The organism is Micromonospora sp. CNZ309 (assembly GCF_002846525.1).
The window spans coordinates 6,305,963-6,767,335 of the sequence record NZ_PJNG01000001.1 but is presented as its reverse complement, the minus strand read 5'-3'; the positions used below and the strand labels follow the sequence as shown (position 1 = coordinate 6,767,335).

The following is a 461,373-nucleotide window of genomic DNA, read 5'->3' as shown; positions in this document are numbered from 1 at the left end:
CTCCTGCACCTGGGTGTTCAGGGCGTTCATCGGCGGCCGCTCCAGCCGGATGGTGCCGATGCCGTCCCTGGTCTCCAACCGCACGAACTCGCCCACGCTGGCCCTCACTTCCTCGTCGAAGTCGCGTGCCAACCTTACGGGCCGGATCGTTGGGGTAAGTAGTGTGGTCTCAGGCCCGCCACCGGGAGTACCGCCATGATCACGTACTACGACGACAGATCCGTGCAGGTCACCTCGACCGCCGTCCGGGTGGACGGCCGGACCTTCCGGCTGGCCGAGATCAGCATGGTGTGGCACCGGCGTGGCAGCCGGTCCTGGCGGGTGCTCGCCGGGCGCGGCGCGATCGGCGCGGCGCTCGCCGGTCCCCTGGTCGCCGCCGCCCTCGGCATCGCCCTCGCGCTCTGGCTGGACCGCTCCCTCACCGTCACCATCGCCGTCGTCGGCGCCTCGGTGCTGATCGGGCTCGCGGTCGGCCCGGTCGCGGACTTCCTCTTCGAGCACCTCGACCGCTCCTACGCGCGGGGCAGCCGGCAGCTGGAGATCTGGGTCCGCTGGCGCGGCCAGCCGGTGCGGCTGCTGTGCACCCGCGACGCGCTGCGCTTCGGCCAGATCTACCGGGCGGTGCAGCGGGCGGTCGAGGCGGGGCAGCCGGTGTCGCCCCGCTGGTAGGTCTGCGCCAGCGACACCACGACGCGGTCGCCGGCGGCGCGTCCTCGTCGACCACCGCGCGCAACTCCGCCAGGTCCTTGGTGACGAAGGTCCGCAGGTGGCGGCGGACCACCTCGACGTTGCGCTCCTGCTCCGTCATGACGGTCACAGTGCCGCCTCGAACCGCCCCCGGACCGCCCGCGCGGGCCTTGGCCCCGTCGGGCGAGGTGGCCTGCCGCCCGCGCTGTCGAGCTGCCCCGTCCGACGGGGCAGACGCGCCGGTCGCCCCCGGCTCGCACGCCCCGAACGCGGTCCCATGGACGGGGCAGCTCGACAGCCCCCGGGGACGACTCCCGGGGGTCGCTTCGATGCCGCTGCTCCGACGCCGTTGCTGCGGCGCCCCAACGCGGCGATCCGCAGGCGATGCCACAAACGATTCAGCTCCAAGGGGCCAACGCGACACCACCTCCGCCCGGTGCCACCCCGCCCGGCGCGGGCGGCGCGACCCGCCCCGCAGCGGTTAGGCTTAGTGATGACCCTCTATTACCGGGACGACGCGGTGCAGGTGACGTCGGAGTCGATCCGGGCCGGCGGGCTCGCCGTGGCGATCGCCGACGTGACGTACGTCTGGCACGCGCAGGGGCCGAAGACGCTGGCGGTACGGGGGCGGGTGCTGGGCCGCGGCGTCCTGGTCCTGCTCCTCTCGCTGCCCCCGTTGGTCGCGGTGGTCTGCGTACTCTCGCTGGCCTGGTCGGCGCAGGACCGGGGCGAGTGGCAGCTGGCGCTGGTCATCCTCGCCGCGTGCGTGGTCGGCGCGCTGGCCCTGGCCCCCTTCCTGGAGATCCCGCTCGGCTGGCTCGACCGCTCATACGAGCGGGGCAGCAAGGTGCACGAGCTCTGGGTCCAGCACCACGGCCGGGAGATGCTGCTGCTGCGTACCCCCGACGCGCTGCGGTTCGGGCAGATCTACCGGGCGGTGCAGCGCGCGGTGGAGCAGCACACGGACTCCTGACCACGGGGCCCGCCGCCCTGTCCGGCGGTACGGGCGCGGACGACGCACACTTGGTGCCATGGTGATTCCCCTCCCCCGGCCCGGCGCGGTCGTCGGCCTGACCCGCTCCGCCCTCGACCAGGCCCTCGGCTCGGCCGCCTCGTTCGCCGCCGTGCCCGCCCGCGCGTTCGCCGTGCTGGACTCGGTGGAGGCCCTGCTGAAGCGGGTCGACGGCGTGGTGGACCGGATCGACGGCGTGGTGGACCGGATCGAGCAGACCCTCGACCGCACCGACCGGGTACTCACCGACGCCGAGGGGGCGGTGCGGGAGGTGGCCGTCATCAGCGCCGCCGCGACCACCGCGATCGACACGGCAACCGAGGTGGCCGCCGCGGCGGCCGTCGTGGTCCGCGAGGCGGAGAAGGTGTCCCGCGCTGCCGGCGCGGTGGTCGCCGAGGCCGACGCCGTGGCCGGCCGGGCCGCCGGCACCGTGGGCACCGCGGCCGAGGCGGCGGCCACCGCCGCCGAGCTGATGACGGCGTACGAGCCGGCGCTGCGCCGGGGCGCCCCGATGGCGAACCACTTCGTCGAGCAGCTCAGCCACGAGGAGGTGACCGCCGCGATCCGGCTCGTCGACGAGCTGCCGAAGCTCAAGCGGCACCTGACGGCGGACGTCCTACCGATCCTCGCCACCCTGGACCGGGTCGGTCCCGACCTGCACGACCTGCTCGACGTCACCCGCGACCTGAAGCTCGCCGTCGCCGGCATCCCCGGGCTCGGCATGCTCCGCCGCCGGGGCGAGAAGCTCACCGACGACGCCGAGGCCTGACCGGAGGGCGTACGGCCCGTGGCCGGGCGGCTCAGGCGGGGACGTACAGCTCGTCGATCTCCGCCCGGCTGGGCAGCGCCACGGAGGCGCCGAGCCGGCGGGCGCAGGCCGCCCCGGCCGCCGCCGCCCAGCGCACCGCGTCGACCACGTCCCGGCCCTCGCCCCAGGCCACCGCGAGGGCGGCGGTGAAGGCGTCCCCGGCGGCCGTGGAGTCCACCGTGTCGACCTTCACCGCCGGCACGTGCACGGCGGTGCCGTCCCGGTCGCCGTACCAGGCGCCCTGCGCGCCGAGGGTGAGCACCGCCCGGGGTGCCAGGTCGAGCAGGGCCGACGGCTCGTCCCGGCCGCGCCCGGTGAGCGCCTGGGCCTCGGTCTCGTTGACCACCAGCAGGTCGGTGGCCGCCAGCAGCTCCGGCGGCACCGGCACGGCCGGGGCGGCGTTGAGCACCACCCTGGCACCGGCCGCCCGGGCGGCAAGGGCCGCCCCGGTCACCGTCGCGACCGGGATCTCCAGCTGCGCGAGCAGCACGTCCGCCCCGCGTACGGCGGTCAACTCGGGCTCGGTCAGGCCGGTCATCGAGGCGTTGGCGCCCGGGCTGACCAGGATCGCGTTCTCGCCCTCGGCGTTGACCATCACCAGCGCCACCCCCGACGTGCCGTACGTCGTGCGGAGCTGCCCGGTGTCGACCCCGGCGGCGGTGATCCGCGCCCGCAGGGTGACGCCGAACGAGTCGGAGCCGATCGCCCCGAGGAAGACGCAGGAGGCGCCGGCCCGGGCCGCGGCGACGGCCTGGTTGGCGCCCTTGCCGCCGGGCACCATGACGAAGTCGGTGCCGAGCAGGGTCTCCCCCGGCCGGGGCAGGGCGGGGGCGGTGCCCACCAGGTCCATGTTGGCGCTGCCCACCACGACGACCCGGGTCTGCCGCATCGCCACCTCCCCGTCAGGCGGCGCGGGCGGTGAACCGGTCGCCGGAGCGCTGGACGACCAGCGGCAGCCCGAACGTCTTGGAGAGGTTGTCCCCGGTCAGCGTGTCGTCGAGGAGCCCCTGCGCCACCACCCCGCCCTCGCGCAGCAGCAGCGCGTGGGTGAAGCCGGGCGGGATCTCCTCCACGTGGTGGGTCACCAGCACCAGCGCCGGGGCGTCCGGGTCGTACGCCAGCTCGGCCAGCCGGGCGACCAGGTCCTCCCGCCCGCCCAGGTCGAGCCCGGCGGCGGGCTCGTCGAGCAGCAGCAGCTCCGGGTCCGTCATCAGCGCGCGGGCGATCTGCACCCGCTTGCGCTCGCCCTCGGAGAGGGTGCCGTAGGTGCGCTCGGCGAGGCCGCCGATGCCGAGCTGGCCCAGCAGGGCGCGGGCGCGGGCCTCGTCGCTGCTGTCGTAGCTCTCCCGCCAGCGCCCGAGCACCGACCAGGCGGCCGTGACGACGACGTCGCTGACCCGCTCGTCGGCAGGCACCCGCTCGGCGAGGGCGGCGGTGGAGAGCCCGATGCGGGTCCGCAGCTCGTTGACGTCGGTGCGGCCGATCCGCTCGCCGAGCACGTGGGCGGTGCCGGTGGTGGGGTGCAGCCGCCCGGCGGCGAGGTTGAGCAGGGTCGTCTTCCCGGCGCCGTTCGGCCCGAGCACCACCCAGCGCTCGTCCAACTCGACCCGCCAGTCGACGTCGTGCAGCAGTGCGGTGCCAGCCCGGCGTACGCCGACGCCGTCGAGGCTGACCACCAGATCCTCGTCCCCAGTCACCCGACCATCCAACCACGCACGGCCGGGGCTCCCCCCACGGGCGGCGCTCCGGCCATAGGGTGGGGCGCCGTGTCGTTGGTCACCACAACCGGAGGACGGTTCATGCCCGGTCGCAGCGGGGAGCCGCGCGGATGAGCGCGGTCATCGAGATCGAGGGTCTGCGCAAGACCTTCCACAGCGTGCGGCAGGGCCGCCGGGTGGCGGTCGACGGCTTCGACCTGGTGGTGGAGGCCGGGCAGATCCACGGTTTCCTCGGCCCCAACGGGTCGGGCAAGACCACCACGCTGCGCGCCCTGCTCGGGCTGGTACGCGCCGACGCGGGCCGGATGAGGGTGCTGGGCGTCCCCTCGCCGGGCGGGCTGCCCCTGGTGGCCGGGAGGGTCGGGGCCATCGTGGAGAGCCCGCAGTTCTTCGGCAACTTCACCGGCCACCGCACCCTGCGCCTGCTCGCCCGGGCCGGCGGCGTGCCGGTCGCCCGGGTCGACGAGGTGCTGGAGCGGGTGGGTCTGCGGGACCGGGGCGACGAGCGGGTGAAGGGCTACTCGCTGGGCATGAAGCAGCGGTTGGCGGTGGCGTCCGCCCTGCTCAAGGACCCGGAGCTGCTGATCCTCGACGAGCCGGCGAACGGGCTGGACCCCGCCGGCATCCGGGAGATGCGGGACCTGATGCGTTCGCTGGCGGAGGCCGGCGTGACCGTGCTGGTCTCCAGCCACATCCTCGCCGAGATCCAGTTGATCTGCGACCACGTGACGATCATCTCGCGGGGCCGGCGGGTGGCCGCCGGGCGCGTCGACGAGGTGCTGGCCAACTTCGACCGGCACGAGTTGCTGGTACGGGTGGCCGATCCGCAGCGGGCCGTGGAGCTGCTGACGGCGGCCGGGCTGGCGGCGACCGGGCACGACGACCACCTGGTGGTGGGCGACGTGGACGACGCCACCGAGGTCAGCCGCACCCTCGGCGAGGCGGGCCTCTGGGTACGCGAGCTGACGCCGCTGCGGCCCGACCTGGAGAGCGCCTTCCTCGAACTGACCGGCACGGCGACGCACCCGGCGCTGCCCCGGCAGGTGGACGACTCGGTGCTGCCCGACGGCGGGCCCTCCGAACCGGTGATCGACCTCGACGTGCGGGGAGTGGACGCGTGAACCTGGTCCGTGCCGAGCTGGAGCGTCTCGGCGCCCGGCGCTTCGTGCAGCTCATGCTCGTCCTGCTGGTGCTCGCGTTCGGCGTCACGGCGGCGACCACCCTGGCCAACTCCCACCGGCCCAGCACGCAGGAGCTCGCCGCCGCCGAGCGGCAGGCCACCATGGCGCGGATCGAGCTGGAGCACGCCTACCAGCGCTGCCTGGAGCAGCGTCGCGGGCTCGCGACCGCGGACGACATGGACGAGCAGGAGGAGCCGGAGTACTTCCCCGCCGACTGCAGCGAGGTCGACCCGGCCCTGTTGGAGCGGGCGCCCGTGGCGGCCGACTTCCTCACCGGGGTGTTCACCTTCGCCGAGGAGGCCGAGCCGCTGCTCTACTTCCTCATCGCCTTCCTCGCGCTCTTCGGCTTCCTGGTCGGCGCCTCCTACATCGGCGCCGACCTGAACTCCGGTGGCGTGGTCAATCTGCTGCTCTGGCGTCCCCGGCGGATGACCGTGCTCGGCACCAAGCTGGGCACGCTGCTCGGCGGGACGGCGCTGCTGTCGGTGCTGGCCTCGGCGGCGTACCTCGGGACGTTCTGGCTCATCGGTCGGTTCGCCGGGCGGCCGGGGCGGCTCGACGGGGAGTTCTGGGGCTCGTTGGGCGAGACCTGGGGGCGCGGCATGCTGCTGGTGCTGCTGCTCACCGTCATCGGGTTCGCCGTGGCGACCCTGGGGCGGCACACCTCGGCGGCGCTCGGCGTGATCGCCGGCTACGTGGTGGTGTGGGAGCTGGGCGCCCGGCTGGTGATGGAGATCCTGGACGTCGTCAAGGTGGACCGTTACATGCTCTCCAGCCACGCGGCCGCCCTGCTCAACGGCCGGATCGAGTTCTGGGACTACCGGGCGTGCGACAACGGGGTTTCCAATTCCTGCAACGGCCTCTACGTGATCACCTGGCAGTCGTCGCTGGTCCTGCTGCTCGGGCTGACCGCTGCCCTGACTGCCGCCGCCTTCGTGGCGTTCCGCCGCCGCGACCTGATGTGACGCCGGGCCGCCGGCGACGTCGCGGGGCGCGGGGCGCGGGGCGGGAACCGCACGGGCGCGGCAAGACCTTGCAGCATGCCCGCCCGCGATGAAATATTCCTTCACATGTCGCCCGCCCGCCGCCGCACCCGCCGAACCCGGTCGGCGGCCGGCGGCGCGCGGTCCGCGCCGGCGGGCGGCCGGGCCCGGTCAGCCGACGGTCGAGCCGAAGACCTCGTCGCGGACGGCGTCCAGGGCGGTACGCAGCGCACCCCGCAGGATCGGCTCCTCGGTCAGCCCGGTGGGCACCACCCGGGGGCGGACCAGCGTGATCGCCGCGACCTCGTGCTGCACCCGCTCGGCCAACGCCGCCCCGCCGGCCTGGCCGACCTCGCCGGCGAGCACCACCAGCGGCGGGTCCAGCACCACGCAGGTGCTCGCCACGCCCAGCGCCAGCCGGCGGGCCACCTCGTCGAGCATCGGACCGCCGGCCGTGCCGTCGGCCACCGCCGCCCGCACCGCGGCGGCGGCGCTGTCGTCCGGGTAGCCGTGGGCGCGGGCCAGCTCACGGACCGCGTCGCCGCCGATCAGCTGCTGGAACGCCGGCTTCGCCCGGCGGGAGACGTCACGCGGGATGGGCGCGCCGGGCACCGGCAGGTAGCCGATCTCGCCGGCCGCGCCGCTGCTGCCGTGGTGCAGCCGGTTGCCCAGCACGATCGCCAGGCCGACACCGGCGCCGACCCAGACCAGGACGAAGTCCGTCAGGCCCTGGGCCGCGCCCGACTGCGCCTCGGCGACGGCGGCCAGGTTCACGTCGTTCTCGAAGACCACCGGGGTGTGCAGGTCGTCCCGGAGCGCCGCGAGCAGACCGGTGTGCCAGCGGGGCAGGTTGAAGGCGAACGTGATGTCCCCGGTGCCGGGATCGACGAGGCCCGGGGTGCCCAGCACGATCCGCCGTACGCTCGACAGCTTCGCCCCGGCGCTGCTCGCGGCCTGGACCACCGCGTTGTGCACGACCCCCACGGGGTCGTCGGTGTCCTGGGTCGACTGCTCGACGCGGCCGATCACCGCCCCGGTGATGTCCGCGCAGGCCGCGACCACCCGGTCGGCGCCCACGTCCACCCCGACCACGTGCGCGCTGCCCGGCCGCACGGCGTAGAGCTGGGCGTTCGGCCCCCGCCCGCCGGCCTGCTCGCCGACGCGGGTGACGAGCCCCCGCTCCTCCAGCCGCTCGACGAGCTGCGAGGCGGTGACCTTGGACAACCCGGTCAGCTCGCCGAGGCGGGCCCGGGTCAGCGGCCCCCGCTCCAGCAGCAGCTCCAACGCCGCGCGGTCGTTGAGCGCCCGCAACAGGCGGGGGGTGCCGGGCAGCCGGGTCGCACTCATGCCACGTCCTCTAGTTTTGATAAACCTTGCTAACTGTAAACCGACCTGCGAGCGGGTAGCCGATAGCGTATCGGCCGCCCGGGAGCGGGGCGCTCGGCCGACCCGGTACGTCACCGACCCCCGCCGGTACGACCTCCGTACCGCCGGGGACGAAAGGGGAAGATCACGTGGGGCTGGATCCAGGACTGCGCCGGCTCGCGCTCGGCACGCTGCTCGCCGCGTACCCGGGGCCGGTTCCCCCGGGCTGGGCGGTCGACCTGGTCGCCGAGGGGCTCGCGGGGCACACCCTGTTCGGCACCAACGTCCACGACCCGGCGCAGGTGGCGGCGAGCACCGCCGCCCTGCGGGCCGGCCGCCCGGACGTGCTGATCGCGATCGACGAGGAGGGCGGCGACGTCACCCGGCTGGCGCACGCCACCGGCAGCCCGTACCCGGGCAACGCCGCGCTCGGCGCGATCGACGAGGTGGCGCTGACCCGCCGGGTCTACGAGGCCATCGGCGCGGAGCTGGCCGGCCTCGGCGTCACCGTCAACCTCGCGCCGACGGTGGACGTGAACACCGCCGACGAGAACCCGGTGATCGGCACCCGCTCGTTCGGCGCGGACCCGGCCCGGGTCGCCGCGCACTCCGCCGCCGCCGTGAGCGGGCTCCAGGCCGCCGGGGTCGCCGCCTGCGCCAAGCACTTCCCCGGGCACGGCGCGACGGTCGCCGACTCCCACCACGAGCTACCGACCGTGGACGTGCCGCTCGACGTGCTGCGCCGCCGCGACCTGCCGCCCTTCGCCGCGGTCGTCGCGGCCGGCGCGCGGGCCGTGATGACCGCGCACATCCGGGTGCCGGCGCTGACCGGCGACGGCCCCGCCACGTTCAGCCGGGCCGTCCTGGTCGACCTGCTGCGCGGCGAGTACGGCTTCACCGGCACGGTCATCACCGACGCCCTGGAGATGAAGGGCGCCGCGGTGGCCGCCGGCGGGGTGGGCCCGGCCGCCGTGCGGGCCCTCGCCGCCGGCGCCGACCTGCTGTGCATCGGTGCCCAGGTCGACGCCGAGCTGGTCGAGCGGGTGGTCGCGGAGATCGTCGGGGCGCTCGCCGACGGCCGCCTGGACCGGGCGCGGGTGGAGGAGGCGGCCGGCCGCGCCGCCGCGCTCGCCGCCTGGACCCGGGCCGCCGGCACGACGTCCGTCGCTCCCGACGGGCTCGGGTACGCGGCGGCGCGACGCGCCGTACGGGTGGAGGGGGAACTCGCCGGCCTGGACCGCCCGCTGGTCGTCCAGCTGCACGCCGCGTCGACGATCGCCGAGGGGCGGGTGCCGTGGGGCCTCGGCCCGCACCTGGATGGCGCGGAGGAGTTGCGGGTGGTCGCCACCGAGACCGGGCCGGCCGCCCTGCGCCAGCTCGCCGGGGACCGGCCGATCGTGCTGGTCGGCCGCCACCTGCACCGGCTGCCGGGCGGGGCGGAGCTGGTGACGGCGCTGGCCGCCGAGCACCCGGTGACCGTGGTCGAGATGGGCTGGCCGTCGCGGTGGCGTCCGGCGGGCGCGCGGGCGTTCGTGACCACGTACGGCGCGAGCCACGCCTGCGGCCGGGCGGCGGCCGAGGTGCTCGGCCTGGCCGGCTGACGCCGGCACCCGCCGTCGCACACCCCGACCTGGCCCGATCGGCTTCGACCGGGCCCGGCCGGGGTATGCGACGGCATGACCGCAACCGATCCCTGGCACCGGGCCCTGGCCGACCTCGTGTCCCGGTCCCACCGGTTGCCGCCGGACGAACTCGCGGCCACGGTCGCCGCCGCGCTCCGGCCGCTGGGCGCGGCGGCGACCGTCTACCTGGTCGACGCCGAGCAGCGCGACCTGCGCCCGCTGCCCGGTTCGCAGCGGCCGGGGCCGGCGGTGCTGCCGATCGACACGAGCCTCGCCGGCCGCGCCTTCACGCAGGTCGAGGTGCACGTGAGCACCGGGCCGCCGCCCCGGCTGTGGGTGCCGATCGTCAATGGCACCGACCGGCTGGGGCTGCTGGAGGTGTTCCCGCCGCCCGACGCCGACCTCGCCGACGAGGCGCTGCGCGACGGCTGCCGGCTCGTCTCCGGGCTGGTCGGTCACCTGGTCACCAGCAAGCGGGACTACGGCGACGCCCTGCACCGGGCGCGACGCAGCCGGCCGATGGCGGTCTCCGCCGAGCTGCTGTGGCACCTGCTCCCGCCGTTGACCTTCGCCACCGGGGAGGCGGTCGTCAGCGCCCTGCTCGAACCCTGCTACGAGGTCGGCGGAGACGCCTTCGACTACGCGGTGCACGGCGGGGTCCTGACCCTGGCGATCCTCGACGGCGTCGGGCACGGCCTGCCGGCGGTGCTGACCACCTCGGTGGCGCTGGCGGCGCTGCGGGCCGCCCGGCGCGCCGGCGCGGACCTGCCGGGTCTGGCGCGGGCGGTGGACGCCGCGATCCTCGCCGAGTGGCAGGACGCGCGGTTCGTCACCGCGGTGCTCGCCGAGTTCGACACCGGCAGCGGGCTGCTGCGCTACGTCAACGCGGGGCACCCGCCGCCGGTCCTGCTGCGCCGGGGCCGGGCCGTGCGGGAGCTGGCCGGGGGCCGTCGGCTGCCGCTGGGTCTGCCGGACGGCGACGTCGAGGCGGCCCGTACCCGGTTGGAGCCCGGTGACCGGCTGCTGCTGCACACCGACGGGGTGACCGAGGCGCGCGACCCGGCGGGCGAGATGTTCGGACTGCCCCGCCTGGCCGACCTCGCCGAACGGCACATCGGCTCCGGGCTGCCGGCCGCGGAGACGCTGCGCCGGCTCAGCCACGCGGTGACGGAGCACCAGGGCGGTACGCACCAGGACGACGCGACGCTGATGCTCGTCGAGTGGTCCGCAGCGGCGGCGGCGAACGCGGAGCCCTGAGCCCGGTCAGTCCAGCCCGCGCCACCCGCGCGCGACGGGCCGGCCCGCCTCCGCGTCGACGAACCCGAGCAGGGCGCCGACCCCGGTGATCCGCAGGACCCGCGCCACCCCCGGCTGCGGGGCGGTCACCCGCAGCGGCACGTCGCGCTCGCGACCCACGGCGGCGCCGTGCACCAGGACGCGTACGCCGCTGGAGTCCAGGAAACGCACGTCGGCGAGGTCGACGACGACCTCCCGGACGGCGGGCCGGCGCAGCGCCTCGGTGAGCGTCGCCTCGAACTCGGGGGCGTTGGCCATGTCGATCTCGCCGGCCGGGCGCAGGACGACCCGCCCCGGCTCCGTGTCCCGCGTGTCCCGGTCCATGGCCCCGCCTCACCGTCGAAGGACGCGCCGGCACCGGCGCGCCTCGACCATACCGACCCCGCCCGGCCGGGGCACTTCGCCGGCCCGGAGAGCCACTTGAACACGTTCAAGAAGTCGCCTACGCTCAGGCGGCAAGAGTTGAACACGTTCAAGAAGGGCGTCCGCGATGGACACGAAGGTCTGGATGTACCTGGTCTACCTGGCGATCAGCATCGGGTTGACCGTGTGGGTGGCCCGGGCGCTGTCGCGCAACGGGTTGGTCTTCCTGGAGGAGGTGTTCGCCGACGAGCGGCTGGCCAGGGCCGTGAACAGCCTGCTCGTCGTCGGCTTCTACCTGCTCAATCTCGGCTACGTCACGGTGGCCATGAAGCACCCCGACCCGGTCGGCTCGACCGCCCAGGCGATGGAGGAACTCTCCCTCAAGATCGGCCTCGTGCTGCTGGTGCTCGGGGCACTGCACTTCTTCAACGTCTTCGCGCTCGGCCGGTACCGCCGCGGCCGGCTCCGCCAGTACGCCACCCACCCGCCCGTCGCCCCGGTCGGCCGGCTGCCGATGCCACCCGCACCGCGCGACGCCCACCCCGCCGGGGCCCGACCCGTGGGGCCGTACCCCATGGGGGCCCAGCCCACCGCCGGGCCGCATCCCGCCGTGCCGCACCCCGCCGCGCCGCACCCCGCCGGGCCGGGGGCGGGGACCGGGCCGGCCGGCGGACCGCCGGCCCGATGAGCGCCCGACCCACGGGCCGGTCGGGCGGGCTCCCGGACGCCACCGCGCACGGGGGCGGTGGCGTCCGGGGGTTCACCGTCCTCTACGACGCACACTGCCCGCTCTGCCGCTCCGCGCGGCGCTGGCTGGCGTCCCGCGCCCAGCTCGTACCCCTGGAGTTCGTGCCGGCCGGCTCGGCCGAGGCCCGGCGGCGCTTCCCCGGCCTGGACCACGACGCCACGCTGCGGGATCTCACCGTGGTCGCGGACACCGGCGAGGTGTACGCGGGCGACGGCGCCTGGTTCGCCTGCCTCTGGTCGCTCGCCGACCACCGGGCGACGGCGGAGCGGCTGGCCCGCCCGCACCTGCTCCCGCTGGCCCGGCGGGTGGTCGCCGCCGCCTCCTCGGTCCGCCAACGGGTGCGCGACCCGTGGGCGGAGCCGGGCGACGACCCGGCGGGATACGGTGGCCCCGATGACCGAGCAGACTGCGCCGACGACCGCTGCGGGTGAGCCGGCGACCGCGCGCGGCGAGCAGACCCGGCAGCTCATCCTGGACACCGCCATGCGGCTGTTCCGCGAACGCGGTTACGCCCGGACCACCATGCGCGCCATCGCCCAGGAGGCCGGGGTGGCGGTGGGCAACGCCTACTACTACTTCGGCTCCAAGGAACACCTGATCCAGGAGTTCTACGCCCGCGCGCAGACGGAACACCGGGCGGCGGCCGGGCCGGTGCTCGCCCGCGAGAGCGACCTCGCCGCCCGGCTGGCCGGGGTGATGCACGCCGGGATCGACGTGCTCACCCCGTCGCACTCCTTCGCCGCCAGCTTCTTCAAGACGGCGGCGGAGCCGACCTCACCGCTGAGCCCCTTCTCGGCCGAGTCCTCCGGGCCGCGCGAGGCGGCGATCGGGCTCTTCGCCGAGGCGCTGGACGGCTCCACCGCCCGGGTCGACCCGGAGTTGCGCCCGCACCTGCCGGAGCTGCTCTGGCTGGCGTACATGGGGGTGGTGCTCTACTGGGTCTACGACCGCTCGCCCGGCCAGGCCCGCACCCGGCAGCTCATCGACGGCGCGGTGCCGCTGGTCGACCGACTGGTGGGGCTGTCGCGGTTGCGCGTGCTGCGCCCGGTGACCCGGCAGGTGCTCGACCTCATTCGTACGCTGCGTCACTGACCGCCGAACGCGGCCATCCTCCGAATAGCCGCAGGTCAGAGTCCGTTAGTCGACACCCGGATCGCACCTGTGGCACCTTGCCGACGCCCTCACCGATACGTAGCGTGATGGGTGCGCACACCACCCGCGGGCCCTGGGGGGAGACTGCGGACCGTGGATCCGGCCCGGGAACCACGGTCCGCGCCCCGCCCCAGGGCACGCTCAGGGCGGATAGACGCCGAACGACCGCCAGCCCCGGTCGGCGAAGCCGGCGGCGGTCGCCACCCGGGCGGAGGCGGTGTTCGCGGGGTCGTGCAGGTACGTGGGGACGGCCCCCTCGTCGAGCACCCGGCGCGCCGCCTGGGCGACCAACCGCCGGGCCAGTCCCCGCCCCCGGGCCGCCGGTACGGTGCCGACCGCCAGCTCGTGGCCGTACGCGTCGTGCCGCTTGATCCCGACCCCGGACAGGTAGCGGCCCTGGGCGTCGCGGGCCACCAGGACCGGCCGGTCGAACAGGCGCAGCCAGGACGGCAGCCCGGCGGCGGTCGGGGCCGTCCACTCCCCCGCGTCCGGCAGCGGGGTCGGCGCCACGCTCCACCGGAAGACGTCGTCGTGCACCGCCCAGCCGGGTCGGCCGACCGCGGCGGGCAACGCCGCGAGCGGCGGGCCGCACGGCCGCCGGGCCAGCTCGCGGACCGCCGCGACCCGGTCGGGGGCGACGGAGAGCACCGTGCTCGCGCCGGCGGCCACCGCGACGGCCGGCCGGAGCCGGCCGTCCCAGGCCGGTCGGGCCCGCCGGTGCGAGCCGACCACGTGCAGCCCGGGCCCGGCCGGCCACTGGCCGAGCCAGCTCGCCAGGTGCAGGTGCAGCCGCCGGTCGAGCATCGCCGGTCACCTCCCCACGGCCGTCGGTCGTCACCCCGGAGGCCGGGCCGCCGACGCCGCCCGCCTCGCCGACGATCACCGTACGCGGGCGCGGCGCAACGCGCGCGCGAACCCGTCGGGGGTGGACCGGCGCGGGTCCCCGTGACCCGACGGAACCCGCCCCGCGCAGCGGGGACGCGCGCGATGATTGGGTGGCGTGGCGGGCGGGTAGACGTATCGACACACCGATGACCGCCGATTCGTGGGACGAGGGTCGATCACGGGAACCAGACGCATCGATCGGCCGTCATATTCATTTTCATACATGGACAACTTTGTTTGGGACGGTATGGTCATGCCGAATCAGCCGAACGACCGGTACCACCAGGACCCGGAGCGACTCTGGCGATGCACCGAGGCCACCGGGTGGTTCCCGGCCCAGTCGGCGTACCGGGGCCACCGCGCCGGGCCCGAGGCGCTCCCGTGGAGCGAGGTCGACAAGCAGCCCGCGGGCGCCGCGTCGCGCGGCGGCCGGAACATCCACTGACCACCCCGTGCGCGGCCCGGTCGTCCCGCGACACACCCGGACGGTCCACCGGGGGCTTTCGCACACCTGTCGGGTAATTTCTTCTGGTCCGGCATCCCGGCCTACGACAGGAGAAGCTCCGCGCATGGGCAAGAAGACGATCCACGTCTCCGACTTCAGCGGCACGGTCATCCAGCCCGACGACGAGGTGGTCCGCGTCGTCGTCCTGGAACACCCGGACCTGGTCGCGGGGCCCGTGCGGCTGGACGCCACCCCGGCCGAGGTGGAGAGCATCGACGACGCCGCGCTGGACGTCGCGGTGGTCGAGATCCACGACCGGCACGGCGACGGCGAGCCGCGCCGGGTGGTGCTCACCGCGAGCGAGTTCGACGCGATGGCGACCGACGTGCCGATGGCGCAGCTGCTGAGGACCGCCGAGCGGGTCCGCCCGCCGAAGGCCCGCAAGGGCGCGGAGCGGGTCGACTACGGCACGATCGAGCACGCCGGCCGGCCGCACCGGGGCCGGGTCACCGAGGAGGAGGCCCGGCTGGTGCGCGAACGGCTCGACGAGGTCAACAAGCGGCTCGCCGACGCCGGGATCCGCCAGGTGGACCCGACGGACCCCGAGCACGCCGCCCGCTACGGTTTCCCCGCCGCGCCCTGAGGCGGGTCATTCGCGCATCTGGACGGCCCGCAGGGCCGCCGCCACCCACTCCTCGGTCGCGGCCTTGCTGACGCCGAGCCCGCTGAGGACCCCGGCGCCGTTCTCGTGCTCCAGCAGCGCGAGCAGGATGTGCTCGGTGCCGACGTAGTTGTGCCCGAGGCGCAGGGCCTCCCGGAAGGTCAGCTCCAGCGCCTTCTTGCCCTGGGCGTCGTACGGGATCAGGTCGGGCACCTCGGCGGTCGAGGGCGGCAGCGCCGCCGTCGCGGCCTCGCGTACGCGCTCCAGCGGCACCTGCTGGGCGACGATCGCCTTCGCGGCCAGGGCCTCCGGCTCGCTGAGCAGCCCCAGCACCAGGTGCTCGGGGCGGATCTCGGCGTGCCCGGTGGCCCTGGCCTCGTTCTGCGAGGCCATCACCACGTTGCGCGCGCGGGGGGTGAACCGGGAGAAGCCCTGCTGCGGGTCGGGCGGCGTCTCGTCGGCCTTCGGGACGAAGCGCTTCTGCGCCGCCTGCTTGCTGACGCCCATGCTGCGGCCGATCTCGGTCCAGGACGCGCCGGAGCGGCGTGCCTGGTCGACGAAGTGGCCGATCAGGTGGTCGGCGACCTCACCGAGGTGGTCGGCCGCGATGACCGCGTCGGTGAGCTGGTCGAGCGCGTCGGTGTGCGCCTTCTTGATCGCCCGGATCAGGTCGTCCAGGCGTACGGGGTTGGTCATCTGCACTGGCTCCGTCATGCGTCAACCATAGGTTGACGAGTCCGTGCCGTCAACCGGAAGTTGACGATCGGGGTCGACGACGCCCGCAGCCCCGTCGACCTCGGCGGATGACAGCCGGCGACCACTCGTAGGAAAGTTTCGCCATTGCCTCGCTCGATATAGAAGTTTTACGATTCGGCCTTCATCGTCCAACCCTCCCGCACGGTACGAACATCGGAGGCAACAATGTGTGACGCACCGGAGACAGGCCACCTGCTCCACGTACCGGCACGGCGCCGCGCCCTGTTCACGGCGCTGGGCGTCGGCGCCGGCATCGGGGTGCTCGGCCTGCCCAGCCCCGCGCTGGCCGCCGTCACCGGCTGGAGCAACCCGACCCGCGGCACGCTGACCTCCGGCTACAAGAGCCCCAGCCGGCCCGGTCACCTCGGCTGGGACGTGGCCAACAGCCAGGGCACCCCGATCTACGCCACCGCCGACGGAACCGTCCGGGACGTCAAGACCAACTCGTACCCGGGCGACACGACGAGCGGCCCACTGGCCGGCCGCACCGGCAACAGCGTCCACATCAACCACGCCGACAGCTACTTCTCCTACTACGGCCACCTGCACCGGGTGCTGGTCAGCGCCGGCCAGCGGGTCAGCTGCGGGCAACTGATCGGCCTGATGGGCAACACCGGCAACTCGACCGGCCCGCACCTGCACTTCGAGATCCACCGGCCCCGGCTGACCTCGCTGGACCCCCGGGTCTTCCTGGCCAACCGGGGCATCACCCTCGGCTCGACGGCCCCGGTGGGCAGCACCGGCTACCCGAGCGTCAGCCAGGGCGCCTCGGGCTGGGTGCCCCGGGTGATCCAGTACCTGGTGCGGGCCCGCGGCATCTCCGTCGTCGTGGACGGGATCTACGGGGCCGGCACCACCAGCGCGGTACGCAGCTTCCAGAGCAGCCGGGGCCTCTACGCCGACGGCATGGTCGGCCCGATCACCTGGACCGCGCTCGTCCTGCCCCTGCGCGAGGGCAACTCCGGCGACCTGGTGCGTGGCCTCCAGACCGCCCTCAACGCCCGCGGTGCCAGCCTCCTCGTCGACGGCGGCTTCGGCTCGGTCACCACCAGCGCGGTGCGCGCCTTCCAGAGCCGCAACGGCCTCGTCGCCGACGGCCTCGTCGGGCCGGTGACGTGGAGCGTGCTCATCTGAGCGGCACCGTCAGAGCCAGCCGTTGTCCCGGGCGGTGCGGAACGCCTCCGCGCGGTTGGCCACGCGGAGCTTGCTGACCGCGGCGGACAGGTGGTTGCGGACGGTGCCCGCCGACAGGTGGGTACGCCGCGCCACCTCCGCCACCGGCGTGTCGTACTCGGCCAGTCGCAGCACGTCCAGCTCGCGGGGCGTGAGCGGGCACTCCGGCGCGGTGAGGGCGTCCGCGGCCAGCGCCGGGTCGACGTACCGGCCCCCGGCGTGCACCCGGCGGATGACGTCGGCCAGCGTTCCGCCGGGAGCGCCCTTGGGCAGGAACCCCTTGGCTCCGGCGGCCAGCGCGCGTTGCAGGTGGGGCGGCCGGCCGTGCCCGGTCAGGATCACCACCTTGCAGGCGGGCAGGACGCGCGCCAGCTCCGCGGTCACCTCCAGCCCGTCCAGGGCCGGCATCTGGAGGTCCACCACGGCCACGTCCGGCCGGTGGGCGAGCGCGGCGGTCACCGCGGCCCGCCCGTCCGACGCCTCGGTCACGACCTCCAGGTCGGACTCCAGGCCGAGCAGGGCGGCCAGCGCCGCCCGGATCAGGTCCTCGTCGTCGGCCAGCAGCACCCTGATCACGGGCGGGTCCGTACCGTCACGTCGAGGCGGAACACCCCGTCGTCGGTCCGGTGCCGCAGCGAGCCCCGGGCCTCGGCCATCCGCTCGGCCAGCCCACGCAACCCGAAGCTGTGCCGGTCGGGCGACGCACCCTCGGCGCCGTCGTTCGTCATGGTCATCCGTACCTCGTCCTCGTCCTGGCTGATCTCGATGGTGCACCAGGTGGCCCGGCTGTGCCGCAGCACGTTGGTGCTGGCCTCCCGCAGCACCGCGACGAACTGCCGGGCGATCTCCGACGGTACGTCGTCCGGCGGCAGGGCGACCGCGCAGCGGATGCCGGAGGAACGCAGCACCTGCTCCACCGCGGCGATCTGGTCCCCGAGGTCCACCGCACGGTACCCGTGCACCACCTCGCGCAGCTCGACCAGCGCCGACGCGGCCAGTCGCTGCACCTCGGCCGCCTCCGAGCTGGCCCGCCCGGCGTCCGTCGCCGCCAGCCGGGACGCCAGCTCCGCCTTGAGCGCGATGACCGAGAGGCTGTGCCCGAGCAGGTCGTGCACGTCGCGCGCGAAGCGCAGCCGCTCCTCGGTCGCGGCGAGCCGCCCCTGGGCGGCCCGCCCCCGCTGCGCCTCGACGAGCAGCCCCCACAGCCAGAGCTGGAGGGCGTTCCACGCGGCCATGGAGACGCCGGCGACCAGCACGATGGTGACCTGGTCACGCACCGACGCGCCGTTGCGCAGCGCCACCCCGGCGGCCACCGCCACGGTCAGCAGCGCCGCCGGGCCGGCGGCCCACCAGCGCGACAGCATCGGTACCGAGCCGATCACCGACGCGCCGAGGAAGCCCCAGGTCGCCCACTCCGGCGCCCCCACCGGCCCCACCAGGGGTACGGAGACCACGGCGGCCACGACGAACGCGACGAGCAGGCGGCGCCGTACGGCCCCCGCCAGCCACGGGGTGATCGCACCGTAGAGCGCGCCGGCCTGCGCGACGACGAACAGGACGATGCCCACCGCCCCGGCAGCCGTCCACCCCGGATCGTCCTCCCGCGACAGCCCGGCGGCGGCCAGCAGCAGCGTCCCCAGGACGCCGCTGCCGACGGTGGTGAGGGTGACGACGCGGGCGCGGCGCAGGCCGAGATCCCGCTCGACCTGCGCCCGGTCCATGTTCACGTCCCCGTGGCCGGGTGACGCGATCGCTGCCCCGATCATCCGTGCCGGGGCTCCCACCGGAAGTACCGGCCCGCCATGAGCAGCGACACCACCAGCCAGACCAGCAGCACCCCGAAGGACGGCAGCGTCTCGATGAAGGTGCCGGCGAAGCTCAGGGTCTGGCCCTCGTCGGTGCGGCCGAGCCAGCCGACGCGCATGACCTCGGTGAACGGGCCGTTGGGCAGGAACCAGAGCACCCGCTCCAGCGACTCCGGCAACGCCCCGAGCGGCAGCAGCGCACCCGGCGTGGCCAGGAAGACCACCACGGTCGGCAGGGTGGTGAGCATGGCCGCCTCGGAGCTGCGGGTGATCGCGGACAGCGCGGCCGAGAACGCCGCCATGATCGAGGAGCCGAACAGCAGAGCCACGACCATGACCAGCGGATTCCTGGGCATCGGCAGGTCGAGCACCAGGACCGCGTAGACGGCCAGCGCGAGGAACTGCGCGAGGAAGATCGCCACGGTGCTGCTGGCCGTGCCGAACAGGATCGTGCGGTCCGAGGCGAGCCCGGCGCGCAGCCGCTTGAGCACCAGTTCCTGGCGGCGCGAGGCGTACACGGTGGTCAGGTGGTGGTGCACCAGGAAGACCATGATCAGAGTGGTGACGCTGACGACCCGGCGCACGCCCGGCACCGTCTGGCCGCGGTACTCGCTGACCAGCAGTAGGGCGATCATCAGCGGGGTCACCACGGACATCGCGGTGGACGTCCAGCTGCGGCGCAGCGCCAGCAGCTCCATCTTGAGCATCGCGGCCATCTGCCAGATGGGCCTGGTCGCGCGGTCGCCCGAGGTGGCGGCGGTGGTGGGGCTCGGCGTCGTCATCGTCCCGCTCATCGGGCAACCTCCGCTTCCGCGTGCTGGTCGGTCGGGTCGTGGTCGGCGGCGATGTCCAGGAAGACATCCTCCAGGGTGGCCGGTCGGGCCGACAGGGAGGCCAGCCGGATGTTGCCCGCGTTGGCCCACTCGAGCAGCCGGGTCAGGTCGGTCTGGAGCTGGCGGGACTCGTACGTGACCCGGTCGCCCTCGACCAGGCGGGCGGCGTGCGGCAGCTCGGGCAGCGACTCCGTGGCCGGCAGCCGGAAGCTGATCCGGGCGGGCAGGGTGCGTACGACGTCCTCCGGCGCCCCGGTGGCGACGATGCTCCCGCCCCGCATGATCGCCACCCGGTCGGCGAGGACCTCCGCCTCCTCCAGGTAGTGCGTGGTGAGCAGGACGGTGGTGCCGCCCTTCTGGAGCTCGCGGACGACGTCCCAGGTGCGGCGGCGCGACGCCGGGTCCATGCCGGTGGTGGGCTCGTCGAGGAAGAGCACCTCCGGGCGGCCGAGCACGGCCAGCGCCAGCTCCAGCCGCCGGCCCTCGCCGCCGGAGAGCTGCTCGACGGCAACGTTCATCCGGTCGCCGAGGTCGACCAGGTCCAGCACCTCCGCGGTGGTCTGCGGCCGGACGGTGAGCGACCGCCAGATCTCCACCGTCTCGCGGACGGTGAGCGCGCCCGTGAACCCGCCGTGCTGGAGCATCACCCCCGTCCGGGGGCGCACCGAGTTGCGGTCCCGGATCGGATCCAGCCCGAGCACCCGGACCCGGCCGGCGGTGGCCGGTTGCAGGCCCTCGAGGACCTCGATGGTGGTGGTCTTCCCGGCACCGTTGGTGCCCAGCAGCGCGAACAGCTCGCCCCGGCGGATCCGCAGCGAGATGCCGCGCACCGCCTCGAACTCCCCGTAGCTGCGACGCAGCCCGTCCACTTCGATCACGACGTCATCCATGCTCATCAGGCTGCCGTCGGTGGGCGACAGTTCCAACCCCCGTCGCGTCATGTTCCCACCGTGTCGTACGCATGCCCGACCCGTGTGTCCCCCACGTCCGGGGCAGGCGCGCCGCCCGGCGTCGACGGACGCGCGAACGCGGAAGCGACGCCGAGCGGTCGGTGGCCCGGTGCTCCCGGGGTGGGGCTCAACCGGCCGGGTGGGCGGCGAACGGCGCCACGTCCACCGGGAGTTCCGGCAGCACCCCGGCGAGCGCCTCGACCTTCGTCCACGTCATGGTCACCTGGTCGAGGTCCCCGTCCCCCAGCGGGACGCCCAGCTCGCCGAACGCCCGTGCCAGCCGCTCCCGCCGTACGGGGTCGACGCCGTCGGCCGGCGCCTCGGGCACGCAGACGGACGCGAGGTCCGTCACGACCTCCAGCTTCGGCTCCCGCTCGTGCCAGCCCGTACGCCGCTGGTAGACGTCGGCGACGGCGGCCAGCTCGAAGTCGCGGCCGGGCGCGGCGGCGAGTTGCAGCGACAGCGGCATCCCGTCGCCGTCGACGCCCATCGGCAGCGCCAGCGCGGGGAAGCCGACCGCGCTCCAGGCGCTGGGCAGGAAGGAGATCATCTGGAGGCTGGCCTGGTCGTCGTAGCGGGGGGCGCCGGACGGCCAGGCGGGCGTGGCGATGACGTCGACGTCGCGCAAGCGCGCCCGCAGGGCGCTGGCGCCCCACCCGCGCACCCGCTGGGCCCGCAGGTACGTCTCCGCCGGGAGCACACCGCCGAGCGCGACGTTCCACCGGAAGGGTCGCCCGTAGTCGCTCCAGCGCGCCCGCAGCTGCGCCCCGTGCACCTCGAACGCCTCCACCAGCATCGTCACCAGCTGCGCGGCGAAGAGCGGGAACGCCTCGTCGAACGGCACGTCGACGACCTGCGCCCCGGCGGCCCGCAGCTCGTCGAGCGCGGCGGCGAAGGCGGCGGCGGTGTCCTCGGTCAGCGCGGCGGCGTAGCGCACCAGGTCACCCGGGACGCCGACGCGTACGCCCGCGAGGTCGGCCAGCGGCGGCCGGGACAGCTCCGCGGGCCGGTCCGCCATCACGGCGAGCAGCCGCGCGCACTCCCGGGCCGTACGCGCCAGCGGGCCCGTGGTCTCGACCGAGCGCGCCAGCGGGCGGACGCCGGTCGCCGGCAGGAGGCCCTGCGTCGGCTTCAGCCCCGTCACGCCGCACAGCGCGGCCGGGATCCGGATGCTGCCGTTGCTGTCGGTGCCGACGCCCGCGTCGAAGAACCCGGCGGGGATACCGTTGGCGCTGCCGCAGCTCGACCCGCCGGTGAACCGGTGGGGGTCCCACGGGTTGCGGGGCACCGGGAAGGGCGCCTCCGGGTCCGGCCGGGACAGCGCGTGCTCGCCCATCGTGGTCTTGCCGACGATCAGCGCGCCCGCGGCACGCAGCCGCGCCACCACGGTCGCGTCGCGGTCGGCCCACCAGTCCGCGTCGTGCACGACGCTCTGGCAGGTGCTCGGCGCGCCGGCCACGGCGACGACGTCCTTGACGCCGATCAGCGTGCCGCGCAGCGGCCCGTCGGTGCCGGCGTCGACGGTCGGGAAGCGGTGCAGGAAGGTGCCGAGCATCGGCCCGAGCCGGTCGGCCCGCTCGGCTGCGGCGGCGACGTGGTCCATGTCAGCTCACCGCCGCGTGGCCCGGCCGGCCGGTCGGGACGCCCCGCGGCGGGGGCCGGTCGCCGGTCAATTCCGATTCCGCGCCCATTCGTGTGTGCCGGAAGAAGTCGCTGTGCGGAAAAACGAACGGCTCGGCCGTGACATCGTCATGGACCGAGACGTCCGTCTTCGCGTCACCGTTCGACGAATGACGGTCACCGTTCCGCTTCTGGCGTGCCACGAACACCTCCCCGAACGGGCCACAAAAAATGCGCGGCCCAGGACCACGACAACTCCGACGATGGCGGCGCGGCCGTCGCGGGGTAACCCCTACGGTCACCCCTCACCACCCCGGAATGAGGCGCCTCGGACGCCGATCCTCGCGACGACGGCCCCGGAGTTCCTGGCTCCCCGCTCCGCGGCGCTGATAAATACTATTCGCATACCCGCACCGATCTAAATGGGGAAATCAATGAGCAACGCAATCGCGAACCTCGTGGCGACACCCACGGCCGGTGCGGTGGAACCACAGGCGATCGACGTTTCGGGCGTGCACAAGAGATACGGCGACGTGCGGGCCGTCAACGGCATCGACCTGCGGATCGCGCCCGGCGAGGTGGTGGCGCTGCTCGGGCCCAACGGCGCGGGAAAGTCCACGCTCGTCGACATGGTCCTGGGGCTCACCCGCCCCGACCGCGGCGAGATCCGCGTCTTCGGGCACACCCCCCGGGAGGCCATCACCCGGGGCGTCATCGGGGCGACGCTCCAGGACGGCGCGCTGCTCGACGACGTGTCGATCCGCGAGCTGCTCACGATGGTGGCGTCGCTGCACGCCGCCCCGCTGCCGATCGCCGAGGTGCTGCGCCGCACCGACCTGACCGACATCGCCGACCGCCGCAGCCGGCTCTCCGGCGGTCAGCGCCAGCGGCTGCGGCTGGCGATGACCCTCGTGTCCGACCCGAAGCTGCTGGTGCTGGACGAGCCGACGGTGGCGATGGACGTCGAGTCGCGCCACGTGTTCTGGGCCGCCATGCGGGAGTTCACCGACTCCGGGCGCACCGTGGTGTTCGCCTCCCACTACCTGGAGGAGGCCGAGGAGTTCGCCGACCGGGTGGTGCTCGTGCAGGCCGGGACGGTCATCGCCGACGGCACGGTCGCCGAGATCCGTTCCGTGGTGGCGGGCCGGTCGCTGTCGGCCACCGTCCCGGACGCGACGGTGGAGCAGCTGCGCCTGCTGCCCGGCGTGCTCAGCGTCGAGGCCCGCGGCCAGCGCTTCGAACTCGTCTGCTCCGACTCCGACGCCGCCGCCCGGGAGCTGTTCGCACGCCATCCCCGGGCGTACGACGTCGAGATCGGCGCCCTCGGCCTGGAACAGGCGTTCCTGGCCCTCACCTCCACGAAGGGCGGGGCCGCCTGATGAGCACGGGCTTCCTCAAGATCGAAGTGAAGCGGGTGATCCGCGCCCGCAAGTTCTGGATCGTCGCGTTCCTGTTCCCGACGCTGCTCTACCTCATGCAGGCCAACCTGTTCCGCGGTGAGGTCGTCGAGCGCACCGGCATCAACTTCAGCGAGCACCTGCTGGGCGGGCTCGCCGCCTTCGGCGCGCTCTTCGTAGCGTTGAACGTCGGCACCCGGGTGGCGATCGAGCGGTCGACGGGGTGGCAGCGCCAGTTGCGCATCACCCCGCTGTCGCCGACGTCGTACCTGACCGCGAAGCTGGCCGCGGCGATGGTGGTGGCGCTGCCGGCGATCACGGCGGTGGCGCTCACCGGCGCGCTGTTGCAGGGCGTCCGGCTACCGCTGGGCGGCTGGCTCCAGCTGGTGCTCGGGGTCTGGCTCGGCACGCTGCCGTTCGCGCTGCTGGGCGTCTTCATCGGCCAGGTCGCCACGGCCGAGAGCGTGCAGGTCCTCACCTCCGTCTCGCACATGCTGCTCGGGGTGCTCGGCGGCGCGCTGTTCCCGTCGGTCGCGTTCCCCGAGTGGCTCCAGGCGGTGTCCGCCGTCATGCCGAGCCACTGGCTGGCCGAGGTCGGCCACAGCCCGTTCGAGGCCGACTCCCGCCTCGGGCTCGCGGCCCTGGTGCTCGCGGGCTGGACCATCGTGCTCGGCGCCGCCGTGACCCTGCGGTACGTGCGCGACAGCGCCCGCGTCTGAGCCGGGAGCCGACGGGCCTCCCACACCCCGCACGACGAACGTACGCACCGCTACGACGAGGGATTGCATCGTGAAGAAGAACTCCTGGCAGATACTGCGCAAGGGCGGGTCGGGCGGCCTCACGCTCACCGTCGACTTCACCAGCACCGGCCGCACCCAGGCGTGCTTCCGCGACCTGGTCCCCCTGCTGAGCGCGCCCGGCGAGATCTGGGAGACCGTGGCACCCGCCTCCGGCGCCGAGGACACCATGTCCGGCGCCGACTACGTCGAGCGGTGGGCGAAGGGCGTACGCCGGCGGGAACGCACCGTCGACACCGTGATCGGCTACTGCGTGGGCGCGGTCTTCGCCGCCCCCCTCGCGTCCCGGCTGGCCGAGACGCAGGACGAGGCGCCCAGGCTGATCCTGCTGGACCCGGAGTTGCCGAACATCGTCGGGCTCTACCGGGACTTCCACGCCGCCGCCGACGCGCTGCGCACCATCCTCTCCCCGGAGGAGATCGCCGCGTTCCACGCCGACGGCCAGGCGGTGCAGGAGAAGTACGGCCTCGAGGACCTCACCCTCATCGGTCCCGCGCTCGCCGGCATCTTCCGCGACGCGATCGACGTGGCGGGCCGCAGGCTCGGGCTCGACGACGACGTCCGGGGCGAGCTGGGCGGCAGCTTCGCCTCGTTCGTCGGGTACCTGCGGGCGGCGGCGGAGATCGACCCGACCCCGCAGTGGGCGACGGCGACGGCGATCACCTCCGCGCACTCGACCCAGGGCGGGCAGGGCTTCGGCCGTGCCGTCCCGCTCGACGTCGACCACGACCAGATGCTGCGCCACCCCGACGTCGCCGCGGCGGTCTCCGGCCTGATGACCGGCGCGGACGCCGGCCTGCGGATCGCGGGGTAGCGCGGTGGCACCGGGCCCGGCGGGCGGTGAGCCCGCGCTCTTCACCGACCTGTTCGCCGAACAGGTGCGGCGCACCCCGCACGCGACCGCCGTCGTGTGGGGCGAGCACCGCAGGACGTACGCGGAGCTGGACGCCGAGGCGAACCGGCTCGCGCACCGGCTGGTGTCGCTCGGCGCGGGCCCGGACCGGCTCGTCGCGATCGGGATCCGCTCCGCGCACCTGGTGGTCGCCGCGCTCGCCACCCTCAAGGCCGGGGCGGCCTACCTGCCGCTGGACCTGAGCTACCCGCCGCAGCGGCTGGAGCACATGCTCACCGACGCGCGGCCGATGCTGCTGCTGACCACCGGCGACGACCAGCACGCGGTGCCGGCGGCCGACCTGCCGCGGGTCCTGCTCGACGACCCGGACGCGTACGCCGGGCAGCCCGAAACCGACGTCACCGACGCCGACCGGCTCGCCCCGCTGCGGCCCGCCAACACCGCGTACGTCATCTACACCTCCGGCTCCACCGGCAGCCCCAAGGGTGTGGTCATCGAGCACCGCCAGCTCGGCACGTACCTGCGCCACGTGGTGCGGTCCTACCCGGGCGTACGCGGGCGGGCGCTGCTGCACTCCTCGTTCGCCTTCGACCTGACGGTCACCGCGTTCTACGCGCCGCTCATGACGGGCGGCTGCGTGCACGTCGGCGCCCTGGAGGAGATGGGCACGCCCGCCGCCGGGCCCTTCGGGCAGGAGCGGCCCACGTTCGTCAAGGTGACGCCCTCGCACATCCCGCTGCTCACCGCGCTGCCCGCCGAGGCGTCCCCCACCGGGGAGCTGATGGCCGGCGGCGAGCTGCTGCTCGGCGAGACCGTCGACGCCTGGCGTCGCCGGCACCCCGGCGCCCGGGTCGTCAACGAGTACGGCCCGACGGAGACGACCGTCGGGTGCAGCACGGTGGTCATCGAGCCCGACCAGCCGGTGCCGCCGGGGCCGCTGCCCATCGGCCAGCCCATGCCCGACGTGCGCTTCCACGTGCTGGACGACGAGCTGCGCCCGGTGCGGCCCGGCGAGATCGGCGAGCTGCACATCGCGGGCGCCCAGCTCGCCCGGGGCTACCTGGGCCGGCCGGGCCTGACCGCCGAGCGCTTCCTGCCGGACCCGTTCGGCCCGCCCGGCTCGCGCATGTACCGCTCCGGCGACCGGGTCCGGCCCACCGAGGACGGCGAGTACGAGTTCTGCGGGCGGGTCGACAACCAGGCGAAGATCCGCGGCTACCGCATCGAGCTGGGCGAGATCGAGGCGGCGCTGCTGCGCAGCCCGCAGGTGCGGCACGCGGCGGCGGTGATCCGCACGGACGCGCCGGAGGTCAAGCAGCTCGTCGCGTACGTCGTGGCCGAGGCGGACGCGACGCTCGACCCGCAGCAGCTGCGCAAGGACCTCGCCGAGACCCTGCCGGACTACATGGTGCCGAGCGCCGTGGTGAGCCTCGCGGCGCTGCCGCTGACCGTCAACCGCAAGCTCGACACGGCGGCCCTGCCGGCGCCGGAGGTCGCGGCGACGCCCGGCGGGCGGGCGCCGGCCGACGAGTTGCAGGCGCTGCTGTGCGAGCTCTTCGCCACCTACACGGCCGTCTCCTCGATCGGCGTCGACGACGACTTCTTCGTCCGGGGCGGCACCAGCCTCGGCGCCGCCCAACTGGTCAACGAGGCACGCCGACGCGGACTCACCCTGTCGCTGCGTGACGTGCTGGAAAACCGGACCGTGGCGCGGCTCGCCGAGGTCTGCGCCGACACCGACCGAGGGGACGAGTGAGCATGAGCATCGCGGCCAGCAGGAAGGAAGCAGCCATGTGGCTGCTCGAGCGGCTGGTGCCGGACACCGGGGTCAACAACGTGGCGGTCGCCTTCGAGGTGGCCGGCCGGATCGACCGCGAACTGTTCACCGCGGCGCTGCGGGCGGTCCTGGCCCGCCACGAGGTGCTGCGCACCGTGTTCCGCACCGACGACGCGACGCTGACCCGGGAGGTGCTCGCCGCCGACCGGCTCGACGTGCCGGTGGTGGCCGTCCCGGCCGGCGACGACGGGATGGACGCCGACCTGACCGCGTTCGCCGCCGAGCCCTTCGCGATCGACGGCCGCCCCCTGGTGCGGGCGGGCATCCGCGCGGGAGCCGACGGCGACGTGTGCTGCGTCGTCGTGCACCACCTGAACTTCGACGCCATGTCGACCACGATCCTGCTCCGCGAACTGCTCGTCGCGTACGAGACGGTGGCGGCGGGACGCCGGCCCGACGACACCCCGGTGGCCGCGCTCGCGGAGCGCGCGCCGAACGAGCGCAGCGTCGCGTACTGGCGGAAGAACCTCGACGGGCTGCGGGCCGCCGAGGCGGGGCTGTGGTGCGCCCGGCCGCCCGTCGGGGCGCCGTCCCTGCGCGCCGAGACCGTCCACCACGAGCTCTCCGCGCCGGCCCGCGCCGTGGTGCGCCGCTTCCAGCGCGAACTGCGCGCCTCCGAGGCGGTGGTGCTGCTCGCGGCGTACTCGGTGCTGCTCGCCCAGCACGGCGCGGGCTCCGACGTGGTGATCGGCACCCCGGTCAACGTCCGGGACCAGCGCAGCATGAACGCCATCGGCTACCACGCGAACCTGGTGCCGCTGCGGGTCCGGCTCGACCCGGACGCCGACTTCCGCGCCGTCGTGAAGCAGACGCGCGGCACCTTCCTGGAGGCGATCAGCCACGCCGACGTACCGCTGGAGCACGTGTCCCCCGCCGTGCTCGGCGACGCTCCGTCGTCGTGGCGCAGCTCATTCTTCCGGCACCTGTTCAACTACGTGCCCGGCACCGTCGACACCTCCGCCACGCTGACCGGGATGCCGGTGCGCCACGTCATGGTGGAGAACGGCTACAGCCGCTTCGACCTGGAGTTCTTCATCATGCCGGGCGAGGAGGCGACGACCGTCCGCGCGGCGTTCTGCGTCGACGCCTTCGAGGCGGCCGACGTCGTGCTGCTGCTGCAACGCTACGACGCGCTGCTCGTCCGGCTGGGTGAGGAGCTGGACCGCCCGGTGGCGCAGCTGTCCCGCCTGGGCGCGAGCGACCTCGCCCAGCCGGCGTCGCCGTCGGCGCCGGCCGCCACCGCGTCCGTGCTGGACGCGGTGCACGCGACGGTCGCCGCGAGCCCGGACCTCGTCGCGGTGCAGGACGGCGCCGACGCCGTGTCGTACGGCCGGCTGTGGTCCGCGGCGCTCGCCACCCGGGACCTGGTCGCGGCCTCGGGCGGCGGCACGGTCGCCGTGCTCGCGCCGCGCGGCGCGCTGCTGGCCGCCGCGTGGCTCGGCGTGTGGCTGGCGGGCGCGCGCTGCGTCCTGCTCGACCCGGCCCAGCCGATCCCCGACCTCGCCGCCCGGCTGGCCGACTCGGGTGCCGCCCCGGTGCTGGCGGCCGAGGGCCTCCCCGTGCCCGGCGCGGTGCCCATTCCCGCCGTTCCCGGCGCCACCGACGCGCTCCGCGCCGACGCGCCCACCGGCGCTGACCTCGACACGGTGGCCTACCTGGAGTACCACCTCGACACGCCCGCGCCGCTCGCGCTGACGGTCACCCACCGGGCCCTGGCCGGCGCGGTCGCGCGGCTCGTCGACCGGATCGGCGCCGGGCCGGCCGTGACCGCCTGGCTGAGCAGCGCCGCCACGGACGCGGCGCTGACGGAGCTGCTGGTCGCGCTGAGCACCGGCGGCCGGGTCGTCGTCGCGCCCGACGCGGCCCGGGCCGACGGCCACGCGCTCGGCGAGCTGGTGCGCGGGCACGCGGTGGACGTGGTGCAGGCGACGCCGGCGGTGTGGCGCCAGGTGGCCGAGCACGCGGGCGACCGGCTCGCGGGCCGCGTCGTCCTGGTGGCGCACGAACCACTCCCCCGTCCGCTGGCCGCGCAGCTACGCGCCACCGGCGGCACGCCGCACCACGGCTACACCACGCCCGGCGTCGCCGGGTACGCCGCGCTCGACGACGACCTGGACGAGCCGGGCGTCCACCCGGCGACCCGCGTGTTCGTCACCGAGCCCGGCACCGGGCACGAGCTGGGCATCGGCGTACGCGGTGAGCTGTGCGTCGCGGGCGACACGCTGGCCTCCGGCTACCACGGCCGGCCGGAGCTGACCGCCGCGCGCTTCGGCGAGCACCCGACGTACGGGCGGTTCCACCGCACCGCGGACCTCGCGCGCCTGCTGCCCGACGGCCGGGTGGACGTGGTCGGCCCGCTGTCGGCGCAGGTACGCGTCGGCGGCCAGCGGATCCACCTCTGCGACGTCGAGTCGGTCCTCGCCGCCCACCCGGACGTGGAGGCGGTCGCCGCCGTCGGGTCCGCCGGCGACGCGCAGGACGGCACGGTCGTCGCGTTCGTCGAGTCCCGCAAGCCCGACGTGACCGACAGGCTGCGCGAACACGCCCGTGCCGCCCTGCCGCTCACGCCCGAACTGGTCGTGCTCAACCAGCTGCCGGTCACCGTGGCCGGCACCGTGGACCGCGCGGCCCTCGTGGCGCTCGCCGCCGCGCGGGCGTCGGCCGACGCCGACCCGCCGGACGAGACGACCCTCGCCCTCGTCGGGATCTGGACCGAGATGCTCGACCGGCCGGGCCTGCACGCGGACTCGAACTTCTTCGCCAGCGGTGGCCACTCGCTGCTGGGCGCCCAGCTCGTGCAGCGGGTGCGGACCGACCTGTCGATGCCGGTCCAGCTCGCCGACCTGTTCGCCAACCCGACGCCCCGGCAGCTCGCGGAGCACCTGCAGGACGCGTTCTGGGACGACGACGAGGACGACGACTGACCGATCGCTCAACCCCCACACCGTCTCGAACCTCAGCAGAGGAGGCTCGGCGTGACCGTCGACGTCCAGCCCACCCGCGGTACCGACCGCATGATCACACTGACCAGAGAGGAGAACATCGAGGTCGACACGATCGCCCGCTACCTGGCGGGCCGGCCGCCGCGCATGGTCGACGCGACCGCCTGGCTCGCGTCGGCCCGCGAGCTGTCCAGCAACCTGCCCGTACGACTGCGCCAGATGGTGCGGCGCTTCGCCTGGGATCCCGGGCTCGAAGCCGTACTGCTCGTGCGGAACCTGCCCGTGGACGTCGACGAGTTGCCCGCGACGCCCACCGTGGCCGGCTCGGTGCAGCGGGAGTCCACGGTGCCCGCCGCCGCCCAGGTGCTGCTCGGGCTGCAACTCGGCGAACTCATCGCCTTCAAGGAGGAGAAGAGCGGCGCGCTCGTGCAGGACGTCGTGCCGGTGCCGGGCATGGAGAAGTTCCAGGGCAACGCGGGCTCGGTGCCGCTCTCCATGCACGTGGAGAACGCCTTCCACCAGCACCGCCCGGACTACGTCGGCCTGCACTGCCTGCGCAACGACCACGACAACGTGGCCGGATTGCAGGTGACGTCCGTGCGCAACGCGCTGCCCCTGCTGTCCGAGCAGGTCCGGCGGGTGCTGCACGAGCCCCGGTTCGTCACCGAGCCGCCGGCGTCGTTCGGCGACCTGCCCAGCGCGCCGGAGCCGCACGGCATCCTCGTCGGCAGCTTCGAGGACCCGGACGTACGGGTCGACTTCGAGAGCTCCTTCCCCCTCGACCCCGAGGCCACGCAGGCGCTGTCGATGCTGGGCGACGCGCTGCGCACCGTCCGCCGTACGTTCGTCCTGGAGCCCGGCGACCTCGCGTTCGTCGACAACCGGCTGGCCCTGCACGGCCGCACCGAGTTCACCCCGCGCTACGACGGTCGCGACCGCTGGCTGCAACGGATCTTCGTGCACCGCGACTTCCGCCGCTCCCGCGTGATGCGGCCCGCCGACGGGCACGTGCTCAGCAGCACCAACTGACAGACCGGCCCTGGGCGAGGGGCGGATCGCTGCGGGGCGCAAGACCGGTTGAACCCGAAGCCGCCAGCGATTCCCTTCCCACCGACCAGAGTGAGGCCGACATGGTGAGCAAGTGCCCCGTGCACGGGCTGGAGAAGCTGATGGACGTCGACTACTTCGCCAGCCCGTACGCGGCGAACGAGCGTTACGCGGTCATGCACGAGCGGGGCACCGTCCACCGGACGTGCCTCGACGACCACGGCCGGGTGTGGCTGGTCACCGGCCACGCGGAGGTCTACTCGGCGCTGCGCGACAAGCGCCTGGCGCGTCCCCGCGAGTACTCCAACGGCGACTTCACCAGCCAGCGCTTCCCGGAGGGCACCCCGACCGGCACCATCGTCACCCTCGACCCGCCGGACCACACGCGGCTCAAGAAAATGATCAACTTCACCTTCCTGCCCCGCAACCTGGAGACCTTCCGGCCGCGAATACAGGAGCTCGTCGCCGGGCGGCTGGACGCGCTCGAGGCGGCGGGCGGCGGAGACCTCGTCGGGGACTACGGGGCCATCCTGCCGATCACGATCGTCTGCGACGTGCTCGGCATCCCCGACGAATACCGCACGGACCTCAAGAGGATGGCGGATCTCGGCTTCGGCAGCGACGACGAGACCAACGCCCGGCTCCGCGCGGACATGTTGCAGATGCTCGACGAGATCAGGCGGCGCAAGACGGCGGAGCCCACCGAAGACCTCTTCTCGTACTGGATCCACACGAAGGACGCCGACGGCACCCCCGTGCTGAACGTCGAGCAGGTCCTGGTCCTGGCCGCGCTGACGATGCTGGGCGGCTACGACACCACCGCGGGCATGATCAGCCGGGGCGCCCTGGCCCTGCTGGACGACCCGGAGACGCTGGAGCGGCTACGACGGCAACCGGAGCTGTTCGACGCGGCCGTCGAGGAGATGCTGCGCAAGAACCCGTCGGTGCACCACGCCTTCCGCCGCTTCGCCACCGAGGACATGGAGATCGACGGCACCAGGATCGGCAAGGGCGACACGGTGCTCCTGCACGTCGCCGCCGCCGGCAACGACCCGAGGCGGTTCGCCGACCCGCAGGTGTTCGACATCGACCGCGCCGACAAGACGCACCTGGTCTTCGGCGGTGGCCCGCACTTCTGCGCGGGGGCCGAGCTGGCCCGGATGGAGGTGACCATCGCCCTCCGGGAGCTGTTCCTGCGCTTCCCCGACATCGCGCTGGCCGCGCCCCGGGAGTCGCTGAAGCTGCGCGCCTACCCGTTCATCCCCGCGCTCCTGTCGCTCCCCGTCACGGTCTGAGGCCTCCCACCCGCCCCGGCGAGGGGCGTGTCGCCGTCGGGGCGTGGATCCGGTCACCCGGGTCCGCGCCCCGGCGGCGTCGTGGCGTGCGGACCATCTAGAAAGCGGGATCCGACGGCGGCATTCGTCCGTCAATTGACCGCCGGTAGCGACGGCACGATTTCTCGGGGCGCCGTTCCCCGGTTGTTCGTGCGCGGGTCACCAGGTGAATGTGACGGCCTCATGCCCCACCGCCGGCCCACGACACCTGACCAGCACCAGCGCACTTCCACACCAATGACCACCACCAACCCCCACCACCTCCTGCGGGGTGCCCTAGGGGTGCCCCACCAATGACCACCAATGGGAAACTCCAAACCCACCAACACGCCGCCACCCACCCGGAGGAACCATGCAATTCTCCGTACTCGGCAGCACCGAAATCACCAACAACAACACCCCACTCGAACTCGGCGGAATCCGCCAACGCGCCATCCTCGCCTACCTCCTCCTCAACGCCAACAAAGTCGTCGCCACCAGCCAACTCCTCCACGCCATCTGGGACGGCAACCCACCCCCCACCGCCCGCAAAATGATCCAAAACGCCGTCTCCGCCATCCGCCGCACCCTCACCACCAACACCGACCCCACCACCACCGCCACCCTCCACACCCACCCACCCGGCTACCAACTCCGCCTCAACACCGAAACCATCGACCTCCACCGCTTCCGCCGACTCGTCCGCGAAGGACGCCACGCCACCACCACCAACAACCCCCACCACGCCGCCGACCTCCTCCACCAAGGACTCGCCCTCTGGCGCGGACGCGCCCTCGCCGACCTCGTCGAAACCGGCATCACCTGGTCAGAAATCACCGCCATCGAAGACGAACGACTCTCCGCCATCGAAGACCGACTCGAAGCCGAACTCGCCTGCGGCCGACACCGCGAAATCACCCCAGAACTCGAAATCCTCACCGCCACCGAACCACTACGCGAACGCCTCTGCCACCAATTCATGCTCGCCCTCTACCGCAGCGGCCGCCAAGTCGACGCCCTCCGCGTCTACCGCCGCACCCGCGAAGCACTCATCGACGGCCTCGGCCTCGAACCCGGCCGCAGCCTCCAAGAACTCCAACACCGCATCCTCGAACACGACACCAAAATCCAGATCCCCGTACTCGTGAGCTGAGGCGTCAACGCACCAACGGCCGTCGTCCCGACAGTTACCCGGGGGTGGACGGGCTGGGGGCACCATGGGCGCGCGGGCGGTCCCTCCCGTCCGGCGCACCGGATGCCGACAGCGATTCCTTCCCAGCGATCACAGCGAGGACGACATGGCGAACAAGTGCCCGGTGCACGGGCATCGGAAGCTGATGGACGACGACTACTTCGCGAACCCGTACGCGGCGTACGAGCGCTACGCGACACTGCACGAGCAGGGCACCGTCCACCGCACCTGCCTCGACGACCACGGTCAGGTGTGGCTGGTCACCGGCCACGCCGAGGTCTACTCGGCGCTGCGCGACAAGCGCCTGGCGCGTCCCCGCGAGTACTCCAACGGCGACTTCACCAGCCAGCGCTTCCCGGAGGGCTCGGCGACCGGCACCATCGTCACCCTCGACCCGCCGGAGCACACGCGGCTCAAGAAGATGATCAACTTCACCTTCCTGCCCCGCAACCTGGAGACCTTCCGCCCCCGCGTGCACGAGCTGGTCGCGGCCCGGCTGGACGCCATCGAGGCGGCGGGCGGGGGCGACCTGGTCGGCGACTACGCGGCCATCCTGCCGATCACGATCGTCTGCGACGTGCTCGGCATCCCCGACGAGTACCGCAAGAACCTCAAGGAGATGGCGGACCTCGCCTTCGGCAGCGACGACGAGACCAACGCCCAGGTCCGCTCGACGATGTCGAAGATCATGAACGAGATCCGGCAACAGAAGACGGCGGAGCCCGGCGACGACCTCTTCTCGTACTGGATCCACGCCAAGAACGCCGACGGGGAGCCGGAGCTCGACGCCTACCAGGTGATGGCCCTGGCCCTGCTGACGATGCTGGGCGGCTACGACACCACCTCGGGGATGATCAGCCGGGGCGCGCTGGCGCTGCTCGACGACCCGGACACGCTGGAGCGGCTGCGCAAGGACCCGGACCTGTTCGACGAGGCCGTCGAGGAGTTGCTGCGCCGCAACGGCTCCGTGCACCACGGCTTCCGCCGCTTCGCCACCGAGGACATGGAGATCGACGGTACGAAGATCGGCAAGGGCGACACGGTGCTGCTGCACCTGACCGCCGCCGGCAACGACCCGGAGCGGTTCCCCGATCCGCAGGTGCTCGACATCGACCGCGTCGACAAGGGGCACGTGGCGTTCGGCGGCGGCCCGCACTTCTGCTCCGGCTCCGAGCTGGCCCGGATGGAGGTCACCATCGCCCTGCGGGAGCTGTTCACCCGCTTTCCGAACATCAAGCTGGCCGTACCCCCGGAGACGCTGAGGGTGCGGCACTCGCCGCTGGTGCCCGCCCTGGTGTCCCTCCCGGTCACGGTCTGAGCGCATCCCCACCCCCGGTCCGCAACCCCACTGCTATCCGACAAGAGGTTGTTGAACGATGCCGCGTACCGATCTGCTCCGCCCCCTGCCCGAGTTGCTCCGGACCGCTGCCGCCAGGTCCGGCGACCGGATCGCGTACGCCGACTCACGGCGTGGCGTGACCCACGGGGAGTTGGCGGCGCGGACGGCGCGGCTCGCCGGACACCTCGCCGACCTCGGCGTGTGGCCGGCGGACCGGGTCGTCGTGCTGCTGGACGGCGTCGCGGCGGTGGAGGGCGTGCTCGCCGTCGTCCGCGCCGGCGGGATCGCCGTGCCGCTGGACCCGGCGCTCGACGACGCCGAGCTGGCCCGGCTGGTGGCCGACTCGGGCGCCGACACCGTGATCACCGACGCCGCGAACGCGGTCCGGGTGCGGGTGCGGGTGCCGAGCCTCGTCGTCGACGGCGGGTACGACGGCGAGGCGCACTCGTTCGAGGAACTGGCGACGACCGAGCCGTCGTCGCCGGCCCGCGACGACACCGGCCTCGACGACCTGGTGCTGCTCACCTACACGGCGGGGACGACCGGCCCCCGCAAGGGGGTGCTCGCCACCACCCGCAACGTGCTGTGGCCGGCTGCGGCGGCGCAGCTGGCCGGGCTCGGCTGCGCCGAGGACGACCGGGTGCTGTGGACGCTGCCCGTGCACGCCTGGCCCGGGCAGCTCGTCGCCGCCGCGGCGGCGGGGGCGACGGTACGGCTCGCCGGCGGCCTGTCCCCCGAGCAGACGCGTGCCGCGCTCGCCGCGCTGGGCGCCACCGTGCTGGTAGGCACCGGTGCGACGCACCGCGCCCTGGCGGACGGGCCGGTCCCGGACGCGGCGGCGGTGCGGCTCGGTCTGGCCGTCGGCCCCGTGGACCCGGCGCTGCGGCGGGAGTTCGAGGCCGCGTTCTCGGCGCCGCTGCTCGCCGGCTACGTGACCACCGAGACGTCCGGCCTGATCGCGGTGAGCTGGCCGGGCGGCGACGCGGAGCGGCGCTGCCTGCCCCTGCCGGGCCTGAGCGTCCGGGTGGTCGACCCCCGCTCGGGCGCCGATCTCAGCCCCGGTCAGGAGGGCGAGGTCTGGGTCAGCGGCCCGAACGTGATGGCCGGCGGCTACCACGAACTCGCCGCCCGGACGGCCGAGGCGATGAGCGGCGGCTGGTACCGCACGGGCGACCTGGCCCGCCGCGACGACTCCGGGCACCTCACGGTCACCGGCCGGCTGGCCGACGCGGTCGAGGTCGGCGGCGAGCGGGTGCGGCTGGACCGGATCGACGCGGTGCTGCGCGGCGTGGCCGGGGTATCCGACGCGGCGGCCGTCGCCGGGCCGGACGGTCCGGTCGCGTTCGTCGTCGGGTCCGACGTGGACGCCGCCGGCCTGCTGGCGGCCTGCCGCGCGGGGCTTCCCGCGGCGGCCGTGCCGGTCGAGACGTACCTGGTGCGGGAGATCCCGCGCACCGTCCTCGGCAGCCCCGTCCGCCACCGGCTCCCCGGGCTGCCCGCCCGCCTGACCGACGTGGCCGCGGCGCTGCCCGACCGGCTGCACGCGCTGGGCTGGGAGCCGGCACCGGAGCCCGGCACCGGGGCGGGCGAGGGTCGGCCCGCCTGGTCGGTCGTGGGCCCGCCCGAGCTGACCGCCGACCTCACCGACGACGACCTCACCGTCGACAGCTACCCCGACCACACCGCGCTGTCCGAGCTGCTGGCGCGGGTGCTCGACGAGGACCACCCGGCGGGCTCGCGCCTCGTCGTACTGACCCGGGGTGCCCTGCACGGCGACGACGCGGCGGCCCCCGGACAGGCCGCCGCCTGGGCGCTCGCCCGGGCCCACCAGCTCCGCCGTCCCGGCCGGCTCGTGCTCCTCGACGCCGACCGGGTCGGCGTCGCGGAGCTGCGCGCGGCCGTGGCCTGCGGCGAGGACGTGCTGGCCGTACGCGGGGGCGAACTGCTCGTGCCCCGGTACGCGGCCGTCCCCGCCCTGCCCGGCGGCGCACCGCAGCAGGGCACGGTGGTGCTCGTCGCCCGGTCGTACGACGCGGCGCTCGCCCGTCACCTTGTGGCGGCCCACGACGTACGCGAACTGGTCCTGGTGGGGCCGGACGACGTGCCGGCCGGCGCCCCGGCGGAGCTGGCGGCGTTCGGCGCCGAGGTCTGCGTGCACCCCGGCGTGCCGTTCGACCCGGAGACGCTGGCGGCCGTGCTCGGCGACCGGCCGGTCACCACCGTCGCGGCGGTGGACCTCACGGTCGAGGAGACGCTGGCGCTGCACACCGCGCCGCTCGGGAGCGCCCCGACCGGTCTCGTGCTGCTCACCGACGGCCGCGACGTCGCCGCCACCGTCGCCGCCGACGCGCTGGTGCGGCACCGGCACGCGCTCGGCCTGCCCGGCGTCTCCGTGGCGTGGAGCGCGCCGGGGTTCGCCCGGCCCCCCGCGGCACGGCGCAACGCCCTCCTCGACGCCGCGCTGGCCGCGGGCGAGCCCTGCGTGGTCGCCGCGCGCCCCGTGCTGGTCGCCGAGGGCGGCGCCGACGGCACCCGCAGCGCCCTGGTCGAACGGCTGCTGGCGACCCCGGCGGACGACCGGCTCGGCCTGCTGCGCGACGTCGTACGGGCCGCGACCGGCGAGGTCCTGCGGGAGCACGCGCCCGCGACGATCGAGGGCGAGACGCCGTTCCGCCAGCTCGGCTACGACTCGCTCACCGCCGTGCAGCTGCGCAACCGGCTCTGCGCGGAGACCGGCCTCACGCTGCCGGCGAGCCTGGTCTTCGACTACCCGACGCCGGACATCCTCGCCAGCCACCTGCTCGACGCCCTGGGGCTGGGCGCGGTCGCCGCCGCGCCGAGCGCCGTGGCAGCGTACGACGAGAGCGAGCCGATCGCGATCGTCGGCATGGCCTGCCGCTACCCGGGCGGCATCACCTCCCCGGACGACCTGTGGCGGGTGGTCGAGAGCGGCACGGACGTCGTCGGCGACTTCCCCACCAACCGAGGCTGGGACCTCGCCGCGCTGTTCGCCGGTGACGGGCCGGGCACGTGCAGCGCGACCGCCGGCGGCTTCCTGCACGACGCGGACGAGTTCGACGCGGAGTTCTTCGGCATCAGTCCCCGCGAGGCGCTGGCCATGGACCCGCAGCAGCGGGTGCTGATGGAGACCGCGTGGGAGGCGCTGGAGCACGCCGGCATCCCCCCGACCTCGCTGCGGGGCAGCGACACCGCCGTCTTCACGGGCCTGCACGTGCAGGACTACGGCCGGGCCGGGCACAGCGAGGACGACGGCGTCGACGGCTTCCTCATCACCGGCACCCACGGCAGCGTCGCGTCCGGCCGGATCGCGTACGCCCTGGGCCTGGAGGGCCAGGCGATGACCGTCGACACCGCCTGCTCGGCGTCACTGGTCGCCCTGCACCTGGCCGTACGCGCGCTGCGCGCCGGCGAGTGCGCGATGGCGCTGGCGGGCGGGGTGACCGTGATGTCCGGCACGGACACCTTCACCGAGTTCTCCCGGCAGAACGGCCTCTCCCCCGACGGGCGGTGCAAGGCGTTCTCCGACGACGCCGACGGCACCGGCTGGGGCGAGGGTGCCGGCGTACTGGTGGTGGAGCGGCTGTCCGACGCGCGGCGCAACGGCCACCCGGTGCTGGCGGTGGTCCGTGGGTCGGCCGTGAACCAGGACGGCGCCTCGAACGGCCTCACCGCCCCGAACGGGCCCTCGCAGCAGCGGGTCATCCGCGCCGCGCTCGCCAACGCGGGCCTGACGGCCGACCAGGTGGACGCCGTCGAGGCGCACGGCACCGGCACCGCCCTGGGCGACCCCATCGAGGCCCAGGCCGTCCTCGCCACCTACGGGCAGGACCGCGAACAGCCACTCCTGCTGGGCTCGCTCAAGTCCAACATCGGCCACACGCAGGCCGCCGCCGGCGTCGGCGGTGTGATCAAGATGGTCCTCGCCCTGCGCAACGGGCTGCTGCCGCGCACTCTGCACGTCTCGGCGCCGAGCAGCAAGGTGGACTGGTCGGCCGGGGCGGTGGCGCTGCTGACCGAGCCGGTCGCGTGGCCCGCCGGCGACCGTCCGCGCCGGGCCGCCGTCTCGTCGTTCGGGATGAGCGGGACGAACGCGCACGTGATCATCGAGGAGCCGCCCGCCGCCGACACCCCGGCCGCCGACACCCCGGCCGCGGCGCCGCCGGTGGTGCCGTGGCTGCTGTCGGCGCGCTCCGAGCAGGCGGTACGGGAGCAGGCCCGCCGGCTGCACGACCACCTCGCCGACCGGCCCGGGCTGTCGATGACCGACGTGGGTCGGTCCCTCCTCACCACCCGGGTGGCCTTCGGCCATCGGGCCGCGGTCACCGGCGCCACCCGGCAGGACCTCCTCGACTCCCTCGCCGCCCTCGCGGCCGGTCAGGGCACCGCCGACGTGTTCACCGGCACCGCCCGCCCCGGCGGGCTGGCGTTCCTGTTCACCGGGACGGGCGCCCAGTACCTCGGGATGGGCACCGAACTCGCCGCCGCGTACCCCGTCTTCGCCGCCGCCTTCGACGAGGCCTGCGCCGAGCTGGACCGGCACCTGGACCGGCCGGTACGCGAGATCATCCGCAGCGACGACCTGCACCGGTTCGCGTACACGCAGCCCGCCCTGTTCGCCTTCGAGGTCGCGTTGCACCGGCTCGTCGAGTCGTGGGGCATCCGTCCCGACTTCGTGGCGGGGCACTCCCTCGGCGAGCTCTCCGCCGCGTACGTCGCCGGAGTCTGGTCACTGGCCGACGCCGCGAAGCTCGTGGCCGCCCGCGCCACCCTGATGGCGGCCCTGCCGCTGGGCGGCGCGATGGTCGCCGTGCAGGCCACCGAGGAGCAGGTCACCCCGTACCTGAGCGACCAGGTCGGCATCGCCGCCATCAACACCCCCACCGACCTGGTCATCTCCGGCGACGAGGCCGCGACCCTCGCCGCCGCCGAGCAGCTCGCCGCGCAGGGCCACAAGACCAAGCGGCTGCCGATCCCGCTGGGCGCCCACTCGCACCTGATGGACCCGATGCTCGACGCCTACCGCGCCGTCGCCGCGTCCATCACCCACCACGAGCCCCGCATCGGGCTGATCTCCACGGTCGACGGGCAGCCGCTGCGCTCCACGCCCGAGCACTGGGTCACCCAGGTCCGCCGGGCCGTACGCTTCCACGACGCCGTCACCGCCCTCAGCACCACCGGCCGCGTCGAGACCTTCCTCGAGATCGGCCCCGACACCGTCCTCGCCACCACCACCGGCGACGCCACCGGCATCGCCACCATGCGCCGGGGACAGCCCGAGACGCACAGCCTCGCCCGGGCCGTCGGCCACCTCTTCACCGTCGGCACCGGCCTCGACGCCGACGCCTACTTCCCCGGCGCCCGCGAGGTGCCGCTGCCGACGTACCCGTTCCAGCGCAGGTCGTACTGGCTGCGGCCCACGGCCGGCAGCGACGTGGGCGCGGCCGGCCTCACCGCGGCGCGCCACCCGCTGCTCGGCGCGGTGCTGGGCGTCGTCGACACCGACCGGCTCGTGCTCACCGGGCGGCTCTCCCTGCGCGAGCAGCCCTGGCTGGTCGACCATGCCGTCCTCGACACGGTCCTGCTGCCCGGCACCGCGTTCCTCGAGCTGGCGGCGCACGCCGCCGAGCACACCGGCAGCACCACGATCGAGGAACTCACCCTCCAGGCCCCGCTGACGCTGACCGACGAGCAGCGGGTCAACATCCAGGTGTGGGTCGGCCGACCCGACGAGCAGGGCCGCCGCGAGTTCGGCGTGTACTCCCAGCCGGCCGGGAACACGCCGGGCGCGGAGTGGACGTGCCACGCCTCGGGCTCGCTGGCCGACGCACCCGCGCCGGCCCCGGTGGTCCACGAGTGGCCGCCACCCGGCGCGGAGCCCGTCGACGTCGGCGACTTCTACGGCTGGCTGCTGGCGCGCGGCTTCTGCTACGGCCCCGCCTTCCAGGGCGTCCAGGAGGTGTGGCGGCACGGCGACGAACTGTTCGCCCGGGCCACGCTGCGCGCCGAGGACGAGCCGGCCGCCGTGCGCTTCGGCGTACACCCGGCGCTGCTCGACGCCGCCATGCACCCGCTCGTGCTGCACGTCGACGGCGGCGGGGGCCCGGCGGGCCGGGCCTGGCTGCCCTTCTCCTGGCGCGGGGTGCGGGTGCACCGCCGGGGGGCCTCGACGCTGCGGGTCCGGCTGACCCCGGCCGGCGAGAACACCCTGCGGGTGAGCACCACCGACGACGAGGGCAACCCGGTGCTGAGCGCCGACGCGGTCGCGGTCCGGCCGGTCGCGACCGACGGCCTGGCCGGCGCGAGCGGCCCCACCGCCGCGCTGTACCGCACGGACTGGGTGCCCGTGGCCGCCCCGAGCGGCGCCGGTACGCCCGACCTCGAGGTGTTCCGGGTCGAGGCGGGCGACACCGCCGACGCCGTACGGCAGTCCCTGCACGACACACTGGCGACGCTTCAGCGGGCCGCGGCCGGCACCGGGCGACTGGCCGTGGTCACCCGCGACGGCGACCTCGCGGGCGCGGCGGCGTGGGGGCTGGTCCGCTCCGCCCAGACCGAGCACCCGGACCGGTTCGTCCTCGTCGAGACCGACGGCACCGACAAGTCGGAGCGTGCCCTCGCCGCCGCGATCGCCGCCGGGGAGCCGCAGCTCGCCGTCCGCGACGGGGCGCTGACCGTGCCGCGGCTCGCGCGGCACGCCTCCGCCGCCGCCGAGCGCCGGCTGTTCGACCCGGCCGGCACGGTCCTGATCACCGGTGGCACCGGTACGCTCGGCGCCGCGCTCGCCCGCCACCTGGTCACCCGGCACGGCGCGGCGCACCTGCTCCTCGCCTCCCGCCGGGGCCCGGACGCCCCGGGCGCCGCCGCGCTGGCCGAGGAGCTGGCCGCCCTGGGCGCCACCGCCGACGTCGTCGCCTGCGACACCGCCGACCGCGAGGCGCTGGCGGCGCTGCTCGCCGGGCTCTCCCGGCCGCTGGTGGGGGTGGTCCACACCGCGGGCGTACTCGACGACGGCATCCTGGAGTCGCTCACGCCCGAACGCCTGGACGCCGTCCTGCGGCCCAAGGTCGACGCCGCGCTCAACCTGCACGAGCTGGCGGGCGACGTGGAGCTGTTCGTGCTCTACTCCTCCGTCGCGAGCGTCATCGGCACCGCCGGGCAGGCCAACTACGCGGCGGCGAACGCGTTCCTCGACGCCCTGGCCGCCCACCGGCGCGCCGGGGGCCGGGCCGCCACCTCGCTGTCCTGGGGCCTGTGGGCCGAGGAGAGCGCGATGACCAGCCAGCTCGGCGAGACCGACCTGGCCCGCATCGCGCGCGGCGGTCTCCTGCCGCACAGCGTCGAGGAGGGGCTCGCGCTGTTCGACGCCGCGTGCCGCTCCGACGAGGCGCACCTGGTGCCCGTCACCATCGACGTCGCCGCGGTACGCGCCGCGCCGGACGCCGCGCCGCCGCTGCACGGCCTGGCCCGGGTGCCGCGCCGGCGGCAGGCCGCGACCCGACCGGGCGCCTCCGCGCTGGCCCGCGAGCTGGCCGGGCGCAGCGAACAGGAGCAGCGCGGGCTGCTGCTCGACATCGTGCGTACGCAGGTCGCGACCGTGCTCGCCCAGCCGGACGTGGACGCCGTCTCCGTGGCCGAACCGTTCCGCCAGCTCGGCTTCGACTCGTTGATGGCCGTCGAGTTGCGCAACCGGCTCAACACCGCGACGGGGCTGCGCCTGCCCGCGACGCTGACGTTCGACTACCCCACCCCGGAGACCCTCGTCGAGTACCTGCGGGGCGAACTGGGCGACCGGGAGCAGGAGCGGGCGCCCGTCGTGGCGGCGGTCGCCGCCCGGCCGAGCGACGAACCCATCGCGATCGTCGGCATGGCCTGCCGCTACCCCGGCGGCGTCGGCTCGCCGGACGAGCTGTGGCAGCTGCTCATCGACGGCGGGGAGGGCATCAGCGGCTTCCCGACCGACCGTGGCTGGCAGCTGGACACCCTGTTCGACCCCGACCCGGACACCCCCGGCACCAGCTACGTCGACCAGGGCGGATTCCTGCTCGACGCGGCCGGCTTCGACGCGGAGTTCTTCGGCATCAGCCCCCGCGAGGCGCTGGCCATGGACCCGCAGCAGCGGGTGTTCCTGGAGACCTGCTCGGCGGCGCTGGAGAACGCGGGCCTGCGCCCGGACGCGCTGCGCGGCTCACCCACCGGCGTGTTCACCGGCCTCATGACGCACGACTACGCCGCCGGAGCGAGCGCCGTGCCCGACGGTGTCGAAGGGTTCCTGGGCACCGGAACCGCGGGCAGTGTCGCCTCGGGCCGGGTGGCGTACACGTTCGGGCTGGAGGGACCGGCGGTCACCGTCGACACCGCCTGCTCGTCGTCGCTGGTCGCGCTGCACCTCGCCGTGCAGGCGCTGCGCTCCGGCGAGTGCTCCCTCGCGCTGACCGGCGGCGTGACCGTCATGTCCTCGCCCAGCCTGTACGTCGAGTTCTCCAAGCAGCGGGGCCTCGCCCGCGACGGCCGGTGCAAGTCGTTCGCCGCCGCCGCCGACGGCACCGGCTGGGCGGAGGGGGTCGGCGTACTGGTGGTCGAGCGGCTGTCCGACGCCCGCCGCAACGGCCACCGGGTCCTCGCCCTCGTCCGCGGCTCGGCCGTCAACCAGGACGGCGCCTCCAACGGCCTCACCGCCCCGAACGGGCCCTCGCAGCAGCGGGTCATCCGCTCGGCGCTGGCCAACGCCGGGCTGTCGGCGAACCAGGTGGACGCCATCGAGGCGCACGGCACCGGCACCGCCCTGGGCGACCCCATCGAGGCCCAGGCGATCCTCGCCACCTACGGCCAGGACCGCGAACAGCCGCTCCTGCTCGGCTCGCTCAAGTCCAACATCGGCCACGCCCAGGCCGCCGCCGGCGTCGGCGGGGTCATCAAGATGGTCCTCGCCCTGCGGCACGGGCTGCTGCCGCGCACCCTGCACGTCGACGAGCCGTCGCCGAAGGTGGACTGGTCGGCGGGCTCGGTCGCGCTGCTGACCGAGCCGGCCGAGTGGCAGCGCAACGGCCACCCGCGCCGCGCGGGGGTGTCCTCGTTCGGTGTCAGCGGCACGAACGCGCACGTGATCATCGAGGAGCCACCCGCCGAAGCCGAAGCGGCCGTCGCCGTCGCCGGCACGCCGCCGCCGGCCCTGCCGTGGCTGCTGTCCGCCCGCTCGGAGCAGGCCCTGCGGGAGCAGGCCCGCCGCCTGCACGACCACCTCGCGACCCGGCCCGAACTGCCGGACGCCGACGTCGCCCGTTCCCTGGCCGCCCGGGTCCGGTTCCCGCAGCGGGCCGCCGTCGTCGGGACCGACCGGCGGGAACTCCTCGACGGCCTCGCCGCGCTGGCCGCCGGCCGGGAGGCCGCCAACCTGGTCACCGGCACCCCCGGGGGCGGGAGGTTGGCGTTCCTGTTCACCGGGCAGGGCGCACAACGACTCGGCATGGGCACCGAACTCGCCGCCGCGTACCCCGTCTTCGCCACCGCCTTCGACGAGGTCTGCACCGCCCTCGACACCCACCTCGACCAACCACTACGCAAAATCATCGACACCGACGAACTACACCAGACCGGCTACACCCAACCCGCCCTGTTCGCCTTCGAAGTCGCCCTGCACCGACTCCTCGAATCCTGGGGCATCCACCCCCACGCCGTAGCCGGACACTCCATCGGCGAACTCACCGCCGCCCACATCGCCGGCATCCTCGACCTCACCGACGCCGCCACCCTCGTCACCACCCGCGCCCGCCTCATGCAAACCCTCCCCACCGGCGGCGCCATGATCGCCATCGAAGCCACCGAGGAACAGGTCACCCCCCACCTCACCGACACCGTCGGCATCGCCGCCATCAACACCGCCACCCACCTCGTCATCTCCGGCGACGAAACCGCCACCCTCACCGCCGCCGACGCACTCGCCGCCCAAGGCCACCGCACCAAACGCCTCACCGTCTCCCACGCCTTCCACTCCCACCTGATGGACCCCATCCTCGACGACTACCGCACCGTCGCCGAATCCATCACCCACCACGAACCCCACATCCCCCTCATCTCCACCACCGACGGCCAACCACTACGACCCACCCCCGACCACTGGGTCCACCAGGTCCGCCAGGCCGTCCGCTTCCACGACGCCATCACCACCCTCACCACCAACCACCACATCGACACCTACCTCGAAATCGGCCCCGACACCGTCCTCACCACCGCCGCCAACACCACCGCCACCAACGCCACCACCATCGCCACCACCCACCGCGACCAACCCGAAACCGCCACCCTCACCAGGGCCGTCGGGCGGCTCTTCACCGCCGGGACCGGCCCCGACGCCGGCGCGTACCGGGCGGGCGCCCGGGAGGTGGAGTTGCCGACGTACCCGTTCCAGCACCAGCGGTACTGGCTGGTCCCCGACGACTCCCCCGCCAACGCCGGCGGACTCGGGCTCGGGGCGGCGGACCACCCGCTGCTCGGCGCGGTGCTGGCCCTCGCCGACTCCCAGCGGAGCGTGCTCACCGGCCGGCTCTCCCTGCGCGAACAGCCCTGGCTCGCCGACCACGCCGTCCTGGGCACGGTCCTGCTGCCGGGTGCCGCCTTCGTCGAACTCGCGCGGCGGGCCGCCGAGCACGTCGACCTCGACCGCATCGAGGAGCTGACCCTGCACGCGCCGCTGGTGCTGCCACCGGACGGCGCGGTGCGGATACAGGTGGAGGTCGGGGAACCCGACGAGGCCGGGCGCCGGCCGCTGCGGGTGCACTCCCGGCGCGAGGACGCACCCGACGGCGAGCCGTGGACGCAGCACGCGAGCGGCCTGCTCGACGCCGCCGCGGAGCCCGACACCGACTGGGCCGGTGAGTGGCCGCCCGCCGATGCCGTCCCCGTCCCGGTCGAGGAGCTGTACGACCGCATCGCCGACCTCGGCGTCGACTACGGGCCCGCGTTCCGGGGACTGGTGGCGGCCTGGCGGCGCGGCGACGAACTGCTCGCGGAGGTCGCGCTCCCCGTCGACGCGCCCACGGCCCGCTTCGGACTGCACCCCGCGCTGCTGGACGCGGCCCTGCACCCGATCTCCCTGGCCACCGGGGCCGACGGTCCGCTGCGCCTGCCGTTCAGCTGGCACGGCGTGCGGGTGTCGACCGCCGGGGCGACGGCCCTGCGGGTGCGGATCACGCCCACCGCTCAGGACGCGTACGCCCTGGCGCTCGCCGACGCCACCGGGATGCCGGTGGCCACGGTCGAGTCGTTGGTCGCGCGCCCGGTGACGATCGAGCAGCTGCGCTCCACCGCCGGCCCGGACGGACTGCACCGGTTGGAGTGGCTGCCGGTCCCCACGCCCGTGGCCCCCGCCGGCGCCTTCGACGTGTTCCAGGTCGGGACCGGCACGGACGCCGAGGCGGTACGCGCCGCCGTGCACGACGCGCTCGCGGCGGTCCAGGAGTGGCTGCCCGGCGACCGCTCCCCGCTGGTGTTCGTGTCCCGGGGTGCGACCGACGGTACGAACCCGGCGGGGGCGGCGGTCTGGGGCCTGGTCCGCTCGGCGCAGACCGAGCACCCCGATCGTTTCGTCCTCGTCGACGCCGACGATCCGGCTCTCGTCGGCGCGGCCGTCGCGACCGGCGAGCCACAGGTCGCCGTCCGCGACGGGGTGCCGACCGTGCCGCGCCTCGCGGCCTTCGCGGCCGCGTCGGACCGCCCCCTGTTCGACCCGGCGGGCACGGTGCTCGTCACCGGCGGCACGGGAGCACTGGGCGCCGCGCTGGCCCGCCACCTGGTCACCGCGCACGGTGCGCGGCATCTCGTGCTGACCTCCCGCCGGGGGCCGGCGGCGCCGGGCGCCACGGAGCTGGCGGCCGGGTTGGAGTCGCTGGGCGCCAGGGTCACGGTGGCCGCCTGCGACGCCGCGGACCGGGCCGCGCTGTCGGCGCTCCTGACGTCCCTGCCCGACCTGGTCGGTGTCGTGCACGCGGCGGGCGTGCTGGACGACGGTACGGTCGAGTCGCTCACGCCGGAGCGGGTGGACACGGTGCTGCGGGCGAAGGTCGACGCCGCGCTGAACCTGCACGAGCTGGCCGGCGACGTCGAGATGTTCGTGCTGTTCTCCTCGGCGACCGGGGTGCTGGGCACGGCCGGCCAGGCCAACTACGCGGCGGCGAACGCCTTCCTGGACGCGCTCGCCGCGCGACGTCGGGCGTCCGGCCTCGCGGCCACGTCGCTGGCCTGGGGCCTGTGGCGCAGCGGTGGCGCGATGACCGGTGGGCTGACCGAGGCCGACCTCGCCCGTATCGGACGCAACGGTGTGCTGGCGCACACCGTGGAGGAGGGGCTCGCGCTGTTCGACGCCGCCTGCCGGACGGACGAGCCGTGTCTGGTCCCGATCAGGTTGGACGTGGCCGCCCTGCGGACGAACACGTCGGCACCGCCACCGCTGCGCTCCTTCACCCGGCCCCGGCGCGCCTCCTCGGCCGGCAGCGGGGTGTCGCTGTCCAGCCGGCTGGCCGGCCTCGCCGAGCCGGAACAGCGCGAGGTGCTGCTGACCCTGGTACGCACGAACGTCGCCTCGGTGCTGGCACACGGCTCGGTGGAGACCGTCCGGGCGGAGCAGGCGTTCAAGCAGATGGGCTTCGACTCGCTGACGGCGGTGGAGCTGCGCAACCGGCTCAACCAGGCCACCGGCCTGCGCCTGCCGGCGACGCTGACGTTCGACCACCCCACGCCCGCGGCGCTCGTGGAGCACCTGATCGGGGAGCTGGGCGGCAACCAGGCGCAGCTCAACCTGCGTGCCCTCGTCGACGGCATCGCCAAGGTGGAGGCGACGCTGGAGTTGGTGGACGCGGCGCAGACGGCGGAGACGGACATCGCCGCGGCCCTGCAACGGCTGCTGACCAGGTGGCGCGACAAGTCCAGCCCCGCCGAGGCCACGGACCTCGCCTCGGTCACGGCGGACGACCTGTTCGACATCCTGGACAGTGAGCTGGACAACGTCTGACACCGGGCGAGCCACGACCGGCCCCCCACCCCGACGCACGACCGGGGTGGGGGGCCGGTCCTTTCCGTCGTCGACACACCGGCCCCCAGCAGGTCGAGCCGCGGGCGCACGAGACGCCCACCGGGGCGCACGAGACGCCGGCCCGGGCCGGAGACGGCCCACCCGCCCACGGCCGAAACGGCGTACGCGGCCACCCGCGCGTCATCGCCGACCCTGTGCGGCATCCGGCGCAGCCCGGTCGCGCCCAGCACCCAGAGCCCGAAACGGCCCACCGGCCCCGGGCGTACCCGGGGCCGGTGGGCCGTTCGAGATGTCCTGCGATCAGCGGCGCCTCAGCCGGTCGTCCGCGCGTGCGGGATGTCGCCCGGGCCGGACCGGTGGCGTCGCCGAGTGGCCGGGCGCGGGGGCCCGGCCGCCGTCACCTCTTCGGGGCGATCTGTGCCCCCGTCCGCGCGTCGAATACCGAGATGGCCTCCACCGGGCAGAAGTCGGCGGCCTCCAGCACCGCGTCGCTCGGCGCCACCACGTCGGCCAGCGGCCGGGAGACCTGCTCCATCGTGAAGTGCTCCGGCGCGCTGCCGACACAGAAGCCCGAGCTGACGCATCGGGTGGAGTCCACCCTCAACCGCCAGCCGGCCTGGTCGTCCGCGTTCTCGCTCACCGTTGCCCCTCCCGTCCCGCGTCGGCGTCACCGGGCCGTCCGGCCTCCATCGGGCCGCCCACGTCAGCTCACCACCGAGTACTTCTGCCAACCGGTCGCGAGGACCTCCGGCGCGGAGAACGTGGCCGAGGGCTGCTCCGGGTCGAACTTGCCGTTGTGCAGGTGGACGACGAGCGTGCCGTCGGCGCGTACGGCCAGCAGGTCCGGCCGGCCGTCGAGGTCGATGTCGGTCACCGAGATGTGCGCGAACTCCTGCCAGCCCCGGCCGAGCGTGAACCACTGGCCCTCGCCCCGCCACCAGGGGCCCTCCCCGGAGGTGTTCTGCGCGAACTCGTACAGGTCGAGGTCGCCGTTGGCGCGGCGGACCAGCAGGTCGGGCCGGCCGGTGCCGGTGACGTCGGCCATCGCGAGCGGGAAGTCCTCGACGTCGACGGTCACCATGCGGTGCGCGGTGCGGTCGTACGTGTCGTTCTGCCTGACCTGCCGCTGGTTGAAGAACGCGTCGACGTGGCCCGCGTCCTGCTCCCGGCCGAACATGTCGTCGCAGCCGTCCAGATCCATGTCCGCGATGCCCAGCGTCTCCCACTTCTTGTCGTCGCGCGCGCCGGAGATGCGGATCGGTTCGCCGAGGGTGTCGAGGCCGTTCAGCCCGCCCTTGTTCGGGTAGAGGAAGATCCCGTGGGTCGGGTTCATGAAGCTCATGCTCACGCCGATGACGTCGGCGTAGCCGTTGCCGTTGACGTCGATGGGACGGACCAGTCCGTAGTTGCGCGTCGGATGGAAGTCGGTGCTGATCAGCACCGGCTCGCCGAAGGTCTCGCTACCCCGGAAGCTGCCGCTGTGCGGGAAGACGAACAGTTCACCGGTGACGTCGTCACGGGCCATGATGTCCATCCTCCCGTCCCCGTTGAACGAACGGCAGTGACCATTCCCGCTCATGCGTGCCACAAACTACCTCCACGTACGCCCCGAAATACGACAGTCCGATCATTACGAACAGGAGTTGGGGGAGGTAACCCCTACCCGCACCCCTCACCACCCGCAAAGAGGGCGACCGATAAGGAGAGATCGACAAACGACAAAGCCGAATCAGGCTTCGAACTCGGCCCGGAGTCAGCGGAATTTGACGTGGGAACGGTTCAGTTCGGCCACCGAGGAGACCCCGAGCAGCTTCATGGTGACCTCGATCTCGCGGCTCAGGATCTCCATGGCGCGTACGACGCCACGGCGGCCGCCGGCCATCAGCCCGTACTGGTAGGCCCGGCCGACCACGGCGGCGGTGGCGCCCAGGGCGAGCGCCGCCACGATGTCGGCGCCCGAGGTGATGCCGGTGTCGACGAGCACCTCGACCCGGTCGCCGACCTCGTCGACCACGTCCGGCAGCAGCTCCACGGGCACCGGCGCCCGGTCGAGCTTGCGCCCGCCGTGCGTGGAGAGCCACACCCCGTCGACCCCGACGGCCGCGACCCGCTTGGCGTCGGCGACGCTCTGCACGCCCTTGGCGACGAGCTTGCCCGACCAGGCGCCGCGCAGCCACTCGACGTCCTCGATGGACAGCCGCGGGTTGAACACCCGTTTGATCATGTCGGAGGCGGACCCGCCGGTGGCCTTGAGCACCTGCGGCGACGGGGTGCCCGCCCGCCACTGCCGGACCCACCAGCCCGGGTGCAGGAACGCCTCGGCGATGGTGCCGATGCTCATCGACGGCGGGATGGTCAGGCCGTTGCGGATGTCGCGGCGGCGCGGCACGGAGATCGGCGTGTCCAGCGTCAGCAGGATCGTGTCGAACCTCGCCTCCTCCGCGAGCGCGAGCAGCTCCTTGACCATCGCCCGGTCCTCGGCGAAGTACAGCTGGAACCAGTGCCGGCCCTCCGGCGCGGCGGCGGCGACGTCCGCCAGCGACGTGGTGGCGAGGGTGGAGACCGAGTACGGCACGCCGAACTGCTGCGCGACCGAGGCGACCGCCGGCTCACCCTCGGCGTGCATCACCCGGTTGAACCCGACGGGCGCCAGGGCGAACGGCAGTTTCTGCCGCTTGCCCAGCACCGTACGGCTGGTGTCCAGGTTGGACACGTCGCGCAGCACCGACGGCTGGAACTCGATGTTCGCGAACGTCTCCCGCGCGCGGGTGAGGCTGCGTTCGCTGTCCGCCGCCCCGTCGCAGTAGTCGAAGACCATCCGGGGCACGGCCCGGCGGGCGGTGGCGCGCAGGTCGGCGATGCCCGCCGCGCGCAGCAGCCGGCGTTCCGTCGGGTTCCACGCCACCTTGGGCGGCTTGATCAGGGTGCTCATCCGAGCGGACTTGCTCATGTGGGCTTCCTTCTGTGAGGGGGGTGAGGAAGGGGGCCGCTCCACGTCGTGGGGGGGTCGGCTACGCGACGAGGGCCCGCTGGGCGAGCAGTTCCTCGACCACCTCGGCGGGTGTCGGGTGGTCGTAGACGAGCGCGGCCGTCAGCTCCAGCCCGGTGAGGGCTTCGAGCCTGCGGCGCAGCTCCACGGCGGTGAGCGAGGAGAAGCCGATGTCGAGGAACTCCTGGTCCTCCTCGACGGTGGCCGCCGACGGCAGACCGAGCGTGTACGCGGTCTGGGCCCGCACCACGTGGGACAGCACCGTGCGGCTCTCGGCCTCGTCGGCGCCGTCGAGCAGCCGGCGCAACGCGTCCGGGTTGTCGACGTCGAGCGTGTCCTCGGCGGTCTCGGTGATGTGGCGCATCGCGTCCGGCAGGTCCCGCAGCAGCGGGCTCGGCCGGTACCGGGTGTAGTCGGGCACGAACGAGGCCCAGTCCACGTCGGCCGCGACCCGGCCGACGGCGCCCGCGCCCACCGCGGCGGCGAACCGCTCGACGGTGAGGTCCGGCCCGACCGCTACGCACACCGCCCCGTCGCGCCGCTGGGCGATCGCGTCGAACACGGCCGCCGTCTCGGCGGCGCCGGCGATCCCGAACAGCTCGTCGACCGTGTGCACGAGCACGAGCCGCTCCGCCTCGGCGGCGAGGGCGGTCGGGACCGCGTCGGCGGCGTCGCTGGTGACGACCACCGTGTCGGCGGCGCCCGGGGTGACCGTCGCGCCCGCCGCCTCCAGCAGGGCGGCGATCCGCTCCGCCAGCGGCCCGCCGTGCAGCGCGACCGTGCCGGCCGGCCGCCACGGGTCACCCGCGTGCGCGGGAGCCGCGACGAGCCGGCGGGCGAAGACGCCCGCCGGGCGCAGCGCCACCTGGTCCTCGCCCGCGCCCCGGGTGAGCACCCGGCACAGGGCGCTCAGGGTCCGCTCGTCGAGCGCCTCCGGCAGGTCGACGACCCCACCCCAGGCGCGGGGCGTGGTGACGGCGGCGGCCCGGCCGAAGCCCCACGCCGCGGCCCCGGTCGGGTCGGCGACGCGCTCACCGGGAGCGACCGCGACCGCCTGCCGGGTCAACGCCCACACCGGGGCGTCGATGCGGGCCTCGTCGAGGGCCCCGAGCAGCTCGGCGGGGGCGGGACCGGTGGGCGTCGTCAGCACCCCCGACACCACGTGGTCCGGCGCGAGGTCGAGCAGTTCGTCGGCCGTGCCGGCGCGGTACACGCGGACGTCGGCGCCGTGCCGGGCCATCGCCTCGGCGATCGGATCGACGCCCTCCGGCACCAGCCAGACACCCGGGAGCGCGGCGGCCGGCAGCGCGGTGACCGGGGACCACCGCAGCTGGTAGCCCGGCGCGGGCCCACGCCGCCACGTCGACAGGGCCACCGCCACGTCCTTGAGGGTCGCGGTGTCGTCCAGGCCCAGCAGCGCGCCCAGGTCGTCGCGGTCGACCGCGGCCCAGAAGTCGTCGCCGGGCGCGGCGACGGCGGGCGCGTCCGGCCACAGGCGGGTGCGCTGGAAGGCGTACGTGGGCAGCGCCACCGGGCGCGCGCCGGCGAAGAAGGCCGACCAGTCGACGGGTACGCCACGGTTGTGCAGGCGGGCGAGGGCCTCGGTCGCCACCAGCGCCGGGTCCCGGTCGGCGCGCTGCGCGGGAACGAACTCGCCGTCCGCCACGCACTCGCGGCCGAGCGCGGTGAGCACCGCGTCCGGGCCCAGTTCGAGGAAGGTGCGTACGCCGCGGGCCGCCAGCGCCTCGACCGCCGTGGCGAAGCGCACCGTGGCCCGCACCTGCTCCACCCAGTACCCGGGCGTCAGCTCGGCGACGTCGCCGGTGACCGTGGAGAGCACGGGGATCGTCGGCGGGTGGTGCGCGACGGACTCGGCCACCGCGCGGAACTCGTCGAGCATGGGCTCCATCAGCGGCGAGTGGAACGCGTGCGACACGGTGAGCCGCTTGGTCTTGCGGCCGGCGCGGGCCAGCTCTCCGGCGACCGCCAGGGTGGCGGCCTCCTCGCCGGAGAGCACCACCGACTCCGGGCCGTTGACGGCGGCGATCGCCACGTCGGCGGTGAGCAGCGGCGCGACCTCGTCCTGCGTGGCCCGTACGGCCACCATCGCGCCGCCGGTGGGCAGCGCCTGCATCAGCCGGCCACGGGCGGCCACCAGCCGGGCGGCGTCCGGCAGGGTGAGTACGCCCGCCACGTGCGCGGCGGCCAGCTCACCGATCGAGTGCCCCGCCACGAGGTCCGGCCGTACGCCCCACGACTCGTACAGCCGGAACAGGGCCACCTCGACCGCGAACAACGCCGGCTGGGCCCAGCCCGTCTGGTGCACCTCCTCGGTGTCCAGCACCTCCCGCAACGGCCGCTCCAGGTGCCGGTCGAGTTCCCCGCACACCTCGTCGAACGCCCGCGCGAACGCCGGGAAGCCCATCAGTTGCGTCGTCATGCCGATCCGCTGCGCCCCCTGGCCGGTGAACAGCACGGCCGTCGCGCCGGCGGTGTCGGCGATCCCGCCGACCGCACCGGAGGCGTTCTCGCCGCGGGCCAGCGCGGAGAGGCCTGCGCGCAGCTCGTCGAGGTCCCTGCCCAGCACGGCCGCCCGGTGCCGCAGCGCGGTACGGGTGGTGGCCAGCGAGAAGCCCACGTCGGCGGCGGACGCGTCGGCGGTGAGGCGCGCGGCGAGCCGGGCCGCCTGGTCGCGCAGCGCGGCCTGGTCGCGGCCGGACACCAGCAGGGGCACCACCGGCACCTCGGCCGTCGAGTCCACCACGACCGGCTCCGGCGCCTGCTCGATGATCGCGTGCGCGTTGGTGCCGGAGATGCCGAACGAGGAGACGCCGGCGCGGCGCGGGCGTCCCGTCTCCGGCCAGGGCACCGCCTCGGTCAGCAGCCGGACGGCCCCGTCGGCCCAGTCCACGTGCGGCGACGGCGCGTCGACGTGCAGCGTCCGCGGCAGCACGCCGTGCCGGATCGCCTCCACCATCTTGATCACGCCGGCGACACCGGCGGCGGCCTGCGTGTGCCCGATGTTGGACTTGATCGAGCCGACCCAGAGCGGCTGCTCGCCCCGGTCGCGGCCGTACGTCGCGATCAGCGAGCGGGCCTCGATCGGGTCGCCCAGCGTGGTGCCGGTGCCGTGCGCCTCGACGGCGTCCACGTCACCGGGGCGCAACCGCGCGTCGGCGAGCGCCTGGTTGACCAGGCGCTGCTGGGAGGGGCCGTTCGGCGCGGTCATGCCGTTGCTCGCGCCGTCCTGGTTCACGGCGGTGGCGCGCACGACGGCGAGCACCGGGTGGCCGTTGCGGCGCGCGTCGGAGAGCTTCTCGAGCACCAGTACGCCGACGCCCTCGCCCCAGCCGGTGCCGTCCGCGCCGGCGGCGAAGGACTTGCACCGGCCGTCCGGCGCGAGGGCCCGCTGGCGGCTGAAGTCGATGAACGCGTTGGGCGTCGCGAGCACGGTCACGCCGCCGGCGAGGGCCAGGGCGCACTCGCCCCGGCGCAGCGACTGGGCGGCCAGGTGCAGGGTGACCAGCGACGACGAGCACGCCGTGTCGACGGTGACGGCCGGCCCCTCCAGCCCCAGCGCGTACGACACCCGGCCGGAGACCACGCCGCCGGCGACGCCGGTGCCGATGAAGCCGTCCAGCTCGGCGGGCAGGTGTTGCAGGTGTGCGCTGTAGTCGTGGTACATCAGGCCGGCGAACACCCCGGTACGGCTGCCGCGCAGGGTGGTGGGATCGATGCCGGCGCGCTCGACGGCCTCCCACGAGGTCTCCAGGAACAGCCGCTGCTGCGGATCCATGGCCAGGGCCTCGCGTCGGGAGATGCCGAAGAACTCGGCGTCGAACCAGGCCGCGTCGTACAGGAACGCGCCCTCGCCGCAGTAGGTGCGGCCCGGCTTCTCCGGGTCCGGGTCCACGAGGTTGTCGATGTCCCAGCCCCGATCGGTCGGGAAGCCGGCCACCGCGTCGACGCCACCCGCGACCAGGTCCCACAGCTTCTCCGGGGAGGTGGCGCCGCCGGGGAAGCGGCAGCCCATGCCGACGATCGCGATCGGGTCGTCGCCGCCGTCGGAGGAGGCCACCACCACGGCGGCGGCCGGCCCGCCGTCGAAGAGCTCCGCGTCCAGGTGCTCGGCGAGCGCCGTCGGGTTGGGGTAGTCGAAGACCAGCGTGACGGGCAGCCGCAGGCCGACCACCGCGTTGAGCCGGTTGCGGAACTCGACCGCGGTGAGCGAGTCGAAGCCCAGCTCCTTGAAGGCCGTCGTGGCGCCGACCGCGTCGCCGCCGCCGTGCCCCAGCACGACCGCGACCTGCGCGCGGACGATGTCCACGAGTTCCTTGCGGCGCTCCGCCGGGCCCCGCCCGGCCAGGGTCGCGACCAGGTCGGAGGCCGCCGCGGCGTCGGCCGAGACCTGGCGTCGCGCCGGGGTGCGGACCAGGCCGCGCAGCACCGTGGGCAGCACCCCACCGGTCGCCTGCTCCCGCAGCGCGGCGAGGTCCAGGTGGATCGGCACGAGGGCGGCCTCCGGCGCGCCGAGCGCCTCGTCGAACAGCGCGAGTCCGTCCTCCGTGGACAGCGGCCGCACGCCGGAGCGCCGCATCCGGGCCAGGTCGGCGTCGTCGAGGGCGCCGGTGAGGCCGGTGCGCTGCGCCCACATGCCCCACGCCAGCGCGACGGCGGGCAGCCCCCGGGCACGCCGGTGGGCGGCGAACGCGTCGACGAAGGCGTTGGCCGCCGCGTAGTTGCCCTGCCCGGGGCCGCCGAGGACGCCCGCCGCCGAGGAGAACACGACGAAGGCGCTCAGGTCGCCCGCCAGCTCGTGCAGGTTGACCAGCGCGTCGACCTTGGGGCGCAGCGCGGTCGCGAGCCGCTCCGGCGTGAGCGACGCGATCATGCCGTCGTCGAGGACGCCGGCCGTGTGCACGACCGCCGTGGGCGGGTGCTCCGCGACGAGCGCGGCCAGCGCCTCGCGGTCGGCGGCGTCGCAGGCGGCCACCGTCACGTGGACGCCCTGGGCGGTCAGCTCGTCGTGCAGGACCGCCAGGTCCTCGGTCATGCCGCGGCGGCCGGCGAGCACGAGCCGGCGGACGCCGTGGCGCGCGACGAGGTGCCGGGCGACGAGGCGGCCGAGCGTGCCGGAGGCGCCCGTGACCAGGACGGTTCCGGTGATCTCCGGCGGCGTGCCCGGTTCGCCCGCCGCCTTGGCGAGGCGGGGCGCGAGCACCTCGGCGTCGCGCAGGGCGAGCTGCGGCTCACCCGTACGCAGCGCGGGCACCAGGTTCGCCTGCCACCGCTGACCGGCGACGTCGACCAGGACGAACCGGCCGGGGTTCTCGGACTGCGCCGAGCGCACGAGCCCCCACACGGCGGCGAGCGCCGGGTCGGTCCCGTCCGTGGCGCCCTCGGTGAGCAGGACCAGCCGGGCGTCGGCGAACCGGTCGTCGGCGAGCCACTCCTGGACGGCGGCGAGGGTGCGCTCCGCCACCCGGTAGGTGTCCCCCACGAGGTCGTCGCCGGCGCGGGTGACCGGGAGGACCACGTGGCCGGGAACCTCGGTGATCGCGGCGAGGCTGTCGTACGCGGTGGCGCCGGGCAGGTCGCCGCCGACGACCGCGACCGTGGCCGCGCCGTCGGCCACCGGGACCGGCACCCAGTCGAGCACGTGCATCGCCTGGTGGCGCGGGTTGGTCAGGGCGGCGAGCGCGCCGGCGGGCAGGCGGCGTACGGCCAGCGCCTCGATCGCGGCGACGGGCGCGCCCGCGTGGTCGGCGACGGCCACCGCGACGGCGTTGGGGCCCGCCGGCCGGATGGTGACCCGCAGCCGGGCGGCACCGGTGGCGTGCAGGCTCACCCCGTGCCAGGCGAACGGCAGCCACGGCCCGCCCGCGCCGTCGTCCGCGGTGAAGACGCCCAGGCCGAGCGGGTGCAGCCCCGCGTCGAGCAGGGCGGGATGCAGGCCGAAGCCGGCGACCTTCGCCGTCTCGGGCGCGGTGACCTCGGCGAACAGCTCGTCGCCCCGCCGCCACACCGAGCCCAGGCCGCCGAAGGCGGGGCCGTAGGTCACGTCGAGCGACGCGAACCGGTCGTACAGCTGCGCGGTGTCCACCGCCTCGGCGCCCTCGGGCGGCCAGACACCCGCCGGGGTCGCCGCACGGTCGTCGGCGCCCGCTGCGCCGGTGGCGAGGGTGCCGGTGGCGTGCCGGGTCCACTGGCCGTCCGCGTCGGGCCGCGAGTGGACCGTCAGCCGCCGGGCGCCGTCCGGGCCGGGCTCGCCGACACGGAGCTGGACCTGCACCGCGCCGCGCTCCGGCACCACGAGGGGCGCCTCGAGCGTCAGCTCCTCGATCCGGGTGGCGCCGACCTCGTCGCCCGCCCGGATCGCCAGCTCGACGAAGGCGGTGCCGGGCAGGAGGATCCGGCCCGCCACCCGGTGGTCGGCGAGCCAGGGGTGCGCCGAGGTCGACAGCCGGCCGGTGAGCAGCACCCCGTCCGCGCCGGCGAGCGACACGGTCGCGCCGAGCAGCGGGTGCCCGGTGGAGCCCAGGCCGAGGCCGGTGACGTCGATCGGGCCGCCTCCGCCACTGGGCCAGTAGGTGCGGCGCTGGAAGGCGTACGTCGGCAGGGCGACCGGCAGGGCGGGGGCGGTGACGAGCGTGGCCCAGTCGGGCCGTACGCCCCGGGTGTGCGCCTGCCCCAGCGACAGCAGGAACCGGCGCAGGCCGCCCTCGTCGCGGCGCAGCGTGCCGACGACGGAGCCGCCCTCGGCCTCGTCGAGCAGGTCCTGCACGGCTGGTACGAGCACGGGGTGCGAGCTGACCTCGATGAAGGAGTCGATGCCGTCGGCGACCAGGCCGCGTACGGTCTGCTCGAACTCGACGGTCTGCCGCAGGTTGCGGTACCAGTAGTCGGCGGTCAGCTGCGCGGTGTCGAGCAGCTCGCCCGTCACGGTCGAGTAGAGCGGGATGTCGCCGGTACGCGGGCGGACGGGGGCGAGGATCCGGAGCAGCTCGTCGCGCATCGACTCCACGTGCGCGGAGTGCGAGGCGTAGTCGACGTCGATCCGCCGGGCCCGGACCTCGTCGCGCTCGCACTCGGCCAGCAGCTCGTCGAGCGCCTCGGGCGACCCGGAGACCACCACGGTGGCGGGCCCGTTCACGGCGGCGACCGACAGGCCGGGCCGCAGCCGTCGGGCGACCTCCGCCACCGGCTGCGACACGGACACCATGCCGCCCCGGCCGGCGAGTTCCACGGCGATGAGCTGGCTGCGGCGGGTCACCACCAGGGCGGCGTCGTCGAGGGAGAGCGCGCCGGCCACGCAGGCGGCGGCGATCTCGCCCTGGGAGTGCCCGACGACGGCGGCGGGTTCGACCCCGTACGAGCGCCACAGCGCCGCCAGCGAGACCATCATGGCGAACAGCGCGGGCTGGACGACGTCGACCCGCTCCAGGGACGCCGCGCCCGGTACGCCGCGCAGCACGTCGAGCAGCGACCAGTCGGTGTGCCGGTCCACGGCGGTGGCGCACTGCGTCATCCGGTCGGCGAAGACGGGCGAGGTGTCGAGCAGTTCGGCGGCCATGCCCAGCCACTGCGAGCCCTGCCCGGGGAAGAGGAACGCGGTGCGGTCGCCGACGTCGGCGAGGCCGGTGACGAGGTTGCGGGCGGCGTCGCCGTCGGCGAGCGCGTCGAGCGCGGTGGACAGCTCCGCCCGGTCGCCGACGAGCACCGCGCGGTGCGGCAGGCGGGCCCGGGTGGTGGCGAGGGCGTGCGCGACGTCGTGCTCGGCGTGGTCGTCGGCCAGGTGTCGGCGCAGCCGGACCGCCTGCTCGCGCAACGCCGCCCCGGTGCGGGCCGACAGCACCCACAGGGTGGGGCCCTCGGCCGGCGCGGCGTCCCGCGGGGCCTCGACGGCCGGGGGCTCCTCGATCAGGACGTGGGCGTTGGTGCCCGAGATGCCGAACGACGAGACGCCAGCCCGGCGCGGGGTGTCGCCCCGCGGCCAGCCGACCGGCTCGCTCAGCAGCCGCACCGCGCCGTCGGTCCAGTCCACGTGGTGCGACGGCTTGTCCACGTGCAGCGTGCGGGGCAGTTCCTCGTGCCGCAGCGCCATGACCATCTTGATCACGCCCGCGACGCCGGCGGCGGCCTGGGTGTGCCCGAAGTTGGACTTCACCGAGCCCAGCCACAGCGGCCGGTCGCGCTGCTGACCGTAGGTGGCGATGAGCGACTGGGCCTCGATCGGGTCGCCCAGCGTGGTGCCGGTGCCGTGCGCCTCCACCGCGTCCACGTCGGCCGGGGTGAGCCCGGCGCTGTCCAGGGCCTGCCGGATGACCCGCTGCTGCGACGGCCCGTTGGGCGCGGTCAGGCCGTTCGACGCCCCGTCCTGGTTGACCGCCGAGCCCCGTATCACGGCCAGGATCTGGTGGCCGTTGCGGCGCGCGTCGGAGAGCTTCTCCAGCACGAGTACGCCGATGCCCTCGCCGAACGCGGTGCCGTCCGCGGCCGAGGCGAACGCCTTCACCCGCCCGTCCGGGGCGAGCCCCTTCTGGCTGGAGAACTCGATGAACGTGCCCGGCGTGCCGATGACGCAGCTGCCGCCGGCCAGCGCGAGGTCGCAGTCGCCGCTGCGCAGCGCGTGCGCGGCCACGTGCATCGCCACCAGCGACGACGAGCACGCCGTGTCGACGGTGACGGCCGGTCCCTCCAGCCCCAGCACGTACGACACCCGGCCGGACACCACACTGCCGGCGACCCCGGTCATCGTGTAGCCGATCAGCGAGTCGATGTCCTGCTGCATCGCCGACAGGTACTCGACGCTGTTGGCGCCGACGAACACGCCGGTCCGGCTGCCCCGCAGCGAGTGCGGGTCGATGCCGGCGTGCTCGAACGCCTCCCACGAGGTCTCCAGCATCAGCCGCTGCTGCGGGTCCATCGCGAGCGCCTCGCGGGGGCTGATCCCGAAGAAGCCCGCGTCGAAGTCGATGGCGTCGGAGATGAAACCGCCGCGCCGTACGTAGCTGGTGCCGGTGCCGCTGTCCGGGTCGAACAGGTCGTCCAGGTCCCAGCCCCGGTCGGTGGGGAAGTCGGTGATGCCCTCCCCGCCGGCCGACACCAGCTCCCACAGCTCGTCGGCGGAGCGTACGCCGCCCGGGAAGCGGCAGCCGATGCCGACGATGGCGATCGGCTCCCGCTCCGTCGCGGTCCGCAGCTTGCGCCGCGTCTCGTGCAGGTCGGCCGTCACGCGCCGGAGGTACTCGACAAGCTGTTCTTCGTTCGCCATCAGTAGCCCTCCTCAGCGCCTCCGGCTCAACCGGTGCCGAGTTCGTCGTCGATGAACCGCAACAGGTCGTCGGCCGATGCGGTCTTCAGCGCCAGGCCGACGTCCAGGCCGTCGGGTTCGGTGTCCACGTCGGACCTGCCACGCCAATTCGACATCACCGCGTGCAACCGATCGGTAATCCGTGCCTTGACCGCGTCCGCGATGCCTGCCGCGCCGGCCTGGGCGAACGACCGCTCCAGCCGGTCCAGCTCGGCCAGCAGCCCCGCCGCCGGGTCCACCTCGGCCGGGGCCAGCCCGGCCAGCAGGTGGTCGGTGAGCGCCCCGGCGGTGGGGTGGTCGAAGACCATCGTGGCGGAGAGCTTCAGGCCGGTGGCCGCCTTCAGCCGGTTGCGGAACTCGACCGCCGTCAGCGAGTCGAAGCCCAGTTCGGTGAACGGCCGGTCGGGGTCGACGGCGCTCGCGCTGGCGTGCCCGAGCACGGCGGCGGCCTGCGCCTTGACGAACTCCAGCGCGGTGTGCCGCCGCTGCGGGCCGCTCTGGCTCGCCAGGTGGTCCCGCAGGGCGCCGGGCGACTGCGCCGCCTGCTCCACCGCCCGCCGGGACGTGCCCCGCACCAGGCCGCGCAGCAGCGGGGGCAGCATGCCGACCCGGCCCAGCTCGCGCAGGGCCGCCGGGTCCACCGGCATCGGCACCAGCAGCGCCTCGTCGATCAGCTCCGCCGCGTCGTAGAGCGCCATGCCCTGCGCCACGGACAGTTCCAGCAGCCCGACGCGGGCCATCCGGGCCCGGTCGGTGGCGTCCAGGTGCGCGGTCATCCCGCTCGCCTCGCCCCACAGTCCCCAGGCGAGCGAGCGGGCGGGCAGCCCGGCCGCGCGCCGGTGGGCCACGAGCGCGTCGAGGAAGGTGTTCGCCGCCGCGTAGTTGCCCTGCCCGGGGCCGCCCATCGTGCCGGCCGCCGCGGAGAACACCACGAACTCGGCCAGCCCGGCGTCGAGCGTCAGCTCGTGCAGGTTGACCGCCGCGTCGACCTTCGGCCGCAGCACCGCGTCGACCTGCTCCGGGGTGAGCGCGGTGACCAGGCCGTCGTCGAGGACGCCCGCCGTGTGCACCACGGCGGTCAGCGGGTGCGCGGCGGGGACGCGGGCCAGGGTCTCGGCCAGCGCGTCGCGGTCTGCCGCGTCGCAGGCGGCGACCGTGACCTGCGCCCCGTACCCGGTCAGCTCGGCGACCAGGTCGGCGGCGCCGGCGGTGTCCGGGCCCCGACGGCTGGTGAGCAGGAGGTGCCGCACCCCGCGCCGGGTCACCAGGTGCCGCGCCAGCAGCCCGCCGAGGGTGCCGGTGCCGCCCGTGACGAGCACCGTGCCGTCGGGGTCGCGCCGGGGCGGCGTGGTGAGCACGAGCTTGCCGACGTGCCGCGCCTTGGACATGGTCCGGAACGCCTCCGGTGCGCGGCGCACGTCGTACGTGCGCACCGGCAGCGGGGTGAGGCGGTCCTCCGCGAAGAGCGCGAGCACGTCGCGCAGGATCGCGCCGACCCGCTCCGGGTCGATGGCGAGCAGGTCGAACGCCTGGTACTCGACCCCCGGGTGGTCCTCGGCGACCCGCCCCGGGTTACGGACGTCGGTCTTGCCCATCTCGATGAACCGGCCGCCGCGGCCCAGCAGCCGCAGCGAGGCGTCGACGAACTCCTTGGCCAGCGAGTCGATCACCACGTCGATGCCGGCCCCGCCGAACCGCTCCTCGAACTCCAGGGTGCGGGAGTTGCCGATGTGCGGGTCCGGCAGCCCCATCGCGCGCAGCGCGTCCCACTTGCCGGTGCTCGCCGTGCCGTACACCTCGGCGCCGAGGTGCCGGGCGAGGCGGACCGCGGCCATGCCGACGCCGCCGGACGCGGCGTGCACGAGGACCCGCTCCCCCGGCTTCACCTGGGCCAGGTCGACCAGCGCGTAGTAGGCGGTGCAGAAGGCGATCGGGGTCGACGCCGCCTGGGCGAACGACCACCCCGCCGGTACCGGCGCGACCATCCGCGCGTCGGTGACGACCTCGGTGCCGAAGGCGCCGTAGAACAGGCCCATGACGCGGTCGCCGACCGCGACGCCGCGCACGTCGGGTGCGGCCTCGACGACCACGCCCGCGCCCTCGCCACCCATCACCCCGCCGCCGGGGTACATGTCGAGGGCGATCAGCACGTCGCGGAAGTTCAGGCCGGCGGCCCGCATCGCGATGCGCACCTGGCCCGGCGCCAGGGCGGGGGCCTGTTCCGCCTCGGGCAGCAGGGCGAGGTTGTCCAGCGTGCCCCGCTCGGTGACGTCCAGCCGCCAGCGTTCGGCCGTGGGCGCCGTCAGCGCGGGGCTGCTGGCCGCCCGGGCGAGCCGCGGCGCCAGGGCGACGCCGTCGCGGATCGCGAGCTGCGGCTCGTCGGCCGCGAGCGCCGCCGCGAGCGCCCGGTGCGGTTCGCGGTCGTCGACGTCGAGCAGGACGAAGCGGTCCGGGTTCTCGCTCTGCGCCGAGCGGAGCAGACCCCACACCGGCGAGCCGGCCAGGTCCGCCGCCGCCTCGTGCACGCTCACCGCGCCCCGGGTGACGACGACCAGCCGGGCGTCGGCGAACCGCTCCTCCGCCAGCCACTCCCGTAGCACCGCGAGGGTGTCGTGCACGGCCCGGTGCGCCGCCCCGGCGAGGTCGTCGGCGGCGTCGGCCGCGCAGGCCAGCAGGACCAGTGCGGGCATCGGCGCGCCGTCGGCCACGCCGGCCCGCAGCGTCGCCAGATCCGGGTACGCGTCGGCGACGAGGCCGGCGTCCTGGGGCAGGGTGCAGCCGCCGAGAGCCGCCCAGCGGGCGTCCGGCGGGGTCGCCGGGGTGGCGGCCGGGGTCCACTCCAGGCGGAACAGGGCGTCGTGGTGCGTACTCGGCTGCGCGGGGGCGGTGGCCTCCCGCAGCACCAGCGACTCCACCTCGGCGACCACGGTGTTGGTCTGGTCGGCGACGGTCACCTCGACGGTGTTCCGGCCGCGCGGACGCAACCGGACGCGCAGCTCCGTCGCCCCGACGGCGTGTACGGACACACCGCTCCACTCGAACGGCAGCAACGCCTCGGTGCTCGAGGTGGCGAGCGCGATCGGGTGCAGCGCGGCGTCGAGCAGCGCCGGGTGCAGGCCGTAGCCGGCCGCCGCGCGGGCGGCCTGCGCCGGCAGGGCGACCTCGGCGAGGATCTCCTCGCCCCGGCGCCACACCCGGCGCACCCCCTGGAACGTCGGGCCGTACGCGAGGCCGGCCGAGGCCAGGGTGGCGTACAGCTCGTCGGCCTCGACGGGCTCGGCCTCCGGGGGCGGCCACGTGGCGTCGAAGTCGCCCGCCGGCCCACCGGGGGCGAGGAGGCCGACGCCGTGGCGCACCCACGGCGTCGCGTCGGTGGCGACCCCGTCCGGACGGGAGTGGATGGTGATCTGCCGCTGCCCGCTGTCGTCGGGCGCGTCGACGCGCATCTGCACCTGCACGCCGCCCCTGTCGGGCAGCACCAGGGGCGCGGTCAGCGTCAGCTCCTCGACGCGGGCGCAGTCCACCTCGTCGCCGGCCCGCACGGCGAGGTCCACGAACGCGGTCCCGGGCACGATCACCTGACCGCCCACCCGGTGGTCGGCCAGCCACGGGTGCGCGGCCACCGACAGCCGCCCGGTGAACAGCAGGCCGTCGGTGTCGGCCAGGGCCACCGCCGCGCCGAGCAGGGGGTGCTCGGTGGCGCCGAGTCCCAGCCCGGCCGCGTCGGCGGTGCCCGTCGCGGTGGCCGGCCAGAAGCGCTCGTGCTGGAACGGGTAGCCGGGCAGCCGGACCCGCCGCGCCCCCTCGTCGTCCCAGCGCACGCGTACGCCGTGCGCGTGCGCCTCGCCCAGGGAGAGCAGGAAGCGGGCCATGCCCCCCTCGTCGCGGCGCAGCGAGCCGACCACCGTGGCGGGGGCCTCCGCGTCGTCGACGACGTCCTGCACGCCGATGGTCAGCACCGGGTGCGGGCTGACCTCCACGATCGTGGTGACGCCCGCGTCGAGCAGGGCGCGGATGGCCGGCTCGAACCAGACCGTCTGGCGCAGGTTGCGGTACCAGTACTCGGCGTCCAGCGGCACGTCGTCGAGCCAGCGGTCGTCCACCGTCGAGTAGAGCGGCACCTCGGGCCGGCGGGGCGTCAACCCGGCCAGCACGTCGAGCAGCTCGTCGCGGATCTCCGCCACGTACGCCGAGTGCGACGCGTAGTCGACGTGGATGCGCTTGGCGCGCACGCCGTCGCGCTCGCACTCGGCCAGCAGCTCGTCGAGGCCGTCCAGCTCGCCGGCCACCACCGTGGTCCGGGGCCCGTTGACGGTCGCCACGGTCACCCGGCCGGCGAAGCGCTCCAGCCGGTCGCGCACCTCGGCCGCCGGCAGCGGCACGGACACCATGCCGCCCTTGCCGGACAGGCGCAGCAGGGCACGGCTGCGCAGGGCCACGACCCTGGCCGCGTCCGAAACCGAGAGGGCGCCCGCCACGCAGGCCGCGGCGATCTCCCCCTGCGAGTGCCCCACCACGGCGGCGGGCTCGACGCCGTGGTGACGCCACAGCTCGGCCAGCGACACCATCACGGCGAACAGGACGGGCTGCACGACGTCCACCCGGTCCAGGTCCCTGCCCTCGCGCAGGACGGCCTCCAGGGACCAGTCCACGTGCGGCGCCAGGGCGTCGGCGCACTCGGCCATCCGCGCGGCGAACACCGGCGAGGCGTCGAGCAGCTCCACGGCCATGCCGATCCACTGCGAGCCCTGCCCCGGGAAGGAGAAGGCCACCTTGCCCGGCGTGCCGGCGACCCCGGTGACGAGGTTGGGCGCGGGCTCCCCCGCCGCGAGCGCGGCGAGGCCGGCGCGCAGCTCGTCGGCCCCGCCGACCAGCACCGCGCGACGCGGGTGCGCGCTGCGCCGGGCCAGCGAGTACGCCAGGTCGCGCGGCGGCACGTCGGCCAGCAGCGGCGCGATCCCGGCGGCCTGCTCGCGCAGCGCGCCGTCCGAGCGGGCGGAGAGCACCAGCGCGACGGGCCCGTCGTCGGGCGTCCGTTCGGTCCCGGGCGCCTCCGGGGCCTCCTCCACGAGGACGTGGGCGTTGGTGCCGCTGAACCCGAAGGACGAGACGCCGGCGCGGCGCGGGTGCCCGTTGCGTCCCCACGGCTGCGCCTCGGCCAGCAGCCGGACGCCACCCGCCCAGTCGACGTGCGTCGTCGGCTCGGCCACGTGCAGGGTCCGGGGCAGTTCGCCGTGCCGCAGCGCGAGCACCATCTTGATCACTCCGGCGACGCCGGCGGCGGCCTGGGTGTGCCCGATGTTCGACTTCACCGAGCCGAGCCAGAGCGGCCGGTCGCCGGCACGGTCCCGGCCGTACGTGGCGAACAGCGCGTCGACCTCGATGGGATCGCCCAGCGTCGTGCCGGTGCCGTGCGCCTCGACCACGTCCACGTCGGCGGTGGAGAGACCGGCGTCGGCGAGCGCCTGCCGGATCACCCGCTGCTGCGACGGCCCGTTGGGGGCGGTCAGCCCGTTGGACGCGCCGTCCTGGTTGACCGCGCTCCCGCGCACCACGGCCAGCACCTCGTGGCCGGCGGCGAGCGCGTCGGAGAGCCGTTCGAGCACGAGCACACCGATGCCCTCGCCCCAGTTGGTGCCGTCCGCGCCGGCCGCGAACGCCTTGCAGCGCCCGTCCGGGGCGAGCCCCCGCATGCGGCTGAACTCCAGGAACGCGCCCGGCGTCGCCATGGCGGTCACGCCGCCCGCCACCGCCATCGCGCACTCGCCCGAGCGCAGCGCCTGCACCGCCAGGTGCATGGCGACCAGCGACGACGAGCATGCGGTGTCCACCGTCACGGCCGGGCCCTCCAGCCCCAGCACGTAGGAGAGCCGGCCGGAGAGGATGCTCGCGGCGTTGCCGGTGGCCATGAAGCCCTCGGCGCTCGTCCCCGCGCCGCCGGTGATCCGGGCGTAGTCGACGTTGTTGGCGCCGACGTACACCCCGGTGGAGCTGCCCCGCAGCGCGGTGGGATCGATGCCGGCGTCCTCGAAGGCCGCCCAGGACGCCTCCAGCACCAGCCGCTGCTGCGGGTCCATGGCCTCCGCCTCGCGGGGGCTGATGCCGAAGAACGCCGCGTCGAAGCCCGGCAGGTCGGCGAGGAAGCCGCCCTCCCGGACGTAGCTGGTCCCGGAGTGCTCCGGGTCGGGGTGGAACAGGCTGTCGAGGTCCCAGCCGCGGTCGGTGGGGAACGGGCCGATGCCGTCGCGGCCCTCGCGCAGCATCGCCCACAGCTCCTCGGGGGAGCCGACGCCGCCGGGGAACCGGCAGCTCATGCCGACGATGGCGATCGGCTCGTCGGCGGCGACGGTGCCGACGACCGCCTCGGTGCGGCCGGTCTCCAGCAGGTGCTCGGCCAGCGCGACCGGCGTCGGGTAGTCGAACGCGACGGCCGCGGAGAGCCGTACGCCGGTGGCCTCGACCATCCGGTTGCGGAACTCGACGGCGGTGACCGAGTCGAAGCCCAGTTCCTTGAACGCCGACGTCGGCTCGACCGCCTCCGGGCCCGCGTAGCCGAGCGTGAGCGCCACCTGCGTACGCACCAGCCCGACGGCGTGCTCCAGGCGCTCGGCCTCGGGCAGGGTGGCGAGCCGGCGGGCGAAGTCCGAGGAGGTGGCCGTCGCGGTCGGCGCCTCGTCGGCGACCGCCTCGGCGATGGCGTCGAACAGCCGGCTGGGTCGCATCGCGGTGAACGACGGCGCGAACGCCGCCCAGTCCACGTCGGCGAGCACGACGTCCGTGTCCCCGGCCCCCAGGGCGGTACGCATGGCCTCCACGGCGCGCTGCGGCGCCATCGGTGCCAGGCCCCGCTTGCGCAGCGAGGCCGAGATCTCGTCGTCCACCAGGGTGCTCCCGGCCCACGGGCCCCAGGCGAGGGCGGTGGCGGGCTGTCCCCGGCCGCGCCGCGCCTCGGCGAGGGCGCACAGGTGCGCGTTGCCGGCGGCGTAGGCGGCCTGGCCGCCGCTGCCCCAGACGCCGGCCACGGAGGAGAAGAGCACGAACTCGTCGAGGTCGCGATCCGCGAAGATCGCGTCGAGGTTGGTGGCGCCGGCGACCTTGGCGGAGACGACGTCGGCGTACTCGGCGTGGTCCATGTCCATGATGCCGGTCAGCTGCGCCAGCCCCGCCACGTGCACCACGGCGCGTACGTCGGGGTAGCCGTCGACGACCGCCGCCAGGGCGGCCCGGTCGGCCACGTCGCAGGCGACGACGTCGACCTGGGCCCCCGATCCGCGCAGTTCGTCGAGGACCTCGGCGGGGGCGGTGCCGCGCCGGCTCAGCAGCACGACCCGCTCGGCGCCGTGGCGCGCGTACAGCCGGGCGGCCTCGATGCCGAGGGTGCCGGTGCCGCCGGTGACCAGCACGGTGCCGGACGCGCCGCGCCAGCGCGGGGTGCCGGTCACCGGCGCGCGGTGCAGCCGGCGGACGAACACCCCGTCCGGGCGCACCGCGACCTGGTCCTCCCCGCCGCCGGCGAGCACGCCGGCCAGCGCGGCGGCGGTGCGCCCGTCCAGCGCGGCGGGCAGGTCGACCAGGCCGCCCCAGGTGTCGGGCAGCTCCAGCGCGGCGACCCGGCCGAGGCCCCACACCTGCGACTGCGCCACCCCGGTCACCGGGTCGGCCGGCGAGGTGGCGACGGCGCCACGGGTGACGCACCACAGCCGGACGCCCCGCCCGGCGAGGACGCGGATCAGGTCGAGGGTGGCGGCGGCGCCCGCCGGGACGCCGGGGCGGCCGGGCAGGAACGTCTCGTCGAGCGCCAGGAGGGAGACCACGCCGGCCGGCTCGCCGTCGAGGTGGCGAGGCAGGCCGTCGGGGTCGGTGGTGACGACCGTCGCGCCGTGCGCGGCGAGCGCGTCGGCGACGGCGGCGCCCGCGTCCCCGGTCACCGCCGGGTCGCCGGCCACCAGCAGCCAGGTTCCGCTCAGCGCCGCCGGGGCGCCGCCGGGGAGGCGCTCCCAGCGGGCCTGGTAGCGCCAGCCGTCCAGCGCGGAGCGCTCCTGCCGCCCCCGGCGCCACGCCGAGAGCGCGGGCAGCACCGACGCCAGGGGCGCCTGCGGGTCCACGTCGAGCGTGGTGACCACCGTGTCGAGGTCGCCGCTGTCCACGGCCGCCCACAGGCCGTCGTCGTCGCCGGCACCGTCGGCGGCGGCCGGTCCGACGCTGTCCTGCCAGAACCGCTCGTGCTGGAAGGGGTACGTCGGCAGGTCGACCAGGGACGGTCCGGACCGGTGGTAGAACGCCTCCGGGTCCACGGTGACGCCCCGGGTCTCCAGCCGGGCCAACGCCTCGACCAGGGCACGCGGCTCGTCGCGGTCGCGGCGCAGCACCGGCGTGGCCAGCACGTCGCCGTCGAGGCAGTCGGCCGCCATGGTGGCGAGCACCGAGTCCGGGCCCAGCTCCAGGAACGTGCTGGTGCCGGTCGCGGCGACGGCGCGTACCGCGTCGGCGAAGCGTACGGTCGCGCGGACCTGTCCGACCCAGTACTCCGGCGTCGCCAGATCGTCGCCCACGGGCGCGCCGGTGACCGTCGAGACCAGCGGGATGGTCGGCGGCGCGTACGACACCGTCTCGGCCACCGCCCGCAACTGCGCGAGCATCGGGTCCATCAGCGGCGAGTGGAAGGCGTGCGACACGGTCAACCGTCGGGTCCGGCGGTCGGTGAACCGGGCGGCCACCGCCGCCACGGCCTCCTCGGTGCCGGAGACGACCACCGAGTCCGGGCCGTTGACGGCGGCGAGGTCGACGTCGGGGCCGAGCAGCGGCGCGACCTCGGCCTCCGTGGCCTGGACGGCGAGCATCGCGCCGCCGGCCGGCAGCGCCTGCATCAGCCGGCCCCGGGCCGCGACCAGGCGGGCCGCGTCGGCGAGCGGGAACACGCCCGCGACGTACGCGGCGGCCAGCTCGCCGATCGAGTGCCCGGCCAGGACCGACGGGGTGACGCCCCAGGACCGGACGAGCCGGTACAGGGCCACCTCGACGGCGAACAGGGCGGGCTGGGTCCAGCCGGTCTCGTGCAGTTCCTCGGAGTCCAGGACCTCGCGCAGCGGCCGGTCCAGGTGCGGGTCCAGCGCCGCGCACACCTCGTCGAACGCCGCCGCGAACTCCGGGTACGTCGCGTACAGCCCGCGGCCCATGCCGAGGCGCTGCGCGCCCTGCCCGGAGAAGAGCATCGCTACCCGGCCGTCCGCCGCACGGCCGCGTAGCAGGTTGGCGGCCTGCTCGTCGCGGGCCAGGGCGGCCAGGCCGGCGGCCAGTTCCTCGGTGGAGGTGCCGAACACGGCGGCCCGGTGCGGGAAGCGGGACCGGGTGGTGGCCAGGGCGTAGCCCAGCTCGGCGGGCTCGACCCGCGACACCACGGCGGACAGTCGCCGCGCCTGGTCGCGCAGCCCGTCGGCGTCGCGGGCGGTGACCAGCAACGAGGTCACCGGCGCGGAGGCCGGAGCGGGCGCCTCGGCGTGCGGCGCCTGCTCCACGATCACGTGGGCGTTCGTGCCGCTGAACCCGAACGAGGAGACCGCCGCCCGGCGCGGCTGCCCCGTCTCGGGCCACGCGACGGCCGTGGTCAGCAGCCGCACGTTGCCGGCCGTCCAGTCCACCTGGTCCGACGGCTGGTCGGCGTGCAGCGTCGCGGGCAGGACGCCGCGCCGCATCGCCTCCACCATCTTGATGACCCCGGCCACCCCGGCGGCGGCCTGGGTGTGCCCGATGTTCGACTTCACCGAGCCGAGCCACAGCGGGTCCGCACGGTCCTGGCCGTACGTCGCCAGCAGCGCCTGCGCCTCGATCGGGTCGCCCAGGGTCGTGCCGGTGCCGTGGCCCTCGACCACGTCGACCTGGCGCGTCGACAGGCCCGCGTCGACCAGCGCCGCCTCGATGACGCGCTGCTGCGACGGCCCGTTGGGCGCGGTGAGCCCGTTCGACGCGCCGTCCTGGTTGACGGCGGAGCCCCGGACGACCGCCAGGACGCGGTGGCCGCGCTCGATCGCGTCCGACAGCCGCTCCACCAGCAGCACGCCGGCGCCCTCGGCGAAGCCGGTGCCGTCGGCGTCCGCCGAGTACGACCGGCACCGCCCGTCCGGCGACAGGCCGCGCTGGCGGGAGAACTCGACGAACGTCAGCGGCGTCGCCATCACCGAGACGCCGCCGACGAGCGCGAGCGTGCAGTCGCCCCGGCGCAGGGCCTGGATCGCCAGGTGCAGCGCCACCAGCGACGACGAGCAGGCGGTGTCGACGGTGACCGCCGGTCCCTCCAGCCCCAGCGTGTAGGCGACCCGACCGGAGACCACGCTGCCCGAGCTGTTGCTGCCCGCGTAGTCGTGGTACATCAGGCCGGTGAAGACGCCGGTGGGGCTGCCGGCGAGCGAGCCGGGTTCGATGCCGGCCCGCTCCAGCGTCTCCCACGCGACCTCCAGCAGCAGCCGCTGCTGCGGGTCCAGCCCGACCGCCTCGCGGGGGCTGATGCCGAAGAACGTCGGGTCGAAGTCCGCCGCGTCGTACAGGAAACCACCGCGCGAGGTGTAGGAGGTGCCCTCCCGGCGCGCCTGCGGGTCGTACAGGGACTCCAGGTCCCAGCCGCGGTCGGTCGGGAACGCGCCGGTGGCGTCGGTGCCCGACTCCACCAGCCGCCACAGGTCCTCGGGGCTGGTCACGCCGCCCGGGTAGCGGCAGGCCATGCCGACGATCGCGACCGGCTCGTGCGCGGACGCCTCCACCTCGTGCAGGCGCTGCCGGGTCTTCTGCAGGTCGACCGTTACCCGCTTGAGGTAGTCCCGGAGCTTGTCCTCGTTGGCCACTACAGTCGCCCTCCTCGCACTGTCATGAGATGCCGAGTTCGCTGTCGATGAGAGCGAAGACCTCGTCGTCGGTCGCGGAATCGATGTCGTTGCCGGTGGAGACGGGCTCGCCGCCCAGCTTCGAGAGCACGTCGCGCAGCCGCAGCGACAGCCGCGTACGGGACTGCTCGTCGACGTCCGACAGGACCGCCTCGAGGCGGTCGAGTTCGGCGAACGCGGCCAGCACCGCGTTGGTGTCGCCGGCCTCACCGGCGAGTTCGGCGCGCAGGTGCGCGGCGAGGGCGTTCGACGTCGGGTGGTCGAACACCAGCGTCGCGGACAGCCGCAGCCCGGTGGCGGCGTTGACCCGGTTGCGCAGCTCGACCGCGGTCAGCGAGTCGAAGCCGAGCTCGTTGAACGGCCGGTCGGCCGCGACGGCGCCCGGGTCGGGGTAGGCCAGCACGCCCGCCACGTGGGTACGCACCAGGTCGAGCAGGATGGCCTCGGCCTCCTCGGCGTCCCGGCCCGCCAGCCGCTGCCGCAGCGCGTCGACCGCGCCCGCGTCGGCGTCGGCCGCCCGTTTGGCGGGCACCCGGACCAGGCCGCGCAGCAGCGGCGGCACCATGCCCGCGACCGCGCGCTCGCGCAGGGCCCGGTGGTCGAGCCGGATGGGCGCCACCATGCCCCGGTGCGACAGCGCCGCGTCGAACAGGGCCAGCGCCTCCTCGGCGGAGAGCGCGCCGACGCCCGAGCGCGACATGCGCCGCAGGTCGGCCTCGGTGAGCTGCTCCGCCATGCCCGCCTGTGCCCAGCGGCCCCAGGCCAGCGACACGGCCGGCTGGCCGTTCGCCCGCCGGTGCTGGGCGAGCGCGTCCAGGTAGGCGTTGCCGGCCGCGTAGTTGCCCTGGCCCGGCCCGCCGAGCACCCCGGAGGCCGAGGAGAACAGGACGAACGCGGTCAGGTCCCCGGTCAGCTCGTGCAGGTTCGTGGCGGCGTCGACCTTGGGCCGCAGCACCCGGTCGACCCGCTCCGGGGTGAGCGAGGAGATGACGCCGTCGTCCACCACACCGGCCGTGTGCACCACCGCGCGTACCGGGTGTGCGGCGAGCAGCGCGGCGAGCGCTTCGGAGTCGGCGACGTCGCACGCGGCGAGGGTGACCTCCGCCCCGAGGGCGAGAAGTTCGTCGCGCAGCTCGCCCGCGCCCTCGGCGGCGGGGCCGCTGCGGCTGACCAGCACCAGCTCGCGTACGCCGTGGCGGTCGACCAGGTGCCGCGCGACGAGCCGGCCGAGCACGCCGGTGGCGCCCGTGACCAGGACGGGACCAGCCAACCCGGCGGCGGGGGCGTCGGCCGCGACGGCGGTCCGCGCGAGGCGGGGCACGAGGACGTCGGCGCCCCGGACGGCCAGTTGCGGCTCGTCGGAGCCGAGCGCGGCCGGCAGCCCCGGGCAGTCCTCGGCGTCGACGTCGACCAGCGCGAACCGGTCGGCGTGTTCGGACTGGGCGGAGCGGATCAGGCCCCAGGCCGCGGCCCCCGCGAGATCGGTGACGTCGGCGTCGGGGCGGGTGGCCACCGCGCCGCTGGTCAGGACGGCGAGGCGGGAGGTGGCGAAGCGCTCGTCGGCGAGCCACCGCTGTGCGAGGGCGAGGACCTCGTGGGTCGCCGTGTGCGCGCGTACGTCCTGCGCCGCGCCCCGGTCGGGGGCGCAGCGCGCCACCACCAGCTCGGGCACGGCGGCGCCGGCGTCGACGGCCCCGGCGAGGGCCGCCAGGTCCGGGTACGCGGTGGCGTCGAGGCCGCCGATGCCGGCGCCGAGCACCGCGACGGTACGCGGTCGGGGCGCGGCGGTCAGCGGCGTCCACTCCAGGTGCAGCAGCGACTCGTGGCGGTCGCGGCGCAGGGCGGAGAGCTGTTCCGGCGACACCGGGCGCACCGCCAGCGCCTCGACGGAGGCGACCGGGGCGCCGGCCGCGTCGGCCAGGGTGACCGTCGCGGTGCCGTCGCCCGACACGATCCGGGCCCGCAGGCGGGTGGCGCCCGTGGCGTGCAGGGTGACGCCGCGCCACGAGAACGGCAGCACGGGTTCGCCGTCGCCGGTCGACGCCGCCGCGTGCAGGGCGGCGTCCAGCAGCGCCGGGTGCAGGCCGAAGCGGGCGGCGTCGTCGTGCGCCTGCTCGGGCAGGGCGATCTCGGCGAACACCTCGTCCCCGCGCCGCCACGCCGCGGTCAGGCCCTGGAAGACCGGGCCGTAGCGCAGGCCGCGCGCGAACAGGTCGTCGTAGGTCGTGGAGACGTCGACCGGGTCGGCGTCCGGCGGCCAGGCCCGCAGGTCGGCGCCGAGGGCCCCGGCCGGGGTCAGCCGGCCCGCCGCGTGGGTCGTCCAGCCGTCCTCGTCCTCGACCCGCGAGTGGACGCTGACGTCCCGGCCGCCGTCGGACGCCGCCTCGCCCACCGTCACGCGCACCTGGACGCCGCCGGAGTCCGGCAGCACCAGCGGCGCCTCCAACGTCAGCTCCTCGACGCGCGGGCAGCCGACCTCGCGGCCGGCGTGCGCCGCCAGCTCCACCAGCGCCGCGCCGGGCAGCAGCACCAGGTCCGCGACCGCGTGGTCGGCCAGCCACGGGTGGGTGGCCAGCGCGAGCCGGCCGGTGAACACGGCCCCGCCGTCCGGCAGCTCGACGGTCGCGCCCAGCAGTGGGTGGTTCGTCCGCGTCTGGCCGAGCCCGCCCGCGTCGCCGGTGCCGACGCCCGGCCGGGGCCAGTACGGCTGGTGCCGGAACGCGGAGGTGGGCAGCTCCACGGTCCGCCCCGGCGCGACCGTGGGCCAGTCGACGGCCACGCCGCGCGCCGCGAGCCGGGCGAACGCGGTGGCCAGGGTCTCCGGCGCGGCGCGGCCCTTGCGGCACGCCGGGATCCACTCGCCCTCGGCCACGTTGCGCCCGAGCGTGGTGAGCACCGCGTCGGGGCCGAGTTCCAGGAAGGTGGTGGCCCCGGACGCGGCCAGCGTGGCGACCGCGTGGGCGTACCGGACGGGTTCGCGTACCTGCCGCACCCAGTAGTCGGCGTCGAGGGTGGTGACGTCGCCCGTCACCGTCGAGACCAGCTCGATGACGGGCTCGCGGCACTCCACCCGCGCCACGACGGCGCGGTACTCGTCGAGCATGGGGTCCATCAGCGGCGAGTGGAACGCGTGCGACACCGTGAGCCGCTGCGCCTTGCGGCCCCGCCCGGACAGCTGCCCGGCCACGGCGAGGGTGGCGGCCTCCTCACCGGAGAGCACCACCGACTCCGGGCCGTTGACGGCGGCGATGGCGACGCCGTCGGTGAGCAGCGGCGTGACATCGTCCTCCGTGGCCCGTACGGCCACCATCGCGCCGCCGCTGGGCAGCGCCTGCATCAGCCGGCCCCGCGCCGCGACCACCGTCGCGGCGTCGGCGAGCGACCAGACCCCGGCGACGTGCGCCGCCGCCAGCTCACCGATCGAGTGCCCGGCCACGAGGTCCGGCCGGACGCCCCACGACTCGAACAGCCGGAACAGGGCCACCTCGACCGCGAACAACGCCGGCTGGGTCCAGGCGGTCTGGTGCACCTCGTCGGTGTCCAGCACCTCCCGCAGGGGCCGCTCCAGGTGCCGGTCCAGCTCCGCGCACACCTCGTCGAAGGCCCGCGCGAACGCCGGGAAGCCCAGCAGCTCCGTCGTCATGCCGATCCGCTGCGCGCCCTGGCCGGTGAAGACCATCGCGAGCCTGCCGCCGTCGACCGTGCCGGTCACCACCTGGTCGCCGAGCAGCACCGCGCGGTGCGGGAACCCGGCCCGCCCGGTGGCGAGGGTGTACGCGACGTCGACCGGGCGTAGCGTCGGATCGGCGGCGACGTGGGCACGCAGCCGCGGGATCTGCTCGCGCAGCCCCTCCTCGGTCCGGGCGGAGAGCAGCCACGGCGTGAACGGGACGTCCGGCTCCTCGGCCGGTGCCGCCGGCTCGACCTGTTCCAGCACGACGTGGGCGTTGGTGCCGCTGATGCCGAAGGACGACACGGCGGCGCGCACGGGCCGGTCCGTGGCGGTGAGCGGCACGGGCGTCGCGGCGACGCGTACCGCGCCGGTGGTCCAGTCGACGTGCGGCGAGGGCTCGTCCACGTGCAGGGTCGGTGGCAGCAGGCCGTGCCGCAGCGCCAGCACCATCTTCATGATGCCGGCCACCCCGGCGGCGGCCTGGGTGTGGCCGAGGTTCGACTTGACCGAACCGAGCAGCACCGGTGCCGCGCGCTCCTGGCCGTACGTGGCGAGGACGGCCTGCGCCTCGATCGGGTCGCCCAGGGTCGTGCCCGTGCCGTGCGCCTCGACGACGTCGACCTCGGACGGGGACAGCCGGGCGTCCGCCAGGGCGGCCCGGATCACCCGCTGCTGGGCCGGCCCGTTCGGCGCGGTGAGCCCGTTGGAGGCGCCGTCGGAGTTCACCGCCGAGCCCCGCACCACGGCGAGCACCGGGTGCCCGTGGCGGCGGGCGTCGGAGAGCCGCTCCACCACCAGCACGCCGACGCCCTCCGCGAGCGAGGTGCCGTCGGCGGCGCCCGCGAACGACTTGCACCGCCCGTCGGGGGCGAGGTTGCGTTGCCGGGAGAACTCCAGGAACGTGCCGGGCGTCGACATCACCGACACGCCGCCGGCCAGCGCGAGGGAGCACTCCCCGTTGCGCAGCGCGGAGATGGCGAGGTGCAGGGCGACCAGCGACGACGAGCAGGCGGTGTCGACGGTCATCGTCGGGCCCTCCAGCCCGAGCGTGTACGAGATCCGGCCGGAGATCACCCCGCCGGAGTTACCGGTGGACAGGAACCCGTCGACCGACTCGGCGGAGCCGCTGAGCACGCTGCCGTAGTCGTTGTACATCACGCCCGCGTACACGCCGGTGCGGCTGCCGCGCAGCGTGGTCGGGTCGATGCCGGCCCGCTCCAGCGCCTCCCACGAGGTCTCCAGCAGCAGCCGCTGCTGCGGGTCCATCGCCAGCGCCTCGCGGGGGGAGATGCCGAAGAAGCCGGGGTCGAACTGGGCGGCGTCGTAGAGGAAACCGCCCTGGTCGACGTAGCTGGTGCCGGGGTGGTCCGGGTCGGGGTCGAACAGCGCGTCGAGGTGCCATCCCCGGTCGGTGGGGAACGGCCCGATCGCGTCCGCGCCGCCGGAGAGCAGCCGCCACAGGTCCTCCGGCGTACGCACGCCGCCCGGGAAGCGGCACGCCATCCCCACGATCACGACGGGCTCCTGGTCGTGCCGCGCCAGCGCGACGTCCGTCGTCGCGGTGCGCCCGCCGCCCAACTGCTCCACGAGGTGCCCGGCCAGCACCTCCGGCGTCGGGTAGTCGAACACCAGCGTCGCGGGCAGCCGCAGCCCGGTCGTCGCGTTGAGCTGGTTGCGCAGGTCGAGCGCGGTGAGCGAGTCGAAGCCGAGCTCCTTGAAGGCGCGCCCCGCCGGCAGCCGGTCCGCGCGGGCGTAGCCGAGGACGGAGGCGACCCGGGTGAGCACCACCTCCAGCACGACCTCGTGCCAGCGCTCGGCGGGCACCTCGGCCAGCCGCTGCGCAAGGGACGAGCCGCCCACCGCCCGGCGGGCCGGGGCGCGGACGAGGCCGCGCAGCAGCGCCGGCGGTTCGCGGTCGCCGCGGCCGAGCACGGCCAGGTCCATCGGCACCGGTGCCAGCAGCGCCTCGGTCGAGCGGACCGCGGCGTCGAAGAGCGCCAGACCGTCCTTGCTGGACAGCTCGGCCATGCCGCTGCGGGCCATCCGGCCGAGCTGCGCGCCGTCCACGTCGGCGGTCATCTCGCTGCGCTCGGCCCAGAGCCCCCAGGCGAGCGAGTGGGCGGGCTGTCCCGCCGCCCGCCGCCGCGCGGCGAGCGCGTCGAGCATCGCGTTCGCCGCCGCGTAGGCGCCCTGGCCGGGGCTGCCGAAGATGCCGGCGGCCGAGGAGAAGAGCACGAAGGCGGTCAGCTCACCGGCCAGCTCGTGCAGGTGCCAGGCCGCGTCGACCTTGGGGCGCAGCGCGGTGGCCAGCCGCTCGGGGGTGAGCGTGGGGATGGTGGCGTCGGCCATCACGCCCGCGGTGTGCACGACACCGGTGACGGGGTGCGCCGCGAGCAGCGCGGCGACCTGGTCCCGATCGGCCACGTCGCACGCCGCCACGGTCACGGTCGCGCCCAGCCCGGTGAGTTCGTCGCGCAGCTCGGCCGCGCCCTCGGCGGCCAGGCCGCGGCGACTGGTCAGCACGAGTTCGCGTACCCCGTGCTCGGTGACGAGGTGGCGGGCGACCAGCGCGCCGAGGGTGCCGGTGCCGCCGGTGACGAGCACCCTGCCGTCCGGGCCGAACACGGCGGGCCCGGCGACGTCGGAGTCGGGGACCCGGGCCAGGCGCGGCGCGCTCACCACGCCGTCGCGGATGACGAGCACCGGCTCGCCGGTCGCCAGCGCCGCCGCCACCAGGGCGTCGGCGGTGTCGTCGGCCTCCAGCAGGACGATCCGCTCGGGGTTCTCGGCCTGCGCGGAGCGGGCCAGCCCGTGCACCGCCGCGCCGGCCAGGTCGTCCGGGCGGGTCACCACGACGAGCCTGGTGTCGGCCAGGTCCGGTGCGGCGAGCCACTGCTGGATCGTGGTCAGCGCGTACGCCGTGAGGTCGGCGACCGCGGCGACGCCGGGCGCGTCGGCGAAGCACGGCAGGAACAGCGTGTCGGCGGACGCGTCGGCCAACGCCACCGGCGGCGCGTCGAAGACCGGCGCGGTGCCCAGCGTCTGCCAGGCACCCCGGTCGCCCCGGCCGACGGCCAGGGGCGCGTGCTCCAGCCGGAACAGCGACTCGACGAAGCCGCTGCGACCCCGCAGCGCCTGCGGGGCCACCGGGCGTACGGTGAGCGCCGCCACGGTGGCGACCGGGGCGCCCGCGTGGTCGGCGACGAGCAGGGCGGCGCTGTCCGCCCCCTTCCGGGTGAACCGGACGCGCAGGCTCGTCGCGCCCGCCCCGTGCAGCGTCACGCCGCCGAAGAGGAAGGGCAGCTGCGCCGTGCCGTCGGCGACGTCGCCGGCGAGGGCGTGCAGGGCCGCGTCGAACAGCGCGGGGTGCAGGCCGAACCCGTCCGCGTCGGTGCCCTGGGGCAGCGCCACCTCGGCGAACGTCTCGTCGCCCCGGCGCCACGCGGCCCGCAGGCCCTGGAACACCGGCCCGTAGCGCAGGCCGAGCCCGGCGAGCCGGTCGTACAGGTCGCCGAGGTCGACGGCCTGCGCGTCGGCGGGCGGCCACTCGGTGAGGCGCTCCCCCTGCGTCGTGGCGGGGGCGAGGACACCGGTGGCGTGCCGGGTCCACATGCCGACCGTCGCCTCGGCGTCGGTCTGGCCGTAGACGCCCAGCGCGCGGCGGCCGTGCTCGTCGGGTGCCTCGACGGTGAGCCGCAGGGCCACCCCGCCCTGGGGCGGGAGGACCAGCGGGGTGGTGAGGGTGAGTTCCTCGACGGCCGGGCAGTCGACCTCGTCACCGGCGCGCACGGCGAGTTCGACCAGCGCCGTGCCGGGCAGCAGGACGGTGTCCAGGACGGCGTGGTCGGCCAGCCAGGGGTGGGTCTCCAGGCTGATCCGGCCGGCGAGCACGACCAGGTCCCGCTCCGGGACGGTGAGCGCGGCGCCGAGCAGCGGGTGGCCGACGACGTCGATGCCGAGCCCGCGCGCGTCCACGGCGGACGCCGCCTCCAGCTGCCAGTACCGCTGGTGCTGGAACGGGTACGTCGGCAGCGGGGCCGGCACGCCGTTGGTGTGCCGGGACCAGTCGACGGCGACCCCGCGCACGTACGCCTCGGCGAGGGAGAGCAGGAACCGCGACAGGCCGCCCTCGTCGCGGCGCAGCGACGCGACGAGCGCGGCGGGGGCGTCGGCGCGGTCCAGGATCTCGCGCACCCCCATGCCCAGCACCGGGTGGGGGCTGATCTCGACGAGGACGTCGTGCCCGTCGGCGAGCAGGCGGTCGATCGCCTCCTCGAACCGGACCGTGCCGCGCAGGTTCGCGTACCAGTAGTCGGCGTCGAGGGTGGCGGTGTCGGCGACCGCGCCGGTGAGGGTGGAGTACAGCGGCACGTCGGCGCTTCGCGGCCGGACGTCGGCGAGGACGCTCAGCAACTCGTCCCGGATGGCCTCGACCTGGGCGGAGTGCGAGGCGTAGTCCACCGGGATCATCCGCATCCGCACGCCGTCGGCCTCGCACGCCGCCAGCAGTTCCCGCAGGGCGTCGGGCTCGCCGGAGACGACGGTGGCGGCGGGCCCGTTGACGGCGGCGACCGAGATCCGCTCGCCCCACCGGGCCAGGCGCGCCTCCACGTCCGCGCGGGGCGCCGCCACGGAGGCCATGCCGCCGCGTCCGGCCAGGCCGGCGGCGATCGCCCGGCTGCGCAACGCGACGACGCGGGCACCGTCGTCGAGGGTGAGCGCGCCGGCGACGACGGCGGCCGCGATCTCGCCCTGCGAGTGCCCCACCACGGCGGCGGGCTCGACGCCGTACGACCGCCACAGCGCCGCCAGCGACACCATCACGGCGAACAGCACGGGTTGCACCACGTCCACCCGGTCGAGCGAGGGCGCGCCGGGCACGCCGCGCACGACGTCGAGCAGCGACCAGTCGGTGAACCCGTCCACCGCCTTGGCGCACTCGTCCATCCGGGCGGCGAACACCTCGTGGGTGTCCATCAGCTCCACGGCCATGCCCGCCCACTGCGAGCCCTGGCCGGGGAACATGAAGGCGACCCGCGGCTCGGTCTTCAGGGCGGTGCCGGCGGCCACGGCGGGCGCGGGTTCGTCCGCCGCGACGGCCGCCAGGCCGGCCCGCAGCTCGGCGGGGTTCGCGCCGACCACGACCGCCCGGTGCTCGAAGCGGGTGCGGGCCGCCAGGGTGGCGGCGACGTCGGCCGGGGCGGCGGGGTGCCGGTCGAGGTGGGCCGCCAGCCGGGCCGCCTGGTCGCGTCGGGCGTCGGCGGTACGACCGGACAGCACCCAGGGCACCGGTCCGGTCGCCTCGGCGGCCGGCGCGGGCTCCTGCGCGGGCGGTTCCTCGAGGATCACGTGGGCGTTGGTTCCGCTCACCCCGAACGACGAGACGGCGGCGCGGGACGACTCGGCGCCGCGCGGCCAGGCGACGGCCTCGGTCAGCAGGGAGACCGCGCCCTCCGTCCAGTCGACCTGGTCGCTCGGTGCGTCGACGTGCAGCGTCTTCGGCAGCAGCCGGTGCCGCATGGCGAGCACCATCTTGATGATCCCGCCGACGCCGGCGGCGGCCTGGGTGTGACCGATGTTGGACTTGACGGAGCCCAGCCACAGCGGCCGTTCCCGGTCCTGGCCGTAGGTGGCGAGGATGGCCTGGGCCTCGATGGGGTCGCCCAGGGTGGTGCCGGTGCCGTGCGCCTCGACCACGTCGACCTGGTTGGCCGACAGCCGCGCGTTGGCCAGCGCCGACCGGATGACCCGCTGCTGCGCGGGCCCGCTCGGGGCGGTCAGGCCGTTGGAGGCGCCGTCCTGGTTGACCGCCGTGCCGCGCACGACGGCGAGCACCCGGTGCCCGTTGCGCCGGGCGTCGGACAGCCGCTCCACGACCAGCATGCCGGCGCCCTCGGCGAAGCCGGTGCCGTCGGCGGCGGCGGCGAAGGACTTGCACCGGCCGTCGGGCGCCAACCCGCGCTGCTTGGAGAACTCGACGTACGTCAGCGGGGTCGCCATGACGGTGACCCCGCCGGCCAGCGCCAGCGAGCACTCGCCGTTGCGCAGCGCCTGCACGGCCAGGTGCAGGGCGACCAGCGACGACGAGCACGCGGTGTCGACGGTGACGGCGGGCCCCTCCAGGCCGAAGGTGTACGCCACCCGGCCCGAGACGACCGCGCCGGCGGCCTTGTTGTCGGCGTAGTCGTGGTACATCATGCCGGCGAAGACCCCGGCGTCGCTGCCGCGCAGGCCGGCCGGGTCGATGCCGGCGTTCTCGAACGCCTCCCAGGAGACCTCCAGCAGCAGCCGCTGCTGCGGGTCCATCGCCAGCGCCTCGCGGGGGCTGATGCCGAAGAACTCCGGGTCGAACTGGCCCGCGTCGTGCAGGAAGCCCCCCTCGCGGGTGTACGAGCGACCCGGCGTACCGGGCGTGGGGTCGTACAGCTCGGCGACGTTCCAGCCACGGTCGGTGGGGAACCCGGTGATCCCGTCACCGCCGGCGGCCACCAGGTCCCACAGGTCGTCCGGGGTCCGGACCCCGCCGGGGTAGCGGCAGGCCATGCCCACGATGGCGATCGGTTCGCGCAGCACCGAGTCGAGCTTGCGGTTCTGCTCCCGCAGCCACTCGTTCTCCTTCAGCGAGGCCCGCAGCGCGGTGACGAGCTTCTCCTCCGAGTGCGCCATGTGGTCAGCTCCCCGCTTCCGTCGTCGCGTCACCGAGGTCGGCGAGCGCCATGCTGATCAGTGCGTCGGCGTCCATGTCGTCGATGGACCCGGTCGGTGCGGCGTCGGGCTCGCCGGTGGCGACCCGTACGCCGCCCAGTTCGAGCAGGCTGTCCATCAGGCCGGCGTCGCGCAGCCGGCTGATCGGGATGGCGAGCAGGATGCGGCGGACCTCGTCCTCCGGCAGCCCGCCGTCGGTGCCGGTGTCCGGCACGAGCCGCTCGTGCAGCAGGTCGGCGACCGCGCGGGTGTTCGGGCGGTCGAAGGTGAGCGTGGCGGGCAGCCGCAGGCCGGTGGCGGTGTTGAGCTGGTTGCGCAGTTCCAGCGCGGCGAGGGAGTCGAAGCCCAGTTCGGTGAAGGCGCGGGCGGGATCGACGGCGTCGGGGTCCCGGTGCCCGAGCACCCCCGCGACCTTCGTACGGACCAGGTCCAGCAGCAGGTCGGCGCGCTCCGGGGCGGGCAGGCCGAGCAGCCGGGTGGCGAGGCCGTTGCCGGCGGACGCCGCCCGCCGCGTCCTGGCCCGGACCAGGCCACGGTAGATGGGGCCGTCGACCACGCCGAGGTCGAGCCCGATGGGCACGAGCACCGGCGCGGCGCAGGTGCTCGCGGCGTCGAAGAGGCGCAGGCCCTCGTCCACCGACAGCGCCCGTACGCCCGCCTGGGCCAGCCGCTGCCGTTCCGCGGCGCCCAGTTCTCCCGCCATCCCCCCGTCCCACATGCCCCACGCCAACGACTGCCCGGGCAGGCCGGCCGCCCGGCGGCGCACCGCCAGCGCGTCCAGGAAGGCGTTGGCCGCGGAGTACGCCGACTGACCGGCGTTGCCGAACACGCCCGCCGCCGACGAGAACGTCACGAACGCCGACAGGCCCGCCGTGGCCGTCGCCTCGTGCAGGTGCCAGGCCGCGTCGACCTTCGGCGCGAGCACCCGGTCCAGCCGCTGGGCCGTCATCGACGTCAGCAGACCGTCGTCCACCACGCCGGCGACGTGCACCACCGCCGACAGGTCCCGGCCGGCGACCAGCGCCGTCACCGCGTCGCGGTCGGCCACGTCGCACGCCGCCCACCGCGCGGCGGCGCCCGACGCCGTCAGCTCCGCCGCCAGCTCCGCCGCGCCCGGCGCCGCCGCGCCCCGGCGCGACACCAGCAGCAGGTCGCGCACCCCGTGGGCCGCCACGAGGTGCCGGGCCAGGACCGCACCCAGCGCGCCGGACGCGCCCGACACCAGCACGGTGCCGGAGCCGAAGTCCGCCGGCACCGGGTCGGCGGTGGCCGCCCGGGCCAGTCGGGCGGCGTGCGCGACGCCGTCGCGGACCACGAGCTGCGGTTCGTCGTCGGCCAGTACGAGGTCGCCGTCGACGAGGACGACGCGGTCGGGGTGCTCGGCCTGGACCGAGCGGACGAAGCCCCACACGGCGGCGCCGACGAGGTCCGTGACGTCCTCGCCGGGCAGGGCGACCGCGCCCCGGGTACGCACGACGAGCCGGGAGCCGGCGGATCCGGCCAGGAACGACCTGATCTCGTCGAGTACGCGGTGCAGCGCGGTGCGCACGGCGGCCGGCGTGTCCGTCGCTGCGGGATCGGGCGGGAACGTGGTGGTGTCGAGCACCGTCACGTCCCCGGCCGGCCCGCCGGTGGCCGGCACCGGCACCCAGGTCAGCTCGTACAGCGAGTCGTGGTGGGCCGGCCGCACGTCGAGCCCGGCGACCGGCCGGGTCTCCAGCCTGCCCACGGACACCACGGGCGCGCCCGTGCCGTCGGTCGCGGTGAGCGCCCAGCCGGAGTCGACGGGGACGATCCGGACCCGCAGGGCGGTGGCGTTCGTGGCGTGCAGCACCACCTGCTGCCACGAGAACGGGAGCAGGGTGTCGCCGGTGCCGTCCGGGTCGGCCAGCAGCGGGGCGTGCAGCGCCGCGTCCAGCAGGGCGGGGTGCAGCGCGAACCGCTCCTCCGCCTCGGCGAGCGTGACCTCGGCGAACAGTTCGTCGCCGCGTCGCCACACGGCCGTGACGCCCCGGAACGCGCGCCCGTACCCGTAGCCCCGGTCCGCGAGCCGGTCGTAGGCGTCGGTCAGGTCGACGGGCCGGGCGTCGGCGGGGGGCCACTCGGCCACGGTGTCCGGCGTGGCGACCGGGTCGGCGGTGACGAGCCCGGTGGCGTGCGGCGTCCAGCTCTCGGTGTGCTCGCCGCGGGAGTGGATCTCGACCTTGCGGCGCCCCTCCTCGTCCGGCTCACCGACCCGCAGCCGCAGCTGCACCGCGCCGTCATCGGGCAGGACCAGCGGGGCGACCATGGTCAGCTCGTCCACCACCGGGCAGCCGACCGCGTCGGCGGCGTGTACGGCGAGTTCGACGAGCGCCGCGCCGGCAACGAGCACCCGGCCCGCGATGACGTGGTCCGCGAGCCACGGGTGCGTGCCGGTCGACAGCCGGCCGGTGTAGACGACGCCGTCGAAGTCGGGCAGCGCGACGGCCGCTCCGAGCAGGGGATGTTCGGTGTCGGCGAGGCCGAGCCGGCTGGCCGCCCCCGTCGCGGTCGCGTTCTCCGCCCAGTACCGCTGACGCTGGAAGGGGTAGGTGGGCAGGTCGGTGGCGCGGGCACCGGCGAACCAGGTGGGCCAGTCGACGGGGAAGCCGAGGTTGTGCAGGTCGGCGACGGCCCTGGTGAGGGTGGCGGTTTCGGGTTGGTCGCGGTGGGTGGTGGCGATGGTGGTGGCGTTGGTGGCGGTGGTGTTGGCGGCGGTGGTGAGGACGGTGTCGGGGCCGATTTCGAGGTAGGTGTCGATGTGGTGGTTGGTGGTGAGGGTGGTGATGGCGTCGTGGAAGCGGACGGCCTGGCGGACCTGGTGGACCCAGTGGTCGGGGGTGGGTCGTAGTGGTTGGCCGTCGGTGGTGGAGATGAGGGGGATGTGGGGTTCGTGGTGGGTGATGGATTCGGCGACGGTGCGGTAGTCGTCGAGGATGGGGTCCATCAGGTGGGAGTGGAAGGCGTGGGAGACGGTGAGGCGTTTGGTGCGGTGGCCTTGGGCGGCGAGTGCGTCGGCGGCGGTGAGGGTGGCGGTTTCGTCGCCGGAGATGACGAGGTGGGTGGCGGTGTTGATGGCGGCGATGCCGACGGTGTCGGTGAGGTGGGGGGTGACCTGTTCCTCGGTGGCTTCGATGGCGATCATGGCGCCGCCGGTGGGGAGGGTTTGCATGAGGCGGGCGCGGGTGGTGACGAGGGTGGCGGCGTCGGTGAGGTCGAGGATGCCGGCGATGTGGGCGGCGGTGAGTTCGCCGATGGAGTGTCCGGCTACGGCGTGGGGGTGGATGCCCCAGGATTCGAGGAGTCGGTGCAGGGCGACTTCGAAGGCGAACAGGGCGGGTTGGGTGTAGCCGGTCTGGTGTAGTTCGTCGGTGTCGATGATTTTGCGTAGTGGTTGGTCGAGGTGGGTGTCGAGGGCGGTGCAGACCTCGTCGAAGGCGGTGGCGAAGACGGGGTACGCGGCGGCGAGTTCGGTGCCCATGCCGAGTCGTTGTGCGCCCTGCCCGGTGAACAGGAACGCCAACCTGCCGGGGGCCGCCACGGTCGGCTGCACGCCCGCCCGCAGGGCGCGGACCAGCTCCTCGGTGTCGCGGCCCACCACGGCGGCCCGGTGCTCGAACGCGGTCCGCCCGACCGCGAGCGTGAAGCCGACGGCCAGCGTGAACCCGACGTCGTCGGGGTCCCGGCCGGCCACCGCGTCGGCCAGGCGCGCGGCCTGGGCCCGTACGGCCTCCGGCGTCCGTCCGGAGAGGACCCACGGGATCGCCGGCGGCCGGACGGCGTACGCCGGCTCGGGCGAGGCGTCCGCTTCGGGCTCCTCGATCACGACGTGCGCGTTGGTGCCGCTGACCCCGAACGACGACACGGCGGCCCGGCGCGGCCGGTCACCGGCGGGCCACGCCACCGGCTCGGTCAGCAGGGACACCGCCCCCGCCGACCAGTTCACCTGCGGCGACGGCTCGTCCACGTGCAGCGTGCGCGGCAGCAGCCCGTTGCGCAGCGCGCCCACCATCTTGATCACCCCCGCGACGCCGGCCGCGGCCTGGGTGTGGCCGATGTTCGACTTGACGGAGCCCAGCCACAACGGCCGCTCCCGGCCCTGCCCGTAGGTGGCCAGGACCGCCTGGGCCTCGATCGGGTCGCCCAGCTTCGTGCCCGTGCCGTGCGCCTCGACCACGTCGACCTGGCTCGCCGACAGCCGCGCGTTGGCCAGCGCGGCCCGGATCACCCGCTGCTGCGACGGCCCGTTCGGCGCGGTCAGCCCGTTCGACGCGCCGTCGGAGTTGACCGCCGTGCCCCGCACCACCGCCAGCACCCGGCGGCCGTTGCGCAGCGCGTCCGACAGCCGCTCCACCACCAGCATGCCGACGCCCTCGGACCAGCCGGTGCCGTCGGCGGCGGCGGCGAACGACTTGCACCGGCCGTCCGGCGACAGGCCCCGCTGGCGGGAGAACTCCACGAACGTCTCGGGGGTCGCCATGACCGTCACGCCGCCGGCCAGGGCCAGCGAGCACTCGCCGCCGCGCAGCGCCTGGGCGGCGAGGTGCAGGGCGACCAGCGACGACGAGCAGGCCGTGTCGAGCGTGACCGCCGGGCCCTCCAGGCCCAGGGCGTACGCGACCCGGCCCGAGGCGATCGAGCCGGTGGAGCTGTTGCCGGCGTAGTCGTGGTACATCATCCCGGCGAACACGCCGGTGTCGCTGCCGCGCAGGGACGCCGGATCGAGGCCGGTCCGTTCCAGCGCCTCCCACGACGTCTCCAGCAGCAGGCGCTGCTGCGGATCCATGGTCAGCGCCTCACGCGGGCTGATCTCGAAGAACTCCGCGTCGAACTCCGCCGCGTCGTACAGGAAGCCGCCCTCACGGGTGTACGACTTGCCCGGCACGCCCGGCGTCGGGTCGTACAGTTCCGCCACGTCCCAGCCCCGGTCGGTGGGGAAGCCGCCGACCCCGTCCCGTCCGGCGGCCACCAGGTCCCACAGCTCCTCGGGCGTACGCACGCCGCCGGGGAACCGGCACGCCATGCCGACGATCGCGATGGGCTCGTGCGCCGCCTCCTCCGCGTCGCGCAGCTTCCGCCGCGTCTCGCGCAGCTCCGCTGTCGTCCGCTTGAGGTAGTCGAGCAGCTTTTCCTCGTTGTCGGGCATCGACGTCACTCCAGGGGCGGACCGGTGGGGGGATCGGGGTGCTAGAGCGGGATGTTCCCGTGCGTGCCGCGCCGGCGGACGGGGCCGGCGGCGTCGGCGAAGACGGAGACCAGGCGGGCCCGGGTGTCCTCGGGGCGGACGACCTCGTCGACCACGCCGAGGTCCAGCGCGCGGCCGAGGCCGCCGGCGACCTGCCGGTGCTCCTCGACGAGTCGCGCGACGAGTTCGCCGCGCCCGGTCTCCCCGGCGGCGGCGATCGTCCTGCGGTGGATGATGCCGACGGCCGCCTCGGCGCCCATCACCGCGACCTCGGCGTCCGGCCAGGCCAGCACCGACGTCGCGCCCAGCGCGCGCGAGTTCATGGCGATGTAGGCGCCGCCGTACGACTTGCGGGTGATCAGCGTGACGCGCGGGACGGTGGCCTCGGCGAAGGCGTACAGCAGCTTGGCGCCGCGCCGCACCACCCCGCCCCATTCCTGGGCGACGCCGGGCAGGTAGCCGGGGACGTCGACCACGACGAGCAGTGGTACGCCGAACCCGTCGCACATGCGCACGAAGCGGGACGCCTTCTCGGCCGCGACCGAGTCGAGGCAGCCCCCCTTGCGCAGCGGGTTGTTCGCGACGACGCCGATCGTGCCGCCGCCCAGCCGGCCGAGGCCGACGACCATGTTCGGCGCCCACTTCGGTTGCAGCTCCAGCAGCTCGGCGTCGTCGAGGAGCGCGGTCAGCAGGGGGCGTACGGGGTAGGCGCGCACCGGGGAGTCCGGCAGCAGCGCGCGCAGGTCCCGGGAGGCGCCGGCCCGGGCAGGGTCGAACTCCCCCGGCCGGGCCAGCAGCGCCACGAGCCGCCGCGTCTGGTGGTAGGCGTCCTCCTCCGAGTCGGCGGGCACGTGCGTCACACCCGACCGGCGCACGTGCGCGTCCGGCCCGCCGAGCCCGGCCATGTCGATCTGTTCGCCGGTGACGCTGCGCACCACGTCCGGGCCGGTGATGAAGATCCGGCCGGCGGGCGCCTGGATGACGATGTCGGTGAGCGCCGGTCCGTACGCGGCGCCGCCGGCGGCCGGGCCCAGCACGACCGAGAGCTGCGGGATCCGCCCGGACGCCCGCACCATGGACGCGAAGATCGCGCCGATGCCGTGCATCGACTCGACGCCGCCCGCCAGCTTCGCGCCGCCGGAGTGCCACAGGCCGATCACCGGCACGCCCTCGGTCAGCGCCAGCTCGATGGCGTCCCGGATGCGCAGGCACTCCGGCAGCCCGAGCGCGCCGCCCTTGACCGTCGCGTCGGTGCAGAAGGCGACCACCTTCTCGCCGGCGACCCGGCCACGGGCCACCACGGCGGCGACGTCGTCCGGATCGTGCAGCAGGGTCAGGGAGTCGTCGTCCAGCAGCCGGGGCAGCCGGTGCAGCGGGTCGCGGGTGTCCCGCTCGCTGATCACCGCCGTCATCGCGATCAGCTCACCCTGCGCTCGTGACCCTGCCAGAACCGCTCCCGCAGCTCACGGCGCAGGATCTTCCCACTGGGGTTACGCGGCACCCGGTCGATGAACTCGTAGTGCAGCGGCTGCTTGAACCCAGCCAACTGCCCCCGCAGATGCAACGCCAGGTCACGCTCGCTGAGCTGCTGACCCTCCACCGGCACCACGAACGCGTACACCGCCTCACCCCAGCGCTCGTCGGGCACCCCCACCACCGCCGACTCGGCGACCAGCGGGTGCCGGCCGATCACGTTCTCGACCTCCGCCGGATAGACGTTCTCCCCCGCCACGATGATCATGTCCTTGATCCGGTCACGGATGAACAGATAGCCGTCCTCGTCCAGCACGCCCGCGTCCCCGGTCACGACCCACCCGTCGACCAGCGTCCTCGCCGTGGCCTCCGGCATGTTCCAGTACTCGACCATCGCCGCCGGCGTACGCAGCCAGACCTCGCCGACCTCACCGGCCGGCAGCGGGTTGCCCTTGTCGTCGGCGACCTTGACCTCGAAGCCCGGGTAGGGGCGCCCGGCCGCCTGCATCTTGCCGCTCTCCGACGTGTGGTCGGCCGGGGGCAGACAGATGGCCGTGTTGCCGGTCTCGGTCAGGCCGTAGATCTGGGCGAACTCGCAGCCGAAGCCCTCGATGCAGCGGGCCAGCAGCGCCGCCGAGATGGGCGCGCCGCCGTAGACGATCTTCCGCAGGGAGGCGAAGTCCGCCTTGGTGACGCCCGGTTCCGCGAGCAGCAGCCGCAGCATCGCGGGCACCAGGATGGCGGTGGTGACGCGCAGCGTCCTGATCAGCTCCACCGCGCCGGCGGTGGTGAACTCGCGCATCACCACGTTCGGCACGCCCGCGACGAAACCCTGCGTCGCCCACCACAGGCCGCCGATGTGGAACCCGGCCATCCCGACGAGGCTGACGTCGCCCGGGCCCCAGTCGAGCCAGTCAAGCTCGGCCGAGGCGAGCGCGTCGCGGACCGCGAAGAAGCTGCGGTGGGCGAGGACGACGCCCTTCGGCAGCCCCGTCGTTCCGCTGGTGTACATCTGCACCAGCGGCGTGTCGGGGGTGACCCTGGTCAGGACGTTCGCGTCCGGCTGGGCCGACACCCAGGCCGCGAAACCGGCCCGGGCCACACCGCCGGAGTCCAGCGCGACCACCTGCTTGAGCATCGGCAGCTCCGGCGCCAACTTCTCGGCCACCGCAGCCGAATCCGAGTCGACGAACAGCAGAGCGGCACCCGAGTCACGCAGGATGTGCTCGACCTCGCCGGCAGCCAACCGCCAGTTGATCGGCACCAGCACCACACCGGCCTTCGCAGCCCCGAACAGCAGGTCGTAGAAGTGCTCGGACTCCCTGCCCAACCAGGCGATCCGGTCACCAGGGCGCAACCCCGCCGCCTGCAGACCACGCGCCACCTGATTACTGACACGATGCAGCGTCGCGTAGTCGACGCGCCGGCCCTCGCAGATCATGGCGACGGCGTCCGGCTGCTGGGCGGCGTGCCTGCGCGCCACGTCGACGAGCGTGCGCAACTGAACAGTCACCGGGTCCTCCTCAGTGGGCGTACGGGTGGGGACGAATCACGCCGCGTCAGCCGCGAGACGCATGCCGGGCGGGTTGACCAGAGCCATCCGCACCTCGCCCTCGGCGATACCGCCGTTGTCGTCCCAGAAGCGCCAGGGCATGTCGATGATCTGGACCGGCTTGCTGCGGTTGCGCTCGCTGAACTCCGCGAAGACCACCTCGCCCCGGAACGACGACGAGTCGATCGGCCGCCGGAACTTGCTGGAGAAGTGCGTGATGAGCATGTCCGGGAGCTGCTTGGCCCAGTAGTCGTCCATCGTCCACGCCGACAGCGCGGGGACGGCCTGCTCCTGGACGCTCTTGGCGACCAGGTAGTAGTAGAGCTGGTTGAAGCAGATGTTCACCTCGACGGAGTTGAGGTGACCGGTGTCGTCGATGTAGCACGGGTAGGGGATGGCGAACTCGCCCTGCGCGCTCGCCAGCCCGTTGGCCGCGGTGAGAGTCGCGGACTTCAGGTACTGGGTCTTCGCACCGGCGTACGGACGCAGGACGTCCGCCAGCAGTACCGGGTCGTTGGCAAATGTCGCCCGCCCGATCGGCGCGCTGTTCTTGACCGGCGATGTTGTCATCGCTATTCCTCCTTTGCGCACGGATGCGAAATTGAACGTAATCGGCGCGTGTCCATCACCCGGTAACAGTGGAAGAACTGGCCGCGCGGGCCCGGGCGACCAATCGGTCCAGCAGCATGTCGGAGGTGAGCGACAGGTCGGTGAGCAGTGGTTCGGTCGACAGCAGCGCCAGGTGCATCGCCTGGATCCGCTCCGAGGGCTCGATGCCGAGTTCGCCCAGCATCCGCCGCCGGAACCGCCGGTAGACCTCCAACGCCGCCGGCGTACGGCCGGAGCGGTGCAGCGCGAGCATCAGCATCGCGTGCGCCGACTCGTGCAGCGGGTGCTCGACGACCAGCGACGCGAGCTCGGAGGTCGTCTCCCGGTGCCGGCCCAGGCACAGGTCGGCGTCGATCCTGGTCATGTACGCGTAGAACCGGCGCTCCTCCAGCCGCGCCGCCTGGGCGCGCAGCTGCGGGCCCCACTGGCCCTGGTGCACGACGTTGCCGCGCCACAGCGCCAGCGACCGGCGCAGGTGCGCTCCCGCCTGCTCGTAGTCTCCCGCGCGCATCGCCGCGGTGCCCGCCGTGACCAGGTCGTCGAACTCGAAGATGTCGAGCTGCTTCGGGTCCACCCGCAGCGTGTAGCCCCCGGAGCAGGTGAGCAGGACCTCCCGCGCGACATCCTCGACGGACCCGCCGAGCACCCCCCGGAAGAGCTTGCGCACCTTGAACATGTAGGTCTGGAGGGTGGCGTGCGCGGTGCGCGGCGCCCCCGAGCTCCACAGCTCCCGGACGAGCACCGACGCGCCGACCGGCTGGTTCGCGTTGAACAGCAACGCGGACAGGACCAGCCGCAGCTTCGGCGCGCTGGGCGCGATGTCCACCCCGTCGTACCGGATGACGAGTGGGCCGAGCAGCTCGAACCGCACGCCGGCGAGCGGGTTCTCCGTCGGCCGACGCGCGGGCGGTGCGGCCGGTGGCGGGTCGGGGCTGCGTCCGACGCCCGGCGCGGGGCCGGCCGCCGACTCCAGCAACGCGGCGAGGAGTGTCAGTTTCTCCTCGTGCGACATCGAGCCCAGTTCCGCAAACTTGGTAACCATTTCGCCGACCTCGCTATCAATCGGATCCACCGCACTTTCCACCGCCGACGAGTGGCGTCGGCGTACTGGATCCGCGACGGGAGCGACGATTCCGACCAGGGGGAGTCAGGACAGGCTTCCACGCTATTCCCAGCGAGGGTCGAGCCGATAGTGACCGCGTCATGGACCGACGTGACCAAACGAGGGGCCACCCTGTGACGGCGGCACTTGCCCGCAGCCCGCGCCGCCGGGAGGCTGACTGGAGGCACGCTGGAGCGCCGCTGGAGTGGTGCTGGTCGAGCAGGGGGCAGCCATGTCGGATGGGGACGCGCAGCTTCGGGTCGGGTTCGGACGACACCTGAGGACCCACGTCGTACGCGGGGACGCCGTCTACGTGCTCTCCGAGCGCGGTGCCACCTCGGTCAGCGGCGCACACGTGGAGGCCCTGGCGCCGCTGCTCGACGGCACCCGTGGTCTCGCCGAACTCGTCCGGGACAGTCCACCCGGGATCTCGTCGGCCGAGATCGGCACGGTCGTCCGACGGCTCGTCGACGCCGGCCTGGTCACGTTGCGGCCCGCGGCGGAGGCGGCCGCCGAGGAGCCCGCGCTCGCGTACTGGGAGGCGGCGGGCCTGGACGCCACCGCCGCCGTACGGGCCACGGCCGCCGCCCGGGTGGAGCTCGTCCACGTCGGCGGCGACCCGGTGGGCGCCGGGGCGGCAGAAACCGCGCTGCGGGCGGCAGGATTGACGGTGACCCAGGTTTCCGGGAACTATTCGGGCTCCCCCGCCGACTTATCGATTGTGCTCTGTGCGGACTATCTCGACGAGGGGCTGGCGGCCGTCGACGCCGCGCATCGCGCCGCGCGCCGGCCCTGGCTCCTCGCGAAGCCCGGCGGCGCACAGGTCTGGGTGGGGCCGGTGTTCGACCCCGCCGCCGCGACCGCGTGCTGGCACTGCCTGGCGCACCGGCTGCGCGGGCACCGTCAGGCCGAGACGCGCCTGCGCGCCGTCGCCGGGCCCGGCACGGAGGTCACCGCTCCCCCGGTGTCACTGCCCCCGCTCGGCGCCGCCGCCCTGCACCTGGTGGCGTTGGAGGCCACCAAGTGGACGGCCGGCCTCCGCCACGACGGGCAGCGCGCGGTGTGGACGCTGGACAGCCTCACGATGCACGGCACCCACCACCAGGTGCGCGCGCGGCCGCAGTGCCCGGAGTGCGGCGATCCCGGCATCGAGCGCGAGCGGGCCTTCCGCCCGGTGCCGCTGCGCAGCCGGCCGAAGGCGTCGCGCTCCGGCGGCAGCCACCGCGCCCTGCCCCCGGAGCGGGTGCTGCACGACTACGGGCACCTGGTGAGCCCGGTCAGCGGCGTGGTCAAGGAGATCAGCCGCGACGGGCGGGGCCCGGCCTTCCTCAACTCGTTCCGCTCCGGGCCGAACCTGGCGATGACGACGCGCAGGAACGCCGAGCAGATGCGCTTCGCGCTGCGTGCCGAGAACGGCGGCAAGGGCGTCACCCCCCTGCACGCCGAGGTGAGCGCGCTCTGCGAGGCCGTCGAGCGGCACAGCGCCTACTTCCACGGCGACGAGGCCCGCGTCACGGGCAGCTACGCCGAGCTGGCCGGCACCGCCATCCACCCCGACGAGTGCCTGCTGTTCGACGAGCGCCAGTACGCCGACCGGGCCCGCTGGAACGCCAACTGCTCGCCGTTCCAGTACGTCTGCGCGCCGTTCGACGAAGCCGCCGTGACGAGCTGGACGCCGGTGTGGTCGCTCACCGGGCAGCGGCACCGGCTGCTGCCCACCTCGATGCTCTACTTCAACGTGCCGGAGGAGCACGGCGGCGCGTCGCTGTGCGCGGACTCGAACGGCAACGCCGCCGGCAGCAGCCTGGAGGACGCCCTGCTCCAGGGCCTGCTGGAGCTCGTGGAACGCGACGCCGTGGCCCTGTGGTGGTACAACCGCACCCAGGCCCCCGCGGTCGACCTGGACAGCTTCGGCGACCGCTGGATCGACGAGCTGCGCGAGGTCTACGCGGGCCTGCACCGCGAGGTCTGGGTCCTCGACGTGTCGTCGGACGTGGGCGTACCCACCATGGCCGCGCTGTCCCGGCGCACCGACAAGCGGTGCGAGGACATCATGTTCGGTTTCGGGGCGCACCCGGATCCGCGTGCGGCGCTGGTCCGCGCGCTCACCGAGATGAACCAGTTGATGCCGACCGTGGCGGAGGTCGGCGGCGACGACGACGGCGGGTACGGCTGGTCCGATCCCGACGCCGTACGGTGGTGGCGCACCGCCACCTGGGCCGGGGACGCCTACCTGCGGCCCGATCCGGCGGTGCCGGCGCGCCGGCTCACCGACTACCGCCACGCCCCGACGGACGACCTGCTGTCGGACGTCCGCTCGGTGCAGCACAGGCTGGAGGCGCTGGGGCTCGACGTGCTCGTGCTCGACCAGACCCGTCCGGACGTCGGGCTCCCCGTGGTGAAGGCCATCGTGCCGGGGATGCGTGGCTTCTGGGCGAGGTTCGCGCCGGGCCGGCTCTTCGACGTCCCGGTGCAGCTCGGCAGGCTCGACCGTCCCACGGAGTACGAGAACCTCAACCCGATACCACTTTTCGTGTAGAGCGGGCGCACGTGGCGTCACCGCCACGCCCGTCGAGGAGCCAGGTTGCCATCCGACGCCGACACCTCCCGCCCCGGACCGAGCCTGTCGCTGTGGTCCTTCCGGGACGACGTGACCATCGAGACGGCTGAGGACGGCGGTCTGACGGTCCTCAGCCGCTGGGGCGACGTCCCGGTGGGCCGTCCCGCGCCCTCGGTCGAGGAGGTCCTGCACCGGATGACGTACGGGCCGGTCGCGCTCGGCAACGTCGCCGGGCTGGACGCGCGTGCCCTCAGGTCGGTCTTCGACCGGTTGCCGGGCCGGATAGTCCGCTCCCTCGGCTCGCGGGACTCGCCGGTGCCGCTGCTGTCCGTGCAGCCGGTGTCTCCGATGGGGGTGCTGGAGCTGCCGGAGGTGGCCGGCGACCGGCCGTTGCGGCTGTCCCGGTTCGCGTTCGCGCACCAGCGGGACGGCGAACTGGTGATCGAGTCCCCGCTGTCGCACCACCGGGTGGTGCTGCACCGGCCGCAGGCGGCGCTGGTGCTGGGCGCGCTTCCCCGCGCGACCACCACCGTCGAGGTCGCGCGGAGGGTCGACCTGGCGCTGCCGGTCGTGGCCGACGTCGTCGCCCACCTCGCCGGCGCGGGCATGGTCGTCCTCGGCGAGGACGGCACGTCGGTGTTCCGCGAGGACACCGATCCCACGCTGCTGCTCTGGTCGCCGTACGACCTGCTGTTCCACTCGCGCAGCAGGCTCGGCACCCACGACGAGCCCGCCGGCGCGACGTTCCGGCACGTCGCGACCCTGCCCCCGCCGGCCGCCGCGAAGCCGGCGCCCGACGGGCCGCGGATCCCGATGTACCGCCCGCCCGCGCCGGTCCCGCACGGCATGACCCTGACCGAGGCCATCGACGGCCGCCGCTCCGTGCGGACGTTCGCGGACGCGGCTCCGTCCACCCGGGAACTCGGGGAGCTGCTGTTCCACGCGGCGCGGGTCCGGATGCAGGCCACGGCCACCGCACCCGACAACGTGCGGTACACGGTGACGCGGCGTCCGTACCCCAGCGCGGGTTCGCTGTACGAGCTGGAGCTGTACCTGACGGTGGACCGCTCGCCGGACCTGCGGCGCGGCATCTACCACTACAGCGCGGCCGAGCACGCGCTGACGCTCGTCAACGCCACCCCGGCCGACGTCGACGAACTGCTCGACAACGCGCGCGTGTCGATCGGCGGCCGGCGGCCTCCACCGGTGCTGATCACGATGACGGCGCGCGTGGGACGACTCTCCTGGGTGTACGACAGCATCTCCTACGCCACCACCCTGAAGCACGTCGGCATGCTCCAGCAGACGCTCTGCCTCGTGGCGACGATGCTCGGCCTCGCCACGAGCGCCCTCACCATGGGCGACGCCAGGGTTTCCGCGTCGGCGTTCGGGCTCGACTGGCCGGCGGAGGTCGGGGTCGGCGAATTCGCCATCGGACTACCCGAAAACGACATTTCCTGTAACGAGGAGTACCTGGGCGTACACGGAATGTGAATGAGCCGATCGGCCTATGGTAAATGGCTTTGCGGCAGTTCACGCGAAGGCGCGGAAAAACAGCATTCATGATGCGTGCGGACGCGTGATAGAACGGGGTTAATTGCGTCGGCCCGACAGGGGATGCCAAGTTGATCAAGGTGTTGTTGGCCGAGGACATGCACATGGTCCGCGATGCGCTGGTGGCGTTGCTCAACCTCGAGCCGGACATCGAGGTCGTCGCCGCGGTCGCCTCGGGCACGGAGATCCTGCCCATGGCGCAGCGGTTCCGGCCCGACGTCGCGGTGATCGACATCGACCTGCCGGGCAAGGACGGGCTCTCCGCGATCGGCGACATCCAGGCCCACCTGCCGGAGATCCGCACCCTGGTCCTGACCGCGCTCGGCCGGCCCGGCACCCTGCGCCGGGCGTTGTCGGCCAAGGCGACCGGCTTCCTGCTGAAGGACGCCCCGACCGAGCAGTTGGTCGAGGCGATCCGCAGCGTCGCCGCCGGCCGCCGGGTCGTCGACAGTCAGCTCGCGATGTCGGCCTGGGACAGCGCCGAGTGCCCGCTCACGGCGCGCGAGACCGAGGTCCTGCGCCTCACCGCGGAGGGGCTCCAGGCCGTCGACATCGCGGCCCAGATGTTCCTGTCAGTCGGGACCGTCCGCAACTACCTCACGACGATCGTCAACAAGCTCGCCGCGCGCAACCGCGTCGATGCCATCCGCCTCGCCCGGGAGGCCGGCTGGCTGTGACCGGGACGGCTGGTGACGCTCCTGGCGCAGCGGCACCTCGGCGTGCAGCCGGAACCGGTCCGGCTGCTGCTCGACCGTCAGCGATCCGCCGATCTCCTGGGCGCGTACGGACAGGTTACGCAGGCCGTTGCGACCGCTGCCCGGATCCCGGGGTGGCCCGACGGCCAGGTCGTCGTTGACGATCTCGATCCAGGCGTCGTCCTGCGTCTGACGGATGGTGATGTCGCAGCGCCTGGCCTTGCTGTGCCGCAGGATGTTGGTGACCCCCTCCCGCAGCACCGTGGCGAGCACCGTGCTCACCTGGACCGGCAGGTCGAGGTGGTCGCTGTCCAGCCGCACCTGGATGTCCGCGGCGTTGAGCACCGACACGGCCGAGCGGCACTCCTCCTCCAGCGACAGTTCCCGGTAGCCGCTGGCGACGGTCCGCGCGTCGGAGAGGGCGACCCGCGAGATCTCCAGGATCTCCAGCAGGTGGTCGCTCGCCTCCTGCGGGGACTTCTCCATCAGCCGGTGCACCAGCTCGATCTTGAGTGAGATCGCGGAGAGGCTGTAGCCGAGCAGGTCGTGCAGGTCGCGGGCGAAGCGCAGCCGCTCACGCAGCACCGCCATGCGCGCGATCTCCGCGCGGCTCTCCTGCACCTCGACGACGAGCGCGGTCAGCCGGGACAGCCCGTACACCACGAGCCCCGTCGTGACGGTGGAGATCGCGGTGTAGAGCATGTCGATCGGCGCGCGGGTGAACAGCCACTGGGCGAGGGCCATCGACAGCACGATGAAGGTGAAGGCCGTCCAGGCCGGGATGGCCCGCAGCACGAGCAGCACGCTGCCGGCCAGGAAGCCCGGCATGCCGACCCACGCCTGGCCGAAGATCAGGATCGGCAGGTAGACCAGCACCGCCTGGGCGGCCAGGAGGCCGAAGCCCAACGGCGACCGGAGGCGCCCGTGGTCCCGGCCGTACCACAGCAACTGCATGGCCATCAGGGCGGCGATGCACGTGAACGACAGTGCGATGGCGACCGGGCCGACCGGCAGGAACATGACGTGGAGAAAGCCGATGAGACTGATGCTGGCGAAGACGGCGGTGACGACGCCCATCGCGAGACGCGGCGCCGGTAGCGGCGCGGCCCCTTGCGATGATGAGCGCCCTGATGTGACGGTGAGGTTCACGGCAGCAGCGCTCTCGTGTGCTCTAGCGCAGCCGGCGTACGTCCCGAGGCCAACTCGCCCCGCATCTCGTTCGGCCGGCCCCCCGCCGACCGCGATGCCCGCTGGCGGGCGTCGGTCCAACAAACACGGCACACTCTCCCCAGTGATCGACCCGACGGCGGGAATGGTCCTCGTCAGCCCGCGCGAGCCCGTGCGGGCGAGCGGACGCCCACCCGGCGCCCAAAGCCCACAGAGTTGTTACGCAACGCAAACGTTTTTGAACAGATTCCCGACCGCGAATTGCGATGTGCCCCTACGGACACCTTCCCCCTTGAGGTCGACCCTTCCATAAAAAAATGACGATCGTCAAGCACTCACCCCCGCCCACGGCAGCGCGAAAGGGTCCTAATCGATGCTAGGGAACATTTGCCGCCGTCACGTCATATCCTCTAGTCGGGACATTTGAGGCGGTGACCAGTGCGGGCCGCCGGGGCAACGCCGGACGCGGTCGCGGGGCCGGTGCCAGCACCGATGCGAGGTCGCGGCGGGCCCGCGCGACGCGGGAGCGGATCGTGCCCACGGGGCAGCCGCACAGCTCGGCCGCCTCCGCGTATCCGAGGCCGACCACCTGCGTCAGTACGAACGCGGCGCGGCGGGCCGCGGGCAGCGTACGCACCGCGAGGTTGAGCGCGACCGTGTCGTCCGGGCCCGGCAGGTGGTGGGCCCTCGACCGCTCCGCGCTGGCCTGCCAGTCCGGGACGGACACGGTCCGGGGCCGGCACGCGGCGGCGCGGAAGTGGTCGGCGGCCACGTGCCGCGCGATGGCCAGCAGCCAGGCCCGCGCGTGGTGGCGCCCGGTGAACTGGTGCGCGCTGCTCAGCGCGCGTACGAACGTCTCCTGCGTCAGGTCCTCGGCGTCGGCGTGCCCCACCAGGTAGACCAGGAAGCGCCAGATGTCACGCTGCGTGCTGCGGACGAGCGGGTCCCCTGCGGAACGGTCGCCCCGCCCGACGGCCAGGACCAGAGCCGTTACCGCGCTTTCTCCCAGTGACTCCGACATGTATTCACGTTATCGGTCCCGAATGCGGGGAAGAACGGCTTCCAGTGGTAGTCCAGCCGACCTCATCGCCGGGAACCAGAAAACGTTGGAACCGTCTGACCAGGGTGCTTCGCACAGCGGGGATCGCGCGGGCGGGACGGCTGCGCACGGGCGCGGGCAGATACGGCGACGGGGCCGCCGTCGGGCACACGCCCGACGACGGCCCCACCCGCGCCGCCGCACACCGCGGCGCGGACGCGTCCGCCGACCCCTCGACTCAGCCGGCCCGGGCCAGCGGCCGGGCACCGTACGTGACGCGGACGACCCCGTCGTCGTGACGTTCCGTCTCGGCGGTGACCCCGAAGACCCCGGAGAGCACCTGGGGTGTGAGCGCCTCCAGCACCGGCCCGGACGCGACCACCTGCCCGCGGTCCAGCACGACGAGGCGGTCGCAGCTGCGCACCGCGAGGTCCAGGTCGTGCAGCACCGCCAGCGTGGTGACCGCCAGCGTGTGCACCAGTTCCAACAGCTCGAAACGGGCCCGGATGTCCAGGTGGTTGGTCGGCTCGTCGAGCACCAGCAGCTGCGGCTGCTGGGCGAGCGCCCGGGCGAGCAGCACGCGCTGCCGCTCGCCGCCGGACAGCGAGCCGTAGATCCGGTCCGCGTGCCCCAGCATGCCGGTGCGCTCCAGCGCGTCGGCGACGATGTCGTGGTCGTCGGTCGTCTCGCGGGCGAACACCCCCTTGTGCGGCGTACGGCCCAGCGCGGCGACCTCCCGCACGGTCAGCCCCGGCGGGGTGGGGCTGTTCTGCAACACGGCGGCGGTGCGCCGCGCGGCCGCCCGGGCCGACAGCGACCAGACGTCCTCCTCGCCGAGCAGCACCTGCCCGCCGGCGGGCCGGACCGACCGGTAGATGGTCCGCAGGAGCGTGGACTTGCCGCTGCCGTTGGGACCGATCAGGCCGACGACCTCGCCGGGCGCGACCTCCATGCTGACGTCGCGGAGGATCGGCGTGGCGCCGATGGAGACACACACCTGCTGCACCTGAAGCTTCATGAGTGGGACAGGCTCCTATCCCGGCGCATCAGCCAGATGAAGAACGGTGCGCCGAAGAGGGCGGTCAGGATGTTGAGGGGCAGCTCGTTCGGCGGATCGACCGTCCGGCACAGCAGGTCGACGATCACGAGGTAGACCGCGCCGACGAGCGCGGCGAGGGGCAGGACCCGGCGGTGGTCAACGCCGAACGCGAGCCGCACCAGGTGCGGCACCATCAACCCGACGAAGCCGATGCCCCCGGCCACGGCGATGAGCACGCCCGCGAGCAGCGACGTCAGGACGATCGCCACGATCCGCAGCCGCTTGACGTCGATCCCCAGGGCGGTCGCCGACTCGTCGCCGGTGACGAGCGCGTTGAACTGCCGGGCGTACAGGGTCAGCAGCAGGGTCACCGCGAGGACGACCACGCCCGCGACCTGGAGTTGCTCCCAGCGGGCGCCCGCGACGCTGCCGAGCAGCCAGAACATGATCTGGCGCATGTTGTTGGGCGTCGTCTGCAACTGGAGCAGGCTCGTGATCGAGGTGAACACGTAGCTGATCGCGACCCCCGCGAGCACGAGCCGGACCGGGTTGAGCCGACCCTGCTGCTGTCCGAGGGTGAAGACCAGCGCCACCGCCAGCATCGCGCCGACGAACGCCGCGCCCGACACCCCGAGGCCGCCGGCCGCGCCCGCGCCGAGCGCCATCACGGTGACGGCACCGACCGAACCGCCCGCCGACACCCCGAGGATGAAGGGGTCGGCGAGCGGGTTGGCCACGAGGGCCTGCAACACGACGCCCGCCACCGCGAGCCCGGCGCCGCAGAGCGCCGCCAGCAGCACCCGGGGGATCCGGAAGGTCCAGACGATCTGGTCGTGGGCCGGGTCCACGTCGGCGGTCGAATTGGTCAGGTGCGCCCAGACGATCCGGCCGGTGTCACCGACGGAGACCTGCACCGACCCGACGGCCGCCGCGACGAGGACCAGCACGACGAGCAGTACGCCGAGCACGAGCAGACACAGCGGAAGGGGCGCGCCGTGCAGTGGGGCCGGGCGGGCGACGGTGCCTTTAGACGCGGCCGTCGCCCGGCCCTTCACGGAACGTGACATCGTGGTCATGGCGCTCAGAACGCCTCGGGGTGGGCGGCCTGGGCGATCTTCTCGACCGCGAGGTGGTTGCTCGGGCCGAGGAATACCGAGTCGGAGAGCACCACGTAGCGCTTGTTCTTCGCGGCGTCCCACTGCGGGAACTGGGCGAGCAGCTTCTGCGCGTCCGCGTCCGGGTCCTTGGACATGTAGTTGACCACGAGCAGGGTGTCCACGTCGGCCTTGGCGACCTGTTCGCGGGAGAGGTTGGCGAACGTCTGGTCCGTGGCGCCCTCGAAGGCGTTCACCGCACCGGCCTTGGCCATGACGTCGTTCCAGAGCCCGTTGCCCCCGACGGAGCTGAACTCGCCACCCATCGCCATGCCCGGGATGATCATCATGACGTTCTGCTTCGGCAGGTTCGCGGTCTTCGCCCCGACGGCCGCGATCCGCGCCTGGGAGTCGGCGATGACCTTCTCGGCGCGCTCCGACACCCCGAAGATCGCCCCGAGGTCGCGCAGCATCGCGTAGCTGTCCTCGATGGTCGGCTTGCCCGTGACCGTGCCGACCTCGCCGCACGAGCTCTTCGGGGCGTACGTGTTGGCCCCGACGGCCGCGAGGTCGTCGCGGGTGGCGAAGCCCGCCTCGGCGCGGAAGCCCCCGTCGTACGTGGAGATCACGAAGTCGGGCGTCAGCCCGATCATGGCCTCGCGCGGGATGTCCGACATGTCGTTGAGCTTGATGTTCCCCGACGGCAGTTGCTTGATCGCGTCGACCCGGCCGTCCACCTCGGAGGCGCCGTAGGACTGCGCGTTCGCCACGATCCGGTCGGCGACGCCGAGTTCCAGCAGCGCGGAGACCTCCGCCACCGACCCGCCGTTCATCACGACCACCCGGCTCGGCGCCTGCTTGTAGGTGTACGACTTGCCGCAGTTGGTGATCGTCACCGGGTAGCCCGCCTTCGGCGGCTCGTTCGACAGTTCGGCCTCGCTCCTGGCCGCCGTGCAGGCCGTCGAGAACAGCAGGGCGGCGACCGCCGCCGCGAGGGGGAATCGCTTGAGTTTCATCCGGTCCTCCGAGCAGTTGACGTGGCGACGGGCGTCGGCGCCGCCGCCCCTTCCGGTTCCGCTGCCGCGGCAGTGGGCTTGGGCAGGTGGTGCAGACGGACACTGACCAGGCCGGCGCAGGTCGCGGAGGCCGCGAGCAGGAGCGCGGTGGCCGCGAAGGCCGTCGCGTGGTCGGCGAAGGGCACGCCGGGGTCGCCGGGCGTCGCGCCGAGCACGGTGCGGTACCAGACGCCGGCGACCGCGACCCCGAGGGCGAGGCCGAACTGGGTCACGGTGGTCGCCATGCCGGATGCCGCGCCCGCCTCGGCGGGCCGGACCCGGCCGAGGATCCCGGCCACCAGCGGCGAGACGACGAGCCCCTGCCCGAAGCCGGCCAGCGTGATCACCGCGACGAGCATGGGTGCCTGCGCGGACTCGGGCGCCTGGACGACGGCCGCGCTGGCCAGCAGGACGGCGGCGAGCAGGCCGCAGCCCACGGCCGGGGTCGGCGCCGGGACCAGGCGTCCCACCCGGCGGCTCGCCGCGGAGCCCAGCGAGAAGCCGATCCCGAGCGGCACGAACATCAGCGCCGCCGTGAGCGGCGTGAACCGCAACCCGGTCTGGAGGTAGTAGGTGAACACGAGGAAGAGCCCCGAGTTCGTGGCGAACAGCGTCAGCACCGTCAGCAGGGACAGCCGCATCCCGGGGGCGGTGACGACCCGCGGCGGGAACAGCGGCTCGCCGCCCTCGCGGTGCAGGCGCCGCTGCTGGTTGACGAGCACGACGGCCACGACGAGCGCGATGGGCACCCCGAGCCAGAGCCACGCCGGGCCGCCCGGCCCGAAGACCAGGGGCACGAGCAGGGCGGGGGCCGCCACGATGGTGAGCGCCGCGCCCGCGAGGTCGAGGCGGTGCGGCGCCTTCGGCACGGTACGCGGCAGGATCCCGCCCAGCGCCAGGATCGCGATCCCGACGGGCACGTTGACCAGCAGCGCCGGCCGCCAGCCGAGGCCGAGGATGTCGGCCTCGACGATGAGCCCGCCGCCCGCGATGCCGCTGATCACGCCCAGGCCGATGACGACGCCGTAGACGCTGATGGCCCTCGCCAGCCGGTCCGGGTCCTGCATCGTGGCCCGGATGATCGCGAGCACCTGGGGTGCCATGAACGCCGCCGTGGCGCCCTGCAGGAAGCGGGCCACGATGAGCAGGTCGGCGTCCGGCGCGATCCCGCACAGCAGCGAGGTGACGGTGAAGCCGGCGACGCCCCAGAGGAACACGGTGCGGTGCCCCAGCCGGTCGCCGAGCCGCGCGCCGGTGACCATCAGGGCCCCGAACGCGATCACGTACGCCGCGCCGACGAACTGGATCTGGTCGAAGCCCGCGTCGAGGTCGCGCTGGATGGACGGGCTGGCCACGTTGACCACGAACCCGTCCACCTGGGTCATGAACGTCGCGGCGAGGACCGCGCCTAGTCCGAGCCACTCGCGTCGTTCGCTCATGCTGCCCTCCGAAGGTCGTCGACAGGTGGGATCACGGCGCCGACCCGCGCCAGGGGGCCGGCGGCGAGCATCCCGTCGTGGGTGCAGTCGAGCCGGTGCACGTCGATCCGCCCGTCGACGTGTGGCTCCCAGCTCGCCGGTCCGGGCCAGTCCGGTGTCTTGTCGTCGGTCGCCTCGACGACGAGCACGTCGCCGGTCAGGCGGCGGGGCGTCCAGTCGGCGATCAGCCGCGAATTGCGGGCGAAGGCGTCGTACGCGAGGCGACGCCCCGGCTCGTCGAGGCCGCCCAGCGCGGCCTGACCGAGCACGGCGGCGGCCGCGTCGTGCTCGCCGGGCGGCGGCAGCTCCCGCCAGGCGGCCGGCACCGGGTACGAGTCGAGCAACGCCAGCAGGGCCACCGACTCGCCCGACTCCGTGAGCTGCGTGGCCATCTCGTGGGCCACCAGCCCGCCGAACGACGCCCCGAGCAGGTGGTACGGCCCGTCGGGCTGGACCTCGCGGATGCGCCGTACATGGTCGGCGGCCAACTCGGCGACGCTCGCGCACCCACCGGCGGCGACCGACTGGAGCCCGTACACCGGGCGGTCGGGCAGGCTCGCCAGCAGCGCGGCGTACGACCACGCCAGCCCGGTGGCCGGCGCGACGCAGAACAGCGGCGGCCCGCTCCCCCGCGTACGCAACGGGAGCAGCACCTCCGTCGAGCCGTCGCCGGTGTCCGTCGCGAGCGCCGGCGCGAGCCTCGCGACGGTCGGCGCCTCGAACACCGTCCGGATGCTGATCTCCACGCCGAACTCCGCGCGCACCCGGCCCATGAGCCGTGCGACGAGCAGGGAGTGCCCGCCGAGCGAGAAGAAGTCGTCGTCGATGCCCACCTCCGGCAGGCCGAGCAGGTCGGCGAAGAGGCCGCACAGCACCGTCTCGCGGTGGTCGCGCGGCGCGCGGCCGCCGACCGTCGCGGTCAGGTCGGGCGCGGGCAGCGCCGCGCGGTCGAGCTTGCCGTTCGTGGTTCGGGGGATCGCCGCCAGCGCGACGAACGCGGGCGGCACCATGTAGTCGGGCAGCCGCTGCGCCACGAACTGCCGCAGCGCGGCCGGCTCCGGCGCGGCGTCGCCGACCGGCACGACGTAGCCGACGAGCCGCAGCTGGCCCGGCGCGTCCTCGCGGGGCACCACCGCCGCCTGGGCGACGTCGGGGTGGGCGAGCAGGACCGCCTCGATCTCCCCCGGCTCGATGCGGAAGCCCCGGATCTTGACCTGGTCGTCCGCGCGGCCGAGGAACTCCAGCGTGCCGTCGGGCCGCCAGCGGGCGAGGTCGCCGGTGCGGTACATGCGGCCACCCGGGACCCCGAACGGGTCCTCGACGAACCGCTGCGCGGTCTGCTCCGGACGCTCGTGGTAGCCACGGGCGACCGGCGCGCCGGCGAAGTACAACTCGCCGACCGTGCCGGGCGGCACCAGCCCGCGCGCCGGGTCCAGCACGTACGCCCTGGTGTTGGTGAGCGGCCTGCCCACGATCGGCTCGGCGCTCTCGGCGAGCCGGCACCAGAGGGTGTCGACCGTGCACTCGGTGGGGCCGTACAGGTTGTAGACGCTCATCCCGGCGTCGCGCAGCGCCGTCCAGAGCGCGGGACCGGTGGCCTCGCCGCCGAGCGCGAGCACGGCGGGCCGGCGCCGGCCGGCGTCGAGGAACCCGTTGGCCACCAGTTCCTCGGCGTACGTGGGGGTGATGTCCATGAAGTCGATCTCGTGCCGGTCGACGTAGTCGAGCATCGCGGCCGGGTCGCGGCGCCGGTCGTCGTCGACGAAGTGCAGCTCGTGGCCGTCGAGCAGCCACAGCAGCCCCTCCCACGAGGTGTCGAACGACAGCGACGCGGAGAGCGCGGCCCGCCGCACCCGGCCGGCGGACTCCGGGCGGATCATCGTGTCGCGGTGGTGGAGGAAGAGGTTGACCAGGCCGCCGTGCTCGACCACGACGCCCTTGGGCACGCCGGTGGAGCCGGACGTGTAGATGAGGCAGGCCGCGTGCCGCGGCGCGAGACCGGCGTCCGGGACGGGCCCGTCGGCCGTCCCGGCCAGCTCCACGGCGGTCGCGGGGGCGTCCAGCAGCAGGACCGGTACGTCGGTGTCGCGGTGCCCGGCCCAGAGCGCCCCGGTGCTGACCACCGCGACGGGCGCGCTGTCGGCGAGCATCGCCGCGACGCGCCGGGCGGGCAGGTCCGGATCGACGGGCACGTAGGCCGCGCCCGCCTTGAGCACGGCCAGCAGCGCCACGATCGACTCCGAGGTGCGCGGCAGCAGCAGCGCGACGTACCGGTCGGGGCCGGCCCCCCGGGCGACGAGCAGGGTGGCGAGGCGGTCGGCGCGGCGGTCCAGCTCGGCGAAGGTCAGCGTGGCGTCGCCGGCCACCAGCGCCGTCCGGTCCGGCGTCGCGGCCGCCTGCGCGGCGAACAGCGCGGGTACGGTGACCGCCGGCAGGGGCTTCGCCGTGTCGTTCCACTCCTCCAGCAGCAGCCGGCGCTCGCCGTCGAGGAGCAGTTCGACGTCCCCGACCGGCGTGTCGGGGGCGTGCGTGGCGCGGCGCAGGAAGGCCAGGAAGCGGTTGAGGTGGCCGGCGAGTTCGTCCTCGTCGTAGCAGTTGGGGTTGGCGTCGAGGACGATCCGCAGGCCGCTGCCGTCGGCGTGGTCGTAGACGTGCACGACGAGGTCCTCGACGAGCCCGGCGCTGACGTTGCGCACGAGCCCGCGGTGCCCGGCGAAGCGCAGGCCGTAGTCGAACGGCATGATGTTGACCGAGGGCCCGAAGAGCTTGCGCTCGCTGGCGACCAGCCGCAGATCGCGGCGCAGCTGCTCGTAGCGGTAGCGCAGGTGCGGGCGCGCCGACCGCACCTCGTCGCCGACCTGTGCGGCGAGGTCCGCCAGCGTGGCGGTGGGCTCGACCCGGACCCAGAGCGGCACGACGTTGGTCACCATGCACGGCACCCGCAGCGACACCGAGCCGAGGCGGGACATGACGGGCAGCGCGAGGGTGAGTTCGTCGGCGCCGGTCATCCGGTGCAGGTACGCCGCGAAGGCCGCGATGACCGTCTCGCTCCAGGTGGTCCCGGTGGCCTTCGCGACCGCCTTCAACGCGCCGATGCCGGCGGCGTCGAGGTCCTCGCCGACGCGGTGCACGCTGCGGGCCAGCTTGCCGGAGCGGCGGGCGAGGACGACCGGCGCCGGCCTGCCCTGGGCCCGGGACGTCCAGTGCCCACGCGCGGCGGCGTACGCGTCCGAGTCCGCGTAGGCCCGGTCCTCGTCGACGACGGCGGCCAGGGAACCGAACGTCCGGGGCGGCGGTTCGCGTCCCTCGACGAGCGCGGTGTAGCGCTGCGCCACCCTGCGGGCGACGAGGGACAGCCCGTACCCGTCCAGGGCGATGTGGTGGGCGCGCTGGTACCACAGCACGTGCTCGGGACCGAGCCGGAAGATCGCGTGACAGAACAGCAGGTCCTTGCGGAGGTCGACGGCGACCGCGAGGTCCGCGCGCATCCAGGCCAGCGCGGCGGCGAGCGGGTCGGCCTCGTCGCTGGTGTCGACCTGGTGCACCGGCCACGGCCCGTCGTTGCGGGGGCGTTGCCACGGGCGACCGTCGGCGTCCTCCTCGAACACCATGGTCAGCGCCTCGGCCTCGCCGACGGTCCCGCGCACCGCCTCCTCCAGCAGCCGCAGGTCGACCGGGCCACGGATCTCGACGTACTCGGCGGTGTTGTAGGCGGAGCTGTCCGGGTCGAACTGCTGGCCCGTCCAGATCCCTTCCTGCGCGGCGCCCAGCCGCAGCGCCCCGTCAGCCATCACGGCCCGCCACCAGCTTCACCCAATGCCCCAGCGTCGGCTGCTCGGCCAGCTCGACGAAGCTGACCTCGGCGCCGGCGTCGCGCCACCGCTCCATCAGCATCATCAGCCGCATCGAGTCGAGCCCGGAGTCGAACAGGTTCTCCTCGTCGGTGGTCTCGTCCGGGAGGCGGTAGAGCATCTCCGCGACGTCCGCCCTGATCGTCGTTGCCGTCAACTGATCTGCCACGTCATGCCTTCCCGTGTGTGTGAGGGTGGACACGGGTGGGATCCGGCGATCGACACCGCCGGATCCCACCCGGGAACGAACGTCCATGGAGGACTAGGCCGCCGCGTCGACGTCGTCGTAGACGGTGACCCGGTACGACACCGCCGGCTCCGGCGTCGCGGTGTGCAGCGCGCGGTGGACCAGGGTGCGGTTGTCCCAGAGGAGCATGTCGCCCTTCTCGAACGTCTGGAGGTGGATGTTCTCGTGCTCGTAGGTGCGGTCGAGCTGGCCCGTGGCGGTCAGCAGCTCCGTCAGCAGCTCCGGCTGCTCGTTGCCGTCCGCGTCCCGCACCGACGAGGTGAAGCCCTCGCTGATGTAGAGCACCGTCTCCCCGGTGTGCGGGTGGGTGAAGGTGGTCTGGCTCGTCACCGGCGGGGTCTTCGCGTTGACCTCCTCGATGAGCTCGGAGATCGGCCGGTAGACGTCGCTGGGCCGGATCTTGAAGTACCGCAGCACGCTGTGCGTCGCCGTGGTGTCCTTCACCGCCAGCTTCAGCTCCTCGGTCAGCTTCTCGTACGCCGTCGCGAGGTTGATGAAGTACGTGCCACGGTTCTTGGTCGGCACGACCTGCGGGTAGATCAGGGTGATGTCGAAGGGACGCTGCATGAACTGGTAGTCCGAGTGCCAGAACTTGCCGGTCTTCGGCACCCCGACCTGGCGGCCGTCCTCCTCCTTGACGTTGGAGGAGACGAACACCTCCTTGACCTCGGGGTGGTGGTAGACCGGCTCGTAGTACTCGGCGACCCGACCGAGCCGCTCACCGAGCGCCAGGAACTGTCGCGGCGACAGGTCCTGGTTCTTCAGCACCACGATCTTGTTGGTGTAGATGGCCTTCTTGAGTTCGACGATGTCCTGCGCCGGGGCGGTTTCCGCGTCGAAACCCTCCACGATGACGCCGAACTTCTTTCCAGCCTGCGGGGTGATTTTCATTCGCACTCCTCTGAGCGGTGGCGCCGCGAATCCGACACCTCAGTAGTCGCGTCCGATCGGACAACAGTTCCCGCCCCGACAGGTGCCCGGGGCCGAAATTCCAGGTCAATTACCAGGTCGTGGGTTCACATTTCCGCGGGCTCCTTCGCGAATGTCGGACTGCCGTTCCCACAGCTGGGCATGGCAGGCGTAGATGACGGCCGCCGCGCCTTCCGGGTCGTCGCGGACGACGAAGTGACCGCTGCCGGGAATGACGAAGTGCTGTGCCCTCGGCAGCATCTGCCGGGCCCGGACCGCGTCGCGCAGCGGCACGACGCGGTCCTGGTCGGCCCAGACGAGGTTCACCGGAGTCGTGTCGTCGACCTCGGCGCCCCGGAACGCGTAGCGGCCGGCGTACCGGCACAGCGTCGACACGTCGCTGGCGATCATCGACGTCACGTCGGCGGCGACCGCCTCCGCCCGCAGGGCGACGGGCCGGGCCGACACGTTGCCCATGACGAACCTGCGGACGCAGCTCCTGGCGAGCAGCCGCCCGCGCGTCCGGGGCCCCACCGCGGCGGTGATCCGGAGGATCGCGTGGGTCCGCACCACGCACACGCAGGCGTGGCAGGCCGCCCGGAACCCGATGCTGCACAGGGCGGTCACCGCCGCGACGGGCACCCGCCGCGCCAGTTCGAGCGCGATCACCCCGCCGAGCGAGTGCCCGACAACGTGCGGCCGGCGCAGTCCCAGCGCGGCGATGCGCTCCGCCACGTACTCGGCGAGGCGCGGCACGACGTCACGGCCCGACGCGAGCCCCGGCACGCCGCCGTGACCGGGCAGGTCGATCGCGAGGGTCCGGGCGAACCCCGGAATGCGTTCGACGACGGCGTCCCAACTCGCCCGGCCGAGACCGGCCGCGTGCAGCAGAAGGAGCTGCGGGTCCTCCGCGAGCCGGCTCGGCTCGGCCATGGTGCGGGCTCCGTTCTTTCCGTCCGGACGTGGCCGTCGCGGCACGTGGACGTGTCAGGAGGCGCTGACCATCGGCGCGCGCGACGCCTCGGTCGTGTCGGCCCGCTCCGGCAGTTCGGCGCCCGCGTGTGCCTTGAACCGCCGCAGGCGCAGGCTGTTCGTCACCACGAACACCGAACTGCCGGCCATGATCAGGCCCGCCAGCATCGGATTGAGCAGCCCGCTCGCCGCGAGCGGGATGGCCCCGACGTTGTAGGCGAAGGCCCAGAACAGATTGCCCTTGATCGTGCCGAGGGTGCGGCGCGACAGCCGGATGGCGTCCGCGACCACGCGCAGGTCACCGCGGACGACCGTCAGGTCGCCCGACTCGATCGCCACGTCGCTGCCGGTGCCCATCGCGATGCCCAGGTCGGCCTGCGCGAGAGCCGCGGCGTCGTTGACGCCGTCGCCGACCATCGCGACGACCTTGCCGTCGGCCTGGAGCCGCTTGACCAGGTCGACCTTGCCGGCGGGGAGGACGTCGGCGACGACGTCGTCGATCCCCACCTCCGCCGCGATCGCCGCCGCGACCGCGGCGTTGTCGCCGGTCAGCAGGATCGGGTGCAGCCCCAGTCGCTTGAACTGCGCCACCGCCGCCCTGCTGGTGGGCTTGACCCGGTCGGAGACGACGAGGATGCCGCGCACGGCGCCGTCCCAACCCACCATCACCGAGGTACGGCCCGCCGCGTCGGCCGTCGCCCTTGCGGCGGCGAGCTCCGGGGGCAGGTCGGCGGCCCACGAGCCGAGCAGCGAGGCCCGGCCGACGATCACCTCGTGCCCGTCCACCGTGCCGCGCACACCCACCCCGGTCTCGCTGGTGAAGTCCGCGACCGCGGGCAGTTCGCCGCAGCGTTCCCGCGCCCCCGCCACCACGGCGCGGGCAATGGGGTGCTCCGACGCGTTCTCCAACGCGCCCGCGAGCCGCAGCAGTTGGGCGTCGGCCACCCCGTCGACGGGCACGACCTCCACGACGGACATCTCGCCGGTGGTGACCGTGCCGGTCTTGTCGAGCACGACGGTGTCGACGGTCCTCGTCGACTCCAGCACCTGCGGGCCCTTGATGAGGATGCCGAGCTGCGCGCCCCGGCCGGTGCCGACCAGCAGCGCGGTCGGCGTCGCCAGCCCCAGCGCGCACGGGCAGGCGATGATCAGGACGGCCACCGCCGCGGTGAACGCGGCCGCCGCGGGTTGGCCGGAGCCGAGCCAGTAGCCCAGCGTGGCGAGCGACAGCGCGATCACCCCGGGTACGAACACCGCCGACACCTGGTCCGCGAGCCGCTGCACGTCGGCCTTGCCGGTCTGTGCTTCCTCGACTAGCCGGGCCATCTGCGCGAGCTGCGTCTCGCCGCCCACCTTCGTGGCGCGGACGACGAGCCGCCCGCCGGCGTTGACCGTGGCGCCGACGACCTCGTCGCCGGGCCCCACCTCGACGGGTACGGACTCGCCGGTGAGCATGCTCGCGTCGACCGCGGAGGAGCCCTCCTCCACGACTCCGTCGGTTGCCACCTTCTCCCCCGGCCGTACGAGGAACCGGTCGCCGACCGCGAGCGCCGAGATCGGCACCAGCACCTCGACGCCGTCGCGCAGCACCGTCACGTCCTTGGCGCCCAGCGACAGCAGCGCCCGCAGCGCGGCGCCGGAGCGGCGCTTCGCGCGTGCCTCGAAGTAGCGGCCGCACAGGATGAACAGCGTCACGCCCGCGGCGACCTCCAGGTACATGTTGCCCTCGCCGGGCATCCGTTCCAGGGTGATGCGGAACGGGTGACGCATGCCGGGCTCGCCGGCGGTGCCGAGGAACAGCGTGTACAGCGACCACACGAACGCGGCGATGGTGCCCACCGAGACCAGCGTGTCCATCGAGGCGGCGGCGTGCCGGAGGTTGGCGAAGGCGGCCCGGTGGAAGGGGAACGCCCCCCACACCACGACCGGCGCGGCCAGCGTCAGGCAGGCCCACTGCCAGTACTCGAACTGGAGCTGGGAGAACATCGACATCGCGATGACCGGCACGGCCAGCACGGCGACGACCCAGAGTCGGTGCCGGGCCGTGCGCAGCTCACGGTCGTGTTCGGCCGCCTCCGCGGCGGCCGGGTCCGGGGCGTCCGCCGCCGGGGCCGAGGGCGGCTGCACCGGCCGGGCCGTGAAGCCGATCTCCTCGACGGCGGCGATCACCCTCTCCTGCGTGATCTGGGGCGCGACGAGCACCTTCGCCTTCTCGGTGGCGTAGTTGACCGTCGCTTCCACGCCGTCGATCGCGTTGAGCTGCTTCTCGATGCGCGCCGCGCAGGCCGCGCACGTCATGCCGCCGATCAGCAGTTCCAGTTGGTTGTCGGTCCTGGCCGCGCGGGGTGTCACCAGCCGGGCCGTGAAGCCGATCTCCTCGACGGCGGCGATCACCGCGGCCTGCGAGACCTGCGGCGCGGCCAGGACCTTCGCCTTCTCGGTGGCGTAGTTGACCGTCGCCTCCACGCCGTCGATCGCGTTGAGGCGCTTCTCGATGCGCGCCGCGCAGGCCGCGCACGTCATGCCGCCGATCAGCAGTTCCAGTCGGTTCTCAGCCGTGGCCATGCGGGGTGCCTCCCTCCGTGGCGCCGCCGGACGTGTCGGCGGGGACAGCGGCTCCGCCGTTGCGCACGGCCTCCTCGTTGCGTGCCTTGGCTGCCGCGAAGGCCTCCTCGCTCAGGCCGTGCGGCGGCGGGTTGGGGCCGTTCACGCGCAGGGTGAACGCCGCCGTGCGTACGACGCCCTGGTGCTGGAAGTCCAGGAACAGCCGGTAGTCGCCGAAGCTGGGCGCGGTGGCGTGGAACAGGATGTCCGGGCCGGGGGCGGTCTGTCCGTCGCCCGGCGTGCCGTCCGGATGCACGTGCAGGTACGCCATGTCGCCGTCGCGGAGCGCGACCAGGTGGCCGAAGGCGCCGAGGTACGGCTCCAGGTCGGTGACCGGCTTGCCGCCCTTCGCGACGCTGAGGGTCAGCTTGCCGCTCTTGCCGGGCGTCAGCTCGCCGCCGAGCGTCACGGTGTAGCCGTCCACCGTCGCGGTGGTCGAGGGCGCGGGCAGCGCCTCCGGCCGGAAGTCGCCCGACACGGACACGTCCGCCCCGAGCGTCTCGCCGTGGATGCCCCACAGCGGCATGTAGTCGGCGAAGATCCGGTACTCGCCCGCCGCCGCGAAGGTCAGCGGCACCCGCCACACGCCGTCGGAGCCGAGGTTCGGGTGGACGTGCTGGAAGTTCGTCAGGTCGCGCCGCGCCACGATGAGGTGCATCAGCTTCTCGTGCTGCGGCTTGTACTTCATGAGCGGCGTACCGTCGTGTTGCAGGATCTGGAAGGCGAAGGTCTGCTTCGTGCCCGCCCGGACGTTGTCCGTGATCACCTTCAGGTTCATGCTCTCGTGGGTGATGGCCAGGCCGTACGAGGACTCCTCGGCAGCGGCGGCCGGCTTGGCGGCGGGTGCGGGCGCCGGTGCCGCCGTCGGCGGGGGCCCCACCGTACGGCCGACGATGTAGGCGCTGCCCAGCACCAGCACCAGGGCCAGTGCGAACGCACCGAGTTTCGTCACTATCTTCATGATCATCCGTCCTGAGTCGACGCGATTGGCGTGGAGGCCGCCCCGCTCCACCGCAGCAGGCAGGCCCCGAACGACATGCCGCCGCCGAACGCCAGCAGGAGGACGAGGTCGCCGTCGGAGAGCCGTCCGGCCCGGTTGGCGTGGTCGAGGGTGAGCGGCACCGAGGCGCTGCCGGTGTTCGCGTACTCCTCCACCGTGCGATGGGTCTGCGCGGCGGTCAGCCCGCACGCGCGTACCAGTTCGTCCAGCAGCATGCCGTTGGGCTGGTGGGGCACGACGTGCGCGATGTCGGCCGGGTCGACACCCGCCCTGGCCAGCAGCTTGTCCACGAACGGCGGGACCTCCTGCAGGACCAGTTCCGTGACTCCCCGACCCTGCATCCGGAAGAAGTGGCCGCCCTCGGCGAGCGTCGCCGCCGACGCCGGCAGCCTGCTGCCGCCCGCCGACACCCGGATCAGGTCACCGGCGTCGCCCCGACTGGCCATCTCGTACTCGATGACGCCGCGCCCCGCGGGCACCGCCCCCACGACTGCCGCGCCGGCGCCGTCGCCCAGCAGCACGGCCGTGCGCCGGTCCTCGAAGTCCAGGATGCGTGAGTAGACGTCGGCGCCGACCACCAGCGCGTGGGTGCCCGGCCGGTCGGCCACCAGCGACCGCGCCAGCACCAGGGCGTGCACGAATCCCGCGCACACGGCGTTGATGTCGAAGCAGGCGGCCCCGTACGCGCCGAGACGGTCCTGCACCAGGCAGGCCGTCGGCGGCTGGGGCTGGTCCGGGGTCGACGTGGACACGATGAGGTAGTCGACGCGGTCGACGCCGAGGCCCGCGTCCCGCAGCGCGCGGGTGGCGGCGTGCACGGCAAGGTCCGAGGTGGCCTCCTCCGCCGCCGCGAACCGACGCGAACGAATGGCGGTCTTACGCACGATCCATTCCGGGCTCGCGCCCGGTACGCGACGTGCGATTTCCTCGTTCGACAATGCTCGCGTGGGCACCCAGGATCCGGTGCCCAGAATTCCGACGGATGAGGACACAACAGCCTCCACAGAGAAAAGGCGTTCCTTGCCTGCAAATTAGCCGAGCAGAAGCATCGACCGCAATCACGAACGCCACGGCCCCACACCGGCCGTCGGGCAAATTACCGGACGATGGCGGAAACAATTTCGCGGCGATGGAACGTGCAATTTCCCGGCCCTTCGGCCACCCGCCGACACACGGTCCACCCGTGCAGTTCCTCCCGGGCCGGACATGACACCGCGCGGGTGGGACGTGCCGATGACCCCCGCCATGCTGGCGGGACGACCGATCGCGTGGCGGGGCCCCGCGGCCCGGCCGGTGCCCGCGCGGGCGGGCGGCCGACGTCGGCGCCATTCCTCGTCGGGCAGGAACACGACCGGACGGAGAGCATCCGATGACAGCGCACACCGCCGAAGTGAGCCGCCCCTCGGCCGGCTCCGGACAGGACCGCCGCCGGCCGACCGCGACGACGCTAGCGGATCAGCAGATGCCCCGACGCAACGTGACGGATACGATCCATTCCGTGTCGGGCGAGATTACGACGACCACGCCGGCCATGCCGCAGGCGGGCCCGGTGCGTCCGATCGTGGCGGGCGCGCCGGGGCGAGCCGCCCCGGGCCGCGTACGCCGGGAGTCCCTGCGTTGACGGTCACCGGGGAGCAGCCCGCCGAGCTGACACGGTGCGCCGCCCTGCCGGCGCACCCCCCGTCGACCCCGGGCATGCGTCAGGCGAGGCTGTGCACGCTGGTGAGCGCCGCGAGCGGGGTAGCCGCGTGCCTGGCGCTCACGGTCCTGCAACTGCTCCGCGGTCCCGACGGGCGGTGGCTCGCGCTCGGCGCCACCGGCTGCCTCCTCCTGGCCGTGGCACTGGCCGGCGCGCTGTACCGGACGGTCACCCCGGGAACCGCTCCGATGACCAACGGCTGGACGCTCGCCGCTCCCGCGCTGGCCGCGGCGCTGTCCGTGCCGCTCGTCGGGCCGGCGGGCGACACCCCGGGTCTGGCGTGGTCCTTCGTGGGCGCCGCGCTCGTCGGGGTCGCGCCGCTGGTGCTGCCGGCCCGGTACGCGGTCACCCCCATGGCCGCCACGGTCCTGGTGTCCGCGGTCACGGCCTGGTGGCTCGGCGGCCCCGTGCGCGACGCGGTGACCGTCACGGTGGTGCTCGGGCTGTCGGTGGCGGTGTGGAACGTGCTGCACCTGTGGTTCTGGACGTTCCTCGGGCAGGCCCGGGAGGGGCGCGACGCGCTGGCCCGCCTGGCCGCGACCGAGGAGCGGCTGCGGTTCGCCCGCGACGTCTACGACCTGCTCGGCAACCACCTGGCGGCGATCGCCTTCAAGGCCGAACTGGCGTCGCGGCTGGCCCCGGTCGACGGGGAGCGGACGAAGAAGGAGGTCGCCGAGATCCGGGCGCTCGCGGCGGCCGCCCTGGCCCGGATGCGGGAGGCCGTGCACGGCTACCGCGGTGTCGACCTGCGCGAGCAGGTGCTCGCGGTGGCCCGGGTGCTGCGGGCCGCCGACGTGCGGTGCACCGTGACCCAGCCGAGGAAGGACCTGCCACCCGCGCTCACCGGCCCGCTGATGTCCGTGCTGCGCGACGCGGGCGCCCACGTGCTGCGCGACGGCGAGGCACGGTGGTGCACGATCGAGGTGGCCCGCGAGGCGGACGGCGCACGGTTGACGGTCGTCAGCGACGGCGCCGGCACCGCCGACGACGACGCCGTGCTGCCGGGACTCGCCGACCGGCTGCGGGACGCGGGCGGCGCGCTGCGTACCTGGCGGGAGGACGGGACGTTCACCGTGGAGGCCACCGTCCGCACGAAGCGGTGACCGGACGGCGTACGCCGACGGCGGGTCGCCCACCCCGTCGGCGCATGGTCGCCGGACGCGACGCGGCACCGCGCCCACCCGTCGGTGGACGGGGTGCCGTGTGGTCAGCGGGCCGCCGGCAGGGGCCCACCGGGCAGGAGGCACTCGTCGGCCGTGGGCCAGCGCGTCGGATCCTCGCCCAACGTGACGAGCTCGGCGACCTGGAGGCGGCACCACGGCGACAGGGAGATGTCCCCCGTGTTCACCGCGTAGACGAAGTCCGCCCAGTCGGCCCACTCGAAGTCGGCGATGGCGGCCGGGTCCGGGGTGGGGCGCTCGTCGGTCACCACCCGGAACACCGGCGCGACGGCGTTCTCCGCCACCCCGTTGTCCATGACCGCGCGGTAGCGGAACGCGGGCAGCACCAGCTCGGGCACGGGCGCCGTCAGGCCGAGTTCGGCGCGGACGGTGCGCGTCACGGCCGCGGACACCGGTTCCCCGGGCGCGGGATGCCCGTAGCAGGAGTTCGTCCAGATCCCCGGCCAGGTCCGCGTCCGGTCGCCGCGCAGCGTCAGGAGCAGCTTCGCGTCGCTGGTGAAGACGTAACAGGAGAAGGCCAGGTGCAGGGGCGTACGCGAGTGGTGCACCGTCGCGCCCTCGGTGGCGCCCACGGGCTGCCCCTGTTCGTCGAGTAGCACGACCTGCGGCATGGTCATCGGGTCCCTTCCCGTACGGGATTCAGCTCGCCTGCGCGGAGGCGACCGCGATCACGGTTCCCCAGCCGGTTCCGCCGGCGCGACGTCACGCCGACGTCGCCTGCCGCGCGCACCCTTCGGTGGATCGATGTGCACCAACTCCGTACGCGTGCTGATCTTCAGCTTCCGGTAGGCCCGCGTCAGGTGCTGCTCGACCGTGCTGACGGTGATGAACAGCCTGTCGCCGATCTCCCGGTTGGTGTGCCCACGGGCGGCCAGGTTCACGACGCGGCGCTCGGCGTCGGTCAGGGTGGCGAGCCCCTCCCTGGCGCCGGCCACCGGAGGGTCGAGGGTGTCGTGGGCCGGCCTGAGCTTGCGCCGCAGCAGCTCGGCGTGACAGCCCTCGGCGAGTTGGAGGGCGTGGGCGCTCATCATCTTGGCGCGCCCGAACTCGCCGAGCGCGTGCCCGGTCTGGCTGAGGTCCGCGAAGACGTGCGCGAGCTCGTGCCGGTCCCCACTGGCGTGCAGCAGGTCCATCGCCTCGCGCAGCATCACCTGGCGTTGCTTCGGCGCGTACGCCGCCGCCAGTGCCCGCAGCCCCATGCCCTTGGCGCGCGGGGCGTCCCCACCCGGCAGCGCGAGGTGCTCGGTGACCAGCTTGCGGGCCCGGTCCGGCCGGCCCATCCGCACGTGCAGCCGGGCGAGGTCGACCCGCCACGGCAGCGCGCCGGGGTCGTCGACGCCCCAGGTCACGGCGAGCTGACCGGTGGTCTGGAAGTCCGCGAGCGCGGCGTGCCGCCGGTCCACGGCGTCGTAGTAGACGCCCCGGGCCCGCAGGTACTGCGGCCAGAACAGGCTCTGGCGCATCGCGGCCGGTGTCGACTCGCGCAAGGCCGTCTCCGCCAGCGGCAGTTGCCCGGTCATCGTGCGGGCGAGCACCAGGTGTGCGAGGGGCGAGCCGACGGCGACGCCCCAGGCCGCGGGCGGCATCGTGGCCAGCGCGTCGCGTGCGTGCCGCTCGGCGACGCCCAGGTCGCCCCGGCACAGGGCGATGGCGGCCCGCACGTCCGACAGGACGGCCCGCCAGCTCGTGATCTCGTACGCCTCGGCCTCCTCGGCCAGCTTCTCGCACCAGTCGGCGGCGCGGTCGAGGTGGTCGGCGTGGACCAGCACCCGCAGCGCGTCCCACACCGACACGAGGAGGGAGTCGCCCGCGCGGGCGCGTTGCAGCACCTCCTCGGCGCGGTCGACCGGGCTGCCCCGGTCGTCGCCGGGGGATCCAACGGGGTCGCCGCCGTGCGGACGGCAGTATCGCAGCCACCGCCGGGTGGCGAGGTAGTCGGCGCCGAGGTCCGGGTCCGGGTGCGCGGCGAGGTCGCCCAGGCCGCCGAGCGCCTCCTCGGCGTCGACGTGCCTGCCGTGCCAGGCGAGCGACCGGGCGAGCAGCAACGTGTCGGCCTCGTCGAGCAGGCCGGCGCGACCCGCCTCCAGCAGCGACGACAGGTGACGCGGGACCGCCTCGGGGTCGGCGCGCCAGTACGCCCGCACGAGGGCCGCCTCCGCGACGGCCCGCACCCGCCCGTCCCGGGTGGACCGCAGCGCCAGGTCCAGACAGTCCACCGCGTACCGCACGGCGCCGGCGGCGACGGCCTCCCCCGCGGCCGTGACCAGCACCGGTGCGGCCCATGCCTCGGCGGGCTCACCGATGCCCACCAGGTGCGCGGCCACCTCGGCGGCGGACGCGCCGTCCTCGTGCAGCAACCGCGCGGCGCGCGACCGCAGCGCCGACTGGGTCTGTTGCGGGCAGTCCTCCAGCACGGCGGCGCGCACCGCCGGATGCTGGTAGACGTGTCCCTGGGTGAGGCCCGCCTCGGCGAGCGCGCCGAGCACCTGCCGCACGGCTGCCGCGCTCAGGCCCACCAGCCCGGCGACGAGCCCGACGGACACGGACGGACCGACGATCGCGAGGACCCGGGCGACGTCGAGCAGCCGGGGGTCGCTGCGGTGCAGGCACGCGAGCGCGGCCTGCACGAACGACTCGCCGACCGTCGGCGCGGCGTCCACGACGCCCCCGGCGAGCGAGTCGTCGACCAGCGCGTGGACGAGCATCGGGTTGCCGCCGCTGATGAGGTGCGCGGACGCGGCGAGCTGCTTGGCGGCCTCCGGCCGGATCCGCTCGGCGAGCAGGCGTCCCACCCCGTCGCGCGACAGCGGCAGCAGTCGCAGGTGACGGCAGTGGGGTTGCCGCGTCAGCTCCGCCCGGAACGCGGCGGCCTCGGGCCGCGCGCCGACGCATCCGCTGACCACGAGCAGCATCCGCGCGAAGCGGATCCGCCGTTGCAGGTACAGCAGCGCCTGCAACGACAGGGGGTCCGCGAACTGCACGTCGTCGACGACGACCACCAGCGTCCGGTCGGCGGCGACATCCAGGAGGGCCTGACAGACGTCTTCGAGCAGTTGCGCCTCACCGTGGCGCAGGGCGGGGGTGCCCGACTCACCCGAGGGGGCGTCGTCGCGCCGGAGCAGCGGCAGGTGGTCGGCCGTGGCGGTCTGGGCCCGCAGGCTGTGGAACAGCTGCCCGACGACGCCGAGGCGGATGCCGCTCTCGGCGACCGAGCAGGCGGCCGTCAGCACGAGCGCGCCGTCGCCGGCGGCCACCTCGGCGGCGGCGTTCACCAGTCTGGTCTTCCCGCTGGCGACACCCCCGTCGACCAGGGCCACCCGGCCCTGGCCGGCGGCGGCCGTCGCGTACGTCTCCGCGAGGTCGGACAGCAGGTGTTCTCTCTCGATCAGTGCCATGTGGGACACCTCCGGACACTCCTGAGGCTCGGTCGGCCGGCGACTCACCCCGGTTGTACGGCGTGGGCGAAAGCGGCGCCGCCGGGCGGCGCCGGGTTGAGCGCCCGGGTGTGCGTCCGGATCCGGCGCAGCACGTCGGGCATCTTGTCGTTGAGGTAGAAGTGGCCGCCCGGATGCACGACCAGCTCGAACCCGCCGCCGGTGTGTTCCTCCCACGCCTGCGCCTCGTCTACCGTGACGCGGGGGTCGCAGTCGCCGATGAGGGCGACGATCGGGCAGTCCAGGCGTGGTCCGGGCCGGTACTCGTAGGTCTCGGCGGCCGTGTAGTCGGAGCGGATGGCGGGCAGCACCATCCGCACCACGTCCTCGTCGTCGAGCAGCGCGTCGTCGGTGCCCGCCAACGCGCGCACCTCGGCGATCAGGCCGGCGTCGTCGCGCAGGTGGACCCGCTCGACCTTGCGCCGGTGCGGTGCCCGCCGGCCGGAGGCGAACAGGGCGGTCGGAACGACGCCCCGCAGGCCCAGCCGCCGCGCGACCTCGAACCCGATCGTCGCGCCGAGGCTGTGGCCGAAGATGGTGACCGGCCGGTCGAGCAGGGGCGGCAGCGCCGCCGCCAGCTGGTCCGCGATCTCGTGGACCGAGGTGAGGCCCGGCTCCCGCCAGCGGTCCTGGCGGCCGGGGTACTGGACGGCGAGCACGTCGACCTCGGGCGCGAGGGCCTTGGCCGCCGCGAGGAAGTAGCTCGCCGAGCCGCCGGCGTGCGGCAGGCAGAGCAGCCTGGTCGCCGCCTCGTCGGCGGGGTGGAACCGTCGTATCCACAGCTCGGTGTCTGTCATCTCGTCCACCCCGCGAATCCGCTCGTGCTCGTCAGTGCCGGTTGCGCCGGGGCGGTCAGCGGACCGCGTCCACCCGCGCCTCGCTCCAGCTGATGGTGGTGGGCCGGACCGCCGCCAGGTCGCTGGTGGTCCAGCTGTCCACGACGTCGATCCGCACGTCGCCGTCCGCCGGAGCGTCGGCACCGTCGAAGAAGAAGGCGTTCAGAATCTCGACTGCATTGACCGACATGGAGGAGGTCCTCTCTCGCGCTGCAACGGCCTCGTTGGTGAGGAACGCCACTTAAACCTCCTCGATGGGTGCGTGTTTCAACAAGGTCTGCACTCACCGTCTCGATGCAGGTTCATCACAGCGCAATCGTGAAACGCTCATACCCACGCCGCACGGCAGGCTCGGCGAGCCTTGTCAATACTCCGAACTGCCAGAACAGCGTCACAGGTGTTTCGACGACGCGGTTTTCCCTGGCCGGACGGCCCCGGGAAACATCGGCCCGACACCGGGTGCTCCCGGCGGCACGTGGGGCGCGGCAGCCCGAATGAATCGCGCTCCCGCCCGGACCAGGAACAACGTCGGGGATTCGCAGGGCGCCGTTCCCCGCCCCGTGGTGCGCAGGTCACCTGGCCGGCATGACGGCCTCATGCCCCACCGCCGGCCCACGACACCTGACCAGCACCAGCGCACTTCCACACCAATGACCACCACCAACCCCCACCACCTCCTGCGGGGTGCCCTAGGGGTGCCCCACCAATGACCACCAATGGGAAACTCCAAACCCACCAACACGCCGCCACCCACCCGGAGGAACCATGCAATTCTCCGTACTCGGCAGCACCGAAATCACCAACAACAACACCCCACTCGAACTCGGCGGAATCCGCCAACGCGCCATCCTCGCCTACCTCCTCCTCAACGCCAACAAAGTCGTCGCCACCAGCCAACTCCTCCACGCCATCTGGGACGGCAACCCACCCCCCACCGCCCGCAAAATGATCCAAAACGCCGTCTCCGCCATCCGCCGCACCCTCACCACCAACACCGACCCCACCACCACCGCCACCCTCCACACCCACCCACCCGGCTACCAACTCCGCCTCAACACCGAAACCATCGACCTCCACCGCTTCCGCCGACTCGTCCGCGAAGGACGCCACGCCACCACCACCAACAACCCCCACCACGCCGCCGACCTCCTCCACCAAGGACTCGCCCTCTGGCGCGGACGCGCCCTCGCCGACCTCGTCGAAACCGGCATCACCTGGTCAGAAATCACCGCCATCGAAGACGAACGACTCTCCGCCATCGAAGACCGACTCGAAGCCGAACTCGCCTGCGGCCGACACCGCGAAATCACCCCAGAACTCGAAATCCTCACCGCCACCGAACCACTACGCGAACGCCTCTGCCACCAATTCATGCTCGCCCTCTACCGCAGCGGCCGCCAAGTCGACGCCCTCCGCGTCTACCGCCGCACCCGCGAAGCACTCATCGACGGCCTCGGCCTCGAACCCGGCCGCAGCCTCCAAGAACTCCAACACCGCATCCTCGAACACGACACCAAAATCCAGGTACCGGCGTTGGTGGGGTGAGCGACGCCCACGCGAGGGCCGTGGCCACCTCTGTCACGCGGAAGCGTCGACCCGGCCCTCTCCCCCGCGCCGCCGCGACGGCAGCCGGGCACGGTCAGGCGCGGCAGGCCCCGGCGGTCGGTCGACCGTCGCGTGCTGCCGCGCCTGACCGTGCCCACGCCACCGCCCCGGCCCGAGGCCGCGCTCACGCCACCGCCTCGGTCCCCGGGCTGAGGCCGGACTCACGCCACCGCCCCGACCCAGGTTCCCGGGCCGGGGCGGCGCGGTGGTCGCCTAACCGTGTCGCAGCAGCACCGGCAGCGACGCCACGTCGTTCGCCATGAACGAGCGCAGCGGCTCGATCTCGTCCGGCGGCACGGCCAGCGCGAGGTTCGGGAAGCGCGCGAACAGCGCCGGCACCGCGACGGCCGCCTCCAGTCGCGCGAGGCGGGCGCCGGGGCAGAAGTGCGGGCCCGCCCCGAACGCGAGGTGCTCCTTGTTCTCCCGGTCGATGTCGAACGCCCCCGGGTTCTCGTGGACGGCCGGGTCGCGCCCGTGCGCCAGGTAGCTGATGAGGATGGCGTCGCCCGCCCGGATGACGATCCCCTCGCCGAGGTCGATGTCCTCCTTCGCCCAGCGCATCGGCAGCGCCGCCACCGGGCAGTGCGCCCGCAGCGCCTCCTCGATAGCGTCCGGCCAGCGGACCGGGTCGGCCAGCAGGGTGGCCAGCTGGTCCGGGTGGGCGAGCAGCTCGCGGACCGTGTGGTCGATCAGCGTCACGGTCGTCTGGCTGCCGCCGCCGATGAGCAGCAGCAGCATGTCGACCAGCTCCTGCTCGCTGAGCGGCTCCTCGCCCTCCACCCGGGCCGCCATCAGGAAGCTCGTCAGGTCGTCGGAGGGCTCGCGGCGCTTCAGGTCGATCAGCGTACGCATGGCGACGTTCATGTCGACGTAGACGGCGGCCGACTCCTCCTCCGGCACGTTGTCGGTGTTCAGCACCACACGCAGGATGCGCAGCACCTCGGACCGCAGGTCGTCCGGCACCCCGAAGAGGTCGCAGATCACCCTTGTCGGCAACTGCTGCGAGTAGATGGTGTGCAGGTCGACGGGCTCGTCCGACGGGCGCGTGGCCAGGTCGTCGAGCAGCCGTTCGGCGACGAGCTCCACGTGCGGGCGCATCGCGTCGATCCGCTTCGGTGTCAACGCCGGCGCCACGAGCTGCCGCAGGCGCTGGTGCTCGCGACCCTCCGCCGTGGACATGGACTCGACGTCCACCCACGGCGACAGCCACTTGATCTCGCCGGGGGTGTAGCTGGGCACGTTCTTCGTGACGTTGCGGGAGACCCCGGGGTGGGTCAGCAGGCGCCGGACCACGTCGCCGCGGGTGATCGACCAGGCCAACATGCCTTCCGGCAACTCGACGGCCACCGCGGGGCCGGCGGCGCGAAACTCGTCGATCTGCGCGTACAGGCACTTGCCGCCGCGGCTGTCGATCTGGGTGGTGGGGGCAGCGCTGAAGTCGACCATAGTGCGCCTCCTAGCTGATGAGTTAACGCAAAAAAAGGTAACTGTCGATCAGGAACTGCCGGGTAACGACCCTCTCGCGCCCGCCACGAATTCGACTGGACAAAGGCGCAGATCATTGCGTACGGCCAGCGGACCAACCTATCGTCCTACCACGACACTTGTCTGGGAGCGGCGATCCCGCCCTACTCACCGAAATCCGCGGCAAACCATTTGTTAACGCGTGTGCGGAGGCAGAAACATGGACAGGATTCGCCGGATCGGCGTCGTCGGGTGCGGGGTCATGGGCGCCGGGATCGCCGAGACGTGCGCGAGGGCCGGGTTGGACGTGCTCGTCGCGGTGTCGCGACCGGCCTCCGTCGCGCCGGGTCGGGCGCGGCTGACCGCGTCGCTGGACCGCGCCGTGAGCCGGGGCAAGCTCAGCGAGGCGGACCGGGACGCGGCGCTGGCCCGGGTGGCCTTCACCGCCGACCTGACCGACTTCGCGGACCGCCAGTTGGTGATCGAGGCGGCGCCGGAACAGGAGTCGATCAAACTCGACGTGTTCGCCACCCTCGACAAGGTCGTCGAGGACGAGGAGGCGATCCTCGGCTCGTGCACGTCGTCCTTCCCGATCGTGCAGCTCGGTGGCGTCACCAGCAGGCCCGAGAAGGTGGTGGGCATCCACTTCTTCAATCCCGCGCCGGTGCTCGCGCTCGTGGAGGTCGTCGGCTCGGTGCGCACCGATCCGCGGACGGTCGACACGGTGGACGCCTTCGTCACCGACGTGCTCGGCAAGCAGGTCGTCCGCGCCCAGGACCGCGCGGGCTTCGTGGTGAACGCGCTGCTGATCCCGTACCTGATCGCCGCCGTCCGGATGGTGGAGTCCGGCATGGCGTCGGTCGCCGACATCGACAAGGCGATGACGCTCGGCTGCGCGCACCCGATGGGCCCGCTGCGCCTCGTCGACCTGATCGGGCTCGACATCGTGGCCGCGGCCGGCGAGTCGCTGTACAAGGAGTTCCGCGAGCCGCTCTACTCGCCGCCGCCGCTGCTCGCCCGCATGGTGGCCGGCGGTCTGCTCGGCAAGAAGTCCGGGCGGGGCTTCTACGAGTACGGGCGATGAACACCTACCAGCGGCTGACCGGTCTGCTGGAGTCGCACGACGCGCGGTTCCGGCTCATCCCGCACGAGCCGCAGGGCGTCACCTCGCCCGCCAGCCGGCTGCGCGGCCACCCGCTGTGCCAGGCGGCGAAGTGCATCGTCGCCCGGGTCAAGCTCGGCAAGAAGGTGAACCGCTTCGTGCTGGCCGTCGTCCCCGGTGACCGGCTGGTCGCGCTCGACGCCGTACGGCAGATGTGGGACGGCACGTACGTGTCGTTCGCGACCAGGGAGACGGCGGAGGAGCTGTCCGGCTGCGTCAGCGGCACGATCATCCCGTTCAGCTTCCGCGACGACCTGGAACTCGTGGTGGATCCCCGGCTGCTCGACGAGCCCGAGATCTACTTCAACGCCGCCCGGCTCGACATGTCGATCGCCCTGGACACGCGGGACTACGTCCGCCTGGCCGGGCCGAGGATCGCGTACATCGCCGGGACGTCCCTCGCGGAGGTGGGCTGAACCATGGACCTCGCCGATCGGCTGCACCGCGTCCTCACCGACGCGAAGTACCTGTCCCTGTCCACGATGTCCGCCGACCGCCGGCCGTGGACGTCCGTGCTCCAGTACGCCTGGCTGCCCGACCCGCTGCGCTTCCTGTTCGGCTCCGCGACGCGGTCTCGGCACAGCAGGCACGTGGCGGCCCGGCCGAGGGTGAGCGGGGCGCTCTTCGTCACCGGCACCGGGCTCACCGAGGTCGACGGCGCCCAGTTCACCGGCACCTGCCGGGAGCTGACCCCCGACGAGGTGCGCACCCACCACGCCACCTTCTACGACGCCCTGCTGCCCGACGAGGCGAGCAGGGCGGAGTACACGCTGCCGGTGTCGGCCCTGCTGCCGCCGGCCGAGCACCGCATCTACCAGGTCACGGTGGACCGCGTGTGGCTCGTCGACACCAGCACCTGGATCGAGGACCGGATCGACCGCCGGATCGAGGTGGACCTGCCCTGACTGCGGGTCCACCCCGGTCCCGGCCTCACCCGGTCATCGTCGCCCAGAACACCGCCTCGTAGGCGTGCACCATCCGTGCCACGCGCAGAGCCTCCACCGGGGCGTCCCCCGCCGCCAGGCCCGCCGACACCACCCCGGCCGCCTGCTCCAGCACCTCGGCCGGCGTCTCAGCGAAGTAGCGGAAGTGGGCGACCGCCGCGTCGGAGAACCCGTACCGCGCCTGGAGGGCGTCGGCCACCCGGGCGTAGAAGCCGCCCGACTCCTCGACGTTGACCAGCAGGGCCAGCGGGATCGCCGAGCGCGGCCCGAACACGGCGGTCCGGACGATGAAGGACGGGTACGCCTGGGCCAGCGGCTGCGGCTCGTACGCCCGCAGCTCCTTCTCCCCCACTCCCACGGCGGCGGCGAAGTCCGGCAGCAGCCCCAGCGCCTCCTCCTCCGCGCCGGCCATGGCCAGGAACAGCGGCTCGGGGAAGCGGGCCGCCAGGAACGCGAAACTGCTCCGGTCGCTGGACACCAGGTGGTGCAGCTCGCCGGCCAGGGCGGCCAACCGGTCCACCGGCACCTCGCCGCGTTCCAGCTGCTCCAGGAACCGGTTGGGCGCCATCTCCAGCGACCGTCGGCCCTGCGCCACCAGCTCTGCCACGTGTTCGTCCACGGGTCACCTCCGAATCGTGCGGTGCAGGTTCGGGCGGGTCGCCGGCCCCGGTGCGGGCTCGGCGATCCACGGCCCCTCGATGGACGCGTCGAGCACGCCCTCTTCCAGCCAGATGAAGTCCCCGCCCAGCACCCGCCGGGCGAGCGCGACGTCGTCGCCGTCGGTGTCGTCCCGCAGCCGCCGGCGAAGCTCCGCCACCCGCTGCCGGGACTGCCGACAGAACGCGTCGGCCAGCTCGGGTGCGCTGCCGCCGAGCGCCCTGGCGTACACGCAGGCGGCGGTCATCGCGTACAGCTCGGCGGCCACGTCCACGACGCGGCCGAGGAACAGCTGCCGCTCGGCCACCGCCTCGCCCCACCGCTGCCGGCCGTCGGCGAGGTGCCGGGCCAGCTCGGCGCCCGTCGCGGCGACGAACGACAGGTGCCCGGCCAGGTCGCCGAAGCCGGGCGGCGGCGTGGCCGGCGCGCTCCCCTCGGCGGGGGTCTCCTCCTCGTCGGCCAGCGCGTCGGTGGCGATGAACACCCGCAGCGCCTCGCTGGAGCCGTCGAAGATGCGGCCGACGCGCAGGTCCCGGAACAACTGCTCGACCGGGACGCCGCGCTCGCCGCGCGCGGCGGCGGACGCCGCGGTCTCGTACCCGCGGCCGCCCCGGATCTGCAGGAGCTCGTCGGCGACGCGCCACGCCTGCTCCGAGGCGAACAGCTTCGCCAGCTCGGCCTCCGTGTGCGTGTCCACCAGGCCGGCGTCGGCGTGCCGGCCGGACACCTCGACCATGGCCTCCAGGGCGAAGGCGGTCGCCGCGATGTACGCGATCTTGCCCGCCACCGCCTCGTGCTCGCCGATGGGCCGGTCCCACTGCACGCGTACGCCCGACCACTCGCGGGCGATCTTCAGGCTCCACTTGGCGGCGGCGGCGCACACGGCGGGCATCGACAGCCGGCCGGTGTCCTGCGCGGCGAGCGCCACCTGGAGCCCCTGCCCCTCCGGCCCGATCCGGCGGCTCTGCGGCACCCGGACCCCGTGCAGCCGGACGACGCCGTTCTCCAGGCCGCGCAGGCCCAGGAAGGAGCTGCGGTGCTCCACCGTGACCCCCGGCGCGTCGGCCTCGACCACGAACGCGGACATGCCTCCCGGGCCGCTGTCCGACGGCGGGACCAGTGCCATCACCACGATCAGGTGGGCGATGGTGCCGTTGGTCGTCCACAGCTTGACCCCGTCGAGGCGGTAGCCGCCGTCGTCCGTTCCGGTGGCGGTGGTTCGCATCCGGAAGGGGTCGTTGCCGATGTCGGGCTCGGTGAGGGCGAAGGCGGAGATCTCGCGTACGCACCTCGGCAGCAGCTCGCGCTTCTGCGCGTCGGTGCCGAACAGCCGCAGCGGCTGGACGAGGCCGATCGCCTGGTGCGCGCCGAGCAGCTCACCGAGCGAGGAGTGCGCGCTGCTGACGATCATCAGGGCGCGGTGGTAGCAGACTCCGGACAGGCCGAGCCCGCCGTACTCCCGGGGGAGCTTGATGGCGAACGCGCCGAGGTCGCGCAGGCCCTCGACCACCTCGTCGGGGATCCGGTCGTCGCGCTCGATGAGCCGGCCGTCCACCTTGTCCGCGCAGAACGCGCGCAGCCGCGCGAGGAACGCCTCGGCGTCGGCGTCGATCCCGGCGTCGGGCAGCGGGTCGAGCAGGTCGATCCGCAGCCTGCCGCGCAGCAGTTCGTTGCCGAAACTCGGTCTGGACATCGTTGCCTCCCCGTCGGCGGGTGCTCTGGTGCGGGACGCGCACGGGCCACGTCCGCCCGCCGGGGCGGTGCGGACGTGGTCCGTGGTCGACGCGTCAGCTGGCCGGCACGGCCTTGATCAGCGAGAGGGGGCCGGCGGCGCCGTGGCCGCACCACTCGACGGTGAAGCCGGTCTCGGCGAGCAGGGACCGGAACTCGCTCTCGGTCCGCTCCCGGCCGCCGGCGGTCACCAGCATGTTGATGTCCGTGTAGAACATCACCGGGTTGTCGGTGTTCGCGGTGTCCGGCAGCACGGATCCGACGATCAGCAGGGTCGCGCCGGCGGGCAGGTGCGCGCGCACCGTGGCCAGCAGCTTGCGGGCGTTCTCGTCGTCCCAGTCCTGGAAGACGCTCTTGATGATGTACAGGTCGCCGCCGCCCGGCACCGACGAGAAGAAGTCGCCCGCGACGATCTCGCAGCGCTCGGAGACCCCGGCGGCGGCGAGCACGCCGGCGGCCTCGGCCACGCCCGCGGCGCTGTCGAAGCACACCCCCCGCAGATGCGGGTGGGTGCCGAGGATCGCGGCGAGCAGCGTCCCGTCACCGCCGCCGACGTCCACCACGGTACGGACGCCGGAGAAGTCGTACCCGTCGGCGACGAGCTGGGCGGACGCCCTGGACTCCTGTCCCATCGCCACGTTGAACAGCGCGGACAGCTCGGGGTGCTCGGCGAGGTGCACGTAGGCGTTCTTGCCGTGCACATGGTCGAAGGCGCACTCGCCGGTCTCGATGGAGTGCCGCACCTGCTGCCAGGACGAGAACAGCGTCGGGTTGGTGAAGAACCGGGTGAACGCCCACAGCGAGTTCGGCGAGTCGGTGCGCAACTGCTCGCCCACCTCGGTCAACCGGAACTCCCCCGGCGTCGGCTCGGTCAGCACGCCGACGGCCACGAGGGTCCGCAGCAGCCGGTGCAGCGACGGCGCGTGGGTGCCCGTCGCCTCGGCGAGCTGCGCGCTCGTGACGCGGCCGTCGTGGATGTGGTCGGCGAGCTTCAGCTCGGCGGCGAGCGCGAGCGACTGCGAGGCCATGTACCCGCCGATGATCTCGATCAGCGCGGCACGGTTGCGGATCTTGGAGGCCAGGGTGGCCGGAACGGTGCTGGTCATCGGTCATGCCTTTCCGCGAGAGGGTGTCGAACCCACACGTTGGGCTCGATGTAGACGGCGTGGTCGTGCTCGACGTTCACCGCGACCGGGGTCAGGGCACCCGGCACGACGACCGGTCCGCTGGTGTCGAACGGCAGCCCCGTCCAGGCGCGCCACTGCGCGAGGCTGCCGGAGATCGTCATGGAGGCCGGGCAGACCTGGAGCACCCGCCCGCCCGCGCGGACGTGTACGCGCAGCCACGGGTCGACCGGCAGCCCGTCGTCGCGGGTCCGGGCGGCGTACCCCGTCATCGGCTCGTGCGGCTCGGCGTGCTTGCCGCTGGGCCGGACCGGGCCCACGACGTCGCGCAGGCCGTGCCGGCGGGCGTTGTCCTTGACCGCCGCCAGGACGCGTCCCGACATGTTCCGCGCCTGCATGCCCGGCACCACGGCGATCTCCAGCGCGCACAGCGCGGTGAGCTCGCGGCCGGCGGCGGTGTCGAGCATGCTCAACCCCAGCACCGCGTCCCAGCCGGTGTCGGGCAGGCTCGCCGGGTCGCCGTCCCAGGCGAACGGCACGGCGGCCGCGCGGGCGATCACCGTGTCGTCGTCGTCGAGCACGACGAGCTGGTGTTCCGGGTACCGGTCGAGGGCCCAGCCGACCACCATCGGCTCGGGCGGGATGTAGTCGGGCCAGGAGGCCTCCATGTGGAGCATCCCGTCCCGCAGGTCCGGTCGCTCGGCGAGCGTCAGCACGCGCATGCGGGTCACCTCCCGTCGGTCAGGCGGCCAGGCTGCGCGCGGGCAGCGGGTCCGCGGGCATGGCGCAGTTGTCGTCGGCGTGCTTGCGCAGCAGCGCCAGGTATTCGGTACGGGGCACCGCGACCGCGCCGATGAGCTTCGCGTGGTCGCCGTCGTGCTGGACGTCGACCGCCACGCCGCCGCTGTCCGCGACGCGCCGCACCAGGCACGCGACCGCGACCTTCGCGGCGCCGCTGCGCAGGGCGAACTGTGAGTCGGCGCTGAACAGGCCGCCGACGCGCACGCCGAAGGTGCCGCCGACCAGCTCGTCGCCCTCCCACACCTCGACGCTGTGGGCGTGCCCGGCCGCGTGCAGCTCGCGCAGCGTCGAGACGAGCCGGTCGGTGAGCCACCGGGGCTCGCGGCCGGCGCGGCAGTGCTGCACGACGCGGTCGAAGCAGGCGTCGAGCGTCGTCGTCCACTCGACCTTGTTGCGCAGCTGCCGCCGCAGGCTGCGCTGGATGCGGGCCTGGTCGACGTGGATGACCGGACGCGGGTCGGGCGAGCACCAGGCGACGGCGTACGGATCGGCGCTGCCGGCGAGGAGGGCGATCCGACCGGCGGCGACGTCCGCCTCGTAGGTGAACTCGCTGACGATCTTCCGCTCCTCGGTGTCCGCCGGGAACGGGAACAGCCCGTGCCGGTACGCCTCCAGCAGCGTCGTCGCGGACAGGTCGTCGCCGAACGCGACCGGCCCGTCGGTGGGGGCGTCGGTGAGGTCGAGCGTCTCCCAGCCCATCACGCGGCCCGCAGGAACTCGGTGCGGGTCAGGTAGCCGATGTAGCGGTCGAGCATCCCGGCGTCCACGGTCGGGATCTCGATGCCGCTGCCGTGCAGCGCCCGCTCCACGTTGGTACGCGAGAAGACCGGGAACGTCGTCTCCAGGTACATCTCCGCGACGCTCATCTGGCCGGTCGCGCAGCGGTCGATGAACAGCGGCGCGAAGGGGGTCATCGGGTGGTCGGGCTGCTCCACCGCGACCCGCACCATCTCGTCGAGCCACTCGGCCCACGGCACCTCGCGGATGTCGTGTCCGTGCGCCCGCAGGCGCTCGACCAGCACCGAGATGTTGACCTTTCCCGGGTTGGTGAGGTGGTAGACCTCGCCGGCGGGGCGGGCGGCCCGGGCGATGTGCGCGACCGCGGCGGCGAAGACGTCGACCGGCGTGTAGTCCAGCGGCAGCTCCGCGACCGGGGCGGTGCCCGTGTCCACCACGAACTTCTTCATGGCGCACATCTCGGTGGCGATGTTCCATGCGCCGTTGACCCGGTCGCCGGAGATGTCGGCGGCCCGGTAGATCGCCACCGGCAGCCCCTGCTCGGCCGCCCGGTGCAGCAGCGCCTCGGCCACCCACTTGCTCTCCACGTACCCGACGGAGAGGTGGTCGGCGTACGCCAGCGGGGTGTCCTCGTCGACGTGCCGGACGCCGCCGGTGCCGAAGCCCGCGACGACCGCCATGGTCGACGTGTAGTGGATCGGGACGTTGCGGTGCCGGGCGGCCATCCGGATGATCTCGCGGGTGCCGTCGACGTTCGCCGGCCGCATGTGCGAGTACGGGTAGATGAAGTTGACGGTCCCGCCGGGGTGGTGGATGACGTCGACCGTGCGCGCCAGCTCGTCGAAGGCCGCCTCGGACAGGCCGAGCCCGGGAGTCGCGAGGTCGCCGGGGACGGCGACGATCCGGCCCGCCGCCCGGTGACCGGCGAGGTCCTCGCCGAAGTAGTGCCGCGCGTTGGCCTGGATGCGGGCCAGGCCCTGTTCCGGGCCGTCGGCGCGGACGAGGCAGTGCACGACGGCGTCCGTGGTGTCCAGCAGTTCCCGCAGCAGGTAGATGCCCAGGAAGCCGGTGGCACCGGTGAGGAACACGTGGCGGGGGTCCTGCCAGCGCGGCTCGGCGGACACGTCGCGCCGGATCTCCACGTCCAGCTGCGTCTCGGCGGCGAAGTCGACCCGCTTGCGGGTGTCGTCGCCGGCGAGCGTGCCGGCCCGCGCCTCGCGTACCGCCCGGGCCAGGCCGCGCGGCGTCGCGTCCTCCAGCAGCAGCCGGATCAGCGGGCGCACCTGGGTGATGAGCACGCCGAACGAGCCGCGGATCTTCGCGAGCAGCTCGGCGGCGAGGATCGAGTTGCCGCCCTGGGCGAAGAAGTTGTCGTCCGGCAGCACCCGGGGCACGCCCAGCACCTGCCCCCACAGCCGGGCCACGCCGCGCTCGACCAGGTCGACGGGGGTGTCGTCCACGCCCTCCGCCGCGACCGCCGTGGCCTGCGGCGCGGGCAGCGCGGCCAGGTCGACCTTGCCGTTCGCCTTCAGCGGCAGCTCGTCGAGGGCGACGAACGCCGTCGGCACCATGTAGTCGGGCAGGTAGCGGCCGACGTACCCGCGCAGCTCCGCGACGTCCAGCGGCCGTGGGCCGGTGTGGTACGCGACCAGGCGCCGCTGGCCGTCGTGCTCGTACGTGGTGACCGCCACCGTGTCGACGCCGTCGTGCGCCGCCAGCGTCGCCTCGATCTCGCCGGGCTCCACCCGGAAGCCACGGATCTTGACCTGCCGGTCGATGCGCCCGACCACCTCGAGGTTGCCCTCGGCGGTCCAGGCGCCCAGGTCGCCGGTGCGGTACATCCGCGCGCCGGGTTCGGGGGCGAACGGGTCCGGCCGGAACCGGCCGGCGTCGTCCTCGGTCAGGTAGCCGCGCGCCACGCCACGGCCGCCGATGTGGATCTCGCCGCGCTCGCCGGGGGCGACCGGCCGGTCGTCGGCGTCGAGGACGTACACGGCGGTGCCGGGCAGCGGCCTGCCGACGGGGGCGGCGCCCCGGTCGGGCAGCACGTCGGCGGTCAGCTCCATCAGGCAGGAGGTGATGGTGGTCTCCGTCAGCCCGTAGGCGTTGACCAGCCGCACCCCGGGCATCAGCGCCAGCGCCGTCCGGCAGTCCTCCGCGTTGACCGCCTCGCCGCCCACGATGACCATGCGGACCGGCAGGTCGGCGGCTTCAGCGCCGGCCTCGGCGAGGAAACGGCGCCAGTACGCGGGGGTCAGGTCCATCACGGTGACGCCGTGGTGGCGCAGCCGCTCCGGCAACTCGCTGGGCGCCCAGCTCAGCTCCGGCAGCACGAGCGTCGCGCCGCCGAGCAGCGCGACCGTGATCTGCTCGATGGAGGTGTCGAACGAGAGCGCGCCGAACTGCAACACCCGGTCGTCGGGCGTGACGCCGTAGCGGCCGGCCAGCTCCCCGCACAGGTGGCTCAGCGAGTCGTGCTCGACCACGACGCCCTTCGGCGTACCCGTGGAGCCGGACGTGTAGATGACGTAGGCGGCGTCCCCGCCGCCCACCGCCACGGCCGGGGCCGTCGCGACGCCGGCCGCGACGGTCGCGGTCAGCGCCGTGACCGGCAGGTCCGCGAAGCGCGCCACGTCCCGCTCGTCGGTGATGACGATGGTGCAGTCGGTCTCCTTCACGAACGCCTCGACCCGGCTGTCCGGCAGCCCCGGATCCACCGGCAGATAGGCCGCGCCGGCCTTCCAGGTGGCGAGCAGGCCGACGACGGCGTCGATGGACCGTTCCAGGTGGACCATGACCACGGAGTCCGCGCCGGCGCCCCGGTCGACGAGGTGCCGGGCCAGGCCGTTCGCCCGGCGCTCCAGGTCCGCGTAGCTGATGCGCGCGTCGCCCTGCACGACCGCGATCCGGTCGGGCTGCGATGCCGCGCGGACGGCGATAAGTTCGTGGACACGCGGTTGCGTACGGATGTTCATGTTTTCCCTCGGGTGTGAGCACGGTCGTACCCGTGGATTTACCTGCCGCTGACCCAACGAATTTCGATACGGGCGACACTACTGCCTGACGGCGGTTCCCCCGACTACCAGAATGAGCACCCGACCGATTCGGCACTACTCATCAGGGTAGTCATTTCGGCACGGTCGAACCCACGTCGAATTCGGCTTGAACGGCGCCGGAAAACGCGATGTGGCGATGGCGCCCGGAGGGCCGGACCGCCGCCACGCGGCGGAGGAGAGGGGCTACGCGGCGGAGGAGAGCGGCACGTGCCGCACGAGTTCCGCCCGCGAGGAGATGCCCAGCCGGCGGAACAGGCCGCGCAGGTGGTAGTTGACGGTGTGCGGCGACAGCCGTACCCGGGTCGCGATCTGCCGGTTGGTCATGCCCTCGGCGACCAGCCGCGCGATGGCCCGCTCGACGCCGCTGAACGACTCCCACGCGCCGCCGGCGTCCGGGCGGCGCTCCCGGGCGGCGGACGCGGAGCGCAGCCCGATCCTGCGTCGCAGGTCGGCGGGGGCCACGGGCTCGGCCGACGGCTCGGCGACGCGGGGCGCACCGGCCACGGCCCGGCGCAGGCGCAGGCGTTCGCGGTCGGCGCGCAGCGCCTGCCGTACGGCGGGCGGCAGGGCGTCGAGCACCGCCCACCACACCAGCTCGTACCGGAAGGCGAGATCGTCGCCCGCCCAGTCGAGCAGGCCGGCGTCGAGCAGCGCGTCCAGGTCGGGCAGCATCTGGGCGGTGTTCCGTCCGGTCATCGCCGCCAGCTCCGCGAGCTGGCAGCGGCGGCCGAGCACGGCGGCCACCCGCAGCAGCTGCCAGGAGCCGGTGGGCGTGCCGCGCAGCATGGCCCGGACCACCTCCTGGACCCGTTTCGGCGTCCGCGCCCGCCCGGGCCCGTCGGTGACGCCCTCGGCGCGGATCCCTTCGAGCAGCGCCGTCAGCAGCAACCGGTTCCCCGCCGCGGCGGCGACGAGCGCGTCCACGGTCGGCTCCACCGCGGTCCCCGACGCGTCGGCGACGAGCCGACCCACGGCCGCCGCGGGCAGCGGGCGGCCCGCCTCGGCGAGCGTCCCGACCACCTGCGACACCTGCTCGTCCTCGTACGCCACCACGCAATCGTGCATGTGAATGTCTGTCGCTCTCAACATTGCCTTACCGCCAGGTGCGTCGAGCAATTACCCGCACATGGTGGAGGCGGGGTAGCGGCGAATTCCCGGCCGGTGACCGGGGATTGCTTCGATCAATGTATTGACGTCGCGAGAGAGGCGGGCAGCTGTGGAACCCGTTGTGGTCCAGGATTTCGTACCGGCGATCGACCTGTCGGGCCGCGCCACCGCTGAGGGGCGCGCCGCCATCGCGGCGGCCATCGGCAAGGCGTGCGAGAGTTCGGGGTTCTTCACCGTCGTGGGGCACGGCGTGCCCGACGACCTGGTGAACCGCATGTACACCACCACGAAGGGCTTCTTCACCCGCCCGGAGGAGGAGAAGGACCGGAGCGCGAACCGCGGCTCCGGGGTGTCGGGGCTGCGCCGCCCCGGTGGCCCGTACGAGGCGTTCGCCGCGCACGTGACGGGCGACCTGAGCGACGAGGAGCGCGCGGCCCTCGGCACGCACCCGGCCACCTGGAAGGCGGCGAACATCTGGCCGGACGACGACTTCAGGGCGGTCTGGCACGAGTACATCGCCGCCATGACCGAACTGTCGGCGGACATCATGCGGCTGTTCGCGCTGGCGCTCGGGCTGCCGGAGGACTTCTTCGACAGCAAGTTCGACGAGCACGTGTCGCTGATCATCGCCAACTACTACTACCCGGCACCCGACGACGGCGTGCTGCGGCGGGAGATGCACACCGACTGGGGCAGCCTGACGGTGCTCTACGTGGAGGACGAACTGGGCGGGCTCCAGGTGCGGCGGGACGACGACGACTGGCTGGACGTGCCCGCCATCCCCGGCAGCTTCGTGGTGAACATCGGCGACCTGATGGCGTTCTGGACCGGCGGCCGGTGGGCGTCGACCGTGCACCGGGTGGTCAACCCGGAGGGGACCGACGCGCCCTCGCGCGTCTCCATCCCCTTCTTCTACCTGCCCAACCACGACACCACCATCGAGCCGATGCGCCCGCTGGCGCAGGAGAGCGCCGAGGCCGGGCTCGACCGGGTGACCGTCGGCGAGTGGTTCTCGCACAAGATGCAGTCGACGTACCAGGCGTCCGCGTAGCCGCGTCCGCGTAGCCGTACCCGCCACCGGCCGGAGCGCCCCCGCCACGCTCCGGCCGGTGGCGGGCCGGGTCGCCGGCGGGCCCGGGCCGTCGCCGGCCCGCGCCACGCGGTCGGCACACCCGCCAGGCGTACGCCTGCGCGTCATCCGTCGACGCGGTAGGCGGCCAGGACCGTCTCGGAGATGAGGCGCGGGGCGTCCGCCCGGTCGACCTGCCCGCTGGCCACGTCGACGGCGGCGCCCTTCATGATGTGGTGCAGGACGCTGGTCAGCCAGCTGGCCGGGAGGTCGACCCGGAACACCCCCTCGTCCTGGCCCCGGCGGATCAGCTGGTCGACGCGCCGCGCCGGCTCGGCGTGCAGCTCGTGCACGCGTTCGGGCGGCAGGGACGCCTGCGCCGCCTCCAGGACGGCGCTCGACTGGGCGATCAGCAGCCAGCTCGACCGGATCAGGACGCGCAGCGCGTCCCGCGGGTCGCCGGTCAGGTCGAGGCCCGCCAGGAGCTCCTCCCCCTCGGCCAGCACCCGGGTCAGCGCGGCCTCGACCAGGGCGTCCCGCGACGGGAAGTGGCCGTAGAGGGTCACCCGACCCACCCGCGCCGCCTGCGCGATCTCGCTGACGCTGGCGTCGGGGTCACGGCTCAGGCAGCTCACCGCCGCCTCCAGGATCCTCTCGACGTTGTGTTGGGCGTCGGCCCGGCGGGTCGGCTTGGCGAGTGGGCGTGTCATGGAACTTCCCCTAAGTCGAACAGGCGTGCATGAGTTAACGTGTCTCCGTAACTTGAACACTACCGTTCAATTTGGCGGAGGAGCCTGGCAGCCATGGCGGAACCTGTGACCGCAACCGAAACAACCGCGCCCGCGAACCCACACCCGCAGCGCTGGCGGATCCTGGGTCTCGTCGGCATCGCCCAGCTGATGCTGATCCTGGACGTCACCGTCGTCGCGATCGCCCTGCCGCACATGGGGTCGGACCTGGGCATGGGGCGGGAAGCCCTCACCTGGGTGGTGAGTGGCTACACCCTGACCTTCGGCGGCCTGCTGCTGCTCGGTGGCCGCGCCGCCGATCTGTTCGGCGCCCGGCGCCTCGTCCTCGCAGGGCTCCTGCTGTTCAGCGCCGCGTCCCTGACGGCCGGGCTGGCCACCAGCGGCCCCATGCTGCTGGGCGGTCGCATCGGCCAGGGCCTCGCGGCGGCGATCCTCTCCCCCGCCGCCCTGTCCCTGGTCGTCACGATCTTCGACGGCGACGAGCGCAACAAGGCGCTGGGCATCTGGTCGGCACTCGGCGGCGGCGGCGCCGCCCTCGGCGTCCTCCTCGGCGGCCTGCTCACCGCCGGGCCGGGCTGGCCCTGGGTGTTCTTCATCAACGTGCCCGTCGGCATCATCCTGCTGCTGGCCCTACGGATGCAGCTTCCGCCCCAGGCGCCCACCGGCGCAGCGGCCCGGCTCGACGTGCCCGGCGCCCTGCTGGTGACGGCGGCCACCGGAGCGCTGATCTACGCGCTGATCCGGGCCGGCGACGTGGGCTGGGGCAGCCCGACGATCCTGCTGCTGCTGGTCGCCGCCGTGGTCCTCTACGCCGGGTTCTTCGTCCGCCAGCGCATGGCCGCGAGCCCGCTGATGGACGTACGCCTCCTGCTCCGCCGGCCGGTGGCGGTCGGAGCGCTGCTGATCCTCGTCGCGACCGCATTGATGATCACGGTCTTCTTCCTGGGCACGTTCTACCTGCAGAACTACCAGGGCTACGGCGCCCTGCGCACCGGGCTGCTCTTCCTGCCCGTGGCGATCACGACCATGCTCGGCGCGAACGCCGCCGGCCGCGCCATCGGCCGGACCGGGGCGCGCACCCTCGGCGTCCTGGGGCTGCTCGTCGCGGCGGCCGGCATGGCGGTTCCCGCCTTCGTCGACGGGACCCTGGCCCTCGTCGTCGGGGTGGCCGTCGCCGCCGCCGGCACGGGCGTCCTCTTCGTCGTGGCCTCCGCCGTCGCGCTCGGGCAGGTCGCGCCGCACGAGGCCGGTCTCGCATCCGGCATCGTCAGCACCTTCCACGAGTTCGGCGCCTCGCTGGGTGCCGCCGTGGTGTCGAGCATGGCCGCGGCCAGCATCGCCGGCACCAGCACCGCCGGCTTCTCCCGGGGCTTCACCACCGGAGCCGTCATCGCCGTCGTCGCCGCGGTCCTGACCTTCGTCCTCACCCCGCGACCGGCCCGCTGACCCCGGACCGGTGGTCGGCGGGGGCCCGCCCGCCGACCACCGGTCCGGACACCCCGCGCCGCGCTGTCGCCGTGGCACTGGTCGAGGTTGCCTGCCGCGCCGGGGGGATGCTCAGGCGGTCGGTTGCGACAGCGCCACGGCGATCGCCGGTCCGAACGCGACGCTGAGCAGGTAGGCGAGGTTGAACAGACCCAGGGCTTCGGCCCGCCGGGCGGCAGGCACGACGCCGGTCGCGTGCAGGGCGAGTGCGCCCTGGCCGGTCGCGGCGGCCAGGGAGGCGAGCGTCATCGCCACCAGCAGCAGCGGTACGGCGGTGGTCACCGCCGCCAGCAGCGGCGCGGCGGCGCCGGTGGCGAGCAGTGCAGCGGCCGCGACGCGGCGTGGCACCCGCGCGGACGCCGCGACCAGGAACCCGGAGCAGAAGCCGCCGATCAGGTACGGCGCCAGCAGCACCACCCCGCTCCGGGCGCCTGCCCAGCCCGCGTGCTCTCGCAGCAGGTCCGGCGCGGCGTAGAGCAGGGCGAAGTTCACCACTCCTAGCGCGAAGGCCAGCGCGCACGCCGCGAGGAACCGGCCGTTGCGCGCCACCGCGGCAGGCAGGAAACCGTCCGGACGGATCCTGGTCCAGGCCACCAGCAGGAGCAGCAACGCGACGGTGGCCGGGCCGGTCACCAGCGGCCGGTGCGGGACGAGCACGGCTGCGGTGACCAGCAGCGCCAGCAGCGCCATGCAGAGGGGATCGAACGACGTCGGCGCCGCGTCCGGCGGGGCGGTGCCGCGGCGGGCCGCAGGCACGGCGAGCACCGCCAGCAGCGGCAGCGCCAGCGCCGCCTGCCACGAGGAGATGTCGGCAACCAACGCGCCGGTCAGCGGACCGGTGGCCCCCACGACCGCCAGCGACGCGGCGACGACCCCCATCTGCCGGGCCGAGTCGGCCAGCTTCATCGCGGTCACGGTGAGGCCGGCGGAGCCCAGTGCCTGCACCGCCGCGCCGACGACCAGCGCGGGCACGGTCGGCACCAGCACGAGGACGAGCGTCCCCGCAGCCGCCAGCGCGGCCGCGGCGGTCAGGGCCGCCCGTACGCCGCGACGGGCCAGCAGCGCCGCCAGCAGCGGCGTACCCAACGCGATCCCCCAACCGAAGGCCGTCACGCCGGCCGCCGCGGCCTGTTCCCCGGTCCCGGTCGCGCGCGCCAGGTCGTCGAGGAGCAGGGCCGGTGCGGCGATCCCGTACGACAGCGGACCGGCCAGCAGGGCGAGCCAGGGTGTGGCCACCCGCCCCGGTGCGGGCTGCCCGTGGCCGTGAGCGGTTGCGCGCCGTTGTAGACGATGCATGTCATTCCTCCGGTGTCGGCTCGGTCGAGCCTGTCCGGGGCTCCTTACCGCCGGCTGATCGTCGGCTGACGGAGGCTTCGGTGACGCCGGCACCGAGCCCCGGTGGGCGGCCCGGCGGCCGACGGACGTTCGCGGAGCCGGGAGAGCTGGCTGGCTAGTGTGAGGCCGTGAGGTTCGGAGTGCTGGGCGAGATCGCGGTGTGGACGTCGGACGGCACACCCGTCCCCGTGCCCGGCCTGAAGGTCCGTGCCCTCCTGGCCGACCTGCTGGTCCACGAGGGACGGCCGGTGAGCGCCGACCGGCTGATCGAGGACCTCTGGGGTGACGCGGCACCGGGCAACGCGCTCGGGGCGCTCCAGACCAAGGTGTCGCAGTTGCGCCGGGCGCTGGAGGCGGGTGAGGCGGGTGGCCGGGCGCTGGTCGAGTCCGGCGACGCCGGCTACCGGCTGCGGACGTCGTCGGAATCGGTCGACGCCGGCCGCTTCGCCGCTCTGTTGACGCGTTCGGGCGCGCAGCGGGTACCGGTCGAACGCGCGGCGGCGCTGACGGAGGCCCTGTCGCTGTGGCGCGGTTCCCCGTACGCCGACTTCCGTGACGAGCGGTTCGTGCGCCAGGCGGCCGAGCGGCTCGAAGACCAGCGCCTGGCCGCGCTGGAGGAGCTGGCCGAGGCCCGGCTCGATCTCGGTGAGCACCACCTGCTCGCCGGGGAGCTGGCCGACCTGGTCGAGCGCCACCCCTGGCGGGAGCGGCTACGGGCCGCCCACCTGCGCGCCCTGTACGGCTCGGGACGTCAGCGGGAAGCCCTGTCCGCCTACGAGCGGTTCCGTCGGCAGCTGCGCGACGAACTCGGCATCGATCCCGGGCAGGAACTGGCCGAGCTGCATCGGGCGATCCTGCGCCAGGACCCCGCCCTGCACCCCTCGGCGTCGCCGAAGGCTCCGACCCGGACCAACCTGCCGGCCCCCCTGTCCCCTGGCCCGTACGGCGGACTGATCGGGCGCGAGACGGCCGTCGAGGCGGTACGGGAGCGGCTGACGAGCGGGCGGCTGGTGACGCTGACCGGCATGGGCGGGGTGGGCAAGAGCAGGCTGGCGCTCGAGGTCGCCCGCGTGCTCGCCGGCACCTTCCCCGCCGGAGTCTGGCTCGTCGAGCTGGCCGGCCAGCCGCGCTGCGGCGATCAGGCGACCTGCACCGACATCGTCGACACGGTGGCGGCGACCCTTGAGATCCGCGACGACGGCCCGCCCGGCCTGCCCGGTGACCGACCGCGTGAGCCGATGGACCGCCTTCTCGCCGCGCTGCGGGACCGGCGGATGCTGTTGCTGCTCGACAACTGCGAACACGTGGTGACGCCGGTCGCCCGGCTGGCCGAGAGACTTCTCGGCGCCGCGGCCGACCTGCGCGTCCTGGCGACGAGTCGCGAACCGCTCGGGATCCCCGGCGAGGTCGTCCTACCGGTGCCGCCGCTGGCCCTGCCGGAGCCCGGAGCTGACGCGGAACAGATCGCGGTGGCCCCGGCGGTCCGGCTCTTCGTGGCCCGCGCCCGCGCCACCGAGCCCGGGTTCACCATCGACCAGCGGAACACCGACACGATCGCCACCATCTGCCGGCGTCTCGACGGCGTACCGCTGGCGTTGGAACTGGCCGCGTCCCGGCTGCCCGTGCTCGACCCGGGCGAGCTGGCGGCGCGGCTCGACGACCGTTTCCGGCTGCTGTCCTCCGGCCGGCGCACCGCGCCCGCCCGCCAGCAGGGCCTCCGCGCCGTGCTCGACTGGAGCTGGGAGCTGCTGTCGCCCCCCGAACGCGCGGTGCTGCGCCGACTGGCGGTCTTCGCCGACGGCGCCACGCTGGCAGCCGCCGAGCAGGTGTGCGCGGGCGGGCAGGTGGCCCCGGACGAGGTCCTCGACGTGCTGGCACGGCTGATCGACCGGTCGCTGGTCATGGTGCGCCACGGCGAGAGTCCGCGACGCTACCGGCTGGCGGAGACGGTGACCGCCTACGGCCTCGAACAGCTCGACAGCGCCGGCGAACTGCCCGCGACCCGTCGCCGGCACGCCAGGTGTTTCGCGCGCCTCGCCGAGCAGGCCGCCGGGCGGCTACGTGGTCACGATCAGAGTCTCGCGCTGCGCGAACTCGACGCCGAGAACGCGAACCTGCGGGCGGCGCTCGACGTCGCCGCCACCGAGGGCCAGGCCGGCGTGGGCCTGACGCTCGCCACCTCGTTGGCCTGGTACCGGCTGCTGCGGGGCCGGTTCGGGGAGCTGAGCAGGTCGCTGCGTACGGCATTGGGCATCGTCGCCGGGAGCGGGGACGACGTCGCACCGGACGCCCTGCGCCGGCGTGCCGAGATGTGGCTCGCCGCTCTCGCCACCCGCGACGGGGACCCGACCGCTCCCCGGCAGCGGATCCTGGAGTCCTACCAGGACGCCGACGGACCGGAGAAGGCGTTCGCGCAGTGGTTGTTCGCGTCCATGATGCTCGGTTCCGGAGATCCGGACGAGGCCGGCGTCCTGGCCGACGCGGCGCTGGCCGCGTTCCGCGCCGACGGGGACCGGTGGGGCATCGCAGCCGCCTGCGCCACCCGGGCGGACCTCGCGCTCGTACTCCGCAGCGACCTGACCGCCGCGCAGCGCGACTGCGAGACCAGCCGGTCGCTGTTCGGGCAGCTGGGCGACCGGTGGGGCCAGGTGCATCCGACGAGCCTGTTGGGCACCCTGGCCGAGATCCACGGTGACTACGACGGCGCCGCCGCGCACTACCGCGAGGCGCTGCGCATCGCCGAGCACCTGCGGCTGTGGACGTCGGTGTCCCGGCAGCTTGCGTGCATCGGCCGGCTCGCCCTGTTGCGCGGCGACCTCGACGAGGCCGCCGCCAGCCACGACCGCGCGCTACAGGTCGCGCGGGAACAGTCGAGCCGCTCCGCCGCCGCCTTCGCCGGCACGGGCCTGGCGATGATCGAGCGACGGCGGGGAGACCTCGACGCCGCCGAGACCCGGCAGCGGGACCTGCTCGACTGGAACCGCCGCGCCGGCTACCTGCCGGGCTGCGCGCTCGCGCTGGCCGAGTTGGGGTTCATCGCGGAGCAGCGCGGTGACGCCGTCCTCGCCGAGCGCCGCCACCGGGAGTCGCTCGACGCGGCGCGCGCCACCGGAGACCACCGGGCGGTCGCCCTGGCCTTCGAAGGCCTGGCCGGGGCCACCAGCCTCGGCGGCGACCATCGTGCCGCCGCGCGGCTGCTCGGCGCGGCCCGGGCGCTGCGCGAGGCCGTCGGAGCGCCGCTGCCCTCCGGCGAGCAGCATGACGTCCAGCGCATCACCCGCCGCCTCCGGGAGGCGCTCGGCGGCGAGGACCTCGCCGCCGAGACGAGCCGCGGCGCACAGCTCGACCTCGACGATCAGGCCCTCGGCGACGGCGGTGAGGAGACGGTCAGCGGACGGTAAGCCTGCTCGGCACGGTTGACCGGGAAGCGAGCCGACCCCGGAGGAAACCATGCAGACCCGCGCCAGGATCGCCGTCATCTACTACTCCGCCACCGGCACCGTGCACCGCCTCGCACAGGCGTTCGTCGACGGAGCCGCCGACGCCGGCGCGGAGGTCCGCCTGCGCCGGGTGGCGGAGCTGGCACCGGAGCACGTCGTCGAAGCCAAGCCGCAGTGGCGGGCCCACCTCGACGCCACCGCCGACATCCCGCTCGCCACCCTGGACGACCTGCGGTGGGCCGACGGGTACGCCTTCGGCACGCCGACCCGTTTCGGCAACGTCTGCTCCCAGCTGCGCCAGTTCCTCGACACCACGACCGCCCCGTGGCAGGCGGAGGAGTTGGCCGACAAGCCGGCGACCGGCTTCACCGCCACCTACGAGGAACACGGCGGCCAGGAGGCGACCCTGCTCAGCCTCTACCAGACCTTCCACCACTGGGGAGCGTTCGTGCTACCCACGGGCTACCTGAACTACGACACGGCGCACGCCGCCGGCGGAAACCCGTACGGCGTCAGCCTCGTGGAGAGCCGCGCCGGCCGGGATCCCGAGTACGCCAAGGCCGTCCTGGAGACGGCACGCTTCCAGGGCGCACGCCTCACCCGCCTGGCAGCCGCCGTCGCCGCCGCCGCACGAGCGGACGGCCAGCCCGCTGCTACCTGATGGACCGTCGGACCGCTGGGATGGGTCGGGTGGACCCCGGTGAGTCGAACGGGCCGACGGCAGGGCCGCCGCTCCGGCACGACGGTTAGTCTGCCGTCATGCCGAGCGGGGAACTGGATGAGTTGATCGTCGCGGACGCCGAGGCGCTGCGTACGTGGTTGTCGGCCAACCACGCCACGTCGCCCGGCGTCTGGCTCGCCCTGACCAGGAAGGGCGGCACCGTCACGAGCCTGACGTGGCAGCAGGCGGTCGACGAGGCCCTGTGCTTCGGCTGGATCGACGGGCAGGCCCGCAAACGGGACGATGAGACCTCCTGGATCCGGTTCACCCCTCGCCGGCCCCGCAGCTCCTGGTCACAACGCAACGTCGCCCACGTGGCCCGGCTGGAAGCCCAGGGGCGGATGCTGCCAGCGGGCCGGGCCGCGGTGGAGGCCGCGAAGGCGGACGGACGGTGGGCAGCCGCCTACGCCCCACCGTCGGAGGCCGAGGTGCCGGCCGACCTCCTCGCCGCCATCGCTGCCGACCCCGCCGCCCAGGCCATGTTCGACGTCCTCACCAAGACCAACCGGTTCGCTCTCATCCACCGCCTCAACGCCGTCAAACGCGCAGAGACCCGCGAGCGGAAGATCGTCGAGTTCGTCGCCATGCTCGCCCGCCACGAGACGATCTATCCGCAGAAGGCCAGGCCTCCGCGCTCACCGTCATCGTGATCGGACCCGCTCGTTCGAGGCCTCGCGCAGGGGCAGGGCACTCTGCGTGGACACCAGGGCAACGGTAAGGTGCCGCGGTCGATGTGGAGCGGGCACTGGGACGGGGTTCACCGTTGAGAGAACAACGGCTTGCGCAGCTGCGAGACCGCGTGCAGCGGCACTTCACCACCCGCGCCCCGGAGCCGGTACTCGCGCCGGAGGGATCGGCGAGTTGGTCGACCTACTCTGCTCGGTGCCGGACAGAAACGTGGATACGGCCATATCAGACCGCCAATAGTTGATCTCTACGGTCGTGCCGACACGATGGTTACTTGAAGTAACAACGCCCGCGGCCTGTCCGGCCACAGCTCTGGTACCCGAGATTGCGGCGGGGCCGCTCCCGGAAGGAGCGGCCCCGGAGTTCGGCGTTCAACCCGTTCGATCAGTCCAGGCGGCATCGAGGATCACCTGGTACGCGCTGATCCGCACGGGCGACAGCGTCAGTCGCTCGTGGGCGAGCAGCTCACCCGTCTTCGGGTCGAAGATCAGGAGAGACTGCGCGTCGTGTTCGCGGTCGTCGAAGGTGACGGCGACCCCGTCCCGACCGGCGCGATCCGTCACCTGCCCCCGCCAGCGGAAGCCGGGCACGTCGGCGAGGACCCGCAGGATCTCCGCTCGGGCCGCACGTGGTATGACGAACCGCGCATAGAGAGTGCTGACTTCCTTGCTCGCCGCGCCCGGCCCGTACTCGACCTTGAGCAGTTCGCGCAGCCGCGACGGGTCGGCCGACGGTGGCGTGAGCTCCATGGGCGGCAGCGGGATCATGGCCGGAGCCGCCGTGGCGCCAACTGCGGGACGCGAGTCCAGGTTGCGTTGCCAGTAGTCGCGGGACTCCTGGTCGGGGTACTGCGGCTCCAACTGTCTGTCGATCTGGCTGCCGGTCCCGTCGGCGGCCTGCCAGACCTTGGTCTCGCTGGCGAAGGCGACCTGGTGACGGCCGTCGGCGGAGGTCACCACCGGATCGCCCCACACCTTCGTGTGGTGGTACATGTAGCGCCCGCCGAGGTGGTCGTACTCCGCGTCCTTGATCTTGCCCGCCAGCGCGCGCAGCTGCGGGCCAGCCTCCGGCGGGTCCGTGTCGAACTGGTACGAGACCGGCACGAGCACCGACCCCGCTGTGCTCCCGGGCCCGCCCGGAATGTCCGGTGAGGGCCTGTCGAACGGCTGGAGAACGGCCACGGCACCGACCGCGACCACCAGCGTCCCCGCCGTCAGAACCAGCCGGCGGGTCGGGCGTACGCGACGACGCCCGGCGACCGTCTCGGTGGTGCCGGCGCGGTCGATCAGCTCGTGTGCCGAGACCAGCGGCGGCGCGACGACGGCGGTCCGGGCCGGGTCGACCGGGCCGAGGAGGGTACGGGTGGGCTCTGCTCCGAACATCACAGTTCCTCTCGCGTGGTCGCCAACACGGGGCGGCGCCGGGCCTGAGCGGGCCGGTCCGACATCGCTTCGGCGAGGCGGCGGCGGGCGCGATGCAGGCGCACCGCCGCGGTCGCCCGAGTACAGCCCAGAACCTGGGCCGCCTCGGACACCGTCAACTCCTCCCAGCCGATCAGCCGGAGAATCTCCTGATCGAGTTCGCTGAGGATGGCCAATGCGGCCCGGACGTCGGCGACCCCGACGGTGGTGTCGGCACCCGACGAGCTGGCGACCCGTGCCAGGTCGGCACCAGCGATGGGCAGGACATCGGGGGCGCCGCGCCGCGACCGCCAGTGGTTCGCAAGCAGCCGCCGGGCCACCCCGTACAGCCAGGGCAGGCTGCGGTCCGGCACCTCGTTACGACGACGCCAGGCGACGACGAAGACCTCCTGGGCGAGCTCCGCCGAGGCGTCGGAGTCCGCGAGTCGGCGCAGGCCGTACCTCACCACGTTCGCGTACTCGGCGACGTAGAGGCCGGTGAACCAACCCTCGTCCCTCTTCTTCGGTGGACCCACCCGAACCCCCACTGCCTCGGCGACTCTCACCCTGGCTTGTGTCACGACAGGCCCAACGATTACCGGCGAGCTTCTCCCAGCCGTTACTGAGGAATCCCCGTAGGTCGGTCGCGTAGCCGAGACGCAGACCGAGCCTGAACCTCCTACATCGCCGACGTGACGCGGGTCGCGAGGTGTTGCCTCCTCGGTTGGCGCGGCTGGTCACCGCGGCGGTGACCGCGATCGGACGCGGCAGCGTCTACCTCGAGGACAAAGCCGCGGCCGCTCCCCATCCGGTAGACGGCCGGACGGGCCGTGAAGGGTGAATGCGACGATCTGGCCTTCGGTTGCTGTCCGAATCAGGGCGCAGCCGGTAGCGGCTTCAGCGGTGGTGGCCGCGTGCCGTATCGGCGCGGACGTCGATGCTCAGGGCGTCGACGGCCATCCGGGTCAGCTCGGGAAGCTGATCCTCGCTAAGGGCGACGCCCTGCACGTTGTTTAGTGGTGCCGCGAAGGCGTGCAGTCGACTGCCCCGCAGGTCGGCGCCGTCGAGACGGCAGGAGTCCAGTTCCAGATCGCTCAGGTCGCACGACCGCAGTGCGACACCGGAGAGCCGGCAGAATGACCAGGTGCCGTGGACGAAGGTGCAGTCGGTGAAGGCCACTGAACCGGCGGCGCTGACACGGTTCAGGGTGGCATAGTCGAACCGGCAGTTGTCGAACAGGACGTCCTTGAGGCGAACGTCGACGAGCCGGGTTCCGGTGAAGCGGGAGCCGATCACCGAGCACCGCTCGATGCTGGCGCCGGTGAGGGCCGCCCCAGACAGGTCCGTCCGAACGATCTCGCATCCGTCGACGTGTACGAGGAACCGCAGGCATCGCCCGTCCTCCAGCCAGATGCCGTAGCCGTCGGCGCGCAGGTGCGCCAAGTCGTGCTGGCGCAGCCATGCCGAGGTCTCCATGGTCGCCAGCCACTGGAACAGCTCGCACCGCCCCGGGTTGCGGCGCGACACCTCGACCAGTGGCAGGAACAACAAGGTGTCCGCCGCGCTCGGAGGCCGGCGACCGAGCTGAAGGGGCACCGGACGCCCCGAGGCCGCCAGGTCACGACGAAGCACTTCGGCCCCCTCGGCCGTGACCTCGTACCACCAGGTGTGGGTGCGGTCCTCCGCCGCGCAATCGCGACGCACCAACCCCAAACCGTGCAGCCAGGTCAGGTCCCGGTGGGCCGTCAGCCGCGACACGTCGCAGACCAGCGCCACATCCAGTGTCGACGCCGCACCGTGCTGCGCCAGGAACGACAGGATCCGCCACCGCCGCGGCGACAACCGCCGTACGGCCGCACGGTCACCCATGTCCTGATGATCCCGCCGAATATCAACCACTCATAGCCATTTCGATCGCTCATTACACAACGTGACGGGCAGTCCGTCGCCGCGAACGGCCACCAGGATCATCTGCACCGGCCTCGGATGCCGTCTGGACCGCCGGATGAAACGCCGGCGGACACCGCCGAGCGCCACGCCGACGTCGAAGCCGGTAGCCGCAAGGGCGCCGCCACCCGCCCGCCATCAGGTCAACACCGAGACATGCCGAACCCGCCCGCCGTCACTCTCCGTCACGCCTTGCGAGAATCGCCAACGGGGAGCACCGACTCGACGATGGTCGCGGTCCCGACCACCGGCACCTGTTCGTGCATTGTGATCACGTCGCCGGCCGCCAGACGCCGCCACCGTTGTGGGCTCAGCGGAGCCAGGCGGACCACCGCTCTCCCGCCAGGCTGAAGATCCGGCTGTTCCTCAACCCACAGCCGCGCGACGTACAGGTCCGGGTCGCCCGCCGCCGTCACATCGCCGATGTCCCACAGCGGACGGAGACGCCCATCGCCAGGAATCGGAGTCCGCCTGCCGCCAGCGACGTCCGGATCCACGAGCTGAAGGTCCGCGCGCACCACCCCGTGAACGACCTCAAAGCGGCGCCAGTGACACCACCGCTCGGTCCGGGACAGCCACATCATCCTGCCGCCTCCGCGAGCAGATCCCAGAACGCGGTCTCGCAGCGGTACGCGTCGCCCAGTTCCACGAGAATGCCCAACGCGACCTCCCACTCATCGTGGTCGAGGTACTCGTTGGCATCGGTCACCGTCGTGCCGGCCGCACCCGTCGCGACTGCGGGCACGTGACGGGCAGCCCGACGAAGAAGCTCGGGGACATCCACGGCGTGGATCCTCCCGCAGGATCCATTGGACGCCACGCCCCCGGAAGCGGCCAGAGCCAGCTATCGGCCATGGAAACCCCACGGACGGCCCACGTCTCGGCCGGCATCCCGGCTGCCGGCAGCGCGCACCGCCCCGCCGACTCAATAGCTTGTGTCCACGATCACGACACCGTGTCCATGGCTTACCGGAACCGTCCAACCGCTCCCGAGCACCCGGCGAGCACCCAGCCCATCGTCACGTACACGAAAAAGGCTCCGGCCAGGTGGAAACCACCAGGCCAGAGCCTTTATTGCTGGTGCGCCGCCAGGGACTCGAACCCCGAACCCGCGGATTAAGAGTCCGCTGCTCTGCCAGTTGAGCTAGCGGCGCTCGCTGGCAACGGGGAGAACATTAGCACGCCTCCCGAGCGGGGTTCCAATCCGATCCCCGGGTCCCCCCTTCGGCCGAGCTTAACGGGCATCCACGGACAAAACCTCCCGCCGGACGATGACAGGGGGCGGACAAGGGGCGAGCATGCGGCACGATGTGCGCCAGGTACGCGAGAACAGAGGTGGGGATGGGCATGTTCGCGCGGGCCGGGGCGATGGTGGGCGCCCTCGGCCTGGTGGCGTCGCTGGCTCTGACGGGCTGCGGCACGGAACAGAAGAAGAACGCGCAGTTCGTCGGCGGCACCGCGCCGACCACGTCCGCTGCGCCGGATGCGTCGGGCACGCCGGCGGAGCCCGGCACCCCGGCCGCGCCGAGCGGGCCGCCGCTGACGGTGAGCCCGGCCGACGGGGGGAAGAACAGGCCGGTCAGTTCCGAGATCAGCGCCGAGGTGCCCGGCGGCGGCAAGGTGTCCAGCGTCACGCTGACCGCCGCCAACGGCAGCCGGGTCGAGGGGCGCCTGCGCGCCGACGGCTCCTCCTGGGTGCCGTCGAAGCCGCTGAAGTTCGGCACCCGTTACACGGCCACGGTCACCGCGACCGGCTCCGACGGGGTGACCAGCCAGGGCACGAGCACCTTCACGACGATGGCGAAGCCCAGGTCGGTGATCAGCTCCGGCCTCTACCTCTTCGACGACAAGACCTACGGCGTGGCGATGCCGGTGGTCACCGAGTTCCACCCGGGGATCCCCAAGAAGGACCGGGCGGCGGTGCAGAGGCGCATGTTCGTGCAGACCGACCCGCCGCAGCCGGGCGCCTGGCACTGGGTGGAGAACGGCACCCAGGCCTACTACCGCGCCCCGGAGTACTGGAAGCCCGGGACGACGCTCACCGTCCGGATCGCGCTGGCCGGCATCCCGCTCAGCAACGGCCGCTACGGCAACGTCGACCGTACGGCGACCGCCAAGATCGGCCAGGCCTTCGAGATGAAGGTGGACAACGCCACCAAGAAGATGACCGTCTACGAGGACGGCCAGGTGGTGCGCACCCTGCCGGTGAGCCTGGGCAAGAAGAAGACTCCCTCCTCCAGCGGCACGATGGTCGTGATGGAGAAGAAGGAGTCCACGGTCTTCGACACCCGCGACGATCCGGACCCGGAGAACCGCTACGTCACCGAGATCGACTTCGCCCAGCGACTGACCTGGGGCGGCGAGTACATCCACGCCGCGCCCTGGTCGGAGCACGTGCAGGGCCGGCAGAATGTCTCGCACGGCTGCGTCAACGTCTCCATGGCGAACGCCCGCTGGCTGTTCGGCAAGACGAAGGTGGGCGATCCGATCACCATCAAGGGCACCGAGCGCACGCTGGCGCCGGGCAACGGCTGGACGGCGTGGAGCCTGACCTGGTCCGAGTTCGTCAAGGGCAGCGCCGTGCCGGTGCCCGAGGCCGGCGAGGGGTCGCCCTTCTGAGGCACGCCCCACCGACGATCCGGCGACCGGCCCGCGCCAGCGGGCCGGTCGCCGTCTTCGTGGGCCCGCTCCGGGTCGGCGGCGCCGAGCGAGCCGCGCGCGGGCGGGCCGCAGTGGGCGTACGCCGGAAGCGAGATCACCTCGGAAAGCCCCGGATCTTATCAACATCCGGACATCTCGTACGGCGTGTTTCGGTTCACCTTGCGGAACGGGTACCTGTCCCCGTGCGTCAGTGAGGGACGATGGGCAACCGGGGACCACAACTGTGAGGGAATCATGCGAGCTGTCCACAACCAGTTGATCCGGCGCGGCGACGACCGGCGGGACGGCCGACGTCGCGGGTTCGCGGCGGCGGTGCTCGCCGTGACGCTCGCGCTGGCCTCGGGCTGCACCGACGGTGGCGGGGGCAAGCCCGCGGGCTGGCAGAACGGCGCCGACCAGCCCGCCGCGCCGAAGGCGGCTGCCGCGATCGTCGAGCCCAAGGCCGATGCGAAGGACGTGCCCGCGTCGACCGGCATCACCTTCACCGCCACGGAGGCCGAGGAGACCAGCGTCGAGCTGAAGGACTCCGCCGGCGCGGCCGTCGAAGGCGAGCTGGCCGCCGACGGGAAGAGCTGGCTGCCCACCGCCGCCCTGAAGTACGGCGAGACGTACACCGCGACGGTGACCGCGACCGGCGACGACGGCAAGCCGGCCACGGCGACGAGCACCTTCACCACCATGGCGAAGCCCGGCAAGCAGGTGCGGATCAGCAGCTTCCTCGGCGACGACCAGGTCGTCGGCGTCGGCATGCCGCTGATCGTCAAGTTCAGCCGGGCCATCGCGGAGGACTACCGCGACGACGTGCAGAGCCGGATGACGGTCACCTCCTCGCCGGCGCAGGAGGGCATCTGGCACTGGGTCAGCCCGACCGAGATCCGCTACCGCCCGAAGGAGTTCTGGCGGGCCGACAGCGAGGTCACCTACCGGGTCCAGGCCGGCGGCCTGCCGCTGGGCGACGGCTGGTACGGCCGGGCGGACCTCAGCGTCGGCATCAAGATCGGCCCGGCGGTGGTCATGACGGTGGACAACAGGACCAAGCGGATGACGGTCACGAAGAACGGCGCCGTGATCAAGACCATCCCGGTCAGCCTCGGCAAGAAGAGCACCCCCTCCTCCAGCGGCACGATGGTCGTCATCGAGAAGCTGCGCAAGACGGTCTTCGACACCTTCGAGGAGCTGGGTCCCGAGGAGGGCTACCGCACCAAGATCGACTATGCCCAGCGACTGACCTGGGGTGGCGAGTTCATCCACGCCGCGCCGTGGTCCGAGGGGCAGCAGGGCCGGGTCAACGTCTCGCACGGCTGCGTCAACGTCTCGATGGCCAACGGCGCCTGGCTGTTCGCCAACACCCGTGTCGGCGACCCCATCACCGTCAAGGGCACCGAGCGCAGGCTCCAGAACGGCAACGGCTGGACCGACTGGAACATGAGCTGGGAGCAGTACGTCAAGGGCAGTGCCCTGCCGTACGAGCCGCAGAGCGACGCCGCCCCGGAGGCGAGCGGCGAGCCCACGGTCACCCCGACCAGCTGAGCCCGGAAACGCCGAAGGCCCCCTCCGCGAGGAGGGGGCCTTCGGTCACCGGGTGACTGATGGGAATTGAACCCACGACAACCGGGACCACAACCCGGTGCTCTGCCAACTGAGCTACAGCCACCATGCCGTTCACACCCGATGGATCCGCGCCCGGTCGATCGCCCCGGGCGGGGTGCGGACCAATAATAGCCCCACCCCCGCCCGCCGCGTCCAGCGGGTTCCGCCGGGCCGGCTCAGAGTCCGGCTGCTATTGCCTTGGCGGTCTCCACGTCCGGCCCGGGCAGCGGTACGAAGACGGTCCGCCGGTAGTACTCCAGCTCCCGGATGCTCTCCCGGATGTCGGCCAGGGCCCGGTGCGCGAGCCCCTTCTGCGGCTGGCCGAAGTACACCCGGGGGTACCAGCGGCGGCACAGCTCCTTGATCGACGAGACGTCGATCATCCGGTAGTGCAGGTGCGCGTCGAGGCGCGGCATGTCCCGGGTGATGAAGCCCCGGTCGGTGGCGATCGAGTTGCCGCAGAGCGGGGCGGTGCGCGGGTCCTTCACATGGCTGGCGACGTAGTCCAGGACCATGTCCTCGGCCTCGGCGAGGCTCACCGTCGAGCGCCGGACCTCCTCGGTCAGCCCCGACTTGGCGTGCATCGTCGCCACGATCTCCGGCATCGCCTCCAGCGCCGCCTCGTCGGCGTGGATCACCACGTCGACGCCGTCCCCGAGCACGTTGAGGTCGGGATCGGTGACGAGCGCGGCGACCTCGATCAGTTTGTCCCTGCCGAGGTCCAACCCGGTCATCTCACAGTCGATCCAGACGAGAAGATCAGCCACCGGGACAGCCTACGCGCAGCCCACCCGGCCGCGCGCCCGCGCACCAGGTCGCGCGGTGACCGCTAGGGTTTCCCCGTGCCAGCCGAACCCGCCGCACCGCCCGCCGTCACCGACGACGATCCCGGTGGCCGTACGGTCCGTCGGCTCGTCGCCGTCCTGGCGCTGGCCGCCGTGCTGCCGGCGCTCTACCTGCCCGGCCTGGTGCACGACTTCTTCGACCTGAAGATCTACATGCGGGCGATGGACTGGTGGTCGGCCGGGAACCCGCTCTACGACTACGCGCAGCCCGACCGGGTCCAGGGCGAGCTCTACTTCACCTATCCGCCGTTCAGCGCGCTGCTGCTGCGCCCGTTCGCGCTGCTGCCGCTGGGCGCCACCGTGGCGATCTTCACGGTCCTCACCGGGCTGGCGGTGGTGGTCACCACCCGGTGGCTGCTCGCGCCGGTGATCGCCCGGCACGGCCTGCCCCGTGTGTTCAGCCTCACCGTTGCGGTCCTGCTCGTGCTGGCCGTGGAGAGCACCCGCGAGACGATCACCTTCGGTCAGATCAACATGCTGCTGGTCGTGCTGATCCTGGCGGACCTGCTCTTCGCCGTACCCCGGGCGAGCCGGTGGGCCGGCGTGGGCGTCGGCCTCGCGACGGCGCTCAAGCTCTTCCCGGGCATCTTCATCGTCTACCTGCTGGTCACCCGCCGGTGGCGGGCGGCGCTGGTGGCGAGCGTGACGGCCGCCGCGGCGACCCTGCTCGCCGCGGCGGTCGCGCCGCGCGACTCGTGGCGGTTCTGGACGCACGAGTTGTGGGCGACCGACCGGGTCGGCCGCACGGACTACACCGGCAACCAGTCGCTGTTCGGCCTGCTCAGCCGCATCACCGCGCCCGAGAAGCCCAACCAGGTGATCTGGCTGCTGCTGGTCGCGGTCGTCGCCGCGTACGGGCTGTGGCGCGCCGCGCGGGCCGCCCGCGCGGGGGACGCGCTCACCGGCCTCGCCCTCACCGGGCTGGTCGGCGCGCTGGTCAGCCCCATCACCTGGACCCATCACATCTACTGGTTCATCCCGGCCGTCGTGGTGCTGGTGGACGCGGCGCTGAGCGCCGACCCCGCGACCGGCGAGGGCACCCGCCGGCGGCGTGGGATGGCCGCGCTCGCCGTCGGCACCTCCGCCCTCATCGTGTACGGGGTGGTGACCTTCCACGACTGGGGGGTCGCCCCGGTGCGTACTGACTCGCCGGGCGAGTTCCTGGTGCGCAACACGTACGTGCTGCTGAGCCTGCTGCTGCTGGTGGCCCTACCGGTGCGACGCGAGTGCGGCAAGTCACCTCATTTGGACAGTCTTCCCAAGTAGCACCCTTCCTCGCTAATCTGGTCGCAACTACCTCAGGCGTCTCTCGGGTAGCACCGATCCCCCGGTGAGGACGGCCCTCCGCGTCGGCAGCGCGGAGGGCCGTTCGCCGTCGTGGCTCAGCGCCCGCCTCGCCGTCGTCGCCCAGCGCCCGTCTCGTCGTCGTGGCCCAGCGCCCGTCTCGTCGTCTGGCTCAGCGCCCGTCGTCCGGCGGCTGCCGGTCGGCGTCAAGGGGGGCGGTGATGCCGGAGGCGGCAGGCGCGTCGGGGGTCTCGGGGAGGGCGGAGGCCACAGGGGCAGCGGAGGCGGCGGGAGTCTCGGAGGCGGCGGAGGCCTCGGGAGCGGCAGGGGGGTCGGGGACAGCGGGGCGGAGGCGGGCCTCCGCGGCGACGGGGTCGGCCGCCTGCCCGGGGGCGACGGGTGGCCAGGCCAGCGTGAGGTTCACCTCGGGCGGCCGGAGCGCCGGATCGTCCCCGACGAGGTCCGCGAGCGTCGCGGGCCGACGGGCGGGCACCGGCCCGATCGCCGGTCGGGCCCCCGGCGCGGCGGCGCCGACCGAGGCGAGCTGACGCCCGGCGAGGCGGGACCGGTCGCTGTCCCGGGTCGGCTGCGCGCCGAGGCCGCTGAGCGAGGTCACTCCGAGGCGGCCGGCGAGCACCGGCACCTGGTCGGGCTCGACCACGAAGACCACCTCGCGGGGGCGCACCGGGCGCAGCAGGAGCAGGGCCAGCACCACGGTCAGCACCCCGCCGGCCAACAGCCCGGCGGTCACCGGGGCGGTCCAGCCGGCCCGCAGCCCCGCGCGCAGTTCCAGGGTCAGGTCGGCGCGCCCGTCGGGGCGCATCACCACCAGGCTCAACCCCCGGTCGGCCAGCTCCGCCGGGGTCCACTCCAGCCCGCCGATCCCCTCGCGTACCCAGAAGGGCTGCCCGATCGGCGCGGGACCGGCCGACGGCGCGGGACCGGCCGACGGCGCGGGACCGGCCGACGGCGCGGGACCGGCCGACGGCGCGGGACCGGCCGACGGCGCGGGACCGGCGGGCTCCAGCCGCACCGGCAGCGGCCCCCGGGCCAGCGCCACCCGGCGCACCTCGGCGTGCGCGACGGGGTCGAGCCAGCGCCGCACCTCGTCGGTGGGGGCCAACCCGACGAAGGCTGGGCCGTCGGGCGTCCGGGCGTCCAGCCGGAGCCGGGCCTGCCCGGCGCGGGCGAACGGCGCCTCGGCCCGCAACAGCTCGTCGACGTCCCGGACGACCACCGCGTGGCCCGGGGTCTGCACGGTCTCGAACCGGGCGCTGAAGGCACCACCGGGGTCGGTCTGCCGGGCGAGCAGCGCGAGCGCCCCGCCGGTCAGCAGCCCCGTGATCCCGACCGTCAGCAGCAGCATGGCGGCGAGCACCCGCACGAACCGCATTCGCCTCGTCCCCCTCCGTAGCCGGATACCCGGCCGACCTTACCGACGAGGGGCGACTGATCAGCGGATATCCACGGCACGGGCCCGGAAAGCAGCCGGCCCGCCGGTGGTCCGACGGGCCGGGCAGCGGTGCGGGGTGGGTCACTCCCGCGACGTCGGCGCCCGCCGCGTACGCGAGAAGGCGAGCCCGCCGAGCAGCAGGCCGCCCACGCCGGCGACCAGGCCCGCGACCGCGAGCCCGGTGGCCAATCCGTCGCTCCCGGCGTCGTCATCGTCGTCGTCGGCCTGCGGCGCGGCGGCGCCGGTGGGGGCGGCCGACGGCGAGGCCGCCGTCAGGGTGAGCACGGGGGCGGGGGTCTCCGGCTCCTCACCGCCGGGGAGCGGCTCCTCGATCCACCGCTGCACGTTGCCGTCGGAGTAGGTCTGCAACGTCTTGAAGACCATCGTCTCGGCCTGCGGCAGCGGCCCCATCGAGACCGGGAACTCCTGGAACTGGCCGGGCTTGACCCCCGCGGCCCCGGCCGCCGTCCAGGTGATCTTGGAGACGACCTCGCTGAGCTGGCTGCCGTGCACCTCGACCGGCGGGTCCACCTTGCGCTTCTCGACCGCCACCGTCCAGCCGGGCACCGGCATGGTCGACACGGAGCCCACGGGCGCGTTCTCCGGCAGCACCACCTCCAGCTTCGTGGTGGAGGCCGTGTCACTCTCGTTCGGCACCCGGAAGGCGAACCGGCCGTAGCCGCCCTGCGTGGCCTCCTGCGGGTCGACCGTGACGTGGGCCGAGGCGGGCGCCGCGAAGCCGAGGACGGCGGTGGCGACGGCGCCGAGCGCCAGGGCGGCGGCGGCGCTTGCGGTACGCCGGAGACGGATCATGGTGCGAGCCTTCCTGTTACCTGATCGGCACGGTGGCGGTCACCGTGGCCTGGTCGATGTCCGACGTGCGGACGGTGATGCGCAGCTGCCACTCCCCCGCCGCCGGGAAGTTGATCTCGCCGGTGGCGTGGTTGTCGGTCAGTGGCAGCAGCGGGACCTGGATGGGCTCGATCCCCGCCGTCGGCAGGGCGGCCGTGGCCCGCCACTCCACCACCGGCTGGGGCCGGTTGTCCTTCGTGTACGCGTAGAAGTGCACGGTGTTGTTGCCCCGCTCGGCCGGGTCCAGCTCGACCTGGAGCGAGTAGTTCGGGCTGGACAACGTCGTGGAGAAGTAGCGGGGCGTCGAGCCGGCCACGTCGGCGCCGGCGGTGCGGGCGGGGGTGGTCTGCACCAGGACGGCGGACAGGCCGAGGACCACCGCCGTGATCGCCAGCTCCGCCCAGACCGCCCGCCGCATCGACGTCGGCCGGCCGGCCGCGGTGCGCCGGCGCACCAACTGCCGGGAGTACGCGGCCACCGCGATCACCAGCACGAAGAGCGCGATCTTGCCCAGCACCAGCCGCCCGTAGAAGGTGTCGACCAGCGCGCGGGGGGTGGCCACCTCGATCAGCGCCTGTACGGTGCCGGCGAGCAGCAGCGCCGAGACGGCCAGCGCCGCCCAGCGCGACCAGATCGGCAGGATCGCGCCCAGCTCCCGCTCGTCGGCCCGGGGCAGCAGGAAGACCGCGAGCAGCACGAGCCCGCCCAGCCAGACCGCCATGCCGCCCAGGTGGACGGCGTCGACGACCACGGAGACCGCCGGGGCGGGCGAGGCCGCCGGGTGCCCGGCCAGCGGCCAGGTCACCAGCGCCGCCGCACCGAGTACGCCCAGGATGACCAGGTCGCTGCGTTCGACCGGCCCCGCCATCAGGGGCCGGAGCAGGAACGCCGCCGCCGCCAACAGGCCCAGCCGGACCAGGTGCGCGGCGCCGAAGGCGCTGCCCAGCACGTCGCTCAGCCCCTGGCCGGTGACGTCGAGCACGCCGCCGCCGGCGGTGTACGGCACCTGGAGCAGGAGGTTCGCCACCGTGGAGACCGCCAGCAGGCCGAGCCCCGCCCAGGCCAGACGGGCCGGGCCCTGCCGGGGCAGCCGCCGGGGCCAGAGCGCGGCGAGCACCAGCGCCGAGCCGACGAGCAGCAGCAGGCCGACGTAGCCGGCGTACTTGGCGACCTTGACCGCGTTGCCGACGACCGGGTCGGCCCGGCTGTCGTCCCCGCTGTCGACCGGGGGCGTCGAGGGCGCGCCGACGGAGTAGGTGTACGCGCCCGAGACGGGATGGCTGTCGGCGGAGATCACCCGGTAGCTGACCAGGTAGGTGCCGCGCGCCCCGGCGGGGTCGACCGGCACGGTGACCACGGTGCCCTCGAAGGTCGGTTCGCCGCGGTCGGCGCGGGACCCGTCCGGTGCGATCACCCTGATCTTGCCGGGCACCTTGCGGACGGACTCGCTGAACGTGAGCACGACCTCCGCCGGCGCGTTCGACACCACGGCCGAGGCGATCGGGCTGCTGCTCACCAGCACCGCGTGGGCGCTGGCGGGGCCGGCGGGTGCGATCAGCAGGGCGACGACGGTGACCAGCAGCCCGGCGATGGCGAGCAGCCGGGCGATCGGGCGGCGGTTGGCGACGTTCATGCCGGCAATGCTCTCGAATCAGACCGGTCCGGCGCGACTCCAACCATGCCCGACGCCGCCGGCGCGACCGCGACCGACGATGCCGGTACCCGCCCGGCCGCGCCCACGTCCGGCGGACTCGCGCCCGGCCCGGTCGGCGCGGCGTCAGCCATGGCGGGCCAGGAGGGCGGCCGACGGCCGGCGGTCCGGCTCGTCGCTGACCCGGCCCAGCGCCCAGAGCAGCCCCGCCTGCACCACGGCGGCCAGGTGGCCGACCTCGTGCACCAGGGCCGTCGTCGAGTTCGCGATGTCCACCGCGCTGGTGCCGGCCAGGCAGACCGCCAGCACCAGCGCCACCGGCACGAACGCGCGGGCCCGCTCGGGCCGCCACGCGGCGAGCGCGAAGCCGACGGCCAGTGCCACGTCGAAGGAGGCCATCTCGCGGCTGGTGTGCGGATCGACGCTCACGCCCAGCCCGGCGAGCAGCACCGGCAGGGCGATCGACAGCTGGGCGACCGCGGCCACCGCGACCGCCACCCGCAGCACCTGTCGGCGGGCCGCCGTCGCCGCCACCCGGGCGCGTCCCGCCGCGACCGGGTCGGCGGCGACGGCCGCCAGCACCGACGCGGTGAGGTCCGGCACCGCCACCGCCTGCACCCGGACCAGCCGGGTCACCTGCTCGGCCCGGGCCAGCCAGGCCCGGCAGCCGGGGCAGCTCTCCGCGTGCGCGTCCAGCACCGCCGGCGCCGCCAGCGGGTCCTCGCCGTCCAGCCGCGCCGACAGCGCCGCGCGTACGTCGTCGCATGTCATGTGGTGGTAGTCGGACGACGCGGCGGAATAGTTCCCGAGGTGGCGCAGGCCATGGAAGGGCCGAAGGACCCTCCCGGCCCCCGCACCGCCGCGTAACCTGGATTGTCGTGATCCCCACCCCGCGCGAGACCCCCGCCGCCAGTCCGACCGGTGACGCGGGCGCCGCCGCGCGGGAGTCGGCGACCGAGTGGGCCCTGGCCGCCCGCGACGGGGACCCCGTCGCCCAGGCCGCGTTCGTCCGGCTGACCCAGGCCGAGGTGTGGCGCTTCACCGCCGCGCTGGTCGACCCGGACAGCGCCGACGACCTGACGCAGGAGACCTACCTTCGGGCGTTCCGGGCGCTGCCGGCGTTCGAGGGGCGCTCCAGCGCGCGCACCTGGCTGCTGGGCATCGCCCGCCGGGCCTGCGCCGACCACCTGCGCACGGTCGTCCGTCGCCGCCGGCTCGGCGAGCGGCTCGCCGCCAACGCGTGGACGGACCGGCCGCACCCGGACCCCGCCGGCCAGTTCGGCGCCGCCGACCTGGTGCGCCGGCTGCCCGCCGAACGGCGCGCGGCGTTCGTGCTCACCCAACTGCTCGGCCTGTCGTACGCCGAGGCCGCCGCCGTGGAGGGGGTGCCGGTGGGCACCATCCGCTCCCGGGTGGCCCGGGCCCGCAACGACCTCGTCGAGGCGGTCGGCGACGCCCTCGCCGGATGACCGGGAACTTCCACCGGGGACGGGACGACCAATGATCGTGACCGCACCGCACACCCGGGTCGCCCGCTGGCCCGCCGTCCGCCCCTGGATCGGGGTCGCCGTCCGGCTGGGTCTGGCCGCCGTGTGGCTGGTCGCCGGCGGCAGCAAGGTCGGTGACCTGGCCGCCTCCGGCCGCGCCGTCAACGCCTACCAGGTCATGCCGTACGACCTCGCCACGGTGATCGGCGCGGCGCTGCCCTTCGTCGAGCTGGCGCTGGGCCTGCTGCTGCTGATCGGGCTGGCCACGCGACTCTCCGCCGGGATCTCCGCGGCGCTGCTGGTGGTCTTCATCGTCGGCATCGTCTCGGCCTGGAGCCGGGGCCTCGCCATCGACTGCGGCTGCTTCGGCACCGGCGGGGAGCTCGCCGAGGGCCAGACCCCGAGCTACCTCCCGGAGATCCTCCGGGACCTGGGATTCCTGGCGCTGGCCGGGTTCCTGCTGATCTGGCCCCGCACCCCCGTCTCCGTGGACGGCTGGCTGGCGGGGGACGCATCCGTGGAGGACGAGGATGAGTAGTCGCAAGGGGCAGAAGGGCGCCGCCCGGGTGGTCCGCGAGCAACTGGCCCGGGAGCGGCGGCGCAAGCGCACGCTCTGGGTCTCCGTGGCCGCCGTGGCCCTCCTGGTCGTCGCCGGCCTCATCGGCTGGAGCGTCTACTCCAGCCAGCGCTCGGACGACTTCACCGCGCCCACCGGCTCGAACGAGGCCGGCACCGGGATCGTCGCCGGTTCGGGCCCGGTCACCGTGGACATCTACGAGGACTTCCTCTGCCCTGCCTGCAAGCAGTTCGAGCAGGCCAGCGGCCCGACGATCGACCAGCTCATCAGCGAGGGCAAGGTCCGGGTCGTCTACCACCCCGTGGCCTACCTGAACCGCTTCTCCACCACCCAGTACTCGACGCGCTCCTCGGCCGCCTCCGGCTGCGCGGCGGAGGGCGGCCGGTACCGCGAGTACGCCAAGGCGCTGTTCGACCGGCAGCCGCCGGAGGGCGGCGCGGGGCTCAGCGACGCGGAGCTGGTCGACATCGCGGCGGGGGTCGGCCTCGACCGGGACGGCTTCGCCTCCTGCCTGCGGGAGGGCACCTTCAAGCCGTGGACCGAGCACGTGACGGAGGAGGCCAGCAAGGCCAACATCACCGGCACCCCGACGATCCTGGTCGACGGCGAGGAGATCGCCGACCGCAGCCCGGAGGGGATCAAGGCGGCGGTGGAGGCGGCCGGCAAGTGATCCGCCACCTGGTGACGCGCGCCGGGCTGGTGCTCGCCGGCGCGCTGGCCGCGACGGTCGCGTTCGCCGGGCCGGCCGCCGCGCACGGCGCGGACGCCCCCGACGGCACCGACTACCGCGCCGAGGTGAGCGCCGTCACCCCGGCCCGCCCCGGCCTGACCGTACGGGTGATCGAGGCGGGCGCGCGGCTGGAGCTGACCAACACCGGCGACCGCGCCGTCGAGGTGCTCGGCTACTCAGGCGAGCCCTACCTGCGGGTCGGCCCCGACGGCGTGTACGAGAACGTCCGCTCCCCCGCGACCTACCTGAACCGGACCATCGCCGGGGACACCCGGCTGCCGGCCGACGCCGATCCCGCCGCCGCACCGGACTGGCGGCGGGTCGACGACTCGGCCACGGTGCGCTGGCACGACCAGCGGGCCCTCTGGCGGGAGTCGGCGCCGCCGCCGCAGGTGCGTGCCGCCCCCGACCGGGAGCACCGGGTGCGGGACTGGACGGTGCCGCTGCGCGCCGGCACCGAGGCGGGGGAGATCCGCGGCACCCTCGACTGGGTGCCGCCGCCGGACGCGTACGTCTGGTGGGTGGTCGCCACGGTCGGGCTGCTGGCCGTGGGGGCGCTCGGGCTGCTGCCGGCCCGCTCCGGGCCGGGCGCGCGGGCGCTGGCCGGGCTCGGCGGGCTGCTGGTCGTCGGCGGGGCAGCCGCGGTGGTGTTCACCGTGGGCCGGGAGGTGGACGCCGGCGCGCGGGGCGTGGGCGGAGTGCTGACCGGCCTGCTGGGCGGCCAGGTCTGGGCGCTGCTGACCGGGCTCGGCGCCATCGCCGCCGGGGTCTTCGCGCTGGCCCGTCGCCCGGCCGCCGACTTCGCACTGGCGCTGGCCGGGGCCTGCCTGGCGCTCTTCGCCGGGGTGGCCAACGCCGCCGTCTTCGCCCGCGCCGTCGCCCCCGTGCCCTGGCCGGCGACGACGGCCCGGATCCTGGTCGCTCTGATCCTCGTCGCCGGCGCCGGCGCCACGGCAGCGGGCGCCCTCCGCCTCCACGCCGCCCGCCCCTCTCCCTCTCCGCGCCCTCACGCCCCGCCCCTCGTCCGCTGACGGTCAGGCAACGGCGTGCCGCCCGGGGACGGCCGGAGGCGGCGGTAGGGTCGTGCCATGACCGCGCCCGACCGCCTCTCCCCCGGTGACCCCGCTCCGGAGTTCAGCCTCCCCACCGACACCGGCGAGACGCTCTCGCTGGCCGACCTGCGCGGCCGCAAGGTCGTCCTGTACGCCTACCCGGCGGCCATGACGCCCGGCTGCACCAAGCAGGCCTGCGACTTCCGCGACTCGCTCGCCTCGCTCCAGGCCGCCGGCTACGAGGTCGTCGGGATCTCCCCCGACAAGCCGGAGAAGCTGGCGAAGTTCCGCGAGCGCGACGCCATCACCTTCCCGCTGGTCGCCGACACCGACCGGTCCGTGCTGACCGCCTACGGCGCGTACGGCGAGAAGCAGTCGTACGGCAGGACGGTGACCGGCGTGATCCGCTCGACCTTCGTGATCGACGCGGACGGCAAGATCGAGCGCGCGCTCTACAACGTCAAGGCCACCGGTCACGTCGCCAAGCTGCGCCGGGACCTCGGGCTGGACTGAGGCGCCGGCGCACGCCGTCCGCCCGCTCCGAGAACCCGGGTGCCCGGTCGCGCCGCCGGCCGGGCATCCCGGGGGTCGATCCCGTGGCCGGGCCCACCACCGATTCGGCGTGACGCTCTAGACTCAGCGGGTCGGCGGGAGTGGCGTAATGGCAGCCGCGGTAGGTTTAGGTCCTATTGTCCGAAAGGACGTGGGGGTTCGAATCCCCCCTCCCGCACCGAGCACCACCTGTCGCGCGCATCACGATCGCGGGTCGGCGCGGGCCAGCGCAGCCAGGATTACGGGGTGAGCCTGCGCTTCGTCCTCGATCCCGAGCTGTCCCCCGAGCTGCGCGAGCAGATCGTCGACCTCTGGGTCGACGTCACCAACGCCGGCGGCGCGGTTAGCTTCGTACCACCGGTCACCGCCGCCGACGTCCGGCACACGGCGGAGCCCACCTTCGCCGGCATCGTCGACGGCCCGGACCGCCTGCTCGTCGGGTACGCGGGCGAGCGGCCCGTCGCCGCGCTGATCTTCTGCGACAACCGGTTCGGCCTCAAGGCACACTGGTGCGTGCTGAAGCGGGTGATGGTCCACCCCGACACCCAGGGCCACGGGTACGGCGCCGCGCTGATGCGCGAGGCCGAGCGCCTCGGCCGCACGATGGGCTGGGAGGCGCTGCACGTGACCGTCCGGGACGGGCTCGGGCTGGACCGGTTCTACCGGCGCCTCGGCTACCGCGAGATCGGCCGGCTGCCCGGCGCGCTGCGGGTCGCCCCCGGCGATGACCGCGACGAGATCCTCATGTGGCTGGACCTCACCGCCCCGGCGGCACCCGCCCGCTGAGCGGAGCCCGCCCGCACCGCAGCCCAGGACCGGTGCGGCCTGCCCCGGCGGTCAGCCCACCAGCAGCTCGTCGCCGAGCGCGACGCCGCCCGTTTCCTCGGCAACCAGGTGCAGTCCGAAGAGGAGCTTCCGGTTGACGTTGCGGTGGCGGCCCAGGGTACGCAGTGGTTCCTTCCCGCGTACGCCCGTCTCCTGGTCGGTGGTCGTGACCACGCAGCGGTCGCACGGCCCGGCCGCGCGGAAGCGGACGCCGCCGATGCGCAGCGGGCGGCCGGCCCAGTCGTCCTCGGCCCAGGCCGACGCACCCTCCACCACCAGGTTGGGGCGGAACCGCGCCATCGGCACGGGCTCCTCGCCGGCCTCGGCGAGCCAGCCGTTGAGCGCGTCGAGCGAGGCGGCGGTGGCCAGCAGCAGCGGATAGGCGTCGGCGAAGCTGACCTGGTCACCGGTGTCGTGCTCCCGGTCCCCCGGCGGGATGTGCCGGGTCGGTCGGGCGAGCCAGACCAGCCGGGCGGCGCGGCCCAGGACCTGACCGACCCAGACGTCGGCCGCCGGCCCGGCGGGGAGCGCGGGCACCGGCAGCTTCCGGTTGCGGAACGTCCGCACCGCGACCGGCTCGCCGCCCGTCGGCTCGGGCACGTCCAGCTCGGGATGCCCCTCGGCGCGCAGCAGCAGCCCGCCGCCGCGCGGCGTGGCGTGCAGGGCGACCAGACGCACGGTCTCCCGCTGGGTGACGCCGACGCCCTCGGCGTTGACGATCATCCAGCGCCGGTCGCCGGCCAGGCCCCACGGCTCGACCTCCGCCGCGTCGTGGTCGAGCCGGTGGCAGCCCTTGACGGGGTACGTGTGGATGGCGCTCAACCGCATGCGCCCACCCTGCCACGGCCCGCGGCCGACCGTTGCCCCGCAGAGTGCCGGGCTCCTCACCCGGACGCCCGCGCCCGGCCTGCGGGGCGCCTCACCAGGCGACGCCGATACCGTCTCCCGGGTACCAGTGGTTGGCGGGGGTCTCCCGGTAGGCGAGGAACCGCCGGCCGGTGCGCTCGGCGTGCTCGGCGAGGACGTTGGTGGCGGTGACGTTGTCGGTGAGCAGGAACGCCCCCGGCGCCAGCCTGCTCTCGACCGCCTCGAACTCGCGCTTCTCGTGGGCCCGGCTGTGGTCGCTGTCGTGCAGGAAGAGGTCGACCGGCCGGTCGAGCGCGGCGATGGAGGCGATGGAGTCGCCGATGACCAGGTCGACCACCTCCGACCAGGGCGCGGTACGGGCGAGGTAGCCGGCCTCGGGGTTGATGTCCAACGAGGTGACCCGGCCGGGGTGGCCGTCGGCGACGTTGCGCAGCAGCGCGGCGGCGAGCACGCAACTGCCGAGCCCCTTGTCGACGCCGGTCTCGACCACGTGCGTCGGCTTCGTGGCGCGCACGATGGCGTACCAGCCGATGCGGCGGGCGTAGCGGACCTGCCTGTCGGCCAGGCCCCGGCGGGCGGCGCCGGCGGTGGCGGACTCGATGTGCCGGCGCAGCACGTCGTCCGACTCGATCTCGGCGAAGTACGCCCGGACCTGCTTGACGGGCACGTCGCAGACCACGCTGACGAACCAGGCGAGGTGGTGGCGGCTCAGTTTGGTCAGCTCGTACGTGTAGTTGTGATGCTCCCGCGAGGTGACCAGCCAGCGGGCCGACGTGCGCAGCACCTTGGCGTCGTGGCGGGCGACGCGGGCCAGGCGCTTGGGGAAGGCCGCGACGGGGGCGAGGCGGGTGCGGGCGATGGCCCGTCGGAGCTTCGTTGCGTCCACGCAAGGGTTCTACCAGCCGGAAGCGAACAGGTGTAGGGGAAAGCTCCGTTGGCCCGGTTCAGGTGGACGGTGTGCGACGGAATGGGACGGGTCGGCACGGATGGGGGCCGTCACCAGCCGGATGAGGGTACGCGCACACCCACGCGGATAAGTAGCATCGCCGCCATGCCAGTTCCACAACAGTTCGTCGAGCCGGACGTGGTCGCCGACCAGACCGGACGCCAGTCGGGCAAGCACGCGAAGCCTCGTCGCCGGTGGCGGCGCGTCGCCCTCGTCAGCCTGCTGGTGGTGGCGCTGCTCGGCGGCGGTGGCCTGATCGCCGGCGGGCTCTACCTGCGTTCCGTGGAGTCGGACATCGAACGCGTCGACGCCTTCGCGGACGTTCCCGAGCAGGGCCGCCCGCAGGCGGTGGCCAAGGGCGCGATGAACATCCTGATCCTGGGCAGCGACACCCGCGACCCGGAGAGCACGTCGGGCTCCCGCACGGACACGATCATCCTGGCCCACCTGCCGAAGGACCGGTCGAGCGCCCAGCTGATCTCGATCCCCCGCGACACCTGGGTGGCCGTGCCCCGGTCGAAGGACGGCAGCCAGGGCGGCCGCGACGCGAAGATCAACGCCGCGTACGCGTGGGGTGGTGTGCCATTGATGGTGCAGACCGTCGAGAAGTTCACGACCGTACGGATCGACCACGTCATGATGGTCGACTTCGCCGGCTTCAAGGAGATCATCGACGCCCTGGGCGGCATCGACATCGACGCGGAGAAGTCCTTCACCTCGATCCACCCTCCGTTCCGCACCTTCCGGCAGGGGGTGCAGCGGATGGACGGTGAGACGGCGCTCGACTACTCACGCCAGCGCAAGCAGTTCCCGGACGGGGACTTCGCCCGCATCCGGCACCAGCAGCAGGTCATCAAGGCGATCCTGGACCGCGCCGTGTCCGGGGGCATCGTCACGAACCCGGGGAAGCTGAACTCCTTCGTCAAGGCGACGTCGAACGCGGTGTCGGTGGACGAGAAGATGTCCCTGTTGAGCATGGCGACCGACCTGCGTGGACTGCGCGGCGACAACCTGCGCTTCATCACCAGCCCGACGAAGGGCACCGGTCGGGTGGGTAGCGAGAGCGTGGTGTTCGCGAACACCGAGAAGGCCAAGTCCTTCTACGACGCGGTACGACGCGACGCCGTGGCGGAGATCGTCAACGCCGGAAAGTAGGAGGTCGTACTGCCGTCCCGGCTCTGGTGACACGCGCCAACCGGTCGTATCCTTCGTTCGCCTCGAAGCTGCCGCGCGCCGCCGGGGCAGTCAACGGGGAAGGACCGACCATGTCCAGGCAACAGGCGATGGGCCACCACGCCACCACACCGCAGCGCGACGACATGGCGGCGCAGGGCATGAGGGCGGAGGTGCGCGGCGGGGTCGGCGCCGGAGGCGGTGCCACCGGAGCGCTGCCCGCCTCCACGCCGTCGGCGGGCGGTCAGGCGGGCGACGCCCCGCCCCGCCCCGGCCTCGACGTGACGGCGGTGCTGCCGTACGCGAGTTCCCGTGCCTCCACGCGCACCCGGGGGCTGCGGGCCTGGATGATGACGGCGCCCGTCGACGTGGCCGCCCTGCTGGCGCCCCTGCTGATCAGCCTCCAGTACTGGCGCGGGACGCTGGCCATGGCAGGCCTGACGGTGGCCATCTTCGCGGCGGGCGGGCTCTACCGGGCCCGTCGCCACGTGAGCATCCTCGACGAGCTGCCGAGCCTCTGCGGGCGGCTGCTCGCGTCCGCGGCCGTAATCACCATCGTCGCGGCGCTGCGTCACGACTCCGCGGAGTACGTGGGCGGGTTCGCCCGCGGGGTGATCATCGCGGCCGGGCTGGTCATCGTCGGTCGTGTCTTCTCGCGGGAGTTCGCCACCATCGCGCGCAAGCGCCGGTGGGTGGAGCACAACGCCATCATCATCGGCAGCGGGCCGATCGCCGTGGAGCTCGCCCGGCTGCTGCGGCGCTATCCCCAGTACGGGCTGCGCTTCGTCGGCTGCGTCGACTCCACGCCTCCGCAGGTGTCGGCGGCGCTCCCCCTGATCGGCACCCTGGACCAGCTGGAGCCGCTCGTCCGGATGGTCGAGTGCGACGTGCTCGTCATCGCCGACCCGAGCTGCCCGGAGCTGACCCTGATGGAGGTCCTCCGCCAGCCGCGAAGCGCGAGCTGCGACCTGTGGGCCGTGCCCCGGCTCTGGGGCTCCCGCTCGCACGGCGACCACATCGGCGCGATCCCGATCGTCAAGGTCGGCGACATCACCCTGTCCGGGCCCCGCTGGGCGCTCAAGCGCGCGTCGGACATCCTCTTCGCCGCCACCGCGTTGCTCCTGCTGAGCCCCGTCCTCCTGCTCTGTGCCGTCGCGACGTTCCTCGACGGCGGCCCCGGCATCTTCTTCTACCAGGAACGGATCGGCCGCCACGGCAAGCCGTTCCACATCATCAAGTTCCGCTCGATGCGTCCCGTCGACGAGCACGAGTCGCAGACCAACTGGTCGATCGCGCACGACCAGCGGGTCGGACCGATCGGCCGCTTCATGCGCCGCACGTCGCTCGACGAGCTGCCGCAGCTCTGGAACATCCTGCGGGGCGACATGAGCGTGGTCGGGCCGCGCCCCGAGCGGCCGTACTTCGTCGAGAAGTTCTCCGCCGAGTACCCCAACTACGCCATGCGCCACCGGGTCGCGGTGGGGCTCACCGGGCTGGCACAGGTCAGTGGCCTGCGCGGCGACACGCCGATCTCCGACCGGGCGCGCTTCGACAACTACTACATCGAGAACTGGTCGCTGTGGCTCGACGCCAAGGTGCTCATCCGCACGGTGGCGGAGGTATTCCGCGCTGGGGGTCGTTGACAGGCACGGCCGACACCAGCCCCGACCGGCCGCGTCGGATCTCGACGACGGTGTGAAGTCCACTCGCCCGATACCACACAGGTATCTTTATGCCGCACAGGTATCAGCGTGCCGACGGCAGTGGTTCATCAGCACTGCGTGCCTTTGCCCAGCGCCTGAGTGAGGGCCGAGTGCCAGTCCGCGAGGGGCCGCAGGCCTGCCGCCGCCCAGCGGTCGTGGGCCAGAACGCTGTACGCGGGACGGGGAGCCGGGCGCAGGTAGCGGTCGCTGGTGGTCGGTCGGATGCGGTCGGCGTAGAGGCCGCGGAGGGTGAACACGGCGCGGGCGAGGCCGTACCAGGTGGTCTGGCCCGATGCGGTGCCGTGGTAGACGCCGGGGGCTGCACGGCCGGCGAGCACCGCGTCGGCCAACGCGACGAGCTGCTCGGCCAGCGCGTACGACCAGGTCGGCTGCCCCCGCTGGTCGTCGACCACGTCGAGGTGCTCCCGCTGGTCGGCCAGCCGCAGCATGGTCGCGACGAAGTTCGGTCCGTGTTCGCCGTAGAGCCAGGCGGTGCGCACGATGTAACCGGCGTCGGGGAGGAGTCGGCTGACGGCGAGCTCCCCGACGAGCTTGCTGCGCCCGTACGCGTTGACCGGGGACGTGGCGGCGTCCTCCGCATACGGTCCGGTGGCGTCGCCGGAGAAGACGTAGTCGGTGGACAGGTGGATCATCCGCGCGCCCGTCGCGGCACAGGCTTCGGCGAGGTGGGCGACGGCGTGGCCGTTGACGGCGGTGGCGGCCTCCTCCTGCGCCTCGGCCCCGTCCACGTCGGTCCATCCGGCGGTGTTGATCACCACGTCCTGTCCGGCGACGGCGGCCCGTACCGCCTGCGGGTCGGTGATGTCGAGCTCGGCGCGCGTGGTGGCCCTGAGGGAGAGGTCACCTCGGGAGCGCAGGACGGCGACCAGGTCCCTGCCCAGCATGCCGCCAGCGCCGGTGACCAGCAGCCGGCTCACGGGGCGATCAGCGGCTTGGTGCCCGCCTTCAGCGGCTCCCACCAGGCCCGGTTGTCCCGGTACCACTGCACGGTCTGCGCCAGGCCACGCTCCAGGCCGATGCTCGGGGCGTACCCGAGCTCGGTGCTGATCTTGCTGATGTCCAGGGAGTAGCGACGGTCGTGGCCCTTGCGGTCGGCGACGGGCACGACCTGGTCCCAGCTGGCGCCGCAGGCCTCGATCAGCCGGCGGGTGAGTTCGAGGTTGGTGAGTTCGGTGCCGCCGCCGATGTGGTAGACCTCGCCGGCGCGGCCCTTCTCCTGGACCAGGGCGATGCCCCGGCAGTGGTCGTGCACGTGCAGCCAGTCCCGGATGTTGCCGCCGTCGCCGTAGAGCGGCACGGTGCCGCCGTCGAGCAGGTTGGTGACGAACAGCGGGACGACCTTCTCGGGGAACTGGTACGGCCCGTAGTTGTTGGAGCAGCGGGTGACCACGACGTCCATGCCGTGGGTGCGGTGGTAGGCCAGCGCCAGCAGGTCGGAGCCGGCCTTGGAGGCCGAGTACGGCGAGTTCGGCGAGAGTGGCCAGTCCTCGGTCCAGGAGCCCTCCGCGATGGACCCGTACACCTCGTCGGTGGAGACGTGCACGAACCGGGAGGTGCCGTGCCGCAGCGCGGCGTCGAGCAGGTTCTGGGTGCCGAGCACGTTCGTGGTGACGAACGGGGCGGCGCCGTCGATCGACCGGTCGACATGGGATTCCGCGGCGAAGTGCACGATCACGTCGTGGCCGGGAACGACCTCGTCGACCACGGCGGGGTCGCAGATGTCCCGCTGCACGAACCGCAGCCGGGGATCCTCGGCCACCGGTGCCAGGTTGGCGAGGTTGCCCGAATACGTCAGCACGTCGAGCACGGTCACCGCCGTGGGTTCGACGGCCGGCACCCTCGCGGCGTCACCGCCGGGCACGCCCAGCAGCATCCGAACGTACTCCGACCCGATGAAGCCGGCACCGCCGGTGACGAGGATCCTCACGGGTCGGAGAGTGTACGCGAAACCCCAGGACAACCGGGGCAGCGAGCCCATTCTCACGCGCCCCCCGGTGCGGGTAGTCTCCCCCGGTGCGCGGAATCCTTCTCGCCGGTGGCACCGGGTCCCGGTTGTGGCCGATCACCCGTGCCGTGTCGAAGCAGCTGATGCCGGTGTTCGACAAGCCGATGGTGTACTACCCGCTCTCCACCCTGATCATGGCGGAGGTGCGGGAGATCCTGATCATCACCACGCCGGAGGACCAGTCCCAGTTCCAGCGGCTGCTCGGTGACGGCAGCCAGTGGGGTCTGCGGCTGGAGTACCGCACGCAGGCCCGCCCGGAGGGCATCGCGCAGGCGTTCATCCTGGGCGCGGACTTCATCGGCGACGAGTCGGTGGCCCTCATCCTCGGCGACAACATCTTCCACGGCGTCGGCCTGGGCCGGCAGCTTCCCGGCCACGGCGACCTGGTCGGTGGGCGGATCTTCGCCTACCCGGTGGCCAACCCCGGCGAGTACGGGGTGGTCGACTTCGACCCGGCCGGGCGCGTGCTGTCGATCGAGGAGAAGCCCGCCCGCCCCAGGTCCCGCTACGCCGTGCCCGGCCTCTACTTCTACGACAACCGCGTGGTGGACATCGCCGGCAAGCTGACCCCCAGCGCCCGTGGCGAACTGGAGATCACGGCGGTCAACGAGACCTACCGCGAATGGGGCGAGCTGTCGGTGACGGTGCTGGACCGGGGCACCGCCTGGCTCGACACCGGCACCTTCACCTCGATGATGCAGGCCGCCGAGTTCGTGCGGGTCATCGAGGAACGCCAGGGCCTGAAGATCGGCTGCGTCGAGGAGGTCGCCTGGCGGGCCGGCCTGATCGACGACCACCACCTCCGCACGCTCGCCCAGTCCCTGAGCAAGAGCGGATACGGCGACTATCTGCTCGGCCTGCTCGCCGAACGCCAGCCGGGGGAGACCGTCCGATGAAGATGCGACCGCTGAGCATCGACGGGGCCTGGGAGGTCAACCCGCAGCAGCACGGCGACCCACGCGGGCTGTTCATGGAGTGGTACCGCTTCGACCAGCTCGCTGCCGCGGTCGGGCGTCCGCTCCGGCTCGCCCAGGCCAACCTGTCGATCTCCGCGCGCGGCGTGGTCCGCGGCATCCACTTCGCCGACGTGCCGCCCGGCCAGGCCAAGTACGTGACCTGCGTACGCGGTGCCGTCATGGACGTGGTCGTGGACATCCGCGTAGGCTCGCCGACCTTCGCGCAGTGGGAGGCGGTACGCCTCGACGACGTCGACCGGCGCGCCGTCTACATCGGCGAGGGGCTGGGCCACGGCTTCTGCGCCCTCACCGACGACGCCACCCTGAGCTACCTCTGCTCCACCACGTACAACCCCACCGCGGAGCACACCGTGCACCCCCTCGACCCCGAACTGGCGATCGACTGGCCGGCGGAGTCACCGCAGTTGTCGGCCCGGGACGCAGCCGCGCCGAGCCTGGCCCGGGCGCGGGAATCGGGACTGCTGCCGGACTACCAGACCTGTCGCGCGTTCACCGCCAGCCAGCGGATGGGAGCTGACCCCGCCTGCGGCGGACGATAGCCGCTTCCGCCCTTACGGTGACCGGCGTCCCTGGCGGGTGGGCGGGCCAGTGTGCGGCGTTGCCCCGAGGGTGAGGATCATCCCCGGACCGGTGGGCCGGCCGACGGCGGGGCCGGAGCCCGTCGCCGCGCGCCCGGCAGGGCGCTCACCAGGGCCGGGTCTCAGTCGCGCGGGAGGAGCGGCAGCATCTTCGGCTCGTACCCGCCGAGATAGCGTGCCGGGTCCGCATCCAACACCGAGGCCAGCAGCGTGCCGAAGACGTCTCGGAAGTCCGTCGTCGCCTTGAGGTCGCCGTCGTCCAGGTCGGTCAGGCTCGGCTGCTCCCCGTAGAGTCCGCCCGCGACCTGAGGACCCAGAACGAAGACGGGCCCGGCGGTTCCGTGGTCGGTGCCGTCGGAGGCGTTCGCGCGAACCCGCCGACCAAACTCGCTGTAGACGACCACGGACACCCGCTGACCGGCCTCGGTCTGCGCCAGCCGGCCCGCGAAGCTGGTCAGCGCCTGGTCGAGCTGGCGCAACAGCAGCTCGTGGCCGGGCCTCTCCGCCGCGTGCGTGTCGAAGCCACCGAGGCTCACCGAATACACGCGGGTGGGGACCCCGGCTTCGACGCACTGAGCCACCCGGGAGAGCTGTTCGGACAGGATGTTCGCCCCGCCCGTGCCCGTTGCCGCGATGTCCGGTTCGGCGGGGACGTCCGCCCGGGCGTCCACCCCTTCGGCATCCCGGATGAGCTGGTCGATCTTGATGAGGTTCGCATAGGCGTCCGCAGCCCGTGCCTGCATCTCGGATTCGTCCGGCTCCCGCCGCCCGAGCACCCCGATCATGTCGGTGGTGACCCCGGGCGGCAACTTGAGCCCACCGATACTCACACAGGCTCCGGTGCGGGTCTCTCCCACGAGCAGGGGCGGGAGCATGGGCTCGAAGCTCACCGCGGCCTCCGGCGCGGCCTTGATGCCGTCCAACCATCGACCGATCCAGCCGGAGGTGGCCGGACCGCTCGGTGAGGCGGTCTGCCAGATGTCCATGGACCGGAAATGACTACGGTCCGGTTTGGGATAGCCGGCCCCGAGGACGACAGCCAGGCGCTGCCCGCTCCACAGTCGACTCAGGCCCTTCATCACCGGATTGAACCCGAGCGAGTCGTCGATCCGAAGCACCCGGTCAGGCTCGTAGGCCAGCTCGGGTCGGGCCGCGTAGTACGCCGGGTCCGCGTAGGGGACGACCGTGTTGAGCCCGTCGTTGCCGCCGTACAGCGTGACGACGACCAGCTTGCGTGCCTTCCGGTGATCTTCGCTGGCAGACGCGTCGCTCGCGGTCCGCAGGAGCTCCGCCAGGCCCAGACCCCCTACCCCGGCGGCGATGGCGCTGCCGCCGACGACGCCGGAGGCCAGGAGAAACCTGCGCCGGGTCAATGCGTCCATGTCACGTCACCAGATATTCCGGACTGGCCAACCCGAGGGTCAGCAGACGCTGCGGATCGGTGGTGCCCTTCAGGGCCGCGTACGTCCTGTTGGTCCACGTCTCGATGGCCAGGACGTGCGCCACGCCTTCCGGAGTCAGCCGCTGGGCCGGGACCAGCTGGGCGATCCGACCGGCGAGGTTCAGGCGGACCTGCGCCGCCCCGACCGTCAGCCACTCCGCTCCGGCCGCCCACCCCTCAACGCTCGGGGGTGCGAACGGCAGCTGCCCCAGTCGCTCCAGGGCGTTGAGGGCGTACGTCAGCATATCGTCGGACAGCCTCCCCGGCCGCAGACCCAACTGCCGCATCGCGCCGACGAACCACTCCGTCGGCTGCTTCACCAGCCTGCCGGCGCTGGCCTGGAACGCGTCGTCCTCGAAGAGCTTCCGCAGCATCGCCATCGAGTCCGGGAACGCACGAACCATGTTGTCGCGGGTGGACATCGGGAGCAGGTCGGCCGACGAGGCGTACCGGAACCACAACCGCTCGGCGATGAACCCCGGGCAGGCCTCGTGCCCGAGCAGCAGATCCACCAGCGAGTGGGCATCGAAGTCTTTCGTGACACCGAGGATGCTCTTCCTGCCGCCGTCGTGTGAGGCAGGACTGAAGTACGCGCGCCCGCTGTCGTAGTCGATCTTCCAGCCGGTCAGCGCGCGGCCCGCCTCCTTCACGTCCCGTTCGGTGTACCTGCCGATGCCGAGCATGAAGAGTTCCATCAACTCGCGGCCGAGATTCTCGTTGGGCGCGGTCCGCGTGTTGAGTTGCCCGTCGAGCCAGTAGATGAGCGCCGGGTCGGTGATCATCCGGTGTGCCATCGTCGCGAAGTCGAGCGAGCTGCGCAGCGTCCTGTGCTGCTGGAGCATCAGTTGCGGGCGGATCACCTTCCGGACCGAGGTGGCCCAGTGCCCGTGCCAGAAGAACCACAGCTTCTCGCGGGTCTGGTGGTCTGCGACAGTGAGGCGGTCCAGCCACCACTGGGTGATCCGCTTCGTCTGCTGCCGCCGCTCCTCGTCCCCCTTGCTCCGCTGACTGGGAGTGGGGTTCGACAACCCGGCGAAGGGATCCGGGCCGAGTCCCGGCACGGGGGCCTTCAGGGCACCCACGTCCGGCGCTGTCGGCGCTGTCAGGGCGGCGACCGTTGCCTCGTAGCCTGCCTTCTTCGCGGCAGCCAGCTCGGCGGACGTGGGACCGAAGCCGGCGCGGCGAAGGAGCAACGAGGCGTCGGCCATGCAGCAAATGTATGCGAAGCCCGTGGTGCGGGCGGACCCCGGGGCCCGGCACCAGCCGGTCGCGCCCGGAGGGTCGCCGTGACGCGATGGGCCGCCGAGACGCGCATCGCACGTGTCTCGGCGGCCCACTGGATCCGTCGCGTCAGGACGGGCCCTCAGTCGCTGATCAGCCGACCTTCAGGACCTCGTAGGTGAACATCGTCGAGGCGCCCGGATCGGCCACGGTCGGATCGAAGTTCGCGATCAGCGCCGAGTTGCCGCTGTTCGGTGCCTGCACCAGGTTGTAGTTGGTCTGGGACTGGAACAGCAGGTTGCCGTCACCCCAGTGGAAAAGCCAGAAGGACTGCGCCGTGCCGATCGCGGTGGCGTTGGCGATGAGCGGCTGGGTGCCGCCCGACGGCGCGCTGACGAAGCGCTTGTTGACGTGCGAGCGGAAGGCGACAGCGTCGCCGCCCATGTCGAGCATGTCGAACTTCTGCCAGTCGCTGGTCGCGGTGGTGGAGTTGGCGATCAGGGGGCTCCTGCCGGCCTCCGCCGCCGTCACGAACTTGCCGTTGACGGTTGCTCGCAGCACGACGACCGCAGCGGGTGAGGCCCAGATGAACTTCTCGGCCACACCGATGGTGGTGGCGTTGTTGATCAGTGGCAGGGAGCCACTGGACGGGGCGGTGACGTACATGCCGTTGATCTTGGCAATCAGGCTGGTGGTGCCGTCGCCGTTCATGACGACCTGGAACCGCTGGGCGTCGGTGATGGTGCTGCTGTTGGCGTACAGCGCGGCGGTGCCGCCGGCGGTGGCGGTGACGTGCTTTCCGTTGGCCCAGGACGCGAGCGCGATGTAGCCGCTGCCGGCGTCGATCACGGTGAACTTCTCCGAGTCACCCATCTGGTTCATGGGCTGGGTGGGGGTCAGCGGCTGGGTGCCGCCGGCGCCGACCGAGACGTTCTTGCCGTTGGTCAGGGACCGTAGGCCGGTGACCTGCGGCACGGCGGTGGTGCCGATGCGCAGCATCACGTCGCTGGTGTTGTAGGCGGCGGTGTTCCGCACGACCCGTCGGGTGCCGCCGTAGACGATGACGTTACGCACCTGGGTGGGCGCCCAGGACGGGTTCGCCGACAGCAGCAGCGCGGCGGCGCCGGCGACGTGTGGGCTGGCCATCGAGGTGCCGCTGTACTTGCCGATCGCGGTGTCGCTGGTGATTACCGAGGACGGGATGTGGTGCCCCGGCGCGTGGATGTCCACGCACGGCCCGTAATTGGAGAACGAGGCACGGAAGTCGACCTCGTCCGTGGCGCCCACCGTGATCGCCGAGGCCGCGCGGGCCGGCGAGTACGAGCAGGCGTCGTCCTGGCTGTTGCCGGCGGCGACGGCGTAGGTGATCCCGGAGGCGATGGACGCCTCCACCGCGGCGTCGATCGCGGGGCTGCCCCCGCCGCCGAGGCTCATGTTCGCCACCGCCGGCTTCACCGCGTTCGCCGTGACCCACTCGATGCCGGCGATGACACCGGCCTCCGTGCCGCCGCCGTCGCAGTCGAGCACCCGCACGCCGACCAGCTTCACTTCCTTGGCCACACCGTAGTTGGTGCCACCGATGGTGCCCGCGACGTGCGTGCCGTGCCCGTCGCAGTCGTTCGCGATCGGGTCGTTGTCGACGAAGTCGTAGCCGTGGCTGGCCCGCCCGCCGAACTCCTGGTGCGTGATCCGGATGCCGCTGTCGATGACGTAGGCGTGCACGTTGCTCGCCGTGTTCGGGTACGTGTACCGCTTGTTCATCGGCGCGAAGATCTGGTCCAGCCGGTCCAGCCCCCACGACGGCGTGTTCAACTGGGTGTCGCTCTTGGACACCTTGCGGTTCTGCTTGACGTAGGCCACCTCGGGGCTGGCGGCCAGCCGCTTCGCCTGCGCCTCGTTCATGCGCGCCGCGAAACCCCGGATCGTGCGCGTGTACGTACGCGACACCGTGCCGCCGTACCGCTTGGTCAACGCGGTGGCGTTCGCACCGACCTGGGCCGGCGTGGCCTTGCCGTCCTTGAACACCACGATGTAACTGTCCTTGATGGCCCCCATGTCGGCGGCACCCAGGATTCCCGCAACCTTCTTGTCGTCCGGCGGAGCCGCGGACGCGGCACCCCCGCCGGACACGGTTGCCGCGGTCGCGACAGCGGCGAGCGCGAGCCCCGCCACAACCGACCGACAAGTTCGACGAACTTGAAACACGCCAGACTCCCCGTGGGATGAACGTCCACCGTTGACAATGGACAGCGTTGCCCTTCGGCACAGACGCAGCCCATCTTCGTCGATCAACGTCATCGGCGGCTCAGCCGTTCGTACTAACTGGTGGCGAATGCCAAGGGGGTGCGCCGCCGCCCCTATTACCAAGTGGCGGACGAAGACGACGGGTGATTACCACCGAGCTCGACTCAAAAATGCGCGCGGCCTGCCTATTGCTCGCGCAACCGGTACCGACAACTCACCTTGGCAGGTCGCCGATCGGTACCACGATCGCGGCCGGATGCCGCGCGCCGGCGGGCCTGGGCCCGCCGGCGCGCAGCGTCGTCATCCAGCGTCCGCTGGCTCGGCTCACCGGCCGGGCGCGCCGTCCATCCGCGCGCCGGTGGACAGCGAGGCGTACGCCGCCTGCAACTGCAGGCGAACCGCCGCCGAGCTGTGGTGTGCCGCCACCCACTCCCGTCCGTTGGCGGCCAGTCGCGCGGCGGTCTCGGGCGCGGACAGCAGCCCACTGACCGCCTCGATCCAGCCAGCCCTGTCGTCGGCGACGCGGACGTGGACACCGTCCGCCACACCCGCCCGGTCGGCCACCATGCTGGTCGTCACGCTCGGAACTCCGGCCGACATCGCCTGGATGAGCTTCAGCTGGACGCCGGTACCCCGGAAGATCGGCGCGATGGCGACGGCAGCATCCGTGTAGTGGGGCTCGACCGCGGGCGCGTTGGCGTGGAGTTCGATGCCGTTCCCGACCAGTTCCTGGACCGCCTTGGGCGGGTCCGTGCCGACGATCCGGAGCCGGGCGTCCGGGACGGCGTCACGGATGCCCTGCCAGCACTCACGCACGAACCACATCAGGCCGTTGACGTTCGCCTCGTAGCTGAGCCGACCGACGAACAGCACCGTCGGCGCGATCGGGCCCGCCTGCCGCTGCACGGAGAAGTCGCAGGGGCTCCTGACGAGGAAGGTGTTGGGTCGCTCCTGGCCGGGCAGGGACGGAGCGGAGAGCATCAGGGGAACCCCCATGCTGACCAACTTGTCCTCCCGGGCCCGCATCCGGGGTGCCTCCACGCGGCCCAACGCCCGCCAGGCGGGGCTGGGCCCGTGCGAGGCGAGCTGCTCGTAGTACTCGCTGCGGAACTCGTCCAGGTCGACGATGACCGGCGTCGAGCCACAGGCCTCGACCAGGTGGACGGTACGGAAGACATTGAGGTGCACGACGTCCGGCTGGAAGTCGTCCAACTCCCGCCGCAACGCGTCGGTGAGCGCCTTCGGGCTCGCGTAACCCGTCTGCAACGAGACCCCGGTGCCGAGTGCCCGCGCGGAGCGCAGCATGGAACCGACGCGTGGGTTGGGGACGAGGGTGCGCTCCTTGACCGGCAGAAGCTCCGCCAGCCGCGCCTCTTCCTCGTCGTGCACCAGCCCCAGGAAGCGGACATCATGCTCGGCGGCGAGCATCTCCAGGATCACGAGGCTGCGCGGGCGGACCGATGCCGGGATCCACGGCGCCACAAACAGAATCTTCAAATCGGCAGCCTCCTCAGGGCGGACGCGAGGAGTCGCTGACCCCGCGTGCCATGCTTCGCGAAATAGACATACATGCCGGACCGGTACAGGGGATTCTTGCCGACCGCACCGGTGCTGGTGCTCTCCTTGTGTTCGGCGACACTCGTCCCGACCGACGCGACGCCCCAGCCACTGGCGCGCAATTGCGTGCACAGGTCGACGTCCTCGTAGTAGAGGAAGAAGCTGGGGTCGAACCCGCCGATGGATCGGAACGCCTCACCTCGTACGAGCATGCAGAACCCGGACACCCAGGCGGTTTCGCGCACCTGGCCGGTCGGTTCGACATCGAGATAGTCGAGCATCTGGAACTTCTTGCGCAAGGGCGTCGCCCGAGCCAGATACTGCTTCAGTCGCCTCGGCACGAGATGGTCGACCTTCAGCGCCGCCAGCCATTCCTTCGCGATGCTCGGCTCGGGCCCCGCCGAGATTCCGAAGCGCCCGTCCGGGTATCGCATCAGCGGCGCGACCACACCCAGCTTCGGGTCGGCCCGCAGTGCCTCCACGAGGTGCGCGAAGGACTCGGGGTTGATGTGGCAGTCGGGGTTGAGAAGGAAGTAGGCGTCAGCGCCGGGGAGGGTCTCCGCCGCGGCGTTGATCGCCTTGCCGAAGCCCACGTTCGGCAGCGAGATGACCTGATACCCGAAGGATTTCGCGACCTCGACGCTGTCGTCCGTCGAGGAGTTGTCCACGACCACGACGTGGTCCACCGGCAGGGCGCCCAGGCAGCCCAGACTCTGGGGAAGCTCCCGTGCCGAGTTGTAGGAGACGATGATGGCTGCGATTTTCACTGTCGACTCGCAATCCCGTAGGCGTCGAGGTACGAGCGAACCGTGTCGTCCCAACGGAACGTCCGTTCGATGTGTGCGCGGGCACGCCGACCACGCCGTGCCGCGTCGTCGGGTGATTCGACTGCGGCCCGGACCGCCGCCGCGATCTCGTCGGCAGTCGACGCGGTGTACAGCATGGAGGCGTCACCGCGTACCGACGCGGCCGGCCCCTCCGACGTGATGACGGGACAGCCGAGGGCCATGGCGTGTGCCACCTTCATGAGCACTCCGCCGCCCACGATCGACGGCACGACGACGGCGTGGGCGTCGAGCATCTCCGACCGGAGGTCGGGCACCGCACCCGTCACCACCACCCTGCTGTCGCCCTCGCCGAGGCCGACCACGTCGGCGGAGGGCTCCGCCCCGACGATCCTGAGTTCCGCTTGCGGCAGGCTCTGCCACACCAGCGGCATCACCTCACGCGCGAGGAACTGGGCGACGAGTGCGTTCGCGCGTCGCCACATCGCCCCGGCGAACACCAGTCGCGGTCGCTCCGTCGCTGGCGGCGGCGACCAGGACCGGTCACCGACGTGGATTCCCGGCCGGGCGAGCACGGTGTTCGGGTTGCGTGCGGCGGCGACCGCGAAGTCGGCGTCGGACAGGGTGATGACGGCGTCCGCCTGGCGGATCGCGGCGCGTTCGAACCGTCGCGTCCGAAGCAGCTCGACGAGACGGTACGGCCGTTCCAGGCCGGACGACGCCCGGTAGGACTCCAGCATCACCTTCTCGGTGATGTCGTGCAGGCCCAGCACCGACGCGGGGCTGGTCCCGACGACCTCGGCGGACTGCAGATACTCCGAGTGCACGACGTCAGGCCGGATCCGGCGGATGAGCTCGGCGGCCTCCCTGGTCGCTTCTCGGGGCCACGCCTGGCGGAGCCATGCCGGTTCCAGGCGGAGACGGTCCCGGTGGCTCGGACGAGCGGTGACCGTGGCGGGCAACAACGTGTACTTCAGGTCGTCCGGCTCCGTGGGCGCCGTGTGCTCCGGCGAGTAGACGAAGAGGTCGACCTGCTCAGCCAACCGCGGTGTGAGCTGCACGATCGTGTCGGCCGCAGCATGGTAGTGGTGCGCGTTGGGCGCGAACGGGGTGAGCAGGAGGACGCGCATCAGCCCAGCCGCTTCACGAGCGCCGTGACGAACCCTTGCGCGATGCGCCCCTGGGCGGCGACCCGCTGGGCGGCCTCCCGGAACTGCTCGGTGGACGCGGCAGCCGCGGTCGCCGTGCGGTAGAGCGTCTCGGCGTCGACGTCCGGTGGCACCAGGAACTCGCGGAGCCCCAGGTCGACGAAGGCGTCATGGACCTTCCGCTCGTACGCGATCGCCACCGTCGGAACGCCGATCGCCACGGCGAGGAGTGCGGCATGCAGGCGGGTGCCGAGGACGAGCTGGTTCGTCGCGAGCGACTGCAACCAGTCGCGGAGCGCTCCGACGAGAGGTCGGCTGCCGTCCAACGGGGTGGAGTCCAGGTCCAGAAGGTCGCGGAAGGCGCGCTCGTAGATGACGCGGTCGTCCTCGCCGTGTGCTCCCCGGCCGAAGGCCATCGGAAGGAAGGTGCCCGACCATCCCTCCTGGCGGAGCCGACCGGCGCATCCGGAGGTCGCCGCCAGCAGTGAGCCCTCGAGGTCGGGCGCGAGCGGTCGCATCGACAGCGCGAAGCGGCGGCCGGAATCGGCCCGGTCCAGCTCGGGCAGCGGCAGGGTGTACGCCATGTCGCCGATGACCTCTGCGCCGGAGCCGAAGTGCGACGCGGTCCGCTCGTCGCGCACACCCACCGCGACACAGGATGCGCCGATGATACGGAGCACCTGACGACCGAACGGCGTTCCGCCCTCGCGTACGCCGACGCCGACCGTGGCGACGGGCGTTCCCGCCAACTTGGCCATCGCGATGATCCGGGCGAACATCGGCAGGGTGCCGGGCCAGGACAGGTTGGGGGAACGCTCCTGGAAGACCGTTCCAGGGCCGAGCAGGAGCAGTTGACACGACTTGATCGCGCGCTGCACCGCGACCTGACGCTCGGAGGCACCACGAGCCCGCAGTACGGGCATGTGCTCCGTCTGCACGCCGTGAAGTTCGGCGACCCGGTCCGGGTTGGGGCAGAAGACCACGAAGGACGCGTTCTCCTTGACCTCGCGGACGCAGGTGATGAGCGAGTGGAGGAGGATCTCGTCTCCGAGATTGTCCGATCCGAACCACCCGACTATTCCGACCCTCACATGTCCTCCGTCGTTGCGGCCCGCAGTTTGCCTGCGGCCCTCCGTTGTCTCACAAATCTGACGGTAGCCAGAGCAAGGATGACGCCCCCGAGAGTGGCGGACGCCGAGGCGGATCCCATCACGGTCAGCAGTCCGGCGAGCGCCCATGCCGCCGCTGCCACATGTCCGAACGAGATGAGGACCGGCCACACCAGTTCCCGGATCCGCAGGAACCACAGCAGCGACCCGGCCACGACAAGCTCGTTCAACACCATCGCGCAGGCGGCGCCGTAGGCGCCGTACCTGCCGTCGAGGGCAAGGTTGAATCCCACGCTGCCGCAGATGCTCAGTACGAGCACCACCAACCGGCTGGCGGCACGGCCCCGGGCAAGCAGGATGGCGGACAGACCGAAGTTGGCGAATCGCAGTGCGAGGAACAGGGTGAGCACCATCGCGAGCTCCGGGATGTTCCCCGCCTGGTCACCGAACAGCACCACGGTCGCGATGGGAAGGCCGACGAACATGGCGCCGGCGGCGCCCTGACCCGCGAGCCCGAAGAACTGGAAGATCGTGAGCGGGTCGTTCGCCTGGGCGGTCCCGGAAGTCCCCTTCGGCGCGGCATAGGCGAGGGCGCCGAGGCCCATGGACGCCGCGACCTGGACCGCCGGTCCGATGATGGCCGCGGCCGAGACGTACTCTCCGACTTCCACGGCGGTGACGAAGAACGCGAGGATGAAGACGTCGCCGCGGAAGTAGAAGAGACCGAGCAGGTCGGAGGCGAAGTACGGCAGCGCCAGCCTGATGTGCTGGGCCGAGCGGACCCCCCGGGAGGCGCGCAGCGACGGCAGGATCCGCACGACGAGAACCGCGGCCGTCGACCGGAGGACGGACGTCACCAGGAAGTAGACGGCGGCGTCACCGAGGGTGAGCCCGTCCATCAGCCACACGTCGATGGCGCACGCGCCGACGAGCAGGAGGCCGGTGGAGGTGTTCGTGAGCGGTTCGAGCCAGGCCGAACGCGTGCCTCGGATGAGGACCCACGCCGTCTCGTTCCACTGTTCGAAGAGGCTGGCGACGAAGACCAGGAAGAAGGCGAGCTGCGCTTCCGGGGGAAGGAGCACGCCGATCACCACGTAGGCGACGGCGGCGGCCGACATCAGCACGACGAAACGGCCGCCGTGGATCCGGGCGACCACGGGCGGCGAGACCGACCCCGCGGCGGCCTCCCTGGTCAGGTAGGTCGGCAGGCCGAGGGAGAGCGCGGCGGCGGCGAAGGACGCGGAAAGCGTGGCCATCCCGTAGAAGCCGACGGCCTCGACGCCGGCACCCCTGGTCAGCAGCGCCATGACCACCAGGGTGGTGAACCGCGTGGCCAGGGTGGAGAGCCCCAGCAGGCCCGACACGACCGTCAGAGACGTGCGCCGCCCCGCCGGCGCCCTGGCCTCAGTCGCGACCATTGCCAGTCGCAACCGCCGAGAACCGCGTCCGGGCATGGAAGTAGCCCGCCACGAGCGCCAGCATCAGAAGATAGGGTCCCTGCATCAGGCCCCAGCCCGTCATACCGACAAGGACGAGAGCCGGCAGAGCGCTGACCAGGACCCTGGGTGCCAGTTCCGAGGTCCGCGTACGAAAGACGGCGCGGATGGCCGCCGTCGCGGTCCGCACGAACGGCAGCCAGAGGAGCAGCGCGCCGACGATGCCCACCTCGGCGGCACTGAGCAGCAACACGTTGTGTACGGGCACGCCGCTCGCGGTGAGCGGATCCGAGGCGCCGACGACGGCGACGTAGCTGTTGGGTCCCACCCCGGCCCACGGATGCGCGCGGATCGCGTCCGCCGCGACCGCAAGGAGGTGTCGCCGGGAGCCCCCACCGGGGTCCGTCATGAATCGCTCGATCAGCCACGGCAGCGACGCCACGCCGAGCACCCCGGTAAGGCCGACGACCACGAAGTACTTCTTCTGCCACCGCCCGGTCATCAGCTCGAGCAACATGAAGATCAGGATCATGGAGACCACGGCTGCGAGAACCGTGCGACTCTGGGTGAGGGACACGCCGATGAGGACGACACCGAGCGTCGTCCAGGCCACCCATCGTTCCCGCACCGTCCGCTGCGGCAGCGTCAGCGCGCACAGGCCGCAGAAGAACAACAGCTTCGCCAGCTCGCCAGGATGGCTCGTCAGGCCCGTGGCGCGCCCGAGCACGTCGAGCGCCTGTTGGCCGGAGACGCGTCGCAGCGGAAAACCGAGGACTGCGGCGGTGATCGCGAAGAGTTGAAGCCACGCCACGGCCGCGAACGCCCAGAGCAGGACCGAGTGCCGCCGGTCCGCGCGCTCGGCCGTGGCCCCGACGGCGAACACGATCGCCGCCAGGCAGAAGTGCAGCAGGCCGCTCACGGTACGCAGGGACGCGTCCCAGTGGACCGCGGCGAACAGGGCCAGCCACCCGAGGAACGGCACCCACAGCAGGAGGGCGCGGACGAATCGACGACGCGTGTGCATCATGACCAGCACGAACGCCACAGCGATCGCGATGGTGTACGAGTAGAGCGTCGGCGTTCCCGTCGACACACCGGCGTAGATGACGACATCGGCGGGAGCGAGGGCGATCGGCACCAGTCCGAGTGTCGCCACCAGGAGCGCCAATGCGGCGACGATGCGCTGATCCGGATCGGAGCGCAGCCCTGCGGCGATCGACCGGCCGGCCCGGATCAGCTGGACGACCACGCTCGGGGCCCGGTGGCGGCCCGGCCCACGGGCTCCGCGGCTCTCGCCGCCCGGGCCGGCAGCCGGGTCGGCGTGTGTCCGGACTGGCTCCCGACCGCCGCTGCGCCATGTCGCCGGGGCATGGCGTGGATCACCCTGGGGATGACCGCTGGCCGTACCGGTGAACATGACATCTCCGTATCAGCCTTGGTCGGCCAGTCGCTGCCACGGCTGCGCTGGTCGTGCCGCCGTGCGGGGGTTTCGCTCACGCCCAGAGGGCGGGATCCAGAGCCGATGACGGATCGCTCCGGGCCGAAGCGGGACTTCGCGCGCTCATCATAGAGGTGGGTGTCAGCGAGGAACCATAGGTCCCGGGCCCACTCACGAGGACTTCCGGCCCGCACGCCGGCTGTACCGGACACACCGAACGTCACCTACGCGACGACGTTCCCCCGTGGCTGCTCCTGGGTGGCGTCGTCGGGGCGGCGCTGCTGGCCTACGCCGTGCACCGGTTCGTGGAACGCCCGCTCAGCCGGGCGCTGCGAAACGGGTTGAAGAGCAGTTTCCAGTAGGCCCGGGCCGCCTCGGAACCCAGGGGCCCTGATGCCGTCCCGCCCGTCGGCGATGCGCTCGTCCACCGGCGGCGGCCCGACCCACTTCGGTGACCGCTGCCGCTCACCACGGCCCGCGGTCGGAGCGCTGCGGGCTGCCTCTCCGGCCGGTCCGGATGCCGATCAGAAGCCGGCGTTGTCACGGATGGAGTTGACCACGCGCCGGATGACGTCGATCCAGTCCTCCGGGGCGGTCATTCGCAGCACGAGCTGACGGTCGATCGCACCGTCGGGCTCCGAGCGCCAGAATGCGACCACGACGATGCCGTACTTGTTGGCGCCGTTCAGCTTCACGGTCTCGGCCAGGACGACGTACGGCCCGCCGCTGCGCCACTGCAGTCCCCACGCCTCCTCCGCCTTGCGCAGGGCGTCGCGTTGCTCCTCGCCGCATTCAGGACAGTTACGGACGATCAGCTCGCCGCCGATCTCCGCGTTGTCCCCGATCGAGGCACCGCAGTTGTACTTGGCCTGCCCCTCGGTGCTGCCGCCAGGAGTGCACGTCCAGTCAGCCGGTGCCACGAAATCGAAGCCCAGGCCGTCCGGGGTCAGTGTCCGTACGGCGTCGCTCCTGCCGAAGACCTGCCATTTGGGCCAGTCCCCCGGCCGTGGCGGTTCGAGGCCCGGCTGTTGTGGACGCGCGCTCGGTGACCACTCCGGGGTGCCGGACTGGACCACGCCGGTGGGTGAGGGGTTCGCCGTCGGCTGCTCGGTCGTGTCCCTGAGCCCGACCCAGGCGAAGGCACCCGCACCGCCGAGGAGGACCAACACCAGCGCGACGATCCCGACCCGGAGCCCGGTACGGCGCCGGCGCGTCTCGGAGGGCGTGATGCGGCGAGCGGGTGCGGCGAGCGGATCGTACGGCGGGATGCCGGCCTGGGCGGCGGCAGGCGACTGGGGCGTCTCGGCGACCGGCTGCGCCGGCATCGCGGTGGTCGGCGCGTCCCAGCCCGGCGCCGGCGGGCCCGGGGCGGGGTGCGGGTTCGACGACACCGGCCGGGTGGGGTTCGGACCCGCCTGCACCGCCCACGGCAGGTGCGGCGGCCCGGAGATCGACTGCGGAACACCGGAGACCGGGTGGGCCACCCCGCTGACCGGCTGGGGCAGCCCGGAGACCGGCTGGGGCATCCCGCTGACCGGCTGGGGCACCCCGGAGACCGGCCGTGCGGCCGCCGGGTCGGGGGTGTACTCCACGCCGAGTGCACGCAGCAGCTTCTCCGCCCCCGGCCCCACCTCCGCCGAGTACGCCACCCAGGGCGCGGCGGCCGAGAAGTCGGCGTAGGCGTAGGGCAGGGGATCCGCGGCCTGCGCCAGCGAGTTCGTCATCCCGACGAACGCCTCCCGCCAGCCGGGGGCCGCGGCGACGGTGGCGTCCAGGACGGCCACGGTGACGAGGCGTCCCTGCTCGTCGATCGCCGCCCACGCCTTACCCACCGGAGACCCGCCCAGCACGTGGGTGAACCTGTAGGGACCTGCCGGCTGCATGCCAACTCCTCTGCTCAACCGCCGTGCGGATCCTACAGAGGCGGCGCCAGCAGCTCCGCCCACCCGTCGTCGGCCCGACACGCGCTGGGACGCCGGCAGGTCGCGCCTCTCCGGGTCTCTCCTCAGGCCACAGGTCGTCTGCGGCCGACAGGGGGTGTTGCCTGTGAAAGTTTTCATGCATACAGTCGCGGCATGAATGAGGGAGCTGTCGTGGCGCCCACCGAGCAGGTGCTCGACCTGTTCCAGGGGGTCCGGCTCACACCCACCCAGCGCCGGATCGCGCACTGCCTCGTGCAGCACGCGTCGGCCGCCGCGTACCTGTCGGCGGCCGAGGTCGCGGAGCTGGCGGGGGTCAGCCAACCGTCGGTCACCCGGTTCGCGGTCGCGCTCGGCCACGACGGCTATCCCGCGCTGCGCCGCCGGCTGCGCGAGCTGACCGCCGGCACCTCCGGCGACGCCGCCGACGCCGGCAACGAGCTCCAGCAGGCGGTACGCGCCGAGATCGGCAACCTCGACCGGCTCGCCGGGCAGCTCGCGGACCGGGACCGGATCGCCGAGACGGGCCGGCTGCTGGCCGCCAGCCGTCCCCTGCCCGTGCTCGGCCTGCGCGCCGCCGCGCCGCTCGCCGCCTACTTCGCCTACTTCGCGGCCAAGGTGCACCCCGACGTACGGGTACTCGACGACGGCGGCAGCCTGCTCACCGACCGCATCGAGCAGGCCGCCGAGGCCGGGGCGGGCGCCCTGCTCGCCTTCGTCCTCCCCCGCTACCCCCGGGAGACCCTGGACGCGCTGCGCGAGGCCCGGGCCGCCGGCCTCACCGTGGTGGCCATCACCGACTCGCCGGTCAGCCCGGCCACCGAGCACGCCGACGTGGTGCTGCCCGCCGCGGTCGGCGCGCGGCTCGTCTTCGACCTGCACACCGCGCCGATGACCCTGGCCATGGTGCTGCTCCAGGCCATCTGCGACGCCGCCCCGACCGACACCCAGCGCCGGTTGGAGGCCTTCGAGGCCTCCGCCGCCCGCCGCCAGTTGTTCCTCGGATGACCCGGAGGAGAGCCGAGATGACCCAGCACGTCCGCGCCGCACGCGGCACCGAACGCACCGCCCGTGGGTGGCCCCAGGAGGCCGCGCTGCGGATGCTGATGAACAACCTCGACCCGGAGGTGGCCGAGCGCCCCGACGACCTGGTGGTCTACGGCGGCACCGGCAAGGCCGCGCGGGACTGGCCGTCGTACCACGCGTTGGTGCGTACCCTCACCGACCTGCGCGACGACGAGACCATGCTGGTGCAGTCGGGCCGGCCGGTGGGCGTCATGCGTACCCACGAGTGGGCGCCCCGGGTGCTGCTGGCCAACTCCAACCTGGTGGGCGACTGGGCCACCTGGCCGGAGTTCCGCCGCCTCGAACAGCTCGGCCTGACCATGTACGGGCAGATGACCGCCGGTTCGTGGATCTACATCGGCACCCAGGGCATCCTCCAGGGCACCTACGAGACGTTCGCCGCCGTCGCCGCCAAGATCGCCGGCGCCCGTGGCGACGGGCAGGAGCTGGGCGGCGGCACGCTCGCGGGCACGCTGACGCTGACCGCCGGCTGCGGCGGGATGGGCGGGGCGCAGCCCCTCGCGGTCACCATGAACGGCGGCGTCTGCCTGGTCGTCGACGTGGACCGGACCCGCCTGGACCGCCGGGTGCACGACCGGTACCTCGACGAGGTCGCCGACTCCCTGGACGACGCCGTCGAGCGGGCGCTGGCCGCGAAGCGGGACCGGCGGGCGCTGAGCGTGGGCGTGGTCGGCAACGCGGCCACGGTCTTTCCGGAGCTGCTGCGCCGGGGCGTGGAGATCGACGTCGTCACCGACCAGACCAGCGCGCACGACCCGCTGTCGTACCTGCCGGAGGGGGTGGAGCTGGCCGACGCCCGGGACTACGCGGCGGCGAAGCCGGCCGAGTTCACCGACCGGGCTCGGGCCTCCATGGCGAAGCACGTCGAGGCGATGGTCGGTTTCCTCGACGCCGGCGCGGAGGTCTTCGACTACGGCAACTCGATCCGGGGCGAGGCGAAGCTCGGCGGGTTCGAGCGGGCCTTCGACTTCCCCGGCTTCGTGCCCGCGTACATCCGGCCGTTGTTCTGCGAGGGCAAGGGCCCGTTCCGGTGGTCGGCGCTCTCCGGCGACCCGGCCGACATCGCGGCCACCGACCGGGCGATCCTGGACCTGTTCCCGGAGAACGAGTCGCTGGCCCGGTGGATCCGGATGGCCGGCGAGCGGGTCGCCTTCCAGGGCCTGCCGGCGCGGATCTGCTGGCTCGGCTACGGCGAGCGGGACCTTGCCGGGGTGCGGTTCAACGAGATGGTGGCCTCCGGCGAGCTGAGCGCGCCCGTGGTGATCGGGCGGGACCACCTGGACTGCGGAAGCGTGGCGAGCCCGTACCGGGAGACCGAGGCGATGGCCGACGGCTCCGACGCGGTGGCCGACTGGCCGCTGCTCAACGCGCTGGTCAACACCGCCAGCGGGGCGTCCTGGGTGTCGATCCACCACGGCGGCGGGGTCGGCATCGGCCGTTCCATCCACGCCGGGCAGGTCTGCGTCGCCGACGGCACCGCGCTGGCCGGGCAGAAGATCGAGCGGGTGCTGACCAACGACCCGGCGATGGGCGTCATCCGGCACGTCGACGCCGGCTACGACGCCGCCCGCGAGGTCGCGGAGGCCACCGGCGTACGGGTGCCGATGGCGGAGGGAGGTACCGCATGAGCGACCTCGCCGGCCGGTTCCGGGCGCTGTGGGACGAGATCGCACCGGTCGGGCGTGACGATCGCAGCGGCGGCTACCTGCGGTACGCGCTGACCGAGCCGGAGCTGCGGCTGCGGGAGTGGTTCCGCGAGCAGGCCGACCGCCGTGGCATGCCGGTCACCGAGGACGGCAACGGCAACCTGTTCGCCCGCTGGGGCGAGCCGGGGGCCGGCGACGCGGTGCTCACCGGCAGCCACTTCGACTCGGTGCCGCACGGCGGGGCGTACGACGGGCCGCTCGGCATCGTCAGCGCGTTCCTCGCCGTCGACGAGCTGCGCGCGGCGGGCGTCGCGCCGGCCCGGCCCGTCGTGGTCGGCGCGTTCGTCGAGGAGGAGGGCGCGCGGTTCGGCGTACCGTGCCTGGGGTCCCGGCTGCTCGCCGGGGAGATCGCGGTGGAGCGCGCGGCCGGGTTGCGCGACGCGGACGGGGTGAGCTTCGCCGAGGCGCTGGGTGCCCGTCCCGCGGGCGCCCGCCCCGAGCTGCTGGGCGGCTTCGCCGCCTTCGTGGAGCTACACGTCGAGCAGGGCCGCGCGATGGTCGACGCGGACGCGGCGGTCGGGGTGGCCAGCGCCATCTGGCCGCACGGCCGCTGGCGCTTCGAGTTCACCGGCGAGGGCAACCACGCCGGCACGACGCGGATGGCCGACCGCCGCGACCCCATGCTGACGTACGCCTTCACGGTGCTCGCGGCGAACAAGGAGGCGCGGCTGCGCGGCGCGCACGCCACCGTCGGCCGGGTGGCGGTGGAGCCGAACGCCACCAACGCGATCCCGTCCAAGGTGACCGGCTGGCTGGACGCCCGGGCCGCCGAGCCGGAGACGCTGACGGGGCTGCTGGACGCGCTGCGCGCGAAGGCCGCCGAGCGGGCCCGCCGCGACGGTACGGAGGTGGCGCTGACGCAGGAGTCGGCCACCCCGTTGGTCGCCTTCGACGGCGGGCTGGCGGACCGGCTCGCCACCCTGCTCGACGCGCCGGTGCTGCCCACCGGGGCCGGGCACGACGCCGGGGTGCTCGCCGCGCACGTGCCCACGGCGATGCTCTTCGTGCGCAACCCGACGGGGGTGTCGCACGCGCCCGCCGAGTCCGCCAGCGACGCCGACTGCGCCGCCGGGGTGACCGCCCTGGCCCGGGTGCTGGAGGAGCTGACGTGCCGCTGACCGGCGGGCCGCGCCTTCTGACGTCCGATCCTGTCGCGGGGCTCCGCGCGGGCCGCCGTCCGGCCGCTGTCGAGCTGCCCTCACGGAAGGGGCAACGACCGGAGAGGGCTGGTTCGTTGGGCACGGTGGCGTTGCCGACGGAGCGGGGCCACCGTGGCGCGCGGCGCTCGCCCGGGCGGTCGGATCCGGCGGTCCCATGGACGGGGCAGCTCGACAGGAGGCCAACCAGATGACCGGAACCCGCTGGCTCGCCGAGTACGCCTGGCTGCCCGACCACGCCGAGCCGACCGCCGACGTGCTGATCGAGACGGCCGACGGGCGGATCACCGGTGTGACCCCGCTGACGGCCGGGAGCACCCCGACCGCCGGCGTCGAGGTCATGGCCGACGCCGAACGGCTGCCCGGGCTGACCCTGCCGGGGCTCGCCAACGCCCACTCGCACGCGTTCCACCGGGCGTTGCGCGGGCGCACCCACGGCGGGCGCGGCGACTTCTGGACCTGGCGCGACCGGATGTACGACGTGGCGCGGCGCCTCGACCCGGACTCGTACCTGGCCCTGGCCCGGGCGGTCTACGCCGAGATGGCGCTGGCCGGGATCACCTGCGTCGGCGAGTTCCACTACGTGCACCACGACCCGGACGGCACCCCGTACGCCGATCCGAACGCGATGGGCGAGGCGCTGGTCGAGGCCGCAGCGCACGCCGGGATCCGGATCACCCTGCTGGACACCTGCTACCTCACCGCCACGGTCGACGGGGAGCCGCTCGCCGGGCCGCAGCGGCGCTTCGGCGACGGCGACGCGCTGCGCTGGGCGGAGCGCGTCGACGCGTTCCGGCCCACGGACGACCACGTCCGGGTGGGTGCGGCGATCCACTCGGTGCGGGCGGTGCCGGCCGGGCAGCTCGCCACCGTGGCCGGGTGGGCGGACCGGCGCGGCGCGCCCCTGCACGTGCACCTCTCCGAGCAGCCGGCCGAGAACGACGCCTGCCGGGCGGTGCACGGCTGCACCCCGGCCCGGCTGCTCGCCGACCGGGGGGCGCTCGGCCCGGGCACCACGGCCGTGCACGCCACCCACCTGACGGGCGGCGATCTCACCCTGCTCGCCGACGCCGGCACGGGCGTCTGCCTCTGCCCGACCACCGAGCGGGACCTGGCCGACGGCATCGGCCCGGCCCGGCGGATGGCCGACGTCGGCCTACCGCTGAGCCTGGGCAGCGACAGCCACGCCGTGGTCGACCTCTTCGAGGAGGCCCGCGCGGTGGAGCTGGACGAGCGGCTGCGCACCCGCCGGCGGGGCCACTTCGGCGCCGCCGAGCTGCGCGACGCGGCCACCGTGGGCGGTCACGCCGCGCTGGGCTGGCGCGACGCCGGGCGGATCGCCGTGGGGGCGCGGGCCGACCTGGTGACCGTACGGCTGGACAGCCCGCGCACGGCCGGCGTACCGCCGGTGGGGGTGTGGTTCGCGGCGGGCGCGGCCGACGTCACGCACGTCGTGGTGGACGGCCGGCCGGTGGTGCGCGACGGCCGGCATCTCACGGTCGACGTGCCGGCCGAACTGACCGCGGCGATCGAGGAGGTGACCGCATGAGCAGCCTGCTGGTCGACGACATCGGCGAGCTGGTGACCAACGAGCCCGGGGGCGAGGGCGGACCGCTGGGCATCCGGCGCGGCGTCGCCCTGCTGGTCGAGGACGGGCGGGTGGCCTGGATCGGGCCGTCCCGCGACGCGCCGGCCGCCGACCGGCGCCTGGACGCGCGGGGCGCCGCCGTGCTCCCCGGCTTCGTGGACAGCCACGCCCACCTGGTCTTCGCCGGGGACCGGGCCGCCGAGTTCGCCGCCCGGATGGCCGGGCAGCCGTACACCGGCGGCGGCATCCGGACCACGGTCGGCGCCACCCGGGCGGCCGGCGACGACGAGCTGCGGGCCACCGTGCGGCGGCTGCGCGACGAGGCGCTGCGGCAGGGCACCACCACCATGGAGATCAAAAGCGGGTACGGCCTCACCGTCGCCGACGAGGCCCGCTCGCTGCGCATCGCCGCCGAGGTCAGCGAGGAGACCACCTTCCTCGGCGCCCACGTGGTCCCCGCCGAGTACGCCGACCGCCCCGACGACTACGTGGGGCTGGTGTGCGGGCCGATGCTGGCCGCCGCCGCGCCGCACGCGCGCTGGATCGACGTCTTCTGCGAGCGGGGCGCGTTCGACGTCGACCACGCCCGTGCCATCCTCGCCTGCGGGCAGGCCGTCGGGCTGGGCGTGCGGGTGCACGCCAACCAGCTCGGCCCCGGGCCGGGCGTCCAGCTCGGCGTGGAGCTGGGCGCCGCCAGCGTCGACCACTGCACCCACCTGACCGACGCCGACGTCGACGCGCTGGCCTCGACCCGGGTCGACGGCGGGCACACCACCGTGGCGACCCTGCTGCCCGGCGCCGAGTTCTCGACCCGTTCGCCGTACCCGGACGCCCGCCGGCTGCTCGACGCCGGCGTCACCGTGGCACTGGCGACCGACTGCAACCCCGGTTCGTCGTACACGTCGTCGATGCCGTTCTGCGTCGCGCTCGCCGTACGCGAGATGCGGATGACCCCGGCGGAGGCCGTCTGGGCCGCGACCGCCGGCGGCGCGCGGGCGCTGCGCCGCGACGACATCGGGCGGCTCGGCGTCGGGGCGCGGGCCGACCTGATCGTCCTCGACGCCCCGTCCCACCTGCACCTGGCCTACCGGCCGGGGGTGCCACTGATCCGCCAGGTCCTGCGCAACGGAGTGCTCCAATGACCGTGACCATCCTGCCCACCGGGATCTCCCCCGCCGACGTGCTCGCCGTGGCGCGCGGCTCCGCCAAGGTCGTGCTCGACCCGGCCACCGTGGACGCCATGACCACCAGCCGGTCGATCGTCGACGGCATCGAGGCCGCCGGCCGCCCGGTCTACGGCGTCTCCACCGGCTTCGGCGCGCTGGCGAACACCTTCGTCGCGCCCGAGCGGCGGGCCGAGCTCCAGCACGCGCTGATCCGCTCGCACGCCGCCGGCGTGGGCGCGCCGATGCCGCGCGAGGTGGTCCGGGCCATGATGCTGCTGCGGGTCCGCTCGCTGGCGCTCGGCCGCTCCGGGGTCCGGCCCCTGCTCGCCGAGGCGCTGGTCGACCTGCTCAACCACGACGTGACGCCGTGGGTGCCGGAGCACGGCTCGCTGGGCGCCTCCGGCGACCTGGCGCCGCTGGCGCACTGCGCGCTGGTGCTGCTCGGCGAGGGCTGGGTGCTCGGGCCGGCCGGCGAGCGGCTGCCGGCCGCCGACGCGCTGCGCCGGGCCGGGCTGACGCCGGTCGGGCTGGCCGCGAAGGAGGGGCTGGCGCTGATCAACGGCACCGACGGCATGCTCGGCATGCTGCTGCTGGCGATCCACGACGCCGCGCACCTGTTCACGATGGCCGACGTCACCGCCGCCCTCGCCATCGAGGCGATGCTCGGCTCGGAGCGGCCGTTCCTGCCGGAGCTGCACGCCATCCGCCCGCACCCCGGGCAGTCGGCCTCGGCGGCGAACATCCACCGGCTGCTCCAGGACTCCCGGGTGATGGACTCGCACCGCGACGACCTCGCGCACGCGGTGCAGGACGCGTACTCGATGCGGTGCGCGCCGCAGGTCGCCGGGGCCGCCCGGGACACGCTGGACTTCGTCCGCACGGTGGCCGGCCGGGAACTGGTCTCGGTGGTGGACAACCCGGTGGTGCTGCCCGACGGCCGGGTCGAGTCGACCGGGAACTTCCACGGCGCGCCGCTCGGCTTCGCCGCGGACTTCCTCGCCATCGCCGCCGCCGAGGTGGGCGCGATCGCCGAGCGCCGGGTGGACCGGCTGCTCGACGTCACCCGGTCCCGGGACCTGCCGGCCTTCCTCTCCCCCGACGCCGGCGTCAACTCCGGGCTGATGATCGCCCAGTACACGGCGGCCGGGATCGTCGCGGAGAACCGCCGGCTCGCCGCGCCCGCGTCGGTGGACTCGCTGCCCACGAGCGGGATGCAGGAGGACCACGTCTCGATGGGCTGGGCGGCGGCCAAGAAGCTGCGCACCGTGCTGGACAACCTGACCAGCCTGCTCGCCGTCGAGCTGCTCGCCGGCGTACGCGGGCTCCAGCTGCGCGCCCCGCTCGACCCGTCGCCGGCCGGCCGGGCCGCCGTCGCGGCGCTCGGCGGGATCGCGGGGGAACCCGGGCCGGACGTCTTCCTGGCCCCGCTGATGGAGGCCGCCCGCTCCGTGGTGGCCGGGCCCGACCTGCGCGCCGCCATCGAGCGCGAGATCGGGACCCTGGACTGACGGACGCCCGGGCCACCGTCGCGCCACGGTGGCCCGGGCGCCTGCCGGGTGTCAGCCCGCCAGCACCGCCACCCCGATCAGCACGGGCACGGCGGTCACCGTCGACAGCAGGATCGAGTCGCGCGCCAGGACCGTGCCCCGGCCGTAGCGGACCGCGTACACGAAGACGTTCTGCGCCGTCGGCAGGGCGGCGGTGACCGTGCAGGCCAGCACGATCGCCGCCGGCAACCCCATCGCGAAGCGCGCGACGAGGTAGGCGACGGCGGGCTGGGCCACGGTCTTGAGGACGACCGCGAGGCGTACGTCCCGACCGGTGTCGCCGGAGCCGGGCCGCGGCGCGCCGTGCAGGGAGACGCCGTACGCGATCAGCGTGGCGGGGACCGCCATCGCCGCGACGAGTGCGATGGGCCGCAGCACCGGTTCCGGCGGCAGCCAGCCCGTCAGGCTGGCCGCGACGCCCAGCGCGCACGCGACGGTGACCGGGTTGGTGAGCGGCTGGAGCACCACGCTGCCGAGCGACGGCCGTCTCTTCGCCGTGGCCGCCTCGAGGAAGGCGAACGCGACCGGCGTCACGACGACCAGCTGGAACATCAGGACGGGCGCGACGAACGCGGCGTCGCCGAGGACGTAGACGGCGACCGGGATGCCGATGTTCGCCGCGTTGACGTACGACGAGGCCAGCGCCCCGATCGTCGCCTCCGCGACCGGGCGGCGCCAGCAGAACCGCGCGACGACCACGTACAGCGACGCCACGGCGATGGTGCTCGTCACCGTCACGACCAGGGCGGACGAGACGATCGCGGGCACGTCGGCCCGGGCCACCGTCTGGAACAGCAGCGCCGGGGTCGCCACGAAGAACGCGACCCGGGACAGGACGGTGGCCGCCTCCGGCCCCAGCACCCCGCCGCGACCGAGCGCGTAGCCGACGGCGATGACGGTGGCGATGACGGCGAAGCCCGTCAGCACCCCTCCCACCGGGGGCGGGGCCGTCAGCTCGCGGGCGGCAGCACCTTGGCGACCAGCTTGGCCAGCTCCCGCAGCGCCTTGCCCCGGTGGCTGACCGCGTCCTTCTCCTGCGGCGTCAGCTCCGCGTTGGTGCGGTCCTGCCCGTCGCCGAGGAAGATCGGGTCGTAGCCGAACCCGCCGTCGCCGCGCGGCGCCCGGAGCAGCCGGCCGCTCTGCCGGCCGTCGACCAGGTGCTCCTTGCCGCCCGGCAGCACCAGGGCCACCGTGCAGACGAAGGACGCGGCCCGGTGCTCGTCGGGCAGGTCCGCGATCTGGTCCAGCACGAGCTGGAGGTTGGCCTGGTCGTTGCCGTGCCGGCCGGCCCAGCGGGCGCTGAACACCCCGGGCATGCCGTTGAGGGCCTCGACGGCGATCCCGGAGTCGTCGGCGATCGTCGGCAGTCCGGTGCGCCGGCAGCCCTCCCGCGCCTTGATCAGCGCGTTCTCGCCGAACGTCAGGCCGGTCTCGGGCAGCTCCGGGTACTCCTCGACGTCGTTCAGCCCGATCAGGGCGACGCGGTGCGCGCCGAGCGCGCCGTCCAGGATCCGCTGGAGCTCGACGAGCTTCTTGCGGTTACGGGTGGCGAGCAGCACCTTGTTCATCTGAATCCACCTTTGTTCGCGACTGCGGGGCCCGCAAGCTCACTCCTCGCGCTCACGGGAGGGAGAGCGCCTTCCGCTGGGCTTCGGCAAGTTCCACGCAGCCGGCGACGGCCAGGTCGAGCAGGGCGTCGAGCTGCTCGCGGGCGAAGACGCCCGCCTCACCGGTGCCCTGCACCTCGACGAACTCGCCGGTGCCGGTGCAGACCACGTTCATGTCGACCTCGGCGGCCACGTCCTCGGCGTAGTCGAGGTCCAGCCGGGGCTCGCCGTCGATGATCCCGACGCTGATCGCGGCCACCGAGCGGTGCATCACCTTCTCGGGCTTGCCGACCAGCGACTTGCGCCCGGCCAGCCAGGTCACCGCGTCGTGCAGCGCCACGTACGCGCCGGTGATCGCGGCGGTGCGGGTGCCGCCGTCGGCCTGGAGCACGTCGCAGTCGAGGACGATCGAGTTCTCGCCGAGGGCCTTGAGGTCGATGGCGGCCCGCAGGCTCCGGCCGATCAACCGGGAGATCTCGTGCGTACGCCCGCCGACCCGGCCCTTCACGCTCTCCCGGTCGGAGCGGGTGTTGGTGGCCCGCGGCAGCATCGCGTACTCAGCGGTCACCCAGCCGAGCCCGGAGCCCTTGCGCCAGCGGGGCACCCCCTCGGTGACGCTGGCGGTGCAGAGCACCCGGGTGCCGCCGAACTCCACGAGCACCGAGCCCTCCGGATGGGTGCTCCAGCCCCGGGTCAACGTCACAGGTCGGAGTTCGTCGGGTCGCCGCCCGTCAGGTCGTGCCATCCCTGCACCCTATGCGGTGCCCCGAGCGGTGCGCCCCGGGGTGTCCCACCCCTGCGCGGCGGCCGGTCAGATCTCGTAGCTGGCGCCGGGCCGGACCACCTCGAGCGGCCCGTCGAAGGCGGCGCCGGCCGACTCCACGGTGTGCGCCTCGCTGCCCCAGGCCGCCACCAGGTGGGTGAGCAGCAACCGGCCCACCCCCGCCTTGGTCGCCGCCTCGCCGGCCTCCCGGCCGGTCAGGTGCAGGTCCGGCGGGTTCTCCACGCCGTCGAGGTAGCTCGCTTCGCAGAGAAACGTGTCGGCGTCCTGGGCCAGCCGGAGCAGCGCGTCGCAGGGCGCGGTGTCCGAGGAGTAGCAGAGCACCCGGCCGTCGTGCTCCAGCCGGACGCCGTACGTCTCGACGGGGTGGTTGACCCGGTCGACGGTGACGGCGAAGGGGCCGATCGGGAAGGTGCCGGGTTCGAGGGCGTAGAACTGGTAGACGTCCTCGACCGTGCTGTCCTCCTGCCCGTACACGGCCGCCAGCCGGTCCGGCGCGCCCGACGGGGCGTAGACCGGCAGCGGCGGGCAGGGGCCGTCGGGGGCGTAGCGGCGCACCACCACGTACGAGGCGGCGTCGAGGATGTGGTCGCAGTGCAGGTGGGTGAGGACGATGGCGTCGGGGGCGTGCAGCCCGGCGTAGCGCTGGAGGTTGGACAGCGACCCGGAGCCGAAGTCGACCAGCAGCCGGAAGCCGTCCGCCTCGACGAGGTAGGCCGAGCAGGGGGACTCGGGACCGGGGAAACTGCCCGCGCAGCCGAGGACGGTCAGTCGCATCGAGTCATCTCACTGTCACGCTGTGTAGTCTTCGCGTCGACGGTCCCGCCGTGGATGATCTCTACCGACGCGTACGCCACGCAGGGCAGCCTACGCGCGCCCGCGCGGCGACAAGAGTCATCCACTGGAAGTTGTCATCAACGTGACACCCTGCCGCGCCGGCCGCGCCGCCGGCGTGACGAGACGCCGTCCGGCGGTAGCGCTGGGTGAGTGGACCGGCCGGGCCACGAGCCCCCGTCCCCTGGCCGGGCCACCGACGGGTGTCGGCGGCCCGGCCAGGGGACGTCAGGCCCAGAGCTGGCCCTCCAGGGCGTCCTCCGCGTCGGCGAGGGTGCCGCCGTAGGCCCCGGTGGAGAGGTACTTCCAGCCGCCGTCGGCGACCACGAAGGCCACGTCGGCCCGCTGCCCGGCGCGGACGGCCTCGTGCGCCACCGCCAGGGCGGCGTGCAGGATCGCGCCCGTGGAGAACCCCGCGAAGATGCCCTCCACCTCGACGAGCTGCCCGGTCCGCAGCACCGCGTCGCGAGTGCCGACGGAGAAGCGCCGGGACAGCACCGACGCGTCGTAGAGCTCCGGGACGTAGCCCTCGTCGATGTTGCGCAGCCCGTAGACCAGCTCGCCGTAGCGCGGCTCGGCCGCGACGACCTGGATGCCGTCGACCTTCTCCCGCAGGTAGCGCCCGGTGCCCATGAGCGTCCCGGTGGTGCCGAGACCCGCCACGAAGTGCGTGATCGTGGGCAGGTCGTGCAGCAGCTCGGGGCCGGTGGTCTCGTAGTGCGCGCGGGCGTTGGCGTCGTTGCCGTACTGGTAGAGCATGACCCAGTCGGGGTGCTCGGCCGAGATCTGCTTGGCGGTGGCCACCGCCTGGTTGGAGCCGCCGGCCGCCGGCGAGAAGATGATCTCCGCGCCGTACATCCGGAGCAGCTGCACCCGCTCGGTCGAGACGTTCTCCGGCATCACGCACACCAGCCGGTAGCCGCGCAGCTTGGCCACCATCGCCAGCGAGATGCCGGTGTTGCCGCTGGTCGGTTCGAGGATGGTGTCGCCCGGCCGCAGCCGGCCCGCCTCCTCGGCCGCCCGGACCATGAACAGGGCCGCCCGGTCCTTGATGCTGCCGGTCGGGTTCCGGTCCTCCAGCTTCGCCCAGAGCCGCACCGGCGGCGCCCCGTCGGGCACCGTCGGGGAGAGCCGGGGCAGCCCGACCAGGGGCGTGCCCCCGCAGGCGTCGAGCAGGCTGTCGTACCGCGCCACGGCGACCGCCGCCGTCAGCGGGCGGTGACGGCCGACCGCGCGGCCACCGCGGCGCCGTGCTGGGCGATCGCGGCGGCGGCGGCGAACCCGAACGCGCCGCCGGCGACCGCCGGCAGGATGGTCACGCTGTCGCCGTCGTTGAGCTTGGCGTCCAGCGCGCCCAGGAAGCGGACGTCCTCGTCGTTGACGTAGACGTTGACGAAGCGGTGCAGCGCACCGGCGTCGGTGACCAGCCGGGCCCGCAGGCCGGCGTGCCGGGAGTCCAGGTCGGCGAGCAGGTCGGCCAGCGTGTCGCCGGCTCCCTCGACGACCTTCGCGCCGCCGGTGTAGCTGCGCAGGATGGTGGGGATGCGAACCTCGATGGCCATGGTGTCGTGCTCCTTGACGATGGTCGGGCGTGCCGGAAGGTGACGGGACGTGAACGGGTGGGACGGCGCTGGATCAGCGGCCGGAACACTCGTAGTCGACCGTCGCCGGGCTCTGCCCGAACATGTAGGACTGCACGGCGTGCGGGTCCACCCCCGCCTCCACGATCCGGACCGGCTCCTCGGTCACCACGCCGTCGACGATCCGGAAGGAGCGGATCTCCTCCGAGTCGGGGTCGCGGGTGGAGACCAGCAGGTAGTGCGCGCCGGGCTCACCGGCGAAGGAGATGTCCGTCCGGGACGGGTACGCCTCCGTGGCGGTGTGCGAGTGGTAGATGACGACGGGCTCCTCGTCCCGGTCGTCCATCTCGCGCCACACCCGCAACTGCTCCATCGAGTCGAACTCGTAGAACGTCATGGAACGGGCGGCGTTGTCCATCGGGATGTGCCGGGCGGGGGTGTCGCTGCCGGCGGGACCGGCGACCACGCCACAGGCCTCGTCGGGGTGGTCCCGACGAGCGTGGGCGACGATCGCCTCGACGATCGACCGGTCGATGCTCAGCACGTGCTCCAGCCTAACGCGTACCTGCCGCGACCTTAAGGTGGCGACGGTCACGACTAGTCGATCAGGGCGTTGAGCAGGGATTCCTGGAGATAACCGAGGTACGCGTAGACCGACAGTTGGAACACCCGGCTGGAGGTCGGATCCTCCGCGACCGCGTCGTCGAGCTCCTCGCCGAGGTCGGTGCCGTCCTTGATCTCCAGCCGGACGCCCATCGCCAGCCGGGCGTCGTTGAGCGCCCGCAGCCACGCCTCGGCCGCCTCCGCGTCGAGGCGCACCTCGCCGCCGGCCGAGTCGGGCAGCGAGGCGAGGATCGCCCCCGCCTGGTCGATCTTGGCGGTCTTCAGGTCGCCCTCGGTGTAGCGGCGGAACTCGGCGGTGCCGGACGCGTCGTCCGGGTAGACCTCGGGGAAGAGCCGGCCCACCACCGGATCGGTGTGGTCGAAGCCGTCGGTGAGCAGCCCCACCACCTCGGATGCCACCTTGCGCAGCACCCGCACCTCGTCGACGGCGAAGGTGGCGACGTAGCGGTCGCCCTGGCGACGGAACATGCTCACGACCGGTCCACCGTCGCCCACAGCCCGTACGCGTGCAGCTGCGACGCGTCGTGCTCCATCCGCTCCCGGGCGCCGCTGGAGACCACGGCGCGGCCCTTGTGGTGCACGTCGAGCATCAACTCTTCCGCCTTCTCCCGGCTGTAGCCGAAGAGCTTCTGAAAGACCCAGGTCACGTACGTCATGAGGTTGACCGGGTCGTCCCACACGATCGTCACCCACGGCCGATCGGACGCCGGCACCTCGTCGGTGTCCGGCGTTTCGACAGGTGCAACCTGCGGAGCCGCCATGCCCCCCATCGTGCCACCGGATTCGGCGAACCGAGGAACCGGAACGCCGGGCCGACGTGGATCACCGCGTCCGGCCTGGTCAGGGGCGTCGGCGGCAACCAGCGGCGGCCTCGGCCCGGTGCCGACGCCGCGAGCGGACGGGCCGCCCTCAGGCGAGCAGGATGCCGTGGTCGACAGCATCGGAGAGCACCCCGTCCAGGGAGAGCCGGACCACCTCGAACCGCCGGGACACCTCCCGGGACAGCTCGAGTTCGACCTCGCGCAGCGCGCGCTGCGCCCAGGCTCGGGCGGCGTTGGAGTCACGGTTGCCGGGGCTGCGCCAGTGCTGCCAGCAGCCGCCGGAGAGGGCCACGGCCACCGGCGGGAGCACCTCCACGCGCTCCGCACCGGGGTGGCTCGCCAGCGCGTCGGCCGCCCCGGCGCCGGTCAGCCCCGCCACACCGCCGGTGCTGGTGACCAGCAGCACCCGGTCCAGCTCGTGCTCGCCCCGGTGTTCCGTCAGGGCCCAGCGCACCGGGGCGTACAGGCGCCGACGGACGCCCACCGGCAGCGGCGCGCCGAAGACCCGGCCGGCCGCCTCGTCGATGAGCCCCCGCACCGCCTCGTCGCACTGGACGGTCGCCAGCAGCGACAGCGCCTCCATCTCCCGGTCGAGCAGCTGCGGCAGGCCGGCGCAGCCGACCCCGAAGACGATCTCCTGGACCACGCGGAGGTGGATGTTCGCCAACTCCAGGGCGAGGTGCTGGCGGATGCGCCGGGAGGAGGAGCGGGCCTGCCGGTCGAGCTGCTCCGACCAGTCGCCCGGCTCGGCCACCACCGGCACCCGGCCGTGCGAACCGGGCAGCACCGGCGGTTCGGCGCTCGCGCGCCGCAGCCCCTCGTCGGCGGCCCAGCCGACCAGTGCCCGGCGCAGGTCCGCCCCGTCGTCCGTCGCCGCCAGCGGGAACCAGCGGGCGTCGGCGAGCCCGGGAACGGCGGCCAGCAGGGCCGCCCGGTGCGCCTCGACGGTGACCGCGACGGAATCCACCGGCGCGGGGACCGGCCCGACGGACACCCCCGTGTCCTCCGTCGTCGCCGCGTCCTCACCCACCGGGGCCCAGCCGCCCGCGCCCGGGGTCACCGCGAAGACGACCTCGACCCCGGCGCGGGCCAGGTCGGCGAGCAGGTGCAGCTCGACGGCGGCGAAGGCCTGGTCGGCGGCGATCACGAAGAGCACCGCCCCGGACCGGACCGCCGCGTCGAGCAGCAGTTGGCCGCCGGCCACCCCGAGCGACCCGGTGTCGGGCGTGTCGACGAGGCTGAAGTGCCGCAGCAGGGGCTCGGGCAGGCTCAGCTCGACCCGGCGCGGCGGGCGCGCGAGCGCCGGCCCGGCGGCCAGCCGGTCGGCCCCGTAGGAGTGGGGCTGGCGGTAGCCGGGCACGTAGGCGGCCCGCGTCGGCACCCGGGAGTGGCGCACCACGAGCCAGCTGCCGGCCGGCACGGCGAGCATGGCGGGATCGAGCCGGAGCAGGCGGGCGAGCACCTCGGGCCGCCCCGCGCCGGCCGGGCCGACGCCGATCACGGCCAGCGGCTCCTCCGGCCGGGGTTCGGTCGCCCCCAGCCGGACGGGCAGTCGCCCCCGACGGGGCAGCTCGGCCGCCGCGGCGACGTCGCCGTCGGGCACTCCGACGGCGGGGAGAGGGCCGGGCTTCATCGAAAGCGGCCTCCCGTGGCAGGCGACCGGCAGCGGCCGGCCGCGTGGAAACGTCCGGTGAGGGCACCCGGATGCCGGAAGAGTACGGGCGACCGGGCCCCCGGACCGAATACTTCGAATACTCAGGGGTAACCACGAGACTACTCAACTTCGGTGCGTGACGAAGTGCACGCGGACGGATTCCGGTCGATATGCTGCCCCGATGAGTCGGTGGGGTTTCGTCGGCCGTACGGATGAGCTCAACCGTCTGCTGTCGGCGGTGACCGGCGCGGAGGGGCGGGGCCTCTTCTTCTGCGGCAGTGCGGGCATCGGCAAGAGCCGGCTGCTGCGCGAGGGGGTGGCGGCCCTGCCGCGCGACGGGTACGCCGTCTGGTCGATCGCGGCCAGCGCCACCACCGCCGCGCTCCCCTTCGGCGGTCTCGTCCAGGTGCTCCCCACCGAGCAGCCGCACGGCCTCTCCCCCGCCGGCATCCTGCGCTGGGCGGTGGACGTGCTGCAACAGCAGGCCGCCGGCCGACGCATCGTGCTCGCGGTCGACGACGCGCACCTGCTCGACCCGCCGTCCGCGGCGCTGGTGCACCTCGTCGCGCGGGCCGACAACGCCACGGTCGTCGGCACCTCGCGCGACGGCGAGCAGCTCCCGCTGCCGATCCGGGCCCTGTGGACCGACGGCCTGGTCGACCACGTCGAGCTGAAGCCGCTGCCGCCGGCCCAGACCACCCGGCTGCTCTCCGAGATCCTGCGGGGACCGGTCGACGCCACCTCCGCCGACCGGCTCGGCCGGCTCTCCGAGGGCAACCCGCTGCTGCTGCGCGAGCTGGTGTTCGCCGCCGACCGCGGTGAGCTGACCCGCACGTACGGAATCTGGAAGTGGACCGGCCGGCTGGAGCTGGCGCCCAACCTGACCGACCTGATCGACATCCGGATCGGCCAGCTCACCTCGGGCGTACGCGGGGTGGTGGAGCTGGTCGCCTTCGGCGAGCCGCTCGGGCTGCACCTGCTCAACCAGGCCGCCGACCCGGTGGACGTGGAGACCGCCGAGGAGCGCGGGCTGATCGCCGTGGAGCACGACGACCGGCGGGCCAACGTGCGGCTGGCCCACCCGCTCTACGGCGAGGTGATGCGCCGCCGCTGCCCGGTGAGCCGGACGCGGCGGTTGCAGGCCCGTCTCGCCGAGCTGCTGGAGCTGGTCGGCAAGCGACGCCGCGACGACCTGCTCCGGGTGGCCGTCTGGCGGCTCGACTCAGGCACCGCACAGGATCCGGCCCTGCTGCTCGACGCGGCCGGGCAGGCGTTCGCCCGCTACGACGTACCGCTGGCGACCCGGCTGGCCCGCGCGGCGCTCGACGCGGGCGGCGGCTTCGACGCGGCGGAGCTGCTGGCCACCATCCTGATGTTCGGCGACCGCCCGGACGAGGCGATCGAGGTGCTGGACGCGGTCGCCACCGACATCGAGGGCGACCGGCGGCTGAGCCGCTGGCTGACCGTGCGGGGCATGGTCAGCTACTGGGGGCTGAGCCGGGAGTCCACGGTGGAGGAGATCGCGGCCCGCCGGTCGACCCTCGCCGACTCCGCCGACCAGGCGCGGGTGCTGGCCTTCGAGGGCATCATGCGGCTGCACCGGCTGGACACCGCCATCGCGCTGCGGCTCGGGCAGACGGTGCTGGACCGGCCGGCCGCGAGCGTCGCGGCCCGGGAACTGGCCCGCAGCACGATCGCCCACCTCCAGGCGGCGCAGGGGCAGCTGCACCGCAGCGCCACCGCGATCAACAAGGTGCAGGCCGAGGCGGGCCGGTGGCGGGGCGACATGCCGTACCTGCAACTGGCCCTGGAGCTGGCCCGAGGCACCCGGCTGGCGCTCGCCGGCGACCTGGCCGGCATCGACGCCATCGTGGCCGACGAGTTCGCCGACCTGGCCGGCGCCGGGGACTTCCGACTCGGCACCGGCTACCTGGCCATCCTCCAGGCGTACGCGGCCCGGCTGCGCGGCCAGAGCGACACGGCGCTGCGCACCAGCCTCGGCGCCTGCGCGGTGCTCGCCACCAGCCGGGTGTACGCGGGCCTGGCCCAGGCCGAACGCGCCCAGGCGGCGGCGCTGCGGGGCGACGCCGCGCAGGCGGCGGAAGCCATGGCGGAGGCCGACCGCACCCACGCCCCCGGCATGGTCGTGCTCTACCCGTGGCTGGAGCAGGCCCGCGGCGCCGTGCTCGCCGCCGGGGGCGACGTGTCCGGCGCCGTCAAGCACCTGACCGGGCTCGCCGACCGGCTGCGCGCGGACGGCCTCGCCGGCCACGAGGTGCACGTGCTGCACGACCTGGTCCGGCTGGGCCAGGCGGCCGCGCCGCTCGGGCCGACCTGCTCCGACGGCAGCCGGCGCACCGTCGCGCAGCGGCTCGCCGAGCTCTCCGAACGGGTCGACGGGGTGCTGCCGCCGCTGCTCGCCCGGCACGCCCGGGCCGCCGTGGGCGGCTCCGCCGACGAGCTGCTGGCGGTCGCCGACGGCTTCGACGCGCTGGACCTGGCCGTCTACGCGGTGGAGGCCACGGCCGCCGCCCTGGACCGGCTGCGCCGGCAGCGGTCCCCGGCGGCGGCCCCGGCCCGCGAACGCCTCGCGGCCCTGCTCAGCCGCTGCGATCTGATCCGCACCCCGGCGTTGCGGGCCGGCTGCCCGGCGCTGAGCGAGCGCGAGTGGCAGGTGGCGCGCCTCGCCGCCGACGGGGTGACCAGCCGGGCCATCGCCGAGCGGCTCTTCCTCTCCGCCCGCACGGTGGAGAACCACCTCCAGCGCATCTACGGCAAGCTCGGCGTCGCCGGGCGGGCGGAGCTGCGGGCCGCCCTCCAGGCGATCCCGGGCCACGAGGGCGGCGAGAGCGGGTGAACCCTAGGCTGGGGAGGTGAGCACCCTTCGCCCCGCGCTGCTGACCGACCACTACGAGCTGACCATGGTCAGTGCCGCCCTGCGCGACGGCACCGCCGACCGCCGCTGCGTCTTCGAGGTGTTCAGCCGTCGGCTGCCCGCCGGCCGGCGCTACGGCGTGGTCGCCGGCACCGGCCGGCTGATCGAGCTGATCCGCGACTTCCGCTTCGACGCCGACGAGGTCGACTTCCTGCGGCGTACCGGGGTGGTCGACGAGCGGGCCGCCGCCTGGCTGCGCGACTACCGCTTCACCGGCGACGTCGAGGGCTACGCCGAGGGCGAGCTGTTCTTCCCCAGCTCGCCGATCCTCACCGTCTCCGGCGGCTTCGCCGAGTGCGTGGTGCTGGAGACGCTCATCCTCTCGGTGCTCAACCACGACAGCGCCGTCGCCGCCGCCGCCGCGCGGATGGTCACCGCGGCGCGCGGGCGGACCCTGATCGAGATGGGTTCCCGGCGCGCGCACGAGGAGGCGGCCGTGGCCGCGGCGCGGGCCGCGTACCTGGCCGGGTTCCGGTTCACCTCCAACCTCGCCGCCGGGCGGCGCTACGGCATCCCGACCGCGGGCACGGCCGCGCACGCGTTCACGCTGCTGCATTCCGACGAGCGGGCCGCGTTCGCCTCGCAGGTCGCCACGCTGGGCAAGGACACCACGCTGCTGGTCGACACGTACGACATCAGCCAGGGCATCCGCAACGCGATCGCGGTGGCCGGGCCGGACCTGCGGGCCGTGCGGATCGACTCGGGTGACCTGGCGGTGATCGCCCAGCAGTCCCGCGAGCTGCTCGACTCGCTGGGCGCCACCGAAACCAAGATCATTGTCTCCGGCGACCTCGACGAGTACGCCATCGCCTCGCTCGCCGCCGAGCCGGTCGACATGTACGGCGCGGGCACCGCCGTCGTCACCGGCTCCGGCGCCCCCACCGCCGGGCTGGTCTACAAGCTCGTCGAGGTCGAGGGCCGCCCGGTGGTCAAGCGCTCCGAGCACAAGGCCACCATCGGCGGCCGCAAGGTGGCCGTACGCCGGCACAAGCCGACCGGCACCGCCACCGAGGAGATCGTCGTGCCGCAGGGCGTGCCCGACCCCCGACCCAACGACCGGCTGCTCCAGCACTCGTTCCTCGCCGGCGGCGAGCCGGTCGAGCGCCCGACGCTGGACGAGTCCCGGGAACACCTGCGCCAGTGCCTGATCTCCATCCCCTGGGAGGGGCTGAAGCTCTCCGCCGGCGACCCGGCCATCCCGGTCACGGTCGTCCCGGCCGACTGAAAGGAGCACCACGGTGAGCAACGCGCTGATCGTCGTGGACGTGCAGAACGACTTCTGCGAGGGCGGCTCGCTGGCCGTCGGCGGCGGGGCGGGCGTGGCGGCCGGGATCACCCGGCTGCTCGCCGCCGAACCGGGCCGCTGGGACCACGTGGTCGCGACGAAGGACTACCACGTCGACCCGGGGGCCCACTTCGGCGACCCGCCGGACTTCGTGGACTCCTGGCCGCGGCACTGCGTGGTGGGCACCCCGGGCTCGGAGTTCCACCCCGAACTGGCCACCGACCGGATCGAGGCGATCTTCCACAAGGGCGAGCACGCCGCCGCGTACTCGGGCTTCGAGGGGCACGCCGGCGACGGCGAGTGCCTGGCCGACTGGCTGCGCCGGCACGGGGTGGACCGGGTCGACGTGGTGGGCATCGCCACCGACCACTGCGTACGCGCCACCGCCCTGGACGCCGCCCGCGAGGGCTTCGCCACCACCGTGCTGCTGGACCTGACCGCCGCGGTCGCCCCGGACACCACCGACGTGGCGCTGCGCGCGATGGAGGGGGCCGGGGTCGCCATGCGCGGTGCGCCTGTGATCAGGGCCGCATGAGGCGGTAATTCGCTGGCGGGTGTCGTACCTCCGGCCGAGGATGTCCGGCGGAGGTACGCACCGACATGAACCTGAAGCCTTACCGGGAGGCGCTCGCCCTGCCCGGTCTCCGGTCGTTGCTGCTGGTGTCGGTGCTCGCCCGCGTCCCGCTCACCGCCACCGGGGTGACCCTGACGTTCTACGTCGTGCTCGATCTCGGGCGCGGCTACGGCGCGGCCGGGCTCGTCGGTGCGGCGATCACCGTGGGCGCCGCCATCGGCGGCCCGCTGCTCGGTCGCCTGGTGGACCGGCGCGGCCTGCGGTCGGTGCTCGTACTGACCGCGGTCGCCGAGGCCGCCTTCTGGTCCACCGCGCCGACGCTGCCGTACCCGGTGCTGCTTCCCGCCGCGTTCCTGGCCGGTTCGCTCGCCCTGCCGATCTTCTCCGTGATCCGGCAGTCCATCGCCGCGCTGGTGCCGCCGGAGCGGCGCCGCCCCGCGTACGCGCTGGACTCGATGTCGGTGGAGCTGTCGTTCATGGTGGGTCCCGCGCTGGCCGTGGCGGGGGTCACCGCGATCTCCGCGCGCACCACGCTCTACCTGGTCGGTGCCGGCATCGTCGCCGCCGGGGTCGCGTTCTGGGTGCTGAACCCGCCCACCCGGGCCGGGGGCGAGCCGGCCGGGCCGCAGCCGCGGGTGCCTCGCCGGTCGTGGCTCACCCCGCGCCTGCTCGCCGTGCTGGCGGTGAGCGCCGCCGGCATGCTCGTGCTCGGCGGCACCGACGTGGCCGTGGTCGCCGTGCTGCGGGAGAGCGGCGACGTCGGGTGGACGGGCGCCGTCCTCGCCGTCTGGGCCGTCGCCTCGCTGGCCGGCGGCTTCGCGTACGGGGCGGTCACCCGCTCGTTCCCGCCGCTGGCCCTGATGGCCGCGCTCAGCCTCTGCACCATCCCGGTCGGGCTGGGCGGGGCGCACTGGTGGCTGCTCTGCCTGGCGCTGATCCCCGCCGGGGCGCTCTGCGCACCCACCATCGCGGCCACCTCGGACGCGGTCAGTCGACTGGTTCCCGCCGCCGTACGCGGCGAGGCGATGGGCCTGCACGGCTCGGCGGTCACGGTCGGCATGGCGGTGGGCGCGCCCCTCGCGGGCGCCGTCATCGACGCCTCCGCGCCGGCCTGGGGCTTCGCGGTCACCGGGGCGGTCGGCGCGCTGGTGGCGCTGGCCGTGCTCCCGATCGAGCTGCGCCGCCGCCGCACCGCCGCCGCCCGCACACCCGCCCCCGAACTCGCCCCCGCCGCTCCGGCCCCCGCCAGCTGAGACGCGCCCCAGCGCCCACCGCTCCGGCCCCCGTCAGCTGAGACGCGCCCCGAGCCCAGCGCCCGGGCCGGCGACTCTTGAGTCGACGCGCAGGTGCCCGGCGCTACGCATGGCGCCGGCGGCGTCGCCGATCTCGGCCCGCCCCGACAGCCGCGGTCTGCTTCACGAGCCGTGACCGGCTGCGCCGGGCCTCGACGACGGCGGTGTAGTCCACATACGCCGATACCACACAGGTATTTTTATGCCGCAGAGGTATCAGCTTTTCGGCGGTCATGGGCCAGCAACTTCACGCGCCTTCCACGTCTTCCCGGAACGCCACCGGGACCGCAATCAGACCCGACCATTCCGTGCTGGGCGCGGACCGGCCCGGCACTGGCGGTTCTGTGAAGCTCCGCAGGAGTTCGGGGTGCTGACCCTGGGGGGCGTGCGGGAGTTCCACGGTCAGGCGCGGGGCAGGGCGGCGCCGGGCCTGCGCCGTCAGCGCCGCTGCGGGCGCACCTCTCGGCAACGCGCACGGGCGCCACACCGGGTGCCCAACGCGAACAGGCGCCACCCCGGGTGGGGTGGCGCCTGTCGTGCGCGGTGCGGAGCGTCAGCGCCGGTCGGCGTCGCTCGCGGTGTCCTCGCGGTAGCTGGCGCCACCGTCGGACTCGCTGGTCAGCGGCTTGGCGCCGCCCTCCGGCGGGCCGGCCAGGCTCTGGCCGCCGGCGGCCAGCTCCGGGAACTTGAGGTCGAACGCCGGCCGCTCGGAGCGGATCCGCGGCATCCGGTCGAAGTTGCGCAGCGGCGGCGGGGAGCTGGTCGCCCACTCCAGCGAGTTGCCGTGACCCCACGGGTCGTCGACCTCGACCACCGGGCCGGCCTTGTACGACTTCCAGCAGTTCCAGATGAACGGCAGGGTCGAGATGCCGGTGATGAACGCGCCGATCGTGGAGATCATGTTCAGCGTGGTGAAGCCGTCACCGGGCAGGTAGTCGGCGTACCGACGCGGCATGCCCTCGTTGCCCAGCCAGTGCTGCACCAGGAACGTGGTGTGGAAGCCGATCATGGTCAGCCAGAAGTGCACCTTGCCCAGCCGCTCGTCGAGCATCCGGCCGAACATCTTCGGGAACCAGAAGTAGATGCCGGCGAAGACGGCGAACACGATCGTGCCGAAGAGCACGTAGTGGAAGTGGGCCACCACGAAGTACGAGTCGTGCAGGTGGAAGTCGAGCGGCGGGCTGGCCAGCAGCACACCGGTCAGACCACCGAAGAGGAAGGTGACCAGGAAGCCGATCGAGAAGAGCATCGGCGTCTCGAAGCTGATCTGGCCGCGCCACATCGTGCCGATCCAGTTGAAGAACTTCATACCGGTCGGCACGGCGATCAGGTAGCTCAGGAAGCTGAAGAACGGCAGCAGCACCTGGCCGGTGGCGAACATGTGGTGCGCCCAGACGCTCATCGACAGGCCGGCGATGGCGATGGTCGCGGCGACCAGGCCCTTGTAGCCGAAGATCGGCTTGCGGGAGAAGACCGGGATGATCTCGGAGATGATGCCGAAGAACGGCAGCGCGATGATGTACACCTCGGGGTGGCCGAAGAACCAGAAGAGGTGCTGGTAGAGCATCGGCCCGCCGGTCGCCGGGTCGTAGACGTGGGCTCCCAGCAGGCGGTCGGCGGCCAGCGCCATCAGCGCGGCGGCCAGCAGCGGGAAGACCAGGATCACCAGGAGGCCGGTGACCAGGATGTTCCAGGTGAAGATCGGCATCCGGAACATCGTCATGCCGGGCGCGCGCAGGGTCAGGATCGTGGTGATCAGGTTGACCGCGCCGAGGATCGAGCCGAGGCCGGAGATGACCAGGCCGACGACCCACAGGTTCGCGCCCACGCCGGGCGCGTGCTCGACGGAGCTCAGCGGCGCGTAGGCGGTCCAGCCGAAGTCGGCGGCCCCACCCGGGGTGAGGAAGCCGACCATCGTCATCGAGCCGCCGAGCAGGAACAGCCAGTAGGCGAAGCTGTTCAGCCGGGGGAACGCCACGTCGGGGGCGCCGATCTGCAGCGGCACCACGTAGTTCGCGAAGGCGAACACGATCGGCGTCGCGAAGAACAGCAGCATGATCGTGCCGTGCATGGTGAACAGCTGGTTGTACTGCTCGGGCGACAGGAACTGCAGCCCGGGTCGGGCCAGCTCGGCCCGCATGATCAGGGCCATCAGGCCGCCGATCATGAAGAACACGAACGCGGTGACCATGTACATGATCCCGATCTGCTTCGCGTCCGTGGTACGCAGCAGCCGCGCGATGGCCGACCCCTTGACCGGCGCTCGGACCGGCCAGGGCCGGGTCACGACCGGCTTGGGTGCGACGGTGGTCACGAGTGGCCTCCGGTTCTGGGTTGTCCCGCTCGGCACGCGCTGGTTATCTGCGGGCCGTCATCCGCAAGGAGGATAGTCCCCGGCAGGTGGCTGCGCCGCGTGGGGTGGTCGGGTAGCCTGCCGCGCCCCGCCGCGGAGGGCTCCCGGTCGCCGGCGTCACAGCGGGCCGAGCAGCAGCCGGTAGTGCTCGCCGAAGATGCGCGCGCCGCGTCCGCGCAGCAGCGGATCGCGCAGCGCCGGCGGCACGTCCCGGGTCCGGTTGCGGTCCCGGGTCCGGTCCCGCACCCAGCGCGTACGGGGACGACGACGACTCTCGTACGCCGCCAGTGCCGACTCCACGTCGCTCCCGGTCGCCCGGAGGGACTCGGCGAGCACCACGGCGTCCTCCAACGCCATCGCCGCGCCCTGCGAGAGCGTCGGCGCGGTGGCGTGCGCGGCGTCCCCGACGAGCAGCACCCGCCCCCGGGACCAGCGCCCCAGCTCCACCTCCTCGGTGACGCCGACGTGCACCCGGTCCAGCACCTCCAGCACGGCGGGCACCGGTCCGCCGTAGCCGCCGAACAGTTCGCGCAGCCGGGCCGCCGGGTCTGCCGGCGCGGTGGTGCCGGCCTCGTCGGCGTAGCAGTGCAGCCGCCCGGCGCCGAAGGGTACGACCAGGAAGCCGGCGCGCTGACCGAGCAGCGCGGTCCACTCGGCCACCGGCGGTCCGTCGCGCACCACGGCGCGGTAGACGACCTGACCGGCGGGCCGGGGCGGGCCGCCGAGCGCGGCCAGGGCCCGGATCGAGGAGCGCGGGCCGTCGGCGCCGACGACGAGGTCGTACTCGGCGGCGGTGCCGTCGACGAAGGTGACGCCGACGGAGCGCGGCAGCAGGTCGAGGGTGCGCACCTCGGCGCCGTGCCGGACGGCGCCGCCCGCGCCGCTGAGCAGCACCCGGTGCAGTTCCGCCCGGGGCAGCGCCCGGCACTCGCCGACGCCGGACCAGAGGGCGTCGAGGTCCACCTCGCACAGCGGTGCCCCGGCGGCGTCGAGGAACCGCTGCCGGTGGATGACGCGCCCGAGCGGGCGGACGGGCCCGTCGAGGTCGAGCCGGCACAGCGCCCGGGCCGCGTTGCCGGGCAGGTAGAGACCGGTCTCGGCGTTCTCCCCCGGGGGCAGCCTCTCGGTGACGTCGGGCCGGAAGCCGGCCATCCGCAGCGCCCGGGCCACGGCCAGGCCGGCGATGCCCGCGCCGACGACGAGGATGCGCAGGGGGGAGCCACCCATGGTGGTGTACGCCTCCGGAGGGGTTCGGCACGCGTTGGAGGCAAGACACTACTCGGCGCTATCGGCACACACCAGAGCCAATCGTCCCAGCGGAAACATTCCTCGGCGGCGCTCCCCGCTGCTTCGAAGGACCACCTGCCCGCCGACCGGATCGGGCGTGACAAACCTCACTTACCTCTCCAATACCCCGGCCCCGTTGCGCCACGGTTTCAGAGGTGTAAATGTGTCGAAGAAATGTGGGAGCGCTCCCGCGCCCACCGGCCGACTCCGTCCGGCGTCCCGCGCCGAAGCCGAAGGAGCATCATGAAACGTCCACTCCGGGCCCTCGCGGCGGCCGCGCTGCTCGCCACCGGCTCGATCGTCGCCGTGGCCCTCGGCGGCACCGCCAGCGCCGACACCCAGATCTGCGAGCAGTACGGCTCCACCACCATCCAGGGCCGCTACGTGGTGCAGAACAACCGCTGGGGCACCACCGCCCAGCAGTGCATCAACGTGACCGACAGCGGCTTCGAGATCACCACCCAGAACGGCAGCAACCCGACCAACGGCGCGCCGACGGCGTACCCGTCGGTCTTCCTCGGCTGCCATTACACCAACTGTTCCCCCGGCACCAACCTGCCGATCCAGGTCAGCCAGATCAGCAGCGCCACGAGCAACATCTCCTACCGGTACGTCAGCAACGCCGTCTACAACGCCTCGTACGACATCTGGCTGGACCCCTCGCCCAAGCGCGACGGGGTGAACCAGATGGAGATCATGATCTGGCTGAACCGGCAGGGCCCGATCCAGCCCATCGGCTCCCCGGTCGGCACCGCCACCATCGACGGCCGCAGCTGGGAGGTCTGGCGCGGCAGCAACGGCTCCAACAACGTCATCTCGTACCTGGCGCCGTCGGCGATCAGCAGCGCGAACCTCAACCTGCTGGCGTTCATCAACGACACCCGCAACCGGGGCGCGATCACCAGCTCCTGGTACCTGACCAGCATCCAGGCCGGCTTCGAGCCGTGGCAGGGCGGCGCCGGGCTCGCCGTGACCTCGTTCTCGGCCGCGGTCAACGGCGGGGGCAACCCGCCGCCCACGACCGCACCGCCCACCACGCCCCCGCCGAGCACTCCCCCGCCCGGCGGCAACGGGTGCGCCGTGAAGTACACGCCGAACTCCTGGAACAACGGCTTCACCGCCGACGTGCAGATCACCAACACCGGGTCCAACGCGATCAACGGCTGGACGCTGAACTACAACCTGCCCGCCGGGCAGCAGGTCACCAGCGCGTGGAACGCCACGGTGAGCCAGAGCGGCTCGGCGGTCACCGCGCGCAACATCAGCTGGAACGGCTCGCTCGCCCCGGGCGGCACCGCCAGCTTCGGCTACCAGGGCACGCTGAGCGGGGCGTACTCGTCGCCGACGAGCTTCACCCTCAACGGGGTGCCCTGCTCCCGGTCCTGACCTGACGCCCTCCGGACGCCGACGCGGGGGCAGTACGCCCCCGCGTCACCGGTCCCGGCGCCGCCGCGATCCGAGTCCCCAGGGGTCGCCGCGTACGGCCGGAGAGACGCGACGTCCGCCAGGCCACCCCCGGGCCTGGCGGACGTCACGCGGGGCTGGCCGGCTCAGACCCGGGTGAGCCGGACGGCGTCGGCGATGACGAGGCCCGGGGCCGAGCTCCACCGGCTGACCGCGACCCGGTTGGCGTCCCCGGCCGGCAGCGTGAAGGTGCCGAGGCTGCGCCACTGTCCGCCGGTGACCCGCTGGTCGACGATGATCGTCCGGTTTCCGGTCGTGGTGGACACGATGTACGGGGTGGCGGAGTTGTAGCCGCTGACCGCCGGCCACCAGGCGTCGACCCGGTAGTTCGCGGTCGCCGGGACGTTGAACTTGTACCAGGCGGCGTCGCTGGCGGCGACCGGGTTCGCGAAGCGGTAGTCGGTGCCGTAGCGCTGGGCCGAGTACGACGAGGTGCCCCAGTTGGCGCTGGCGGTGAAGCGTCCGGCGGTGGAGTTGTCCACCACGGCGCTCCAGGTGCTGCCGCCCGCCATCTTCGCGGCCACGTCCGCGCGCATCGAGTTCAGGTCGATGAAGGACGGGTCGATCTTGCCCGTGGTGCTCGTCTCGCGGTGGCCCCGGGCGTAGCTGGCGTCCTTGCCCAGCCGCTTGAGCACGGCGGCCGTGGCGGCGATCGACGCGTTGTACTGCGCCGCCGTCATCTCCTGGTTGACCCCGTTGTAGTCGATCTCCCAGCCGATCATCAGCGTGTTGCCGTCGCCGGCGGGGATCGGCCCGCTGCCCCGGCTGACGCCCGCGTGGTTGCAGCGCCCGGCGGAGATGACGTGGAAGACGCCGTGGTAGTCGACCAGCGCCTGGCACAGCGGGCCGGGCAGGTCGGACCGGCCGTTGATGCAGATGTTGAGCGCCGGGTGCGGGTTGCTGGCGCTGGAGGTGGCGGCGGTGTGGTGCCAGAGCACGCCGATCGGGTTGAAGTCGCCCGGGCGCATCCGGTTCAGCCAGTCGCCGTGGGTCACGACCTGGACGCCCGCTCCCCGCAGGACGTCCACCAGCCAGGGAATGGTGGCCATCAGGACTCCCCGAGCAGGTCGGCGAGGCACTCGGCCTTCGGAGCGGCGAGCGGCGCGGCGCTCGCCGCGGCGGGCTTGGCGGCTACGGCCACCGCGGTGGCCACCAGGGCCGACATGCCCAGCACCCCACGTCGGGGGAGACGGGCGGGTCGTGACGCGTTCATGGCGCTCCTTCAGACAAGGGCGGAGGGGTTCCGACTCATCGATGAACTGGTGACGCGCACGGTATATCGTCACGAGCATCTATGTCGATACCCTTCATCGCCCCTATTCAGGCTGAAGGAATTTGGCAAATCCGGTCCGGGTCCGGCACCCGGACCGGGCCACCGCCACAGTGGCCGGAAGGGGTCCGTCAGGGGTTGCCGAGCGCGTCGATGTCGCGCATCTCCTCGGCGGTCAGCGAGAAGCCGAAGACGTCGGCGTTGACGCGGATCCGCTCCGGGGTCACCGACTTGGGGATGACCACGATCTCGTGGTCGATGTGCCAGCGCAGCACCACCTGGGCCGGGGAGACGTCGTGCGCGGCGGCGATGCGGGTCAGCACCGGGTCGGCGAGGTCGCTGGTCTTGAACGGGCTGTAGCCCTCCAGCACCACCCCCCGGTCCCGGTGCTCCCGGTGCCGCTGGCGGTCGTACAACGAAGGGCTCCACCGGATCTGGTTGACGGCCGGGTTCTCCTCGGTCGCCTGGATCAGCTCGTCGAGCTGGCCCGTGGCGTAGTTGCTCACCCCGACGGCGCGCGCGAGCCCCTCGTCCCGGGCGGCGAGCATCTCCCGCCAGACGGGGATGTTGTCCGCGGGGTTCGCCGGCGGCCAGTGCACCAGCCACAGGTCGACCTGGTCGACGCTGAGTGCGGCCAGGCTCGCCTCGATCGTCTCCCGCTCCCGCCCCACCCGGTCCGGCGGCAGCTTCGTGGTGAGAAAGACGTCCTCGCGGCGTAGCCCGCTCTCCCGGACCGCCCGGCCGACCTCCTCCTCGTTGCCGTACATCGTGGCGGTGTCGACGTGCCGGTAGCCGGCGTCGAGCGCGGCGAGCACCGCGTCGTACCCGGCCTGGCCGGTGGCCTGCCAGGTGCCGAAGCCCAGCAGGGGCATCCGCACGTCGCCGGGGAGCGTGACGGTGGGCTGGTCGTCGTGGTCCATGCCCCGGGTCTTACCCGGGCTGACCTACCCCATGCCCGCCGAACCGGACACGCGGGCGGCCGGCGGGTCGGCGCGGATTGCCGGAGAATGCGGGTGTGGCTGACCCGCTGGAGGAGTACCGGCGCAGACGGGACGCGGCGCGCACCCCGGAGCCGGTGCCGGAACGGCCCCCGCGACGCGGGCGGCCCGCCGACGGCACGGCCCGCTTCGTCATCCAGCAGCACCACGCCCGGAGCCTGCACTGGGACCTGCGGCTGGAGCACGAGGGGGTGCTGGCCTCCTGGGCGGTGCCCCGCGGGCTGCCCCGCGACACCGGCCGCAACCACCTCGCGGTGCACACCGAGGACCACCCGATGGAATACCTCGACTTCCACGGCGAGATCCCGGCCGGCGAGTACGGCGGCGGGCGGATGACCGTGCACGACCGGGGCACCTACCACTGCGAGAAGTGGCGCGACGACGAGGTGATCGTCGTGCTCGACGGCGAGCGCACCAGAGGGCGGTACGTCCTGTTCGCCACCGGCGGCAAGGGTGGACGGGACTGGATGGTCCGCCGCACCGACCCGCCCCCGGAGGGCTGGACGAGCATGCCGGAGCTGCTCCCCCCGATGCACCCCACCCGGGCGGCGAAGCTGCCGGCGGACGAGGCGCGGTGGGGCTACGAGCTGCGCTGGGACGGGGTGCGCGCCCTCGCGTACGTCTCGGGCGGGCGGCTGCGGCTGCTCGCGGAGGACGACGAGGACGTCTCCGGCGCGTACCCCTGGCTGCGGGAGCTGGCCGAGGAGCTGGCGCCCACGGAGGTCGTGCTGGACGGCGTCCTCGTCCGCATCGACACCGCCGGCCGGGTGCGGCCGGCACGCGGCGGACGCCGCACCCCCGACGCCCAGTACCTGATCTTCGATCTGCTCTGGATGGAGGGCGTGAGCAGCGTCGACCTGCCGTACGCGCAGCGCCGCGAGCTGCTCGACGCCCTGGCGCTCACCGGTGGGCACTGGCAGACTCCGCCCTGGTTCCCGGGTGCCGGCCGGGAGGCGCTGCGGACCGGGCGGGAGCAGGGGCTGCCCGGCGTGGTGGCGAAGCGCCTGGACTCGGTCTACGAGCCGGGCCGGCGCAGCCGGCGCTGGTTGAGCATCGACGCGAGCCGAGACCCGAGCTGAGACGGCGAGGAGCATCGTGTACCTGACGCACCTGGAGTGCCCGCGCTGCGGGCGGGAGCACGACGCCACCAAGCTGACAAATCTCTGCGACTGCGGCTCCCCGCTGCTGGCGCGCTACGACCTGGCGGCGGTGGCGAAGGTGCTCACCCCGGAACGGTTCCCGTTGCGCCCGGCCGACCTGTGGCGCTACCGGGAGCTGCTGCCGGTAGCCGACCCCCGGCACGAGACCACGCTGGGCGAGGGCTGGACGCCGCTGCTGCGCACCCCGAACTACGGCGCGGAGATCGGCATCGCGGACCTGCTGGTCAAGGACGAGGGGTTGACCCCGACCGGCTCGTTCAAGGCGCGCGGCGCGGCGGTCGGCGTCAGCCGGGCCCGCGAGCTGGGCGTGACGCGCATCGCCATGCCCACCAACGGCAACGCGGGCGCGGCCTGGGCCACCTACGCCGCGCGGGCCGGGCTGGGCGCGACCATCGTCATGCCGCTGGACGCCCCCACCATCTGCCGCCGCGAGTGCGTGGCCGCCGGGGCCGACCTGCGCCTGGTCGACGGGCTGATCAGCGACGCGGGCCGGCTGGTCGCGGGGCTGGTCGCCGACTCCGGCGGCGCGGTCTTCGACGCCGGCACGCTGCGGGAGCCGTACCGGCTCGAGGGCAAGAAGACGATGGGGTACGAGATCGTCGAGCAGCTCGGCTGGCAGGTGCCGGACGTGATCATCTATCCCACCGGCGGCGGGGTCGGCCTGATCGGCATCCAGAAGGCGCTGCACGAGCTGCGCGAACTGGGCTGGATCTCCGACAGGCTGCCCCGCCTGGTAGCGGTGCAGTCGACGGGGTGCGCGCCGATCGTGCGCGCCTTCGCCGCCGGCGAGCGGCGGGCCCGCCCCTGGGCCGACGCGCACACCGTCGCGTTCGGCATCACCGTGCCCGCCCCGCTCGGCGACGAGCTGATCCTCGACGCGCTGCGCGCCAGCGCCGGCACCGCCATCGCCGTGGACGACGCCGAGATCCTCGCCGACCTGCGGGACTTCGCCGCCCGCGAGGGCCTGCTGCTCTGCCCGGAGGGGGCCGCCTGCCTGACCGCCGCCCGGCACCTGCGCGCCGGCGGCTGGATCCGGGCCGGCGAACGCGTGGTGGTGCTCAACACCGGGGCGGGCGTGAAGTACCCGGAGACGGTGGACGTCAGCGGCGTACCGGTGCTGCCCGCCTGACGCGCCGACCCCGCCGTCACTCGGTGCCGGGGTCGGTCAGCCGCCAGGCCGCGCTGACCAGGCCGATGTGCGACAGCGCCTGCGGGGTGTTGCCGAGCTGCGCGCCGGAGCGCGGGTCGATCTGCTCGCTGAACAGCCCGACGTCGTTGGCGTGCCCGAGCAGCCGTGCGAAGAGCGCCTCGGCCCGGTCCCGCTCACCGGCCATCGCCAGGTACTCCACCAGCCAGAACGAGCAGGGCAGGAACCCCGCCGGGTCGGTGCCCCAGCGGCGGAGGAGACCGTTGCCGGCGCCCAGCTCGCGTTCGACCGCCTCGACGGTGGCGCGCATCCGCGCGTCGGTCGCCGGCAGGAACCCCACCAGCGGCAGCAGCAGCACGGAGGCGTCCAGGTCCGGCGAGCCGAACGCGCCGCCGAACGCGCCGGTCCGCTCGTGCCAGCCGTCGCGCAGCACGACGGCCCGGATCTCGTCGCGGATCCCCGCCCAGCGCCGGGGGTCGGCCCGGTCGCCGAGGCGGGGCGCGAGCGTCACCGCCCGGTCCAGCGCCACCCAGCAGAACACCTTCGACGTCAGGTAGTGCCGGTCGGCGTCGCGGGTCTCCCAGATGCCCCGGTCGGGCAGGTGCCAGGTCGCGGCCACCTGCTCGGTCAGGCCCAGCACCATCTCGCGCAACTCCGTGTCGAACGCCTCGCCCAGGTGGTCGCGCAGCTGCCAGACCGCCGAGATCACCTCGCCCGGCACGTCGAGCTGGCGCTGCCGCCAGGCGTCGTTGCCGATCCGCACCGGCAGGCTGCCGCCGTAGCCGCGCAGGTGGGCGCACTCGTACTCGGAGACGTCCCGCTCCCCCTCCAGGCCGAAGAGCACCGGCACGGGCTCGGGGCCGACCCGGCCGATCGAGCGGGCCGCCCAGGCGAAGAGCCGGGACGCCTCGGCGGGGCAGGCCGCCACCCAGAGGGCGCGCAGGGTCATCGCGAAGTCGCGCAGCCAGGAGTAGCGGTAGTCGTAGTTGCGGTCGTCGCCGACGCGTTCCGGCAGCGACGTCGTCGGGGCGGCGACCACCGCGCCGCTGCGGGCGTACGTGAGGCCGGTGAGCACGGTCGCGCTGTGCCGGACCTGCTCGGGGTAGCGGCCGTCGTAGTGGTGCGACTCCCGGTACGCCTGCCAGGCCTGCACCGTCTCGGCGAGCGCGACCACCGGCTCCAGCCGGACCGGCGCCGACCCGTACGCCTGCCCGTACGCGACGTCGAGGCCGACCACCTGCCCGGCGGCGACCTCGAACTCCTGCCGGACCCGGTCGGAGTCGACGTGCGGTGGGATCCCGCCGGTGCGCAGGGTCAGCACCACCGGGCCCGCCGCGGCCAGCACCGCGCCGTCGGGCTGCTCGTGCAGGTACGGGGTGAGCAGGCCGTACTCCGGGCGGGGACGGAAGTCGAGCGACATCCGCACCCGCCCGGTCAGTCCCTCGACGACCCGCAGCAGCACGGCCGGGGAGTTCATCCCCAGTTGGTGCCCGCGGGCGCCGAACTCGGCGGCGAGCGCGTCGGTGACCGCGACGCTCCCCTCCGGCGTGTGGTGCACCGTGCGCAGCACCAGCGTGTCGGCCACGTACGCCCGCTCCACCCGGTGTCCGGGCAGCCCGGCGGCGGTGGGTGCCAGCCGCCAGTGGCCGGCGTCCGGGTCGAGCAGGCGGCCGAAGACAGACGGGGAGTCGAACCGGTCCGGACACCACCAGTCGATCGAACCGTCCCGACCGATCAGGGCGCCCGACCGGCAGTCGGAGAGGAACCCGTAGTCGGAGATCGCCAGCTGCTCCACCCGCTGCGGGTACCCGGTTCCGGCCGGCTCAGGCGGCGCGGGCGCGGGGACGGTCAGGAGGTGGGCGGCTCGTCCTCCCCGGCGGCCTCCGCCGCGTCGGCCTCCTCCTTGGTGCGGTGCACCGCCTGGTCGGCGTGCTCGGGCGGGCCGTAGACGGTGTAGAGCACCAGCGGGTTGGGGCCGGTGTTGACGAAGTTGTGCTTCGTGCCGGCCGGCACCACCACCAGGTCGCCCTGCACGACCTCGCGCTTCTCCCCCGCCACCCGGGCCTCGCCCGTACCGCTGACGAAGGTCAGGATCTGGTCGATTCCCTCGTGGACCTCCTCGCCGATCTCACCGCCCGGCGGGATCGTCATGATCACCAACTGGGTGTGCTCACCGGTCCACAGCACCCGCCGGAAATCCGGGCTCTTCTCGGCGACGGTCGCGATCGTGAAATGCTCCATGCCCACGCACATACCCGCTCAGGCCCGGGACCACGCCGGGACCCGCAGATGGTGGAATTCGCCACTCGTCGGGGGTTTCGATCCCGGACGGAGGGGGATCGAGGAAGTAGCCGGTGCACGGTGGCCGGTCGAGCCAGGTCCCCGCCGGCGTACCGCCGTACGGCTGCGATGGTGGGAGACGGCCAGAGCGCGGCGACGTTCGATCCCCGGGATCCGGACGGCGCCGCGCGCTCGTGTCCGGGCCCGGGCCCGGCGGGACCTGTGCCGCCGGCCGGCCCGGGCGCGTCAGGCCCACACCGCCAGGTGGGCGTCAGGCCAACACCGCCAGGTGGAACGGGCGGTCGGCCGGGCGGCCGTCGTCGGCGAAGGTGGAGACGAAGACGGCGTTCGGAATGCCGGTACGCCCGGCGACCACGATCTTTCCGCAGGGCGCGACGCCCGTGCTGCCGGGCAGGCCGACGGTGCCGACGTAGCCGGCGGCCGTGACGTCCTGATCGAACACCACCTGGTACATCCCGGTCGCCAGCCGGCTCGCGGTGGCCACGCCCAGCCCGCGCGCCAGGCCGCCGCTGGCGTGCACCACAGCGAAGAGGACCCGTGCGGTCGCGGGCAGACCGACGCCGGCGCAGGTGGTGGTCTCCGCGTCTGCCCGGGTCGCGTCGTCGTCCCTCGGCCCGGGCTGCGCCGCCGGCGCGCGCCGAGGTCTGAAGCTGGACATCTCGGTCCTCCCTCGTGGCCCCTGCTCGGGGCGGCGATGAGGCAGTTGTGGTGGCTCAGGGGGATCAGCGGCGATCGGCACCCTTTGTGGTCGAACGTATGTCGCCGCAGCCGCCCGCAACCACCGCGACGGGTGTCCGATCACGGACAGTCGCCGCCGTCCACACCCTCACTGACCTGCGGCGGAACGCTCAGTCGTCGTCCTCGGCCGACACCGGCTCCGAACCCACGCAGCGCACCTTCAGCTCGAACCCGCCGGACGGGCCGGTGAAGGTCACCTCCACGTCGTCGTCCGGCCCCGGCTCCGCGCCCGAGACCCGGTAGCCCGGTACGGGCGTCCAGGAGACCAGCCGCGCCCCGCCCGGCCCGCACTCGGCCACCGCGCTGCCACCCGTCGTCGCGAAGGCCCGACGCGTTCCCGCCGGGGACGAGCCGCCCGCCGCCGGCGACGGCCCGCCGGTGCCGGTCGCCGCCGGCGCGGATCCGCCCGGTGCGGCGGGGGAGGCCAGGGCGCGCTCGACCTCCTCCTGGCTGAGCACCCCGCCCGGGGTGCCGGCGATGCTCTCGCCCACCCACCGGATCGCGGCCACCCCGATCAGGGTGGCGACGGCGGCGGTGGCCAGCCACCCGGCGACGGCGAGGAACGAACGGCGGCGCATCCCCCGAGTCTCCCCGATCGGCGGTTGGCCCGAGCTTTGGACGGGGCTAAGGGACGGTTAAGGTCCGCCGCCGGCCCGCCCGGTGGCGGCTAGCCTGCCACTGTGGCCCGCCTGCTGCTCATCGAGGACGACCTGACCATCCGTACGCCGCTGCTGCGGGCACTGCGCGAGCGGGGGCACGCGGTGGCCGCCGCCTCGACGGCGATGACCGGCCTACGCGACGCGCTCGACGACCGGCCCGACCTGGTGGTGCTGGACCTGGGACTGCCCGACCTCGACGGCCGGGAGCTGCTGCGGATGCTCCGCGCGGTCAGCGCCGTGCCGGTCATCGTCGCCACCGCCCGCGACGACGAGACCGAGATCGTCCGGGTGCTCGACGCCGGGGCGGACGACTACGTGGTGAAGCCCTTCACGGCCGCGCAGCTCGACGCGCGCATCCGGGCGGTCCTGCGGCGCGGGACGGGACCCGCCTCGGAGGGGGACCCCGCGCTGGTCGTCGGCGGGCTGCGGGTGGACCCACGGTCGAGGCAGGTCTCCCTGGACGGTACGCCCGTCGAGCTGACCCCCCGCGAGTTCGACCTGCTGCACCACCTCGCGGGTCGCCCCGGCCAGGTGGTCACCAAGCGGGAGCTGCTGGCCGAGGTCTGGCGGGTCCCGTACGGCGGCGCCGACAAGACCGTGGACGTGCACCTGTCCTGGCTGCGGCGCAAGCTCGGGGAGAGCGCGCAGGCACCCCGTTACCTGCACACCGTGCGGGGCGTCGGGGTGCGGCTCGAGGCGCCCGGGAGCGCCGGATGAGGGCCCGGCTGGCGCTGCTCGTCGCCGCGGTCAGCGTCCTCACCCTGGTCGCCTTCCTGGTGCCGCTGGCGCTGCTGGTGCGCACGGTCGCGGCGGACCGGGCCACCGTACGGGCCACGGCCGACGCGCAGAGCCTCGTCACCGTCGTCGGCACCGCCGACACCGCGACGATCCGGCTGACCGTCGAGCAACTGGCCACGGAGTCCGAGCGCTCCGTCACGGTGTTCCTGCCCGACGGCACGGTGCTCGGCGCCCCGGCCCCGCGTACGGCCGCGGTGGCGCTGGCGGCGCGGGGGCAGAGCCTCACCGCCGAGTCCGGGCGGGGGCGGGAGGTGGTGATCGCCGTGCAGGGTCGCCCGGACGGCACCGGCGTGATCCGCACGGTGGTGCCGCCCGCCGAGCTGACCGCCGGGGTGACCCGGTCCTGGCTCGCCCTGGCCCTGCTCGGCGTGCTGCTGGTGCTGATCGGGCTGGCCGTGGCCGACCGGCTGGCCCGCACCCTGGTCCGGCCGATCGGTGAGCTCTCCGAGGTGTCGCACCGGCTGGCGAACGCGGAGCTGGACGCGCGCGTCACCCCCGCCGGGCCGGCCGAGCTGCGCGAGGTGGCCGGCGCCCTCAACCACCTGGCCGGCCGGATCCAGGTGCTGCTGGTGCAGGAGCGCGAGGAGGTCGCCGACCTCTCGCACCGCCTGCGTACCCCACTGACGGCGCTGCGCCTGGAGGCCGAGTCGCTGCGCGACCCCGAGGACGCGGCCCGGGTGACCGCCGCCGTGGACGGGCTGGAGCGGGCGGTCACCGGCCTGATCCGGCAGGCCCGCTGGCGGGTGCCCACGGCCGGGGCGGCCAGCGCCGACGCGGTGGCCGTGGTGGCCGAGCGGGTGGCGTTCTGGTCGGTGCTGGCCGAGGACACCGGGCGGGCGGTGACGCTCGACCTGGCGCCGGGACCGCTGCCGGTGGGCGTGCCCGCCGACGAGCTGGCGGCGGCGGTGGACGCGCTGCTCGGCAACGTCTTCGCGCACACCCCGGACGGCACCGCGTTCGCCGTCCGGCTGGCGGCGGAGGCGGGCCGCACGGCGCTGACCGTGGCCGACGACGGGCCGGGGATGCCGCCCGGCACGGTCGACCGGGGCGCGAGCACCGCCGGCTCCACCGGCCTCGGCCTGGACATCGCCCGCCGGGCCGCCCAGGCCAGCGGGGGCCGCCTCACCCTGGGTGCCGCGCCGTCCGGCGGCGCCGAGGTACGCCTCGAACTCGGCCCGCCCCGGCCCTGACCCCTCCCCCCGCCCCGGCGAGGCGCCCTCGCGCCGCCCGGCCCACCCCTCGGCGCACCCCCGGCGAGGCTTAACCCGGCCTTAGCGTTCGGGCAGCGTGGCGCTATCCGGGCGGGCGTGATCCTGGGACACGTAGACCGAGGAAGGGTGAACGAGATGAAGCGCAAGTCCCTGATGCTGGCGTCGCTCGGCGGCGCGGCCGTGCTGGCCGTGACCGGCGCGTCCGTCGGCGTCGCGGCGGCCGACAACGGCGCGGCCCGGGCGACCAACCTGGCCGCCGCCACCACCGCCCCGACCGCCCCGGGCACGCCGAGCGGCACCCCGGCGACGAGCGGCGCGCCGACCACCGGCACCCCGGCGGCGCCCGCCAGCCCGTCGGGCAGCGGCACCCCGTCGGGCAGCGGCGCGCCGGCCACCGGCGGCGACGCGGTGAGCGAGCAGCGGGCCCGCGAGATCGCGCTGGCCCGGGCGGGCGGCGGCGAGGTCGTCGAGGTCGAACGCGAGGACGAGGACGGCCGCGCCGTGTGGAGCGTCGAGATCGTGGCCGGGCAGACCGAGCACGAGGTCGACGTGGACCGGGGCGACGGCAGCGTGGTCAAGGCCGAGCAGGAGCCGGTCGACGACGACGATGACGACGATGACGATGACGACGCGTCGGACGACGACTCCGACGACGACGATGACGACGATGACGACCGCGACGACGACTGATTTGGCGCCCTGCCCGCCGCCGTCCCGATCCTGGGACGGCGGCGTCGTCGTTTCCGCGGACGCAGGCGGCCCGGACGTAGCAGGCGCCGTTGCGCTTGTAGGGGCGTGCGCCCGCCAACGTGCGGCGCAGCCGACCGGCCCCGGCGCGCGGAACCGTTGTCCCCCACGGATTGCGTGCGGCACCCCCGGGGCGGGCGGTGCGGGCCGATCGACCCTGTGACGGACACCGATGTCTGGCTACATTGGGGTATGGTGCCCGCCCACCGGGGCCGGGCGGCGGAACCGGTCTACCGCCCCATCCTCGCCAACCGGCGGGGTGAGCTGGAGGCGCTCGGTCATCTCGACGACGTCGTCGTGCCCCTGCTCGCCCCGGTCCTCCAGGTGTCCGCCCTGGACCGGCTCACGATCGACGTGCTCCGTCGGCTGCCCGACGGGCTGCTCACGGCCGTCGACGTCAGCGCCCTGCCCGACGCCCCCGAGACCGAGCTGGCCCGCTGGGGCGTACCGCTGGTGCCGGTGATCGGGCTCGCGGACAGCGACCGGCGCCTCGTCGCGCACGGTGCCGCCGCCCGGGCCCACGCCCGGCGGGCGGTCGTCCGGCTGCGGGTCGGCCACGACCCCGGCGGCCCGGACGCGGCCACGGCGGCGGCGGAGCGGGTCTGGCGGTTCACCCGCCTGGTGCCCGAGCAGTGCGACCTGCTCCTCGACGCGGGCGACGTGTGCTGCCGGGCCGACGTGCGGGTGGCCGAGCCACGCGTGCGCCGGCTGCTGGAGTGGGCCCGCCGGCACGCCTGGCGCTCGGTGAGCGTGGCGGCGGGCGGCATGCCCCCGGCGGTGTCCGCCCTGCCGACCGACGAACCGGTACGCGTCGACCGCTGGGACTGGCAGCTCTGGCAGCGCCTGGCCGACCTCGGCGTCGGGTACGGCGACTACGGCGTCGGCTCCGCGGTGCCCGGCGCCGACCAGGAGGGCGACCGGCTGCCCACCGTCCGCTACACCACCGACGGCGCCTGGTGGGTGTACCGCTGGTCGCGGCGGGGCGGCCGGGGCGACGACCGGTTCGCGGACCTGTGCCGCACCGTCGTCTCGGCGCCGCACTGGCCGGCCACCGGCGCGGCGTTCTCCTGGGGCGACCACGAGATCCTGCGGCGTGCCCGCAGGGGCGCCGGCGCCGGTTCCGCCAGCAACTGGGCGGCGTGGAGCACGTCGCACCACCTGGCACACGTGCTGGCCACGCTGCCGCTCCCGGGAGGGGAGTCCCGGCCGGGGCCGTGGCGGTCCGGTCAGGCGCCGCCGGAGCGGGGCCGCCCCGCCCGGCCGCACCGCAACGGGGAGACCCGGCGGGCCGGCTGAGCGCCGTCCCGCCGGACACCGGTACGCACCGGCGTCACTGCTTCTCGGTGAACCCGAACTGGATGACGCCCTCGTCGTCGACGCTGGCGTCCACCGACGCGTCGCCGAGCAGCTCGGCGGCGTCGGAGTCCAGGAAGATGCGCGCGCCCTGGTTGTCGACCACGTGGTCGCCGTCGACGGGCTCGGCGACCAGCTCGACGGTGAGCGAACCCGCGTCGGTGTCGGCGGCGATCCGCACCCCGCCGTCCTCGGCGACGTCCTGCTGGCTGGCGAGGTCTCGGATGACCAGCACGGCGTTGTCGGTCATGGTGAGCATGGCGGAACTCCTCGTGGATTCTCGGATTCACGGTGCGGGACCGGGCGTCGGCCCGCGGACGAGCACACGTGGGAGGCGATGGCGGGCGACGCGTACGCACGTCGCCGTCGCTCTTCGGGGCAGCTGAGGGCCCCTCCACGGCCTACGTTGCCCCCTGCCGGGGCATCCGTCAAATAGAGCGGGCTCAGTACGCGGCGCCGGCCGGGGCGAGCCGGGCGCGGATGTCGCGTACCGCCGCGCGGCCGGCCCGGTTCGCGCCGATCGTGCTCGCCGACGGGCCGTACCCGATCAGGTGAATCCGCTCGTCGGCGACCACCCGGGTGCCGTCCATCGTGATACCGCCGCCCGGCCCGCGCAGCCGCAGCGGCGCGAGATGGTCCAGCGCGGCCCGGAAACCGGTGCACCACAGGATCACGTCCGCCGGCACGAACCGACCGTCGTCCCAGGCCACCCCGTCGGGCGTGATCCGGTCGAAGACGGGTACCCGGTCCAGCACGCCGCGCTCGCGCAGCCGGCGCAACTCCGGCGTCAGCGGCAGCCCGGTCACCGCCACCACGCTCTCCGGCGGGCGGCCCGCGCGTACCGCCGCGTCGACCAGGGCCACCGCCGCGCGCCCCCGCTCGGGGGTGAACTCCTCGTCGCGGAAGTCGGGCGGGCGCCGGGTCACCCAGGTGGTGCCGGCGGCCACGGTCGAGACCTCGGCGAGCAGTTGGACGGCCGACGTACCGCCGCCCACCACGACGACCCGCCGGCCGGCGAACTCCGCCGGCCCCCGGTAGTCGGCCGTGTGCAGCTGCCGGCCCCGGAAGGTCGACCGGCCGGGGTAGTGCGGCCAGAACGGCCTCGTCCAGGTGCCGGTGGCGTTGACCAGGGCGCGCGTGGTCCAGGAACCGTGGTCGGTGTGCACGGCCAGCCGACCGTCGGGGCGGTCGCGCACCTCCCGGACCCGCACGGGCCGCCGCACCGGCAGGTCGAACTCGCGCTCGTACGCGGCGAAGTAGGCGCTGACCACCTCGGCCGCCGGCCGGTCGGGTCCGGCCGCCGGAAAGGGCAGGCCGGGCAGGTCGTGGAAGCCGTGCACCCGGTCGAGCCGCAGCGTGGGCCAGCGGTGCCGCCACGCCCCGCCCGGCCCGTCGCCCCCGTCGAGGATCACGAAGCCGTCGCCGGGGGCGAACCCGGCGCGGCCCAGGTGGTGGCCGGCGGAGAGGCCGGCCTGCCCGGCCCCGATCACCAGCACGTCGACGGAGCGCTCGTCCATGCCCCGTACAACACCGGCGGGCCCGCCGGGCTGCCCGCCGGAGGCGTCTCGCCGGTCACAGCCCGCCGGGTCCCCGGAAGATTTCTTTCCATCGACGGTCTTTTCTGGCAGATACCTGCATGGCAGCATCACCCCATGCATCGTCGTCTCTTCCCCCGGACGCTCGCGCTGGTGGCGCTTGTCGCCGCCGCGGCCACGGCGGGCGCGCCCACCGCCACCGCCGAGTCCCCGACCCCCGCGGCGACCCGCCTGAACGCCACCATCGACGCGATCCTCGCCGACAGCCGGCTGGCCGGGGCGCAGGCCTCGGTGGTGGTCAAGGACGCGACCACCGGGGAGACGGTCTACCACCGCAACGGCGACCGCCGGCTGGTGCCCGCCTCCAACACCAAGCTGCTGACCTCGGCGGCGGCGCTGGAACTGCTCGGGCCGGGCCACCGCTTCAGCACCGAGGTGCGCACGAGCGGCGCCCGCCGCGCGGGCCTGGTCTCCGGCAACCTCTACCTGCGCGGCGGCGGCGACCCGACCATGCTGGCCGCCGACTACGACGCGCTGGCCGCGCAGGTCGCCGAGGCGGGCGTCCGGGTGGTCACCGGCAACCTGGTGGCCGACGACACCCGCTACGACAGCACCCGCCTTGGGCCGGACTGGACCTGGGACGACGAGCCGTACTACTACGCCGCGCAGGTCTCGGCCCTGACCGTGGCGCCGGACACCGACTACGACGCGGGCACCGTCATCGTCCACGCCGCCCCCGGCGCGACCGCCGGGGCGCGACCGGTCGTCACCACCACCCCGCCCACCAGATACCTGAAGATCGACAACCGGGCCGAGACGGTCGCCGGCGGAGCGACGTCGATCTCCTTCGAGCGCGCGCACGGCAGCAACACCGTCGTGGTCACCGGGCAGATCGCGCTCGGCACCGCGCCGGAGAGCGACTGGGTCAGCGTCTGGGAGCCCACCGGCTACGCCGCCGACGTCTTCCGCTCGGCGCTGCGCCGGCACGGCGTACGGGTGCTCGGCCGCACGGTGCTCGGGCAGCCCACCCCCGAGGGCGCGGCCGAGGTGGGCCGGCACCGCTCGATGCCACTGGCCGAGCTGATGGTGCCGTTCCTCAAGCTGTCGAACAACGGGCACGCCGAGGTGCTGACCAAGGAGATCGGGCGGGTGCTCTCCGGCTCCGGCACCTGGTCGGCCGGGCTGACGGCGATCAGCGAGTACGTCGCCGACGCCGGGATGGACACCGGCACGCTGCGCCAGCGGGACGGCTCCGGGCTCTCGCGGCGCAACCTGATCCCCGCCGACGAGTTCGTGGACCTGCTCACCGCCGTCCGTGCCGAGCCCTGGTTCGACACCTGGTACGCGGCCCTGCCGGTCGCCGGCGAGGCGGACCGGTTCGTCGGCGGCACGCTGCGCAGCCGGATGCGGGGCACCCCGGCGGCGGGCAACGTGCACGCCAAGACCGGCAGCCTGACCGGCGTCTCCGGCCTCTCCGGCTACGTCACCGACGCCGACGGGCGGGTGCTGGCGTTCTCGATCCTGCTGAACAACTACCTCGCCTCCTCCGTGAAGACGCTGGAGGACCAGATCGCGATCGCCCTGGCCTCGTACACGGCAAGGAGCGTGACCGGCGCGCGGGTCGCGCCCCCGGCGGCGCCGGACGCCCCCCGGGTCCCGGAGGGTCTGGAGTGCGCCTGGATCAAGCCGAACGCCTGCTGACGGGCCGGCGGGGCCCGGTGCGAGGGCCCCGCCGGCGCTAGGCGCCGGGACGGTGCGGAAGCTCGGCCGCCGGGTCGCCGCGCTCGATCAGCGCGGCGATCTCGGCGGGACGCAGGCCGCGCTGCGCCAGCACCCGGGTTCCCCAGCGGTGCAGCCGGCACGGGTGCGGGCTGGCGTCGTTGCGGCAGATCGTCCCGCCGGACCAGAGCCGGGGCGCGTGCACCACGACCGCCCGTACGGCGAACTGGGCGTCCTCGACCGTCACGTACGGCGGCATCGGGATCTCCCGGAGCACCTCCCCGGACGGCTCCCGCACGCCCCGGGGGGCCCTCGGACGGACGGTGCGGGTGGTGGTGCTGCTCATCGGTGACGCCTCCACAGGGGATGGTCGGACGTGGACAGCAGAAAGTTACGGCGGGATCGACGCGGTGCGACGGACAAACTGTCCCGAAGCGTGGACACGGCACCGCCCGCCGTCGACCGGACGGCGGGCGGTGGGCGACGTCGTCGGGGCGGAGCCGCCGGTCAGCCGGCCGCCCGGGCCCGCAGCCGCGCGGCCGTCCGGCTGGCGTCGTAGTCGGGGGGCACGCCGTCGACGATCAGCGTCGCGCCCGGGATGTGCCGGGTGCGCAGCGGCAGGATCTCCCGGTACGCCGGCGAGTCGTACCAGGCCCGGGCCCGCTCCACGTCGGGGAACTCGACGATGACCACGGTGCCCGGCCAGTCGCCCTCCTTGACCTCCACCTCGCCGCCGTGCACCCGGAACCTGCCGCCGAACGGGTCCAGCGTGGCCTGGATGCGCTCGATGTAGGTGAGGATGTCCTCGTTGATCGGGGCGTCGTGCAGGTGGGCGAGCGCGAACGCGGGCATGGTGCCTCCCGGGGGCCGGTCCGTCCGGCCGGATCACCGGGACGGTACGCCGAGTCTCGCGCCGCCGCCCGGCCGACGTCGAACCCGTGGGGTAACGACGGGCGACCGCCCAGGTCAGGCGCGGTCGAGCACGACGACCGGGATGTCGCGGTCGGTCTTCGCCTGGTACTCGTCGTACGCCGGCCAGATGGCGGCCATCGTGGACCACATGCGCGGCTTCTCCTCGGCCGTGGCGGTACGCGCCCGCGCGGTGAAGCGCTCGGCGCCCACCTGCACCTCGACCAGCGGCTCGTCGAGCAGGTTCAGGTACCAGGCCGGGTGCTTCGGGTCGCCGCCCTGCGAGGCGACGACCAGGTAGGCGTCCCCGTCGCGGCCGTAGATGAGCGCGGTGCGCCGCAGCTTCCCGCTGCGCCTGCCCCGGGTGGTCAGCAGCAGCGTGAAGACACCGGGCTGCCACTCGTGCCCCTCGGCGCCGTCGGTCTCGACGTAGCGCCGGATGTGGTCGGCCACCCAGCCCTGCGGGCTGTCCAGCACCTGCTCGCTCATCGACTCTCCGTTCGCCCGCACCCACCGGTCGTGGCGCCCACGCTACTGTGGGTCACCGCCGGCCGACGGGCGAACGACGACACTGGTGCCGACGAGCCGCGAGCGCCGAGGTCAGCGAGCCGCGACCGCCCGGGTCAGCGCGGTGCGACCGCCGCCCGGGTCAGCGCGGCCTGGGTCAGCGCAGCGCGACCGCCTGGACCCCGACGCTGCCGCAGTCGTCGCTGAAGGCCCGCTCCACCGTCCAGCTCAGCACGAGCCGGCCGCCCTTCGGCGCCCGGAACCGGATGGTGAACTCCGTGGACCGGCTGGTGTGCCGGTCCTCGATCCGCAGGGTCCGGCTCGGACCGCCGACGGAGAGGCGGGCGTCCAGCCGGCCCCGGGCCATCCACACCCCGGCGTACAGGCGGACGGTGCGGAGTTGGCCGTCGGCGGCCACCGCGAGCGTGAAGCCGCTGCCGACGCCGCACCGGTAGACCCCGTGGGACGAGCCGCTCACCGAGGCGACCGGGCTGCCGTCGCGCCAGCTGAAGCTCTCCTGGTTGTCGTCCCAGCCGCCGCGCCGGCCGGAGCCGCCCTCGTCGCGGATCTCGCCGGAGCCGCCGCGCTTGCGGACCGTCGAGTCCGCGCCGCGCAGACCCCAGTGGACCCAGTCGCGACCGCCCACCCTGGTCAGGTCCACCTCGGCCGGCGCCTCGGCCATGCCGGCGTCGAGCACCGCCGGCACCGCCGGGGCGGTCGTCGGCGGCGTCGGGGACGGGCTCCGCGGACGCTGCCGGGGCCGCAGCCCGGGCGAGACCAGGCCGGCGTCGAGGTCGCGCCCCTCCAGGCCGGGCAGGCCGCTCGGCCGGCCGGCACCTCCGGGCACGCCGCCGGCGCTCTGCCCGCCCGGCTCGGGGCCGCCGGCGATCAGGAACGACGCGAGGGCGACCAGGCAGACGACCACGGCGATCCCTCCGACGACCCACCGGCGGCGCTGCCGCGCCCGGACCAGTCGCCGCAGGTCGGCGCGGGTGCGCCCGGCCAGGGTGTGGAGGGGGTGGCGGGTCGGCGGCGGGGCGCCGTGCCGCGACGGCCGGATGCGCTGCCGGGTGAGGTCTTCCTCCGCCACCGACCCTCCACTCCCCACCGGCCCGGCCGGACGCGAACGTCCGCCGTGGGCGTTCCCGGCCCGCACCGTTCCGCCCGTCGCGCCGGGCGGAACGGGTGTGTCCAGTTCGTCACCGGACCGTAGCGGACATCGATCGGGAACGTCGTCGCGGGTCCTGAGGGCGGGTCGGCTCGCGTCAGCGGATCTCGAAGCCCAGTGCCTGCGCGATCACGATGGCCTGCGCGGCGTCGACGACCGCCCCGGCCCGCTCCACCGCCGTCGGGTCGAGCGCCGTCAGGTCACTGCCGCGCAGGTCGGCCCCGGCGAGCCGGCAGCGGTGCAGCTGCGCGGCGGAGAGGTCGACGCCGGTGACCGTGGCGCCGGTCAGGTTGGCCCCGGTGAGGTCCGCCTCGCGCATCCGGACGTCGGTCAGCCGGGCCCCGCGCAGGTCGGCCCCGGGCAGCCCGACGAACGACCAGTCGCCGCCGGCGACGGTCAGCGGCCGCAGGTCGCACTGGGTGAAGGTGCTGCCCACGAGCTTGCAGCCGGTGAACTGCACCTCGAAGAGGTTGCACCGGTGGAAGGTGCAACGGGTGAAGGCCGAGTCGGTGTGCCGGGAGGAGTTCAACCGCACGTTGCCGAAGGTGCAGCCGTCGAAGACCGTTCCCCGGCTCACCGCCTCGGACAGGTCGACGTCGAAGAAGGTGCAGCGGACGAAGTGCCGGTCCACCAGCTCCTCGCCGTACCAGTCCTCGTCGCGGAAGGTCTCGTCCTCGGTCAGCTCGGGCATCGGGCCAGGCTATCGAGGAGCTGGGACAACTGGCGGCGGCCCTTCCGGCGCGGCGTACCGGCTAGTAGTTTCGGCGGCGTGAGTGTGGCACGCAGCATCGACCCGGACCAGATCGGCTTCGACCCGGCGCGGTTGGCGCGCATCGACGAGCACTTCGGCAGGTACGTCGACGACGGTCGCCTCGCCGGCTGGCAGGTGCTGGTCACCCGCCGTGGCGAGATCGCCCACTCCTCGACGTACGGGCTGCGCGACGCGGAGGCGGGCAGGCTCGTCGAGGCGGACACGCTCTGGCGCATCTACTCGATGACGAAGCCCGTCACCTCGGTCGCCGCGATGATCCTGTGGGAGGAGGGCCGTTTCGAGCTGACCGACGAGATCAGCCGGTGGCTGCCCGAGTTCGCCGACCTGCGGGTCTACTCCAAGGGCTCGGCCCTCAAGCCGTACACGGTGCCGGCGGTCGAGCCGATCCGGGTCTGGCACCTGCTCACCCACACCGCCGGCCTGACGTACGGCTTCATGCAGACCTCGGTGGTCGACACCATCTACCGGGCCGCCGGCTACGACCTGTACCCGCCGGCGGACGTCGACCTGGCGACCGCCTGCCAGGCCTTCGGCGAGCTGCCCCTGCTGTTCCAGCCCGGCACCGCGTGGGGCTACTCGGTCGCCACCGACGTGCTCGGCCGGCTGGTCGAGGTGGTCTCCGGGCAGAGCCTGGACGCGTTCTTCGCCGACCGGATCTTCCGCCCGCTGGGCATGACCGACACGCACTGGTGGGCCGAGGGCGACGCCGCCGAGCGGCTCGCCGCCCTCTACGCGCCCGACCCGCGCACCGGCCGCGCCTTCCGCTACGACACGCTCGGCGCCCTGGCGTACGAGAAGCCGCTGCTGCTCTCCGGCGGCGGTGGCCTGATCTCCAGCGCCGCCGACTACCACCGGTTCACCCAGATGCTGCTGCGCGGCGGGGCGCTCGACGGGGTGCGCCTGCTGGGTCCGCGCACGGTGCGTTTCATGACCCGCAACCACCTGCCCGGCGGGCAGGACCTGGAGACCCTCTCGACCGGCGGCTTCGCCGAGACCACCCTCGACGGGATCGGCTTCGGGCTCGGCTTCGCCGTGGTCGACGACCCCGTGCCGAGCCGGGTGCCGAGCAGCCCCGGCGAGTACTACTGGGGCGGCGTGGCAAGCACGGCGTTCTGGGTCGACCCCGCCGAGGAGGTCACGGCCCTGTTCTTCACCCAGCTCATGCCGTCGAGCACCTACCCGATCCGGCCGCAGCTGCGGCAGCTCGTCTACTCCGCCCTGGTCGACTGAGCCGGCCGCACTCCGCCGGCGCGGGTACGCGGCGGCACGGTCCCGGCTCGGCGCTCCGGTCGCCGGGTCACCGCTGCCGGCAGTCCTCCGTCCCGTCGGGGGACGTCCGGCAGTCGGTGTGCGCCCGGGCCGTGCCGGTGACCCGGAACGGGCGGCCCGCGTCGTCGACCGTGACGGTGCCGGTGCGGCCCCGCGCCGCCCAGTCCAGCTCGATCTTCCAGTCGCAGTCGCAACCCTCGGTGTAGCCGATGACGAGGAAGGTCTCGGCGTCGGCCAGGGATACCCGGTACGGGAAGCGGATCTCCTTGCGCTCGTGCTCGGGGAGGCTCTGCCCGCCCTCGTCGAACATGCCGGCGGTGAGCACCGGAGGGTCCTCGTCCAGGTTCGCGTCCACCCACCGGTAGGCCGTCGGGCCGCCCCCGGCCGGAGCGGCGAACACGCCCCGCAGGGCGGGACGCCGCGTCACCGCCCGCACCCGCAGGTCGGTGAGGGTCACCTGCGCCTCGTCGACTCCCTGGACGGTGAAGTAGACGTACTGCCGGGAGGCCGGGGCTCCGGCGGCCTCCCGGGCCCACTGCGTCCAGTCGCCCGACCAGGCCGGTCGGGTGGGGATGTCCGCCAGCGGTGCCTCGACCACCCAGCCGTCCGTCGGGTCGTGGCCCACGCGGACCGCGACCGTGAACGGCAGCGCGTCGGGGTCGGGCGGAGGCGGCGGGGGCGTGCCGGGTAGGAGACCCCAGGCGAGGAGCCAGGCGGTCAGCACCGCCGTGACGACGGCCGCGAGGACCCCGGCGAACCAGCGGCCGGCGGGCGGGCCCGCGGGTGAGAGCCGACGCAGCAGCGACCGCAGCCGATCCGACCGGCGCCTCCTCGGTTCTTCCGCCGGTGCCGTCGGCGGACCGGGGGGCACGGGCGTCTCGGCGGGCGCGTCACGTTCCTCCGCCATCGCGTCCACCCCCGCCCTCAGCGGTCACGGTCCGATACCAGTGCACCCCGAAGCGTGCGACGACGCAAGGGGTGGCCAGGTCGGCCGGGATCCCCGGTCCGCCAGCGCGCGGCGGCACCGGTCAATAGCCTGGAGACGGGCTACGTCCGCCGGGCCGGACGGGCCGGGCGGGAGGCGGTATGAGCAACATCGTCGTTTTCGGCGCGGGTGGCACCGCGGGCTCGCGGATCACCGCCGAGGCGGTCGGCCGGGGCCACCGGGTCACCGCCGCGGTGCGCCGGCCGGAGGCCACCTCGTACCTGCCACCGGCCGTCACGGTGGTGACCGGGGACGCCACCAGCGAGCGGAGCGTACGGGAGCTGGCGCCCGACACGGACGTGATGGTGGTGGCGATCGGCGGCGGCGAACACACCCTGTGGCTCGACGCGGCGCGGAACCTGGTCGGCACGCTGCGGGGCATGCCGGGCGCGCCCCGGATCGTCCACGTGGGCGGCGGCTCGACCCTGCTCACCCCGAAGGGCACCCGCTACCTCGACGAGCCGGACTTCCCCGAGGAGTACCGCGACGCGGCGCTCGGGCAGGCCGATGCCCTCGACTTCTACCGCTCCTCGGCCGACGGGGTGACCTGGACGTACGTCTCCCCGCCGCCGCTGGAGTTCCACCCGGGCGAGCGCACCGGGCACTACCGCACCGGCGGCGACGAGCCGGTGACCGACCACGAGGGCCGCTCGGTGCTCAGCTACGAGGACCTGGCGGTGGCGATCGTGGACGAGATCGAACAGCCGCGCCACGAGAACGCCCGCTTCACCGCCGCGTACTGACGGCGGGGGGCGGGTCAGTCGGCGAGGTGGGCCGGGAAGCCGCCGGTGGCGATCGGACCCCAGGCGTCGATGGTGACCCGGATGAGCGACTTGCCCTGACGCAGCATGGCCGCCCGGTACTCGTCCCAGTCCGGGTGCTCGCCGGAGATGCAGCGGAAGTACTCCACGAGCGGTTCCAGCGCCTCCGGCAGGTCCAGCATCTCGGCGGTGCCGTCGAGGTGCACCCACGGGCCGTTCCAGTCGTCGGAGAGCACGCACGCCGACACCCGTGGGTCGCGGCGGACGTTGGCGACCTTGGCCCGCCCGGGATAGGTGGAGACCACCAACCGCCCCTCGCCGTCCACCCCGGCGGTGACGGGGGACGACTGCGGCCGGCCGTCGGCGCGGGTGGTCATCAGCACCACCCGGTGCCGCAGCCGGAGGAACTCGGTCAGCTCGGCCCGGTCGACCCGGGTGTTCGTCGCGATGCTGCGTGCCATCGTTCGTTCCTACCAGGGCGCCCGCCGCGCGGCGACCTCACCGGGGTCGCGGGGCGGCGCGGCGGGCGGCGGGCTGGGCGGGTACGCGGGGGCGGACCGACGGCCGCCAGGCGCGACCGTTGGCGTAGATCACCCGGAAGCCGAGGTACGAGGCGAGCGGCGCCCAGTGCGCCGAGCCCATCCGCAGCTCGGCGGCGTTGTGGCGCTGGCCGTTGGCCAGCACGTCGAGCAGGACGGTCTCGAATGCGGCCGATTCGACCCAGTCCACCTCGCGGGTGTACCCGCAGATCAGCGCCGCCCCCGTGGCGTCGAGGAAGCCGCGCAGCACCGCGTCGGAGGCACGCAGCACCGAACAGCTGCCGAAATAGAGCCGTCGGCCTTCGCAGCGACCCGCCATCAACTCGGCGACGTCGGCGAGCGCCACCGATTCCCAGTCGGTGAGGCAGAGCCGACTCGGCTCGCCGTGCATGGCGAAGAAGCCGACCCGGTGGTCGGCGTACTGCTTGAGCAGCCAGCGGTCCACGAAGTAGAACAGCTCGTCGCGGGTGGCCGCGTCCTTGTGGATGAAGCGGATCTTTCCGAGCCGTTCGAGCAGTTCGAGGGTGGGCAGGACGGAGCCGCGCTCGTTGAGGTCGCGGTGCCACTGGCCCTCGATGCAGAAGACGCCACCACGTGCCATGCCGCCCCCTCCCCCCGGTCCCACCGGCGCTGACGTTACCGGGTCGGACCGGCCGGCTCACATCACCCTGCGTGTGCCCGACTGCCGCTTTGCGTGCCTTTCGCGGTTTCCTGTCGTCGAATGCCGACCCTTGGGTGTTTCGCAATTCGCGTAATACCCAGGCAACGCCCAGGAACGGCGAATCGTGAGGACAATTCTTGTTAATCGCCGCGAACCGTCGGTCGGCCTGCCAGGGTGGAAATCACGGGACGGGCAGGCCGATGTCCCGGACGCCACCCCAATCGCACTCCTACCGGGAGGACTTCTGTGCGCGTTAACACCCTGAAACGGGTCGCTGTCGCATTCGCCCTGGCGTTGCCGGCAGCGGCTGTCGCCACGGTGGTCGCCGCGCCAGCGGCCCACGCCGACGGCTGCTACACGTGGAAGCGCAACCTCTACCAGGGGCGCTCCGGCGACGACGTCCGCCAGTTGCAGATCCGGGTGGCCGGTTGGGCCGGCAACCGGGACATCGTGGAGAACGACGGACGCTTCGGGCCGAAGACCGCCGCCGCCGTCAAGCGGTTCCAGTCCGCGTACGGGCTGCGCGTCGACGGCGTCGCCGGGCCGCAGACGTACGGCAAGCTCTACGACCTCCAGGACAACGACTGCACGCCGCGGCACTTCAGCTTCAGCGAGATGGACGACGGCTGCGGTCGCGGCGGCTGGAACGGCGGTCCGCTCTCCCCCGCGCAGACCAGGCAGAACGCGCTGCGCACGATGTGGAAGCTGGAGGCGATGCGGCGCAGCCTCGGCGACAACCCGCTCTACGTCAGCAGCGGCTTCCGCAGCCGTACCTGCAACAGGCAGGTCGGCGGGGCGACGGACAGCCAGCACCTCTACGGCAACGCCGCCGACCTGACCTCCCGCACCAGCTCCCTCTGCCAACTGGCCCGCGACGCGCGCAGCCGGGGCTTCAGCGGGATCTACGGGCCCGGCTACCCGGACCACGACGACCACGTGCACGTCGACTCGCGACGGGAGAACGACCGGGACGAAACCCGGAACACCACCAGCTGGTCCGCGCCGGACTGCGGGATCGGCGCCGGCAACGACTGACCCGCCCGGACCGGCCACGCCGGGCGACCGGGCGGCGACGGTCACCGGCGGTCGACGGGTGACGGGTGAGGGGTGACGCCGGCAGTGGCACGGCGACGCCGGCCCGGGACGCGGGATGACACCCCGTGTCCCGGGCCGGTTCCGTTCCCGGTCGTGCCGGCGGGCGTACCCCCGCTCAGCTCGCCCGGGGCCAGCGCGGCGCGGTCGCGGGGGAAGCCACCGGCCGGCCGGGGCCGGCGGGCCGGGCGCCGGGCGCGACCGCCCGCGGACCGCCCGGGTGCCCGGCGGACGCGCGGGGGGCCGGCGCGGGGCCGGTCACCGTGAACGGGAACGGCACGTGCACGAAGGGGTTGCCGTGCCGCACCAGCGCGTCGACCTGCCGCTCGTTGAGCCCGTGCCGCTCCAGCACCCGCCGGCCCCAGCGGTGCAGCCGACACGGGTACGTCGCGCCGTCGTTGCGGCACAGCGGTCCCGCCGGCCACTCCTCGGCGGCGTGCACCACCACGGCCCGCACCGCGAGCCGGACGTCCTCGGGGGTCAGCGACGCCGGCACCGGCACCTCGCCCAGGATCTGGTCGATGGGATCCGTCGACTGCTCACCAAATCGCACGGCAGGCCTCCCGCGGCTCCGGCAGCGGTGCGGCCGACCCGCCGCACCGCATCCTCGGCGACTGGTACGGCCCGGCGCGCCGAAAGGTTCAACCCCGCCTCAGACGAGGCCGGCGTCGTGCACCAGCAGGGCGACCTGGACCCGGTTGTTGAGGTCGAGCTTCACCAGCAGCCGCGACACGTACGCCTTCACGGTCGCGACGCTCATGAACAGCTCGGCGGCGATCTCCGCGTTCGTCCGGCCCCGCCCGACCGCGACCGCGACCTCGTGCTCCCGCTCGCTGAGCCCGGCGAGCTGACGCCGCGCCCGATCGCGGCGTGGCTCCGGGCCCCCCGGCGCGCCGGGCGCGGTCACGTGGTCGATCAGCCGGCGGGTGACCGCCGGGGAGAGCGTCGCCTCCCCCGCCGCCACCCGGTGCACCGCCCGCACGATCTCGGCCGGCGGGGTGTCCTTGAGCAGGAAGCCGCCGGCCCCCGCCCGCAGCGCCCGGAGCACCTGCTCGTCGGCGTCGAAGGTGGTCAGCACCAGCACCTCCGGCGGGTGCGGCGACGCGCGCAGCGCCTCGGTGGCGGCGAGGCCGTCGACCCGGGGCATCCGGATGTCCATCAGCACCACGTCGGGCGCGCAGGCGGCCACGGCGGCGGGCACCTCGCCGCCGTCGGCGGCCTCCCCGACGACGAGCAGGTCCGGCACGCCGCCGAGGATCATCGACAGCCCGGCGCGGACAAGCGCGTCGTCGTCGACGATCAGCACCCGCACCGGCCGGTCGGCGGTGGGACCCGGCCCGGTCACGCCCGGCCCGCCCCCGGCCGGCCCGGTCACGCCGGCCACGGCAGCCAGGCGGCCAGCCGGAAGTCGCCGGAGTCGTCCCGCCCGTACTCCAGCCGGCCGCCGGCCAGGCTGACCCGCTCGGCGATGCCGACCAGGCCCGTGCCGGCGCCGGGGATCGCCGGGTCGGCGACGCCGCCGACCGGCCACCGGTTGCGTACCTCCACGGTCAGCCCGTCGCCGGGTGCGCCGGCGACGTCGACGGTGACGGCCGCCCCGACGGCGTGCTTGCGGGCGTTGGTCAGGCCCTCCTGCACGATGCGGTAGACGCTGCGCCCCACCGCCGCGGGCACCTGCTCCCCCGCCGTGACCACGTCGCGGACACCGACCCGCACCCCGGCCGCCCGCGACTCCTCGACGAGCGCGGGCAGGTCGCCCAGGGTGGGCTGCGGGCGCTCCGGGTCCTCCGCCGTGACGGTCTCCGCGCGGAGCACGCCGATCACCTCGCGCAGGTCCTGCAACGCGGCGTGGGCGCTGCCCCGGATCACCCCGGCCGCCCTCGCCACCTCCTCCGGCGGCGCGTCGGGCCGGAACTCCAGCGCGCCGGCGTGCAGGCTGAGCAGCGAGATCCGGTGCGCCAGCACGTCGTGCATCTCCCGGGCGATCCGCGTGCGCTCCAGGTGCCGGGCCTGCGCCACCCGCAACTGCTGCTCCGCCTCGGCCCGCTCGGCGCGCTCGCGCAGCGACACGACGAGCTGCCGCCGTGCCCGGACGAACATCCCCCACGCCAGCACGCAGAGGCTGATCACCACTCCCCAGAGCGTCGTCGCCCAGTACGGCATCTGGGGGTCCGGGCGCAGGTAGCTGAAGGCGAAGTTGGTGACCAGGCCGGCGGCGGTCACCCCGAGCGCGACAGCCGTACGGCGATGCACCACGGCCGTGAAGTAGAAGATCAGCAGCGGGACCCCTGCCGCCATCGAGAACACGGTCAGCGGCAGGGTCGCCACCGCCAGCCCCAGCGGCCATCGGCGGCGCGCCCAGATCAGCGCGCAGCAGACGAGCCCGAGCACGGCGTCGACCGGAACCATCCAGCGCTGCGGCAGCGGGGCGGCGAACTCGGGGTCGGGTGACGCCGCGTCGGCCGTGGCGAGCAGGACCCAGCCGAGGGAGAGCACGAAGCAGAGGCAGTCCACCACCCAGTCGCGGGTGGTGCGCCGCGGCAGCCGCCCGGCCCGGGCCGTCGGGTCGACGCTCAGCGCCCCCGGCAGCAGCCAGGGGTGCTCCGGTACGGCGGCACTGGTCACGCCCGCAATGCTAGGCAGCCCCGCGGCGGGCCGACCAGCTACCAAAGTCGAGACCAGGGTGTCGACCAAGGTAGCCACCGGACTGCACCGTCGGCCGCAGCGCACGGCCGGGTGGCTCCGGCAGCGTGACCGGCATGATCGACGTGGAACACCTCACCAAACGGTACGGGCGGCACACGGCCGTCGACGACGTGTCGTTCCGCTGCGAGCCGGGCACCGTCACCGGCTTCCTCGGGCCCAACGGCGCCGGCAAGTCCACCACGATGCGGATGATCTGCGGCCTCACGCCGCCCAGCGGCGGCGGCGCCACGGTCGGCGGCCGGCCGTACCGGGAGCTGCCGAACCCGGGACGCGAGGTGGGCGTGCTGCTGGACGCCTCGGCGCAGCATGCCGGGCGCACCGGACGGGAGGCGCTGACCGTGGCCGCCGCCACGATGGGGGTGGACCGCCGGCAGGTGGCCACCAAGCTCGACCTGGTCGGGCTGAACGAGGTCGCGGCCGGACGCCGGCTGCGGGCGTACTCCCTGGGGATGCGCCAGCGGCTCGGCCTGGCGCACGCCCTGTTGGGCGACCCCCGGGTGCTGATCCTCGACGAGCCGGCCAACGGCCTGGACCCGGAGGGGATCTTCTGGATGCGCGGCCTGCTGCGCGACTTCGCCGACCGGGGCGGCACCGTGCTGCTCTCCTCCCACCTGCTGCGCGAGGTGGAGGCGGTCGCGGACCGGCTGGTGGTCATCGGGGGCGGCCGGATCGTGGCCCAGGGCGACAAGGCCGAACTGCTGGCCGGCGGCGGGACGCTGGTCCGGGCCCGCGACGGCGTGGCGCTGCGCGGCGCGCTGGAGCGGTCCGGGCTGGCCGTCACCGAGGGCACCGAGGGGCTGCTGGTGCACGCCGACGCCGAGGCCGTCGGGCAGGCCGCCGCCGACGCCGGCGTCGCCCTCACCGAGCTGCGGGCAGCCGGCAGCGGCGGCCTGGAGCAGCTCTTCCTCACCCTGACCGCCGGCGCGTCGACCCAGGAGGCCGTCCGATGAGCACCACCACCACCGCCAGCCCGCCCACCGCCACCACCACCCCCGGCCATCCGGGCGTACGCCGGCCGTCGCTGCTCCGGCTCACCGGGGTGGAGCTGCGCAAGCTCGTCGACACCCGGGCCGGGCTGTGGCTGCTGATCACCATCGGGCTGCTGGCCGCCGCCCTCGTGGTGGTCCAGTTGATCTGGGCGGACGACGCCGCGCAGACCTTCGACAACTTCTTCGTCCCCTCGATGCTGCCGATCGGCCTGCTGCTGCCCGTGCTGGGCATCCTGTCGATCACCGGGGAGTGGTCGCAGCGTACGGCGCTGACCACGTTCGCCCTGGTGCCCCGGCGGGGCCGGGTGATCGTCGCGAAGCTGGCCGCGATGGTGCTGGCGGCGCTGGCGTCGGTGCTGGTGAGCCTCGGCGTGGCCGCCGCCGGCACGCTGGTCGCCGGCGCCACCGGCGGCGCCGGCACGTGGCGCCTGGAGTGGGCCCTGGTGCTGCACGCCGTGGTGCTCCAGGTGGCCAACGTGCTGATGGGGGCGGGCTTCGGCCTGCTGCTGCTCAACACGCCGCTGGCGATCGTCGGGTACCTGCTGCTGCCGACCCTCTGGTCGATCCTGGGCGAGATGATCCGGCCGCTGCGTGGCCCGGCGGGCTGGCTCGACACGGGCCGGACCATGGAGCCGCTGCTCACGCCGGACGTGACCGCCGGGCAGTGGGGGCGGTTCGCCGTGTCGCTGCTCGTCTGGCTGGCCGTGCCGCTGGTCGCGGGGCTCATCCGCACGCTGCGGCGCGAGGTGTCCTGAAGGTGGACGGCTACGGCGCACCCACCGTCGTCGACGGCGGCGCGGCGGAACTGGCGATCCTCTGGGGCGGCCTCCCGACGCTCGGCGCGGGCGCGGGGTGGCTGCTCGTCACCGGCGCGGAGTGGGTCGCCGGGCTGTCCTGGGCCCCGGCGCAGGGCCTGTTCGAGGCGGTCGCCCGGCTACCGGACCCGCAGGCCGGCATCGGCGGAGTGGCCCTGGGCACGCTGGGCGGCCTGCTGGTCGCCGCCGTGGGCACCGCCGAACGGCTCGCCGTCAGCGTCGACACCGAACGCGTACGGCTGCGTCGCGACCGCGCGGACCGGGAGGTCGGGCGGCGGGCGGTGCGCGCGGTCTTCGTCGACCGCAAGGACCTCGTGCTGCTCGGCGCGGACGACGAGGAACTGCTCCGGGAGCGTTCGGACCTGGCCGCCGCCCGGCTGCGCGACGCGTTCCGCGCGCACGGCTGGCCGTGGACCGACGGCGACCCGCACCGGGACGCGTACCGGCGGTGGGTGCCGGGCCTGCCCGGGCTGCCGACCGGCGCGGACGCGCTGCTGCGGGCCCGGCAGCGCGCGCTCGACGCCGACCGGGGCGGCGAGGCCCGGGAGCTGCGCGGCGAGCTCGGCCGCGCGGGAGTGGTGATCCGCGACGACGGGCGACGGCAGTACTGGCGGCTGACCCGGGCCGTTCCGCGTCCCCGCCCCGAGGACGCGACGTCGGCCGAGTCGGAGGTCGACGGCTGGTAGCCCGCGCCGCAACCCGGCCCGGGTGTCCTCGTTGGAGATTTACCGGCGTCGTTGCCGGGTACCTGGTTCGTGCTCGGCGCGATCATCTACGCCCTCTACGGCTACCGGCGCTCGGCGCTGGCCCGCCGCCGGGGCTGAGGGCGGGCCACCGACGCCAGCAGCTCGTCGAGGGCGTCGACCTCGGCCCAGCCGTTCACCGCCACACGGCCGGCGGCGTCGACGGTCACCTCGACCCGGTCGGGGCTGCGCGACACCTCGTCGAGCAGGCCCGGGAAGCGGTCGTCGAGCAGCACGAACTCCTGGTTGGTGGAGCCCACCCAGGGCCGCCGGGTGTCGATCCGGTCGGCCAGGAACGGCCCGGCGACGAGGAGGTCCGTCGCCGCGAGCAGCGCCGCGACGTCGTCGCGGCCCGCGTCGACCGCGCGGCGCAGCCGGGCCGTGGTGTAACCGGTGAAGGTCATCACCGAGCGACCGGCGGCGCGTACCCCGGCGGCGACGACCGCCAGCGGGGCGGCCTGGTCGAAGGGCTCGCCGCCCAGCAGCGTCAGCCCCTCGGTGCCGGCGTCGAGCACCCGGCGCACCAGGTCGGCGGGGGCCATCCGCTCCCCGCCCCGGAAGGTCCACAAGTGCGGGTTGAAGCAGCCGGGGCAGCGGATCTCGCAGCCCTGCACCCAGACGGCCGTCCGCTCGCCCGGCCCCTCGGCGCGGGTGGCGGCCAGGAAGCGGGCCACCGCCACCGTCCGCGCCCCGGCCGACGGACGGGGCGCGGGACCGTCGTCAGACATCGAGGACCCGGCCGGGCGGCGACTGCCCGGGCGCCGGCCCGGCGGGCGGGACGCAGTCCAGGGCGTCGCGCAGGCGCGCGTACTCGTGGGGGGCCAGGTTGGCGGCGGCGGCGAACTCGGCCAGGCTGCCGAAGGACCCGCGCCGGTCCCGCTCGGCCACGACCTGCCGGGCGCGCTGCGGGTCGAAGCCGGGCAGCGCGGCGAGGGCCTCCGGCCCGACCGTGTTGACGTCGACCCTCCCGGACTCCCCGTCGGCCCACGGGTCCGACGGCGGCGCGAGCGGCTCGGGACCGAAGGAGTCGACCGGCTGGTACGGCACCATCGTCGGATCGGCCGCCGGCGGCGGATACCCGACCGGCGCGGGCGGCTGTCCCACCGGCGACCCGGGCGGCTGGGCCGCCGGCCCGAACGGCTGGGGCGGGTACGGCGACCCGGCTTGCGGGTAGCCGGCCGACGGGGGCGGGTAGGCGGCCGACGGGTACGGGGACGGGTACCCCGCCGGTGAACTGGGCGGGTACGTCAGCGTCATGCCCGGGTAGGGGGCGGGCCCCGGGCCGGCGGGAGCCGCCCGGGGCAGCGGGGCCAGCGGGTACGCCCCGGCCGGCCACGCCGCCGCCGACCTGGCGCGGCGGTGCGTGAGCCAGCGCAGCCACGCCGGGTTGATCAGCGCGGCGTGCAGGATGCTGGACGCCCAGACGGCCAGGAGCACGCCGACCGCCCAGTCGCTGACGGCGCTCTCCTTGTCCGACTCGCCGACGAGCATGAACGCCGTCCAGCCCACCACGGCGTAGACGATGCCGGGGATCCACCACGCCGCGCGGCGGGCCCGCGCGCCCACGTAGATGAACCCGAAGCCGCCGAGGCAGCTGCACCCGAGGACGGGCAGCAGCAGCCACCAGCTCTGCAACACCTGCCAACCGGCGCTCGGCCTCGGCACGGCCGGGGGCGGCCAGCCGGGGCTAGGCGCGTTCGACATCGCGCTCCTCCTGCCGCGCGGGCACGGCGGCGCGCTCGTGGTCGGCGGTGTACGCGCTGCGTACCGTGCGGGCCGCCAGCAGGTCCTCCAGCACGGCGACGTAGTCGAGGCAGTCGTCGCCGAGCACGTCCCGGGTCTCGGCGCTCACCGCGCCCTCGCTGGTCACGGTGACCACGATCCGTGGCTGCCGCGCCGTCACGACCGGCCCTCGACCGCGAACACCAGCCGGACGCTCGCGTCCTCGGCGACCTCTTCGGACTCCAGGCGCAGCCCGGCGGCGGGGGCCTGCTCGCGCAGCCGCTCCAGCACCGCCCGCTGGACCTGCCGCCCGTACGCGGCGTCGATCGCCCGGACCGCCTCGACGGCCCGCTGCTCGTCGACCTCGCCCGTGAAGTGGGCCGACCAGATGCCGTCCTCCCCGCGCCGGAAGCCGGCCCGCACGTCTGCCCAGTCCGCGACGATCGCGTCGGGCTCGGCGGTGACCACCGCGGCGGTGTCGCGCAGCGCGGCGACGAGCAGCGTCTCGTCCCGCATCCGCGTCTGCACCTCGCAGACGACGTGGCCCTGCCCGTCCCGCCCGGCGGTGGCGGCGTGGGTCGCGGCGACGGCGGCGACGGCCAGCGGCAGGAGTATCAGTGAGACGCTCATCGGGACCCTTCCGTTCGTGTCGACGCCCACACTAGAACTCGACCGCCCGTCCGCCCTGACCCCGCTGCGGCCCCGGGCCGCCGGGCCGGGAGCCGCCGGGACGGCCACCGAGATCCCAGTCCTCGGCGGCGGTGGCGGCGACGGCGCGGGCGTCGGCCCAGGAGCGTACGGCGTCGATGCGTTCCGCCTGGGTGACGCTGAGCGGCACCATGGCGACCAGGGCCCGGATCAGGTCGTCGCGGCGCAGCGGACGCCGTTCGGCGAAGGCGTCGAAGAGCCCCCCGACGACGGCCTGCTCGATCTCGGCCCCCGAGTACCCCTCGCTGAGCCCGGCCAGCTCGCCGAGCAGGGCGTCGTCGGGCGTCAGGGCGCCGGCGACGGCCGGGTTGCGCAGCCGTCGGGCGAGGTGCACCCGCCAGATCGACGCGCGCTCCGCGCGGGTCGGCAGGTCGACGAAGAAGATCTCGTCGAAGCGCCCCTTGCGCAGCAGTTCCGGGGGCAGCCGTTCGAAGTCGTTGGCGGTCGCGATGACGAAGACGGGCCGGGACTTCTCCTGCATCCAGGTCAGGAAGGAACCGAAGACCCGGGCGGAGGTGCCGGAGTCGTTGGCCCCGCCGACGAAGCCCTTCTCGATCTCGTCGACCCACAGCACGCAGGGGGCGGTCGCCTCGGCGGTCCGGATGGCGGTGCGCATGTTCTGCTCGCTCGACCCGACGAGCCCGGCGAAGACGCGTCCGACGTCCAGCCGCAGCAGCGGCAGGCCCCAGGCCGAGGCGATGGCCTTCGCGGTCAGCGACTTGCCGCAGCCGGGCACACCGGTGATCAGCACGCCCCGGGGGGCGGGCAGCCCGTACGCCGCCGCCTCGGCCAGCCAGGAGCCGTCCCGCTTGGCCAGCCAGCGCTTCAGGTTCTCCAGCCCGCCGACGTCGGCGAGGTCGACCGCGGCGTCGACGAACTCCAGCAGCCCCGACTTGCGTACGGTCTGCCGCTTCTCCTCGTGCACCACGGCGAGGTCGCCGCCGTCGAGCACGCCGTCGTTGACCATGGCCCGGGCGAACGCGTTCTCCGCCTCGTGCAGGGTGAGCCCGAGGGCCGCCTTGGCGAGCCGCTCCCGGCCGAGGTCGTCCAGCGCGATCCGGATCCGGCCGGTCGCGGAGTTGGCAGCGATCATGCCGTCCAGCACCCGTCGGATCTCCGTCTCGGTGGGCAGCGGGAAGTCGACGATCGTCACGTCCTTCTCCAACTCCACCGGGATGTGCAGCACCGGCGAGACCAGGACGAGGGTGCGCGGCACCGGGCCGGCCTTGAAGGCCGCCACCACGTCCCGCAGCCGGCGGATGACGCCGGGGGTGCCGGGCCGGTCGCCGCTGCCGTGCGCGGGATGCAGGTCCTTGAAGATCAGCACGCTGGGCTGGTCGACGCGCAGCGCCGCGGCCAGCGCGTCGTCGGGGTCGGTGGTGCCCTTGCGGGCGGTGCCGTCGGGCTGCACGAGGCCCGTCGTCAGCGACCAGGCCCACACCGCCCGGGGCGTACGGACGAGGGTGGCGTCCCGGGCGACGGCGCAGACCTCGGCGACCACCCGCTGTTCCTCGGAGGACTCGACGTAGAGGACCGGGAAACGAGCCTTGAGCAGCTGCGACAGCGTGTCGCGGAACGGCACCACCACCGTCGCCCCCTCTGACCCACCCGACCCACGAGCAACCCACCCGACCCACGAGCAGCGGAACTCTAACAGCCCCACCCCACCCCCGACCCGGCGTCGATCATGAGGTTGGCGGCGCCCATTCCGGCATTTCCCCCCGCCAACCTCATGATCACCGGGGCGGGGGTGGGTGGGGTGGAGGTCAGGGGGTGAGGATCACGAGGGCCGGGGCCGCCAGGAGCGCCGAGAACGCCGCCGAGGTCAGCCGCCGCCACGGCGGGGCGCCGGCCAGCGGCGGCAGGCCCCGCCAGCGGTACGCGGCCAGCACGATCCCGGCCGCCGGGAGGCCGACGCCGAGCGGCCAGAGCCGGCCGGGCACCACCGACCAGTTGCCCAGCCGGTGCCCGAGGCCGAGGTAGAGCACCGCCCAGGCGACGGCGGGCGCCAGGGTCAGCCGGTCGGGGGCCCGGCGGACGGCGCCGAGCAGGCTCAGCCCACCGGGGAAGGTGAACACCACCGCGAGCCCCGCGGTGATCCAGACGGGCAGCGGCGGGCCGTTGCCGTCGGCGTCCCGCGCCAGTACGCCGAGCAGCCGCAGGGCGATCGGTTCGACGCCCTTGTCGGTGTTGCCGAGCACCACCACGCCCCGCCCGGTGGCCCGAGCGCGGGTGGCGGCGTCGGCGCCGGGGGCGGTGCCGGCGAGCGTCGCGCCGAGCAGCCGGGCCAGGTCAGCGAAGGTCAGCGGGTCAGCGGCGCGCGGCGGTGAGGATGGCGAGCAGCGGCACGACCCGCTCGGCCGGGACGGCGTAGCGGCCCCGGCCGGCGCTGTGCAGCCAGCCGGCGGCGGTGAGCTGGCGCAGGTGGTGGTGCAGCTGGCCGGTGGTGCCCAGACCCTCGATCCCGGCCAGCTCGCCGGTGCCGTGCCGGCCGCCGAGGATCTCCCGCAGCAGGCGCAACCGCACCGGATGCGCCAGGGCGCTCAGCACGCCGGCCAGCTCCGTCCAGTCGCCCGCGAGCACGTCGTCGACCATGCGCCCGTACTGCCAGTCGTGGCGCTGGTCGTCGAGGCGGACGGTGCCGGTGTAGAGCACCGCGCCGCCGCCGTCGGCCGGGATCCGCTGCTTCAGCCCGTCGAGCGCCCAGAAGACGTCGCCGGCCGCCGGCGCCGCCTCGGCCGGGGGCGTCGCCGCCCCGAAGCGCTCCGTCAGGGCGGCGACCTGCGCCTCCAGCGCACCCAGCCGTTCCTCGATCTCCGCCACGAGTCGATAATACGAACATACGTATTTACGAGCAACAGCGGGTCGCCAGAGCGGGTGCCGCACCGCTCCGGCGGCCCGCTACCGTTCCCGGTCTGGGGAGGTGCCGGTGTACGTCGTATCGGTGATCAACTACAAGGGTGGGGTCGGCAAGACCACGGTGACCGCCAACCTCGGTGCCGAGCTGGCCAACCGGGGGATGAAGGTGCTGCTCATCGACCTCGATCCGCAGGCCAGCCTGACGTTCGGCTTCTACGACCCCGACGACTGGCGGGACCGGCTGCGCGACGGCCGGACGGTGAAGCGCTGGTACGACGGCCTGCGCGGGGACGTCCCCGCGACGACCCTGGGCGAGCTGGTCGTCTCACCCGGCCCCGCGAACGCGCGGCTCACCGGCGCGGGCCGGCTCGACCTGATCGCGTCCCACCTCCAGCTCGTCGACATCGACCTGGCGCTGGCCCGGGCCGTGGCCGACGGCGACGAGTACGACCGCGAGCTGTTCCGGGTACGCGGCTCACTGGCCGAGGGGCTGCACGACGACGCGCTCGGCGGCTACGACATGGTGCTCATCGACTGCCCGCCGAACTTCAACGTCGTCACCCAGTCGGCCATCATCGCCAGCGACCACCTGCTCATCCCGGCGAAGGCCGACTACCTGTCCACGTTGGGCATCGACTACCTGCACGGCAACGTCCGGGAGCTGGTCGACCAGTACAACGCCGACGCCCGCCGGTTCGCCACGACCCGCCGGCACCACAAGGTCGCCCCCGGCGTCGCCGGCGTGGTGTTCACCATGATCCAGGTCATGGCGCAGCGGCCGATCGCCGCCCACCAGGGCTACATGGACCAGGTGCGGGCGCTCGGCCTGCCCGTCTTCCCCACCCCGCTGCGGGAGAACGTCACCGCGTTCGCCACGAACGCCCCGCGCGGCGTGCCGGTGGTGCTCCGCGACCGGGTCGCCACCCCGGCCGTCCGCGACGAGCTGCGCCAGCTCGCCACCGAGTTCCTCGACCACCTCCAGCCCGAGCGGGTCGGGGCGTGACCGGGCCGGCCCGCGACGTCGCCGAGCTGGTGGCCGCGCTGCTGCGCGCGCTGCCCGCCGCCGACCTCGCCGCGCTGGCCGAGGGACGGGCCCGCCTCGCGGTGGTGCCGGTCGACGCGACGCCGCCCGCCACGCCGGCCGATCTGCTCGCCCCCGCCGGCAACCCAGCCACCGACGGGACCACCCCGGCCACCGCGCTCCCCGACCGGGCCACCCCGGCCACCGCATCCGCCGACCGGGCCACCCGCGCGGGGCGCCCGGGCACGACAGCCGCCGCCCCCGCCCGGCGGGCGGCACCGGCGCCAGAGCCGGCCGAGGCCCGCGCCGCGCTCGCGGCCATGGCCCGGCGCGACGACGGTACGGCGTACCTCTCCGGCTGGACCGCCCGCGACCTGCGGGTGCTCGCCGCGAGCCTGGAGCTGCGCGGCGTCGCCGGGCTACGCAAGGCGGACCTCGTCGGCCGGATCGTCGACCGCACCATCGGCTACCGGCTCGACTCCGCCGCCATCCGCCGGCTCTGATCCGACCGTGGCGTCCACGGCCACCGGCCGTCCTCAGAAGTGGTACGCGGTGTGGTACTCGGGCACGATCACGCGGCTGCGCGGCGAGACCCGGCGTACGGCCGCGACGAGCGCGTCGAGCCGCTCGCGGTCCGACGGCGCCACGGTCACCGGGTTGCGCAGCTCGGTCTCGAAGTTGTCGAAGTGCACCGGCACCACGACCCTCGGCCGGTCCAGGGCGTCGAGCAGCCGCCCGGCGTAGTCGGCGGTGGCCGTGCTGCTGGGCAGCGCGACCATGGCCACGTCGGGGGCCAGCCCGGCCAGGTTGCGCTCGGCGAAGTCGCTCGCGCCCATGAAGAACACCGACGGGCCGTCGGAGACCCGCAGCTGGTAGGCGAGGGTGTCGCCCTCGGGCAGGTCGGCGATGGTCGCCGGTTTCGGCGGCGGGCTGACCCGTACGCCGGGGAAGGCCATCGAGTAGGACGCGTTGCGGCTGTGCAGGGAGCTGACGACCTCCACGGTGTACGCGCCGAAGTCCAGCACCTCCCCGCCCCGCACCGGGCTGAGCCTGCCCGACGGCAGCCCGTACGCGAGCCCCAGGTGGTAGGCGGTGAGCGTGCCGATGACCCGGGCGCCGGTGCGCCCGACGATGTGCGGGGTGTCCATGTAGTGGTCCCAGTGGGTGTGCGTGACGAGCACCGTCTCGGCCCGGTCCACCAGGGAGTCGACGACGTCGGCGCGGACCTTCAGCTCGGTGGCCTGGTCGAAGGCACCCTTGAACAGCCCGGTGTCGATCCGGCTGAGGAAGGGGTCGACCAGGACGGTCCGGTCGCCGATGTCGATGCGCCATGCCGACGTACCCCACCAGCGGAAGCTGACCGGGCCACGGCGGCGGCCGGCCGGGACGGCGGCGACCGGCGCGGCGGTCGGCGGGGCGGCGTGCGCCGGGGCGGCGCCGGCGAGCCCGCCGGCGGTGACCAGCGCGGTGCTGGCGGCGGCGTCGCGCAGGAAGCGGCGGCGGTCGAGGTTGGGCATGCGGAACTCTCCCCGTCGTGGTGCTGATCGGTCGGTGCCGAGCCAATCAGCACGAACCCCGCCCGGTCCAAGATCCGGGTCCGACACGGTCGATATCCGCCGGCATATCGGGCCAGCTCAGCGGGGCCTTCGGTGGGGTGGCGCGGCCGGAAAGTCAGCCGGCGCGCAGGGCCTCGACGGCGGTCCGGGCGGCCTGGCCCATCGCCAGGTCCACGTCGATGCGGCGGGTGGCGAGTTGGCGGGCGCGGACGAAGACGGCGACGGCGTACCGGCCGCCGTCGGGATGCTCGACCACGCCGGCCTCCAGGTGCAGGCCCGGCAGGGTGCCGGTCTTGCCGGCCACCCGCACGCCGGGCGGGAAGCCCGAGGCCAGCCGGGTCCAGAAGAGCTGCCGGGCCATCCAGCCCCGGACCATCCCGCACGCCTCGGGCGGGCCGGCCTCGTCCCGCCAGATCAGGCCGAGCAGCCGGGTGATCTCCCGGGCGGTGCTCGACGTGGTGTGCGCCGGGTCGAACATCCGCATCGCGCGGATCCGCTCGGGCGGCAGGGTCGGGAAGATCCGGGCGAAGTCCGCCTCGGTACGCGCGCCGACGTCGGCGAGCATCGTCTCGACCAGTTGCCGGGGACCGCCGACGATCCGGGTACGCGGCAGCCCCAGCTCGGCGGCCAGCATCGGCAGCACGTCCGCCCCGACCCGGCGCAGCAGCAGGTCGGCGGCCGTGTTGTCGCTGACCGACATGGCGAAGTACGCCAGGTCCCGCAGCGACACCTCGGCGTCGTCGGCGCAGCCGGCGATCCCCCACCCGCCGAGCCGGTCGGCGGCGGTGACGAGGACCCGCTCCCGGGGGTCGAGCTGGCCGGCGACGACCTGCCGGGCGAACTCCAGCACCAGCAGCACCTTGAAGATCGAGGCGATCACCACCTGCTCGTCCGCCCGGAGGGCCACCTCCCGCCCGCCGCCGGGCTCCCCCGAACCGGCACCGCCGCCGACCTCGTCGAGGTCGACGACGTGCAGGCAGCCGGTGACCCCGGCCTGCTCGAAGATCTCCACGATCCGCTCCGCCACCACACTGCGCACGGTAGCCGCTGCCCCGTCGCGGTCGCGGATGCGCCCGGGCGCTGGCGTAGGGTCCGGCCGTGGACCTGCTCCGGCACCTGCGCCACTTCGTGGTGGTCGCCAACGAGCTGCACTTCGGCCGCGCCGCCGAGCTGCTCGGCATGGCCCAGCCGCCGCTGAGCCAGTCCGTGCAGCGCCTGGAGCGGGAGCTGGCGGTCGAGCTGTTCGACCGCTCGCGCCGGCAGGTGCGGCTGACCGCCGCCGGCCAGTTGCTCCTCGGCGAGGCCGAGGAACTGCTCGCCGGGGAGGGCCGGCTGCGCAACCTGATGCGGCAGGTGCGCGAGGGGGTGTCGGGGGTGCTCCGGGCCGGGGTGCCGCCGGAGACGCCCGCGGTGACCCTGCGCGAGCTGCTCGACCGGCTGGCCGGGCGCGCCCCCGGCCTCGACGTGGACCTGCACGAGCTGACCAGCGGCGAGCAGGAACGGATGCTGGGCGAGGGGCGGCTGGACGTCGGCCTGCTCCACCACCCCGTCACCGACGACGGGCTGCGCCTCGGCGCCGCCGTCGACGTACCGCTGGGGGTGCTGCTGCCGCGCGCCTCGACGCTGGCCCGGGGCCGGGAGGTCGAGCTGGCCGCGCTGGCCGGCCTGGACCTGGTGACCGCGCCCCGGGCCACCGCGCCCGGCTGGCACGACCACCTGCTGGAGGTCTGCCGCCGGCACGGGTTCACCCCCGGCCGGGTCCGCCCGGCGCGCAACCCGGAGTTCCTCTTCGGGCTGGTGCTGGCCGGCGGCGGGGTGGCCGTCGAACCGGCGGCGACGGCCCGTCGGGAGCCCCGGATCGCCTGGCGGCCGATCGCCGGATCACCCCTGGTCCGACGCACCTCGGCGGCCTGGCCGCGCCGGGCCGCGCACCCGGCCGCGCCGATGTTCGGGCAGCTCGCGGCGGAGGTGCTGGCCGACGGTTCGGAGCCCCCGCCACCGCCGCCCACGCCGTCACCCCGCCCCTGGCCGGTGCTCTTCGACGAGCCGGCCTGACGCTCCGCGATCCCGACCTGACGCCCCGCGAGCCGGCGCAGCCGGTCAGCCTGGCCCCGTCCCGGCACCCGGCTCCGCTCGTCGCGGCACCCACCGTCGGCACCGCGCCCCGCCAGTTCCGATCTGGCGGGCCGCTGGCCGTCGTCTAGCGCCTCCCGGGTGGGACCGGAGCCGGGAGGGGAACCATGACGCCCGCGAACTGTCCGGCGCGGCCGACGTGCGCGATGCGGTCGTTCGTCGCGCGGGTCGCGCGCCGGGAGGCGGTCGTCGTGGTCGCCCCGAAGTACAACCACAGCTTCCCGGGCTCGTTGAAACAGGGTCGACCACGCGTACGACGGGTGGCCGGACCGGTCGGCATCGTGTCGTACGGGTGCGGTTCCATCGGCCGGTACCCGACCTGCTCCGCACCGTCTTCGACCGCGCCGCACGCCGGCACGCCGCGCGACGGTCGTGCCCCGCGCCCGTACGTCTTTGGAACGTGTCACGCATGAGGAAGGTAGAGCGCATGAAACGCACCACCGGCCTGGCCATCGAGGCCGAGGGCCTGACCCGGTCGTTCGGGGACACCCGGGCGCTCGCCGGCATCGATCTCCAGGTCCCGGCCGGCACCGTCTACGGCCTGCTCGGGCCCAACGGCGCCGGCAAGACCACGGCGGTACGGGTGCTGGCGACGCTGCTGCGCCCCGACGGCGGGCGGGCCCGCGTCTTCGGCCACGACGTCGTCACCGAGGCCGACGCCGTACGCGCCCGGATGAGCCTGACCGGCCAGTACGCCTCCGTGGACGAGGACCTGACCGGGCTGGAGAACCTGATGCTCCTCGCCCGCCTGCTCGGGCACCGCAAGCCGGCCGCCCGGGCGCGCGCGGAGGGCATGCTCGCCGCGTTCGGCCTGACCGAGGCGGGCGACCGGCAGGTCAAGAAGTACTCGGGCGGCATGCGGCGGCGCATCGACATCGCGGCGAGCATCCTCAACACCCCCGACCTGCTCTTCCTCGACGAGCCGACGACGGGGCTGGACCCGCGCAGCCGCAACCAGGTGTGGGAGATCGTCCGGGCCGTCGTGGCGCACGGCACGACCGTGCTGCTGACCACGCAGTACCTGGACGAGGCCGACCAGCTCGCCGGCCGCATCGCGGTGGTGGACCACGGCCGGGTGATCGCGGAGGGCACCCCGGGCGAGCTGAAGTCCTCGGTCGGCTCCGGCACCGTCCACCTGCGACTGCGTGACCCCGGGCAGCGGCCGGAGGCGGAGAAGCTGCTCCAGGCGGCGCTCGGCGTACCGGTGCAGCTCGCACCCGATCCGGTCGCGCTCACCGCCCGCGTCGGCGGGGCCGGCAGCGACCTCGACGCCGGCGCGCAGGCCGCCCGCGCGCTCGGCGACCTGGCCCGCGCCGGGATCGTCGTCGACGACTTCTCCCTCGGTCAGCCGAGCCTGGACGAGGTCTTCCTGGCCCTGACCGACCACCCCGCCGTCGCGGCCGACGAGCGGGACGACGAGCTGGAGGCAGCCCGATGAGCAACGCCACAACGACCGGGCGCGCCCCGTCCGTCTACGTACCGTCGGCGGAGGCGCTCTCCACCGTCCTCGCGCCCGGCGCGCGACCGCCCCGACCGAACGCGCTGTCGGCGTCGCTGACGTTCGGCTGGCGCGCGCTGCTGAAGATCAAGCACGTGCCGGAGCAGCTGTTCGACGTGACGGCGTTCCCGATCATCATGGTGCTGATGTTCACGTACCTGTTCGGCGGCGCCCTGGCCGACAGCCCGCGCGACTACCTCCAGTTCTTCCTGCCCGGCATCATGGTGACGAGCGTCGTGATGATCACCATGTACACCGGGGTGGGGCTGAACACCGACATCGAGAAGGGTGTCTTCGACCGGTTCCGCACGCTGTCGGTCTGGCGGCCGGCCCCGCTGGTCGGCATGATCTTCGGCGACGTGCTGCGGTACGTGCTGGCGGCCGTGGTCATCCTCGGCGTCGGGCTGGTGCTGGGGTTCCGGCCCGACGGGGGGCTGCCCGGTGTGGTGGCCGGGATCGGCCTGCTCGTGGTCTTCTCGTTCGCGTTCTCCTGGGTCTGGACGTTCTTCGGTCTCGTCCTGCGCAGCGAGAAGTCCGTGATGGGGGCGAGCATGATGGTGCTGTTCCCGCTGACCTTCCTCAGCAACGTGTTCGTCGAGCCCGCGACGATGCCCGGCTGGCTCCAGGCGTTCGTCAAGGTCAACCCGATCACGCAGCTGGTGGCCTCGGTACGCGCCGTCATGTCGGGGACGTCGGACGCGTCGGCCACGATGTGGACGCTGCTGTGGACCGCCGGCTTCGTGGTGGTCTTCGGCACGCTGACGATGTACCGCTACAACCGCCGCTGATCCTGCCGACGACGGGCACCGCCACGGAGGTAGTGGTGGTGCCCGTCGTCGTCCGGTGGCCGGCTAGGAGTCGGCCCGGACGGTGGTCACCGTGCCACCGGCGGCGGTGACGCGTACCTCGGTGGCGTCGGCGGGTAGCAGCGCCGCGCCACGCCCGGCGTCGTGCCACCGCCCGGCGCCGATCCGGTAGCTCAGCGCCGCGCCCTCGGTGACGACGAGGACGCCCTGCCCGTCCGGCAGCCGCAGCCGCACCGGCAGCGGCGCGGTCCAGTCGACGAACCCGCTGGCCACCGGCTGGAAGGGCGCGCCGCCGTGGGCGAGCATTGCGATCGCGCGGGCGGGGTCGTCGTCGTGCTGGATGGTCTGGAGCAGCAACTGCCGGCCGTCGGGGGTCGCCCCGTAGACGGTCAGGCTGGGAGAGCCTCCAGCCCGGTGGGTGCCGCCGTGATCGACGTAGGCGGCCAGCGCGTCCGTCGCGAAGACGTCCCTGCCGACCTGCGCGGCGGGGGTGTCGCCCCACACCCGGTCCGCGCCGGGCAACGTGTAGGTGACCGACCGCGGCTGCGGACTGGCCTTCCGGTCGGCGAAGAGGACGTCGGTCGCGTTGGCGATGTGGACGGCGGTCGTCGCGCTGACCGGCCTCCTGACCAGGGCGACGGTCACCCTGCCGCGCTGCGGCGGCACCGACAGCACGGCGGCCCCGTCCCGGAAGGCCACCGGCTGGAAGGTGCGCTCGATCCGGCCGTCGGCGGCGTACCGGAGCGTCGGTGAGAACTCCACCCGGTGTCCGGCGTCGAGCACGACCAGCACGTCGCGGCGGGGCCCGAGCAGCACGGCCGACGAATTGCCCTCGGTGGCGTCGGTGACGGTCTCCACCGTCATGACCCGTGGCCCGTCGGCGGTGGGCTCGACGAACGCGGCATAGCCGATCATCCGACCGCCGGCCGACTCTGACACCTCGTGGGCGACGGTGCTCTGTTGCGCGACGTAGGCGGCAGGCCCGGCCGGGGTGTCTCCCGCCCAGACCACGTGCGGATCGGTCCCGGCGTCGAACCCGGTGTCCCTCGCCCGCTGCCGCCACGCCTGGCGAACCTGCCGCAGATACCGTTCGTCGCCGGCCAGGTCGCCGCGGGTGGGTTCGTCGAACAGCGGCGAGGCGACCTCCATCACCGCCCCGTCGTCCCGGAGGTGCAGCGCACCGCCGACGGGTACCGCCACCACGGCCGCGCACAGCGCGGCCAGGACCGCTCGACGTCGCAGCAACCGGCGACGCCCACCCCGTCGCACGTCGTCGAGCAGAGTCGGCGGGCCGACGAGGTCGTCGGTCACCCGACGCAGGACGCCCCGCACGTCACTCTCTTCGATGGTCATCGCGCGCTCCCGGTGTCGGTCGGGACGGACAGGACGAGATGTGACCCGGCCAACGCCTCCCGGAGGTGGGCGAGGCCCCGGGAGGCGTGGCTCTTCACGGTGCCCTCGGAGCAGCGCAGCGCCCCGGCGACGTCGGCGACCGACAGGTCCTCCAGGTAGCGGAGCACGACGGCCGCCCGCTGCCGGGGCGGCAGGGTTCGCAGCGCCGCGACGACCGCCTGGCGCAGCGCGATGTCGTCGGCGTGGTCCCGGGCGACCCCGTGGTTGTCACCCAACGCCTGCTCCGGCCGCCGGACTCGCCGCCGCCACCGGTTGATCGACCGGTTGACCAGGGCCCGCCGGGCGTACGCCTCCGGGGAGATGCGCACCCGGCGCCAGCGCACGTACACCTGCTCCAGTACCTCCTGAAGCAGGTCCTCGGCCGCGTGTCGGTCGCCGGTCAGCAGGTAGGCCACCCGCAACAGCGCCACGGACCGGGTACGGACGAAGTCGTCGAACTCCGCGCCATGCGCATCTCGCATCTGGCCCCTCCCGCTCTCTCAGTCAGCAAGACACCGCGGAGGGCTGCGGGGTTTACCGGCTCTCGATGCCGGCGCTCGGCCGGTGCCCGGGGGCTAGAGGCGCCAGGGCAGTGGCTCGGGCGGGAGGTAGCGGCAGGTGCTGCCGGTGGAGACGGTGTCGCGCAGGTGGGCGGCGAGGCCCGGGTGACGCTGGTCGAGCTTGCGCAGCGCGTCCCGGATGCGGGCGGTCACCGTCTTGCGGGCCCGCTCGGCCTCGTCGCCGAGGCGGCGGCTGCGACCGGCCAGCCCGGCGGCGGCGCGCAGTTCGGCGAGCAGGGCACCCCGCTCGGCGTCGAGGTCGGCCATCCGCCGCCGGTCGCCGCGCTCGGCCGCCCGGTCGATCTCGTCGTCGAGCCGTTCCAGGTGCCGCCGGTAGCGGGCCTTCGCCTCGTCGTCGAGGACCGGGTCGCCGCCCATCCGACGGGCCGCGACGAGTTCCGGCCCGGCGATCGGGTCGAGCAGTTCGACCGCCGGGATGTCGACGCCCGGCCGGCTCAGCAGCACGTGCAGGTCGCGCAGCCCCTTCGCGTCGGGCAGGTGCACCACCACCCCGGCGTACGCGAGCTGCCAGACCGGCCCGTCGCGGCGGAACCCGTACGCCCGGCCCAGCCCCTGCTCCCCGACGGGCGCCTGCACCCCGCCGGACGGCTGCGCCACGGCGGCACCGGCGGCCACGGCGGCCACGGCGGCACCGGCCGGCGCCCGCGGCCCGATCGCCGCCCGCGGTTCGTGCGGCCCGCGCGCCGCCTGCGGGCCGGGCGGCCAGACGACCGCCACCTGCGGGCCGCCGACGCGGTCCGGAATCGGGCCGGTGATCGGGAGGAGGGCCCCGGAGTTGCCGACGGGCGGCACCCCGGCCCCCTCTGCACCGGTGAGGCGTCGGGTCACCTGGTGCATGCCCAGGTCGGTGGCGTCGCGGGCGGTGGCCTCGCGCAGCGCGGCGGCCGCCGCCGCGTCACCGGGGCAGTCCCGTCCGGTCAGCGCGTCGGCCAGGGCGGTGCGGGCCAGGACCGACCACGGGCGGGCGCCCAGGCGGTCGGCGGAGTCGCGGGCGGCGGAGAATCCGGCCACCGCGTCGTCCCAGCGTCGCTGCGCGGCGTCGACGAGGGCCAACCAGTGGTCGACGGGGCCGCTCAGGTCGCAGCCGAACAGCGCCGACATCCACTGCCCGCGGTGCGGTCGCAGGGCCTCCCGGACCTCGGCGCAGCGCCGGGGGTCGCGCGTCGCGGCGGCGACACCGGCGCGCAGCCGCAGCCACAGCGGCGACACCGCTCCCGGGTACGCCGTGCCGGCGGCCTCGATGCCGTTGACCAGCCGCAGGGCCGACCCGGTGTCGCCGCACTCGACGGCGGTGATGCCCCGGAGCAGCTCGGGATGGGGATAGCCGGCCGAGGAAAGCTCGTCGAGGATGGCGGCGTCCGCGCGGCCCTGGAGGTGCAGCCGGGACCAGCGCAGATGGTGACCCATGAAGGCGAAGTCGGAATGATCCCAGTCACCGAGGCCGGTCAGCTCGCCGGACAGCTCGTCGGCCCGGGCGAAGTCGCCACGGAACGCGGCGATGATGGCGTCGTCCATGGTGGCGGCGAACCGGTGCCGGACGTCGCCCCGACGGGCGCCGGCCAAGAAGGTGGCGAACTCGTCGTGGTAGCGGGGCTCGCCCAGTTCCAGCAGCGCGACCCAGCGCAGCGCGGTGGCCCAGAGCACGGTCTCCGTGTCGCCGCTCCGGCGCGCCACGTCGCGGATCTCGGCGGTGATCGCGGCCCGGTCGCGGGCCGAACCCAGCCCCCAGGTGGTGTCGTGGCGGGCCCAGAGGCTGAAGGTGAGCGCCTCGTCGTCGTGCCCGCGCCGGGCCAGGGACTCCGTGGCGGCGATCAGATCGGTGACGAGCGTGCTGACCGGGACGGCACCGGCGGATCCGCCGATCAACCGCCGGTACGCCTCCCGCACGACGCCCTCCGGATCGGGGACCCGTCTGGAGCCGTCGGCGTGGCGGCGGTGCACGACGAGGGCGACGCGGGCCAGCACCACCGGGTCGTCGACCGCCACGGCAAGCGTGACGGCCTCGGCGAGCAGCCGCCGGGCCTCGTCGCCGCCGCCCGCGTGGTGCAGCAGCTGGCCCAGCTCGATCATGATCTTCACGCGGCAGGTCGGGTCCTCCGCGACCTCCAGCGCCCGGCGGAAGTGCACCACCGACTCGTCCACCGCCAGCCGGCCAACCGCGTCGCGGGCGGCGGCGACCAGCAGCTCGGCGGCGCGCGTCGGGTCGAGGTGGGCGCCGGCGAGATGGGCGTGCCGGGCCAGGTCGGCGGGGATCAGCCGCTCGGCGAGCGCCGGCACGCCGTCGACGGCCCGGACCAGCCCGGCGTGCCGGGAGCGCCGGTCGTCCTCGGGCAGCGCGTCGTAGAGGGTCTCCCGCACGAGGTCGTGGACGAAGGCGAACCGGCCGCCGCCCCGGGACACCACGAGCCGGGCGGTCACCGCTCGGTCGAGGAGCCGGTCGGCCTGCGTGGCGGGCGTGCCCGCGTACGCGGCGAGGACCTGGCGGTGGAACTCCCGGCCGAGCACGGCGGCGGCGGTGAGTGCCTCGACGACCGCCGCCGGCAACTGGGCGAGACGGCGGCGCACCGCCTCCCGTACGCCCGGGGGGATCGCGCCGACCCGGCCGTCGGCACGCCAGATGCGGGCGGTCTGCTCCACGAAGAACGGGTTGCCGCCGGTGCGCCGGTGCACCTCGTCGACGAGACCGGCGTCGGGTGCCCGGCCCGCCGTGCGGGTCGTCAGCGCGGCCACCTCGTCGCGGGACAGGCCGGTGAGGGTGAGCGTGGTCGCCTTCGCCACCAGCGGCATCAGCAGCTCGCGCAGCGGGTGGTCGGGAGACTCGACCTCGGCGTCGCGGTAGGTGCCGATCAACAGCAGCCGCTCGAACCAGGTGTGCTGGGCGGCGAACCGCAGCAGCCGCATCGAGGCGGGATCGGCCCAGTGCAGGTCGTCGAGCACCACCACGACCGGACGGCGCTGCGACGCCGCGACCAGCGCGGTGGTCACCGCGTCGTGCAGCGCGAACTCCTCCTGCTCGACGCGGTCGTCGCCGGCCGGACCGCCGGTCGCCTCGTCGGCGTCGCCGTCCGTCGGCTCCCCGGCGGTGCCGCCGGTCGCCTCGCCGAGCAGCGCCGCGAGGCCCGGCTCGGCCGACTCGCGGGCCACGGCCCAGTCGTCGGACGAGCGACGCAGACCGCGCAGCACCTGCACCCAGGGCCAGTAGCCGGGCGCGCTGTCGGAATCCCAGCAGGCCGCGCCGAGCACCAGCGCGCCCCGCCGACGGGCCTCGCCGGCCGCCGCCGTGACCAGCGTCGTCTTGCCGATGCCCGGCTCCCCGGCGACGAGGACCAGGCCGCCGTGGCTGGCGGTCACCCGGTCGACCTCGGCGCGCAGCAGGGCTGCGGGATGCTCCCGCCCGATGACGGCCTCGTCGTACCGCGGATCCATGACGCCCAGACGGTAGCGGAACGGTGGGACATCGCGAGCCCTTTACGGCGGCGCACGGCACCCCGCGCCAGCCGGCGTGCGGGTCAGCGGGCGTCGGTGACGACGTGGGAGCAGGCGGCGCAGGCCGCCGCGCCCTGCTCCGCGTACCACCGGCAGCTCCGCCGGATCGCGCAGCGCGGCAGGTCAACCTCGGTCGGACCGACGGTCTCCCGGAACGACGCGGCCACGCGTTCGCCGAGGCCGCAGTGCTCGCCCGTCCAGAAGCCGCACTTCGCGGTGACGCACGGGCCGGCGAGCCGGTACCGCGACTCGATCGGGGTGTCCGTGCCGGCCTGGGCGAGCGCGACCTCGGCCGGGAGCGGCGGCGTGACGTAGGCGACCCGCCCCGCCGGAGTGATCATGCCGAGGAACACCGTGGCATTGGCCGCGGGGGTACTCGGGCACATCCGCTCCGGCGGGTCCGGCCGGTGGACGGGATCCGTCACCGCTGCATCCAGAAGCCGATGTCGTTGATCTTCTGGCCGAGTTCCTCGGCGAACGGGCCGTCGATGACCCACAAGCCGTACCACTCGGGGCGGAGCTTGATGTTGGCGTGCCCGACGGCGAGCGGGTTGGTCAGCCGCTTGCCGGCGGCGGTGAGCGCGTTGAGCCCGGCCTTCTGGATCTCGCTGGCGATGAGGCTCTGCTGTTCGGTCGTCAGATCGACACCGTCGACGACGAAACGGAATTCGCTGCGTGCCATGTCCTACCTCCGATGGTCAGTACGTGTCGGTCCGCAGCCCGCGCCGCAGACCCGCCCTGGTGAAGGCCGCCCAGCCGGAACGGGAGGTCGGGTCGGCTATGTGCCCGGTCCGCCCCAGGTGCTCCCGCCAGTCCGCCGCGTCGGCGTCGCGCAGCCCCCACAGTTCGCGGCAGGCGGTGACCGCGAACGCGACCTGCTCGGCCGAGCCGGTCCAGCCGGCGGGGCCGTCGATCACCCGGAGCGCGCCGCCGGCCTCGACGCGTACCGACGGGAAGTGGTGGTGCAGGCTGGCGAGGGTGGCCAGGTGAGCGGCGTCCGACCGCCCGGCGGCGAAGGCGTCCCGCGTCTCGTCGTCGCGGGAGACCTGGATGGCGTACAGCGTGAACGCGGCACCGTCCGCGCCCACCCGCCCCGACACCTGCACCGGCGGGCTCCAGGCGTGCGGTGAGTTGGCCGACCAGAAGGCCAGCCAGGCGTCGAGACGTTCGTGGAAGTCGGCCTGGAAGCGGGCCGGCGCGCCGGCGAGCCGGGCGGTGGCGATCCGTTCCCGCATGACGAGAGGTCGGACCGGCGCCGCTCCGCCGGCGGGTGGTGCGGCGTGGGCGGCGCTCGCTGCGCCGACAGTGACCGCCGAGGCAGCGGCGGCGCCGATCAGGATCCGCCGCCGGGACAGTGAGGCATGGGAATCGTTCATGGTCCGCCTTTCGTGGACGGCCTGTGCCACGAAACGCTATCGACCGACGTAGATCGTCTGGGCCGTCGATCTATCGGGAGGCCGACATGAATCCAGGTGATCGACGGCGGCGTGAATCCGGCGGCTGTGCTGTCGGTCGGCTGTCGCCCGGTTGGGCTCAACCGCCCCAGGGTCGCGCGGGGGTGCGGCGAAGGGCGTGCGCCGAACCCTCCTGACGGCGCTCCGGCTGACAGAAGACGCGGAAGGCGTGGAAGGCGTGAAGCCGAGGAACCACCGACGCCGAAACGCCGATACCTCTACGGCATAAAAATACCTGTGTGGCATCGAGGCGACGGGACCACCACACCGCCGGGCGTCGAGGTCCGGCGCAGCCCGTCACGGTCGATGAGACAGACCGCAGGCGGGAAGGCGCCCGAGGCCGGCACCCGGGCGACACCTAACGATTGATAAGCTTCCATTCCTGCTCGTAGCATCGCCACCATGCGTGTCCGTCGCGTCACCACCGCCGCCGTCCTCGCCGTGCTGTTGGGTCCGCTCGCCGTGGGTGCCGCGCGGGCGGACGACGCCCCGGCGCTCACCACGCCCGGCTCCCCCGTCGTCGTGGTCGACCAACCGCACCTGCTCACCCTCTCCTGGGCGCCCTCGACCTGGGTGGGCGAGCCGGCCGGCGAGCAACCGATCACGTACGAGGTGCGGGCGCGACTCGGCCCGCACGTCTACCGCAGCCTCGGCAGCACGACCGCCACCACCCTGACGCTGACCAACCTCGCGCCGGGCAGCGAGTACCGGCTCGTCGTCAACGCCTACACCCTCGGCGGCTACTCCGACCCCTCCCCCGTCACACCGGTCCGCACGGCGTACGGGCAGGCGAAGGTCAGCTACCTCAACCTCGACTGGTCGCCGACGGACAACCAGATCCAGCACGTCCTCCAAATCGTCAACACCGGCACCGGGCCGCTCGACCTCGCCGACGTGCGGGTGCGCTACCACGTGACCTTCGAGGGCGGGGACACCTCGCTGGCGCTCAACTGCGACTGGGCGGCGCTGGGCTGCGACCGGATCCGGCGCACCACGACGTTCTTCCCGCCGCCCCTGCCGCCCGGCGGGCCGTCGACGCCGACACCCACCCCGACGCCGACCCGCTACCCGCTGCCGGGCACGCCGATCCCCGGCTGGGTGGAGCTGACCTTCACCGACGGCGTCCTCGCCCCCGGTGCGTCGTCCGGGCCGATCCAGTTGCGCCACCACCGGCCCGGCTGGACCGACATCGACGAACGCGACGACCCGAGCTGGCGCGCCGCCACCGGCCAGTGGACCGACAACAGCCGGATCACGCTCGACGTCGATGGCGTGCGCGAGTTCGGCGACACGTTCGCCTGACGCGCGCCGACCGTGCAGGGGCCGGCCGGTGGCGCCGGCCCCGGGTCGGGGCGACGCCACCGGCCGGTGCCGCCGGCTACGCCGTCGCGCAGATGGCGTACGCGGTGCTGGTCCAGTTACCGGTGAACGTGTCCTCCTCGTACGCGCCGACGGTGGCGGTGGCCGGCGCGGCGGCCGGGCCGCCGTTGGGGCGGAAGTCGTCGACCACGCCCTCGCCCGTGACGCCGTTGAGTTCGTAGCCGGCCCCGGTCAGCACCTTGCCGAACGGGCAGGCCGCCGCGACGCTGTGGAAGTCGTTCGAGTCGCTGGGGCTCACCGCCGAGATGCGGGCCAGGCCCGCCAGGGGGTTGGCGCAGATCGCGTACGCCGTCGCGGACCAGTTGCCGGCGAAGGCGTCGGCCTCGTACGCGCCCACGAAGACGGAGGTCGGCGCGGCGGCCACGCCACCGTTGGGCCGGAAGTCGTCGACCACCGCCTCGCCGGTCGCACCGTTGAGCTCGTAGCCCGTCCCGGTCAGCACCTTGCCCACCGGGCAGGTCGCCGTGACGCTGCGGAAGTCGTTCGAGTTGCTGGCGCTGGCCACCGAGACGCGCACCAGTCCCGCGACCGGGTTGGCGCAGATGGCGAACGCGGTGAGGGACCAGTTGCCCGCGAACGCCTCCGCCTCGTACGCCCCGACGGTGACGGCGGTCGGCGCGACGGCCGGGCCGCCGTTGGGCCGCAGGTCGTCGACCACCGCCTCGCCGGTCGCACCGTTGAGCTCGTAGCCCGTCCCGGTCAGCACCTTGCCCACCGGGCAGGTCGCCGTGACGCTGCGGAAGTCGTTCGAGTTGCTGGCGCTGGTCGCGGCGATCCGGACGAGGCCGGGGACGGCGGCCGACGCGGGAGCGGCGGGGACGATCACCCCGGCCGCCACGGCGGCGCCGAGGAGAAGGGTGAACGCGCGGGATCGGGGCCGGCGGGCGGCTGGCTGAGCTGACATGCGAGTCTCCTGTCTGTCGCCTCGGTGGCGGCCTCCCGCGGAGTCGGGTCCAGACCGGCACGAAGGCGTTGCGATTGACGGACCTCACGCTAGGTAGTCATCCGACCAGGCATTATCTCCAAGCCGACTACGTCAAGTAATCGACTGCTGGCCCGACGACGGAGCGCCAGCCCGCCCGAGGGCCCGCGCCGACGTCGCGCGGCCCCCGGACGGCGTACGCGGCCGTCAGATCGTGTAAAGGATCTTCACACCGGCGAGCAGCGCGCCGCCGGCGAGCGCCCGTCGGGCCGGGGCGAGGACGCGGGCGAGTAGACCCGTCATAGGGGAAGTTCCCGCCGGAGCCGGAATTTGATGTTGATGGATGTTGAGGCAGCCATCGACATCCGGCGAGAGGGCGGACAGGGTGCGCGCGGCCGGCGGGCAGGTGGCGTACGCCCGGGTCAGGTGGTCACCGTCGTGCCGGCGAGCAGGGCGAGGATCGTCTGGTTGGCCTCCCAGCCGTCGGGGAACCTGACCGGCACGTCGAGGTGCACGATCTCCGTCGACGGGTGGGCGTCCAGCAGCTCGCCGATCCCGGCGCGCGCCACGACGACACACGCGTGCCGGTGCCGCGACGTCAGCACGCACAGCCGCCCCGACTCAAGGTGGAACGCGGTCGCGTCGCGGCGGCCCGACAGCGGGTGCAGCACGATCGTCACGTCGTACTCCCGGCCCTGGAGCCGGTTGGCGGTGTCGACGGTGATGCCCGCCCCGGCCTCGCCCAGGTGCGCGCGGATGGTCGCGACCTGGTCGCGGTGGGCGGCCCCGACGGCGATCCGGTCGGCGGTGACCGGCGCGCCCGCCGGCGCGTGCTCGCTGACGGCGACCGCGCCGCGCCGGAGCATCCGCAGCGCCAGGGCCGCGCAGGCCGCGGCGGCCTCGCCATCGGTACGCAGGGTCTGCCGCGCCGGCAGCTCGTGCAGGGCCCAGCCGGTGGCGGCGGCCAGCTCCACCGTCCGGTCCAGGGCGTCCCCCGCCCCGGGCTCGGCGAGGTGCAGCGCCCGGTCGGCGGCGCCGGTGCCGGCGCGGAACCCGGTGAACGGGTAGAACGCCGCCGCGACGACCGGCGCCGCCGAGGCGGGCAGCCGCCACGACACCGGCAGCCGGTGCACGGGCAGCTCCGGGTTGTGCCGCAGCAGCACCGCCACCGCCGACTGCATCGGGTCCCAGGTCAGGCCCGTCCAGCGGCCCGTCTCCACGGTCGAGAACGGGTCGAGCTGACCGGGGTCGCCGACGAACAGCGCCCGCTCGAACCGCCCGGCCACGCGCAGCAGGGCGTCCGAGCGCATCTGGTACGCCTCGTCCACGATCGCCCACGGCCAGGAACCCTCGGCGACCGTGGCCCACTTGGCGGCCGTACCGATGATGACGGCCGGACCGCCGAGGTCGGCGACCTTCGCGGCGACCTTGACCGTCTCGTGGCCCCTGACCCGCTCGGACGGCCGGTAGTCGGCGGCGGAGAGCCGGCCGATGCGCAGCTCGGGCGCCTTGCGCGCCAGGCGGTCGATGAGGTCGTCGACCTGCTCGTTGGTCTGCGCGACGATGATCAGCGGCTCGCCGGCGGCGGCCAGCTCCACGGCGGCGCGCACCACCAGGGTCGACTTGCCGGCGCCCGGCGGCGAGTCGACCACGACGCCGCGATGGTCGCCGGAGCGCAGGTCGGCCAGTACGGCGGTGATGACCCGCTCCGCCTCGACCGTCGGCGGCACCTCCAGCCCGGAGCGCATCGATCCCACCTTCCCCCCGAGATCTACGGGAGATTACGCCCGGTCAGGCCGCGCAGGAAGGCCAGCCCCTCGACGGCGAGGGTGTCGGGGTCGGTGGTGAGGGGTCGCCACACGGACATCGGCACGGCCAGCGCCTCGGCGGTGAACGACTCGATGTTCACCTGGCCGGTGTAGCCGGTGCCGGTCAGGGCGTCGAACATCCCCCGCCAGTCGAGGTGGTCGCCGCCGGGCACCCCACGGTCGTTGCCGCACACCTGCACGTGCGCGAGCCGGTCGCCGGCCAGCCGGATGGCGGCCGGCAGGTCACGTTCCTCGATGTTGAGGTGGAAGGTGTCCAGGGCGAGGCCCAGGCCGGGGAGGTCGGCCACCACCTCCAGCGCCTGGTCGACGGTGTTGAGCAGGCTCGTCTCGAAGCGGTTGAGCGGTTCGAGGGCGATCGTCACGCCCTGGCCGGCGGCCTCGTCGGCCAGGGGCCGGAGCCGCTCGACGAGGCGCGCGACGGTGGCGCGCCGGGCGTCCGCGTCCAGCAGCCACCGCCGGCCGGCCGGCGCGTAGAGCGGGCCCGCCACCACGGCGGCCCCCACCCGGCCGGCGGCCCGCACGCACTGCCGCACGAACTCTTCCGTACGCCGTACGACCTCCTCGTCGTCGGCGAGCAGGTCGTGCTCGGGCAACAGGCCGGCGCAGACGGCGGGGGCCAGGCCCAGCCCGGCGAGCAGGTCGGCGGCGCGGTCGGGGTCCCAGTCGCCGGGCGCCTGGACGGTCAGCTCGACGGCGTCGAAGCCCCAGGCCCTGATCCGTGGGGCCAGTTCAGCGAGCGCCTCGTCGGTCAGCGGTGCCGCCCACGCCCACGTGTTGATGCCGATGCGCATCCGCACCCTCCCGCCGTCGCCCGATGAGACCGTCGACTGTAGAGGGTCCGGCACCGCTGGTGTGATCGGCCGGCGCGGAAACGCCGAAACCGGGCTCCCACCTGCGGAAACCGCACTAACGTGAACGTGAGGGCCGGGACGCCTCCGTCCGTCGACCGGCCACGTCGACCATGGGGGTGTCCGTGCGCGGGCCGAAACGTGGTCCGGTCTGGGCGGCCCAGCTGTGGCTACGCCAGCGCCGGCGCCGGTGGCGTACCCGACGGGAACGCCGGACGGAGCGGGACCGCCGCCGACGGTCCGACGAGCGGGCCAGTGGCCGGGTGCGGTGGCGCTACCGCCGCTGGCTGCGGTGGACGATCGTCGCGGTCGCCTGGGCGTTGCTCGGCTGGACCGTGCTCTCCCTGGTCCTGACGGTCCTCAACACCGAGCCGCGTCTCCTGCCGGTCACCCGGTGGTGCGAGGGAAACCAGCCGAGAGCGTACTACTGCGGGCAGGTGCAGGGCTTCGTCAAGCCCCTCATGGTCGCGGCGCTGGGCGTCGCCTTCTTCTACTACTGGCGCTACGTCCCGGTCCGCCGCTGGTACCGGCACAGCGTGATGCGCAACAGCCGGATGGTGCTGCCCAGCGCCGAGCGGGGCCTCGACCCGAGGGACGTCGTCGGCCGCGACGAGCTGTGCGAGTTGCTGATCCAGCGGCTGCGCGACCGGGCGACCCGGCGACCGCTGCTGCTGGTGGGCGGCATCGGCACCGGCAAGACGGCCACCCTGGCGCGACTCGCGGAGATGCTGATGGCCGCCGACGTCGTACCGGTCGGGGTCGACCTGCGCAGCGTCACCGATCCGGAGAAGCTGAACTTCCGCCAGCTCGCCCTCGCGCAGTTCGAGAGCACCATCGACACCCGGCTGCGGTCCTCGGGCGAGGCCGACCGGATCTGGCGGCGGCTCTGGCTGGAGAACCGCCTCGTGGTGCTCGCCGACGGGCTGGAGGAGAGCCTCGCCGACGCCGGCGAGCCCGCCGACCGGGACAGCGTGCTGCGGGACGCGATCCACACGGCGGTGCGCGAGCGCCTCCCCCTGGTGGTCGCCTCGCGTCCCGACGATCCGCTGCGCGGGCTGGACGCGCTGCTGCTGCAACTGGAGCCGCTCGCCCAGGGCCCCGCCCTCGAATACGTGCGGGCCCGCAGCCACCGCTCGGAAGCGGGCCACCGGTGGGACCGCATCAGCGAACTGGTCAAGGCCGCCGACGTCGCGGACTCGCCGTTCTACCTGCGGATCATCGGGCAGCTCCACGAGGTCGACCGGCTGGACCGCGTCGAGCCGACGGGGCCGGGCCGGGCCGCGCTGCGGTGGTGCCTGCTGGAGGAGTGGTACCACGCCACCGTCGCCGGTGACCTGTACGAGGACTACGGCCTGCCGCAGGTCGAGCGCTCCGACGCGATCGAGGTGCTCTCCGCCCTCGCCTGCCTCGGACTGCGCGGCAACCGGCTGTTCGTGCGGACGACCGAACTCACCGGCGGCGACACCGCAGACGCCTGCCGGCAGTGGATCCTGACCGAGCTGCGGAACCGGCTGTGCAAGCTCGACGCCGACAACGCGCAGGACGTCGGGCTGGCCGAGACCACCGGGGACGCGCTGAACATCGTGTTGAAGCGGCAGGACGGGGTGCGCTTCCAGCACGGCGTCGTCCAGGCGTACCTCGGCTCGCGCTTCCTCACCGCCGCCACGCGCGACCCCGGCTTCCTCGACCGGGCCTTCGGCCACCACCACGGCCCCGGGCGGGAGCTGCTGGCCGCCCTCACCCTGCACGCCCGCAGCGCGGGCGCGTTCGAGCAACTGGACGGGCGACGACGGCCGACCGTACGGGCCGGGAACCTGCCGCGCCTCGGCGACGCCGTACGGCGCAAGGCGGGGCTGCCCACGGACGGCCGGGACGCGAACGCCACCCGGAAGAGGTCGATCGACCTCCTGCGGCGGCTCTGCGACGAGGCCGCGCGTACCCGCAACCGCACCCGGGCGCTGGAGATGTTCGCGGCCGCGCTGGAGATGGACGCCGCCACCGGGCACACCGCGCACCGGCGACTGGCCGACGCCCTCCGCGGCGCCTGGTGCCACTACCAGGGCGACGGGTCCGTCACCGACCGCCCGCTCGAGGACGCCAAGATCGCCCTCGTGCACCGCTACGGCGACGCCGCCCGGCAGCTCGTGGACCGGCCACCCGCCCCCACCGGGTTCCGGTCGCAGCGGCCCACCCCGCGGTACGACCAACTGTTCCTCATGATGGCCGACGAGACGTCCTACCTTCCCCGGCTGGCCGCAGCCCGCGAGATCGCCGCCGGCGGCAACGCGGCCGTACGGGCGCTGCACGACCTGCCGTTCGAGCAGGCGGACGGCTCGCCGGGCCGGGAGCGCCTCGACGAGGTGCGGACCTGGCTGACTCCGTCGCTGTTCCTCTACGCCGACGACGCGCACGCCCCCGGCGAGCCGAACTGGCGGGAGGAGGCCCACCGGGCCCTGCGGCACTGGGTGCACCGGCTGGTCACCGACGCCACCGACGGCGCCCGCGTCTACGAGCTCACCCTCGCCCAGGGGTTCCGCCTCGCGGCGAACTGCCGGGTCTACCCGGCGCACCGCAGCCTGCTGATCGAGGAGGCCGAGAAGGCGCTGCGGCACTCCCGATTCTGGTACTCCCACCTGGTACTCATCCAGGCGCTGACCCTGCTGGCCCTGCCCCGCGACCCCGGCGAGACGCTGCGCGAGCGGGGCCACGGATCGGACCCGCGCGGGCTGGTCGACTTCTGGATCTCGATCGCCGGCGGCCGAGACCGCGCCCCGTACCGCCGCAGCGGCACCGACCATCCGCTCGTCCGCAAGGTCGCGGACCTGTGCGTCGAGTCGCTCGTCGACCGGCACCCCGAGCGACGCTGCTGGATCGACGAACGGGAGATCGTCGGGCGGGTGGGCACGGTCAGCCCGCAGCCCGGCATCCGCCGGCTCCAGGACTCCTGGCTGCCCGCGTCGCACGGCTGGGCCGTCCTGGAGCCCCGGGCGCAGCGGCTGCTGGCCGACGTGATGCTGCTGCTCAACCTCGCCGACCGGGGCCAGAACGGCATCGAGCGGGCCCGCCGGCTCACCCGGGCCAGCCGGTCCGACCTGCCCCCGTGCCTCACCATCGACCGCACCGCCATGCGGGTCACCCTCAGCCGCCGCCAGGCGCACGACGTCCAGCCGGGCTCCACCTGCATCGACGACTGCCCGTTCCGGCTGTGCCCACTGCCGCCGAAGGGCGACGAGCTGCCGTACCAGATGGAGGAGGTCTTCTGCGCCCACCAGATCGACCTCGTCGGGCACTGGTTCCGGCCCGGCGCGCGGGCCGACTGGCAGGCGGTCAACCGCAGGGATCTGCGGACGTTCTGGCGCCAGATGTCCGAACGGATGGCGCCAGCGTGGCGCAAGTGAGCTGACGGGCCCCGGCGTTCCGGCCCCGACCGGCCGCGTCCCGGCGAGCGGCAGGACTAGACAGCCGCACACCGGGTACGCGCGGCCGGGATCTGGAGGTGGTGCCCGGATGGCGAGGTTCCTGTTCACGGCGACCTACACGGTCGCGGGGATCAACGGGTTGATGAAGGACGGCGGGACGAGACGCGCCGAGGTGATCCAGTCGTTGATCGAGAACGCCGGCGGCCGGATGGAGTCGCTGTACTTCGCGCTCGGCACACACGACGCGTACGTGATCTGCGACCTGCCCGACCAGCAGACCGCCGTCGCCCTGGCCGCCACGATCCGGGCGGCCGGCGGCCTGGACACCCGGGTCAACCCGCTGCTGACTCCCGGGGACATGGACGAGGCGTTCCGGTTGAAGATGGCCTACCGGCCGCCGGGAGCCTGACCCGCCGACCCGGCCGCGGCGGTGGTCGACATGGCGCGAGGGCTGTCAATGCCTGCCGGCCAACTCACGGCGGTGGAGCAGGGCGGGCAGGACCTGTTCGGTCATGCCCGCCCTGCCGTCATCGTCTGATTCGTGTCCTGGTGCGCTGACCGCGCGTACGACTCAGCCGACGCGCTGGCGGGGGCGGGTCAGGGCGAAGCCGACCACGCCCGCGACGGCGGCCAGGATGCCGCCGGCGATGGTCCAGTACCAGCGGGACGACAGGCTCGGCCACCGGACCCAGTCGAACCAGCCGTCCTCCTCGTCGCCGGCCGCCGCCGGGGCCGGCGTGCTGGCGGTCGGGTCGCCGGCGAGCACCTTGCCCGGGTTCACCGCCGGGACCAGAGGCTCCTTCAGGTCGCCGCCCTCCGGTTCGGTGTCGTCGTCGGACTCCACCCCGACGAGCAGGCTCACCTCGATCGGCAGGCCCAGCTCCTGCTCCGGCAACTCGATGCCGGACAGCCGGACGTAGTACGTGCCCGGCAGCGGGTCACCCGACCACGGCTCGGCCCACGAACGCACCTGGCGCAGCTCGCAGTCGAGTTCGACGGTGGCGGCGCTCTTGGACGCCACCGGGGTCTGCGCCCCGGCGACGCACGCCTGCCGGCGGCGCAGCCCGTCGAAGACCTCGACGGTCCAGGTGGAGTCGCCCTTCCGGCTCGCCGCGGCGGGCAGCGACACGGTGGCCGCCACGTGGTGGGTGTCCCCCGCCTCGGCCGTGAACGACCAGTACAGGTAGTCGCCCACGGAGGCACCGACCCGTACGGGCTGGCCGGGGCTGATCCCGGCGGCGGTGAGGAACGAGGTGCCGGCCTTGTTGATGGTGGCGGCCCCCGGCGACGGGGTGGGCGTGTCCGCGCTGGCGGCGGCCGGCAGCGCGACGGCGATACCGGCGGCGGCGAGCAGCACCGCCGCCCGGCGGGCCGAGATCAGGGCCGGAGCCTTCGGCGTCGTCATCGGGTCCTCCAGACCGCTACCCACCAACGGGTCAGCCAACCAACGATCAACCCGCTGAGCAGGCCCGCGAGGGTCAGTACGCCCAGCAGCACCCAGCCCCGGCCGAGGCCCGGGCTGTTCGGGGCGGGCGACGCGTCGACCAGGTCGACGGTCAGTTCGAGCGGCATGCCCGGAGCCTGACCGGCACCCGCCTTAGCGGAGAAGGAGTTGCTGACGACCAGGCAGACGACGGTGGGCTCGGGAGCCTGCTCCGTCGAGTCGGAGAAGACGCCGCCCTCGTCGCCGTCCTCCGACTCCTCATCCTCGTCGTCCGCCGCCGCCCAGCGCACGCCGGTCGACAGCACGTCGGTACGACCGCTGCCGGCGTCGTTGCCCCGGACCAGTTCCCGCCCGTCGGTGGCGGTGGCCCGCAGCAGTACGCCGTAGTCCCGGTTCAACGGCCGGTCCAGGCCGATGCTCACCGAGGCCCGCAGCTCCTGCCCCGGCTGGACCGGGATCCGGTACCACCGGTGCTCCTCGAAGCGCTCCCGGTCGGTGTAGACGCCGGGGGTGAGCACGGGTGCCTTGGCGCAGACGTCGGTGCCGGCCACCTTCGCCGGCGTCTTGGCGTGCGTGTCCTTGGCCCGTTCCACGAGCTGCTTGATGCGCCGGGTCAGGTCGTCCTTGCTCTGCGCCGAGGTGTAGGTGCCGCCAGTCGCCGAGGCGATGCAGACGAGCTGCCTGCGTACCTTCTCGTCGGGGATGAGGCCGAGCGTGTCGACCACCAGTTTGGTGCCCTGGGCGGCCAGCTCGCGGGCCACCTCGCAGGGGTCCGGCGGCGCGCAGGTGTCCTCGCCGTCGGTGATGAGCACGATGCGCCGGGTGGTCTCGCCGGTGCCGAGGTCCTTGGCGGCCTCGCGCAGGGCCAGCCCGACGGGGGTGAAGCCGGTCGGGCGCAGGGTGGCGATGGCGTTCTTGGCCTTCACCCGGTCGACCGGGCCGACCGGTACGAGCTGCTGGGTGTCCTGGCAGCCGACCTTCTTGTCGTCGCCGCCGTAGGTGGCGCCGAGGACGCGGATGCCGAGATCCGTCGTCTCGGGCAGCGCGTCCACGACGTCGTTGAACGCCTCCTGGGCGACCGCGATGCGGGAGCGACCGCCGATGTCCTTGGCCCGCATCGAGCCACTGACGTCGAGCACCAGCTCCACTTTGGGCGGTTCGACGGGTTCGGTCTCGTGCTCGTCGGCGTAGGCGGGAACGCCCAGTGTCGGGAAGGCCACCAACAGTCCTATCAGGACTGCCGGAAGCCGTCGTTTGATCATCACGGCGCCGATCCTAGTGATCATCGTGCTCGTGGCCGATCGGGCGTCAATGTCTCGTCCACAAAGGAGGAGTTGCGCGAGCGCTCCTCGGCGTGCCGGGTCTGCCAGGTGCGCAGCGCCTCCTTGATGCGGTGGTTCTCGGCGCGGGTGAGGTCGAGCTGGCGGGTGCGGTCGCGCAGCTCGTGGGCAAGGCGGCACAGCAGGGCGTCGACCTCGTCGACCCGGTAGCCGCGCCGGCCGAGCGGCGTACGCGGCAGGGTGACGTCGAGGACGCGGTCGGGGGTGAGCGGGCCGGGCAGGGCGTGGCGGCTGCGGTAGACGGCCATCAGGGCACCAGCTCCGCCGGCAGGTGGATACGCTCGGCGGGCACCCCGGCGGCGAGCAGCCGCAGCCGCGCACCGGCGAGCATCGGGGGCGGGCCGCAGACGTACACGCCCTGCTCGGGGCGGCGGTGGCCGAGGGCGACCGTGAGGGCGTCGCCCCGCTCGGCAGGCTCGGCGCCGGGGTCGTGGCTGAGGGCGGGCACGACGGTCAGCCACTCGTGGGCACGCTGGAGGCTGTCGAGGGCGGGCGCGTCGTACAGGTCCGCGAAGGTGCGCGCGCCGACGACCAGGGTCACCCGCCGGCCGTCGGGTGCGGCGGCGACCTGCTCGACCAGGGCGCGCAGCGGCGCCAGTCCGGTGCCCCCGGCCACGAGCAGCAGGTCCCGCCGCGCGGACGGGTCCAGGCTGAGGCCGGCGTCGCGCGGCGGGCCGAGCCAGAGCAGCTCGCCGGGGCGTACGTCGTGGACGAGGCTGTGGGCGACGACCCCGGCAGCGACGGCGCGGACGTGCAGCTCGAGGGTGCCGTCGGGGCGCGGGGCATTGGCCGGGGAGAGCCAGCGCCAGCGGCCGGGCCGGCGCGGCGTGCAGACTCCGACCGCCTGGCCGGGCTGGTGGGGCAGGCGCTGCCAGGGGCGTACGGTCAGGATCGCGATCGTGTCGCACGGCCGGTCGCGGCCGATCACCTCGGCGGGGCACCAGGCCGGGCCGTCGTCGGCGCGGGCCGTGGCGCGCCGCACGGCCTCGTCGGCGCGGCGTCCGGCGTGCTCCCAGGCGTCGACGAGCCGCGGCGTCCACAGTGGCCGGGCGTGCCGGGCGACGGCGGCGAGCAGCGCGTCGCCGATCGTGGCGGCGTGCGGCAGCAGGCCAAGCTGGCGGTACGCGCGGCCGAGCACCGCCAGCAGCGCCGCCCGCCCGGCCGGGTCGTCGCCGCCGACGGTGAGGCGGCCGAGCGCGGCGAAGAGCAGCGGCGCGTCCCGCTCGGGCAGCAGGCCGGGGCGGCGGTCCTCCAGCGTGCACCAGAAGTCGTCGGCGCCCCGCTCGACGGCTGTCTCCCAGGCGGCGGCGATGGTCACGCGCCCACCTCGCCAGCGAAGGCCCGCCGGGCGCGGGCGACCCGCTCGTCGGGCACGTCGAGCGCCCAGAGCACCCCCGCCAGGTAGTCGACGACGCGCCGGTGCTGCTCCTCCGACAGGCCGAACCCGCGCCACGGGTCTGTCGCCGGCTGGCCGTCGACGGCCGCGGCGAGGCCCGCCGCCAGGTGCGCGCCGAGCCGCTCCAGGTCGACCCCGATGAGGTACGGCGACAGCTCCGCGTCCGCCACCACGAGGCGCAGCCACCGCCCGACCGCCTCCTGCGCGGTCACGCCCAGCCGCCCTGCTCGACCTGGGCTTCCGTGAGGCCGGCGGCCCCCAGGGTGGCGCGACCCCAGCGGGCGAGGCGGCAGGGGTACGGAACGCGCTCGCTGCGGCACAGCTCGCCCTGCGGCCAGCTCTCGGGGACGTGGGTGCGTACCGCCTGGACGGCGATGGCGAGATCCTCGTCGGTGACCGGGGTAAGCACCGGAAAGTCGTCGAGCAGGGTGGGCATGCCGGGCTCCTTGGTGTTCAGGGACGGCTTCGGGCCCCTGTCGACAGGTGGAGTGGCGCCGGGGCGGGCGGGAGCGGAGCTGTGTCGTTCGGGTCGACGCAGCGCCGGAGCCAGCACCCGCCCCGGGCCATGCGTCGACCTTCGACTCCGGCCAGGGCTCCCGCTATGCCGCGATGATCGTGACGGCGATACACGCTGTGCATGCGGTTCGTCACTCACACGCCTTGATCGCGTGACCTCAGTGGATAGCGCAGTGCCAGTTCAAGGGCATGCTGCCGGTCTTCAGGCCACCGGTGCTGTCGAGCTGCCCCGCCGATGAGGGCATGACCGGTGGGCGGCCCAGCGGCGGGCGGCGTCGACGAGCGGACCGTGGTGGGACGCCGGAGCGGTGCGCTGCTTGCGCTGCCAAAGCAGGACCAGGGCGGCGGCGAAGGCGGTCACCGCCGGCTGGGGTGCCTCGGCGAAGGCGGGCACCTGCCGGCCCCACTCCTCGGCGGCGGCCGGGTCGTGGCCGGCGTGGATCAGGCGGTGCACCAGGAAAGCGGTGTCGATCCAGGCGGCACCCCGGGCGGGACCGGACCAGTCGACGAGCCGGGCAACCTGTGTCTCCCGCGTAGCTGAGCGGGTCTCGATCAGGAAGTTGCGGGGCGTCATGTCGGTGTGCAGGAGGGTGTCGCCGTCGACCAGCTCGGGGGCGATGAGCGTGCGCCAACGGTCGACGAAGGACGGCACGGCGACGGGAGGGCACGGCGTGAGCTGTCGCGCCAGGTCGCTGAGGAGGGCCGCCAGCGGCGTCAGGTCGGGTGAGCCCGGGGACAGGTCGGGATGGCGGCCGGCGGCGTGTTCGAAGCCCAGGAGCAGCCAGCCGTCGCGCTCGACGGTCCAGAGCAGCCGGGGAGCCGTCGCGGGCAGCCACCGGTTGATTCGGGCCTCGTTGCGGTAGAGCCAGCCGAACCGGCCGTCCACCTGCCCGCCCTTGCAGAAGACGGGGCCGGCGGCGGTGTCGAGGGTGACGGCGATGTCGCTGGCGGCACCGGTCGGGATCGTGCTTGTCGTACGGATCAGACCCGTGTGCCGCTCGACGTCACGCCGTACCCCGTCGGGAAGCTCATCCCAGTGACGGCGTGGCATGTGGTGGGCCTTCCGGCGGCGCGCGGTCCCGGGCAGTCTATGCCCGGAACCGCTGCTCGACCGGCCTACTTCTTGGGGCTGTCGTGGCAGCCGGCGTGGCACTGGTTGCACTTCGAGTTGCAGCCGGCAGCCCGAACCACCCAGAGCGGCGCGTCGAGCACGAAGCCGGCGGCGGTGATCGCGGCGACCGTCCGGGAGATCGCGGCGCCGATCGGCTCCGGGCCCGACGGGCGGTTGTCGTCCGGCACGGGCTCGGGCCGGTGGTGGATGAATCGGCCGGCGACGCGGTCGCAGAACTCGGCGTAGTCGTGGGTGTGGAGGATGAACGTGTGCCAGCCGATGTCCACCAGGTCGGTCGGCCCGATCGGCTCGGAGGTGACGGCACACGCGCCGAGGAAGGCCAGCGCCTGGTCCATGATCCTGGCGGGCAGGTCCGGGGCCAGGTCGGGGTGGTCGTGGGCGACGCGGGTCGTCAGCCGGTCGAACAGCTCATCCGGTACGAGGGTCCGGCCGGTGCGGGTCTTGTCGGCGGTGAGCAGCATGGCGCTCCTTCCGTTGAGGTCTGCGCTCAGGCTGTGGCCCGGCGGCCGGGTAGCCGATGACGGCGTGAGCATTGCCGATATGCGCGCTGCGTATACCGCACCCGCACGGAGCGGCTTCAATGGATAGGCTCGACGAGGCGAGACGGACGGACGGAGCCACCTGCGCATGGCGAGGTTGCCGGTGACACACGCGAACTGCCCCCGATGCGGCGGACGGCTGGCCCGCGACAACGACAGCGGACGCTGCGCGCCGTGCCAGGCCGCCGAGCGCGACAGGCTGAGCGCGCCGCCGGTGGTGCCGGCGAGCTTCTGGGAGCACGGGCCGGTGCGGCGGGCGCTGGCGGAGCGGCATCTCGGACGGGTCGTCCGGGCATACCGGTTCCATCCGTACCACGGGCGGGCCGCGTTGCCGCAGACCGTGGTGGCGGGGTGGCTGGGGATCACGCAGGCACAGCTCAGCCGGGTGGAGAACGGGCCGCCGCTGGTGCACCTGGATCGGCTTACCCACTGGTCCCAGTTGCTTCGGATCCCGCCCCGCTTCCTGTGGTTCAGTCTCCCCGCCCGGTTAACCAAGAATGCGGAGCACGACCCCGTACCCGTGAAAGAAGCCGGACTGGCAGCGACGCCGGCGCGGACTGATGCCAACCTCGTGGCATCGAGCCAAGGAGGTGGCACTACGGACCGTCGACAGTTCCATGCCCTCGCCGCACTCGCGGGCATCGCCGCGACCGGTTCCCTCGACCTGCTCGCCGCACCCCAGAACACGGCCCGGAGCATCGGCATGGAGCAGGTCCGCGCCGTCGGCTCGCTGGTGGACGAGTTCCGCCGCGCCGACGCGGCAGTGGGTGCCAACCGGCTCTGCGACATCGCCATCCGGGTGCACGCCCAGCTGTCGGCGGCTGCGGCGAAGGCCACATACAGCCGGGACGTCGGCGAAGCCCTCCAAGCCACCCTCGCCGACCTTGCCATAGAGACGGCCTGGCTCACCATCGACGCGAATCGCCGCCCGGAAGCCAGGGCCTACCTGAACGAGGCGATCACCAGAGCCCGCTATACCGATGATCCGCGAATGGAGGTACGCGCATTCGCCTACCTCGCGCTACTGACCTGCCAGGACCGTCCCGGTGAGGCGCTGCACGCCGCCGAGGCGGCACTCCGGTCCTCCGCCGGGTGGGGCACCCCACGGCTGGCCACGCTGCTGCACCTGCGCGCCGCACGCACGTACGCAACCCTGAACGACATGAGCGGTTTCCACCGGGCGATGAGCAGGGCTCAGCGCGAGTTCGACCGTGGTGCCAGTGAGGACGACATGCCGTTCCTCCACTTCGTCACCGCGCAGGAAATGAAGGGCATAGAGGGCCTTGCCTACGGAGCCCTGGGCAGGCCCGAGCGCGCGGCCGGTTCCTTCCGAACCATCACCGAGAATCCGTCCCCAGTTCTTCGGCGTAACCAGATCTACTACTCGGTCCAACTCGCGAGCGCCGCCTACCGGCAGGGCAACCTCGACGAGGCGGCATACACGGCGATGAACCTGCTGCCCGCCATTGGTCAGGTGAGTTCGGGGCGGGTGAGTCTCCAACTCGCGCAGATCCGGTCCGACCTGGGGCAGTCACAGCGGCAGAGCGCCGCGACCCGAAAGTTCATTGAGGCGTACGACCATGCGGTGCGCGCATGATCGAGGGCTTGGAGCTGCGGCACCACACCGCCGAGCAGGCCGCCGGGCTAATCGACCGGCTCGTCGGGCTCTACCTGACGGTGCACGCGGACGGCGGCGAGTTCCACAGCGAGGACCGGTACCGCCGTCAGCTTGCTGGCCACATGCAGCGCGACGGCTGGGACCTCGTGACCGCCACAGTTGACAGCGAGCTGGTCGGCTACATCTACGGCTTCCCGCTACCCGCTGAGACCAGGTGGTGGGGTGGCATCCACGAGCCCATCCCGGCCGGGTTCACCGACGAGGATGGGAGACGGACCTTCGCCATCAGCGAACTGATGGTGGCCCCTGACTGGCGCCGCCGTGGGATCGCCAGGTCGCTGCATGACGAGCTACTCGCTGGCCGCACGGAGGAACGGGCCACTCTCCTGGCAGAGCCGGACAACACCCCGGCCCAGGCCGCCTACCAGAGTTGGGGCTGGCGGAGGGTCACCAAGCTCCGGCCCGGTTGGGAACACGCGCCCACATACGACGTCCTGAAATTGGATCATCAGCTGTGGGACTCAAGCACCTGATCGATCCCGCGCGATCGGTTGTCAGGATCACTCATCCGACTCACGACCTTACCCGTCAATATCCTCCAAATAGGCAGCGCACGCGTGCCCTTCGTACGATGACGCCACGCACATGCGGCAATACTGTCACCTGGTCCGGTATACAGCCACCCGGATAACTGCAGTCCAATCCCATCACCGCTAGCCGCCGACGAGATCAGCGAAAAATCCAGTGACAATCGACCCGGATCGAGTTGAATCATGAGTAGGACTAATCAGACGCAGCATGAAACCACTGTGAGCGGATACGCCTCATCTTTGGTAGCGCAGCAAGTCGCAGCACTGACACCTTCCGTGGCGACTTCGATAACTACCGCCCAGACGCGGCTAGCAGTCGGGGCTGTCGCACTCGTTCAAGATGCCAGGATTTGACCATGAAGCCCCGTACCGTCCGAACACGCGACATCCTCCGCTATGCGCGTGGCGCTAGCCACCGTCAAGAGACGCTCGACGGCTACCTCAATTACTACTTCTTGATGTCACCGTCAGACAGAAGCCTGCCGCGCATCCAGTTGGAGCGAGGAATCAATACGCCCGCAAAAGTTCACGGCCCGGACGGAGCACGACGGCCAGTCGTTGCCCTTCGGTCCAGCCCCTGGAAAGCTGGACACGCAACCAATCCCTGGTTCGACTACTTCGACCTGAGTCACGGCCGTGTTCGCTACTACGGAGACCACAAGGCAGACACCCCTGGCTCGCTCGGCTCCACCGCAGGCAACAAAGCGCTGCTCGATGCATGGCCACACTATGCGGCTACCTGCGTAGAAACCCGACTACTTGCTCCGCCACTCTTACTGTTCCGCTCGGTCACCGTAGAGCGAGAAGGGCAGGCCCTCCCGAAGGGCTATGTACAGTTCTGCGGGGTCGGCATCATCCAGCGCCTCGAGCCGGTCGTACAGCATGACGAAGCCACGGGCAAGAGCTTTCCAAACCTCGCCCTGGACATTTTCGTCATAGACACCTCCGACCAGGGCGCGATTGACATGCGTTGGATCGACGACCGCCGCAACCCGGGTCTGGACAGCCTCCAGGCGAACCGGCACGCCCCGCTCTCTTGGAGCCGTTGGATCCGAGAAGGGCAGCAAGCAATTCGGCCTGTCCGACGGTCCGTCGCTCCCGCGCCGTGAAGAACATACCGAGCTCTCGACTCAGCCAGTGCCAGCAACGGGAGTCGACGTCCCCGGTCTCCTCGGCGACGTCTACATGGCGCGGCTGATCCAGGCGCCGCCCCCATCGGCGAGAGGCGAGGGGACTTCAGCTACGCTGCTGGACCACAAGTCGCCTCCACCCCTTGCCGACGTTCAACCGCACTGCCTGGCGGGCAACGGATGTCGTAGGTGGGTTGTACGGTCGGCGCAAAACGCCCGGATCCCCTGGTCGACGAAAGAAGAGGCCGTTGGAACCGCTCTCCCCTCCCACCACCTGGCGGCCGGCGCGCCTCCGCGACAGCGGCAAGCTTGATCAATACCATTGCTCCGCTACCTCTGGTGATCTCTGCATGGCGGCGTCTCCGATGCAGGAGGACGGTGTGTCGGACACGTTGCAGGGCAGGTCGGACAAGCTCCGAGTCGTCGACCTTTTTGCCGGCTGCGGCGGCCTGACGGCAGGCTTCCACAGCACTGGCCGGTACCGGTCGGTAGGGGCCGTCGAATTCGATCTCGCCGCCGCCTCCACTTATGCAGCGAATTTCGGTGAGGATAAAATCTACTGTGGCGATATCGCCGAATGGGTCAAAAATGACCTACCGACAGCTGATGTTGTAATCGGTGGGCCCCCCTGCCAGGGATTTTCCACCTTGGGCAAGCGCGATATCGGTGATCCGCGCAATTCCATGTGGCGACAGTATGTCCAGGCTCTAGTGAAGATCAGACCCGCCGCGTTCTTGCTCGAGAACGTCCCACAGTTTGAGCGCTCCAGCCAGTTTCACAGCTTCTGGAAAGAGACGTGGCCCGGCGGGGCGCTAAGCGACTATGTGTTGAGTTTCAAAACTATTGTCGCCGCCAGCTTCGGAGCAGCGCAGGTTCGCCGCAGATTCATTGTTATTGGGACCCGCAAAGACTATCCGCAGATACTTGTGCCGACTGGGAAACTCCCCCGAGAAGAGTGGAGAACCGTACGCGACGCAATCTGGGGGCTACGCCACTCCGTTATCCCGGAGAACACGGAGCTTCCGGACGACATGGACCGATTCTTCGATCAGGAGGTGCCAGGAGTTTTCAAGGCGTCGGCCCTCGACTTCGCACGGCGATATTCGGATATTTCTGTTGAGCGTATGAAATGGATTCCACCGGAGGGGGATCGGCGGAGCATCCCGCAACCTCTCCTTCCACCATGCTGGGTGGGACGGACGGACGGCATGGACGTGTTCGCGCGCCTTCGCTGGGATCGCCCTTCGGTCACAATCAGGACGGAGTTCTTCAAGCCCGAGAAAGGTCGCTACCTACACCCCGAAGAAAACCGAGCTTTGAGCCACCACGAAGCCGCGTTACTGCAGGGCTTCCAGGATGACTTCAAGTGGTGCGGCACCAAGATTCAAATAGCCCGACAAATCGGCAACGCCGTGCCGGTTGAGCTGGCCGCAGGTCTGGGAGAGCATATTGCCACCAATCTGGATTCCCGCTAACTATCCCGCACTCTTGGTCGGTGCGCGATCGTATTGGCCGTGAGTGCCGCGTTGGTCTCGAACCTCGTGGACGCCTACATAGTGCTCCGGCAGCCGCCGCAACAGGAGCCAGAGCCCAACGACTACCGGAGTTAGTCCCATCACTACCCCGAGAGCTACGTCCGACGCTCCCGTGCCGAGCTCAGCTGGCGTCAGTGGTCGCATGCAGCGGCAGCGCCGAAAGGACACCGAGCCCGAGCTGGCGATTCGTCGAGCCCTGCATCGCTCAGGGCTGCGGTATCGGATCTGCGTGCCGGTCACCGGCTTGCGCCGGCGGACGATCGACATCGCCTTCACCCGTCTCAGGTTGGCCGTATTTGTTGACGGTTGCTTCTGGCATGGCTGTCCCCAGCACGCAACCTGGCCGAAGAACAATGCGGCGTGGTGGAAGGCAAAGATATTGAAGAACCGTGAGCGGGACCGCGAAACCACCCGCAAGCTCAAGGATGGGGGCTGGACCGTCGTGCGGATCTGGGAGCACGAGTCAGCGGAAGATGCCGCAGGCCAGCTCCTCGAGCTAATTAAGGGTATGCGGAGGGCGGCAACCCACTCCGGCGCGTTGCCGCCGAGAAGCGGCCTCGCTCGCACGAGCGATCACCCGTCCAACCTGCATCGAACCTGATCGAGCACGTGATCGAGGAGTCCAGGTACGTTCCCTCCACCAAGAACGAGCTGGCGGTCCAGAAGACGATTGGCCGTCTCGCACGATGTCTCGCTCACGAGCGCACATCCGTGACACGCCGATAGGTTGAGCTGCGAGGAGCCTTGACGGTCGCTCTCGATGCACACCGGGTCATTCGAGCAGACATCCGCGTCACTCAAGGCAGCTAGAAGCAGCTCAAGCACCTTGTCCGGCTCACCTAGCCGAACGAGTCCTCCAAGGGTCCCCTGCGCATCTCCAGCAGCCGTGTAAATCAAGATGCCCGCAGTGCGATCCGGACGATCAGAGTGGGCATAGATACGCTCTTGAAGAGACGCTGAAGAATAGCCACTCGCAAAAGCAAGCCTGCGGATAAGCAGGTGAGAGATTGTGTGTAACGCAATGTAGCGCGGCTCAGGCATATCCAAGCGGTGAGCCCAATGACTACAGTTCCTCCGCTTCACCAAGATGTCGGCGCGTGCACGGACTTCAGGCAGGGCCTCCCACTCGGACACACCGTCCTCATCAAATCGGAGGAAAATCCCTTCGCCGAACATTTCAATTGCCGGGTAAACCGGATTTCGCTTCCGGTCGGGACCAAGATCCGCTGGGACGAAAACAGCGTCGGCGTTGTGGCGTCGAAAACCACGAAGTACTCGGACCTCGCGGACCCGACGCACCTGGCCGACGCTGACGAGCCGGCTTGTCAACGCTGACGGCCACACGGAGTCGGTCGGCACCTTCCATCCGTCAACGACAAAGTCGCCACCGCTGCGGTCCCGGCCTCCTTCAAGCTTTTTGAGGAAAGCCGCCCACTCTCCGTCCTTCAAGTCGAGAAGCGGAGTCTCTGCGGGATTTTCGCCCCCGGCTGCGAGGCCAAGAACATCTTCGACCGATACCCCCAGCTCATCGGCAATCCATCCCGCCACAAGTTCTGCTTGTGGCCCGCCGTTGTCAGCGACCACCTTCTCGAAGTAGACGTGGCTTCGGATCCGGTCCGCATTTTCCGCGGACCGCGGACGCTCCTCAGGGATGTCGAGCGCCGAGAGGCGCTCGGCGATGTAGTTGCCGGTGGCGCCGCGTTGAACGGCTCTGAGGTGGTACTCGCAACCGTTGTCACGCTTCGACTCCTCCCAAGGCTGGGTGCCTTCGCATCGGATTCCGTCCCGGTGCAGCGACTCTGCGCCTACGAGGTCGGAGAGCGGGCGGAAGCGCTTGCAGGCGTTGCAATGGACACGAAGCGATGCCAAGCCTTCGCCGTGCTGGGACGAGCGCACGAACTTCAGTTCCTTGTATGCACGGCAGAACCGCACGGCATCGTTGACGCCAGCGTCGTTGCCGCGGTGAGCCCATTTGAACCAGGGAACGTCCTGAATGTGGCTACCCTTCTCGCAGATGGCGACGTATCGCATCGGCACAAGCGCCCCACCGCAATCACACCTGTTGACCCAACGGCCCTTGTTCCTGCCCGTGAGCTGCGAGAGCTTCGTGCATCTTTCGCAAAAGCGCCAGGCGGGAAACCGCCAGTAGAGCAAATGCGTGCTGTCCTTGCCCGCCCGCCCAGAGTGAGCTGGCGCTTGCCGAAGGACGCCTGCGCCCAGCCGCGCGAGGAGTCGTTCGCAGGTGATTTCGGGAGCGAACTTGCGATCCCACCACGAGGTGTCGGGCGCGATCAGAGACTCTCCGAGCACGTCGACGATGGACCCCACGCCGAACGGCGCAATAGTTTCTGAGAGACGAAGATCATGCGTGATCCGTTCCACGGCCGCCCCCTTCCAAAGGCTCACGGACTTGAACGGCGACGTTCGGCTCGACTGACCGCATCGAGTCGGCAACGAGCCATCCCTCTCCGCGCTGACCGAACCGCTTCAGCAACGCTTCATCGTCCGCTTTTCGGCGGTCGTAGAACAATTTCGCTCCTGCGTCGCGGGCAAGCTTCGCACGGCGGTCCCAGTCGCGCAGCAGCTGCCAGACCTCCTCTTCAGTCTCCTTGGCCTCGATGCACTCCGACCGACTCACCATGTCGACAAACGTCGTGACGAGCTTTTCGACCGCCTCGCCCATCCGACTATCGTCAAGATCAAGCATCGACGCCGAGTCATTTGCTACGAGAGCCGGAATCGAATGCCTCATCAAAGCCACAAGGGCGCCTGCCAGTGATCTCGCGCGCGATGCCATGGACCACGGCGTGACGCTTGTCGGCTCAACGTTGCGGTAGAGCGCCTCATGATAGCTCCGAAAGGTCTCGAAGTGCGAGCGATCACGTGCTCGGTTGGACCTGAACAGAGTGGTGACGATGCCGTTGTTCCGTCCACGGCCTACGCGGCTGGTGGCCTGGATGTACTCGGCGGTCGTCTTCGGCTGGCCAACCATCAACATCAACGCCAGACGAGGGATGTCGATGCCGACTGACAGCATGTTCGAAGATAGGACGACGTCGACCGCTTCATCACTATCGTCAGCGCTTCGGCCCAGTTCACGCAGGTCGTTAGGGAGTTCCTCGGGCCCTCGCCGGCTGGTGAGCTCCAATACCCGATCGGCGCGAACACGACGCAACGGCAGGCGCAAGCGCTCAGAACGAGGTTCCAAGCGCCCGTTCACATCGTCGACTACCAACGTTCCCGTACGCCCGAGCTCCCGGAGACTGTTGTGGTACATCACCGCAGTCCAGTAGGAGTCCCTTGTCGCACCAGGAGCGGTTTCCTGGGCCAACACCTCCGGAATCTCGATCTGAGGCGCGACCGCGGCGATGACCGCGGACACCTGCGAAAGGGACTGCGGCATCAGGCCTACGTACAGGCGGCCTTCGCCACTTTCAACCGGGCGGGAGAAGAACGTCCTATCGCCGTCGAGTCCAGCTGGCGGGTACAGCGCAACGCTTCGCCCGTACAGCCCTCGAACCTGTTCGTCGGACGCACGAATCGTAGCTGTGGAGGCTACGATCTTGGGAGGCGCACCACCTTGACTCAATAGGATCTGGAGCACAGCGTCGAAAACTGCAACCGTCGTACCAAGCGGCCCTGACAGCAGATGCAGCTCGTCTTGGATGATCATCGACGGCTGGCGGAATGCAGTCCCGAGGCCGAGCAGACTTCCCGCCTCTGGCTTGAACTGGAGGCGTGCGAACTTATCGACTGTTGCAAGCAAGATCGTCGGCGGCTCTTCGTAGAGGACCTCGTCGACCACAGCTACCGGGAGTTCTTCCCTGAACCGACAGCTTGCACGGGTACAGTGAATGACCACATCGTTGCCGATGGAACGGAAGCCATATCGACTCAGATCGTGAGACCTGGCGCCGGGCAGAAGCGCACCACCGCACCATGGGCAGCTCTCGACCTGAAACCGATTCGCTTCCTCCGGTCGGGCGGCCTTGTGCAGACGTTCGAGGGCAGCTTTAGCTTCTCGCCGTGTGCCAGGAGTGACCTCGTTACCGACCCAGAGGCCAATCGTAAACTTCGCCATGCCCTTGGCCCGCTCGTCATCGCGCCGGAGCAGCTCCATCGCGCAGACAAGTGACGCAGCACGCTGAAACTGCTGCGATGTCAGTAGACGAAGCGTGTATCGGGTGATCACTGCTGTGCCAGCACCCCTGATACTGTGATCGATCCGGCGACGGAAGATCTCGATCGCCGCCAGTCCGAGGTAAGCCTCCGTCTTTCCACCACCCGTCGGGAACCAGATTAGATCGACTAGCTGGCGATCGTCGTGCGTCTCGTCGACGGTTGACGCCAGGGCCACCAGCAAGAAGCCGAGCTGGAACGGACGCCATCGGGGCTCGTCGACCCCGTCAGGATCGTCGGCGCGCTTGATCGCCGACTGGCGCATCTGCAGTCGCATCGCGGTCATCCCGAGTGCGAAGGCTACCCGCAGCGATGCCTGTTCAGGGGAACGCAACAGGTTGACGCCAGCTTCCATGCGATGCACGGCGGTGCATGCCCGGTCAGTGATCGATCGTGCGATCGGTGCATCGAGCCGGAAGCTGTCAACGCGGTCTTCCTGCGTCGACACCCAGTCGGAGAAGGCCTTGACAAATGCGTCGAGCATCGAGGTGACTTCGACTGTCTGTTTGTCGATCCGTGACAGGTTCTCGAGCCGTAGCGCCTGGGCCTCGAGGGTAGCGGGGTCGAACCCTGTGGTCTCGATCGCGGGGACGACGAATGCCGGCACGGGGTCGAGGAAGACGCGGCTACACTCTCCATTGGTGAGGACCCAGTCGGCCGCCATGCCGTGCCCGACAGCATAGACCTTCCTGTCCCGGTAGCGAAGTCGCAGCTCCGCCGACTCGGCGTCGAGATCCAAGGACCTCGGGCCGTCGTACTCGCAGAACTGCCCGCCGGGTTCAGGCGTAACACTGAGCGCGACTTGAAAGAGCATCAGGCCAATGTCAGTCCGGTCGCTACCTGTTGATTTCGACAACACTCGTGCGTGCACCGATACAAGATGGGCGGTGCCATAAGGACGCCATCTCGACCCAATCTCGATCGGTGTGTTCCCTGCGTAAAGCTGATGCGGAGGCCGCTCCTGGGAAAGATCGAGCCCGTCGAACCGGAAAGGGTGGCGTTGCCATCGCGGGGGACCATCGCCCGTGACCGGTTGGTAGGTCGCTCCTGAAAAGTCGCATGAGACGGTCGGCCTGTCCGTGACAAAGGAGATCGCGACTGATGAAGGGCGCCAGTCCTCGGCAAGCGGCACACCTGCACTGCTCTCGTCCACGTCTCCTGAGGCGACATCATCCTCAGCCCCCCGGTCGGATTCCTTCAGGTTCGGCACCGAGGACTCGGCTGGAAACAGCATCCCGACGGCGTACTGACGGTCAGGAAGGTTGAGGACGACCTCGTCGTCGCCTCCATCAGGTCCGAGGTATGCCGCTCGCAGGTGCTTCAGCGTGATCTTCTGTGCTTTGGTCCGGGTCATTTCGTCACCAGCCGCTGTCGGAGTAGTTGCTGAAGGCGGCGTTTGTCATCCTTGGACGCAACAACGTGCAGAGAGACGCGAGCACGTGTTGCCGCAACGTAGAGGGCTGCAGTGCCAGCTCTGTCGAAGGACGAGGGAAGGTCGCAAAGGACAACGTGCTCTGCTTCGAGACCCTTCGCGCACTTGGGGCTCGTGACGGTGAAGCCATAGCGTGTTAGGTAGGGATCCGCCGTCGACGTCGTGCTGATGATCCAGATGTCTTCCCTGCGTACTCCGTCGGCAACCAACTGCATCGCCACGGACTCGGCCTCGTCGACGTCGGGATCCCCGCCGGGCGTGTGCCACTGGACCTTCTCCCCGTGGACGATGCCCGGATCTCCGACGTCCGCTCCGAGGTACTCCTGCACCACGTGCACGATCGCCTTAGTGTTCCGGACGTTAAGGTCCAGGTCCACCGAGAGTGCCTCTTCGGAAACGAGCTCGAAGACGTCCTTGTCGAAGCTGCCGTCGACGTGAGCTTGGTTGTTCGGGTCAAGACCCATCCGCCATCGGCCTGCGGCCAGTCCGCCGACCACGATCGTATCGAGTGTGTCCATCACCGCAGCGGTCATCAGATCCTGCGCCTCGTCGACAAAGACGGTCTCGTAGGCCTTGACCCCATTTAGCTTGCCGAACGGAAGAAGATCTATGTTTCGGCCAGCGATGCGAGGGGCGAAAAAGCCGGTGAGTTCCGGGGATCGGAAGGTGATCAAAACGGACCTCCCTTGGTCCGCCTCCTGCTTCGCCGCTTCCACCAGGACGAGTGACTTGCCCGTTCCGGCACCACCGAACACCATCACCCGCGGATTACGTGCCAGCGAGGCGAGGACCCTTGCTTGACCGGCTGTGGCACGGTTCTGCTCCTCGATAACTGCGCCGCGCTGAGCATCGATCACGGGCATGCGCGTAAACTCTCCAAAAAGACGCGTCCGAAGGTCATGGATCCTCGCGGTCTTCCGGCCTGCAGGAGCCTTGCGAGCAGCAACCGTGATCACATCGAGAGCATCGGTCAGCCCGGCAACACTCATGTCGTCCTTCGCGAGCCATTGAGTCGGCTGCCATTCGACTGAGTGTGGAGGTGTCTCGATATCAGGCGTGATAACGATAGCCTCGTGCGCGAACCAGCCGACTCTCTCCTCATGGAGGATGCCTCTGAGCGCATACATGGCGGACCGTGCCTGTTCCATCGGCGAGCTTCCCAGCTTATGCCAGTCGCCGCGTCGGTCAACGCTGTACCAGAGGCCGTCGTGTTTCCTCACGCCGCCACCCTTGGCCTCGACGAGAACCACCACACCTTTCCACAGGATGACGAAGTCCGCTTCAGCCTGCTGCTTGTAGGCGTGGGAGCGTAGTTTTACGGAGTGGAAGGCGACCGCGTCGGCGTCGATGTCGACCTGTCGAAGCAATCGAGCGATCCTGCGTTCGGCGTCGCTGCCCGCGTTCTTCTCGATGTCTCTCAGGTCAGGAACAAGAATCATACGCGCTGCTCCCGCCAGAGGTCCTCGTAGGCTCGGTAGCCGAGAAAGTCGTTGACGTCGCCGAAGTTGTCCGCCATATCTACAACCAAGCATTTGTCCTTCCCACCGTTGGCGGGACCGCGCAAGCCACGTCCGGCCATTTGAATGTAGGCGTTCGGACTCAGAGTCGGGCGGGCGATGTACAACGCGCGGACGCCAGGGGCATCGAATCCTTGGATCAATAAGTCGCAGTTCGCCAGGACCCGTATGTCGCCCCTCTTGAATCGCTCGATGTGGTCTCGGCGGGCTTGCCTACCGGTCTGTCCGCTCACCGCAGCCGCCTCGCGACCGCGGTACCGAAGCGTTGCGGCGAGCACCTGGGCCGAAAGGATGCTGGGAGTAAACACCAACACCGGCCAATCCTCGTCCAAGCTCATAATGTGGTTTACCAAGATCGACATACGTGCTTGGTCACGTCCGATGCGGTCAAGAACGGTGTGACTAATCCGGCGATGCCTTCTGGCTTCAGCCAGTTCATCCGGCCGAAGGGCTACCTCGATGCCGTTTAGCACCTCGTGCTCAACTCGAGCAAGCACTCCGAGCTCGGCTAGCTCCTTGTAAGCGTTTCCCTCAAAAGCTCTTAGCTTTTGCTTGCCGAACCTGCTTGCGAGCGACGCCGTCGCAGTCTCGGACGTTCCCTTGAACGGCGTCGCAGACAGACCGACCAGAGGGCGTTCCCAACCCCGGCCTGCCACACCGAGCCAGTTCAGGATCCGCGTGTACCTCTCGGAGTCGCCCGCGCGGTGGCCTTCGTCTACGATGACCGCCGAGGCATTGCTCAGCCACTCGTACTCGTGAGAGCCGAGGATTACGTCGAGCTTGGCGTCCGTCGCGACGATGACACTGAACTCCGTGTCCGGCTCGTGCACGGTGTTGCTCTCCCATAAACGGCCAATCGTGAGAGGCCGCTCGTCTCTGAGCCCACGCCAGACGGTGCTCCAGGTCTGCACAGCCTGCTCACAGAGCTCTTGCGACTGTGCGATCCATAAAACCGGGCCACGAAGAGAACCCTCGATGAATAGCCTGAGCACGGTCTCCGTCGCGACGCGTGTCTTGCCCGCACCGGTTGGGAGTTCCACCATCGCCTTGTCGTGACGCCCGTTAGCATCCCGATGCGTGAGTACCCCTCGAAGCTGATGGCTGATCCTCTGTTGGAACTCGTGGAGAGGGTTGAGTTTGATCGCGCCGGGAACGACGAACTCATCGTCCTGGTGCTGGTTGCGGCGGCCAGCGTATTCAGATCCAAACCCCATCTTCCTCAACCACGAAATAGTCGCTGCACCCCCCGCCCATGCCTTCGGAACGTCGGGGAAACCCTCCTCTCGGAACTGATTTGCGAGCAGGCTTACGGCGTCGACTCCATAGACGGTAAGGAAAAGCTCGGCGACCGAGGTTGTCTCATTGACAAGGTCTTGCGCCTCGAGTGCATGCCACAGCCCTTTGGGTAACGCATCACGCAGGTCGTCCGGACCAAAATAAACTTCAAGTCGCTCGGCGTCGGTCGAGACCGCCTTGGCCTTTTGTCGGAGCGTCTCGAGATGGTGGTCCAGACCTGTCTGGAGGACCCTTTCGAGCTCAGCGTTCGAGAGACGCAGCTGAAAGGATTCGTTAACGAAACGGAGAAGCTGTTGCTCGTCAGCATCGCTGCGGACCACAAGGCTCAGTCCGTCGAGATGCCAATCCCGCGATTGGTCCTCCACGCCATCCTCTGTGGTGATCCGCTTGACAATCTGGACCGCTCGAGTGACGGTGGCGTTGTTGACCATGTCAGCGGCAGGGGTGCCACGTAGCCCAGTAAAGACGTCAATGAGCCTCTCGCTCTCCTGCAGTCCTTCGATCAGCATCGAGAACGCGAAGCTGTCCTCGAACCGCCGGCACCCCACTGACTCAACAAGCTCGTCGCCCTGGTTGCCCGTCACTCGCAGATAGGGGCGCTGCCGCGACGAAAGAAAGGCTGCATGCTCTTCCGTTGTGGCGAGGTATACCGACTGCGGAGCACGTCCCTCGATAGCTCGCTTCACCCGAGCTGGAATGCTAGGAGGTTGAGAATCCGGATAGGCGACACGGCTCGCCTGAAGGATAAAGTCGACGATCACAGAATCAGGAATGTGCGGCGCAAACAGTTTTGCTTCGAGCGCTTCCCTGAGTACCGGAACGGGAACGCTTCCCAGCTCGTCGGGCAGATCCAACGCCTCGGCAACCCGTGCTGGGCCGCGAAATAGCGGCAGGAAATGTTCGTACTTGACAAGGGACGGAGAGACAACATCGACCGGGGCACGAACCCCGCGGTTCGACTGCAGCATGCCGGCGCAATCGACGGCCCAGCGAGCTGGCGACTGCACGCGATAGGTCTTGCCGGTGTCGAGATCCTCACAGGTCCAGTCAGAGTTGTCAGCTTCGAGCAACCCGACAGTCCACTTCACGCGCATCTGGAGCGACGCGTCTGCGTCACGCAAGATAAAAAGCATAGAGAATGGTCCGGGCCCTTTGCCTGGGTAAATTTCAATGCGTTCGATCGGACGCTCGCCGGGCCCTTGTTTCGAGTTGAGGGTTCCCAAGATCCACTCGCGGTACTGCTCAAGGAAAGTCTCGTCTTCCGCGGAGTAGTCCTTAACTGGCCGGAGAACGACTCCCAGCTGATGGGCCACCTCCGGCAGACAGCGGCTACGATCCAGTGTCTTTGATGCTAACCCTTCACCTAGGAACTCTTCGAGATCAAATACCTGTCGAGGCCATGCCCATCCCCCGTCGCGCGTCGGCACCTTCACCGAGAAGGACTGCCTAGTCAGTACCTTCACAGCGTGAGAAGCAGGCAGTTCGAGAACGGCGTCCCAAAGCTTGGAGAACTCCTCGTCGCCCGACGTTGTCGAGAGCATCGTAAGGCGCGCATTGAGGATGGCAAGCGGGTCCAAGTTCCGGAAACCAGCCTTCCTGAGGCCGTCTTCCACGCCCGGCTGCTTCAGGAATGCGGAAGAGACAAATACACCGCCTTCGATCTCTATCCCCTCCTCCTGACGGAGGAAGACCAGGTTCTTGTCTATCAAGGCGCGCATGCCGTCGCTCGTCGGAATCACCTTTGCACGGTCGACATCATGCAAATTCGGGTTGCGACAGACGAACTTGAACGCATCTGCGGCGGATGCTACATCCCCTTCAGCCCACTCACGCAGCCAAGAAAGAAGTCCTCGTTTCGGCATCACCTCCAGGGCACGCTTCGCATCCCTCTCGCCATCCATAAGGCCGCATGATGTTGCTGCTACAAAAATCTGCCTCAGGCGTGTGAATCGCTGCTGTGAGGTGTAGCAACGCCAGTGGGGAACGTCTTCTCCAGTGTTCGGAGAACCGGTCCATGCCTGGTGGTCCTTCGCGTCGACCGCTATGGCGAAATCCAGAGGACGCAATACTGTAGCTCGCGCCAAGGTCCCCCCGGCATCGGGTACGACCTCAAGGCCCGCTGCTATCTGCGGTACGTGCGCGCAGAGCAGCTCGTCGCCGAACGATAGTGCCTCCTTTCCTCGTGCCGGCATGTAGTCGAGGTGAGCGGCGGGATCGTCGAGCGTGCTTGCCTGTGGAAGAATGCTGACAAAGACTTCGGAGAGGGTGCGGAGTATCTCCCGGTTGTACTCGTTCCTGAGCAACATCGTCCTGTCGTCATTCACGCTCCAGGGAGCGTTGAAGAGAGCGGACGCCGAGGTCTGATCCTCGAGCGGAAAGTAGGACCAGAATCTCCCAATACGCTGCCTTGCATGGCGCTTCGGAATCGCGACGGTAACCTTTACTTCCGCACGCGAGACGGCTTCCCCTACCTCCTTCCGGGCCTCAATTGATGGCGCGTGCATCCGATCTCTGACGATCCACTCGTCACCCCCGCCATCAGGGCGCTCGATCTTGAATATTCCATCACCGAAGTCGCGAGATACATGGCTGGTCTCGAACGCGTCTGCGCCGAGTACCCTCAGCTTTATCTCCCGTACAGCGCCAACGAAGAGGAGGAACTCCGAAGAAAACTCTTCGATCTCTCTGCGGAGCCGCTTAAGATTGGACGCACGTGGAAGCTTTATGATCGTGGCTGCCCACTCGGCGAGTTCCGTGAGAATAGGGTCCTCGGCCAAGGCGAGGGCCGGATCGATGACCGTCGCGGCACGAAGCGCCGGATAGCGCTTTGCAGTAGGGTCAATCTTAGCGATCTCGGCTCGAGCTGCGGGTGAGTTGAACTCGAACGCTACGGAGCGGCTAAAGACCTGCGGAGCACTCGAAACAGCCAGTACGGATTTGAATCCGAGTCCGAAGCGTCCGATCTCGTCGCCTCGCTTGCCACTCAGATGAGCATGTGTGATGGCGGTAAGCCCGTTCTTAGAGAACGGGCGTCCGGCGTTCGCACAATAGAGCGTCTGATTCAGGGTATCGAGAACGATTTCGACCCGACCAGCGAACATCCCTTGATCGTTGTTAATGCCCGACATAGCGTCGGCCGAGTTTTGCACGAGCTCGAGGAGCGTTCGGTTGGCATATCCACCGACCCGGATGGACTCCTCATGGTTTGCATGCTCGGAGATCAGATGTGGATTCGCTCGATAGGATTCGATGGCTCTGTTGAACTGATCCCTCACCTCTTGGACGAGCTTCGGGTCCGGCGTCCAAGGCTGGCGCGCGATTCTCATGGGAGAACATTCCTCACGTTCGGGCTCTTCGCGGCACCGCGACCACGTCTCGGCATGGGCGCACCACTCCCGCCTGTGACCCGTCCTCCCGATTCCCGGGACCTCAGCGACGGGCCGAACACGCCTCTGCTGTTGACGGAGCGCACATTCGCGAGCACCTGACCTACTGCCGACCCCACTTCAACCGCGGGCACCACTTCCGACCCGGCAAGCATCGTCACCCACCTCCCCACAAGGTGTTTTTGAACCCACGAAACGAGCCCTCCGGGCCCGATCCCTAGTCATTCCACCGATAAACTAAACTGAGCTGACTTACCTTTTATCGTCGATATGCTATGCAGTTAATAGTTGGCAAAACTGTCGCGACTGCAACTGACCATCCGCAGGTCACTAACACTCAACTCCCGTGCGGACCCCTTGCCATAAGGTACGTCCCCGAGGGCGCTGCACTGCTCCCAGCATGCCCACGACTTGACGGGGTAGACGCCTCTGGCGCCGGAGCCAGGCAAGGGTCGCCGGGCACCTTGGAGACCTCTAGCCAATAGGAGGTGCCCATGAGTTCCTGGATTGGCCCTCGGATCCACTCCCGCGTCTGCTCGATCCAGGAGCCGTGTGCGACGGATGCGACACTGCCGGTCACGGGATCGAACCCGCTCTGCGCGCAGCGGCATTGCCACCGGTTCGGGCAGTCGTCCCCGATGCCGCCGAACGCGACGGCGGTGCCGTCCTCGATTTGGGCTGTCCAGTCGGGCGCCGCCAGCCGCAGAGGCTTGGTGAGCTGCCCGAGGCGTTGCGTATCGGGGCGCCGAGCGACGAGCCGGCGTATCTCCGCGAGGATGCCGTCCCAGCCGCCGAGGTCAGCAGTCTGGCGGCTCTGGTCGAGCAGCCGCCACAGCCCACTGGCGTCCTCGCTGGACTCGCTTTCCTGCAGCACTGCCCGGTCTCGGATCCGTGCGGGTGATTCCCTCAAGGACGTGAAGCAGTGGGGCATGCGACACCTTTGGTTCTGCGTGCGTGGACCTGCCACGCCAAGGTCGGATCCATCTGTCGTCAGGAGGCCAGCCGTTGCTGCCGGCCGGTGTGCGGCGCGGGCGAACGGTCCCCTCCGCGCTGACCCACCTTCCTAATGGCGGTCCCCGGACCTTACCCGCACTAGTCCTACCAGCGGGACCCCCGATGCTCCAGGATCGGCTGCCGTCGGCTCTCTGATGCCCACCGCCAATTGCCTGCAAGATCGGTATTGCTCACACGCAGCTTTCTGCCGGCAATTCGACGTTCCTCCTGCTCAGCACGCACAGTGGCGTCGAGGTCGGGGCTCCGCGCGGCGGTCCAAGCTGACCGGAGCGGAGCATGTCGGCGGAACAGCATTGTCAGAGAAACGACAGCAGTGCGAACAGGCGGCATGGCTGGTGCGACGGGATGTGCTCCAGCGCGTGATGCGCCGAGATGGCTGGAACGTTCAGGCGGTGTCGGCACTAGGAGCGAATTTGACTTCCAGTCTCACGTTGAGCGCTCGTGCGAGACGCTCCAGGACCGGCAGGGTTGGCACGGTGCCGCCAGCCTCGAACCGGGCCACGGCGGACTGGGTCATGCCGGCAGCCCTCGCCAACTGGCTCTGGCTCCATCCCTTGTGTTCCCTTAGTAGCCGCACTTTCTGCCCAAGCTCGAAGGCGATGCGCGTCGCCTCGTATGCCTCCGCGGCTCCTGGCTCCGCTATCCGGCGGTCACGCAGGTCGTTCCAGTCGAGGTGCTTTCTCACGGCCATAGCACCGATGCTATAGCCTGCCTCTACTCGGCATCGTCACGCCGACACCCAGCCTGTGCGAGCGCCTGTGCGAAGTAGGTGTCGACGTCGGTCGCGTGGTAGATCCGTTCGCTCGCCTCGATGCCGTCGAGGAACATCGCGTACACCGCCGCCAGCCGCAGCGCCGCGATCGGCCGCAGCAACTCCACGGCCCGCTCCGGCTCGCACCCCGGCACCTCGGCCCGCCACCGCGCGCACCATTCGGCGAGCACCGGGGCGGCGACGTCGTCCGCTAGCCCCTCGGCCAGCCGCAGCGCGTCGAACGCCGGATGTCCCACGAACGCGTCGCCCCAGTCGATGACGACGTGCCGCCCGGCGTCGGCGCGTACGTTGCCGGGGTGCAGGTCGCCGTGCACGAGGGTGTCCGGCAGCCCGCACCCGCGTACCTCATCGAGCCGCGCCTCCAGCCCCGCCAGCAGGGATCGCACCGGCGAGGTGTCGTGGCCGGCCAGGCGGTCGCGGATCCAGCGCGGCAGGGCATCGGCGCGCAGGTCGGGTACGCCCGCCGCGACCAGTTCCGCCACGTCCGGCACGGACCGGACCTGCACCGGATGGAAGGCGGCGGCCATCGCCAGCCGCTCCTCGATCGGCGCCCCGTAGCGGTCCTCGCCGGGCACGTGCTCGATCAGCATCCGCCCGTCGCCGTCGTCCGCGAGCAGCGTCGACGTCCTTCCCGGCGCGGCCCGGCCCAGCCAGCGCAGCACGGCGGCCTCGTGCCGGAAGAACGCCGGCACCTGCTTCAGCCAGGCCGTCCCGCCCGGCCCGTCGAGCCGCCAGACGGCCGACAGGTTCCAGGTGCGCTGCTGGGTGACGGCCTCCGCCGGGCGGCCGAGCCGCCGCAGCTCGGCCGTCGCCCACGCGAGGCTGCGCGCCGGCCCGCCGGGCTCGGCGTAGGGGGCGCGCAGCGGGTCCGCCGACAGGTCGAGCTTCGCCGGTACGAGCGGCATGGCGGGCGGCCCGTCGACCTGCGCGAGGTACGTGACCGAGCCGCCCATCGGCTGCGGCGCGTCGCCGGTCAGCAGGCGGAGTACGGCCACCTCCACGCCGTACCGCCGACGGGCCTCGGCCACGACGGGGGCGACCTCCTGCCACCAGGGCGACGGCACGTCGAACGGCGGCAGGGCGCCGAGCGGCGCACCGGCGGCGTCGACCAGGACGAGGGTGACGGAGCGGGACACGCCGGCACGCTACCGCCGGCCACCCGGCCCGAGCGAGGGGTTAACGGCGGGCGCGGGCCAGGGTGCCGACGACGGCGAGGGAGGCGGCCGCCGCCCCGGCGAGCACCACGGCCATCGGGACGGCGCTGCCCTCGCCGCCCAGCCCGACCAGCGGCGCGGCCATCGCGCCCACCAGCGACTGGATGGTGCCGAGCAGCGCGGCGGCCGTACCGGCGTGGGCGGGGTGCCGGTCCAGGGCGAGCGCGGTGCCGTTCGGCATCACCATGCCGAGGGAGCCCATGAAGACGAAGAGCGCGACGGCCACCAGCGGCAGGCTGCCGAGCAGCGCGCCGGCGAGCAGGACGGCGGCGGCCAGCAGCCCCACGCCCAGCGGGCGCAGCAGCAGGGTGCGGGGCGCGAAGCGGTCCAGCAGGCGGGCGTTGAGTTGGCCGGCGGCGACCAGGGCGAGCGCGTTGACGCCGAAGATGAGGCTGAACGCGCCGGCCGAGACGCCGAAGACGTCCTGGAAGACGAAGGACGACCCGGAGATGTAGGCGAAGAGCGCGGCGAAGGCGAGGCCCTGCCCCAGCGCGTACCCCAGGAAGATCCGGTCGGTGAAGAGGGAGCGGCCGGCGGCGGCCGTGGCGGCGAGGCCGCCGGTGCTGCGCCGCGCGGCGGGCAGCGTCTCCGGCAGCCGCCACGCGACGGCGGCGGCGAGCAGCGCGCCGGTCACGGCGAGGGCGACGAAGACGGTACGCCAGTCCCCGAAGCGCAGCACCAGGCTGCCGAAGGCCGGCGCGGCCATCGGGGCGACGCCGAAGACCAGCGTGAGCCGGGAGAAGTACTTGGCGGCCTCACGACCGGAGTAGAGGTCGCGGACGACGGCGCGGGCGACGACGACGCCCATGCCGCCGGCGAAGCCCTGCGCGAGGCGCGCCGCGGCCAGGGTCTCGGCCGTCGGCACGGCCGCGCACACCAACGACAGCAGGGTGTACGCGGCGACGCCCACCAGCACGGGCCGGCGCCGCCCGAAGCGGTCGCTGAGCGGGCCGGTGACGAGCTGGCCGAGGGCCATGCCGATGAGGCAGGTGGTCAGCGAGAGCTGGATCTGCGCCTGGTTGGCGGACAGGTCGCCGGTCATCTCCGGGAACGCCGGCAGGTAGGTGTCCAGGGAGAGCGGCCCGACGGCGGTGAGCGTGCCGAGCAGCACCAGCAGCACGACGGCGGCCCGCCCGGTGGGCGCGGCGACGCGCTCGCCCGGTGGTACGGGTGGCGCGGTGGCGTGCGGCATGGTGGTCCCCTCACTGACGGCTCGGCCCGGCTACGATAGCTCTGACTACAGAGCTATTGCGCCGACGAAGGGCCTGACTGTGACGGACGAGACGGTCGACCAGCTCGGCGGAGCGCTCGGCGACCTGCACCGGATGCTGCGCCGGACCGCCATCCAGCGGGTCGGCCGCACCGCCCTGCCGGACGCCCAGGTGGAGGTGCTGCGGCTCGTGCAGCGGTGGCCGGGAATCGGCGTCCGCGAGGCCGCCGAGCGACTCGGCACCGCGCCGAACACGGTCAGCACCCTCGTCGGCGAGCTGACCACCGCCGGCCTGCTGCGCCGGGAGCGCGACCCGGCCGACCGCCGTACCGTCCGGTTGGAGCTGACCGACGCGGCCCGGGAGCGGATGGCCGCGTACGGGCGGCACCGGCGCGACCTGCTCGCCGCCGCCCTGGCCGACCTGGACGGCGCGGACCGCGAGACGCTGCTCGCCGCCGCCCCCGCCCTGCGCCGCCTCGCCGACCGGATGACGGCACGGGACTGAGCCACCGGATCCGGGACGGCCTGTCGGGCATCGACGCTACGGTGGCGGTGGACGGTGCCGGGTCGTAGGTGGAGGGTCGCCGGGTGATGGAGCAGCGGATCAGCCTCGTGACGCTCGGCGTCGCCGACGTGTCCAGGGCACGCGCCTTCTACGAGCGGCTCGGCTGGCGCGGCCAGGAGGTCGAGGAGACCGTCTTCTTCCAGGCCGGCGGCCTGGCGCTGGTGCTGTGGAGCCGGGAGAAGCTGGCCGCCGACGCGGGCGTGCACGACCGGGGCGCGGGCGGCTTCGGCGGGACGACGCTGGCGCAGAACGTCCGCTCCCGGGGCGAGGTCGACGAACTGCTGACGGCGGCGGCCGACGCCGGGGCGCGGGTGACCGTGCCGGCGCGCGAGACCTTCTACGGCGGCTACGCCGGCTGCTTCGCCGACCCCGACGGGCACGTGTGGGAGATCGCCTGGAACCCGGGTTTCCCCCTCGGCCCCGACGGCTCACTCACCATCTCCGACCTGACCCCACCGGGCTGAGCGGTCAGCAGGTGGCGCGGCGGGGGTAGGCGTCGGCTTCCCGCGCCCACTGCTCGGCGGCCACCGAGAGGGCGTCGGCGGAGACGGTGAGCGTCAGCGGGTAGACCGCGCCCGGCGGCTGGCGCCGCATCCACGGCGGCAGCGACTCGTACGCGAACTCGACCGTCAGCGCGAGCCGACGACGCCGCAGCACCCGGGTGCGGAAGGCCAGGTTCGGCTCGGTGAAGCGGGCCACCGCCGACGGCTCCGCCGGGTCGCTGGTCGTCTCGGCCTGCTGCCGCAGCCAGCCCGCCAGCGCGTACGCCTCGGCCACCGTGAGGCAGGGTTCGAGATGCGACCAGGCCTGCCCGTCGGCGGTGCGGGCGTCGGTCTCGACGAGCAGCCAGTCGTCCCATTCCGCCGCCTCGTCCGGGTCGTCCGGCGGCTCGACCCCGGGCTGGTAGCCCACGGGCCGGATCCTCACCCGGGCGCCGTCGTCGGAGCGGATCTCCATGCTGTCATCATGACCGATCCCGAGGCGCGGATGGGGGCATCCCCGCAGCTCAGAGCACCCCGACGAGCGGCGCACCGGTCGCCGGCACCCGGTCAGCGCACCGGGTCGTGGGTGCCGCGCGGCACGTCGGGCCGGCAGCGGCGCACCCGGTCGGCGGCCATCCGCCCGCCGACGGCCAGCCCGTGCCGCTCGACGGCGGCGAGCCCGTACGCGCTGCACGTCGGGGTGAAGCGGCACTGCCCGGGCCAGCGGTGCGACAGCCAGCGCCGGTAGCCCAGGATCGCGGCCCGTCCGGCCCGGTCCACCAGCGGCGCGCGCCCGGCGGCGACGGTGGGCCCGGCGGCGACGGTCGACGGCGCCGAGGCCCGGCCGGGCGAGACGAGCCGGGCGGCCAGCGCGCCCAGGGTCAGCAGGGTGGAGAAGAGCCCCAGGTCGCAGCAGGGGATGTCGCAGTTGCAGGCGTCGCAGTTGTCGAAGCGGCTCTTCTTCTTGCGACGCCGGTCGCTCGGGAGGTAGATCACCGGAACATCATGCGACGGCCGCGCCACCCGGGATCCCTCGGATGGGGTCGCATCGCCTCGGCGGTAGTCGGCGAGCCGGCCCGACCGGGCTGCCCCGCCGGGGGCGCGTGCTGGTCGAAGGCGCAGGGACCGTGCGGCGCTGTCGAGCTGAGTCGTCTGCGACATCGGGTGTTGGTATCCGGCGCGGTGCCGCCAGCGGGCGGCGAATCGTCTACGACATCAGCTCGACAGCGTCGCGCACGTCAGCCCTCGCCCCGACCGAGGGGTGCCGCGGAGCCGGTGCGGACGCCCCCGCCAAGCCGGGCGACGACGCGCGGCCCGTCCGCCTCCGCAGACCCGGCGCGGCCCGGCCAGGTAGCGCAGCGGGGCCAGGTGGCTCAGCGGAGCCGGATGGCGGCCAGCAGGGTCAGCGCCAGACCGTGCGGCGTACGCCGTCGTGCGCGGCGCAGGCGTCCCGCCGGCCACCGGCGAGGCTGACCGAGCCGTCGCCGCACTGCACGAGGTGCCCCCGGCCGGCCCAGAACTCGGGTACGCAGTCGAACCAGTCGCACACCTCGACGGCCGGCCTGCGGATGCGCTCGCCGCCGCAGAAGTCGTACCCCATCGGGTTTGCCGGGGCGCCGCAGCGCGGCTCGCGGGCGGGCGTCGGCGGGGCGGCGGTGCTGCCGCGTCGCTGCTTCGACAGCGCGGGCGGCGCCTTCGCCGGCGCGGCCGGCAGGACGACCGGCCCGGCGGCGGTGCTCGGCGCGGGGGTCGCGGCGACGGCGACCTCGGAGCCGGTCGGGTCGGAGGGATCGGTGTCCAGCAGGGCTGCGGGCACCAGCAGGGCGATGCCGGCGGCGACGGCCACGGTGCGCCGGCCGCCGGGCACGAACGCGAAGTGCCGGGCCTGCGCGGGGGTGGCGATCTGCGGCCGGGACGGCTTGAGCTGCGCGTGCTCGGCGATCGCCTCGTCGAGCTGGTCGAGCACCGCGCCGCGCTGTTCGATGGCGTCGGCGAAGGCCAGGGTCAGCTTGAACCGGAAGTCCGCGGCGACGTCGGTGGGGAGCATCAGGCCGGAGGTGCGCCGCCGGTCCAGCACCTGCATGAGGGTGACCGGCGCGTGCGGGTCGTGGGCCAGGCCGGTCATCCTCCCGTACGACCAGTCGCGCCGGCCGCGACCGCCGAGCAGCACCAGCCGGCGGTTGGTGATGACCGCCATGCCGGCGTCGGCGACCCGGACGCCGTCGGGCCGGCGTGGCCGCGGCGGCGCGGCCGCCGGGGCGACCGTCAGGTCCGGCGCCGGCAGCACGGTGGTGTGTCGGACCTCCACCAGCTGCGCGGCCGGCAGCACCCAGAAGACCACCTCGTCGGGCGCGAGCTCCAGGGGCAGGCCGGAGCCCGCCTCGGCCGAGCCCTGGAACTCCTCGGCGAGGGTACGCAGGCGGCGCAGCTCGTCGTCGCGTCGTCGCCATGCCTTGTCGGCGCTGCGGAACTCGCGCCGCCGCCGTTCGTTCTGCCGGTGCACCCACCGGTACCGCCACGTGGAACCCGTCGAATCAGTCCTTGCCACGCCGACTCCTTCGCCGCGCAGGCCACCAACCGGGGTGTCACAGCTGTCAACTGCGACAACGCCCGACGGGGACACGCCGCAACGGGGCAAATTGACCGAATGACGGGCGAAATCGGGCGACAGGAGGATTTCGCCGAGTCGATTCACGTCCGTCGGGCGTGTCGGTGGCGGCGGGCCCGCCCGGTCGGCGTAACCGGGCGGGCGCGACGGATGCCGGATCAGTGGCGGCGGCCCTCCCCCACCCGGTAGGTGCGCAGGTTCGGGTCGGCCTTGATCTGCGCCTCCGTGTACTTGATGGTGTCCCAACCCTTGCCCGAGTAGAGCCGGGTCTGGTCGGCGTACCAGGGCGAGTTCGGGTTGCTCGACTGGGAGTAGGTGAGGATCTGCCGCCCCGAGGGGCCGTTCGGACCCAGCTCGACGGCCATCACGAAGGACGAGCCGTGGACCACCTTCGGGTAGCCGACGCCGGGCGCCAGCGGACTGATGATCATGTTGAAGACGCCGGCCTCGGCGCGTCCACCGTGGATCGGGACACGCCGGTCGCCGCGCGGCTCGGTCTGGACGTCGCCGAGGCGCGCGTCGAGCGGGATGCCGGTGAGCTTGCGGACCGCGTCGGCGAGGGCGGTGAGCACGCGCGGGTCGGCGGTGTTCAGCCGGCTCGGCGTACGCACCGGGTCGGCGGCGTCGAACGCGTCGGCGAACCGGATGCCGCCGGCCAGGGCGAACTCGGTGAACAGGTGCGCGCCCCGGCTGTCCAGGTCGACCCGCAGGTCCCAGCCCTTCAGCGCCGCGCACGCCCCGCGCAGGTCGACGGTCGTCCCGTCCGAGGCGGTCGCGGTCGGGTGCGCGGCGCACAACGCCACCAGGTCGTCGCGCAGCAGCTCGCCGCCGTACGCGCGGTTGCCGAAGACCGTCTGCCAGAGCCGGGACGCGGTGTAGCCCCGCCCGGGCATCCCGTCGGTGCCGGCGAGCCGCTCCCGCACCTGCTCCACACCGAGGCGCGTACGCAGGCTGCGCTCGGTGCGCTCGTTGCCGATGATGCGCGGGAAGCCCTCCAGCGGCGCCTCGGGGTTGGCCAGCCAGTGGCTGTCGTTGGAGTTCGTCACGTAGTCGGCGCGGAAGCGGATCGGCAGGTTGGCCGGGCCGAGGATGCCGGGCACCGCCGCGTCGCGGTCGCGACCCAGCGCACAGGCCGACCGGGAGCCGTCGAGGACCGCCTGACCGCTGGCGGCGTAGAGCGGCTGGAACGGCGCGGGGATGCAGGCGGCGGCCAGCTCGTCGGTGACCCGGGGCACCACCGAGTGGTCGGCGTAGAGCGCCTCGCCGCGGGCGTCGGCGGCGATCACGTTCACCCAGGGCAGGAACTGGTGCCGGTCGAGGACCCGCTTCAGCTCGCGTACGGTCTTCGCCCGGCCCATCTCCAGCCAGCCGTCGAAGGCGCGGTTGTTGGTGGCGTTGACGTCGGTGATCGCGTACGCGGCGGTGGCGGTCCAGTCGAAGGTGCCGGGGACGACGACCACCGGCCCGAAGTGGGTGTCGTGGAAGGTGCGGCTGACCGGCACCGTGCCGCCGCCCGGGGCGGGCACCTGGACGGTCACCGTCCGGGTGGTCATCTTCCGGGCCCGGCCGTCCACGTAGTACGAGGTGGGGTCGCCGGGGACCAGGGCGAGGCGGTGCCAGACGAAGCGGCGGGCGGTGGAGACGGTGTGGCTCCAGGCGAGCGTGCGGTTGTGCCCGATCTCGATGATCGGGTCGCCGATCAGCGCCGCGCCCTCCACGTCGTAGCGGCCGGGGACCTTCAGGTGCATCCGGTAGAAGCGCTCCGCGCCCTCCCACGGGAAGTGCGGATTGGCCAGCACCATGCCGCCGCCGTGCGTGGTGGCCCGCGCGCCCAGCCCGTACGCGTTGCTGCCGACGCCGGCGGGCGCGCCGTCGCGGGCGGCGACGACCGCCGCGGCGCCCGGGGCGTCGAGGACGGCGGCCGGGCCGGTGGCCGTGGGCGGGGCGGCGGCGACGATGCCGTCGAGCACCGCCCGGGAGCTGGCCCGCACCATGCTGGCCCAGCTCGTGCGCCACATGTCCAGCTCGGTCAGCGGGCGCACCCACGGCTTGCCCCGGCAGGCCGGGTCGGTGAGGTTGGCCGCACCGGTGCGGCGCAGGTAGCTGTTGTAGCCGGCGACGAAGCCGCGGATCTGGTCGCGGACCTCGTCCGACGGGGAGTGCACGCCGTCGCGGGGGCCCTGCAACAGCCGCTCGGCGGTGCGGTCGTCGATCGCCTTGCGGTGGAACAGGTCGCTGCGCACGTTGGCGTCCGTGGGGCTCGCGGCGCCGAAGTAGCGGGACCGCTCGGCGTTGACCGTGACGACCTTTTCCGCGATGACGCAGATGTTGTCCTCGGCCTGGACGTGGCCGACGCCGAAGCCGAGGCTGGCGAAGGTGCGGGCGGTGATGTGCGGGACGCCGTACGACGCCCGGCGGATCTCCGCCGAGTAGCCGCCGTCCTGGTGCCGCGCGGCGGCGGGCGGTACGCCGGCGACCGCCGTGGTGGCGACCGTGGCGAGGGCGGTGACCAGCGCGCAGAGCGGCTTCGGCCTCATCGTGACTTCCTCCCCGTCGGGTGGACGTGTGAAGCGTTCACACTGACGGGCATTCTCGCCGGGCGCGGACGTGCCGAGGAAGACCCGACCGGGAAACCGGGTTGTTCCCCCTACGGACCACCCGGACGCTGGGTAACGTCGGCGGCACCCAGGGTCGACGAGGGGGTGGGACCGGTGGGTGACCCGCTCCGCCCGGTGGTGATCGGCGTCGACATCGGCACCACCAGCACCAAGGCGGTCGCGTACGACGTGGACGGTGCGCGCCTCGCCCACCACTCGGTGGGCTACCCGCTCGACGAGCCGCACCCCGGCTACGCCGAGCAGGACGCGCGGCACATCCACGCGGCGGTGCTGGAGGCGATCCGTACGGTCGTGGCGGAGCTGGACCGGCCGGTCGCCGGGCTCTGCTTCGGCACGGCCATGCACAGCCTGATGGGCCTGGACCCGGACGGCCGCCCGCTCACCCCGTCGGTCACCTGGGCGGACTCGCGGGCCAGCCGGCAGGCCGAGCGGCTACGCGCCGCCCCGTCCGGGCTGGCGCTGCACCGCCGTACCGGCACCCCGGTGCACCCGATGGCGCCGCTGCCGAAGCTGCTCTGGTTCGCCGAGCAGGAGCCGGTGCTGTTCGGCCGGGTGGCGTACTGGGTGGGCGTCAAGGACTGGGTGCTGCTGCGGCTGTGCGACACGCTGGTGACCGACCACTCGGTCGCCTCCGCCACCGGGCTGATGGACCTGCGCCAGCTCTCCTGGGACTCCGAGGCGCTGGGCATCGCCGAGATCACCGCCGAGCAGTTGCCGCAGCTGGTGCCCACCACCACCGTGCTGCCCGGCCTCACCGCCGAGGCCGCCGCGGCCACCGGCCTGCCCCGCGACACGAGGGTGGTCGTCGGCGCCGGGGACGGCCCGCTGGCCAACCTGGGGCTCGGCGCGGTCGCCCCGGGCGTGATGGCCTGCTCGATCGGCACCAGCGGCGCGCTGCGGGTGATGGTGGAGCGCCCCGGCGTCGACCCGCTCGGCGGGGTGTTCTGCTACGCGCTGACCGAACAGCGCTGGGTGGTCGGCGGGGCCATCAACAACGGTGGCATCGTGCTGGACTGGGTCGGCGAGGCGCTCGCCCCCGAGCTGGGCGAGGACGCCGAGGAGGAGTTGCTGGCGCTGGCCGCCCGGGCACCGGTGGGCTCCGGCGGCCTGATCATGCTGCCGTACCTGCTCAGCGAGCGCGCCCCGCACTGGAGCGCGCTGCCGCGCGGGGCGTACGTGGGGCTGACCAACGGCCACCGCCGCGAGCACCTGGTGCGGGCCGCGCTGGAGGGCGTCTGCCAGCAGCTGGCGCTGGTGCTGGCCTCGGTACGCGCCGCCGGCAACGAGGTCCGCGAGATCCGGGCCGGCGGCGGCTTCTCGCGCAGTCCGCTGTGGCGGCAGATGCTCGCCGACGTGCTCGGCGTGCCGGTGCGCTTCCCCACGGCCCATGAGGGCTCCGCCTTCGGCGCGGCGCTGCTCGGCATGCAGGCGCTGGGGCTGATCCCCTCCGTCGACGTCGCCGCCGACCTGGTGCGCATCGAGCAGACGGCGTACCCGGCCCCGGCCGCCGCCGCCACGTACGCCGCCCTGCTGCCGCTGTTCAACGAGCTGTACGACGCGCTGGTCCCCACGTTCGCCTCGCTGCGCCGCCTCGCCCCGGGCCTGGCGCCGCAGTGACCCGGCCCGCTCAGGGCGCCTCGACCCCGGAGATCAGGTAGCGGTGCACCTCCGCGCCGCGGATCGCCACCGTCTGCTCCTCGGCGGGGCCGGATCCCCGGAAGTCGAGCAGTTGCTCCTCGGACTCCCAGCGCTCGTAGACGTTGATCCGGCCGGGCTCGACCAGGTCCGCGCCGATCGCGAAGTCGACGCAGCCCGGCGCGGAGCGTGCCTGCCGGACGACCTCCACGCAGTCGGCGAGGTAGGCGTCCCGCTGGTCCGGGTCGACGTAGAGACTGCCGGCGACGATGAGCACTGCTGACCTCCGGGGACGGCCGCGCCTCAGGCGCGGGTGATCGCGTTGGCGTGGATGGCCTCGCCCAGGTACGCGGCCATCCCGGGCTTGATCGTCTCGAAGTACGCGGTGAACCGCTCGTCCGACACGTACATGTCGGCCAGACAGGTGTGCAGCTCGAACGGGCAGTCGTAGAACCAGCGGCTGATGAGCTGCCGGTGCTCCTCGGCCAGGTCCATCGCCGCCGGCCCGTCCGCGGGTGCCCCGGAGGACATCACCTCGACGAACCGCCGCGCCCAGTCCTCGTTCTCGGCCTTGTTGCGCAGCCAGTCGTCCTTCGTGTAGCGGGAGACCCGCTCGTTCGACTGGCGGTACGCGTCGGTGTCGCCCCAACGCTGCTCGACCTCCTCGGTGTGCGCGTCCGGGTCGAAGTCGCCGAAGACCTCGAACCGCTCCTGCGGGGTGAGTGGGATGTTCAACTTGCTCGCCTCCATCGCGAACTCGATCGCCGCGACCATCTCCTGGAGCTTCCTGATCCGTACGGACAGCAGCTCGTGCTGGCGACGCAGGTGCGCCGCCGGGTCGCTCGCCGGGTCGTCGAGGATCGCGGCGATCTGCTCAAGCGGGAACCCCAGCTCCCGGTAGTAGCGGATGTGCTGCAACCGCTCCAGGTCGGCGTCGTCGTAGCGCCGGTAGCCCGTGCCGCTGCGTCCGCTGGGCGAGAGCAGTCCGATCTCGTCGTAGTGGTGCAGCGTCCGCACGGTCACGCCGGCCGCCTTCGCCACCTGTCCCACCGTGTAGGCCATGGTTTCCCTCCCTTCCGCCAACGAGGCTCCCGCCTGCCGTTACGTGAGGGTCAAGCCCGATTCCTCGCCGGAGTCGCCGGTGACGGCCGGCGGGCCGCCGTGCGTCCACGGTGTCTCCTCCGGCGCCGGGAACGTCCCCGCCGGCATGAACGCGTCCGACAGGGTCGTGTAGCAGAGCCGCTCCCCCACCTCGGGCACGCTGCCCGGCGGCGCGGTCAGCCCCCGCCCCATCCCGCCGGAGAGTTCCAGCACCACCTCGGTCTTGCCGTCCGGCGCCGGGGTCACGAAGACCACCCGGGCCTTCTGCGCCGGCCGGGCCGGCGAGTACAGCGCCGCGCCGACCGGCACCGACACCGGCTCGGTGGTGACCAGCTGGATGCGGGGGCGCAGCACCGGGCGCTTGCCGGTGTCGTCCACCCGCTTCGGGTCCGCCAGGGTCACCTCGCCGACGAACGCCTCCCCGGTCAGCCGGTGCTCCGCCATCACCAGCGGGTCGTCGTAGGCGCGCTGCACCGCGTACGAGGTCAGGGCCCGTTCCAGCCGGTGCAGCCGCTGGGCGGCGGTGACCGCCCCGTCCCGGCGGGGCTGCGGCGCCCCGTCGGCGTCTACGTGCTCGGCGTAGCCGGTGAAGGCGTCCTTGTCGCCGTCCCACCGGCCGGCCACCCGGGCGCCGGGCGGCAGGGCACGCAGCAACCCCACGCCGCGCCACATCAGCTCCCAGGTGGGCGCGAGCTGCTCGTGCAGCAGGCGCCGCAGCTCCGCGTACGCCCCGGCGCGCGCGACCGGGTCGTCCTCGGCGGCGGTGTACGCGGCGATGGCCGGGGCGAGGAGCGTGTTGTCGAAGTCTGGGTCGGTGGCCGGGCCGGCGGGCGGGCAGGTCGCCGGGTCCTCGGCCCGGGCCGCCGCCTCGGCGCCGGTGAGCCCGGCGGGCGGGTCGATCCAGCCGAGCAGCGCCGGCAGGTGCAGGTCCTCCACCACGCTCTGCCCGGTGGCCCAGTGCAGGCTCAGCGCGTCGGTCATCGCCAGCAGCGCCGACGAGCCCGGGTGCTCGGCCCGCTCGGCGAAGAAGGTCAGCCAGCGCCCGAGCACCGGCACCGACGGGTGCACCGGATACTCCCCGTCGGGGCGGCGGAACCGGGTGGAGCGGCCGAGCAGCCGCAGGAAGGTGATCCCGGCGGGGTTGGGCACCAGCAGCTGCGGGGCGTCGACGTGGCGGTACCGCACGTCCCGGCCCCGGTCGACCGGCACCGCCTCGGAGACGCCCCGGAACCCGTCCAGGTAGGGCAGCACGATCCCGGCCAGCTCGGCGGCGAACTCGAACCGCTGGTCGCGGTTGCGGGGCTGCGGCACGATCAGCAGCCGCGCCGCGTCCGGGGCGTCGCCGACCAGCGCCGCCAGCGGCGCGTTCGCCTCGCCGGCCATCGCCAGCGGCACCAGCACCAGCGGCCGCTCGGACAGGTGCAGGTGCCGGACGATGGCGACCGGCTGGGCCACGCCGGCGGCCAGCGCCTGGGCGCGGGCGAACGCGCGCAACGTGCTCACGCGACCCCGCCCGGCGTACGGCGGGGCCGGCCCGGAACGGCGTGGGTCCCGGGCGGGGTCGCGACGCGGGGCCGGCCCGGAACGGCGTGGGTCCCGGGCGGGGTCGCGACGCGGGGCCGGCCCGGAACGGCGTGGGTCCCGGGCGGGGTCGCGACGCGGGGCCGGCCCGGAACGGCGTGGGTCGCGTGGGGCGTACTCATGCGGGGGTCCCGGTGAGGGCGTCGGCGCGCAGCCGGGCGGCGGCCCGCAGCAGCGCGGCGGCCTCCTCCTGCCCGGGCTCCGGGGTGCGCTCGCCGGCGGCCAGCGCCAGCACCTCGTCGACCTCGGCGATGCCGCCGAGCGCCTCGCGGACCGGCCGGCCCAGCGCCCCGGTGTGCCCGCGCGCCTCGTCGCGGCAGAAGTACGCCAGCTCGCAGGCCGCCAGGCAGTCGGGCGCGTAGCGGGCCGCCACCCCCGACAGCGCGGCGAGCAGCGCCGCCGGCTCGGTCGTCACGTCGGCGGTGAAGTCCTCGGGCACGGCGGCCAGCAGCACGTCCAGCCGGGCCATCCGGTCGAGCTGGCGGCGCAGCACCAGCAGTTGCTTGCGCACGTCGACCAGGCTGGCCACCGGCTGGTTGGCGAAGTCGCGCGGGCAGACCAGCACCGCGTCGTGCGACACCAGCTCCGGGTCGTGGCCGGCGGCGGCGAGCAGCTCGCGCAGGGCCAGCACGTAGACGGCGGCCTGGATGGCGGCGGCGGACACCTTGGCCGGGTCGGCCTGGCCGTCGACCACCGGGAACGACTTGATCTCGACGACGTGGAACCTGCCGGCGAGCCGGGCGGCGACCAGGTCCGGCTCCAGGTGCACCCGGCGGCCGGCGACGTCCAGGCCGAGCAGCGGGTGGTCGAACAGCGCGGCGGTGTCGTCGGGCCCGCCCGGGGTGGCGTCGGTCAGCAACGCGGCGGAGCGTCGGTGCCGGGCGGCCGTGTCGTCCTCGACGCCGTCGCCGAGGTCCGTCCAGCTCGCCGCCGTCGGCACCGGTACGCCCAGCCGCTCCGCGACCAGCCGCAGCAGCTCGGCGCCGCCGTCGGCCTTGACCTGCGCCTCGAACGCGTTGCCACGGGTGATGGCGAACCGGGACTGCCCGAAGCGGGCCGGGAACCCGATCCGCTCGGCCAGCCTGGGCTTGTCCACCCCGGCGCCGTCCAGCACGGCCCGCCGGGTGCAGCCCGGGTTGCCGGTCAGGGCGGCGATGGTGCGCGCGTTGTGCCGCCTCGGTGGCACGCCGCCGCGGATCGCGGCCAGTCGCTCCTCGGTGCTCGTCACGATCCGCCACGATAGGCGGTTCCCGCCGCCCGTGCCCGGCGCCGCCCCGGCCGGTGGCGCCCGGCGCAGCCGTCGACCGGGGCGGAACCGGCTCAGAGCATGGTGGTGAACGGCCCCAGGACACCGCAGCAGAGCAGCCCGAAGACGCCGAGCGTGAGCAGCGTGATGCTGTAGTTCGACCAGAGCCCGAACTTCGTCACGTCGGTGCCGTACCCGTCGTAGGCGCGGTTGCGCCAGCCACCGAAGCGGAACGACAGGTGGTACGCCACGCCGGGCTGGGCGACCAGTGCGGTGGTGATCAGCGGCATGCCCAGGAAGTCGGTGTACCGGACGTCGTGCGGCCCGGCGGGGACCACCACGTACCAGGTGCCCTCACCGGGGATCGGCACCGACTGGCCGTCGATCTTGAACCTGCTCGTGGTCGGCGCGGGCACGATGTAGGGGCCCCGGTTCACCGAGACGACGAGCACCGCGTAGCCCGGCGGGGGCGCGACCGGGTGGGGGTACGCCATTGGCATCACGGGGCCGGGCATGTGCGGGTACGACGCAGGAGGGGGGTACGACACCGCCACATCCTGGCACGCCCCGACCAGCCTGCCGAGAGCCGACGGATCACGAACCGGTCAGCGGCCGGCCGAACGGTTCCAGGGCGACCGGGGCAGGGCGGTGCCGGCGAGCGGCCGGCGGTCGCGGCGGCGACGACGACGCCCGGGGGTGCAGGGCGGCCGCGAGACGGTGTGTACGGGCGCGGGCGCGGCGGGCTGCCGGCCGATCAGCCAGCAGAGGAAGCGGGCCATCGGGGGTGTTCAGCCGACGGGGAGGCGCTCGGCCTCGGCGCGGGAGATGTCGTACTGGACGCCGCAGAAGGTGCACTGCTGCACGTAGCGGGTGCGGATCGGGATGATCGGCACGAAGAACAGGCTGAACTTCGTCGACCGTCGCGTGATCACCTGCGCGGCGTGGTTGCGGCAGTTGCGGCAGACCTGCTGCACCACGCCGGACTGGCTGACCTTGGTACGAAGGCCGAAGATGAAGAACATCGCCCTCCACTACCCACCGAAGGCCCGACTATCACCTGTTGAACTCATCGCTTTCCGCGAGGAGGAAGCCGTACCCACGATCAAGGTATAGCATTAGCTATACTCGGCTCGTGGAGCAGGAGGAGTGGGACATCTTCGTGGTCGACGAGGTCCGCGAGTGGATAGACAACCTCGATCCCCCGACCCTCGCGCGGGTCGTACACGCCATCGACGCCTTGGCCGAGGCAGGGCCGGGACTCGGCCGGCCGCTCGTCGACACCATCACGGGGTCGGCGATCTCGAACCTCAAGGAGCTGCGGCCAGGCTCGGTCCGTATCCTCTTCGTCTTCGATCCCTGGCGTTCCAGCATCCTGCTCGTCGCCGGAGACAAGGCGGGCCAGTGGGACAGCTGGTACCGACAGGCCATTCCACTGGCCGAGCAACGCTATGAGATCTACCTGAAGGAACGGGCACAGCAGGAGGGGGGACGACGGTGAGCAGCCACGTGCGCTGGAAGGACATCCGGGCGGAGTACGTGCGCCGCGCCGGGGGCGAGGACGCGGTGCGGGCCGGCAAGGAGGAACTCCTCGCCGAGGTCGTCGGGCATCGCCTGGCCGAGATCCGCCGCGCCAGAGGGTTCACCCAACAGCAGATCGCCGAACGGATGGGCGTCACCAAGGGCCGCGTCTCCCAGATCGAGCAGGGCAGGATCTCGGGCCAGGACGTGGTGGCCCGCTACGCGGCGGCCCTGGGCGGGCGACTGCACCAGGCCATCTACTTCGACGACGGCGACATCGCCGCCATCGCCTGACGGCGCCGAAGGTGCCCGGCCCGCGCCACAGGCCAGGCACCTTCGGTCGCGCGCCCCGGGGCGTACGTCAGCTCGTCGCCTTCGCGGGCTCCGGTTCCAGGCCCGGCACCTCCGCGGGGAGCCAGATCGGCTGCCAGTCCTTCATCTCGTGGAAGCGGCGCAGCTCGAACAGCCCCGAGACCGACCCGGCCCAGGCCCCGTACGGCGGGTTCTGCTCGTCGAAGCCGGACTGCACGAAGGTCAGCTTCGTCTTCCCCTGCGACTCGGCCAGCTCCCAGGTGCTGACGCCCGTCGGCCCCCAGTCCACCGACAGCTTCCGGTCGGGCTCCAGGTCGACGATCTTGGCGGCGTAGCCGGACTCGAAGCCGCCCATGGCGTAGCGCCCGCCGACCCACGGCTCGATGCCGATCGGGTAGCCGAACCAGGCGCTGGCCTGCCCGGAGTCGGTCAGCGACTCGAACACCTTCGCCACCGGCGCGTCGATCAGCAGCTCGCCGCGCATCTCGGCGGAGGTGAAGTCGACCTTCGGCAGCAACGGCTGGCCCTCCAGGTGGGCGGCCAGGTTGGCGATCGACAGGCTCCAGAACGTCTGGAGCACGCCGCGGATGGTGCTGCCGCTCATCGCCTCGGCGAAGTCGAAATGGCTCTGGGTCAGCGTCAGCACGGTGGTGTCGGGGCCCTCCGCGCGCAGGGCGAACTCGGTGGTGGTCTCGACCCCGTCGAGCAGCCAGGCGAAGCGCAGCGTGTCGTCGTCGACGTGCAGCAGCCGCTGGTGCGGCGCGTCGCCCTCCGGGGTGTGCCGGCCCCAGAACTCGTACCGTCGCGGCAGCTCGACCTCGGCGTGCTCGGCGAGCCAGACGCGCAGCTCGGCCGGGTCGGTCAGGGCGCGGCGGACGGCCTCGGCGGGCGCGGCGAGCCGGACGGGCAGCCTCATCGGTTCAGTCACGGTCTTTCCCCTTCGGATAGCAGGCCACGGCGAGCTTGAAGGCGTCACCCTCGGCGCCCCCGTAGCGCGTGAACAGGTCCCGCAGAGTGCTCTGCAGGTCGTGCAGGAACTGCTGGCGCAGCTCCGCCGGCACCCGGATCTCGCCGGCGACCCCGATCGAGGGGAGCTCGGGGGCGGCGCGGTCCAGCCCGGCGATGTCCTCCTGGACCTCCTCCATCAGGTCCAGCAGGTGGCCGAGGCTCAGCTCGTCGCGGGCCCGGCGCAGGCCGATCCGGCCGACCAGCCGGGGCGACAGCCAGTAGGACCGGGCGGCGGCCTGGTAGATGCCCTCGGTGATGCCCCGGACCTTGCGCTCGTCGACCAGCTCGACGAGCCCGGCGGCGACGAGCTGCTTGACGTGGTAGTAGACGCGCTGCGGTGTCTGCTCCAGCCGGGTGGCGACCTCGGTGCAGGTGCGGGGTTCGGCCAGCTGCCGCAGCACCTCGACGCGGTGCGGCTTGAGCAGGACCTCGGCCTGCTCGATCTGTTCCAGGTACAGGACGTCTCTCATGGCAAAATCAGTTTGTACGTACAAAATTTGTTTGTCAATCGGTTCGACGACAGCCGCGCCGGAGGCCGGCGCGGCTGTCGGACGCGGATCAGGGCAGCCAGTCGGGGCGCAGCGGATAGCCGCTCGCCCCCTCCGGGCCGTTGCGGGTGGCCAGCACCTGGTGCAACTGGATGCCGTTGCGCTCGAAGGCCAGCCGGGAGCCGGCCATGTAGAGGCCCCAGACCCGGGCCGTGCCCGGCCCCACCTCGGAGACGCAGAAGTCCCAGTGCGCCACGAGGTTGCGGCACCAGGCGGCCAGGGTCAGCGCGTAGTGCAGCCGCAGGTTCTCCTCGTGCTGCACCTCCAGCCCGACGTCGTGGATCTCGCCGACCAGGCGCCCCGGGCCGGCCAACTCCCCGTCCGGGAAGACGTAGCGGTCGATGAACGCGCCCGAGCGGTGCGGCGCGCGGTTGTCGGCCCGGGTGATGCAGTGGTTGAGCAGGCGACCGTCGGGCCGCAGCCGGTCGGCCAGGGCACCGAAGTAGGCCGGGTAGTTGCGCACCCCGATGTGCTCGGTCAGGCCGATCGAGGAGACCGCGTCGAACTGCTCGCGCGGCGCGTCCCGGTAGTCGAGGTGGCGCACCTCGGCCAGGCCGGTCAGCCCCTCCCGCTCGATCGCCGCCCGCGCCCACTCGGCCTGCGCCCGGGACAGGGTCACCCCGAGCGCCTTCACCCCGTACTCGCGGGCCGCGTGCCGGACCATGCCGCCCCACCCGCAGCCCACGTCGAGCAGCCGCATTCCCGCCTTGAGCGCCAGCTTCTGGGCCACCAGGTCGTACTTGGCCGCCTGCGCCTGCTCCAGCGTGTCGTCGGGCGAGCGGAAGACCGCGCAGGTGTACGTCATCGACGGGCCGAGCACCTTCTCGTAGAAGGCGTTCGAGACGTCGTAGTGGTGGGAGATCGCCGTGCTGTCCCGCAACCGGGAGTGCCGCAGCCCGTTCATCAGGCGCTTCCAGCGCGGCTGCGCCTCCTGCGGCGGGGGCGGCGGCGGCATCAGCCGCTCCCAGCCCAGCCCGCGCACCAGGGCCAGCCCCTCGGCCAGCGACGGCGTACGCAGCCGCAGCTCGTCCTTGAGCACCCGCAACGCCTCGTACGGGTCGCCCGGGTGCACCCCCTGCAACGCCAGGTCGCCGCCGACGTACGCCCGGGCCATGCCCAGGTCGCCCGGCGCGGTCAGCAGGTACGTCAGGCCCCGCTCGGAACGGATCGACAGGGTGATCCCGGCGTCGGCCGGGCCCACGGCGCTGCCGTCGTACCCGGTGACCCGCACCGGCAGGGCACCGGTGGTCAACGCGCGGACGACGTCCGCGACGGTCGGACCCGGGCGCCGGCTCCCCGCCGGCGGGCTGGCGGGAGCGCTCGCCGCCCCCTGGTCTCGATCGGTCAGGCTCATGCTCGTGCTACCGCCTTCTCGTACAGTCCGGTGAGCCGGTGGTCCGGGTCGTAGCGGTCCCTCACCGCGCGCCACGTCGCGCCGCCGTAGAGCCGGTCGAAGGAATCCCGGTCGTAGTACGCGTCGGAGTAGAGCGACTTGTGGCCGCCCAGCTCCGACACCATGCGCTCGATCGCCCGGTTGACGTCGCCGTCGGCGGCGCCCGCCCTGATCGGCACGCTGCCCCAGAAGCCGATGTTCACGTAGTTCTGACCGGCCCGGAGCGGATACAGCGGCCAGGCCCGACCCGATCCGGGACCGGCCGCCTCGCGCAGCCGCAGCGGGCACAGCCAGACCGGGGTCATCCCGACCGTGCCGGCGAACCAGCGCAGGAACTCCGCCGTGCGCTCCAGCGGGATCTCCACGTCCTGCACCACCCGCTCGCGCGCCGGCTGACCGCGCAGGCGGTCGATCCGGGCGGCCACGCCGTGCCGGTGCTCCAGCCGGACCAGCCGGTGGTAGACGTCGCTGCGCCGCCACCGCGCCGGCCAGACCCGCCGGAGGACCGGGTGCTGCACCCCGAACGCCGCCGAACACCAGAACCAGTCGGTGTCCCAGCGCCAGAGATAGTCGTACGTGGCCAGTGCGTCGCGGGTGCGCCGGCGCAGCGACCGGTAGTAGATGTCCTGGCCCGTGTAGTCGCTCGCCGCCGGCACGTCGTCGGTGAAGGTGCCGAGCACGAGGTACGCCTCGCCGGGGCTGAACATCACCCCGTCCATCGCGTCCACCGCCTCCCCGCCCCAGGACCGGGTCGCGGTGACCTCGGCGAGCGCGTCGGCCAGCGCCTCCAGCCGGGTGAACCGGACGTTGCGCAGGGCCACGAAGCGGCGTACCGGCTGGAGCTCGATGCGCAGCCGGGTGGCGTAGCCGAGGCTGCCCAACGAGTTGGGGAACGCCGCGAAGAGGTCGGCGTGCTCCCCCTGCGGGCGGGCGGTGACCAGGTCGCCGGAGCCCGTGAGCACGTCCATCTCGACCACCGACTCGTGCGGCAGGCCGTTGCGGAACGAGGTCGACTCGATGCCCAGCCCGGTCACCGCCCCGCCGAGTGTGATGGTGCGCAACTGCGGCACCACCAGCGGCATCAGCCCGTGCGGCAGGGTCGCGTCGACCAGGTCCTCGTAGGTGCACATGCCCTGCACGTCGGCCGTGCGGGCGACCGGGTCGACGGCGAGCACGCCGGTGAGCCCGGTGACGTCCAGACCCGGTGCGCGCGGGGCGGACCGGGGGCGGAACAGGTTGGAGGTGCGCTTGGCGAGGCGCACCGGCTCGCCCGCGGGCACCGCCGCGTACGACCGTCGCAACCGGGCCACCGCGCCCTCGTGGTCGACCGGATGATGATCCACACGGACCGCACACATGCGATCACTGTACGCGCCACAGTGGCCATCGCGGGGGACGTGACCAGGGCGCGTCCGCGACGTGACCGGACGACTGGCCGCAGCCGGCCGACCGGCATAGCGTGGGAGCCATGCCGAAAGCCGTCTGGAACGACCTGGTCGTGGCCGAGAGCGACGACACCGTGCTGGTCGAGGGGAACCACTACTTCCCGCGTGCCGCCCTGCGCGACGACCTCCTCCGCGAGTCCGACACGCACACGGTGTGCCCGTGGAAGGGCACGGCGTCCTACTACACCCTCGAACACGAGGGCCGGACCAGCGCCGACGCGGTCTGGTACTACCCCGAGCCGAAGCCGGAGGCGGAGCAGGTCCGCGACCGGGTCGCCTTCTGGAAGGACGTCCGGGTCGTCGACTGACGGGGCCGAGGGCCCACCCGGCTCACCTGGCGGTGCCTCAGCCGGCGCGCAGCATCCGCAGTTGGGCCAGGTGCTTCGGCAGGTGGACGCGGGCGTGCAGGTCGAGGGTGCGGGCCCAGGGCAGCGGCTCGTCCACGACCAGGTCGAAGCCCTCGCGCAGGTGGGTCTCCACCGGGGTCTGGGCTGCCGCCGCGCCGAGCCGGTCGGTCAGCGCGCAGAGCTTCTGGCTCGTGGCCCGCAGCAGGGTGGCCAGCCCGGCCAACCCACCGCACTCGACGACCAGCGCGTCCACCTGCGGGCGGTGGACGGTCTCCAGGTCGTAGTAGGCGAACGGCGAACCGGCAAGGACCGCCTCGGTGGCCTCCGTCATCAGCTCGTCGTTGGCGGCGAGGTGGGCGACGATCTGCTCGGCGCTCAACTGCCCGGCCGGCGGCGCCGCGAACCCGCCCTCCTCGATTTCCGCGAGCACCTCCGCGTACGCCCCCCGCAACGCCCCGCTGTCCATGCCCCCAGTCAATCCCGGCCCGCGCTGTCCGGCCCGGCGTTCCCGCGGACGGTTCACCCGGACGGGACCAACCGGGAGGGCCCGGCCGGGAGGGCCCTCCCGGTTGGTCCGGCCAGGAAGCGTGCCGGGACGCCGTAGGCCGAAGGGCTGCTCGGACGCTGTCGAGCTGCCCCGTCAACAGGACCAGGGACAACGGCCGAAAGGAATCCAGCAGGCGGCGCGCGTCGAATCGGCCCGCTGCCCCGGCCGATGCCCCGCGTTCGGAACGCCCTCCGGCCCGCGTTGAAGCCTCGGCATCGGCCCCGACTTCCGGATGAGGCAGCGGCCTCGCCACGGGCCGTGGTCTCACCAACGGGGCAGCTCGACAGCGTTCGAGTTGCTACACCCCGAGCCGAGCCGAGCCGAGCCGATCCGATCCGAGCCGAGCCGAGCCGAGCCGAGCCAGGCCAGGCCGAGCCGAGCCGAGCCGAGCCGGGCCGGGCCGAGCCGAGCCGAGCCGGGCCGGGCCGAGCCGAGCCGGGCCGAGCCGAGCCACGGGGCGCAGCCGCCCGGTTCCGTCGAATCCGGCGGGTCAGCGGCGGCGGGGCTGACGGGTGCGCAGGTAGTCGGAGACCACGTACTCGCCGAGGTCCTCCAGGTCCGGCGTGAACATGCGGCCCTTCGAGCGGCGGGCCACCGCGTCGACGAAGCGGCGCAGGCCGGGGTCGTCGCCGAGCATGAACAGGTTGAGCGTGGCGCCGTAGCGGGTGAGCCGGTCCACCTCGCGTACGGTCGCCTCGATCGTCTCCGGCAGCGGCGGCCAGTGGAACAGCGCGTCCCCGTCGTCCGGGTCCAGGTGGGCGGTCGGCTCCCCGTCGGTGACCACCAGCACCACCGGCTCGGCGTCCGGGTGCCGCCGCAGGTGCCGGGCGGCCAGCCGCAGCGCGTGCTGGAGGTTCGTGCCCTGCCGCAGGTCGGGTTCGACGGCGGCCAGCTCCTGCTGGGTCAGCGGCAGCGCCTCCAGGCCGAATCCGACGATCTGCAACGCGTCCTGCGGGAACCGGGTCGCCATCAGGTGCGCCAGCGCCAGCGCGGTCTGCTTCATCGGGCCCCACCGGCCCTGCGAGATCATCGAGTAGGACAGGTCGACGCAGAGCACCACCGCCGCCGAGGCCCGCCGCTCGGTCTCGACCACCTCGAAGTCCTCGACGGCCAGCTGCACCGGCACGCCGGATCCGGCGCGGCGGACCGCCCGGGTCAGCGTGCGCACCACGTCGAGGGGCTGCTCGTCGCCGTACTCCCACGGCCGGGAGCCGCCACTGACCTCGCCGGCGGCGCCCGCCGCGCGCAGGTCGTGCTGGCCGCGCGGCCCGGCCGTCAGGTCGGCGAAGACGCGCCGCAGCGCCGTGCCGCCGAGCCGGCGCAGCGCCTTCGGGCTCAGGGTCAGCCCGTCGGCGTCCCGGCTCACCCAGCCCTGCCGGCACAGCTCCCGCTCCAGCTCCCGCAGCCGGCGTACGTCATCGGCGGCGTCCCGGCCCAGCGTCCGGGCCACCACGTCGACGTCGACGTCGTCCAGGGTGGCGCCCGGATGCTCCTGGTCGAGCTGGTCCAGCAGGTCGTCCAGCTCGGCGATCTCGCCGAGTGCGCCGGCGGCCTCGCCGTAGCCGAGCGGCCGTTCGCCCCGCACCCGCTCGCCGGGGCCCCGGTGCAGGTCGGGGCGGAGCGCACGCAGGTTGGCGTCCAGTGCGGACAGCTCCCCGGCGAGCCGGTCGCCGAGCGACTGCCGCATCAGGCCGGCCAGTTCCTCGCGCTGGCGCTCCGACAGCGAACGCATCAGCCGTTCGCCGGCGGCCGACCGCCGGGCCAGTACGTCGACCAGCTCGTCGACGTCGGCCGGCTGCTCCGGGAAGAACTCGCCGTGCCGGCGCATGAACTCGGCGAAGGCGTCGGTGGTGTCCTCCGACCGGGCGTGCCGGGCGAGCAGGTCGTTGAGGTCACGCATCATCTCGGCCAGCCGCTGCTGGGCGGCCGGGTCCGCCGAGGCGCGCACCGCGTCGCGCAGCCCGGCGAAGCGCTGGCCGAGCACGTCGTCGCGCAGCCCGTCGAGGATCCGCTGGTAGGTGCGGCGGGCCTCGTCGCTGGCCCACCGGTATCCGGTCAGCTCCTCCACGGCCCGGGCCGTCGAGCGGGGCAGGTTGTCCAGCACCGCCTCGGCGAACCGCGCGTCGTCGTCGCCGCGCCCGCGCAGCTCGTCCCGCTCGGCGGCGAGCGCCTGGTCGAGCAGGGCCCGGGCCCGGGTGACGGCCCCGTCCAGGTCGCCCCGGCGCAGCGCCTCCCGACGCAGCCGCCTGGCCCGGGCGGCGAGGTCGTCGAGCCCGCCGCGCCCCTGGGGTCCGTGCCGCAGCAGGCCGCGCAGCGCCTCCCGCAGGCTGCCGCCGGCCAGCACCTCGGCGCCGACGGCGTCCACCGCCTCCCGCACGTCGTACGGGGGCGCGAGCGGATCGGGGCCGCCCCGCCACTGCCCGTACCGGAACCGGTTGCCGGCCATGCTCAGGCCCGGCCGCCGTAGCGGGTCCGGCCGGAGTCGGTGACGTCCTTGCCGAGCCGGCGGGTCAGGTGCAGCCCTTCCAGGACGAACTCCACGCCGGCCGCCGCCTGCTCGGGGCTGGGCGCGTCGCCCAACCCCAGCCGGTCCAGGGCCTTGGCGAGCCCGGGGACGGTGCCCACCTGGCGCAGCAGCTCGGCGGAGCCGACCAGCTCCCCGGTCTCGATCACCGCGTCCCCCTCGACGAGGGCGGTGAAGCCGGAGAGGTCCAGCCCGGCCAGCCGGGCCCGGAACGTCTCGGCGGTCGCGGTACGCAGCAGGTGACCGAGGATCTCCACCTCCCGGCCCTCCTCGCCGCTCTCGAACTCGACCTTGCCGCGCAGGGTCGACGTCACCGGCACCGCGTCGCCGACCCGGGCGACCGGCGCCTCGGGGCGTACCCCCTCGGGGGTGTCGGCGGCGGCCAGCAGGCCGGCGCGGCGCAGCGCGGCGGCGGCGACCGTCTCGGCGGCGGCGATGGCGAAGCGGGCGGAGACCCCGGAGCGCGGGTCCACCGACGGCGACTCGCGCACCGCGCGGGCGAACCGCGCGAGGACCTCCAGCACGTGCTCCGGCACCTCGGCGACCAGGTCGGCCTCCTGCCGGATCAGGGCCAGCTCAAGGTCGAGGTCGACCGGGTAGTGGGTGCGGACCTCGGCGCCGAAGCGGTCCTTCAGCGGGGTGATGATCCGGCCCCGGTTGGTGTAGTCCTCCGGGTTGGCGCTGGCCACCAGGAACAGGTCCAGCGGCAGCCGCAGCTGGTAGCCGCGGACCTGGATGTCGCGCTCCTCCAGCACGTTGAGCAGCGCCACCTGGATCCGCTCGGCCAGGTCGGGCAGCTCGTTGACGGCGAAGATGCCCCGGTTCGTACGCGGGACGAGGCCGAAGTGGATGGTCTCCGGGTCGCCGAGGGTGCGCCCCTGGGCGATCCGGATCGGGTCGACGTCGCCGATCAGGTCGCCGACGCTGGTGTCCGGGGTGGCGAGCTTCTCGCCGTAGCGCATCGAGCGGTGCAGCCAGGCCACCGGCAGGGCGTCGCCGGCCTCGGCGACCAGCGCCCGCGAGCCCGGGGTGAGCGGGTGCAGCGGGTGCTCGTTGAGCACCGAGCCAGCGATCACGGGGGTCCACTCGTCGAGCAGGCCGACCAGCGAGCGGATGAGCCGGGTCTTGCCCTGGCCGCGCTCGCCGAGCAGCACCATGTCGTGCCCGGCGAGCAGGGCCCGCTCCACCTCGGGCAGCACCGTGTCGTCGTAGCCGACGATGCCGGGGAAGCGGTCGGCGCCGGAACGCATCCGGGCCAGGAGGTTGTCGCGGAGTTCCTGCTTGACCGTGCGGTACGCGTGGCCGGCCGCCCGCAGCTCGCCGAGCGTGCCGGGCAGGTCGGCCGGTGGGGCCGGGGTAACCGGGGAAGGCGCAGTCACCCGACCCACGCTAGCTCACGAGGCGACGCGGCGACCTCGTCGAAAGCCCACTTCCCCGTCCCGGGCAGCGGCGGGCGGGACGCCGCCGACCGGCCGCTCGCGCGCGGCCCGTCGACGACACCCCCCATCCGCCACGCGCCCCGGGCCGGGCACCCCCCGTCAGGTCCCCCGGCCCGCAACCGCGTGCGGAGGCCTCAGCCGCGCCCGCAACGCCGGCAGGCACCCCGGCGGCGCAGGTGGTACGCGTACGTGGCGGCGCCGAGCGCGACGCCCCAGAGCGGCCAGAGCAGCATCGGGGCGGTGGCCAGGCTGAGCCCGCCGGAGAAGTCCCAGAAGTCGGGGCTGGCGAGCAGGCCGAGGCTCGCCGCGGTGACCGACACCGCGACCAGGGTCGCCGGGACGACGGCCAGCGCGACCGGCACCGGCCGCCCGGCCAGGCCCACCGTCCAGGGCGGGAACCGCTCCCCCCAGCGCTGCACCAGCCCGAGGGTGAGCACCGCGCCCACCAGGGCGAAGCCGCCCAGCCCGGCACCGGCCCAGACCAGGCCGGACGCGCGCATCTCGTCGAGGAACGACCGTTCGATGCCGAGCGGGACGCCGAGCGCCCAGGCGAGCCGGGTGACCGCGTACAGGGCGGGGATGGTGGCCGCCGTCCAGGCCGCCACGCGCCCCCAGCGGGCGGCCGAGGCGGGCGAGGTCCAGCCGTGGTCGACGCCGTCGCGTCCGCACGCCGGGCAGGCGCCGGCGGTGCGCCGCTGCCAGCGCAGCGCCGCCCCGGCCAGCAGCACCCCGCCGGCCACGGCCGCGAAGCGGGCGGTCAGCGCCCAGGTGAACACCTCGGCGTAGTCGACCGGGGGCCAGCCGAACGGCGCGCCGACGATCAGGATCGGGGCGTAGCCGAGGATCGTCAGCACCCCCACGTCCGGCACGACGACGGCGAGCAGGAAGGCGACGGCCCAGGCGTACGCCAGCAGCAGGGTGCGCAGCGGCCGGGCCGGGCGGCGGGCCGGCCCGGTCATGGCGAGCGCGGCCACTGCGGCGCCGAGCAGCAGTACGGCGAACAGGGGTGGCCCGAGGTCGGTGGGGACCAGCCGGAGCAGGTTGGCCTCGCCGCCGCGCGGATCGTTCGCGCCGAACGGGTAGCCTGCGCCGGTGACGGCGCTGACCAGGGCGAGGAGTCCCCAGAGGCCGAGCCAGCCGGCGGCGGCCGGGGCGAGCCGGTCGAGGGCCGGCCGGTGGGTGGGAGCGGTGGTCGTCGTCATGCCTCCCAGCCTCGGCCGACGGGCCGCGCCCGCCCTCCCGTGCGGCGGTGAACCGGCTCCCCCTCGGGAGGGAAAGCTCAGCCCGACGGGGTGACGAATCCCGACTCGTACGCGGCGATCACCGCCTGGGTGCGGTCACGTACGCCGAGCTTGGCCAGCACGTTGCCGACGTGGGTCTTCACGGTCTCCACCCCGACCACCAGCTGCGTGGCGATCTCCGGGTTGGACAGTCCCGTGGTCATCAGCCGCAGCACCTCGGCCTCCCGGTCGGTGAGCCGCGCGGACGCCAGCCGGTCGGCGCCCCGCCCCCCGTACGCCCCGGCGAGTCGGCGGATGGCGGCGGGGAAGAGCAGCGACTCGCCCCGCGCCACCACCCGGACGGCTTCCACCACCTCGGCGGGCCGGGCGCGCTTGAGCAGGAATCCGCTGGCCCCGGCGCACAGCGCCTCGTAGACGTACTCGTCGTTGGCGAACGTGGTCACCACGAGCACCCGGGGCGGGTCGGCGGAGGTGGCGAGCAGCCGCCGCGTCGCCTGGATGCCGTCGATGCCGGGCATCCGCACGTCCATCAGCACCACCTGCGGGCGCAGCCGGGCCACCAGCGGCGGCACCTCCGCGCCGTCGGCGGCCTCGCCGAGCACCCGCAGGTCGGGCTGGGCGTCGAGGATCGCCCGCAGCCCGACCCGGATCAGCTCGTCGTCGTCGACGATCAGCACGCCCGTGCTCGGCGTCGCGGTCCCGGTCGTCATCGGCCCTCCTCGAACGGCAGCCGCACCCGGATGCGCCAGCGGTCGCCGTCCGGCCCGACGGTCAGCCGGCCGCCCAACAGCAGCACCCGTTCCCGCATCCCGTCCAGGCCCCGGCCGCCCCGGCCCGGGTCCGCGCGGCGCGGCCGGCCCAGCGCGTTGTCCAGCTCCAGCTCCAGCGCGTCGGCGTGCACGTCGAGGCGCAACGCGACCGGCCCCCGGCCGTACCGGGCGGCGTTGGTCAGCCCCTCCTGGACGATCCGGTAGCCCTCCCGGGAGACCGCCGCCGGCAGGTCGGCCGGGTCGCCGGTGCGCCGGGCGTTGACGGGCAGCCCGGCCGCGCGGGTGTCGGCCACCAGCCGGTCCAGGTCGGCGAGCGTACGCTGCGGCGCCGGTGCCGACGGCCGGCCGTCGGGCTCGCGGAGCAGCCCGAGCACGTGGTCGAGGTCGTCCATGGCCCGCCGCCCCGCCTCCTCGATCGCGCCCAGCGCGCGCCGGACGAACTCCGGGTCCCGGTCCAGCAGCTCGCGGGCGGCCCCGGCCTGGAGGGTCGCGACGGTGAGGGCGTGGCCCACCGAGTCGTGCAGCTCCCGGGCCAGCCGGTTGCGTTCGGCCAGGCGGGTGGCGCGCGCCTCCAGTGCCGCGATCCGTTCCGCCGGGGCCGGGCCGAGCAGCACGGGGGCCATCGACACCGCCAGCGCGCCCAGCCCCGCCACGGCGTAGCCGAGCGCCACCAGCACCACGACGCCCGCGACGGTCAGCCAGCCGGTGTCCCGCCCGTCGAGGGGCCCGAACCGGTCGCCGCCGGTCATCTGAGTGTCGAGCCCGAACTGCTGCCCGATGAAGGCCAGCGCCATGGGCACGGCGCTGAACAGCGCGGCCACCACGAGCCCGCCGCTGACCAGGTGCAGCCCGATCCAGAGCGCCGAGCGCAGCCGGGTCTCCCGGTCGGCGGCGTGCCCGGGGGCCGGGTCCGGCAGGTCGACGCCGAGCAGGGTCCGCACGGCGGCGATCTCCAACGCCCGGGGTCCGTCGAGGAAGACCGGGACCGCCGCGATGGTCGCCGCGACGCCGAGCAGGGCCAGCACCAGCGGCCGGGGCACGTCCGAGCGGGACAGCATCTGGGCGAAGGCCACCGCGAGCAGCACGTACGGCAGCGCGAGCACACCGCCGAGCAGCAGGAACACGCCGCGCCGCCAGGTGCTGGCGGCCACCAGCGGGGCGACGACCGTGCGGGGCTTCACCGGCCCATTCTGTCCCGGTCCCGCCCCGCGCCGACTCCCCCACGTCGGGGAGATCGGCGGCACCGGCGGCGGGCCGGCTCGCGGTGCGTGGCGGAGCCGACCCAGAGCGACCAGTGGGGCGTCAGCGGCGCCCACCACGTGGCCGGTACGGCGAGACCCGCCGGAAGGCGGCGTGGTCGTCGAGGATCAGCGCGGTTTTGTCGTCCTTCGGCTCACTTTCCGGCGCGGGCCCGCAGCAGGCGGGGCGCGGCCGCGAGGCCGGTGATCGGGCGGAACTCCCTGGCCGCCCGCGCGAGCGCGGCGTGTTCGTCGTCAGCCAGGTCGATGTCGGCGGCCGCCGCGTTGCGTTCGACCTGCTCCACGCCGGACGCGCCGGGGATGGCCAGCACGTTCGGGTGGCGCAGCAGGTAGGCCAGGGCGATCTGGCTGGGCGTGGCGTCGTGGGCTTCGGCCACCTGCCGCAGGGTCTCGATCAGGGTCGCGCCGCGTTCCAGGTTCTCCGGCAGGAAGTACGGGTTGGCCCGGCGTACCGCGCCGCTCGGCGGGTTCTTCGCGTCGTAGCGGCCGGAGAGGAACCCCTGGGCGAGCGGGCTGTAGGCCATGACGACGCGGCCGGCCTGCTTCGCGTACGGCAGCAGGTCGTGTTCGGGCCCACGGTCGATCATGCTGTAGCGGACCTGGTTGCTCAGCACCCGCCGGCCGAGCGCCGCCTCGGCGACCTGCCAGCGGCGCAGGCCGTAGTTGCTGACGCCGACCTCGCCGACCAGCCCGACGTCCTGCAACGCGCGCATGCCGCGCATCGTGGTGTGGTCGGCGACCAGCGGGTTGGCCTGGTGCACCTGGTAGAGGTCGAGGTGGGTGACGCCGAGCCGGGCGGCCGAGGCGACCGCCCGCTGCTGCACCACCGGGGCGACCGGCAGGATCGGAAAGATCTTGGTGGCGAGCACCACCTTCTGCCGGTCGTCGCCGAGGGCGTCGCCGAGGATCCGCTCGCTGCGGCCGAAGCCGTACAGCTCGGCGGTGTCGAAGACGGTGATCCCGAGGTCGACGGCGCGCCGGACGATGTCGGCCGCCCGGCGCTCGTACTCGGGGCCGTAGCCCCACTCCCGGGACCCGAACTGCCAGGTGCCGAGGCCGATCTTGGACAGGGGCTTCGGGGTGTCGAGCTCGACGAAACGCATGGCCCCGAAACTACCCCGGCGTCCGTTGCCCCAGGCCCGTTCGCCGCGCGCCGGCGGCCGGCGGGGCTAGGCTCGGTGACCGTGACCTACCTCGCCGCGGACCAGCGCTACGACAAGATGACCTACCGGCGCAGCGGACGCAGCGGGCTGCGGCTGCCCGCCATCTCGCTCGGGCTGTGGCACAACTTCGGCCCCGACCGGCCGTACGAGCGGCAGCGGGACATCGTGCGCCGCGCCTTCGACCTCGGCGTGACCCACTTCGACCTGGCGAACAACTACGGGCCTCCGCCGGGCGCCGCCGAGGAGAGCTTCGGCCGGATGCTCGCCACCGACCTGAGGGCGTACCGGGACGAGCTGGTCGTCTCCACCAAGGCCGGGTACCTCATGTGGCCCGGCCCGTACGGCGAGTGGGGCTCGCGCAAGTACCTGGTCTCCTCGTTGGAGCAGTCGCTGCGCCGCCTCGGGCTGGACCACGTCGACATCTTCTACTCGCACCGCTTCGACCCGGACACCCCGCTGGAGGAGACGATGGGCGCTCTGGACGCCGTCGTGCGGGCCGGCAAGGCGCTCTACGTCGGCGTCTCCAACTACGACTCGGCGCAGACCGAGCGGGCCGCCGCGATCCTGCGCGACCTGGGTACGCCGCTGCTGATCAACCAGCCGTCGTACTCGATGTTCAACCGGTGGACCGAGGACGACGGCCTGCTCGACACGCTGGAGCGGGTCGGCGCAGGCTGCATCGCGTACAGCCCGCTGGCCCAGGGGCTGCTCACGGACCGCTACCTGGGCGGCATCCCGGCGGACTCCCGGGTGCGCACCAGCACCTTCCTGAGCGAGAGCGACCTCGGCGAGGCCAGGATGGCCACCATCCGGGCCCTCGGCGGCCTGGCCGAGCGGCGCGGCCAGTCGCTGGCCCAGCTCGCGCTCGCCTGGGCGCTGCGCGATGCCCGGATGACCAGCCTGATCATCGGGGCGAGCAGCGTCCCGCAGCTGGAGGCGAACATCGCGGCCCTCGACAACCTCGACCTCGGCGCCGACGAGCTGGCCGAGATCGAGCGCCACCTCGGCTGAGCCGGGCGTCCTCAGTAGATGTCGGCGTACGGCGACGCCCGGGAGAAGGCCCTGAGCACGTCGAGGTCGTAGCCCTCCTCGAAGTTGGTCAGCTCGGTCAGCAGGTCCTCGGGCTCGTAGCGGTACCGGCCGGCCCAGGTCTCGAACGACTCGACCCGGGCCGGGTCGGCGGCGCTGAAGCAGCGGTAGCCGCGCGGCGAGTTCCGGATCACCTCGTCGACGGCCGGGGCGAACCGGATGTCGATGTTCCACCGGATGCGGTCCGACACGTTGGGCGTCGAGCGGTGCAGCGTCGTGTCCGTGAAGATCACCACGTCGCCGGGCTCCATCCGGGCCGTGCTGACCGGGCCGTCCCCGACGGCCTCGTCCGACGTGCCGTACTCGCCGTTCGGCAGGCGGTCGCGGGAGATCCAGCCCCGGGTGTGCGAGCCGGTGACGAACTGGAGGCAGGCGGTGTCCTCGTCGACCGGCACCAACGGGATCCACGCCGACAGCAGCGGCCCGACCGACGGGTCCCAGCCCTTGTAGTAGTAGGCGTCCTGGTGCCAGGCGACCTGCTGGGTGCGGCCGTGGGGGTCACGCGGCCGGGCGTTCCACACGCCGTGCGCGTAGACCTCGTCACCGAGCAGGCTGCGCACCGGCCCGAGCAGCTCCGGGGTGCGCCACAGGTCGTACACCGGGCGTCCCACCAGGATCCGCCGCCAGGCGGCCGGTACGCGGACCTGGCTGGACTCGATCAGCCGCAGGTAGCGCTGGTCGTACGGCAGGTCGGCGAAGGTCTCGGTGACCACTCCCCGCTGCTGCCACTGCCGGGCGAGGTGGTCGACGACGCGGCTGAACGAGCCGTGCAGCGCGTCGAGCGTCGCGGTGGGGAGCACGCCCCGCAGGATCAGGTGCCCGTCGCGCCGGAACTGCTCCGACTGCTCGGCTGTCAACGCGTGGGGGTGATCCACCATCGGCTCCTTCACGGTGCGCCACGGGATCGGCCCCACCACCGGGCGGGGAAGGGCCTCCGGTGCGGCGATCGTGGCACGGGCGCCGACGGGCGACAACGCCTGATTTGTGGGACCGAACCCCTATTCCGGTCGCTGTCGGCGGGCGGCGGTGCGGGACCACGCCCGGAAAGCCGAAAGCCCTGGTGCGGGACAACTCCCGCACCAGGGCTTTCGCAAGGGTGGAGCCGAGGGGACTCGAACCCCTGACCCCCACACTGCCAGTGTGGTGCGCTACCAGCTGCGCCACGGCCCCTTGCCTCGTCCCGGTCACCCGGGCACGAGAGAACTATACACAGCGCCCGCCGCATGGTCATCTCGCGGGGGGCCACCCGTCGGCGGGCCTGGCACTCCGGGCGTACCGGCGCTCAGTTGAGCGCCACGTCCGGCGGGAAGTGCGCGACCGCCGCCATCATGCCGCCCTGGCGGCGCAGCACCATCGGCCACAGGTCGTCCGGCCGGTCGACGAAGGCGTCGCCGGGCAGCGCGTCGAGGACGAACCAGGAGCCGTCCTCGATCTCCTGCTCCAACTGCCCCGTGCCCCAGCCGGAGTAGCCGGCGAAGACCCGGATGCCGGTGATGCCCTCGCGCATCGGCCCCGGGTCGACGGAGAGGTCGAGGGTGCCGACCGCACCGGAGACCTGGTGGAACCCCCTGAGCCGCTGCACCGGGTGCCGCATCCGGGCCAGGCAGATCGCCGAGTCGGGCTGCACGGGGCCGCCCTCGAAGAGCACCGCCGGGTCGCGGGCCAGGTCGCTCCAGTCGCCGAGCACGTCGGCGACCGGCACCTCGGTGGCCCGGTTGAGCACCACGCCGAGGGCACCGCCGGGCTCGTGCGCCACCAGCAGCACGACCGTACGGTCGAAGTTCGGGTCCTTCAGCGCCGGCGTCGCGACCAGCAGCCGCCCGGTCATCGACCCCGTCGCCCGCCCGCCGATGGCCTGCCCCTCTCCCTGCATGCCGGACACCCCGTCAGACCGACCGGACCGGGACGCCCGGGGGCACCGGTGTCATCCGCGCTGTGAACGCCATGCCTGGCACCATAGCTTGCCCCCGGGGCGGTGGCTAAGGTCTGACGGTCGGTTGATCGACAGACACGAGGGAGGACCGATGGGTCCCACGGCGGAACTCGCGGTGATCGGTGGTTCGGGGCTCTACGCGCTGCTCGACGGCGCGACCGAGCACGTGGTGGAGACGCCCTACGGGCCGCCGTCCGACACCGTCACGGTCGCCGAGGTGGGCGGGCGGCGGGTGGCGTTCCTGCCCCGCCACGGCCGCGACCACCGCCACCCGCCGCACCTGATCCCGTACCGGGCCAACCTCTGGGCGCTGCGCTCCCTCGGCGTACGCCAGGTGCTCGCCCCCTGCGCCGTGGGCGGCCTGCGGCCGGAGCTCGGGCCGGGCACGTTCGTGGTGCCCGACCAGCTGATCGACCGCACCAGCGGGCGGACGCAGACCTACTACGACCGGGGCGCGGTGCACGTCTCCTTCGCCGACCCGTACTGCCCGGCCGGGCGGCGTACGCTGCTGGCCGCCGCGGCCGGCCGGGACGTGCCGGCGGTCGACGGCGGGACGGTGGTGGTGGTCGAGGGCCCGCGCTTCTCCACCCGGGCCGAGTCCCGGTGGTACGCCTCGATCGGCGGCACGGTGGTCAACATGACCGGCCACCCGGAGGCGGTGCTCGCCCGCGAGCTGGCCCTCTGCTACTCCTCGATCGCCCTGGTCACCGACCTGGACGCGGGCGTCGAGGGCGGCGGGGCGGTGACGCAGGAGGAGGTGTTCCGGGTCTTCGGCGAGAACACGGACCGGCTGCGGGGCCTGCTGCTGGCGGCCGTCGCGGCGCTGCCGACCGAGCGGGACTGCGACTGCGGGCGCGCGCTGGACGGCATCACCCTGCCCTTCGCGCTGCCCTGAGGCGCGAGGAGGCGAAAGGCCCGGACCGCCCGAGTCGTCCCGATAGATTGGGAGGCGATGGCTACGGTCCGCGACACCACGTACGACCTGCTCCGTGCCCTCGGCCTGACCACCGTCTTCGGCAACCCGGGCTCCACCGAGGAGCCGTTCCTGCGGGACTTCCCCGACGACTTCCACTACGTGCACGCCCTGCACGAGGCGTCGGCCGTCGGCATGGCGGACGGCTACGCGCAGGTCACCGGCCGGCCGACGCACGTCAACCTGCACACCGCCCCCGGCACGGGCAACGGCATGGGCAACCTGGTCACCGCGTGGCACAACCGCACCCCGCTGATCGTCACCGCCGGCCAGCAGACCCGGGAGATGCTGCTGGCCGAGCCCCGGCTGACCAGCCGGCGGGCCACCGAGCTGCCCCAGCCGTACGTCAAGTGGAGCCACGAGCCGGTGCGCGCGCAGGACGTCCCGGCGGCGCTGATGCGGGCGTACGCGACGGCCGTGCAGCCGCCCGCCGGGCCGGTCTTCCTCTCGCTGCCCCTCGACGACTGGGCGCAGCCGGCCGACCCGCCGCCGGCGGTGCGGACGGTGGCCACCCGGTTCGCGCCCGACCCGCACCGGCTGCGCGAGTTCGCCGACGTGCTGGCCGCCAGCCGCGCGCCCGTGCTGGTGCTCGGCGCGGCCGTCGACCGGGCCGACGGCTGGCCCGCCGCCGTGGCGCTGGCGGAGCGGCTGGCCGCGCCGGTCTGGTCGGCCCCGGCCCCGGAGCGGGCCGCCTTCCCCGAGGACCACCCGTCCTTCCGGGGGGTGCTCCCCTTCGCGATCGGGCCGCTGTCGCAGGCGCTGGACGGGCACGACACCGTGCTGGTGGTGGGGGCGCCGGTGTTCCGCTACTACCCGCACGTGCCGGGCGAGCACCTGCCCGCCGGGGCACGCCTGCTGCACGTCACCGACGACCCCGACGAGGCGGCCCGGGCCCCCGTGGGCGACAGCCTGCTCGGCGACGCCGGGCTGGCCCTGGCCGCCCTGGTCGACCTGCTCCCGGCGGCGGACCGGCCGGCGCCACCCGCGCGCCCCGACCCGCCCCCGCCGGCCGACGGGCTGCCGCTGGAACCCGACGCCCTCTTCGCGGCCCTGGCCCGGCACTGGCCGGCCGACGGGATCCTGGTCCAGGAGTCGCCGTCCAACCTGCCGGCGCTGCGCCGCCGGCTGCACGCCACCCGCCCCGGGTCGTACTTCACGATGGCCAGCGGCGGCCTCGGGTACGGCCTGCCGGCGGCGGTCGGCGTCGCGCTCGCGCAGCGCGACACCGGACGGGGACGGCCGGTGGTGGCGGTCATCGGGGACGGGTCGTTCCACTACTCGGTGCAGGCGCTCTGGACGGCCGCGCGGCTGCGCCTGCCGCTGGTCGTCGTGGTGCCGGTCAATCAGCAGTACGCCATCCTGAAGGCCTTCGCCGCGTTCAAGGACACGCCCGGGGTGCCCGGGCTGGACCTGCCCGGGCTGGACCTCACCGCCATCGCCCGCGGCTACGGCTGCGCCGCCACCGTCGCGCAGACCCCGGAGCAGCTCGGCGCGGCCCTGACCGCCGGGCTGCGCGCGGACGGCCCGACGGTGCTGCCGGTGCCGGTCAGCACCGAGGTGCCCCGCCTCCTGTGAGCCGGGCGGCCCGCGCCGTCAGCCCGCCGCGCGGCGCCGACCTCGCCGGCCGGGGGCGGCGTGACCGCCTGTGCCGGCGGCTGCGCGAGCGCGGCGGGTCCGACCAGGACCGGCACCCGGCGCGTCAGCTCGACACGAGGCGCAGCGGCGCGCCGGTGAGCACGTCGAGGACCGGCCGGCCGCCCAGCGGCGCCTTCAGCGTGGCGGTGACCGGTTCGAGCTTCAGCATCGAGTTGCACACACCGGTGGCGGTGACCACGCTGCCGCCCACCACCACGACGTCGTCGCGCTCCTGCACCAGCGGCGTGATCCCGGTGTCGCAGCTGCCCACGCCGAGCCGCCAGGTCAGCTCGGCGCCGTCGACGGACTGGACGTCCTGGGCGCCGACCACGCCCTGCGGGGCCGGGCCGGACGGCGGGGTGGGCTCGGGCGGCGCGCTGACGGCCTGCGGCGCCACGGCGAGCCGGGCGACGGGCGCGGCGAGTTCCTCGACGGTGAACAGCCACGCCGGCACCTGCGCCTCGCCCCGGCTGGTGCGCACCGGCGCGCTGCCCAGCTTCACGGCCGTGACCGTGAGCGGGACGCAGGCGGTCTGCGGGGCGCTGCTCACCGGGCCGTCGGGGCCCGGCTCGATGGTGGGACCACCACCGGGCAGCTTCGGCCCGGGGTCCCGGGGACGGCCGTCGCACGGCGGCGGGTCGCCCTGGTCGAGCTGCCCGTACGCGGTGGCGGCACTGACCAGCGGGACGCTCAACGTGCCGTCCGGGAACCGGATGGCGCCGTCGGCGGGCTTCGCGGTCGGCAGGTCGATCTGGTCGCGGTACCAGCCGCTGAGGAAGGCGACCCTGGTCTCGTCGGTGAAGCCCGGGTCGCCGACGAGCACCGTCGGGTCCTGCAACGGCACGTAGCCGGACTTCCACGCGGGGAGCGGTCGCCACGCGTCGGCCACCTCGGTGGCCCGCTGGGCGAAGGCGTCCCGGCGCGGGTCGGCGGCGGGCGCGTCGACGGCGGGGTCGGAGCCGGCCGGCGCGCACCCGGCGACGATCATCAACAGCGGAAGGCCCAGCAGGGCGGCGGTACGGCGCATGTCGGTTGGACGCCGGCACGCGCACGCCGGTTCCCCGCCGATCAGGTCTCCCCGCCGAGATCCGTCTCGTACGCCTCCCAGAGCAGGTCCGCGCCGCGCTGCCGGTGCCCGGCGAGGGCCCGCAGCAGGTGTCCGGCCCGGCCGAGCAGGTCGTCGACCGAGGCGTCCGGCGCCTCCGCCGCGTGCTGGAGGGCGGCCAGCGCGGCGGTGATCACGACGTGCTCCCGGGCCAGCAGCCGTACGCCGCGTGCCAGCCGGGGCGCCTGACCGAGCAGTTCGGCGTACAGGCCGGCGGGCCCCTCGGTGACCCGGACGTGCTCCGCGAAGCTCCGCCGCACGGGGCCCAGCCCCACGAGGAGACGTTCCCGCCAGCGCGGTTCGGCCGGCGCGGCGGCCAGGGCCCGGGCGAGCGGGTGCAGGTCCCCGAGCCCGGTGACGGCGGGCCGGCGCGCGGCGGGCGGCCGGAGCCCTCCGGGAAGGGTGGGCGGCTGCTGGATCGGACCGGTGACCATGGGCACCTCCCGCGTCGCGTCTGACCGCGTACAGCGATGGTGGACCCGCCCCGCCGCCCTGTCCAGGGGCCGGCCCCACCTCATCCGTCCCGCCCGCCCCACCTGTCCCCTGCGGCCCAGGAACCTCACCGCCCGGGGACTGCCCAACGGTCTACGGCCCCAGGCGACCCGGCGGCCCCACTCGCCGGACGGGCGGCCGGGCCCGGACACGGCGATGCGCCCCGGTCGCGTGGACCGGGGCGCATCGTCTGGTGGTGGAGGTGCCGGGAATCGAACCCGGGTCCTTCGCCGGTTTGTCAGGGCTTCTCCGAGCGCAGCTCGCTATGCCTCTACTCGGCCCCACCGCTCACGCGAGCAAGTTGGTGTGACGGGCCCAGTCGCTGATTGATCTCGCCGCACGGACCCCGCGACCGGGTCCGATTGGCCAGCCTTCTAGCTGATGCCGGCAAACTGGGTCGAAGGCGCTCCCAGGCCGACAGACTCACTACTCGCCTCAGGCGGCGAGAGCGAAGTCAGCGCGATTGTTCTTGGCGCTTATTGGTTTCCGACGACCGATTCTCGAGACGACGTCGGCTTCCTCGGCTCGCTTCCCCTGTCGCTGCGTACGAAGTCGAAACCAGTCACCCCCTCGACAGGCCGCCCATGTGGCGGCACCGACAAGCGTAACGCCTACCGCAACGGGTTTCATCCCGAGCCCCGGGGCCGGCGAGCCGACCGGGACGAATGCGACAGATCAGTCGTCCATTCCCTTGCCACGCCGGCCGGCGATCCGGGCGATCTCCCGGTCCGCGTCCCGCTTGGCGAGGTCCTGGCGCTTGTCGTACGACTTCTTGCCCTTCGCGAGGGCGATCTCCACCTTCGCCCAGCCGTCGGAGAAGTAGACCTGCAACGGCACCATGGTCAGGCCGCCCTCGCGGGTCTTGCCGATCAGCCGGTCGATCTCCAGCCGCTTGAGCAGCAGCTTGCGGGTCCGCCGGGGCTCGTGGTTGGTCCACGTGCCCTGCGTGTATTCCGGGATGTGCATCCCGTGCAGGTAGAGCTCGCCGTTGCGCTCCTGCGCGAACGCGTCGACCAGCGACGCGCGCCCGGCCCGCAGCGACTTGACCTCGGTGCCGGTCAACGCCATGCCCGCCTCGTAGGTGTCGAGGATCGCGTAGTCGTGCCGGGCCTTCTTGTTGGAGGCGACGACCTTGCGTCCCTTTTCCCGTGGCATCGGCGCCACCCCCTTTCCGGTGATCCGCGCCGGACGTCACCGGCCGCGGGGCGGAGATCATGCTACCCGAACGACAAGGACCCTCCCGCGCCGTTTATTCCTGGCGCGGAAGGGTCCTCGTCGAGCCGTACGGCGTCAGACCCGCAGGTAGAAGCGGAGCGTGACCCAGGCGGTCACCGCGCTGACCAGGGCACCGACGCCGGCCATCAGCGGGAACATGAACAGGATGTCGCCCCAGCTCACCGGCGAGAGCAGACCCTGCAACGCCTGGAGCGACCCGTCGAACAGCAGGTACTTGGCCGCGATCAGGGCCACCAGGCCGAGCAACGAGCCGATCAGACCGGCGACCACGGCCTCCAGGACGAACGGCGCCTGGATGAACCAGTTCGACGCGCCGACCAGCTTCATGACAGCGACCTCACGCCGCTTGCTGTACGCGGCCACCTGGATCGTGTTGGCGACCAGGAGCAGCGCGGCGACGGCCATCACGATGGCGGCGGCCAGCGCGATGTTCTGGATCGAGGTGAGGATGTCGAAGATCTTGTCCAGCAGCCGGCTCTGGTCGACGATCTCGTCGACGCCCTCTGTGTCCTTGTACTGGTCGTAGATGCTCTTGTACTGCTCCGGGTTGTTCAGCGTGAGCCGGAACGACTCGGGCAGGCTGTCGGCCTTCACGGCGCTGAGCAGGTCCGGGGCGTCCTGGAACATCTCCTGGAAGCGCTTGTACGCCTCGTCCTTGTTGACGAAGATGCTCTCCTTGACCAGCGGGTCGCCCTCCAGCTTGGCGGCCAGCGCGTCACGCTGCTCGGGGCTCACCTCCTGGTCCAGGAAGATGGAGACCTGGATGTTCTTGTAGTACAGGTCCTTCATGTCGTCGACCTGGCGGTACATCAGACCGCTGGCGCCGAGCATGGTCAGCGAGACCGCCATCGTAATGATCATCGCGATGGTCATGGTCACGTTGCGCCACAGTCCGACCAGTACCTCGGACAGGACGTATTTCACGCGCATCGGGATTTCCTCCGGGTCTCCGGCATGAGGTGTTCGTCGTCAGGCTGCGCAGGGGTGGCGTCGGCTCAGCCGTAGACGCCGCGGGCCTGGTCGCGCACGATGCGGCCGCTCTCGATCTCGATGACCCGGCGGCGCATCTGGTTCACGATGTTGGAGTCGTGCGTGACCATCACGACGGTCGTGCCGGTGCGGTTGATCCGGTCCAGCAGGCGCATGATCTCGATCGAGGTGTCCGGGTCCAGGTTTCCGGTCGGCTCGTCCGCGAGCAGGATCAGCGGACGGTTCACGAACGCCCGGGCGACGGCGACCCGCTGCTGCTCACCACCGGAGAGCTCGTGCGGGTAGCGGTGCTCCTTGCCACCGAGCCCGACCAGCTCCAGAACCTCGGGCACGACCCGGCGGGCGACCGCCTTGGTCTTGCCGATCACCTCCAGGGCGAACGCCACGTTCTCGTACGCGGTGCGGTTCGGCAGCAGCCGGAAGTCCTGGAACACGCAGCCGATGGAACGCCGGAAGTGGGGTCGCTTCCAGGAACGCATCGACGTGACGTCCTTGCTGTTGACGACGACCCGCCCCTTGTTGGGCGAGACCTCGTGCAGCAGCAACTTGATGATGGTGGACTTGCCGGAGCCGGATGGACCGATGAAGAAGACGAACTCGCCCTTCTCGATCGAGACGGACACGTTGTCGAGCGAAGGCCGGGACGCCTTCGGGTACGTCTTCGTCACTTGCTCAAGCTGAATCACGGGTGGTGAGTCTACGCGGTGTAACCGGAGAGCCAAGCCCCACGCCCCGCCGTTGCGAGTCGCGTCATCCAATTCGGGCGTACCGGAGAGATCGACGACGCGCTCCGCCCACGGTCGATCACGCAGCGTCGCCGGCGAGCTGCTGCTGCTTGCGCCACCGGATGCCCGCCTCCAGGAACTTGTCCAGGTCGCCGTCGAAGACCGCGGTCGGGTTGCCCGTCTCCTGCTCGGTCCGCAGATCCTTCACCATCTGGTACGGGTGCAGGACGTACGAGCGCATCTGGTCGCCCCAGGAGCCGGCGGCGTCGGTCTTCAGGCCCTGGAGCTTGGCCTGCTCCTCCTGGCGCTTGCGCTCCAGCAGCCGGGCCTGGAGCACCCGCAGCGCGGAGGCCTTGTTCTGCAGTTGGGACTTCTCGTTCTGGCAGGTGACCACGATGCCGGTCGGGATGTGCGTGAGCCGTACGGCCGAGTCGGTGGTGTTGACGCTCTGCCCGCCCGGGCCGGAGGAGCGGTAGACGTCGACCCGCATCTCGTTCTCGGGGATCTCGATGCTGTCGGTCTGCTCGACCACCGGCAGCACCTCGACGCCGGCGAAGCTGGTCTGCCGGCGGCCCTGGTTGTCGAAGGGGCTGATCCGGACGAGCCGGTGGGTGCCCGACTCGACGCTGAGCGTGCCGTACGCGTAGGGCACCTTGACCGTGAAGGTGGCCGACTTCAGGCCCGCCTCCTCGGCGTAGGAGGTCTCGTAGACCTCCGTCGGGTAGCCGTGCCGCTCGGCCCAGCGCAGGTACATCCGCAGCAGCATCTCGGCGAAGTCCGCCGCGTCCACGCCGCCGGCACCGGCCCGGATGGCGACCAGCGCCTCCCGGGAGTCGTACTCGCCGGAGAGCAGGGTGCGGACCTCCATCTCCTCGATGGCCTTGCCCAGCGAGGCGATCTCCGCCTCGACCTCGGTGAGCACCCCCGGGTCGGACTCCGCCTCGGCGAGTTCCAGCAGCACCTTGGCGTCGTCGAGCCCGGAACGGAGACTGCCGAGCTTGCTGATCTCGCCGTTGACGTACGACAACTGGGAGGTCACCTGCTGGGCCTTCGCCTGGTCGTCCCACAGGTCGGGCGCGGAGGCCTCCTGCTCCAGGCGGTCCTTGTCCGCGCGCAGCCGGTCGATGTCGAGCACCGCCTCGATGTTGCGCAGGGTGGCGTCGAGGTCCTTGAGCTGTTCGGCGTAATCGGCAGCGGTCACGACAGACAAGGGTACTGCTCGTGCGAGGAGTGAGCTTGCGAGCCCCGCAGTCACGAGCCAAAAAGGTGCCGCTCGTGCGAGGAGTGAGCTTGCGAGCCCCGCAGTCACGAGCCAAAAAGGTGCCGCTCGTGCGAGGAGTGCGCTTGTGGGGCGGCGCCGGTCAGCCGACCGGGGCGCTCTTCAGCCAGGACAGGGCGGCCTTGTGGTAGGCGACGGCGAACTCCAGCGCGCTGGCGTCGTACGCGTCGCCCTCCTTCTTGGCGTTCTTGACCTGCTCCCGGACCTTGGCCAGGGCCTCGGTGTGGTATTCGTTGGCCGCCGCCTGGAGGTTCTTGAGCTGGCTGGCCGAGTGCAGCTCACCGAAGGCGATCCGCAGGGCGATCGGGTTGCGGATCGTGTCCCGCCCCGGCTCCTCGGCCAGCCAGCGGGAGAATGTCCGTTTTCCCGCTGCGGTGATCGCGTACGGTTGGCTGGAGCGCGGGCCGGGCTTGCCCATCCGGACCAGGCCCCGCTCGGCCAGCACCGGCAGCTCCCGGTAGACCTGGCTACGCGTCATCGACCAGTACGGCGCCAGCCGGCGCTCGGCGGCGGCCATCAACTGGCCACCTGTCATGGGGCCCTCGTGGAGCAGCCCGAGCAGGGCCGCCGCCGTGGGGTTGACTCCGGAATCCGCCATGCCCCTCACGCTGCCACTTTGCCGACCCGGCGTCCAGGATTTGGCATTTTCGCCACCCGGTCGGGTTCCTATGTGCACTGTCGGCGCGAGACGGTCCGCCGGGGAGATGGGCGGACGGTCCTCCGGGGTCACAGTCGGCTACGCAGCTCCCACAGCTCCGGGTAGAACCGGGTCTCCACGCGCGAGCGCAGGTACGCCCCGCCCGCCGAGCCCCCGGTGCCGGGCTTCGTGCCGATCTGCCGCTCGGCCATCAGCACGTGCCGGGCCCGCCACAGCGAGAACGCCTGGTCGTGGGCGACCAGCGCCTCCGCGAGGTCCCACAGCGGCCCGAACCGCTCCCGGTCCCCCGCGATCTTGGCGTACGCGGCGAAGCGCGACTCCTCCTCGGCGACGTCGAAGCCGGCCCTGCCGAGCACGGCCAGGAAGCCGTCCCAGAGGCTCGGCTCGGCCAGCCGCCGCTCCAGGCGCTCCCGCTCGGCGTCGGGCAGGCCCCGGAAACGGCGCAGGTAGTCCGGGTCCTTGAGGCCGGAGAGGAACTCGATCTCGCGGAACTGGGCGGACTGGAAGCCCGAGGCCGGGGCGAGCTTGGTGCGGAAGGCCAGGAAGTCCTGCGGGGTCATCGTGTCGATCACGTCCACCTGGCCGATCAGGACACGCTCCACCACGTGGCAGCGCTCCAGCCGCACCCGGGGCAGGTAGGTCTCGCCGGCGAGCAGCCGGTCCCGGGCGTCGGTCAGCTCCGCGAGCAGCAGCTTGAACCACAGCTCGTAGACCTGGTGGATGGTGATGAAGAGCAGCTCGTCGTGGGAGGCCGGGTCGGACTCCGGCACCTGGGCGGCCAGCAGGTCGGCCAGCCGGAGGTAGTCGGTGTAGGTGAGCAGGCCACCCTGCTCGCCGAAGTGGGGATCCTGAGCGGGGGTGGGGTGGGTCACAGCGGCCACGGTACCGCCGTACGGCTGCCCCCGCCCCTCCCCGGTAGGGGTGCGGGGAAGGGCCCCCTCCCGTGCGCTCGACGACGGGAGGGGGCCCTTCGGCACGCCTCAGCCCATGTGGGGGTAGGTGTGGTCGGTCGGCGCGACGAAGGTCTCCTTGATCGTGCGGGGCGACATCCACCGGACCAGGTTGTGCCAGGAGCCGGCCTTGTCGTTGGTGCCGCTGGCGCGGGCGCCGCCGAAGGGCTGCTGCCCGACCACCGCGCCGGTCGGCTTGTCGTTGATGTAGAAGTTGCCGGCGGCGTACCGCATCTTCTCGGCCACCGCGTCGACCACCCGGCGGTCCGTCGCGAAGATCGACCCGGTCAGGGCGTACGGCGCGATCGACTCGGCCTGGGTGACCACGTCGTCGAAGCGGCCGTCGTCGAAGACGTGCACGCCGAGGATCGGCCCGAAGTACTCGGTGGTGAAGGTCTCGTGGGCCGCGTCGGTGCACTCGAAGAGCGTCGGCCGCACGAACCAGCCCACCGAGTCGTCGGCGGTGCCGCCGGCGAGGACCCGGCAGGCGTCGTCGCCGCCGATCAGCTCCAGCGCGGCCGTGTGCCGGTCGAACGCCCTGGCGTCGATCACCGCGCCGCCGAAGTTGCCGAAGTCGGTGACGTCGCCGTAGGTGAGGGATTCCGCGGTGGCGGCCAGCCGGTCGCGCAACCCGCCCTCCCACAGCGAACGCGGGACGTACGCCCGGGACGCCGCCGAGCACTTCTGGCCCTGGTATTCGAAGGCGCCGCGGATCAGGGCGGTGTGCAGGGCGTCGACGTCGGCGCTGGTGTGCGCGACGACGAAGTCCTTGCCGCCGGTCTCGCCGACCAGCCGGGGGTAGCCGCGGTAGCGGGAGATGTTCTCGCCGACGGTCCGCCACAGGTGCTGGAAGACCTTCGTGGAGCCCGTGAAGTGGATGCCGGCCAGGTCGGCGTCGGCGAGCACCACGTCGGAGACCTCCTCGCCGCGCCCGGTGACCATGTTGATCACGCCGGGGGGCAGGCCGGCCGCCTCGAACAGCCGCATGGTGAAGTGCGCGGCGAACTGCTGGGTCGGGCCCGGCTTCCAGACCACGGTGTTGCCCAGCAGGGCCGGCGCCGAGGGCAGGTTGCCGGCGATGGCGGTGAAGTTGAACGGGGTGACCGCGTAGACGAAGCCCTCCAGCGGGCGGTGGTCGAAGCGGTTCCACACCCCCGGCGACGACATCGGCTGCGCCTCGAGCAGCTCCCGGGCGAAGTGCACGTTGAACCGGAGGAAGTCGATGAACTCGCAGGCGGCGTCGATCTCGGCCTGGATCGCCGTCTTCGACTGGCCGAGCATGGTGGCCGCGTTCAGCGTGTCCCGCCACGGGCCGGCGAGCAGCTCGGCGGCGCGCAGGAAGATCGCGGCCCGCTCCTCGAACGGCAGGGCCCGCCACATCGGGGCGGCGTCCTTGGCCGCCTTCACGGCGGCGCGGGCGTCGTCGTGGGTGGCGTGGGCGGTGACGCCGAGCACGTGCGCGTGCTTGTGCGGCTGCACCACGTCGATCGACTCGCCGCCGGCCATCCGCTGCTCGCCGGCGATGGTCATCGGCAGGTCGATCCGCTCGGCGGCCAGCTCGGTCAGCCGCCGCTGGAGCCGTTCCCGGTCGGTGCTGCCCGGCTCGTAGTTGCGCACCGGCTCGTTGCGGGGCTCGGGTACGGAGAACACGGCGTCCATCAAGGCTCCTGGCGATCTCGGCAGCGGTGGCGAAACCGGACCCGCGGGCACCGGCCGGACGACCGGCGCCGACGCCGCGCCGGGTTCACCGGTCACGACAGCGGGGCCTCTCCCGATTCTTCCACGCCCCGCCCTCACCGCCGTCCCACCCGTGGCCGTCGCCGCCGCGTCGCCGCCCCGCGCCCGGCTTCGTCGATCGAGGGCTCCTCCGCCGGGGCCGGCGGGCTCGTCGACCCCGGGCCCCCGGCCGGCGGCGGGAGGGCGGGCACGGGGCCCGGGGGTCGTGGACGCGTACGCTGGGTGGCCGGTGAACTGCCGGCCCACCGGGGCCGGGCGTCCGTCGGAGGGAACACGATGACCAAGCAGCCCGGCAGCTCCGCAGCCGCGGAGTCGGACCGGTCGGCGTCGGCCGCCGACGCCGACACGACGGACACCGTCGGGGACGCCGACACGACGGACACCGTCGGGGACGCAGCCACCGGAGCGCAGGACGCCACCGGCGCCGGACCGGTGGACACGACCGACCCGAGCGGGGCCGGGCCCTCCGCCGACCCGCGGGGCGGCACCGCCGCGGCGTTCGCGCCCGGGGCGCCGGTGCTCGCCCTGCTGGCCCTCGGGTGGCTCGCCGCGATGCTCTGGTCGACCCGCGAGGTGATCAGTTCGGCGGCAGCCGGGCTCACCGCCATCAGCCTCTCCGCGTTCGCCCTGCCGGGGGTGATCTCGGCCGCACTGGTCGCGGGCGCCGGCTTCGCCCTCTTCGGCGTGGACCTGCTCGCCCGTCGGGGCAGCGACCGGGTCACCCTGCGCTTCCTGGCGGCCATCGGCACCGGCCTGCTCGTCGGGCTCGCCGCCGCGTTCGCGATCAACCTGACGTACGCCGACAACGCGACCACCAACGTGATCGCCGCCACCACCGCCGCCGCCGCGACCATCGGCGGAGCCGTCGCCGGCGCCCGCAGCGGGCCCGTGGTCGGGGCCGTGGTGGCCGCCGCCCTCGGCACGCTGATCTTCGTGGTGGCCTTCAGCCAGGCCCGCGACCCGCTCTTCGACCTGTTCGGCAGCGGCGACGGCCAGGAGTCGCTGCTGAGCGCGGCCAAGTGGGTCTCGCGCACCGAGTCCCTGCTCGCCGGCCTGGTGGCCGGGCTGCTGGCCTTCGGATACCTGACCCTGGCCCGCCGTCGGGCCGCCCGGCTCGACGCGGCCGCGCCCGCGCCACGCTGGCCCGCCTACCTGCTGGCCGGGGCCGGCCCGGGCCTGCTCCTGCTCGTGGCCGAGGTGATCATCCGGGTCGGCGGGCGGTCCCTGCTCGACCTGGCCGGTGCGCTGAGCGAGGCGGACGCGGTGGCCCAGACCTCGCTGGGCACCTCCCGGATCGACAACGCCATCTGGGTGCTCTTCGTCGGCGCCCTGACCGCGATGATCGCCTTCGGCCGCACCCTGGGGCCGGCCCACGCCGACGACGACGAGCCGGCCGAGGCCGCGCCCACCCGCTGACCCGGGCACCGGCGCCCCGTCGGTACGGGCGCCGGTCGGTCAGGAGGTGGCGCGCAGCAGCAGGTCCAGCTCGGTGACGTCGTACCACTCCAGCTCGTGGTCCTCGGCGCCGTCGACCGTGAACTGCGCGTCCGCGTCGCCGGCCAGGGCCTCGGTGACCACCTCCGTCGCGGCGGTGACGTCCTCCACCGCGTCGGCGCCGTCCACGTGGACGGCCGCGACGGCGCCGACCGGCACGGGGTCGCCCAGCTCGACCGCGCTGGAGCCCAGGTCCCCGTCGCCCCGGGCCACCGCCGAGGCGGGCAGGTCCACCGAGACGACCACCCGGCGACGGGGGGCGTCCGGGTCGGCCCGCAGCAGCTGCAACGCGTCCTGGGCGGCCCGCGTGAAGGCGACGTACTCCAACTCCTCCTCGTCGCCCTCGGCGTACCACTCGCGCAGCGTGGGGGTCACCGCGTGCGCGGCGGCCACCGGCAGCCCGGGGCCGCGCAGCAGGGTCAGCATCGGAACGGTCGCCGGCACGTACACCCGGACAAGCTGCTCGGTCACCGGTCGTCTCCCCCGCTCAGGTTCCGCGCCGGCCTCCGCCGGTCCCGGCCGATCATGCCCTATCCCGTGACCGTCATACACCGCGACCTGTGCGGGCAGAAGCGCCCCGTCGGCGTGTCCCGGGAAGGCGTCGCCGCAGGTCGCGACCCGTCGGCTGGGCCACGTCGGTGGTCGGTGGCAAACTGAACCAAACGACGCCAACCCCGGGGGTTCTCGTGGAGCCGAGGTTCCTGCTGCTCTCCGACGTGGCCACCGAGCTGAACGTGTCGGACTCGCAGGTCTACCACATGGTGCGCAGCGGCGAGCTGCCCGCGATCAAGATCGGCGGGCGCGGCCAGTGGCGCGTGGAGCGTGCCCGGCTGGAGGAGTACATCGAACGCAAGTACGCCGAGACGGCCGAGTGGGTGCGGAGCAACCCGCTGACCGAACGCGACCCGGAGTAACCGGGCCGATCCGCAGGGCATTGACCGCAGGCTCCGCCGTACCTGAGAATGGAGGACGTCGAAGGCAAACGAAAGCAAACGCAGGAATCATGGGAGGTTCCCGGATGACCGACTCCCGCCGCCCCGGGCCGGCGCGGCCTCCCGTCCGGCTGCGCCCCGCCCCCTCGTTCGAGCCGCCGTTCACCGACGACGACGCCGCCCACTGGCCGGCCCCGGGCCACGCCCAGCTCGTGCTCGACCTGTTCGAGCCGGCCCGACGCGAGGCCGACCGGCCGCTCGGCCGCCGGCAGCGACCCGCGCCGACCGGCCCCGGCCGGCGCACCGCCGCACCGCTGCCGCTCGACGCGCTCGTGACCGCCACGCCCGAGGCGACCCGGGCCGCGCACCGCTTCGTCAGCACCTGCCTAGAGGTGATCAACGGCTACCGCCCGCCCGGGCAGCTCAGGCCGCTGCTCGACCCGTCCCGGGCCGCCGGGCTGTTGCCCGAGCTGGCCCGCGCCACCGCCCGCTCCGGGCCGGTCCGCCGCCGGTCGACCCGGCCGGCCGTACGCCTGCGTCGGCTGCGGGTCTGCGAGCCGCGCGCCGCCGCCGTCGAGGTCGCCGCGGTCCTCGCCGGCGCGGGCGGTCGCACCTGGGCGATGGCGCTGCGCCTGGAACACCGCCGGGGCAGCTGGCTCTGCACGGCCCTACAGGTGCTCTGAGCTACCGGGCTTCGGCCACGGCGCCCGGACGTTCGCCGAGACGGAAGCGAGCCGTGGTCCACAAGGACCACGGCTCGACTGCTCCGGCGGGCGCGGGCCCGCTCAACTGCTTGTCACGCGCCGCCGTTGGGGGAACCGTGGCAGCGCTTGTACTTCCGGCCGGACCCGCACGGGCACGGCGCGTTGCGGGACGGGCCGTTGCCGCCCTCCGCCTGCCCCGTCGCCACCCGCCGGCTGCTGGCCGCCGGGACGCCCGGGCCGCGCAGGCCGGACGCCGGACGCTGCGGCGCCGCCGGGGCGGTCGTCCCCGGCGCGGCCGGGGCCGCCGGGGCCGGGCCACCGACGCCCAGCGCCGGCGCCTGCTGCTCGGCGCGCTCGACGGCCACCGCGCCGGCACCGGCCTCGCCGTCGATGGTCGGCGCGGAGTATTGCAGGCCCTGCTGCTGCGGCGCCCGGCCCAGGCCCTTGGCCCGGATCTCGACCGGCTTGTCGAGCAGCTGGACCTCCTCGGCCTCGGGCTCCGGCTCGTTGACCTGCACCTCGAGGTTGTAGAGGAAGCCGACCGTCTCCTCCTTGATGCCGTCCATCATGGTGGCGAACATGTCGAAGCCCTCGCGCTGGTATTCCACCACCGGGTCGCGCTGGGCGTACGCCCGCAGGCTGATGCCCTCCTGGAGGTAGTCCATCTCGTAGAGGTGCTCGCGCCACTTGCGGTCGATGACCTGGAGCAGGACCATCCGCTCCAACTGGCGGGTGCCCTCCTCACCGAGCTGCTCCTCGCGCCGGTCGTACGCGGCGTGCGCGTCGTCCCTGAGCCGGGAGAGCAGGAAGTCGGCGTCGATGCCGGCCCGCGAGCCGCCGGCCTCCTCCTCCATCTCCTCGATCGTGATGCCCACCGGGTAGAGCTGCTTCAGGCTGGCCCAGAGCTGCTCCAGGTCCCAGTCCTCGGCGTAGCCGTCGGCGGTGGCCCCCTGCACGTACGCGCCGACGACGTCGTCGATCATGTTGCGGACCTGGTCGGAGAGGTCCTCGCCGTTGAGCACCCGCAGCCGCTCGGCGTAGATCACCTGGCGCTGCTTGTTCATGACCTCGTCGTACTTGAGGACGTTCTTGCGGATCTCGGCGTTCTGGCCCTCGATCTGGGCCTGCGCGCTCTTGATCTGCTTGGTGACCATCTTCGACTCGATGGGCACGTCCTCCGGGATGTTGAAGCGCTCCATGACCGCCTCGACGGCGCCGGAGCGGAAGCGCTTCATCAGCTCGTCCTGGAGGGAGAGGTAGAAGCGGGACTCGCCCGGGTCACCCTGCCGGCCCGACCGACCGCGCAGCTGGTTGTCGATGCGGCGGGACTCGTGCCGCTCGGTGCCCAGCACGTACAGGCCACCGACGGCGGCGACCTCCTCCGCCTCGGCGTCGCAGGCCTGCTTCCACTGGGGCAGGACCTCCTCCATCGCCTTGGCGTACTCCTCCTCGTGCTCCAACGGGTCGAGGCCGCGCTGGCGCAGCTCGTTGGCGGCGAGGAACTCGGCGTTGCCGCCGAGCAGGATGTCGGTGCCACGACCGGCCATGTTGGTGGCGACGGTGACGGCGCCCTTGCGGCCGGCCTGGGCGACGATCTCGGCCTCACGGGCGTGGAACTTGGCGTTCAGCACGGAGTGCGGGATGCCGCGCCGGCGCAGGAGCTGGGAGATGATCTCGGAATTCTCGACCGAGACCGTGCCCACGAGCACCGGCTGACCCATCGCGTGCCGCTCGGCGATGTCCTCCACCACGGCGTTGAACTTGGCCTTCTCGGTCTTGTAGATGACGTCCGGCCGGTCCTGGCGGACCATCGGCCGGTGGGTCGGGATCGTCACCACACCGACCTTGTAGACCTTGTTGAACTCGCCCGCCTCGGTCTGGGCGGTGCCGGTCATGCCGGAGAGCTTCTCGTAGAGGCGGAAGTAGTTCTGGAGGGTGATGGTGGCCAGGGTCTGGTTCTCCTGCTTGATCTCCACCCCCTCCTTGGCCTCGATCGCCTGGTGCATGCCCTCGTTGTAGCGACGGCCGTGCAGGATGCGGCCGGTGAACTCGTCGACGATCAGGACCTCGCCGTCGCTGACGATGTAGTCCTTGTCGCGCTTGTAGAGCTCCTTGGCCTTGATGGCGTTGTTGAGGTAGCCCACCAGCGGGGTGTTGACCGACTCGTAGAGGTTGTCGATGCCCAGCCGGTCCTCGACCTTGGCCACGCCGCGCTCGGTGACCGCGATGGTGCGCTTGGAGTGGTCGACCTCGTAGTCGCCCTCGCCGTCCTTGCCGGGCTGGAGCCGGGCCACCACGCCCGCGAACTCCGAGTACCAGCGGGCGGAGTGCTCGGCCGGGCCGGAGATGATCAGCGGGGTGCGGGCCTCGTCGATCAGGATCGAGTCGACCTCGTCGACCACCGCGAAGTTGTGGCCGCGCTGGACCAGCTCCTCCTTCGACCACGCCATGTTGTCGCGCAGGTAGTCGAAGCCGAACTCGTTGTTGGTGCCGTACGTGATGTCGCACTCGTAGGCGGCCCGGTGCTCGGTGGCCGGCCGGTTGGGCAGCACCACGCCGACGGTGAGGCCGAGGAACTCGTGCACCCGCCCCATCCAGGCGGCGTCACGCTGGGCCAGGTAGTCGTTGACCGTGATGACGTGCACGCCGTCGCCGGAGAGCGCGTTGAGGTAGACCGGCATGACCGAGGTCAGGGTCTTGCCCTCACCGGTCTTCATCTCGGCGATGTTGCCGAAGTGCAGCGCCGCGCCGCCCATGACCTGGACGTCGTAGGGCCGCTGGCCGAGCACCCGGGCGGCCGCCTCGCGGCAGACCGCGAACGCCTCCGGCAGCAGGTCGTCGAGGGTCTCGCCGTCGGCGAGCCGCTCCTTGAACTGGTCGGTCATGCCGCGCAACTCGTCGTCGGTGAGGTTGACGTAGTCGTCCTCGATCGAGTTGACGGCGGCGGCGATGGCCTTGAGCCGGCGCACCATACGGCCCTCGCCCGCGCGGAGGACCTTTTCCAGAATCGACACGGATCAACGCTCCCCTAGACAGTCTCGACCCATCGTAGGCGCTCCATCGGCGCGATGGTCACTGGTGGCGGCCCTCCGAGTCGGCGAAACCGACATAACACGCCCGACACGCGCCGCGTCGCCGAAATCCGGTTACGCCGTCCGCGAACGGTCCGGCACGATGGCTCGGGTGGAACCTGTGGAGATCACCGAGGACGGCCTGTTGCTGCGACCCTGGCGGGCGACCGACGCCGACGCGGTGCACCGGGCGTGCCAGGACCCGGACATCCAGCGCTGGACCACCGTACCTCGCCCGTACCTGCCCGAACACGCACACAGGTTCGTGACCGCGGTCGCCACGGCGGACTGGGCGACGGGCACCGGGGCGCCGTTCGCGGTCTGCGACGCCGCCACCGGCGAACTGCTCGCCTCCTGCGGGCTCGTCTCGATCGACACCGGCCTGCGCTCCGGCGAGATCGGCTACTGGACCGCGCCCTGGGCCCGGGGCGCGGGCGTGGCCGTCCGGGCCAGCCGGGCCGTCGCCCGCTGGGCGTTCGACGCGCTGAAGCTGCGCCGGCTGATCTGGCAGGCCGAGGTGGGCAACCACGCCTCCCGCCTGGTCGCGCTCCGGGCTGGCTTCCGCGTCGAGGGCCGGCTGCGCCTCGCCGACCCCGCCCCCGACGGCAGCCCCGCGGGCTGGATCGGCTCGCTGCTCCCCGGGGAGGTGCCCGCACCGGGCGAGACCGGTCCCGCCGGCCCGGGCACCCTGGAGGCCCGCCGCGCCGCCGTCTTCGGCGCGCCCCCGCCCGTCCTGTTCGCCACGGCCGGCGGCACCGAACTGCGGCTGCGCCCCATGGAGGAGCGCGACCTGGACGCGATCGTCGACACCTGCCGGGACCCGCAGACCATCCGGTGGACCAGCGTGCCCGATCCCTACGAGCGGACGGACGCCGAGTCGTACCTGGCCTACACGCGCAGCACCTGGGCCGGCGGCAGCAGCGCCTGCTTCGTGGTCGCCGACGCCGACGACCGGTACGTGGGCACGATCGACCTTCGGCTCTCCGCCGCCGACCCGCTGCTGGCCGACGTGGGCTTCATGGCCGACCCCGGGGCCCGGGGCCGCGGCCACCTGCCGGCCGCGCTGACCGCGCTCAGCGCCTGGGGCTTCGCCACGCTGGGCCTGGCCCGCATCGAGTGGCGGGCCAACGTCGGCAACACCGCCTCCCGCCGGGCCGCCGAGAAGGCCGGCTTCACGGTCGAGGGCGTCGCCCGGGGCGGGCTCACCCACCGCGACCAGCGGGTGGACGTCTGGGTCGGCGCGTTGCTGGCCGGGGACCTGGCATGACACCGGAGGTGATCGAGGCCGACGGGGTGCGGCTGCGGCAGTTCCGCCCCGCCGACACCGCCGACCTCGCCGCCGGCTGCGGCGACCCGGTCAACCTGCGGTTCAACCCCGGCATGCCGCAGCCGTACACCGAGGCCGACGCCCGGTGGTGGATCACCGAGGGCGCCCCGGCCGCCTGGGCCACCGGCGGGGCCGCGTACGCCATCGCCGATCCGGCCACCGACCGCCTGGTGGGCGGCGCGGGCATCGGCCAGGTCGTGACGCCGCGCCGGCAGGCCGAGGTGGGCTACTGGGTCGCGCCGTGGGCGCGGCGGCGCGGGTTCGCCACCGCCGCGACCCGGGCCCTGGTCGACGCCGCGCTGCGCCACGGCGTCGACCGGCTGGAACTGCTGACCCACGCCGAGAACCCGGCCAGCCAGCGGGTGGCGCTCGCCGCCGGCTTCCGCCACGAAGGCGTACGCCGGGCGGCCGGCCAGCTGCGCGGCGGCGGCCGGACGGACCTGCTGGTGTGGGTACGGCTCGCCGACGACCCGCCCGGCCCGGCCCACCGGGCGCTGCCCGACCTGCCCGAGGGACGGCTCACCGACGGCGTGGTGACCCTGCGCCGGCTCGGCCCGGACGACGTCGATTTGATGTACCGGCTGCACTCACGGCCCGAGGTGGTGGCGAACCAGGCCCCGCCGGTGCCACCGACCCGGGCAGCCATCGAGCGGCGCTGCCTGACCGCCGAGAGCGCGTGGCTCACCGGCGCCATCGCCCGGCTGCTGATCCTCGACGCGGTCACCGGCGAGCCGGCGGGCAGCTGCGGGCTCAGCATCTCCGACCCGGCGGCCGGCGAGGGTTCGGTCGGCTACGCGCTCCTGCCCGAGCGGCGGGGACACGGGCTGGCCACCCGCGCGGTGCGGCTCCTGGCCGGCTGGGCGTTCGGCCCGGCGAAGCTCGCCCGGCTGGTGGCCGGCACCGTGCCCGACAACGCCGCCTCGCACGGGGTGCTGGAGCGGGTGGGATTCCGCCGGGAGGGCCTGCTGCGCGGGCGCCTGCCGGGACAGTCCGGCACCCGCCTCGACGACCTGGTCTTCGGGCTGCTCCCCGACGATCTGCGCTGACCGGCCGCGACCCGGGAGGCGCGCCGGGCGCGGTGTCGAGCGCCGACACCGGGCGGGCCGGCCCTCGGCCGTGGTGGCGGAGTGGGCCGCCACCACGGCACGTGCCGATCAGGCGTCGAGGGAGATGATTCCGTAGTCGTAGGCGTGCCGCCGGTAGACGACGCTCGGGCGGCCGGACTCCTTGTCCTGGAACAGGTAGAAGTCGTGGCCGACGAGTTCCATCTGGAACAGGGCTTCGTCGACGGTCATCGGCTCGGCGGGGTGCACCTTCTCCCGCGCGATGTGCCAGGGCTGGTCGTGCTCCTCCTCGACCCGGTCGGCCACGGCGGTGGCCGTGGCGGAGCCCTCGGGGGACGCACCCAGCGGCCCGTCGAGACCGGCGACCGGCAGGCCGGCGGTGGCGGCGGCGACGGAGAGCGGCGCGTGTCGACCACGGTGGACGCGGCGGCGGTCGGCCGCCCGGCGCAACCGGGTGTCCAGCTTGGCGATGGCCGCGTCGAGCGCGCTGTAGAAGTCGTTCGTGCAGGCCTCCGCCCGGATCACCGGGCCACGGGAAACGCAGGTGATTTCAACGCGCTGGCAGTGGTCCGCCTGACGCGGATTGCGCTCGTGGAAAAGCTCCACATCGACACGAATAAGTTTGTGGTCGTAACGTTCGATCTTCGCGAGTTTCTCCGCCACGTGCACCCGGTAGTGATCCGGCACTTCGACGTTACGGCCCTTGACCACGATGTCCATGTGACCTCCCTAGTTCGGACGGTCGTTCGTTCCAACATCCGGTCGCGCGCCCCCGGGGGAGGTCCCACTCGGCGTCGACCGGTCAGTGCGGCTACGCCTCCTTTCACCGCCGGGAGCGGGTGGAAAGACCTCCTACCCCCGACACGAAAACGCTAACTCCAATTCGCCCGACAGTCACCCCCGGTCGCCGGGACCGCCCACAATTTTTCACCGCTCATACACCAACGGGTGAAAGGGAAACACGCAGCGCTACGGCCGGTGCCGCTTCTCGGTCGCGGCGAGCACCGCGGCGACCGTGGGTGACAGCCCGCTCGCTGTCAGCGCCCGCCCCACGGCGGCGAGGGTGGCGCCCGTGGTGAGGATGTCGTCGAGCACCACCACCGCCCCGTCGGGCGTGGACGGCACCCGCGGGCGGACCCGGAAGGCCGCCTCGGCCGCCGCCGCCCGGCCGGCGCTGTCCAGCGTCACCGAGTCGGGGCGGGGCAGGGCCCGCAGCGGCCGGCGCACCCGCACCGGCCAGCCCGCCCGGCGCAGCCGGTCCGCGCAGTGCCGGGTCAGCCGGCCGAGGTGGTCGCCGTAACGGGCGCGGGCCGCCGCCGCGGTGTCCGGCACCGGCACCAGCGTCACCGGACGGGCGTCGCCCACCGCCGCCGCCACGACCTCGGCGAGCAGCGCCCCCAGCGGCCGGGCCAGCCCGTGCCGGCCGTGGTCCTTGTACGCCAGCAGCGCCTCCCGCAGCGGGCCGGCGTACGGGCCGAGGGCGACGCAGGGCGGCAGGTCGGGCGGGGCGGGAGTGGGGCGTACGGCCCCGGGGCGCAACGCGCCGAGCGCCGCCACGCACTCCGGGCAGACGCCGTGCCGCAGCCCCGGTCGGCGTTCCCGGCAGCCGGCGCACTCCACGGGCAGCACCAGGTCGGTGAGGTCCGCCCAGAGCCCGCCGAGATCCCGCACGGAGATCAGTAGAGGAAGAAGGGGGCGGTCGGGTTGCCGGCGCGCGCCCCGGCCGAGGGCGGCGCGACCTCCTGCACCTGCTGCGGCTGGATCCGCTCGAACGGACTGCTGCGGTACGCGACCCCGTTCGCCTCGTACATCGCGGCGCCGAGGCGACCCACCGCGTTCGCCGGGTACGCGGCGAGGTGCGTCACCCGCGCGCCGATCTTGTCCTCCAGCCGGCTCTCCCGGGCGCCGTCCACGCTGACCTCGTAGACCGCGGGGCGGCCGACCGCGCCCGCGAGGACCAGGGTGTTCTCGCCGTACCAGTCGACGGCCGACAGGCTGGTCAGCCGGGTGTGCAGCCGACGGGCCGGGCCGGGGGTCGCCCCCGCGCCGTCGGGGCTGAGGGCGGCGACGTAGAGCGCGCCCCCGGCGATGACAGCGATCCGGTGCCCGTCCAGCGAGGCCGCCACGGCGGTCACCGGGCCGGGTACGCCCAGCGGCACGGCGGTGAGCTGCGCCTGGGCGTCGAAGCGGTAGAGGCTCCCGTCGGCGACCACGAGCCCGGCCGGCTGCCCCCGGTACGTGGAGCGCAGCCAGACCGGCTGGCCCATGGCGGCGTACCCCTTGGCGCTGCGGGTGAAGGCGGCCACCGGGTCGGTGCCGGTGCCGACGGAGAGCCACTGGCGGTTGGCGTCGGAGACCACCAGCGCCGCCAGGATCTGGTTGTCGGCGCGGCTGAGCCCGGCGGAGACGACGTTCCGGTTCGCCTTGGCGTCCACGGGCACCGGGCCGGCCGGTTCTCCCGGGTAGGCCAGCGGGTGGACGGCGCCCTCGTAGACGCAGAACCGCTGGAAGCTCTCCGGGAGCTGGTGCACCGGGCGGTCCAGGCGGCGCCGTTCCAGGTCGGGGATGAACTCCTGGGACTGGTTGCGGATCTTGATGTCGAGCGGCCCGTCGAGGTCCGACAGCGACCAGGCGAGTTGCGTGCCGAGCTGCTCCAGCCGGGCCTTGTCCTCCGGCATCTCCAGGTCGACCTCCCAGCGGCCGTCCGTCCGGGTGGCGTTGTTGATCAGGCGGGTGCCGTCCGGCAGCCGGCGCACGGCCGTGCCGAGCCAGGCCGAGGGCCCGGCGGTCAGCCACTTGACCACCTCGCTGACCCGTCGCTCGTCCGGCACGGCGAGCGGCAGGTAACGCTGGTCGGGGACGAGGCGGGTGCGGTCGTTGTTCCAGAAGTAGATCGTCCGGCTCTGGTAGTACGTCTCCAGCGCCTCGACGCTGAGCAGCAGCGCGGTCGGCGGGTTCGCCACGTACAGCCCGCCGTCCGTCAGGCCGTCCTGCCCGGCCTGGCTGCGCAGCTCGAAGGTGTAGGTCGTGGTGCTCGTCTCCGGCGGGGCCAGGGTGCCGTCCGTGCGCAGCTGCCCGACCTGCTGCACCTTGAGGGTGACCTCGGTCCGGTCCGGGGCGTACACGGGCACCGGCTCCTCGGTGAGCCGGACGACGGCCAGCGTGACCTCGCTGCCCTGCTTGGTCTGGAGGCGGTCGCGGTCCGCCGGCACGATGAACTGCCGGACCCGTTGGTAGGCCCCGTCCGGTTCACCGGCCGCGGCGGAGAGGAAGTTCTGGACGAACTGCTCGGCGTCGGTGCCGGCCGCGCTGCGGCTCGGGGGCTCGCCCCGGCTACCGCTGGTCGAACCGCCCTCCGCCGCCGGTCCCGGCCCGTCCACCCGGACCTCGGTGTTCTCCGGAATGCCGCAGCCGGTCACGCCGCCCAGCAGCAGCGCGCCGCCGAGCAGTCCGGCGAGCAGCCGACGCCTCACGACCCCACCTCCGCGTGCCCACCGTTGCCCGGCCGCCCCGGACCGACGGTCAGCGTGCCGTCGGCGCCCGGGCCGATCACGAGGGCACCCTGAGTGCCGGGGCCGATGGCCAGCAGCCCGCCCGGCCGGGGCCCGCCGAAGGGCAGCGCGGCGTCGGCCGGCACCAGCCGCAGCGGCGAGGTGGTCAACCGGTCGCCGGCCCGCGACGGCAGGGTGAGCCGGAACTGGGCGCCCTGCCCGGGCGCGCCCCAGGCCTCCAGCCAGCCGCCGTGCAGCCGGGCGTCCTCCAGGCTGATCGACAGGCCCAGCCCGGTGCCGCCGGTCTGCCGGGCCCGGGACGGATCGGCCCGCCAGAAGCGGTTGAACACCAGCTTCTCCTCGCCCGGCTTGAGCCCCACCCCGTGGTCGCGGACGGTGATCGCCACCGCCGTGTCGTCCATCCCGAGCGTGATCAGCACCGGCTTGGCCTCGCCGTGCTCGACGGCGTTGCCGACCAGGTTGCGCAGCACCCGCTCCACCCGCCGGGGATCCACCTCGGCGATCACCGGGGTGCTGGGAACGTCCAGCTCGATGGCCACGCCGACGCGCTCCGCGAGGCCGGCCAGCCGGTCGGCCACCCGGTGCACGACCGGCACCAGGTCGGTCGGCTCGGAGTCGAGCATCGCGAAGCCGGCGTCGAAGCGGCTGATCTCCAGCAGGTCGGTCAGCAGCTCCTCGAACCTGTCCAGCTCGGCCTGGAGCAGCTCGGCGCTGCGCGCCACCGCCGGGTCGAACTCGTCGCGCTCCGCGAAGATCAGGTCGGCGGCCATCCGGACCGTGGTCAGCGGGGTGCGCAGCTCGTGCGAGACGTCGGAGGTGAAGCGGCGTTGCAGCCGGGACATCTCCTCCAGCCGCAGGATCTGCCGTTGCAGGTTGGTCGCCATCTGGTTGAACGACGCCGCGAGCAGGGCGAGGTCGTCCTCGCCGTTGACCACCATGCGCTGGTCGAGCAGGCCGGCGGAGAGCCGCTGGGCCGTCCGGGCGGCGACCCGCACCGGGGTCACCACCAGCCGGGTGACCAGGCCGGCGAGCAGGCCGAGCAGGAGCACCAGGGCCGCCCCGGTGGCGGCCACGGTGTCCCGGACCTCGGCGGCCGTGGCGTCCTGCCGGGCCAGCGGTACGAGGTAGTAGAGCTCCACCTGACCGAACCGGGTGGGCACCGGGGAGCCGTAGACCAGGTACTTCGTGCGCTCCTCGCCGAGGCGCCCGGTGCGGATCTGGCTGGCGACCTTGCCCCCGGCGACCGTCTCGCGCAGCTCCGGACTGATCAGCGGGCGGACGTTGACGGCGGGCGAGGAGCGGGGCTGGATGGCGTCGGTGTGGTTGTCGGCGGCGAGCGCCACGATCACGCCGGTGGTCTGCTGCGGGTCACCGCCGGCCAGGTAGTTGACCGTGCCCTCGATGGTCTCCTGGAGCTGCGTCTCCTGCGGCTGGTTGTAGAGGCCGAACTGCTTCGCCGCGTAGTCCGCGCCGCTGTCCAGCCGCACCCGCACGTCCGTCTCGACGTTCTCCACCAGGATGCCGGTGATCTTGTCGGCGATCAGGTAGGCGAAACCGCCCACCAGCAGACTGGATGCGACCAGTGTGATGGTCACCACCCGCAGCTGGAGCGACCGCCGCCAGGCCTGGTGCAGGCCGGCGAGCAGGCGCGCGGCCCGGCCGTGCACGCCACGCCACAGCTCCCGCGCGGCGGCGCGCCGGCGCGGGAGTGTCGTCGGGGGGTCCGGGATGGGGGAGGTGGCCACAGTGTGACCAGGCTATCCGGTGCCCGCCTTGTAGCCCACGCCCCGCACGGTGAGGATGATTTCCGGCCGCTCCGGATCCGGCTCGATCTTGGCCCGCAGCCGCTGCACGTGCACGTTGACCAGCCGCGTGTCCGCCGCGTGCCGGTAGCCCCAGACCTGCTCCAGCAGCACCTCGCGGGTGAAGACCTGGCGCGGCTTGCGGGCGAGCGCGACCAGCAGGTCGAACTCCAGCGGCGTCAGCTTCACCTCCTCGCCGTTGCGGCTGACGGTGTGCGCCGGGACGTCGATGGTGATCTGGTTGCCGGGCGGCCCGATGGTCAACATCTCCGGGGCGACGTCCTCGCCGCGGCGCAGCCGCGCCCGCATCCGGGCGACCAGTTCCTTGGGCTTGAACGGCTTGACCACGTAGTCGTCGGCCCCGGACTCCAGGCCGAGGACCACGTCGACCGTGTCGCTCTTGGCGGTCAGCATGACGATCGGCACGCCCGACTCGGCCCGGATCGACCGCGCCACGTCGATGCCGCTCATGCCGGGGAGCATGAGGTCGAGCAGGACGATGTCGGGGCGGTTCTCGCGGAACGCCGCCAGTGCCCGCTCGCCGTCGGCGACGAACGAGGGCAGAAAGCCCTCGCTGCGCAGGACGATGCCGAGCATCTCGGCGAGCGCGGGGTCGTCGTCGACCACCAGTACCCGGGCTCTCATGGGGTTAATGTTTCCATCCCCTTCAGTTCGGTGGGATCCCCGTCACCCGGCACGGTACTGCCGTGGGACCTCGCCGCCCAGCAACAGGTGCCCGGCGTCGCCGCCCCGACGTGCGGGTCCACCCGATCGGAACGGGCGTGTCACCATGATCCCCGCGTGCGCCGTCACGCGCCACCGCCGTCCCTCCCCAGGAGTACGCGTGCCCGACGCCGGCCCGACCGCCGTGCTTCCGCGCCGCCCCCTCACGGTCGGCGAGCTGCTGGACTCCGCGGTCCTGCTGCTGCGCGCCCAGGCCCGGGTGCTGGTGCCGGTCGCCCTCGCGCTGGCCGTGGCCGAGCAACTCCTGCTGTACCCGCTGCGCCTCGCCGCCGGCACCGTACCGCCGGTCTGGTTCGTCGAGTTCGACCGGTTCGGCGTGTTCTGGCTGCTGCTGGCGGTCGGCGCGGCGACCGAGGCGATGATCATCCTGCTGCTCGGCAACCCGGCCGCCCGGGCCGCCGGGGCCGCGCTGTTCGGCCGCGCGGCCCGTCCACGGGAGCTGCTTGGCCCGGCCGGCGCCCGCTGGGGCGCCACCGCGCTGCTCGCCGCCCTGGTCGGCGTGCTGATGTTCGGGGTCGCGCTGTTCGGACCGGTGTGGCTCGTCGGTTTCGCCGTGCTCGGCGCCGTGGCGCCGGCGCTGGTCGTGGACCGGGTGCACCCGCTGCGAGCCCCGTTGCGCTCCGCCGCCCTGGCCGTCCGGGGCGCCGGCCGGGCCGGCTGGATCCGGCTGCTCGGCTACCTGGTGTGGTGGATCGTGCGCCTGGGCCTCGGCATCGGCGTCTACCTCGGGCTGGACTCGTTCGACCTCGTCGACCGGGCCTGGGCCGGCTGGCTGTCGCTGGCCGTCTGGGCGGGCGTGAATGCCGTCGCCTATCCGGCCCTGGCCTGCCTCGACGCGGTGCTGCACCTGGAGACGCGGATGCGTACCGAGGGACTGGACATCCGGCTCTCCCGGGCCAGGGCGGGCACGCCCGAGGCCGTCCTGCTGGCGGCCGGGCGATGAGCTTCAGCCGGTGGTGGACCGAGACCACGGCGGCGCTCGGCGACCGGGTGCCGCTGCCCCTGGTCGCGCTGCTGCTGGTGCTCGCCACGGTGCTGGTCGCGGCCGGCTGGTACACGTTCCCGGCCTGGATCCCCCGGCGGCTGCCCCGATTGCGCCGACGCCGCAGGCCGGCGCCGCCGGAGGCCGCCGGGCAGCCGGTCGTCCCCGCGCCCCGAGAGCCGGAGCTGCCGGCCGCCGCGTACGTCTCCCTCGCGGACCGGCTCGCCGCCGAGGGCCGGTACGCCGAGGCCGTCCGGGAGCGGCTGCGGGCGATGGTCCGGGAGCTGACCGCCCGCCGCGTGGTGCAGCCGCAGCCCGGCATGACCGTCGTCGAGCTGGTACGCGCCGCGACGGACAGCCGGCCGCAGGTGGGCCCGCCGCTCGGCGCCGCCGGGGCGGTCTTCTCCGAGATCTGGTACGGCCAGCGCCCGGCCTCCGTCGAGCACGACCACCGGATGCGGGAGCACGCCGCCGAGCTGGACCGGGTGCTGACCGGGCACCCCGCGGACGGGCCCCGGGCATGAGCACACCCGCCACCGCCGCCCCGGCCCCCGGGACCGCCGCCGCTCCCCGGCGCCGCCGACACCGGCTGCTGGTCCCGCTGGGCCTGGCCGCGCTGCTGCTGACCACGACCCTGGTCACCCACGCGGTCGACCAGCCCGACCCCGGCGACCGGGGGTTCCTCTCCCCCGTCGCGACCGGGGACGACGGCGGCAGCCGGCTCGCCGACGCGCTGCGCGAGCGGGGCGTCACCGTGCAGCGGGAGACGGAGACGCTGCCGGCGCTGCTGGCCGCCCGCAGCGGTGCGACCACGCTCTTCGTGCCCGCGCCGGCCCTGCTGCACCCCGACACGGTCGGCGCGTTGGACTCGCTGCCCTCGACCACCAGGCTGGTGCTGGTGGATCCGCCGCGCCGGGTGCTGGAGGCGGTCGGGCTGCCCGTGGAGCCGGCCGGCCGCCGGTGGGCCGCGCAGGCGGTGGGGCCGGACGCCCGGGGCCTGCCCTGCCCGTTGCCCGAGCTGCGCCAGCTGGGGCGGGCGGCGGTCGGGCTGCAACGCTACGCGGCCACCCCGGACGCCTCGGCGCCCGTCCGGTTCTGCTTCGCCGACGGGCTCGCCCTGGTGCCCCGGGTCCCCGACGGCACGGTGGTGGTGGGCGCCAGCGACCCGTTCCGCAACGACCGGATCGACGAGTGGGACAACCGGGCGTTCGCCACCGCGCTGCTCGGCGGGCCGGGTCGGGTGGTGTGGCTCGACCTGGACGGCCCCGAACCCCCGCCGGTCTTCGGCAACGGCAGCACCGGCCGCCCGGCCTGGTCGCCCACGCCGGGCGGCTCCACCGGGAACGACGGCCCCGGCCGCGGCACCGGTACCGGGGACGGCACCGGCGACCCGGCGGACCCGGGCGGGGAGCCCGACGACGACAGCGACAGCGAGGGCCGGAACGACTCCCGGGCCGACCGGCCCGATCCGCCGAACCCGCTGTGGTCCGCCTTCCCCGGCTGGCTGTGGGCGTTGCTGGCCCAGCTCGCCGTGGCCGCCCTGTTGGCCGCGCTCTGGCGGGCCCGGCGGCTCGGCCCGCCGGCCCCCGAGCCGCTGCCGGTCACGGTCCGCTCGGCCGAGACGGTGCTCGGCCGCGCCCGCCTATACGAGAAGGCCGGTGCCCGGGACGCGGCAGCCCGGACGCTGCGGGCCGCCGCCCTCGACCGCCTGACGCCCCGGCTGCACCTGCCGCCGACCGCGCCGCCGGCCGACGTGGCCGCCGCGGTGGCCGCCCGTACCGGCGACGACCCGCGGTGGACCGACGAGGTGCTGCACGGCGGCGAGCCCGAGACCGACGGGGAACTGCTGGACCTGGCCCGCGCGCTGGACCGGCTCACCCGAGCCGTCGCCCCGCACGCCGCCGACGGACCGTCCCCGGCCGCGATGCCGTTCCACGAGGGACCGCCCCCGGCCGCCGAGGGTCCACCACCGCCTGCCGCACCGGCCGCCGAGGGGCCGCCGCCGCCCGCCGCACCGCACCCGCACCGAGCCGAAGGAGACCCCCGGTGACCCGACCCGCCGGCACCGCCGAACCGTCGACCATCGAGCCCGTCGACCCGCGCGCCGCCCTGCACCGGCTGCGTACCGAGGTCGCCAAGGCGGTCGTCGGGCAGGACGCGGTCGTCACCGGCCTGGTGATCGCCCTGCTCTGTCGCGGGCACGTGCTGCTGGAGGGCGTGCCGGGCGTGGCCAAGACGCTGCTGATCCGCACCGTGGCCACCGCCCTCGACCTGGGCTCCAAGCGGGTGCAGTTCACTCCCGACCTGATGCCGGGCGACGTCACCGGCTCGCTGATCTTCGACCCGCACACCGCCGCCTTCACCTTCCGCGAGGGGCCGGTCTTCACCAACCTCCTGCTCGCCGACGAGATCAACCGGACGCCGCCGAAGACCCAGTCGGCGCTGCTGGAGGTGATGGAGGAACGGCAGGTCTCGGTGGAGGGCGATCGGCGGCCGCTGCCCGACCCGTTCATCGTCGCCGCCACCCAGAACCCGATCGAGTACGAGGGCACCTACCCGCTGCCGGAGGCGCAGCTCGACCGGTTCCTGCTCAAGCTCACCGTGCCGCTGCCCAACCGGGACGAGGAACTGGGCGTGCTCCGCGCGCACCACGCCGGCTTCGACCCGCGCGACCTGGCCGCAGCCGGCGTACGGCCGGTGGCCGACGCGGCCGACCTGGCGGCTGCCCGGGCGGCGGTCGGCCGGGTGCACGTGGCCGAGCCGCTCTTCGGCTACATCGTCGACCTCTGCCGGGCCACCCGCAACACCCCGGCGCTGGAGCTGGGCGCCTCGCCCCGGGGCGCGACGGCGCTGCTCAACACCGCCAAGGCGTGGGCCTGGCTGGCCGGGCGCGACCACGTCGTACCGGACGACGTGAAGGCGGTCGCCCGGCCGACGCTGCGGCACCGGCTGCGGCTGCGCCCCGAGGTGGAGCTGGAGGGCGTCAGCGTGGACGCGGTGCTGGACACGGTGCTCGCCACCGTGCCGACGCCGCGATGACCTGGCGGGCGGCGCTCCTGCTGGCGGTCGGCGCGCTGACCCTGCCGGCCTGGCCGGCGCCGTTCGTCGGGCTGCTGGTGATGACCGGGGCGGTGCTGCTGCTGGTGCTGCTCGACCGGGCGCTGGCCGCGCCGCCGGGCGCGCTCACGGCCGCCCGGCAGGGGGACCGCGCGGTCCGGCTCGGCGGCACCGCCACCGTCGCGCTGCTGCTGCACAACCCCTCCGGCCGTACGCTGCGGGCCAAGGTCCGCGACGCCTGGGTGCCCTCCGCCGGTGCCCGCCCCGACGTGCCCCCGTCGCGGCTCGTACGCGTCGATCCCGGCGCGACCGTGGCGCTGCCCAGCCGGCTGACCCCGCTGCGGCGGGGCGACCGGCCGGCGGTGGCGCTGACGGTGCGCTCGTTCGGGCCGCTGGGGCTGGGGTTCCGGCAGCGCTCCGGCCGGCCGGCCACGCCGCCGTGGACGCTGCGCGTGCTGCCGCGCTTCGACTCCCGCCGGCACCTGCCGGAGAAGCTGTCCCGGCTTCGGGTCATCGACGGCACCCAGGTGAGCCGCGGGCGGGGCCAGGGCACCGAGTTCGACACCCTCCGCGAGTACGTGGTCGGCGACGACGTGCGCTCGATCGACTGGCGGGCGAGCGCGCGCCGGGCCGACGTGCTGGTGCGTACGTGGCGGCCGGAGCGGGACCGCCGGCTGCTGTGCGTGCTGGACACCGGGCGGACCTCGGCGGTGCGGGTCGGCGACGAGCCCCGGCTGGACACCGCCATCGACGCCGCGCTGCTGCTCACCGCCCTCGCCGCCCGCGCCGGCGACCGGGTCGACGTGCTCGCGGCCGACACGGCCGTACGGGCCACGGTCACCGGCACGGGCGGGCCGGCCCTGCTCCCGCGCGTGGTGCACGCCCTCGCCCCGCTCCAGCCGACGCTGGCGGAGACGGACTTCGACCTGATCGCCGGCGAGCTGCTGCGCCGGCAGCGCCAGCGCAGCCTGGTGGTGCTCTTCACCGCGCTGGAGGCGGGCGCCCTCGGCGAGGGGCTGCTGCCGGTGCTCCCCCGGCTGGCCGCCCGGCACCGGGTGGTGATCGCGGCGGCGCACGATCCCGTGCTGACCGCCCTCACCACCACCGTCCCGCAGCGCCCGGCGGACGCCTACGCCGCCGCGGCGGCCTGGCGGGCCCTGGCCGAACGCGACCGCGTCCGCACCGCCCTGGGTCGCCACGGCGTGACGGTCGTGGACGCCCCGGCGGGCCGCCTGGCCCCCGCCCTGGCCGACACCTACCTCCGCCTGAAGTCCCTCGGTCGACTCTGATCAGGTTCGGCGGCGACGGCGCGGCGGCCGAGGAGCACCACGTACGCCAGGAAGGCGAGCCAGACGGCGGCGCCCACGGCGACGCGCACCGGGACCGGCACGGGCGCCGGGGTCACGAACGCCTCGATGACGGCGGAGACCGCGAAGAGCCCCACCAACCCGACCGCGACCAGGACTCCCTGGCGGCCGGCCCGGGCCACCGCCTGCCCCCGGGTGAGCTGAGTCGGTGGCGCGATCCAGGACCAGCCGATGCGCAGGCCCACCCCGGCGGCCACGAAGACCCCGGTGAGTTCCAGCAGCCCGTGCGGGGTGATCAGGCCGAAGAAGACGTCCGCGCGGCCGTAGGCGACCATCACCCCGCCGACCACGCCGATGTTGAGGGCGTTCTGCCAGAGCAGGTAGAGCACCGGCACGATCAGCACCCCGGCGGCGAGGCACTGGGCGGCGAGCCAGGCGTTGTGCGTCCACAGGTGGAAGGCGAAGGTCGGCGCGGCGTACTCGGTGTAGTAACCGGCGAACCCGGACTCGACCAGGTCGGCGGCCGCCTCGTCGCCGATGAAGGCCGCCGCCGTCTGCGGGTTGTCGGCCACGTACCAGATCAGGAAGAGGCTGAGCAGGGTGAAGCCCGTCGCCACCCCGCACCACCAGGGCCAGGCGCGGTAGACGGCGGCGGGGAAGCCGGCCACGAGGAACCGCCCGACCGCCGCCCACGACGCACGCGGGCGGCCGGTGAGCCGGGCCCGGGCGCGCAGCACCACCTGGGAGAGCTGGCCGACCAGCGCCGGGTCGGGTGAGCGGCTGCGCAGCACCGACAGCTGGGTGGTGGCCCGCTGGTAGAGGGCGACCAGCTCGTCGACCTCGGCGGCGTCGAGCCGGCCGCGCCCGGAGAGCTCCTCCAGCCGTCGCCACTGCCCGCTGTGTTCCGCGACGTACGCGTCGAGATCCACCGTCACCCCCGTCCGGGGATCATAGTGTTCACTGTCGGGGTGAGAGCACAACCGCGACCCGCACCGTGGGCAGACGCCGGGCTGGTCAGCGGGGAGGCCGTGGAGCTGGACGTCCGGGCCGCCCGGATCGGTTCCCGGGTGCTCGCGCTGCTGCTCGACGTCCTGGCCCAGGCGGCCCTCATGCTGGCGCTGTCCATGAGCGTCGGCGCCGCGCTCCTCGGCCTGCCGGACGGACTGGTCGACGGTGCTCTGGCCGGCGGGCTCGCGACGGTGGGCCTGATCCTGGTGCTGGTCGGCTACCCGGTGCTGTGCGAGCGCTTCAACCACGGCCGCACGCTGGGCAAGATGGCCGTCGGGCTGCGCGTGGTCAGCGCCGACGGCGCCCCGGTCGGGGCGCGGCAGTCGCTGATCCGGGCGCTGGTCGGCGTGGCCGTGGAGTGGCCCGGCCTGGTGCTGCCGCTGCTGAGCTGGGTGGCCGGGGTGTCGGTGATGCTGACCGACCGGCGCGGGCGTCGGCTGGGCGACCTGGTGGCGGGCACGCTGGTCGTGCACACCCGCGCGGCGACCGCCTGGCGGCCGGTTCCGACGGCGGTGCCCGCGCTGGCCGGCTGGGCGTGCACGGCGGACCTGAGCCGGCTGGACGACGACCTGGCGCTGGCCGCCCGGCAGTACCTGGCACGGGTGCACCAGCTCGCGGAGCCGGCGCGCGGGCGGCTGGGGCGCGGCCTGTGGGCCGAGGTGTCCGCGGTGATCGCGCCGCCCCCGCCCGTGGGCATGCCCGAGTCGGTCTACCTGGCCGCGGTCCTCGGGGAGCGACACCGACGGGCGCGGTACCGGCTGGCGCTCGGCCGGACGGCCGTCGCGTCGCTCTGGCCCGAACTGGTGCTCGCGCCGCCCGCGCCGGCCGGCCCGATCCGGCCGCCGGCACCCGACCTCGCGCCGGCGCCCCGGACCACCGTGCCGACCCAGGCCACGCCCGCGCCGGCCGTGACGGTACGGCCTGCGGTCGCCCCGTCGGCGGGGGACGGCGGCGGGTCGATCGCCGGCAGCTGAGCGGGCTCGGCGGTCGCCCCGACCCGTCCGGGGAGGCGGGCCGCGCGTCGATTGTGGCAGGATCCGGCTCGCCCCTACCGAGACAGGATCACCGTGGCCGACGACCTGTTCACCCCCACGATCGCGCCGGCGGCGTACGGGACGCGGCGCCCGCCGTGGCGGCCCCAGTCGTTGATCTTTCCCGCCGTCTTCGGCGGCCCGACGGCCGTCACCGTGCTCGCCCTGCTCAACGGGCGCCGGCTCGGGGTGTCCCGCCCGGCACAGTTGGCGGTGCTCGGCACCGGGCTGGCCGCGCTGCTCGCCCGGCTGACGATGACGCTCGCGATCGTCGACGACGGGGCCGGCCGACCCGTACGGCTGGTGGGGGCGCTGGCCGGCGCGCTGGTCTGGCTGGTGGCCGCCGCCACGCAGAAGCGCCCGTTCCGGTCGTACGAGCTGCGTGGCGGCCAGCCCGCGTCGTTGTGGCTGCCGGGCCTCGGGGCGGTGCTGGTGCTCGGCTTCACCGAGGCCGTCCTGGTCTCCCTGGTGGCCGTCGCGTGACCGGCCCGGAGACGCAGCTCGCCCGGGTCGCCCACCTGCTGGAGGTGAACCGCCCGGAGCAGGCCCTGGCGGAGGTCGACCGGCTGCCCGCCCCGCTGGCCACCAGCCGGCTCGCGTTCCGGCTGCGGGCGGGCGCGTTGACCGTGCTCGACCGCTGGGACGACGTGGTGACCGTGGCGCGGCAGGGGCTCGCCGAGCACGGCCCGGACGCCGAACTGCTCGGCCGGCTCGGCCTCGCGCTGCGCCACCGCCGCGAGCACGCCCTCGCCGAGCGGGCGCTGCTCGACGCGCTCGCCATCGAGCCGGAGAACCCGTGGCTGCTCTGCCAGTACGCCGACCTCTGCTCGGCCGCCGGCCAGCCCGACAAGGCGGAACGCCTGGTGGCCCGCGCCGCGGCGATCGCACCGGACGCGCCGGCCGTCTTCGCCTCGCGGTTCCAGCTCGCGTACGCCCGGGGTGACGACCGGGCGGCCGAGCGGGTGGCCCGGGAGTTCCTCGGGGCGTGGCCGGGCAACCCCGTGGCGCTCGCCCTGCACGGTGTCGCCGCCGCCCAGCGTGGCCGGGTGGGCGCCGCGCACCGCGCCTTCGGGCAGGCGTCGGCGCAGGACCCGACCGACGCCGACTACGCCGACGCCGCCTGGGAGACCCGGGTGTACGCGCACCCGCTGCTGCTGCCGTTGCGCCCGCTCTACCGGCTAGGGATCCTGCGCACCTGGCTGCTCGCGGTCGGCGTGATCGTGCTGCTCTCGGCGGTCGGCCTGGACGTGCTCGGCGGCCTGTTCACCCTGGCCTGGATGCTCTTCTGCGTCTGGTCGTGGATCGCTCCGCCGCTGGTCCGGCGGATGGTGCTCGGCCGGTGGCGGGCGTGAGGGCGTTCGGGCCGTGGCTGGCCGTCCTCGCCGTGGTGCTGCTGCTCGACGCGCTGCGCCTGCGCGTGCTGGCCGCCGTGGTGTCGGTGGCGTGGCTCGTCTGGTGCGTGTGGAGCTGGGTCCGCCCCGCCCGCCGCCGCGCCCGCCGGGACTGACGGCCCGGGCGGCAAGTGGACGCCGACGGGCCGGCCGCTTGCGGAAAGCGGCCGGCCCGTCGGTGCGGCGGGTGTCAGTAGCGGTAGTGCTCCGGCTTGAACGGGCCCTCCACGGAGACGCCGAGGTAGGACGCCTGCTCCTTGGTCAGGGTGCTCAGCTTGGCGCCGAGCGCGTCCAGGTGCAGCCGGGCGACCTTCTCGTCGAGGTGCTTGGGCAGCACATAGACGCCGATCGGGTATTCCTCGGTCTTGGTGAACAGCTCGATCTGGGCGATCGTCTGGTTGGCGAACGAGTTCGACATCACGAAGCTCGGGTGGCCGGTGGCGTTGCCCAGGTTCAGCAGACGACCCTCCGACAGCACGATGATGGCGTGCCCGTCGGCGAACTTCCAGAGGTCGACCTGCGGCTTGATGTTGACCCGCTCGACGTCGGAACGCTTCGCCAGGCCGGCCATGTCGATCTCGTTGTCGAAGTGGCCGATGTTGCCGACGATGGCCTGGTGCTTCATCCGGGCCATGTGCTCGTTGGTGATGACGTCGAAGCAGCCGGTGGCGGTGATGAAGATGTCGGCCTGCTCGACCACGTCGTCCAGGGTGGCGACCTGGTAGCCGTCCATCGCCGCCTGGAGGGCGCAGATCGGGTCGACCTCGGTCACCACGACCCGGGCGCCCTGCCCGCGCAGCGACTCGGCGCAGCCCTTGCCGACGTCGCCGTAGCCGAGCACGACCGCCATCTTGCCGCCGATCAGCACGTCGGTGGCGCGGTTGATGCCGTCGATCAGCGAGTGGCGGCAGCCGTACTTGTTGTCGAACTTGCTCTTCGTCACCGAGTCGTTGACGTTGATGGCGGGGAAGAGCAGGGTGCCGGCCCGGTGCATCTCGTAGAGCCGGTGCACGCCGGTGGTGGTCTCCTCGGTCACGCCCTTGATGCCGGCGGCGATCCGGGTCCACCGCTGGCCGTCCTCGGCGAGCGAGCGGTGCAGCACGCCGAGGATGACCGCGTACTCCTCGGAGTCGGCGGACTCGACCGGCGGGACGGCGCCGGCCTTCTCGAACTCGGCGCCCTTGTGCACCAGCAGGGTGGCGTCGCCGCCGTCGTCGAGGATCATGTTCGGGCCCTGCCCGTCGGGCCAGGTGAGCACCCGCTCGGTGCACCACCAGTACTCCTCCAGGCTCTCGCCCTTCCAGGCGTAGACCGGGACACCGGCCGGGGCCTCGGGGGTGCCGTCCGGGCCGACCACGATCGCGGCGGCGGCGTGGTCCTGGGTGGAGAAGATGTTGCAGGACGCCCAGCGGACCTGCGCGCCGAGCGCGACCAGGGTCTCGATCAGGACGGCGGTCTGGATGGTCATGTGCAGCGACCCGGTGATCCGGGCACCGGCGAGCGGCTGGGCGTCGGCGAACTCACGACGGATCGCCATCAGGCCGGGCATCTCGTGCTCGGCGAGCTGGATCTCCTTGCGCCCGAACTCGGCGAGCGACAGATCCGCCACCTTGTAGTCGCCCTCGGCGAGAGTGCTCGGCCGGGCCTCGGACGGCGTGCCACTGGCGGACGCCGGGAGGGTGCTGGTCATGGAATCTCCTGTCGGACGATGTGCTGCGCGACCATTCACCTTACGCTCGCGAGCCGCCGCCGCGAGGACCGGCCGGGTGAAGACGACACGAAGACATCGGCGGACAGCGCACGGGGCGACCGGTCGTGGACGAAGTCCCGTCCATGGCCGCCCGCCCCGTGCATCCCCCCGGTTTGGTTCCCCCGCGCGCGTTCTCGGACCGTCGTCGCGATAACGCTGCGTACCCATAGAGTCACACTGCGCCAAGACCGAGTCAAGCTATTCCGGGAAAGTCGGACTCGTGTCGCCGTCCCGGCGCCGATCAGCGCAGGCCGCAGCTCGCGACGTACGCCTCCCCCGCGCCGCCCATCCGCAGCGCTCCGGCGGTCGCGCTGCCGACGGCGGCCCGGCCGGGCCCGAGCGTCACCGCGCCGGCCCCGTCGTCGACCGAGACCTCGCCGGAGCGGCAGAGCACTACCCGGGGCCCCGGCACCTCGACCGTCACCTGCGGCAGCCCCCCGCCCACCGTCACCCGGTGCAGCGCGAAGTCCTCCACGGGCACCGGCCAGGTGACCAGCCCCGGGGCCACCTCCAGCGGCGGCACCACCGGGTCGTGGAGCACCTCGAAGCGCAGCACCCGCAGCAGCTCCTCGACGTCCACCCGCTTCGGCGTCAGCCCGCCGCGCAGCACGTTGTCGCTGGCCGCCATGATCTCCACGCCGGTCCCGCGCAGGTAGGCGTGCAGGTTGCCGGCCGGCATCCAGATCGCCTCGCCGGGCGCCAGCCGCACCCGGTTGAGCAGCATCGCCACCAGCACCCCGGGGTCGCCCGGGTAGGCGGCGGCCAGGTTCCGGGCCAGCTCAGCGTCCGGCCCCGCGACCGGCGCCGACGCCACGGCCGCCACCAGCGCGTCGCGCCGGTCGACCGGCCAGGTCAGCAGCAGCCGTACGGCGTCGCGCAGGCCGGCCGGGCCGGTGCGCAGCGCCGCCAGCACCGGCTCCAGCGCGGGTACGCCGAAACCGGTCAGCACCGCCGCCGAGGCGGCCGGGTCCCGGAAACCGCAGAGCGCCTCCATGGGCGAGAGCGCGACCAGCAGCTCCGGCTTGTGGTACGGGTCGACGTAGTTGCGCTGCCCGTCGGGGCGGGCCGCGTCGGCGGCGTGCCCGGCGCGGGCCTGCTCGGCGTCCGGGTGCGCCTGGAGGCTCAGCGGGGCCTCGGCGGCGAGCACCTTGAGCAGGAACGGCAGCCGGGTGCCGAACCGGCCGACGAGCCGCTCGCCGAGCCAGTGGTCCGGCTCGGCGAGCAGCAGGTCGGTCAGACTCACCCGGTCGCCGTCGCGGTCGACCGCGGCCGGGGCGCCCGGGTGGGCGCCCAGCCACAGTTCGGCCTCCGGGCCGTCGCTCGGCACCGGCCGCCCCTGCAACTCGGCGATGGCCGAGCGGGACCCCCAGGCGTAGTCGCGGATCGGACCGTGCAGCAGTTCCACCGGTCAGCTCCCGGGCCGCCCGGCGGCCTCACCCGGCTCGGCCCCCGCCGCGGCGGACGACGCCGCGCCGGCGCCCGCCCGCTCGGCGGCGACGCTGTAGATGTCCGGCTCCAGGTAGATCACCCGGGCCGTCGGCACGGCGGAGCGGATCCGGGTCTCGACCGTGTTGATGCTGCGGGCCAGCACCTCCGCGGTGACGCCCGCCGGCACGGCGACCTTGGCGGCCACCATCAGCTCCTCGGGGCCGAGGTAGAGCGTCTTCATGTGGATGATCCGCTCGAACTCAGGCCCGTCGGTGACCGCCTTCTCGATCGCCGCGACGTCCTGCGCCTCGGCGCCCTCGCCGAGCAGCAGGCTCTTGGTCTCGATGGCGAGGATGATCGCGATCGCCACCAGCAGCACACCGATCATCGCGGTGCCGACCGCGTCCCACCGGCCGTTGCCGGTGATCAGCGTCATGCCGACGCCGAAGAGCGCGAAGACCAGACCGACCAGCGCGCCCAGGTCCTCCAGCAGCACCACCGGCAGCTCGGGCGCCTTGGCCCGCCGCACGAACTTCACCCAGGACTGGTTGCCCCGGACGAGGTTGGACTCCTTGATGGCGGTACGGAAGGAGAACGTCTCCATGATGATCGCCGCCACCAGCACCGCGACCGGCACCCAGTGCCACGAGGTGATGCCCTCCTTGTGCGACCACTTGTGGTACGCCTCGTAGAGGGCGAACAGGCCACCGACGCTGAACAGCACGATGGACACGATGAACGCGTAGATGTAGCGCTCCCGGCCGTAGCCGAAGGGGTGCTGCGGGGTGGCCGCGCGCTTGGCCCGCCGCCCGCCGAGCAGCAGCAGACCCTGGTTGCCGGAGTCGGCGACCGAGTGGATCGACTCCGCCAGCATCGACGACGAGCCGGTCAGCAGGAACGCGACGAACTTGGTGACGGCGATGCCGGCGTTGGCCAGCAGGGCGGCGACGATCGCCTTCGTACCACCGTTGGCGCTCACGCGGTCGCTCCGTCGCGTCGCGCGGCCCCGCCGGGCGTCGGCGCGGTGCGCCGCTCGGCCCGTTCCCTGCTATCGCTCACTGGTTTGCCAGCTCCTTCATTTCGGTGATGGCCGGTACGGCCATCGGGTCCAGTCCGTGTGCCAGGGCCAGGTAGATCGAAGCGAAGTCCGGCACGGCGACCAGCGAGGCGAGCCGTTCCAGCGCGGAGCCGCCCTCGGCGGTCACCACGTCGCAGCGCACGCCCCGCCGCTCGGCGAGGGTCTGCACCGCGTCCGCGCGGCGCTCCTCGACGTCGAGCGGCTCGTCGGCGTCGTCCTCCGGGTTCAGCCCGCCGTCGCGCAGCAGGACCAACCGCAGCCGGGTGCCCGACGGCTCCTCCTCGTCGGGGTCGGCGAAGATGTCCCGCTCCCCCTCCGCCAGGCCGCCGAAGACGCCGTCGAGCAGGCCGACCCGACCGCGCCCCGCCTCGCCGAGCGCACCGCTGACCACCGGGTAGCGGGCGTTGGCGGACAGGGTGTCGCCGAAGCGGCGGGCCGCGACGGTCGCCAGCGGCGACGAGCCCCAGACGATCGGCACCGAGCCGGCCAGGCCCAGGGCCAGCGACTTCGCCGGGTTGACGAAGGACTCGGCCGTCGGACGGCAGCGGTCGGCGTCCGCGTCCAGCCGGGCCGCGGTCTCCGCCAGGTCCGCCTCGTTGACCTTCACGAGGCCGAGCGTACGGGCGGCGAGCAGGACCGGCACGGTGAGCGCCCAGAGGCTGGCCCGGGCCGGGGCGCGCCGGGGCACCGGGATGAACGGCGCCCGGGCCCGCTCCGCCACGGACTGCAACTGCGAGTCGGGCGCGCCGACGGCGACCAGCCGGGCGCCCCGCCGGTGCGCGGCCTCGGCGGCGCCCAGCGCCTCGGGGCTGCGGCCGGAGGCGCTGACGGCGATCACCACGTCGGCGGCGCCCACCCAGCCGGGCACGCCGGCGCTGCGGTGCGGGATGACCGGCACCGGGCAGCGCGGCCCGGCCACGGTGGCCAGCACGTCGCCCGTACGCCCGGCGGTGCCGATGCCCGCGATGACGACCGCGCGGGGGCGGCCCTCGTCGGCGAGCACCTGGAGGTTGGCCTCGGCGGCCAGGGCGGCCGTCTCTCGGACCTGCGCCCCGGCGGAGGCGGTGTGCCGCAGCATGCCGCCCGGGTCGTGCTCGGCCAGCGCGGCCGGGTCGTCGAGGAGTGCCTCGTCGGGCTCGCGGCGGCCGCTGACCCCGGCCGTACCGTCGATCATGACTGCTCCGCGGGGCCGCGCGCCTCGTCCAGCAGCAGCACCGGCACGTCGTCGCGGACCTCGAAGATCCGGCCGCACTCGGTGCAGGTCAGCGTCTGCGCCTGCGCGTCGTAGTCGAGCGGGGCGTGATGCGTGTCCGGACAGGCGAGGATTTCCAGCAACTGCGGGTCCAGGGCCACGGCGCGGCTCCTTCCACGTATGCGGTTTCACCGATCGACGGTGCCGACCGGCGCAGGCGATCTTATCGGCGAACCCGGTCGAGCACCTCGTCGCGGAGGGCGGTCATCCGCTCCCGGGTCGGGGCCTCGACGTTGAGCCGCAGCAGCGGCTCGGTGTTGGAGGCGCGCAGATTGAACCACGCGCCGTCCGGGAAGCGCAGGGTCAGCCCGTCCATCTCGTCGGCGTCGGCCTGCGGGTACGCGGCCCGCACCTCGGCCACCTTGGCGGCCTGGTCGGCCACCGTCGAGTTGATCTCGCCGGAGGCCACGTAGCGCTCGTACTCGGCGGCCAGCACGGACAGCGGCAGCGACTGCTCGCCCAGGGCGGCCAGCGTGTGCAGCGCGGCCAGCATGCCGGTGTCGGCGAACCAGAAGTCGCGGAAGTAGTAGTGGGCCGAGTGCTCGCCGCCGAAGATCGCGTTCGTGCGGGCCATCTCCGCCTTGATGAAGGAGTGCCCGACGCGCGCGACGACCGGCTCGCCGCCGTGCTCACGGATGATCTCCGGTACGGCGCTGGAGGTGATCAGGTTGTGGATCACCGTCGAGCCGGGGTGCTTGGTCAGCTCACGGGCCGCCACCAGGGCGGTGATCGCCGACGGCGAGACCGGCTCGCCCCGCTCGTCCACCACGAAGCAGCGGTCGGCGTCGCCGTCGAACGCCAGGCCGATCTCGGCGCCGTGCTCGATCACCGCGCGCTGGAGGTCGACCAGGTTGGCCGGGTCCAGCGGGTTGGCCTCGTGGTTCGGGAAGGTGCCGTCCAGCTCGAAGTAGAGCGGCACGATCTCCAGCGGCAGCGCCGGCAGGACGGTGTCGCCGAGCACGGCCGGAACGGTGTAGCCGCCCATGCCGTTGCCGGCGTCGACGACCACCTTCAGCGGGCGGATGCCGGAGAGGTCGACCAGCTGCCGCAGGTACGCCGCGTAGTCGGCCAGCAGGTCCCGGCGTTCGGCCGGCGCGGTCGACGGGTCGGCCGGGCGGGCCTCGTCCTTGTCCAGCAGGGCCTGCGCCCGCTCGCGGATCTCGGCCAGCCCGGTGTCCTGCCCGATCGGGCGGGCCCCGGAGCGGCACATCTTGATGCCGTTGTACTGCGCCGGGTTGTGGCTGGCCGTGAACATCGCACCGGGCAGCCCCAGCGCCCCGGAGGCGTAGTAGAGCATGTCGGTCGAGGCGAGGCCCAGCTCGATGACCCCGCGCCCCTCGGCGCGTACGCCAGCGGCGAAGGCGGCGGCCAGACCCGGACCGGTGGCCCGCATGTCGTGCGCGACGAGCACTTCCCCGCCCTGCTCGCCGAGGCCGTTCAGCACCTGCGCGAAGGCCGCGCCGAGGGCCTCGGCGGCGCGCTCGTCCCACTGGTCCGGCACCGTCCCACGGACGTCGTAGGCCTTCACGATCTGGGACAGATCAGACACCGGTCTCGCTCCTTGCGCCGCAGGTCGTCAACGGCCTGAGCGTATCGGAGGGGCGCCGCGCGGCCCGGCTCAGCCGGGGAGCCGGGGCATGAACACGGTGTGGTCGCCACCGCCGGCCTCCGGCGGCGGGTCGCCAGGCTTGCGTTGACCGGGCGGCGTGGAGGTCGGCTGGCCGTACTGTCCCGGTGCTGCCGGCTGGCCGTACTGGCCCGGTGTCGCGGGTTGGCCGTACTGCGCCGGTGCCGGGGGAGCCGACCTGGGGCTGGCGGGCGGGGCCGACACGGGCGGGGAGGCGGGCGCCACCTGGGTGGCCTCCGGCGTCGGGCGGCCGCCGTACACGCCGCCGGCCGGGCGCGGCGCGGGCGTGCCGCCGTACAGGCCGGGGGCGGGGGGTTGCTGACCGTACACCTGACCGGGCGCACCGGGAGCGACGGTCGGGCCCTGCCCGGAGCGGTAGGTGGTGCCGCCGGGGTTGCGGGGCAGCGGGACGTGGCCCGGATCGCCGGCCGGCTCCTTGTCCGCCCGGGAGCGGCGGAAGAGCAGGACGATGAGCAGGATCCCGACGGCGACCATCGCGATGCCGAAGAACATGACCACCGAACCGCCGGAGGACTCCTCCTCGGCGGCGTTGCTGACGGCGCCGGCACCCCGGCCGGCGACGGCGGCCAGGCTCGGGTCCTCCGCGCCGGCCCGCACCTCGGTGGCGGTCGCGCTCGGGGTCGGCGACGGCTTCTTCGAGGGCTTCGGCGTCGGCGAGGCCGACGCCCGGCCGCCGACCACCCGGGACGCCTCGGCGCCCCGGCCCAGGGCCCGCCCGAGCGCGTCGCTGGCCACGCCGCTCACGGTCAGCCGACCGGCCGGCGCCTCCGCGGCGAACGCCACCCGGTAGCGCACCGTGATGCCCTTGCCCTTGCAGAGCCTCGGGTTCAGCGGTGAGGTGGCCGACGTCGCGGCGCTGCCGCGACCCCCCGAGAGCGGCACCGGGAACCAGCGTCCACCCACGTTGACCTGCACGCTGGCCTGATCGGCGCGCAGGCCGGCCAGGCGCAGCCCCACGGCGGTACGCAGCAGCACGCAGCCGTCGCTGCGCTTGCGCACCTCGATCGAGACGCCTCCGGCGGAACCGCCGGCGGTGAAGCTGCCCGCCGAACGCACCCGGACCGAGTCGCCATCGGCGAGCGCCGGCGTCGCGCCGAGCGCCACCAGGCCGCCCAGCAACGTGCAGACCGTCGCGAGCCGCGCCACGTGCCGACGTACCGCCATGATCACCTCGCCGTTCCTCCCCCGACGGGGGTCCGCCGGTCAGGCTACTACCGGGGCCTGTCAGGGCCCGGTCATAGAGCACTCGGGATGTGCGCCGTATTACCCGGGCGGCCCGGTCCGCGTACCTGGTCGGCGGCGAGACCGTCGCACGGCCTTCGGGCCGGGTCGCCGCAACCGCTGGCGGCTTCAGACGGCGCGGACGGTCGCTCCGGCGGCGGCGAGGGCGTCCCGGCAGAGCCGGTCGGCGGTACGGGTGGTCTCCGGTAGGCGGTAGCGCGGCGTCAACGCCAGCACCCGCGCGGTCGCGTCGTCGAGGCTCATCCGGTGGCCGACGCTGACGAAGACCGGCTTCACGCCGTCGCGGGTACGCAGCACCCGGCCCACGACCTCGTCCCCGTCGCGCAGCGGCGCCCACGCCCCCCGCCGGTCGTCCGGCGGCGTCCACTCGCCGAGCAACGGCGTCTTGCCCACCCCGATCGCCGGCAGGCCGGTCACCACGCCCAGGTGACAGGCGAGCCCGAACCGGCGCGGATGGGCCAGCCCGTGCCCGTCGCAGACCAGCAGCTCGGGCCGCACGGTCAGCCGGTCGAGTGCGTCGAGCAGCGCGGGCATCTCGCGGAAGGCGAAGAGCCCCGGGACGTACGCGAACGCGGGCCGGCCCACGCTCACCGCCGAGTCGACCACCGCGAGGGTCCGGGCGTCCAGCACGGTCACGGCCGCCGCGAGCCGGTCACCGCTCTCGGCGTACGCCACGTCCAGGCCGGCCACCGTCGCGGGCTCGGCCGGACCCGGCCCGACCAGATCCACCAGCGGCCGCAGCCGCTCCTGGACGGCCAGCGCCTCCGCCACGCTGCCCGGCACGACCGTTCGAGGGTCCGGCGCCCCGGTCGTCCCCACCCGCACGACTCCGGGTTCGCCCGACGTCACGACGGCCCGTCGGTACGCGACCTGTCGGCACCCTGCCCGTCGGTACCCGGTGTCCCGGCACCCTCCGGGCTGACTCTCTGCCGCTCGGCGCCCTGCTCGTGAGCGTTCCGCCCGTCGCCGTCCTCGCTGCCGGGATCGCTGACGGCATCCCTACTGTCGTCGTCCTCGCTGTCGGCGCTGTCCTCGTCTTCGCTGTCGTCGTCCTGGGTGCTGCCGGCACCCAGGGCCACGGCGAAGGCGACGCCCATGGCGATGCCGATGGCCACGCCGGTGGCTCCGTCCAGGGCTGCCAGGCCGATGACCAGACCGAGCATGAGGCCGACCGGCCACGCCCAGGCGTTGGACTGCCACCTCCCCGGGCCGGACGGCTTCTGCCCGGTGTCTGATTCAGCCATTTCGCCATGGTATTCCTGCCCGGCAACCCGACCTGAATCTGCGCCTCTCCGCCATGGCGGTTGCCAGCCGGCTGGGAGCAGGAGACGCACCTCGGTTCATAGGTGACCGCTGGTCCCGCAGCACTCGACGAGCAGGCCCACCCATCGACCGTGTCGCCGCCTGAGCGGGGATCATCGTCGGGTGGAGGAACGAGTTCGACCAGCCGAAGCGCCGGGTGGAGGCATCGCTGGAGAGGACGGCGGCTCGGTCGACGGAGAGTCAGCCATACCAGCGCCCCGAGCCAAGGCCCGACGAGCCGCAACAGGTTCCGCAGCGCGCCAAGCTCAGGAAGAACTGCTTCCCTCAATCCCCAGTGAAGGATCGGCTGCGGGGTCGCCTGCCTGTTGAAGTTGTTCTTCGAACATGACGAAAGTCTTTCTTCGAATACCTGCCACCAACGCCGACTCATGCGGCGTGAGCGGTCGCCGTTCCAGGTCGGCATGCTCCACGATCGCGCTCACTGTCTCGTAAAGCGCGAAGATCGGGCCAGTGCCGCGGAGGTACCTCCCTCGGTCATGTTCGGTGTACTCGATGAACTCATTGCGGGACAACTCCTCGATCTCATCGCCGCCGACAAGGAGGATCTTGCTGACGAGATCGTCGGCTCGTTCCCAGCCGCCGTCAGCTTTCGAGAGCTTCCATCCGATCACATGGCCCACTTCATCAGCCACCAGCTTGACCGGAGTCTCGTAGTAGCTGAAGAAAGCCGGGAGACTGCCCGGAGGTCGGTGACTCACCGCTCTCCCCTTCCTTCCTGGTGGCGCTCCAGGGCGAGCCGAAACGCCTCCTGCTCCTTCAGAGCGAGTCCGTCTCTGATTGCCAGCTCTCTTGTCGTCAAGGGACGACCTTGCGACTCTGCCATGGCATCAAGGTCCCTACGCACCTCGTAAAGCGCGTGCTCCCACTCTGCCACTTCATCCAACGCAAGGAGTTGCAGGCGAAGTTCAGCGATGTGGCCATTTGACATCCGCAAACTTAACAGCACATCTCGGTACCCGCTCAACTGGGGTCCAAGGAAACGATCCTTCTTAGCTACCACCTCGACGTCGGGATCCTGACCGATTCGTGACAGGGTCCGATACAGGTCACTTAGGCTGTCGAACTGGATTCTGGCTCCGGCGAGATCTTTTAGAGACGAAACATCGTTCCCGTATTCCCTTATCTTGTCGAGTACGCGCTGATGGTCCTTGGGCTTTTCACGCCAGCTTGCCAGGCCACGCCCGCCGGCCATTCGTACCGCCAGTTCGTTGAGTTCCAGTTGAGCCGTCGACGCTTCCCTGTAGAGATTGCTGAGGTAGTCCAACCGATACTTCTCGTCTTCCTTCCAGGAAGGGTCGAAGCCGGGCTGGTGGACCTTCCGCTTCCGAGGACTGACCGAGTCGCTGAGCGCCTTCAGCTCGCCACTCAGAGATCCCTCAGGCGGCCGGACCTCTACGGCGGGCACCGCTTCGGGACCTGACTTCTCGATGTGATCCAAGACGGACCCGAGGACGTTGACCGCCTGTTGCTGACTGGCGAGGTGATGCAGTGTCACGGGACGAGCCGTCAGCGAAGTGGCCAACTCAGGCGTACCCAGAACCATCCGTGCAAGGTCAGGCCGCTGCGCCAACTGTCGGACGAGGTTCTCGGCGAGCATCGGCTCGCCGCGGGGCGGCTGCCGCCACGTCTCGTCCAGCATTCGCTGCACGCGTGGATCCGCAAACAGCCGCGCCACGTCCGTGGCGCCCGCCTCGTCGAGTTGTGGTACGAGTCGGCGGAGTGCCGAGGGGTCTACGCCGGCCGCCACCTCGGCCGGCGTCACGCCGGCGGCGAAGACCCGTTCCAGGTCAGGTTCTGCGGCCAGGATCGTGCCGACGGCAATCGGGTTCCCCGCCCGTTCCGCCTGCACGCGTTCCCGCGCCGCCCGCAGGTCCTCGGACGGTGTGTCGCTGCGTTCGCCGACCGGTCCCGCCTCGCCGGGTTGTTGCAGGTGCCCCGGGGGTCCCGGCCCGTCCGACGGAGCCGCGCCGGGACCATCGAGCAGGTGCATGCGGTTGAGGAAGATCTCGCCGTAGCCCTGGTCGGTCTCTGCGGGCGGGTATTCCGGCAGGTCCGGTCGCTGGCTGAACCGCCCTCGCCGCAGCCCGCCCAGGGGCATCGGTCTGCCGTCCGAACCGATCACCAGGACCTCGGTGTCGACGGCGTTGTGCGGGTGCGGGATGCCGTGGTGTCGGTACAGGGGCGTCGTCGAGACGGCGCCGGTCTGCGGGTCGAGGTAGAGGATGGTGCCGTTCTGGTTGAGGGCGACCCAGATGTGGGCGCCGCCCTGTTCCCAGTTGTTGATGACGAAGGCGAAGCTGCCGTGGCCCCCGAGGCGGAGCTGGTCGTGGAGGTTGCGGTATCCCGTGTCGATGGCGCGCTGCCGTTCAACACCCTGGATGTCCTCGGTCGGCTGGCAGAGGCGCTGGAAGCGTCCCCCGGTGATGTCCTCCACCCGCCCGATGCCGTCGCGTTCGCCGTTGATGGGGCACGTGACGTCGCCCGCCACGTAGGCGTCGAAGGTGCGGGGTGCGGCGACGCGGGGGCGGGCATGCATCCAGGTGTCGAACAGCGACAGGGTGCAGTCGATGCAGTTGATGCCGCGGGTCGGGTCGGCCTGCGGTCCGCCGTCGTTGACCAGCCCGAACCAGCCGCCCTGTCGCGGGTCGGCGGTGCGCCGCACGCTTCCGTCGGGTGCTCGGGGCACCTGCCGCTCGATGTCGGTCTGGTGCAGGGCCAGCGGCGGACGCAGACCGCCGGGCCGACCGTAGTTCCGGGACCGGTCGATCGGCGGCGGGTAGTCGTCGCCCGTCAGCGCCGAACGGTCGACGGTCTCCACCGCGCCGTACGCCAGGTCGCCGACGTCGTCGTTGATCCGACGGAAGTCCGCGGGATCGACGACGCCCACGACGGACGGCACGACGCCGCCGGCCAGTACGGCCTCCGCGTAGTCCAGGTGTTGCCCGTACGCCCGCATCTCGTCGTTCGCCGCCCGCTGCCACCCGTCAGCCTGGCGCGCCTGGCCCATGCGATGCAGGTGTAGGGCGTGGGCGGCGAAGTCCCGTGCCACCTGATGGTGCTCGTCCGCGCGTGCCCTGAGGCGTGCAGCTTCGTCGAAGCGACGCTTGTCCTCGAACCACGCTCGCTGCGATTCGTAGTAGCCGCGGTAGCGCCGCCTCTCGAAGGCCTCCCGGTCCAGGGCCCACTGCTCCGCGTACCACTCGGGGGTCCTGAACCGGGGTCCTGCCGAACCATGCGCACCGAGGGTCACCGACGTGTCCGGGCGGACGCGTGGGTCCCTCCCGGGTGCCGCCGCATCGGGGGTGGGCGGCATCGGTGGTACCGGCTGCTGCGGTGCCGGCACCGTGCCGGCGGCGCCTCGTTCGGCGGCGGGTGCGGCGGGCGCAGCCGGCGGAACGTGGCCCGCACCGGGGACGGACGCGGCCGTCCCCGGTGCGGGCAACGACGGGGCGGGGGGCGGCCCGACAGTCGGGGCGCCCGGCCCCGCGCTGGGTCCGCTTGCCTGGGCCGTCGACGCTGACGTGTTCCACGAGGCAGCGCTGTTCGCGGCGTTGACGGATCCGGCACCACCTGCGGCGCTGCCGGCGTTGACCGTCTGACCATCCACTCCGGTCGGGACGCCCCCGGCGCCGAGGACGGGCGCCGCCGTCGCGGCAGAGGAGAGGGTGGGGCTCAGGGCTGGTTCCGGCAGCGCGGAAGAGGTGGTCACGGAGTGCGCGCCGGCGCGTTCGATACCGTCGGCGGTCAATGGCGCGTTCGTGTCTCCGGCGCGGGCGGCGATCGTCGTCGCGGACTCGGTCGGCGTCGTCCGGGCCTCGCCCGACGGCGGGGCCGGTGGTGTCGTGTCGACGCCGCTCGCATTTCGCTGGACATCGACCGGCGCACCGGCCGATGTCCCTGGCCCGGGAGTCGGCGGCTCCACGCCCGCACCCGGCACCACACCGGACGGCTCCACCCCCGCGCCGGGCGCGGCGACAGGTGGCCCGTCCGCTGCCGGCACTTCGGGAGGCGTCGAGAGCGCGCCAGCTTGCGTCGACGTCAGCGGCATCCCGGCCAGGGCGCTGAGCTGGCCGTTGAGTCGCGCCTGCAACGCCGCGTCGGCCTGCGCGGTGGCGGAACCCCGGACCCCGGACGCTGCCGCGCGGGCGGCGTCCTCCATCGAGGTCAGCCCCTGACCCGTGGCCAGGCTCGCGGCCTGGTCGGCCATCACCTCGCCAGCCATCTCACGGCCGAAGTGCTCCCCGACCCGGGCACCCCGACCAGTGGCGTGCCGACCCAGACCCGCCAGCGGCGCCACCGCCCCACCGGCCATACCGCCGAGCGCCGTGGTCCCCAACTCCGTCACGTCCAGCCCGTGCCGGCGACCCGTCGAGTTCTGATACGCCTGCGTGGCGAGGTTGATGCCGCCCTCCTCGGCCGCCTCCGACACACCGCTCAGCGCCGCTCGCCGGCTGAACCCCCGCACGCCGCCCTTGGTGACCTCCTTCGCGGCCCGCTCGCCGGCCTCCCTGAGACCCTGCTTGATCGACTTGCGGGCAAGCTGTGCCATCAGCCGCTTGAAGATCTGCTGCACGATCAGCCTCGTGGCCGCGATCGCCGCCCCGGCGGCGGGCGAGGCGGCACCCGCGGTGAGCACGGCCGCGACGGCCAGCGCCAGCAACTCGACCACCAGGATGCCCAACTCGATCCAGACCTCGAGCTTGGCGCCCTCGATGTCGCAGCCGCACTCCTCCACCAGCCGACCCAGCTCGGTGCTCACAGCCAGCAGCACGGGCAGCGGCGCCTCGTCGCCCTCCGCCACCCGCCGCCAGGCGGTGTCGAAAGCGGCAGCCACCGCCCCGACGCCGCCGTAGCCGTCGCGCACCTCGCGGGCGGCGGCAACGGCGTCGGCCCTCGGCCCCGCCAGGGCGGTCGCCACCGCGTACCACTGATCGGCGAGCTCCCAGACCGCCCGCTCGTTGCCCTCCGGCCACTCCACACCGATCACCCAGTCGAGGGCCTCGTAGACCCAGCCCGGCAACTGCCACGGCGAGTAGTCCAGCGGGTGCGGAATGGGGCTCGGCAACACACTCATCCGAAACTCCTCAGCGGATCAACGCTGCTGGTGCCGGTCACCGACGCGCCCGAGCCGACCCGCACTCGCCGCGTCCGTCCGCAGGTTGGCGTCCACCGACCGGACCACGTCGGCACCGAGGCCCTCCACGTGCCGGCCGACGCCCTCCCACGTGCGCAGGACCAACTCCTCGAAGCCGCGGTACTTCTGCTCGAACGCGGCCCCGATGTCGTCCTTGCCCCACGGCGACCGGCCGCTCGCCGCCGCGATGGCACCGCCCGCCTGGCGGCGACGCGCCGTGATCGCCTCGCCGGACAACGAGAGGTCGACGCCACCGCGCCGGGCGCGCTGCGGGTCGAGCCAGAGCTGACCGCCCATCACTCGCTCCGGCGCAACACGGCGTCGGCGCGGCCCAGCAGTGCACCGAAGTCACCCGTACGCAGGAAGTCCGTCGCCCCGGAGCCGGCGGGCAGGTAACCGGCCACGAGTTCCTGGGTGGCGGCGACCGCCGCGGCGCCGGCCCGGTGGACGGTGGCGGTGATCTTGCGGCTCAACGCCTTCGCGTCCCGGTGGTTGAAGACGGACGGGTGCAGCTCCACCGAGATCACCTCGCCCCGGGCCCCGGCGGTGGCGGTCACCTGCCCGTCCTCGGAGCGCTCGGTCACCCGCAGCTCGGCGAGCCGGACCTGTAGCTCGTCCAGGCCGGACCTGAGTCGTTGATAGTCCCCGTACACCTCGTCGAACCGCGCCCGCAGCGCACGATTGGCGTCCCGGTCCACACTCTCGGCCAACGCCACCCTCCCCCGGTTACCGTCGGTAGGGCGAACCATACCGGCCGCCACGAATCCGTGGGGTCCGGTACTTTCAAGCCGTGATCGATCGCCAACAGGCCGAGCAACTCGCCGCCGTCTGGGCCCGCCGCGAGTCACAACGCCTGGGACACGAATGCCACCACCACGTCGACGAATTCGACCTCGGCTACATCATCACCTCCACCGTGCCCATCGAGGCCAGGACGGTGCCCGGCGACCTGCCCACCACCGTGGTCGACAAGCTCACCGGCGAGGTGACCACCTGGCCCCGCGTGCCCGCCGACACCGTCGCGCAGATGTACCGCCGGAGTCGGCCGGCAGGCTTGCCTGTGCCTCGCACGGTCGACCCGGCGAGCCAACTGCTCCGCGAGATCCGCCGACTGCCGACGCCCACCACGGCGGCGCACCTGACCGTCGAAGGACGGTTGTTCCGCGCGCACGGCGCCAAGGGCGACGTCACGCCCAACCACCACCCACTCGTACGTTCCTACCTGGACGGACTTCCCCCCGGGCACCTCGTACGCGGCGGCGAACGGCACGCCGAACTCGTCGTCGTCTCCGACGTCCTGCACCACTACGACCACCACCGCGCCGCCGAAGGCATCGCCCCGCTCGGCATGGCCGACGCGAAGGACATCCTCCAGACCGCCCGGTTCGAGGTCTATCGCGTACGCGAGCCGGGCGATCCGAACGGCGGCCTCGCCGACCGCCCTTGCGACTCGTGCGTCGACATGCTCGTGGACTTCAACGCGCTGCCCTGGTCCGACCGGGCGTTCACGATGCCGTGGCAACCCGACCCGCAGCCGGACCCCGCCCCGGGCCGCTTCCACCCGGAGGTCGCCCAGGCGCTCGTCGCGGCCGGCTGGCGCCCGCACTTCGGCGACGAGATCGTCGCCCTGTCCGCCATCAGGGACGTCGGTGCCGTCAGGGGTGAGACCTCCGCTCATGCCGACTTTCCCGCAGTCCTGGCGACTCTCACCGCCTTCCCGAGCCTGGTGGGCGCCCGACGCGGGCCGGGCGAGCAGGTCTGGATCTCGCGCTTCGACATCCGTCCGCGACAGGTTGCCCACACGGCCGACACGCTCGCGGACTTCGCCGCCGTGCTCGGCGTACGGCTGTTCCCCATCGGCACCGAGCGGCAGGAGAGCATCTTCGCCGTGGACGAGCGGGGTCGGATCTTCGCGCTGGACCAGGCCGGCGAGTGGTTCCTCGGCGAGGACATCGACGCCGCGCTGACCACCCTGCTGCTCGGCCGGGCGCCGGCCCGCGTACGCGACGACGGCACCTGGTGAGCGGGCGGCGCCGGGCGAACGGCTACAGCGACAGGCCGGTCAGCACCATCACCCGGGGCTCCGTGTAGTCCTCCATGGCGCTGCGCAGGCCCTCGCGCCCGACGCCGCTGCCCTTCACCCCGCCGTACGGCATCTGGTCGGCCCGGTACGACGGCACGTCGCCGACGATCACCCCGCCCACCTCCAGCGTGCGGTGCGCCGCGAAGGCCGTGTCGAGGCGGTGGGTGAAGACGCCCGCCTGCAACCCGTACGCCGAGTCGTTGACGGCGGCGAACGCGGCCTGGTCTGCGCGACACGGGCGACCACCAGCACCGGCCCGAAGACCTCCTCGGTGCGGACCCTGGCGTCCGCCGGTACGCCGGAGAGCACGGTCGGCGGGTAGGTCGTGCCCTCGCGCCGGCCGCCCGTCTCGATGGCGGCGCCGGCGGTGACCGCCTCGTCCACCCACGCCTCGACCCGCGCGGCGGCGTCGGCGGAGATCAGCGGCCCGACGTCGGTGAGCGGGTCGGACGGGTCGCCGACGCGCAGTTCCCGCACCGCCGCGACGAGCCGGGGCAGGAACGCGTCGTAGAGCCATTCGTGCACGTAGACGCGCTGCACGGCGATGCACGACTGGCCGGCCTGGTAGTTGGAGAACGTCGCGACGCGGTGCGCGGCGAACGTCAGGTCCTCGTCGGTGTTCCAGTCCTCGCAGATCACGGCGGCGGCGTTGCCGCCCAGTTCCAGGGTGACGTGCTTCTCGGGCACGCGGCGGCGGATCGCCGCGCCGACCGGCCCGGAGCCGGTGAACGAGACCACCGGCAGCCGGGGGTCGACGACCAGCTCGGCGGCGCGCTCGTTGGGCAGCGGCAGGACCGAGAACATCCCCGCCGGCAGGTCGGTCCCGGCGAGCAGCTCGCCCAGCAGCAGCGCCGACAGCGGGGTGGCGGGGGCCGGCTTGACGACGATCGGGGCGCCGACGGCGATGGCCGGGGCGACCTTGTGCGCGACGAGGTTCAGCGGGAAGTTGAACGGCGTGATGCCGAGCACCGGCCCCTTCGGCACCCGCCGGACCAGGGCTATCCGCCCGGTGGCGGCGGGGTCGGTGTCGAGGCGTTGCAGCTCGCCGGAGAATCGCCGGGCCTCCTCGGCGGCCCAGCGGAAGGTGGAGACGGCGCGGCCGACCTCGGCGCGGGCCCACTTCAGCGGCTTGCCGTTCTCGGCGGTGATGAGCCGCGCGAACTCCTCGGCCCGTTCGGCGAGGCGCCGGGAGACGTGGTCCAGGGCCGCCGCGCGGGCGTGCGCGGGCAGGGCCGCGGCCTCCGCGGCCACCCCGGCGGCTGCCGCGACGGCCGCTTCGACCTGGTCGGCGGTGGCGAGGGTGGTACGACCGACGAGGCGCCCGTCGTACGGGTGGTGGACGGTCAGCTCGCCCTCGCCGTGGGCGGGGCGGGAGGCGACATGGAATGCGACGGAGTCCACACGCAGCAGCGTAGACCCTCCGCAGGGAGCTGATCCGCACGAGCGGGCGACGGCCGAGGCTTCGTGAATCATCGATGCATTACCGCAGTTCGCCCTCCAAACACAAGATGTCCTCACGTCTCCACTTTTTGCCGTGGAGGCCCTACGCTCGTGCTCACTTTGATCAATTGCGATCGATGGCGGGACCCGCCGTCGTGTAGCGAGAGGAACACCCGAGGGATGACACTGCCCTATCCAGCCGTGCGCCGCTGGCGCGCCGGTGTGCTGACCGCAGCCGTCGCCACCGCCGTGGCGTTCGGTGCCCCGGCGATGGCCGCCCCCGCCGAGGGACAGATTCTCATGGCCGGCGGCGCAACCGCAGTCGACGAGTCGTACATCGTGGTGTTCAAGGACGCCTCGGTGGGCCGGGCCGACGTCACGAAGAAGGCGCGTGACCTCGCCGGCCGGCACCGCGGCGCGGTCAACCGGACGTACCAGAACGCGCTGCGCGGATTCGAGGCGCGGATGTCCGAGGCGGAGGCCAAGCGGCTCGCCGCCGACCCCTCGGTGCGCTACGTGCAGCAGAACCACACCATGCGGATCAGCGGTACGCAGAGCCCCACCCCGTCCTGGGGCCTGGACCGGCTCGACCAGCGCGCGCTGCCGCTGAACAACTCCTTCACCTACCCGAACACCGGCACGGGCGTGAAGGCGTACATCATCGACACCGGCATCCGGTTCAGCCACAGCGACTTCGGCGGTCGTGCCGTCTCCGGCTTCGACGCCATCGACGGCGGCACCGCCGACGACTGCAACGGGCACGGCACGCACGTGGCCGGCACGGTCGGCGGCACCGCCTACGGCGTGGCCAAGGGCGTCACGCTGGTCGGCGTACGGGTGCTCGACTGCGCGGGCAGCGGCACCAACGCCGGCGTCATCCAGGGCGTCGACTGGGTGACCGGCGACCACGCCGCCGGTCAGCTCGCGGTCGCCAACATGAGTCTCGGCGGCGGCTTCAACCAGGCCGTCAACGACGCGGTGGCCCGCTCCATCGCCGACGGCGTCAGCTACGGCCTCGCGGCCGGGAACGACAGCGGCGCGAACGCCTGCAACAGCTCCCCGGCCAGCACCCCGGCCGGGATCACCGTCGGCTCGACCACCAACACCGACGCCCGCTCGTCGTTCTCCAACATCGGCACCTGCCTGGACATCTTCGCCCCCGGCAGCTCGATCACCTCGGCCTGGCACACCGGCAACACGGCCACGAACACCATCAGCGGCACCTCGATGGCCACCCCGCACGTGGTCGGCGCCGCCGCGCTCGTGGTCGCCGCCAACCCGACGTTCACCCCGCAGCAGGTGCGCGACAAGCTCGTCGCCGACGCCACCAGCAACGCGGTGACCAGCCCCGGCACCGGCTCGCCCAACAAGCTGCTGTACGTCGGCGACGGCGGCACCACGCCCCCGCCGCCGCCCCCGCCGACCGGCTGCACCCAGACCAACGGCACCGACGTGACCGTCCGCGACAACGCCACGGTGGAGAGCACCATCACCATCGCGGGCTGCACCGGCAACGCCGGCGCCGCCAGCACCGTCGCCGTCGACCTGGTGCACACGTACGTCGGTGACCTCGTCGTCAGCCTCGTCGCCCCCGACGGCAGCGCCTACCCGCTGCACAACCGCACCGGCGGCTCCGCCGACAACATCAACCAGACCTACACCGTCAACCTCTCCTCCGAGGTCGCCAACGGCACCTGGAAGCTGCGCGTCCAGGACGCCGCCAGCGGCGACACCGGCTACCTGAACAGCTGGACGCTCAACCTGGGCGGCTCCGGCTCGACGGACTGCACCGGCAGCAACGCCAACAACGTGACCGTCGGCGACAACGCGACCGTCACCAGCAGCATCGCGATCACCGGCTGCACCGGCACCGCCTCGTCGACCAGCAAGGTCGCCGTGCAGATCGTGCACACCTACGTCGGTGACCTCGTCGTCAGCCTCGTCGCCCCCGACGGCAGCGCCTACCCGCTGCACAACCGCTCGGGCGGTTCCGCCGACAACATCAACCAGACCTACACCGTCAACCTGTCCTCGGAGACCCGCAACGGCACCTGGAACCTGCGGGTCCAGGACGCCGCGTCCGGCGACACCGGCTACATCGACGGCTGGACCCTGACCCTCTAGGGTTCGTCAGCTCCAGGTGCGGCGCTCAGCACGGCCGCGCCGGAGGGCCCCTCGCCACCGCTCACGCGCGGCGAGGGGCCCTCCTCGTCCGCCGCCCCCGCAGGGTGCCGGTCAGCACCAGCAGCAGCGCGACCGCGAACATGGCGGTGCCGATGACGTTGACCTGCGGCGGGATGCCCCGCTGGGCGGCACCCCAGACGTACATGGGGAACGTGACGGTGGTGCCGGCGTTGAAGTTCGTCACGATGAAGTCGTCGAAGGAGAGCGAGAACGCCAGCAGCGCGGCGGCCACGATGCCGGGCAGCGCCAGCGGCAGGGTGATCCGCCGGAAGGTCTGCCACTCGCTCGCGTAGAGGTCCATCGCGGCCTCCTCCAGCCGGGGGTCCATCCCGGCCAGCCGCGCCTTGACAGTGACCACCACGAACGACAGGCAGAACATGACGTGCGCGACGACGACGGTCCAGAAGCCCTGCGGCACCCCGGCGGAGACGAAGAGGGCCAGCAGCGAGGTGCCCATCACCAGTTCGGGGGTGGCCATCGGCAGGAAGATCAGCACGTTGATCCCGGCGCGGCCGCGGAACCGGTGCCGTGCCAGCGCGAACGCCATCAGGGTGCCGAGCACCGTGGCGACCACGGTGGCGACGAAGCCGATCTGGACGCTGCGCACCACCGCGTCGCACATGTCGGAGGTGGCGCACGGGTTGCGCCAGTTGTCGAGCGTGAACTCGGCGAAGTCGTACGACAGGCGGCTGGAGGGGCGGTTGAAGGAGAGCGCCGCGACCACGGCGACCGGCAGGAGCAGGTAGCCGAGCACCAGCAGGGCCACGCCCACGACCCACCGGTCGGCCAGCCACCGGCCTGCTCTCGCACTCACAGGGCCGGCCTCTCGTTCGCGACTGCGAGGCGCCGCTGCGCTGCACTCCTCGCGCTCACGGGTTGCTCCCGTTCGTCCGCAGGTAGCCGAAGACCACCGCGAGGATCGCCGCCATCAGCAGGAACGACAGCGCCGCGCCCTGCGGGTAGTCCAGCCGGACCAGGAACGCCGAGTCGATGACGTTGCCGATCATGTATTCGTTGGGGGTGCCGAGCAGTTCGGCGTTGATGTAGTCGCCGCTGGCCGGGATGAAGAACAGCAGCGTGCCGGCGACCAGGCCGGGCATCGACAGCGGCAGCGTGACCCGCCGGAAGGTCCGCCACGGGCCGGCGTAGAGGTCGCCGGCCGCCTCCAGCAGCCGGGGGTCGAGCCGCTCCAGGCTCGCGTACAGCGGCAGCACCAGGAAGGGCAGGAAGTTGTACGTCAGGCCGAGCACCACCGCGACGGGGGTGGCCAGCAGCCGGCCGTCGGCGCCGAGCAGGTGTGCGTCGCGCAGCAGCCCGACGAGCCAGCCGTTGTCCGACAGGATGGTCTTCCACGCCAGCGTGCGCACCAGGAAGCTGGTGAACATCGGCGCGACCACGCAGACCAGCAGCAGGTTCTTCCACCGGCCGGCCTTCTGCGCGATGGCGTACGCGAGCGGGTAGCCGGCCAGCAGCGCCAGCACCAGGGCGGCGCCCGCGTAGCCGAAGGAGCGTCCGAACTGCGGCCAGTACGCGGCGAGCGCGTCGGGGTAGTTGCCGAACGCCCAGGCCATCGCGTACCCGGTGGCGAGCGAGCCGGCGGGGTCGTAGAGGCTGGCGGCGGCGAGCTGCACCAGCGGCACCGCGAAGAAGAGCACCAGCCACGCCGTAGCGGGCAACAGCAGCAGGTACGGCAGGAGCCCCTGCCGTCCGGGCCGGCGGGGCGGCGCCGGCTCGCCGGCCCCGGTTCGCAGCCGCGCCGGGGCGCTCACGAGGACGCGCCGACCGGCTCGTCCCGCACCGGCGCGCGATCCTGCTCGCCGACCTCCCGGGGCAGCAGGAAGGCGTGCCGCGGGTCCCAGTACGCGACCGCCTCCGCGCCCACCGGCACCGGCCGGGCGGTGCCCGTGTTGGCCACGAAGACCGACAGCTCGCCGCCCCAGCCGGTACGCAGCAGGTACTGGGTGCTCACCCCCACGTAGGAGGCGTCGGTGACGATGCCGGTGAGGTGCTGGCACCCGGCGGGGACCTGGTCGGCGGAGTCGACCAGGTGCAGCTTCTCCGGGCGTACGCCCAGGTGGACCGGACCCCGCTCGACCCGGGCCCGGCCGGCGGGCACCGAGAAGCGACGGCCGTGCGCCGACACCGACACCTCGCCGCTGCCCGCGCCGGCCGCCTCGCCGGCGAGCAGGTTGGACCGGCCGAGGAAGTTCGCCACGAACGCCGTGGCCGGGTACTCGTAGAGGTCGGCGGGGGCGCCGAGCTGCTCGATCCGCCCGGCGTTCAGCACCGCGACGGTGTCGGCCAGCGTCATGGCCTCCTCCTGGTCGTGGGTGACGTGCACGAACGTGATGCCGACCTCGGTCTGGATCCGCTTGAGTTCGAGCTGCATCCGCCGGCGCAGCGTCAGGTCCAGCGCGCCGAGCGGCTCGTCGAGCAGCAGCACCTGCGGGCGGTTGACCAGGGCCCGGGCCAGCGCGACGCGCTGCTGTTGCCCGCCGGAGAGCTGGGCGGGGCGGCGGTGGCCGTGGTCGTCGAGCTGCACCAGCGCGAGCATGCCCATGACCTCGTCGTCGACGGAGCGGATGCCCCGCCGGCGCAGGCCGAACGCGACGTTCTCGAAGACGTCCAGGTGCGGGAAGAGGGCGTAGCTCTGGAAGACGGTGTTCACGGGCCGCTTGTGCGGGCGCAGCCGGGTGACGTCCCGTTCGCCCAGCAGCACCTGCCCGCCGGTGGGCTCCTCCAGGCCGGCGATCATCCGCAGCGTGGTGGTCTTGCCGCAGCCGGACGGGCCGAGCAGGGCGAAGTACGCGCCCTGCGCGACGGTCAGGCTGAGGTCGTCCACCGCCGTGACGGCGCCGAACCGCTTGGTGAGGTCGGCCAGCCGGAGGTCGCCGGCCGGGCTCCCGCGCCCCGCAGTCGTCGTGCCCATCCCGCTCACGCCCCGATGACCTGCTGGAACTTGCCCTCGTACTCGCGTTCCTGCTTCTCGTCCAGCGCCATGAAGACCTTGGACCTGGCGAGCATGGCGTCGTCGGGGAAGATCAGCGGGTGGGCCGCCAGCGCCGGGTCGATCTTCTCCATCTCGGCCTGGGCGCCCCGCACGGGGCAGATGTAGTTGACGAACGCGGCGAGCCGGGCGGCGATCGCCGGGTCGTAGTAGTGGTCGACGAGCCGCTCGGCGTTGCCCTTGTGGGTGGCCCTGTTCGGCACCACCACGTTGTCCGACCAGATCATCGCACCGGAGTCGGGTACCACGAACCGGATCTTGTCGTCGTCGAAGCCGAGCTGGACGGCGTCGCCGGACCAGCCGATGCAGGCGGCGACGTCGCCTCTGGCGAGTTCCGGCGCGTAGTCGTTGCCGGTGAACCGGCGGATCTGCCCGGCGGCGACCGCCTTCCTCAGCTTGGCGAGCGCGTCGTCGAACTGGGCGCCGGTGAAGTTCGCCGGGTCGTGGCCGTTCGACTGGAGCAGCAGGCCCATGGTGTCGCGCATCTCGGCCAGCACGGTCACCCTGCCCTTGAGGTCGGGGCGGGTGAGCAGTTCGTCGACCGTACGGATCTCCCTGGTCACCCTGCCGTTGTAGGCGAGGCCGGCCAGGCCGGACTGCCACGGGATGGCGAGCCGGTCCTCGGGGTCGAAGGACCGGCCGCGCAGCGAGGGCAGCAGGTTGGCCCCGACGTTGGGCAGCTTCGACGTGTCGAGCTTCTGGACCCAGCCGAGCCGGATCATCCGCGCCGACATCCAGTCGCTGAGCACCATGATGTCCCGCCCGGTGGGCTGGCATCCCGCGAGCTGGTTCCGCACCTTGCCGAAGAACTCGTTGTTGTCGTTGATGTCCTCGGTGTAGGTGACCTGGATGCCGCTCTTTGCGACGAACGCGTCCAGGGTGGGCCGCTTGGCGGCGTCGGCGTCGTCCACGTCCATGTACTGCGGCCAGTTGGAGAACGTCAGCGTCTTCTCCGTGCCGGACAGGTCCTCGCTGACGCAGCCGGCCTCCGTCTGGGTGGCGGCCCTGGTGCCGCAGCCGGCCAGCGAGCCGCCCGCCACCAGCAGGGCTGCCGAGCCGAGCGCGTTGGTCAGCAGCCCGCGCCGGGTGAGGGGCCGAAGGGGAGTTCGCATGTGACGACTCCTTGAGGTCATCGTCGGCGGGCAGGCGGGAGTGGCGCGCCGACGGGACGTCAGGTGCGGTGAACGACAGATCTTGGCATGGGCCGACGGCGACGACGGACGGCGGGTGGGTGTCCGACAACGCCGCCGGATTCCGGCGGCGACGGCGGTGGTGGTGTCTGTTCGGCCCGATACCCCAGAGGTATTTGTATGCCACACCGGTATCAGCGCTCCGGCGGCATGGTTCGTCCGCTGCACGCGCCTCGAACGTCATCCGTCAGCCGGACCGCGCCGCGAGCCCACCGGTCAAGGGGGCCGCCTGGTCACCGCCTACGCCGTGCCGTCGATCAGACTCGTCCACAGGTCGCCTGAGCCGAAGCTGCGCGGACAGGCGTGCAGCCTGCGGCACCGCCCGATCAGCCGGCGTGCCCGTGCCGGCCGGTCGATCCGACGAACGTTCTCCGCCAACGACTCGGCCGTCTCACCCTTCTCGGCCATCGCCACCCGCAGCACCTCGTTCACCCGCCAGCCCTCCGCACCCCGCCGTTCCGTCACGCTGGGCCGCACGATAGACACGCTTCGTACTGCCGTCTGCGGCCTGTCGGCGTGTCGGGGTGGGACGTGTTTCACCCATCTCAGGTGTGCCGGGAGGGTCCGAAAAGGGCCCCGGAAGTGTCCACACTGGCCGCCGCGTCCTGGGCGCATCGACGGGGCAGCTCGACAGCGCACAGGTGGTGTGGTCGCGGCGGCAGGTCCCGCCGGTCGCACTCGCCCCCAACGCCCCGGCGCAGCCGGGGCCGTGCGCCTCAGCGGATCAGTGGTTCGGGGGGATGACGCGCAGGTGACCCCGGCGGCCCGTCTGGGGGGTCGAGTTGGTGGCCTTGTCGTCCTCGGGCGGGCGCGGGGCCACCGGGCGGGCGGCCTCGCGGACGGCCTCGGCGAGGGCGACCAGGTCGTCGGTGGTGGGCGGCGGAGGCTCGAACTCGCCCTCGTGCCGGACGACGTCCCAGCCGCGCGGCGCCGTCAGGCTCCGGGCGTGCGGTTCACAGAGGTCGTACGTGTGCGGCTCGGCGAACGCCGCCAACGGGCCGACCACCGCTGTGGACTCGTTGTAGACATAGGTCAGCGTGGCGACCGCTTGCCGGGGGCAGCCATTACGGGAGCAGCGCCGTGGTGACCTCACGGCGGCAGGGTATCTCCATTACCGGGTCGGGCGCACTGCTTCGCGTTGCGACACGCCCGTCACGGTGATCACAATTCGGCCCGGTCGGTCGCGCCGCGCCGCGCCGGTGCCGCTGTCGCAGGCCAGGTCGGTGCGGGCGCTAACCTTTCCTCATGACGAGCCCGGAACACCGCCGCCCCGGCCCCGGCCGGCGCGCCCACCGCGACCGGCACGGCCGCGGTCTGCGCGGGCGGCTGGTGCCGGCGACGGTGCCGTTGGCGCGTACGAAGGCGGAGATCTTCGACGATCTGGTGCTGGACACGGTCGAGACCCTCGAACGGCGGTTCGCCAAGGAGCTGGCCGGCGTCGAGTTCGCGGTGGAAGACGTTCCGCCGGACCTCAACGTCTACGACTCCGACGTGCTGGAGGACGGCGAGGTGCCGCTCGCCCGACTGTTGCCCGGCCGGCCGGGCCGACAGGAGGTGCCGCCGCGGATCGTGCTCTACCGCCGGCCGTTGGAGTTCCGTGCGATGGATCGCGAGGACCTCGCGGATCTCGTGCACGACGTGATCATCGAACAGGTGGCCAATCTGCTCGGGGTAGACCCCGACGAGTTGGCCTGAGCCGGGCGGCCCCCACCGCCCCGGCCCGGCAACGCTCAGGCGGCACGCCGCTTGAGCTTGCGCCGCTCCCGCTCCGAGAGCCCGCCCCAGATCCCGAATCGCTCGTCGTGGCCGAGAGCGTATTCGAGGCATTCCGTCTTCACCTCGCAGCGCGAGCAGATCCGCTTCGCCTCGCGGGTCGAGCCGCCCTTCTCGGGAAAGAACGCCTCCGGATCGGTTTGGGAGCAGAGCGCCCGCTCCTGCCACTCCGGCGCGTTTCCGAGCAGGTCGGCCACCTCAAGCTGGCCGTCCATCAGATGCCTCCTTGTCGCGCACCGGCGTCATCGCCGCTGCAACCCCCCACGCGGAAGGCGTGCTTGTCCGTACGGTCCCGATTTGTTGCGTTCCGCGCGAACAACCCCATTCAAATTACACGCGTGTAATGCGTGCGCCGTCAAGCCGGACTTGATAATGGAGTCGCCCTCCCGACAACACTCCGGACGGCCACCCGACCACCCGGCCCCGCAACCTGCCCTATCGATTCAGACCCCGGCCGAGTAACGCCCTCTCCGGCGAGTTGCCCGAGTTTTCTCCCGTGGCGCTTCCCCGTCGGACCGACGGGGACAGGCGATGGAGACCCTCGGAAGTCACCCACCACGATCCGTTGATCTTGGTGGGGCACAGGTTAACCCGACTTGGCGCGTACCGCCCGTCGAGCCCGGGACGGCGACCGCGCCGCGCCCACCATGTGGACGCGGCGCGACGGCGCGAGGCGGCTCCCCCGCCTCCGCTCAGCCGCCGACACGCTGCTGCGCCGGGCGCTTCCGGCGGCGCTCCACCCGCGACGGAAATCCCGCCCGATCGAGGCGCTTCGGTCCCAACAGGCGGTACGGGCACGGCCGTCGCGCCCGCCCTGACGACAGTGCCGGACGCGGAATCCGGCGTGGACGGTCGCCACGACCGTCGATGTCCCCTGCGGCCGACCAGCGCGGATCGACACGCGACCCGTCAGGGCGGAGCACCGCGCGACCCGTCAGGGCGAGACCGCCGTACGACCGGTTCGAGCGGGCTGCCGCGACCCGCCGGGCGGCGGCCGGGCTATGGCCGGGGGCTGCCGTACGCCGTCGTGCGCCTGCGGGCCGGTCGACCGGCCGCTGCCGCCATGGCGATCAACTGCTCCTCGGTACGCGCCGATCCGTTGCCGGAGCCGGCCATCCGGGAGATCGTCTCCTCCATCAGCGTGCCGCCCAGGTCGTTGCAGCCGCCCCGGAGCATCACCGCCGTGCCCTCGTCGCCGAGCTTCACCCACGAGCACTGGATGTTGTCGATGCGGCCGTGCAGCAGCAGCCGGGCCATCGCGTGCACGACCCGGTTCTCGCGCCACGTCGGCCCCGGGCGGGCGATTCCGGCCAGGTAGATCGGCGCGTTCGTGTGCACGAACGGCAGCGCCACGAACTCGGTGAAGCCGCCCGTACGGTCCTGCAACCCGGCGAGCACCCGGAAGTGCGCGAGCCACTGCCCGGGGTGGTCGACGTGGCCGTACATCATCGTGGAGCTGGACCGGATGCCCAGTTCGTGGGCCGTGCCGACCACGTCGACCCAGGCGGCGGCCGGCAGCTTGCCCTTGGTGAGCACCCAGCGCACGTCGTCGTCGAGGATCTCGGCGGCGGTGCCCGGGATGGTGTCCAGCCCCGCCTCGCGCAGCCCGGTCAGCCACTCCCGCACCGACACGCCGGCCTTGGCGGCGGCGGTGACGATCTCCATCGGCGAGAACGCGTGCACATGCATCCCCGGCACCCGCGCCTTGATCGCCCGGACCAGGTCGGCGTAGACGGTCACCGGCAGCTTCGGGTCGATCCCGCCCTGGAGGCACACCTCGCTGGCGCCGGCCGCCCACGCCTCCTCAGCCCGGTCGGCGACCTGCTCCACCGAGAGCCGGTAGGCGTCAGCGTCGCGCTCCCGCTGGGCGAAGGCGCAGAACCGGCAGCCGACATAGCAGACGTTGCTGAAGTTGATGTTGCGGTTGACCACGTACGTCACGTCGTCGCCGACCGCCGCCCGGCGGACGTCGTCGGCGAGCCGGCACAGCTCGTCCAGCGCCGGCCCGTCGGCGCCGAACAGCGCCAGCGCGGCGTCGGCGTGCCTCGGCTCCAGCAGCGCGGCCGGGTCGTCGGCGGCCAGCCGCAGGCCGGCCCGCAGGTCGTCGTCGGTCCCGCCCCCGCCGCCGGCGGTGACCTTGCCGGCCACCTCGGACCAGTCGCCGTAGACGTGGTCGAAGTCGCCGCGCCGATCGCCCGTCCGCCCGGTCGTGTCGATGGTCGCGTGCAGGTCGGTCCGCCCGCCGTACGTCTCGTCGGGCTCCTGCCAGGGGCGGCCCACCGGCCGGGCGTCCTCGACGGCCAGCCCCGTCGCCGGATCGGCCAGCGCGCCGACGTGCGGCAGCAGGCGCGGGTCCAGCCACGGGTCACCGGCCCGCACGTACTCGGGGTAGATCGTCAGCCGCTCGCGCAGCGTGAAGCCCGACTTCTCCGTGTGCCGGGCCAACTCGTCGATCTGCGGCCAGGGGCGCTCCGGGTTGACGTGGTCCGGGGTCAACGGGGAGACCCCGCCCCAGTCGTCGATGCCGGCGCGCAGCAGCAGGTCGTACTCGCCCGCGATGAGGTTCGGCGGGGCCTGGATGCGGGCCTTCGGCCCGAGCAGCACCCGGGTCACCGCCACCGTGGCGGCCAGGTCGCGCAGCTCGGCGTCGGGCATGCCGCGCATCGCCGTGTCCGGCTTCGCGCGGAAGTTCTGCACGATCACCTCCTGGAGGTGGCCGTACTCGCGGTGGGCCCGGCGGATCGCGAAGATCGCGTCGACCCGCTCGGCCGGGGTCTCGCCGATGCCGATCAGGATGCCCGTGGTGAACGGCACCCCGACCCGGCCAGCGTCGTCGAGCACCCGCAGCCGTACCGCCGGCTCCTTGTCCGGCGAGCCGAAGTGCGGACCGCCCGGCTCCGACCACAGCCGCGTCGCCGTGGTCTCCAGCATCATCCCCATGCTGGGCGCGACGGGCTTGAGCCGCTGCAACTCCGACCAGGAGAGCACGCCCGGGTTCAGGTGCGGCAGCAGCCCGGTCTCCTCCAGCACCGCCACCGCGCAGGCGCGCAGGTAGTCCAGCGTGGAGTCGTAGCCGCGCTCGTCGAGCCACCGCCGGGCCGCCGGCCAGCGCTCCTCCGGCCGGTCGCCGAGCGTGAAGAGGGCCTCCTTGCAGCCCTGGGCCGCCCCCGCCCGGGCGATGGCGAGGACCTCGTCGCGGTCGAGGAAGGCCGCCGGCAGCCGGTGCGGCACCGTCGCGAAGGTGCAGTAGTGGCACCGGTCCCGGCACAGCCGGGTGAGGGGGATGAAGACCTTCTTCGAGTACGTGACCACGCCCGGCCGCCCGGCCTCGCGCAGCCCGGCGTCGCGCACGGCGCCCGCCACGTCCAGCAGTTCGTCCAGCGCCCCGCCCCGGGCGGCCAGCAGCGCGGCGGCCTCGTCGACGTCCAGCGTCCGCCCGGTCGCGGCCCGGTGCAGTGCCCGCCGCACGCTCGCGTCGGTCGGGCCGGGCACGGTGCGATCAACCATCCGCCCAGCCTAGGCGCTCATCCGGCCCGTTCCGCCCCTGCCCACCTGGGCCCACGACGTGAACATGCGCACCCCCGCGCCCATCCCTCACACCGTGCTGAGCCCGCCCCCGGTCCTGCCGACCCGCCCCTGGCAGTGCCGGCAGCCCCTGGCAGTGCCCGCATCCCCTGGCCGGTGCCCGCAGCCCCTGGCCAGTGCCCGCATCCCCGGGCAGTGCCCGCATCCCCTGGGCGTGCCGGCCCACCCCTCGCCGGCACTGCCCGACGAACCAGCGGTGATCAGGACGTCATGTACCTGAAACGGGCCGGGATACGTCCATGCCGTCCTGATCACGGGGGTGCCGCGAGGCGGAGGCGGGCGCTCGGGGTGGGATGGGTGCGACGGTGGACGGTGGGATGGGGTGCGCACGGCGAGCGGAGTGGGTGGGACGGCGAGCGCCCCGCACGGCGAGCGGGGTGGGTGGGACGGCGGAGCGGAGTGGGCGGGGCGGGGTGCGGCGGTGGGCGGCGAGCGGGGTGGGTGGGACGGCGAGCGCCCCGCACGGTGGGCCGTGCGGGGCGCTCGGGTGGAACGTGACCTCGATCAGCGAGGGGCGTCCGGGTTGTCGCCGGGATCGATGCGCTGGGTGCGGTCGGTCTCGTCGCCGGTGGGACGCGGAATCGCCTGGGTGGGCTCGGCGTGCTCGACGGGCTGGCGCGGGATCGCCTGGGTGGGGTCGGCCGAGGGCGGCGGGCCGAACGGCGGGGCGCTCTGCGGCTGGCCGAACGGCGGCGGCGCGGGGGTGGCCGGGGGCGCGGACTGCGGCGCCGGAGCCGGGGGCGCCGACTGCGGTGCCGGGGCGAACGGGGAACCCTGCTGCGGGCCGCCGGCGAACGGCGCGGGCTGCTGACCGTACGGGGCGCCGTAGGGGCCCGGCGCCTGCCAGGCGCCCTGCTGGCCCGGGACCTGCTGGCCCGGGACCTGCTGGCCGGGGACCTGCTGGCCCGGGGCGGGGTAGCCGCCCTGCTGCTGCGGCCACCCGGGCTGCGGCTGGCCGTACACGCCGGGCTGGGGCTTCGGCTTGGGCACGTGGTAGAGGGTGCGCCAGATCTTGAACACGACGTACGCGGCGACCGCGAAGAGCGCCAGCCAGGCCACGCGGCTGAGCAGGCCAAGGAAGGCGTCGAGGATCTCGCCCTCGGCCAGCCGGTCGACCGTCCAGAAGAGGAAGGTCAGCCCGCCGAACAGGGCGCTGACGGCGTACTCGCCCAGGGCGACCTGGGTGATCAGCTTCGCCTTCGGCACCGGGGGCTTCACGTGCGTGGCGAGCAGTACGGCCAGCAGCGGCAGGAAGACCGCCTCCACGCCGACGAAGGCGAAGAAGGCGCTGCCCGCCCGGCCGCCGACTGTGCTGTACTCGGTCGGCGTCACCAGCCGGATCAGGCCGACGAAGAGGAACACGGCGTTCGCGCCGAGGAGCACGAAGGCGGCGAGTTCACGCAGCGGCTTGGTCAGCTGGCTGGCCTGCGTCGCGTCGTTGGACGCGGGCTCGGCGGGGCTGGTCACGGGATCCCCCTCGGGGCGAATGCGGACGGTTGCCGACGTGAGCCTAGTCTCCCCGCCCATCGGCGGACCGGAGGCGGCCCGTGCGCGAGGATGGGCGGCATGCGCATCGTGGTTCTGACGGGCGGCATCGGAGGCGCTCGCTTCCTGGTCGGCGTGCGGGCGTACGCCCGGGAGGTCGGCGCCGAGGTGACCGCCGTGGTCAACGTCGGTGACGATCTGCTCCTGCACGGGCTCAAGGTCTGCCCCGACCTGGACAGCGTCATGTACACGCTGGGTGGCGGCGCCGACCCCGAGCGGGGCTGGGGGCGCCTCGGCGAGAGCTGGACGGTCAAGCAGGAACTCGCCGCGTACGGTGCCGAGCCCACCTGGTTCGGGCTCGGCGACAAGGACGTCGCCACCCACCTGGTGCGGACCACGATGGTCAACGCCGGCTACCCGCTGCACGCGGTCACCGAGGCCCTCGCCGAACGCTGGCAGCCCGGCGTACGCCTGCTGCCGGCGACCGACGACCGGCTGGAGACGCACGTGGTGGTGGAGCTCGACGGCGGCCAGCGGGCGATCCACTTCCAGGAGTGGTGGGTGCGCCACCGCGGTGACGTCCCCACCCACCGATTCGTCTTCGTCGGCGCGGAGACCGCCCGGCCCGCGCCCGGGGTGCTGGAGGCGATCGCCGGGGCCGACGTGGTGCTCATCGCGCCGAGCAACCCGGTGGTGAGCGTCGCCCCGATCCTGGCCGTGCCCGGGCTGCGCGAGGCGGTCGCCGACGGTCCCGCCCCGGTGGTCGGCGTGTCGCCGATCATCGGCGGCGCACCGGTGCGCGGCATGGCCGACCGCTGCCTGGCGGTGCTGGGGGTGGAGTGCAGCGCGGCCGGCGTGGGGCGGCTCTACGGCGGCCGGCCGGCCGGCGGGCTGCTCGACGGCTGGCTGGTCGCCGAGGAGGACGCCGGCGCCGTGGTGCCGGAGGTGACGGTCCGCGCGGCGCCGCTGCGGATGACCGACGAGGCGGCGACGGCGGCCATGGTCCGCGCCGCGCTGGAGCTGACGTGAGGCTGGAGATCCTGCCGGTGCCGGGCATCGGCCACGTGTCCGAGGGCGACGACCTGGCGGCCCTGATCGCCACCGCGGCGCCCTGGCTGCGCGACGGCGACGTGCTGGTGGTGACCAGCAAGATCGTCTCGAAGGCGGAGGGCCGCCTGGTCGACGTACCGGCGGACGGCCCGGAGCGGCTCGCCGCGCGGGACGAGGTGCTGGCCGCCGAGACGGCACGGGTGGTGGCCACCCGGGGCGCCACCCGCATCGTGCAGACCCACCACGGCTTCGTGATGGCGTCGGCCGGCATCGACGCCTCGAACGTCGACAAGACCCGGCTCGTCCTGCTCCCCGAGGACCCGGACGCCTCGGCCCGGGCGCTGCGCGCCGCCCTGCGCGAGCGCCACGGCGTGGACGTCGCGGTGATCGTCAGCGACACGATGGGCCGGCCCTGGCGCAACGGGCTGACCGACGTCGCGCTCGGTGTCGCCGGCATGGACGCGATCCGCGACCACCGGGGCGAGGTCGACCCGTACGGCAACGAGCTCCAGCTCACCCAGATGGCGGTGGTGGACGAGCTGGCCGGCGCGGGCGAACTGATCAAGGGCAAGTGCGACCAGATGCCGGTGGCGGTGGTACGCGGCTACCTCACCGCCCCCCGGCCGGACGACGGGGTCGGCGCGTCGGCGCTGGTCCGGGACGCCTCGATGGACCTGTTCTCGCTGGGCACCGCCGAGGCGAAGGCCGCCGGGCTGGCCGCCGCCGCCACCCTGGCGGACGGCCTCAACCCGACCCCGCCCGCCCCGGAGGCCGTACGCCGGGCGATCGGCGTGGTCGCGGGCGTCGTCGCGCCCGGCACGGTCTTCAGCCTGGTCGGCGACGAGGAGGCCCACGCCGGGCTGACCGCCCGGGTGCCCGGGTGGCCGGCGGAGGCGACGACGCTGGTGCTCGGTTCCCCGGCCACCCCGGCCGGCCCGGTCGACCTGGTCCGCTTCGGCGCCGACCTGCAACGTCTCCGCACCGCCCTGGCGGCCGAGGGCGTCGCCTCCCTGCTGCTCCCCCCGCCCCCGGGCACCACCGCCAGCGCGGCGCTCGCCCTCTGACGGCGCCCCGGGCGGAGTCACCAGCCGCCCCCGCCCGGGACCGGCGACGGCACCGGACCTGCTCAGGAGTTGAGCATCGCCCGCCCCAGCGGGGTCAGGGTGTGCAGGACGGTGTTGCGGTCGCGCTGGCTGACCAGGAGGCCGGCGTTGCGCAGCACGGTGGTGTGCTGGCTCGCGGCGGCGGCCGAGATGTTGAGCCGGCGGGCCACCTCGCCGGTGGTGCAGCCGTCGTCGCTGGCCGCCAGGACGGCGGCCCGGGTACGACCGAGCAGCGCGGCGAGGGCCTCCCGCCCCGGGTCGGGCGTGCCGACGCCGCCGCCCTCGCCGGGGGCCGGCAGCAGGCCGCCGAGCCGGTCCACCGGATAGACCAGGACCGGCGGCAGGGCCGGGTCGAGCAGGGCGACCGGCGTCGACGCGCAGAAGAACGACGGCACCAGCAGCAGCCCGCGCCCGCCCAGGTGCAGCTCCCGGCTGTGCGGGTAGTCGCGGATCTCCAGCACCCCCGACTCCCACCGCATGGCCGGCCGCAGGCTGCCCAGCAGCCCTTCCACCCCGCCGTCGAGCAGGGCCCGGGCCCGCCGGGCCCGGTCGGCCTCCACCGCCGCCTGGATCCGGGTCCAGTACGGATCGATGGCCAGGCCGCGGTAACGCTCCATCGCGCCGGTCAGGTCGCGCAGCGTGTCCGGCTCGCCCCGGGCCAGCGGAGCGGCGCCGGCCGGCAGGGAGCTGCCGGCGGCGAACAGCGCCAGGTCGCGTTGCAGCAGCGCCACGGGGGTGCTGCGGACCGCCTCCATGCCGGCCTCGAACCCCGACGTGCTCTGGTACGGGGTGAGGAAGTCCGGGAAGTAGCCGCGGGGCGGGTTGAGCGTCAGGAGCAGCCGCAGCCCCGCCGAGTCGCTGCCCTCACGCAGGCCGCGCGTCACGCTGCGCCGCCAGCCCGCCAGCAGCGGATCCCGGCCACGGCCGGGCAGCAGGTGCAGGCTGAGAACCAGCTCCCACACCGGGTCCGCCGCCGGAGCCACCCGGGTCCGGAGGATGTCCTCGGCGGAAAAGTAGATCTTCAGCATGGACGGCTCCCGCGTCGCCCGGCAGGGGGGATGCCTGGCAACCGCTTGCACTGTACCTGGCTGGCACTTATCTCCGTCTTTAAGCATGGGCTGAAAGACCTCGACGTCCCCCGGGGCCGTTGGGCATGCTTCCACTGCCCGCGCACGGGGGCGGGTGCCTCACCCGACACGCCCGGAACCGGGCGCCCGGGGGGCGGGGAAGACCGGCGGCCGGGCGATACCACGAGGGTCTGCGGGCCTGCTCCGCGGAGGTGTCGTCCGGCCGTCGGCCCACCGCCGGTCAACCGACCCAGAGCGCCACCCGATGGTCCTCGTCGGTGACGTAGAAGCTCTGCCCGCCGCACTCGGCCACCCCCTCCACGTGGTGGAACGGCGCCAGCTCGGCCACCACCTCGCCGGGGACCAGGTGCCCGTCACCGGGCGGGGGAAACCGGACGTGCCGGGAGGTGACGTCGCCGCCGGTGGGGTGGTCGTCGAGCAGCACCGAGCCCTTGCCCAACGCGTCGATCGACCCGACGATCGCCGCGTAGCCGCCGTCGTCCGTGGGCGTGATCGCCCGGAAGCCGGCCAGCGCGCCGGGCGGCGTCACCCCCGTCAGGACGTACGCCCCCGACGCCTGCGGCCAGCTCGGCGCGGGGTCGAACATGCCCGGCACCCCGGTCAGCTCGACCAGGATCGGCTCGCCGTCGGTGGTGACCGGGAAGCGCAGCCCGAGCAGGACACCGCCGGTCGGCGTGAAGGCCGCCGCCTCGACGTTCAGCGGCAGGTCGTCGGGGACGAGCCGGTCGACCCAGCCCTTCGCGCGGGCCGTGCCCCGGGCGACGGTCTCCCCGATGAACCGGGCCCGCACCCGCTCGCCCGGCGGCAACGGGACGAACGCCGCCTTGAGCAGGGCGTCGTTGACCGCCCGGTGCAGCCGGAACCGGTTACGCACCACCTGCACCGGCACCGGGCCCGCCGCCGCGTCGTCCTCACGGAACCGGGCCACGAAGGCGCGTCGCGGGCGCAGCGGCCCCGCCTTCGAGCCGAAGTGGGAGCCGAAGACGTACACCCAGCCGTCGTGGTGGGCCAGCGCCTCGCCGTCCTCCGTACGGCCGTTCTCCGCCCCCGCGTCGGCGGCCACGTGGTGGGCGACCCAGCGGCCGTCGTCCAGCTCCAGCAGCAGGGCCAGGCACTGCTCCACCGGCCCCTCGTCCAGCACGGTCCAGAAGCCGCGCCGGGCACCGTGCGCCCGCAGCAGCGGCGCGGAGCGCACCGGCAGCAGATCGCTGGCCTCGTTGCCGGCCACGACGAACTCCAACAGTCGCAAGGTCACCGGGCCAGGGTACGAAGCGTCGGCTCGTACAGTGTCGGCATGGCCGACTCCCACACCGCCGCCTCCCGACCGTCGCCGGACGCGAAGGCGCAGCCGGCGCCGCCCGCCGGGACGCACCCGGCCCCGCACCCCGGGGCGGACGAGACGCGGCCCGCCGGGGCGGATCAGGCGCGGCCCGCCGGGGCGGATCAGGCGCGGCCCGCCGAGACACACGCGGCGCTGCACGCCGACGCCCTCGCCACGCTGAGCCGCTGGGAGCCCACCGGCCCGGACGCCGCCGAGGCGCGCGACCGCACCCTGGCGCTGCTGGCCGCCGGGCCGGTGGCGATGAGCCGGACGCACCGGCCCGGGCACGTCACGGCGAGCGCGCTGGTGCTCGACGCCACCGGGTCACGGGTGCTGCTCTGCCTGCACGGCAAGTTCCGGCGGTGGGTGCAGCTCGGCGGGCACTGCGAGCCGGTCGACCGGACCCTCGCCGCCGCCGCCCTGCGCGAGGCGGGCGAGGAGTCCGGCATCGCCGGCCTGCGGATCGACCCGGTGCCGATCGACGTCGACATCCACCCGGTGCGCTGCCAGGGCGGCTCGCTGCACCACGACGTACGCTTCGCCGTGCTCGCCCCGCCCGGCGCGGTGGAACGGGTCAGCGAGGAGTCCGAGGCGCTCGGCTGGTTCCCGCCGGACCGGCTGCCGCAGCCGCTGGCCGGCGGGACGGCACGCCTGGTCGCCCCGGCCCTCGCGACGCTCAGACGAGCCCCTCTTCGCCCCGTTCCTTGAGCTCGTCGACGACCATCTTGACGTCCTGCGCCCGGTCCCGTGGGCAGACCAGCAGCGCGTCCGGCGTGTCGACGATGATCAGGTCGTGTACGCCGACGGCGGCCACCAGGCGCCCGGAGTGGGGCACCACCACGAGTCCGGTGGCGTCGCGCAGCAGCACCCCCGGCTTGGCCTCGGCGCCGAGCACCACGTTGCCGTCCGCGTCGGCGGGCAGCACCTCGCCCAGCGTGTGGAAGTCGCCGACGTCGTTCCAGCCGAAGTCGCCCGGCACGGTCGCCACCCGGCCGGCGGTCGCCGCGCCCTCCATCACCGCGTAGTCGACGGAGATCTTCGGCAGCGTCGGCCAGACCGTGCCGAGCACGTCGTCCTGCTCCTCGGTGCCCCACGCCTCGGCGATCGCGACGATCCCGGCGTGCAGGGCGGGCTGCTGGCGGGCCAGCTCGGCGAGGAACACGTCGACCCGCCAGACGAACATGCTGGCGTTCCAGAGGTGCCGCCCGGAGCGCAGGTACGCCTCGGCCACCTCCGCGCTCGGCTTCTCCTTGAACTCGGCGACCGGCCGCAGCGGGCCCCCGTCGACCGGGTCCCCGGTCTGGAGGTAGCCGTAGCCGGTCTCGGCCCGCGTCGGGGTGATGCCGACCGTCATCAGCAGCCCCCGCTCGGCGCCGCGTACCGCCTCCAGGACCACCTCCCGCCAGCGCTGCGGGTCACCGATGAGGTGGTCGGCGGCGAAGGAGCCCATCACCGCCTCCGGGTCGCGCCGCGCGATGACCGCGGCGGCCAGGGCGATCGCCGCACACGAGTCCCGGGGCGACGGCTCGACCAGGATATTCTCCTCCGGCACGCCGGCGAGCTGGCGTGCGACCGCCGCCACGTGCGCGGTCCCGGTGACCACCAGGGTGCGCTCGGCGGTGGTCAGCGGGCCCAGCCGGTCCACCGTCGCCTGGAGCAGCGAGGCGGTGGAACCGGTCAGCGGGTGGAGGAACTTGGGGTGGCCGGCACGGGACAGCGGCCACAACCTCGTGCCACTGCCACCCGCCGGAATGACGGCGTAGATCACCCGCACATCATGCCCGATTCGCCTGACCGGGGACGCATTCTCGCGACGCCGGTCGCGGCGGTCAGGACCGGGCCCGGCTCCAGGCGGCGATGTGCACCTCGGCGCTGGACTCCCAGGTGAACTCCTTGGCCCGGTCGAAACCGGCCTTGGCCAGGGACAACCGCCGCTGCTCGTCGTCGAGCAGCGCGGCCAGGTCGGTGGCGATCTGGTCGGGCGCCTCGCTGGTGTACGCGACCGCGTCGCCGCCCACCTCCGGCAGCGACAGCCGGGGCGTGGTCAGCACCGGGGCGGCGCACGCCATCGCCTCCAGGATCGGCAGGCCGAAACCCTCCCCGTAGGACGGATAGGCGGCCACCAGGGCCCCGCCGAGGAAGCCGGGCAGGTCCCCGTAGCGGAGGTAACCCGGACGGAGCAGCCGCAGGTGCGACGGGACCTCCGCCACCGCGCGGTCGATGTCGTCGTCGTGCCCCTGGCCGCCGGCGATCACCAGGGCCGGCGGGTCCTCCCGCTCGGCCACCGCGCGCGCCCAGCCGCGGATCAGGTTCGGCACGTTCTTCCGCGGCTCCTTGGCGCCCAGGAAGGCCACGTAGTTGGTGCCGCCCAGCCCCAGCCGGGCCCGGACCCGGGCCTTCTCCTCGTCGCTGGGCGCGTGGAAGGCGGCGTGATCGACGCCGTGGTAGGCGACGTCGATCCGGGTGGGATCGGCGTCGAGCAGCCGGATCAGCTCGTCGCGGGTGGCCTTGCTCGGCACGATCACCCGGTTGGCGCGGCGCAGGGACGTCTTGATCGCGCTGCGGAAGAAGGTGCGCCGCGACTTGTCGTAGTGCTCCGGCTCGGTGAAGAACGTCGCGTCGTGCACCGTCACCGTGACGGGACAGCCGGCGCGCAGCGGGCAGGTGTAGAAGGGCGAGTGCAGCACCTGCGCGCCCACCTGCTGGGCGAGCAGCGGCAGACCCGTCTGCTCCCAGGCGAGCCGGGCGGGGCGGTGCGCGACGGCGGCGGGGGCCGGGATGATCTCCGCGCCGGGCAGCATCCGGGTGTAGCGCTCCAGGTCGGTGCGGAGGCAGACGACGGCCAGCTCCACCCCCGACCCGCACACCTTGCCGAGGGCGCCGAGCAGGCCGTCGACGTATCGACCGACACCACCACGGTCGACGGGGACACTCGTGGCGTCGATGAGCACGCGGGGCGGGCGACCGGCGGTCACGGGGCGACTCCTTGAACTGACGGGCCTGTGGGGAACAACACTCCGGCAAGCCTACGCCGGAGCGCGGCGCCGACGCTGACTGCGACCCGACGGTACGCCGACTTGTCGCCGTCATCGAGTACGGCCGCCGGGGGCGTATCGTTCGCGCCGATGGCCGACAACATTGCCCGGGTCTTCGCCGACGCGATCGCGACCGACCCGACCAGACCGCTGCTGACCTGGTACGACGACGCCACGGGCGAGCGGACCGAGCTCTCCGGCGCCACGCTGGCGAACTGGGTGGCCAAGACGGCCAACCTGCTCGTCGACGAGGTGGCCGTGGGCCCCGGTGACGTCGCCGGGGTGGTGCTGCCCCCGCACTGGCAGACCGCCGCGGTGCTGCTCGGCTGCTGGTCGGCCGGGCTGACCGTCGCCGACACGCCGGGCGACGTGGACGTGCTCTTCGCCGCCGAGACGCGCCTCGACGAGGCGGCGGCCTGGTCGGCGGGCGAGCGGTACGTCCTCGCCCTGCACCCGTTCGCCCTGCCGATGCGCCAGGTGCCGGCCGGCTACGCCGACTACGTCTCCGAGGTACGCGCCCACGGCGACCACTTCAGCCCGTACGCCGCCGGCGGCCCGGGCGAGGCGGCGCTGCTGGGCCGCGCGGCCGCCCGTGCGACGGAACTGGGCATCGCCCCCGGCGACCGGGTCCTGATCGACACGGGCACGCACCCCGACCCGGTCGACTGGCTGCTCGCCCCGCTGACGGCCGGCGCCACCACGGTCCTCTGCGCCAACGCCGACCCGGCCCGCCTGCCCTCGCGGGCGACCACGGAACGCGTGACCCGCCCCCTTCGCTGAGCCCGCTCCCGCGGGCAGCTCAACGCCCCGAGCGGAGGCCCAATATGGCAACGAACGGACATTCCGGGCTCTAGGGTGGCGCCATGGGGCGTCCACCAGCGGCAGGCCGTGATCGCTACCGGCGGCTGCGCGGGTTCAACGTGCTCGTCGGTCTGGTCCTGGCCGTCGAGGGCGGTTGGATGTGGGCGGCGAGCAACGACCTGTCCCTGCCGGTCACCGCGTCGTACCTGACGGCCGACCCGACGACGCTGCGCGACGCCACCCTCCCGGAAGTGGCCTTCCGGCTCGCCATCGGCCCGGCGGTCGCGATCTTCCTGCTCCTCGCCGCCCTCGACCACTTCGTCATCGCGGCCCCCGGCGTGCACCGTTGGTACGCGCGCAACCTGGACCGGCGCACCAACTACGCCCGCTGGATCGAGTACTCGGTCAGCGCCTCGATCATGATCGTCCTGATCGGGCTGTTCGTGGGGATCCGCGATCTCGCGGCGGTCATCGGGATCTTCGCCGCGAACACCGCGATGATCCTGTTCGGCCTGCTGATGGAGCGCCAGCAACTGCCGGGGCGGGCCGACTGGAGCGCCTTCTGGTTCGGCACCCTGGTCGGCCTGGCCCCCTGGCTGGCGATCGCCGTCTACGTCGCCCAGCCGCCGGAGATCCCCGGCTTCGTCTGGGCGATCATCGTCGTCCAGTTCCTCCTCTTCGCGAGCTTCGCACTCAACATGGCACTGCAGTACGCCCAGCGCGGTCGATGGCGTGACTACCGCTACGGCGAGGTCTCGTACATCCTGCTCAGCCTCGTGGCCAAGTCCGCGCTGGCCTGGCTCATCTACGCCAACGTGCTGCGCACCTGACCACGGTGCTCGGCGAGGGTGGCGAACGCCGTCAGGGACTCCGGGTTGGCCAGGGCGCCCCGGGCCGCCGCCGAGTCCACCGGGGTGCCGGTGAGGATCTTCTTCACCGGCACCTCCAGCTTCTTGGCCGACAGGGTGCGTGGAACGGCCCGCACCTGGTGGATCTCGTCCGGCACGTGCCGGGGCGACAGGGCGGTACGCAGCTCGCGGCAGATCTTCTTCCGCATCGCGTCGTCCAGCTCCAGCCCCTCGGCGAGCACCACGAACAGCAGCAGCTCACCGGCGCCGCCCTCGTCGTCCTCCAGGTGCACGACCACCGAGTCGACGACCTCGTCGAGCCCCTCGACCACCGAGTAGAACTCGGCGGTGCCCAGGCGTACGCCGCCCCGGTTGAGGGTGGCGTCGGAGCGGCCCGTGATCACGCAGCCGCCCCGGTCGTTGATCGTGATCCAGTCGCCGTGCCGCCAGACGCCCGGGTAGAGGTCGAAGTACGCCTCCCGGTAGCGGCTGCCGTCCGGGTCGTTCCAGAAGCCCACCGGCATGCTCGGCATCGGCTCGGTGATCACCAGCTCGCCCAGCTCGCCGATGACCGGGGTCCCGTCGGCGGACCGGGCCTCGACCTTGGCGCCGAGCGCCCGGCAGGTGATCTCCCCGGCGTGCACCGCCAGCAGCGGCACGCCGCCGACGAAGCCGGTGCAGACGTCCGTGCCGCCGGAGAGCGACTGGAGCTGGAGGCCGTCGCCGACCGTCTCGTACACCCAGGTGAAGCCCTCGGCGGGCAGCGGCGCGCCGGTCGAGCCGACCCCGCGCAGCGCGGACAGGTCGGCCGTCTGCTTCGGCACCAGCCCGGCCTTGCGGCAGGCCAGCAGGAACGGCGCGGAGGTGCCGAAGTACGTGGTGCCGGTCTCCTCCGCCAGCCGCCACAGCGCGCCCAGGTCGGGGTGGCCCGGGTTGCCGTCGAAGAGCACGATCGTCGCGCCCACCGCCGGCCCGGAGACCAGGAAGTTCCACATCATCCAGCCGGTGGTGGTGAACCAGAAGAACCGGTCCGCCGGGCCCAGGTCGTGGTGCAGGGCCAGCATCTTCAGGTGCTCCAGCAGGATGCCGCCGTGGCCGTGCACGATGGGCTTCGGCAGCCCCGTGGTGCCGGAGGAGTAGAGCACGTAGAGCGGGTGGTCGAAGGCGACCGGGGTGAACGTCAGCGGCTCGTCGGTGCCGGCGGCCAGCTCCGACCAGGCCAGCGCGCCCTCGGGCGGCGGCCCGGCCGGGTCGAGGTAGGCGATGCCGACGGTGTGCTTTAGCGACGGCAGGGCGGCCCGGATCGCGGCCACCTCGGCCCGCCGGTCGACCGGCTTCTCGCCGTAGCGGTAGCCGTCGACCGCGACGAGGACCTTCGGCTCGATCTGCTGCCACCGGTCGGTGACGCTGCGGGTGCCGAACTCCGGCGCGCAGGAGGAGAAGATCGCGCCCAGGCTGCTGGTGGCGAGCAGCAGCACGTACGTCTCGGGGATGTTGGGCGCGTAGGCGGCGACCCGGTCGCCGGCGGTGACGCCGAGCCGGCGCAGCCCGGCGGCCACCCGGCGCACCTGCTCGCGCAGCTCGGCGGCGGTGAGGGTGACCGGCGCCCGGGTCTGGCCGTGCGCGATCACCACCGGGTCGTCGTCGGCCCGGCCGGGCATCCGCAGCACGTTCTCGGCGTAGTTGAGGGTGGCCCCGGGGAACCACCTGGCCCCGGGCATTCCCCGGTCCGTCAGCGTGGCCGTCGGCGGGGTGTGCGCGACCACCTCGAAGTGGTCCCAGACCGACCGCCAGAACGCGTCGAGATCCGTGACCGACCAGCGCCACAGCTCGTCGTAGTCGGCGAAGTCCAGCCCCCGGTGCTCACGCAGCCAGCGCAGGTAGCTCCCGATCCGGGACCGCTCGCGTACGTCCGCCGGCGGCGCCCACAGCACGTCACCCACTGCTCCACCCTCCCCTGGCCCCGCACGACACTGTGAAATGGGCCGTGGCGCCATCTTGCCCTACCTCAGAGCGCCATTCTCCGCACCCGACCTCCGCCGGCGCACGTGCGGAGCCCACATGCCCCGGCAGCACCCTGTGTGGGCCCGGCCCGGGCGGGCGCGTCAGCCGGCGCGGTGGGCCTGGATGGCGCGGCGGCGGGCCAGCCGGTGGGCGCGGCGGATCTCCGCCTCCCGGAACCGGCGCTCGTCCTCCGGGCTCTCCGCCAGCACCGGCCGGACCGCCCGGGGCGCGCCGCCGAGGTCGACGCCCACGAAGACGAGGTACGCGGTGGCGACCCGCACCGGCTCGTCCTCGGCCGAGTCCCACCGCTCCGCCACGACCCGGACCCCGACCTCCATGGAGGTCTGCCCCGTCCAGTTCACCTGTGCGTGCGCGTGCAGCAGGTCACCGACCCGGACCGCCTCGGTGAAGACGATCTCGTCGATGGCCGCGGTGACCGCCGTACCGCCGCTGTGCCGGGCCGCAGCGGCCCCCGCCACGTCGTCGATGAACTTCATCAGCACGCCCCCGTGCACCGTGCCGTAGAGGTTGACGTCGACCGCGGTCATGATCCGGCTCAGGGTGACGCGGGAGTAGGAGGTCGGCTTGCCGGCCGGCGCGGTGGCGGGGTGCTCGGTCATGTCGAAGACGGTACGGTGCGCGGATGCGACATCTCTGGAGCTTCCTCGCGGGGTTGGTGGTGGCGCCCGTCACGTGGGTGCTGGTCACCCTCGGGCAGGACGGGTCGGCGGGCACCGTCGACCGTTGGGTCGAGATCGGCACGTCGAACTCGGCCAATCTCATCGAGCCCGCCGTGTACCTCGCCGTCGGCGGGATCCTGCTCGGCCTGCTCGGCACGCTGCGCACCTCGCCGCTCGGCCCGCTCGTGGCCGGGCTGCTGCTCGCCGCCCCGTACGTGGGGATGTTCGTCGCGCCCTTCGAGGTGCGGGACCGCATCCCGGACGGCTGGAAGGTCTTCGGCGACCCCCTGCCGCTGCACGTGCCGGTCGAGAACGGCACGCTCTTCCTGATCGGCCTGCTGCTGCTCGTGGCCACCTTCAGCGGGCAGCGCTGGCGGCGCTGGCCCCGGCCGGCGACCGAGCCGACGCCGGCGCCCGCCGAGGGGCCGGAGCGCAGCGACTTCACGCTGACCGACTGGCCGCCGGCCGAGCCCGCCGACCGGGACACCGCGCCGCCTAGCCTCGGCTACCCGGACCCGACGCCGACCGAGCCGCTGCCCCGCCGCACCGGCGGGGAGTCGCCGTGGTCGGCGCCGCCACGCGCCGGCGGCAACCGGCCGGAAGAGGACACCACGACCGAGATCCGGTGACGCTCCGGCCGCACGCGCGCCGACTGGCGGGCGGCGGGGGGACCGGGATCCGGTGAGGATGCGGGCGGGCCGGTCGTCCGGCCCGCCCGCCGACCGGTCAGCCCTTCAGGAGCTGGCGGGCCATCACGATGCGCTGCACCTGGTTGGTGCCCTCGTAGATCTGGGTGATCTTGGCGTCCCGCATCATCCGCTCGACCGGGTAGTCCCGGGTGTAGCCGTAGCCGCCGAGCAGCTGCACCGCGTCGGTGGTGATCTCCATGGCCGCGTCCGAGGCGAAGCACTTCGCCGCCGCGCCGAAGTAGGTCAGGTCAGCGTCGCCCCGCTCGGACTTGCCGGCCGCCGTGTACGTGAGCTGCCGGGCCGCCTCCAGCTTCATGCCCATGTCGGCGAGCATGAACTGCACGCCCTGGAACTCGGCGACCGCCTTGCCGAACTGCTTGCGCTCCTGGACGTACCCCTTGGCGTAGTCGAGCGCGCCCTGGGCGATGCCGACGGCCTGCGCGGCGATGGTGACCCGGGTGTGGTCCAGGGTCTTCATCGCGGTGCCGAAGCCGGTGCCCTCGGCGCCGATCATGCGGTCCGCCGGGATCCGGACGTTGTCCAGGTAGACCTCGCGGGTCGGCGAGCCCTTGACGCCGAGCTTCTTCTCGGGGGCGCCGAAGCTGACCCCCGGGTCGGACTTCTCGACCACGAAGGCGGAGATGCCCCGGGACCGGGCCGCCGGGTCGGTCACCGCGAAGACCGTGTAGAACTCGGAGACCCCGGCGTTGGTGATCCAGCGCTTCACGCCGTTGAGCACCCAGTGATCGCCGTCACGCACCGCGCGGGTGGTCATCGACGCCGCGTCGCTGCCGGCCTCCGGCTCGGAGAGGCAGTACGAGAACATCGCGTCGCCCGCCGCGACCGGGGTCAGGTACTTCCGCTTCAACTCCTCGGAGCCGGCCAGCAGCAGCGGCATCGTGCCGAGCTTGTTGACCGCCGGGATCAGCGAGGACGAGGCGCAGGCGCGCGCCACCTCCTCGATCACGATGGCCGTGGCCAGGGCGTCCGCGCCCGCGCCGCCGTACTCGACGGGGATGTGCGGGGCGTGGAAGTCGGCGGCCCGCAGGGCGTCGTGGGACGCCTTCGGAAACTCGCCTGTCTCATCCGCCTCAGCGGCGTGCGGCGCCACCTTGGCCGCACAGACCTCACGGACCGCCTCCCGGATCGCCTCGTGTTCCTCGGGCAACCGGTAGACGTCGAACGACTGCTCTGCGGCCATGTCGGCCCCTCCCCTTCACCGCTATCATGCGCAGTCTGTAGCGTCTCGTGACCGCCGACGGCGCAGACTGAAGGATAGCGACAGAGTTCAGGAGATGTTACCGCCGCGTAGCCTCGGAGGCGGCGGAGCGCCGACAGCGGCCGGCCGGGGTGCGGTGGCCGCCCGGCGACGGTCCGGACGCCGCCCCGGCGATGATGGAACAGGCAGACGTTAGAGTCCCTCCGGTGCCCGCCCAGGCGCCGCAGCAGAACGCGACGCGACGACGCGACGCCAGCGCGAGCGGAGAAGACAGGCGTGACGATCCCGTACCCCAACACCCAGCCGATGCCCGCCATCGCCGCGGTGACGCCCCCCTCCGGAGCGCAGCGACCGCGGGTGACCTTCCTGGGCACCGGCTACCTCGGTGCGACCTACGCCATCTGCTACGCCGAGCTCGGCTACGAGGTGCTCGGCTTCGACGTCGACGCCGACAAGATCGCCATGCTGAACGCCGGCGAGGTACCGATCCACGAGCCCGGCCTCGACGAGCTGCTCAAGCGCAACCTGGGCGCCGGGCGGCTGCGGTTCAGCACGGACATCGCCGAGGTCGCCGAGTTCGGTGACGTGCACTTCATCTGCGTCGGGACGCCCCAGCGCGCCGACGGGATGGGCGCCGACCTGTCGTACGTCGAGGCGTCGGTCACCAGCCTGGCCCAGCACCTGACCCGCAAGGCGCTCATCGTCGGCAAGTCGACCGTGCCGGTCGGCACCGCCGAGTGGGTGGAGCAGCTGGTCAGCAAGCACACCCCCACCGATCTGGGGGTCGAGGTCGCGTGGAGCCCGGAGTTCCTCCAGGAGGGCTTCGCCGTCGACGACGTGCTGCGGCCCAACCGGATCGTCGTCGGCGTCAAGAGCGAGTGGGCCAACGGCATGCTCTACGCCGCCCACAAGGGCGTCTTCGACCTGGCCGCCACCGAGGACCGCGAGGTGCCCCTCGTGGTCACCGACTTCGCCACCGCCGAGCTGGTCAAGGTCGCCGCGAACGCCTTCCTCGCCACCAAGATCTCCTTCATCAACGCGATGGCCGAGGTCTGCGAGGCCTCCGGCGGCGACGTCACCCACCTCGCCCGGGCCATCGGCTTCGACCCGCGCATCGGCAACCGGTTCCTCCAGGCCGGGCTCGGCTTCGGGGGCGCCTGCCTGCCCAAGGACATCCGGGCGTTCCAGGCCCGCGCCCAGGAGCTGGGCGCCGGGGAGGCGCTGCGCTTCCTGCACGAGGTCGACCTGATCAACCTGCGTCGCCGGACCCGGGTGGTCCAGCTCGCCGCCGAGCTGCTCGGCCGCCGCTCCGGGCCCGCCGGGCCCGACCTGTCCGGCATGCGCGTGGCCGTGCTCGGCGCCACCTTCAAGCCCAACACCGACGACGTACGCGACGCGCCGGCGCTCTCCGTCGCCTCGCTGCTGCGCAAGGCCGGCGCCGACGTGCACGTCTACGACCCGCAGGGCATGGAACGGGCGCGCGCCGTGGCGCCCGAGCTGGTCTACGAGCCCGGCATCAACGAGGCCGTGACCGGCGCGGACCTGGTCTGCGTACTCACCGAGTGGGCCGACTTCCGCAACGCCGACCCGGTGGCCCTCGGCGAGCTGGTCGCCGGCCGCAAGGTGGTCGACGGCCGCAACTGCCTGGACTCGGCACTGTGGACGCAGGCCGGCTGGGAGTACCGCGGCATGGGCCGCCCCTGACGATCGACGACCGACGGCCGGTCACGGAGCACGCTCCGCGACCGGCCGTTTGCCGTCCGCATGGACGATCTTTGTCCTGGACCCGCCGACAATTGTCGAAATCCGCGCCCACATTGGGCATGCTGCGAGGGTGGGAGTCCACAGTGCGGGTGGAGGGGTGTCGTGGCGACCTTTCAGTGCTCCTCGTGCGGCCGGGAGATCAAGCCGGCCGTCAGCTGCCCGCACTGCGGTGCGCACCAGCCACAGTGGGTCGAGCACCTGGCGCAGATCGAGCGGTCCATCGCGGAGATGAAGGCCCGCGAGGCCGCCATCGCCAGCGAGCAGCGGCAGATCGCCGCCAAGATGCAGGCCGCGCTCTTCCAGCGGGACATCCTCGCCCACGCCGGTGAGGAACGTCTCAAGCAGGCCACCCGCCCCCGCCGGGTGCTGCGCAAGAGGCCGGGCCGTCGGCCGCCCACGGCCGCCACCGGCGCCCCGCCCCGGGTCCCCCGGCAGGGCACCCCGGCCGGTCCGGAGGACCCGCCCCCGCCCCCGCCGTCGGCCGCCACCTGGCTCGACGCCGACGACCCGGAGCACCCGCCGGAGGCGTCCTCCCGTGAGGTGCAGAACATCCCCCTCGGGCTCGGCGCGCTGCTGCTCGGCGTCGCCGCCGTGGTCTTCGCCGCGGTGGCCACCAGCTCCATGGACGCACTGGCCCGGCTGGGCGTCCTGCTGCTCGCGACCGTGCTCATGCTGCTCGCCCCGCCGGTGCTGGCCCGGCGCGGGCTCACCTCGACCGCCGAGACCATCTCCGCCGTCGGCCTGCTCCTGGTGCCGCTCGCCGGCTATGCGCTGTGGGCGGTCGACCGGATCGGCAACGGCGGCGCCTCGGGCGCGGTCTTCGGCGCCATCGTCTTCGCCGTCACCGCCGGCGTCTCCTTCGGCTACGCGGGCTGGACGGGGCTACGCGCGCCCCGCTTCGCCACCGTACTGGCCGCCCAGCCGGTGCTGCCGCTGCTGGCGTACGACCGGATCACCGGCCCGGGCGGCTGGGCGCTGGTGCTGACGGCGGTGGCCCTGCTCGACCTGTGGCTGGCGCGTTCCCCCGTCACCCTGGAGCGGCCGGTCCGTCAGGACCTGCCCGAGCCCCCGGCCGCGCCCGCGGGCGCACCCCGGCAGCGCCGCGCCGACGGCCGGCCCGAGGGGGCGCCCGAGGAGGCCGGCGAGGTGCTCGACGGCGGGCTGCCGGCGCAGGACCGGGCCCCGGCCGGCCGTCCGGTGCCGTGGCTGCGGGAGCTGACCTGGGTGCTGCACGGGGTGGCGGTCGCCCTCGCCCTCGCGTACGCCGTCTCCGCCCTGCTGCGCGCGGGCACCGTGCCGGGCGCGACCGGGGCCGGGCTGGCGCTGCTGCTGGCGGCCGCCGTGGGGCTGGCCGGCACGCTGGTGCTGCGCCGGCCGCCGCTGCCCGACCTCGGCGCCGGGATCTTCACCCTCGCCGTGATCGGCGCGCTGAGCCGGATCGCCTCGGTGGCCTTCCCCGGGCGGGCGCTGCTGCTGATCGCCGCCGTGATCACGCTCACCGGGCTGGCCGTGCGGGCGGTGCCGGAGGCGGCCCGACGCGGGCCGCAGCTCGCCTCGGCGGTCGCGCTCACCGTCAGCGGGGTGGTGGTCGCCGGTGGCGCCCTCCGCGCCGGCGTCGCCCCCGTCCGGGCCGCGCTGCCGGCCTGGGCGGCCGACCTGGACCGCTACCCGGCCGAGCTGGCGGCGGCCGTGGGCCCGGCCGCCTGGCAGCTCGCTGCGAGCGCCTTCCTGCTGACCGTCGCGGCGGTGCTGGCCCTGCCGTCCGAGATCCGCCGGGAGTTCGCCGTGGTCGGTGCGGCGCTGACCGCGCTCGCCGTACCCGCGTCGTTCGGCCTCGGATGGGCGGTCGCGCCCTGGCCGATGGTGCTGACAGCGGTCGGCATCGGGGTGGTCGGGCTCTCCGCCCGCACGGAACGCGCGGCGCTGGCGCACGCGGCCACCGCCGCCGGCGTCGGCCTGTTCGGCGCGGGCGCCGGACTGGCCCGGCCGGCGCTGACCACGGCGGTCCTGCTCACCCTGTTCGCCGCCGGGGTCCTCGTCGCCGTGGCACCCCGGATGCGGCTCGCCCCGGCGGCGGCCGACACCGTCTCGGCCTGGGCCGCCGGGGGCGCCGCGTTCGCGTTGCCGGGCGCGGTGGCCGCCTTCGTCGCCGCGACCGTACCGGTCGACCCGACGCCCACCCCGGCGAGCCTGCGCGAGGTCACCGTCCCGGTGCTCGCGGCCAGTTTCCTGGCGGTCTGCGTCACCCTCGGCCACGCCGCCGTCGTGCAGGTCTCCCAGCGACGCATCCCGACGCCGCTGGCCGTCGGCACGGCCCTCGGCGCGGTCACGGTCACCGCCGCCGCGTTCGGCGCCCCGGGCGCCACCGCCGCCGACGCCTGGGTGGGTGGCCTGCTGCTCGTCGCCGGCGCCATGGTGGTGTTCGCCGGCCCCATCGACGCCGGCCGACGCTCCGACCTCACTTTGGACGGCTCCGACCTGGCCGCCGCGGCGGTCACCGCCGCCCTGATCGCCACCCTGGCCCGGATCGCGGCCGTCCTCGCTCCCGGCGGGCAGCTCGCCGTCGCCGCCGGGCTGGTGCTGGTGGTGGCCGTGGCCGCCCGGGCCATGCCGGAGGAGTGGCGACGCGGGCCGATCGTCGGCCTCGCCGTCGGCGGCGTGCTGATCGGGCTGCTGGCCGGCTGGAGCGCCCTGCGGGGCGGCCTGGGCGTGCTCGCCACCCCCGGCCCCATCTGGAACGGGGACCTGACCGGCTGGCCGGCCGGGCCGACCGGCGGCTCGACGTGGCAGGCCCCCGTGGCCCTGGCGCTGCTCGGCGTCGCCGCCGCGGTCCTGCTGCCACCACCCTGGAAGTACGACGTGTCGGGCGTGGCGGCCGTACTCGCCACGATCGGCGCGCCGGCCGCGTTCGACCTGCCGTGGTGGTCGCCCGTCCTGGTCGGCGGCATGGTCGCCACCGTCTTCGGGGCAGCCGCCGTGGCCGCCGTCGATCCCCGGGCGGGCCTGTCCCGGGCCGTCGTGGCCGGCGTCGTCGCCCTGCACGCCGCCGGAGCGGGTCTGGTCCGGCCGTGGACCACCGCGCTGGCGCTGGGCAGCATCGCGCTGATCGGCCTCGTGGTGGCCGCGCTGGCCCGGTCGCTGGCCGTGCCGCTGGTGGAGGACATCGAGGACGAGGGGATGCCGCCGCACCTCGCCCAGATCGGAGGCGCAGCGGCCGGCGCCGCCCTGCTCGCGTTCCCGGGTGCCGTCGCGGCGCTGGCCGCCGAGTTCGGGCGCGCACCGGAGGTGGTGCTCACCGCCGCGTTGGCCGCGTCGAGCCTGGGCCTGGCGGCGGTGGCCGCCGCCCGGCGGCGGGTCCCGCAGTACCTGCCCTGGGCGAGCGCGGCGGTGGCCGGCGGCGCCACGGTGAGCGCCCTGGCCGCCGTCCCCGCCAACCAGCCCGTCGGTGTGTACGCCGCCGCCGCGGCCCTGCTCGGGGTGCTCGCCGAGCTGGTCCGGGGCGCGACCGAACCGCCGGTCGGCGCGGCCCAGCCCGTACGACGCTGGTCGGTGCTGCTCGACGGCGCACTGCGGCGGCTGCCCGACGACGGGACACAACGCCGCTGGCGGGTCAGCCCCGCCGCCGGTGCGCTCGCCGCCGGTGCGCTGCCCACCGTCCTGGCGCTGGTGTCGATCGCCCCGGCCCTGGTCGTCGCGCTGGTCGATCCGCACCGCAGCCTCGGCCGGGTCTGGCAGGGACCACCGCCGGAGCTGCTCACCCCGCCCCCCGAGGCGGTCGACCCGACCCACGTGCTGACCGCGCTGCTGCTCACCGCGACCGCCGCGCTGGCCGCCACCGGCTTCAGCGGCGGGCGGCGCTCCCGGGCGGTACCGGTCGTGCTGCCCGGTGCCGCCGTGACCCTGCTGATCACCCCGGCGTCGCTCGGCAACGGCTGGCCGGCGAGCACCCTGGCAGCGCTGTCCGTGTTCACCATCGCGATGCTGGGGCTGGCGCTCACCCCGCCCCCACCGCTGGTCGAGCGGGCCCGCTCGCTGCGCCTGACCCGGGTGCTCGTCTTCGCCATCGGGCTCGCCGCCGGGAGCGCGGGCCTGGTCGGTGGCCTGGCGACGCGGGAGCTGACCCTGTTCACCCTGGGCGGCGCCGTGGGCGTCGGCACGGTGGCCGCGATCTTCGGCACCACCCAGCGGGCGCGCATCCTCGGCTGGCTGTTCGCCTCGCTGATGGCACAGCTCTTCGTGCTCACCGCCGGCCTGGTGGCCGGGCTCGCGGCCGTCTGGTCCGCGTTCGGCGTACTGGCGGTGGGGGCGGCCCTCCAGGTGTTCGCCGCGACCCTGCCCAGGCTGCGTCGCCCCGAGGCGCAGCGGGAGGCGGCCACCGTCGAGTGGAGCGGGCACGCTGCCGCCCTGATCGCCCTGGCGCTGGCCTTCGACTCCCCCCGGCACATCGCGGCGCTGCTCGCGGCCTGGGGCGCGGTCCTCGGTGTGGCGGCCACCCGGCCGGGTCGCCGACCGGTGGAGCGGCGCATCCTGTTCTGGGGGGTGGTGGTCTGCGAGATCACCGCCTGGTGGATCCTGATGCGGGTCGCCGACGTGGCCCTGCCGGAGGCGTACACCCTGCCCTTCGCGGCGCTGGCCCTGCTCGTCGGCGTGCTGGAGCTGCGGCACCGGCCCGACCTGAGCAGCTGGGTCGCGTACGGGCCCGCGCTCGTCGCCGCCTTCGTGCCCACCCTGGCGATCGTGTTGGCCACGGACTCCAGCACGCTGCGCCAGGTGCTGCTGCTGCTCGGCGCCGTGGCCGTACTCGTCTTCGGGTCGATGAGCCAGCAACAGGCACCGGTGATCGTCGGCGCCGCCGTGACCGCCATCGCGGCGGTGCACGCGCTGTTCAGCCTGGGACCGTGGCTGGCCCTGATTCCCGTCGGCATCCTGCTGTTGGCACTCGGCGCGAGCAACGAGCGCCGACGCCGCGCCCAGGAACGCCTCCAGACGGCCCTGCGCGGCATGCGCTGACACCGGGGCCGCACGGCGACACTCGACCCGGGTCGCACCCCCGCCGCTCCCGCACGCCGGCACGCTGCACAACCCGTTCCCCGTAACGGCATCGGCCACCGAATCACGAAGTGCCGGGCACACGCCTGCCAGCCATGCGAACACGTAACGTAAGGAACGAGGAGCAACGGCGACCTGCCTTCCGCGCCCTTTGCTCTGCAGCCACCGACGCACCGCTCACAATGCGTTACGAGTCCTGGCCACCTCGTTCAGACGGCCAAAAGAGAAGTGCCAGTTCAGGAGGCTGGTGCGTCGATAGATGCAGAGCAAAGGGCGCGAAGGGACAAGACTCCTCCGGGTCGAGACCGCAACGCTGAGTAACGGCCCATTCAGTTACTCTAAGTGGCGGCCCCGTGGCCTGCCGGCCTCCCGGTAGCCGGTCAGGACTCGCGGACAGCGGATCGGAACACTGGCGAGGTGCAGCAGCAACGGCATCGGCCCGAGCCGCCGGCCCGGTAGCCCGACCGCTGGTGCCGCGACAGACGGGTTCGAGGCGAGGAAGCCGCGACAAGCCCGGGCAGGGCCTGGGCCAGGGGCAGCGCTTGCGCCGTCCGCCGGTCCGTCCGGCGGCCCCGGGCGGAGTTGGGAGGCAGAGGTCAGGCGAGGGAGGCGCGCAGGGCGGCGTCCTTTTCGGCGACCAACTGCTCCAGGTCGGCCTGGTAGGCCGACATCCGGTCGAGGAGGGTGCGGTCGGCGGCGGCCAGGATGCGGACGGCGAGCAGCCCGGCGTTGCGGGCATTGCCGATCGACACGGTGGCCACCGGCACGCCGGCCGGCATCTGCACGATGGAGAGCAGCGAGTCCATCCCGTCGAGGTGCTTCAACGGCACCGGCACGCCGATCACCGGCAGCGGGGTGACCGAGGCGACCATGCCGGGCAGCGCCGCCGCGCCACCCGCCCCGGCGATGATGACCTTCAGGCCCCGGTCGGCCGCGGCGCGTCCGTAGTCGATCATCTTGATCGGCGTACGGTGTGCCGAGACGACCTCGACCTCGTAGGGCACCTCGAACTCGTCCAGCGCCTCGGCGGCGGCCCTCATCGTCGGCCAGTCCGAGTCGCTGCCCATGATCAGCCCAACGACGCTCACCGCGCTCTGCCTCTCGTTCGCGCCCTCGGGGCCGGCAAGCTCACCTGTCACGCTCACTCGTGCCCCTCGCGCAACCAGCGGGCGGCCCGCGCGGCCCGCGCCCGTACGTCGTCCAGGTCGTCACCGAGCACCGTGACGTGCCCGATCTTGCGGCCGGGACGCACCTGCTTGCCGTAGAGGTGCACCTTGGCGCCCGGCTCGGCCGCGAAGAGATGGTGCAGCCGCTCGTCGATCGACATCCCGCCCGGCTCGCCGCCGAGCACGTTCGCCATCACCGCCACGGGGGCGGTCAGCGAGGTGTCGCCCATCGGGTAGTCGAGCACCGCCCGCAGGTGCTGCTCGAACTGCGACGTGCGCGCGCCCTCGATCGTCCAGTGCCCCGAGTTGTGCGGCCGCATCGCCAGCTCGTTCACCACGATCCGGCTGCCCCCGGGCGCGGCCCGGTCGGCGACCTCGAACAGCTCCACGGCGAGCAGGCCGACCACGCCGAGCGCGGTCGCCAGGTCGATGGCGAGCTGCTGGGCGGCTACCGCCAGCTCCTCCGGGAGGCCCGGCGCGGGGGCGAGCACCTCGACGCAGATGCCGTCCCGCTGCACCGTCTCGACCACCGGGTACGCGGCGACCTGCCCGAACGGCGAGCGCGCCACCTGCACGGCCAGCTCCCGGCGCAGCGGCACCCGCTCCTCGACGATGAGCCGGGTGCCGCCGGCCAGCAGGGTCCTCGCCAGCTCGTCGGCCTGCGCCGCGTCGTCGACCAGCCAGACGCCCCGGCCGTCGTACCCGCCGCGGGCCGCCTTCAGCACCACCGGCCAGCCGGTCTCGTCGCCGAACGCCACCAGGTCGGCGGGCTCCGCCACGGGTCGCCACGTCGGGTTCGGCGCGCCCAGCTCGCCGAGCCGCTCCCGCATCGCCCGCTTGTCCTGGGCGTGCAGCAGCGCGTCGGCCGGCGGGAAGAGCTTCACGCCCTCGGCGGCCAGCGTCCGGATGTGCTCGGTGGGGACGTGCTCGTGGTCGAAGGTGACCACGTCGCAGGCCTTGGCGAAGGTGCGCAGCGCGGCGAGGTCGGTGTGGTCGCCGTACTGGACGTCGGCGGCGACCAGCGCGGCGCCGTCGTCGGGGGCCAGCGCGAGCACGCGCAGCGACTGGCCGAGGGCGATCGCGGACTGGTGGGTCATCCGGGCCAGCTGGCCGCCGCCCACCATGCCGACAACGGGCAGACCGGTACGGGAATCCATAGCGGCGCCAGCCTATCGGGACGGCCCGCCGGCCGCGCCGCCGGATGGCGCATCGAACACCCACCGCCGCTGCTGGAAGGCTCTCGGCATGACGATTCGCAGTCTGCTCCGTGGCCTGCCGGTGCTCGCGCACGACATGCCGCCGTTCGATCCTGCCGCCGCCCCGGCGGAGCCGCTGGCCCTCTTCGTCGAGTGGATGGCCAGCGCGATCGACGCCGGCGTCGACGAGCCGCACGCGATGACCGTCTCCACCGTCGACGCCGACGGCATGCCGGACGCCCGGGTGCTGATCCTGAAGGACCTCGACGAGGCCGGCTGGCACTTCGCCACCAGTTCGGCCAGCGCCAAGGGCCGCCAGCTCGCCGAGAACCCCCGCACCGCGCTCAGCTTCCACTGGCGGGAGCAGGGCCGCCAGGTCCGGGTGCGGGGCATCGCCGCCCCGGCGGACCCCGACGTCTCCCGGGCCGACTTCCTGGCGCGGCCCGAGGGGTCCCGGGTGGCCGGGCTGGCCGGCCGGCAGAGCGACGTGCTCACCGACCGCGCCGAGTTGGACCGCGAGCTGGCCCGCATCCGGGAGCGGCTGGCCGCCGACCCCGCTCTGGTCGCCAGGACGCACACCGTCTACGCGGTCGCGCCGCACCGCGTCGAGTTCTGGCAGGCGGACGCGCAGCGCCGGCACGTCCGGCTGCGCTACCGCCGCACCGGCACGGGCTGGGAACGCGAGCAACTCTGGCCGTGAGCACCGCCGCGGGCCGGAGGCGTCAGCGCCGGGCGAGCTGGCCGACCAGGTCGTCCACCGTCGTCACCGGGCGTTCGCAGACGAAACCCCGGCAGGCGTACGCGGTGGGCCGCCCGTCGACCATCGGCCGGTCGGCGAGCAGCGGCACCCCTGGCTGGCCCGGGCGGCCCGCCACGATCACCGCGCCCGGCGGGGCGTGCCGGTGTGCCGCCGCCACCAGCGGGTCCCCGGTCGGCTCGTCGGTGACCACCGCGATCTCGTACGGCCCGGAGAGCAGCGCCTCCCCGACGGTGGCCGCGTAGCCGGTGAACCGGGCGTGCCGGCCGACGATCGGCGCCACAGTCGACAGGGCCGCCTCGGCGGCCTCCCGGTAGCGGGTCTCCCCGGTCAGCGCCGCGTACGCGACCAGCGCCGCGACGATCGCCGAACGCCCGGACGGGGTGGCGTTGTCGGTGGGGTCGGCGGGGCGGCTGACCAGCCGTTCGGCGTCGTCGGCGGTGTCGTAGAAGGCGCCGCCCGGCGCGGCGAACCGCTCCAGCGCGACGTCGAGCAGTCCACCGGCGAGGGTCAGCCAGCGGCCCTCCCCGGTGAGCTGGTGCAGGGCGCAGAACGCCTCGGCCACGCAGCCGTGGTCCTCCAACACGCCGGCCGGCTCGCCGACGGCCCCACCGCGCGAGACGCGGCGCAGCCGCCCGGCCACGATGTGGCGGTCGGCCAGCACCTCGCCGATCCGGACCGCCGCGGCGGCGGTGACGGGATCCCCCGTGAGCGCGGCGTGCTCGACCAGCGCGGTGACCGCGAGCCCGTTCCAGGCGGCGACCACCTTGTCGTCGCGGGCCGGTTGGGGCCGGGCGTCGCGGACCTCGCGCAGCCGGGCCCGGATCCGCTCCCACCGGGCGGCCACCTCCGGGGCGACGTCGTCGACGTCCCGGGCCAGCCGCAGCACGCTCGTGCCGTGCTCGAACGTGCCCTCGTCAGTGACCGCGAACAGGTCGGCGGCGAAGCGGCCGTCGTCCTCCCCCAGCACCTCGACGAGCTGGGCCGGCGTCCAGGAGTAGGTGAGCCCCTCGACGCCCTCGGTGTCGGCGTCGAGGGCGGAGGCCAGGCCGCCCTCGGGGGTGCCCAGGTCGTCGATCATGAACGCGGCGGTCTCGGCGGCGACCCGGGCGGCCAGCGGGTCGCCGGTCAGGCGCCAGAGCTGGGTGTACGCCCGCAGCAGCAGCGCGTTGTCGTAGAGCATCTTCTCGAAGTGCGGCACGGTCCAGTGCCCGTCGACCGAGTAGCGGGCGAAGCCGCCGGCGAGCTGGTCGTAGATGCCGCCCCGGGCCATCGCCTCGCAGGTGTGCCGGGCGATCTCCAGGCTGCGCGGGGAGCCGGTGCGCTGGTGGTGCCGCAGCAGGAAGAGCAGGTTCATGTGCGGCGGGAACTTCGGCGCCCCGCCGAAACCGCCGTTGACCTCGTCGTACTCCTTGGCGAGTTGCTCGGCCGCGGCGTCGAGCAGCGCGGCGTCCAGCGGCGCGGTGGGCCCGCCGACGGCCTGCGCGCCGCCGATCGCCTCGACCACGGCGGCGCCCTGCTGGACGACCGCGTCGCGCTGGTCCCGCCAGGCCGCGGCGACCGACTGGAGCAGCCGGACGAAGTTCGCCCGGGGGAAGTACGTGCCGCAGAAGAAGGGCGTGCCGTCCGGGGTCGCGAAGACGGTCATCGGCCACCCGCCCTGCCCGGTCATCGCCTGGGTGGCGGTCATGTAGATCGCGTCGACGTCGGGGCGTTCCTCGCGGTCCACCTTGATGGCGACGAAGTCGTCGTTGACCAGGGCGCCGACCTGCTCGTTCTCGAACGACTCGTGGGCCATCACGTGGCACCAGTGGCAGGCGGCGTAGCCGACCGAGATGAGCACCGGCACGTCCCGGCGCTTCGCCTCGGCGAACGCCTCGTCGCACCACGGCCACCAGTCGACCGGGTTGTCGGCGTGCTGGAGCAGGTACGGGCTCGTGGCGTCAGCGAGTCGGTTCACCCGACGACCATAACCATCCCGTGGCGCGCCCGCCCGCGCTCCGGCACCCGACGGGACCGCCTCCTCGCAGGCGGCCCGGCGGGGTCAGGAGGCGCCGTCGGCACGCAGCGGCAGGACGTTGGGGCGGGCCTCGTCGAGGAGGGTGCCGAGGACCGCGCCGATCTTGTCGGCCGGCATCGGCTTGAAGAAGTGGTAGCCCTGGGCGGCCGTGCAGCCCAGCTCGGCCAGCGCGAGGCGCTGCTCGGCGGTCTCCACGCCCTCGGCGACCACCCGTAGCCCCAGCTCGTGGGCGAGCCCGACGGTGGTCCGTACGATCGCCGCCGCCTCCGGGGAGTCGGCCATCCGGATCACGAAGGAACGGTCCACCTTCAGCTCGTCGACCGCGATCCGCGTGAGGAACGTCAGCGAGGAGAAGCCCGTGCCGAAGTCGTCGACGGCGAGCTGCACGCCCATCGACCGCAGGGTGGCGAGCACCTCGTCGATGACCTCCAGCTCGCTCATCACCACCGTCTCGGTGATCTCCAGGACCAGCCGGTCCGGCGGCACCTGGTGCCGGCGCAGGGCGTCGTCGATGTCGGCGGGCAGGCGGGGGTCGAGCAGGCTGCGGGCCGACAGGTTGACCGAGATCGGCACGTCGAGCCCGTCGCCGGCCCAGCCGGCGGCCACGGCGAGCGCCTTGTCCAGCACGTAGCGGGTGAAGGTGCCGAGCTGTTCGCTGTTCTCCACGGGGCGGATGAAGTCGTGCGGCCCGAGCCAGCCCCGGCGCGGGTGCCGCCAGCGGATCAGCGCCTCCACCCCGGTCGGTGCCCCGGTGGTCAGGTCGACCGCCGGCTGCAACGCCAGCACGAGCTGGTCGTCGGTCTTCAGCGCCTCGCGCAGCTCGGCCAGCAGGGCGAGCTGGTCGGTGCTCGCGGCGTCCCGGGCGGAGTCGTACGCGGCGACGCTGCCGCCGCCCTCCTTGGCCTGGTACATGGCGATGTCGGCCCGGCGCAGCAGCTCGGTCAGGTCGGCGGTGCCGGCGTCGGCGACCACCACCCCGACGGAGACCTCGACGGACATCCGTACCCCGGCCACCTCGGTCGGCGCGGCGAGCCGCTCGGCGATCTCGCGGGCCTGCCGCAGCGCGTACGTCATCGGGGCGGCCCGGTCGCCGATCACCGGGACCGACGTCAGCAGCAGCGCGAACTCGTCACCGCCGAGGCGGGCGAGCAGGTCCCCGGGGCGGGCGAGGGTGCCCAGCCGGTTGGCGGTCAGCCGCAGCAGCTGGTCGCCGGCGGCGTGCCCGAGGGTGTCGTTGACCTCCTTGAACTGGTCGATGTCGAGCAGCAGCAGTGCGACCGGGTGGTCGTGGGCGAGCTGACGCAGCGCCTGGTCGCCCTTGCTGAGCAGGGCCGACCGGTTCGCCAGCCCGGTGAGCTGGTCGTGCACCGCCTCGTACGACGAGCGGGCCGTGACCAGTCGCAGCTCCCGGTGGGTCGCGGCGTCGTGCAGCGCGGCGGCGAGGGCGTCGCCGAACGCGGCGACGGCGTCGTGTTCCCGGGCGTTCGGGGGCGCGGAGCGCGGGAACCGGATGCGCAGCTCGCCCACCCGGCCCGCACCCACGGTGAGGGTACGCACCAACTCGTGGCCCTCGGGCTCGCTCCGGCCGGGCGGGGCGACCTCGCGGTCGACCAGTTGGCCGCCCGGGTCACCCCGGTAGCGCCGCCACCGTCCGTCGCCGCGTGCCACGTCGACGTCGACGAGTTCGGCGTTGAACACGGCCAGCGCGCCGGTCACCGCGGCGGTGGCGACGCTCCGCTCGTCGAGCTGGTTGAGCGCGGCGGTGGCCTCGGCGAAGGCCCGCCAGGTGCGGCGTTCCTGGTCGGCGCGCAGCCGGTGCCGGTAGGTCTGCTGGAGCAGCCAGAGCGGCGGCGGGAGCAGCAGCAGCCAGCGCGCGTCGAGCTCCAGCAGCGCCACCACGACCAGGCCGACGGCCACGTTCCCGACGAACATCAGCAGCTTGCCCCGCAGCGCGGCGAGCAGCGGCGGCCCGACGGGGATGCCGTGGCGCAGCGCCAGGGTGGCGCCGCCGAGCCAGGCGGTGGCGAGGAGGTAGGTGACCGACCCCGCGAGCACGGCCAGGGCGAGCGCCGGGGTGGGCGTCGCCAGCAGCGGCTCGCCGAGCCAGGTGGTGACCGAGACGGCCAGGGCGGTGGCGGCGGTCAGGGAGGCGGTGATCCGGACGACCTCCAGCACCGGCCGCCGGTCGCCGAGCAGCGACATGGTCGACCAGGCGAGGGCGGCCCCGAGGAGCGCGGCGGAGGGGAGCCAGCCGGTGGGCGTCAGGTAGAGGCAGATGATCAGCGCCGCCTCGCCCCAGGTGATGCTCACCATCCCGGCGGCGGTGCGGAACCGCAGCCGGGCCAGTTGGGCAACGGCGAACACGGCGACGGCGAGGCCGAACCGGGCCGGCCCGCCGAGCGGGTCGTCGGCGGGCAGGCGGGTCGGCGCGGTCCAGCCGAGGCCGGCGGCGACCAGTGCGGTCAGCGCGACGGCGACCGTGAGCAGGAGCAGCCGCGCGGGGGTGCCGCGGGTTTCGAGCCGGTCGGTCGACTCGCCGGCCCTGCCGGAGGTCACCGAGCCGCTCCGCCCGCGGGCCGCTCGCCGTCACGACGGGCGGCCGCTGGTGTGGTGGTCATCGGCGCCCCCTCCCGCGCACGGCTCGGGAACTCTTGGTCCCCCCGGCGAGAGGCTAAGGCAAACCCGGTGGCCGCAACAGGGGGCGACGACCGGGTTCGACGTGAATCATGCGTGGACTAGCCGTTGCGACGCTGCTGACGCCCGGTGGGAGCGGGCGTGGATGAATCCTGCGCCTGCGTGCCCTCTGTCGGATCGACGACTTCCGCGTCCGCCCGGTCGAGCGTCGCCGGTGGGCCCTGCGGAGGGAACCGGTCGGGCAGGCGACGCAGCCGGGAGTTCATGTTGCGGATCAACAGGACGGTGGCGGTCGCCAGTACGAGGATGAGGAAGAGGCCCATCGGGCCGGCCAGCCCACCCGTGCGGGTGTCCCCGAAGTTGTTCTGGGCGAGCACCTGTGCGGCGGTCAGCATGGCGTTCCTCCGGATTGCGGTTGGTGACCAGGGTAGCCCGGCCCCGGCTCAGCGGGCACGGGCCGTCTCGCGCACCCCGGCGAAGAGGTCCGACTCGGGCAGCGGGCTGTCGACCAGCGAGCGCACCAGCTCGAAGTCCTCCGTCGGCCACGCCCGCCGCTGCAGCTCCATCGGCACCTGGAACCAGAAGCCGTCGGGGTCGATCTGGGTGGCGTGGGCGCGCAGCGCGTCGTCGCGGACGGGGAAGTAGTCGGCGCACTCGACCCGGGTCGTGATCCGGGGCCCCTTGTCGGGGCGGTCCTCCCAGCGCTTGATCCACTCCTCGTAGGGCGAGTTGAGGCCGGCGGCGAGCAGTTCCTCGTGCAGCGCCATGATCTTGCCCTTGGAGAAGCCGATGTCGTAGTAGAGCTTGAGCGGCTGCCACGGCTCGCCCAGCTCCGGGTAGCGCTCCGGGTCGCCGGCGGCCTCGAACGCGGCCACGCTGACCTTGTGGGTCATGATGTGGTCGGGGTGCGGGTAGCCGCCCTCCTCGTCGTACGTCGTGACGACGTGCGGACGGAACTGGCGGATCAGCCGCACCAACGGGCCGGCCGCCACCTCGACGTCCTGGAGGGCGAAGCAGCCCTCGGGCAGCGGCGGGAGCGGGTCGCCCTCGGGCAGGCCGGAGTCGACGAAGCCGAGCCACGCCTGCTCGACGCCGAGGATCGCCCGCGCGGCGTCCATCTCGGCCCGGCGGACGTCGGCGATGTTGGCCCAGACGTCCGGTCGGTCCATCTTCGGGTTGAGCACGCTGCCGCGCTCGCCGCCGGTGCACGTGACCACCAGGACGTCCACGCCCTCGGCGACGTACTTCGCCATGGTCGCGGCGCCCTTGCTCGACTCGTCGTCGGGGTGCGCGTGGACGGCCATCAGTCGCAGTTGCTCTGCCAACGTCGGCGCTCCTCGTCTCTGCCCGCCGGCGGACCCCCCGCAGGACCGCCCGGCTGACCTGCCGGAATCCTCCCCCGTGCCGGGACCTGCCGGTGCCGACCTGTCATATTTGACGACGGGACGGGCTGGGAGGATGGAACCCTGCCATTCTTGCCGATGCCTCCGACAACGACGCCAGGAGATACCCAGCGGTGACCGAGACGCACGCCACACTTCCGCCGGGCGCGCCCGCCTTCCCGCCGGGCCGGTACGGCCGCCGCCGGGAGCCGGGGCGCCGTCGGCCGCTGCTGGCGGTGCTGCTGGCGGTCGCCATGGTGATCGTCATGACCCTGGTCGCGGTGCGGCTCTACCGGCAGTACGGCGACCCGAACTACGACGCCGAGGTGATCACCTACACCGGGATCACCGACAGCCAGGTGCTGGTCGACTTCCGGGTCACCGTGCCGGAGGGCGCCTCGGCGGTGTGCCTGGTGCGCGCCCGCGACCGGGACGGCGCCGAGGTGGGCCGGGAAGAGGTGACGGTGACCGCCCGGCCCGGCCAGCGGCACGTGAGCGCCCAGCACCGGCTGGCCACCACCGCCCGGCCCTTCATCGGCGAGGTGCTGCGCTGCCGGCCCCCCGGCTGAGCAGCCACGACGCGCTCCGGGCGCAGCGGTACGGATGCCCGGGGCGGCCCCGGTGCCGGCGGCACCGGCGGTGCTCGAGCGCACCCTGTGTCGTACCGCACTGGTAGCTTGGAAGTTCACCTGTCAGCCAGCACGCACGAACGAGGAGACCGCCTGTGTCCACTGGCAACGAGGCGCCCGCCACCTGGCTGTCCCAGGACGCATTCGACCGGCTCCAGGCCGAGCTCGACGAGTTGATCGCCAACCGGCCGGTCATCGCCGCCGAGATCAACGCCCGGCGCGAGGAGGGCGACCTGCGGGAGAACGGTGGCTACCACGCCGCCCGCGAGGAGCAGGGCAAGGCCGAGGGGCGCATCCTCTACCTGAAGGAGCTGCTCCGCACCGCCAAGGTGGGCGGGGCACCGACCGCCGACGTGGTGTCGCCCGGCATGGTCGTGACGATCTACTTCGACGACGACAAGGACGACACCGAGACGTTCCTGCTCGGCTCCCGGGAGATCGCGTCGACCACCGAGCTGACGGTCTACAGCCCCGAGTCGGCGCTGGGCCAGGCGATCCTGGGCGGTCGGGCCGGCCAGACCTGCACCTACACCGCCCCCAGCGGGGCCGACATCAAGGTGACCGTGGTCAGCTTCGAGCCGTTCTCCGGCTGAGCCCCCGCCGCCCGGGTTGAACCGGGCGGGCGGCGACGACGAACGACGCGGCGAGGCGTGACACCGGTCCCGGTGTCACGCCTCGCCGGCGAAGACCACCTGGTAGCCGCTGGCCCGCAACGCGCTGATCAGCGTGTCGGAGTGCTCGACCCCCCGGGTCTCCACCGACAGGGCCACCTCCACCTCGCCGAGGCGCAGGTGCGGATTGGCCCGCTGGTGCTCCACGTCCACCACGTTCGCCCGGTGTTCGGCGATCTCGCTGAGCAGCGACGCGAGCTGGCCCGGCCGGTCGGAGCAGCGCACGGTCACCCGCAGGTAGCGCCCGGCGGCGGCGAGACCGTGCTCGATCACCCGCAGCATCAGTAGCGGATCGATGTTGCCGCCCGAGAGCACCGCCACCACCGGCGCCTGCACCTCGACGACGCCCGCCAGCAGCGCGGCCACGCCCACCGCGCCGGCCGGCTCCACCACCTGCTTGCCCCGCTCCAGCAGCATCAGCAGCGCACGGGAGATGTCCTCCTCGGAGACGGTGACGATCTCGTCCACCAGCTTGCGGACGTGGGTGAAGGTGAGCTCCCCCGGCCGGCCGACCGCGATGCCGTCCGCGATGGTGCCGAACGCCGGGAGGCGTACGGGCTCGCCGGCCACCAGGGAGGGCGGGAACGCGGCCGCCCCGGCGGCCTGCACCCCGATGATCCGCACGTCGGGCCGCAGCGCCTTGGCCGCCACCGCCATGCCGGAGACCAGCCCGCCGCCGCCCACCCCCGTGATGATCGTCCTGACCTCGGGGCACTGTTCGAGGATCTCCAGGGCCACCGTGCCCTGGCCGGCGATCACGTCCCGGTGGTCGAACGGGTGGATCAGCGTCGCCCCGGTCCGCTCGGCGTAGGTCTGCGCCGCGACCAGGGACTCGTCGACGGTGTTGCCGACCAGCTCGACCTGGGCGCCGTACCCCTTCGTGGCGGCCACCTTCGGCAGCGGCGCGTTCACCGGCATGAAGACGGTGGCGTGCGTACCGACGAGGCCGGCGGCGAGCGCCACCCCCTGTGCGTGGTTGCCGGCGCTCGCCGCCACCACCCCGTCGGCCCGCTCCGCCTCCGACAGCCGGGAGATCCGCACGTACGCGCCACGCACCTTGTACGAGCCGGCGCGTTGCAGGTTCTCGCACTTGAGCCACGTCGGCCCGCCCAGCGCCGCGCTGAGCGGCCGGGAGGGCTCCAGCGGGGTGGTGCGGACGACGCCGGCGAGCAGTTCCCGCGCGGCCCGTACGTCGGCGAGACCGACCAGTTCCGTCATGCCCCTGATCGTGCCACCCTGCACCGGCGCCGAGGCGCGCACGCCACCTCTCAGACGGCGGCGGGGACGCGGGGATAGCCGGGCGCGTGCCGGGGCCAGGGGGCCTGCATCTCGAACTGGCCGGCGACGCCGAGCAGCAGCAGCTCGCTGCCGGGCGGGCCGATCAGCTGCACGGCGACCGGCAGGCCGTCCGGGCGGCGGCCCACCGGCACCACCAGCGCGGGCAGGCCGGCGATGTTCCACGGCGCGGCGAACGGGGCGTAGCGGATGCTGGCCAGCATGTTGGCCCGCCAGGACCGGCCGGACCAGCCCGTGGCCTCCGGCGGCACGGTCGCCAGGGCCGGGGTGAGCAGCAGGTCGACCGAGTGGTCGGCGAAGAAGCCGATCGAGCGCTCGCGCCAGGCGGCCCGGTCGGCCTCCCGGACGTACCCGCGCCGCTGCGCCCACTCGCCGAGGGCGACGTGGCGGCGGCTGCGCCGCTGGAGGCCGCGCCGGTCCAGCCCGGCGGCCCGTACGTCGGCGGCCGCCGCGGCGAACCAGGTGGCGATGCCCTGTAGGCCCAGCGCCGTCGGGTAGACCGGATCGGCCGGCACGGTGTCGTGGCCCGCTCCCGCGAGCAGCCGGCCGGCGGCGGCGACCGCGTCCCGGTTGGGCGCGTCCGCGTGCACCCCCCGCACCGGCGAGCGCAGCGAGACGCCCACCCGCAGCCGCTGCGGCGGCACCAGCTTGTCCGGGCGACGGCCGGCCAGCACCGAGAAGCCGACTGCCGCGTCGGCGACCGTGCTGGTGAGCATGCCGTGCTCGGTGAGGCCGAACCAGTCGTCCGCGCCGAGCTGGCACGGGACCACGCCCCGGCCCGGCTTGAGCCCGACCAGGCCGCAGCAGGCCGCCGGGATGCGGATCGACCCGAGGCCGTCGTTGCCGTGGGCGATCGGCACCAGCCCGGCGGCGACGGCGGCGGCCGCCCCACCGGACGAGCCGCCGGGGGTACGCCCGGTGTCCCAGGGGTTGCGGGTGACTGCGGTCTCGTCGTCGGTGATGCCCCAGAGGCCGAGTTCCGGCATCCGGGTCACCCCGAGGATCACCGCGCCGGCGCCGCGCAGCCGGCGGACCACCTCGTGGTCGGCCTCCGCCACCGGCGTACGCACGGCCGCCGACCCGTTCCAGGTGGGCAGCCCGGCGACGGGGGTGTTCTCCTTCACCGCCACCGGCACCCCCGCCAGCGGCAGGTTGGCCAGGTCCTCCTGCTCGTCGACCTTCTCCGCCTCGGTGATCGCCTCCCCGCCGCGTACCGTGCGGAACGCGGCGAGGTCGGCGTCGACCCGGGCGATGTGGTCCAGGTGGTCGGCGACGACCTGGGTGGCCGTGACGTCGCCCCGGCGTACGCCCCGGGCGATCTGCTTGGCGGTCGCCCCCACCCAGGTCGGCATGATGTCCTGCACGGCCACCCTCCCAGCCAGCGGTCAGCCCAGCGCCTGCTCCAGATCGGCGAGCAGGTCGTCGACCGTCTCGATGCCGACAGACAGTCGCACGAGATCGCCGGGAACTTCAAGCGGCGAGCCGGCAGCACTTGCGTGTGTCATCCGGCCCGGGTGCTCGATCAGGGATTCCACGCCGCCGAGCGACTCGGCGAGGATGAACAGCTTCGTCCGGTTGCAGATCTCGACGGCGTGCTCCTCGCCACCGGCCGCCCGGAACGAGATCATCCCGCCGAAGCGGCGCATCTGCTTCGCGGCCACCTCGTGGCCCGGGTGCGCGGGCAGCCCGGGGTAGATGACCTGGCCGACCTTGGCGTGCCCGTCCAGGTAGGCCGCGATCCGCTCGGCGTTGTCGCAGTGCCGGTCCATGCGTACGCCCAGGGTCTTGATGCCGCGCAGGGTGAGCCACGCGTCGAAGGGGCCGTTGATCGCGCCCATCGCGTTCTGGTGGTAGCGCAGTTCCTCGCCGAGCCCGGCGTCGGCGGCCACCAGCGCGCCGCCGACCACGTCGGAGTGGCCGCCGATGTACTTGGTGGTGGAGTGCACGACCACGTCGGCGCCGTGCGCGATCGGCTGCTGGAGGTACGGCGAGGCGAACGTGTTGTCGACGACCAGCAGGGCGCCCGCGTCGTGCGCGACGCCGGCCAGCGCGGCGATGTCGGCGATGCCGAGCAGCGGGTTGGTGGGCGTCTCCACCCAGACGATGCGGGTCCGGCCCGGCTCGACGGCGGCCCGGATCGCGTCGGGGTCGGAGACCTTCGCCGGGGTGTAGTCCAGCCCCCAGCGCTCGGCCACGCGCGCGAAGAGCCGGTACGTGCCGCCGTACGCGTCGTCGGGGATCACCACGTGGTCGCCCGGCTTGCAGACGGTACGCAGCAGGGTGTCCTCGGCGGCCAGGCCGCTGGCGAAGGCGAGCCCGACCGGACCGCCCTCCAGCGCGGCGAGGCACTCCTGGAGGGCGTCGCGGGTCGGGTTGCCGGAGCGGCTGTACTCGTAGCCCAGCCGGGGCGCGCCGACGGCGTCCTGGGCGTAGGTGCTGGTCTGGTAGATCGGTGGGATCACCGCGCCGGTGCGGGCCTCGGGGTCCTGGCCGGCGTGGATGGCGAGCGTGTCGAAGCCGTGACTCATCCCGTGAGGCTAATGCCCCGTCCCGAGGGCTGGAACGGAACGGTCCTGTCGGGTCCGCGCCCGACGGGCCGGCGGGGACGTCTATCGGCGGGGCGGCCGGCATAGCCTGGACCGATGAGCGGGTGTGTGTTCTGCGGGATCGTGGCGGGCGGGGTTCCCGCCTTCCGGGTGGCCGACGAGCCCGACGGGGTGGCGTTCCTGGACACCCGGCCGGTCTTCAAGGGGCACGTGCTGGTGGTGCCGCGCACGCATCTGGTCGCATTGGCCGACCTTCCCGCCGAAGCGCTGGCCGGCTACTTCGGCCTGGTACGCCGGCTCGCGGTCGCCGTGGAGACCGGCACGGAGGCCGGTGGGACGTTCGTGGCGATGAACAACAAGGTGTCCCAGTCTGTCCCGCACCTGCACACCCACGTGGTGCCGCGCACCAAGGGCGACGGCCTGCGGGGCTTCTTCTGGCCGCGCACCCGCTACGCCGACGACGCCGAGGCCGAGGCGTACGCCGCCCGGATCACCGCGGCCCTCTGACGGTCTGCGCAGCACCCACCCTGCCTGCACCGCCTTCCGGCACCCGCCATCGTCACGGAGAGTGGCAGTCATGCTACGTGACTCTCTGTGACGGCCGCGCGCGGAGCCGCAGTGCCACTCTCCCGCGCGGAGAGGGTCCGGCCCGCCGATAGCCGATGTCACCGACCGTATTGGCATCGCGACCCGCGCGGTGCCACATGCTGCGCCTCGTGCCGGTTTCGACGGCGGCCCGCCTGAGTGTCGGCGGAGCGGGTAAGGAAGGCGGATCCGGCGGTGTTGCACGCTGGGAGAGGTACGAGAGGAGTCCCACCGTGTTCCTGCGCCGCGTCAAGGCCGAGCTTCCCACCCCCGACCAGGCCCTGCCGGGTCGCCTGATCGCGATGCCCATCGCGGATCGGCACGAGGTGCTGGGCACCCCGCTCAAGGGTCCCTTCCCGGAGGGCTCGCAGGTGGCCGTGTTCGGCATGGGCTGCTTCTGGGGCGCCGAGCGGCTGTTCTGGACCCTGCCGGGCGTGATCACCACGTCCGCCGGCTACGCGGGCGGCATCACGCCGAACCCGACGTACGAGGAGGTGTGCTCGGGCATGACGGGGCACGCCGAGGTGGTCCAGGTGGTCTACGACCCCACCAGGATCAGCTACGAGGACCTGCTGAAGGTCTTCTGGGAGAACCACGACCCGACCCAGGGCATGCGCCAGGGCAACGACGTGGGCACCCAGTACCGGTCGACGATCTACGTGACCACGGACGAGCAGCTCGCCACCGCCCAGGCGTCCCGGGAGGCGTTCGCGCCGATCGTGGCGCGGGCCGGCAAGGGCGAGATCACCACCGAGATCGAGCGACTGGGTGAGTACTACTTCGCGGAGGACCACCACCAGCAGTATCTGGCACCCACGAAGAACCCGAACGGGTACTGCAACCACGGCCCGAACGGGCTGAGCTGCCCGGTGGGCGTCGCCCGAACGTCGGGCTGAGGGGCCCCAGCCACCGGCACAACCGGACGGATGCACCCACGCGGGCCGGCGCGGCGTCAGCCGCGCCGGCCCGCGTGCCACCGGAACTGAGCGGTCGATCACATCTGACCCGGACGGCGAAACGCCCCGGCCGCCACTCTTGACGCGCTCTGCCACCATGGCAGACACGGGGCGCGACGAAATCGCGCAGTGTAGCAAATCTTCAAGAAACCGTTATCATCCCAACGGGCATTCCTCGCTGCCCTCTGGCAGCATTGCCTGGCATGTGCGGACTTGCGGGAGAGTTCCGCCGTGACGGTTCACGCGCCGACGTGTCGGCGGTGGAACGCATGGCGGCCACGATGAGCGACCGGGGGCCCGACGACAGCGGCGTCTGGGCCCAGGGCCCGACCGCCCTCGGGCACCGACGTCTGAAGATCATCGACCTCTCCGCGGCGAGCGGGCAACCGCTGGTCGACTCCGGGGCGGGACTGACGGGCGTCTTCAACGGCTGCATCTACAACTACCGCGAGCTGCGCGAGGAACTCCAGGCCAAGGGCCACCGGTTCTTCTCGTCGGGCGACAGCGAGGTCGTGCTCAAGGCGTACGCCGAGTGGGGGCTCGACTTCGTCGACCACCTGGTCGGCATGTTCGCCGTGGCGATCAGCGAGCGGGACACGGGCCGACTGGTGCTGGCCCGCGACCGGCTCGGCATCAAGCCGCTCTACGTGGCCGAGACGCCGGGTGTGGTGCGCTTCGCCAGCACCCTGCCCGCGCTGCTGGCCGGGGGCGGCGTCGACACCGGCATCGACCCGGTCGCGCTCGCGCACTACCTGAGCTTCCACAGCATCGTGCCGCCGCCGCGCACCATCCTGCGCGGCGTCGCCAAGCTGCCCCCGGCGACCGTACGCGTCTACGAGGCGGACGGCCGCACCTCGGAGCGCGTCTACTGGGACCCGGCCTTCACCCGCTCCGCCGAGCGGGCCGGCTGGTCCGAGAAGGACTGGCAGGACGCCCTGCTGGAGTCGCTGACCACCGCCGTGCGCCGGCGGATGGTGGCCGACGTGCCGGTGGGCGTGCTGCTCTCCGGCGGCCTGGACTCCAGCCTGGTGGTCGCCCTGCTCGCCGGCGAGGGCCAGCGCGGGCTCTCCACCTTCTCCATCGGCTTCGACGCGGTCGGCGGTCGGGAGGGCGACGAGTTCCGCTACTCCGACCTCGTGGCGAAGACGTTCGACACCGACCACCACCAGATCCGGGTGGCCGCCGCCGACCTGGTGCCGCCGCTGGAGGCGGCCGTCGCCGCGATGTCCGAGCCGATGGTCAGCCACGACTGCGTGGCGTTCTACCTGCTCAGCGAGGTGGTCTCGCAGCACGTCAAGGTCGTGCAGTCCGGCCAGGGCGCGGACGAGATCCTCGGCGGCTACCACTGGTACCCGCCGCTGGCGAAGGTCGGCCGGGACGAGGCGCTCGACACGTACGCCCGGGCCTTCTTCGACCGGGACGCGGCCGGGCTGGCCCGGGTGCTGAACCCGGCCTGGCTGACCGACGGCGACCCGGCGCGGGAGTTCGTGGCCGCCCACCTGGGCCGGGCCGGCGCGCAGACGGCGGTCGACGCCGGCCTGCGGATCGACACCCAGGTCATGCTGACCGACGACCCGGTCAAGCGGGTGGACAACATGACGATGGCGCACGGGCTGGAGGCCCGGGTGCCGTTCCTCGACCACGAGTTCGTCGAGCTGGCCGCGAGCTGCCCGCCGGAGCTCAAGCTGGCGCAGGGCGGCAAGGGGGTGCTCAAGGAGATCGGCCGCCGGGTCCTGCCGCACGAGGTCATCGACCGGCCGAAGGGCTACTTCCCCGTGCCCGGCCTCACCCACCTGGAGGGCAAGCTCCTCGACCGGGTACGCGACGCGCTCTCCGCGCCCGAGGCCCGCCGCCGCGACCTGTTCCGCGCCGACTACGTCGACGCCCTGCTCGCCGACCCGAATGCCGAACTGACCCCGTTGAACGGAAACAAGCTGTGGCAACTCGGACTCCTGGAAATGTGGCTCCAGAGCCACGGAATCGACTGACCGTGACGGACACCCTGGCGACCGGCACCGCCCGGCCCGACCGGTCGCGCACCGGCCGGCGACGGGAGCGGGTGGGTCCCGGCGGCGACCCGATGGCGCCGGAGCCGGCGGAGCCGCCGACCCGGGAGGGCGACACCGACGTGGTGCTGGACTGCGGCTGGGGGCGGCTCGTCTTCGGGCAGACCTTCGCCGACCAGGCCGCCGTCGCCGCCGTACTGCGTTCGGAGGCCGCCGGCTCCCGGGACATCTGCATCTACCTGCGCGACCCCCACGTGCTGGTGTCGCGACTGCCCGACGAGCTGTTCATCGATCCGTCGCTGACCTACCGGCTGCCGCTCGGCGGCGACCGGCCGACCGGCGACGGCGAGGTGCCGGGGCTGTCCATCCGCCCGCTGGCCGACGCCGCCGACGCGGACGCGGTGAACCGGATCTACGCCCGCAACGGCATGGTCACCGCCGGAGTGGACGTGCTCGTCGCCAACGCGGGCACCGACCGGTTCCTGCACCTGGTCGCCGAGGACGCCACCGGCGAGGTCGTCGGCACCATCACCGGCGTCGACCACGTCGCGGTCTTCGACGACCCGGAGAACGGCGCCAGCCTGTGGTGCCTCACCGTCGACTTCAACACCGCGCCGCCGGGCACCGGGCAGGCGCTGATCACCGCGCTGGCCGCCCGGCTGGTCGAGCGGGGCCGGGCGTACGTGGACCTGTCCGTGCTCGCCGAGAACGCCGGGGCGATCCGGCTCTACGAGCGGCTCGGCTTCTACCGCACGTCGACGCTCTGCGTGAAGCGGAAGAACCCGATCAACGAGCGGCTCTTCCTGCCCGCCATGCCCCAGGGGTACGACCAGCTCAACCCGTACGCGAAGATCGTCGCCGACGAGGCGATGCGGCGCGGCATCCGGGTGGAGGTCACCGACCCGGCCTGGGGTGAGCTGCGCCTGAGCAGCGGCGGGCGGACCGTGCTGACCCGCGAGTCGCTGTCGGAGCTGACCTCGGCGGTGGCGATGAGCCGCTGCGACGACAAGCGGGTGACCCGCCGCATCCTCGCCGAGGCGGGGCTGTCCGTGCCGCGCGGCCGGACCGCCACCGGCGACGACCGCGACGCCGCCTTCCTCGCCGAGGTCGGCCGGGCGGTGGTCAAGCCGGCGCGGGGCGAGCAGGGCAACGGCATCACGGTGGGCGTACGCACCGCCGGGGCGCTGACGGCCGCCGTCGAGCTGGCCGCCCGCTTCTGCCCGGACGTGCTGATCGAGGAGATGCGCGCCGGCGAGGACCTGCGGGTCGTCGTCATCGACCACGAGGTGGTGGCCGCCGCGGTCCGGCGCCCCGCCTCGATCACCGGCGACGGGGTGCACGACATCGCCGAGCTGATCGAGCGGCAGAGCCGCCGCCGTGCCGCCGCCACCGGTGGCGAGTCCCGGATCCCGCTCGACGACATGACCCGCGACGTGCTGGCCGAGGCCGGCCACGAGCTGCACGACGTGCTACCCGAGGGGCAGGTGCTGGCCGTACGCCGGACCGCAAACCTGCACACCGGCGGCACCATCCACGACGTCACCGCAATGCTGCACCCGTCGATCGCCGAGGCGTGCGTGGCGGCCAGCCGGGCCCTGGACATCCCGGTCACCGGGCTGGACCTGCTGGTCGGCGCCCCGGACCGCCCGGAGCACGTCTTCATCGAGGCCAACGAGCGGCCCGGCCTGGCCAACCACGAGCCGCAGCCGACCGCCGAGCGCTTCGTGGACCTGCTCTTCCCGGGCACCCGCGCGCCGCAGCGGCTCTGGACCCCGGCCGGCCCGGGAGGTGCGGCGTGAGCCCGAGGCCTCTGGAGATCGACCTGGACTACCTGCGCCAGGTGCTGGTGGAGCTGCTGGAGATCCCGAGCCCGTCGGGGCGTACGGACCACGTGCAGCAGTACGTCGGCGAGCGGCTCTCCGCGCTCGGCATCCCCTCCACGCTGACCCGGCGCGGTGCGCTGAGCGCCTGCCTGCCCGGCCCCCGCTCGACCGGCGCCGACCGGGCGATCGTGGTGCACACCGACACCATCGGCGGCATGGTGAAGCGGCTGAAGGAGAACGGCCGGCTGGAGCTGAAGACGATCGGTACGCACAGCGCCCGGTTCGCCGAGGGCGCGCACGTGCGGATCTTCACCGACGACCTGGAGCGGGTGATCACCGGCCAGGTGCTGCCGCTGAAGGCCAGCGGCCACCGCTACAACGACGACGTGGACCTCCAGGGCGTCGGCTGGCAGCACGTCGAGGTGCGGGTCGACGAGCCGGTCGAGGACGTCGCCGGGCTGCGCGCCCTCGGCATCGACGCGGGTGACTTCGTGGCGTTCCTGCCGAACCCGACGATCACCCCCAGCGGGTACGTCAAGTCCCGGCACCTGGACGACAAGGCCGGCGTGGCCGCCGTCCTCACCGCCCTCAAGGCGATGGTCGACGCCGACGTACGCCCGGCGGTCACCGCGCACCTGCTGGTCACCGTGACCGAGGAGATCGGGCACGGGGCGTCGCACGGGCTCGACCCGGACGTGGCGGAGATCGTGTCGGTGGACGCGGCGGTGGTGGCGCCCGGCCAGCAGTCCCGCGAGGACGCGGCCACCCTGGCGATGGGCGACGGGGTCGGGCCGTTCGACTACCACCTGACCCGCAACCTGGCCTCGATCGCCGCCGAGCACGGGGTGGACCTGGTCCGCGACGTCTTCGAGTACTACCGCTCGGACGTGGCGGCGGCCGTGGAGGCCGGCGCGCACGCCCGGGTGGCGCTGCTCGGCTTCGGCGTGGACGCCACCCACGGGCACGAGCGCACCCACCTGGAGGGCCTGCGTCAGCTCACCCAGCTGCTCTGCCTCTATCTCCAGAGCGACCTGGTCTTCCCCGAGTGGGACGCCGAGCCGGAGGGCGACCTGGCCGACTTCCCGTCGCTGGCCGTGCAGCCGGCCAGCGAGGAGGGCCCGCGCGAGGGGCCGATCGGCATCGCCGAGAACGCCTGAGCGCCGGCCCGCCATTCCCCGACCTCGTGTGATCGAAATCCGTTGCCCCGGCCGCGAGGGGTGGATAGCGTGGCGGTACACGGGAAAGGAGGTGGTCCAGACTTGTATAGCAATCGGACTCGTGAGGTGGCTGTCCGCTAGCCGCTGTCCTCGACAGTGAAAACCACGTCCGCCGCGAGGCGGGCATGCACGATCGTCGAGACCGTGTGGCAGCGGTGCGGCGAAACCACGACAGCCACCCGACCCCCGGGGTGCCGGCCCAGTCCAGCCGGCCCGCGCGCGAGCGCGGAAGCCCCGGGGGTCGACCCTTTCCGCGGCCGGGTGGCCGACGCAGCCGGAGGTCACCGTGTCGATGCGCGAGCTGGTGGTGCTCGGGACCGCCAGCCAGGCCCCCACGCGGCAGCGCAACCACAACGGGTACGTGCTGCGCTGGGACGACGAGGTGATCCTCCTCGACCCGGGCGAGGGCAGCCAGCGGCAGCTCCTGCACACCACGGTCACCGCCACGGACCTGACCCGGATCTGCGTCACCCACTTCCACGGCGACCACTGCCTCGGCCTGCCCGGCACCATCCAGCGGCTCTCCCTGGACCGGGTGCCGCACCCGGTGGCGGTGCACTTCCCGGCCGGCGGCGCGGAATACTTCGCGCGCCTGCGGCACGCCTCCAGCTTCCACGAGACCGCCGAGCTGCGCGTCGAGCCGATCGGGACCGACGGGCAGCGCATCGCGCTGGGCGTCGGCACGCTGGAGGCCCGCCGGCTGCGGCACCCGATCGAGACGTACGGCTACCGGCTCGTCGAGCCCGACGGCTGCCGGATGCTGCCGGAGCGGCTGGCCGCGTACGGCATCGCCGGGCCGGCGGTCGGGGAGCTGATCCGCGTCGGCCACCTCGACCTCGACGGGCGTCGCGTCACCCGCGAGGAGGTGAGCGTGCCCCGGCCCGGGCAGCGCTTCGCCTTCGTCATGGACACCGGCCTCTGCGACGGGGTGTACGCCCTCGCCGAGCACGCCGACCTGCTGGTCATCGAGTCGACGTTCCTCGACTCGGAGGCCGCGCTCGCCGCCGAGGTCGGCCACCTCACGGCGGGCCAGGCCGCGCGGGTGGCGGCCGAGTCGGGCGTACGCCGGCTCGTGCTGACCCACTTCTCCCAGCGCTACGCCGACCCGGCCCGCTTCGCCGACGAGGCCCGCGCGCACTTCGACGGCGACCTGGTGATCGCCGAGGACCTGACGACCGTGCAGGTCCCGCCCCGGCGGGTAGCCTCGGCCGGGTGACGGTCACCCTGCGCCCCGCCACCGTCGACGACCTGCTGACGGTGGGTGCGCTGCACCAACGTTCCCGGGTCGCCGCCTACTCGGCCTTCCTGCCGGCGCGGGCGCTGGCCGAGCCGACGCCCGAGGCGATGGGCGCCTACTGGACCGAGCGCTGGACGTGGGAGCGCGACGAGCACCGGATGACCGTGGCCGAGCGCGACAGCCGACTGGTCGGGTTCAGCTACCTCGGCCCGGACGACGAGGGCGACGCGGCGACCGGCCTGCTCAACGCCATCCACCTCGAACCCGCCGAGCGCGGACGGGGCACCGGCCGCGCCCTGATGGTCGACGCGCTGGACGCCATGCGCGTACGCGGCTGGTCCCGCGCGGTGCTCTGGGTGCTGCGGGACAACGCGCACGCCCGGGCCTTCTACGAGCGCGGCGGTTGGACCCTCACCGGCACCGAACGCGACGAACACATCGGCCCGGCGGTCGTGCCCCAGCTCCGGTACGCCCGCCCGTTGTGAAGAACGCCCCCTGCCGTGCGCACCAGGCGCCGACAGGGGGCGTTCCTCAAGCGGTCAGCGGGCGCCGAGGTGGGCCAGCAGGTCCTGGCGGGTGAGCACACCCTTGGGCTTGCCGTCGACCAGCACCAGGGCGGCGTCGGACTTCTCCAGCAGGCCGACCGCCTCGCTCACCGGCTGCCCGCCACCGATCATCGGCAGCGGCTCGGCCATGTGCCGCTCGATGGTGTCGTGCAGGTGCGCCTGGCCGGTGAAGAGCGCGTCTAGCAGGTCCTTCTCGGCGATCGAGCCGGCCACCTCGCCGGTCACCACCGGGGGCTCGGCCTTGAGCACCGGCAGCTGCGAGACGCCGTACTCGCGCATGTAGTCGATCGCGTCGCGGACCGTCTCGGTCGGGTGCACGTGCACCAGCTCGGGCAGGCCGCCCGGCTTGCCGGCGAGCGCGTCGGCGACCGTCGGCTCCGTGCCGGCGTTGTCCAGGAAGCCGTAGCGGGCCATCCAGCCGTCGTTGAAGATCTTGGACAGGTAGCCCTTGCCGCTGTCCGGCAGCAGCACCACGACCACGTCGTCCGGGCCCGCCTTGCGTGCCACTTCGAGGGCGGCCACCACGGCCATCCCGCAGGAGCCGCCGACCAGCAGCCCCTCCTCGCGCGCCAGCCGACGGGTCATCTCGAAGGACGCCTTGTCGGAGACCTCGATGATCTCGTCGGCGACACCCCGGTCGTACGTCTCCGGCCAGAAGTCCTCGCCGACGCCCTCGACCAGGTAGGGCCGGCCGGTGCCGCCGGAGTAGACGGAGCCCTCCGGGTCGGCGCCGACGACCCGCACCCGGCCCTCCGAGGCCTCCTTCAGGTAGCGCCCGATGCCGGAGATGGTGCCGCCGGTGCCGACGCCCGCCACGAAGTGGGTGATCTCGCCCCCGGTCTGCTCCCACAGCTCGGGCCCGGTGGTCTCGTAGTGCGAGCGCGGGTTGGCCGGGTTGCTGTACTGGTTGGGCTTCCAGGCGCCGGGGATCTCCCGGGCCAGCCGGTCCGAGACGTTGTAGTAGGAGCGCGGGTCCTCCGGGGCCACGGCGGTCGGGCAGACCACCACCTCGGCGCCGTACGCCCGCAGCACGTCCTGCTTGTCCTGGCTGACCTTGTCGGGGCAGACGAAGACGCACTTGTAGCCCCGCAGCTGTGCCACCAGCGCCAGGCCGACGCCGGTGTTGCCGCTGGTCGGCTCGACGATCGTGCCACCCGGCTGGAGGAGGCCCGCCTTCTCCGCGTCCTCCACCATCCGCAGGGCGATCCGGTCCTTCACCGAGCCGCCCGGGTTGAGGTACTCCACCTTCGCCAGGACGGTGGCCTGGATCCCGGCCGTGACGTTGCGCAGCCGTACCAGCGGGGTGTTGCCGATCAGCTCGACGACGTTGTCGTAGTACCGCACCTCGTTGTGCCCTTCTCCTCCGGCGCCGCCGGCGGCGGCCGGGCAGACGTCTTCTCGACGCCCCAGGGTACGTGGGTTCAGGACGCCACGTGTCCGGGGATCACCGAGCTGCGCCGGGCCTCCCACTCCAGGAACCGCTCGGTCTCGGCCAGCACGCTGCCGGCCAGCCAGGTCACCATGACCGCGTCGTCGGCCAGTCCGAAGATCGCCAGCGGGATCTCCGGAAGCAGGTCCACCGGCGAGACGATGTACGCCGTCGCCGCGGTCATCAGGGCCAGCCGCAGGCCGCCGTCGTACTCCCCCCGGGTGGTCGCCCGGATCATCCGGGGCAGCGCGCCCAGCCGCGCCCCGAGCGACGGCCCGCCCCGCGACCCGGCCGCTAGTGCCCGGGCCAACGCGCTGAACGCCGCGGTGCGCTTCAATGTCTTCCCCATGTTCGGCCCCTCTCCACGTGCCAGGATGACGCGTCGGCGCAACCGCCCTCCGGTCACCCGTACAGATACCCAGGACCGTCGACTTCCAGGCACCCGCGAGCCGACACGACGACAGCGGCGTGTCGTGCCGGCGCGATAATGTCGCTGTATGGGGGTCGCTGGTTCCGTCGTCCCGGTCGGTTCGCGCTGGCAGCGCGCCCGGCAGGTCGCCCGCCTCGCGGCGATCGGCACGGGTGCCACCGCGGCGGCCGCGGTCGCGACCGGCGGTGTGCTCCTCGGGCAGGCCCGCCAGGCCCGCCGCACGATCCCGATGGCGGAGGCGCCGCCGCCGCGCTGCGACGGCGTCTACGGCGCGAAGCTGCCCGGCCCGCCGGTCACGGTCGTCGTGCTGGGCGACTCGTCGGCCGCCGGCTACGGCGTGCACCGCCGCCGGGAGACGCCCGGCGCCCTGCTCGCCACCGGCCTGTCCCGCCGCCTGCAACGCCCCGTCCGGCTGCACCGCTTCGCCGTGGTCGGCGCCATCTCGGCCGTGCTGCGCCACCAGGTGGAGGCGGCCCTGGAGTGCCGGCCCGACGTCGCGGTGATCCTGATCGGCGGCAACGACGTGACCAACCGCACGCCGCTCGGCCTGGCGGTGCGCTACCTGGTCGAGGCGGTCCGCACGCTGCGCGCCGCCGGCTGCGAGGTGGTCGTCGGCACCTGCCCCGACCTGGGCGCCATCCAGCCGATCCGGCCGCCGCTGCGCTGGCTGGCCCGCCGCTGGAGCCGGCAGCTCGCCGCCGCCCAGACGGTCGCCGTGGTCGAGGCCGGCGGCTGGACGGTCTCCCTCGGCGACCTGCTCGGGCCCCGGTTCGCGGCCGAGCCGACCCGGATGTTCGCCTGGGACCGGTTCCACCCCTCGGCGGAGGGCTACGCCGTGGCCGCCGCCGCGCTGCTGCCGACCGTGCTCTCCGCGCTCGGCGCGGGGCAGGAACGGCGTCCGACCCTCCTGCGGGGCGAGGGCGTACGGTCGCTGCCGCAGGCCGCGCAGGAGGCGGCCCGCCACGCGGGCACCGAGGTCAGCGGCACCCGGGTCCGGGGGCGCGAGCGCGGCCCCGCCGGCCGGTGGGCGCAGCTGCGCCGACGGACCTTCTTCGGTGTCGGCGCGGTGCCGCAGCCCGGCCCCGCCGCCGACTCACCCACACTGGAGGGACTGGCATGAGCGAGCGCTTCATCCCCTCGGGGCTCGCCAACCGACTGGGCCGGGCGGCGACGCTCAGCCTCATCGCCGGCACGGTCGGCGGCGCCGCCGTCCTGGCCGGGCAGGCCTTCGCCGCCCGGCACCGCCGGTACGCCCAGCCGGAGCTGGCGCTCGCCCTGCGCGCCACGGTCGGGCGCGCCGACGCGCCGCCGCTGCGGCTGGTGCTGCTCGGCGACTCGTCCGCCCTCGGCGTCGGGGTCGGCCGCCTCGACGAGACCATCGGCGGGCAGTTGGCCAACCTGCTCGCCGAGGGCCCGAACGGCCGCCGGGTGCACCTGTCCAGCGTCGGTGTCTCGGGCTCCCGCTCGACGGACCTGGCCACCCAGGTGGCCCGGGCGCTGCTCGGCGAGCGTCCCGACGTGGCGGTGATCCTGATCGGGGCCAACGACGCCACCACCCTGCGTCGCCCGGTGGAGGCCGCCGCCTACCTCGGGGCGGCCGTGCACCGGCTGCGCGAGGCCCGGGTCGAGGTCGTCGTCGGCACGTGCCCCGACCTGGGCGCCGTACGCGCGATCGCCCCGCCGCTGCGCAACGTGGTCGGCTGGTCGGGTCGGCGGGTGGCCCGCGCCCAGACGGCGGCGGTGCTCGACGCCGGCGGCACCGTCGTCGACCTGGCCACCGAGACCGGGGCGGTGTTCCGGGCCGACGCCGGCACGCTGTGCCACGACGGCTACCACCCCTCCGCCGACGGCTACCGGGTCTGGGCGCACGCCCTGCTCCCGGCCGTCGCCGCCGCCGCGGCGGTCGCCTCCCGGCACTGACCAGCCGCCGCGGGCGTGACATCTCCCCGCCGGCGGGCCAGCCGCCGCAGGCGTGACATTTCCCGGCCGGCGGGCAGCTTCCACCCGAAGTTACCGACGGGTTAACGTTGGTTCATGCCGACTGAGTCGTCCCGCGACGCCGTCATCGTCGCCACCGCCCGCTCTCCCATCGGCCGGGCGCACAAGGGGTCCCTGCGCGACGTCCGCCCGGACGACCTCGCCGCGACCATCGTGCGGGCCGCCCTGGACAAGGTTCCCCAGCTCGACCCGACCGAGATCGACGACCTCTACCTGGGGTGCGGTCTGCCCGGCGGCGAGCAGGGCTTCAACATGGCCCGGGTGGTCGCCACCCTGATGGGCCTCGACACGCTGCCCGGCGCGACGCTCACCCGCTACTGCGCCTCCTCGTTGCAGACGACCCGGATGGCGATGCACGCGATCCGGGCCGGCGAGGGCGACGTGTTCATCTCCGCTGGCGTGGAGACCGTCTCCCGGTACGCCCGCGGCAGCTCCGACGGGCTGCCGAAGGAGGCGCAGGCGCTGGTCGGCGGCGGTTGGGAGAACCCGCGCTTCGCCGCCGCCGCCGAGCGTTCCCAGGCCCGCGCCCAGGGTGGGGCCCCCGTCTGGACCGACCCGCGCGAAGCCGGCGAGCTGCCGGACATCTACCTGACCATGGGTCAGACCGCCGAGAACCTGGCCCAGGTGTACGACGTGAGCCGCGCCGACATGGACGAGTTCGGCGTACGCAGCCAGAACCTCGCCGAGAAGGCGATCGCCGACGGCTTCTGGGCCCGGGAGATCACCCCGGTCACCACGCCGGACGGCACGGTGGTCGGCACCGACGACGGCCCGCGCGCCGGGGTCACGCTGGAGGCGGTGTCCGGGCTGAAGCCGGTGTTCCGCCCCGACGGCCGCGTCACCGCCGGCAACTGCTGCCCGCTCAACGACGGCGCCGCCGCCGTGGTGATCATGAGCGCCCAGCGGGCCCGGGACCTCGGGATCACGCCGCTGGCCCGGATCGTCTCCACCGGCGTGACCGCCCTCTCGCCGGAGATCATGGGCCTCGGCCCGGTCGAGGCCACCCGGCAGGCGCTCAAGCGGGCCGGCATGACCATCGACGACGTCGACCTGGTGGAGATCAACGAGGCGTTCGCGGCGCAGGTGATCCCCTCCTACCGCCAGCTCGACATCCCGCTGGAGAAGCTGAACGTCATGGGCGGCGCGATCGCCGTCGGCCACCCGTTCGGCATGACCGGCGCCCGCATCACCGGCACCCTGCTCAACGCCCTGGACTGGCACGACAAGACGATCGGCCTGGAGACCATGTGCGTCGGCGGCGGCCAGGGCATGGCCATGATCGTCGAGCGCCTGAGCTGAGCGGCCTGGGCCGCACGCCCGAGCTGAGCGGCCTGGGTCGCACGCCCGAGCTGAGCGGCCTGGGTCGCACGCCCGAGCTGAGCGGCCTGAGCCCGGAGTCCTGAGCCCGGACGAGAGGGCCGGCCCCTTGTCGGGGCCGGCCCTCGTCGTCAGGGTCCCCGTTGGACCATTGGAAAGCAGGGTGGCCGGCCTGCACTGAACCGGCCAGGCGCGCCCCGACCCGGGCGGGCCTCGCCGTCGGGGCCGCACCCCCCGATCGGCCACACGCGGATCGCGCTAGAGGACTTCGCGGGTCGCCGTCACCTCGGCGGCGGCACGCGCCAGCACCTCCGGTGGCGGGGCGGCGGCGACCAGGTCGGCGGCCACCACCCGGAGCTGGTCGGGCAGCGCCAGGTCGTTGTCGAGCCGGGGCACCGTCCGCCGGGGCCCGGCCTCCGCGTCGGCGGCCCGGTTGGCGATCTCCTGCACCAACCGGTGCACGAGATCGGCGCGGGACACGTTGCCACCGGCGGCCGTGGCCGCCCAGCGGGGCTGCTGCCAGTGCCCGACCTGACGGACCAGCAACTCCACCGCCCGCCCCAACTCCCCCACGCTCACCCCGCCGAGTCTACGGACCACCCACCCCCACCCCACCCAGCCCCGCCCCCGGCCGGGGCCCCGGCCGGCGATCATGAGGTTGGCGGCGGGAATCGTGATCAATTTCGCCGTCAACCTCATGATCAACGCCGCGGAGAGGCGGGCGGGACGCGGGCGGGGCGGGGCGGGGGCGGACGCGACGGCGCCCGCCCTCGCGGGTGCGGGGGCGGGCGCCGTCGGACGGGCGGGCGAGGGTCAGTCGTCGCCCTGGAAGTAGCTCAGCAGGCGCAGGATCTCGATGTAGAGCCAGACCAGGCTGACCAGGATGCCGAAGGCGGCGACCCAGGAGTAGCGCTGGGGCAGCCCCATCCGGACGCCGTCCTCGACCTCCTTGAAGCTGAGCACGAAGCTCAGCGCGGCGACGACGATGCAGACCAGGCTGAAACCGATCGCCAGCGGGCTGCCGTCGCGCAGACCGGTGTTGACGCCGAAGAGCGCGAACACGAGGTTGATCAGCATGACGGCGAAGAGACCCGCCATCACGGCGATCATGCCCTTGACGAACTTCGGGGTCGCCCGGATGACCTTCGCCTTGTAGAGGATGGCCATCACGAAGAAGACACCGAACGTGGCGGTCACCGCCTGCACCACGATGCCGTCGTAGAGCGACTCGAAGAACTTGCTGACCATGCCGACGAAGACGCCCTCGACGACGGCGTACGCGACGACCAGCGCCGGGTTCGCCATCCGGGAGAACGAGATGACCAGACCCAGGACCAGGCCGACCACCGCCGCGCCGATCCAGGCCGCGCCGAGCAGGGCGTCCGGCACCAGCACCCACGCGGCCGCGGCGGAGATGCCGAGGATGCCCAGGAGCGTGACGGTCTTGACCACCACGTCGTCGATCGACATGGTGTTGACGGTCGGCGGGGCCGCCGGGTAGCCGGCCTCCGTCGGGTACTGCTGTGGATAGCCGGGCTGTCCGTACGGCCCGGTCGGGGCGTACCCGGCGGAGCGCTCCCGCTCGGCCGCCTGGCCGAGCCGGGCGAGCACCGGGTTCGAAGTCTTCACTGTCAGGCCTCCCTCAGGGGGTCGTTGCACGTGAACGTGCACCCACAAGAGTAAACGCCCAGGGCAGTCACGTGGAGATCGCCAAGCTGAGCGGAAGCTGAGAGTGGGCGTGCCCGGGGCGGGGGTCGAACCCGCACGCCTTGCGGCAGCCGCTTTTAAGGCGGCCGTGTCTGCCGTTCCACCACCCGGGCGGGTGACACCGCGCGGGTCGACACGCGTGGTGCAGTGTCACGTTAGCGGGTCGGCGGCGGCCCGGCGTACCCCGGCGTCCGGGTCGCACTAGGGTCGAGACCGTGAGCAGCACAGCCCCCACGGCCCCCGACGCCGTCCCTGACCAGGCTGTCGTCGCCACCGACCGCCCCGCCCACCGGCTCCGGCCGGCGCGCCTGCTGGCCGCCGTCCACCGCCGCCGGACGGACGTCACCGTCGCACTGGTCTTCGTGGCGCTGGCCGGGTGGCTCACCCACGGGCTCTGGCCCGACCCGGCGGCCCGGGTCCTCGCGCTCAACCCGGAGGACCAGGCCCTGTACGAGTGGTTCCTCGCCGTCGACTCGCGGGCGCTGCTCGGCGACTTCGACCTGCTCACCGGGCGGCTCAACGCGCCCGACGGGGTCAACCTGATGACCAACACCACGGTCATCGCGCTCGGCGTGCTCTTCGCCCCGGTGACCCTGCTGCTGGGCGCGCCGGTCACCTTCGCCCTGCTGGCCCTGGCGAACCTGGCCGGCACCGCGATCGCCTGGTACCTGCTCTTCACCCGGGTCCTGCGCGCCCGCCGGCTCGCCGCCGTGCTCGGGGCGGCGCTGTGCGGCTTCGGCCCGGGGATGGTCTCGCAGACCAACAGCCACCTGCACATGACGGCGCAGTGGCTGGTTCCGGTGATCGTCTGGCTCGTGGTCCGTCTGCTGCGCGCCGCCGACCCGGCGAGCGGCGACGACGGGCCGGACCGCCGGCGGATGGTCAGCTCGGCCGTCGGCCTGGCGGCGGCGGTCACCGCGCAGGTCTTCGTCGGTGAGGAGGTGCTCTTCCTCTGCGCGGTCACGCTGCTGGTGATGGCGGTCGCCTACGCGGTGGCGGACCGGAACCTGGCCCGCCGCGCCCTGCCCGGCTTCGCCGCCGGGATGGCGCTCGCCACCGGGCTCGCCCTGCTCGTACTGGCCTGGCCGCTCTGGTTCCAGTTCGCCGGCCCGCAGGGCGTTGCGGACGGCATGTTCAGCCCGCACTACTTCTCCGCGGACCTGCGCAGCTGGTGGACGGTCTCGCCGCTGTCCGTCGCGGGTCACGACGACGCCGCCCGGCTGACCACGGGGCCGGCCGAGTACAACACGTTCCTCGGGCTGCCCCTGCTGCTGGTCGCCGCCGCCTGCGCGCTCTGGCTGGGCCGTCGCCCCCTGGTCGTCGCGTGCGTGGCCGGCACGCTGGTGACGGGGGCGCTGTCGCTCGGCCCCCGGGTGGTCGTCGGCGGCGAACGGACCGCCGTGCCGGGCCCGTACGCCCTGCTCTCGGGGCTGCCCGTGGTGGACGGTGCGCTACCCATGCGGTTCGCCCTCGCGGTGCTGCCGTTGGTCGCCACCCTGCTGGTGCTGGCGGTCGACCGGGCGCTGCGCGGCGCCGGCCCGGCCCGCCGCCTGGTGCCGGTGGCGGTGGGCGTGGCGTTGCTGCCGCTGCTGCCCACCCCGCTGCCCACGGCCGCGCGCCCGCCGCTGCCCGAGTTCGTCACCGGCGGGCACTGGCGCCAGTGCGTCGAGCCGGGCGGGGTGCTGGTGCCGGTGCCGCTCGCCACGCCCAAGCAGCCGTGGCCGATGCGCTGGGCGACCGCCGCCGACGCGGCGTTCGGCATGCCGGAGGGCTTCTTCATCGGCCCGTACGGCCGGGGCGGCACGGCGGCGATGGGCACCTACCCGCGGCCCACCTCGGCGCTGCTGGCCGAGGTGGGCAGGCGCGGCGGGCAGCCGGTCGTCGACGACGGACAGCGCCGGCAGGCCGCCGAGGACGCGGACTTCTGGGGTGCCTCCTGCGTGGCCCTGGCCGTCGACACCCCGCACGCCGACAGCCTCCGCGGCACGCTGGAGCAGCTCTACGGGCCGGCGACCCGGATCGCCGACGCCTGGACCTGGCGCGTCTGACCTCGCGCCGGGCGGCGCGGCGGCCACGCCCGGCGACCGGCCGCACGGCACGCGGCGGCCCTCCGCCCGGGCCGGCCCGACGTACGCGAGAGGCCCCTCCGCCCACGGCGGAGGGGCCTTCGCGTGACGCGGTCAGCGCCGGCCGGCGCCGACCGGCTGGGAGGCCTCGGCGAACTCCTCGCGCGGATCGTGCAGCTGCCCCAGGGCGACCACCTCGCGCTTGAGGAAGAACGCCAGGGTCCAGTCCACCACGACGCGGACCTTGCGGTTCAACGACGGGATCCGGCTCATGTGGTACGTCCGGTGCATGAACCACGCCGGCCAGCCGGTCATCTTGATCCCGTACACCTGGGCCACGCCCTTGTGCAGGCCGAGGCTCGCGACGCTGCCGGCGTGCTTGTGCTTGTACTCCACCGGCTCCCGGCCGCGTACGACGTTGACGATGTTGTCGGCCATCCGGGCGGCCTGACGGACGGCGTGCTGGGCGCTCGGCGAGCAGTAGTTGCCGGGCTCCTTGGTCAGGTCCGGCACGGCCGCGCAGTCACCGGCGCTCCAGGCGCCCTCGACCACCCGGTCGCCGTCGACCACCTGGAGGGTCGGCAGGCACGTGACCCGACGCCGCTCGTCGCGCGGGAAGTCCGTCGCGTCCAGCATCGGCGACGGCTTCACGCCGGCCGTCCAGACGATGGTGTCGGAGCGGAAGCTGTCGCCGTCGGAGAGCTTCACGACCCCGTCGAGGCAGGACTCGAGGCGGGTGTCCAGCCTGATGTCCATGTTCCGCTTGAGCAGCTGCTGCACCGTGTAGGCGCCCATGTCCCGATCCACCTCGGGCAGCACCCGCTGGGTCGCCTCGACCAGCACCCAGCGCATGTCCTCCGGCTTCAGCTCCGGGTAGTACTTCAGCGCGTCCCGGGCCATGTCCTCCATCTCGGCGAGCGCCTCGATGCCGGCGTACCCGCCGCCGACGAAGGTGAAGGTCAGCGCGGAGCGACGCACGGCCGGGTCGGGGGTGACGGCGGCCACGTCGAGCCGGTCCAGCACGTGGTTGCGCAGGTAGATGGCCTCGCCGATGGTCTTGAAGCCGATGCCGTGCTCGTGCAGGCCGGGGATCGGCAGCGTCCGGGACACCGAGCCGGGGGCGACGACGACGTGGTCGTACGGGATCTCCCGGGTGGGGCCGCTGATGGGCTGCACCACGGCGGTCTTGCGGTCGTGGTCGATCCGCGTCACCGCGCCCGCCACCACCTTGCACCGCCGCAACTCCCGCCGCAGCGGCACCACGGAGTGCCGGGGCGAGATGTTGCCGGCCGCCGCCTCGGGCAGGAACGGCTGGTAGGTCATGTGGGGCTGAGGGTCCACCACGACGACCTCAGCCTCACGGGAGCTGAGCTTCTTCGACAGGCGCAGTGCCGCATAGAGACCGACGTGCCCGGCACCCACCACAAGGATCCGCTTCGGGTTCACGTCATCTATCTTTCCCGGCGCGGCCCGGCTAATCCCGCCCGCGCCCCTTCTCTGTGACGGAGCACAACCCCTGTGACCTGCACGACTTCCCCCGGAAGGGGCCGTCACCTGCGGCGCAGCAGCCACCCCAGCAACGCCGCCACCGCCACCGCCACGAGCAGGCCGACCACCGTCGCCGCCTGGTGTCCGGTATCACCACCGAGCCCGCCGACCTCGACCAACAGCACACCGAGGACGAAGGTGGCCAGGAGCACCCCGCCGGCCCGGGCCAGCCACCGCACGATCAGGTCGGGATCGACCACCGCGTCGTACGGGAGCACGGCCGCCAGCGCGCAGAGGGTGTGGGTGAGGTAGAGCACCGCCGCCACGGCGAGCAGCCGCCAGAGGGCGATCGGCCGGCCGTAGCCGTCGGTGGCGACCAGCCAGCCGCCGACCGTGACCAGCGCCGCGAAGGTCGGCCAGACCCGGCGCGGCCCGACCGCCGGCAGCACCGCCACCGCCACGAGCGCGAGCAGCGGCTGGCCGAGGAGCACCTCGGAGGGGTACGCCAGCACGAGGCCGACCAGCACGGTGAGGAAGATGCCGGCGCGCACCAGCAGCGGCGTCAGGCTGATCCGCGCGGCGGCGTGCCGCAGCGCCCGGACCCGTTCGGTGACGGCGTTCAACCGTGCCGCCTTTCGTTCGCGACTGCGGGACTCCGCTGCGCTGCGTTCCTCGCGCTCACCGGTGCCGCCTTTCGTTCGCGACTGCGGGACTCCGCTGCGCTGCGTTCCTCGCGCTCACCGGTGCCGCCTTTCGTTCGCGACTGCGGGACTCCGCCGCGCTGCGTTCCTCGCGCTCACCGGTGCCGCCTTTCGTTCGCGACTGCGGGACTCCGCCGCGCTGCGTTCCTCGCGCTCACCGGCCCACCCTCGGGGCGGTCGCCAGCCGGGCCACGTCCCGCAGCACCTCGTCGAGGCTGCCCGCGCCGGCCCAGCGCACCACGGGCACCCCGTGCTCGCGTAGCTGCCCGATCATCGTGTCCCGGTCCAGCCGCCACAGCCGGTACGCCACCTCGGCCCAGCCCCGGTCCTTCGGCGGGGCGAGGTCCGCCGGCAGGGTGTCCACCGCGACCACGAACCGCCCGGAGCGCGCCAGCCGGGCCAGCATCTGTGCCGACCGCTCGTCGAGCAGCGGGGTGAGGACCACCACCAGCGCGTCGGCCGACAGCACCTGCGGGCCGAAGACCTGGTCGTACGGCTCGTGCGGGGAGGACTCGGCCCGCACCTCCAGCAGCCACTCCAGGACGGTGAGGTACTGCCGGCGGCCGGTGGCGGGGCGCAGCCGCCGCGCGGCGGGGCCGTACTCGAGCATCGACACCCGGTCGCCGCGGTGCAGGTAGTGCTCGGCGATCGCGGCGGCGGCCCGGACGGTGGTGTCCAGTACGGAGGCGGCACCGGAGACGCCGCCGGAGCGGCCGGCCTCGGCGAGCACGTCGAGCAGCACCACCACCTCGGCGTCGCGGTCGGAGAGGGTGGCCGCCACGTGCAGCTGCCGGGCGCGCAGCGAGACCCGCCAGTCGATCCGGCGCAGCCGGTCCCCGGGGGCGAAGACCCGTACGCCGGCCAGCTCGCCGCCCTCGCCGGGCCGGCGCGAGTGGTGCGCGCCGACCAGGCCGGCGGCCCGGGGCATCGCCTCGACCGCGTCGAACGGCTCGGTCTTCGGGTAGACGCGCACCCGGGACGGCTCGGTGATCACGGCGCGGGAGACCAGCAGTCCCTGCGCGACGGCGACCCGGGCACCCGCCGGGCCGACGGGGTGCCGGCCCCAGCGCAGCGCCGTGCCGGTCAGCTCCAGGTCCACGGCCGCGGCGGTCGGTACGGCGGTCGCGAAGGGCCGTTCCGCGACGGCCGCCGACCGGGCGCCGGACGCCGCGGTGGCACCGGCGATCGTCGCCCGCTCGACGCGCAGCCACGGCGAGATCCGACTGCGCACCACCGCCACGTCGTATTCGAGCTGGTCGGGGTTGCCGACGGTGACCGTGGCGGTCAGTTCGCCGCCCTCGACCAGGTGGCCGTCGTCGCCGGAGATCCAGACCTGCGGCAGGACGGTCGGCCGGCGGCGCAGCGCGTACGCGGTGCCGAGCGCGAACGGGGCGGCCAGCACGACCAGGTCGACCCGGCCGAGCAGCACCCCCGCGATCAGCAGCAGCCCGGTGAGCAGGACCGCCCGGCCGAGCGCCCCGGTGGGCACCCAGCCGGTCGCGGGCGGCGGCCCCGACGACTCGACCCGGGGCGGCACGGGGGACGCGACCATCAGCGCCCGTGGCCTGCGGCGTAGCTGGGCAGCGCACCGCTGGCGGGCGCCGGGGTCGCCTCCAGCACCTCACCGACCACGAAGGACGGGTCGACGCGGCGCAGCCACATCTCGGGGCGCAGCGTGATCCGGTGGGCGAGGGCGGGGGCGGCGACCTCCTTGACGTCCTCCGGCACCACGTAGTCGCGCCCGGCCATGACGGCCCGTACGCGCGCCAGCAGCAGCAGCGCCAGCGAGCCGCGTGGCGACGCGCCGACCAGCACCGACGGGTGCTCGCGGGTGGCGGCGGTCAGGGCGACGATGTAGCGGCCGACGGAGTCCTCCACCACCACGTCCTCCAGCGCGGCCTGCATCGCGCGCAGGGTCTCCGCGTCGACCACCGGCTTGATCTCGGCCTCCTCGCGGCGGCGGGCCATCCGCCGGCGCAGCACCTCCCACTCCTCGTCGGCCTCCGGGTAGCCGAAGGAGACCCGGAGCAGGAACCGGTCGAGCTGTGCCTCGGGCAGCGGGTAGGTGCCCTCGTACTCGATGGGGTTGGCGGTGGCCAGCACGTGGAACGGCTCGTCCAGCTTGTACGTCACGCCCTCCACCGAGACCTGCTTCTCCTGCATCGCCTCCAGCAGGGCCGACTGGGTCTTCGGCGGAGTCCGGTTGATCTCATCGGCGAGCAGCAGGTTGGTGAAGACCGGGCCGGCGCGGAACGCGAAGTCGCCGCTGCGCTGGTCGTAGAGGAACGAGCCGGTCACGTCGGCCGGCAGCAGGTCGGGGGTGAACTGGAGCCGTCGGAAGTCCAGCCCGAGCGCCTGCGCGAAGGACCGCGCGGTCAGCGTCTTGCCGAGGCCCGGCAGGTCCTCCAGCAGCACGTGCCCGCCGGCCAGGATCCCGGCGAGGACCAGCTCCAGCGCGTCCCGCTTGCCGACCACGACCTGACCGACCGCCTCGAGCACCGACCGGGCGAGGTGGCCGACCTCGGCGGCGGGCATGCTGCGGTCCACGTCGTTCATATCTTCTCCAGTTCGGCGACGATCGCCGCGAGGTCGCGCGGCGACGGGGGGCGGCGGGAGGGGGTGCTGAGGAAGGTCCAGACCCGGTCGCCGAGCAGGGCGCGGGCCCGCTCCGGGTCGGATTCGCGGGTCAGGCCGTGGCGCTGGCGCAGCCGCTCGTCGGCCAGCTCGCCGATCCGCGGCAGGATCCGCTCGGCGAACCGCTCCCGGTCCTTCCCGGCCCAGTCCAGCGGCCGTTCCCAGCCGTTGATCGCGGCGCGCAGCGCGTCGCGGGCGCCCCAGTTCCAGGTGCCGTCGTCGTCGGTGGTGGCCGGCGCCCGGCCGCCGGAGCGGGGCGGGGGTGGGGGCGCCAGGGCGGCGACGACCCGGCGCACCAGGAACAGCGCCACCACCCCGGCGACGAGGACCGGCAGCGAGACCCGCAGGCCGACCACGCGCAGGCCGGCGACGAGCACGACCACGACGGCCGCCACGCCGGCCACGGTGCGCAGCACCCGACCGACCCGCCCGCCCCGGGACGGCTCGGCGGGTGCCGGTCGCTCCTCCTCGAAGCTCAGCAGGTCGTCGATGCTGGTGCTGCTCACCGCGCCACCTCGCCACGCCGGGCGGGCACCGGCCGCGCCCCGGCCACGCCGGCATCCGTCCCGGTCACGCGGGCACCTCGGCGTCGGCGTCGGTCACCACGGCGGCGAGCTCGCCGCGCAGCCGGCGCAGCGCGGCCCGGGCCTGGTCGCGGGTGTGCTCGTCGACCTCCCGGGTGGCGTACCGGGCCTCGCGGTAGACGTGTGCGAACTCGGCCAGCACGTCGGCGCTGACGATCGCCGGGACGCCCGCCGACGGGTCGCCCCGCAGCAGGCGGCTGACCAGGTCGGTGGGGGTGTCGCCGGCCAGCCGGGGCACGCCGGCCCCGGCGGCGGCCTCCTCCAGACGGACCCAGCAGGCGATCACCGCCGTACGGGGGTCGGTGGCCCGGTCGTCCAGCTCCTCCAGGCCGGCGTCGAGGGCGGCGGCCACCTCGCGGGCGGTGCCCTCGGGCGTACGCCGGGGCCGCCGGGCCGGCAACGCCCGCGTGGTGCGCCGCATCGCGCCCCGGACCAGCGTCCAGGTGAGGTAGCCGAACGCGCCGAGCAGTGCCAGCCCGAGCAGCACGACGACGGCGGTGACGAGCCACCCCGGGATCCGCGCCCCGGTGGTCTCGGCGGTGTCGCGGGGCTCGACGGGGATCGAGGGGTCCGGCTCGGCGGTCGGATATTCCGGAACGTAGGGGATGTTGTCGGCGGCGGGCGGGATCCGGCTCGCGCCGATCGACGAGTGGGCGGACGACAGCGCGGCGACGGCCAGCAGGAGCACCACCGCCGCGACCGGCCACCACCTGCGCAGGACGCTGATCTGCATCGCGGGTTACCTCCGGGCCACCGGGGCGGGTCGCACGGGCCGACGCGTTCCGTCCGTCATCGCCACCGCCCCCGCGCCTCAGTCCACCCCGGCCAGTGCCTTCGCCCGGGCGAACACGTCGTCCAGCATCCCTGGTGTCAGCCGCCCGGTGAAGGTGTTCTGCTGGCTGACGTGGTAGCAGCCGAGCAGTTCCGGTGCGCCCGTGCCGGACCAGTGTGCCCCATGGCCGAACGCCGGTCGCGGGCTGGGCGGTCGCAGACCGTACACCTGGCGCAGCACCGGCCACCACGAGGCCCACGCGAACGCGCCCAGCGCGACCACGACGCGCAGGGTGGGCCGGATCAGCGTCACCTCGCGGTGCAGCCACGGCGCGCACGTGTCCCGCTCCTCTCCGGTGGGCTTGTTGTCCGGCGGCGCGCAACGCACGGCGGAGAAGATCCGCAGGTCCCGCAGGGTCAGGCCGTCGTCGGCGGCGACGCTGGTCGGTTGGTTGGCCAGCCCGGCCCGGTGCAGCGCGGCGAACAGCACGTCGCCGGAGCGGTCGCCGGTGAAGATCCGGCCGGTGCGGTTGCCGCCGTGCGCGGCGGGCGCCAGGCCGAGGATGGCGATGCGCGCGCCGGCGACGCCGAGACCGGGCACCGGCCGCCCCCAGTACTCCTGGTCGCGGAAGGCCGCCCGGCGGACCTGGGCCACCTCCTCCCGCCACCGCACCAGCCGCGGGCAGGCGAAGCAGTCACTGACGGCGGCGTCGAGGTCGGCCAGGTCGGTCGCCCGCGCGGCGCGGGCGACCACCTCGTCGGGCGTACGGGGCTCAGCCAAGCTTGGCCCGGAACAGTTCGAGGGTGCGGGCCCAGGCGGTGGCGGCGGCGCGCTGGTCGAAGTTCTCCGGCCGGTCCTCGTTGAAGAAGGCGTGCGAGGTGCCGGGGTAGTCGTAGACCTGGCAGGTGCCGCCGGAGGTCTCGATGGCGCCGCGGACGGTCCGTACGCCGTCGGCGGCGGAGGTGCCGTCCTCTTCGGAGCAGTGGATGAGCGCCGCCTTGCCCGCGTAGTCGGCCCACTCGGCGCGCATCCCGTCCCACGGCAGCCGGGGATAGAAGGCGGCGGTGGCGACGATCCGCTCGGAGCGCGTGGCCGCCCAGAGGGCCAGGCTCGCCCCGGCGCAGAAGCCCGCGCAGCCCACCTTGCCCGCGACCTCGGGCCGCCCGGCGAGGTAGTCGGCCGCGCCGGCGATGTCGGCGGCCGCCTCGTCCATCTGCACGCTGTTCAGCATCTGCCGGGGCTCGTCGGGCTTGCTGGCCGGGCCGCCGTGGCGGAAGTCCGGGGCGAGGGCGACGAATCCGGCCTCGGCGAAGCGGTCGACCACCGCCCGGACGTGCGGCACGAGGCCCCACCAGTCCTGGATGACGATGACCGCAGGGCTGGCCGCACCGCCGGAGGGTATCGCGAGATACCCCTCGCTCGTCCCCCCGTTGCCGCGGTAGCCCACCATCTCGCCCATCGGCCGTCCTCCTAGCGGTCAGTCATCGTTGGCTGGTCGCACAGTGGTGTTACGTGCCGGTAGCCTGCCACGCCGTGAGCGCCCCGGGGAAGACGCCGGAACAGTGGCATTCACCTCCTGTTCGCCCGCCCGTACCCACGAATGCCGACGGCGGCGCGGACGTCGTCCGCGCCGCCGTCGACGGTGCTGTCGTAAGGGGGATCAGGCCTTCTTCGTCAGGCACAGCAGGTAGCCGGTCTTGCCCGGCTCGATGCTGTAGTAGACGTAACCCTCCTGGCCCTCCTTGATGTACTGCCCGCACGCCTCCGGGGAGCGGGCCTGCGCCTGGGTCTGCCCGTCGACGCGGCCGACCACGTTGTAGACGGCGTCGGTGGAGGTGCACTCGACGACCTTCGCGCCGTCGACCTTCTCCTCCTCGGTGCCGGTCACCTCGGGCAGCTCGGCGATGCAGTCGCCGGCCTTGGCCTCGGCGGTCTCGTCCTTGTTGAAGAAGTTGCCGATGGCCGAGCCGATGCCGAACTTGAGGCCGGCGACGACCAGGAACACGACGATCGCGCCCACGATGCCGAGCAGCTTCTTGGAACCGGACTTCTCGGCCTGGGGCTCCGCCGGGGGCGGCGCCTGGACGGCCGACGGGGGTTGGGCGGCGTCCGGCGCGGGGGGCGGTGCGACCTGCTCTGACACGCGATTTCCTTCCGGGGGGTGAGTGAGCAGACGACACCGTAGCGACCGGGACCGACAGCCGTTGCCCCGCTGGACTCATCCGTTCAGCTATTTCCCAGCTTCACGGCATGATCCGCTTCACGTCCGGGCCGGGGACGGGGTGCCGGTCGATGCCTGTGTCGGCGCGGGCGCCGTGCCCGGGGCGCCGCCCGGCGTGGGCGTGGGCTCGGTCGGGTCACCCGGGGCGGTGGGTGCCGGCACCGGCGGCACGCCCGTCGACGGCACGGGACCGACCGGCGCCCGGGGCGCGAAGGGCGCCTGCTGCGGGCAGTACGGGTAGGTCGACAGCAGCGGGTTGCCGAGCCCGTTCGGGTCCCGTACGGCGGGGCAGTCCGGATAGCCGAGGCGGATCGGGTCACCGTTCTGGTCGAAGAGCCGGACGTTCTCCACCAGCCGGCCCTCGCTGTCGTAGACGAAGACGTCCCGGACGTGGTCGTAGCGCCCGTCGATGGAGGTCTGCTCGTAGCCGAAGTCGCCGGAGCCGACGCGCCCGTTCATGTCCGCCAGGCCCATCATCCCGAAGATCACCAGCACCGCCGTGCCGGCGTGCAGCAGCCGCCGCTTGGGCCGGGTCAGGCCCGGCGTGTGGTGGCCGAGCCAGATCGAGGCGAGCACGGCGCCGGCGAGCAGCACCAGGCCGGCCAGCGTGCTGCCGTTGAGCTCGGGCAGTACGCCGAACGAGTCGCCGGTCGTGATCACCGTGACGAGCATGGCGGCCAGGTAGCCGCGCAGCACCCACCACGCCGGGCGGAGCAGCCGGAGGAACTCGCTCGCGGTGGCGTACCCGAGGGGTGGCCCGAGTTGGACGTCCCAGCGGTGCGCCCGCGCGCGGAACCGGTCCACGGCGACGCCGAGGCGACGGTCCAGCCGGCGCCCGCCGGTGCCGGCGACGGCGACCCCGGCGGCGGCGCGCAGCTCGGCCGCGTACGCCTCGGGTTCGCCGAGCCGGTCGACCAGCGAGCCGCCGGCCTCGGCGGCGACCTCGGCGAGGTGCTCCGGCAGGTCCTCGGTCAACTCGTCGCGGTGTGCCGGCGCCAGGTCGGCCAGCGCGGCCCGGACCCGGGCGGCGTAGTCCGCGATTTCCTGCTCCATGACGGTCATGCCGCCATCCCCCGATCGTCGAGCAGTGCGTCCATGGTGGTGGCGAACGAGCGCCAGAGCTTGCCGGACCGGGTGAGCTGGTCCCGGCCGGTGGCGTTGAGGGAGTAGTACTTGCGGTGCGGGCCGGATTCGCTCGGCACGACGTAGGTGGTCAGCAGGCCGGCGGCGTAGAGCCGACGCAGCGTGCCGTAGACCGAGGCGTCGCCGACCTCCTCCAGCCCGGCGTCGCGCAGCCGGCGCAGGATGTCGTAGCCGTAGCCGTCCTCCTCCCGGAGCACGGCGAGGACGGCGAGATCCAGCACGCCCTTCAGCAGTTGTGTGGTGTCCACGCATTGCACACTAGTGCGCAATGCGGAGTACCGTCAACGATTCGCGATGCGCGTCGGGCTCATTGCGCCCCCTCATGACTGGCTGCGCCGAATCTCGACAACAGCGGTGCAATCCGTTCGCCTGATACCACACGGGTATTTTTATGCCGCACAGGTATCGGCGTTCCGGTGGGCAGTGGTTCGCCAGCCTTGCGCGCCTTCCAGATCTCCCGCCTGCCGGAACGCCGCCAGGACTGCGATCAGACCGCACCACGGCTGAAACCGGCCCTGGGGTTCGCCGCCGAGCCACAGGCCGAGCGCGGCCAGCACGAGGCTCGCGCAGAGGCTGCCGAGCACGTTCAAGGCCTCGACGGCGAGGCGGCCTTCGTGACCGCCCGGAGCGGAAGACCGTCACCGAAACGGTCGGACCTGCCCGGACAGACCGACCGGCTGTCAGGCCAGCGACCAGGCGATGCCGTCGAGGATGTCGTGCTCGGAGGCGACCACCGAGTCCATCCCCGCCCGCTCCATGATCACCCGGAGCACCAGGGCGCCCGCCCCGATGACGTCGGCCCGGCCCGGGTGCATCACCGGGATCGCCAGCCGCTGTTCCCGGCTCCTGCCGAGCAGGTCGGCGGTCACGTCGGCCACCGCGTCGTACGGGACCCGGGCGTGGTGGATGCGGCCCGGGTCGTACTCCTGGAGGCCCTGGGCGATCGCGACCACGGTGGTGACCGACCCGGCGAGCCCGACCAGCGTGGCCGCCCGGCGACCCGGCACGGCCTCCAGCGCCCGGTCCACCGCGACCGCGATGTCGGCCTGCGCGGCGGCGACCTCGTCCAGCGCCGGCGGGTCGCCGTGCAGGTGCCGCTCGGTCATCCGGACGCAGCCGATGTCCATCGAGATGGCCGCCTCGACGCCGCCCGCGCGGGTGCCGACGACGAACTCGGTCGAGCCGCCGCCGATGTCGACGACCAGGTACGGCTCGCGCGCGTCGGCGGGCAGCCCGCGCACCGCGCCGGTGAAGGAGAGCCGCGCCTCCTCGTCGCCGGTCACCACCTCGGGCGCGACCCCGAGGGTCCGCTCGACCATCTCGCGGAACTCGGCGGCGTTGGAGGCGTCCCGCGAAGCCGACGTGGCGCACATCCGCACCCGCTCCGCGCCCAGCTTCTCGATCTCGGCGGCGTACGAGGCCAGCGCGACCCGGGTGCGTTCGATCGCCTCCGGGGCCAGCCGTCCCGTCTTGTCGACGCCCTGGCCGAGGCGCACGATCTCCATCCGCCGGCTCAGGTCGGCCAGCGGCGCCTCCGGACCCGCCGAGGCGTCCGGCAGGTCGGCGACCAGCAGTCGGATCGAGTTGGTCCCGCAGTCGATGGCGGCCACACGCGTCGTCACGGCAGCAACCCTACGTCAGGCGGGGCCGGCCGGCCCGGCGTCGTCGCGGTCGGGCACGCCGGGCGGCGAGCTGGCCGCCCCCGACGCGGGCCTCGTCGCCACCGAACTCGTCTGGGAGTTCATCGCCGCCCACCCGCGCCGGAGCTGAGTCAGAGGCGCAGCAGCATGCGGGTGTTGCCGAGGGTGTTCGGCTTGACCCGTTCCAGGTCGAGGAACTCGGCGACGCCCTCGTCGTAGGAGCGCAGGAGCTGCTCGTAGACCGGCTGCGGCACGGGCGCGCCGTCGATCTCCGTGAAGCCGAACGAGCCGAAGAAGCGGGTCTCGAAGGTCAGCACGAAGATCCGCGCCACCCCCAGCTCGCGGGCGCCGTCGATCAGCTCCGCGACGATCCGGTGGCCGAGCTTGCGCCCCCGGCAGGACGGGTCGACGGCCACCGTACGGATCTCGGCCAGGTCCTCCCACATCACGTGCAGCGCGCCGCAGCCGACCACCGCGCCATCGCTGGCGCGCACCGCGACCCGGAACTCCTGCACGTCCTCGTAGAGGGTCACGGTGGCCTTGCTGAGCAGCCGCCGGTCGTCGGTGTAGGTGTCGACGAGCCGCCGGATGCCGCGCACGTCCGAGGTGCGGGCCCGCCGCACCACGACGTCGTCGGCCCCCGCCACGCCCCCGTCCGCGCCCGCCACGGTCAGTCCGCCGCCGGCACGTCCACGCAGGGCCCGGCCGCCCACCACTTCTCCACCAGCTCCAGCGTCTCGTCGCCGAACGGGTTGACCCCCGGCCCGGCCCCGAGCGCGTGCCCGAGGTGCACGTGCAGGCACTTCACCCGGCCGGGCATCCCGCCGGCGGAGATGCCGGCGATCTCCGGCACCTCGCCGATCGCGTCCCGGCGGGCCAGGTAGTCCTCGTGCGCGGCGCGGTAGCGCGCGGCCAGCTCCGGGTCGGCGGCCAGCCGGTCCGCCATCTCCTTCATCAGCCCCGCCGACTCCAGCCGGCTGCACGCCGCCGTCGCCCGGGGGCAGGTCAGGTAGAACAGCGTCGGGAAGGGGGTGCCGTCGGCCAGGCGCGGGGTCGTCTCCACCACGTCCGGCAGGCCGCAGGGGCAGCGGTGGGCCACGGCCCGGGTGCCCCGGGGCGGGCGTCCGAGCTGCGCGGCCACCGCGGCCAGGTCGGCCTCGGTGGCCGGCTCGCGCTTCGGCGGGGGTACGGAGTCCGCCGCCGGCTCCTGCGGTGGTACGACAGTCACGATGCTGGTTCCTCGTTCGATGCTCGGGTGCCGCTCACTTGTCGGGCTGCTCGCCGTTGGCGGCCTGCACGCTCGACCAGAGGGTGTCGTACCAGGAGGCGGGGGTGGCGGGCGCCGACGGGGCGGCGGACGAACCGGCGTCCCGGGCGGCGCCCGCCGGGTCGGAGAGCACCACCAGCAGCGTCTCGCCCGGCGGGCCCATGAAGAACCGCTCCCTGGCCTGGATCTTGATGTATTCCGGGTCCTGCCACTTGGCCGCGCGCTCGGAGAGCTCCTCGATGGCCTCGCGCTGGGCCGCCTGGGAGGCCTCCATCCGTTCGATGTCGGCCTGCTGGTCCAGGTAGACGCGCACCGGGTAGGTGTAGGCCAGGGCGAGCGCGATCAGCACCGCGAAGAGCACCGTGGCCCGCCCGGTGAGGCCCCGGGAGCGGGGTGCAGAGAGCCGCTTGACGGTGCCGGCGGCCGTCCGACGGGCCGCGGCGGGCCGGCTCGCGGAGCGTACGCCCTCGGCGCCCCGGGACGCCCCCGGCGCGCGACCGGCCGTGGCCCGCGACTCCGCGCGGACGCCGCCCTCGCGCAGCGGCGTCCGGGCACCCCGGGCCCCGCCCGGCCGGCCGGTGCTACCCGGCCGGCGGGCGGGGCGCTGACCGCCCGGTGTGCGGCGCTGCTGCATCGTCACACCCCTCCCCCGAGGCCTCGCGCGTCTCAGGCCGAACGGTAGCGCGGGAAGGCGCCCGCCCCGGCGTACCGCGCCGCGTCGGCCAGCTCCTCCTCGATCCGCAGGAGCTGGTTGTACTTGGCGACCCGGTCCGAACGGGCCGGCGCGCCGGTCTTGATCTGCCCGCAACCGGTGGCCACCGCCAGGTCCGCGATGGTGGTGTCCTCGGTCTCGCCGGAGCGGTGGCTCATCATGCACTTGAAGCCGGCCCGGTGGGCCAGGTCCACCGCGTCCAGGGTCTCGGTCAGCGAACCGATCTGGTTGACCTTGACGAGGACCGCGTTGGCGGCCTTCTCGGCGATGCCCCGGGCGATGCGCTGCGGGTTGGTGACGAAGAGGTCGTCGCCGACGATCTGGACGCGGTCGCCGAGCGAGGCGGTCAGCGTCTGCCAGCCGGTCCAGTCGTCCTCGGCCAGCGGGTCCTCGATCGACACGATCGGGTAGTCGCCGGCGAGCTTGGTGTAGTAGTTGCTCATCTCCTCGGCGCTCTTCGCGGCGCCCTCGAAGGTGTAGGTGCCGTTGTCGAAGAACTCCGTGGCGGCGACGTCGAGCGCGAAGACGATGTCGGTGCCGAGCCGGTAGCCGGCCTTCTCGACCGCCTCGGCGATGAGGTCCAGGGCGGCGGCGTTGGTGGGCAGGTTGGGCGCGAAGCCGCCCTCGTCGCCGAGACCGGTGGAGAGGTCCTTCTTCTTCAGCACGGACTTCAGCGCGTGGTAGACCTCCGCGCCGGAGCGCAGCGCCTCGCGGAAGCTGGGCGCGCCGATCGGCGCGATCATGAACTCCTGGATGTCGACGTTCGAGTCCGCGTGCGCGCCGCCGTTGAGGATGTTCATCATCGGCACCGGCAGCAGGTGCGCGTTCGGGCCGCCCAGGTAGCGGAAGAGGCTCAGCTCGGCGCTGCCGGCCGCCGCCTTGGCCACCGCCAGCGAGACGCCGAGGATGGCGTTCGCGCCCAGCTCGGACTTGCTGTCGGTGCCGTCGACGTCGAGCATCTTCTGGTCGATCAGCCGCTGCTCGCTGGCCTCGTAGCCGATCAGCTCGTCGACGATCTTGTCCTCGATGTTCGAGACCGCCTTCTCGACGCCCTTGCCCTGGTAGCGGTCGGCGTCACCGTCGCGCAGCTCGATCGCCTCGAAGGCGCCCGTGGAGGCGCCGGAGGGCACCGCCGCCCGGGCGATCGTGCCGTCGTCGAGCCCGACCTCGACCTCGACGGTCGGGTTGCCCCGCGAGTCCAGGATCTCCCGCGCGACGATTCCCTCGATGGTTGCCACTGAGTCGCTCCTCGTTTGTGTGTTCCGGTCCGGTATGGGCCGCGACGGTGCGGCTGAGGCAGTTGTTGAACGCAGCGTATCGGGCGGCGCTCGGACGCGGGCGGTCCGGGCGCTCGCCGGCCCGATCCGAAACCTGCCTCCGGGCAGTGCTTTACCCGGACATTCCCGGATTCTCGTGCCTCAACCGGCAACGGGTTTGCGCGCGGTTGACCCGATCGGCCAGGCTGGGCGCCATGCCCGCCGCCTCGACCACCCTCCGCATGCTCGCCGTGTCGGTCATCGCGTCGCTCACGGTGACCGGTTGCCAGACCCTCGACGACGCCGGCCGGGCGATCGGGCGGTCCGACCTGGTGAACGACCTGGCCGCCCGGCTCGACCGGGCACTGGAGCTGACCTACTCCGCCGACTACCAGCTCCCCGGCGGGCAGACCGCCACCATCGTCCAGGCCCAGGACCCGGCCCGCTCCGCCTACACCTGGCCCGGCGGCAAGCTCACCGTGACCCCGGAGGCCACGACCCGCTGCGAGACCGCCGCCGGCCGCGCGACCTGCACCCTGGAGGCCCCGCCCGCGCCCAACGCGAAGCCCACGGTGACCATGTTCACCGAGGCCAAGCAGCGGGGTCTGGTCACGCCGCCGGTCGTCGTGGGGCTGCTCA

Annotated in this window: 373 protein-coding genes, 5 tRNA genes, 1 other RNA gene and 6 pseudogenes (2 of these 385 only partly in view); 138 read left to right on the top strand and 247 right to left on the bottom strand. The window is 73.5% G+C overall.

Annotated elements, in window-relative coordinates:
* Positions 1-96, bottom strand: partial view of an enoyl-CoA hydratase-related protein gene (locus CLT72_RS29150; protein ID WP_101414481.1) — the 5' portion only. 678 nt of this gene lie to the left of the window's left edge; the window shows 96 of its 774 coding nt (coding positions 1-96); the start codon lies at positions 94-96; the stop codon falls past the left edge of the window.
* Positions 97-195: 99 nt separating this feature from the next.
* Between CLT72_RS29150 and CLT72_RS29145 the strand changes: the two genes are divergently transcribed.
* The 3 genes from CLT72_RS29145 to CLT72_RS29135 all read left to right on the top strand — a co-directional run bounded on the left by CLT72_RS29145 (position 196) and on the right by CLT72_RS29135 (position 2,468).
* Positions 196-669, top strand: a complete 474-nt coding sequence (locus tag CLT72_RS29145; protein ID WP_101414480.1) for a DUF6232 family protein — start codon at positions 196-198, stop codon at positions 667-669.
* A 511-nt stretch (positions 670-1,180) separates the two neighbouring features.
* A complete protein-coding gene (locus tag CLT72_RS29140; RefSeq protein ID WP_101414479.1) occupies positions 1,181-1,660 on the top strand; it encodes a DUF6232 family protein in 480 nt (159 codons plus the stop codon).
* A gap of 58 nt (positions 1,661-1,718) precedes the next feature.
* Entirely contained in the window at positions 1,719-2,468 is a 750-nt protein-coding gene (locus CLT72_RS29135) for a hypothetical protein (protein WP_101414478.1), read from the top strand.
* Positions 2,469-2,499: 31 nt separating this feature from the next.
* Here CLT72_RS29135 and CLT72_RS29130 read toward each other — a convergent pair whose 3' ends face one another.
* Complete coding sequence (locus CLT72_RS29130) at positions 2,500-3,396, bottom strand: ribokinase (protein ID WP_101414477.1); 897 nt, start codon at positions 3,394-3,396, stop codon at positions 2,500-2,502.
* A 13-nt stretch (positions 3,397-3,409) separates the two neighbouring features.
* Positions 3,410-4,216, bottom strand: a complete 807-nt coding sequence (locus CLT72_RS29125; RefSeq protein WP_089001670.1) for an ABC transporter ATP-binding protein — start codon at positions 4,214-4,216, stop codon at positions 3,410-3,412.
* A gap of 119 nt (positions 4,217-4,335) precedes the next feature.
* Here CLT72_RS29125 and CLT72_RS29120 point away from each other — a divergent pair, with 119 nt between their 5' ends.
* Together CLT72_RS29120 and CLT72_RS29115 are read left to right on the top strand one after the other, a co-directional pair.
* On the top strand, positions 4,336-5,346 hold the full coding sequence (locus CLT72_RS29120) for an ABC transporter ATP-binding protein (protein WP_101414476.1): 1,011 nt from the start codon (positions 4,336-4,338) through the stop codon (positions 5,344-5,346).
* Positions 5,343-6,371: an ABC transporter permease subunit gene (locus CLT72_RS29115; protein WP_101414475.1), complete on the top strand. Its 1,029-nt coding sequence runs from the start codon at positions 5,343-5,345 to the stop codon at positions 6,369-6,371. Before CLT72_RS29120 ends, CLT72_RS29115 begins: the two co-directional genes overlap by 4 nt.
* A gap of 189 nt (positions 6,372-6,560) precedes the next feature.
* Here the strand turns inward: CLT72_RS29115 and CLT72_RS29110 are convergent, their stop codons facing one another.
* Positions 6,561-7,736 (bottom strand): ROK family transcriptional regulator, encoded by a 1,176-nt coding sequence (locus tag CLT72_RS29110; RefSeq protein ID WP_089001673.1) that lies wholly within the window; start codon positions 7,734-7,736, stop codon positions 6,561-6,563.
* Between the two features lie 167 nt (positions 7,737-7,903).
* On the opposite strand from CLT72_RS29110, the gene CLT72_RS29105 reads away from it, so the two are divergent.
* Both CLT72_RS29105 and CLT72_RS29100 read left to right on the top strand, forming a co-directional pair.
* Positions 7,904-9,355, top strand: coding sequence for a glycoside hydrolase family 3 N-terminal domain-containing protein (locus CLT72_RS29105; RefSeq protein ID WP_101414474.1), 1,452 nt, complete (start codon positions 7,904-7,906; stop codon positions 9,353-9,355).
* Between the two features lie 75 nt (positions 9,356-9,430).
* Positions 9,431-10,633 (top strand): PP2C family protein-serine/threonine phosphatase, encoded by a 1,203-nt coding sequence (locus tag CLT72_RS29100; protein WP_101414473.1) that lies wholly within the window; start codon positions 9,431-9,433, stop codon positions 10,631-10,633.
* Positions 10,634-10,639: 6 nt separating this feature from the next.
* Here CLT72_RS29100 and CLT72_RS29095 read toward each other — a convergent pair whose 3' ends face one another.
* The gene (locus CLT72_RS29095) at positions 10,640-10,996 is read right to left on the bottom strand and encodes an STAS domain-containing protein (protein ID WP_101414472.1); all 357 of its coding nucleotides are present in this window, start codon (positions 10,994-10,996) and stop codon (positions 10,640-10,642) included.
* Positions 10,997-11,162: 166 nt separating this feature from the next.
* Between CLT72_RS29095 and CLT72_RS29090 the strand changes: the two genes are divergently transcribed.
* From CLT72_RS29090 to CLT72_RS29080, 3 genes are read left to right on the top strand one after another with little or no spacing between them, the layout of a single operon-like run.
* The gene (locus CLT72_RS29090) at positions 11,163-11,723 is read left to right on the top strand and encodes a hypothetical protein (RefSeq protein ID WP_101414471.1); all 561 of its coding nucleotides are present in this window, start codon (positions 11,163-11,165) and stop codon (positions 11,721-11,723) included.
* Positions 11,720-12,214 carry a DCC1-like thiol-disulfide oxidoreductase family protein gene (locus CLT72_RS29085; RefSeq protein WP_101414470.1) on the top strand — a complete coding sequence of 165 codons (495 nt, stop codon included), beginning with the start codon at positions 11,720-11,722 and terminating at the stop codon, positions 12,212-12,214. The genes CLT72_RS29090 and CLT72_RS29085 overlap by 4 nt, the downstream gene beginning before the upstream one ends.
* Entirely contained in the window at positions 12,177-12,875 is a 699-nt protein-coding gene (locus CLT72_RS29080) for a TetR family transcriptional regulator (RefSeq protein WP_101415457.1), read from the top strand. Before CLT72_RS29085 ends, CLT72_RS29080 begins: the two co-directional genes overlap by 38 nt.
* A 201-nt stretch (positions 12,876-13,076) precedes the next feature.
* Here the strand turns inward: CLT72_RS29080 and CLT72_RS29075 are convergent, their stop codons facing one another.
* Positions 13,077-13,739, bottom strand: coding sequence for a GNAT family N-acetyltransferase (locus CLT72_RS29075; RefSeq protein ID WP_101414469.1), 663 nt, complete (start codon positions 13,737-13,739; stop codon positions 13,077-13,079).
* Positions 13,740-14,073: 334 nt separating this feature from the next.
* On the opposite strand from CLT72_RS29075, the gene CLT72_RS29070 reads away from it, so the two are divergent.
* Complete coding sequence (locus CLT72_RS29070) at positions 14,074-14,265, top strand: DNA repair protein (RefSeq protein ID WP_101415456.1); 192 nt, start codon at positions 14,074-14,076, stop codon at positions 14,263-14,265.
* 124 nt (positions 14,266-14,389) lie between these two features.
* A complete protein-coding gene (locus CLT72_RS29065; protein WP_101414468.1) occupies positions 14,390-14,908 on the top strand; it encodes a hypothetical protein in 519 nt (172 codons plus the stop codon).
* A 6-nt stretch (positions 14,909-14,914) separates the two neighbouring features.
* Here the strand turns inward: CLT72_RS29065 and CLT72_RS29060 are convergent, their stop codons facing one another.
* Positions 14,915-15,640, bottom strand: coding sequence for a Clp protease N-terminal domain-containing protein (locus CLT72_RS29060; RefSeq protein ID WP_199184670.1), 726 nt, complete (start codon positions 15,638-15,640; stop codon positions 14,915-14,917).
* Positions 15,641-15,847: 207 nt separating this feature from the next.
* On the opposite strand from CLT72_RS29060, the gene CLT72_RS29055 reads away from it, so the two are divergent.
* Complete coding sequence (locus CLT72_RS29055; protein ID WP_101414467.1) at positions 15,848-16,816, top strand: peptidoglycan DD-metalloendopeptidase family protein; 969 nt, start codon at positions 15,848-15,850, stop codon at positions 16,814-16,816.
* Positions 16,817-16,825: 9 nt separating this feature from the next.
* Here the strand turns inward: CLT72_RS29055 and CLT72_RS29050 are convergent, their stop codons facing one another.
* The 6 genes from CLT72_RS29050 to CLT72_RS31745 form a co-directional block, all read right to left on the bottom strand.
* Positions 16,826-17,431, bottom strand: coding sequence for a response regulator transcription factor (locus tag CLT72_RS29050; RefSeq protein ID WP_101414466.1), 606 nt, complete (start codon positions 17,429-17,431; stop codon positions 16,826-16,828).
* Positions 17,428-18,621 (bottom strand): sensor histidine kinase, encoded by a 1,194-nt coding sequence (locus CLT72_RS29045; protein ID WP_250102381.1) that lies wholly within the window; start codon positions 18,619-18,621, stop codon positions 17,428-17,430. The genes CLT72_RS29050 and CLT72_RS29045 overlap by 4 nt, the downstream gene beginning before the upstream one ends.
* Positions 18,618-19,454: an ABC transporter permease gene (locus tag CLT72_RS29040; RefSeq protein WP_199184669.1), complete on the bottom strand. Its 837-nt coding sequence runs from the start codon at positions 19,452-19,454 to the stop codon at positions 18,618-18,620. Before CLT72_RS29040 ends, CLT72_RS29045 begins: the two co-directional genes overlap by 4 nt.
* On the bottom strand, positions 19,451-20,434 hold the full coding sequence (locus tag CLT72_RS29035) for an ABC transporter ATP-binding protein (protein ID WP_250102380.1): 984 nt from the start codon (positions 20,432-20,434) through the stop codon (positions 19,451-19,453). The genes CLT72_RS29040 and CLT72_RS29035 overlap by 4 nt, the downstream gene beginning before the upstream one ends.
* A 136-nt stretch (positions 20,435-20,570) precedes the next feature.
* Positions 20,571-22,046 (bottom strand): amidase, encoded by a 1,476-nt coding sequence (locus tag CLT72_RS29030; RefSeq protein ID WP_101414464.1) that lies wholly within the window; start codon positions 22,044-22,046, stop codon positions 20,571-20,573.
* Between the two features lies 1 nt (position 22,047).
* Positions 22,048-22,266 carry a hypothetical protein gene (locus tag CLT72_RS31745; RefSeq protein ID WP_144082352.1) on the bottom strand — a complete coding sequence of 73 codons (219 nt, stop codon included), beginning with the start codon at positions 22,264-22,266 and terminating at the stop codon, positions 22,048-22,050.
* Between the two features lie 231 nt (positions 22,267-22,497).
* On the opposite strand from CLT72_RS31745, the gene CLT72_RS29025 reads away from it, so the two are divergent.
* From CLT72_RS29025 to CLT72_RS28980, 10 genes are all read left to right on the top strand, one after another.
* The gene (locus CLT72_RS29025; RefSeq protein WP_101414463.1) at positions 22,498-23,442 is read left to right on the top strand and encodes an ABC transporter ATP-binding protein; all 945 of its coding nucleotides are present in this window, start codon (positions 22,498-22,500) and stop codon (positions 23,440-23,442) included.
* Positions 23,442-24,179 carry an ABC transporter permease gene (locus CLT72_RS29020; RefSeq protein ID WP_101414462.1) on the top strand — a complete coding sequence of 246 codons (738 nt, stop codon included), beginning with the start codon at positions 23,442-23,444 and terminating at the stop codon, positions 24,177-24,179. The genes CLT72_RS29025 and CLT72_RS29020 overlap by 1 nt, the downstream gene beginning before the upstream one ends.
* A gap of 70 nt (positions 24,180-24,249) precedes the next feature.
* Positions 24,250-25,071 (top strand): hypothetical protein, encoded by an 822-nt coding sequence (locus CLT72_RS29015; RefSeq protein ID WP_101414461.1) that lies wholly within the window; start codon positions 24,250-24,252, stop codon positions 25,069-25,071.
* A 4-nt stretch (positions 25,072-25,075) separates the two neighbouring features.
* A complete protein-coding gene (locus CLT72_RS29010; RefSeq protein ID WP_101414460.1) occupies positions 25,076-26,866 on the top strand; it encodes a non-ribosomal peptide synthetase in 1,791 nt (596 codons plus the stop codon).
* 2 nt (positions 26,867-26,868) lie between these two features.
* Positions 26,869-29,871: a condensation domain-containing protein gene (locus tag CLT72_RS29005; RefSeq protein ID WP_101414459.1), complete on the top strand. Its 3,003-nt coding sequence runs from the start codon at positions 26,869-26,871 to the stop codon at positions 29,869-29,871.
* 51 nt (positions 29,872-29,922) lie between these two features.
* Positions 29,923-30,918: a Fe(II)-2OG oxygenase family protein gene (locus CLT72_RS29000; RefSeq protein ID WP_486484351.1), complete on the top strand. Its 996-nt coding sequence runs from the start codon at positions 29,923-29,925 to the stop codon at positions 30,916-30,918.
* Positions 30,919-31,019: 101 nt separating this feature from the next.
* On the top strand, positions 31,020-32,231 hold the full coding sequence (locus CLT72_RS28995; RefSeq protein ID WP_101414458.1) for a cytochrome P450: 1,212 nt from the start codon (positions 31,020-31,022) through the stop codon (positions 32,229-32,231).
* A 391-nt stretch (positions 32,232-32,622) separates the two neighbouring features.
* Entirely contained in the window at positions 32,623-33,402 is a 780-nt protein-coding gene (locus CLT72_RS28990; protein ID WP_101414457.1) for an AfsR/SARP family transcriptional regulator, read from the top strand.
* A 145-nt stretch (positions 33,403-33,547) separates the two neighbouring features.
* The gene (locus tag CLT72_RS28985; protein WP_101414456.1) at positions 33,548-34,759 is read left to right on the top strand and encodes a cytochrome P450; all 1,212 of its coding nucleotides are present in this window, start codon (positions 33,548-33,550) and stop codon (positions 34,757-34,759) included.
* Between the two features lie 58 nt (positions 34,760-34,817).
* Positions 34,818-47,804 (top strand): type I polyketide synthase, encoded by a 12,987-nt coding sequence (locus CLT72_RS28980; protein WP_101414455.1) that lies wholly within the window; start codon positions 34,818-34,820, stop codon positions 47,802-47,804.
* A gap of 418 nt (positions 47,805-48,222) precedes the next feature.
* Here the strand turns inward: CLT72_RS28980 and CLT72_RS28975 are convergent, their stop codons facing one another.
* The 11 genes and pseudogenes from CLT72_RS28975 to CLT72_RS28925 all read right to left on the bottom strand — a co-directional run bounded on the left by CLT72_RS28975 (position 48,223) and on the right by CLT72_RS28925 (position 91,261).
* Positions 48,223-48,465, bottom strand: a complete 243-nt coding sequence (locus CLT72_RS28975) for a ferredoxin (protein ID WP_199184668.1) — start codon at positions 48,463-48,465, stop codon at positions 48,223-48,225.
* A 63-nt stretch (positions 48,466-48,528) separates the two neighbouring features.
* Positions 48,529-49,404 (bottom strand): FG-GAP repeat domain-containing protein, encoded by an 876-nt coding sequence (locus tag CLT72_RS28970; RefSeq protein WP_101414454.1) that lies wholly within the window; start codon positions 49,402-49,404, stop codon positions 48,529-48,531.
* Between the two features lie 174 nt (positions 49,405-49,578).
* A complete protein-coding gene (locus tag CLT72_RS28965) occupies positions 49,579-50,775 on the bottom strand; it encodes an alpha-hydroxy acid oxidase (protein ID WP_101414453.1) in 1,197 nt (398 codons plus the stop codon).
* Positions 50,776-50,836: 61 nt separating this feature from the next.
* Positions 50,837-60,088: a type I polyketide synthase gene (locus CLT72_RS28960; protein WP_101414452.1), complete on the bottom strand. Its 9,252-nt coding sequence runs from the start codon at positions 60,086-60,088 to the stop codon at positions 50,837-50,839.
* Between the two features lie 26 nt (positions 60,089-60,114).
* Entirely contained in the window at positions 60,115-70,962 is a 10,848-nt protein-coding gene (locus tag CLT72_RS28955) for a type I polyketide synthase (protein WP_101414451.1), read from the bottom strand.
* Between the two features lie 22 nt (positions 70,963-70,984).
* On the bottom strand, positions 70,985-81,340 hold the full coding sequence (locus tag CLT72_RS28950) for a type I polyketide synthase (RefSeq protein WP_101414450.1): 10,356 nt from the start codon (positions 81,338-81,340) through the stop codon (positions 70,985-70,987).
* Positions 81,341-81,344: 4 nt separating this feature from the next.
* Positions 81,345-86,537, bottom strand: a pseudogene (locus CLT72_RS28945) (SDR family NAD(P)-dependent oxidoreductase); the annotation flags it as partial.
* A 50-nt stretch (positions 86,538-86,587) separates the two neighbouring features.
* Positions 86,588-87,997, bottom strand: a complete 1,410-nt coding sequence (locus CLT72_RS28940) for a carboxyl transferase domain-containing protein (RefSeq protein ID WP_101414448.1) — start codon at positions 87,995-87,997, stop codon at positions 86,588-86,590.
* A 5-nt stretch (positions 87,998-88,002) separates the two neighbouring features.
* The gene (locus CLT72_RS28935) at positions 88,003-89,571 is read right to left on the bottom strand and encodes a fatty acid--CoA ligase (protein WP_101414447.1); all 1,569 of its coding nucleotides are present in this window, start codon (positions 89,569-89,571) and stop codon (positions 88,003-88,005) included.
* Positions 89,572-89,607: 36 nt separating this feature from the next.
* Positions 89,608-90,180 carry an FcoT family thioesterase gene (locus CLT72_RS28930; protein ID WP_101414446.1) on the bottom strand — a complete coding sequence of 191 codons (573 nt, stop codon included), beginning with the start codon at positions 90,178-90,180 and terminating at the stop codon, positions 89,608-89,610.
* A gap of 55 nt (positions 90,181-90,235) precedes the next feature.
* Positions 90,236-91,261, bottom strand: a complete 1,026-nt coding sequence (locus tag CLT72_RS28925; protein WP_101414445.1) for an AfsR/SARP family transcriptional regulator — start codon at positions 91,259-91,261, stop codon at positions 90,236-90,238.
* Between the two features lie 292 nt (positions 91,262-91,553).
* Here CLT72_RS28925 and CLT72_RS28920 point away from each other — a divergent pair, with 292 nt between their 5' ends.
* The 3 genes from CLT72_RS28920 (at position 91,554) to CLT72_RS28910 (ending at position 96,112) form a co-directional block, all read left to right on the top strand.
* Positions 91,554-93,860 carry a TOMM precursor leader peptide-binding protein gene (locus CLT72_RS28920; RefSeq protein ID WP_101414444.1) on the top strand — a complete coding sequence of 769 codons (2,307 nt, stop codon included), beginning with the start codon at positions 91,554-91,556 and terminating at the stop codon, positions 93,858-93,860.
* A gap of 45 nt (positions 93,861-93,905) precedes the next feature.
* On the top strand, positions 93,906-95,375 hold the full coding sequence (locus tag CLT72_RS28915; RefSeq protein ID WP_101414443.1) for a SagB family peptide dehydrogenase: 1,470 nt from the start codon (positions 93,906-93,908) through the stop codon (positions 95,373-95,375).
* A gap of 140 nt (positions 95,376-95,515) precedes the next feature.
* A complete protein-coding gene (locus CLT72_RS28910; protein ID WP_231926225.1) occupies positions 95,516-96,112 on the top strand; it encodes a response regulator transcription factor in 597 nt (198 codons plus the stop codon).
* Here CLT72_RS28910 and CLT72_RS28905 read toward each other — a convergent pair.
* The 13 genes from CLT72_RS28905 to CLT72_RS28845 form a co-directional block, all read right to left on the bottom strand.
* The gene (locus CLT72_RS28905; protein ID WP_101414442.1) at positions 96,008-97,207 is read right to left on the bottom strand and encodes a sensor histidine kinase; all 1,200 of its coding nucleotides are present in this window, start codon (positions 97,205-97,207) and stop codon (positions 96,008-96,010) included. The two genes, CLT72_RS28910 and CLT72_RS28905, sit on opposite strands and share 105 nt — an antisense overlap.
* A 466-nt stretch (positions 97,208-97,673) precedes the next feature.
* Positions 97,674-98,318: a sigma-70 family RNA polymerase sigma factor gene (locus CLT72_RS28900; RefSeq protein ID WP_101414441.1), complete on the bottom strand. Its 645-nt coding sequence runs from the start codon at positions 98,316-98,318 to the stop codon at positions 97,674-97,676.
* A 256-nt stretch (positions 98,319-98,574) separates the two neighbouring features.
* A complete protein-coding gene (locus CLT72_RS28895) occupies positions 98,575-99,354 on the bottom strand; it encodes an ABC transporter ATP-binding protein (protein ID WP_089001708.1) in 780 nt (259 codons plus the stop codon).
* Positions 99,351-100,442 (bottom strand): FecCD family ABC transporter permease, encoded by a 1,092-nt coding sequence (locus tag CLT72_RS28890; protein WP_101415450.1) that lies wholly within the window; start codon positions 100,440-100,442, stop codon positions 99,351-99,353. The genes CLT72_RS28895 and CLT72_RS28890 overlap by 4 nt, the downstream gene beginning before the upstream one ends.
* Before the next feature lie 14 nt (positions 100,443-100,456).
* Positions 100,457-101,485, bottom strand: a complete 1,029-nt coding sequence (locus CLT72_RS28885; protein WP_101414440.1) for an ABC transporter substrate-binding protein — start codon at positions 101,483-101,485, stop codon at positions 100,457-100,459.
* Positions 101,482-102,963 carry an MFS transporter gene (locus CLT72_RS28880; RefSeq protein ID WP_101414439.1) on the bottom strand — a complete coding sequence of 494 codons (1,482 nt, stop codon included), beginning with the start codon at positions 102,961-102,963 and terminating at the stop codon, positions 101,482-101,484. The genes CLT72_RS28885 and CLT72_RS28880 overlap by 4 nt, the downstream gene beginning before the upstream one ends.
* Positions 102,960-106,793, bottom strand: a complete 3,834-nt coding sequence (locus CLT72_RS28875) for a non-ribosomal peptide synthetase (protein ID WP_101414438.1) — start codon at positions 106,791-106,793, stop codon at positions 102,960-102,962. Before CLT72_RS28875 ends, CLT72_RS28880 begins: the two co-directional genes overlap by 4 nt.
* Positions 106,786-107,022, bottom strand: coding sequence for a phosphopantetheine-binding protein (locus CLT72_RS28870; RefSeq protein ID WP_089001712.1), 237 nt, complete (start codon positions 107,020-107,022; stop codon positions 106,786-106,788). The genes CLT72_RS28875 and CLT72_RS28870 overlap by 8 nt, the downstream gene beginning before the upstream one ends.
* 93 nt (positions 107,023-107,115) lie before the next feature.
* On the bottom strand, positions 107,116-107,991 hold the full coding sequence (scoE, locus tag CLT72_RS28865) for a (3R)-3-[(carboxymethyl)amino]fatty acid oxygenase/decarboxylase (RefSeq protein ID WP_101414436.1): 876 nt from the start codon (positions 107,989-107,991) through the stop codon (positions 107,116-107,118).
* A 105-nt stretch (positions 107,992-108,096) separates the two neighbouring features.
* Positions 108,097-108,942: an alpha/beta fold hydrolase gene (locus CLT72_RS28860; protein ID WP_101414435.1), complete on the bottom strand. Its 846-nt coding sequence runs from the start codon at positions 108,940-108,942 to the stop codon at positions 108,097-108,099.
* 54 nt (positions 108,943-108,996) lie between these two features.
* The gene (locus tag CLT72_RS28855; RefSeq protein ID WP_101414434.1) at positions 108,997-111,546 is read right to left on the bottom strand and encodes a heavy metal translocating P-type ATPase; all 2,550 of its coding nucleotides are present in this window, start codon (positions 111,544-111,546) and stop codon (positions 108,997-108,999) included.
* Positions 111,533-112,546, bottom strand: coding sequence for a hypothetical protein (locus tag CLT72_RS28850; protein WP_486484390.1), 1,014 nt, complete (start codon positions 112,544-112,546; stop codon positions 111,533-111,535). Before CLT72_RS28850 ends, CLT72_RS28855 begins: the two co-directional genes overlap by 14 nt.
* Positions 112,547-112,548: 2 nt before the next feature.
* On the bottom strand, positions 112,549-113,577 hold the full coding sequence (locus CLT72_RS28845) for a ketoacyl-ACP synthase III (RefSeq protein ID WP_101414433.1): 1,029 nt from the start codon (positions 113,575-113,577) through the stop codon (positions 112,549-112,551).
* Between the two features lie 506 nt (positions 113,578-114,083).
* Here CLT72_RS28845 and CLT72_RS33130 point away from each other — a divergent pair.
* Positions 114,084-114,206 (top strand): hypothetical protein, encoded by a 123-nt coding sequence (locus CLT72_RS33130; RefSeq protein WP_486484350.1) that lies wholly within the window; start codon positions 114,084-114,086, stop codon positions 114,204-114,206.
* Positions 114,203-115,387 (top strand): sensor histidine kinase, encoded by a 1,185-nt coding sequence (locus CLT72_RS28840; protein WP_486484349.1) that lies wholly within the window; start codon positions 114,203-114,205, stop codon positions 115,385-115,387. Before CLT72_RS33130 ends, CLT72_RS28840 begins: the two co-directional genes overlap by 4 nt.
* 104 nt (positions 115,388-115,491) lie before the next feature.
* Here the strand turns inward: CLT72_RS28840 and idi are convergent, their stop codons facing one another.
* From idi to CLT72_RS31740, 4 genes are read right to left on the bottom strand one after another with little or no spacing between them, the layout of a single operon-like run.
* Positions 115,492-116,082: an isopentenyl-diphosphate Delta-isomerase gene (idi, locus tag CLT72_RS28835; protein WP_199184666.1), complete on the bottom strand. Its 591-nt coding sequence runs from the start codon at positions 116,080-116,082 to the stop codon at positions 115,492-115,494.
* 51 nt (positions 116,083-116,133) lie between these two features.
* Entirely contained in the window at positions 116,134-118,860 is a 2,727-nt protein-coding gene (locus CLT72_RS28830; RefSeq protein WP_101414431.1) for a helix-turn-helix transcriptional regulator, read from the bottom strand.
* A 44-nt stretch (positions 118,861-118,904) separates the two neighbouring features.
* Complete coding sequence (locus tag CLT72_RS28825) at positions 118,905-119,696, bottom strand: thioesterase II family protein (protein ID WP_199184665.1); 792 nt, start codon at positions 119,694-119,696, stop codon at positions 118,905-118,907.
* 55 nt (positions 119,697-119,751) lie between these two features.
* Positions 119,752-119,976, bottom strand: a complete 225-nt coding sequence (locus CLT72_RS31740) for a hypothetical protein (RefSeq protein ID WP_144082350.1) — start codon at positions 119,974-119,976, stop codon at positions 119,752-119,754.
* A gap of 524 nt (positions 119,977-120,500) precedes the next feature.
* Between CLT72_RS31740 and CLT72_RS28820 the strand changes: the two genes are divergently transcribed.
* A complete protein-coding gene (locus tag CLT72_RS28820) occupies positions 120,501-121,280 on the top strand; it encodes an AfsR/SARP family transcriptional regulator (protein WP_101414429.1) in 780 nt (259 codons plus the stop codon).
* A 273-nt stretch (positions 121,281-121,553) separates the two neighbouring features.
* Here the strand turns inward: CLT72_RS28820 and CLT72_RS28815 are convergent, their stop codons facing one another.
* Positions 121,554-122,786, bottom strand: a complete 1,233-nt coding sequence (locus tag CLT72_RS28815) for a cytochrome P450 family protein (RefSeq protein WP_101414428.1) — start codon at positions 122,784-122,786, stop codon at positions 121,554-121,556.
* 238 nt (positions 122,787-123,024) lie between these two features.
* On the opposite strand from CLT72_RS28815, the gene CLT72_RS28810 reads away from it, so the two are divergent.
* Genes CLT72_RS28810 through CLT72_RS28800 form a run of 3 tightly spaced genes read left to right on the top strand, consistent with a single transcriptional unit; the run spans position 123,025 to position 124,871 of the window.
* Entirely contained in the window at positions 123,025-123,888 is an 864-nt protein-coding gene (locus CLT72_RS28810; RefSeq protein WP_101414427.1) for a 3-hydroxybutyryl-CoA dehydrogenase, read from the top strand.
* Positions 123,885-124,382 (top strand): YbaK/EbsC family protein, encoded by a 498-nt coding sequence (locus CLT72_RS28805; RefSeq protein ID WP_089001724.1) that lies wholly within the window; start codon positions 123,885-123,887, stop codon positions 124,380-124,382. Before CLT72_RS28810 ends, CLT72_RS28805 begins: the two co-directional genes overlap by 4 nt.
* A gap of 3 nt (positions 124,383-124,385) precedes the next feature.
* Positions 124,386-124,871: a pyridoxamine 5'-phosphate oxidase family protein gene (locus CLT72_RS28800; protein ID WP_101414426.1), complete on the top strand. Its 486-nt coding sequence runs from the start codon at positions 124,386-124,388 to the stop codon at positions 124,869-124,871.
* Positions 124,872-124,896: 25 nt separating this feature from the next.
* Here the strand turns inward: CLT72_RS28800 and CLT72_RS28795 are convergent, their stop codons facing one another.
* The 7 genes from CLT72_RS28795 to CLT72_RS28765 all read right to left on the bottom strand — a co-directional run bounded on the left by CLT72_RS28795 (position 124,897) and on the right by CLT72_RS28765 (position 134,067).
* On the bottom strand, positions 124,897-125,529 hold the full coding sequence (locus CLT72_RS28795) for a heme oxygenase-like domain-containing protein (protein ID WP_101414425.1): 633 nt from the start codon (positions 125,527-125,529) through the stop codon (positions 124,897-124,899).
* Between the two features lie 3 nt (positions 125,530-125,532).
* A complete protein-coding gene (locus CLT72_RS28790) occupies positions 125,533-127,260 on the bottom strand; it encodes an acyl-CoA dehydrogenase family protein (RefSeq protein WP_101414424.1) in 1,728 nt (575 codons plus the stop codon).
* Positions 127,261-127,354: 94 nt separating this feature from the next.
* The gene (locus tag CLT72_RS28785) at positions 127,355-128,404 is read right to left on the bottom strand and encodes a methyltransferase (protein WP_101414423.1); all 1,050 of its coding nucleotides are present in this window, start codon (positions 128,402-128,404) and stop codon (positions 127,355-127,357) included.
* Positions 128,401-129,144 (bottom strand): N-acetyltransferase, encoded by a 744-nt coding sequence (locus CLT72_RS28780; RefSeq protein ID WP_101414422.1) that lies wholly within the window; start codon positions 129,142-129,144, stop codon positions 128,401-128,403. The genes CLT72_RS28785 and CLT72_RS28780 overlap by 4 nt, the downstream gene beginning before the upstream one ends.
* A gap of 19 nt (positions 129,145-129,163) precedes the next feature.
* Complete coding sequence (locus CLT72_RS28775; protein ID WP_199184664.1) at positions 129,164-129,922, bottom strand: leucyl/phenylalanyl-tRNA--protein transferase; 759 nt, start codon at positions 129,920-129,922, stop codon at positions 129,164-129,166.
* The gene (locus CLT72_RS28770) at positions 129,922-132,936 is read right to left on the bottom strand and encodes a non-ribosomal peptide synthetase (protein ID WP_101414420.1); all 3,015 of its coding nucleotides are present in this window, start codon (positions 132,934-132,936) and stop codon (positions 129,922-129,924) included. The genes CLT72_RS28775 and CLT72_RS28770 overlap by 1 nt, the downstream gene beginning before the upstream one ends.
* Before the next feature lie 264 nt (positions 132,937-133,200).
* Positions 133,201-134,067 (bottom strand): helix-turn-helix transcriptional regulator, encoded by an 867-nt coding sequence (locus tag CLT72_RS28765; RefSeq protein WP_396800694.1) that lies wholly within the window; start codon positions 134,065-134,067, stop codon positions 133,201-133,203.
* Between the two features lie 166 nt (positions 134,068-134,233).
* Between CLT72_RS28765 and CLT72_RS28760 the strand changes: the two genes are divergently transcribed.
* Complete coding sequence (locus CLT72_RS28760; protein ID WP_101414419.1) at positions 134,234-135,175, top strand: isopenicillin N synthase family dioxygenase; 942 nt, start codon at positions 134,234-134,236, stop codon at positions 135,173-135,175.
* Positions 135,176-135,318: 143 nt separating this feature from the next.
* Here CLT72_RS28760 and CLT72_RS28755 read toward each other — a convergent pair whose 3' ends face one another.
* The gene (locus CLT72_RS28755; protein WP_101414418.1) at positions 135,319-135,903 is read right to left on the bottom strand and encodes a TetR/AcrR family transcriptional regulator; all 585 of its coding nucleotides are present in this window, start codon (positions 135,901-135,903) and stop codon (positions 135,319-135,321) included.
* Between the two features lie 93 nt (positions 135,904-135,996).
* Here CLT72_RS28755 and CLT72_RS28750 point away from each other — a divergent pair, with 93 nt between their 5' ends.
* A complete protein-coding gene (locus CLT72_RS28750) occupies positions 135,997-137,388 on the top strand; it encodes an MFS transporter (protein WP_101414417.1) in 1,392 nt (463 codons plus the stop codon).
* Between the two features lie 111 nt (positions 137,389-137,499).
* Here the strand turns inward: CLT72_RS28750 and CLT72_RS28745 are convergent, their stop codons facing one another.
* Entirely contained in the window at positions 137,500-138,663 is a 1,164-nt protein-coding gene (locus CLT72_RS28745) for an MFS transporter (RefSeq protein WP_486484348.1), read from the bottom strand.
* Between the two features lie 227 nt (positions 138,664-138,890).
* Between CLT72_RS28745 and CLT72_RS28740 the strand changes: the two genes are divergently transcribed.
* The 3 genes from CLT72_RS28740 (at position 138,891) to CLT72_RS28730 (ending at position 143,573) form a co-directional block, all read left to right on the top strand.
* Entirely contained in the window at positions 138,891-142,163 is a 3,273-nt protein-coding gene (locus CLT72_RS28740; RefSeq protein WP_486484347.1) for an AfsR/SARP family transcriptional regulator, read from the top strand.
* Positions 142,164-142,212: 49 nt separating this feature from the next.
* The gene (wrbA, locus tag CLT72_RS28735) at positions 142,213-142,863 is read left to right on the top strand and encodes an NAD(P)H:quinone oxidoreductase (RefSeq protein WP_101414414.1); all 651 of its coding nucleotides are present in this window, start codon (positions 142,213-142,215) and stop codon (positions 142,861-142,863) included.
* A 98-nt stretch (positions 142,864-142,961) separates the two neighbouring features.
* Entirely contained in the window at positions 142,962-143,573 is a 612-nt protein-coding gene (locus CLT72_RS28730; RefSeq protein ID WP_101414413.1) for a YdeI/OmpD-associated family protein, read from the top strand.
* A 408-nt stretch (positions 143,574-143,981) separates the two neighbouring features.
* Here CLT72_RS28730 and CLT72_RS28725 read toward each other — a convergent pair whose 3' ends face one another.
* From CLT72_RS28725 to CLT72_RS28700, 7 genes and pseudogenes are all read right to left on the bottom strand, one after another.
* Positions 143,982-144,992, bottom strand: coding sequence for a CU044_5270 family protein (locus CLT72_RS28725; RefSeq protein ID WP_101414412.1), 1,011 nt, complete (start codon positions 144,990-144,992; stop codon positions 143,982-143,984).
* Positions 144,992-145,546, bottom strand: coding sequence for a sigma-70 family RNA polymerase sigma factor (locus CLT72_RS28720; RefSeq protein ID WP_199184662.1), 555 nt, complete (start codon positions 145,544-145,546; stop codon positions 144,992-144,994). The genes CLT72_RS28725 and CLT72_RS28720 overlap by 1 nt, the downstream gene beginning before the upstream one ends.
* A gap of 361 nt (positions 145,547-145,907) precedes the next feature.
* Complete coding sequence (locus CLT72_RS32440) at positions 145,908-146,486, bottom strand: pentapeptide repeat-containing protein (protein ID WP_101414410.1); 579 nt, start codon at positions 146,484-146,486, stop codon at positions 145,908-145,910.
* Positions 146,487-146,765: 279 nt separating this feature from the next.
* Positions 146,766-146,879, bottom strand: a pseudogene (locus tag CLT72_RS33125) (MarR family transcriptional regulator); the annotation flags it as partial.
* A gap of 263 nt (positions 146,880-147,142) precedes the next feature.
* The gene (locus CLT72_RS28705) at positions 147,143-147,541 is read right to left on the bottom strand and encodes a hypothetical protein (RefSeq protein ID WP_486484346.1); all 399 of its coding nucleotides are present in this window, start codon (positions 147,539-147,541) and stop codon (positions 147,143-147,145) included.
* Positions 147,538-147,741 (bottom strand): hypothetical protein, encoded by a 204-nt coding sequence (locus CLT72_RS33120; RefSeq protein ID WP_486484345.1) that lies wholly within the window; start codon positions 147,739-147,741, stop codon positions 147,538-147,540. The genes CLT72_RS28705 and CLT72_RS33120 overlap by 4 nt, the downstream gene beginning before the upstream one ends.
* A gap of 294 nt (positions 147,742-148,035) precedes the next feature.
* A tRNA-Lys gene (locus CLT72_RS28700) sits at positions 148,036-148,111 on the bottom strand.
* Between the two features lie 187 nt (positions 148,112-148,298).
* On the opposite strand from CLT72_RS28700, the gene CLT72_RS28695 reads away from it, so the two are divergent.
* Together CLT72_RS28695 and CLT72_RS28690 are read left to right on the top strand one after the other, a co-directional pair.
* Positions 148,299-149,576, top strand: a complete 1,278-nt coding sequence (locus CLT72_RS28695) for an Ig-like domain-containing protein (protein ID WP_101414409.1) — start codon at positions 148,299-148,301, stop codon at positions 149,574-149,576.
* A gap of 276 nt (positions 149,577-149,852) precedes the next feature.
* The gene (locus tag CLT72_RS28690; RefSeq protein WP_101414408.1) at positions 149,853-151,148 is read left to right on the top strand and encodes an Ig-like domain-containing protein; all 1,296 of its coding nucleotides are present in this window, start codon (positions 149,853-149,855) and stop codon (positions 151,146-151,148) included.
* Positions 151,149-151,199: 51 nt separating this feature from the next.
* Here the strand turns inward: CLT72_RS28690 and CLT72_RS28685 are convergent.
* Both CLT72_RS28685 and orn read right to left on the bottom strand, forming a co-directional pair.
* A tRNA-His gene (locus CLT72_RS28685) sits at positions 151,200-151,272 on the bottom strand.
* Positions 151,273-151,384: 112 nt separating this feature from the next.
* Positions 151,385-151,975 carry an oligoribonuclease gene (orn, locus tag CLT72_RS28680; protein WP_089001739.1) on the bottom strand — a complete coding sequence of 197 codons (591 nt, stop codon included), beginning with the start codon at positions 151,973-151,975 and terminating at the stop codon, positions 151,385-151,387.
* A gap of 75 nt (positions 151,976-152,050) precedes the next feature.
* Between orn and CLT72_RS28675 the strand changes: the two genes are divergently transcribed.
* Positions 152,051-153,319, top strand: coding sequence for a glycosyltransferase 87 family protein (locus CLT72_RS28675; protein ID WP_101414407.1), 1,269 nt, complete (start codon positions 152,051-152,053; stop codon positions 153,317-153,319).
* A 190-nt stretch (positions 153,320-153,509) separates the two neighbouring features.
* On the opposite strand, the gene CLT72_RS28670 is transcribed toward CLT72_RS28675, so the two are convergent.
* The 4 genes from CLT72_RS28670 to CLT72_RS28655 all read right to left on the bottom strand — a co-directional run bounded on the left by CLT72_RS28670 (position 153,510) and on the right by CLT72_RS28655 (position 158,064).
* Positions 153,510-154,730 carry a hypothetical protein gene (locus CLT72_RS28670; protein ID WP_486484344.1) on the bottom strand — a complete coding sequence of 407 codons (1,221 nt, stop codon included), beginning with the start codon at positions 154,728-154,730 and terminating at the stop codon, positions 153,510-153,512.
* A gap of 141 nt (positions 154,731-154,871) precedes the next feature.
* Positions 154,872-155,603, bottom strand: a complete 732-nt coding sequence (locus CLT72_RS28665; RefSeq protein ID WP_101414406.1) for a YcnI family copper-binding membrane protein — start codon at positions 155,601-155,603, stop codon at positions 154,872-154,874.
* 16 nt (positions 155,604-155,619) lie between these two features.
* Positions 155,620-157,284, bottom strand: coding sequence for a copper resistance CopC/CopD family protein (locus tag CLT72_RS28660; protein ID WP_199184810.1), 1,665 nt, complete (start codon positions 157,282-157,284; stop codon positions 155,620-155,622).
* A gap of 135 nt (positions 157,285-157,419) precedes the next feature.
* Positions 157,420-158,064 carry a zf-HC2 domain-containing protein gene (locus CLT72_RS28655; RefSeq protein ID WP_101414404.1) on the bottom strand — a complete coding sequence of 215 codons (645 nt, stop codon included), beginning with the start codon at positions 158,062-158,064 and terminating at the stop codon, positions 157,420-157,422.
* A gap of 107 nt (positions 158,065-158,171) precedes the next feature.
* Between CLT72_RS28655 and CLT72_RS28650 the strand changes: the two genes are divergently transcribed.
* The 7 genes from CLT72_RS28650 to CLT72_RS28620 all read left to right on the top strand — a co-directional run bounded on the left by CLT72_RS28650 (position 158,172) and on the right by CLT72_RS28620 (position 162,477).
* Positions 158,172-158,762, top strand: a complete 591-nt coding sequence (locus tag CLT72_RS28650; protein ID WP_101414403.1) for a sigma factor-like helix-turn-helix DNA-binding protein — start codon at positions 158,172-158,174, stop codon at positions 158,760-158,762.
* 31 nt (positions 158,763-158,793) lie between these two features.
* A complete protein-coding gene (locus CLT72_RS28645) occupies positions 158,794-159,318 on the top strand; it encodes a MauE/DoxX family redox-associated membrane protein (protein WP_101414402.1) in 525 nt (174 codons plus the stop codon).
* Positions 159,311-160,027 (top strand): DsbA family protein, encoded by a 717-nt coding sequence (locus tag CLT72_RS28640; protein ID WP_101414401.1) that lies wholly within the window; start codon positions 159,311-159,313, stop codon positions 160,025-160,027. Before CLT72_RS28645 ends, CLT72_RS28640 begins: the two co-directional genes overlap by 8 nt.
* Positions 160,024-161,118: a hypothetical protein gene (locus CLT72_RS28635; RefSeq protein WP_101414400.1), complete on the top strand. Its 1,095-nt coding sequence runs from the start codon at positions 160,024-160,026 to the stop codon at positions 161,116-161,118. The genes CLT72_RS28640 and CLT72_RS28635 overlap by 4 nt, the downstream gene beginning before the upstream one ends.
* Positions 161,119-161,175: 57 nt before the next feature.
* Complete coding sequence (gene bcp / locus CLT72_RS28630; RefSeq protein WP_101414399.1) at positions 161,176-161,652, top strand: thioredoxin-dependent thiol peroxidase; 477 nt, start codon at positions 161,176-161,178, stop codon at positions 161,650-161,652.
* Positions 161,653-161,786: 134 nt separating this feature from the next.
* A tRNA-Leu gene (locus CLT72_RS28625) sits at positions 161,787-161,869 on the top strand.
* A gap of 68 nt (positions 161,870-161,937) precedes the next feature.
* Complete coding sequence (locus CLT72_RS28620; RefSeq protein ID WP_101414398.1) at positions 161,938-162,477, top strand: GNAT family N-acetyltransferase; 540 nt, start codon at positions 161,938-161,940, stop codon at positions 162,475-162,477.
* A 51-nt stretch (positions 162,478-162,528) separates the two neighbouring features.
* On the opposite strand, the gene CLT72_RS28615 is transcribed toward CLT72_RS28620, so the two are convergent.
* Positions 162,529-163,344 carry an MOSC domain-containing protein gene (locus CLT72_RS28615; protein ID WP_101414397.1) on the bottom strand — a complete coding sequence of 272 codons (816 nt, stop codon included), beginning with the start codon at positions 163,342-163,344 and terminating at the stop codon, positions 162,529-162,531.
* 91 nt (positions 163,345-163,435) lie between these two features.
* Complete coding sequence (locus tag CLT72_RS28610; RefSeq protein WP_089001751.1) at positions 163,436-164,269, bottom strand: class I SAM-dependent methyltransferase; 834 nt, start codon at positions 164,267-164,269, stop codon at positions 163,436-163,438.
* Positions 164,270-164,434: 165 nt separating this feature from the next.
* Here CLT72_RS28610 and CLT72_RS28605 point away from each other — a divergent pair, with 165 nt between their 5' ends.
* Entirely contained in the window at positions 164,435-165,484 is a 1,050-nt protein-coding gene (locus tag CLT72_RS28605; protein WP_101414396.1) for an LCP family protein, read from the top strand.
* Positions 165,485-165,663: 179 nt separating this feature from the next.
* Positions 165,664-167,145 (top strand): sugar transferase, encoded by a 1,482-nt coding sequence (locus tag CLT72_RS28600; protein ID WP_101415447.1) that lies wholly within the window; start codon positions 165,664-165,666, stop codon positions 167,143-167,145.
* Positions 167,146-167,273: 128 nt separating this feature from the next.
* Here CLT72_RS28600 and rfbD read toward each other — a convergent pair whose 3' ends face one another.
* Together rfbD and rfbB are read right to left on the bottom strand one after the other, a co-directional pair.
* On the bottom strand, positions 167,274-168,143 hold the full coding sequence (gene rfbD, locus CLT72_RS28595; RefSeq protein ID WP_101414395.1) for a dTDP-4-dehydrorhamnose reductase: 870 nt from the start codon (positions 168,141-168,143) through the stop codon (positions 167,274-167,276).
* On the bottom strand, positions 168,140-169,153 hold the full coding sequence (gene rfbB, locus CLT72_RS28590; RefSeq protein WP_101414394.1) for a dTDP-glucose 4,6-dehydratase: 1,014 nt from the start codon (positions 169,151-169,153) through the stop codon (positions 168,140-168,142). Before rfbB ends, rfbD begins: the two co-directional genes overlap by 4 nt.
* Positions 169,154-169,239: 86 nt before the next feature.
* Here rfbB and rfbA point away from each other — a divergent pair, with 86 nt between their 5' ends.
* The gene (gene rfbA, locus CLT72_RS28585; protein WP_101414393.1) at positions 169,240-170,127 is read left to right on the top strand and encodes a glucose-1-phosphate thymidylyltransferase RfbA; all 888 of its coding nucleotides are present in this window, start codon (positions 169,240-169,242) and stop codon (positions 170,125-170,127) included.
* Positions 170,124-170,747, top strand: coding sequence for a dTDP-4-dehydrorhamnose 3,5-epimerase family protein (locus CLT72_RS28580; RefSeq protein WP_101414392.1), 624 nt, complete (start codon positions 170,124-170,126; stop codon positions 170,745-170,747). The genes rfbA and CLT72_RS28580 overlap by 4 nt, the downstream gene beginning before the upstream one ends.
* A gap of 161 nt (positions 170,748-170,908) precedes the next feature.
* Here the strand turns inward: CLT72_RS28580 and CLT72_RS28575 are convergent, their stop codons facing one another.
* The 10 genes from CLT72_RS28575 to CLT72_RS28530 form a co-directional block, all read right to left on the bottom strand.
* Positions 170,909-172,168, bottom strand: a complete 1,260-nt coding sequence (locus tag CLT72_RS28575) for a DUF1501 domain-containing protein (protein WP_101414391.1) — start codon at positions 172,166-172,168, stop codon at positions 170,909-170,911.
* 1 nt (position 172,169) lies between these two features.
* Entirely contained in the window at positions 172,170-173,435 is a 1,266-nt protein-coding gene (locus CLT72_RS28570; protein ID WP_101414390.1) for a DUF1800 domain-containing protein, read from the bottom strand.
* A gap of 166 nt (positions 173,436-173,601) precedes the next feature.
* A complete protein-coding gene (locus CLT72_RS28565) occupies positions 173,602-175,746 on the bottom strand; it encodes a S8 family serine peptidase (protein WP_101414389.1) in 2,145 nt (714 codons plus the stop codon).
* Between the two features lie 270 nt (positions 175,747-176,016).
* On the bottom strand, positions 176,017-177,189 hold the full coding sequence (locus CLT72_RS28560; protein ID WP_144082349.1) for a glycosyltransferase family 4 protein: 1,173 nt from the start codon (positions 177,187-177,189) through the stop codon (positions 176,017-176,019).
* Positions 177,186-178,016, bottom strand: a complete 831-nt coding sequence (locus CLT72_RS28555; RefSeq protein WP_158242083.1) for a glycosyltransferase family 2 protein — start codon at positions 178,014-178,016, stop codon at positions 177,186-177,188. The genes CLT72_RS28560 and CLT72_RS28555 overlap by 4 nt, the downstream gene beginning before the upstream one ends.
* The gene (locus CLT72_RS28550) at positions 178,013-179,164 is read right to left on the bottom strand and encodes a glycosyltransferase (protein WP_101414386.1); all 1,152 of its coding nucleotides are present in this window, start codon (positions 179,162-179,164) and stop codon (positions 178,013-178,015) included. The genes CLT72_RS28555 and CLT72_RS28550 overlap by 4 nt, the downstream gene beginning before the upstream one ends.
* Positions 179,164-180,273: a polysaccharide pyruvyl transferase family protein gene (locus CLT72_RS28545; RefSeq protein ID WP_158242082.1), complete on the bottom strand. Its 1,110-nt coding sequence runs from the start codon at positions 180,271-180,273 to the stop codon at positions 179,164-179,166. Before CLT72_RS28545 ends, CLT72_RS28550 begins: the two co-directional genes overlap by 1 nt.
* Complete coding sequence (locus CLT72_RS31730) at positions 180,270-181,709, bottom strand: oligosaccharide flippase family protein (protein WP_358168295.1); 1,440 nt, start codon at positions 181,707-181,709, stop codon at positions 180,270-180,272. The genes CLT72_RS28545 and CLT72_RS31730 overlap by 4 nt, the downstream gene beginning before the upstream one ends.
* On the bottom strand, positions 181,696-182,976 hold the full coding sequence (locus tag CLT72_RS28535; protein ID WP_101414383.1) for an O-antigen ligase family protein: 1,281 nt from the start codon (positions 182,974-182,976) through the stop codon (positions 181,696-181,698). The genes CLT72_RS31730 and CLT72_RS28535 overlap by 14 nt, the downstream gene beginning before the upstream one ends.
* Positions 182,977-183,689: 713 nt before the next feature.
* Positions 183,690-185,048, bottom strand: coding sequence for a hypothetical protein (locus tag CLT72_RS28530; protein ID WP_101414382.1), 1,359 nt, complete (start codon positions 185,046-185,048; stop codon positions 183,690-183,692).
* A gap of 192 nt (positions 185,049-185,240) precedes the next feature.
* Here CLT72_RS28530 and CLT72_RS28525 point away from each other — a divergent pair, with 192 nt between their 5' ends.
* The 6 genes from CLT72_RS28525 (at position 185,241) to hutH (ending at position 193,295) form a co-directional block, all read left to right on the top strand.
* Positions 185,241-186,092: a MurR/RpiR family transcriptional regulator gene (locus tag CLT72_RS28525; protein WP_101414381.1), complete on the top strand. Its 852-nt coding sequence runs from the start codon at positions 185,241-185,243 to the stop codon at positions 186,090-186,092.
* A gap of 17 nt (positions 186,093-186,109) precedes the next feature.
* A complete protein-coding gene (hutU, locus tag CLT72_RS28520) occupies positions 186,110-187,798 on the top strand; it encodes a urocanate hydratase (RefSeq protein WP_486484343.1) in 1,689 nt (562 codons plus the stop codon).
* Positions 187,795-188,994 carry an allantoate amidohydrolase gene (locus CLT72_RS28515; protein ID WP_101414379.1) on the top strand — a complete coding sequence of 400 codons (1,200 nt, stop codon included), beginning with the start codon at positions 187,795-187,797 and terminating at the stop codon, positions 188,992-188,994. Before hutU ends, CLT72_RS28515 begins: the two co-directional genes overlap by 4 nt.
* Positions 188,995-189,223: 229 nt before the next feature.
* On the top strand, positions 189,224-190,582 hold the full coding sequence (locus CLT72_RS28510; RefSeq protein WP_101414378.1) for a formimidoylglutamate deiminase: 1,359 nt from the start codon (positions 189,224-189,226) through the stop codon (positions 190,580-190,582).
* Positions 190,579-191,763, top strand: a complete 1,185-nt coding sequence (hutI, locus tag CLT72_RS28505) for an imidazolonepropionase (RefSeq protein WP_101414377.1) — start codon at positions 190,579-190,581, stop codon at positions 191,761-191,763. The genes CLT72_RS28510 and hutI overlap by 4 nt, the downstream gene beginning before the upstream one ends.
* Positions 191,760-193,295: a histidine ammonia-lyase gene (gene hutH, locus CLT72_RS28500; protein WP_101414376.1), complete on the top strand. Its 1,536-nt coding sequence runs from the start codon at positions 191,760-191,762 to the stop codon at positions 193,293-193,295. The genes hutI and hutH overlap by 4 nt, the downstream gene beginning before the upstream one ends.
* A 51-nt stretch (positions 193,296-193,346) precedes the next feature.
* On the opposite strand, the gene CLT72_RS28495 is transcribed toward hutH, so the two are convergent.
* The 10 genes from CLT72_RS28495 to CLT72_RS28450 form a co-directional block, all read right to left on the bottom strand.
* Complete coding sequence (locus CLT72_RS28495; protein WP_250101613.1) at positions 193,347-194,261, bottom strand: AEC family transporter; 915 nt, start codon at positions 194,259-194,261, stop codon at positions 193,347-193,349.
* Between the two features lie 23 nt (positions 194,262-194,284).
* Complete coding sequence (gene rdgB, locus CLT72_RS28490) at positions 194,285-194,902, bottom strand: RdgB/HAM1 family non-canonical purine NTP pyrophosphatase (protein ID WP_101414374.1); 618 nt, start codon at positions 194,900-194,902, stop codon at positions 194,285-194,287.
* Between the two features lie 52 nt (positions 194,903-194,954).
* Positions 194,955-195,686, bottom strand: a complete 732-nt coding sequence (gene rph, locus CLT72_RS28485) for a ribonuclease PH (RefSeq protein ID WP_101414373.1) — start codon at positions 195,684-195,686, stop codon at positions 194,955-194,957.
* A 66-nt stretch (positions 195,687-195,752) separates the two neighbouring features.
* Positions 195,753-196,499 (bottom strand): MBL fold metallo-hydrolase, encoded by a 747-nt coding sequence (locus CLT72_RS28480; protein WP_089001776.1) that lies wholly within the window; start codon positions 196,497-196,499, stop codon positions 195,753-195,755.
* Between the two features lie 285 nt (positions 196,500-196,784).
* Complete coding sequence (locus CLT72_RS28475; RefSeq protein ID WP_101414372.1) at positions 196,785-197,750, bottom strand: pyridoxal-phosphate dependent enzyme; 966 nt, start codon at positions 197,748-197,750, stop codon at positions 196,785-196,787.
* 14 nt (positions 197,751-197,764) lie between these two features.
* Positions 197,765-198,118: a MoaD/ThiS family protein gene (locus CLT72_RS28470; protein WP_101414371.1), complete on the bottom strand. Its 354-nt coding sequence runs from the start codon at positions 198,116-198,118 to the stop codon at positions 197,765-197,767.
* Between the two features lie 73 nt (positions 198,119-198,191).
* Complete coding sequence (locus CLT72_RS28465) at positions 198,192-198,680, bottom strand: M67 family metallopeptidase (RefSeq protein WP_089001779.1); 489 nt, start codon at positions 198,678-198,680, stop codon at positions 198,192-198,194.
* A gap of 53 nt (positions 198,681-198,733) precedes the next feature.
* Entirely contained in the window at positions 198,734-199,228 is a 495-nt protein-coding gene (locus CLT72_RS28460) for a DUF2017 domain-containing protein (protein ID WP_172896708.1), read from the bottom strand.
* A 2-nt stretch (positions 199,229-199,230) separates the two neighbouring features.
* A complete protein-coding gene (gene clpS, locus CLT72_RS28455) occupies positions 199,231-199,521 on the bottom strand; it encodes an ATP-dependent Clp protease adapter ClpS (RefSeq protein WP_101414370.1) in 291 nt (96 codons plus the stop codon).
* Between the two features lie 148 nt (positions 199,522-199,669).
* Positions 199,670-201,214: a P-loop NTPase family protein gene (locus CLT72_RS28450; protein WP_101414369.1), complete on the bottom strand. Its 1,545-nt coding sequence runs from the start codon at positions 201,212-201,214 to the stop codon at positions 199,670-199,672.
* Between the two features lie 202 nt (positions 201,215-201,416).
* On the opposite strand from CLT72_RS28450, the gene CLT72_RS28445 reads away from it, so the two are divergent.
* From CLT72_RS28445 to CLT72_RS28430, 4 genes are all read left to right on the top strand, one after another.
* Positions 201,417-204,092 (top strand): LuxR C-terminal-related transcriptional regulator, encoded by a 2,676-nt coding sequence (locus CLT72_RS28445; RefSeq protein ID WP_101414368.1) that lies wholly within the window; start codon positions 201,417-201,419, stop codon positions 204,090-204,092.
* A gap of 16 nt (positions 204,093-204,108) precedes the next feature.
* The gene (locus CLT72_RS28440) at positions 204,109-205,395 is read left to right on the top strand and encodes a nicotinate phosphoribosyltransferase (RefSeq protein ID WP_101414367.1); all 1,287 of its coding nucleotides are present in this window, start codon (positions 204,109-204,111) and stop codon (positions 205,393-205,395) included.
* Positions 205,396-205,408: 13 nt separating this feature from the next.
* A complete protein-coding gene (locus CLT72_RS28435) occupies positions 205,409-205,990 on the top strand; it encodes an isochorismatase family protein (RefSeq protein WP_101414366.1) in 582 nt (193 codons plus the stop codon).
* A 65-nt stretch (positions 205,991-206,055) separates the two neighbouring features.
* Entirely contained in the window at positions 206,056-207,282 is a 1,227-nt protein-coding gene (locus CLT72_RS28430) for an MFS transporter (RefSeq protein WP_101414365.1), read from the top strand.
* 592 nt (positions 207,283-207,874) lie between these two features.
* On the opposite strand, the gene ctaD is transcribed toward CLT72_RS28430, so the two are convergent.
* On the bottom strand, positions 207,875-209,635 hold the full coding sequence (gene ctaD / locus CLT72_RS28425) for an aa3-type cytochrome oxidase subunit I (protein ID WP_101414364.1): 1,761 nt from the start codon (positions 209,633-209,635) through the stop codon (positions 207,875-207,877).
* Between the two features lie 156 nt (positions 209,636-209,791).
* Positions 209,792-210,901: an FAD-dependent monooxygenase gene (locus CLT72_RS28420; protein ID WP_101414363.1), complete on the bottom strand. Its 1,110-nt coding sequence runs from the start codon at positions 210,899-210,901 to the stop codon at positions 209,792-209,794.
* Positions 210,902-211,204: 303 nt separating this feature from the next.
* Between CLT72_RS28420 and CLT72_RS28415 the strand changes: the two genes are divergently transcribed.
* Entirely contained in the window at positions 211,205-212,347 is a 1,143-nt protein-coding gene (locus tag CLT72_RS28415) for a glycoside hydrolase family 12 protein (RefSeq protein WP_101414362.1), read from the top strand.
* A gap of 164 nt (positions 212,348-212,511) precedes the next feature.
* Here the strand turns inward: CLT72_RS28415 and CLT72_RS28410 are convergent, their stop codons facing one another.
* The 3 genes from CLT72_RS28410 to CLT72_RS28405 form a co-directional block, all read right to left on the bottom strand.
* A complete protein-coding gene (locus tag CLT72_RS28410; protein ID WP_089001789.1) occupies positions 212,512-213,474 on the bottom strand; it encodes a golvesin C-terminal-like domain-containing protein in 963 nt (320 codons plus the stop codon).
* Positions 213,474-213,638, bottom strand: a complete 165-nt coding sequence (locus CLT72_RS32435; protein ID WP_172896572.1) for a hypothetical protein — start codon at positions 213,636-213,638, stop codon at positions 213,474-213,476. The genes CLT72_RS28410 and CLT72_RS32435 overlap by 1 nt, the downstream gene beginning before the upstream one ends.
* A 188-nt stretch (positions 213,639-213,826) precedes the next feature.
* Positions 213,827-214,615, bottom strand: coding sequence for an aldo/keto reductase (locus tag CLT72_RS28405; protein ID WP_101414361.1), 789 nt, complete (start codon positions 214,613-214,615; stop codon positions 213,827-213,829).
* A 95-nt stretch (positions 214,616-214,710) separates the two neighbouring features.
* Here CLT72_RS28405 and CLT72_RS28400 point away from each other — a divergent pair, with 95 nt between their 5' ends.
* Positions 214,711-215,772: a DNA polymerase ligase N-terminal domain-containing protein gene (locus CLT72_RS28400; RefSeq protein ID WP_101414360.1), complete on the top strand. Its 1,062-nt coding sequence runs from the start codon at positions 214,711-214,713 to the stop codon at positions 215,770-215,772.
* A 16-nt stretch (positions 215,773-215,788) separates the two neighbouring features.
* Entirely contained in the window at positions 215,789-216,982 is a 1,194-nt protein-coding gene (locus CLT72_RS28395) for a threonine synthase (RefSeq protein WP_101414359.1), read from the top strand.
* Between the two features lie 16 nt (positions 216,983-216,998).
* Here the strand turns inward: CLT72_RS28395 and CLT72_RS28390 are convergent, their stop codons facing one another.
* From CLT72_RS28390 to CLT72_RS28375, 4 genes are all read right to left on the bottom strand, one after another.
* Complete coding sequence (locus tag CLT72_RS28390; protein WP_101414358.1) at positions 216,999-218,795, bottom strand: glycoside hydrolase family 15 protein; 1,797 nt, start codon at positions 218,793-218,795, stop codon at positions 216,999-217,001.
* 53 nt (positions 218,796-218,848) lie between these two features.
* Positions 218,849-219,241 (bottom strand): cupin domain-containing protein, encoded by a 393-nt coding sequence (locus CLT72_RS28385; RefSeq protein ID WP_089001794.1) that lies wholly within the window; start codon positions 219,239-219,241, stop codon positions 218,849-218,851.
* 310 nt (positions 219,242-219,551) lie between these two features.
* Positions 219,552-219,959, bottom strand: a complete 408-nt coding sequence (locus tag CLT72_RS28380) for a hypothetical protein (RefSeq protein ID WP_101414357.1) — start codon at positions 219,957-219,959, stop codon at positions 219,552-219,554.
* Positions 219,960-220,149: 190 nt separating this feature from the next.
* A complete protein-coding gene (locus CLT72_RS28375) occupies positions 220,150-220,617 on the bottom strand; it encodes a septum formation initiator (protein WP_101414356.1) in 468 nt (155 codons plus the stop codon).
* Positions 220,618-220,719: 102 nt separating this feature from the next.
* On the opposite strand from CLT72_RS28375, the gene CLT72_RS28370 reads away from it, so the two are divergent.
* The 4 genes from CLT72_RS28370 (at position 220,720) to CLT72_RS28355 (ending at position 224,750) form a co-directional block, all read left to right on the top strand.
* Positions 220,720-221,415, top strand: a complete 696-nt coding sequence (locus tag CLT72_RS28370; protein WP_101414355.1) for a response regulator transcription factor — start codon at positions 220,720-220,722, stop codon at positions 221,413-221,415.
* On the top strand, positions 221,412-222,686 hold the full coding sequence (locus CLT72_RS28365) for a sensor histidine kinase (protein ID WP_101414354.1): 1,275 nt from the start codon (positions 221,412-221,414) through the stop codon (positions 222,684-222,686). Before CLT72_RS28370 ends, CLT72_RS28365 begins: the two co-directional genes overlap by 4 nt.
* A 156-nt stretch (positions 222,687-222,842) precedes the next feature.
* Positions 222,843-223,397 carry a PepSY domain-containing protein gene (locus CLT72_RS28360; RefSeq protein ID WP_101415446.1) on the top strand — a complete coding sequence of 185 codons (555 nt, stop codon included), beginning with the start codon at positions 222,843-222,845 and terminating at the stop codon, positions 223,395-223,397.
* 249 nt (positions 223,398-223,646) lie between these two features.
* Positions 223,647-224,750, top strand: coding sequence for a beta family protein (locus tag CLT72_RS28355; protein ID WP_199184661.1), 1,104 nt, complete (start codon positions 223,647-223,649; stop codon positions 224,748-224,750).
* A gap of 34 nt (positions 224,751-224,784) precedes the next feature.
* Here the strand turns inward: CLT72_RS28355 and CLT72_RS28350 are convergent, their stop codons facing one another.
* Both CLT72_RS28350 and CLT72_RS28345 read right to left on the bottom strand, forming a co-directional pair.
* A complete protein-coding gene (locus CLT72_RS28350) occupies positions 224,785-225,066 on the bottom strand; it encodes an adhesin (RefSeq protein WP_101414353.1) in 282 nt (93 codons plus the stop codon).
* A gap of 184 nt (positions 225,067-225,250) precedes the next feature.
* On the bottom strand, positions 225,251-226,324 hold the full coding sequence (locus CLT72_RS28345; RefSeq protein ID WP_101414352.1) for an NAD(P)-binding domain-containing protein: 1,074 nt from the start codon (positions 226,322-226,324) through the stop codon (positions 225,251-225,253).
* A 135-nt stretch (positions 226,325-226,459) separates the two neighbouring features.
* Here CLT72_RS28345 and dacB point away from each other — a divergent pair, with 135 nt between their 5' ends.
* The gene (dacB, locus tag CLT72_RS28340; RefSeq protein ID WP_101414351.1) at positions 226,460-228,043 is read left to right on the top strand and encodes a D-alanyl-D-alanine carboxypeptidase/D-alanyl-D-alanine endopeptidase; all 1,584 of its coding nucleotides are present in this window, start codon (positions 226,460-226,462) and stop codon (positions 228,041-228,043) included.
* A 37-nt stretch (positions 228,044-228,080) separates the two neighbouring features.
* Here the strand turns inward: dacB and CLT72_RS28335 are convergent, their stop codons facing one another.
* The 5 genes from CLT72_RS28335 to CLT72_RS28315 all read right to left on the bottom strand — a co-directional run bounded on the left by CLT72_RS28335 (position 228,081) and on the right by CLT72_RS28315 (position 231,336).
* Entirely contained in the window at positions 228,081-228,407 is a 327-nt protein-coding gene (locus tag CLT72_RS28335; protein ID WP_357715016.1) for a hypothetical protein, read from the bottom strand.
* 161 nt (positions 228,408-228,568) lie between these two features.
* Positions 228,569-228,913, bottom strand: a complete 345-nt coding sequence (locus CLT72_RS28330; RefSeq protein ID WP_089001802.1) for a DUF1330 domain-containing protein — start codon at positions 228,911-228,913, stop codon at positions 228,569-228,571.
* A 114-nt stretch (positions 228,914-229,027) separates the two neighbouring features.
* On the bottom strand, positions 229,028-229,459 hold the full coding sequence (locus tag CLT72_RS28325; protein WP_101414350.1) for a nitroreductase family deazaflavin-dependent oxidoreductase: 432 nt from the start codon (positions 229,457-229,459) through the stop codon (positions 229,028-229,030).
* A gap of 175 nt (positions 229,460-229,634) precedes the next feature.
* Positions 229,635-230,567 (bottom strand): hypothetical protein, encoded by a 933-nt coding sequence (locus CLT72_RS28320; RefSeq protein ID WP_486484342.1) that lies wholly within the window; start codon positions 230,565-230,567, stop codon positions 229,635-229,637.
* 175 nt (positions 230,568-230,742) lie between these two features.
* The gene (locus CLT72_RS28315) at positions 230,743-231,336 is read right to left on the bottom strand and encodes a pentapeptide repeat-containing protein (RefSeq protein ID WP_101414349.1); all 594 of its coding nucleotides are present in this window, start codon (positions 231,334-231,336) and stop codon (positions 230,743-230,745) included.
* Between the two features lie 78 nt (positions 231,337-231,414).
* Here CLT72_RS28315 and CLT72_RS28310 point away from each other — a divergent pair, with 78 nt between their 5' ends.
* Entirely contained in the window at positions 231,415-232,647 is a 1,233-nt protein-coding gene (locus CLT72_RS28310; protein ID WP_101414348.1) for a serine hydrolase domain-containing protein, read from the top strand.
* Positions 232,648-232,714: 67 nt separating this feature from the next.
* On the opposite strand, the gene CLT72_RS28305 is transcribed toward CLT72_RS28310, so the two are convergent.
* A complete protein-coding gene (locus CLT72_RS28305) occupies positions 232,715-233,593 on the bottom strand; it encodes a hypothetical protein (RefSeq protein ID WP_101414347.1) in 879 nt (292 codons plus the stop codon).
* A 179-nt stretch (positions 233,594-233,772) separates the two neighbouring features.
* On the opposite strand from CLT72_RS28305, the gene CLT72_RS28300 reads away from it, so the two are divergent.
* Positions 233,773-234,414: an NAD(P)-dependent oxidoreductase gene (locus tag CLT72_RS28300; RefSeq protein ID WP_101414346.1), complete on the top strand. Its 642-nt coding sequence runs from the start codon at positions 233,773-233,775 to the stop codon at positions 234,412-234,414.
* A gap of 14 nt (positions 234,415-234,428) precedes the next feature.
* Here the strand turns inward: CLT72_RS28300 and CLT72_RS28295 are convergent, their stop codons facing one another.
* Positions 234,429-234,893 (bottom strand): PPOX class F420-dependent oxidoreductase, encoded by a 465-nt coding sequence (locus CLT72_RS28295; protein WP_101414345.1) that lies wholly within the window; start codon positions 234,891-234,893, stop codon positions 234,429-234,431.
* A gap of 37 nt (positions 234,894-234,930) precedes the next feature.
* Positions 234,931-235,572 (bottom strand): DUF6642 family protein, encoded by a 642-nt coding sequence (locus tag CLT72_RS28290; protein WP_089001809.1) that lies wholly within the window; start codon positions 235,570-235,572, stop codon positions 234,931-234,933.
* A gap of 306 nt (positions 235,573-235,878) precedes the next feature.
* Here CLT72_RS28290 and CLT72_RS28285 point away from each other — a divergent pair, with 306 nt between their 5' ends.
* A complete protein-coding gene (locus tag CLT72_RS28285; protein ID WP_101414344.1) occupies positions 235,879-236,667 on the top strand; it encodes a D-Ala-D-Ala carboxypeptidase family metallohydrolase in 789 nt (262 codons plus the stop codon).
* A gap of 175 nt (positions 236,668-236,842) precedes the next feature.
* Here the strand turns inward: CLT72_RS28285 and CLT72_RS28280 are convergent, their stop codons facing one another.
* The 3 genes from CLT72_RS28280 to CLT72_RS28270 all read right to left on the bottom strand — a co-directional run bounded on the left by CLT72_RS28280 (position 236,843) and on the right by CLT72_RS28270 (position 239,349).
* Complete coding sequence (locus CLT72_RS28280; protein WP_101414343.1) at positions 236,843-237,277, bottom strand: hypothetical protein; 435 nt, start codon at positions 237,275-237,277, stop codon at positions 236,843-236,845.
* Between the two features lie 99 nt (positions 237,278-237,376).
* Positions 237,377-238,117, bottom strand: a complete 741-nt coding sequence (locus CLT72_RS28275) for a response regulator (protein ID WP_101415442.1) — start codon at positions 238,115-238,117, stop codon at positions 237,377-237,379.
* A complete protein-coding gene (locus tag CLT72_RS28270; RefSeq protein WP_101414342.1) occupies positions 238,096-239,349 on the bottom strand; it encodes a sensor histidine kinase in 1,254 nt (417 codons plus the stop codon). Before CLT72_RS28270 ends, CLT72_RS28275 begins: the two co-directional genes overlap by 22 nt.
* Positions 239,350-239,483: 134 nt before the next feature.
* Here CLT72_RS28270 and CLT72_RS28265 point away from each other — a divergent pair, with 134 nt between their 5' ends.
* From CLT72_RS28265 to CLT72_RS28255, 3 genes are read left to right on the top strand one after another with little or no spacing between them, the layout of a single operon-like run.
* Positions 239,484-240,380 (top strand): ABC transporter ATP-binding protein, encoded by an 897-nt coding sequence (locus tag CLT72_RS28265; RefSeq protein WP_089003658.1) that lies wholly within the window; start codon positions 239,484-239,486, stop codon positions 240,378-240,380.
* The gene (locus tag CLT72_RS28260) at positions 240,377-241,174 is read left to right on the top strand and encodes an ABC transporter permease subunit (RefSeq protein ID WP_101414341.1); all 798 of its coding nucleotides are present in this window, start codon (positions 240,377-240,379) and stop codon (positions 241,172-241,174) included. Before CLT72_RS28265 ends, CLT72_RS28260 begins: the two co-directional genes overlap by 4 nt.
* Before the next feature lie 2 nt (positions 241,175-241,176).
* Positions 241,177-241,920 carry a YqeB family protein gene (locus CLT72_RS28255; RefSeq protein ID WP_101414340.1) on the top strand — a complete coding sequence of 248 codons (744 nt, stop codon included), beginning with the start codon at positions 241,177-241,179 and terminating at the stop codon, positions 241,918-241,920.
* 101 nt (positions 241,921-242,021) lie between these two features.
* Here the strand turns inward: CLT72_RS28255 and CLT72_RS28250 are convergent, their stop codons facing one another.
* The 7 genes from CLT72_RS28250 to CLT72_RS28220 all read right to left on the bottom strand — a co-directional run bounded on the left by CLT72_RS28250 (position 242,022) and on the right by CLT72_RS28220 (position 247,230).
* The gene (locus CLT72_RS28250; RefSeq protein WP_101414339.1) at positions 242,022-242,705 is read right to left on the bottom strand and encodes a 4Fe-4S single cluster domain-containing protein; all 684 of its coding nucleotides are present in this window, start codon (positions 242,703-242,705) and stop codon (positions 242,022-242,024) included.
* Complete coding sequence (locus CLT72_RS28245) at positions 242,698-243,681, bottom strand: helix-hairpin-helix domain-containing protein (protein WP_144082347.1); 984 nt, start codon at positions 243,679-243,681, stop codon at positions 242,698-242,700. The genes CLT72_RS28250 and CLT72_RS28245 overlap by 8 nt, the downstream gene beginning before the upstream one ends.
* Complete coding sequence (locus CLT72_RS28240; protein ID WP_101414337.1) at positions 243,665-243,880, bottom strand: DUF2997 domain-containing protein; 216 nt, start codon at positions 243,878-243,880, stop codon at positions 243,665-243,667. Before CLT72_RS28240 ends, CLT72_RS28245 begins: the two co-directional genes overlap by 17 nt.
* Positions 243,877-244,329, bottom strand: coding sequence for a hypothetical protein (locus CLT72_RS28235; RefSeq protein ID WP_101415441.1), 453 nt, complete (start codon positions 244,327-244,329; stop codon positions 243,877-243,879). Before CLT72_RS28235 ends, CLT72_RS28240 begins: the two co-directional genes overlap by 4 nt.
* A gap of 31 nt (positions 244,330-244,360) precedes the next feature.
* Positions 244,361-245,995, bottom strand: a complete 1,635-nt coding sequence (locus CLT72_RS28230; RefSeq protein ID WP_101414336.1) for an AAA family ATPase — start codon at positions 245,993-245,995, stop codon at positions 244,361-244,363.
* Positions 245,996-246,173: 178 nt separating this feature from the next.
* Positions 246,174-246,608 (bottom strand): hypothetical protein, encoded by a 435-nt coding sequence (locus CLT72_RS28225; protein WP_144082346.1) that lies wholly within the window; start codon positions 246,606-246,608, stop codon positions 246,174-246,176.
* A 109-nt stretch (positions 246,609-246,717) separates the two neighbouring features.
* The gene (locus tag CLT72_RS28220; protein WP_250101334.1) at positions 246,718-247,230 is read right to left on the bottom strand and encodes an ArsR/SmtB family transcription factor; all 513 of its coding nucleotides are present in this window, start codon (positions 247,228-247,230) and stop codon (positions 246,718-246,720) included.
* A gap of 106 nt (positions 247,231-247,336) precedes the next feature.
* On the opposite strand from CLT72_RS28220, the gene CLT72_RS28215 reads away from it, so the two are divergent.
* On the top strand, positions 247,337-248,269 hold the full coding sequence (locus CLT72_RS28215) for a ParA family protein (RefSeq protein ID WP_101414334.1): 933 nt from the start codon (positions 247,337-247,339) through the stop codon (positions 248,267-248,269).
* Positions 248,266-248,790, top strand: coding sequence for a Rho termination factor N-terminal domain-containing protein (locus tag CLT72_RS31725; RefSeq protein WP_144082345.1), 525 nt, complete (start codon positions 248,266-248,268; stop codon positions 248,788-248,790). The genes CLT72_RS28215 and CLT72_RS31725 overlap by 4 nt, the downstream gene beginning before the upstream one ends.
* A gap of 33 nt (positions 248,791-248,823) precedes the next feature.
* Here the strand turns inward: CLT72_RS31725 and CLT72_RS28205 are convergent, their stop codons facing one another.
* Both CLT72_RS28205 and CLT72_RS28200 read right to left on the bottom strand, forming a co-directional pair.
* Positions 248,824-249,804 carry an MBL fold metallo-hydrolase gene (locus CLT72_RS28205; protein ID WP_101414333.1) on the bottom strand — a complete coding sequence of 327 codons (981 nt, stop codon included), beginning with the start codon at positions 249,802-249,804 and terminating at the stop codon, positions 248,824-248,826.
* A gap of 154 nt (positions 249,805-249,958) precedes the next feature.
* On the bottom strand, positions 249,959-250,882 hold the full coding sequence (locus tag CLT72_RS28200) for a serine hydrolase (protein ID WP_486484341.1): 924 nt from the start codon (positions 250,880-250,882) through the stop codon (positions 249,959-249,961).
* A gap of 59 nt (positions 250,883-250,941) precedes the next feature.
* On the opposite strand from CLT72_RS28200, the gene CLT72_RS28195 reads away from it, so the two are divergent.
* The 4 genes from CLT72_RS28195 to CLT72_RS28180 all read left to right on the top strand — a co-directional run bounded on the left by CLT72_RS28195 (position 250,942) and on the right by CLT72_RS28180 (position 254,262).
* A complete protein-coding gene (locus CLT72_RS28195; protein ID WP_101414331.1) occupies positions 250,942-251,898 on the top strand; it encodes a LysR family transcriptional regulator in 957 nt (318 codons plus the stop codon).
* Between the two features lie 185 nt (positions 251,899-252,083).
* Positions 252,084-252,389, top strand: coding sequence for an NAD(P)H-dependent oxidoreductase (locus CLT72_RS31720; protein ID WP_144082344.1), 306 nt, complete (start codon positions 252,084-252,086; stop codon positions 252,387-252,389).
* A 14-nt stretch (positions 252,390-252,403) separates the two neighbouring features.
* Positions 252,404-253,414 (top strand): ATP-binding cassette domain-containing protein, encoded by a 1,011-nt coding sequence (locus CLT72_RS28185; protein ID WP_101414329.1) that lies wholly within the window; start codon positions 252,404-252,406, stop codon positions 253,412-253,414.
* Entirely contained in the window at positions 253,411-254,262 is an 852-nt protein-coding gene (locus tag CLT72_RS28180) for an ABC transporter permease (protein WP_101414328.1), read from the top strand. Before CLT72_RS28185 ends, CLT72_RS28180 begins: the two co-directional genes overlap by 4 nt.
* A gap of 63 nt (positions 254,263-254,325) precedes the next feature.
* On the opposite strand, the gene CLT72_RS28175 is transcribed toward CLT72_RS28180, so the two are convergent.
* From CLT72_RS28175 to CLT72_RS28150, 6 genes are all read right to left on the bottom strand, one after another.
* Positions 254,326-255,633 (bottom strand): hypothetical protein, encoded by a 1,308-nt coding sequence (locus tag CLT72_RS28175; RefSeq protein WP_101414327.1) that lies wholly within the window; start codon positions 255,631-255,633, stop codon positions 254,326-254,328.
* Positions 255,630-256,154, bottom strand: coding sequence for a SigE family RNA polymerase sigma factor (locus CLT72_RS28170; protein ID WP_101414326.1), 525 nt, complete (start codon positions 256,152-256,154; stop codon positions 255,630-255,632). Before CLT72_RS28170 ends, CLT72_RS28175 begins: the two co-directional genes overlap by 4 nt.
* Before the next feature lie 93 nt (positions 256,155-256,247).
* Positions 256,248-259,679 (bottom strand): AAA family ATPase, encoded by a 3,432-nt coding sequence (locus CLT72_RS28165; RefSeq protein ID WP_101414325.1) that lies wholly within the window; start codon positions 259,677-259,679, stop codon positions 256,248-256,250.
* 83 nt (positions 259,680-259,762) lie between these two features.
* On the bottom strand, positions 259,763-260,164 hold the full coding sequence (locus CLT72_RS28160; protein ID WP_350823758.1) for a hypothetical protein: 402 nt from the start codon (positions 260,162-260,164) through the stop codon (positions 259,763-259,765).
* Positions 260,161-260,421: a hypothetical protein gene (locus tag CLT72_RS28155; RefSeq protein WP_101414324.1), complete on the bottom strand. Its 261-nt coding sequence runs from the start codon at positions 260,419-260,421 to the stop codon at positions 260,161-260,163. Before CLT72_RS28155 ends, CLT72_RS28160 begins: the two co-directional genes overlap by 4 nt.
* A 16-nt stretch (positions 260,422-260,437) precedes the next feature.
* The gene (locus CLT72_RS28150) at positions 260,438-261,115 is read right to left on the bottom strand and encodes a hypothetical protein (RefSeq protein ID WP_101414323.1); all 678 of its coding nucleotides are present in this window, start codon (positions 261,113-261,115) and stop codon (positions 260,438-260,440) included.
* A 480-nt stretch (positions 261,116-261,595) separates the two neighbouring features.
* On the opposite strand from CLT72_RS28150, the gene CLT72_RS28145 reads away from it, so the two are divergent.
* Complete coding sequence (locus tag CLT72_RS28145) at positions 261,596-262,495, top strand: cellulose binding domain-containing protein (protein WP_101414322.1); 900 nt, start codon at positions 261,596-261,598, stop codon at positions 262,493-262,495.
* Between the two features lie 76 nt (positions 262,496-262,571).
* Here the strand turns inward: CLT72_RS28145 and CLT72_RS28140 are convergent, their stop codons facing one another.
* From CLT72_RS28140 to CLT72_RS28130, 3 genes are all read right to left on the bottom strand, one after another.
* Entirely contained in the window at positions 262,572-263,477 is a 906-nt protein-coding gene (locus tag CLT72_RS28140) for a hypothetical protein (protein ID WP_144082343.1), read from the bottom strand.
* A gap of 440 nt (positions 263,478-263,917) precedes the next feature.
* The gene (locus CLT72_RS28135) at positions 263,918-265,243 is read right to left on the bottom strand and encodes an AAA domain-containing protein (RefSeq protein ID WP_101414320.1); all 1,326 of its coding nucleotides are present in this window, start codon (positions 265,241-265,243) and stop codon (positions 263,918-263,920) included.
* A 23-nt stretch (positions 265,244-265,266) separates the two neighbouring features.
* Positions 265,267-266,115 carry a sugar phosphate isomerase/epimerase family protein gene (locus CLT72_RS28130; RefSeq protein ID WP_101414319.1) on the bottom strand — a complete coding sequence of 283 codons (849 nt, stop codon included), beginning with the start codon at positions 266,113-266,115 and terminating at the stop codon, positions 265,267-265,269.
* 182 nt (positions 266,116-266,297) lie between these two features.
* Between CLT72_RS28130 and CLT72_RS28125 the strand changes: the two genes are divergently transcribed.
* Positions 266,298-269,570, top strand: a complete 3,273-nt coding sequence (locus tag CLT72_RS28125; protein ID WP_158242079.1) for an NACHT domain-containing protein — start codon at positions 266,298-266,300, stop codon at positions 269,568-269,570.
* A gap of 109 nt (positions 269,571-269,679) precedes the next feature.
* Positions 269,680-270,000, top strand: a complete 321-nt coding sequence (locus CLT72_RS28120) for a GYD domain-containing protein (RefSeq protein ID WP_101414317.1) — start codon at positions 269,680-269,682, stop codon at positions 269,998-270,000.
* Between the two features lie 162 nt (positions 270,001-270,162).
* Here CLT72_RS28120 and CLT72_RS28115 read toward each other — a convergent pair whose 3' ends face one another.
* The 8 genes from CLT72_RS28115 to CLT72_RS28080 form a co-directional block, all read right to left on the bottom strand.
* Positions 270,163-270,996, bottom strand: coding sequence for a peptidase (locus CLT72_RS28115; protein WP_101414316.1), 834 nt, complete (start codon positions 270,994-270,996; stop codon positions 270,163-270,165).
* Complete coding sequence (locus tag CLT72_RS28110; RefSeq protein ID WP_101415438.1) at positions 270,993-272,297, bottom strand: VWA domain-containing protein; 1,305 nt, start codon at positions 272,295-272,297, stop codon at positions 270,993-270,995. The genes CLT72_RS28115 and CLT72_RS28110 overlap by 4 nt, the downstream gene beginning before the upstream one ends.
* Before the next feature lie 20 nt (positions 272,298-272,317).
* Positions 272,318-272,623: a DivIVA domain-containing protein gene (locus tag CLT72_RS28105; RefSeq protein WP_101414315.1), complete on the bottom strand. Its 306-nt coding sequence runs from the start codon at positions 272,621-272,623 to the stop codon at positions 272,318-272,320.
* Positions 272,623-273,693, bottom strand: coding sequence for an FAD-binding oxidoreductase (locus CLT72_RS28100; protein ID WP_101414314.1), 1,071 nt, complete (start codon positions 273,691-273,693; stop codon positions 272,623-272,625). The genes CLT72_RS28105 and CLT72_RS28100 overlap by 1 nt, the downstream gene beginning before the upstream one ends.
* The gene (locus CLT72_RS28095; protein WP_101414313.1) at positions 273,690-273,983 is read right to left on the bottom strand and encodes a hypothetical protein; all 294 of its coding nucleotides are present in this window, start codon (positions 273,981-273,983) and stop codon (positions 273,690-273,692) included. Before CLT72_RS28095 ends, CLT72_RS28100 begins: the two co-directional genes overlap by 4 nt.
* Positions 273,980-274,207, bottom strand: a complete 228-nt coding sequence (locus CLT72_RS28090; protein WP_101414312.1) for a hypothetical protein — start codon at positions 274,205-274,207, stop codon at positions 273,980-273,982. The genes CLT72_RS28095 and CLT72_RS28090 overlap by 4 nt, the downstream gene beginning before the upstream one ends.
* A gap of 282 nt (positions 274,208-274,489) precedes the next feature.
* Complete coding sequence (locus CLT72_RS28085; RefSeq protein WP_101414311.1) at positions 274,490-275,338, bottom strand: protein kinase family protein; 849 nt, start codon at positions 275,336-275,338, stop codon at positions 274,490-274,492.
* A 65-nt stretch (positions 275,339-275,403) separates the two neighbouring features.
* Positions 275,404-275,880 carry a hypothetical protein gene (locus CLT72_RS28080; RefSeq protein WP_101414310.1) on the bottom strand — a complete coding sequence of 159 codons (477 nt, stop codon included), beginning with the start codon at positions 275,878-275,880 and terminating at the stop codon, positions 275,404-275,406.
* Between the two features lie 181 nt (positions 275,881-276,061).
* Between CLT72_RS28080 and CLT72_RS33115 the strand changes: the two genes are divergently transcribed.
* From CLT72_RS33115 to CLT72_RS28060, 5 genes are all read left to right on the top strand, one after another.
* Positions 276,062-277,555, top strand: a complete 1,494-nt coding sequence (locus tag CLT72_RS33115; RefSeq protein ID WP_486484340.1) for a helix-turn-helix domain-containing protein — start codon at positions 276,062-276,064, stop codon at positions 277,553-277,555.
* The gene (locus CLT72_RS28070) at positions 277,552-278,109 is read left to right on the top strand and encodes a GNAT family N-acetyltransferase (RefSeq protein WP_101414309.1); all 558 of its coding nucleotides are present in this window, start codon (positions 277,552-277,554) and stop codon (positions 278,107-278,109) included. Before CLT72_RS33115 ends, CLT72_RS28070 begins: the two co-directional genes overlap by 4 nt.
* 413 nt (positions 278,110-278,522) lie before the next feature.
* Positions 278,523-279,275, top strand: coding sequence for a hypothetical protein (locus CLT72_RS31715; RefSeq protein ID WP_144082342.1), 753 nt, complete (start codon positions 278,523-278,525; stop codon positions 279,273-279,275).
* A 269-nt stretch (positions 279,276-279,544) separates the two neighbouring features.
* Positions 279,545-280,771 carry a DNA cytosine methyltransferase gene (locus CLT72_RS28065; protein ID WP_486484339.1) on the top strand — a complete coding sequence of 409 codons (1,227 nt, stop codon included), beginning with the start codon at positions 279,545-279,547 and terminating at the stop codon, positions 280,769-280,771.
* 172 nt (positions 280,772-280,943) lie between these two features.
* A complete protein-coding gene (locus CLT72_RS28060) occupies positions 280,944-281,432 on the top strand; it encodes a very short patch repair endonuclease (RefSeq protein WP_486484338.1) in 489 nt (162 codons plus the stop codon).
* On the opposite strand, the gene drmB is transcribed toward CLT72_RS28060, so the two are convergent.
* The 7 genes from drmB to CLT72_RS28020 all read right to left on the bottom strand — a co-directional run bounded on the left by drmB (position 281,405) and on the right by CLT72_RS28020 (position 296,833).
* On the bottom strand, positions 281,405-283,213 hold the full coding sequence (gene drmB / locus CLT72_RS28055) for a DUF1998 domain-containing protein (protein ID WP_101415436.1): 1,809 nt from the start codon (positions 283,211-283,213) through the stop codon (positions 281,405-281,407). The genes CLT72_RS28060 and drmB overlap by 28 nt on opposite strands.
* Complete coding sequence (locus tag CLT72_RS28050) at positions 283,194-286,364, bottom strand: helicase-related protein (RefSeq protein WP_101414307.1); 3,171 nt, start codon at positions 286,362-286,364, stop codon at positions 283,194-283,196. The genes drmB and CLT72_RS28050 overlap by 20 nt, the downstream gene beginning before the upstream one ends.
* Positions 286,361-287,881 (bottom strand): NERD domain-containing protein/DEAD/DEAH box helicase, encoded by a 1,521-nt coding sequence (locus tag CLT72_RS28045; RefSeq protein ID WP_101414306.1) that lies wholly within the window; start codon positions 287,879-287,881, stop codon positions 286,361-286,363. The genes CLT72_RS28050 and CLT72_RS28045 overlap by 4 nt, the downstream gene beginning before the upstream one ends.
* On the bottom strand, positions 287,878-292,581 hold the full coding sequence (locus tag CLT72_RS28040) for a sacsin N-terminal ATP-binding-like domain-containing protein (protein ID WP_101414305.1): 4,704 nt from the start codon (positions 292,579-292,581) through the stop codon (positions 287,878-287,880). Before CLT72_RS28040 ends, CLT72_RS28045 begins: the two co-directional genes overlap by 4 nt.
* Positions 292,582-294,040: 1,459 nt before the next feature.
* Complete coding sequence (locus CLT72_RS28030) at positions 294,041-294,346, bottom strand: helix-turn-helix domain-containing protein (protein WP_101414303.1); 306 nt, start codon at positions 294,344-294,346, stop codon at positions 294,041-294,043.
* A 23-nt stretch (positions 294,347-294,369) separates the two neighbouring features.
* Positions 294,370-295,563 (bottom strand): aminoglycoside phosphotransferase family protein, encoded by a 1,194-nt coding sequence (locus tag CLT72_RS28025; protein WP_101414302.1) that lies wholly within the window; start codon positions 295,561-295,563, stop codon positions 294,370-294,372.
* Positions 295,564-295,603: 40 nt separating this feature from the next.
* On the bottom strand, positions 295,604-296,833 hold the full coding sequence (locus CLT72_RS28020; protein ID WP_101414301.1) for a multidrug effflux MFS transporter: 1,230 nt from the start codon (positions 296,831-296,833) through the stop codon (positions 295,604-295,606).
* Positions 296,834-296,966: 133 nt separating this feature from the next.
* On the opposite strand from CLT72_RS28020, the gene CLT72_RS28015 reads away from it, so the two are divergent.
* On the top strand, positions 296,967-297,356 hold the full coding sequence (locus CLT72_RS28015) for a MarR family transcriptional regulator (RefSeq protein WP_435871753.1): 390 nt from the start codon (positions 296,967-296,969) through the stop codon (positions 297,354-297,356).
* Positions 297,357-297,424: 68 nt separating this feature from the next.
* Complete coding sequence (locus CLT72_RS28010) at positions 297,425-297,880, top strand: VOC family protein (RefSeq protein WP_486484337.1); 456 nt, start codon at positions 297,425-297,427, stop codon at positions 297,878-297,880.
* A gap of 4 nt (positions 297,881-297,884) precedes the next feature.
* Here the strand turns inward: CLT72_RS28010 and CLT72_RS28005 are convergent, their stop codons facing one another.
* The 4 genes from CLT72_RS28005 to CLT72_RS27990 form a co-directional block, all read right to left on the bottom strand.
* Positions 297,885-298,373 (bottom strand): WapI family immunity protein, encoded by a 489-nt coding sequence (locus CLT72_RS28005; RefSeq protein ID WP_101414298.1) that lies wholly within the window; start codon positions 298,371-298,373, stop codon positions 297,885-297,887.
* A 92-nt stretch (positions 298,374-298,465) separates the two neighbouring features.
* Positions 298,466-298,894, bottom strand: coding sequence for a membrane protein insertion efficiency factor YidD (gene yidD, locus CLT72_RS28000; protein WP_486484336.1), 429 nt, complete (start codon positions 298,892-298,894; stop codon positions 298,466-298,468).
* Between the two features lie 406 nt (positions 298,895-299,300).
* Positions 299,301-300,446, bottom strand: a complete 1,146-nt coding sequence (locus tag CLT72_RS27995; RefSeq protein WP_101414296.1) for a hypothetical protein — start codon at positions 300,444-300,446, stop codon at positions 299,301-299,303.
* A 218-nt stretch (positions 300,447-300,664) separates the two neighbouring features.
* Positions 300,665-303,043 carry an acylase gene (locus tag CLT72_RS27990; protein ID WP_101414295.1) on the bottom strand — a complete coding sequence of 793 codons (2,379 nt, stop codon included), beginning with the start codon at positions 303,041-303,043 and terminating at the stop codon, positions 300,665-300,667.
* 174 nt (positions 303,044-303,217) lie between these two features.
* Here CLT72_RS27990 and CLT72_RS27985 point away from each other — a divergent pair, with 174 nt between their 5' ends.
* Positions 303,218-304,741: a gluconokinase gene (locus CLT72_RS27985; protein ID WP_101415435.1), complete on the top strand. Its 1,524-nt coding sequence runs from the start codon at positions 303,218-303,220 to the stop codon at positions 304,739-304,741.
* Between the two features lie 10 nt (positions 304,742-304,751).
* Here CLT72_RS27985 and CLT72_RS27980 read toward each other — a convergent pair whose 3' ends face one another.
* From CLT72_RS27980 to CLT72_RS27955, 6 genes are all read right to left on the bottom strand, one after another.
* The gene (locus CLT72_RS27980) at positions 304,752-305,036 is read right to left on the bottom strand and encodes a putative quinol monooxygenase (RefSeq protein WP_089001854.1); all 285 of its coding nucleotides are present in this window, start codon (positions 305,034-305,036) and stop codon (positions 304,752-304,754) included.
* Between the two features lie 26 nt (positions 305,037-305,062).
* A complete protein-coding gene (locus CLT72_RS27975) occupies positions 305,063-305,821 on the bottom strand; it encodes a MerR family transcriptional regulator (protein WP_101414294.1) in 759 nt (252 codons plus the stop codon).
* 39 nt (positions 305,822-305,860) lie between these two features.
* A complete protein-coding gene (locus tag CLT72_RS27970) occupies positions 305,861-307,363 on the bottom strand; it encodes a hypothetical protein (protein WP_101414293.1) in 1,503 nt (500 codons plus the stop codon).
* A gap of 196 nt (positions 307,364-307,559) precedes the next feature.
* A complete protein-coding gene (locus CLT72_RS27965) occupies positions 307,560-308,669 on the bottom strand; it encodes a hypothetical protein (protein ID WP_101414292.1) in 1,110 nt (369 codons plus the stop codon).
* A 92-nt stretch (positions 308,670-308,761) separates the two neighbouring features.
* Complete coding sequence (locus CLT72_RS27960) at positions 308,762-309,181, bottom strand: hypothetical protein (protein ID WP_486484335.1); 420 nt, start codon at positions 309,179-309,181, stop codon at positions 308,762-308,764.
* Positions 309,182-309,475: 294 nt separating this feature from the next.
* Positions 309,476-309,709, bottom strand: coding sequence for a zinc-ribbon domain-containing protein (locus CLT72_RS27955; RefSeq protein WP_089001858.1), 234 nt, complete (start codon positions 309,707-309,709; stop codon positions 309,476-309,478).
* A 110-nt stretch (positions 309,710-309,819) separates the two neighbouring features.
* Between CLT72_RS27955 and CLT72_RS27950 the strand changes: the two genes are divergently transcribed.
* Together CLT72_RS27950 and CLT72_RS27945 are read left to right on the top strand one after the other, a co-directional pair.
* Positions 309,820-310,185, top strand: a complete 366-nt coding sequence (locus CLT72_RS27950; protein ID WP_101414291.1) for a type II toxin-antitoxin system RelE/ParE family toxin — start codon at positions 309,820-309,822, stop codon at positions 310,183-310,185.
* The gene (locus tag CLT72_RS27945) at positions 310,182-310,499 is read left to right on the top strand and encodes a helix-turn-helix domain-containing protein (RefSeq protein ID WP_101414290.1); all 318 of its coding nucleotides are present in this window, start codon (positions 310,182-310,184) and stop codon (positions 310,497-310,499) included. The genes CLT72_RS27950 and CLT72_RS27945 overlap by 4 nt, the downstream gene beginning before the upstream one ends.
* 67 nt (positions 310,500-310,566) lie before the next feature.
* On the opposite strand, the gene CLT72_RS27940 is transcribed toward CLT72_RS27945, so the two are convergent.
* From CLT72_RS27940 to CLT72_RS27925, 4 genes are all read right to left on the bottom strand, one after another.
* Complete coding sequence (locus tag CLT72_RS27940) at positions 310,567-311,445, bottom strand: SRPBCC family protein (protein WP_101414289.1); 879 nt, start codon at positions 311,443-311,445, stop codon at positions 310,567-310,569.
* Complete coding sequence (locus tag CLT72_RS27935) at positions 311,438-311,995, bottom strand: helix-turn-helix domain-containing protein (RefSeq protein ID WP_101414288.1); 558 nt, start codon at positions 311,993-311,995, stop codon at positions 311,438-311,440. The genes CLT72_RS27940 and CLT72_RS27935 overlap by 8 nt, the downstream gene beginning before the upstream one ends.
* A gap of 88 nt (positions 311,996-312,083) precedes the next feature.
* Positions 312,084-313,427 carry a class I SAM-dependent methyltransferase gene (locus CLT72_RS27930; RefSeq protein ID WP_101414287.1) on the bottom strand — a complete coding sequence of 448 codons (1,344 nt, stop codon included), beginning with the start codon at positions 313,425-313,427 and terminating at the stop codon, positions 312,084-312,086.
* Positions 313,424-314,824 carry an FAD-binding oxidoreductase gene (locus CLT72_RS27925; protein ID WP_101414286.1) on the bottom strand — a complete coding sequence of 467 codons (1,401 nt, stop codon included), beginning with the start codon at positions 314,822-314,824 and terminating at the stop codon, positions 313,424-313,426. The genes CLT72_RS27930 and CLT72_RS27925 overlap by 4 nt, the downstream gene beginning before the upstream one ends.
* A 110-nt stretch (positions 314,825-314,934) precedes the next feature.
* Between CLT72_RS27925 and CLT72_RS27920 the strand changes: the two genes are divergently transcribed.
* A complete protein-coding gene (locus tag CLT72_RS27920) occupies positions 314,935-315,219 on the top strand; it encodes a DUF427 domain-containing protein (protein ID WP_101414285.1) in 285 nt (94 codons plus the stop codon).
* A 37-nt stretch (positions 315,220-315,256) separates the two neighbouring features.
* Here CLT72_RS27920 and CLT72_RS27915 read toward each other — a convergent pair whose 3' ends face one another.
* The 7 genes from CLT72_RS27915 to CLT72_RS27885 all read right to left on the bottom strand — a co-directional run bounded on the left by CLT72_RS27915 (position 315,257) and on the right by CLT72_RS27885 (position 324,141).
* Entirely contained in the window at positions 315,257-315,724 is a 468-nt protein-coding gene (locus CLT72_RS27915; RefSeq protein WP_101414284.1) for a hypothetical protein, read from the bottom strand.
* A 571-nt stretch (positions 315,725-316,295) separates the two neighbouring features.
* Positions 316,296-318,251, bottom strand: a complete 1,956-nt coding sequence (locus CLT72_RS27910; protein WP_101414283.1) for a VWA domain-containing protein — start codon at positions 318,249-318,251, stop codon at positions 316,296-316,298.
* A 2-nt stretch (positions 318,252-318,253) separates the two neighbouring features.
* Positions 318,254-319,717 carry a magnesium chelatase ATPase subunit I gene (locus tag CLT72_RS27905; protein WP_101414282.1) on the bottom strand — a complete coding sequence of 488 codons (1,464 nt, stop codon included), beginning with the start codon at positions 319,715-319,717 and terminating at the stop codon, positions 318,254-318,256.
* Between the two features lie 185 nt (positions 319,718-319,902).
* Positions 319,903-320,970 (bottom strand): hypothetical protein, encoded by a 1,068-nt coding sequence (locus CLT72_RS27900; protein WP_101414281.1) that lies wholly within the window; start codon positions 320,968-320,970, stop codon positions 319,903-319,905.
* Positions 320,971-321,047: 77 nt separating this feature from the next.
* Positions 321,048-321,719 carry a response regulator transcription factor gene (locus tag CLT72_RS27895; protein WP_101414280.1) on the bottom strand — a complete coding sequence of 224 codons (672 nt, stop codon included), beginning with the start codon at positions 321,717-321,719 and terminating at the stop codon, positions 321,048-321,050.
* A complete protein-coding gene (locus tag CLT72_RS27890; RefSeq protein WP_101414279.1) occupies positions 321,716-322,960 on the bottom strand; it encodes a sensor histidine kinase in 1,245 nt (414 codons plus the stop codon). The genes CLT72_RS27895 and CLT72_RS27890 overlap by 4 nt, the downstream gene beginning before the upstream one ends.
* 212 nt (positions 322,961-323,172) lie before the next feature.
* Positions 323,173-324,141 carry an aldo/keto reductase gene (locus CLT72_RS27885; RefSeq protein WP_101414278.1) on the bottom strand — a complete coding sequence of 323 codons (969 nt, stop codon included), beginning with the start codon at positions 324,139-324,141 and terminating at the stop codon, positions 323,173-323,175.
* Positions 324,142-324,216: 75 nt separating this feature from the next.
* On the opposite strand from CLT72_RS27885, the gene mgrA reads away from it, so the two are divergent.
* A complete protein-coding gene (gene mgrA / locus CLT72_RS27880; protein ID WP_308220790.1) occupies positions 324,217-325,212 on the top strand; it encodes an L-glyceraldehyde 3-phosphate reductase in 996 nt (331 codons plus the stop codon).
* A gap of 11 nt (positions 325,213-325,223) precedes the next feature.
* On the opposite strand, the gene CLT72_RS27875 is transcribed toward mgrA, so the two are convergent.
* The 3 genes from CLT72_RS27875 to CLT72_RS27865 all read right to left on the bottom strand — a co-directional run bounded on the left by CLT72_RS27875 (position 325,224) and on the right by CLT72_RS27865 (position 327,163).
* A complete protein-coding gene (locus tag CLT72_RS27875) occupies positions 325,224-326,165 on the bottom strand; it encodes a phytanoyl-CoA dioxygenase family protein (protein WP_158242078.1) in 942 nt (313 codons plus the stop codon).
* Positions 326,166-326,387: 222 nt separating this feature from the next.
* Positions 326,388-326,460, bottom strand: a tRNA-Ala gene (locus tag CLT72_RS27870).
* 112 nt (positions 326,461-326,572) lie between these two features.
* Entirely contained in the window at positions 326,573-327,163 is a 591-nt protein-coding gene (locus tag CLT72_RS27865; protein WP_101415432.1) for a YqgE/AlgH family protein, read from the bottom strand.
* Between the two features lie 151 nt (positions 327,164-327,314).
* Here CLT72_RS27865 and CLT72_RS27860 point away from each other — a divergent pair, with 151 nt between their 5' ends.
* Both CLT72_RS27860 and mdlC read left to right on the top strand, forming a co-directional pair.
* Complete coding sequence (locus tag CLT72_RS27860) at positions 327,315-328,118, top strand: S-methyl-5'-thioadenosine phosphorylase (protein ID WP_101414276.1); 804 nt, start codon at positions 327,315-327,317, stop codon at positions 328,116-328,118.
* A gap of 57 nt (positions 328,119-328,175) precedes the next feature.
* A complete protein-coding gene (gene mdlC, locus CLT72_RS27855) occupies positions 328,176-329,771 on the top strand; it encodes a benzoylformate decarboxylase (RefSeq protein ID WP_101414275.1) in 1,596 nt (531 codons plus the stop codon).
* A gap of 124 nt (positions 329,772-329,895) precedes the next feature.
* Here mdlC and CLT72_RS27850 read toward each other — a convergent pair whose 3' ends face one another.
* The 10 genes from CLT72_RS27850 to pruA form a co-directional block, all read right to left on the bottom strand.
* Positions 329,896-330,858, bottom strand: a complete 963-nt coding sequence (locus CLT72_RS27850) for a hypothetical protein (RefSeq protein ID WP_101414274.1) — start codon at positions 330,856-330,858, stop codon at positions 329,896-329,898.
* Between the two features lie 41 nt (positions 330,859-330,899).
* Positions 330,900-331,370 carry a hypothetical protein gene (locus CLT72_RS27845; RefSeq protein WP_350821722.1) on the bottom strand — a complete coding sequence of 157 codons (471 nt, stop codon included), beginning with the start codon at positions 331,368-331,370 and terminating at the stop codon, positions 330,900-330,902.
* Between the two features lie 252 nt (positions 331,371-331,622).
* Positions 331,623-331,998: a transfer-messenger RNA gene (ssrA, locus tag CLT72_RS27840) on the bottom strand.
* Positions 331,999-332,103: 105 nt separating this feature from the next.
* The gene (gene smpB / locus CLT72_RS27835; protein ID WP_101415430.1) at positions 332,104-332,583 is read right to left on the bottom strand and encodes an SsrA-binding protein SmpB; all 480 of its coding nucleotides are present in this window, start codon (positions 332,581-332,583) and stop codon (positions 332,104-332,106) included.
* 135 nt (positions 332,584-332,718) lie between these two features.
* A complete protein-coding gene (gene ftsX, locus CLT72_RS27830) occupies positions 332,719-333,594 on the bottom strand; it encodes a permease-like cell division protein FtsX (protein WP_101414273.1) in 876 nt (291 codons plus the stop codon).
* Between the two features lie 65 nt (positions 333,595-333,659).
* A complete protein-coding gene (gene ftsE / locus CLT72_RS27825) occupies positions 333,660-334,340 on the bottom strand; it encodes a cell division ATP-binding protein FtsE (RefSeq protein ID WP_089001878.1) in 681 nt (226 codons plus the stop codon).
* Between the two features lie 118 nt (positions 334,341-334,458).
* Positions 334,459-335,580: a peptide chain release factor 2 gene (prfB, locus tag CLT72_RS27820; protein ID WP_089001879.1), complete on the bottom strand. Its 1,122-nt coding sequence runs from the start codon at positions 335,578-335,580 to the stop codon at positions 334,459-334,461.
* Positions 335,581-335,740: 160 nt separating this feature from the next.
* Entirely contained in the window at positions 335,741-336,256 is a 516-nt protein-coding gene (locus CLT72_RS27815; protein WP_089001880.1) for a PadR family transcriptional regulator, read from the bottom strand.
* Positions 336,257-336,384: 128 nt separating this feature from the next.
* Positions 336,385-337,188: a tryptophan 2,3-dioxygenase gene (locus tag CLT72_RS27810; protein WP_101414272.1), complete on the bottom strand. Its 804-nt coding sequence runs from the start codon at positions 337,186-337,188 to the stop codon at positions 336,385-336,387.
* 108 nt (positions 337,189-337,296) lie between these two features.
* The gene (gene pruA, locus CLT72_RS27805; RefSeq protein WP_089001882.1) at positions 337,297-338,925 is read right to left on the bottom strand and encodes an L-glutamate gamma-semialdehyde dehydrogenase; all 1,629 of its coding nucleotides are present in this window, start codon (positions 338,923-338,925) and stop codon (positions 337,297-337,299) included.
* A gap of 354 nt (positions 338,926-339,279) precedes the next feature.
* On the opposite strand from pruA, the gene CLT72_RS27800 reads away from it, so the two are divergent.
* Entirely contained in the window at positions 339,280-340,419 is a 1,140-nt protein-coding gene (locus CLT72_RS27800) for a hypothetical protein (protein WP_101415429.1), read from the top strand.
* 39 nt (positions 340,420-340,458) lie between these two features.
* Here the strand turns inward: CLT72_RS27800 and CLT72_RS27795 are convergent, their stop codons facing one another.
* The gene (locus CLT72_RS27795; protein WP_101414271.1) at positions 340,459-340,968 is read right to left on the bottom strand and encodes a DUF6912 family protein; all 510 of its coding nucleotides are present in this window, start codon (positions 340,966-340,968) and stop codon (positions 340,459-340,461) included.
* 215 nt (positions 340,969-341,183) lie between these two features.
* Between CLT72_RS27795 and CLT72_RS27790 the strand changes: the two genes are divergently transcribed.
* Both CLT72_RS27790 and CLT72_RS27785 read left to right on the top strand, forming a co-directional pair.
* Positions 341,184-341,411 (top strand): helix-turn-helix domain-containing protein, encoded by a 228-nt coding sequence (locus tag CLT72_RS27790; RefSeq protein ID WP_089001884.1) that lies wholly within the window; start codon positions 341,184-341,186, stop codon positions 341,409-341,411.
* Positions 341,412-341,515: 104 nt separating this feature from the next.
* Positions 341,516-342,112, top strand: a complete 597-nt coding sequence (locus CLT72_RS27785) for an Rv3235 family protein (RefSeq protein ID WP_101414270.1) — start codon at positions 341,516-341,518, stop codon at positions 342,110-342,112.
* A 113-nt stretch (positions 342,113-342,225) separates the two neighbouring features.
* On the opposite strand, the gene secA is transcribed toward CLT72_RS27785, so the two are convergent.
* Positions 342,226-345,147 (bottom strand): preprotein translocase subunit SecA, encoded by a 2,922-nt coding sequence (gene secA / locus CLT72_RS27780; protein ID WP_101414269.1) that lies wholly within the window; start codon positions 345,145-345,147, stop codon positions 342,226-342,228.
* Between the two features lie 160 nt (positions 345,148-345,307).
* Between secA and CLT72_RS27775 the strand changes: the two genes are divergently transcribed.
* Entirely contained in the window at positions 345,308-346,471 is a 1,164-nt protein-coding gene (locus CLT72_RS27775; RefSeq protein WP_250101398.1) for a GNAT family N-acetyltransferase, read from the top strand.
* On the top strand, positions 346,468-347,577 hold the full coding sequence (locus tag CLT72_RS27770) for a GNAT family N-acetyltransferase (protein WP_101414267.1): 1,110 nt from the start codon (positions 346,468-346,470) through the stop codon (positions 347,575-347,577). The genes CLT72_RS27775 and CLT72_RS27770 overlap by 4 nt, the downstream gene beginning before the upstream one ends.
* A 108-nt stretch (positions 347,578-347,685) precedes the next feature.
* Here the strand turns inward: CLT72_RS27770 and hpf are convergent, their stop codons facing one another.
* From hpf to mtrA, 5 genes are all read right to left on the bottom strand, one after another.
* Positions 347,686-348,315, bottom strand: coding sequence for a ribosome hibernation-promoting factor, HPF/YfiA family (gene hpf / locus CLT72_RS27765; protein ID WP_101414266.1), 630 nt, complete (start codon positions 348,313-348,315; stop codon positions 347,686-347,688).
* Positions 348,316-348,564: 249 nt separating this feature from the next.
* Positions 348,565-349,224 (bottom strand): ComF family protein, encoded by a 660-nt coding sequence (locus CLT72_RS27760; protein WP_101415428.1) that lies wholly within the window; start codon positions 349,222-349,224, stop codon positions 348,565-348,567.
* A 47-nt stretch (positions 349,225-349,271) separates the two neighbouring features.
* Positions 349,272-351,068, bottom strand: coding sequence for an LpqB family beta-propeller domain-containing protein (locus CLT72_RS27755; RefSeq protein WP_101414265.1), 1,797 nt, complete (start codon positions 351,066-351,068; stop codon positions 349,272-349,274).
* A complete protein-coding gene (mtrB, locus tag CLT72_RS27750; RefSeq protein WP_199184658.1) occupies positions 351,065-352,852 on the bottom strand; it encodes an MtrAB system histidine kinase MtrB in 1,788 nt (595 codons plus the stop codon). The genes CLT72_RS27755 and mtrB overlap by 4 nt, the downstream gene beginning before the upstream one ends.
* Before the next feature lie 12 nt (positions 352,853-352,864).
* The gene (gene mtrA, locus CLT72_RS27745) at positions 352,865-353,554 is read right to left on the bottom strand and encodes an MtrAB system response regulator MtrA (RefSeq protein WP_089001893.1); all 690 of its coding nucleotides are present in this window, start codon (positions 353,552-353,554) and stop codon (positions 352,865-352,867) included.
* A gap of 199 nt (positions 353,555-353,753) precedes the next feature.
* Here mtrA and CLT72_RS27740 point away from each other — a divergent pair, with 199 nt between their 5' ends.
* From CLT72_RS27740 to CLT72_RS27720, 5 genes are read left to right on the top strand one after another with little or no spacing between them, the layout of a single operon-like run.
* Positions 353,754-354,596 carry a hypothetical protein gene (locus tag CLT72_RS27740; RefSeq protein WP_101414264.1) on the top strand — a complete coding sequence of 281 codons (843 nt, stop codon included), beginning with the start codon at positions 353,754-353,756 and terminating at the stop codon, positions 354,594-354,596.
* Positions 354,593-355,159, top strand: coding sequence for a DUF4129 domain-containing protein (locus CLT72_RS27735; RefSeq protein ID WP_101414263.1), 567 nt, complete (start codon positions 354,593-354,595; stop codon positions 355,157-355,159). The genes CLT72_RS27740 and CLT72_RS27735 overlap by 4 nt, the downstream gene beginning before the upstream one ends.
* Positions 355,156-356,685, top strand: coding sequence for a DUF4350 domain-containing protein (locus CLT72_RS27730; RefSeq protein ID WP_350821708.1), 1,530 nt, complete (start codon positions 355,156-355,158; stop codon positions 356,683-356,685). The genes CLT72_RS27735 and CLT72_RS27730 overlap by 4 nt, the downstream gene beginning before the upstream one ends.
* A complete protein-coding gene (locus CLT72_RS27725) occupies positions 356,682-357,674 on the top strand; it encodes an AAA family ATPase (protein WP_199184657.1) in 993 nt (330 codons plus the stop codon). Before CLT72_RS27730 ends, CLT72_RS27725 begins: the two co-directional genes overlap by 4 nt.
* Positions 357,671-358,981, top strand: a complete 1,311-nt coding sequence (locus tag CLT72_RS27720; RefSeq protein WP_101414262.1) for a DUF58 domain-containing protein — start codon at positions 357,671-357,673, stop codon at positions 358,979-358,981. The genes CLT72_RS27725 and CLT72_RS27720 overlap by 4 nt, the downstream gene beginning before the upstream one ends.
* On the opposite strand, the gene CLT72_RS27715 is transcribed toward CLT72_RS27720, so the two are convergent.
* Positions 358,948-359,934 carry a stage II sporulation protein M gene (locus CLT72_RS27715; RefSeq protein WP_250101404.1) on the bottom strand — a complete coding sequence of 329 codons (987 nt, stop codon included), beginning with the start codon at positions 359,932-359,934 and terminating at the stop codon, positions 358,948-358,950. The two genes, CLT72_RS27720 and CLT72_RS27715, sit on opposite strands and share 34 nt — an antisense overlap.
* A gap of 33 nt (positions 359,935-359,967) precedes the next feature.
* Here CLT72_RS27715 and CLT72_RS27710 point away from each other — a divergent pair, with 33 nt between their 5' ends.
* The 4 genes from CLT72_RS27710 to CLT72_RS32055 all read left to right on the top strand — a co-directional run bounded on the left by CLT72_RS27710 (position 359,968) and on the right by CLT72_RS32055 (position 362,545).
* Positions 359,968-360,981: an RDD family protein gene (locus tag CLT72_RS27710; protein ID WP_396800509.1), complete on the top strand. Its 1,014-nt coding sequence runs from the start codon at positions 359,968-359,970 to the stop codon at positions 360,979-360,981.
* A 93-nt stretch (positions 360,982-361,074) separates the two neighbouring features.
* Positions 361,075-361,521 carry a hypothetical protein gene (locus CLT72_RS32065; protein WP_101414260.1) on the top strand — a complete coding sequence of 149 codons (447 nt, stop codon included), beginning with the start codon at positions 361,075-361,077 and terminating at the stop codon, positions 361,519-361,521.
* Positions 361,518-362,390: a tetratricopeptide repeat protein gene (locus CLT72_RS32060; protein WP_101414259.1), complete on the top strand. Its 873-nt coding sequence runs from the start codon at positions 361,518-361,520 to the stop codon at positions 362,388-362,390. The genes CLT72_RS32065 and CLT72_RS32060 overlap by 4 nt, the downstream gene beginning before the upstream one ends.
* The gene (locus tag CLT72_RS32055) at positions 362,378-362,545 is read left to right on the top strand and encodes a hypothetical protein (protein ID WP_158242077.1); all 168 of its coding nucleotides are present in this window, start codon (positions 362,378-362,380) and stop codon (positions 362,543-362,545) included. Before CLT72_RS32060 ends, CLT72_RS32055 begins: the two co-directional genes overlap by 13 nt.
* A gap of 74 nt (positions 362,546-362,619) precedes the next feature.
* On the opposite strand, the gene ahcY is transcribed toward CLT72_RS32055, so the two are convergent.
* The 13 genes from ahcY to CLT72_RS27635 form a co-directional block, all read right to left on the bottom strand.
* Complete coding sequence (ahcY, locus tag CLT72_RS27695; protein WP_101414258.1) at positions 362,620-364,119, bottom strand: adenosylhomocysteinase; 1,500 nt, start codon at positions 364,117-364,119, stop codon at positions 362,620-362,622.
* Positions 364,120-364,420: 301 nt separating this feature from the next.
* Positions 364,421-365,584, bottom strand: coding sequence for a mannose-6-phosphate isomerase, class I (gene manA, locus CLT72_RS27690; protein WP_101414257.1), 1,164 nt, complete (start codon positions 365,582-365,584; stop codon positions 364,421-364,423).
* A gap of 3 nt (positions 365,585-365,587) precedes the next feature.
* The gene (locus tag CLT72_RS27685; RefSeq protein ID WP_101414256.1) at positions 365,588-366,586 is read right to left on the bottom strand and encodes a cation diffusion facilitator family transporter; all 999 of its coding nucleotides are present in this window, start codon (positions 366,584-366,586) and stop codon (positions 365,588-365,590) included.
* A gap of 76 nt (positions 366,587-366,662) precedes the next feature.
* Positions 366,663-367,859 carry an SIS domain-containing protein gene (locus tag CLT72_RS27680; protein WP_089001903.1) on the bottom strand — a complete coding sequence of 399 codons (1,197 nt, stop codon included), beginning with the start codon at positions 367,857-367,859 and terminating at the stop codon, positions 366,663-366,665.
* Positions 367,856-368,038: a Trm112 family protein gene (locus CLT72_RS27675; RefSeq protein ID WP_089001904.1), complete on the bottom strand. Its 183-nt coding sequence runs from the start codon at positions 368,036-368,038 to the stop codon at positions 367,856-367,858. Before CLT72_RS27675 ends, CLT72_RS27680 begins: the two co-directional genes overlap by 4 nt.
* A 62-nt stretch (positions 368,039-368,100) precedes the next feature.
* A complete protein-coding gene (locus tag CLT72_RS27670) occupies positions 368,101-369,486 on the bottom strand; it encodes a phosphomannomutase/phosphoglucomutase (protein WP_101414255.1) in 1,386 nt (461 codons plus the stop codon).
* Between the two features lie 69 nt (positions 369,487-369,555).
* Entirely contained in the window at positions 369,556-370,749 is a 1,194-nt protein-coding gene (locus CLT72_RS27665) for a hypothetical protein (RefSeq protein ID WP_350821699.1), read from the bottom strand.
* 186 nt (positions 370,750-370,935) lie between these two features.
* A complete protein-coding gene (gene nfi / locus CLT72_RS27660) occupies positions 370,936-371,610 on the bottom strand; it encodes a deoxyribonuclease V (RefSeq protein WP_199184656.1) in 675 nt (224 codons plus the stop codon).
* Between the two features lie 62 nt (positions 371,611-371,672).
* Positions 371,673-372,071, bottom strand: a complete 399-nt coding sequence (locus tag CLT72_RS27655) for a hypothetical protein (protein ID WP_101414253.1) — start codon at positions 372,069-372,071, stop codon at positions 371,673-371,675.
* Positions 372,072-372,395: 324 nt separating this feature from the next.
* Positions 372,396-372,782: a hypothetical protein gene (locus CLT72_RS27650; RefSeq protein WP_486484334.1), complete on the bottom strand. Its 387-nt coding sequence runs from the start codon at positions 372,780-372,782 to the stop codon at positions 372,396-372,398.
* Positions 372,783-372,844: 62 nt separating this feature from the next.
* Positions 372,845-377,224, bottom strand: a complete 4,380-nt coding sequence (locus CLT72_RS27645) for a toxin glutamine deamidase domain-containing protein (RefSeq protein WP_101414251.1) — start codon at positions 377,222-377,224, stop codon at positions 372,845-372,847.
* 18 nt (positions 377,225-377,242) lie between these two features.
* Complete coding sequence (locus tag CLT72_RS27640; protein ID WP_396800504.1) at positions 377,243-377,581, bottom strand: hypothetical protein; 339 nt, start codon at positions 377,579-377,581, stop codon at positions 377,243-377,245.
* Positions 377,581-378,000 (bottom strand): YbaB/EbfC family nucleoid-associated protein, encoded by a 420-nt coding sequence (locus CLT72_RS27635; RefSeq protein ID WP_358165314.1) that lies wholly within the window; start codon positions 377,998-378,000, stop codon positions 377,581-377,583. Before CLT72_RS27635 ends, CLT72_RS27640 begins: the two co-directional genes overlap by 1 nt.
* A 74-nt stretch (positions 378,001-378,074) precedes the next feature.
* On the opposite strand from CLT72_RS27635, the gene CLT72_RS27630 reads away from it, so the two are divergent.
* Positions 378,075-379,307 (top strand): SUKH-3 domain-containing protein, encoded by a 1,233-nt coding sequence (locus CLT72_RS27630; RefSeq protein ID WP_101414249.1) that lies wholly within the window; start codon positions 378,075-378,077, stop codon positions 379,305-379,307.
* A 22-nt stretch (positions 379,308-379,329) separates the two neighbouring features.
* Here the strand turns inward: CLT72_RS27630 and CLT72_RS27625 are convergent.
* Positions 379,330-380,768 (bottom strand): annotated as a pseudogene (locus CLT72_RS27625) (aldehyde dehydrogenase family protein).
* Between the two features lie 219 nt (positions 380,769-380,987).
* On the opposite strand from CLT72_RS27625, the gene CLT72_RS27620 reads away from it, so the two are divergent.
* Positions 380,988-382,931 carry a proprotein convertase P-domain-containing protein gene (locus CLT72_RS27620; protein WP_199184654.1) on the top strand — a complete coding sequence of 648 codons (1,944 nt, stop codon included), beginning with the start codon at positions 380,988-380,990 and terminating at the stop codon, positions 382,929-382,931.
* Between the two features lie 61 nt (positions 382,932-382,992).
* Here CLT72_RS27620 and CLT72_RS27615 read toward each other — a convergent pair whose 3' ends face one another.
* The 6 genes from CLT72_RS27615 to CLT72_RS27590 form a co-directional block, all read right to left on the bottom strand.
* Complete coding sequence (locus tag CLT72_RS27615) at positions 382,993-383,805, bottom strand: ABC transporter permease (RefSeq protein ID WP_101414248.1); 813 nt, start codon at positions 383,803-383,805, stop codon at positions 382,993-382,995.
* A gap of 55 nt (positions 383,806-383,860) precedes the next feature.
* Entirely contained in the window at positions 383,861-384,760 is a 900-nt protein-coding gene (locus CLT72_RS27610; RefSeq protein WP_101414247.1) for an ABC transporter permease, read from the bottom strand.
* Positions 384,757-385,920, bottom strand: coding sequence for an ABC transporter ATP-binding protein (locus tag CLT72_RS27605; protein WP_101414246.1), 1,164 nt, complete (start codon positions 385,918-385,920; stop codon positions 384,757-384,759). Before CLT72_RS27605 ends, CLT72_RS27610 begins: the two co-directional genes overlap by 4 nt.
* Positions 385,921-385,925: 5 nt before the next feature.
* Positions 385,926-387,110 (bottom strand): polyamine ABC transporter substrate-binding protein, encoded by a 1,185-nt coding sequence (locus CLT72_RS27600; RefSeq protein WP_101414245.1) that lies wholly within the window; start codon positions 387,108-387,110, stop codon positions 385,926-385,928.
* A 318-nt stretch (positions 387,111-387,428) separates the two neighbouring features.
* Entirely contained in the window at positions 387,429-387,653 is a 225-nt protein-coding gene (locus tag CLT72_RS27595; protein ID WP_101414244.1) for a hypothetical protein, read from the bottom strand.
* Positions 387,654-387,912: 259 nt separating this feature from the next.
* The gene (locus CLT72_RS27590; RefSeq protein ID WP_101414243.1) at positions 387,913-388,281 is read right to left on the bottom strand and encodes a DUF3499 domain-containing protein; all 369 of its coding nucleotides are present in this window, start codon (positions 388,279-388,281) and stop codon (positions 387,913-387,915) included.
* 152 nt (positions 388,282-388,433) lie between these two features.
* Between CLT72_RS27590 and CLT72_RS27585 the strand changes: the two genes are divergently transcribed.
* Positions 388,434-388,883: a metallopeptidase family protein gene (locus CLT72_RS27585; protein ID WP_089001916.1), complete on the top strand. Its 450-nt coding sequence runs from the start codon at positions 388,434-388,436 to the stop codon at positions 388,881-388,883.
* 35 nt (positions 388,884-388,918) lie between these two features.
* Here CLT72_RS27585 and CLT72_RS27580 read toward each other — a convergent pair whose 3' ends face one another.
* The 3 genes from CLT72_RS27580 to CLT72_RS27570 form a co-directional block, all read right to left on the bottom strand.
* A complete protein-coding gene (locus CLT72_RS27580) occupies positions 388,919-389,176 on the bottom strand; it encodes a WhiB family transcriptional regulator (protein ID WP_007455784.1) in 258 nt (85 codons plus the stop codon).
* 784 nt (positions 389,177-389,960) lie between these two features.
* Positions 389,961-392,468: a bifunctional FO biosynthesis protein CofGH gene (locus tag CLT72_RS27575; RefSeq protein WP_101414242.1), complete on the bottom strand. Its 2,508-nt coding sequence runs from the start codon at positions 392,466-392,468 to the stop codon at positions 389,961-389,963.
* Between the two features lie 582 nt (positions 392,469-393,050).
* Entirely contained in the window at positions 393,051-394,013 is a 963-nt protein-coding gene (locus CLT72_RS27570) for an ABC-2 transporter permease (RefSeq protein ID WP_101414241.1), read from the bottom strand.
* Between the two features lie 99 nt (positions 394,014-394,112).
* On the opposite strand from CLT72_RS27570, the gene cofD reads away from it, so the two are divergent.
* Both cofD and CLT72_RS27560 read left to right on the top strand, forming a co-directional pair.
* The gene (gene cofD / locus CLT72_RS27565) at positions 394,113-395,060 is read left to right on the top strand and encodes a 2-phospho-L-lactate transferase (RefSeq protein ID WP_101414240.1); all 948 of its coding nucleotides are present in this window, start codon (positions 394,113-394,115) and stop codon (positions 395,058-395,060) included.
* Positions 395,057-396,145, top strand: coding sequence for a coenzyme F420-0:L-glutamate ligase (locus CLT72_RS27560; protein WP_101414239.1), 1,089 nt, complete (start codon positions 395,057-395,059; stop codon positions 396,143-396,145). Before cofD ends, CLT72_RS27560 begins: the two co-directional genes overlap by 4 nt.
* Positions 396,146-396,207: 62 nt before the next feature.
* Here the strand turns inward: CLT72_RS27560 and CLT72_RS27555 are convergent, their stop codons facing one another.
* Together CLT72_RS27555 and CLT72_RS27550 are read right to left on the bottom strand one after the other, a co-directional pair.
* On the bottom strand, positions 396,208-397,212 hold the full coding sequence (locus tag CLT72_RS27555) for an ArsR/SmtB family transcription factor (protein WP_101414238.1): 1,005 nt from the start codon (positions 397,210-397,212) through the stop codon (positions 396,208-396,210).
* Positions 397,213-397,492: 280 nt separating this feature from the next.
* Entirely contained in the window at positions 397,493-398,527 is a 1,035-nt protein-coding gene (locus CLT72_RS27550) for a hypothetical protein (protein ID WP_101414237.1), read from the bottom strand.
* 219 nt (positions 398,528-398,746) lie between these two features.
* Here CLT72_RS27550 and CLT72_RS27545 point away from each other — a divergent pair, with 219 nt between their 5' ends.
* Positions 398,747-399,301, top strand: a complete 555-nt coding sequence (locus CLT72_RS27545; RefSeq protein WP_350821791.1) for an NUDIX hydrolase — start codon at positions 398,747-398,749, stop codon at positions 399,299-399,301.
* Here CLT72_RS27545 and CLT72_RS27540 read toward each other — a convergent pair.
* Together CLT72_RS27540 and CLT72_RS27535 are read right to left on the bottom strand one after the other, a co-directional pair.
* Positions 399,270-400,361 carry a mannose-1-phosphate guanylyltransferase gene (locus CLT72_RS27540; protein ID WP_101415421.1) on the bottom strand — a complete coding sequence of 364 codons (1,092 nt, stop codon included), beginning with the start codon at positions 400,359-400,361 and terminating at the stop codon, positions 399,270-399,272. The two genes, CLT72_RS27545 and CLT72_RS27540, sit on opposite strands and share 32 nt — an antisense overlap.
* Before the next feature lie 61 nt (positions 400,362-400,422).
* Complete coding sequence (locus tag CLT72_RS27535; RefSeq protein WP_101414235.1) at positions 400,423-401,568, bottom strand: glycosyltransferase family 4 protein; 1,146 nt, start codon at positions 401,566-401,568, stop codon at positions 400,423-400,425.
* A gap of 150 nt (positions 401,569-401,718) precedes the next feature.
* Between CLT72_RS27535 and CLT72_RS27530 the strand changes: the two genes are divergently transcribed.
* Entirely contained in the window at positions 401,719-402,408 is a 690-nt protein-coding gene (locus CLT72_RS27530; RefSeq protein WP_101414234.1) for a TIGR03089 family protein, read from the top strand.
* An 83-nt stretch (positions 402,409-402,491) separates the two neighbouring features.
* Entirely contained in the window at positions 402,492-403,259 is a 768-nt protein-coding gene (gene heR, locus CLT72_RS27525) for a heliorhodopsin HeR (RefSeq protein ID WP_101414233.1), read from the top strand.
* On the opposite strand, the gene CLT72_RS27520 is transcribed toward heR, so the two are convergent.
* Both CLT72_RS27520 and CLT72_RS27515 read right to left on the bottom strand, forming a co-directional pair.
* Complete coding sequence (locus CLT72_RS27520; protein ID WP_101414232.1) at positions 403,235-405,220, bottom strand: acetoacetate--CoA ligase; 1,986 nt, start codon at positions 405,218-405,220, stop codon at positions 403,235-403,237. The two genes, heR and CLT72_RS27520, sit on opposite strands and share 25 nt — an antisense overlap.
* A 162-nt stretch (positions 405,221-405,382) precedes the next feature.
* The gene (locus CLT72_RS27515) at positions 405,383-405,901 is read right to left on the bottom strand and encodes an acyl-CoA thioesterase (protein WP_101414231.1); all 519 of its coding nucleotides are present in this window, start codon (positions 405,899-405,901) and stop codon (positions 405,383-405,385) included.
* Positions 405,902-405,924: 23 nt separating this feature from the next.
* Between CLT72_RS27515 and CLT72_RS27510 the strand changes: the two genes are divergently transcribed.
* Positions 405,925-406,590: a hypothetical protein gene (locus CLT72_RS27510; RefSeq protein ID WP_101414230.1), complete on the top strand. Its 666-nt coding sequence runs from the start codon at positions 405,925-405,927 to the stop codon at positions 406,588-406,590.
* Between the two features lie 97 nt (positions 406,591-406,687).
* On the opposite strand, the gene CLT72_RS27505 is transcribed toward CLT72_RS27510, so the two are convergent.
* Entirely contained in the window at positions 406,688-407,851 is a 1,164-nt protein-coding gene (locus CLT72_RS27505) for an acyl-CoA dehydrogenase family protein (protein ID WP_101414229.1), read from the bottom strand.
* Between the two features lie 294 nt (positions 407,852-408,145).
* Here CLT72_RS27505 and CLT72_RS27500 point away from each other — a divergent pair, with 294 nt between their 5' ends.
* Positions 408,146-409,573, top strand: a complete 1,428-nt coding sequence (locus CLT72_RS27500) for a UDP-glucose dehydrogenase family protein (protein WP_089001932.1) — start codon at positions 408,146-408,148, stop codon at positions 409,571-409,573.
* Positions 409,574-409,735: 162 nt separating this feature from the next.
* Positions 409,736-414,643 (top strand): SCO7613 C-terminal domain-containing membrane protein, encoded by a 4,908-nt coding sequence (locus tag CLT72_RS27495; RefSeq protein ID WP_101414228.1) that lies wholly within the window; start codon positions 409,736-409,738, stop codon positions 414,641-414,643.
* Between the two features lie 635 nt (positions 414,644-415,278).
* On the opposite strand, the gene purE is transcribed toward CLT72_RS27495, so the two are convergent.
* Positions 415,279-415,770: a 5-(carboxyamino)imidazole ribonucleotide mutase gene (gene purE, locus CLT72_RS27490; RefSeq protein WP_089001934.1), complete on the bottom strand. Its 492-nt coding sequence runs from the start codon at positions 415,768-415,770 to the stop codon at positions 415,279-415,281.
* 53 nt (positions 415,771-415,823) lie between these two features.
* Positions 415,824-417,005 (bottom strand): 5-(carboxyamino)imidazole ribonucleotide synthase, encoded by a 1,182-nt coding sequence (locus CLT72_RS27485; protein ID WP_101414227.1) that lies wholly within the window; start codon positions 417,003-417,005, stop codon positions 415,824-415,826.
* 88 nt (positions 417,006-417,093) lie between these two features.
* Between CLT72_RS27485 and CLT72_RS27480 the strand changes: the two genes are divergently transcribed.
* Positions 417,094-417,744: a pyridoxine/pyridoxamine 5'-phosphate oxidase gene (locus CLT72_RS27480; RefSeq protein ID WP_101414226.1), complete on the top strand. Its 651-nt coding sequence runs from the start codon at positions 417,094-417,096 to the stop codon at positions 417,742-417,744.
* Between the two features lie 22 nt (positions 417,745-417,766).
* On the opposite strand, the pseudogene CLT72_RS33110 reads toward CLT72_RS27480, so the two are convergent.
* The 5 genes and pseudogenes from CLT72_RS33110 to mca all read right to left on the bottom strand — a co-directional run.
* Positions 417,767-418,471: pseudogene (locus CLT72_RS33110) on the bottom strand (hypothetical protein); the annotation flags it as partial.
* Positions 418,472-418,530: 59 nt separating this feature from the next.
* Positions 418,531-419,761 (bottom strand): annotated as a pseudogene (locus tag CLT72_RS33105) (thioredoxin domain-containing protein); the annotation flags it as partial.
* An 84-nt stretch (positions 419,762-419,845) separates the two neighbouring features.
* Positions 419,846-422,377: a putative bifunctional diguanylate cyclase/phosphodiesterase gene (locus CLT72_RS27470; RefSeq protein WP_101414224.1), complete on the bottom strand. Its 2,532-nt coding sequence runs from the start codon at positions 422,375-422,377 to the stop codon at positions 419,846-419,848.
* Positions 422,378-422,556: 179 nt separating this feature from the next.
* Positions 422,557-422,850 carry a hypothetical protein gene (locus tag CLT72_RS27465; RefSeq protein ID WP_101414223.1) on the bottom strand — a complete coding sequence of 98 codons (294 nt, stop codon included), beginning with the start codon at positions 422,848-422,850 and terminating at the stop codon, positions 422,557-422,559.
* Between the two features lie 48 nt (positions 422,851-422,898).
* Positions 422,899-423,780, bottom strand: coding sequence for a mycothiol conjugate amidase Mca (gene mca / locus CLT72_RS27460; protein WP_101414222.1), 882 nt, complete (start codon positions 423,778-423,780; stop codon positions 422,899-422,901).
* A gap of 191 nt (positions 423,781-423,971) precedes the next feature.
* Here mca and CLT72_RS27455 point away from each other — a divergent pair, with 191 nt between their 5' ends.
* A complete protein-coding gene (locus CLT72_RS27455; protein ID WP_101414221.1) occupies positions 423,972-424,406 on the top strand; it encodes a DUF4307 domain-containing protein in 435 nt (144 codons plus the stop codon).
* A gap of 155 nt (positions 424,407-424,561) precedes the next feature.
* A complete protein-coding gene (gene greA, locus CLT72_RS27450; RefSeq protein WP_089001941.1) occupies positions 424,562-425,059 on the top strand; it encodes a transcription elongation factor GreA in 498 nt (165 codons plus the stop codon).
* A 75-nt stretch (positions 425,060-425,134) separates the two neighbouring features.
* On the opposite strand, the gene ilvA is transcribed toward greA, so the two are convergent.
* The 3 genes from ilvA to CLT72_RS27435 are packed head-to-tail and all read right to left on the bottom strand — an operon-like array spanning position 425,135 to position 428,961.
* Positions 425,135-426,355 carry a threonine ammonia-lyase gene (ilvA, locus tag CLT72_RS27445; protein WP_101415420.1) on the bottom strand — a complete coding sequence of 407 codons (1,221 nt, stop codon included), beginning with the start codon at positions 426,353-426,355 and terminating at the stop codon, positions 425,135-425,137.
* 50 nt (positions 426,356-426,405) lie between these two features.
* Positions 426,406-427,803 (bottom strand): amidase, encoded by a 1,398-nt coding sequence (locus CLT72_RS27440; RefSeq protein ID WP_101414220.1) that lies wholly within the window; start codon positions 427,801-427,803, stop codon positions 426,406-426,408.
* A gap of 15 nt (positions 427,804-427,818) precedes the next feature.
* The gene (locus tag CLT72_RS27435; protein WP_089001944.1) at positions 427,819-428,961 is read right to left on the bottom strand and encodes a cystathionine gamma-synthase; all 1,143 of its coding nucleotides are present in this window, start codon (positions 428,959-428,961) and stop codon (positions 427,819-427,821) included.
* Positions 428,962-429,075: 114 nt separating this feature from the next.
* Between CLT72_RS27435 and CLT72_RS27430 the strand changes: the two genes are divergently transcribed.
* The 7 genes from CLT72_RS27430 to CLT72_RS27400 all read left to right on the top strand — a co-directional run bounded on the left by CLT72_RS27430 (position 429,076) and on the right by CLT72_RS27400 (position 437,288).
* A complete protein-coding gene (locus tag CLT72_RS27430) occupies positions 429,076-429,486 on the top strand; it encodes an HIT family protein (RefSeq protein ID WP_101414219.1) in 411 nt (136 codons plus the stop codon).
* 311 nt (positions 429,487-429,797) lie between these two features.
* Positions 429,798-430,460 carry a peptide-methionine (S)-S-oxide reductase MsrA gene (gene msrA / locus CLT72_RS27425; RefSeq protein ID WP_089001946.1) on the top strand — a complete coding sequence of 221 codons (663 nt, stop codon included), beginning with the start codon at positions 429,798-429,800 and terminating at the stop codon, positions 430,458-430,460.
* Between the two features lie 263 nt (positions 430,461-430,723).
* Entirely contained in the window at positions 430,724-432,508 is a 1,785-nt protein-coding gene (locus CLT72_RS27420; protein WP_101414218.1) for an N-acetylglutaminylglutamine amidotransferase, read from the top strand.
* 2 nt (positions 432,509-432,510) lie between these two features.
* A complete protein-coding gene (gene ngg / locus CLT72_RS27415; RefSeq protein ID WP_101414217.1) occupies positions 432,511-434,325 on the top strand; it encodes an N-acetylglutaminylglutamine synthetase in 1,815 nt (604 codons plus the stop codon).
* Positions 434,322-435,506, top strand: a complete 1,185-nt coding sequence (locus tag CLT72_RS27410) for an osmoprotectant NAGGN system M42 family peptidase (RefSeq protein WP_101414216.1) — start codon at positions 434,322-434,324, stop codon at positions 435,504-435,506. Before ngg ends, CLT72_RS27410 begins: the two co-directional genes overlap by 4 nt.
* Before the next feature lie 346 nt (positions 435,507-435,852).
* Positions 435,853-436,782, top strand: a complete 930-nt coding sequence (locus tag CLT72_RS27405) for a ribonuclease Z (RefSeq protein ID WP_101414215.1) — start codon at positions 435,853-435,855, stop codon at positions 436,780-436,782.
* Entirely contained in the window at positions 436,779-437,288 is a 510-nt protein-coding gene (locus tag CLT72_RS27400) for a GNAT family N-acetyltransferase (RefSeq protein ID WP_101414214.1), read from the top strand. Before CLT72_RS27405 ends, CLT72_RS27400 begins: the two co-directional genes overlap by 4 nt.
* A gap of 54 nt (positions 437,289-437,342) precedes the next feature.
* On the opposite strand, the gene CLT72_RS27395 is transcribed toward CLT72_RS27400, so the two are convergent.
* A complete protein-coding gene (locus CLT72_RS27395) occupies positions 437,343-438,713 on the bottom strand; it encodes a cystathionine beta-synthase (RefSeq protein ID WP_101414213.1) in 1,371 nt (456 codons plus the stop codon).
* A gap of 77 nt (positions 438,714-438,790) precedes the next feature.
* Positions 438,791-439,147 (bottom strand): YkvA family protein, encoded by a 357-nt coding sequence (locus CLT72_RS27390; protein WP_101414212.1) that lies wholly within the window; start codon positions 439,145-439,147, stop codon positions 438,791-438,793.
* Positions 439,148-439,295: 148 nt separating this feature from the next.
* Between CLT72_RS27390 and CLT72_RS27385 the strand changes: the two are divergent.
* The 3 genes and pseudogenes from CLT72_RS27385 to CLT72_RS27375 all read left to right on the top strand — a co-directional run.
* Positions 439,296-440,356, top strand: a pseudogene (locus tag CLT72_RS27385) (SGNH/GDSL hydrolase family protein); the annotation flags it as partial.
* On the top strand, positions 440,345-441,148 hold the full coding sequence (locus tag CLT72_RS27380; protein WP_101414210.1) for an SGNH/GDSL hydrolase family protein: 804 nt from the start codon (positions 440,345-440,347) through the stop codon (positions 441,146-441,148). The pseudogene CLT72_RS27385 and the gene CLT72_RS27380, both read left to right, overlap by 12 nt.
* Before the next feature lie 114 nt (positions 441,149-441,262).
* Positions 441,263-442,525, top strand: coding sequence for an acetyl-CoA C-acetyltransferase (locus tag CLT72_RS27375; protein ID WP_101414209.1), 1,263 nt, complete (start codon positions 441,263-441,265; stop codon positions 442,523-442,525).
* A 276-nt stretch (positions 442,526-442,801) separates the two neighbouring features.
* On the opposite strand, the gene CLT72_RS27370 is transcribed toward CLT72_RS27375, so the two are convergent.
* From CLT72_RS27370 to CLT72_RS27360, 3 genes are all read right to left on the bottom strand, one after another.
* Positions 442,802-443,122, bottom strand: coding sequence for a hypothetical protein (locus CLT72_RS27370; RefSeq protein ID WP_101414208.1), 321 nt, complete (start codon positions 443,120-443,122; stop codon positions 442,802-442,804).
* A gap of 234 nt (positions 443,123-443,356) precedes the next feature.
* On the bottom strand, positions 443,357-444,172 hold the full coding sequence (locus CLT72_RS27365) for a Bax inhibitor-1/YccA family protein (protein ID WP_089001955.1): 816 nt from the start codon (positions 444,170-444,172) through the stop codon (positions 443,357-443,359).
* 110 nt (positions 444,173-444,282) lie between these two features.
* A tRNA-Leu gene (locus tag CLT72_RS27360) sits at positions 444,283-444,363 on the bottom strand.
* A gap of 102 nt (positions 444,364-444,465) precedes the next feature.
* Between CLT72_RS27360 and CLT72_RS27355 the strand changes: the two genes are divergently transcribed.
* The gene (locus CLT72_RS27355; protein ID WP_101414207.1) at positions 444,466-446,298 is read left to right on the top strand and encodes a DUF6311 domain-containing protein; all 1,833 of its coding nucleotides are present in this window, start codon (positions 444,466-444,468) and stop codon (positions 446,296-446,298) included.
* A gap of 132 nt (positions 446,299-446,430) precedes the next feature.
* Here the strand turns inward: CLT72_RS27355 and CLT72_RS27350 are convergent, their stop codons facing one another.
* The 17 genes from CLT72_RS27350 to eno all read right to left on the bottom strand — a co-directional run bounded on the left by CLT72_RS27350 (position 446,431) and on the right by eno (position 460,716).
* Positions 446,431-447,762 carry an NAD(P)/FAD-dependent oxidoreductase gene (locus CLT72_RS27350; RefSeq protein WP_101414206.1) on the bottom strand — a complete coding sequence of 444 codons (1,332 nt, stop codon included), beginning with the start codon at positions 447,760-447,762 and terminating at the stop codon, positions 446,431-446,433.
* A gap of 104 nt (positions 447,763-447,866) precedes the next feature.
* Complete coding sequence (locus CLT72_RS27345; RefSeq protein ID WP_101414205.1) at positions 447,867-448,427, bottom strand: hypothetical protein; 561 nt, start codon at positions 448,425-448,427, stop codon at positions 447,867-447,869.
* 232 nt (positions 448,428-448,659) lie between these two features.
* A complete protein-coding gene (locus tag CLT72_RS27340; protein ID WP_101414204.1) occupies positions 448,660-450,057 on the bottom strand; it encodes a DUF58 domain-containing protein in 1,398 nt (465 codons plus the stop codon).
* Entirely contained in the window at positions 450,057-451,061 is a 1,005-nt protein-coding gene (locus tag CLT72_RS27335; protein ID WP_089001960.1) for an AAA family ATPase, read from the bottom strand. Before CLT72_RS27335 ends, CLT72_RS27340 begins: the two co-directional genes overlap by 1 nt.
* The gene (locus CLT72_RS27330) at positions 451,058-451,645 is read right to left on the bottom strand and encodes a hypothetical protein (RefSeq protein WP_101414203.1); all 588 of its coding nucleotides are present in this window, start codon (positions 451,643-451,645) and stop codon (positions 451,058-451,060) included. The genes CLT72_RS27335 and CLT72_RS27330 overlap by 4 nt, the downstream gene beginning before the upstream one ends.
* Positions 451,646-451,709: 64 nt before the next feature.
* Positions 451,710-452,456, bottom strand: a complete 747-nt coding sequence (locus CLT72_RS27325) for a DUF4129 domain-containing protein (RefSeq protein ID WP_101414202.1) — start codon at positions 452,454-452,456, stop codon at positions 451,710-451,712.
* Positions 452,457-452,534: 78 nt separating this feature from the next.
* Positions 452,535-453,248 (bottom strand): uracil-DNA glycosylase, encoded by a 714-nt coding sequence (locus CLT72_RS27320; protein ID WP_101414201.1) that lies wholly within the window; start codon positions 453,246-453,248, stop codon positions 452,535-452,537.
* A 19-nt stretch (positions 453,249-453,267) separates the two neighbouring features.
* The gene (locus tag CLT72_RS27315; RefSeq protein ID WP_101414200.1) at positions 453,268-453,954 is read right to left on the bottom strand and encodes a dienelactone hydrolase family protein; all 687 of its coding nucleotides are present in this window, start codon (positions 453,952-453,954) and stop codon (positions 453,268-453,270) included.
* A 201-nt stretch (positions 453,955-454,155) separates the two neighbouring features.
* The gene (locus CLT72_RS27310; RefSeq protein ID WP_089001965.1) at positions 454,156-454,638 is read right to left on the bottom strand and encodes an LppU/SCO3897 family protein; all 483 of its coding nucleotides are present in this window, start codon (positions 454,636-454,638) and stop codon (positions 454,156-454,158) included.
* Positions 454,639-454,755: 117 nt separating this feature from the next.
* Complete coding sequence (locus CLT72_RS27305; RefSeq protein WP_101414199.1) at positions 454,756-455,778, bottom strand: HAAS signaling domain-containing protein; 1,023 nt, start codon at positions 455,776-455,778, stop codon at positions 454,756-454,758.
* Positions 455,775-456,107, bottom strand: coding sequence for a PadR family transcriptional regulator (locus CLT72_RS27300; protein WP_101414198.1), 333 nt, complete (start codon positions 456,105-456,107; stop codon positions 455,775-455,777). Before CLT72_RS27300 ends, CLT72_RS27305 begins: the two co-directional genes overlap by 4 nt.
* Before the next feature lie 141 nt (positions 456,108-456,248).
* The gene (locus CLT72_RS27295; RefSeq protein ID WP_144082340.1) at positions 456,249-456,449 is read right to left on the bottom strand and encodes a hypothetical protein; all 201 of its coding nucleotides are present in this window, start codon (positions 456,447-456,449) and stop codon (positions 456,249-456,251) included.
* A 90-nt stretch (positions 456,450-456,539) separates the two neighbouring features.
* Positions 456,540-457,469: a Ppx/GppA phosphatase family protein gene (locus tag CLT72_RS27290; RefSeq protein WP_101415419.1), complete on the bottom strand. Its 930-nt coding sequence runs from the start codon at positions 457,467-457,469 to the stop codon at positions 456,540-456,542.
* 161 nt (positions 457,470-457,630) lie between these two features.
* The gene (locus CLT72_RS27285) at positions 457,631-458,146 is read right to left on the bottom strand and encodes an amino-acid N-acetyltransferase (RefSeq protein WP_101415418.1); all 516 of its coding nucleotides are present in this window, start codon (positions 458,144-458,146) and stop codon (positions 457,631-457,633) included.
* A gap of 23 nt (positions 458,147-458,169) precedes the next feature.
* Positions 458,170-458,727, bottom strand: a complete 558-nt coding sequence (locus CLT72_RS27280; RefSeq protein WP_089001973.1) for a DUF501 domain-containing protein — start codon at positions 458,725-458,727, stop codon at positions 458,170-458,172.
* 34 nt (positions 458,728-458,761) lie between these two features.
* Positions 458,762-459,400 carry an FtsB family cell division protein gene (locus CLT72_RS27275; protein WP_101415417.1) on the bottom strand — a complete coding sequence of 213 codons (639 nt, stop codon included), beginning with the start codon at positions 459,398-459,400 and terminating at the stop codon, positions 458,762-458,764.
* A 32-nt stretch (positions 459,401-459,432) separates the two neighbouring features.
* Positions 459,433-460,716: a phosphopyruvate hydratase gene (gene eno / locus CLT72_RS27270; protein WP_101414196.1), complete on the bottom strand. Its 1,284-nt coding sequence runs from the start codon at positions 460,714-460,716 to the stop codon at positions 459,433-459,435.
* Between the two features lie 233 nt (positions 460,717-460,949).
* Between eno and CLT72_RS27265 the strand changes: the two genes are divergently transcribed.
* Positions 460,950-461,373 carry the 5' portion of a hypothetical protein gene (locus CLT72_RS27265; protein WP_101414195.1) on the top strand. 269 nt of this gene lie beyond the right edge of the window, so 424 of the gene's 693 nt are visible here — the first part of the coding sequence; it begins with the start codon at positions 460,950-460,952; its stop codon lies beyond the right edge, outside the window.

Excerpts from the sequence above, each read along its gene's own strand:
- CLT72_RS27335 (WP_089001960.1), bottom strand. The coding sequence starts at position 451,061 with ATGAACGACGTGGACCGCAGCATGCCCGCCGCCGAGGTCGGCCACCTC.
- CLT72_RS28450 (WP_101414369.1), bottom strand. The coding sequence starts at position 201,214 with ATGAAGCCCGGCCCTCTCCCCGCCGTCGGAGTGCCCGACGGCGACGTC.
- CLT72_RS28460 (WP_172896708.1), bottom strand. The coding sequence starts at position 199,228 with ATGTTCCGTCGCCAGGGCGACCGCTACGTCGCCACCTTCGCCGTCGAC.
- scoE (WP_101414436.1), bottom strand. The coding sequence starts at position 107,991 with ATGAAAATCACCCCGCAGGCTGGAAAGAAGTTCGGCGTCATCGTGGAG.
- CLT72_RS28480 (WP_089001776.1), bottom strand. The coding sequence starts at position 196,499 with ATGCGACTGACCGTCCTCGGCTGCGCGGGCAGTTTCCCCGGTCCCGAG.
- CLT72_RS28130 (WP_101414319.1), bottom strand. The coding sequence starts at position 266,115 with ATGCGCATCGGCATCAACACGTGGGCGTGGGCGGCACCGCTGACCGAC.
- CLT72_RS28815 (WP_101414428.1), bottom strand. The coding sequence starts at position 122,786 with ATGGTCGACTTCAGCGCTGCCCCCACCACCCAGATCGACAGCCGCGGC.
- CLT72_RS27340 (WP_101414204.1), bottom strand. The coding sequence starts at position 450,057 with ATGGTCGCGTCCCCCGTGCCGCCCCGGGTCGAGTCGTCGGGGCCGCCG.
- CLT72_RS28105 (WP_101414315.1), bottom strand. The coding sequence starts at position 272,623 with ATGGCCGTCTACCGCAGCCGCCACGCCCTGCCCGGCCCGCTCACCCCC.
- CLT72_RS28960 (WP_101414452.1), bottom strand. The coding sequence starts at position 60,088 with ATGGCGAACGAAGAACAGCTTGTCGAGTACCTCCGGCGCGTGACGGCC.
- CLT72_RS29065 (WP_101414468.1), top strand. The coding sequence starts at position 14,390 with ATGGGCAAGAAGACGATCCACGTCTCCGACTTCAGCGGCACGGTCATC.
- CLT72_RS28970 (WP_101414454.1), bottom strand. The coding sequence starts at position 49,404 with ATGAGCGGGAATGGTCACTGCCGTTCGTTCAACGGGGACGGGAGGATG.
- CLT72_RS27275 (WP_101415417.1), bottom strand. The coding sequence starts at position 459,400 with ATGCAGCAGCGCCGCACACCGGGCGGTCAGCGCCCCGCCCGCCGGCCG.
- CLT72_RS28655 (WP_101414404.1), bottom strand. The coding sequence starts at position 158,064 with ATGACATGCGACGACGTACGCGCGGCGCTGTCGGCGCGGCTGGACGGC.
- CLT72_RS29045 (WP_250102381.1), bottom strand. The coding sequence starts at position 18,621 with ATGATCGGGGCAGCGATCGCGTCACCCGGCCACGGGGACGTGAACATG.
- CLT72_RS28380 (WP_101414357.1), bottom strand. The coding sequence starts at position 219,959 with ATGTCCAGCTTCAGACCTCGGCGCGCGCCGGCGGCGCAGCCCGGGCCG.
- CLT72_RS27515 (WP_101414231.1), bottom strand. The coding sequence starts at position 405,901 with ATGACCGAGCACCCCGCCACCGCGCCGGCCGGCAAGCCGACCTCCTAC.
- CLT72_RS28030 (WP_101414303.1), bottom strand. The coding sequence starts at position 294,346 with ATGGCCGTGAGAAAGCACCTCGACTGGAACGACCTGCGTGACCGCCGG.
- CLT72_RS28705 (WP_486484346.1), bottom strand. The coding sequence starts at position 147,541 with ATGATGTGGCTGTCCCGGACCGAGCGGTGGTGTCACTGGCGCCGCTTT.
- pruA (WP_089001882.1), bottom strand. The coding sequence starts at position 338,925 with ATGGACGCCGTGTTCTCCGTACCCGAGCCCCGCAACGAGCCGGTGCGC.
- CLT72_RS28410 (WP_089001789.1), bottom strand. The coding sequence starts at position 213,474 with ATGGCCACCATTCCCTGGCTGGTGGACGTCCTGCGGGGAGCGGGCGTC.
- CLT72_RS28965 (WP_101414453.1), bottom strand. The coding sequence starts at position 50,775 with ATGAGCAAGTCCGCTCGGATGAGCACCCTGATCAAGCCGCCCAAGGTG.
- CLT72_RS29140 (WP_101414479.1), top strand. The coding sequence starts at position 1,181 with ATGACCCTCTATTACCGGGACGACGCGGTGCAGGTGACGTCGGAGTCG.
- CLT72_RS28265 (WP_089003658.1), top strand. The coding sequence starts at position 239,484 with ATGATCGACGTGGAACACCTCACCAAACGGTACGGGCGGCACACGGCC.
- CLT72_RS29100 (WP_101414473.1), top strand. The coding sequence starts at position 9,431 with ATGACCGCAACCGATCCCTGGCACCGGGCCCTGGCCGACCTCGTGTCC.
- CLT72_RS27860 (WP_101414276.1), top strand. The coding sequence starts at position 327,315 with ATGGGTCCCACGGCGGAACTCGCGGTGATCGGTGGTTCGGGGCTCTAC.
- CLT72_RS28980 (WP_101414455.1), top strand. The coding sequence starts at position 34,818 with ATGCCGCGTACCGATCTGCTCCGCCCCCTGCCCGAGTTGCTCCGGACC.
- CLT72_RS27665 (WP_350821699.1), bottom strand. The coding sequence starts at position 370,749 with ATGGCGGTACGTCGGCACGTGGCGCGGCTCGCGACGGTCTGCACGTTG.
- CLT72_RS29145 (WP_101414480.1), top strand. The coding sequence starts at position 196 with ATGATCACGTACTACGACGACAGATCCGTGCAGGTCACCTCGACCGCC.
- CLT72_RS27865 (WP_101415432.1), bottom strand. The coding sequence starts at position 327,163 with ATGCAGGGAGAGGGGCAGGCCATCGGCGGGCGGGCGACGGGGTCGATG.
- ftsX (WP_101414273.1), bottom strand. The coding sequence starts at position 333,594 with ATGCGCGTGAAATACGTCCTGTCCGAGGTACTGGTCGGACTGTGGCGC.
- CLT72_RS28185 (WP_101414329.1), top strand. The coding sequence starts at position 252,404 with ATGAAACGCACCACCGGCCTGGCCATCGAGGCCGAGGGCCTGACCCGG.
- CLT72_RS28110 (WP_101415438.1), bottom strand. The coding sequence starts at position 272,297 with ATGATCAAACGACGGCTTCCGGCAGTCCTGATAGGACTGTTGGTGGCC.
- CLT72_RS28615 (WP_101414397.1), bottom strand. The coding sequence starts at position 163,344 with ATGCGGTTGAGCGCCATCCACACGTACCCCGTCAAGGGCTGCCACCGG.
- CLT72_RS29035 (WP_250102380.1), bottom strand. The coding sequence starts at position 20,434 with ATGACGCGACGGGGGTTGGAACTGTCGCCCACCGACGGCAGCCTGATG.
- CLT72_RS27390 (WP_101414212.1), bottom strand. The coding sequence starts at position 439,147 with ATGGGGAAGACATTGAAGCGCACCGCGGCGTTCAGCGCGTTGGCCCGG.
- CLT72_RS27815 (WP_089001880.1), bottom strand. The coding sequence starts at position 336,256 with ATGGCGGATTCCGGAGTCAACCCCACGGCGGCGGCCCTGCTCGGGCTG.
- CLT72_RS27480 (WP_101414226.1), top strand. The coding sequence starts at position 417,094 with ATGACGATTCGCAGTCTGCTCCGTGGCCTGCCGGTGCTCGCGCACGAC.
- mtrA (WP_089001893.1), bottom strand. The coding sequence starts at position 353,554 with ATGAGAGCCCGGGTACTGGTGGTCGACGACGACCCCGCGCTCGCCGAG.
- CLT72_RS29055 (WP_101414467.1), top strand. The coding sequence starts at position 15,848 with ATGTGTGACGCACCGGAGACAGGCCACCTGCTCCACGTACCGGCACGG.
- CLT72_RS32435 (WP_172896572.1), bottom strand. The coding sequence starts at position 213,638 with ATGAACGCGTCACGACCCGCCCGTCTCCCCCGACGTGGGGTGCTGGGC.
- CLT72_RS28050 (WP_101414307.1), bottom strand. The coding sequence starts at position 286,364 with ATGACCCGGACCAAAGCACAGAAGATCACGCTGAAGCACCTGCGAGCG.
- CLT72_RS28600 (WP_101415447.1), top strand. The coding sequence starts at position 165,664 with ATGAGGGCGGAGGTGCGCGGCGGGGTCGGCGCCGGAGGCGGTGCCACC.
- ilvA (WP_101415420.1), bottom strand. The coding sequence starts at position 426,355 with ATGACGGAACTGGTCGGTCTCGCCGACGTACGGGCCGCGCGGGAACTG.
- CLT72_RS28375 (WP_101414356.1), bottom strand. The coding sequence starts at position 220,617 with ATGCGCCGCCGTTCGTTCCTCGCCGTCGCCGGGTGGCTGGCCACCGCC.
- CLT72_RS28020 (WP_101414301.1), bottom strand. The coding sequence starts at position 296,833 with ATGCCGCACGCCACCGCGCCACCCGTACCACCGGGCGAGCGCGTCGCC.
- CLT72_RS27430 (WP_101414219.1), top strand. The coding sequence starts at position 429,076 with ATGAGCGGGTGTGTGTTCTGCGGGATCGTGGCGGGCGGGGTTCCCGCC.
- CLT72_RS28990 (WP_101414457.1), top strand. The coding sequence starts at position 32,623 with ATGCAATTCTCCGTACTCGGCAGCACCGAAATCACCAACAACAACACC.
- CLT72_RS28920 (WP_101414444.1), top strand. The coding sequence starts at position 91,554 with ATGTCGGATGGGGACGCGCAGCTTCGGGTCGGGTTCGGACGACACCTG.
- CLT72_RS29135 (WP_101414478.1), top strand. The coding sequence starts at position 1,719 with ATGGTGATTCCCCTCCCCCGGCCCGGCGCGGTCGTCGGCCTGACCCGC.
- mdlC (WP_101414275.1), top strand. The coding sequence starts at position 328,176 with ATGGCTACGGTCCGCGACACCACGTACGACCTGCTCCGTGCCCTCGGC.
- CLT72_RS27680 (WP_089001903.1), bottom strand. The coding sequence starts at position 367,859 with ATGATCGACGGTACGGCCGGGGTCAGCGGCCGCCGCGAGCCCGACGAG.
- CLT72_RS28155 (WP_101414324.1), bottom strand. The coding sequence starts at position 260,421 with ATGGCACGCAGCGAATTCCGTTTCGTCGTCGACGGTGTCGATCTGACG.
- CLT72_RS28325 (WP_101414350.1), bottom strand. The coding sequence starts at position 229,459 with ATGAGCGAGCAGGTGCTGGACAGCCCGCAGGGCTGGGTGGCCGACCAC.
- CLT72_RS27465 (WP_101414223.1), bottom strand. The coding sequence starts at position 422,850 with ATGCTGACCGCCGCACAGGTGCTCGCCCAGAACAACTTCGGGGACACC.
- CLT72_RS28235 (WP_101415441.1), bottom strand. The coding sequence starts at position 244,329 with ATGAGCGTCTCACTGATACTCCTGCCGCTGGCCGTCGCCGCCGTCGCC.
- CLT72_RS28305 (WP_101414347.1), bottom strand. The coding sequence starts at position 233,593 with ATGGCGGAGGAACGTGACGCGCCCGCCGAGACGCCCGTGCCCCCCGGT.
- CLT72_RS28695 (WP_101414409.1), top strand. The coding sequence starts at position 148,299 with ATGGGCATGTTCGCGCGGGCCGGGGCGATGGTGGGCGCCCTCGGCCTG.
- CLT72_RS28250 (WP_101414339.1), bottom strand. The coding sequence starts at position 242,705 with ATGTCTGACGACGGTCCCGCGCCCCGTCCGTCGGCCGGGGCGCGGACG.
- CLT72_RS29070 (WP_101415456.1), top strand. The coding sequence starts at position 14,074 with ATGCCGAATCAGCCGAACGACCGGTACCACCAGGACCCGGAGCGACTC.
- CLT72_RS28165 (WP_101414325.1), bottom strand. The coding sequence starts at position 259,679 with ATGGATCCGCGGTACGACGAGGCCGTCATCGGGCGGGAGCATCCCGCA.
- CLT72_RS28880 (WP_101414439.1), bottom strand. The coding sequence starts at position 102,963 with ATGAGCGAACGACGCGAGTGGCTCGGACTAGGCGCGGTCCTCGCCGCG.
- CLT72_RS28530 (WP_101414382.1), bottom strand. The coding sequence starts at position 185,048 with ATGCAGCCGGCAGGTCCCTACAGGTTCACCCACGTGCTGGGCGGGTCT.
- CLT72_RS29025 (WP_101414463.1), top strand. The coding sequence starts at position 22,498 with ATGAGCAACGCAATCGCGAACCTCGTGGCGACACCCACGGCCGGTGCG.
- CLT72_RS27325 (WP_101414202.1), bottom strand. The coding sequence starts at position 452,456 with ATGCAGATCAGCGTCCTGCGCAGGTGGTGGCCGGTCGCGGCGGTGGTG.
- CLT72_RS31730 (WP_358168295.1), bottom strand. The coding sequence starts at position 181,709 with ATGGTCGCGACTGAGGCCAGGGCGCCGGCGGGGCGGCGCACGTCTCTG.
- CLT72_RS28080 (WP_101414310.1), bottom strand. The coding sequence starts at position 275,880 with ATGCTGCTCACCGCCGACAAGACCCGCACCGGCCGGACCCTCGTACCG.
- CLT72_RS28900 (WP_101414441.1), bottom strand. The coding sequence starts at position 98,318 with ATGTCGGAGTCACTGGGAGAAAGCGCGGTAACGGCTCTGGTCCTGGCC.
- CLT72_RS28605 (WP_101414396.1), top strand. The coding sequence starts at position 164,435 with ATGCCAGTTCCACAACAGTTCGTCGAGCCGGACGTGGTCGCCGACCAG.
- CLT72_RS28725 (WP_101414412.1), bottom strand. The coding sequence starts at position 144,992 with ATGTTCGGAGCAGAGCCCACCCGTACCCTCCTCGGCCCGGTCGACCCG.
- clpS (WP_101414370.1), bottom strand. The coding sequence starts at position 199,521 with ATGGCGGCTCCGCAGGTTGCACCTGTCGAAACGCCGGACACCGACGAG.
- CLT72_RS28855 (WP_101414434.1), bottom strand. The coding sequence starts at position 111,546 with ATGGCCACGGCTGAGAACCGACTGGAACTGCTGATCGGCGGCATGACG.
- CLT72_RS29095 (WP_101414472.1), bottom strand. The coding sequence starts at position 10,996 with ATGGACCGGGACACGCGGGACACGGAGCCGGGGCGGGTCGTCCTGCGC.
- CLT72_RS27575 (WP_101414242.1), bottom strand. The coding sequence starts at position 392,468 with ATGGTTGATCGCACCGTGCCCGGCCCGACCGACGCGAGCGTGCGGCGG.
- CLT72_RS28950 (WP_101414450.1), bottom strand. The coding sequence starts at position 81,340 with ATGGCGCACTCGGAGGAGAAGCTCGTCACCGCGCTGCGGGCCTCGCTG.
- CLT72_RS27920 (WP_101414285.1), top strand. The coding sequence starts at position 314,935 with ATGCCGAAAGCCGTCTGGAACGACCTGGTCGTGGCCGAGAGCGACGAC.
- CLT72_RS28575 (WP_101414391.1), bottom strand. The coding sequence starts at position 172,168 with ATGGACGCATTGACCCGGCGCAGGTTTCTCCTGGCCTCCGGCGTCGTC.
- dacB (WP_101414351.1), top strand. The coding sequence starts at position 226,460 with ATGCATCGTCGTCTCTTCCCCCGGACGCTCGCGCTGGTGGCGCTTGTC.
- CLT72_RS27645 (WP_101414251.1), bottom strand. The coding sequence starts at position 377,224 with ATGAGTGTGTTGCCGAGCCCCATTCCGCACCCGCTGGACTACTCGCCG.
- rdgB (WP_101414374.1), bottom strand. The coding sequence starts at position 194,902 with ATGAACAAGGTGCTGCTCGCCACCCGTAACCGCAAGAAGCTCGTCGAG.
- hutU (WP_486484343.1), top strand. The coding sequence starts at position 186,110 with ATGACCCAGCACGTCCGCGCCGCACGCGGCACCGAACGCACCGCCCGT.
- CLT72_RS27505 (WP_101414229.1), bottom strand. The coding sequence starts at position 407,851 with ATGGCCGCAGAGCAGTCGTTCGACGTCTACCGGTTGCCCGAGGAACAC.
- CLT72_RS28120 (WP_101414317.1), top strand. The coding sequence starts at position 269,680 with ATGGCGAGGTTCCTGTTCACGGCGACCTACACGGTCGCGGGGATCAAC.
- CLT72_RS28930 (WP_101414446.1), bottom strand. The coding sequence starts at position 90,180 with ATGACAACATCGCCGGTCAAGAACAGCGCGCCGATCGGGCGGGCGACA.
- CLT72_RS28015 (WP_435871753.1), top strand. The coding sequence starts at position 296,967 with ATGCTGCGCCGGACCGCCATCCAGCGGGTCGGCCGCACCGCCCTGCCG.
- CLT72_RS27735 (WP_101414263.1), top strand. The coding sequence starts at position 354,593 with ATGAGCTTCAGCCGGTGGTGGACCGAGACCACGGCGGCGCTCGGCGAC.
- CLT72_RS28385 (WP_089001794.1), bottom strand. The coding sequence starts at position 219,241 with ATGGAGCATTTCACGATCGCGACCGTCGCCGAGAAGAGCCCGGATTTC.
- CLT72_RS27730 (WP_350821708.1), top strand. The coding sequence starts at position 355,156 with ATGAGCACACCCGCCACCGCCGCCCCGGCCCCCGGGACCGCCGCCGCT.
- CLT72_RS27960 (WP_486484335.1), bottom strand. The coding sequence starts at position 309,181 with ATGGCGTACCCCCACCCGGTCGCGCCCCCGCCGGGCTACGCGGTGCTC.
- CLT72_RS28805 (WP_089001724.1), top strand. The coding sequence starts at position 123,885 with ATGAACACCTACCAGCGGCTGACCGGTCTGCTGGAGTCGCACGACGCG.
- CLT72_RS28890 (WP_101415450.1), bottom strand. The coding sequence starts at position 100,442 with ATGTCACGTTCCGTGAAGGGCCGGGCGACGGCCGCGTCTAAAGGCACC.
- CLT72_RS27975 (WP_101414294.1), bottom strand. The coding sequence starts at position 305,821 with ATGGCCTACACGGTGGGACAGGTGGCGAAGGCGGCCGGCGTGACCGTG.
- CLT72_RS28825 (WP_199184665.1), bottom strand. The coding sequence starts at position 119,696 with ATGACAGACACCGAGCTGTGGATACGACGGTTCCACCCCGCCGACGAG.
- CLT72_RS28820 (WP_101414429.1), top strand. The coding sequence starts at position 120,501 with ATGCAATTCTCCGTACTCGGCAGCACCGAAATCACCAACAACAACACC.
- CLT72_RS27910 (WP_101414283.1), bottom strand. The coding sequence starts at position 318,251 with ATGGCCGGCAACCGGTTCCGGTACGGGCAGTGGCGGGGCGGCCCCGAT.
- CLT72_RS28785 (WP_101414423.1), bottom strand. The coding sequence starts at position 128,404 with ATGACCAGCACCGTTCCGGCCACCCTGGCCTCCAAGATCCGCAACCGT.
- CLT72_RS28810 (WP_101414427.1), top strand. The coding sequence starts at position 123,025 with ATGGACAGGATTCGCCGGATCGGCGTCGTCGGGTGCGGGGTCATGGGC.
- CLT72_RS28205 (WP_101414333.1), bottom strand. The coding sequence starts at position 249,804 with ATGCCCAACCTCGACCGCCGCCGCTTCCTGCGCGACGCCGCCGCCAGC.
- CLT72_RS27435 (WP_089001944.1), bottom strand. The coding sequence starts at position 428,961 with ATGAGTCACGGCTTCGACACGCTCGCCATCCACGCCGGCCAGGACCCC.
- CLT72_RS29060 (WP_199184670.1), bottom strand. The coding sequence starts at position 15,640 with ATGACGGAGCCAGTGCAGATGACCAACCCCGTACGCCTGGACGACCTG.
- CLT72_RS28850 (WP_486484390.1), bottom strand. The coding sequence starts at position 112,546 with ATGAAGATAGTGACGAAACTCGGTGCGTTCGCACTGGCCCTGGTGCTG.
- CLT72_RS28830 (WP_101414431.1), bottom strand. The coding sequence starts at position 118,860 with ATGGCACTGATCGAGAGAGAACACCTGCTGTCCGACCTCGCGGAGACG.
- CLT72_RS27930 (WP_101414287.1), bottom strand. The coding sequence starts at position 313,427 with ATGAGCCTGACCGATCGAGACCAGGGGGCGGCGAGCGCTCCCGCCAGC.
- CLT72_RS28730 (WP_101414413.1), top strand. The coding sequence starts at position 142,962 with ATGCCGAGCGGGGAACTGGATGAGTTGATCGTCGCGGACGCCGAGGCG.
- CLT72_RS29080 (WP_101415457.1), top strand. The coding sequence starts at position 12,177 with ATGACCGAGCAGACTGCGCCGACGACCGCTGCGGGTGAGCCGGCGACC.
- CLT72_RS27915 (WP_101414284.1), bottom strand. The coding sequence starts at position 315,724 with ATGGACAGCGGGGCGTTGCGGGGGGCGTACGCGGAGGTGCTCGCGGAA.
- CLT72_RS28885 (WP_101414440.1), bottom strand. The coding sequence starts at position 101,485 with ATGAAACTCAAGCGATTCCCCCTCGCGGCGGCGGTCGCCGCCCTGCTG.
- CLT72_RS28315 (WP_101414349.1), bottom strand. The coding sequence starts at position 231,336 with ATGCCCGAGCTGACCGAGGACGAGACCTTCCGCGACGAGGACTGGTAC.
- CLT72_RS28290 (WP_089001809.1), bottom strand. The coding sequence starts at position 235,572 with ATGGCACGTGGTGGCGTCTTCTGCATCGAGGGCCAGTGGCACCGCGAC.
- CLT72_RS28580 (WP_101414392.1), top strand. The coding sequence starts at position 170,124 with ATGAAGATGCGACCGCTGAGCATCGACGGGGCCTGGGAGGTCAACCCG.
- CLT72_RS27580 (WP_007455784.1), bottom strand. The coding sequence starts at position 389,176 with ATGGACGGCCAGCTTGAGGTGGCCGACCTGCTCGGAAACGCGCCGGAG.
- CLT72_RS28515 (WP_101414379.1), top strand. The coding sequence starts at position 187,795 with ATGAGCGACCTCGCCGGCCGGTTCCGGGCGCTGTGGGACGAGATCGCA.
- CLT72_RS29110 (WP_089001673.1), bottom strand. The coding sequence starts at position 7,736 with ATGAGTGCGACCCGGCTGCCCGGCACCCCCCGCCTGTTGCGGGCGCTC.
- CLT72_RS28755 (WP_101414418.1), bottom strand. The coding sequence starts at position 135,903 with ATGACACGCCCACTCGCCAAGCCGACCCGCCGGGCCGACGCCCAACAC.
- CLT72_RS29005 (WP_101414459.1), top strand. The coding sequence starts at position 26,869 with ATGAGCATCGCGGCCAGCAGGAAGGAAGCAGCCATGTGGCTGCTCGAG.
- CLT72_RS28645 (WP_101414402.1), top strand. The coding sequence starts at position 158,794 with ATGATCGTGACCGCACCGCACACCCGGGTCGCCCGCTGGCCCGCCGTC.
- CLT72_RS28860 (WP_101414435.1), bottom strand. The coding sequence starts at position 108,942 with ATGGCCGAGCCGAGCCGGCTCGCGGAGGACCCGCAGCTCCTTCTGCTG.
- CLT72_RS28260 (WP_101414341.1), top strand. The coding sequence starts at position 240,377 with ATGAGCACCACCACCACCGCCAGCCCGCCCACCGCCACCACCACCCCC.
- CLT72_RS28445 (WP_101414368.1), top strand. The coding sequence starts at position 201,417 with ATGAGTCGGTGGGGTTTCGTCGGCCGTACGGATGAGCTCAACCGTCTG.
- CLT72_RS29030 (WP_101414464.1), bottom strand. The coding sequence starts at position 22,046 with ATGGACCACGTCGCCGCCGCAGCCGAGCGGGCCGACCGGCTCGGGCCG.
- CLT72_RS29090 (WP_101414471.1), top strand. The coding sequence starts at position 11,163 with ATGGACACGAAGGTCTGGATGTACCTGGTCTACCTGGCGATCAGCATC.
- CLT72_RS27775 (WP_250101398.1), top strand. The coding sequence starts at position 345,308 with ATGGCTCGGGTGGAACCTGTGGAGATCACCGAGGACGGCCTGTTGCTG.
- CLT72_RS28415 (WP_101414362.1), top strand. The coding sequence starts at position 211,205 with ATGAAACGTCCACTCCGGGCCCTCGCGGCGGCCGCGCTGCTCGCCACC.
- CLT72_RS28135 (WP_101414320.1), bottom strand. The coding sequence starts at position 265,243 with ATGCGCTCCGGGCTGGAGGTGCCGCCGACGGTCGAGGCGGAGCGGGTC.
- CLT72_RS28770 (WP_101414420.1), bottom strand. The coding sequence starts at position 132,936 with ATGAACATCCGTACGCAACCGCGTGTCCACGAACTTATCGCCGTCCGC.
- CLT72_RS28330 (WP_089001802.1), bottom strand. The coding sequence starts at position 228,913 with ATGCCCGCGTTCGCGCTCGCCCACCTGCACGACGCCCCGATCAACGAG.
- CLT72_RS28940 (WP_101414448.1), bottom strand. The coding sequence starts at position 87,997 with ATGACGGCGGTGATCAGCGAGCGGGACACCCGCGACCCGCTGCACCGG.
- CLT72_RS27785 (WP_101414270.1), top strand. The coding sequence starts at position 341,516 with ATGACCGACTCCCGCCGCCCCGGGCCGGCGCGGCCTCCCGTCCGGCTG.
- CLT72_RS28780 (WP_101414422.1), bottom strand. The coding sequence starts at position 129,144 with ATGCGCGTGCTGACGCTCGCCGAGCGACCGGACCTGCGGGACGGGATG.
- CLT72_RS27925 (WP_101414286.1), bottom strand. The coding sequence starts at position 314,824 with ATGTGTGCGGTCCGTGTGGATCATCATCCGGTCGACCACGAGGGCGCG.
- CLT72_RS27380 (WP_101414210.1), top strand. The coding sequence starts at position 440,345 with ATGAGCGAGCGCTTCATCCCCTCGGGGCTCGCCAACCGACTGGGCCGG.
- CLT72_RS28665 (WP_101414406.1), bottom strand. The coding sequence starts at position 155,603 with ATGATCCGTCTCCGGCGTACCGCAAGCGCCGCCGCCGCCCTGGCGCTC.
- hutH (WP_101414376.1), top strand. The coding sequence starts at position 191,760 with ATGACCGTGACCATCCTGCCCACCGGGATCTCCCCCGCCGACGTGCTC.
- CLT72_RS27900 (WP_101414281.1), bottom strand. The coding sequence starts at position 320,970 with ATGACGACGACCACCGCTCCCACCCACCGGCCGGCCCTCGACCGGCTC.
- CLT72_RS28565 (WP_101414389.1), bottom strand. The coding sequence starts at position 175,746 with ATGACGTTGATCGACGAAGATGGGCTGCGTCTGTGCCGAAGGGCAACG.
- CLT72_RS28800 (WP_101414426.1), top strand. The coding sequence starts at position 124,386 with ATGGACCTCGCCGATCGGCTGCACCGCGTCCTCACCGACGCGAAGTAC.
- CLT72_RS27640 (WP_396800504.1), bottom strand. The coding sequence starts at position 377,581 with ATGGGCGGTCAGCTCTGGCTCGACCCGCAGCGCGCCCGGCGCGGTGGC.
- CLT72_RS27800 (WP_101415429.1), top strand. The coding sequence starts at position 339,280 with ATGACCAAGCAGCCCGGCAGCTCCGCAGCCGCGGAGTCGGACCGGTCG.
- CLT72_RS28430 (WP_101414365.1), top strand. The coding sequence starts at position 206,056 with ATGAACCTGAAGCCTTACCGGGAGGCGCTCGCCCTGCCCGGTCTCCGG.
- wrbA (WP_101414414.1), top strand. The coding sequence starts at position 142,213 with ATGCAGACCCGCGCCAGGATCGCCGTCATCTACTACTCCGCCACCGGC.
- CLT72_RS28345 (WP_101414352.1), bottom strand. The coding sequence starts at position 226,324 with ATGGACGAGCGCTCCGTCGACGTGCTGGTGATCGGGGCCGGGCAGGCC.
- CLT72_RS28670 (WP_486484344.1), bottom strand. The coding sequence starts at position 154,730 with ATGCGGTTCGTGCGGGTGCTCGCCGCCATGCTGCTGCTGACGGTCGGG.
- CLT72_RS28335 (WP_357715016.1), bottom strand. The coding sequence starts at position 228,407 with ATGAGCAGCACCACCACCCGCACCGTCCGTCCGAGGGCCCCCCGGGGC.
- rph (WP_101414373.1), bottom strand. The coding sequence starts at position 195,686 with ATGGCACGACCTGACGGGCGGCGACCCGACGAACTCCGACCTGTGACG.
- CLT72_RS28525 (WP_101414381.1), top strand. The coding sequence starts at position 185,241 with ATGAATGAGGGAGCTGTCGTGGCGCCCACCGAGCAGGTGCTCGACCTG.
- CLT72_RS28405 (WP_101414361.1), bottom strand. The coding sequence starts at position 214,615 with ATGGACCACGACGACCAGCCCACCGTCACGCTCCCCGGCGACGTGCGG.
- CLT72_RS28875 (WP_101414438.1), bottom strand. The coding sequence starts at position 106,793 with ATGGCTGACGGGGCGCTGCGGCTGGGCGCCGCGCAGGAAGGGATCTGG.
- CLT72_RS28510 (WP_101414378.1), top strand. The coding sequence starts at position 189,224 with ATGACCGGAACCCGCTGGCTCGCCGAGTACGCCTGGCTGCCCGACCAC.
- CLT72_RS29020 (WP_101414462.1), top strand. The coding sequence starts at position 23,442 with ATGAGCACGGGCTTCCTCAAGATCGAAGTGAAGCGGGTGATCCGCGCC.
- CLT72_RS28045 (WP_101414306.1), bottom strand. The coding sequence starts at position 287,881 with ATGATTCTTGTTCCTGACCTGAGAGACATCGAGAAGAACGCGGGCAGC.
- CLT72_RS28895 (WP_089001708.1), bottom strand. The coding sequence starts at position 99,354 with ATGAAGCTTCAGGTGCAGCAGGTGTGTGTCTCCATCGGCGCCACGCCG.
- CLT72_RS27530 (WP_101414234.1), top strand. The coding sequence starts at position 401,719 with ATGGCCGACAACATTGCCCGGGTCTTCGCCGACGCGATCGCGACCGAC.
- CLT72_RS28300 (WP_101414346.1), top strand. The coding sequence starts at position 233,773 with ATGAGCAACATCGTCGTTTTCGGCGCGGGTGGCACCGCGGGCTCGCGG.
- hutI (WP_101414377.1), top strand. The coding sequence starts at position 190,579 with ATGAGCAGCCTGCTGGTCGACGACATCGGCGAGCTGGTGACCAACGAG.
- hpf (WP_101414266.1), bottom strand. The coding sequence starts at position 348,315 with ATGGACATCGTGGTCAAGGGCCGTAACGTCGAAGTGCCGGATCACTAC.
- CLT72_RS27600 (WP_101414245.1), bottom strand. The coding sequence starts at position 387,110 with ATGCGAACTCCCCTTCGGCCCCTCACCCGGCGCGGGCTGCTGACCAAC.
- CLT72_RS29040 (WP_199184669.1), bottom strand. The coding sequence starts at position 19,454 with ATGAGCGGGACGATGACGACGCCGAGCCCCACCACCGCCGCCACCTCG.
- CLT72_RS28115 (WP_101414316.1), bottom strand. The coding sequence starts at position 270,996 with ATGACGACGCCGAAGGCTCCGGCCCTGATCTCGGCCCGCCGGGCGGCG.
- CLT72_RS28985 (WP_101414456.1), top strand. The coding sequence starts at position 33,548 with ATGGCGAACAAGTGCCCGGTGCACGGGCATCGGAAGCTGATGGACGAC.
- CLT72_RS28925 (WP_101414445.1), bottom strand. The coding sequence starts at position 91,261 with ATGGTTACCAAGTTTGCGGAACTGGGCTCGATGTCGCACGAGGAGAAA.
- CLT72_RS28180 (WP_101414328.1), top strand. The coding sequence starts at position 253,411 with ATGAGCAACGCCACAACGACCGGGCGCGCCCCGTCCGTCTACGTACCG.
- CLT72_RS27895 (WP_101414280.1), bottom strand. The coding sequence starts at position 321,719 with ATGACGACCGGGACCGCGACGCCGAGCACGGGCGTGCTGATCGTCGAC.
- CLT72_RS28085 (WP_101414311.1), bottom strand. The coding sequence starts at position 275,338 with ATGCCACGCCGTCACTGGGATGAGCTTCCCGACGGGGTACGGCGTGAC.
- CLT72_RS27605 (WP_101414246.1), bottom strand. The coding sequence starts at position 385,920 with ATGGGCACGACGACTGCGGGGCGCGGGAGCCCGGCCGGCGACCTCCGG.
- CLT72_RS27720 (WP_101414262.1), top strand. The coding sequence starts at position 357,671 with ATGACCTGGCGGGCGGCGCTCCTGCTGGCGGTCGGCGCGCTGACCCTG.
- heR (WP_101414233.1), top strand. The coding sequence starts at position 402,492 with ATGGGGCGTCCACCAGCGGCAGGCCGTGATCGCTACCGGCGGCTGCGC.
- CLT72_RS28175 (WP_101414327.1), bottom strand. The coding sequence starts at position 255,633 with ATGACCATCGAAGAGAGTGACGTGCGGGGCGTCCTGCGTCGGGTGACC.
- CLT72_RS27845 (WP_350821722.1), bottom strand. The coding sequence starts at position 331,370 with ATGGTCACCGGTCCGATCCAGCAGCCGCCCACCCTTCCCGGAGGGCTC.
- CLT72_RS27585 (WP_089001916.1), top strand. The coding sequence starts at position 388,434 with ATGACGAGCCCGGAACACCGCCGCCCCGGCCCCGGCCGGCGCGCCCAC.
- CLT72_RS28245 (WP_144082347.1), bottom strand. The coding sequence starts at position 243,681 with ATGTCGAACGCGCCTAGCCCCGGCTGGCCGCCCCCGGCCGTGCCGAGG.
- CLT72_RS28640 (WP_101414401.1), top strand. The coding sequence starts at position 159,311 with ATGAGTAGTCGCAAGGGGCAGAAGGGCGCCGCCCGGGTGGTCCGCGAG.
- CLT72_RS27620 (WP_199184654.1), top strand. The coding sequence starts at position 380,988 with ATGACACTGCCCTATCCAGCCGTGCGCCGCTGGCGCGCCGGTGTGCTG.
- CLT72_RS29075 (WP_101414469.1), bottom strand. The coding sequence starts at position 13,739 with ATGCTCGACCGGCGGCTGCACCTGCACCTGGCGAGCTGGCTCGGCCAG.
- CLT72_RS28150 (WP_101414323.1), bottom strand. The coding sequence starts at position 261,115 with ATGAACGATTCCCATGCCTCACTGTCCCGGCGGCGGATCCTGATCGGC.
- CLT72_RS28140 (WP_144082343.1), bottom strand. The coding sequence starts at position 263,477 with ATGTCAGCTCAGCCAGCCGCCCGCCGGCCCCGATCCCGCGCGTTCACC.
- CLT72_RS32440 (WP_101414410.1), bottom strand. The coding sequence starts at position 146,486 with ATGGAGACCTCGGCATGGCTGCGCCAGCACGACTTGGCGCACCTGCGC.
- CLT72_RS27315 (WP_101414200.1), bottom strand. The coding sequence starts at position 453,954 with ATGGGCGAGATGGTGGGCTACCGCGGCAACGGGGGGACGAGCGAGGGG.
- CLT72_RS28365 (WP_101414354.1), top strand. The coding sequence starts at position 221,412 with ATGAGGGCCCGGCTGGCGCTGCTCGTCGCCGCGGTCAGCGTCCTCACC.
- CLT72_RS27555 (WP_101414238.1), bottom strand. The coding sequence starts at position 397,212 with ATGCTGAAGATCTACTTTTCCGCCGAGGACATCCTCCGGACCCGGGTG.
- bcp (WP_101414399.1), top strand. The coding sequence starts at position 161,176 with ATGACCGCGCCCGACCGCCTCTCCCCCGGTGACCCCGCTCCGGAGTTC.
- CLT72_RS27850 (WP_101414274.1), bottom strand. The coding sequence starts at position 330,858 with ATGCGCCGTACCGCCGCCCTGCTGGGCCTTCCGCTGTTGATGATCGTC.
- CLT72_RS27420 (WP_101414218.1), top strand. The coding sequence starts at position 430,724 with ATGTGCGGACTTGCGGGAGAGTTCCGCCGTGACGGTTCACGCGCCGAC.
- CLT72_RS27485 (WP_101414227.1), bottom strand. The coding sequence starts at position 417,005 with ATGGATTCCCGTACCGGTCTGCCCGTTGTCGGCATGGTGGGCGGCGGC.
- CLT72_RS28690 (WP_101414408.1), top strand. The coding sequence starts at position 149,853 with ATGCGAGCTGTCCACAACCAGTTGATCCGGCGCGGCGACGACCGGCGG.
- cofD (WP_101414240.1), top strand. The coding sequence starts at position 394,113 with ATGCGCATCGTGGTTCTGACGGGCGGCATCGGAGGCGCTCGCTTCCTG.
- CLT72_RS28995 (WP_101414458.1), top strand. The coding sequence starts at position 31,020 with ATGGTGAGCAAGTGCCCCGTGCACGGGCTGGAGAAGCTGATGGACGTC.
- CLT72_RS28070 (WP_101414309.1), top strand. The coding sequence starts at position 277,552 with ATGATCGAGGGCTTGGAGCTGCGGCACCACACCGCCGAGCAGGCCGCC.
- CLT72_RS27375 (WP_101414209.1), top strand. The coding sequence starts at position 441,263 with ATGCCGACTGAGTCGTCCCGCGACGCCGTCATCGTCGCCACCGCCCGC.
- CLT72_RS28145 (WP_101414322.1), top strand. The coding sequence starts at position 261,596 with ATGCGTGTCCGTCGCGTCACCACCGCCGCCGTCCTCGCCGTGCTGTTG.
- CLT72_RS28750 (WP_101414417.1), top strand. The coding sequence starts at position 135,997 with ATGGCGGAACCTGTGACCGCAACCGAAACAACCGCGCCCGCGAACCCA.
- CLT72_RS29085 (WP_101414470.1), top strand. The coding sequence starts at position 11,720 with ATGAGCGCCCGACCCACGGGCCGGTCGGGCGGGCTCCCGGACGCCACC.
- CLT72_RS27770 (WP_101414267.1), top strand. The coding sequence starts at position 346,468 with ATGACACCGGAGGTGATCGAGGCCGACGGGGTGCGGCTGCGGCAGTTC.
- CLT72_RS28005 (WP_101414298.1), bottom strand. The coding sequence starts at position 298,373 with ATGGAGATCCGCTCCGACGACGGCGCCCGGGTGAGGATCCGGCCCGTG.
- CLT72_RS28350 (WP_101414353.1), bottom strand. The coding sequence starts at position 225,066 with ATGCTCACCATGACCGACAACGCCGTGCTGGTCATCCGAGACCTCGCC.
- CLT72_RS27935 (WP_101414288.1), bottom strand. The coding sequence starts at position 311,995 with ATGAGAGACGTCCTGTACCTGGAACAGATCGAGCAGGCCGAGGTCCTG.
- CLT72_RS28360 (WP_101415446.1), top strand. The coding sequence starts at position 222,843 with ATGAAGCGCAAGTCCCTGATGCTGGCGTCGCTCGGCGGCGCGGCCGTG.
- CLT72_RS28905 (WP_101414442.1), bottom strand. The coding sequence starts at position 97,207 with ATGGGCGTCGTCACCGCCGTCTTCGCCAGCATCAGTCTCATCGGCTTT.
- CLT72_RS28550 (WP_101414386.1), bottom strand. The coding sequence starts at position 179,164 with ATGCGCGTCCTCCTGCTCACCCCGTTCGCGCCCAACGCGCACCACTAC.
- CLT72_RS31715 (WP_144082342.1), top strand. The coding sequence starts at position 278,523 with ATGAAGCCCCGTACCGTCCGAACACGCGACATCCTCCGCTATGCGCGT.
- CLT72_RS28470 (WP_101414371.1), bottom strand. The coding sequence starts at position 198,118 with ATGGCCATCGAGGTTCGCATCCCCACCATCCTGCGCAGCTACACCGGC.
- CLT72_RS29120 (WP_101414476.1), top strand. The coding sequence starts at position 4,336 with ATGAGCGCGGTCATCGAGATCGAGGGTCTGCGCAAGACCTTCCACAGC.
- CLT72_RS28420 (WP_101414363.1), bottom strand. The coding sequence starts at position 210,901 with ATGGGTGGCTCCCCCCTGCGCATCCTCGTCGTCGGCGCGGGCATCGCC.
- CLT72_RS28170 (WP_101414326.1), bottom strand. The coding sequence starts at position 256,154 with ATGCGAGATGCGCATGGCGCGGAGTTCGACGACTTCGTCCGTACCCGG.
- CLT72_RS31720 (WP_144082344.1), top strand. The coding sequence starts at position 252,084 with ATGACGCCCGCGAACTGTCCGGCGCGGCCGACGTGCGCGATGCGGTCG.
- CLT72_RS28355 (WP_199184661.1), top strand. The coding sequence starts at position 223,647 with ATGGTGCCCGCCCACCGGGGCCGGGCGGCGGAACCGGTCTACCGCCCC.
- CLT72_RS27655 (WP_101414253.1), bottom strand. The coding sequence starts at position 372,071 with ATGGCTGAATCAGACACCGGGCAGAAGCCGTCCGGCCCGGGGAGGTGG.
- CLT72_RS27885 (WP_101414278.1), bottom strand. The coding sequence starts at position 324,141 with ATGCGTTTCGTCGAGCTCGACACCCCGAAGCCCCTGTCCAAGATCGGC.
- CLT72_RS28295 (WP_101414345.1), bottom strand. The coding sequence starts at position 234,893 with ATGGCACGCAGCATCGCGACGAACACCCGGGTCGACCGGGCCGAGCTG.
- CLT72_RS28040 (WP_101414305.1), bottom strand. The coding sequence starts at position 292,581 with ATGAGAATCGCGCGCCAGCCTTGGACGCCGGACCCGAAGCTCGTCCAA.
- CLT72_RS28570 (WP_101414390.1), bottom strand. The coding sequence starts at position 173,435 with ATGGCCGACGCCTCGTTGCTCCTTCGCCGCGCCGGCTTCGGTCCCACG.
- idi (WP_199184666.1), bottom strand. The coding sequence starts at position 116,082 with ATGACCATGCCGCAGGTCGTGCTACTCGACGAACAGGGGCAGCCCGTG.
- CLT72_RS29130 (WP_101414477.1), bottom strand. The coding sequence starts at position 3,396 with ATGCGGCAGACCCGGGTCGTCGTGGTGGGCAGCGCCAACATGGACCTG.
- CLT72_RS27305 (WP_101414199.1), bottom strand. The coding sequence starts at position 455,778 with ATGACCGTCATGGAGCAGGAAATCGCGGACTACGCCGCCCGGGTCCGG.
- CLT72_RS27955 (WP_089001858.1), bottom strand. The coding sequence starts at position 309,709 with ATGTTCTTCATCTTCGGCCTTCGTACCAAGGTCAGCCAGTCCGGCGTG.
- smpB (WP_101415430.1), bottom strand. The coding sequence starts at position 332,583 with ATGCCACGGGAAAAGGGACGCAAGGTCGTCGCCTCCAACAAGAAGGCC.
- ahcY (WP_101414258.1), bottom strand. The coding sequence starts at position 364,119 with ATGACCAGCACCCTCCCGGCGTCCGCCAGTGGCACGCCGTCCGAGGCC.
- CLT72_RS27510 (WP_101414230.1), top strand. The coding sequence starts at position 405,925 with ATGCGACATCTCTGGAGCTTCCTCGCGGGGTTGGTGGTGGCGCCCGTC.
- CLT72_RS28790 (WP_101414424.1), bottom strand. The coding sequence starts at position 127,260 with ATGTCCAGACCGAGTTTCGGCAACGAACTGCTGCGCGGCAGGCTGCGG.
- CLT72_RS27990 (WP_101414295.1), bottom strand. The coding sequence starts at position 303,043 with ATGAGGCCGAAGCCGCTCTGCGCGCTGGTCACCGCCCTCGCCACGGTC.
- CLT72_RS28090 (WP_101414312.1), bottom strand. The coding sequence starts at position 274,207 with ATGCCCACCCTGCTCGACGACTTTCCGGTGCTTACCCCGGTCACCGAC.
- CLT72_RS28775 (WP_199184664.1), bottom strand. The coding sequence starts at position 129,922 with ATGGGCTGGGAGACGCTCGACCTCACCGACGCCCCCACCGACGGGCCG.